The sequence below is a fragment of the Mucilaginibacter boryungensis genome (assembly GCF_015221995.1).
GTDB lineage: Bacteria > Bacteroidota > Bacteroidia > Sphingobacteriales > Sphingobacteriaceae > Mucilaginibacter > Mucilaginibacter boryungensis.
On record NZ_JADFFM010000001.1, the window covers coordinates 1268773 to 1730145 of the forward strand.

Genomic DNA, 461373 nt, shown 5'->3' on the forward strand with positions numbered 1-461373 from the left:
AAACAACGCCATTTTATTTATTACAACCAGGTAATTAAACCGGCTTTGGTTGGGTTGTGTGGCCCCTGGATCTCGGGTGGGATTGAATTTAACTGGCCCCAGCATCATCGTCCCAGCACGTTTGAACCGACAGATTATACATTAGAGGAAAATGCAGATGGAAGTAAAACTATCTGGATAAACGAGGTTGAACGCATGTTCCACACAAAAGGGACGGTAGGTTTTACAATATACCCGGATAAAGCTTATTTAGAGATCAAAGCTAAACTATATAACCGCACCAGTTTGCCCCAAACCTTTTTGTGGTGGGCCAATCCCGCGGTAAAGGTGAATGAGTATTATCAATCTGTTTTTCCGCCGGATGTTAACGCTGTGTTTGACCATGGCAAGCGCGATGTCTCTACATTTCCTATCGCCACCGGAACTTATTATAAAGTAGATTATTCGCCCGGGACGGATATTTCATGGTATAAAAATATTCCTGTGCCAACATCTTATATGGCTATCCGTTCTGATTATGATTTTGTAGGCGGTTATGAAAATGATACCCAGGCAGGTGTTTTACATGTGGCCAATCATCATGTATCGCCAGGTAAAAAACAATGGACATGGGGGCATGGCGATTTTGGTAAAGCCTGGGACCGTAATTTAACCGATGAAGACGGCCCTTATATTGAATTAATGACCGGGGTATTTACAGATAACCAGCCAGATTTTAGCTGGTTAATGCCTTATGAGGAAAAATCATTTACGCAATATTTTATGCCCTACCGGGAATTGGGCGTCGTTAAAAATGCAACCAAAGACATTTTGGTATATGCAGATACAGCAGAAAATAAAGTGCGCTTAAAGGTTTTCGCAACTTCTGTTCAGCAGGCAAACCAGGTAAAAGTTTATATGAGTGATGAACTCATCTTTACCGAGATGTTCGATGTTGATCCGGAGAATATCTATCACAAGGAAATTACAACAACGAAACCGTTGAATGACGAAAACCTGTTGTTGATTGTTGAAAGTAAAGCCGGCAAGGAACTTATTCGCTATCAACCATCCAAAAACCGGAAAAATGAAATCCCCGCACCGGCAAAGGCTGCTTTAAGTCCAGAAGAGGTTGAAAATAATGAACAATTATTCCTTACAGGCCTGCATTTAGAGCAATATAGACACGCCACCTATAAGCCGACGGATTATTATGAAGAGGCATTAAGGAGAGACCCAAAAGATATAAGAAACAACAACGCGCTGGGGAAATGGTACCTGCGCCGCGGCCAGTTTGCAAAAAGCGAAGTCTATTTTCAGCAAGCGGTAGAAACACTTACAACACGCAATCCCAACCCCTATGAAGGAGAGCCTTATTATAATTTAGGCCTATGTTTGAAATTACAAGGGAAAGATGGTGCCTACGAGGCCTTTTATAAATCTACCTGGAACAGTGCGTGGCAAAGCAGTGGATATTTTTCAATTGCGCAACTGGATGTTTCAAAAGGGGATTTTGAGCTTGCGCTGGATCATATTAACTTATCTATTCAACGTAATACGGGAAATAGTAAAGCCGGGGTTTTAAAAGCGGCCATTTTACGCAACCTTGATCGTTTGCCTGAAGCTTTATCTGTTTGTGAGGAAGCTTTAAAGTACGACCTTTTTAACCTGTCGGCTTATTTTGAGCGAAGCGCGATTTATAAGCTGCTTGGCAAGCCCGACGAATCAAAAGAAGCTATAAATAAGCTATTGAATTTATCGCGCAGGGATGTACACAACTTAATTGAATATGCCCTTGATTATGCTGCCGCGGGGTTATATAGCGAGGCAATCTCATTACTCAGCTTTGTTTTAAATGAGGATGGTAGGAATACTTATCCCATGGTGTTTTATTATTTAAGCTGGTTTCATCAGCAGTCGGGTAATGAGGAAGCCGCGTTAAACTTCTTACAAAAAGCCGCTTCGGCCAATCCTGATCATTGTTTCCCTAATCGTATCGAAGATATCAACGTTTTAAAATCTGCGCTAACACTAAATACCGGGGATGCTAAGGCGCCGTATTATCTGGGCAATTTATGGTATGACAAACGGCAGTATGATGATGCAATTGAAATGTGGGAGCTTTCTGTTAACCGGGATAATTCTTTCCCCACTGCTTTTAGAAATTTAGGAATTGCCTATTTTAATAAACGGAATAACCCATCAAAAGCGCTTGATTGCCTGGAGAAAGCATTTGCACTGGATAAAACAGATGCCCGGGTTTTTATGGAGCTTCATCAGCTTTATAAGCGTTTGAACACCTTGCCGGAAACAAGGCTTAAGTTTTTAGAAGAGCATTTAGCACTTACTGAATTTAGGGATGATGTTTACCTTGAACGTATGGCATTATATAATTTCCTTGGGCAATATGAAAAAGCCTATCAATTACTCATGTCCCGCCAATTTCATCCGTGGGAAGGGGGCGAGGGGAAGGTTTCCGAGCAATACCTATACAGTTTAGTTGAAATGGCTAAACAGGATATTCGTAATAAAAATTACCAGGAAGCAATTGATAAATTACAGAAAGCCAGGGAATATCCCCACAATCTTGGAGAAGGAAAGTTATTTGGCGCCCAGGAAAATGATATATTTTATTGGCTTGGGGTAGCCTGTGAAGGTTTAAACGAAACCGAAACTGCCAGGCAATACTTTGAACAGGCCACCAGGGGCTTGGCTGAACCATCTGCGGCTATGTTTTATAACGACCAGCAGCCGGATAAAATATTTTATCAGGGTTTGGCCTGGGGAAAGCTTAACCAAAAGGAAAACGCCACAATGATCTTTCAGAAGCTAATAGACTATGGTAATACTCATTTAGATGACCAGGTTAAGATCGATTATTTTGCCGTATCCCTTCCGGATATGTTGATCTTTGAAACTGATCTAACCGCAAGAAACCATATCCACTGCCACTATATGATGGGCCTTGGTTATTTGGGACTTGAAGACAGGGGCCGGGCCACAGCCGAATTTGAACAGGTTTTAAAACAAGATGCGATGCACTTTGGCGCCAAAACACATGTGCCAGCATAAAAGCGTTTTATGTATTAAACGCAAAATAACTTACTCATTAGCAGAACATAAAAGGCTGAGGGATTGTTGTGTCTCATAATTTAAAGTGGTAACCATAAACTTAACATATGAAAAGCAGGGCCAGTATAAAAGGGCATCCAATTCATCCAATCCTTGTAACTTTTCCCATTGCGTTTTTTACAGGTACGCTGGTATTTGATGTATTAAGCATTTTAAAAGATAATGCCAGTTACCGACAAACCGCTGATTATTTAGAATTGGCCGGACTGATTGCTGCAATAATAGCCGCCGTTCCCGGAGTAATCGATTATTTTTTTACCGTACCACCAGCCAGTTCTGCAAAGAAAAGGGCCACACAACATGGGCTGGCCAACGTGCTATTGCTATTGATATTTGCGGCCGCCTATCTGCTCAGGGTTAAGGCATCCTTTTCGGTTGTCATCGGGTTAGAATCTGCCGGGTTTATTTTAATGGGTATCTCAGGGTGGCTGGGTGGCACCCTGGTGTACCGGAACCAGATTGGGGTTGACCCCAGGTATGCCGGTGCCGGTAAATGGAATGAAGCCTATCTGAAGGACCAGGATAAGCTGATAGAGGCAGCCGTATCGGGAGAGTTGCAAAACGACCAGATGAAACTATTGCATATTGATGGTAAGCGCATTGTATTAGCTAAAACAGCTGAAGGCTATGTTGCTTTTGATGACCGCTGTACGCATAAAGGAGGTTCGCTGGCAGGGGGGATGATGGTTTGCGGTACGGTACAATGTCCCTGGCATGGGTCGCAGTTTGCTAGCCAAACCGGGGACGTAAAAGCGGGCCCGGCAACCAAAAATATCCACACCTATGAAACATTGGTGAAAGATGGAAAGATATACCTTTCATTGTCTACGGTTTAAAACATTTCTTTTAGAGGCCGCAAACCAATGCCATTTTATAAACTGCGATTTAATTATTAAGAGATATACTCTTGATAATGATTAAAAGTAGAATTATATTGCCGTACAATTATAAATAACCACCGTTATCCGAACAAAAATTAACTGTATACTTCAAATGCAGGGATTTATTGTTATCGATCATATTAGGAATATCGGTATAAGCAATTAATATGAAGCGTAGTTTATGAAGAAATTTTTTACTGTTCATTTTCTTATAAATGTTAATTTGACAGTTAAATTGATATGCATTTTACTGTTAACTACACTTAAAATTAATGCAGCCGATAAGGAGCCTATTGAATATTTGAGCATTGAAAACGGTCTGTCAAACAATTCGGTAACCGCCATTTTTCAGGATCATTATGGGTTTATGTGGTTTGGCACCTATGATGGACTGAATAGGTATGATGGTTACAGCTTTAAAGTATTTAAAAATCACTGGGGGAATGAAGGTTCACTGATCAATAACCATATTATTTGCATTGCCGAAGATCATGAGAACAGGGTGTGGATCGGTACCGAAAAAGGGATGGTTTACTATAATTATTCCGATTCTAAAATATATCCGGTGTATTATCATCCTTTAAATAATGGTAAAGTAAAAAAAGCTATTTCGCGGATAAACAGCCTGGTTACCGATGCGGTGGGCAACTTATATGCGGCCACAGAAGAAAATGGCTTATTGATATGTAAAAAGGGTACTGACGTTTGCGAGCAGGTTATTAACCTTAATAACACTAAAGCCTATAATATCCAAAAACTGTTGGTTGATAAAAAAGACCGGTTATGGATATTTATTAACGGCGTAGGGCTATGTCAATTCAACGCCGGCTTAAACAAAATGGTGGTGGTTAATACGCAATTAAAAAATGTAAATTGTATTACCCCCGATGCCCGGAATGCCTTTTTATGGATGGGAAACGAAGGCGGGCTTTATAAATATAATATCGCCCAAAACCAGATCATTAATTTAAATCTTTCGGGATACAAGCTGACCAACAACAACATTATGCATTTGTACCTGGATAAACAGGAACGTGTTTGGATAGCAACCGATGGCGGCGGTGTAAATATTATTGATCCCTCTACACAGAAAGTAAGCTATATACTGCCCGGCGAACAAAAAGGCGCGCTAAGCAGTGGTGCAGTATATGATATTTATGAGGATAGCGATGCGCGTAAATGGATAGCCACCCTGCGTGGCGGTTTAAATATTATTGATTATAAAAATCATCAGTTTACATCTATCACGCACGATCCGCAGAATAAAAACAGTCTGGTTAATAACTTCACCCGCTCTTTTTGCGAAGATGTCGATAAGAATATCTGGATAGGCACATCAGGCGGTGGTTTAAGCTATTGGAACCCAAGGTTAAATTCCTATACCAATTATATCCATAACGAAGCCGACCCCAATTCGCTAAGCAGCGATTTTGTAATGAGCATTGTTAACGATCATCAAAACAAAATTTGGATAGCTACTTTTAACGGGGGCATCAATTTGTTCAACAAAAACAATCACACCTTCAAACACTATACCTGTTTTAATACCTACACCAAAGTTGAAGACCGGAACGCGTGGCGTTTGTTCGAGGATAGCAAGTTTAATCTGTGGGCCTCTGCTACGCGCGGGGGCGCTCTGTACCTGTATAACCGCGAAAAAGACAAATTTGAACTGTTTGATCACCGCCTGGTTAATATTAATTGCTTTTTGGAAGATAAAAACGGGGCATTATGGGCAGGCACCAATAGCGAACTGGTTAAAATAGATATAAAAGACAAACGGCACCAGGTAACAAATATCAACTCGGCTGTTTATGCCATACATGAAGATAAGAAAGGTAATTTTTGGATAGGGACAGATGGCGGGGGATTGTTGTTGTTTAATCGCGCCAATCGGTCAACTGTACGCTACACCGAAACCAATGGCTTAGCCGATAATGCGGTGATTAATATATTGGAAGATAATAGCGGTTTTTTGTGGTTAAGCACCTACAATGGGATATCAAGGTTTAACCCTGCTGCAAAAACTTTTAAAAACTATTATGCCAGCGATGGTTTGCAAAGCAACCAATTTAATTATAATGCAGCCCTAAAGCTACGCTCGGGCGAGTTTTTGTTTGGTGGTATTAAAGGGTTTAACCGGTTTAATCCAGATAGTGTAAAAACAAGCGTAAGCGCCCCTAAAGTATTCCTAACCGGCTTTCGGGTTAATAATGTGCCCATTGAACAGGACGCGCGCTACAAGGATAAGGGGGCCATTAACCTGCAGAACATTACCATACCTTATGATAAGGCAGTTATTTCCATTGATTTTGTAGCGATTGAATATTCCTTTCCCGATAAAATATTATATGCCTATTACCTTGAAGGATGGGACCACGTATGGAATAATTCGGGTAAGGTAAAAGTTGCCAATTACTCGCGCCTTAACGAGGGGAACTACATATTGCGCATTAAGTCAACCAATTCAGACGGGGTATGGAGCAATGACCAGCGTATAGTTTATATTACCGTTTTACCCCCCTGGTACCGTACCTGGTGGGCGTGGTGCATTTATATTGGCCTGGCAGTAGCGTTAGTTTATTATTATTTACTGTATAAAGCCAGGCAAACCAAACTACAGCACGAAATTGAAATAGCGTATATAAAAGCGGATAAAGAAAAAGAGCTGAATGAACGGAAACTATCGTTTTTTACCAATATTTCGCACGAGTTCCGCACACCGCTTACGCTGATTATTAACCCCATAAAGGATATGTTGAACAGCAGCAGCAAAAACAATGCTGTTGATAACGATCTGAATATTGTTTACCGTAATGCTCGGCGCTTGCTAAGTTTAGTAGACCAACTATTGTTATTCAGAAAAACTGAAAGCGAGAACGACAGGCTAAAGATCGTAAAGCTAAACTTTGCACATTTGTGCCACGAAGTTTACTTATGCTTTACCCATCAGGCCAAGATCAAAAATATTGATTATGTGTTTGAATGCGATACCGACAATATTGAACTCTATGCAGATCGCGAAAAGATAGAGATAGCCTTGTTTAACCTGGTATCGAATGCGCTGAAGTTTACCCCGGATGGCGGCTGTGTAAGTTTAATTATAGTTGAACAAGAGGATGAAATAACCGTTTCTGTAACAGATACAGGGTGTGGTATCCCGGAAAATATTGGTGACCGCTTATTCGAGAAATTTTATAAGGTACAGAATGGGGCAGCAGTGAAAACCGGGTTTGGTATAGGCCTGTATCTGGTAAAAAACTTTATTAATAGCCATAACGGAGAGATTGCCTATCAAAGTACAGCCAGCGGTACTACGTTTTTAATTCAGTTAAAAAAGGGGAAAGCGCATTTTAGCAATAACCTCATCTTCGAGGATATTAGCGACGGCTCTATTTACCTTGAAGAACTAATAGAAGAACTGCCCGAAAAATCTACGGCTGGCAACAATGAACCAATATCGCTTGATATGATGATATCTGATCAGCAGAGTATGCTGATTATTGACGATAATGAAGAAATACGAGAGTATATTAAACGTATTTTTAAAATTCATTACAAGCTTTATGAAGCATCCAATGGCGAAGACGGGTTTAAACTGATCAAGGATTTTTTGCCTGATATAGTGATCTGCGATGTGATGATGCAGGCAATGAGCGGTATTGAACTTTGTAGGCTGATAAAGGATGATCTTTCGCTAAACCATATCCCGGTTATTTTACTCACAGCACAATTAACACCCGAAATAAAACTACAGGGTATTGAAGTAGGTGCGTACGATTGTATCAGTAAACCTTTTGAAAAAGAATTGCTGATGGCGCGTATCGGCGCTATTCTAAAAAACCGGAGCAACCTGCAAAAGTATTTTTATAACGAGGTTACCCTGCAATCTAATAACCTTAAAATATCCGAAGAGTATAAGGATTTCCTGAACAAGTGCATAGCCGTGGTAGAGGATTACCTGAACGATGCCGATTTTAACATCAAAACTCTGGCTTCTGAATTGGGCATGAGCCACTCTAACCTCTATAAAAAAGTAAAATCCATTTCAGGTCAATCGGTTAATGGTTTTGTACGGTTTATCCGTTTGCGCAAAGCTGCCGAATTACTGATCAATACCAATTGTAATGTAAATGAAGCAGCCTACCGGGTAGGGCTTAATGATATTAAATACTTTAGAGAACAGTTCCATAAAATTTTTGGTATGAACCCATCGGAATTTATTAAAAAACACCGTGTCGCCTTTCACAAACATTACCTTTTAGATAACCAGGTTAATAAAGATTAATTTCCACTGGTATTTTTTTGTTTAGTACCTGGCGTTAACAAACGCTGCAGCCAAAAATATTTTTGAATAATATCCCTAAAAATCAATCGCCTCTCATAAACGACTATTTTTAGTGTTTTGGCTCATTTACCCCCCTTCATATTATGATTTTGCCCCCTCCGGGCAAATAACAATTGCACGTAATTAGCATTACCAATTACACCATTTTATAAACCAAATTAATAAGTGAACATGAACTGCAATCCTGTTATCAAGATTTCGGCGCGGAATATTTCTACAATTCCCGATGGCTAACATCCTGAAATGTTTAAACCTGCCAATTTAAAATCTAACCATACAAACTATTAAACCATAAAAAATGAAAAAAACATTTACTGAAAAAATTAATTACCGGCTAAGTACAGTGTTATTATGTTTGCTTTTAGCAATCGTTATTAATACCGCCTCGGCACAAAACGATGTTACGATAAGAGGGCACGTAACAGATAGCAAAGGCCTGCAGCTACCAGGCGTAAGTGTAAAATTAATAGGTACAGCCCAGGGCACAGTAACAGATGTTACCGGTTCATATAAAATAACGGCTTCCAAAACCAGCCGCTTGCAATTCTCTTTTATTGGCTATGTCACTAAAACTGAAGAGGTAGGCAACCGTGCACAAATTGATGTGGTGCTTGCTGATGATGTTAGCAAGGCATTAAACGAGGTAGTGGTAGTAGGTTATGGTACCCAAAAAAGATCGGACATTACCGGGTCGGTAACTACTGTGCCCAAGGCCCGTTTGGAGCAATTACCGGTTACCAACGTTATGCAGGCGGTGGAAGGCGCTGTTGCAGGTATTACCGTAAGTACCACCTCAATGGTTCCGGGCCGCCAACCGAGTGTTACGGTGCGTGGTCAAAACTCCATAACCGCTGGTACACAAGGTCCGTTCATTGTTGTGGATGGTATCCCGCTTACCAAAAGCGGCGGTTCGTTAAACGATATTAATCCGCAGGATATTGCTTCTATGGAAATATTAAAGGATGCATCGGCTACTGCTATTTATGGCGCTAATGGTTCGCAGGGCGTTATCCTCATTACCACCAAACGTGGCACATCAGGTAAGCCGGTTATCCGTTATAGCGGTTATGCAGGTTACGAAAATATCTCGCACCTGTTAACCCCGCGCGACCCTGCCTCTTTTACTCAGAAATTCCTGGATTACGAATCTCAGAATAAACTTACCCAACAATTTCCTGAGCCGGTTTACAACAACGGCGAACGGGCCAACTATGCTGCCGGCCGCACAGTAGATTGGGTTAAGGAAACTACTCAGCAAGGTTTTCAACAGGATCATAACCTTAGTATATCTGGCGGCAGCCCCGACGTTAAATATTTTATTTCCGGCGATTACCTGAAAGAAAAAGGGGTGGTAAAAGGTTATCAATATAATCGTGCCAGTTTTCGCTCTAATCTTGACATCAATGTCACTAGCTTTTTAACCATGGGTGCAAACGTGTATTTTGCTAATAATAATTATGATGGCGGCCGTGCCAATTTGCTTTATGCAACTGCCATGAGCCCGTATGGCTCGGTATACAACCCTGATGGTACCTATATGATCTATCCGCAATTGGCGGAACAACTATATACCAACCCGTTGCTGGGCTTAACTACCGACCAGGTTAACCGCAGTGTTAACGTAAGCGGCAATGGCTATGCGCAGATAAAATTTGGCGGCGCGCTGCAGGGCTTAAGCTACCGTTTAAACGCTGGTTACACCTACCTGCCAACACGTATAGACAGCTATAGCGGACGTTTAGCCAATACGCCACTGGGCGCAGCTACAGCTACAGCATCCGAAACTAATAGTTATACGCTTGATAACTTATTATACTACGATAGGGAATTTGGTAAACACCATATCTCTTTCACAGGTTTATATAGTGCAATGCAACGCCGTTACTTTATTTCAGGCTTCCAGGGAACGGGGTATATTAACGATGCGCTCTCTTTTAATGATATAGGGGTAGGTTCAACCATATCCGGGTTACCTGAATTTTCAGGTAACGGAACCTATTCCGATCGTTATGCGCTCGAATCGCAAATGGCCCGTCTTAATTATACTTACAACAGCAAATACTTATTAACGCTGACAGTTCGTCGCGATGGTTCATCAGTTTTTGGCGGAAACACGGACAAACACGGCTGGTTCCCATCTGTAGCCTTAGGCTGGAACATCAGCAACGAGGATTTCATGAAAAACCTGAAAGCCATGAATACGCTTAAATTAAGGGCATCATATGGCCGTACAGGTAATGAAGCCATTGGTGTATATAGTACTATTACCAGTGATGGTACCGTGAGGTTCCCTTTTAATGGCACCAGTAATGTGGGTGTGCAGGCCAGTAACCTGGGCAACGGCAACCTGCATTGGGAAACAACTACCCAGGCCAACATCGCCGCAGATTTCGGCTTATTCAACAGCCGCATCAATGGTACTTTAGAGTATTATGATTCACGTACATCGGGCTTATTACTTAGCCGTACTTTGCCTGCTATTACCGGTTACGGAAAAATTACAGACAATATTGGCAAGGTTGCCAATAAAGGTGTTGAATTAACATTAAACACCAGGAACGTTGATGGCCGGGCATTTAAGTGGGAAAGCACCGTTGTATTTGCCGTTAATAAAAACAAGCTCATAGATCTGTATGGCGATGGTAAGGACGATGTCGCTAATGGGTGGTTTATAGGTCAGCCTATCAAGGTAATTTATGATTACAAAATGCAAGGCGTTTGGCAAACAGGCGAAGATGCTTCCAAACAGGACCCGGGAGCTAAACCAGGCGACTTAAAATTTGCAGATACCAACGGCGACGGCAAGATCACCGCAGATGATAGAGTAATTCAGGGTCAGCGTAGTCCTAAATGGACAGGCGGTTTAACCAACACCTTTCATTACAAAAACTTAAGCCTGAATGTGTTTATCCAAACCGCGCAAGGCATTTTAAAGAATGATGCCGACTTCAATTATGCCGACGAATCGGGCAGAAGAAATACGCCGGCTGCTATTGGTTACTGGACACCAACAAATGGGAGCCAGGAGTTCCAGGCATTATCATACACCAACCCCCGCGGTTATGGATATCCGCGTGATGCCAGTTATACACGTATCAAAGACGTAACCCTGAGCTATGTTTTCCCTGCACATATGTTGGAAAAAGCTAAGATTGCTGGTTTAACGCTGTATTTGAGTGGACGCAACCTGCACACATTTACTAAATGGATTGGCTGGGATCCGGAAGATGATTATTCAACCCGTGGTTCAGGAGATTTTGTGAACAACTATCCACAAACACGCACAATTGTTCTTGGCGCTAATATTTCTTTAAAATAAAAGACAACGTAACAACATGAAAAAGTATTCAATTATATTAGTTTCCATATCGGTGTTAATTACAGCGCTCACATCCTGTAAAAAAACTTTTCTCGACGAAAAGCCATACTCTGCGTATACACCGGTAACCCTTACCGACTCATTGGGCTTGGAAGCCTCGGCAATAGGGCTGTACAACCTTCAAACAGGTATTTTAACCTATTCAAACAACCAGGGCTGGCCAAGTGTATGGCAGGTAGGTACCGACGTAGCTAATGCCACAGCCCAGCAGGAAGGGATTGAAATTCCCTATTACAACTATGCTACATTAACCTCAACCGATAACGCGGCTAAATATATATGGGGTAAATACTACGCGCTAATTAATAATGCTAATATTATTCTTGACGCAGCAGAGTCGCCAACTGTTAAAATAGGCGCTGTTGGTAAAGCACAGGTAACTGCTGAAGCAAGATATTTTCGCGCATACGCTTATAATAACCTGGCCACACTGTTTGGTGGCGTACCATTAATTACCCATGCTTTAACCGGGCCCAAAACCGATTTTGTGCGTGCATCGCTTGATGATATTAACGCCTTAATAGTAAGCGACCTTACTTATGCCAGCACAAACCTTGCCGATGTAGGGACCGTAGGGGCAAAATTAAATGCGCAGGGCAAGCCTGCCGGCAGGGCCAATAAATACATGGCTATGCAATTACTGGCCGAGGCATATTTACGTATGGGTAAAAATGACCTGGCCGAGACCCAGGCCCAGGCGGTTATCAGTAGCGGTAAATTTAGCCTGGTTAAAAGTCGTTTCGGTGTAAGAGCTGGTGGCGCTGGCGATTATTATTCGGATATGTTTGTGTATGGTAATGAAAGACGTGCACAAGGCAACAGCGAATCGATATGGGTGCTTGAACAGGAAAATCCAGCATTAGTAGTTGGCGGTAATATTGATAATGCCCAGCAACGACGCATATGGGGCGCTGCATATTATCAAATTCCCGGTATGTTGCCATGCGACTCGTTAGGTGGCCGTGGTATTGCCCGTTTACGTTTAAGCAATTGGGTAATTTATGGTTTGTATCCTGCCGGGGATATTCGGAATTCACAATACAGTATAAAACGTCGTTATTACTATAACGATCCAGCTTCTGCCAACTACGGTAAACCAGTGCCGTATACAGGTGCCGATACTTTGTTTAGAATATGCCCAAGCACAACCAAATGGGGGGCTTTTGATCCTAACGATACTTTTGGTTTTGCCATGATCAAGGATTTTATGATGATGCGTTTAGGGGAAACTTACCTGTTATTAGCCGAAGCACAAGTAAAACAAGGCAAAACAGGGCCTGCAGCTATTACTATAAATGTATTGCGTACACGTGCAAACGCTCCACAGGTTACGGCAGCACAAATGACGCTTGATTTTATTTTAGATGAGCGTGCCCGCGAGTTAATTGGTGAAGAAAACCGCCGAATGACGTTGATGCGCACAGGTACGCTGGTAGATCGTGCTACACGTTTAAATTCAAACGACGCCGTACACCCGACAGTTGGTTTAACCAGTAAAAACCTGCTATTACCAATTCCGTTAAGTGAAATACAGTTAAACAAAGATGCTGTGCTGACCCAAAACCCAGGTTATTAATTAATAACCTTTTTAAACTAAGCGGTTAACTTCCGCTTAGTTTAATTTAAAATATATTAGGAATGGCTTTTTATTTATCCTTAACCGTATATCGCAAAACTACTTTGCTGCTTGCCGCGCTTATTACCTTAGCGTCATTTAGTTTAAAAGGGCAAATAAGTACAATAAGTACCAATGGCTGGGCTAACAACTCGGTCAATACCGTTATTTTTCGTAAAAATTCATTAGTAACCTGGCAAAACATTCAGTATGCCGCGTATTACGATCAGGACCAGTATGTAGTATTGGCAAAACGTAAAACAGGTGAAACCACCTGGCAAAACCAGCGTACACCTTACAAAGGCGACGCTACCGACGCCCATAAATCAATCAGTATTATAATTGATGGGGACGGTTATCTGCATGTGACCTGGGGGCAACATAACAATCCGCTTAATTATGCGGTAAGTACTAAGCCCGGTTCGCTACAGTTAGGGGAAAAGCAGGGAATGACGGGCAATAAGGAAAATAAAGTAAGCTATCCTGAATTTTATAAGCTGCCTGCCGGTGATATATTGTTTTTGTACCGGGATGGTGCATCGGGCAATGGTAACCTGATGCTTAACCGCTATGTATTAACTCAAAAAAAATGGATAAGGGTACAGGATGGCATGATAGATGGCGAAGGTCAGCGTAATGCCTACTGGCAAATGTCGATAGATATTAAGGGGATTATCCACCTTTCGTGGGTATGGCGCGAAAGCCCTGATGTGGCCAGCAATCACGATATGTGCTACGCACGATCGGTCGATGGCGGCGTAACCTGGCAAAAGTCAAACGGCGAAAAGTATACGCTGCCCATAAACGCCGCCAATGCAGAATATGCCTGTAAAATACCTCATCAAAGTGAATTAATTAATCAAACATCCATGTTTGCCGATGCTGCCGGTCACCCTTTTATAGCCACTTACTGGCGTGAGGCCGGGCAAACAGTACCACAATATCATTTAATTTACCACGATGGCAAGGCCTGGCGGGTAAATAATCTGGGTTTCCGTAAAACGCCGTTCACTTTAAGCGGAGCTGGCACCAAAAGTATCCCGGTATCGCGGCCGCAAATTATTGCCTGGAAGAACGGAGCCCGGCAAGCTGTTGCTTTTATTTTCAGGGACGCGGAGCGCGGGAATAAAATATCTATAGCTGTAACCAATAATGTGCTTAAAGGCGCCTGGCAGTTATCCGATATCTCCAATAACCCGGTAGGAGCGTGGGAGCCTACCTATGATACCGAACTGTGGAAGAATAAAGGTGTACTTGACCTTTTTGTACAGCCCGTAATTCAAATTGACGGCGAGGGGAAAGGCAATGTAAAGCCACAACCCGTAACCGTACTGGAATGGAAGACACAGGCAATTATAAAATCTAAAAAAATCAAATAAGCATGCGATATAGAGCTTTACTATCTTTTAATTTAATTGTTTGTGTTTTACTGATAAATGTTGCGGCCATAGCCCAGCATAAAAATACTTTTGTACTTAATAAAAATTTATTACACATAATCGATCGTAACTTTTACGATGCCGCTAATCAATATAAAGTATTATTAAAAAGGCTGCCACCCGCCGAGTTTCCTAAAACCTATCAGCCTGCTACAGATAAAGCCGAAAATAGTAGCTCAGGGTGGTGGTGTAGTGGTTTTTACCCCGGCACATTGCTGATGCTGTATCAGCAAACACATGACCGGGCTTTACTAAACGAGGCTAACCGCATATTGGAGGTACTTAAAAAGGAGCAATACAATAAAACAACGCACGATTTGGGCTTTATGATGTACTGTAGCTTTGGTAATGCCGAAAAGATAGCACCCAAACCCGAATACAAACAAATATTGCTCAACAGCGCCCGGTCATTATCCAGCCGGTTCGATCCTAAGGTAGGTTGTATTAAATCGTGGGATTCGGCTAAGCCTGAGTATATCGTGATCATTGATAATATGATGAATCTGGAACTGCTTTTTTGGGCCACCCGGGTAACCGGCGATTCCAGCTATGCCAAAATAGCCATTATACATGCTAACACTACGATGAAGAACCACTTCAGGCCCGATTATAGTTCGTATCACGTAGTGGTTTATAACCCGAAAACGGGGGGCGTGCAGAAGAAAAAGACCGCGCAAGGCTATGCCGACGAATCGGCTTGGGTACGCGGACAAGCCTGGGGCTTATACGGCTATACGCTGATGTACCGCGAAACAAAAAACAAAAAGTATCTTGACCAGGCTAACCACATCGCCAATTTTATATTACGCCACCCCAACCTGCCAGCTGATAAAATACCTTATTGGGATTTTAACGCGCCAAATATACCAAACGCTCTGCGCGATGCTTCGGCAGGGGCTATAATAGCATCGGCCTTGCTTGAGTTATGCCGCTATGCCGATAAGGTTAATGCGGAGTTTTATTTTAAAACGGCACAAACTATTATCACCAGTCTTTCCGGCCCCCATTACAAAGCTGTTCCGGGTACCAACGGTGGGTTTATATTGCAGCATAGTGTAGGTAATATCCCGCAAAAAACTGAAATTGATGTGCCGTTAACTTATGCCGATTACTACTTTGTAGAAGCCATGACGCGGTATAAAAATTTAAGTAAATAAGATAAGTAGATAACGATGAGAAGATTATTGCCGCTATTACTCTGCCTGCCGTTTATTACCCATGCGCAGGATAAATTAATTAATGGTGCAACTGACCGGAAGCTATGGATTGGCTATATGGATAAAATAGCCCGGCCCGTAATGTCCAATCTGGCCGAGGACAAACTGAAACAAAATATGCCGGTCAGCCTGTCCGATCGTATCGATAATAAAGAAAGCCGTAGTAAAGTAACCTACCTGGAAGCTTACGCGCGTACACTAAGCGGTATAGCGCCCTGGCTTAATTTGGAGGGTGGGGATGAGGCCGAAGTAAAGTTGCGTAATCAATACCGCGCATGGGCACTTAAAGCCACAGCTAACGCAGTAAACCCGCAGGCTAAAGATTATATGCAATGGAATGGCGGGCAGCCGTTGGTTGATGCATCGTACGTGGCGCTTGCTTTGATCAGGTGCCCCTGGTTATGGGAACACCTGGATAGCCACGTAAAACAACAGGTAGTTGATGCATTGAAAATTACACGTAATACCGTACCCGTTTATACCAACTGGATATTGTTTACAGGGATGATAGAAGCTTTCTTTTGTAAATACGATTTGGGTGATGACCCCGTACGCACGGAATACGCTGTCCGCGAATTTACCCAGCATTGGTATGTGGGCGATGGCATGTATTCAGACGGGATGCAGTTTCATGTTGATTATTATAACAGCATTGTGATCCACCCCAATTTGAGCGTGATATTACAAGTGCAAGCTGAAAAGAAGAAAACCTACCCGCGCGAATCAGAGCGGGAACTGGCCGCAGGCCAGCGTTATGCCGAGATACTGGAACGCCTGATCAATACCGATGGCAGTTACCCCGCCAGCGGCCGCTCTATTGTTTACCGTGCGGGTTCCTTTCATCATTTAGCCAATCTGGCTTATACCAAGCATTTGCCTGCATCGTTACCGCCGGCCCAGATCCGCTGTGCGCTAACCGCCCTTATCAAAAAAACGCTGGAATCGCCCGCTACATTTACGGCCGATGGCTGGCTTAACATAGGTTTATATGGCAAGCAACCCGGCCTGGCCGATTTTTATACCACCACCGGCAGCCTTTACATATGCTCGAATATATTTTTGCCGCTTGGTTTACCTGCCGGTGATGAATTTTGGAACGCCCAGCCACTGCCATGGACATCTGTTAAAATATGGCGCGGCGAAGATGTAAAGGCCGACCACGCACTTGATATGCGCGCTAACAATTGATATAAAACAACAAAGCCCCCCGACCGTAGTCAGAGGGCTTCTTTTTGATTGGATTCAAAATTTAAGACCGGTAGCTATGAACCTACCAAATCTTAATGCGGTCTTCCGGTTTTTTATATAGTTTGTTACCGGGTTGTATGTTGAAAGCCTTATACCAGGCATCCATATTTGTTATTGGTGCATTGGTGCGGAATTGCTCCGGCGAATGCGGGTCTGTTAAAATACGCTGGCGGGCAGCTTCATCGCGCTGCGAACTACGCCAAACCTGGGCCCAGGATAAAAAGAAACGCTGATCAGGTGTAAAACCGTCAATTTTCTCGTTCGATTGTCCTTCTCTTGTCTTTTTGAACGCTTCATAAGCTACGTTCAGGCCGCCCAGGTCGGCCAGGTTTTCGCCCAGTGTAAGTCTTCCGTTTACATGGGTGGCTGTATCTACAACAGTTAAAGCGTTGTATTGTTCAACCACTTTATTGGCACGGGCTTTAAACTTATCGGCGTCTTCTTTGGTCCACCAATCGCGCAGGGTACCATCGGCATCGTACTGGCGTCCCTGGTCGTCAAAACCATGGGTCATTTCATGACCGATAACGGCACCAATACCGCCATAATTTAAGGCATCATCAGCTTCAAAATCAAAGAAAGGGAATTTTAATATGCCAGCGGGGAATACAATCTCGTTATTCACCGGATTGTAGTAGGCATTCACGGTCGGTGGCGTCATACCCCAGCGGGTTTTATCAATAGGTTTACCTAACTGGCTAACATTATAGTTATAACGCCACATGGATGCGCGTTTCAGGTTACCGAAGTAATCATCACGATTAATGGTTAAGCCATCGTATGTTTGCCATTTATCCGGGTAGGCTATCTTTACCGTAAAAGCATTCAGTTTTTTAAGCGCGCGGACCTTGGTTTCGGCGCTCATCCAATCCAGGTTTTTAATGCGGTCGGCCAAAGCTTCTTTAAGGTTGTTTACCATTTTAACCATGTAAACCTTTGCCTCGGGCGAGAAATATTTCTGCACGTAAAGTTGGCCTAAAAGTTCGCCAACAATACCATCAACCAGGCCTGCCATACGTTCGTTACGTGGCGCTTGTACTTTCTGACCGCTTAGTGCAGCGTTAAAATCAAAACTGGCTTTCACAAATGGCGCGCTTAATGCACCGGCTGAACCTTTTAGCACATTCCATTTTAAATAGGTTTTCCAGTCGTTCACTGGGGTGGCAGCCAAAAGGCTATCCAACGTTTTAAAGAACGGCGGCTGGCCAACCAACAGGCTGTCCTGTCCGCCCATTTTTAATTTGGTGGTAATATCAACCCAGTTAAGATGTGGTGTCATTTTACTGAAACCCGCAATGCTGTATTTATTGTAAGTTTTGTTGGGGTCGCGTTGGTCTACCCGACTCCATTGCGCGGCAGCCAGTTGTTTTTCTATATTGAAAACAATATTGGCCGCAGCATCAGCCTCAGCTTCGGTTGAACCAGTAAGCGTGAATAGTTTTACTATGTAAGTATGGTAAGCATCCTGTATCTTTTTGGTGCGTGCATCATTTTTCAGATAGTAATCACGGTCGGGCAGACTGGTGCCGCCTTGTCCCATTTGGATGATGTTTTGTGAAGGATGTTTTGAATCCTGACCAATCCCAATGCCAAATAACGGGCCCGAAACAGCATTCAATCTATCATAAATGGTCTCATTAATAACCCCATCAAGGGTGTTTATCTGCGATACGCGCTGTAAATCGGTTTTTATAGGATTGTAACCGCGTTTGTCAATAGTTACGCTATCCATCGCACTGGCGTACAGATCGCCTACACGCTGTTTTAAGCTACCTTTTGGCTGACCAGGTTTTGAACTCGCTTCATCTAAAATATTAATGAGCTGTTTGGTGTTATTTTCGGCAATGATGCTGAAGCTGCCCCAGCGCGTGGCTTTGGCAGGAATGGGGTTATCTTTTACCCAGTTGCCATTGGCATATTCAAAAAAGTTATCGCCTGGGGCTACTTTTTCATCAAAATTCTTTTTAACAATGAATTTGCCGGCAATTGATTTTGGCGAATCGTGCTGGGCACTGGCCGTAAATGTGCTTAACGTAGCGACAGCAAAGCATACTGCGCTTACAGTTGTTAAATTTTTTAATTTATTAGTCATTGATTTTAATTAGGAAGGTAAATTTAAGATTTTTCCTTTAATTGTGAAATGCTATGCATGCATTTTATTTACTGATAGGTGCAATAGGATAATATGTGCTATAAAAAGTGATTTTCGCTTATTTATTGACGGGATAATCACAAAAGCCCTCGACCATAGCTGAGGGCTTTTGAATTAATTTAAAACTGGTAACGGGTTACCATATCTTAATACGGTCTTCCGGCTTTTTATATAGCTTGTTTGTCGGTTTAATATCAAACGCGTTGTACCAGGCATCAATATTGGTTAAAGGCAGGTTTCCACGGGCCTGCGCAGGCGAGTGCGGGTCGGTTTGGATGCTGGTTTGTGCAGCTTCCGGCCGTTGTGAACCGCGCCATACCTGTGCCCACGACATAAAGAAGCGCTGATCTGGCGTAAAGCCATCAATTTTAGTATTGCTTTGTCCCTCTTTAGTTTTCTTGAATGCGGTGTAAGCAACGTTTAACCCACCAAGGTCGGCAAGGTTTTCACCTAACGTTAACTTGCCATTTACGTGTACAGTATCTAAAATAGTAAAAGCATCGTATTGCTGTGCTACCTTTTCGGCTTTGGCTTTAAATTTGGCGGCATCTTCCGGTGTCCACCAATCGCGTAAAGCGCCATCATAATCAAACTGGCGACCCTGGTCGTCAAATCCGTGTGTCATTTCGTGACCGATAACGGCACCAATACCACCATAGTTCATGGCATCGTCAGCCTCAAAATCAAAGAAAGGGGCCTGCAAAATACCAGCCGGGAAAGTGATCTCGTTACGATTAGGACTATATGACGCGTTAACTGTAGGAGGGCTCATCCCCATGCGGGTTTTATCAACCGGTTTACCCAGGTGGCCAACATTTTCATTATAACGGTAAAGGGATATCCTGCGCAGGTTACCATAATAATCGTTACGGTTAATGGTTAAGCCATCGTAGTTTTGCCATTTATCAGGATAGGCGATCTTTACCGAGAAAGCAGCCAGCTTTTTAAGCGCACGTTCTTTAGTCTCGGCGCTCATCCAATCTAAACCTTGTATACGTTCGCCCAAAGCAACTTTAAGGTTGTTCACCAGGTTTACCATATAGGTTTTTGCTGCCTGTGGGAAATATTTCTCTACATAAAGCTGGCCCAACAGGTCGGGCAAACTACCGTCAACCAGGTTGGCCATACGTTCGTTACGCGGGGTCTGCACTTGCTGCCCGCTCAAGGTACTGGTATAAGCAAAGGTGGTTTTTACAAATGGCGAGCTTAACGATCCGGCCGCCCCGCGTAATAAATGCCATTTTAAATACACCTGCCAATCGGCAACCGGCACGGTGTTAAGCATCTCGTCCAGGTTTTTAACGGTTTTGGGCTGTGATACCAGCATGCTATCCTGTCCGGTAATTTTTGAGGCAGCCAGTATTTGCCTGAAATTAAAATGCTGATAGTTTTTACTGAACTCATCAATATTCACCTTATTGTAGTTGGCATTAGGGTCGCGCATTTCAACACGGCTTTTTTGCGCCGAAGCCATTTGTTTTTCAATGTTGAAAACAGTTTCAGCATTTTTGGCTGCTTCAGCAGGGCTGGTGCCTACCAATACAAACATATCGGTAATGTATTTTTTGTAAGCAGTTTGTATTTTCAGGCTGCGTGGATCGCTTTTCAGGTAATTATCCCTGTCGGGCAAGCTGGTAGCGCCGGCGCCGAAGTTGGTAATGTAAGTATCAGGGTGTTTGGTATCGGTACCCACACCAACGTTGAATAAACCAACGCTCGCGCCATTCACACGGTCGAAAGTTACCTCATTAATAATACCATCAACTGTTTTTATCTGGCCAATGCGTTCTAAATCCCTGGCGATAGGAGCGTAGCCGCGTTTTTCAATGGTAAGACTATCCATAGCACTGTAGTATAGGTCGCCCACGCGTTGTTTGGCGCTGCCGGGTTTTTGTCCGGGTTTACCAGCATCAACTAATATGCTTTGTACTTTTTTGTTGTTCTCGTCGCGCAGGATATTGAATGTACCCCAGCGGGTTTCCTTGGCGGGGATAGGGTTTTCTTTTATCCAGTTACCATTGGCATATTCGTAAAAGTCGTTACCTGGGGCAACGGTTTTATCCATGTTTTTTTCAACGATATATTTTCCAGCTATAGACTTTGGCGAATCGTGCTGTGCCTGCGCCTGGAAAGCCATGAAGATACCTGCCGAAAAGCATACAGCCCCGGCAGTTGTTAATTGACTAAATTTAATACTCATGAGAATTTGTTAGAAAGGTAAAACTAACAGTTTCACCGGTTTACTGCAAGTAATATAGGCTTACATGCAGTGTATTATTTGTGTTATAATATAGTAAAATGGTAGAGTATGCAGGCCGCAGTATATCACAAAAAAAGCCTGCCTGATAAAATCAGACAGGCTTTTTTTGTTGTGGTTGATTAATCTCTAATCAACCAATCTCTAATTACTGATTACAGGTGTATCACTTCGCCGTAAGCATCAGCGGCTGCTTCCATCAGTGCCTCGCTCATGGTAGGGTGTGGATGAATGGTTTTAATGATCTCGTGACCGGTAGTTTCCAGCTTACGTGCGGCAACTACTTCGGCAATCATTTCGGTAACGTTATGGCCCAGCATATGCGCGCCTAAAAACTCGCCATACTTCGCATCAAAAATCACTTTAACAAAACCGTCTTTAGCACCTGCGGCACTGGCTTTGCCCGATGCCGAGAATGGGAACTTACCTACCTTAATTTCATAACCTGCTTCCTTAGCCGCTTTTTCGGTATAACCTACCGATGCAACTTCAGGGGCGCAATAAGTACAGCCAGGGATGTTATTATAATTAATAGGCTCGGGATTTAAACCCGCAATCTTTTCTACACAGGTAATACCTTCGGCCGAAGCTACGTGGGCCAGTGCCTGACCTTTAACAATATCGCCAATGGCATAAACACCTTCAACGTTGGTTTTGTAATAATCATCAACCAGTACCTTGCCTTTATCGGTTTTTACGCCGGTTTCTTCCAAACCAATACCTTCAATATTGGTAGAGATACCAATGGCTGATAATACAACTTCAGCTTCCAGCACTTCAACACCGGTAGCAGTTTTTACATTCACTTTGCAAAGCTCGCCGCTCGAATCAACCGATTCAACGGTAGAGCCAGTCATGATGTTGATACCTTGTTTCTTTAAGATGCGTGCCAGTTGTTTCGAGATCTCCTCGTCCTCCAGCGGAACGATGTTATCTAAAAATTCAACTACGGTAACCTTGGTGCCAATAGCATTATAAAAATAAGCAAACTCGATACCGATTGCGCCCGAGCCAACTACCACCATTGATTTTGGCTGTTTTGGCAACACCATAGCCTGGCGGTAGCCAATTACTTTTTTGCCATCCTGTTTCAGGTTTGGCAATTCGCGGCTGCGGCCGCCTGTAGCTAATATAATATGTTTAGCGGTATAAGTTTTGGCGCCACTATCGTTGCTTACTTCAACCTGGCCTTTGCCCTTCAACTTGCCGGTACCTACTATTACATCAATTTTATTCTTCTTCATCAGGAACTGAACACCTTTGCTCATGCCATCAGCTACACCGCGGCTGCGTTTTACTACGGCTTCAAAATCCACTTCGCCACCGGCTACTTTAATACCGTAATCGGCCGCGTGGTTAAGGTATTCAAATACCTGGGCGCTTTTTAACAGCGCTTTGGTTGGGATACAGCCCCAATTAAGGCAAATACCGCCAAGGGACTCTCTTTCAACTACTGCGGTTTTTAAACCCAGCTGGGATGCGCGGATTGCAGCTACATAGCCGCCCGGGCCCGACCCTATAACAATTACATCGTAATCCATAGTATGATTAAATAATGCTTTTTTGAATTTGAGCCAAAGCTAAACAAAAACCACGGAATGAAAAATATTGTGGTTGTTAGATTATGTATATTACAAACTGACTACACATATAGAAAAGGTATCTGCGATAAACTATGAAAGAATATCATAGCACTTTAATCAACAGAGCTCGGAATATCCGAGCTCTGTTGATTACTTAATGAACTTGAGTTAATCCCATACTTTCATAATAGCTACCAGGTTCTAAATCCATTCGCTGATTATAAAACATCCGTTGTTGCATAGTTCCAAGATATAAATAACTATCGCCTATATTTATCCGGGAAGGTGTCCATTGTAAAATATCATGTATGGGCCCATTGTACTGATCCGCACCTGTATCACGGGTATGATAAATTATGAAATCAACACTACGGGGGCTACCCGGTATTGTATGTGCCGCATCGGCCCAGAAATTTACGCTTACTTCCTGATCACGATTGTCTACAAATTCTGATGCTTCATATACCGTTTCGGTGATATTATAAGTCACATAGATAGGGGTGTACATAAGCCTTACACCCTCGATATCACCTGCAGATAAACCCGAACCCTGGAAAAAATAGCTTGGTAAATTTGGATTTAATGGCTGTATTTGTGGACTAGTGTTTCCAGCATATCCAACAGAACTATAATAATAATCGTATCCCATTACTGAGTTAAAATCATATGGACCCGTTTCAGCACCCATTTTATTATTTTGGATATATGTATCATAATCTGCAGTGAAGCTAGATTTGATATTGGAGTAGTTAATATACACATATAAATCTCTGTCAGCCCTTTGCTGTTCGTGAAATAATCCCACAGTGTGACCGATTTCATGAATAATTGTCTGTAAGGATACTACGCCATTTAATCTGATAAATTGCTGTCCGCCTTTCATGCCTATTTCAGAATCTCCTGCAGCGTTACCGTTTTGCGGGCAGCAAGTAAACGTGACATAGTTAGCCTGGTTAGTACGCTGAACAAATCGAATTGCAGTATTGCTCTCCCAATGAGCTATAGCAGCGTTTATAGTTGATACGTTATCAGGATTATCTATGGTGTAATAAATTGTTTTATTAGGCCATAGTTTTGTGAAATCGGTGTTAAACGTACTATTGAGATGGAGACTTGACTTTTTACTTTTCAAGGTGTCATTCATCAACATATTTACCTGCTCTTTTGATAGCACTATATCACCACCCATATAAAACTCACCAGTAGTAGTTTCAACAAGATGTAATGTGCTATGATTTGCAAAATGGAGCGTATGTAATTTACCAACAGGGCTGGGGGGAGTAAATGATACGTTGACATTTTTATTGGAGGGCTCAACTGTTAAGGATTGTTTTTTACATGATCCGATAGATAATATCAGAATGCCTAATACCAACGTTTTTACGCTAGTGGTAAAAATTTTTTTCTTTTTCATTGTGATAAGTTTAAGTTGTTAAAAAGTTCTTGTTACTCTTATACGGACAGTTTCTATAAAGGTTATGAGTGATTACCTTAGTTTAAGGCAACATAATAGCAAAGTGTACAGTTACTAACAAATTTTTAAAACTACCATAATAATAGAAATTCCATATTAAATAAATTTTACATAGGCTTACATGCATAAAAGAATTAATAAAATTATGGGATTTGAAAAAAAAGAAAATTTTGTTCTGTTAAGGGGTGTTTGCAACCTTAATGTGTTGAAAAACACTGAAAAATTGTTAACAATAACTTAACATAGGCATGCAAACCATTAATTATCTTTGCCCACAAAACAGGTTTATAATATTTAACTTAAACAAACAAAGTATGAGGAAGCATTTACTCATTTTATTAATTTCCATGTTCACCGCATGCGTAGCCTTTGCGCAGGTAACTACCAGTGCTATTTCTGGTACTATTAAAGACAGTAAGGGCGTAACATTGCCAGGTGCAACTGTTAAAGCAGTACACGTACCATCAGGTACAACGTACTCAACTTCAACCAACGCTAACGGTTTGTATACCATCCCTGGTATGCGTATCGGCGGTCCGTACAGGGTTGATGTCTCTTTCATTGGCTTTAAGTCAACTACTTACGAAGGTATTACCCTGCAATTAGGTCAAACCTTTATCCTTAACACTACATTGGCCGAAACCGGTGTAAATTTACAGGAGGTGAAAATCTCTGGCACTAAAGTAAATACTTCAGGTAAACTGGGTGCAAGCACCAACATTAACCGCGCGCAAATTGCTGCTTTGCCTTCAATTAGCCGCAGTATAGTTGATTATACGCGTTTAACCCCACAATCAACAGGTACAAGTTTTGCCGGGCGCGATAACCGCTTAAACAATACCACTGTGGATGGCGCTAACCTAAACAACACTTTCGGCACATCTTCAGACCCACTTCCGGGTGGTGGTGCACAGCCAATCTCAATCGAAGCTTACGATGAGATCTCGGTTAATATTGCCCCATTCGACGTTAGGCAGGCAGGCTTTACCGGTGCAGGTATATATGCTACTACAAAAAGCGGTACCAACACATTCCACGGTTCGGCTTATACCTATTATAAAGACCAATCTTTCAACGGTAACTACATCGGCGATAACTTTATCGGTAACAACGTAGCTAAATCAAAAACCAATACTTATGGTTTTACAGTAGGCGGCCCCATTATTAAAAATAAATTGTTCTTCTTTGCCAACTACGAAACTGAAAAATCAACCAACCCAGGTATTTCCTATTCACCAACCAATGGTTCAGGTACCGGCCAGGTTACACCGGCTACTGTTGCTGAGTTAACCAGCGTTCAGAATTATTTAAAAGGTAAAGGTTATGAAACCGGTGGCTTTGATAACTTCCCGGCTTTCCAGCCAAAGAAGAAAAACATTTTGGCTAAGTTGGACTGGAACATCAACGATAAAAATAAATTTACCATTAAATATAGCTACTTGAATGCAACCAGCGATCAGCAGGTCAATGCACAATCAATTGCTAACGGAGGGGCGTTTATTTCAAGCAATGTTACTACAGGTGTAGCTGCAGCCAGCCGTACCAATTTACCTAATCCACGTTATAGTGCAAATCAATCTATTGCTTTCCAGAACTCTAACTACGGTTTCAAAAACGTAGTTGCTACCGGTACTGCCGAGTTAAACACTCGTTTCAATTCAAGCATGAGCAATCAGTTATTGGTGGCCTTTAAAAAATATGATAACCCCCGTACCTTTGGTGGTTCGGTTTTCCCAACGATTGATATTTTTAATGGTGCTAACAGTAACTACATTACTGCTGGTATGGACCCGTTCACCAACAATAATGAGGTTATAGATAACTCTACCAGCTACACCGATAACTTCACCTATTATGCAGGCAAGCACACGTTAACTGCGGGTATCAATTACGAATACCAAAGGGTGGGTAACGCGTTTATGCCAGGTTCAAACGGTCATTACATCTACAACTCGTTAGATGATTTTCTGAATGACAGGGCGCCAATCTATTTTTCATACACCTATTCATTAATACCAGGTGTAGATAAAGTATTTTCAGCTGACTTGAAAATTGGTCAGTGGAGCGCTTATGTACAGGATGAGTACAATGTTAACCCCGACTTTAAATTAACTTACGGTATTCGTGTTGACAGACCTACTTATTTACAGGACCCGGTTGAAAACCCTCAGGTTACTGCGCTTCAGTTGCCAGATCAGAACGGTAACTTAAGATCATATAATGGCGGTAAATTCCCTACTACCAGATTCATCTTCTCGCCAAGGGTAGGTTTCCGCTTAAACTTGCTTGATGATAAATCATTAGTGTTACGTGGCGGTATGGGTATCTTTACCGGCCGTATCCCTTACGTATCATTAACCAACGCGCCAAGCAATAGCGGTATGTACCAGTTTGGTGGTATTGCCACAGCGGCACAACTGGCTACGATTAAATTTAATCCAAACCCGGCTACTTACGCAAACTTGTTCCCGCAAACAGCAGGTACAACTGCACAGCCAAACACCGCGTTGTTAGATCCTAACTACAAATTCCCGCAGGTTTTCCGTACCGATTTTGCTGCCGAGAAAAACTTAGGCAGTGGCTGGTCAGCATTATTTGAAGCTTTATATACTAAAGACATTAATGCTACCAAAGTGCGCAACGCTAACCTGAAAGCGCCTACAGGTACTATTAACGAAGGTGATTTAACCCGTATACGTTATGTGGGTACAGGTACTAACAATGCTGTACAAGCTATAGACCGTGCTATTTACCCTAACCTTAGTTCGGTAATTGTATTAGAGAACACTAACAAAGGATACTCTGCTGCCTTCACTGGCCAGTTAACTAAAGCGTTCAATAACGGATTAAGCGCAAGTGTTGCCTATACCTACACTGTTTCTAAAGAAGTTACCCCTAACGTAGGTTCAACTGCTACTTCGGTATGGCAAAGTAATTACAATGTAGGTACATCTAACGATGTCGAGCTGCGCAACTCAAGCTATTATGTACCTCACCGTATCGTAGCTAACGCCAGTTATAAATTCAATTACCTGGGTCATGCTTCAACTACTGTTGGTCTGTTCTTACAAGGTCAGGCAGGTGGCTCAAACTCAAGCTTACCTCCATTGAGCTATATCTATGGTAATGATATTAATGGTGATGGTAATGCGTCAGATTTGATGTACATCCCGAAACGTGCAAGCGAACTGAACATTGTTCAATATACCGCTACCGTAAATGGGGTTACTTATACTTACACCGTACAACAACAGCAAGCTGCTTTAGAGCAATTTATTAACAACACCCCGTACCTGAAAAAACACCGGGGCGAATTTGCCGACAGGAACGCTGCGTTCTTACCTTGGTACACCCGTGTTGATTTAAACGTTCTGCAAGATTTTTATATAAATACTGGCAACAACCACAAACACACCTTGGAATTTAGCGCAGTAGTACAAAACTTGCCAAACTTATTGAACAAGTATTGGGGTATCCAGAAATTTGCTACTACTACCTCACCGGTACTAACGGCAATTGACGCCACTACCGGCTTACCAACCTATACTGTTAGGCAGTTAAATGGCAAATTGGTTAATACTCCATTCCAGGATGCAACTTCTGCTACTACCTGGAGCATATTAATTGGTGCTAAATACATTTTCTAAATTGTTGTATTGTTTAATAGAAATAAAAAAAATGAAAATGAAAAAATATATAAGCGCTGCCTTAACCGGATTATTAGCTATCACCATGTTCTCGTGCACCAAAAAGGCCGATGTGGTTGGTATTGAAGCAAAGCTTCCGCCGGTACAATTGAGCAGCATAGGTTTAATTACCCCCGCTCCGTTTAGTACTACCAGTGTTATACAATTAACATTCGGTGCTACTTTAACCAAGTTAACACCAGGCGCATTTGATCTGGAGATATATGATAACACTACCTCTACCCAAACGCTGGTACAAACTATCCATTTTAATTCATGGTCTGGGTTTGATTCAACTACCCCGGCAACTACTCCGGCAACTACTCCGGTAGGTACTGCAGGTAAAATATCTTATACTAATCCGGATACAACTTACCCTAATACAATAGTGTATAATGGTACCATACTTATTAAATTAAATAAGTTAACATCAGGTAAGATATATACCCTTAAAGGTTATGCCCGCACCAGTGATGGCCAGGTTTCAACCTTTACCATTAGCAAACTGTTTACAGTTAGTTAATTGCTAAGGTTATAATGATTAAAGCCCTGGTTGCATATGCAACCAGGGCTTTTTTTGTTGTATCTGCATCATACCGAATTTATTTCGGCATCTCATTACAAGGTATATGTGAAAGCTTTGCATGTGAGATCCTGAAACAAGTTCAGGATGACGGTATGAGTATTTATTCTCCGCGTCATGCCGAATTTATTTCGGCATCCCATTACGAGGTCCATCATGTGAAAACTTTACAAGTGGAGCTGAACAAGTTCAGGATACGTATATGCCTAAAATCAGGATTAATTGTAAATAAACTCCCCAAACTCTGAACGCACAGTTACATGTTTCTTGTCCGAAGCTTCCACATGGCCAATAATCTGCGCATCTACGTTAAAGCTTTTTGATATGGCTATCAGTTCATCGGCAATAGCGCGGGGTACATATATTTCCATACGGTGGCCCATATTAAATACTTTATACATTTCCTGCCAGCTGGTGCCCGATTCGCTTTGGATCAGTTTAAACAATGGTGGGGCAGGGAACAGGTTATCTTTTATAATGTGCAGGTTATTAATAAAATGCAGCACCTTGGTTTGCGCGCCGCCGCTACAATGTACCATGCCATGTATTTGCGGGCGGTACTTGTCTAATATCCGTTTGATAATAGGCGCGTAGGTGCGTGTTGGAGATAGCACCAGCTTGCCTGCGGTAATGCTTTGACCGTTGCCTATATCAACCATATCCGTTAGCTGTTTACTGCCCGAGAATACTAAATCCTGAGGAACGGCAGGGTCATAGCTTTCGGGGTAGCTGTTGGCAACCGATTTATTGAACACATCGTGCCGAGCCGAAGTAAGGCCGTTTGAACCCATACCACCATTATATTCGGTTTCATAGGTGGCTTGTCCCGATGAGGATAAGCCCACAATCACGTCGCCGGGCTGTATGGTATGGTTTGATATCACCTCGCTGCGTTTCATACGGCAGGTAACGGTTGAATCGACAATAATAGTGCGTACCAGGTCGCCCACATCGGCGGTTTCACCACCTGTTGAATAAATGCCTATACCAGCTGAACGCAGATCGGCTAAAACTTCTTCGGTACCGTTTATCACCGCGGCAATCACTTCGCCGGGTATCAGGTTTTTATTACGGCCGATGGTTGATGACAGCAGGATATTATCGGTAGCGCCTACGCATAGCAAATCGTCAAGGTTCATAATAACCGCATCCTGCGCGATACCACGCCATACGGAAATATCGCCGGTTTGCTTCCAGTAGCTATAAGCTAAAGACGATTTGGTACCTGCCCCATCGGCATGCATAATGTTGCACCATGCAGGGTCGTTACTTAAAATATCCGGAATTATTTTGCAGAAAGCCTGGGGGAAGATACCCTTATCAATGTTTTTAATGGCATTGTGTACATCATCCTTAGATGCGGATACGCCTCTTTGGTCATACCTTTGCGAAGAAGTCATGGGCAAATATAATCATATAAATTGTCATTGCGAGGAGCTTGTTAGGGAAAGAGCGAAAGTGCGACGTGGCAATCTCGTAGTTTGATTAGCATACTACGAGATTGCCACGCTATCGCTCGCAATGACAAAGGGTTTACTGCGCCTTCGGATGTTTACTTACATACTGGTACAATTGCGTGCCACTAAGCAGGAAAGCGCCTACGCCATACACTTCGGTGCTGTTAAAATCGACACCGTCAGGTGCGGCGCCAATGCGCTGTACATAGCCTAACATACCATCGGGGTGGACAGATGAAGTAAGCGCAGCCCAGGCTTTTTTAGCTACTGGCCAATAGGTTTTTTCATCTAACAAACCATGGTTCAGTCCCCACAAAATAGAATAGCAGTAAAACCCGGTGCCGCTGGTTTCTTTAACCGGATAGCTTTCCGGGTCCAACAGCGATGCATGCCAGCTGCCATCAGGCTGTTGGATTGAAGCTATTTTGGCTTCCATATCTTTATAAAGCGTTTCGAACCTTTTCCTGTCGGGATGGTTGGCAGGCATATTATCAAGCACCCTTACCAGGCCGCCCAGCACCCAGCCATTGCCACGGCTCCAAAATACTTTTTTGCCATTCTTTTCTTTCTTTTGCAGGTAACTACCATCGCGAAAGTATAAGTGCTCCTCATTATCGTACAGGTAATCTGTCGTTTTCCACCATAGTTTGCTGGCAGTGTTCAGGTATTTCGGGTCGCCAGTTGCAGTACTTAAGTAGCTAAGCGCGGTTGGCCCCATAAATAAGGCATCGCACCAGGCCCACTCGCGCAATTGTATGCGGTTCTTCCATTCCAGGCCTTCATCATGCGGTTTAGCCACAATGCTATCAGCTAACTGAATGAACGGCGCAATCATTTTTTTGTCTTTATATTTCATATACAGCAACGAATATATTTGCCCGATGCAATAATCATCGGCCATAAAGCGGCTTTTACCGGTATTCCAATTCAGCGAGTTGCCAACGTTAACCAGGAAATCAAGATATTTATCATTCCCTTTCATGCTGCCAAACGCGTACAACCCCGTATACGCGGCGGCGTTTGTCCAGTCAACTTTAGGGTGCTTAAAGCCGGTGGTGTTCCAGGCGTTCAGTTGCCAGTCGGCAACCTTATGCATAATGTTTACAATGTATTTCTTCTTTAAGGTCGAATCTTTTTCCATGCCTCGTGCCGATGCAACGGGCTGATAACCTATAAAAAGTGCTGCAGCAGTAAAAGCAGCAAATAATTTGTTTTTAGCAGATGACATTTTAATTGGTTTGCGATGATTAAGTTTTTAAAGGTATATAATTATTGCATTCCGGCGAAAACTCAGGATGCGCAATTAATTCAACGTAATTAACCTCGCATAACACTATACGCACCTAAACATTTTTGTAGCTTGAAATGATATAAGGGTTTTTTATACATTTATTCTATTAAACATTACCGTTAAAATGAAAGATAAAATACGCTGGGGCATTTTGAGTACCGCCAAAATAGCACGCACACAGGTTATACCCGCTATAAAACAAAGCCAGTTGGGCCAGGTGGCTGCTATTGCATCATCAGATAAAAACAAAGCCGAACAAACGGCCGCCGATTTGGATATTCCCAAGGCTTATGGCAGTTATAAGGAATTGTTAAATGACCCTGGTATAGACGCGCTGTATATCCCGCTGCCCAACCAAATGCATGTTGATTATACCCTGCAAGCCCTGGCGGCGGGCAAACATGTACTGTGCGAAAAGCCTATCGGCCTGAACGTCCGCGATGCACAGCGCCTGATTGATGGTACCGCGCAATACCCGCATTTGAAAGTAATGGAAGCCTTTATGTACCGCTTTCATCCGCAATGGCAAAAGGCTAAACAATTGGTTGATGACGGCGCACTGGGCGGAGTGAGAAATGTACAATGCACGTTCTCATACTACAACGTTGATGCCGGCAATATTCGGAATAAAGCGGGTGGCGGGGCATTAATGGATATAGGCTGCTATTGTATCTCCTTTCCCCGGTTTATTTTTAACGCCGAGCCTGAGCGGGTGGTCGGTCTGTTAAACATCGACGCTAATTTTGGGGTAGATGCCCTAACATCGGGCCTGTTGGATTTTGGCAGCGGCAGGCAGGCTACTTTTACCTGTTCCACACAATTAGAACCATTTCAACAATTAAACATATTTGGTGCTAAAGGCCGGCTGGAAATAGAAATACCAGTTAATGCACCTAACGATACGCCATGCCGCCTGTTTTTACAACGTGACCGCATTGTTGAAGAAATTATTATACCCATAACTAACCAATACACCCAACAGGTTGACGCATTTGCCAAAGCCATATTAAATGATACGCCTGTACCAACCCCTTTAAGCGATGCGCTGGGGAACATGCGGGTGATTGATGCACTGTTTGAAAGCGGAAAGAAAGGGGAGTGGGCCCACCTGTAGGCGACTGACCATATTTTCCTCGTAACGTTATCATTACATACACAGAGGCGATATCGGGCATGATAAGATTATACAATATGTTGTAAATATGTTATATGAAAACTGCCCGAACAGGCCGCATATTTGAAATACATTATTATAACCTGCTAAGTATAACCTACCGGAAATGAGTAAAAATTTAATACGCCTGACAACTTTGGCTGTTGCCTTGATATTTGTTAAAACGGCCCAAGCACAATACCCCAGGATACCGCCTGCTGTGCAAGCCAAAGCCGATTCGGCATTGGATGAAGCCAAAAAGCGTTCGGACATTGCCTGGGCCAAAGCCCTTCCAATTATTGAACGTAATGAAAAGGAAGGCAAACCATATATCCCCTGGGCTAATAAACCATCTGATTTGCCACAAGCTAAAATCCCCGCATTCCCTGGTGCTGAAGGGGGTGGTATGTATACCTCCGGTGGTCGCGGCGGGAGGGTTATTGTAGTAACCAGCCTGGCCGATCATGGCCCGGGTACCCTGCGCGAAGCCTGCGAACAAGGCGGCCCGCGTATTATTGTTTTTAATGTATCGGGGATTATCCATTTGACCGATCCTATCAGTATCCGTGCGCCTTATATTACTATTGAAGGCCAGTCTGCCCCCGGCGATGGCATCTGTGTGGCGGGTGAATCAACCTGGATAGATACGCACGATGTGGTGATCCGTTACCTGCGGTTCCGTCGCGGCGCTACTGATGTGGCCCGCCGTGATGACGCTTTGGGCGGTAACCCGGTGGGTAATATTATTATCGACCATGTAAGCGCAAGCTGGGGCTTAGATGAGAACATGTCCATTTATCGCCATGTATACGATAGAAAAGGCCAGAAACAAGAGAAGATGGCTACTACTAATGTAACTATCCAAAACTCTATCTTCTCGGAAGCACTTGATACTTATAACCACGCTTTCGGCAGTACTATTGGCGGCCATAACAGCACGTTTATGCGCAACCTGTGGGCCAACAATATTGCCCGTAACCCATCCGTTGGTATGGACGAAGATTTTGGCTTCTTCAACAACGTAGTATTTAACTGGTGGAACCGCAGCGCCGATGGCGGCGATAACAAATCGCTGTTCAACTTCATAAACAACTATTTTAAACCGGGACCTATTACCCCTATGAACGAGCCGATCGGCCACCGGATATTGAAACCTGAAGCAGGCCGTGACCCGGCAAATAAGAGCCATTACGGGAAAGTATACGTAAGCGGCAATATTATGGAAGGCAACGAGCGTGTAACCAAAAACAACTGGGACGGCGGTGTGCAAATACAGGATATGCCCGATGCCGGCCGCTATACTGACAGCATCCGCGCCGATAAGCCATTGCCGATAATGAACCCGGTTACCATCATTCCTGCTAAAGATGCCTGGACCTACGTGCTGGCTAACGCAGGTTGCTCATTACCCAAACGCGACCCGGTTGATGAGCGTATTGTAGAAGATGTGCGCACCGGTAAAATTAAATATGCTACCAGCGGGATCATAGAACATATTGGCGCCAAATATGTAAAAGAACGCCTGCCAGATAGTTATAAGCAAGGTATCATCAGCGATATTAGCCAGGTTGGCGGTTACCCCGAATATAAAGGTATCCCATATAAAGACACGGATAATGACGGTATCCCCGACGCTTATGAAACCGCCCATGGACTGAACCCTAAAGATGCGTCTGATTCGCCGAAGCTGGCTAAGAATGGGGGCGGGTATAGCAATATTGAAGTTTACCTGAATAGCCTGGTACCGTTAAAAGCAGTGTCGCCTAAATAGTATAATTTGGTTTATAGTATATAATTGGTAGCGCCTCCCGTTTGGTTTCGGGGGGCGTTTTTTATTTTTTAGCTGTTCTTCTTGAGAATGCGATAATCCTGTCGATTTTTATTCCTTATTATTTATAATTATTTATTCTTATTCGTTTTTATCGATTTTTATTAGTTTTTGTCTGCAATTGTGAATTTAGTTTTGTACCGAATTATTCTTACGTTTATCAGTAATATGTCAGGAAATAAAATACATTGACATATTTCGATATATCTATTTACATTTGAATCGGAAAAGGAAGTAAGTTGTGGATTTAAAAAAATTTGAGCGCATATCTAAAGCCCTCAGCGACCCTAACAGGGTATGTATATTGCAGGAGATCAAAAAGAAGAATAACTGCTTGTATTGTACCGAGATACATGATTTTGTCACCCTGGCGCAACCATCTATCTCGCATCACGTAAAGCAGCTTACAGATGCAGATCTGATCATCCCTGAAAAAGAAGGGCGCAACCTTAAATATACGCTGAACGAAGAAGTGCTGGACGAATACATCAACTACCTTAATAAATTAAAAGGTTAATACTGTCCCCTGTCTTCCCTGGCGTCAAGCGCAGAATTAATACATCTATACATTTAAATACATAAATATATGAAAAATCAATTACATCAACACCATTACCCGGCAATCATTTCAGATACACTTGCTTTATAGCTATAGTATCCTGCATTTTTATCAATAATATATTGAAACATTTAAATAATTGAATATGAAAACTCAACATAACTTCATCAATTTTAAAACAGGCTTATTAGCCGTCATTATCCCGGCCATGTTTTTGGGCTGGGTAAGCTGTACTACCGAAGCTAAAAACGCATCTGCAACAAAATCGCCAGCCGCTGCCCCCGTTGGCGTACCGGTTGACGCTGTTATACTAAAACCGGAAACTATTAAAGACGAAATGGAAGCTACCGGTACCCTGGTGGCCAACCAGGCCGTTGATATTGTAAGCGAACTGAACCGCAAAGTTATTAGCGTGAACGTGAAAGAAGGCAGTGTGGTAGGCACGGGTGCTTTATTGTTCCAGTTAGATGATGCCGATTTGCAGGCTCAGTTAGAACAGCTTTTACAGCAACAAAAATTGGCCCGCCTGAACGAGCAACGCCTGAAAGACCTGATACAGCACCAGGCCGTTATCCAGCAGGATTACGACCAGACTTTCACTAACTTAAAAGTGATAGAGGCGCAGGTGCAGCAACTGCGGGTAATGATTGCAAAAACCCGTATCCGCGCGCCATTTAGCGGCCGTATTGGTATCATTCACGTTTATCCCGGTTCTTTTGTTACCCCGCAAACGGTGCTGACCAACATTGAGGATTATACGCGTTTGAAGCTTGATTTCACCGTGCCCGAAAAATACGCCGCGGTATTACGCGAAGGCAGCAAGGTAAAGTTCACTGTCGAATCGAACGAGAAAACTTATACCGCTACCGTACAGGCGCATGAAAGTAAATTAGATCAAAACACCCGCACGCTGTTGATCCGTGCTGTGAGCGCTAACCCTAAAGAGGAAATTTTACCGGGACAAAGCGCGCGTTTAAACATCGCCTTAAACTCGGCCCCTAATTCGCTGATGGTGCCGTCGCAGGCGCTAATGCCATCATCGCAAGGATATACGGTTTATGCTATTAAAAACAACAAAGCCACTATGATCCCTATCCAAACAGGTCAGCGCAGCGACCGTAACGTGCAAGTATTAAGTGGCTTAGCAGCCGGCGATACGCTGATCACCAGTAACCTGATGCGCCTTTCACCGGGTGCGGCAGTACAGGTGGCTACTATTAATTCAATCCAAAACTAATCATCATCATGAGTGCTATATCACAAATGAGTATATCCCGGCCGGTGCTGGCAGGAGTAATGTCAGTTTTACTGATACTCTTCGGCATCGTCGGTTATACATTCCTGGGCACACGGGAATATCCCGTTACCGATTCGCCCATTGTAACCATAACCACGGTTTACCCTGGTGCCAGCGCCGACATTATTGCGTCGCAGGTAACCAAACCGTTGGAAGAAGCTATTGCCGAAGCAAACGGCATCCGCGCCATATCATCTGTATCGCGCGAACAAGTAAGTGTTATTACTGTAGAATTTAACCTGAGCACCGACCTGGAAGCCGCCGCTAATGATGTGCGCGACAAAGTTTCCAAATCGCGTAATCAGTTACCTACGGATATTGAACCCACAGTTGTAGAAAAATCCGGCCCGCCGGATATATTGGTATTCCTTACCGTAAAAAGTAAAACCAAAAGTCTGGAAGACGTTACCGATTTTGTAAACATCAATATTAAGGAAAGCCTGCAATCTATCCCCGGCGTAAGGCTTGTTGATAGTTATGCGGGGCGCAAGCGCTCTATGCGTTTAAGGATGGACCCCGTTAAAATGGCATCGTACGGTTTAACTCCCGGGGATATCCAGGACGCTTTGCAGCGCGAGAATGTGGATTTGCCAAGCGGCCGTATTGAAGGCCAGAACAGTGAAGTTACCCTGCGTACCCAGGGCAGGCTGGTAACCGAAGAGGATTTTAATAATATGATCCTGAGCCAGAAAGATGGCGCTATTGTGCGTTTCCGCGATATTGGAACTGCGGTAATGTCATCGCAAAACGAGCGTACCGCCATGATAGAGTTTGATGGCAAAACGGCCAGCTATGGTGTAGGTACAGGTGTGCAGCCTCAACGCGGCGCTAACTCGCTGGCTATTGTAGAGGAGTTTAAGAAAAAATTTGAAGAGATCAAAAAAAGTGCGCCTAAGGAATACGATATCGCTTTGGGTAAAGACTTTACCGTGCCGGTACGTAACTCGCTATCGGAAGTAAAGGAAACGCTTATTATCGCCTTCGGCTTGGTAGCGCTGATCATTTTCATCTTCCTGCGCGACTGGCGCAGCACCATCATCCCATTAGTGGCTATCCCGGTATCTATCATTTCAGCCTTCTTTATCATGTATATCGCCGGGTTCTCCATCAACGTGTTAACGCTGTTAGGATTAGTATTGGCCATAGGCCTGGTGGTGGACGACGCGATTGTAGTGCTGGAGAACATTTACAGCAAGGTAGAAAAAGGTATGTCGCCAATTGAGGCGGCTCGGAAAGGGTCGGACGAGATCTACTTTGCGGTTATCTCAACAACTATTACCCTGGCTGCTGTGTTCCTGCCTATCTTGTTCCTTGGCGGCATAACCGGGCGTTTATTCCGCGAGTTTGCTATTGTGGTATCAGGTTCGGTACTAATATCGGCTTTTGTAGCATTAACCTTATCGCCAATGATGAGCGCTTACCTGTTGAAGGCCAATGCATCGCATAGTTGGTTATACCGCAAAACCGAGCCATGGTTTGTGGCTATAAATAACGGTTACGGCAAATCGCTGGCTTTGTTTTTAAAACACCGCTGGTTAGGGTTTGTCCTGCTGTTTGCATCGTTCGGTATTGCTTATCTCATCTTACCCAAACTGCCATCAGAACTGGCGCCGCTGGAAGACCGTTCCATGATAGGCCTTGCTGTAATTGCCCCCGAGGGTACATCGTACGAAAGTATGGAGAATACCATGAAACAAGTGGGCAATTTTGTAAACGATTCAGTCCCCGATTTAAATGGCGGGCGTACCTATTCGGGTATCGCAGCCTCGGTTGGTACGCTGGCACAGCCGGTTAACGGTGGTTTCCAATGGATCTTTTTAAAGGACCCTAAAGACCGTAAAAGCGGGCTGACCCAGCAACAGGTATTCCAGAAACTGGTAGTGGCATCGCAGAAGTTCCGCAATGTGCTGATCATCCCTATACAAATACCAACCATTGGCGGCTTTGCAACCACGCAGCCGGTGCAGTACGTAATAAAAGCGCCCGATTTGCAGCAACTGATAAAAGTAATGCCGAAAATAATGGGGGCGGTTTATACCAATCCTAAGTTAACTTTCCAGGATCCCGATTTTAAGGTGAACCGTCCGGAGATCAGTATTTCTATCGATCGTCAGCGTGCTGCGCAACTGGGCATATCAACCCAGGAGATAGGTAAAACCCTGCAACTGGCCCTGTCAGGCCGCCGTTATGGCTACTTTATTTATAACGACAGACAGTACGAAGTGATTGGTCAGTTAGACAGGAAAGAGCGTGCGGCGCCTTACGATTTGCGTTCGCTGTTCCTGAAAGCGGGTAACGCCCAGATGGTATCGCTGGATAACCTGGTGAATTTAAAGGAAGGCATCAGTCCGCCGGCCATTTACAGGTACAATCAATCCTACGCGGTAACTATTAGCGCTACGCCTGCAGCAGGTGTAAGTTTAGGCGAAGCACTGCAGGAAATGGACAAAATAGCCGCTAAAGAACTGCCTAAAGGTTTCACAACCGCACTGGCCGGCCAAAGCCGCGATTTTAGCGAAAGCAGCTCAAGCTTAATATACGCTTTTATATTCGCTATAGTGTTAATTTACCTGGTGCTGGCTGCCCAGTTTGAAAGTTTGATCGATCCGTTCATCATCCTTTTAACCGTGCCAATGGCCGTTACCGGGGCAGTGCTTAGTTTATGGGCGAGCGGGCACACCGTTAATATATTCAGCGAGATAGGTATTATTATGCTGATAGGGCTGATCACTAAAAACGGTATCCTTATCGTAGAGTTTGCCAATCATAATAAAGGGGAAGGCCAATCCATTAAGGACGCGGTACGCAATGCGGCTATCTCCCGTTTCCGGCCGATATTAATGACCACACTGGCCATGATATTTGGTACCCTGCCTATTGCTTTGGCCAACGGCAGCAGGCAATCGTTAGGTATAGTGGTAGTAGGCGGACTGGTGTTTGCCGGTATCCTTACCCTGTATGTTATCCCGGCTGTATATTCCTTCTTTGCCCGTCCTGCCCGTAAAAAGGCAGAAGTGGAGGGGCAGGAATTAAAAGCAGCCTCACAAATTCAGTTACAATATGAAGAATCAATTTAAGGCACACGCGCTTGCATGGGCGGTGCTGCTGATATTTGCTTTGGCGGTGTCCAAAGCGCATGCCCAATCGCATATTGATTTGGGTATAAATGATGCCGTGCGATTAGCCGGCATACATAACCGCGAACTAAAAAGCGACTCGCTGAACATAGGCAAGGCGCAACAACAAACTGTAATATCGCGCGCCTTGTTGCTGCCTAATATCGGTATCACGGGGCAGTACCAAAGGTATTTTCAAAAGCCGGTTTTCTTTGGTTTGGGTGGTGCCCCAGCTACTTCAGGCAGTATACCTTATAGCCGCTTTGGTGGCGATGACCAGGTTGGCGCACAGGTGGGTTTGGTACAATCCTTATACAACCCTTCGGCCACAGCCGGGCTAAAGCAAGCAAAGCTTTACGAAAAACAAGCCGGGCTGCTGTATCGCGATAAAGAAGCCGACATAACCGCTACGGTAAAACAGGTTTACCTGCGCATGCTGGTTTTGGGCAAAAGGCTGCAATTGCAAAAAGAAAGCATTACCCGAAACAAAAAAGCGCTGGAAGATTCCCGTTCATTACTGGCACAAGGTAAGGCCCTGCGCGTTGATACCCTGCGCGCCTTCACCAACCTGAAAAACCTGGAACCTGATATTTTGCGGTTAACCTACGCTATTGAGGTGAGCAGGCAGCAGTTAAAAGTTTTGCTTGCGCTGGATGAGAAAACGGAAGTGAACCTAACCGACACGTTATCCTACAATGCAGGGGATGTGTTACCGGACGAAGAAGGTTTGTATAAAGAAGCCCTCGCCCAGCGCCCCGACCTGAAAGCTTTGGAATTAAATAAAACCATTAGCCAAAGCCAGGTTGATATTGCCAAAGCCGGCAAGCTGCCGGTGCTTAATTTGGTGGGCCAGTACCAGGTGCAAAGCCAGGCCAATGGTTTCAAATGGTCGGGCAGTAGTTGGCCGCCGGTATCGTTCGCAGGTTTACAGTTTGCTATCCCAATATTCTCTGGCAATTCCAACAAAGCCAAAGTAGCCCGGGCTAAGATTGAGGTAGAACAATCTACCGTTAACTATACCAACGCGCGGGAGCAACTGCGGGTGGGTGTAAAACAGGTGATAGCTAATTTGGCCGAAACCAATCAGCGTATACAAATACAGGCGAAAGTAGCGGAAACCGCTGCCCTGAGTTACAATATTACGCAGTACAGGTATGAAAGAGGAGTAGCATCGCGTTTGGAATTGCTTGACGCGGAACTTGGTTTAACTACCGCAAAATCAAACTACCTGGAAGCAATATATGATTATCAGTCAGCCAAGATCGATCTGGAACGCGTATTGGCCAGTAAGAATTAATAACCAGTATCATAATTTAAAAGCCGGGTAAACACAAGTTTGCCCGGCTTTTTAACGCAAGCGTAATTGCATATCCATTATAATAAACTGCTCATTTGCTGTAAACCTTCCAACCTAAAGTGTTTTAGTTTTATGTTGATTATCAAACCAGCATCAACCATGACTAAACCCTGCCTGAAACTGAAGTTATTGCTATGTGTTTTTATTTTATTTACGGCTTGCACTTTTGTTATCGCGCAAAGCAAAAAAACTAAATTTAAGGTGATCGCTTTTTACACCGCTAAGCAAGACCTGGCGCATATTAGCTTTGTGCACGAGGCAAACCCATGGTTCGCTAAAATGGCTGACAAATATAATTTCCAGTACGATTCAACCACCAACTGGAATAATATGAATGCCAAATTCCTGGCCCAATACCAGGTTGTGCTATTTTTAGATACCCGTCCCGAAGGTGCCGATCAGCGTGCTGAATTTCAAAAATATATGGAAAACGGCGGTGGCTGGCTGGGGTTTCACTTCGCTGCATTTGCCATGAACCAATCGGGCGTACCGCAAAATTGGGACTGGTACCATAATACGTTCTTAGGTTCGGGGCAATATGTAAGCAACACCTGGCGGCCAACATCAGCTATATTACGGGTAGAGGATAAGCAGCACCCGGCAGTAAAAGGCCTGCCCAAAACATTTAAGGCATCGCCGAACGAGTGGTACCGCTGGGAGCGCGACCTGCGCCAAAACCCCGACATCCGCATATTATGCGCTATAGATAGCGCCAGCTTCCCCTTGGGTACCGGGCCAAAACAAAGTGAGATATGGCACAGCGGTTATTATCCGGTAGTATGGAGCAACAGTAAGTACCGAATGGTATACATTAACATGGGGCACAACGATATGGACTATGAACACAAGTACGATAAAACTAATAAAACCCTGTCAAGCACCTTTGGCAGCGAGATGGAAAGTAAGCTGATCCTTAACGCGTTGTTATGGTTGGGTGCGGGGAAAGGGAACAGCAAATGATTTTATCCATCCGTACCATGAATTTATCCATTGAATAAATGATTGATTTGGATTATTATTGCCTTCGCAGATTTACACTGATAAACCATTAACCAATTATTCTTCCGGTATGATAAAAAAGTCCGTTGCCCTGCTTTTTTTTGCAGCAGGTTTCGTTGCCGCGCAGGCACAAAGTATTAAGCAAATTATTGTTGAAACCAAAGATGTAAGCCTTGTTTTTAAGGTTTATAGTAATAACCGGGTGTATCAAACCTATTTTGGTAAAAAACTGGCTAATACTGCAGAGTATGCAGGCTTGCCTACTGGCCGTAAAGAAGCCTATATAACCGGCGGCATGGAAGACCAGAACGAGCCGGCCATTAAAGTTACCCATACCGATGGCAATCCATCGTTGCTGCTGCAGTACGTAGCCGATAAGCAGGATAAGCAGGGCGACATGACCGAAACTACCATCGAACTAAAAGACCCTAAATACCCGGTTGAAGTAGTATTGCATTATCAGGCATACGAGCAGGAGAACGTTATAAAAGCCTGGACTGAAATTAAAAACGATGAAAAGGGCGCGCTAACGCTTACCAATTATGCATCGAATATGTTGCACTTTGATGCGGCCAAATATTACCTTACGCAGTTTCACGGCGATTGGGCAACTGAAATGAAAGAGCAGGAAAGCCAACTAACCAGCGGCATAAAAGTAATTGACAGCAAACTGGGTACCCGTGCCGATAAGTTCCAGGCGCCTATGTTTATGCTTGCGCTAAATAAACCTGCCGATGAAGCCAGCGGCGAAGTAGTGGCTGCCACATTGGCGTGGACAGGCAACTTCCAGTTCCAGTTCGAGATAGATGAGATCAATGGTCTGCGGGTGATATCAGGGATCAACCCGTACGCATCAGAATATCATCTGGCGCAGGGCAAAACGTTTACTACACCGGCTTTAATATTCACCTACAGCAATACCGGCAAAGGCCAGGCCACCCGTAATATCCATAAATGGGCGCGCAACTATGGCGTAATGGATGGCAAAGGTACCCGTGTAACCTTGCTGAATAACTGGGAGGCTACCGGCTTTAAATTTGACGAGCAAATGCTGGTAGGCTTGTTTGATGGCGCAAATAAATTAGGTGTCGATCTGTTTTTGTTAGATGATGGCTGGTTTGGTAACAAATACCCGCGCAGTAACGATAAAGCCGGTCTTGGCGATTGGGAAGCCAACAAAACCATCCTGCCGCATGATGTAGAATACCTGGTAAAACAAGCCGAGGCTAAAGGCATTAAGTTTGGGATTTGGCTGGAGCCGGAGATGGTGAACCCCAAAAGCGAACTATACGAAAAGCATCCCGAATGGATATTGAAATTACCCAACCGCGAGGAGAACTACCAGCGCAACCAATTGGTGCTTGACCTAACCAACCCTAAGGTACAGGATTATGTATATAGCATTGTAGATAACCTGCTCACTAAAAACCCGGGCGTGGCCTATATTAAATGGGACTGCAACCGTACCATGAGTAACACTTACTCGCCGTATTTAAAAGATAAACAATCGCACCTGTATGTTGATTATACTTTGGGCTTGTATAAAGTGCTGGACAGGGTTCGTGCAAAGTACCCCACCATGCCTATGATGCTTTGCAGCGGCGGTGGCGGCCGTACCGATTATGCTGCCATGAAGTATTTTACAGAATTTTGGCCAAGCGATAACACCGACCCTGTTGAACGGGTATTCATTCAATGGGGGTACAGTAACTTCTTTCCCGCGCTTACTGTTTCAAACCATATTACTTCGTGGAATAAAACGGCTTCCCTTAAATTCCGTACAGATGTGGCCATGATGGGCCGTATGGGTTATGATATGGATGTAAAGAAAATGACCGAAGCAGAGATCAAATTCAGTCACGCTGCTGTGGCCACCTATAATCGTATCAAACCGGTAATATTTCAGGGCGACCTTTACCGACTGGTATCCCCCTATGAAGAAAACCGTGCCGATTTGATGTATGTGAGCGATAAAAAAGATAAGGCAATATTATTTAACTACGTGCTGAACAAACGCTACAAGGAACCTTTCACCAAAATTAAAATGCAAGGGTTGGATGCACAGAAGCAATACAAAGTTCAGGAAATAAACCTGGTAGAGGGTGCTAAAGCTGCCTTGCAGGATAACGGCAAAATCTTCAGCGGCGAATACCTGATGACAATAGGCGTTGGCATTACTACGGGCAGCGCGGGTCAGCAAAGCAGCAATGTGATAGAGGTAACGCAGCAGTAAAATCTTATATCTTAATTCCATTATGCCATTTCAAGCGACACACTTCGCTTGAGATGGCATTTTTTATTAGATGATACTCAAATAATCTCGCAGTTTCTCCGTTAAAGTGATCGAAACTAAAACTTAACATTATTTATGAAGCTAAAGGCTATTGGCATTTTATGTGCTGTTCAATTATCTATCGCCGGGTTTGCACAGGCCCAAACAAACGAATTAACTACCTGGGGCGCATGGTTCCATACACAAAAGTTTAATGACCATTGGGGCGCCGCTTTCGATGCGCAGTTTCGCTCGGCCCATCATGCCGATTATTTGCGAAACGTGTTATTGCGCCCTTCGGCCAGTTATTATTTTAATAAAAACAAACGTGCCGACCTGGGCTATGCTTATATCGCTACCAATGGCCGCAACGCCTCGGGCAAAACCTTCAGGCCCGAACACCGGATCTTCGAGCAGTTCATCATATCACAAAAAGCAGGGATAAATACGGCTATAACCCATCGTTTCCGTTTAGAACAACGTTTCCAGGGGCAAACCGCCACTCAGCCCGATGTTTTCTCGCAACGCTTCCGCTATTTTGTGCGCGGGGTTATTCCGCTTAATAATAAACCGGTATTTACCCAGGGCACTTTCGTGGCGCTGCAAAACGAGGCATTTGCTAACGTACAAAATAAAGACAAGGTTAATAAACATACGCTCGACCAAAATCGCGCCTATGCGGCCTTTGGTTACCGCTTAAACAAAATGATTGATGTGGAGGCCGGTTATCTCAATCAATATATTAAACAAGCCGAGGCTTATACTATAAACCATGTAATGCAGGTGGCCCTGTATACCAGGTTCGGTAAATAAAAAAGAAGGGCGGCCTGTTAACGGGCCGCCCTTCTTTTTTATGTTGTTTGCGTTATATCCTATGTACTTCGCCGCTGCCCGAGGTGCTTTTGGATACCTCTTTAGGATTACCGGCATAACGGATGTCACCCGAGCCAGATACCCTGGCTTCAAGTTTTTGCGAGGCATTTACTGTGGCATCACCTGAACCCGAAATACTTATCGTAGTAATGGCGGTAACAAAGTCGCGGCCCGAAAAATCGCCCGAACCATTCATACGTATGATAGATGTTTGAGCATTGCCGGCCAGTTTAATATCGCCGCTGCCTGATACACGGGTCTCCAGGCTTTTTGCGTTTAGTTTGCCAACAACATCGCCCGAGCCGCTAACAATCAACTCCATTTTATCGGCATTAATGCCTTCTTTAAAGAAAACATCGCTTGAGCCAGAAATATTAATAGCGTGGATGCTTTTGATAGTTACATACACAACCATTTTTTTGTGCGAATTGTTAAACCAGCCGCCCCAGCTGAAGGAGCCGTTTTTTGTCCGGATCTTTAACACGTCGCCGTCTACCTCGGTAATAATACGGTTGATCACGTCGGACGGTGCTTCTACCTTAACCGATTCGGTTGAACCTTGTGTAATATAAACATCAAAAGATGCGGAAGCACTAATAGCGTGGAAGCCGGATAAGTGGCGGTCTTGCACTTCAGCGAAAGCGCTATTTAAGCCAATAATCAGTAGTACGGCAAATAAAAATGTGGTCAGTTTTTTCATGGTTTTATAGTTTTTGTAGCAATAAGACGTTAACCCGATGCAATAGGTTACAGTAAATATCGCTTTTTTTGTGTACTTTAATTAGCTACAAAATAAACCATGACCGACCTGCCCGAATATACCCGCTCTCAACTGGCCCTGCGCAATGGGCAGGATAAACCCCAAATATGGATTGCCTATCTGGGTATTATATATGATGTGACGGAAAGCCGCCTGTGGCGCAATGGCAAGCATTACGAACACTGGGCCGGGCAAGACTTAACTCCCGAATTAGTGGATGCACCGCATACCGAAACTGTTTTCGAGAAGTTTAAAAAGGTAGGGGTATTGAAGTAACTTTAACCTGTTCCCAGGTTATTCCTTAAAAACAGTAGCAGCGACAATAGCGTGGACGGGCAAGGTACTTTGGTTGAACTAAATGCCAAAATAAATTTCATTATTGCGAATAATTATTCGGTATTTAGTATACCAGCTATTATACCTGTTAACCGTAATTATTACTGCATTTACCTGTATTATGGAGAAACGAAGAGACTTTATTAAAAAAGTGGCTATAACATCGGCCAGTGTTGTGGCAGGCAACAGCCTGTTTGGCATGAGCGCTAAAAGCTACCGCAATATTATTGGCGCCAATGAACGTATACATATGGCTATTATTGGCCTAAATGGGCGCGGCACCAGTATGGCAGGTACCTTTGCGCGGCAAAAGGACGCGGAGATTCTTACACTGTGTGATGTGGATACCCGCGTATTTGCCAAAGCCTTAAAATCTGTAGCTGATAATAAACAAATAAACGTCCCAAAAACCGAAGGCGATTGCCGCAAGGTAATGCAGGATAAGAATATTGATGCCATTTACATTGCCACGCCCGATCATTGGCATGCACCCCTTACCATTATGGGTTGCAATGCCGGCAAACATGTATATGTAGAGAAACCGCTAAGCCATAACCCGCACGAGGGTGAACTGGCCATTGCCGCGGCCCGCAAACATAACCGGGTGGTGCAAATGGGCGCACAACGCCGCTCGGCGCCGATACTAACCGAGGGTATACAACAATTACATGAGGGTATAATAGGTAGGGTGTATTATGCCAAAACATGGTATACTAACGAACGTAAAGCCACCTTCTTAAAACCCGGTACCCCACCGGCAGAACTAAATTACGACCTATGGCAAGGCCCTGCGCCACGCCTGGCTTACCAGGACGGGCTGATCCATTATAACTGGCATTGGGTTTGGCATTGGGGAACCGGTGAGGCGTTGAACAATGGCACACACGAAGTTGATGTTGCCCGTTGGGGCTTAGGGGTTGATTATCCTGTGAAAGTAACATCATCTGGCGGGCGCTATGCTTTTAAGGATGATTGGCAAACGCCGGATACGCAGGTAGTAACGCTGGAATACCCCGACAGAAAAATGATTATGTGGGAGAGCAGCAGTGTGAATGGACGCAAGATAGAGGGAGATGACCGCGGTATTATTTTTTACGGTGAGAACGGCAGTTTAAGCACAGGGAATGATGCCTACAAGGTATTTGACCTGAAGGGTAAACTGGTAAAAGAAGTGGGCCCGAAAGCTAAAGAAGAAGCACTGCAAGGCCGTAATACCGCCAGCGTGAGCCTTGGAATGGATAGTATGCACGTAGCCGATTTCCTGGATGCCATACGCAATAACCGCAAACCTAATTGCGATGTGGAAATAGGGCATAAAAGCATCATCGGTATGCAGCTAAGCAACATTGCCTGGCGCGTAGGCCGCGAATTACACCTTGACCCAAAGAACGGCCACATCCTGAACGACCCTGAGGCACAAAAACTTTGGAAACGTAGCTACGAACCGGGTTGGGAACCTAAAGTTTAATTATCAAAACATCAATTTAAAACATGATCCATCACCTAAAAAAAACACTACTAACGCTAAGCCTGATAGGCGGCTTAATCAGCAGTCAAGCCTTTGCCCAAAAACAATTATTCCCCGAAGCGCCGGGAATGGTTTCATTTACCTATCGCAATCAATTTGCTAAGGATGTCCCCGGCACGCTGGATATGATCAAAAGCAACGGCGTAACCGATATTGAGTTTTCAAACCTGTTTAAACAAACACCCGAGAACCTGCGCAAAATGTGCGACGAACGGGGGATTAAATGCTCATCGTACGGGGTAAGTTATGATGACCTGGTAAATAAAACCGATGAAGTAGGGAAAGCCGCAAAAACATTAGGGGCAACCTATGTCCGGGTAGCCGGTATACCCCACAAAGGCGCTTTTACTTTAGATAATGCCAAACAGGCTGTCGCCGATTTTAATAAGTATGGCAAATTGCTGAAAGATAATTATGGACTTACCTTTATTTATCATAACCACGGTTTTGAATACCAGCCTTATGAAGACGGCACACTGTACGATTACCTGGTTAAAAACACCGACCCTAAATATGTAAGCCTGGAGCTGGATATCCTGTGGGCATTTTTCCCGGGACAGGATCCGGCAGCTTTGCTGGCTAAATATGGCAACCGCTACAAAGCCCTGCATATGAAGGACCTGAAAAAAGGTGTGGAGCGTGGCAGCCTTTCAGGTGGTACCGCGCAGGATAACGACGTGATTTTAGGTACGGGGCAGATAGATATCCCGGCAGTAATAAAAGCCGCGCGCAAAGCTGGTGTAAAGCACTATTATATTGAAGATGAAAGCAGTGCATCGGTTACACAGGTGCCCGAAAGTATAAAATATCTGAATAGCTTAAAAAAAGACTAACATAAATACATATGAGAACAAAGACCATATACACTGTAGGTGTTTGCCTGTTAATGATGGGCACGCTGGCTGGTAAAACAGCTTTAGCGCAAAAAATGAATACGCTGACCGCGAAAGAAAAAAGTGAGGGCTGGAAACTACTTTTTGATGGAAAATCATCAAATGGCTGGATAGGGGCCGATGCGGGTAAATCACCATTTAAGCCTACCGGGTGGGTTGTTAAAGATGGTACTTTAACCATCCTTGGATCGGGCGGCGGCGAAGCGGCCAACGTAGGCGATATTATTACAAAAGACGAATACGCGGCGTTTGAACTTACTTTTGATTTCCGGATGAGTCGCGGCGCTAATAGCGGCGTTAAATATTTTGTAACCCTTGATGAAAAAACCAAAGGCTCGGCTATTGGACTGGAATACCAGGTGCTGGATGATGCAGTACATCCCGACGCCAAATTAGGCCGTGATGGCGACCGCACACTGGCTTCATTATATGATTTGATCCCGGCTAATAAGCCTGCCAGTATTATCCGCCCGATTGGTGAGTGGAATACCGGCCGTATTGTGGTTTACCCGGATAACAGGGTAGAACATTGGCTTAATGGGGTCAAAGTATTATCGTATGTACGTAAATCACCTGAATATCGCGATCTGGTAAAAATTAGTAAATATAAAATTTGGAAAGATTTTGGCGAGGCCGATAAAGGCCACATCCTTTTGCAGGATCATGGCTTTGAAGTAAATTATCGTAATATTAAGATAAAGGAACTGAAATAAGTAATCACAATCCGGGAAGTGTTCAACAGGAAATCGCTTTTAAAACAATATCGTATAAGTTTAAGGCTAAAGCCATCTTGAATTCGGGCTTATCCCGTTGGCTGAAGCCAATGGCAATTAAAAATAAAGTAAACTTTTCATTGCCGTCCCATTTGTGGGACGGTTTAAAGCATAGCAAAAAAAGGCTTTAGCCTCAAAAATGAATGGAAGGTTGAAACGCGATTTTCCTGAAGTATCCCAATCTTTGTTGGTATTGTCATTTTTGAAAGCGGGAGAGAACTATTGATTAAATGACATAAGTGTTACAGGGGTGTGAAACTAAAATCAATTTTATAGGTTGAATAGCTATCACAAATTGTAGCAGCTTTGTATTATTAAATGCATTATTGATGCAGAGGCTGTTCAACCTATGAAATTGAAACGCAAACACGCAAACCGATTAAGGTTTATTTTTTTTATCCTCATCATACTTGCTGAGCCGATAACAAGCTTTGCTCAGGAAACGCCATTTTATACACCACCACCGGTAACCAGTCGTGCCCGGCAGCGGGAGATACGCGATAGTTTGCTTAACCATAAACACCTGCAACGCGCTTTTATCGAATTCGGTTTTTCAGAGATTACCCCGTGGACTATTGATAAGTTGGCTGGGAAGGATTATGCCAACATTAGTTGGAAAACCGTTGGATATAACTTAAACCCCGGGCATTGGGCCTGGGATAACGATCCTTTCCAAACCAATCAGTTTGGTCACCCATACCATGGGAGTTACTTTTTTAATTCGTTCCGTACCAACGGGTATAGTTTTTGGCAATCGGTACCGGCAACATTTGCCGGCAGTTATCTTTGGGAAACTTTTGCCGAGAACCAGGCGCCTGCGCCTAACGATTTTATTAACACCAGTTTTGGCGGTATAGTGCTTGGTGAAATGACCTATCGCTTATCTAACAAAATGGTGAACAACCATACCCACGGGATTCACCGGCAAATGAGCGAGCTGTTTGCCTTTATTGTTTGCCCTACTAATGGTATAAATCGCATTTTAGACGGGAAATGGGGCAAGGTTGCCCGTAATACACAAGAGGTAGACTCATCAAAAGTGAATGCCGAATTTGATTTAGGCTACCGTAAATTTAATTCAGGCACCGAAAGTTTATTTGGTGCAAGCGGGCAATCGGGCTGGTACGCACATGCTAAACTTTTATATGGTACGCCGTATGAAAATTTCAGGAAGCCGTTTAGTAACATCATTATCAATGCCGAAATAGGCAGGGATGATAGCACCGCGCTAAACATCGTTTCAGTTTATGGCTCTATAGTTGGCTGGCAGTTAGATAATCATAGTGATGATATTAAGCATTTGCTGGTGATATCGGCAAATTATGATTACATCCATAATGTATCATTTTTTTACGGCGGCGAGAGTGTAAAAGCAAATTTATACTCGCTGTTTCAGCCCTTTAAAAAATTGAAAATAAATACTACGTTGGGCATAGGGCCAATTTTGCTGGCAGCGATACCAAGTCCATACCTTGTCAATGGTCGTAATTACGATTATGGATCGGGTTTAGGTATCAATGGCGGGGCCATAGTAAACCTGGCCGATAAATTGAAGTTTACGTGGAACTATCGAGGTGGCTGGACAAAAACAATGAACGGTAACCACTCGCACTATTTCCTGCATGCCGTATCCGGCGAGTTTAGTTACGCGCCTGTAAAAGGTTTTTCAGCCAATTTTGAGCCTGGTTATTTTACCCTGCGTGGGTATTATAAAGACCATCCCGATGTAGATAGAAGCTACCCTTATTTTAAATTATCGGCGCGTTACTCGGTTGATATTAAATAACCTCAATTCAACAGGAATGCATCCATAGCGATGGTTGGCTTACCACTGCTGTCGAACGCACCCATGGGATAGTTTTTCCAGTTATAGGCTTCGGGTTCCCAGTAAAACACACCAACCCCATTTGCACCTAACGATGCTGTTTTGGTCAGAACATCGGTCAGCATATCTTTGGATGCCTTGGCGGCGTCGGCATTCATGCCAACTTCCGATATCACTATGGGTTTACCATAACGGGCAATCATATCCTGCATATTACTAAGCAGGTTGGCGGTATAGGTTTGCCACGAGTCAACCGGCGGGTATAACGACATGCCTATCATATCAAACTTAGCGCCATTGGTCACCATGTTATCAAAATGCCAGCGGAAAAGTTTATTATCATAACCGTTAGATACATGCACAATTACTTTTATGGCCGGGTTAACGGCTTTAACCGCGTCGTAACCGCTATTGGTTAACATAGCGTAATTAGCCCCATTATTGGTTGACATATCTCCAAGCGGATACATAAAGCCGGTATTGCTTTCATTGCCTACCTGTACCCATTCGGGGGTGATGCCATTGGCCTTTAAGATACTTAGTACATCATAAGTATGCTCATAAACTGCTTTTTGCAGCGCAGGCAGGTCATAATTTTTCCAGGCGGCGGGGGTAACCTGTTTGCCGGGGTCGGCCCAGTTATCACTGTAGTGGAAATCTATCATCAGCCGCATGCCTTTGTTTTTGGCACGAATAGCCAGGGCCAGCACATCTGCCTTGCTGCTGTATTTCGTAGCCGGGTTTACCCATACCCGGAGGCGAATAGAATTAATGCCTTTGCTTTTCAGTAGATCGATACAATCCATGGCATTGCCCTTGTTATCATTAAACTTACGTCCCGCGTCCTCCATTTCAGATAGCCAGCCAATATCAGCCCCTTTGGCAAAACCTGCAGGTAAAACAGACGGTGGTTGTCCTTCAATTGCGGTAGTATCACTTTTTTCCTTACCGCAGGCTATTAAAGCGATGCATATGGTGATTATAAATATATATAGTGTTCTCATACCGGATGGTTGTATAGACTAAGTTATGAACTTATTTATTCATTAATCACTTATGGATATATTTAGCCCCATCAAAGTATTTGCTAACAAAAGTTTTATTATTAAAAATTATTGGTTTTACTATTTTTGCTATTCAGCCCACCTGTTAAATGAAAAAAATATTCCGCCTTAGCATCGTTATATTGCATCTGCTGTTAATAAGCAAGCTATCTGTAGCCGCCATTGTAGATACCGTTGAGACGACCAGCCAGGCAATGCACAAAAAAATAAAAGCGGTAATTATTAAGCCTAATGATTACGATAAGTTATCCGTAATGCCGACAGTTTACCTTTTGCATGGCTATGGCGGCAACTATTCGGATTGGGTTAGAAACGCGCCCGCGGTGCAAAGCCTGGCCGACGAATACCATATGCTGATAGTTTGCCCCGATGGCAACATATCAAGCTGGTACCTGGATAGCCCGGTAAACCCTGATTGGAAATATGAGACCTATGTAGGTACCGAACTGGTAGCCTGGGTTGATGCGCGTTATAAAACAATAAAAAACCGTAGTGGACGTGCCATAACCGGTTTAAGTATGGGCGGGCATGGGGCGCTTTATCTTGCTTTTAAACATCAGGATACTTTTGGCGCAGCAGGCAGCACCAGCGGCGGGGTGGATATCCGCCCGTTTCCCAATAACTGGAAGATGGCTAACATATTGGGCACTTATGCAGAGCATCCCGAAAACTGGGAGAAGAATACGATCATTAATATGACCCACCTGCTGACACCGGGTAAATTGGCTTTAATTATCGACTGCGGTACCGAGGATTTCTTTTATAAAGTGAACGTAAACCTGCACGACCTGCTGTTACTGCGCAATATTCCTCACGATTTTTACGTGCGGCCAGGAGGGCACAATTCTGCATATTGGGCAAATTCTATTAAATACCAGTTGCTGTTCTTCCACGACTATTTTATTGCGCAGCAAAAGCTGGCTGTAAAGTAATTGTTTCCCTTTTGCAATTTGTCTTAACGTTATTTCAATTGAAATGTCGCGACAACGGGCCTATGGTCCGAGGCGTACGTTTCGGGAACAACTGTGTGTTCTAATACAGGCCAATCTACATTTTTTATAGCGATGTAATCAATGGTTTTATTAGGTCGCATTTCCGGGATAGTAAACGCACAACCATTCACGCAAGTGCGGCGAAAATGCTGGTCGAGTATACGGATAGGCTCCTTACTGGCTTCACTGTTAAAATCGCCAACGATAATTACCGGCCCTTGTTTGCTGCTTAACTCCGCTATAATACGCTTCATCTGTACAATACGATTGCTATCGGGGTGGGTAGCATCAAGATGAGTATTTGCAAAAGTTAGTTTGCCCTTACCGGGGATATTTACAGTAATATACGATAAGATGCGCGCTTCGCCTTTCATCGCCTGCGGCAGGTTTACCTTGCTAAAAGATTGAATAGGATAATGACTTAGAATAGTCAGGCCGTAGTCGCCGCCATCATAATCAATTGCTTTGAAAAACTGTGCGTGCATGCCGGTTTTCTGACCTAATAAAGCCGCCTCGTCAACATTGCCGCTTCTTTTAGTCCCTTTGTCTGTTTCCTGAATCCCCACCAGATCTGGCTTTTGCTTTAGGATGACTGCCGCTACCGCATCAATGTCAATAAGGCCCTCTTTTGCTTTTGATGGTGGATTGGCATGATGGATATTGTAACTCATTACTTTTAGTACACGCTCCCCATAAACCGTTTGTTTTTTTGAAACAACTTTGGGCGAACAGGCGCTTAGCAACAAGCCAGCCAGTATAATTTTAATATTGTTATTCATTGTACAGCCGTATTTTGTTTGGTTTAAATGGTATTGGTTTGATGGTATTATACTTATCCAATTGTTTAAAGGATATTTAAATATAAGTATTCTAAGTTAAGGGAACGTCAACCCATTTAAATGTAAATTGGGTGCAGCTTTCCCATTGTTCGCCTGCTTTAAGTAGGCTACCGGGAAAATCCCTGTGGTTTGGCGTATCAGGGAAAAATTGAGTTTCCAGGCACAAGCCGCTATTTTTTGAAAACTGACCACCAAGATAATCACCGCTGTAAAAAAGCAATCCGGGCATGTCCGTTTCAACAATAACCTGGCGTCCGGTAGTATCATCACTTAATATAGCGGCAGGTTTCCCTGTATCAACATTAAGTACATAACACTCGTTATAGTAGCCATTAGGTTTGCTATCAGCAATAGTATGCGGGTTCCTGAAATCGTATGGCGTATTCGTAACAGGTTTCAGTTCACCTGTGGGGATATAGTTGTTGTCGGTTACTACATATTTGTCACCGTTAATAAACAGTTTATGGGTTAGTGCGCTTTTCGTGTTACCACTTAAATTAAAATAACAGTGATTAGTTAAATTAACATGTGTATCCCTATCGGTAAGGCACTGGTATCGTATGTTTAAATAATTATCAATGGTCAATTCAAAGGTAACCCATACGTCTAAATTACCCGGATAACCTTCCTCTAAATGTGGACTGCGATAATTAAACGTTACAGACGCGGTATCATCTGTGGTTTTTTCGGAGGCAACATCAAAAACCTGTTTATTGAAACCTTTATTACCACCGTGCAAATGAATGTTTTTACCACCATCGTTAGCGGCAAGGGGATAAACTACCTCATTAATTTCCACCCGGGCGTTGGCAATACGACCGGCAAAACGGCCTACGGTACAACCCATGTAATAATTATCGTTTACATAGCCTGACAGGTCGGGATAGTTTAAAACAATATTATCCCGACTGCCATTTTTATCCGGCACGAATATGCTCGTTATCGTAGCACCGAAATTGCTTACACTGATCTCCATTTTATCATTCGATAAATGGAATAAGTATACATCCTTCCCCTCATGCCTGCCCCAAAGCTTTTTGGTGAGTTTCATCAGCAGCTAACAGCCGTTACTTTATAAAATCGTTATATAAACTATTTATACTTGCTTTAATTAAGGCGTTAAAACCATCAGTTTCAGGGGCGCTGGTACCATTGGTGATCACCACTATGCCAAACTTTTTATCGGGCTGGAAAAACATGCCGCTAAATAACCCATATGCCGAGCCTGTGTGCCCTTTCATAGTTACGCCGGGTATCAGATCATCTACCGTGCGGATAGCCAGGCCATAGCCGTCTTTTTCGGTAACCTTAGTTTGCATAATTTTCGAGTATTTCTTTTCGATGATACGGTTACCACCCGGGTACTTACCATAGTTCATATGCATCATCATGTATTTGGCCAAGTCGGTAGCTGATATTTTCATACCGCCAGTTGGAGAAAATATAGGGGTACTATAACCCATCACATAGTTTTTAATTTCCTCGCGTCGCGGGTTATAAGCACCCGGATCTGGTGTAAACTGTTTAGTTTTAGCATCGTATTCATATATGGTAACGAAACGGCTGTTATCCAGCGAGTCGACACAGTAACCGGCATACAAGCCCAGCGGATCAAGCACATGGTGTTTCACATACTGATCAAACCGTTCGCCCGATATTTTTTCAATAACAGTACCTATCATATTATAATCCAGGTTGCAGTATTGGTAATCGGTGCCGGGTTCGTAATTATTGTAACATTTTGCCCAGTTTACGCCTTTATCGGGGTTTATGCCATCTAAACTAAAGTAACCCTGGCTATCGTTAAGACTGGCCGTGTGCGACATTACCATTTTTAAAGTGATCACCTTATCAGGGAACTTAGGATTGCGTACTTTAAAGCCAATCAGTTTGCTGAAATCCTCATCCAGCGAAAGTTTGCCCGCGGCCGCCAATTGCATGATTGATGTAGCCGAGAAAGATTTAGAGATAGAGGCGATGCGGAAAATATCGTTGTCGCTTAACGGTGTGTTATGTTCTATATTTTTTAACCCGAATGAATGGGTATAAATGATCTTGTTATTTTTCACCACCGCAACCGACAAACCTACTGCGTCATATTGTTTCATCACCTCCCGGATATTAGCCTCGGCTTTTTCGTTTTGGGCGAAGGAACTTAAAGAAGTAAATATTATCAATAAGGCGATAAGGAAATGTTTAAATAGGATCATAATAGATGTATTGAAAAAGTGAAGATAAAAATTTCAAGATAAAACTTTATCATAACACAGATTATCACATCACTATTGTAAATCAAAAAATAAATGTATTTTTAACATTAATTCCCAATTGAACCTGTTTTACCAAGTATTACCTATATGAAAAGACTGATCTGTTTAGCCATTTTCCTATCGGCTTTAAGCCAAAATATATTCGCCCAACAAGCAAATAATCAACCTAATCTTGCCAATATTGCTACTGCCACAGGGCAGGGGGGCGGCTACGGTAGATTGAATGATGGCCAAATGCCGGTAAATAATAACCAGCGCCCTAATGGCCGCCCGGTAAAATACCTGGACAAACAATGGGTACAGTACGAATGGCAACAGCCCATTGCAACCAGGCAAATTGGTCTTTATTGGCATAACTTTAATGGCAGCATCCGCTTGCCTAAAGCTTATCGTATTGAATATTGGGATGGTAACGCTTTTGTGCCGGTAAAACACTTATCAGGCGCAGAGATACAGAATGATAAATTAAGTACAGTTAGCTTTGACGAAATAACTACCAGCAAACTTAGGCTGGAAGCCGATTCAACCGACAGGCAAATAACCCCGTTGCAGGAATGGATCGTTTACCAAACAGAAGGCTCCGCTGGTTATGCGCCCGTAGTAATTGCGGGTGTAGACAGGGATGTGATGCTGAACGGCAAAACTTATTTAAGCGGGCGGGTGCGCTCTGCTACGCCGGTACAAAGTATGGTATGGACAAAAGTATCTGGCCCCGGTAACGTTACTTTTAGTGATGTGAATGCTAAGGAAGGCTCGGCCACATTTTCCGCCCCCGGCAATTACCAGCTAAGCTTTACCGCAACCAACGCTACTACCAAATCTGCATCAACATTAAAGGTAAAAGTATGCCTGCCGCCACCGGCTAAAAGGCTGGATGTGGTGTATACCCGTCGTTATAAAATTGATAGCAAATTATGGAACGACCGGGCCAAGGCCATGATCGTAAATTGGATACCTTTTTGTATTGACCAATGCGAACGTACCGACCTGAAAGAAGGCGAGGGGGGCATTGATAACTTTATTGAAGCTGCAAAAGCGTTACATGGCCAGCCACATGGCAAACATAAGGGCTATGTATTTAGCAACGCCTGGGTTCATCAAACAGTAGAGGCCATTTGCGAAGCTTTGATGGTTGACCCGCAAGGTGACAAAGAAATTATTGCCGCGCAGGAAAAAATGCAGCGCACGCTTGACAAGTGGATACCTATTATTTTAGCTGCGCAGGAACCGGACGGCTATTTGCAAACCGCTTATACCCTGCGAGATACCAGTCGCTGGCATGATAGATGGTCGCCACGCGAAAGCCGTGGGAATCACGAAGGATATACCGCGGGATACTTTATTGAATCAGCCATTAACCATTATACATTGACCGAAGGAAAGGACAAACGCCTGTACAATGCTGCTAAAAAACTGGCTGATTGCTGGGTAGCCAACCTTGGTCCGGGTAAAAAAGAGTGGTACGATGGTCATCAGGAGATGGAGCAGGCGCTGGTGCGTTTCGGTCGTTTTGTGAACGATCAGGAAGGGCACCAAAGTCACGGCGATAGCTATGTAAAGCTGGCCAAATTCCTGCTGGATAGCCGCAAGGGTGGTAGTGAATACGATCAAAGTCATGTGCCTGTACAACAGCAATATGAAGCGGTTGGGCATGCCGTGCGCGCCACATATAACTATTCGGGTATGGCCGATGTAGCCGCCGAGACGGGCGATGTGGATTACCAAAGCGCGGTAATGTCTATCTGGGATAATTTGGTAAATAAAAAATATTACTTAACAGGCGGCATCGGCAGCGGTGAAACATCTGAAGGATTTGGCGGTAACTACTCGTTAGGAAATGGCGCCTATTGCGAATCATGCTCAAGTTGCGGACTGATATTTTTTGAATATAAAATGAACCTGGCTTATCATGATGCCAAATATGCCGACCTCTACGAAGAAACGATGTACAACGCGCTGTTGGGTTCGCTTGATCTGGATGGTAAAAACTTTCTGTATACCAATCCATTGGCCGCTGCCGAACCGCGTTATCAATGGCATGTTTGTCCGTGCTGCGTGGGCAATATCCCGCGTACCTTGTTAATGATGCCGACCTGGACGTACGTACGTGGCGATAACGGTTTGTACGTGAACCTGTTTGTTGGTAGTACTATTAAGGTTGATAAAATTGCCGGTACTGATGTAGAGATGATCCAACGAACAAATTACCCTTGGAGCGGTAAAGTAACCATGATAGTAAACCCGCAGCAAAGCAAGGAATTTACCGTTTATATACGTGTGCCTAACCGTACCACCAGTAATTTGTATACTACTGTACCACAGGTTAATGGGTTGAAATCTATCAGTGTAAACGGAAAACCATTAACCCCTAAAATTGTGAATGGCTACGCGATTGTAAGGCGCCTTTGGAAAAAAGGTGACCGTATCGATCTGGAATTGCCCATGGAAGTGCAGCGTGTCACCGCCGATGAAAAAATTGCCGCTGACAGGGGCAAAGTGGCCCTGCGTTACGGCCCGCTGTTGTACAACGTGGAAACTGCCGATAATAAAGATATAACAAAAGCTATTAGTAACCAGCCGCTTACGTTGAAATGGAATAACGACTTTTTACACGGGATAATGACCATTAATGGTACCTGGAGCGATGGCTCGCCATTATTGGCCATTCCTAATTACAGCAGACTTAACCGGGTGCCAACCACACCGACACCCGAATCTGAAAAACCAAAATATGTAGAAGGTGCACCAGTCTCTACCGTTTGGATGAATAAAAACGAATAAAACGAATAATTATAAATAAGAATAAATAATAATCGCACTTTTTAAAACGATAAATTGAAAATTAAAATAATTATCCTGTTAATAAGCTTGTGTCCTGCATTACCGGCAATGGCGCAGACAACCGATACGCTTAATGCGCCTCCTCCAGTACTGAATGGTTTGTACGCCGACCCGAATATCGCGGTATTTGGCAACAAGTTTTATATCTACCCCACAACCGATGGTACTAAAGGATGGCTGTCTACCAGTTTTACTTGTTGGTCGTCGAACAATCTGGTGAATTGGAAAAACGAAGGGGTAATACTCGACCTGCCGCACGACCTTACCTGGGCTGCCGAGCGCGCCTGGGCGCCGACCATCGCCCGCAAAAACAACAAATACTATTACTACTATTCGGCTAATGTAAATATTGGGGTGGCTGTGGCCGATAAGCCTACAGGGCCATTTAAAGACCCTTTGGGCAAACCGCTGATCCCTAAAGGTACCAAACGCGGCCAGATGATAGACCCCATGGTGTTTGTTGATGACGACGGTACAGCCTACCTATACTTCGGGCAGGGGCAATGCAATATTGTAAAACTGAACGATGATATGGTTAGCTGCGATACTTCGAAGATCATCTCTTTTAAGCCGCAGGGGTATAACGAAGGCCCGTTCATGATCAAACGCAAGGAAGTGTATTACCTGATGTGGTCGGAATATGATACCCGAGACCCACGCTATTCTATAGCATATGCTACATCCAGTTCGCCAACGGGGCCGTTTAAAAAAGCAGTAGGTTACCCGGTGTTGAAAGGTAAAGGTGTGGTAAAAGGGGCAGGGCACCACTCGGTAGTGCAGGTGCCCGGTAAAGATGAATGGTATATTGCCTATCACCGCTTTAAAATACCCGGTGGCGATGGCTACAACCGCGAAACCTGTATCTCGCCCATGCGTTTCGACGCGCAGGGGAATATTATGCCTGTGGATGTTTTTGAAAAGGTAAAACCGGTGAAGGTTAAGAAGTAGAAAAACGCATCTGCTATCAGCGTAATCATAACTAATGTCATTTCGAACGAACATGCGTTTGGTAGTGCTGGGCGTGAGGAGAAATCTTCTACGTCATGCTGGCTGCGAGCATAAGATTTCTCCTCGTACCTCGTTCGAAATGACACGACTAATAAATATGTTACTACACCTTAGCCGCAGGTGGCGGGCCTTTTGGGCCGCGGGTGTAAATAATCAGGCCGTTTAAAAAGTTACGCAGTATCTGGTCGCCGCAGGGCTTAAAGTTGGGATGGTCATCAGCACGGAAAATGGCGCTGATCTCGGTCTTGGTTACCCTGAAGTTGGCCAGGTCTAACACTTTAATAATATCATCATCGGTAAACTTCATAGCTACCCGCAGCTTTTTCATGATGTCGTTATTGCTCATGTGGTATTGTTTTTTATTTAACGGGAAATATCTATCCTGATCTTCCGGCCTTTTATTTTTTCGTTTTTAACTAATTGTACGGTACGCTCAATTTTGTTGCGCTTCACAGCCGCATAAGCCGAATTATCCAGCACTTCTATCAGGCCAAGGTCTTCTTTGTCCAGTCCCCCCTTTTTTAGCAGCAGACCAACAATATCAACCTTGTTTATCTTGTCCTTTTTGCCGGCTGCGATATACAGCGTGGCCCAGGGCGAAAGCGGTGGCAGCTTCACTTTTTCAGGCAGTTGTTCAACTTCCGGCATCGTGGTTAAATACGATGGTTTTTCATCGGGCGTTAGTAATAAGTACGATGTGCCTTTGGCATGCATGCGCGCCGTGCGTCCGTTGCGGTGTAAAAAAGCTTCCTCGTTATGCGGTAACTGGTAGTGCACCACGTGCTCAATTTCGGGGATATCCAACCCGCGCGATGCCAGGTCGGTTGTAATTAATATCCGGTGACTGCCATTTCTGAATTTCAGTAGTGCCCGCTCGCGGTCGTCCTGTTCCATACCACCATGGAAAATATCGTGGGGCAGACCGCGGTCGTAAAGCAGGTCGCTAATGCGTTCCACGGCATCGCGGTGGTTGCAAAATATCAGGGTGGGCTTATCGGCTATTTTACATACCAGGGCAAACAGGGCGTCCAGTTTATCGGCGGCTTCAGCTATCACTACTTTCTGTATTAGGTCGGGAGTTGATGCCGCGTTGCCCAGGTAATCAAGTGTTTGCGGTTTATTTATCCCCGTAAAGGCGGGTATCTGGTCCATTTGCGTGGCCGACGTAAGTACCCGCTTATTAATGGCCGGCATTTGTTTAATAATAAAGGCCATATCTTCCTGAAAACCGAATTCAAGCGCCTTGTCAAATTCATCCAGTATCAGGGTTTTAATAGTGGCGGTATCAAAACTTCCACGGCGCAGATGGTGGGCAATACGGCCGGGGGTGCCAATTAACACAGCAGGCGGCTGCGACAGGTTGTTCAGTTCGGTTTTAACCGGGTGGCCGCCATAGCAGCAGTTCACTTTAAAGCCGCTGCCAATGGTGCGGAACACCTGTTCTATCTGCAAAGCCAATTCGCGCGAGGGTACCAGTATTATGGCCTGCACAGTAGGAATAGCAGGGTTTAGCAATCCCAGTAATGGTAACAGGAACGCCAGCGTTTTCCCCGAGCCCGTAGGCGAAAGCAAAATAACATCAGCCTGTTTAACCGCAGCAATGGCCGCCTGCTGCATAGGGTTAAGGGCCTGTATCTTTAATTTTTCGAGCGCTTCTTTTATCATTACCGGGATGTATTGGCCGTAAAGATACGCTTTGTAGTTTTGGTGTACGATTATTCCTTTTTGTGCAAAAAACTATGGCGAATATTTATCCGGCTGTATTAAAATATGCAATGTTTTAATAATTTAGGGCTCCCTTATTAAAATTGACCAGTCGCAGCTTTGCGGTTTACATTACCTATTATGGTCAAATTTATATGCCGTGTATTTTTCTAATAATTCAAATTATAAACAACCTTAACAAATTAAAACAATGAAAAAAATCTTTTTTGGTATCGCTATTTCTGTACTTGCAGGACTATCTGCCCAGGCACAACTAATTGCAAATCCCGATAACGTTAAAGAGGAAGTTTTTAACCAGGTGCCCAACTTGTCAAATATCAAGGGTACTATCATTACCAATATAAGAATAGCCAAAGAGTATTTTATGAACTCGACCGATCAGGCAGCGGGGCATAGCTACCAGGAGCGATGGAGCAATTTACTTAATGAAGTACGGCGTAATTTTTCTGGCTTTAAATCGAGTAGGACGTCGGATTATGGTAAAGTCTCATACACTTTTACCGACCATATTGAATGTAAGAAAAGCGGGCACGACGGGAATTTAAAACTATGCGGGCACACCATGCCTATAAACGAGGGCTGCACCATTACCAGCATAGAAAAAACACAAAACGGGAACTTGAAAAAGTGGGAGCGTAGGGGAAACACTTTCATTTACGCAGCAGGTAAAACAAAGCCTGGCACAGCGAGGATAGATGTTAAAATAAAGGCAGTTTATTCGCCCGAATATATAGCCAAAACGCTTTTAGAAAACGACTTAAACCGAATAAGGGCGGAACTGAATTCACTAAACCTGCCTACCGATCTTTCTATTTAACTTACACCAAATATTAAACGCTGGCCCATCTTTTATAATTATAAGGTGCTGCTTGTGGTAAAATGGACAATAACAGCCCGGCACATATTGCCGGGTTTGTTGTATTCACAATAAAAGGCAGCAGGGCAAAAAAAATATTTCGACTAACCATTCTCCTTTCAAAATAGATGTTAGTTTTGAGTAACGATGCACCAGCTACCGCAAGCATTCTTTGCTTGTACATCAGGATACTTATTTTGACGCCAAATCGATCATTTACGAAATCGTTTAAGCAAAAATCAAGAGGGATAATTTCGTGATCCCGTAAATACTTATCACATTTAAGATAAATTACTTAATATAGGCTCAGATTTATAAACCAGCCATATAAACCCTTTTACGAATGCACACGATCTCTACAGCCGACCTACTGGTGTTTTTCATTTATTTCATTATCGTATCGGTTTACGGGTATATGATATACCGGCGTAAAAAAACCGAGACCAACTCCAGTTCGCACAGCTTTTTCCTGGCCGAGGGTTCGCTTACCTGGTGGGCCATTGGCGCGTCTATTATTGCCTCCAATATATCGGCCGAACAATTTATAGGTATGAGCGGCGATGGCTTTTTCGCGGGGATAGCCGTAGCCGTGTACGAGTGGCTTGGCGCCGCGGCCCTGATCATTGTTGCGGTGTTTTTTATGCCTATCTACATCAAAAACAAAATATATACCATGCCGCAGTTTTTGCAGGACAGGTATAATAGTGGGGTGGCTTTGGTGATGTCTATCTTCTGGTTGTTTTTGTATGTGTTTATAAACCTTACGGCTATTTTGTACCTGGGTACTTTGGCTATTAACACTTTATTAGGCGGGGAGTATTTCCACCAGATATTAATTGGCCTGGCCATTTTCGCTGTAATTATAGCGCTTGGCGGCATGCAGGTGGTGGGCTATACCGATGTGATACAGGTAGCAGTACTGATTATAGGCGGACTGGCGATTACCTACCTTTCGCTTACCATTGTGAGCGATAAGTTTGGGTTCGGGCAGAATGCACTGGCGGGTTTTAAAGTACTGTTAAAAGATTCGCCCGATCACTTCCATCTCATCTTTAAAAAGCCGTTGCCAACCGCATCAGTCGAGAAAATAAGCAAGTACCTGATACTGCCCGGCTTTGCCATGTACGCCGGTGGCCAGTGGATAAGCAACCTTAATTATTGGGGCTGTAACCAATATATCACCCAGCGTGCTTTGGGCGCCAATTTACATACCGCGCGTACCGGTATCTTATTTGCCAGCTTGTTAAAAATACTGATGCCGGTAATAGTAATGCTGCCTGGCATAGTAGCCTTTGTGCTATACAGGCACGGGCATTTGCCGCAATTACTTAACGGAAGTAAAGACAGCGCTTATTCGGCCATGCTATCCTTTTTGCCGTCTGGATTAAAGGGCTTATCGTTAGCGGTGCTTACTGCTGCCATTGTAGCATCGTTAGCGGGTAAGGTGAATAGTATCGCTACCATTTTTACTTTAGATATCTACAAAAAGTACATGCAAAGCGCCGCCGGTGAACGCAGGATGGTTTGGGTTGGGCGCGCCGCTATTATTGTAAGCTTGCTTACCGCCATACTGCTAACCTGGCACGATACCCTGGGCATTGGCAGCGCGGGTGGGTATACCTTTGTACAAAAGTATTCGGCATTTGTTAGTCCGGGTGTGCTGGCTACATTTTTACTGGGTATGTTCTGGAAACGCACAACCGGGACGGCCGCTGTTGTAGGTATTATTGCGGGCTTTGCAGCATCGGTATTTTTTAACCAGTTTGCCATTACCGTTTTCGGCCCTGAAACATGGCTTTATACCGCGTTTAAAAACCCAGCCGGGGTTTACGAGATCCCTTTCTTTATCTCGTTGAGTTGGTCGTTTTTGATAACCTTCCTGTTAATGATAGGCATCAGCCTGTTCGGACAAAAAACAAATGGCAAGGCCATACAGGTTGATGCAGGTATGTTTAAACTAAAACCATCATCGGTGATGATGATAGCGGTAATATTGTTATTGCTTTCGGCTATTTATATCAGGTTCTGGTAAGGCAACTACATTAAATATAAAAAACGCCGCTAAGTGTTTGCTTAGCGGCGTTTTACATCATGGCAGTTTATCTTCAGGATGCTATCAGGCTGGCTTCACCGCCAAATGCATGGTCTATAGCAATCTTCCAGGTGCCATCTGCCTGTTGCTTCATTACTTCAATACCTTTGGCGCTTATTTTTACTTCGCTGCCATCGGTAATGCTCCATTCAGACCGGCCTACGGCAATGTTGCCGGTTTGCAGGCAATAAACTGTTTTTATTTCCATTTTGCCTTTAATAGCTAATATGGCTTTTACTGCTTCTTCAAACGCCGCCTTGCCCGATACCGGTTCGCCCGGCCCGGCTACAATAATACCGGTAACATCATACATGTTCATTACGGTGGCAACATCGCCGGTGTTGTAGGCAGCTGCAAGTGCGGTGTGGGCATCTTCGGCCCTTTTTGGTAGGTTCATTTTTTTTGAATTTATGTTATTGATTTAATTAAATACTTCCGATGACAGATCAGGAAAACATTGATGAGAAATTGGCATCGTCCATCACTGTTTTTGCCAGTTGGCCGGCTTGCTGATATACTTTGTTGAAAAGAAAAGGCCCCATACTTATCCTTTTTACCCCTAATCGTTCCAGGGCGTGAAAGCCCGGTAAATTGGGCATGCACATTACATTTATAGGCAGACTGGTGGCTTTAACTACACTTGCAATATCGGCGCTATTGGTAATGCAGGGCACAAATATCCCGTCGGCGCCCAAACTTTCGTAGCTTTTAATGCGGGTAAGCGTTTCGCTTAGCGCTGTCGGCATTCCCAACAGAAAAACGTCGGTACGGATATTTAAAAACATTTGCAGGTTATTCCGGCTGATATAATCGGCCACAGCCACAAGTATTTTTTGAAACCCCGCAATTGGTTGTAATTCACGGGTTGCAGCAGGGATGGTATCTTCCAGGTTCAGGCCAACCACACCCGCATCGTGCAGTTTGCTAATGTTTTCTAAAATGCCATCAATACTGCGGCTGTAACCACCTTCCATATCTACCGAAAAGGGAATGTTAACTACCTGTACCACTCTTTTAGCCACGCTAAGCAATACATCAAACGGCAGGTTTTCGCCATCGTCATAACCCATAGCGTTTGATAGCGCCTGGCTGGAAACGCCTATGGCCTGATAGCCATTAGCTTCAAATACCTTAGCGCTGTTTACATCCCAGATATTTCCTAAAAGAAAAGGTTTGGTGCTTTGATGCAGCTGTTTAAATTTTTGAAATGAGTTCATATGCTTTGTTTATTAATTTTTAATAAAACAAAGGTATCCCTGTGCTAAACCCGGAAATTGTATGAATCGGAACAGTGAGAAAAATTATTGGAGCAGCAGTTGGTTAACCGGCGTAAGGTTGTCCATATAGGCAGATGGGGTAAGCCCGGTAAACGATTTAAAATCCCTGATAAAGTGCGATTGATCGAAATAACCGCAGTGGTAAGCTATAGAAGTAAAAGGCAGGTTGTTTTTTGCAATAAGCTTTAAACTAAACTGAAAGCGGTTGATCTTATTAAAAGATGAAGGTGAAAGGCCGGTGTTTTGATAAATGAGCTTGTGCAGGTAACGGGTAGTAACGCCATATTTGGAGGCAATAAGCCCCAGGTTATCCTCGGCTGGATTGGTTTTAATAGTGGTTAAAATGTTGGCTACCTTATCAATTTTGAAATGCTTTTTTTCGTTCGAAATTAATCTTTTCAACAGGAAACCCTCTATAAGGGCTATCCGGCCTTGCTCGTCCTTTGTATCTAAAAGTTGTGCGTGAAGGATTTTTACCGGGCTTCCTATAACAGCGCTTAAATCGGTGATCTGATCGTTAAACAGGTTAATGCCATCATTAAAAAAATAGGCGGCCGAATGGGTGAAAAACTTTATACCAAGCATAGTATGCCTGCCTTTTGATTTAATGGCAAGCGGTTTGGTGATCTGTCCCCACAGTTCAATTTTAGGGGTTTGCAGGAAAGTGTCGTTAACTGCCGATTCCCAGGTACCTTCTCCCAAATTAAATATCACTTCCATATCGCCGCTTGGGAAAACAGTGTCTTCAAACTCAGTATCTTCATCAGATTGAAAGAGGTAGTAGTGCCTTACATAAGGCTTTAATACAGATGATGGAAGAAAGTGCTTGAATTCCATATAGTGAAATTACAGTTCTTTACAGTTTATTTGAAGTTATTTCCAAAAATAATATGCAGTTGAACTTTAAGATTGTACAAATCGGAACCAGGTTTTAATTATTTATTAAAAAAAAACTGATATTACCACATATTCTAAAATGCCTGAAACTTATAAATAACATTCATGAACCGGAAAAACTTCATCACTTCATTGGCAGCAGCCGGGGCGGCATTAACCACACTGGATAGCTGGGCTTTATCAACCGAAAATGCCGGTTTCAGGAAACATAAATTACCGCCTTATTTAAAACCAGGCGATACAATAGGCATTACCAGTCCGGCAAGTTATATCAGTTTAGCCGATGTGCAGCCATCGGTGCAGTTAATGGAAAGCTGGGGTTTTAAAATAGTAATGGGCAGTACCATAGGCAAAAAGGATTTCACCTACGGTGGTACCGACGATGAGCGCACGGCCGACTTTCAGCAAATGCTGGATAACCCCGATGTTAAAGCTATTATGTGCGCCCGCGGTGGCTATGGCTTTGTGCGGATCATCGACAGGTTAAACTTTAAGCAGTTTGCCAAACACCCCAAATGGCTGATAGGCTTTAGCGATATTACCGTGCTGCATTGCCATATTAACCGGCACCTTGGCATTGCTACGCTGCATTCAAAGATGTGCAACAGTTTCCCCAGCGATTGGGCCAAAGCCGAACCCATACAGGTAACTACTATTGAATCTATTAAACAAGCGCTGACCGGCGAAGCTTTAAAATACGCTGCGCCGGTATCAACTTATAACAGGCTGGGCAAAACCGAAGGGCAACTGGTAGGTGGTAACCTGAGCATGATCGCTACCTTATCGGGAACTAAATCCGATTTGGAGACCAAAGGCAAAATACTGTTTATTGAGGATACGGATGAATACCTGTACAGTATTGACCGGATGTTCTGGAACCTGAAACGTACGGGTAAACTGGATAAACTGGCCGGATTGATCATAGGCGGCTTTAAACTAAAACCCGATACCCCCGGCGAAGAATTTGGCAAAACCATTTACGATATCGTAATGGAGAAAGTTAAAGATTATGATTATCCGGTTTGCTTCGATTTCCCGGTAGGCCACCAGCGTAATAATGTTGCCCTGAGATGCGGTGTGCCGCATGTGCTGGAGGTAGGGGATAAGGGGAGTACCTTGGAAACGATTTATTAATAACATTTCCGTATCGGTAGAGTCATCGTATTTGCGCTGTTTTTCTCGAAAGTGTTTTCTGTGTGGAATTAGTAGGGATTTTTCCGCATTGTGCGGAAAAGACGCCCTGTTACTTTGCCTGATTGCGGCTTTGCTTAGTGAGTTTTAGTTGGATTGCTTTTTGTTAAGGAAAAATAGCGGCGGTATAAACCGATAGCCATAATCAACCCAAGCAAACACTGAACTGTGAAACCGATATATCTTATCTTACTATCTTTACTATTAGCCAGCTGTATAAAGGAAAGCATAACACCAACCTCTGGAAAAAACAATACCAGCGTTATTAAAGCAGATACCTTAAGCCGCAATACGGGCGCCATACAAAGCACCACCCCAAATACTTACGATTGGTATAATGGAACCACCGGCACCGCATTGATACAGGTTACCTGTAATAACTGCACGGCAATAGCCACTATAGGCAATATTACTACCCCATTTATATTTAACGAACAAGGGGTAGGGCAGCTTAAATATACACCAGCACCAGGCCTGATGATTTATATTGCTGTTTGTCCCGGCAGTGTTAAGGCAATTAAAGCTACTATCTTCGATGCTGCAAACACTTCGCTATACACTTATTCGGGCATCAGCGGTAATTGGAATGACACTTATATTGTTAAATAAGTTAATTTTCAATGGCTTAAATACCCCTGCTATGTTAGCCGTTGAATACAATCCTTCATACTGATCCTTACTCTCTTTTAGCTGCATTTGTCACCCCAATTCAAGATTTTAACATTTTGGAATAATCATTCCGTTATTGTATCTATATTTGGAACGTTCATTCCTAAATATAAAAACAAAAAATGAAAAAATTAAGCAATAAAGTAGCAGTAGTAACCGGCGCCTCAAAAGGGATTGGCGCTGGCATAGCTAAAAGTTTAGCCGCCGAAGGCGCAGCAGTAGTTGTAAATTATGCCTCGGCCAAAGAAGGCGCAGAGAAAGTAGTAGCCGATATTGTAGCAGCCGGTGGTAAAGCCGTGGCAATACAAGGCGATGTAGCCAAACAAGATGATGTTAACCGTTTATTTGCCGAAACGAAAGCCGCTTTTGGTGAGGTGGATATATTGGTAAATAATGCCGGCGTTTACCAGTTTGGCACTATTGAACAAATTAATGAAGAGGAGTTTCACCGCCAGTTTAACACCAACGTGTTAGGTTTATTGCTGGTAACCCAGGGCGCAGTAAAAAGCTTTGGCGACCGCGGCGGAAGTGTAATCAACATAAGCTCTACCGTAACCCGTATTACGCCTCCGGGAAGCAGTATTTACACCGCGACAAAAGGCGCTGTGGATTCCATTACCCAGGTACTATCTAAAGAACTTGGGCCGAAAAAGATCCGTGTAAACGCTATTAACCCGGGCATGGTGGAAACTGAAGGGGCGCATGCTGCAGGTTTTATTGGCAGCGATTTTCAAACCAGTATTGAACAGCAGGTACCGCTTGGCCGTATCGGCCAGGTTGATGACATTGCACCTATTGCCGTGTTCCTGGCTTCTGACGATTCTGGCTGGCTGACTGGCGAAACTATTATCGCCAGCGGCGGTATGCGTTAAGCCGGAACAATCATTCCTGAAAATTTAATAGCTTTGTCCTTTTACAGGACAAGGCTTTTCTGCTATGGCACGTACAAAAGATTTTAACGAAGAAGAAGTTTTAAAAAAGGCGGTCTGCCTTTTTTGGGACAAAGGCTATAACGGCACGTCCATGCAGGATTTGGTTGATGGCCTGGGCATTAGCCGTTCCAGTTTGTACGATACTTTTGGCGATAAACACCAGCTATACCTTAAAGCTTTGGAAACTTACCAGCAAGGTTATGGGCAACAACTATGCGCACTTATTGGCAAAGCGCCGTCAGCCAAAGCCGCTATCAGGGAACTGCTTGAACTGGTAGCCCGCGACCTGTTGGGCGATAAGCAGCGCAAAGGCTGTTTTGTGGTGAATGCAGGTATTGAAATGGCATCGCACGATAAGGAGGTGAACGGTATGATCTGCCAAAGCGAACAACAATTGGAGCAGGCATTTTTAAAAGTTATTCAAAACGGTCAGCAAAGTGGCGAACTTGATAAAAAACAGGATGCACAGGCCATAGCACGTTTTTTTAATAACACGGTTAAAGGTATGCAGGTGTCGGTAAAATCAACCAGCAATGCCCGGTTCTTCCAGGATATTATCGACACGGCGCTTAGCGTGCTTGGATAATAATTACAGCTTTAAGCAAAACAATATAAATAAAGCATGCCCCATAACAGGGCATGCTTTTTTGTCATGTTTATCACGGTACGTTATGATGTGTGTATGATGTCCAGCCCAGGAAGCCTACATCGCCGCCAGGCAAGCCATAGGGGTCTTGCAGGTTGCGGATATAGCCGGTTTCGGTAGTATGCCAGTGGCGGTCGGCAATCTCTATACCGGGCCATATCGGGTTAGACGGGCTTCCGCTTGGCGAGCAAGGCGGGAAAACCGTACCCTTTATCAGCTTGTACTGATAGTTATAACCAGTCAATAAACGCGAGCTGCTGCCATCGTATACCGATTGGTCGCCAAATTGTATCACCGCCAGGTTTGCCGCATAAGTAAAACCTGTAAGCGAATATTGGAAGTGCACATAATCATTATGCGAGCCGCATATCTCGCCATTCATTGAACCATCCGATGCGATGACCAGTGGGAGCATGTTTTTAATAATGGTAAGTCCGTTGTCGTAAACGGTTTGGCTATCCTCAAAAATACCAATAGCCATTTTAGCATACCCCTGGGATACATTCCAGTTGTTGTTGTAATTGGGTGTGTTATTGATATAGTTGTCTTTTAATTTGTTGATAAACACCTTGAACTGGTTGTCCTCGGCAGTGGTCCAGCCGCCGGTTTGGCCATTAGGCAGGTGGTAGTACTTAATAATTTCAGCTGCCGCACAAAAAGTTGGTGTGGCCCACGATGCTTCCAGCGCGCCCTGGTTGGGGTTCGGGTTGGTGCCGCCCACAACAATATTCTGGAATGCATTTGCCCAGCCGTCGAGCATTTGTTTTACGGTAGTGGCGTAGGCGCTGTTGCCTGTTTTAGCCCAGCGGAGCGCCAGCGCGTACGATAGTAAGGCATCACCTTTAAAGTTGGTCTCATCCTGCGTGCCTGCGCTTGATGCAACGGTAATTGTAGCTTTATAACCATTGCTTGGGCTATGGGTATCGCAATAATTGGTGACCAAATTATAGGCCGCCACCCTGTCGGGGTTGGTATTGTTATTTACTTCGTTGGCAATATAGGCCAGGCTGGCCTGGGTATTCAGGATACCGGGGTGTACAAAAGCTGTAGCCTGTGTTTTTAATGCTGGTGGGTTTTCGGTGCTGGCAGCCGGCTGTGCGGCCTCGCCTTTTTTGGTGCACTTAGTTAAAAGCAGTCCTGCCGATAACAGCGCCAGGCAGCATAATGAAAAGTAAGACAATTGTTTTTTTCTCATAATGGTAAAAGTTAGTTATTGGTTAATAAAAAATTTAGCACACGGTTCCCTGGTTAAAGGGTTGGAGCGGTTCTAAATACTTATAAATTGGTTTATGAGAGCAGGCTGCCCGAATACAAATCTATTGTAATTGATTGACTAATAGCAAATTGTATTTTAACTGATACGCTTGAAACACAAAATGTATTTGTACTAAACGGTCATTTTAAAAGCGGTTACCAAGAAAAAAAAATGAAAATATTTTAACCGATACGCCTGGTGCGCATATAGTTGATAGCTGAACCCATTGTGCATAACTTAAATGCCGGGGGCGCTGTTTTTATAAAACAGCATTTTTTGGCGTTAAAGCATCCGGGTTTTGTAATAAAAACGGCTTCCGGGGCCTGCAGCTAAACATTTTAAATATTTATATGTAGTAATAGAAATATTTAAAATGGTAAACACTATAGTTGATTTTGATAAACTGTTGCGTCAGGTAAAAAAGTTTGTAATATCCTATTACAGATCTTACGCCGACCCACGATACGTATATCATAACGTTGGGCATACGCGCGATGTAGTGGCAGCGGCAAAGCAGATAGCCGACCACTATCAATTAAACGAAACCGATTATTTTGCTGTGATGACCGCAGCCTGGTTTCATGATACCGGCTATGTTACCGGCACAACCGAACATGAAGAGAAAAGTGCTGTAACCGCGATGGATTTTTTACGCGGATTTGAATTGGATGAGCCCATTTTAAAAAATATTACCGATTGTATTTTAGCTACGAAATTACCGCAAGCGCCCCAAAACCTTTTGCAAAGCATTATTTGCGATGCTGATCTGTTCCACTTTGGAACAAGTGATTTTGAACGCAAAAGCAAATTACTGCGCCAGGAATTTAAAGAATTGCATAACGAGGATATCAGTAAAAATGACTGGCGTATAAAAAGCGTGGAAATGATGGAAGCGCACGAATACCATACCGATTATTGCCGGGTGCTGTTAAATGAAGGTAAGGAACGGAACCTGCAACTGTTAAAAGATAAAATTGAAAAGGTTGAGGACAAAAAACAAAAGCAAGCACCGGCACAAAAGGCAACGGGCTTAGCCCCTGATGATAAACAGATATTCTCGGGGGAGGGGAATGATAAGCAGGAACTGAGCAAGGGCGTGGAAACTATGTTCAGGCTAACATCAACCAACCATCAGCGCTTAAGCAACATGGCAGATAGTAAAGCGCATATTATGATATCGGTTAATGCCATTATTATCTCCCTGCTGTTAAGTTTATTACTGCGAAATATCGGCGCGCACCATAACCAGCTGATACCGGCTATTATGCTGCTCACCGTTAACCTGGTTACAATCGTATTCTCTATTTTGGCCACCCGGCCAAACATATCCGAAGGAACATTTACCCAAAAGAATATTGAAGAACGCGATGTTAACCTGTTGTTTTTTGGCAACTTTTACAAAATGGCGCTTGATGACTATAAAGCAGGCATGGTCACCATGATAAAGGATAACGAGTTTTTATACAGCAGCCTTATTATCGATGTATATTCGCAAGGGATTGTGCTGGGGCGTAAATATCGCTTATTACATATAGCCTATAATGTGTTTATGTTTGGGTTAGTTATTTCTGTTATCGCATTTGTAATTTCTGCTTCTATAAAATAAATCAGGTTCACACAATAATTCAGGCTATCCGGATCACATCAAACCCCTATTAAAAATGAAAACAAAGTTTATTTTTAGCGTAATAACCCTCACAAGTTTTATAACGCTGTTATCCTGCATTCAAAAACAAATCAGCAGCAGTCCTATAGGTTACAATTTTGCAAAGCCGGTTAAGTATAATGTGCCCGCGCAGCTAAGCGAGATATCGGGTATAGCCTTTAACAAGGGGAAAAGTAATATCATTTACGCTGAAGATGACGAGAATGGGCGCGTGTACTTTTTCCGCGAAGGCGATAAAAACGTAAAGTTCACAGAGTTTAAAGAGACAGGCGATTTCGAAGACATCGCTATTTGTAATAACCAGGTGATTATGCTGCAAAGCAAGGGAGTATTATTCACTATCCCGCTAACCGAAATTGGTAAACCTGTAACTGAAAAAGCCCACAAAAATAAAGATCTGTTACCCGATGGTGAATATGAAGGTATGTATGCCGACGAGAATACCAGTGAAGTGTATGTTTTGTGTAAACATTGCACTACAGACAAAACAAGCAAGGAAAGCAGCGGGTTTATTTTTAAGTTAGCCAGTGATGGCACACTAAAGCAAAGCGGCGATTTTAAGATAAATGTAAAGCACATTGAGGGGTTGCTGGGTGTGGATAAAATCAGCTTTCATCCATCGGCTTTGGCGCGTAGCCCGCTTAGTAACGATTGGTATATCCTGTCGTCGGTTAATAAGATATTGGTGGTGGCCGATGCTAAATGGAAAATACGTGAGGTTTATAAACTCGATCAAAACCTGTTCACTCAGCCGGAAGGTATGGCTTTTGATAGCGCGAACAATTTATATATATCAAACGAAGGGCACGCGCCGCAGCCAGGCAACATCCTGAAGTTTATGTATAAGAAGCAATAGTTATTTTTAATGAAGAGACTGGTCCTATTTCCCCTGTTATTATTAGTATTTTCCCTGCACGCCCAGGATTCTGTTAAGTACCGTATTATCCTGATAGGCGATGCCGGCGAACTTGGTAAGCAGCAAAAAGGCGTACTAAGCAGTGCTGCCGCTAATGTGCTGGAAAATAAAACCACAGTGCTTTACCTTGGCGATAATATCTATCCCACAGGTATTGGACTGCCGGGCAGTAAAGAGGAAGAAACAACTAAAAATATCCTGCGGTCGCAGTACCAGCCTATGCGCGCTGCCGGGGCGCCGGTTTATTTTATACCCGGTAACCACGATTGGGACCGGATGGGCCCAAAAGGCCTGGCTAAAGTAAAACGCGCGGGCGAGTTTTTGGCTGAACAAAAAGATACCCTGCTTAAAATGGCGCCGGCAAAGGGTTGCCCAGATCCCACGGAAATAAAGATTAACGACGATTTGGTAGTTATTGCTTTCGATTCGGAATGGTGGCTTTACATTTATAACAAGGATAACCCCGATGCTGATTGCGATTGCAAAACCAATGATGAAGTTATTGGCCGGTTTAAAGAATTGCTGTATAAAAACCGCGATAAGATCATCATCCTGGCCGACCATCATCCCTTTGATACCTACGGGCACCATGGCGGCAGCTATATTTGGCAGGATTACCTGTTCCCGCTAACCTCTGTAAAAAGCAGCTTGTATATACCTCTGCCGGTAATAGGCGCTTTATATCCGTTTTTACGAAGTACTTTTGATAACCCCGAGGATAACGGGCACCCCTTGTACAAAACGATGATCAAGGGGATAGACCGCGTATTTACGCTCGATTCAAACGTGGTGCGTGTTGCCGGGCATGAACATGGCCTGCAATTTATAAATGATGAAGGGGTAATACAGGTGGTAAGCGGTTCGGGCGCTAAACGGGCGGTAGTAAAAAAGGGCAAACATTCGTTATTTGCCCTAAGGGAAGCCGGTTATGTTACCCTTGATTTAATGCTGAACAAAAGTATGCGCTTTACCTACTATGCAAATAACGCCAAGGATAGCGTTTTTAAAAAGGTGTACACCTACAGCAAGCCATTTATCCCGGTACATATTCCTGTTGAAAAAAGTGACGTGGTAATGAAAGAGGATAGTATTACCGTATCGGCACACCCGTCTTTTAATAAAGTAAGTAAACTGCACCGCCTGGTTTATGGTGAAAACTACCGAAAGGAGTGGGCCGTAAACGCACGCCTGCCTATCATAAAACTGCACTCGTACCAGGGCGGGCTAACCCCGGTAAGGCTTGGCGGCGGCCACCAAACTGAATCGCTTTTATTGAAAAATAAAGAAGGTAAAAACTATATTTTAAGCAATATTGAAAAATATCCATACATGCTGTTGCCGCAACAATTAAGGCAAACCTTCTCAAAATCGTGGTTAAAAGATGCCATGTCGGCACAATTTCCGTATGGCGCTGTTGTAGCTGCAGAAATTGCCCGGGCTGTTAAAGTAAACCATACTACACCAACCATAGGCTGGGTAGCACCCGATGCACATTTTGGTTATTATGAGACACAGTTTGCCGGCAAAATATGCCTGATAGAGGAACGCGAACCGGGCGATAGTTCTATCAATACAGGTAATATGATAAAGTTGCTTAATGCCAGCGATAACAACCGTATTGATAGCGTGGAATTTTTTAAAGCCCGTTTGCTGGATTGGTTTTTGGGCGACTGGGATGAACACGAAGACCAATGGCGCTGGCAATACAAGCGAAGGGGCAATGTTAACTATTATACCGCAGTACCGCACGATAGGGCCGAAATGTTCTTCATTAACCAGGGGGTTATCCCAAGTATTGCATCGCGGCGGTGGGTGGCGCGATATTTAAAAGGGTATAATGGCGGCTACAGGACGATAAACGATTTTTTTGAGAACGACCATACCCTGAATACACGGTTCATGACCCAGATAGGTTATGATCAATGGATGCAGGTTACCCGCAGCTTTGCTGCCGCGCTTACCGACGATGTTTTAGAAAACTCATTAAAAAAACTGCCGCTGGCGGTATACCGCATCAGGCATAGGCAGTTAATGGCCCTGATGCGCGAAAGACGTGATAAGCTTGTTGCAGCAGCCGAAACCTATTACCGCTTTTTTAATCACCGGGTTGATGTTAAACTTTCAGATCAGGGCCAGGTTGTATCTGTAAAAGATACGCTTAACGGCGCTTTGGTAATTACTGCACGCAGGGCCAGGTACCGCGGTAAAAGTGTTTTGTTTTCAAGGGTGTTCGACCCGAAAATAACCAAAGAAGTAAGGCTGTATATTTCAAAAGGCGATGATAGTGTGCTGGTAGATCAGAAAGTATCCAAAATAAAGGTTAGGATTATTGGGGGTAACGGGCATAAATTATATAATATAGTTAATGCTGGTCCAAAGGTTAATGTATACGAAAAGCTGAACACCGCAACCTTTACGGGGCCGGCCCAGGACAGGGTAGATAAGCATCTGTCAAACGATACTTCAAACATTGGTTACGTGCCAACTAATTTATACCATACTATATTGCCGCTATTTCAAACAGGCTATAATTTTGATGATGGCTATTATTTTAATGTGGGCTTTAAATATATCCATCAGGGTTTCCGTAAATTTCCCACCAGCACGCAGGAGGCTGTTTACGGGCATTCTGTTGCCAGCGGCGAATCAAGGCTTAGCTATAACGGCAGTTGGGTTAACGCTTTTGGTAAAGCCGATGCTGAGATTGCCGTGAATGCTTATTTCCCCAAAGTGATCAACTTTTTTGGGCGCAGCAACCAGCCTGAATTTAATAAGGTTGGCGATTACAATAATTATTACCGTGCTAAATTTAATTTTTACACGGTAGATGCTACCGTCCGTTTTCAAAACCTTGATGGTACTATTATTTTAAGGCTGGGCCCTTCTGTGCAATATTATCACCCCGTTAGCGAAAATCTGGGGCGTTTAGTATCAAACCCCAATTTGATCCACACTTATGATAGCGCGACGGTGAACAACGATAAAGTGCACGCGGGCATAGTTGCTACCTACATTGATGATAAGCGTAACAATAAGGTATTGACAGATTGGGGCGTATATGTAAATGTGCGTATCCAGGCTTATGCCGGGGTTGGCGGTAACAGCCGCTCGTTCATTCAGGCCATACCTGAAGCCCGTTTGTATAAAAGTGTCGATACCAAATCTAACTTTGTAATAACCGAACGGATAGGCGGCGGTTTAACATATGGTAGAACAACTTACTATCAATCGTTGTTTTTAGGGGGCGAGGATAATCTTCCCGGATTTAAACAGGATAGGTTTGCCGGACAGCAAATGATGTTTAACAACCTGGAAGCAAGGATAAAACTAACTGATTTTTTACCATACATCCTGCCCGGTCAGTTTGGGTTAACAGCCGCCCATAATATTGGGCGTGTGTGGGTTAAGCGTGAGTTTTCTACCGAGTGGCATAACAGCTTCAGCGGGGGCATTTACATATCGCCATCAGATATGGCCTTGTTTCAGTTAAAAGGCGGTTATTCTAAGGAAGGCTTTTATCCGTATGTTAATTTTAGTTTGACTTTTTAAACATGCATAACAAGTTAATTAATATTAAGGCATTTTTAAAACTGGAGGATATGATAGCACATCAGCTATCCTTCAGGCCCTTTATTAGTTATCTTAAACACAGGGTAGAGGTTGAAAAAACCATCAAATCGGAATTTTACCGTTTTGTATTAAATAAATTCAGGGCATATCCGCAATTTGAAACCGACTGCATAGGGGCGGAGGAAGCGGCAGGGTATACCAATTTGCTTGAATTGGTTTATACCGTACTATCACCGACAATTGAGGATGAAGGCTCTTTATTCTGGGCTATCGGAAACCCATTCCGTTCTAAAATAGTTTTTAGTACCGATGCCTTTTACACTTTTATAGAAGGCCGTAACCAACACGATCAGAAAAATATTTTAAGCGATTCGGCCCTCAAACAGCGACAGATAGATTTCCTTTACAGGTTAATACTGCAAAAATTATACAATTTCCCACCCGATACCGGGCACGATAATGTTTATGCGCTGCCTGATAAAAAGAACGGGCTGATAAAATATTACCGCGTACATAACGATGTAAGGTTTATTGATGTAATAGCCAAGGGTAAACTGCCCGAGATAAATCCTGAAATGATAGAGCCTTTTTTGTATGAAGGGGCGGATATGAGCATACTGAAGGATATTATTCCCTTAGACATGTTCCGGCTGGAGGGCTTTACCGTGATCACTATACACGATATCACAGCCAAACATTCAATAGAAACCATCAGGCATGCTTTGATTAACAATACGCCTAAAACAAAAGATCTTTACAAGAATATATTAAGCGCGTTGCAAACTTTATCGGGTAACCCATCGGTACAGTTTGGGTTAATGCCCTTTATCAGGGTTAACAACCAATTAGTTTTTGACCCGCCCGAGTGTAAAAACAGTATGCTGGTAAGAACAGGTAAAAAGCGCGGCGTTTTTACCTGCGAGTTCCTTTCGTTTATTAAAGATTATATTCAGAAGCCCGAGGCGATGTTTTTTATCACCCTGTCTGATAAGAAAATTGCCCAATACCCATTTCTAAAGCGGCTGAAGGATGCAAACATCAGGTCGTACGTTATCATCCCGGTTTATTATAACCGTCATTTGGCCGGCGCATTAGAGATATTTTCCGAGCAAAAAGTTGTTTTTTACGAGAAGCTTTTATCGCGCCTGCAAAACGCCATACCATTATTGTCGCAATTGCTGCATAATACATCCGAACAGTTCACCGAAAGGCTGCAGCGTATTATAAAAACAAGCTTTACAAACCTGCAACCAGCGGTTGAATGGAAGTTTAACGAGGCTGCCTGGCATTACCTGATAGCCGGGCAAAAAAACAGTAAGTCGGAAATGGAACTGGTATCCTTTCATAATGTGCACCCGCTATACGGCGCTATTGATATCAGAGATTCCACTATACAGCATAATAAAGCGTTGAAGCAGGATATAAAAATATTGATAGATAAAATTGCTGACCTGCTGAAGCATTTAAAACAGGTAATACCAAATAAACGCGCAACCGCAGATTTGGTAAAAAAACATACGCAATGGCTTTCGGACATACGTGTATTTGAAAGGGCTAACGATGAGGCCATGCTTAACGAACTGCTAAAAGGTACTATTAACCCATACTTTTTTGCTTTACGCCACAAATACCCGGTTGCTGAAAAACTGATATGCGACTATGAAAAGGCTGTTGATGAAACAGGATTGGTATATCAGCACCGCAGTGCTGTAGAAAAATCTATAAAGATGATCAATAGGGCTATGGGCAATTATTTTGATGCTGCACAGGTTAAACTGCAAAAAATATATCCCTGCTATTTTGAAAAATTCAGATCGGACGGGATAGAATACGACGTATATACCGGGCAAAGCCTGGCCCCCGATTTGCCATTTAAGGATAAGTACTTAACCAATTTTAGGAAATGGCAATTAAAAGCTATGATAGATGTAGCTAAAATAACCCGTAAGCTTGAAACTAAAATGCCTGTTCCGTTGCAAACCGCTTCGCTGATATTTGTGCACTCAAGCCAGATAGACATTTGTTTCAGGAATGACGAACGCCACTTTGATGTAGAGGGGTATTACAATATAAGGTATGAGGTGATAAAAAAACGGATAGATAAAGTTCATTTAAAAAGCACAAAGGAAAGATTGACACAGCCGGGGAAAATTGCCTTGGTTTACTTTAACAATACCGAGGCCGAGGAATACATTGCTTTAATAAAACAATTTCAAAAAGACGGGAGCCTGAAAAAGGACATGGAGTTTGTTGAATTAGAAAATTTGCAGGGCGTAACCGGGCTTAAAGCCTTGCGGGTGAGCATACAATTGTAGGCTTGCTGAAAATATAAATTTGCATAATACTAACATTTAATAAATATTAGTGTTATGCATTAATATTTACACACTGGGCAAATTGGGCAGCAATTAGTGGGTAAATAACAACAAATAACCATGTTTACAAAAAAAACCTATTCTGCGTTCATATTAACTTTATCCATTATCGGCATTGCAGGTGTTGCTTTTGCACAGCAAAAGGTTTTGGGCGATAGTATTAAAATTGCCGTTTACCCGCCCTATAACAAGGTAAGTGCCCTACATAGAACGTTTTGGGGCAAAAACTACCGCACGCTTTGGGCTACACCAGTTAACATGAAGGTGTTTTATCTTGAAAAAGAAAAGGGGGGCTTAACCATAACTGATATGGGCGGCGGTAAGCAAACCCGTTCGCTGCAATTAACCGATGCCGCAGGACACCAATGGGCTTTACGTTCTGTACAAAAATTCCCCGAAAGGGCATTGCCTAAAGATCAGCGGCATACCGTATTAAAAGCTATTTTACAGGACGAGGTAACTACATCTAACCCATACGCCGCGCTTGCGGTACCGCCACTGGCTGATGCCCTTAACATTCCGCATAGCAACCCGGTATTTGTTTACCTGCCAGACGACCCTGCCTTAGGCCAATACCGTAAAGAATTTGCCAACCATGTTTACCTGTTTGAAGAACGTGAACCGCTTGATGGCACAAAAACATACAAAACAGAAAAGGTACAGGAAAAGCTACAGGATGATAACGATAACCGCATTGACCAAAAGCAACTGCTGCGCGCCCGCCTGCTGGATATGATTATGGGTGACTGGGACAGGCACGGCGACCAATGGCGCTGGGAAAAGGAAGATAGTGGCAAAATTAATTTATATCAACCTATTCCAAAAGACAGGGATAAGGTTTTCTATTCAACATCGGGTGTCTTCCCATTCTTTGCCGCTCTGGCCAACCCGCAACTGCAGCCTTTTAAAAACCATATCAGCAAAATAGAATTCTGGAATAAAAACGCCATTTACTTTGATTTTTATTTCCTTAACCAATTAAGCAAAACCGACTGGGAAGAACAAATAGCTTACGTGCAAAGCAAACTTACCAATGAATTGCTGGCTAGCGCTGTGAAAAAACTACCTGCCGATATTTACAAATTGACCGGCAGGGAAACAACTGAAAAACTGATAGCGCGCCGTAATAATATCAAGCACGACGCATTGGAATATTATCTTTTCCTCGCTAAAAATGTAGATGTATCAGCATCGGATAAAAAGGAACAATTTACAGTTAACGAACTGGATAACGGCAGCCTCGATGTTACCATGCGTGCAGTTAAAAAAGATGACAGCCTGGGCAAAGTTGTTTACCACCGCATTTTACAACCGGGTGAGACCAAAAGTGTGCGCCTGTATGGCATGGGCGGTAAGGATGTATTTATGGTAAAGGGCCATGTGCCCTCGCCAATAAAGGTACGGATGATTGGTGGTGATGGAGAAGACCGTTTTATAATAGACAGTACTTTGTTTAACCGGCGCAAACTGGTTGTTTTTGATAGGTCGGATGAGAAAAATGAACTGCCGCCGCACCGTTTAGCCAGTGTAATGACTTCCAAAGATACCAGTGTAAATACATACGATAAGTATAACTTTAAATACGATTTGTACCTGCCTAAGGTAGGCATAGGTTATAATACTGAAGATGGTGTGCGGCTGCAGGTTGGCTATGCTATTGAAAAGCATGGCTTCAGGGATAGCCCGTATGTTTATAAACAAGAACTTAGCGCGGGTTATACACTATCAAAAAGCTCGTTTATTTTCACTTATGCGGGCGATTTTAAAAATTTCATTGGTACAAGCGGCCTTAACGTCAACGTCATCGGCCGTGGCCCAAACAATGTAAACAGTTTTTTTGGTTACGGCAACAATTCGGTATTTGTGAATGAAGGGACAAAGGAGTTTAATTACTACCGCAACCGGTACGATCATATCGACGCCGACATCAGGATATACCAGCAACATAAAAAATGGAAGATCAGCGAAGGGGTGATAGGGCAGTATTATACCAGCAATTTGGCTACCAACGTAAACCACTATTTTTTTGAATATAACCAGCAACACCCGGCAGATGATTTTTTTGCCACCAAGGCATACGGCGGCTTGGTATTAGGTGCCGAATTTGATACCAGGGACAACACAACCTGGCCCACTAAAGGGATATACTGGACCACCAAAATAACGGGTTTAACGGGTATAAATATAAAAGATCACACCAACGGGCAAATATTTACCACCTTCAACTTTTACTTAAATCCCGGCGGCGACTCTACATTTGTAATAGCTAACCGTATTGGCGGCGGGGTATTTATCGGGCATGGCGAGTTTTTTCAGATGATGAATTTAGGTGGCCCATTCAGCTTGCAGGGATACCATACCAGCAGGTTTATAGGTAAACAAATGGCATTTAACAATACTGAATTACGTTTAAAGCTATTTAAATTTAACACCTACATATTCCCGGGTACATTAGGGCTTATAGCTTACAATGATGCCGGCAGGGTATGGTTACCCGGCGAAAGTTCGGACACCATACACGATGCTTTTGGCGGCGGGTTATTCATCACCCCATATAACAAAGTGATGCTATCGGCAGTAATAGGGCAAACTACTACCGGTGCCGATGGCAGCTTGCTTTACCTCTCGGCCGGCGTAAGGTTTTAACATAAACCCCTACAGGCTTTAACACATTTATTGTAGTTTAGCTTTGAATATACCAGTGCATCAAAACCATTGGTTCAGGTGCTACAATGGCCGTGGAATGGTAGGTGGCACCTGCAACAGATAGTGCGGCCTATGTTTTTTAACATAATGACTATTTCTATAAAAAAAATTATTTCGGCTATTTGGCTGCTGATGTTGTGTTGCGCCTTTGCAAAAGGACAGGACAGTGCGATTTCGGTAAAGATCAACCTGTCGAAGAGCTATCAGCACATCAATAACTTTGGCGCGTCCGATGCCTGGTTGTGCCAGTTCATCGGTAATTGGCCCGATGAGAAGAAAAATAAAATTGCCGATCTGCTTTTCAGCGCTGATATGCTCGCTAATGGATCGCCCAAAGGTATTGCTTTATCATTATGGCGGTTTAATATAGGCGCGGGCAGTGCACAGCAGGACCAGCAAAGCGGTATTAAGGACGAATGGCGCCGGGCAGAATCATTTTTAAATACCGACGGTAGTTATAACTGGCAAAAGCAAGCTGGGCAAATATGGTTTTTAAAAGCCGCCAAAGCGCGCGGCGTCAATCAGTTTTTGGGTTTTGCCAATAGCCCGCCAACGCAGTTTACCATTAACGGTAAAGCCTTTGCCAATGCCGGAAAAACAAACCTATCTACGGATAAGTACAAAGCTTTCGCCGAATATCTCTCAAGCATTGTAAAAGGCATTGCACAGGCAAGCAAGGTTAAGTTAAATTACATTAGTCCGGTAAACGAACCACAATGGGATTGGAGTGATGGCGGACAAGAAGGCTGCCCTTATAACAATATAGAAATAGCAGGCTTGGTGAGGGCGATTGACAAGGCTTTTATAAAAAATAAAACAGGGGCAAAAGTGCTTATAGCAGAGGCGGGAAATATTAATTATTTGCTTGCCAGTGGCGATAAACCCGGGAAAGGTAACCAGTTAAATGATTTTTTCCATCCCGCATCGGTCAATTATATAGGCAATTTGCCAAGTGTGAATAAAGCCATTGCAGGGCATAGTTACTTCACTACTTCGCCTAAAGCCCTGGCAATAAAAAAACGCCTGGCCCTGGCCGATAGCATTGCTGCTCGCAATATAGATTTCTGGCAATCTGAATATTGTATTTTAGGCGATAATGCCGGCGAGATTGATGGCAGGAAACGCGACCTGGGTATTGATGCAGCCTTGTACCTTGCAAGCGTAATCCATACTGATCTGACGGTGGCTAATGCATCGGCCTGGCACTGGTGGACTGCCATCTCGGCCTACAATTATAAAGATGGGCTTATATATGTAGATAAGAACAAAACAGACGGGAATTATTACGATAGCAAAATGCTTTGGGTCCTGGGCAATTATAGCAGGTTTATAAGGCCAGGCGCTGTAAGGGTTGATGCTACAGTAAAGGGAAACATGGCCTTAAAGGAACCACTGTTAGTTTCGGCATTTAAAAATGGCAAAAATATCACAGTGGTTATCGTTAATCAAAACATGAATAATGCACTGGTTAACTTAAACATTAATGATAATATTGGGCTGTTAAAAAGCTATACAACATCGCAAACCAAAAACCTGGAAGCAAATAATATTGCTTACGGAAAAAATAAAGATACAATGTTAATACTGGCCCGCTCTGTAACTACTTTAACAGGGGTTACTAAATAATGCCTGCCAAATGAATATACCAACTTTAGATATCCAATTTAACCATCACCATGACTGCTAAAGAACTATTTACACTTTCAGTTATCCTGCTATTGCATTTTGGCCTTAAAGCCCAGCAACACATCTTTAACTTAAGCGATTCGGTTTTTGTGCTGGATGGTAAGCCTTTCCAGATGAAGCATTTATAATTGGGCCATGTATTCCCTGCCTTTTAGTAATGTAAATAAAATTGTTTACAGCGCTAAAAAGGCAGGCGATATGCCGGTGGTAAAAAAGGGGACATTCAATCTTTCAGCCGTTGCAAATACTTACCTTGATATGAGCCATTACGGAAAAGGAGTAGTTTGGGTTAACGGCCATAATTTAGGCAGGTATTGGTCGGTAGGGCCACAGCAGACGCTTTAAGTACCGGCTGAATGGCTAAAAAAGGACAAAACGATATTGTAGTATTTGAACAGCTGAAAAACGATATTTATACTTTAAACAGTATTAAAACACTGATATTGAATAAGCTACAGTAAGTATATTTACAATTGATTATTGAACGGAATATGAACAACACTAATTCACACGATGAGCGTATCGCCAAAATGGTTTTTGCCTCGGTCTACCCGTTGTATCTTACCAAAGTGGAAAAGAAAGGCCGAACGAAAGCAGAGTTGGATGAGGTGATTACATGGCTAACGGGCTTCAATCAGAAACAACTCGCAGAGTTTATGGAGAAGAAGGTAACTTTTGAAACTTTTTTCGGACAGGCTACACTAAACCCTAACGCAGGTCTTATTACGGGTACTATCTGCGGGTACCGTGTAGAGGAGATCAGCAACCCTTTGACACAGCAGGTACGGTATTTGGATAAGCTGGTAGATGAGTTAGCCAAAGGAAAAAAGATGGAGAAAATACTGCGTAAATAAGCGCATTCCCTCATATAAAAAAATGCCGTAAGTCATGGTTAACTTACGGCATTTAATTTACGTGTGGTTCACAGGATCGCTGTCCACTTATTTAAATGCAATTTTATAACCGGAAACCTTCCATCCCGGAGAACTTTCGGGCTTTGAGATGACCAAAGCATCGCCTTCCTGTACCCATTTTAACTTTTCCTTACTGCCCAGCAGCGTAACCGATGCGATGGGCTTATCCAGGTACTTTGAATTTCTGCCAAGTGAAGTGATCCGGACCTCGCCTGCAGGCGTATTCATGCAGAACGCGTACAGATTACCATCCTTGGTTGTAAAACGGATATCGGTTGCTTGATAAGCACGGGTATCGCTTAAGCCGCCAAACCTTCCCTTGGTTTGATTCGTTTTTACCGTAGAAGGCCCTTCTCCATAAATTTTCCAGGGTCGTGTAGCATAAATTCCCTCCCCGTTCGCCGTGGTCCAGTCACCTATTTTATTTACAATAGTCAATACATCTGGTTCCAGATCGCCCTCAGGGGTTTGCACTACGTTGATGAGCAGGTTGCCATTTTTACTGATAATGTCTATCAATAATTGAGCGATATCATCAGCACTCTTATATTTCTGTCCGGTTTTGTAAAACCAGTCGCCTATTGAAGTATCGGTTTGCCACGGAAACGGGCTGATCGAATCCAACACGCCTCGCTCCACATCTTGCGCCCATTTACCCTCCGAAGGCTGTTTTGGCGTGTACACGCCGGTCAATTTACCGCTATTGTGCCGGATGTTATCGTTATAAAAATGCGCGACCATCGTACGACCAACGTCGCCAAATGGCAGCGGACTGTCAGAATAAAGCAGATCAGGATGGTAAAGATCGATAAGTTCATTGACATCGATCAACCATTCCTGCTGCCACGCGGAATTACCGGTGATCCATTTTTTTATATCCGAAGAATCGGGGTTGGGCTGATGATAAAGGTCGGCATATTTGGGATCTGTGCCGTCATAAGGAATTCCCGCGTAGGGGCCGGTCTTATCCGCCCCGTGGCTGGGCTGGAACCAGTTAAAACTCGCCGCTAAATGTTCCGAAACACCGAACTTAAGGCCTTCTTTTTTGGCCGCTTTTTGCCACAGGCCTACGACATCCTTGTGTGGTCCCATGTTCACAGAATTCCATTGATGCACCTTTGAGTGCCACAAAAAGAAATTGTCGTGATGGGATCCCATACTGACGAAATATTTCGCCCCAGCTTTTTTGTAAAGCGCCATGAGTTTTTCAGGATCCCATTTTTCCGCTTTCCATAGGGGGATGATATCCTTATATCCGAACTTGGAAGGTGGACCGTAATTGGCGATATGGTATTTGTTTTGGCCGCTGCCCTGCATGTACATATTTTTGGCATACCAATCGCCCTGGCGCGGTACCGCCTGGGGACCCCAGTGAGACCATATACCAAATTTGGCATCGCGAAACCATTCCGGGTATGCATACTGCTTTAGTGATTCATCGTATGGTTGAAATCTACCACTGGTTTGCGAACGGGCCTGGAGTACCAAAATAAAAGCTGCTACAGCAATAAGTAATACTTCTTTTTTCATTATATTTTTTGATAGCTATATTTCATTGAGACGTTGATCATTTCCAGCCGGGTTTCGACAAAGCCCTATATAATTGGTTGTCGATTTTATAGTGGTTCAAAGGTGTTTTTAAAAGAGTAAAGCCTTAACAATCAGCATGTTAAGGCTTTAAATTTTACTCTCGGTACCCAGCGCCGGAGTCGAACCGGCACGGTTTCCCACAGGTGTTTGAGACCAGCGCGTCTACCAATTCCGCCAGCTGGGCATTCCGTAGAACAAGTCTTTTGTTCAGAATCGGGTTGCAAATGTATCTAAACTCTCTTTAATCCGCAACAAATATTTCAATCTGTAATAAATATCTGCAATCTTGTTCAGCCTGTCTTCTTTTGCGGTATCGCTTAGCGTTTCATAATCAGCGGTTAATACATCAAGGGCGCTTTGCAGGTCGTTCTCAACGGCCAATGCTTCGGCAGTTATATCGCCCAGTTGTTCCGCATTTTCAACTTCCATTAAGCGCTCGTTAATATCCATCATCTCCATTAAAAAGTCGGCGGGTAGTTGGGGTTTAGCACCTTCCGAGATCAGGTTGTGTGTGCGCAATATGTATTCCAAGCGTTTAGCCGGGTCGTTCAGGGTATAATAAGCTTTATTGTTCAGGGTAGATAGTTCCAGTATCTCTTGTTGGCGTTCATCACTTTCGGTAGCATAAAAATCGGGGTGATATTCCTTGCTCAGGCGATAGAACTGCTTCTTCAGCAAAGCCAGGTCGGGGTTAAATGATTCCGGTATATTGTAAAACTCAAAATAGTTCATAGTCAGGCAAAGTTAAGGAAAGAAGTCGGTAAGTCAGAAAGCCCGCCAAGCTGAAAGTATGTATCTTATCCGCTGGTTACTTTCTGGCTCCGGGCCTTGCGCACTTCCTGACTGAAAAAAAATCCCCATCTTTGCACCAAATGCTACTATATGTTGTTTGACCAAATGCGGCAGAAGCCGTTTTTTATATTAGGCCCTTGTGTAATGGAAAACCAGGACCTGCTGTTCACCGTTGGTGAAAAAGTAGCCGAAATAGGGCAGAAGTACCAGGTGCCGGTTATCTTCAAATCATCGTTTGATAAAGCTAACCGCACATCTATCCACTCGTACCGCGGCCCGGGTATTGAAAAGGGCATGGAAATGCTACAATTGGTAAAAGAAAAGTTCAACTTACCAACCACTACCGATATACATGAACCGGGCCAGGCCGCAATTGCTGCACAGGTAGTTGATATTTTACAAATACCGGCTTTTTTATGCCGGCAAACAGACCTGCTTGTAGCAGCGGCGCAAACCGGAAAGATCGTCAATGTAAAGAAAGCCCAGTTCCTATCCGGGCAGGATATGTTTTATCCGGCGCAAAAAGTAGTTGAGGTTGGCAATAACCAAATAATATTAACCGAGCGTGGCAACATGTATGGTTATAATAACCTGGCGGTTGATTTCAGGAATATATATGATATGAAAGCCTTTGGGTATCCTGTTTGTATGGATTGCACCCATTCGGTTCAGCGCCCTGGTGCTGCGGGCGGCAAAACCGGCGGTGACCGCACTTTTGTACCTATGATGGCCCTGGCGGCTAAAGCATTTGGTGCCAGTGGTTATTTTATGGAGGTACATCCTGATCCGGATAACGCGCTGAGCGATGGCCCTAATATGGTCAGATTGCAGGATATTGAAAAGGTAATTGTACCATTATTGGGTTAATTTTACTGCGCGTACCATATGAAAGAGATTGCCAAAAGAGTATTTGATACCGAGATAGCATCATTACAGTATGTAGCTGCTGCTATTAGCGATGCCGATTTTACCGGTATAGTAAATACCATATTAAATGCAAAGGGCAAACTGATTATAGCCGGTGTAGGGAAATCAGGCATTATAGGGCAAAAAATAGCAGCCACCCTTACCAGTACCGGCACACCAAGTTACTTTTTGCACCCAGGCGAAGCTTTTCATGGCGATTTGGGTATGGTGGGAAGGCAGGTACCGGTATTATTGCTGTCTTACTCAGGTGAAACGGATGAGGTGCTGCAGATTATTCCATTTTTAAAATGGAACGAAAATATAATTATGAGCATTACAGGGAACCCGGCATCAACCCTGGCAAAAAACAGTGAATATCATTTAAATATTAATGTACTGCACGAGGCCTGCCCGCTTAAATTGGCACCTACATCATCTACAACCGCAGCATTAGTTATGGGCGATGCTATTGCAGTAGCATTAATGGAAGCCAGGCAGTTTCAGCACGAAGATTTTGCCCGCTTCCATCCCGGCGGCAGCCTGGGCCGTAAATTGCTGGTGAAGGTTAAGGATATGATGCGTACTGACAATTTACCATTTATTGATGAGGATGCCCCATTTACCGAATTGTTGTTACGTATGAGTGAAGGAAAGCTAGGTTTAGTAATAGTTGGTACGCCCAGCTATCTGAAAGGGATTGTTACTGATGGCGACCTGCGCCGTGCGCTTTTAAAAAATAATGATATAGCCAGTATCCAAATTACTGAGATAATGACTGCCAACCCGATTATAGTTGATGCGGCCGAATATATTAACCAGGCCGAACATATTATGATGGAGAAAAAAATAACAACTATTTTGGTAGGTACGCCAGAAAAACGATCTGTGAGCGGAGTGTATCAAATTTATACAATCTGATAAAACAACTATAGTTGTTTGGTGTTTAACCTGCGTGCTTAAAATTTAATAACATATATTTGTCCCTGTTAATTAAAACCTAATGTCTGCCCTTACAGCTACCTCATCATATAATGTGTTTTCATTACCTACAAATATTAACATCGCTGTAATTGGCTTAGGCTACATAGGGTTACCTTTGGCAGTTGAATTTGCTAAAAAAGTAAAAGTTATTGGGTTTGACATTAAACAAGCCCGTCTTGATGAATTAAAACAGGGGTACGACCGTACGCTTGAAATAGATGCTGAAAGCTTGCTGGATGTAATAAGTGTAAAAGATAACCATAAGGGATTATCATTTACATCGATAATGACAGAAATAACTTTTTGTAATGTATATATTATTGCCGTACCAACTCCAACCGATCAACATAACCGCCCAGATCTAAATCTGCTTAAAAATGCCAGTGAAATGGTAGCAGGTGTACTAAAAAAGGGCGATGTAGTAATTTATGAATCTACTGTATATCCCGGTGTTACAGAGGAGGTGTGTGTGCCAATTTTGGAAAGGATATCGGGACTAACATTTAATCATGATTTTTTTGTGGGGTATTCACCCGAACGTATAAACCCAGGCGATAAGGTGCATACGCTAACCAATATTTTGAAGGTAACGTCGGGTTCTACGCCGGAAGTTGCTAATTTTATTGATGATCTTTACCGCCTGATAGTACTTGCCGGCACACACAAAGCACCCAGTATTAAAGTTGCAGAGGCTTGTAAAGTAATAGAAAATGCACAGCGCGACATTAATATTGCCTTTGTAAATGAATTAGCCAAAATATTCAATATTATGAATATTGATACCCAGGCCGTTTTGGAAGCAGCAGGTACCAAATGGAATTTTTTGAAGTTTAAACCAGGCTTAGTAGGCGGGCATTGCACTGGGGTCGACCCATATTATCTGGCGCAAAAAGCACAGGAAGTAGGTTATCATCCCGAGATTATATTAGCCGGGCGCAGGCTTAACGATAGCATGGGGACTTATGTGGCACAACAGGTAATTAAATTAATGATAAAAAAGGATATTGCTGTAAAAAATGCAGATATTTTAATATTGGGTTTTACGTTTAAAGAGAATTGCCCTGATGTAAGGAATACCAGGGTAATAGATATTGTGAACACTTTGCACGAATATAATACCAAGTGTGAAATATATGACTCCTGGGCTGATCCGGATGAAGTGTATAATGAATACCAGGTAAGTACGATTAAAGATTTTGATGCGTTAAAGGGAAATTATGATGCAATTATAATAGCTGTAGGGCACCAAGAGTTTTTTGATTTAAATTATGAGCGTTTGAAGAAAAAAACCGGGGCAGTTGTATATGATTTAAAAGGGATATTAAATTCAGCATTAGTTGACGAGCGATTATAGCTGTTTTTGTGATTGTGTGAAAATTTATTTACTTATTATTGCACCAAATTTGAGAGCAATTATGTTTTTGTAAAACATGGCTGTAGCATTTTATATATGAAATATCATAGAATTTTATTAATAGTATTAACATTTACGATTTACTTTGGCGGCTATTCAATTGCCGTAGTAGCACAAACTATTCCTGCCGGGACTAATGTTGATCAGTATTCTGACGCACAGATCAAACAATTGCTTCAACAAGCACAGGCCCAAGGGCTTTCTGATGCACAAATAGTACAGCAAGCACAAGCAAGGGGTTTGTCTGCTGATCAGGCTGCGCACTTACAGCAACGTATAAGTGCTATCCGAAAAACTCAGGGCAGTGGTACATTTTATGCAGATACCTCACAGAATCAGCCCCGCGGATTAAATTACACCCCCGATACCCTAAGTTCAAATAAGCAAAACACTGATATATTTAAAAATTTAAGGCCTAAAATATTTGGCGCCGACCTTTTTAGAAATTCCAATATTGGCGCGACTCCTAATTTAAATATTGCAACACCAGTAAATTATATACTGGGCCCAACAGATCAATTAAATATTGATGTTTATGGTAATTCGTTAGCCAGTTGGCGTCTTAAGGTTTCACCAGAAGGAAATATTAATATACCCGGCGTGGGCCCATTAAATGTAGCCGGCAAAACTGTTGAACAAGCCACGGCGAATATTAAAAGCAAACTGGCGGCCAATAATTATGCTATTGGCCGGGGCACCAGCGTTGATGTTAATTTAGGTAACATAAAAAGTATTAGTGTTGTTGTTGTTGGTGAAGTGCTTAGGCCCAATACCTACATATTGCCGTCATTATCTACAGTTTTTGGCGCTTTGAATAAAGCGGGCGGACCAAGTGATAATGGTACATTCCGCCAAATAGATATCATCAGAAATGGTAAAATATTCAGGCACCTGGATTTGTATGACTTTTTAACTAAAGGAGATCAAAAAGATAATATCATGTTAAAAGATCAAGATATTATTAGGGTGCCTACCTATCGCACACGGATAGAACTGGCTGGTGAAGTAAAAATCCCGGCATTATTTGAAACACTGCCTGGCGAAACTTTGCAGGATATTATAAAATATGCCGGCGGCTTTACCGATCAAGCTTATACTGATAGGATTAAAGTAATACAAATAAGTGGTCAGCAGTATCGTATTAGCGATGTGGTTGAAAGCGATTATAAAAACTATGTTCCGTTGCGTGGCGATAAATATATTGTTGAGCATATTTTAAATAGGTTTGAAAACCGTGTTACCATAAATGGCGCTGTTTTTAGACCGGGCGAATACGAATTACAAAATGGCTTAACATTATCACAATTAATAAAAAATGCCGCAGGTTTAAAAGAAGATGCCTTTACTGGCAGGGGAAGTATCACACGTTTAAAACCGGACAATACCACCGAGCAACTTTCTTTTGATGTATTAGGAATAGTTAATAAAACTGTGCCGGATATTGTGTTACAGCGCGAGGATATCGTTGAAATATCATCGATGTTTGATTTGAGAGATAAATATACTGTAGATATAAAAGGTGAAGTGAGAAGGCCCGGCCAATTTGCGTATGCTGATAAAATGACTATCCAGGATTTGATCATTAAGGCAGGTGGATTTGCTGAGGGGGCCAGCCCAAAACGTATTGAAGTGGCACGCCGGGTAAACAACAGTAATCCGTTGGCATCAAATAGTGCTGTAGCGCAGGTGTTCACTCAAAATGTTGATGCCAACTTAAAAACAGGCGGCGCATCATTTGTATTGAAACCTTATGATATTGTATCTATATATACATTACCGGGGTACGAACCTCAAAAAACTGTTAAAGTGGAAGGAGAGGTGCTTTATCCTGGAAATTACACTATAAAAACAAAGAACGAAAAAATATCAGATATAATAACCCGAGCAGGTGGCTTAACCGCGTCGGCAGATGTGGACGGGGGTACACTAAAACGTAGTAACATAGCCATACTTGGAGTAGACAAAAATAAAGTTGATACCACCGGAATAGAAAAAGAACGTACCATACGTTTAAACCGTTTGCAAAAAGGCTATAATGATACCACAGTTAACAAAACAAATAGCGATGCGCAACTGCGTAACGATTATGTTGGTATTGATCTTAAAAAGATATTAGAGCAACCCGGCAGTAATATTGATTTGATATTAGAAGACGGCGACAATATTAGGATACCAAAGCAACAACAAATTGTACGTGTTAATGGTGAAGTACTATACCCGAGTGCCGTGGTTTTTGAAAAAGGGAAAACATTTTCCAGTTACGTATCAAATGCGGGGGGATTTTCGCCAAAGGCATTAAAGAGGGGTGCTTACGTTGTATACCCTAATGGAACGGTTAAAGGCACACGCAAGTTTTTGTTTTTCAATAGCCACCCAGCGGTAAAGGCGGGTAGTGAAATATATGTGCCAGTAAAGCCTGAAAAGAAAGGGCTTGGAGCGACGGAGCTTGTGGGTATAAGCACAGGTATTGCATCATTAGGTGCGATAATATTAGGTATATTAAGCTTACATAAAAGTAACTAGCAATTTAAGTTTTTTCGCTATTATGAATGAAAATTATCAACCTCTAAATCACGAAAATGGACTATCATATATCGAAGTTTTATCGAAAATAAAAAATGCTTGGAGATATCTTTTAAGTAAATGGTTTATTATTTTAATTGCAAGCTTTATAGGAGGGGCGGGCGGATTCATCTATGGATATGTTAAGAAGCCTATTTTTATAGCTCAGTTAAGTTTTGCTTTACAGGATGACAAATCAGTAGGAGGATTTAGTGGTGCTTTGAGTTTAGCCAGTCAATTTGGTATAGATTTAGGTGGCGGCGGGGCGGGAGGTGAATTTAGCGGCGATAATTTATTAGAGCTAATGAAATCCCGACTTATAATAGAAAAAACGTTACTATCTCCTGTATATGTAGATGGTAAAAAGGAGACATTGATCGATTTATATATAAATTTTAATAAATTTAGAGATAATTGGATAGGAAAGCCGGGCTTAGAAAGTATCAAGTTTTCACCAGGTGCAGATCTGGATAAATTTACGTTAAAACAAGATAGTATTATAGGTGTTTTTCACAGAAATATTATAAAAAACAATTTATCAGTAGATAAACTAGATAAGAAGTTAAGTATAGTTTCTATTAAGGTTACTTCAACTAACGAGCTTTTTTCTAAATATTTTGCAGAAGTATTGGAAAAAGTAGTGTCTGATTTTTATATACAAACCAAGACGACAAAATCTGCCAAAAATGTCAGTATATTGCAGTATCAGGTAGATTCTGTTCGCACGTTATTAAATGCAGCAATTCTAGGCGTGGCTTCATCAACAGATGCTAACCCTAACCCTAATCCATTATTTCAAACATTACGCGTACCCTCACAACGCAAATCTGTTGATATTCAATTTAACACTGTAATATTAACTGAGCTGGTTAAAAATTTAGCTATAGCTAAAATGTCCTTACTGCAAGAAACACCTTTAATTCAAGTAATTGATAAACCCATATTACCATTAGAAAGAATAAAAGTTAGTAAGTTATATTCAGGAATTAAAGGTGCATTCATTGCAGGATTTATTATTTCTGTGATACTTTTTATTAAAAAAATAAAGTAGTGGTTTAATTTCGACGATATATTATATGCATCGTTTAAACCTGCAAATTTGGCAACATGAGTAATCAAAGTGCACTTAAATCTGACACGCTTAAATACCTCCCTGTAAAAATATTTCCGGCAGTATCTGGACTTCTCACAATTTATTTTTTAACACGTAGTTTATCTACGGCATTATACGCTACATATTCTTTTGTTATAGCAAGCGTATTACTATTTATGCAATTATCGGGGGGGTGGATCAATAGTTCTATTATCTACTTTTATCCAGATTTTTATAATAAAAAAAATGAGGACGATTTGAAAATTAATATTATTGGTCTTCAAATAATATTGTTTCTTGTTGCCTCGATAGGTTTTATAATAATATGTTTTTTTGGTAAAATAAGCATAGAGATAATAATAAGTGCGCTATTACTTATGTTTTTTCAGATTTTCATAAATTTATTGTATAGTTTTTTACAAGCCGAACGTGCTATTACAGTTCAGATTACATCTACCGTTATACAAAGTATTATACAAATATTAAGTGTTGGAATATGCTTTGTGTTTTTCCCGCAACAATTATGGCTGATTCTGTTTATGCTTTTTTTTAGCTATTTTATAGCTACTATATATGTTTTGTTTTGCACGAAAATTATCAAGATGCTTACTTTTAATAACATAAAGGAAAAATTTAGTGCAGAGTTAGCAAAAAAGATACTTTTATATGGACTGCCTATATGCGTATGGTTCTTTGCTTCACAATTTTATACCGTTGGTGACAGGGTATTATTTAAATATTTTAATGTGGTTCAATATGTAGGTAATTACGCATCGTTTAGAGATTTGGCCGTTGGTTTGTCGGGCTTTTTAACTATGCCGTTATTATTAGCATCGCATCCCATTATTATAACCATGTGGAAAAATGGCGACGAGAAATATAAGATAGAACAGCTAATAGAACAAAATATAAGGATATTGATCCTTTTTTTTTTCGTATCGTTTGTGCTTACAATATTATCGGGTAAATGGATTATGACTACAATAGTATCTGTTAAATATTTGCTGAATACAACCTTAATGTGTTTAGTTCTATTATCTATATTTATCGGGACAATTTCAATGTATATTCACAAAGCACTTGAAGTTACAGGCAAAACACTTTTAATGAGCAAAATATCAATTTGTGTAGCTATATTAAGCTTTGTTTTAAATTTTGTGATATTACCATTATATGGCGTAACAGGTGCAGTTATTGTTAATCTTGTTTGCCAGGTTACTTATTTAATAGCAGTATATTATTATTCAAAGAGCATTTTAAAGCCAAAACTTAAAATCAAATTCATAGCATCTGTGTTACTGTGTGTAACAGTTATATTTACAATAGATTTATTGTTACGCAAAACATTAAAAAATCATTATACAAACTTGTATGAATTTGTATATACATGTATAATGTGCTTGATTTTTTTAAGCCGTTCTCAAGATATTAAATTGTTATTCGCTCCCCTTTTTAAAAAGAGGCCACTTAGTAATACCGATAATATATAAAGATGAGTTATCTGCTTTTAATAGGCTTATTGGTTATTGTTTCGCAAATGCGAAAGATGTTTGCAACTAGCTATTTATCACCTACAGGTGTTTTTTGTGGGATATGGATTATTATTTTACTATTAATGAGAATAATGGCACCTGATTTTTATTTTAGTTTTGAAGCCGCATTTTACATTTCAGTTTTTGTGTGCTGTTTGTTTATCGGCGAGTTAATAGCCTATGGGATATTAAGAAAAGAGTGGGTACCCACTGTAAGCTACACTTATTACACAAGCGATGATTATAAAAAAAGGCTAAAAAAATACACAATATTAATAAGCTTGATGTCATTAATAGGCTCAATAATTTATTTAAAAGCATTTATTGATTTTTTTGGATCTTTTGCACAATTCTTAATCGCTGGTTCACTTATTCGTGAATCATTATATGCTGGAAGCATAAGTATACCTGTTATTTCATTGATATTGGGTTTACTTAGCTATACGGCAATTAATTTATCAATGACATATTATACGAAGTTTGGATTTAACTGGATCCAAATTATCCCATTCCTGAGCGTGGTAATAATGTCATTTAGTCAAGCTGCAAGGGCGGGGTTAGTAATATTGATATTTCAATTGTTCGCTGGTAAAATATTTAGATTATTTACTAAAAAGTCAAAAAACATTGAATTGAAATTATTTAAGCCAATTTTAATAATTGTACCGATTTTGATAACCGTGTTTGTTTTGGTAGAATCGTTTAGGCAGCAAAATTTTGAAGTAAATAATTCAAAAATTGAAGATACATCTGCCTCTTTTAGTGTATATGCTTTTGGGGGTGTAGCTGGTTTTGCTGCATATTTAAATACAATAAGGCCATACTCTGAGAATTTAACGTATGGGCGTTATACATTCAGTTCATTGTATGATATTTTGGGAATTGCTAGATCTGAACCAGGGGTTTATAATCAATATTTAAAGGTATCCCCAAGTTTAACTGGAAATATATATAGTATTTTTAGGCCATTAATGGAAGATTTTGGGGTAGTTGGTTTAATGATATGGGCATTATTATTGGGGCTTGTATCCAATTACTTCTTTACAAATAGCCTAAAAGGATCATTGATTAGTATTTCATATTGTATCACCTTATATACATATATGATGTTCAGTTTTATAGCCCCACTAACTCAATTTAATTCATTTATTTTAAGCTGTTTCTTAAGCCCTTTAATAATTTTTATAGCTAAAATTAAATTTTCACCAATTGTTCCCAAAATAATAAAATAATATTGTCTTAATGAAAGTCGCCTTTATTTGTGTTAATTATAACAATTCAAAAATAACTCAAGAATATGTAAAAAGTGTTTTAAATATAAAAGGGAGCTATGAAGTTATTATTATAGTGGTGGATAATGCATCAGAAAAACATGACGTTCAGGCACTTGAGGAATTGAATCACTCACAAATGATTTTAATTAAAAGCCAAACTAATGTGGGATATTTTAAAGGATTAAACTTGGGCATACAGGCTATAAGGCCTAAGGAATTTGATTTTATATTTGTTAGCAATAATGATTTGACATTTGATGTTAATATTTTGAAAAATTTAGAGCAATTAAATATTGAAGATAGCACATTAGTTTTAGCTCCTAATATTATCAGAATTGATGGTGTACACCAAAACCCGCATATTGTAAATAAGTTTTCAGCAATACAAAAGATATACAGAAGAGTTTATTTTATGAATTATTACATTGCATCGTTCCTGCAGTTACTATATAACAGAATAAAACCCAGGTTAGTTTCTGAAGATAGGGTAGGGTATAACCAAACCCAAACGATACTTATGGGTTATGGAGCATGCTACATACTTACAAGTTTTTTTTTTAATTATTTTAAGGAATTAGATGCCCCCGTATTTTTAATGGGCGAAGAAGGTATTTTAGCAAACCAGGTATTAAGTGTGAATGGAACAACATTATACTGTCATGATTTGTTAGTTACGCATCATGACCATACCTCTATAGGAAAAGTTGGAGTCAAAAAAATGTATAAATACTCTAAACAGTCATATAAATATTATTTAAAATATTTAAAACATGTTCAATAACTAAACTTTGTTATAATGGCTAATAAGGGAGTTAAAAATTCAATTTTATCACTATCCCCCAAAATAGAATTGTTTGTACGTAAACTTTATAAAAATAATGTTAAGTTTTTAGCGAAGTTTAATAAAAACAAAGTTCAAGTGAGCCAATTAACTGACTTTGAAAAAATAAGTACAGCACTAAAAACTTTAGGAGTTTCTGAAGGTAGGATTTTGGTTTTACACTCATCTTATGAAGTTTTAGAAGGCACAGGATTATCTCCATTACAAGTAATTGATAAATTAATATCACTTATAGGAGATAACGGTACTTTGGTTATGAATTCAGCGAGAAGGTTTCCTGAAGAAGTTAAACATCTAAATGATTTGGATAAGGATTATGGTGATGAGGTTGTAACTTACAATGTAAAAAAATCTAGAGTTTGGACTGGTACCTTACCTTTCTTTATGTTAAGGCATAAAGATGCATTAATTAGTAAATTCCCAATAAATCCAGTAGTGGCCATAGGAAAGCAAGCAAAAGAAATGGTTAAAGATAATCTTACTGATTTGGGTACAAGTTGTGGAATAAATTCGGCATGGAAATATTGTGTGGATAATGATGCGATAGTAGTGGGCATAGGAATTGATTTAACACATAGCTTAACAATTATTCATGTTGCTGAAGATATGATGGGTGATAAATGGCCAATACCAAATTGGTACCGAAAAAGAAAATTTAAAATAATAGATGTAGATGGTACAGAAATTCTTACAACAGTGAAAGAAAGGAGACCAATATGGGGATCTAGATATTTTGCCGAACGAACATTATGTAAGGACCTATTAAATGAAGGTATTTTAAAAAGTTTAACAGTTGATGGTGTATTAATTGAAGCGGTTGACTCAAAAGTGCTTATTGAGTATTTGAACTCGAAGAATGAAACAGGATATCCTTATTTTGGCATTAAAAAATTCATAAAATAATGCAAATATCTTTCCGATTAAAACTGAGCAATACAATTCCATTATGCTTTATAGCTAATAATGAGTTACTTATTTCTAAAAGTAATATTATATATATATATAATATTGAAAGAAATTCTAAACGTAAGTTAACTACGTTGCCAATTAATATATATATCGCAACAATTACAAGGTTTCGAATTTTAGCAAGAATTTTCAGACTTGGAGTACGGTACGCTATACCAATAGGCGATGATAAAGTACTGATAGTTTTCAACAAAAAAATTTATGAGCTTAATATAATTGATGGTTCATTTTTTGAGACCTTAGATATTAAACGAGGGAATAGGCCACTAAATATTGCTAATATTAAAGATATAAAAGGCTTTACAAACGCTACTTGTTTCGGCGAGTATTTTTTTAACCCTAATAAAAGCCCCGTTCATATCTATTCAAGATCAAGTCAATCAAACTGGAATATTGTTTACACATTTCCCAAAGAAACAGTAGATCATGTTCATGCAATTATTCCAGACAACTATACTAACTGCGTATGGATATTAACTGGCGATTTTGAAAATGGGGCGGGTATATGGATGGCTCAAGATAATTTTAAAGTTGTTAAACCAATTTTAGTTGGCAAACAAATATACCGTGCTTGTGTTGCATATCCACAAAAGGAGGGGCTTATTTATGCTACTGATAGCCAATTTGAAACCAATTCTATTCGTTTACTTAAAAACACAGACAAGGGGTGGGTTTCAGAATTAATTTGTGAGATTAATGGACCAGCGATATATGGTTGTAGGGTTAAAGATGATATATTTATTTCAACATCAGTGGAAGGAAACAGTTTATCTAAAGGTCGTTTGAAGATGTTTTTAGATCGTGAACCAGGGCCTGGTGTAAAAGATAATAAAGTGCATATTGTAGGGGGAAATATCTTAAAAGGATTTAAAACACTTAAAACAAATGAAAAAGATTTTTTTCCATTTCTTATTTTTCAGTTCGGTGTAATAGCTTTTCCAACGGGAGATAACAATTCTAGTTCTTTGATATCTTTTAATATAGGCTTAAAAAATAATGATTTTGATACTGAAGTGTTTACAATAAATTAAATATTATGATTAATAAAGACTTTTTTTTGAATGGACTAAAGGAGCAATTCGAAGAGGGTGATGCCGATAGTTTAACATTTGATACTGAATTTGAAAGTTTGGATACATGGGACTCGTTAACACGATTTTCAATAATTGCATTTATAAACGATGATTATCAAATCATAATTGGGCCGGACGATTTCAAAAAATTAAAAACTCCACAAGAAATTTTTGACTATATAAGTATCGAGCTTAATAACACCTAGCATTTAGTTGTCAATATAAATGGTGGAATCCTTTGGCTTTATCACAATATATAATATTTTTTAATAAATTAATATGCTTAACAACAAAACCCTGTTAATAACCGGCGGCACCGGATCTTTTGGCAATGCAGTATTAACCCGTTTTTTGAACACCAACCATTTTAGCGAAATACGGATATTTAGCCGTGATGAAAAAAAACAAGATGATATGCGCAATCAATTGAAGAATGAAAAATTGAAATTCTACATTGGTGATGTGCGCGATTATTCAAGTATTGAAAAGGCAATACGTGGAGTAGATTATGTATTTCATGCAGCAGCACTTAAGCAAGTACCTTCTTGTGAATTTTTTCCATTGGAAGCTACTAAAACTAATGTTTTTGGTACGCAGAATGTTATTGATGCTTCTATCGCCCATAAGGTAAAAAAAGTTATATGTTTAAGTACAGACAAAGCAGCATATCCTATAAATGCTATGGGGATTTCAAAGGCTTTAATGGAAAAAGTGGCTATAGCAGCATCCAGGAATATTACTGATAATGCTACCGTAATTTGCTTAACACGTTATGGTAATGTAATGGGGTCGCGTGGGTCTGTAATACCATTATTCTTAAAACAAATAAAGGAAGGTAATCCAATAACAATAACAGATCCTAATATGACTAGATTTTTAATGTCATTAGAAGAGGCTGTAGAATTAGTTTTATTTGCATTTGAACACGGTAACCAAGGAGATTTATTTGTAAATAAAGCACCTGCTGGCACTATTGCCGATTTAGCTACAGCATTGAAGGAGCTATGTAAAGCAAACAGCAAAGTTAAAATAATAGGTACCAGACATGGCGAAAAATTATATGAAACTTTGTGTACAAGAGAAGAGATGAAAAAAGCTGAAGATATGGGCGATTTTTATAGGATACCTGCAGATAACAGGGATTTAAACTATAATCAATTTTTTTCCCAAGGTGAACTAGATATTTCAATGATCGAAGATTATCATTCACATAACACAGCACGATTAGGCGTTGAGGGTATTAAATTACTTTTATCAAAATTACCAATAGTGAGGAAAGAAGTCTTAGGTGATAGTGAAGCTATTTAATATCCCTCGTAATATGGATAATAAATTTAAATACTCCGCTCTAGGATTAACCCGGACTGGCAAAGCTCCAAAATGAGTACATTACTAATTACACTAATAATTCGAATATCTCCAGGTTGATTTAGTAAAATATTTGAAGAAAAGCAAATCAACTAATAATATAAATCAACTGCTCAACTTTTCAATTTCATGAGGTGCCAATTTAATAAGACTTATTATTATTGGTAAATAAGTAGGTTCATGTAACAAATATATATAATGATTAAAATAGGTATTACAGGACAAAATGGGTTTATTGGACAACACTTATATAATACACTTGGCTTATTCAAAGACGAGTATGAAAGAGTTGAATTCCGTCGGGATTTTTTTAAAGATGAAATTAAGTTAAAAGAATTTGTTGCCAAATGTGATGTTATTGTGCATTTAGCTGCCATGAACAGACATCCTGATCCTAGTACAATATATCATAATAATATCAATTTAGTTAAAAAATTAATTGATGCATTAAGCGCAACAAATAGTAAAGCACATGTACTCTTTTCCTCATCTTCTCAAGAAGAAGGCGATAATTTATACGGTAAAAGTAAAAAGGATGGAAGAGAACTCTTATTCGACTGGGCTCAGAAAGCAGAGGCTAATTTTACAGCAATGATAATTCCTAATGTATTCGGACCTTTTGGTGCTCCGAATTATAATTCATTTATAGCAACCTTTTGCCATAAAATTGTAAACGCCGAACAACCTCAAATTAATAATAACAGTAGTATAAAGCTTATATATGTTGGAAATTTGGTATCAGAAATAATTGAAATAATTAAAAATGTACCTAAAACTAATTTAATAACAATACCTCACCATGATGAATATAAAGTTTCAGAAATATTAAACCTTTTGCAAGGGTATAAAAGCCAATACATGGATTTGGGCATTGTACCACTATTAAGAACGAAATTTGAGATTAATTTATTTAATACGTTTCGAAGTTATATTGATCTAGATAAATATTACCCTATTAAATTAACTTCACACGCAGATGATAGGGGGGCATTTGTTGAAATTATAAGGTTGAACACTGGTGGGCAGATCTCATTTTCTACAACCTTTGCTGGCGTAACTCGCGGTAATCATTTTCATACACGAAAAATAGAGCGGTTTGCTGTAATTAAAGGTAACGCATTGATTCAATTAAGAAAAATTGGTTCAAACACTACAATCAATTTCCATCTTTCCGGTGATGAGCCTGCATATGTCGATATGCCAATATGGTATACCCATAATATAAAAAATGTAGGACGGGAAGATTTATATACTATTTTTTGGATAAACGAATTTTTTAATCCTGAAGATCCAGATACTTATTTTGAAACGGTTTAAATAATATTACCAACATGATAAAAAAAATGAAAGTAATGACGGTTGTTGGTACACGGCCAGAAATTATACGATTATCAAGAGTATTAATTGCATTAGACCAATCTGATGCTATCGATCATATTTTAGTGCATACAGGTCAGAACTATGATTATGAACTTAATCAAATATTTTTTGACGACATGAACCTGCCTAAGCCTGATTATTTTTTGAATGCAGCAGGGCAAACAGCAACTGAAACTATCGGTCAAATATTAATTAATATTGACCCATTGCTAGAAAAAGTAAACCCCGACGCTTTTTTAGTACTTGGAGACACTAACAGTTGCCTTTGTGCTATTCCTGCCAAAAAACGACATATCCCAATATTTCATATGGAGGCGGGTAATCGCTGTTTTGATCAGCGTGTCCCTGAAGAAACTAATAGAAAAATAGTCGATCATATCTCAGACATTAATTTAACATATAGTGATATTGCAAGAGAATATTTATTACGCGAAGGATTACCAGCAGACCGAATTATAAAAACAGGTTCACCTATGTTTGAGGTTTTAAATCATTATTTACCAAGTATTGAATCTTCAGATATTTTAAATAAGCTCAATTTAACAGAAAATCAATTTTTTGTAGTATCGGCCCATCGAGAGGAAAATATTAATGATGAGAAAAAATTTCAAAATTTAATGGAAAGCCTTAACATTGTAGCCGAAAAATATAAGTATCCTATAATCGTAAGTACACATCCGCGCACGCGAAAAATGATTGAGAGCAAGCAATTAATCATGAAGCCTGAAATCCAGTTTTTAAAACCGATGGGCTTTATAGATTACAATGCATTACAAATGGGATCATTTGCGGTACTTTCAGATAGTGGCACTATATCTGAAGAATCATCAACTTTAAATTTTCGAGCTTTAAATATAAGAGATGCGCATGAGCGGCCGGAAGCTATGGAAGAGGCTTCGGTTATGATGGTGGGGTTAAATACTGAGCGCATTTTGCAAGCTTTAAAACAACTTAAATACCAACAAATAGGTAAAGACAGGAACTTTAGAAGGGTGGCTGATTACTCTATGCCTAACGTTTCAGAAAAAGTAGTGCGCATCATTATAAGTTATACCGATTATGTAAAACGAACGGTATGGAGTGAAACAGGTAATTAATGAACATTATATTTTTAACTATTACACGGATAACAGGTATTTCAGAAAGAGGAATATACACAGACTTAATGCGTGAATTTCGAAATGAAGGGCATCAGGTATATATCGCTTGCCCAACAGAAAGGAAATACAAACAAAACACAAATTTAACAAAAGTAGATGGAGTTCATATTCTGAGTATTAAAACTCTTAATATACAAAAAACAAGCCTGATTGAAAAGGGAATAGGTACATTATTATTAGAATCACAATTTTTAGAATCCATTAAAAAATACTATGATAATGTGAAATTTGATTTGGTTATATATTCGACACCACCAATAACTTTTACAAAAGTTATTAGATATATTAAATACAAATACAGGGCGACTACGTATCTATTACTCAAAGATATATTTCCTCAAAATGCAGTTGATTTAGGTATGATAAAAGAAAATGGGATCATACATAGGTACTTTAAAAATAAAGAAAAACGACTATACAGTGTCTCTGATTATATTGGATGTATGTCGCCTGCTAATGTTGACTATATAACTTCACATAATAAAACAGAGGTTGGAAAAAAGGCAGAAGTTAATCCTAATAGTATTGAGCCATTTTTAAAAACTATTTCCAATGTCGAACGTATTGCTATTAGAACCCAATATAATATACCCTTAAATGATACAGTTTTTGCATATGGCGGTAATTTAGGTAAACCGCAAGGAATTGATTTTTTAATTGATATATTGATACATAATAATAATAAGCCAGGCACCTTTTTTTTAATTGTTGGGGATGGTACTGAATATTTAAGGCTAAAACTAAGTATAGACAAGCTAAAAAGCAAAAATATACTTTTGCTGAAAAACTTACCTAAGGCGAATTATGATCAATTGTTATTATCATGCGATGTAGGGCTTATTTTTTTGGATAAAAGGTTCACTATACCTAATTTTCCATCACGCCTTTTATCATATCTCGAATGCCACTTACCCGTTATTGCAGCAACTGATAGTAGTACAGATATTGGTGATACTATAGTCAAAAATAATTTTGGAACATGGTGTTTAAATGGAGATTTATCTGGATTTAATAAATTAATTGCAGAGTATTGTGAAAATATAGCATGGCGACAAGAAATGGGCAATAATGGGAATAATTTTATGATGAAGAACTATTTGGTACAACAGTCCTATCAAACTATTATGAAGCATATGTTATAATGTATAAATGTTTTTTTAAAAGAGTGACAGATCTTACTTTAGCCATAGTAGGTATAGTCATATTATTTCCAATATTGATTTGTACGGCAATTTGCTTACTTATTGGCAATAAAGGGAATGTGTTTTTTTTACAAGCCAGACCGGGACTAAACACGAAGATATTTAAAATAATAAAGTTTAAAACAATGAATGATAAAAGGGACGGTAAAGGGAACCTTTTATCGGATGCTGAACGCTTAACTCCGGTGGGAAAATTGGTCAGAAAGTTATCGTTAGATGAATTGCTACAATTAATAAATGTGATAAAAGGTGATATGAGTTTAGTTGGTCCTCGCCCGTTGTTGCCTCAATATATATCATTATATAATGAATTTCAATTAAGGAGGCACAATGTTAAACCAGGGATAACAGGGTGGGCACAAATAAACGGAAGAAACACAATAAGCTGGCAACAAAAATTTGATTTAGATGTTTGGTATGTTGAGAACATGTCCTTTTGGTTAGATTTGAAAATTATATTTTATACTTTTTTGAAAGTTCTTAAATCAGGAGATGTAAATGCAGGGGATAATGTTACCATGGATGCATTTAACGGCAATAATTAAAATGTATATTTGCGGTAGGCCTTAAAGTAAATAAATTAGATGACAAAATACGGTATATACGGCGCTGGTGCTTTAGGACAGGAGGTGTTTTTAAATGTTACTGATATACTTAAGCAACAAGGAAAAGAATGGGATTTTATCGGTTTTATTGATGATTCGTTGCCCCAAGGCACGGTAGTAAAATATGGGAAAGTTGCAGGTAATATTCATTTTTTGAATGCAGTTGCTTACAAATTGGAAATTATTATTGCGATAGGAAATACTATTGCAATACAAAATATTTACCAAAAAATTGATAATCCGAAAATCAGTTTCCCCAATATTATACATCCATCTGTTTCATATTTAAATAAAGATTCGGTTACTATGGGTAAGGGGAATGTGATTGGAATGTTAGGATTGGTTAGTTTCGACGTTAATATAGGAGATTTTAATATATTTAATACTAGGGTATCAATTGGGCATCATGTCCAAATAGGCTCATTTAATATTTTTCATCCTAATATTCAAATTTCCGGGAATGTTAAAATTGGCGACTCTAATACTTTTGGCTTTAATTCTGGTATAATTCCTGCAAAAAAAATCGGCAATAAAAATACCTTTGGTCCCGGCTGCATTGTAACAAGGAATATTGCAAACGATAGTTTATATATTGGCAATCCTGCTCAAAAATTTAATTTTAATACTTAAAATAATATGGATATAACAATTTTTGTTAAAAATTTTGCACTTCAGTTTGACGAAACAGAGCCTGAATTAATAACGAGCGATACAAATTATAAAGATTTAGAAGAATGGAGTTCACTTACAGCATTATCAATTATCGCAATGGTAGATGAAGAATACGATGTGAAATTATCTGGAAATGATATAAAGAACGCAACCTCTATAGTTGACTTATTTGAAATTGTAAAATCAAAAGTTTAGACATATTATGGCATTTTTAACTTTTCAAAATGTTAAATTAGACGGAATCGCATCGAGTGTCCCTAAAAGTAAACAGAAGGTTGAGGATTGCCAATGTTTGACTAAAACTGAAGCTGAAAAATTATCAATAACGACAGGCATTTGGGAAAGAAGACTTGCTAATACAGATATTTGTACAAGTGATTTGTGCTTAGCCGCTGCTGAACAATTGATTAAGGATTTAAATTGGGAAAAGTCTTCAATCGATGCATTAATATTTGTAACACAAACACCTGATTACATTTTACCATCTACTGCTCCGATACTCCAAGACAAATTAAATTTAAATAAAACCTGTTTAACCCTAGATATATCACTCGGATGCTCAGGATATGTTTATGGACTAACAACTTTATGTGCATTGGTATCATCCGGATCAATAATGCGAGCATTATTATTAGTTGGTGATACAATTACTAAAATATGTTCTCCGCTTGATAAAAGCACTTATCCATTGTTTGGAGATGCTGGTTCAGCGACAGCTTTATCATATGATAAAAACGCTAAACCAATAAGTGCCAACCTTTACTCAGATGGAAGCGGTTCCGAAAGTATAATAGTAAAAGACGGGGCTTACAGAAACACAATAACTGAAGAATCTATTAAAACAAAAAATATTAGTGAGGGGATACAAAGAAGCGCGAATCAATTAATGTTAGATGGAATGGATGTGTTTTCCTTCGGAATTAGCAAAGCGCCACATGTGGTTAAAGAATTGCTTGGTAATTTAAATATAGAAACAAAAGATGTTGACTATTTTATTTTTCATCAAGCGAACAAGATGATGAATGACAAAATAAAAAAAAAACTAGCATTAACGGATGCGCAAGTACCATATTGTCTTGAAAAGTTTGGCAATACAAGTTGTGCAACAATTCCTTTAACTATTAGTACACAATTATCTGAAAATCTTAATGCGCAATCTGCCAAATTGATACTGTGTGGTTTTGGTGTTGGATTATCTTGGGGCGCTATGTATTTAGAGGTAGATTCGCTGGTTTGTTCACCTTTAATAGAACTATAATAATGTTCAATTTACAAGATAAAAGAATTTTAATAACCGGAGGATCATCGGGCATTGGCAGACAGATAGCAATACATGCAGCTGAAAATGGTGCTATAGTTACAATATTAGGCCGCGATAAAAAAAGATTATCAGATGTGTTTACGGAATTAGCTGGCAAAGGGCATAATTTTTTTGCTTTAAATTTGACAAATGAGCAAGAGGTAACAACGTTTATAAAAAGCCAAAATACTTTTGATGGTGTAGTATTTAATGCAGGTATTGTTGAATATTCACCAGTAAAATTTTTAACAAATGAAAAAATTAAAACAGTTTTTGATATAAATTTTAATAGTACTGTTATATTAAGTCAGCAATTATTAAAGAATAAACTTATTGAAAAAAAAGGGTCATTAGTTTTTATTTCTTCTATTGCATCGGTTATAGGTATCGGTGGCACTGCATTATATGCAGCCTCGAAAGCAGCACTTAATGCATATACTAAAGTAATAGCGACAGAGACTGCTGCACAGGGAATTAGGGCAAATAGCATAAGTCCAGGTATAGTTATAACACCTATGACAGAACAGTCAATAAACGTATCGACTGATCGTAGTATGGATGATAAGGAAAAAGAATATCCGCTTGGATACGGTAAACCCGAAGATGTATCTGCACTAGCTGTTTATTTATTAAGCAATGCAAGCAAATGGATGACAGGGTCAAATTTAATAATTGACGGAGGTCTGACACTAACTTAATAGCCCTGTATGAAATCTAATATATCTCCTGAATACTATTACTCTGAATCAATTTTTCAGAAAGAAAAATTAATTTTTAAGAATCATTGGCATTTTTTTGGATTTAAAACACAACTTACTAAACATAACGATTATTTGACCCGCACAATAGCGGATACTCCTGTGCTGGTACAAAATATAAAAGGTGAGATAATGGCTTTTTTAAATGTTTGTTCACATCGCTTTTCAATACTACAACAAGAAGCAAGTGGCAACAGACCATTAGTTTGTCCATACCATGGGTGGTCATACAACCAGGACGGTATACCTACAGGAATACCTAAAAAACCATTATTTCAAAATTTTTCAAGTAATGAGCTTTGCGAATTAAGTTTAAAAAGTTATCAAATTAGTTTTTGCGGTAATTTATGTTTTGTGAATTTAAGTAATTCAAAACATTCATTAAATGATTATTTAGGGGATTATTTTAATGAGCTTGAAGATTTGTCTCTTTCTACCCAAGAAATGATAGACATTAATCAACTTGATATAAAAGCGAATTGGAAAATCATAGTTGAAAATACACTTGAAAGTTATCACGTAGGCTTAATTCATACCAATACTTTTAAGAAACTGGGAGCAAGCGGATTGAATTTTAATTTTACATCTTTCCATTCAAGTTGGGATGCAGATTTACTTATAAAACGAACAGATGATTCTTTAAAGAAAATTGAAAATATTTTTGCCCCACGTAAATATTATATTAATGGATATAAACATTTTTTAATTTTCCCCAATTTATTAATCTCCACAACCCATGGGAGCTCATATAATTTTTCATTAATTGAACCATTGAGCCCCAACGAAACACGTTTTAATAGCTATGTTTTTTTGGCTTATATTAAAGATGATGCAAAAAGGGCATTCGTCTCAGCTTATAAGCAAACAGTTATAGAATTTAATAGAGAGGTTTTTGGAGAAGATAAAGCCATTTGTCAATTAGTTCAAAAAGGAGTAAATCATACTAATCTTTCGGGTGTTTTAAGTTTAGAAGAAGAACGTGTACATGCATTTCAAAATACTTATATAAAATTAATACAGAAATGAAGGCTAACATTAAAGCGATTTCTTATTATTTACCTGAACAAATTTTAGATAATGTTCTAATAAATGAGATATTTCCAGAATGGTCAATAGATAAAATATCAAACAAAACCGGGATATATAAAAGACATATTGCGGACAAAAATGAATTTGCCTCAGATATGGCAATAAAGGCAGCTACGCAATTGTTTGATGAATATAAAATCTTACCTTCTGAAATTGATTACATTTTACTGTGTACGCAAAGCCCAGATTATTTTTTACCCACAACCGCTTGTATTGTACAGCATAAATTAGGGATACCCACAACTGCGGGAGCGCTGGATTTTAATTTAGGGTGTTCTGGCTATGTATACGGATTAAGCCTAGCCAAGGGTCTTATAGCCGCTAATATTGCTAATAACGTTTTGCTCATTACAACAGAAACTTACAGTAAGTATATTTATGACAAAGATAAAAGCAATAGGACAATTTTTGGCGATGCCGCATCTGCTTCCCTTATATCATCATCTGGAGAAGGACTAACTATTGCAGATTTTGTTTTAGGTTCGGATGGCAGTGGCGCCGAAAACTTGATAGTTAAACGCGGTGGAGCAAAGTATCCTGTTAATATTACGGAGAATATAATTAAAGATGAATATGGAAATGAGCACAACGAGAATAATTTATATATGAACGGCTCTGAAATATTTAATTTTACTAGCCAGGCTGTCCCACAGTTGGTTCATTCTACCCTTCAAAAAAATAATCTTTTAATAAGTGATATCAATCTGTTTATTTTTCATCAAGCTAATAAATATATGCTTAATCATTTACGAAAAAAAATTGGCATTGAAGAGAATAAATTCATGTATCATCTTGAAAACTGCGGCAATACGGTATCCTCAACCATACCAATTACGTTAAAAGAAGCTTTAACCCAATTAATTATTAAACCACAAATGTCTATAATGCTCGCTGGGTTTGGCGTAGGTTATTCTTGGGGCGGTGTGGTTCTGAAATCTTAAATATATGAATTCTAAAATATGGCTTTCCAGTCCGCATATGGGTGGTGCAGAACACCAATTTGTACAAGAAGCTTTTGATACGAATTGGGTGGCACCATTGGGGCCGCATGTTGATGGATTTGAAAAGGATTTGTCAGACTTTTTAGGAGGCAATCAACACGTCGCAGTATTAAGCTCAGGAACAGGCGCGTTACACTTAGCCTTAGTTATGTTAAATATTGGGCCCACTGATGAGGTTTTCTGTCAAAGCATGACTTTTTCGGCATCAGCAAACCCAATAAAATACGTTGGGGCTACCCCGGTTTTTATCGATAGTGAAAAAGATACATGGAATATTGATCCTAACTATTTAGAGGATGCTATTAAAAACCGAATAGCAGATGGTAAAAAGCCGAAAGCAATTATAGTGGTGCATTTGTATGGAATGCCTGCAAAAATGAAGGAGATAACTGAAATTGCTGGTAAATATGAAATACCAGTAATTGAAGATGCCGCCGAAGCCTTAGGATCGCATATTAATGGACAAATGTGTGGTACAATGGGTACAATGAGCATATTATCATTTAATGGAAACAAAATAATTACTACGTCGGGTGGCGGCGCCTTGGTATCATCAGACAAACAATATATTGATATGAGCAAGTTCTTGGCTACACAGGCACGAGACGATGCGCCGCATTATCAGCACTCGCACATCGGTTATAATTACCGTATGAGCAATATTAGCGCAGGCATAGGTCGCGGGCAAATGCAAGTGCTCCCCAGCAGGATAAATAAAAGGCGCGATATATTTGATCAATATGTAACCCACTTTGGAGGGGCGCCTGGTGTTAGTTTTTTAGAAGAACCGAAAGGATTTTTTAGTAATCGCTGGTTATCGACCTTAACAATAGATCCATTAAAAGCCAATGGTGTTACCCGTGAAAAGTTAAGGCTTGCACTATTTGAAAATAATATTGAATCGAGGCCCCTATGGAAGCCAATGCATTTACAGCCTGTTTTTAAAAACTGTTTATTTTTTGGAAACAATGTATCCGATAAATTGTTTGAAAATGGATTGTGTTTACCATCCGGGTCGAATCTTTCAGATAATGACTTGGAGCGGGTGTTCACTATAATGAAAGCAACATTCAGGTTTTAATTAATTATTATTAACATGATTAATCCTTTAGTTATTATCTAGTCTAACATTGGGTAAATGTTATTTGCACTTCAAGTTATTTATGAAGCCTATTATACAAATTATATTATTAATTATTTGTCTGTTGATTTCCCCTGTTTTTGCAAAAGCCCAGTCTGAAATTATACCATTAAGTAATGATATTAATAACCGTATAGATAAAAACATTTATTTTTCTGGTAACGAGCGCAATCACACAGCTATACGACCATTTATTGTAGGCGATGCACTTGATTCTGCTAAATATTATTCTCTTTTATTCCCTGTGATACCTAAGCATTGGCAAACCAAAAGTTGGCTGCACCGGAAAATATTTACTGAGCATTTAATTGAATTTAAAAGACCGGACTTTGAATTAACGGCAGATTTTTTACCCAGTTTATCTATTGGAAAAGAGGGAAGTCGTTCATTGAACCTTAATACCCGTGGGTTTGAAGTAAAAGGGGTAATAGGGGTTAAAAAATTATTTTCTTTTAATACCTATTTATATGAAAATCAGGCAAAGTTTGCCAATTATATTACCAAGTTTGTTAATGAGAACCAAGTAGCACCCGGCCAAGCCACGCTTCATAATACTACAATACATAATAGTTTTGATTTCGCTTATTCAGGCGGGACATTGTCATTTACACCATCTAATTTTTTAAATATTCAGATGGGGTATGATAAAAATTTTATTGGTGATGGCTATCGTTCATTATTGTTATCGGACAACGCTGTTAACTATCCTTTTATAAAACTAACGGCAACCCTTGGGCCCATACGTTATATGGCAATGTATGCTCAGTTTACTGATGACTATGGCATTGTAGCTAACGATGACATACCGTTTCCGAAAAAACATGGCATATTTCATTATTTAAGCTGGAATGCGAATAAAAACCTAAACTTCGGCTTGTTTGAAAATGTAATGTGGGAGCCGGGTGATATTGATTTTACTTACCTAAATCCAATCATATTTGCCCACCCGGTTGATCAGGCTAATGGCTCACCAGGTAAATCACTAATTGGTTTTACAGGCAGCTATAAATTTTTGAACCACTATGTACTATACGGACAATTTGCATTAAATGAATTTACATTTAAAGAAGTATTTGCGGGAACGGGTTATTGGGCCAATAAACAAGGCGAGCAATTAGGATTAAAATACTTGGAGGCATTTAATATAAAGGGGCTTAATTTACAGGCAGAATTAAATTCTGTGCGTCCATATACTTATGCATCACAAAAAACTGCTACAAATTATAGTCATTTAAATCAATCGTTAGCCCACCCATACGGAGCTAATTTTAGAGAGTTTTTAATGATCGGAAATTATAATATCAAGCGCTTCTCTATCAGGGAGCAAGTAGGCTATAGCTTATATGGCCAGGACACCTTAGGTGTTAATTATGGGAAGAATATAAATCTATCTTATAAAGACAGGGCGGCCGATTATGGCAATTTTATAGGTCAGGGCGTTAAAACACATTTATATTATTTAAATTCTAATATTTTTTACTTATTAAATCCAAAAAATAATTTGGGGTTAGAGTTTGGATACACTGCAAGACGCGAAAACAGTAAGCTGGGAACAAGCAATACTTCTGTTATAACGTTTGGGATAAGAAGCTCTTTCAGGAATTTATATTACGATTTTTAAAGCTATAATTGACAGATTTTAACCTATTTAGAATTATATTGACGGATTTTTAAAATTTCCTATTACTTTTACTTAATTTCTAAATGTATCTGCTATGTTAAATAGAATGAATATTGTGCCCCGATGGATCATCTTTTTCTTAGATATATTTTTTTGTACAATATCTCTAATATCAGCTCACGCTATTAGTAATAATTTTGAACTGAGCCATCTTGATTACAACTTATTAAATAAAATATTATTTACTTTCCTGATTATCAACTGCATAGTGTTTACCATGCTCAAAACTTATTCAGGTATTGTAAGATACACCAGTGGTCAGGACTCTGTTCGAATATTATTTTCAGTGTTGATTAGTAATGTAGCATTTTATATAATATCGAAATCGTCATTGCTTGCTGATGTTGCATTAAGCCGGATAGAGCAGGTAATAATTATAAATGTGCTGTTTAGCTTTGTATTACTTATAAGTTATCGGTTAATGGTAAAATATATGTTTAGCTATATAAATAATTTGAAACTTAATCAAAAACGTGTTATTATTTATGGGGCTAACGAAACTGCAATAACCACTAAACGTATTCTGGATCAACAGGGAACTGGACTAAATATGAATATTGTGGCGTTCATAGACGAAGATGAAAGGAAGCGTGGGAAGAAAGTTGATAATATCAGAATATACCAATTAGCTGACATTGAAAAAATTATTATTTCGGAGAGGATTAATGAGTTAATTATTGCTCAGGCGGACGTTGATATTAATATAAAAAATACCATAGTTGATATATGCTTAGTACACAATGTACGCGTTTTGAATATTCCGCCAATAACAAATTGGATAGGCGGGCACCTTAATCCAAGCCAACTTCAAAACATAAAAATTGAGGATGTTTTAGAAAGGGAACCTATACAAGTAAATAATGTGCTTATCGATCAGCAAATACATGGTAAAAACATATTGGTTACGGGCGCTGCAGGATCTATCGGTTCTGAATTGGTTAGGCAATTAATACAATACCAGCCTGCTGTAATTATTTTAAATGATATTGCCGAAACAGCTTTACACGAGTTACAATTAGAACTGGAAGATGCTGGACATGAAAATAGTAGCTTTATTACATTTATAGGGGATGTGAGAAATGCGGAAAGAATGACCTTGTTATTTGAAACGTATACTCCTAATTATGTTTATCATGCAGCTGCTTATAAACATGTGCCAATGATGGAGAATAACCCATGCGAGGCTATTAATACCAATGTATTAGGGACTAAAAATATTGCCGATTTATCTATGCGATATGGTGTAGATAAGTTTGTAATGATCTCTACCGATAAGGCTGTTAATCCAACAAATGTAATGGGGGCCTCAAAGCGTATTGCCGAAATGTATGTGCAATCTCTTATCGATTTTCATTCCAATGATAATATTATCATTAACAATGGGATGAGTATAATGACTGATAAGATTAAAGGGAAAAAACGTACTAAATACATTACTACCCGGTTTGGTAATGTGTTGGGATCCAATGGGTCGGTAATACCAAGGTTTAAAGCACAAATACAAAAAGGTGGTCCCATTACTGTAACGCACCCCGAAATAACACGTTATTTCATGACTATACCCGAAGCTTGTCGTTTAGTACTTGAAGCGGGATCTATGGGAAGTGGAGGCGAGATATATTTGTTTGATATGGGTAAATCGGTAAAAATAGTTGATTTAGCCAAAAAGATGATCCGTCTATCAGGCTTTGTGGTTGACCAGGATATTAAAATCACTTTTACTGGTTTAAGACCTGGGGAAAAGCTTTATGAAGAGTTATTGAACGATGCAGAAAATACTATGCCTACGCATCACGAAAAGATAATGATAGCTAAGGTGCGGAAACAATCGTACATGCAAATTAACAAGCATGTTAACGAATTGATTTCACTTTCAAGCATGTATAATGACCATATAGTAGTAAGAAAAATGAAAGAAATTGTGCCGGAATATAAAAGCAACAATTCCATATTTGAGGAATTTGATGTGGAAATCCCGGTGGCGCTATAAACAATTAGCGCATAAAGAAAAAAAGGCCCTGTTACCCCAGGGCCTTTTTTTCAAATCTGTCAATTACAACTTCCAATGCAATGGTATTATAACGATATTTGCTTTTCATACAAAATATACCTCATAAATGCCGGTTACTAAAACCCCAATTAATAAGAAAATAAAAATCTGTGTTATTGGTGATATTATGCTGGATCACTATATCAATGGTTCGTGCGATCGTATATCACCCGAAGCCCCAGTGCAGGTGGTTGATGTTGCTACTGAAGCTTATAGTTTGGGCGGGGCGGGTAATGTGCTAAAAAACCTTAAAGCGCTGGGCTGCGAAGCGTCGATTATTAGTATTTGCGGCAATGATACTACCAGTAAAATATTAGATACTGAACTTTCAAATACTCATCCTGCTTTTTATTACCTGGCTAAGGATAGTACTCGCCAAAGCACAATAAAAACAAGGGTAATAGTAAGCAGGCACCAACTATTACGGTTAGATAAAGAAGATAAACATTATTGCGATAAAGATATTGCTAATGAATTGATTGATTTTTTTAAAAAGAAAGTTACAGACATTGACGTATTAATTATATCAGATTATTGCAAGGGTGTGTTAAGCCCATATTTGGTAAAGGAGTTATTAGCAATATGCAACCAGTATAAAGTGATCACTATAGTTGACTCTAAACATAAAGACCTGTCAAAATATAAAGGGGCAACCCTAATTAAACCTAATAAAAAAGAGGCCGCGCTGGCATCGGGTATATCAATTACAAATGACGACACTTTGGAACAAGCCTGTAAAATAATTGCTGATATTGCCGCTTGTAAAACGGTGGTGGTAACCTTATCAGAGGATGGGATTGCAATTTATAATGAAGAAAAGCTTACCAAAATACCCACAAAAGCTATCGAAGTATTTGATGTTACAGGTGCGGGCGATACCGTTATTGCTGCGTTAGGGTTTGCTTTGGCTAATAAAATGGATATTAAAGAAGCCTGCAATTTTGCCAACCATGCGGCAGCTGTGGTTGTGGCTAAATTTGGAAGCGCCGTAGCAACTTTAGATGAGATAAACAATATAAGCTAATTGTGTAAATGGGAAAACTGAATAAGATATTAGCCCAGGTGCAAGAACACCAACGTGTAATTGAGAAATTATCAGAAAAAAATTTTATTGATAAAATAGAGGCCATATGCCGATTGATAGTAGATACAATTAAAAGGGGGAATAAAGTATTACTTTTTGGTAACGGAGGTAGTGCCAGTGATGCGCAACACATAGCAGCCGAATTTACTGGACGATTTGTTAAAAACCGTAAAGCATATCCTGCTATTGCTCTTACTACCGATACATCTGCAATAACAGCTATAAGTAACGATTATGGGTTTGAACGCATATTTGCTCGCCAGATTGAAGCGTTAGCGCAAACTGGAGATGTGGTTATAGGTATTTCAACAAGTGGTAACAGCCCAAACGTGATACTTGGTTTGCATGAGGCAAAAAAACAGGCATGCAAATTAATTGGCTTTACAGGTAATGACGGAGGACAAATGAAGGATATTTGTGATTATTGCCTAACTGTGGATAGTGATATTACCGCCCGGATACAAGAAGCGCATATATTAATAGGCCATATTATTTGTTCGGCAATTGATGATCTATGTTAGGTGAAGATTGCGCCATTAGCTCATCTATATTCTTTCTTCAGCATAATTAAATTATTGGTTTATAAAAAAATCATATAATTTTAAAAGTAATCTGCCAAACGAAATTATTTAATATTGAATTATCCTTATGCCTAAAAAAGTATCAATTGTAATATTAGTATCCTTGATATTTTCGGCTATTTTGTATTAAATTAGCTGAAAATTAATTTAAACCTTACCCGGGCAAGGAATGATCTACAGGTACGCTACTTTTATTAAGGCTATTAACCTTTCTATTGATTATACTATACTAAATATTAGTATGGTTATAGCGTATCTTATCGTTGATAAATCATATATATTTTGGGCAAGCAATAAAAATTATTTGCCAGTAGTACTTGTTTTTAACTTAATATGGTTATTAGCTGCCAATATTACCGGGTTATATGAACAGGTATTAAATAAGGATTCCATCCGCACCTATCAAAGTGTATTTAAAACCTATCTGCTTTTTGTTTGCCTTATTTGTTTTACCATTATTATTATCATCGGCACAAAAGCATATTTTATCACTCGTGAGTATTTATTTTATTCATTAGCGTTATTTGGTTTTTTAGTTGGGATATGGAAGTTGATATTCCTGGCTATACGTCGTAGCGATAGAAATTTATTAATTGATGCGCGAAATATTATAATAGTTGGTGCGGGCAGGATAGGTAACGACCTGTTTCAATATTTTAAAAACAACCGGGATAAAGGATATAACGTTTTGGGCTTCTTTGATGACAAGCCCGATAATATAATTGATAAAAAGTTATATCTGGGGACTACCGATAATTGTATCGATTACGTTATAACCAATCAGGTTGATGAAATATTTTGCGCATTACCATTCACAGATTCACATAAGATAGAACAACTAATGCTTGATGCTGATAAGCATCTTATCAGGTTTAAAATAATTCCTGAATATTATATTAATTCAAAAAAATCAATGTTTATACAAAACTTTGATCATATCCCTGTTATAGCCGTACGGCCTGAACCATTAGAAAGCATATTAAACAGGATGGTAAAGCGTCTTTTTGATTTTCTGTTTTCATGCTTTGTTATTGTATTTATATTAAGCTGGCTTTGTCCTATAATGGCCATTCTTATTAAACTGCAATCGCGCGGGCCGGTATTTTTTGTTCAACTACGGTCGGGCAGGGATAATTTGCCATTTAAATGTTACAAGTTTCGCAGTATGCGCATTAATAATGAAGCGAATAAAATGCAGGCCACCCGCAATGATGTGCGTATTACCAAAATAGGCGCATTTATGCGCCGGACCAATATTGATGAACTGCCCCAATTTGTCAATGTATTACTTGGCGAAATGTCGGTAGTTGGCCCACGCCCTCATATGATAAGCCATACCGAAGAATATTCTAAGTTGATAGACCAGTTTATGGTGCGTCATTTTATGAAACCTGGTATCACCGGCTGGGCCCAGGTAAAAGGTTTGCGTGGGGAAACCAAGACTACCGAAGCGATGATGAACAGGGTAGAAGCCGATGTTTGGTACCTGGAAAACTGGTCGTTCCTGCTGGATATGAAAATTATAGTAATTACTATCTGGAATACTTTGCGGGGCGAATCAAATGCTTTTTAATTCATGGTTACCCTTACCGATCAATTAGGACGGGAAATTACCTTATCTAATCAGCCTAAGCGTATTGTTTCGTTAGTGCCATCCCAAACAGAGTTGTTGTATTACCTGGGGCTTGATAGTGCCATTTGTGGCATAACTAAATTCTGTATCCATCCAACTCAGAAAACTCTAAATACAGTAAAAATAGGCGGTACAAAACAATTGAACATTCCACTCATCAAATCACTTGGCCCCGACCTTATTATTGCAAATAAAGAAGAGAACGACCGTTTGCAGTTAGAGGAATTAATGTCGGGATACCCAACCTATGTTAGCGATCCATATAACCTCACTACGGCACTGCAAATGATAAACGACGTTGGAGTGCTCACCGGGCGGGAAGGACCCGCAAGGCGGCTCTATGATGCGATAATGACTGCTTTTAATGAATTGCACTTGCCGACCCAAAGTTTACGCGTTGCTTATTTTATTTGGCGTAAACCGTATATGGTTGCCGGTAAGCTTACTTTTATTGATGATATGTTACAGCGATGCGGCTTTACCAATGCTTTTGAACAAGCCCGTTACCCCCAAATCTCCGTGAACGATCTGGTAGCGGCAAATCCTGAGGTGGTGCTTTTATCATCCGAGCCATACCCATTTAAGCAAAAGCACGTTAATGAACTGCAAGCGTTATTGCCAAATGCTTTAATAAAACTGGTTGATGGCGAAATGTTTTCCTGGTATGGTAGCCGGATGCTATATGCCCCCGGATATTTTATGGGACTGATTAACAGTATAAAGCAGCTTTAGCATTAAAATCATTTCCTACTTAAATTTTTTAATACTATCTTTGCCAACTCTAAAAATCCTAACTGCGGAAGTGGCGTAATTGGTAGCCGCACCAGACTTAGGATCTGGCGCTTCACGGCGTGGGGGTTCGAGTCCCTTCTTCCGCACAAAAACGCCCTTACAGTATTGTAAGGGCGTTTTTTATATTTTGCCGTTACTATTTGTGGCCTCGTCTTATTACTTGATTAGGTCACCCTCTTTAATATCATCGCTGGCATTCTGAATAATCTGATCATTAGCTGCTAAATTGCCAAATACTTCCGTGGCATTTTTATTGGCCAACCCTTCTTTGATATCCACCAATTTAGCTTTGCCGTTTTTGACGACAATAATATATTCCATTTCGGTAGAGCGGACAATAGCGCTGTTAGGTACTACTAAAGATTTTGCGCCCGACAACATGGGTATTTTTACTTCGCCATACATACCTGGTTTCAACTGTCCATCTTTATTAATTACATCTATCTCAATAGCTTCAGAACGCATATTACCCAATGTGTTGGCCAATCGACTGATCTTTGCGGTATGCTGAATGCCCGGCATAGCGTTAAAAGTAAAAGTAACTGGCTGTTTGAGATCGACCTTGTCCACATAATTCTCTGGTATAGCTACTTCTAAACGTAACCTTCGGATATCCTGTAAAACCAGCATAGGTTGGTCGGTTGATTTACCGGGCGCAACAAGTGCACCGGGTGAAACATTTCGTTGTACGATCATGCCGTCGAATGGTGCATAAATATGAAGATAACCACTTACTGTCCTTACTGATTCCACATTGGACTTTTCAGCATTTGCTATGGCTATGTCGGCCTTCATGCGCGAAATGGCATTATCCAGGTCGAGCGGTGAAACCGAACCTGGTTCGGCAGCGGCCTGTTTTAAACGGGTATATTTTTCTTTGCTGGCGTTGGCAGTTTCCTGGGCCTGCAAATAGCGTGAATTAGCTGCCTGTAGCTGCGATTCCATTTCCGGCGCTTCAAGCGTTATTAACAGTTGCCCTTTTCTGACCTGCGACCCCCGGTCAACAAAGATCTGTTTTACAAAACCATTAACTTTCGGAAATAGGTTTACTTCATTAAATGGATTTAATTGCCCTGGCAACTGGGCATAACTGGATAAGGCCTTTTCTGTAATACAACCTATTTCGTATTTTTTACTGCCAGCCGTTTTGGCTTCAGTCAGGTCAACTGGTTTTTGATTGCCAGAGCAGGCTGCAAAAAAGCATGCTATAGATGCTGATATGATCAATTTCATTTTCATGTTTTATATAGCTGAGGTTTTAATAGCTGTTGTTTCTTCGGGCATTAAGGATGGAGATTTATAAGTGGTTTTATTTTGTACCCAGGCAAATACTAAGGGCAGAATAAACAATGCGGCCAATGTAGAGGCAAACAATCCACCGATTACAGCACGGCCCAACGGCGCGGTTTGCTCGCCGGCCTCGCCCATTCCCGATGCCATAGGTACCATACCCGCCATCATGGCGAAACTGGTCATCAGGATAGGGCGCAAACGGATAGCCGCGCTGGTAACAGAAGCCCGTGTAGCATCTTTAAATTCTAACCGTAGTTTCTCTCCATTAGTTACAATAAGGATAGCATTTGCTACGGAAACACCGGTTGACATGATCATCCCCATATAAGATTGCAGGTTGAGGGTAGAGCTGGTAAGCAGTAACGCCGCCAGCGAACCGAGTATTACTGCCGGGACGGTAGATAATACTGTTAAGGATAGCTTGAAAGATTGATAGTTGGCGGCCAGCAATAAAAATATTACTAATACCGCAAAGCCCAATCCGCTTTGTAAACTACTCATCGTTTCAGTAAGCAGGTTGGTCATTCCCTTTAATTCGGCTATTAATCCCTTGGGCGGGGTACCTATTCCTTTCAAAGCTTTTTGCACATCGGCTGTAGCTGTACCCAGGTCCATTTTGTTAATATTGGCGCTTACTGTTAAAAATCGCCTTGGGCCGGCACGATCGTATTCACCGGGCGCATGGGTCATTTTAAAATCTGCTACATCGGCAAGTGTTGGCGTATTTTGACCTTTTAGGAGAGGGATTTCCTTCAACTCGTCTATAGTATTCATCGTATACTCTGGTATTTGTACCTGTACCTGATAGGTGTATTGTTTGTTTTCATCCAGCCACTGGTTCTTCTCGGTAAAACGACTGGAGGATGTACTCGCAGTTACGGACCTGGCAATATCTGTAACAGTCAAACCAAACTGTGATACCTTTTGCCGGTCAAGCGTTATTGCTATTACCGGGATATTCAGTGGCTGAACAATTTGCACATCCCGCAAATAAGGTATCTGCTTTAGTTTAGCAACCGCTTTATTTGCATAGGTTTCTATCTGCGCCATATCCTTTCCCGCAACCCGTAATTCAATTGGGGTTGAAGCCCCCTGGCTCATAATCTTTTCGGTCATATCTATCGGTTCAAAAGTAATGCGCAGGTTAGGCATAGCGTGACCGATGTTTTTACGCAGGGCATCTTTCAATTCGTCCATATTAACCTTATAGCTTTCGTCCAGCTTAACTTGCAGGACGGCCTCGTGTGTGCCTGTATTAAAAATATACAGGTTACTGCTGCCGTAACTGCTGGGAATGATGCCCACATAACCCGAACTGATCTCGATATGATGGTCAACAGTTTTATCAATAATGTTCAGCACCTGTTTAAATTTATCTTCGGTGCGTTCCAGCCTGGTACCATCAGGCGCTTTAATCCGGATCATAAACTGGCCGTTGTTCAATTTTGGCATCATATCCTTACCGATAACGATGAAACCGATACCAGCTAAAACAATAACCACCACTAAATATATGGGCACAATAAGTTTTTTATGAGGCATCCACCGGGTAATAATATTCATAAAACGCAGTTTTACCTTTTCAAAAAAATCGTTGTCCTCCGGGTGTTCCCGTTCTTCTCTCAAGTGCTTGTTTATCTGTAGCTCTTCTTCGCGGTTCAATGCCTCGCCGGCGTGGGCATGTATTTTGCCATGGTGATAGTGCTGGTATTGTGCGGCGTTAATTAGCCAGTTACTTAATATTGGCACAAGGGTTTGGGCCAGAATATAAGATACGATCATGGTTAACCCGATAGACAAAGACAATGGCAGAAACATCGCTTTAGGGACACCATTCATAAGAAAGGACGGCGCGAATACGGCAAGGATACAAAGCAGGATAAGCAACAATGGAAACGATATCTCCTCGCAGGCCTCATAAATAGCCAGTTTTTTCGATTTGCCCATTTCCAGGTGCTGATGAATATTTTCTATCGTAACAGTCGCCTGGTCAACCAGGATACCTATTGCCAAGGCCAGGCCGCTCAGGGTCATAATATTAATGGTTTGGCCGAAGGCGCCCAATAACATTACGCCTAAAAGGATAGAAACCGGGATGGTAATCACTACAATTAAACTACTTCGCCAATCGCGCAGGAATAACAATACCATTAAGCCGGTAAGCAAAGCCCCTAGGCCTCCTTCGGTCATTAAACTTTTAACGGCGTTTATTACAAAAACAGATTGGTCAAATTCATAGGATACTTTAATGTCGTCGGGCAATAAGTTTTGCATTTCAGGTAATTTAGCTTTCAAGCCCTGTACAACTGACCAGGTGGATGCACTGGCTGTTTTTACTATCGGAATGTATACCGATCTCTTTCCGTTGATCAAAGCATAATCAACCGTAATATCCGAAGCATCGGCCACGCGCGCCACATCTTTCACCAGCACCGAAACGCCGTTTTTAGTTTTGATTGGGATATCACCAAACTCTTCAGATCTTTTAACCAGTGAGTTAATAGTAGTTGTAAACATGGTATTACCGATGCGCAGGTTACCCGACGGCGACATGGCGTTAAACTTAGCCAAGGCCTCCACTACCTGATCGGGCGTTAGATCGTAACTGCGTAATTTGGCCGGATCGACACTCACGGTGATAGAGCGCGAATTGGCGCCAAAAGGCGGGGGGGCTGATAATCCCGGCACCGAAGCAAACATAGGCCGGATACGGGTAGCTGCCATATCGTATATTTCTTTCAGACTGCGGCCGGGAGCGGATAATACTAACTGGCCTACCGGCAAAGATGAAGCATCGTACCGGATTACCTGTGGTGGTAAGGCTCCCGGCGGGAAGAATTTCATGGCGCGGTTTACCTGTAAGGCTACCTGAGCTTGTGCTTCTGCCATATCGGTGCTTTCGTAAAAGCTGATCTTAAGCATGGTAAGCCCCTGTATATTTTTAGTAGAAATATTTTTAATGCCGTTTACATACAGGAACTGATCCTGCAAACGGGTGCTAAAAAAACCCTCCATTTGCTGAGGCGACATACCGCCATAGGATTCGATGACATAGATGGTAGGCAGGTTTAACTGCGGGAAGATATCTATAGGGATATTTATGGCACTAAGCACGGCGAAGATCATCAAACTCATGGTAATTACTACCACGGTAATAGGCCGTTTAAGTGCGGCGGTGACCATTGACATAATAATTTAATTAAAAAGGTTTAAAATGTAATTGACCTGATTGACGGTAACCGCTTTTTGAAACAAGGCGCTGGTGTAAATGAACCGGGCTTGCGCGTAATCAGTTTCGGCCCGGTATAAAATGTTTAAAGCCGCATTAAGTTCGATAATATCAGTTAAGCCATTTTTATACAATGATAGTTTTTGACGATAACCCGCATTAGCAGCCCTTAGTTGGTTGGGAATTTCCACCAGGCGCTGTTTAGCAGTATTAAGTTCTACATCGGCCTGACTGACACCTAAGGCCAATAATGATTTCTGTTCGTCCAGTTTTTTTATCGCATAGTCGGTCGCCGTTTTTTGCGTGCGCAGTTTAAGCTGTTTACGGCGCAGGTCGAACAGGTTATAAGAGACACCCACACCAACAAGGTAATTGTTTCGGTCGAACCCAAAACCGCTGGAAAGATCATTAAAATGGTCGTTACCATCTATACTGGAGCCACGCCCCCAGGCGGCAGCTTCCAGTAAAATCTTAGGGTTGTATTGTTTCTTAACCAGTTCCTCTTTCTGCCGGCTGTTTTGAACAATTGACCTATAATAATTGATAATGGGATGATTTGCGGTATCTGCAACCATCAGTTGGGGGACATTAGTTTGTGAAATCAGTCGCGTTTCGGCCAGTGTGTCCGGTACAATGCTTTGATAAGGTAAGCCACTAACAGCTGCTAATTGCAGTTGTGTTTGTTTAAGCTGATTATCCAGTTCAATATAAGTTAATCTTGCTTTTGATAGCTCGGCTTCAGCTATACTGGTGTCAACGCCCGGCCTGATACCACTTTTAGCAAGCGATTGAATAGACCGCCTGATCTGCTGGTTACGCTCAATATTGCGGGACTGGATCGTTAAATAATCCTGCAAGCGCATCAGTTGCAGGTAATTACCAATGGTATAGGCTTGTAATTTGTATTTTGATTGCTGGAACAGGTTTTGTTCTACGGCAATATCTGAGCTGGCAACATTATTCTGGGCCGCATAAGCCCCGAAATTGTAAATTTCCCAATCCAGCGCAACTATGCCCAGATTAGTTAAAACAGCCGAAGTATTACTTTCAGCACGTACTCCCCGCGAGTTAGATGGGATGATGCCAAAGCCAAAGTATGGCCCGGCGGTATTATTATTAGTACCTATATCGGTTTGATAATTCAGTTTTAAATTAGGAAGCCAATTGCCCCGGATTTCCATAGCTTGTGCTTGCCTGGTTGCAATAGCAGCAGAATCAGCAATTAATGCAGGCGCTTTTTGATCAACTTTATTAAGAAGGTACTTCAGCGTAACCCGGTGTTGGGCACGGACCGCAATGGCTGATAATAGCATCAATGCGGCGCACCCATATATTTTAACATAGTGCATCTTTGGGTAATTAAGAAATTAGAAAAAGGAATACAATAACCTCAGTTAAGCGGTTAAGAGAGGCCAGCCAAACAGTGGCCTAAGAAGGAAGATCAAATAGTTAATTTGCCTGAAAGCAGGTATCGATGCAGCGGAGGGGATAAACTTAAATGAATGTTTGATAAAATGCCGGCAGTAACCCGTTTAGCTTTGTTAAATGTTGGAAATAAAATATTTAATAAGGCAGTAAACAGGAATGTAAGGGCCAAAAATGGATTGGCCAACTGTTTTTGGATAGTTGTAACATCAAAAGTACTATCCTCTATATATTCCTGCTTACGCTTGGTAAATGCTTTGGCACAAACACGGATCGGTTTTCCTTCCTGAATTTTTTTAACTGCGTGAAATCCCACGAATGGCTTTGCTGCCAACATTAAGGCCGCAAGAAATAAGAAGTAAGGGATACTTAGCACACGCATAATATCAATAACGCAACTTTATTCAAAGTTGGAAAGAATTTTTTCATCATTGGTTATGTAACAGGAAAGTTGCGCAGTTATCAGATTAAAAAAAATTATCGTAGAAATTGATGCCAGTGTAATAATATGATCGCCTGATTTTTTCAAATGACTTGCAATTATCATATAGTATATCTACGTTAGTAAAATAAATGTAATTATTACAATTATTATCCAATAGTGATCTGTTCACAGATATTTCACTACCTAATACCCGGCAATAACAATTATGAAAAAAACCTTGTACTTATCGGTTGTGCTTTTTATAGCTTATACCAGCATCGCATTTTCGCAATCATATCAGCGTTTGGGGCAGGGGGTTAAAACAATTACGCAATCGATAGCTATCGAGGTTCAATTTTATTCACCACAAATTGTGCGTGTATTAAAGCAACCTCAAGGAAACGTACTGAAAAAAGAAAGCCTGGCCGTGATAAAAAAGCCGCAGCAAACACAGGTTGATATTAGTGCCCAACACGATACGGTAACTTTAAAAAGCAGCGCTGTTGAGGTAAAATTAAATTTAAAAACAGGCGGCGTCAGCTTTGTTTCTGCTGTTAGCGGCGTACCCTTGTTTACCGAGAAGGATTACGGCACACAGTTTACGCATGTTAAAGATGGCAACGAGGCATCTTTTGATGTACGGCAAGCTTTTATATTAGATAAAGACGAGGTTATTTATGGGCTTGGGCAACAACCTAATGGTAAATTGAACCAACGTGGACAAAAGGTGTATTTGCGTAACGAAAACACGCGGGTTTGTATCCCCTTTTTTCAATCGGTAAAGGGCTATGGCATTTATTGGGACAGTTATGCCCCTACCACTTTTACCGACAATATACAGGAAACAGCGTTTGATTCGGAAGTTGGCAACTGTGCAGATTATTATTTTATGTATGGAGGAGGAGCCGATGGTGTAGTTACCCAGATGCGTGACCTTACAGGGCAAGCGCCTATGATGCCTTTATGGGTATATGGCTATAACCAGTCGCGCGAACGCTATAAAACACAATTTGAACTTGTTGACGTAGTTAAAAGATACCGCGCGTTAAAAGTTCCTTTAGATGGTATCGTGCAGGATTGGCAATATTGGGGTAAGGACGATAACTGGAACGCGATGAGTTTTGATGCTACCACGTATCCGAAACCACAGTTGATGGTAGATAGCGTACACCTTTTGCATGCCCACTTGTTTATTGTTTCCTGGCCAGGATTTGCCCCTAAAACGCCGCAATTTCAGGAATTCAAGCAAAAAAATATGCTGATCAATTTTGACACCTGGCCTCCGGGTGCCAATACACGTCCCTATGATGTGTATAACCCCGAGGCACGTGATATCTATTGGGGGTATCTAAATAAAGGAATTTTCTCATTAGGCCCTGATGCCTGGTGGCTGGACTCGACGGAACCGGATCATATCAATATAAGGGATAAGGATTTTGACCAGCCTACTTTTTTGGGCACTTTTAGAAGTGTTCAAAATGCTTTTCCATTAGCGCACACAAAGGGGGTTTATGAGCATCAAAGGGATGAATCAGCTACCAAACGTGTGGTGCTGCTTACACGTTCTGCGTTTGCGGGACAACAGCGTTATAGCGCTAATACATGGAGCGGTGATATACGGTCGGACTGGCCAACCTTTAAAAAACAGATACCGAATGCGCTTAACTTTTCGATGACCGGGCTGCCATATTGGAATGCCGATATAGGTGGCTTTTTTGCTGGCAACTGGAATAGGGGCGGCGGTATCAACAATCCGGAATTCAAGGAATTATATGCCCGCTGGTTGCAATTTGGCGCTTTTACGCCAATGATGCGATCGCACGGCACAGATATCCCGAGAGAGATATATCAATTTGGCAAGCGTGGCGATCAGATATTCGATGTAGTTGAAAAATTCATCAACCTGCGTTATAGCATATTGCCTTATATCTACTCAACTGCGTGGAATGTTACACATAATTCGGGTTCTATTATGAGGCCGTTATATGCAGGGTTTGGGCAGGATAAACAAGGATATGAAGTTAATACGGAATACCTGTTTGGTAAATCGTTTTTAGTAATGCCGGTTACCGATAAGGGCGTTAAAAGTCAAGATGTTTATCTGCCAGCCGGTACTAAATGGTACGATTTCTGGACGGGAGAGATTGCAGAAGGCGGTAAGAACATTGAACGGGCCACACCAATTGATATATTACCGTTGTATGTGCAGGCTGGCTCTATTATTCCGTGGGGGCCAAAAGTGCAATACGCAAACGAGAAGAAATGGGACAATTTAACTATCCGGGTTTATCCTGGTGCTGATGGTGAATTTACCTTGTATGAAGATCAAAACGATAATTATAATTATGAAAAGGGTGTGTATGCCACTATAGATTTTGCATGGAACGATAAAGAACGCACATTGACCATTAATGAACAAAAAGGGGCATTTCCGGGAATGATTACCAAAAGGAAATTTAATTTGATCATTGTCAAGCCTAATCATGGCACAGGCATTGAAACTACTTCTCCTGATAAAACCATCAATTATAATGGCAGGGATATAAAAGTCAAATTTTAGAAAAGGTTAAATACACCTTGCGGTTACCACGCAATTGAATAACACTTCAGGTATTATTGCATAGCTTTGATATCGATAGCCTGATCAGTTTACAGTGTTAATTTATCAAAATTCCACCAGGCCGTTTGCTTAGGGGCATCACCCAACGTATAGGGTTCGCCAATACGGGGTACATTTACTTGCACATTCAACTTTTCAGCAGCGGGCAATAGCTTTTCTATAGGTTCGTTCCACGGACGATTGGCCTCCTCGAATTTAGCCCAATGGATAGGTTGCAGCAAACGGGCTTGCAGGTCGACCGCAGCCTGGGCGGTTTGTCCAAGCCACAGATGTGTCCATGGCCAATTAGGGCTGTACTGTCCGCATTCCAGCAGTGCCAGGTCAAATGGGCCGTATTGCTGGCCTATCTGTTTAAAGTGTGGCCCGTAGCCGCTATCGCCGCTATAAAACAAGCGGTACTGGTTTGCCTGTATCACGTATGATGCCCAAAGGGTTTTATTTTCTTTACTATAGGTTCGGTTACTTTTATGTTGTGCCGGCGTAGCGGTGATTTGCAGCCCGCCAGGCAACGTTGTTGATTGGTTCCAGTTTAATTCGATGATCTTTTTACGGTCGAAGCCCCAGTACACCAAATCGGCCCCCACGCCCATAGGTACTACTGCCATTTTAATACGGCTTTTCAATTTTACCAGGGTGCGATAATCCAGGTGATCGTAATGGTCATGAGAGATGATCAACACATCTATGGGCGGCATATCATCCGCATGATAATTTGTTGTGCCTTTAAATGCGGTAACTAATCCGGGTACCGGCCCGGCGTGATTGCTAAAAATAGGATCGATAAGTATATTACCCTGCCCGGTTTTGATCAGCAAAGACGAATGCCCGAACCAAACCACTGTCGGTGCAGGGTCAGGCAGTGTTTTCAAATCGGTCTTGACCCATGGCAGTGGCTGGGAAGGCCTTAGGGTTTCAGGGCGGCGGCGAAAGAGCAGATTGTGTTTAACAGTAGTGTCGGCACGTTCGGCCAGATTTTCAAAAGCGCCATTTTTATAATTTGGCAGGGCTTCTAACCTGGTAAGCTCGTCACCTTTCGGGTTTGTGCCTACTGATTTTACCATACCACAACCAGCAACTACCATCAACAACAGCGTAGCTATCCCTACCTCCAAACAACTCCTACTCATACCTAAAAATGGAAAACGCTTATTATCCGGAATAAACGGTTATTTTTTGTATTTATTTTATCAATGACGAAAATAGTAAATTAAAAAAGAGTTTTTGCCCTTAATGATAATGAGTTATGAGTTTTTGCTCGTGTAACAAACTATGCTCTGAACCGTAATGAAACTATTATATATACCGGTTTTAATATCAATAAATGTATAACTTTAATTATTCATCCTATCTAACTAACCAATGAAGAAACAACTGTTCACTTTTGTATTTGCTGTGCTTAGCCAGTTAATGTATGCGCAAACTTATACGCCAACCACTGCAAACCTGGAAAGCCGTAAGGTATTTGAAGATATGCGTTTCGGGATGTTTATTCACTGGGGGCCTTTTAGCATCCCGGGCTCGGGTGAGTGGGTAATGAATCAAAGGAATATAACAGTAAAAAATTATACCCGGCTGGAAGATTTTTTTAACCCCATTAGTTTTGATGCGGCAAAATATGTGAGCACAGCCAAAAGCGCGGGTATGAAATACATTACCTTAATTACCCGGCATCACGATGGTTTTAGCATGTGGGATACAAAATATTCCGACTTCAATATTATGCATACCCCTTACAAAAAGGATATTGTTAAACTCATAGCCGACGAATGCCACAAACAAGGCATAAAGCTGGTATTATATTATTCCTTACTGGATTGGCGACGAGACGATTATTCATACTGGACAGGCAATACCGGGCAGGGGACCGGCAGGACTGTACATGGCGACTGGAACAACTACATTAAGTTTATGAAAAACCAGCTTACCGAGCTTTTAACCAATTATGGTGAAATAGAAGGCATTTGGTTTGACGGTTACTGGGACCAGGTAAAAAAGGGGACAAAAGAACCACAAGTTGACTGGCATACTGCCGAGATATATACCCTGATACATAAGCTTCAGCCTAAATGCCTGGTAGGCAACAACCACCACAGCACACCTTTGCCCGGCGAAGATTTCCAGATGTTCGAAAAAGATTTGCCTGGTGGCAATACAACCGGCTTTGGTGGGGCCGCAGCATCTTCATTACCTTTAGAAACCTGCGAAACCATGAACGATTCGTGGGGCTTTAATATTACCGATACGAAATATAAATCGGTACCATCACTTATTCATTACATGGTTAACGCAGCGGGGTATAACGCTAATTTTTTACTTAACATTGGCCCTATGCCCAATGGCGCTATCCAGCCAGAGTTTATAGATACATTAAAAAATGTTGGCCAATGGATGAAAGCGAACGGCGCTACTATTTATGGCACACGCGGTAACCTGATACCTCAACAAAGTTGGGGTACAGTTACCATGAAGAATAAAACTATATACGTGCATATTTTAAAACCGGTAGGTAATAAACCTGTATATATTCCGAACATCACGCAAAAGGTGTTAACTGCGATGCTGTTCGGCAATAAGCATAAGGTAAGATATGAACAGCAAAACGGTGGAGTTACCTTATATTTGGATGATGTTGTCCCTGATAAAATAGACACCATAATCCAGCTTGAAATTTAAAGTGTACAGACTTAGCCTTATATGAAAAAAATACTTCTGTTTGCAATTATCTGTTTACCTATTATAGCCAACGCCCAAAATCCAGATTCGGCCTGGTTTGTAAATAATTACGTTAAAAAGGAAGTGACTATTCCCATGCGGGATGGTGTTAAGCTTTTTACTTCCATCTACATGCCGAAGGACCAGTCAGAGAAACATCCCATATTGCTTACCCGCACACCTTATTCCGTGGCGCCATATGGTGCGGCATACAGGTCTTACTGGCGTAGTTATATGATGCGTTACTGCCGCGAAGGTTATATTATGGTTAACCAGGATATTCGCGGTAAATATATGAGCGAAGGGATATTTGAAGTTGTGCGCCCTTTCAATCCCAATAAAAAAACCAACAAGGATATTGATGAGGCAAGCGATAGTTACGATACTATTGACTGGCTGGTAAAAAACATAGACAACAACAACGGTAACGTTGGCGGAATAGGCATATCATTTCCAGGCTTTTATGCTACCATGATAGCGCTAAGCGGGCACCCCGCATTAAAGGCTGTTAGCCCGCAGGCACCGGTTACCGACCGCTTTTTTGGTGATGATGACCATCATAACGGTGTGCTGATGCTAATGGATGCCTTTGATTTTCATGTGGGGTATGGTTTTAGTGCACCAAGCAGGGCGCCTTCCACAAAGGGGGCCAGGGGTATTAATATCCGTTTGCAGGATAATTATGATTATTATTTAAAAATGGGCGCTATGCCCAATTTTACCAAAATGAGCGGCGACACCATGAAGTTTTGGAGCGATATGATGAATCATCCAAATTTGGATGCCTGGTGGAAAGCCCGTGATGCCCGCAGCGGGATAAAAAACGTAAAACCAGCTATGCTAATAACCGGCGGATTATTTGATGCTGAAGATGGTTACGGCGCCTGGCATACTTACGATGCCTTAGTTAAGCAAAGCCCTGCAACAAACAGCAAATTAATAATGGGCCCATGGTACCATGGCCAATGGGCCAGTAATAATGGTACCCGTTTGGGTAATGTGCAATTTGGCAGCAATACCTCTGTTTACTATCAAAATATGGAAGTGCCGTTTTTTAATTACTATTTAAACGGTAAGGGAAGCGATACGTTAAGCAAAGCGACTATCTTTTTTTCAGGCGAGAATAAATGGCGCAGGTTTTCTCAATGGCCGGTGGCAGGTATCAAGCCTACGCCAATTTATCTTGAGGAAAATGGGAAACTGTCGTTTAAGGCAGCAAACAGTACAAAACCTACTTTTGATAGTTATGTAAGCGATCCTGCTAAACCCGTTCCGTATGCTGAGAAAGTGCATGCATCGCGCACACGTGAGTATATGGATGACGATCAGCGTTTTACAGCCCGCCGTACAGATGTGCTGACTTATGACAGTGGGATATTAGCAGATGATATTACCCTTGCCGGCCCTGTAGTCGCCGATTTGATGGTTAGCCTTTCAAACACCGATGCGGATTTTGTAGTAAAACTAATAGACGTTTTCCCGGATGATACACCGGTTGATCCTGTTACTAAATATCCCATGGGCGGTTACCAAATGCTGGTACGCGCTGAGATTATGCGCGGCAAATTCAGAAACAGCTTTGCTAAGCCCGAACCATTTGTGCCCGATAAGCCAACACAGGTAAAATATACCTTACCCGATGTTGCGCATACCTTTAAAAAGGGACATAAAATAATGATACAGGTGCAAAGCACCTGGTTCCCGTTAACAGACAGGAACCCGCAGCAATTTGTTGATATCAACCACGCAAAAGATACCGACTTTGTAAAGGAAACAATTAAGGTTTATCATAACAGTTCCAAAATCATACTGCCGGTTATTCAATAGTATCCACAGTTATTTATTAGCTTTCGTGCAAGCTTAACCGGTTGCCATCGGGGTCAATCACCGCCGCGAATTTCCCCCAGGGTGTTTGGTCTATTTTACCTACTGGTATGCCTTTAGCAGTTAGCTCTGCAATTTCGTTAGTGAGGTTATCTGTTTTAATTACAAGTCCATTAATACAACCCGGCGGCATATTATCAAACCAGGTAACCAGGGTAATGCTTACATTACTGTCGGGAAGCCCAAGCTGTATCCATTTCTTATCAGCTTCAAATGTGGCTTCTGCCAATAAGTTGAATCCTAATTGCAGGTAAAACTCTTTTGACCGCGCCTGGTCGGTTACCGGTATGGAAATAATTTCAATTGATTTCATAGATGTTTATTTAGTTATTTAGCAATCAGCAGGTACATTTTCAGAGGTATGAATGCCTTGCACATAATTATTTAACACTATTTTAAATCGCCTGGCAATGCCATTTCTCCAGCCACTGCCCATAAATATACTGGCCAGGTAGTTATGGAAACCTTTAAAGCCTTTCTGTTCAAGTAATAGTTCGGTACCGCCATTTTTGGCTTCCAGTGTCCAGATTACCCGGGTGTCAAGCTTAATAACTCCCGGTTTTGGCCCGCCTTTCCATGAATAGGCGAGTTTTTTAGAAGGTACCAATTCCAGCACTTCGCAATAAACCGTACCGTCAAATCCCATTTTGGGTATTGGTTTGCTATGGAAATTAAACTTGTGACCAACAATTGGCTTAAAATCGTTTTTCATTAGCCACTGGCTAAGCAGGGTAGGGTCGGTTAAGCACTCCCAAACTTTTTGAGGTGGATGTGCTAAAAACCATCTTATGTGGATATCACGCTCCATATTTAACTATACTTCGGTTTTTACCAAAACATCACTCTTTAAATGCGGCTGACCTTTCCCTGTGGTAATAAAGTTTTGTAAGCTATGCTGCAGGAAATAGTTCCAGCCTTTAAAGCAGTCGGTATAACATTCACTCTCAGGGACTAAACCAATATGGGTGAAATGCAATAGCGTTTTGTCCTGTTTTTTAGAAATCTCAAAGGAAATTTGAGTGCCGGTCCATTCATTTTTATCGTTGAGAAAACTTAAATAGCTTTCGGTAACCAGCCATTCCACTTTTTTGTTAGGGATTACTTCCGTTAGCTTCTGTTTGGAATAGTGCATATCTGCAAAACGGACCTCAAATTCATCGTTCAGGTTTTCTGAATGTCCTTTAAAATCTTCCGACCACCAGGCGCGGATATCGTTAATGGCATGAAATACTTCCTCCGGGGTTTGGTCTACGATGAGCGTAGTTGTGAAATCTTGTGTGTTCATGGTTTTATAAATACTTAGTTTGGTAATTCGTTATTTAATAAAGTTTCCAGTTTTTTCAGTTTCGATGTCCAGAACCCGTCGAAATAGGAGATCCATTTCTGTAGTTCGCTAAAGCCATCCTGTTTTAATGTACAATACCTTTCGCGGCCAACATCCTGAATGGAAATAAAACCGGCGGTATACAATATTTTTATATGCTTTGAAACAGCAGGGCGGCTCATATCAAAATTTTCGGCCAGGCTGTTAATGGTCATACTATCTTCAGATAACAGCATTAACATTTTACGCCTGCTCGCATCGGCTACTACCTGGAAAGTATCAAGCGTTGGTATTGGCATGGGTTTCAGCATTTAAGTTAGTACCAATTTTGGTCATGTGTTTCAACCAGCCTTCCTGCATAGAGTTGAACAATGGCAGGTTTTCCATTATTTTGAAGCCATTATGCTCCAAAAGCAATTCGGTGCCACCTTCTTTTGGTATCAATGTCCAGTTTACCACCGAATCGACATTTACGCCACCGTTTATCGAATAGCATTGCCAAGTGTAAGCAAGACGCTCATAGGGTTTTACTTCAGTAACAGTGCAGTCAATTACTCCGCTAAAATCTATGTCAGCGCTGCATCCGGCCGTAAATTGAAACTTGTGACCTACAATAGGTTTGAAATTGTTTTTCATTAACCATAATTGAATTAGGTCAGCATTAGTAAGATACTCCCAAACGGCCTTTGGCGGGTGGGCGAAGAATAATTGATGTTTAATTTTTTGTGCCATAATATGTAACTTGTAAGTTACTCAAATGTATAAGTAACTTTTGGGTTACGCAAATTTTTTTCAAAAAAATTTATAATGCCTAAAAAAGTATATCGGCTATATTAAGTTTATTAATGAAATGGCTGTAACCGGATGCTTTATTTTTGCGTTGATGTGCGGATGATAAGCTTAGGTTTAATGCTGATAGTTTTATTTACATTACTACTATTACCCATTTTATTGTCCATTTGGTCGAAATAAGAATTGGCTATAGTTTTGCCCATTTCCATGCTATATTGGTCGATAGTGGTAATTGATGGGCTGGTAATACTGGTAAAGTCCTCATTCGAATAACCGCATATGCCTAATTCATCAGGCACCTTAATGCCAATAGCTGTAGCCACCTCCAAAACACCAAGGGCAGAGAAATCATCTCTTGATGCAAATATGGCATCCGGCGGGTTCGGCAGACTTAATAATTTACGGACAGCCTCAGTTCCTAGCTCTTTTGTTTTCGCATTAGCTACTATCAACTCGTCTATAACAGGCAGGCCGCTTGTTTTTAAAGCATTAAGGTAGCCGGCTTTACGTTCGCGAAATACATGCAGGTTTTGCGGCCCCTCAAGCAAGGCTATGCGTTTGTATCCCTGGCCTACCATATGCAGCACAGCTTCCATTGAAGCTTGCTCATTAGCGTTGATCACCTTAAGCGTTTCAAGGTTATCGGCCACACGGTCAAACTGGATAAGCTGGATATGATGATCTATTACGTTTTGCAAGTGGGTATAATCGCTACCCTCGGCCGAAACTGATATAACAATACAATCTACATGCTGGTTTATCAGCGTGTTAATACATTGTACCTCTTTATCATGTAATTCATTAGACTGGCATATCACTAAATTATAACCCCGCTGATAAGTAACTGCCTCAATCCCTGCAATTACGTTGGAGAAAAAGTTTTGGTTAATGCGGGGTACCACAACACCAATAGTTTGCGATTTGCCTTTGCGTAAATTTGAAGCCAGCGTATTAGGCTTGTACTTCATTTCAGCAGCTGTTTTTAATATCAGCTGCCTGGTGTTTTCGTTAACGTTTTTATTATTGCTCAACGCACGCGAAACCGACGAAGCTGTTAAATTCAGTTTTCTGGCAATGTCGTAAATGGTAACTCTCTTTTTAGGATTCATGTTCGTTGTGTAATATTAAAAAAAAATAAAGAAATATTTTTTTACAATCGATTGCATAGCAGAAAAATTAAAATTACTTTCGTAGGTGTTATGCCATTATTAAGCCTTTCAAAATAAAAAAGAGGAATACCCATTACATATATGTTACTATTAGGAATTGATATTGGCACTTCATCGGTGAAGGTTTCGGTGGTTGATCCGTCAACGCAAAAAGCATTGGCATCGGCGCAGTATCCCGATACGGAATCGCCTATTTTATCGCAGCATCCCGGTTGGGCCGAACAATCGCCTGATATGTGGTGGGACCAGGCCCGGCAAGCTTTAAAAAAATGCCATGCCAGTGGGAAATATAATCCTTTTGATATTTCGGCTATCGGTATTGCTTACCAAATGCATGGCCTGGTGCTGGTAGATGAAGATCAAAACGCGTTGCGCGATAGCATAATCTGGTGCGATAGCCGAGCGGTTGAAATTGGCGATAAGGCGTTTGATGAGATCGGTCACGATATCTGTCTTTCTCATTTTCTGAATTCGCCGGGGAATTTTACGGCAGCCAAACTGGCCTGGGTAAAACAGAACGAACCGCATATATATGCTAAAATAGATAAGATCATGCTCCCCGGCGATTATATCGCCATGAAGCTAACCGGCGAAATTACTACATCAGTATCTGCATTATCTGAAGGCATATTTTTTGATTTTCTGAATAACCGCCTGTCAGATACCATATTGGATTATTTTGGCTTTAGCGCCGGTCTGTTCCCTGAAATAAAACCGGTATTCGCTGTCCATGGCAAATTGCGGTCATCCATAGCTGAAAAACTGGCCCTGAAAACGGGCATTCCGGTAGCTTATAAAGCTGGCGACCAACCCAATAATGCCTTGTCGTTAAATGTGTTAAAGCCAGGCGAAGTAGCCGCTACAGCAGGAACATCGGGGGTAATTTATGGAATAAGTGATCAGTTGACCTACGACCCGCAATCGCGCGTGAACACTTTCGCGCATGTAAATTATACCGAAACACAAAAACGTTTAGGCGTACTGTTATGTATAAATGGGACGGGCAGTCTTAACCGCTGGACTAAAAATATAGCAGGTTCAAGCATAGGCTATAACGAAATGAACGCACTGGCTAAGCAAGCCCCTTTAGGTAGCGATGGTTTGCGGATATTACCGTTTGGTAATGGGGCCGAGCGTATGTTGAACAATAAGCAGGTAGGCGTCCATCTTCACCATATCGATCTTAATTTGCACACACAGGCACATATATTTCGCGCTGTGCAGGAAGGTATTGCCTGTGCATTCCGTTACGGGCTGGATATTATGCGCGAAAATAACATGAAACCAACTGTGATACGAGCCGGTAAAGCCAACCTGTTTTTAAGCGACCTTTTTACCGAGGCTTTTGTAAATGTAACCGGCGTACCGGTAGAACTTTACGAAAACGACGGTAGTGTGGGTGCAGCGTTAGGCGCTGGCATTGGAGCGGAAATATTCAGTACGCCTGAGGAGGCATTTTCGCAAATAAAAAGTATTAAAACAGTAGCGCCATCAACCAATGGATATGAAACCGTTTATGGTGAGTGGAAGGAATTATTAGCAGCACAATTGAATAATTATAGATAATTATAAATAAAATGAACGTAATAACAGGAGAAAAAGAGTTTTTTAAAGAAATCAACCAGATAAAATACGAAGGCCGCGAAACCGACAACCCATTTGCATTTCGTTGGTATGATGCGGGTAGGGTAGTAGCCGGGAAAACCATGGCCGAACACTTGCGCTTTGCCGGTGCTTACTGGCACAGCTTTGTGGGTAACGGCAGCGACCCGTTTGGCGGGCCGACGCATATATTTCCCTGGGATGTTAAAACCGATGCGGTGGAACGTGCTAAGGACAAAATGGATGCCGCCTTTGAATTCCTTACCAAAATGAATTTGCCTTACTACTGTTTCCACGATGTTGACGTAGTAGATTACACCGATGATATTAGGGAAAACGACCGCCGCCTGCAGGCAATGGTTGAATATGCCAAACAGAAACAGGCAGCCAGTGGTGTAAAGTTGCTGTGGGGTACGGCCAACCTGTTCTCGCATAAGCGCTATATGAACGGGGCATCAACTAACCCCGATTTCCACGTGCTGGCCCACGGCGCGGCTCAGGTAAAGGCGGCATTAGATGCTACTATTGCATTGGGTGGCGAGAACTATGTGTTTTGGGGTGGTCGCGAAGGCTATATGAGCTTATTGAACACCAATATGAAACGGGAACAGGAGCACCTGGCCAAATTTCTGCATACGGCTAAGGATTACGCCCGTAAGCAGGGTTTTAAAGGCACTTTCTTTATTGAACCAAAACCTTGCGAGCCAACCAAACACCAGTACGATTATGACGCGGCTACAGTGATCAGCTTTTTGCAGAAATACGATTTGCTGAACGATTTTAAACTAAACCTTGAAGTAAACCATGCTACTTTAGCAGGGCACACCTTCCAGCACGAGTTGCAGGTAGCTGCGGATGCGGGCTTGCTGGGATCGATAGACGCTAATCGCGGCGACGCGCAAAATGGCTGGGATACCGACCAGTTCCCCAACGATGTTACCGAGGTTACCGAATATATGCTGATCATCCTGCAGGCTGGCGGCTTCCAGGGCGGCGGGATAAACTTCGACGCTAAAATACGCCGGAATTCAACCGATATAGCCGATCTTTTTCACGCGCATATAGGCGGAATGGATATTTTTGCCAGGGCGTTGGTAACGGCCGACGAAATACTGCAAAAATCGGATTACAAAAAGATCAGGGCCGGGCGGTATGCATCATTTGATAGCGGCAAAGGCCAGGAGTTTGAACAAGGGAAACTATCGCTGGAAGACCTGCGGGAATATGCTATTCAAAACGGCGAACCGGCGGTAACAAGCGGCAGGCAGGAGTATTTGGAAAACGTGATAAACAGGTATATTTAAGATTGCCCACATCATAAAAATTTAGCGCTGGCTTTTGGTCAGCGCTTTTTTATTGCTGGTATTTTATGGTCTTACCCGTCATTTAATTGTTACAAGCAGGTTTGCCATATCATCGTATATTAGTTAAACCTGTTTTAACTGATCACCATGCAAAAAACTATCGCGGTACTGGTACTCCTGGTCCTATCCTCATTAAGCTATGCGCAAAAGCAAACTTTTACCTCAGGAGGGAAGCTAAAACCCGAACAGGCTATTATGGATATAAGGCATTATACCATAGCTTTAAATGTAAATGTGCCAAAAAAAAGCATTGACGGCTATACTACCGTTGATGTTATTATGGCACAGCCCACCAAATCGCTGATATTCGATCTGCTCGATTCGTTTAAAATAAGCAAGGTATTGGTTAATAACCGGCCACAACGCTTTAATTATTCACAAAACCTGATCACTATTAATTTAGACAAGGAATTGCCAGCCGGGAAAGCAAGTGTAAAAGTTATTTATGGTGGCAAACCACATGTGGCCAGGCGCCCGCCATGGGACGACGGTTTTATATGGACCAAAGATGATAGCGGTCATCCATGGGTTGAAATTACCGCCGAAGGAACCGGTGGTAAAATTTATTTCCCCTGTAAAGACCACCCTTCGGATGAACCGAACGAGGGTGTAGATATGCTTATTACCGTCCCGGCAGATTTGGTAGTTGCGGGCCCGGGCTTACTAATTAACACTAAAAAACAAGGGACTACTGCTACCTATCACTGGAAAACCAATTACGGGATAAACAATTACAGCATTGTTTTTAATGCAGGCAACTATGCTGTAGTAAGCAGGTCTTATCACACGGTTGATGGAAACACCGTACCTATGCAGTTCTATGTACTAAAAGATGATGTTGATAAAGCACAACATCACCTTGATGTTTTTGAAAAGACAGTCCATGAACAAGAAAAATACTTTGGCGAATACCCATGGGCGAAAGAAAAAATCGGCATTGTGCAAACGTCGCACCTGGGCATGGAGCACCAAACCATGAATGCTTACGGCAATAAATTTAAATATACCAAAGTTGGGGGTGAAGATTATGATGGCCTTATGCACCATGAATTTGGGCATGAATGGTGGGGCAACAAAGTGACTGCTAAAGATTGGGCAGATTACTGGATCCACGAGGGCATCGGTACATATGGTGATGCTTTATATATCCGCGAGTTTGAAGGGCAGCAAGCTTATATTAACTATTTTAAACGTGGAGCTTTTGGTGGGATAAAAAATGATAAACCGGTAGTATTGGGTAAAGATATCGATGAGGAGGCAGCATACAATAGCGACATATATCCTAAAGGGGCTTTTTTTATGCACACACTCTGTTATGTAATGGGCGATGATGTTTTTTTACCGGCCCTGCGGAAGTTTGTTACTGATAAAAGATATACTTACGATAACCTGGTTGTTACCGATGATGTGGAACAGTATTTTAGCCAGACGGCCGGTAAGGACCTTAAACCATTGTTTCACCTTTTCCTATATACAACCGATAAGTTGGAAATGCACATTAAGCAAATGACCAACGACCGGTATGCCATTCAATTAACTAATATAGCTATGCCTTTGCCGGTTGATATTACTACTGATGGAACAACCAAACGTGTGACATTAAGCAATGTGCCGGTAATTATAAGCAGTAAAACTATGCCGGTACTTGATAAAGATACCTATTATCTGAAAAAAGTAGTGATTGATTAGATAGGAGATTAGGTGATTTTTTTTAATTGCTAATCCCTAACTCTACCATCACGTAATTCACAATCACATCGCAGCGCACCAGGTTAAATTCAAATATTTCCTTTGGCTGCCAGTAATTGTTTAATTCCTCCCTTAACATTTCTTTGGCGCGTGCAAGCCGTATCTTAACATTCGATTCGCCCAGTTCCAGCACCTCCATGGTTTCATTAGTGCTCATGCCTTGCACTTCGCGCATTATAAATACCATACGGTATTTTTCTGGCAAGGTTAAAACGGCTTGTTCCAGTATTTGCTTTAATTCTTTGTTCATAAGCGCATCTAAAGGGGTGGTTTGATGGGTACTATGCTGGTGCATACTTTCGGTAAGCACCTTTTCCAATTTTATTTTTCGTTTTTTACGTAACAGGCTTTCGTTAATTAATATCCTGGTAAGCCATGTATTAAAGCTGGATTGAAATTTAAAATTCGGCAATTGCCTGTATGCATTTATATAGGCTGTTTGCATCACATCCTCAGCCTCTTTATTATCATTAACTATAGACATGCTGATGCGGTACATTTGCGAATTATATTTGCGCATCACCTGCTCATACAAATGGGTTTCGCCATTTAATATTCTTGTTATCAGGTTCTCATCACTTATAGCTTTAGCAATAACAGAATGCCCGGGGCTCATATAGCAACTAATTTTGATTGATAGAGTATTAAACTAATAAAACGGTTACAAAAGTGCTGAAAATAAATTTTGTAACCCTTTTTTGTTGAGTAACCTCTAATACATAAAATTAAACATTATGGAAGATCAATCAAAAACAATTAACTCGGTACAAACCTTGTTGAAATTCACTTACGGGTTAGTTCCCATAGTAGCAGGGGCTGATAAATTCACTAATCTGCTGACAGATTGGGCGCATTACCTTAGCCCCTCACTGGCAACAATGCTGCCGTTCAGCGCACACGTGTTTATGATGATTGTTGGCGTAATTGAAATTGTAGCTGGTGTGCTGGTGCTTATTGTTCCACAAAAAGCCGGTTACCTGGTTAGTGCATGGCTGGTGCTTATTGCCTTAAACCTATTGTCAAGCGGCAATTACTATGATGTTGCCGTACGCGATATTGTTATGGCTATTGGCGCTTTTTCGCTGGCAAGAATTTCAGGTGTTACTACCGGAAGAAAATAATAGAAAGCTGGCTGATGGTTATATTTAGTATAACCATCAGCTATTACTTAGATTGTTCCGCTTATTTCTGCTTTCTCCTGGTAATCCAGGTTTAAGTCGGTACCTACTTTATCGCGCGTTGGCTTTATGGCTATAAAGTTCAATACTATTAATCCCGAAATTGCCAGGAAAAATAAATTGCCCGACAACAAATAAGCCACAATGCCAAAAAGCGAAGGGCCTTCCAGTAAAGCCAAACGCGCAATAAACGCACTTTGATAGCACATTAGTTTTTCATTCAGCGTGCTTTTATTTGCAGCCAAATTAAGTAATTGCTTATAAACAATACTTCCCGCCACAAAGCAGCCCAAGGTTGTTATGGGCACCACCAAAACCAAAGGATCGCGGGTGGTTAAATTAAAACCTTTAGCCTGGGTTATGGCAAAAGCAGTTGCGCCGAATAACAGCTGCCCTGCAAGTAAGGCAAAATATATAATAGTCAACAGTTTGAAGAATAAACGGGGGTTGAGGATTGGTGTTCTGTTATAAGTATTCATTTAATTGGATAGTTAGGTTTCCCGATAAAAATAATAAATATCCCGATAGTAACATAAGGGTACTAATCGCAAATTTTCCATACTTTTAAATCATCACATGGAAAATAAAAACAACCCCAAAACCATAAAGGCCTGGGCAATGTTCGATTGGGCAAACTCGGCTTATAACCTTGTTATCACATCTACCATATTCCCGGCTTATTATGTTGCTATAACAGCTAACCCTAAAAACGGCGATCACGTTAGTTTTTTCGGCCATAGCTTTATCAATACCGCATTATCAAATTACGCGCTGGCGGCAGCTTATTTAGTTATGGTGCTGTTGCTGCCTATCCTATCGTCTATTGCCGATTACCGGGGGAACAAGAAGATATTTATGCAGTTTTTCACCTGGATAGGGGCGTTATCATGCTGCTGCCTTTTCTTTTTTAAAGCAGAAAGCCTGGAATTTGGTATCATTTGTTTTGCGCTGGCAGCCATTGGCTATAGCGGCGGTTTTGTTTTCTACAACTCGTACCTGCCCGAAATTGCAACGCTGGATATGCAGGATAAAGTGAGCGCTAAAGGGTTTACTTATGGTTATATTGGCAGTGTGTTGTTGCAACTCATATGCCTGGTATTTGTGTTAAAGCCAGATTTATTCGGCTTGAACGGGGGCAGTGCCGCGCGGTTATCATTCCTGCTGGTGGGCTTATGGTGGATAGGTTTTGCCTACATCCCTTTCAGTATTTTACCCAAAGGCAGCCCAAATGCGCAGGTACATAACCATCATATTATTAAAGGCGGTTTTATTGAACTGGCAAAAGTTTGGGCCAAAGTAAAATCTATGCCTTTGCTGAAAAGGTTTTTGCCTGCCTTCTTTTTTTATAGCATGGGGGTACAAACCATCATGCTGGTGGCTGCAGGCTTTGGCGCTAAGGAACTTAAAATGCCTACCAGCGGACTGATCGAAATTATCCTGATCATTCAGTTAGTAGCTATTGGCGGCGCTACTATCATGTCGCGTTTATCGGGCGTGTATGGGAATATAAAAGTGTTGGCCGGTGTAGTGGTGATATGGATAGGCGCTTGCATTGCGGCATATTTTACTACCAATATTCCACAGTTTTTTGCACTGGCTATTGTTGTAGGCTTAATTATGGGCGGCATACAATCACTATCGCGGTCTACCTATTCAAAGTATTTACCGCAGGATATTCCGGACACGGCATCCTATTTCAGTTTTTACGATGTTACCGAAAAACTGGCTATAGTGGGGGGCATGTTCAGCTTTGCTTTTATTGAAGAATTGACAGGCAGTATGCGCAATTCTGCATTAGCATTATGCGTTTTTTTTATAGTTGGATTAGTTTTATTGATTTCTTTGCTCGTTGCTGAAAAAAAGGTGCGTAAAAATTCAGAATTTAGCGCCGCGTAATTGCTTGTATTTAAATGAAGGTAGAATTATTTATCCCCTGTTTTATGGATCAGCTGTACCCAGATACAGCTATGAATACGGTAAAAGTGTTGGAAAAAGCCGGGTGTACAGTTGTTTATAATCCTGCCCAAACCTGTTGCGGCCAACCGGCGTTTAATGCGGGTTTTTGGGACGATGCTAAAACCGTGGGTGAGAAATTCCTGTCAGATTTTTCGGAAGACAGCGTTATTGTAGCGCCCTCCGCATCGTGCACCGGTATGGTACGTAATTACTATACCGATCTGTTCCTTAATACAACCAAACACAACAAATGCCGTAATATACAAGGCAATATTTTTGAGTTATCAGAATTTCTGGTAAACATACTGCAATTCGATTATTTTGGCGCCGAACTGGACGGTCGCGCTGTTTATCATGATAGCTGTAGCGGCTTGCGTGAGTGCAAAATAAAAGATGAGCCCCGTAAACTGCTGGAAAAAGTACATGGTTTAGAATTAGTCCCACTGAAAGATAACGATACCTGCTGTGGCTTTGGCGGCACATTTGCTGTTAAATTCGATGCGATATCCACAGCTATGGCGCAACAAAAAGTAAACAATGCGCTGGAAGCGGGTGCCGAATATATCCTCTCTACAGATACATCGTGCCTGTTGCACTTACAAGGTTATATCGATAAACAAAACCTGCCCATAAAAACCATGCACCTGGCCGATGTACTGGCACACGGTTGGGGGAATGTTTAGGAAAATATAACTTCATTCACCATCTGCGCCGAAGTTCAAAAATTAATACGGCCAGTATAATTACCGTCCCTGCCCATGTCCAGATTGGCGTCCGGGTTTGCTTTTTCACTTTCTCGTAAGTAAATTTTAATGATGCAGGCATATGCTTTAACTTTAATACCTGCCGGCAATGGTTGCATTGCGATACACCTGTTTTGCCAACAGGAAACATCGGGATATAAAATACGTGCGCATAGCGTTGAAGGATATACATATCCATGGTATGTATAGTAAGGCAATTGGTGCATTGGTTGCCAATAGGCTCGACGATTAGTTTGGTAGACTTAGTTCCGTAAACGATCATTAAAAGCTGATTAAGACAAGGCCTTAGGGTATAGCTAATCTATAAAAATGATATGGTTATGAGAAGCTTTTTTACGATAAATCAGCAAAAAATTGCGTACTTTCGTTCCCGATTACAAGATCACTCCCGTAAGTGATTGACTATCAAATTATTTATTTTTTGAACAAAAAATCATAGTTGTAGATGATTAACATTACACTTCCCGATGGGTCCGTGCGTCAGTATGACAAAGGGATCACTTCCGCGCAAATTGCATTATCCATTTCAGAGGGGCTGGCCCGTAACGTTTTAGCTGCCGAGGTTAACGGCGAGGTTTGGGATGCTACCCGACCTATCGAAAAAGACTCGCATGTAAAACTGTTAACCTGGAACGATACCAAGGGTAAATCAACTTTTTGGCACTCGTCGGCCCACTTGCTGGCCGAAGCTTTAGAAGCTTTATATCCTGGCACCAAGTTTGGCATTGGCCCGGCTATTGAAACCGGTTTTTATTACGATGTTGATTTTGGCGACCGCGAATTTTCATCGGATGACTTTAAAAAAATAGAAGATAAGGTATTAGAACTGGCTAAAACCAAAGCCGAATATATTCGCAAACCGGTAAGCAAAGCCGACGCGATTGAATACTTTACCGAAAAAGGCGACGAGTACAAATTAGATCTGATAAAAGACCTGCCCGATGGTGCCATCACCTTTTATACCCAAGGTAATTTTACCGACTTATGCCGTGGCCCGCATATCCCCAACACCGGCTTTATTAAAGCTGTAAAGTTAATGAATACTGCCGGGGCGTACTGGCGTGGAGACGAAACCCGCAAACAGTTAACCCGTATTTACGGTGTTACTTTCCCTAAGCAAAGCGAGCTGACCGATTATCTGCACCTGATAGAGGAAGCAAAAAAACGCGATCACCGTAAACTGGGTAAGGAACTGGAGTTATTCGCTTTCTCGGATAAAGTAGGGGCAGGCTTGCCTTTATGGTTGCCAAAAGGTGCTGCCCTACGCGAACGCCTGGCCAACTTCCTGCAAAAAGCGCAGGTAAAGGCTGGTTATGAGCAGGTGATTACCCCGCATATCGGGCATAAAAACCTGTATGTAACATCAGGCCACTACGAGAAATATGGCAAGGATAGCTTCCAGCCGATAAAAACCCCGCAGGAGGGAGAGGAGTTCTTTTTAAAACCAATGAACTGCCCGCACCACTGCGAGATATATAAAACAAAACCACGCAGTTACAAAGACCTGCCCGTACGTTTTGCAGAATTTGGTACCGTTTACCGTTACGAACAAAGCGGCGAGTTGCATGGGTTAACCCGTGTCCGCGGCTTCACTCAGGACGATGCACATTTATTCTGCCGCCCGGACCAGGTGAAAGAAGAATTTAAAAAGGTGATTGACCTGGTACTGTATGTATTCAATGCTTTGGGTTTTGAGAATTATACTGCACAGGTTTCCTTGCGCGATCCGGAAAATAAGACTAAATACATTGGTACCGATGAGAACTGGGCTTTGGCAGAAAGCGCTATTATTGAAGCGGCTGCCGAAAAAGGTTTACAAACCGTGGTAGAATTGGGCGAGGCTGCCTTTTATGGGCCTAAGCTGGATTTTATGGTGAAGGATGCCCTGGGCCGCAAATGGCAATTGGGTACCATACAGGTAGATTATAACCTGCCTGAGCGCTTTGAACTGGAATATACCGGCAGTGATAACCAGAAGCACCGCCCGGTAATGATCCACCGCGCGCCGTTTGGCTCGCTGGAAAGGTTTGTGGCCGTGTTAATTGAGCATTGCGCAGGCAATTTCCCGCTGTGGTTATCGCCCGAACAATTTATTATTCTGCCTATCTCTGAAAAATATGAAGAATATGCGAAAAAACTTTCAGATGAACTAAAAGATTCCGATATTTGCGGGCTTATTGATTTCAGGGACGAGAAGATCGGGCGTAAAATACGCGACGCTGAAGTTAAAAAGATACCGTTTATGCTAATTGTAGGCGAAAAAGAAGCTACCGAAGGGCAGGTTTCTGTACGCCGCCACGGACAAGGTGATTTAGGCAGCATGACGATAGAAGAATTGAAAAAACAAATAATTAAAGAAATAACAGTATAACTTGGCATTAAACAAACCATTTAACAGAGGTCCGAGGCCACCTTTTAAAAAGAAGGAAGCCGAACATAACATCAATCAATTTATCAGGGCACAGGAAGTGCGCCTGGTAGGTGAAAATGTTGAAACGGGTGTTTACTCACTCAGGGATGCGCTGGCATTAGCACAGGAGCAGGAATTGGATCTGGTTGAAATATCTCCGAACGCGGTTCCGCCTGTTTGTAAGATAGTGGACTATAACAAGTTCATTTACGAACAGAAGAAAAAGCTGAAAGAGATAAAAAATAACGCCAAGCAAACCGTTATTAAAGAGATACGTTTTGGACCGAACACCGACGACCACGACTTTGACTTTAAGCTGAAACATGCTACTAAGTTTTTGGAATCGGGCGAAAAGGTAAGGGCATACGTACACTTTAAAGGCCGTGCCATTGTATACAAAGAGCAGGGCGAAATATTATTGCTGCGCTTTGCACAGGCTTTGGAAGAAGTGGGCAAAGTAGAGCAATTGCCAAAGCTGGAAGGGAAACGGATGTTTTTAACCGTGGCGCCTAAAGCTTTAAAAAAGTAATTAATTAAACGTGCAGTGATGCACCATATAAAAGAAAACGTATAGGTTAATACGTCTAATAAAAACAAACAGAGTTATGCCAAAAATGAAAACCAATTCCAGTGCAAAAAAGCGTTTTAAGCTTACTGGAACCGGTAAAATCGCAAGGAAGAACGCATACAAAAGCCACATCTTAACCAAGATGTCTACTAAACGTAAGCGTAACTTAGGTCACACCAGCTTAGTATCTGATGCTGACATGGGTAACGTAAAACGTATGCTTTGTATCGGAAAGTAATTAATTAATTTTTAACCCAGGTATTCGAGTTCGACAAGTTCCTGCAAAGGACACTCACTACCAAAAAACAGTAACATGCCACGTTCAGTAAACGCAGTAGCGTCAAGAAGAAGACGCAAAAAGATCATGGACCTCGCAAAGGGGTACTATGGTTCACGCAGCAAGGTTTATACCATTGCGAAAAACACAGTAGAGAAAGGTTTACAATACGCTTACCGCGACCGTAAAACCAAGAAAAGAGAATTCCGCGCTTTGTGGATCCAGCGTATCAATGCTGGTGCACGCCAGTATGGTATTTCTTACTCACAATTAATGGGCAAACTAAATGCTAAATCAATTGGTTTAAACCGCAAAGTATTAGCCGACTTAGCTATGAACAACCCTGATGCTTTCAAAGCAGTTGTTGATGCAGTAAAATAAGCTAACGCTAAATAACATTAAAAACGCCCCTTGATATCTCAAGGGGCGTTTTTTATTTTAATTTAAAATGTCATTGCGAGGAGCGGAGCAACGCGGCAATCTCGTAGTATGCTAATCAAACTACGAGATTGCCACGCTATCGCTCGCAATGACAAAGGCTTTAATCAAACAAAGTCGGCCCTTTATCCCTGTCAATGAACGTAGGCCTCAATAAATTCAAGCCCAAAGCCTTATTCAGTTCATCACTTACATAATCAGCCAGCTCTGGCGAGTAGCGCTCATCATGCTGGTGCATAAAAAACCACACGGATTGCAAGCCCTGGTCGGCCCAGCTTTTAATGCGGGTTACCCATTCATCAACACGCTTGTAATCGGTAGGATCAAGGCTGTTGCCAACAAAACGGATAAACGCATGCGGAATGGGCAATTCCATATGCACACAATCGCGCCGGCCCGAAGCGTCAGTTATAACAGCGCCTATGCCCAATTCTTTCAGTGTATTGAATAACAATTCACGTGTTTCGGTCACGGCATACCACTCTTTATGTCGTACCTCAACAAACACTGGTACATCTTTAGGTAAATGTTCCAAATAGGCTTTTAATTCAGGGAAACTTTTGGGCGTGTAGTTATCGCCCAATTGCAAAAATATAGGCCCTAATTTTTCGCCAAACGCCATAATTCCTTCATAAAACTGCGTGGTAATATCATCAGCATTCTTTAACCTTCGGATGTGGCTGATGCTCTGCGAAAACTTTGGACAAAATTTAAAGTTGGGGTTTACCGTCGCTTTTTCTTTCCATTTGGCAATAGTTTCGGGACCATAAACCTGATAAAAGGTGGCATTAAGTTCAATGCAATCAAAGTGTTTAACATATTCATCCAAAAAATTAGCGTCTTTGGTTTTAGGCGGATATATTTTGCCTACCCATTCCTTGCGGCCCCATTTGGCGCAGCCTACATGTACTTGCACAGTGCCACTACCTTTGGCAGCAGCCAATGTAGCTGTGGTTATAGCTGGGTCGGGGGGTAAAGAAAAATCGGTAAACGGTAGTTGTTCGGGAGCGATGCGGCCAAATTCCATGGTAATAGTATTTAGTTCGAAAATTAAGTAATATTTCGTTCAGATCACCGCTATTAAAAACTTTCGCATAATTTTTTCATGGGGTATCCCCGCAATCGTTTGCGTAGTTTTTTACCTGTTAGTATACACTAACGGGTTTTATTTTTAGCGTTATTTGGGATATATAAACCAAATGATGAAGAAGAACCTGCTAAAATGGCCTGCTACAGCGGCGTTAGTTTCCCTGCTGTTTGTACACTATGCCAACGCCCAGCAATCCACCGGGCACGATATGGAATACTATATAACCCACGCGCCATTTAAAATGCCCGCGGTTACCGAGCCACATTTTAACAGCAAAATTTATAATATAAAAGATTACGGTGCGGTAGCTGATGGCCAAACGTTAAATACCGCCGCGTTTGAAAAGGCGATAACGGCCTGTAGTACAGGCGGCGGCGGTACGGTATTGATTCCGCCGGGATTATGGCTTACAGGGCCAATTGAACTGAAAAGTAATGTAAACCTGCATGCCGACCGTGGTGCGCTGATTACCTTCAGTACCGACCATACACTATACCCAATTGTTAATGGCAAAGCACAAACACTACTATCGGGAACCAAATTGGAAAATGTAGCTATTACCGGCGAAGGCGTTTATGATGGCGGCGGTGAAACATGGCGCCCTTTGAAAAAAAGCAAAGCATCGCCAACACTTTGGTCGGATATGTTAAAGGCCGGCGGTGTTGTAAGTAAGGATGGCAGTATGCTTTGGCCTACAAAAGAAGCTATGGAAGGCGAGGAATACCTGAAAACCCTGAAAGGAAAAGCCAATCCAACCGCGCAGGATTACCTGCCCGCGCGCGACTTTCTGCGCCCTACTATGGTATCGGTACAAAACAGTAAGAATGTGCTGATTGACGGGCCGACATTTAAAAACTCGCCACAGTTTGCCTTGAATCCAAAGAACTGTACCAATATGATCATCCGTAATGTGACCATATTTAATGAATACTGGGCACAAAACGGTGACGCGATAGATCTGTCATCCTGCAAAAACTCGGTAGTGTACCGTTGTACTGTGCATGCGGGCGATGATGGCATCTGCATGAAATCGAGCGGTGGCAAAGGTGATGCGCTGAATGATGCTGCGTTAAAAAACATTGTTATTGCCGATTGTATTGTTTATCATGCCCATGGTGGATTTGTGATAGGCAGCAATACCGATGGCGGTATGCAAAATGTATACGTAACCAACTGTAATTTTGTAAATACCGATGTGGGTATCCGGGTAAAAAGCAGCCGTGGCCGCGGGGGACCGGTACGTGATATTTATATAGACAATGTTTATATGCATGATATACTAAACGAAGCTGTTTTGTTCAGTACTTATTACGAGGATGAAAAACCTGCCCAACCCGGGCAAAAGTTTGAGGTAAACAGCAAAACCCCAATTTTCAGCGATTTTTATATCAGCCACGTTTATGGCAGTGGGGCAAAATCGGCTATATCTATTACGGGGCTGCCTGAGAGGCCGGTAAGCAAAATTCATTTCAGCGATGTAGTACTTTCAGCGACTAAACCGGTAGATATAACCGAGGCATCAACTATTACTATGGATAATGTGAAGATCCTATCGCCACAAAAAACACTGATCACCGCGAATAACGCCTGGGATATCAGCCTGAAAAATATCAGCTTTGATGCCAATGTGAATACGTTGATCAACGCTACTGGCGAAAAAAGTAAAGGGATAACCGTATCGGATACCGATTTAAAGAATGTAAAAGTGGGGGCAGGTAGTGCAGCAGGAGCTGTTAAGGTAAAGTAATAAAACCACCGCGGCATTGCGATTTATATCAAACTCTGTCTGAAAGTAGGCATGCCGCGGCGTTTGGATGCTTGTTCATAGCCATAAGCCAGTTTAATCAGCTCGTGTTCGCTATAAGCTGTACCAATAAAGGACAATCCCATTGGCAAGCCCAGCACTTCGCCCATAGGCACCGTAATATGCGGATATCCGGCCATAGCGGCAGGCGACGAGAACGAAAAACCGGTATCATAATCGCCGTTGATCAGGTCTATGCAGCAGGCCAGGCCGTTGGTAGGGCCAACTATAGCTGATAGTTTATGTTTCTTTAAGATGGTATCAATAGCGTTTCGCGATGTTTCTGTAGATTTTTTCAGGGCATCAAGGTATTCTTTGGTATTCAAATCGCCTTTGGTTTGTGCCAGTTCCAGCGTTTCCTGTTTAAAGAAAGGCATGGCATCATGGGCGTTTGCTTTATTAAAAGCAATTACATCGGCCAGAGATTTTACCTTCGCATTTGCACCGGCTAAGTAATTGTTCACCCCATCTTTAAATTCATATAATAACACCTGGTATTCACCATCGCCAATTTCTTTTAATTGACTAAGCAGATCGATCTCTTTTACCTTAGCACCTTTGCTTTTTAACACCTGTATCGCTTCGCGGAACAAGCTTACTACCGCCTCATTACCTTTCAAAAATGATTTTTCAATGCCTATGCGTTTACCGGCCAACCCGGCGCTATCTAAAAACTTGGTGTAATCAGGCTGAGCTTGTCCTTTGCTGGTTAAGGTCGCCGCGTCTGTAGTGTCTATCCCCGCAAGGGTGGTCAGCAGTATCACCGCGTCTTTTACGGTGCGCGCCATTGGCCCGGCAGTGTCCTGAGTTTTAGAGATAGGAATAATGCCCGTGCGACTTAACAGGCCCACGGTTGGTTTAATGCCCACCAGGCCATTTACTGATGACGGTGATACTACCGAGCCATCCGTCTCCGTGCCTATGGCTACGGTGCATAAATTGGCTGCCGTTGCCGATCCTGATCCCGAACTTGAACCGCTTGGGTTCCTGTTTAAAATATAGGGCATCCGGGTTTGTCCGCCACGGCTGCTCCATGCACTGGTTGACCGGTTACTACGGAAATTAGCCCATTCGCTTAAATTGGTTTTGCCTATAATTACAGCACCGGCTTCTCTCAATTGGGTAATAATAAAGGCATCTTTAGCAGCAATATGCCCGTTCAGCGCTAATGCCCCAGCGGTGGTCATCATTTTGCCGGCTACATCAATGTTGTCTTTCACCAATACCGGGATACCATGCATAGCGCCGCGCACTTTACCGTTTTTGCGTTCTTTATCCATCGCATCGGCCATAGCCAGTGCATCGGGGTTCAGTTCTATGATCGAATTTAGTTTTGGCCCTTTTTTATCTATCGCCTCGATACGTTTCAGATATAGTTCGGTAATAGAACGCGAGGTGTAAGTACCCGCATTCATTTTTTCCTGTAACGTATCTATAGTGACTTCATTCAGTTCAAATTTGTCGTCGAAAACGACATCGTCCCCGCTTTCTTTTTTATCAGATGAAATTAAATTGCATGAGCCGCTTGCCACGGCGGTGATAGCCAAACCGGCTAATGAACTATTTTTCAGGAAACTTCTTCTGTGCATAATAGCAGATATATTTTAGCTAAATTTATGGATTTTCGGACATAATCCCTATACCGCACGCATCGTATAACAAAAAATCATAATTGCTGGTGGATTAATCTTCCATTTTAGAATACTTCCTGGTATCACCCATAGCTATATAAACCACCAGCGAAATAGCGATACAGGCGGTGACGTAATAATAAAACCATTCCTGATGACCGGCATTTTTAAAAAGGAGGGCAAAATATTCAGCAGTGCCGCCGAAAACAGAAACCGCTATAGCATAGGGAAACCCCACGCCCAATGCGCGCACATGTACCGGAAACAATTCGGCTTTAACCACGGCATTAATAGAGGTATAACCGCTGACGATCAAAAGCGCCGCCATCAACAGCCAAAAAGCCAGGTTGGATTGGTGTGTACCGCTTAACGCCAGCATAATTGGTATAGTTAACAGGGTTCCCAAAACACCAAAAGCAATAAGTAAGGGTTTGCGCCCAATCTTATCAGATAGTAACCCAAATAAAGGTTGTATCAGCATAAACACCACCAGCGTAAGGGTTGATATTAGTGTAGCTGTATTCTTACTAAAGCCTGATGTAACCACCAAAAACTTTTGCATGTAGGTAGTGAATGTATAGAAAGCCACTGTACCTCCCAAGGTTAAACCAACAACAGTAAGTACCGCTTTAGGGTGTTTGGCCAACGCTTTAAGTGTTCCGCGGTCGGCGTGGGTTACTTCATCTAATTTGGCCGATTCCTGCAAACTGCGGCGTAAATACATTACGGTAACCGCTAAAAACGCGCCTATGGCGAAGGGGATACGCCAGCCCCACTGATGCAATTCTTTCTCGGTAAGGAAAACGCGCTGCAATAGCACCAATACGCCAAGCGCCAATAATTGACCCATGATCAATGTAACGTACTGAAAACTGGAGTAAAAGCCCCGGTGCTTTTTTGTGGCCATTTCACTGAGGTAAGTGGCGCTGGTACCATACTCGCCGCCGACACTCAGGCCCTGGATAATGCGGGCCAATACTAACACAATGGGCGCGGCAATGCCAATGGTTTTATAGCCCGGCACTACCGCAATCATTAACGAGCCGACACTCATCAGCAATACCGATAGCGTGAGGGCGGCTTTGCGGCCCTTTTTATCGGCATAAGTGCCCATCAGCCAGCCACCAACCGGGCGCATCAGGAAACCGATGGCAAAAATACCCGCACTGTTTAATAACTGCACCACCTGGTTATCCGAAGGGAAAAAGCTGCCTGCAAAGTATAGGGTGAAGGCCGAATATACATACCAATCGTACCACTCAACCAAATTCCCTAACGAGCCGCCAATAATTGACCAGATACGATGGGTGGTGGTTTGTTGTGCTTGCATGGAATGACAGATGTGTTAGGCTAAGATAGAATTTATAAGGTTTAAAATTACCCCCTAAGTTAAATCGTCGCCTAAAGTTGTTAGTTTTGGTTATGCACAAATTATTATCTACGGCTCTTATTTTGCTAAGTTTATCAACCTTTACTGCTCATGCGCAACATATGCCATTACGGTCAGAAATTGACCGAATTGCCAAAGCATCAAGCGGGAAAGTAGGGGTGGCGATAAGCCTGCTGGAAAATAGCGATACCTTAACTTATCATAACCACGACCGCTATGTACTGCATAGCGTAGCCAAACTTGCTATAGCCATGGCTATGATGCACGAGATTGATCTGGGCCATTTTAAACTTGGCCAGCAGATACACATTACTAAAGCCGATCTACCGCCAACTTATAGTCCGCTACGCGATAAATATCCTGATGGGAATGTTGATGTACCGTTGGAAATGTTGCTGACCTATATGGTTTCGCTAAGTGATAACAACGCCTGCGATATTTTAATGAAGCAATTGGGCGGTGCGCAACCCATAGAGAACTTTATACATGGCCTGGGTATTAACCCAATTGCCATTAAAGCAACCGAAGCGCAGATGGCAGCGGCCTGGCCGGTGCAGTATACTAACTGGTGCCAGCCGTATACACAAATACAATTACTGGGATTGATTTATCATGGTGGGCCTTTATCTAAAAAAAGCAATGAATTTTTGATGCGCATTTTGCTGGCCACATCAACCGGGCCAAAACGTTTAAAAGGCCTGCTGCCTGCCAGCACGCCTGTGGCCCACAAAACCGGTACATCGGGTACCAATGATAAGGGCCTGAGTGCAGCTACTAATGATGTTGGGATAATTATCCTACCCAATGGCCATCACCTTGCCGTGGCTGTTTTTATTACCGATTCTTATGATCCTATTACCACACGCGAATTGGTTATTGCCCGGATTGCAAAAGCCGCGTACGATGAATTTGTAAAGAAGTAACACTCCCCTGTGATTTTTAGCTTTTGCCCGATGATGACAGTTTGCAAGGCTTTGGTAAGATCGGGGATAATAATTTATTCATAAACAGCGTAATACCTATTATAAAGGTAATGATTAATGGGATACCAGCCCGGATACTACGTTGATGCTTAACGCTAATATGGCAGTATTAAACGCAAAGGCTATAAGGCCGTGGATCAATGCCAGGCGACGTATGCGGCGGGATGATATCTCTACATCTGATACCTGGAAAGTGGTGCCTAAAACGAAAGAAAAATACACGAAATCAAGATAATCAGGCTCTTCACCGCCGGGGAAATCTAAGCCGCCTAAAGGCTTTTTACCAGCGCCATCGGGGTTGGTGCTATAAAACATGTGCGCATAGCGCATACTAAAAATGGTATGTACCAGCCACCATGATACCACAACCGATATCATACTTAATATCACATGCCCGGTAATTTGTGCTTGTGAAAGCTGTTTATCGGATTTAAGCAAAAACAAAATGGATACTAAACTTACTAATGCCGCGCCTATTACAAATATAAAAATAAGTGTACGGCTGGAATCTTCTATCCGGGCAACATTGCGTACTTCTTTAGGGTGGCAAGTAAATATCAATATCCAATCCATAATAATGACGCTTAACGCGAACGACGACCATGTTAAAAGCACTACGCCTATAGTAGACAGTGATGTACGGATAAAAAAGAATGTAATGACGGCGACTACCAGCGATATATAAAAGCGGTAGTGGGCATCCATAGTAAATAATGCGTGGCGGGTAGGGGCTTTGGTCATGAGCAGATAGTCATGGTAAATAGTTCACAGATTATGGTTATAAAGATAAGTGTTTTAGTTAACCCGAAACTATGAACTATTGTTACAATAGTATATTAAAAATCATCTTCATCTACAATATGTGCTACACGGCCAACCTGCCCGTCTTCTAATTGGACTTTTATGCCGCGGGAATGGTAGGCTGCGCTGGTAAGCAGGCGTTTTACAAAACCACGTGTAAGGGTGCCGGTACGCTGGTCTTTTTTTAGGATGATGTCAACCTCTAATCCCGGATATATGTCTTTTCTGTTTTGGCCGTTCATGGTTATTCGTATATATTGTAGTTAATTTCCCAAATGTCATAAAAATGACGCAAACAAGTTTTAGGAAAATAACTTAGGTGCTACTTTACTTTGTGTTATGGAAAAAAATATACTCGGCACTAAAATAAAATTGCTGCGCAATGGCAAAGGCTATTCGCAGGAGTATCTGTCCGACCTGGCACAATTAAGTTTGCGCACGGTACAACGTATAGAGAATGGCGAAACCGAGGCCCGGGGCGATACACTTAACCGGCTGGCAAAGGCTTTGGAAGTTGGAATAGACGAATTGATAAGTGTAGAGCCATCAATAAGTAGCAATGGCTATATTGCTTTAATGTGCCTTTCGGCATTAGCCTCCTGCTTTGTTTATTTTCCATTTTTAGGTTTGATAATTCCATTAATACTATGGTTGGCTAAAAAAGATACGCAACCTGATATCAATAACGCAGGAAAGAGAATATTGAATTTTCAGCTGACCTGGACTATTGCTTTCCTGATCTGGGTAGTTTTTATCATATTTTTTAGCAGCAGGCTATTTAGCTCACTGTCACCCGACATAGGTTTAGGATTACCCGAACTTCTATTGCTATCTATTATAATATTTCCATTTTATAACATGGTAATGGCTATCATTAATACCGTACGGGTATTAATGCATAAAGAGGTGAAATATTGGCCAGTGATCAGGTTTATCAGGTAACACTTAATTGTCCGTTAGCTATTGGTTTCAGCTGCAATAAGGTTATCAAAACACGTTGTATTTAAGCCGGGACCAATGCCCACGTTTCACGTATCCGGCCCATATTGGCTGCTTGTTGCGACAATTCATCAATAATATCCGGCGATAGGTATTTCAGAGACGATAACTGTCCCTGTATGCCATCTGCTTTTTTGTGAATTTTTAAGCCTTGTTCTGCAAAAAAAGCTTCAGCTTGTTCAAAAGACTCAAACTTGTTTTCTTCAACATTATGCGATCTAAGGAATTGACTGAACTGATCGGAAGCCGTCCGCACCCCATCTATCCTGATATAGATGTCCGCTGTTATCCAATATCCGCCACGTTCTGTTAAAACCTGCCGTATTATATGGCATAGCTGTTTTTTTTCTTCTGTATTAAAATAAACCAGCAAACCTTCATTTAAAATAGTTAGCGGTCCGGGAGGGAAGTGACTGATGGTTTCAGTAACGCTCGCCTCGTCGAGCGCGTTCATAGGCATCACTAACAATTCACCTTGTAAATCAAGTGAGCGGTTTGCGATCAGGTCATTAATAATATCGTTCTTATCTTCAATTACACCGGGCAGGTCTGTATCTATAAAGGTAACCTGGGGATAATGCAAAGCACGATCTAACCCACGGAAGGAAAAGCCTGAGGATATTTCTAATATATTATCCCCTCCAAGGGACTCCAACAAATTGTTTACTGCTTTATAACGCGCCTCGAAATGGATCAGGCGTTTTAAGAACGTAGTGTCTTGGCCTTTTTTGTCTAAAGCTGCATCTGCGCCGTGGCCCCAAACCAGCTTAACTGCATCTGCCATGAAAGGGATATCGGTGAGGCCTTTCATTAATAACAAACCTTTAGCCGAGGGGCTTATTGAACTATAATCGCGCATACCAGAGATTAAATAACAGTTTTAGATAACGTTTTTATTATTAAAGCAATACCGCTTTTTGAGACCTTTCAGTTATCGCTTAAAATATCCAGGCAATCTTTACCCATACTTTTCAACCGCTCATCAAGCGAGTTTAATGCTACCGTATCTCCCATATTTTTGTACAGCGTCTTAATGGCCTCAAGTGTATCGTCGCTTGGGTCGCAGGCCTGTGCTTTTTCCAAATGCTTCAGCGCTTTATTGGCGGCGGCAATATATTGGGCTTTCAGTGTCTTAAAAGCAGGGTCGTTGCTTTTTTTACCGTTTAATTTGGCAGATAATTCATTTGCCGGTGTAAGATAGATATAACCTAAAGCACGGTGGGCCACGTAATAATTAGGCACGGCGGCAACCACTTTTTCATAATAGGGTGCAGCGCGTTCGGGTTGGCGGTTATCTTCATATAGCTTGCCCATGCTATTATAAAAACTGATGCGTATTTTGGGTGATAATTTGTCCACACTGTCCAGCAAGGCTACGCCGGCATCTAAAGCATTTGGGGTATCACCCTGAAACCTTAATAAGTTAAAGTCCACATAGTCCTCATAGGCAGTTTTATGTTCTTGTGCGTGTACAAGGATAGTTGTACAAAGGATAAGCAAAAGAAGTGTATGTTTTTTAAGCATAGATACAGGTTAAACGATCTCGGCCACCACAAAAGTACTGCCTCCTACAAAAATAAGGTCTTCCTTATCAGCCGCATAACGCGCCGCTATCAACGCCGACATAACAGAAGGGTACATGTCGCCGCTTAGCCCAAAATCTGCTGCCTGGCTGCTTAATTCTTCTACCGGGAGGCCGCGTGGTATATCGGGGCGACAAAAATAGTAAACAGCATCAGGGGGAAGCATTTTCAGCACCTTTGTAATATCCTTATCATTCACCATGCCCAATATAAAATGCAGCTTATTATAAGTTATAGCATTAATATTTTTCAGCACCTCGTGTATGCCGTCAGGGTTGTGGCCGGTATCGCATATGGTTAGCGGGTCGTGACCGATAATCTGCCAACGCCCATTTAACCCGGTGAGTGCACGTACTTGTTTTAAAGCTGTTTTAATGTGTTCATCGCTAATGTTAAAACCCTGCAAACGCAGTTCTTCAACAGCAGACAGTATAGTTTTAAGATTTTTTAATTGGTAGGTACCGGTTAGGTCAAGTCTTAAGTTTAAAGTCTTAAGGGTAAAGCCTTCTTTTTTAACATCGACATCGCGAAAGCTATTTTCGCTCAACTTTGGACTTTCGATTTCAGACTCAGAACTTAAAATCCATTCCTCTGAAGCAAAGCTAAGTTTTGTTTTTTCGTGATAGGCCTTTTGGATAAAAACATCAGCCACTTCCGGTTGATGTTCGCCAATTATTGCCGGAACACCAGGTTTTATAATACCCGCTTTCTCACCAGCTATTAAGGGTAGGGTATTGCCCAGCAGGTTCATATGGTCCCAGCCGATATTGGTGATAATGGATAGTAAAGGGTTGATCACATTGGTGCTATCCAGTCTGCCGCCTAAGCCCACTTCAACAATGGCTATATCCACCTGCTGTTTAGCAAATGTGTCAAAAGCCAGGCCTACGGTCATTTCAAAAAAGGAAAGTTTAAGGTTTTCAAAGTCGGTTTTGTGCCGGGCCACAAAGTCTGTCACAACTTGTTCCGCTATCATCTGGCCATTAATGCGCACGCGTTCCCTGAAATCGCGCAAGTGGGGCGAGGTGTACAGCCCGGTTTTATAACCCGCAATTTGCAATATAGCAGCCAGCATATGCGATGTGGAACCCTTGCCATTTGTTCCGCCAACGTGTACCGATTTAAATTTATCCTGCGGGTTATCCAGCAACTTACACAGCGCCCACGTATTGGTTAGGTCTTTGGTCATAGCCGCCGCGCCGGTCCGCGAAAACATGGGCAATTGGCTGTAGAGGTAATCGAGAGTTTGTTGGTAGTCCATGTAATTATGGGCGATGGTAGCGCAAAGTTAAAAGTATTTAAATTATATCATGAATATTTTTTAAGTATATTTGTGTATAAATATTAAAATTTAGGTGTATGCGTACTAATATAGATATTGATGAAGATTTGATGTTTAAAGCTCAAAAGTTAACTAAGATCAAAACGAAAAAAGCAGTGGTTGAAAAAGCTTTGCAATTATTAGTTCAATTAGAGAATCAAAGTAAGTTGCGTGATTTGTGGGGTAAAATTGAAATTGATGACAAGGCTTTCGAATAATGAATATTTTATTAGTTGATACGTCTGTGTGGGTTAATTTTTTTAAAGGCAACCCAACTAAAGCAAGCTTATATTTAAAAGATATTTTGTCTAACACACTTATTGCGACTTGCCCCGTTATTGTGCAGGAAGTATTGCAAGGGATTAAAACAGATAAAGACTTTAAGATAACAGTCAACTTTTTTGATGAAGTATTGCAGCTAAGGGACGAACCATATCAACTGAGTATTGAAGCTGCAACCATCTACAGGAAGTTGCGTCATAATGGAATTACCATTAGAAAGCCGAATGATTGCCTGATTGCGGCTTATGCGATAAAAAATAAGATAGCCTTATTGCATGATGATAGGGACTTTGACTTTATCGCATCAAACACCGATTTAGAAGCAGTGCAATTTTAATCTACCTTAAATATAAAAGCATACTTGCCTTTAGTATTGCCCGAAGCTGGTTTGGATGCGGTAAACCGGGTATTCTTAATAGCATCTATACAGCCTTGCACAAGGTCAAGGTCGGCGCGGGTTTGGGCTTTGTTAGAATGGGCCTCCAATACGTTGCCATTTTGATCGATAGTGAAGTCTATAACTACCTTGCCGGGCACACGGTGGATATTTTTCACGTCCGGTGGGTTTACAAAATGCCAGTTAGGCATGCTTAAGCCGCCATTTCCCGAACCGCCAGGGCCATAATTATCAACCAAGTTTGAACCATTCGGGCTGCCCTGATTGCCAGGTTTATCGGTTGTGCCATCGCCGCCACCGGTGCCGGTTTTGCTTGGGCCTTTGTACAGCGCGTTTTGATTAACTGTAGGTTTAGCCACAGGTTTAGCGACTTGTGTAGCTACTGTGGTGCTCGGTTTCTTAGAATTGGCCGCAACCACGGGCGCGTCTTCAGTATTTTGAGTCACTACGTTCTGGTCGCTTTTTTCGGTAGGGGTAGGCTTATCCGTTGGTGGCTCGGGGGTAACCTTGGTTGGTGCTACATGGTTGGCCTTCTCAGCTACAGATGGTTCCTCCACACTGGTGATATCACTACCTGAACCTTCATCAGTAGTACCATAATTTACTAATATGCCGCCAATACCGTCAGCTTCTTTAGGTGGGGCTTTAAAAACAATAAAATAACACAAAGCCATAAGCACCGCCATAATAATGCCGGTAGCTAAAAACGCTTTTGGATAGTTATTTTCTTGCTGTTGATATTCCATTTAAGTCGTTAGTCAAAAGTCGTTAGTCAAAAGTCCTTACTTGGAACTTAATACTTTATTTCGGCACAGTTGCCAGTACCATTTTAATATTTAGTTTTTGTGCAATATCCATTACCTGTACTACATCCTGTATGGCTACGGTTTTATCAACCGATAATACAATAGTCAATTCCTTAGCTAACGATTTGTAGCCCGATAACGTATTAGAAAGGTCTTCAACTTTTACCGGTTTTTTATCAACGGTGTATTGCAGGTCTTTACTGATAGATACATTAATGGTTTTTTTAGAGATAGATTGCCCGCTTGATGATTTAGGCAACACCAGCTTTACCACGTTGGGGTTGGTTACCGTAGATGCAATAAGGAAGAACAACATCAGGAAGAACATGATGTCGTTCATGGCCGAAGTATGCATCTCGGCCGAGGCCCGCCTGCTTCTTTTCCTTAAATTCATTTGCTCGGTTCTTCTAAAAGGTCGATAAATTCAATAGCGTCGGTTTCCAGTTTCAGGATCACTTTATCTACCATCATGTTCAGTATCTGGTAGCATACATAGGCTATAATACCCACAATTAACCCCGCGGCCGATGTGATCATTTTTTGATATAAACCACCCGAGATAGTTCCCATGCTGATATTGTCTGTTTTAGAGATATCATAAAAGATCTTAATTACACCGGCAATGGTCCCTATAAAACCAAACATGGGCGCAATACCGGCTACAATGCCAATAATGCCAATATTCTTTTCCAGCTTGGATACTTCCAGCTTGCCAATGTTCTCGATAGCGCCTTCAATGTCCTTTATAGGGCGGCCAATGCGCAGCAAGCCTTTTTGCAGCATACGGCCCAATGGTGTATTGCTGTTACGGCAAAGTGCAATAGCCGAATCAAGCTTGCCGGCAATAATGCTGGCCTTTACCTGCCCCATCAGGCTGGATTCATCGCGTGCCGCCTTCCGTATGGTAAAATAACGCTCAAAAAACATAACCAGCGCCAATGCCAGTAGTATACCCAGCGGTATCATTACCCAACCGCCCTTTAGTAACAGGTCGCCAAAGCGTAGTTCTTCCTGTGGAATAGTCGGCGCGTTTATAGCATGGTTGGCGGTATCAATAACTTGTTTTGCCGTATCGGCTATTAGCATTAAAAATGTCATTTATATTAGTTTATTTATATGGTTCAACAGATAGCTCGGAAGCCCTTAATTTATTGGTACCTAATAATTCGGTTCGTTTGTCCATTGCTTCGGCACGGGTTTTAAACGCGCCAAGTATAACCTTATAGTTACCACCTCTAAAAACCTTATCGGTTAATAACCGGGCTTCGGTAAAGCCTTTGCTTTTTAATTCAACAATGCGTTTATCAGCCTGTGACCTGGTAGGGAACGTTAGCGAATATATCACCCATGATCCTTTTGGTACTACGTCGCCAACGGTGGTATTAACAGGCGGTGCTGTTGCCTGCGGCGTATTAGCCACCGGGGTTTGTGTTACAACTGCCGGTTTTTTTACCTCAGTAACAGTTTCCGTTTTTTTAACACCAGGCTGTTTAGCTGATGCTGTTGATGTATCTGCCTGGGCTGTACTATCGTCAATAATAACGGGTTCTTTAAGTTGTAAAGTATCGTTATCTGCTTTTTTCGTGACCACCGGTTTGGGTGCCTGGGTTGTATTCGACTTGTTAAGGAGGCTAACATACTTATTGAATGTATCGGGCCTGAATTTATATAGTGCACCCAAGGCAATAACAATTACAGTAAAGGCAATAAGGATAATTAGCCAAACACTCATTCCACGGCGCTCGTCTTCGTAATATTCTTCGGCAGGCACTTCTGTTTCAACCGGTAAGTCGGTATCTGGTTGGGTTATTATAGGGGCATGGGTTTCAATTACGGGAGCTATTGGCCCTTCTTCAATTTTTTCCGTTAATTCATCTGTACGTGTTACCGGCTTTTGAGCGGCAGCTTCGCCCACACGGTAAGCGTCAAGGGGTTTGTAGCCAAAAAAAGCCGGGTCATCCAGTTTTGGGTTAGAATGAAAGGCCAATTTTAACCCATCCGAACTGAATGAGCCCAATTGTGCAAAAGCCACATTTTCCACCATAGCCTGGCTTTTCAGGTTGGAAATATACTTTTCAATAAAGTATTTGGCCGATGCCTGCGATATGTTTTTTATACTGGCAATATAATTAGCCAGCGAGTCGTCCTCATCAATTATCTGGGGATCAAATTGTACCGAATAATGCGGCGGGTAAAACTTTTTCTCATGGTTATCATAGTAAGCAGCTGTCCGAATTTGTACAAAGTAACCCAAATTAGGTACTGTTAATTCGCCTTGCTGCCCCAGCAGATCGCTTATATAATAGGCTATATCCATGTGGCTAAAAGTAACAGTAAATTATAAAACATCAAAGGCTTTAAAAACCATAACTTACACCACCAATAATGTTGAACCCATAGTCGGGATAATACAGCCACGATGAGTAGGTTGCATTTAATAAATTGTTGGCCTGTAAAAATATCCCCAAACGTTTATTCACTTTGTATTCGGCACCTGCATTAATATCAGCAAATGATTTTAATGAAACTACCCTGGTAGCACCCACGCCCGATGCAGGGTCGGCAACCAGGTCTTTGGTATCGCCCCTGAACAGCAATGTGCCCATTAACTTTACCTTATCACTGATGTTAATATTGGTGCCTGCGCTTAGTTTAAACTTAGGCAGGTTCCACGGTTGTGCTTCAGTAGCCATTTTATAATCCTTTATTTCTACCCGGCCAAAAATATCTAGGTCATCGGATGCTTTAAAGTCTAATTCACCATTAAAACCAGTAACTGTGGCCTTTCCGCCATCGTAAATAACGTTAAAGCGGTTGTATCCGTTGGTGAAATTGAAGTTGCTGATAAACAGCGGCATATTCTTTACATCGTTGCGGAATACGGTAGCCTTAAAGCCCAATCCAGGCGCTAATGTACCTTTTAAACCTGCGGCAAGGTCTAACTGATCAACCGAGTTTTTAATATTGATATTCTGACCTATGAACGGATTGGTTTCAGAAAAGTCTTTTAGTGATGATTTGTTTACATCACCTTTTGCTTCGGCAAACAGGCGTACATATTTAGGGATGATCTGTACTTCTAAACGTGCAGCTGGGAACACAAATAAGCGCGATGAAAAAACAAATTCGCTTACAATATTGATACCCGCGTCTATCTTATAATTCTCGCCTTGAAATTTCAGGTAGGGGTTTGCCCTTACCAGGTTGTTACCGATGGAATACAAAGAGTCTTTCTGAGTACTCAGATCAACAGAAGCATTTAAGCCGGCATAAAATTGTTTTACGGTTTGATTAATGAAACCGGATAATACTACATTACTTTCTTTAGCATGAAAAGCGTTGTTAAATAAATAACCGTTCAGCTTTAAGGCATAGGTAAAATCCTTTTCAATATCCTTAAAGTTTTTGGTAAGATCTCCTTCTGCGCTTAAGGTATTAAAGGTTTGTTTGGCAGGATTAATTGGCGTAACAGGCGGATCGAATTTATTATAACCATAAAAATAATTTCCCTGACGTTTGTAACCAATGGTGCCATGCAGACTATTTACTTCGCCCACGCTTTTACCAAACACGCCGATCTCATCTTTGCTTTGGTTTTGTTTGGCATAAGTATCACCTGCCTGCGCAAAGTGTTTTACGTATAATCCCGTTTGCAAAGCAGCATCGCGACCGTTGTTCACATACAGTTCGGCATAGGTAGATTTTAGGTTACCTGCACCGGCTTTAACCAGGTTGTTATACAAAGCCGAATCCAATTCTGCAGGCATTTTTACAGCCTCCATTTGTTTAATATCGGTATTGCGTTCCAGACGTTTATCTATGGGCTTGTAAGCCAGCGGGGCTTTAAACGGCGTTTTATCATCCAGATCCGGATTGCGGCGAATTTTCACCGCATCGGCCAGCACCGGTTTGTAGGCCGTGGTTACAATGATCTCCTCGGACAGGCTTTGGTTATTAATGCCGGTTTGACCGGCCTTTTTACTGGTATCCTGCGCTATTTTAGAAGCGGCATCGCCCAGGTTTTGCGCGGCCGACCTTGTTGGTGCTGCTGCTGGTTTTTTAGTTACAGGCTTAGGAGCTGGCTTTTTGGCCACCGGTTTAACTGTAGTTTTGGGTTTTGTTGTCGATTTTTTTTGTTGCGCTTTAGCAGGGGCAAAAAATAATGCCATTCCTAAAATCAGCAGCGCGTATATATATTTAAATTTCATTGCGTGTTTTCCTTCTTTTAGTTATTACCGGTTTTCTTTACCTCGTTCTGTTGCGTACTATCGGCAGGGGCTGTTTTGGGTTCTTCCTTTACACTGCCCGGCGCAATTCTTTGCAGTTTGGCTTTAGCCTCGGGCAGTACGTCGTCATCGCCTTTATAATTCTCTATTACACTTTGTAAGGTGGCTTTGGCCTGGAAATTATCTTTCAATGCTATATAATCATCAGCCAGCAATACAAAGGTTTTAGCTACCCAGTAATCATAGTTAGACAGTTCCTTAGCCAAATCGAAACAAGTTTTTTGTGATGCTTTGTACTGGTGTTTTAAATACTCTATACGGGCCAGGTTGTATTTGGCTTCGGCAGCGGCAACGGTTTTAGTATTGCTAACGGTATAGTCAAACTCATTTACGGCCGCTGTAGTATCACCTTTTAACAGGTAAGCTTTGCCGGCATATAAACCTGTCCTGAATTTATCTTCCTGTGCCGATTTCTCATTACCGCGTACCAGCGTAACATATTTCAGCACATCGTCTGGTTGTCCTATTTGCGAATAGCACAATAACAGGTTATTTATGGCAAACGTATAATCCGCTTTGTATTCCGAATTTGTTTCTAAGCGTTTCAGGAATACAATGGCTTCATTATATTTTTTCTGGTCGAGATATAGTTTCGACATACTGATCAACGCTTTCTCTGAATAGGCGCTGGTCCAGTCGTTTAATATTACATTATAATCCTGTACGGCTTCATCCGGCCTTTTCAAATTAACCAAAGCCTGGGCGCGGATAAAACGCATTTGCTTTTCGTATATCGGTTTTGGGAACTTATCGTAATAAGCATTAACGGCCGCTACGGTTCCCTGCCAATCGCCTTTCAAGTATTGATTGTTAGCGGCAGTTTGCATAATGGCTTCCTGTTCGGCCGAACTATAGTTACCAATAGGGGTGGTAGTGGCGTAGTTGATGAAAGTTTGCGCATCGCCCTTATCGGTATATATTTTCTCCATCTGTTTCAAAGCCTGCCTGGCCTCATCTGTTTGCGGATAATCTTTGATCACCCGTTTAAACGATTCAATAGCCAAATCCTCTTTATCGGCATTGTAATCTATCAACCCAATAGTTACCAGCGCGCGCGGGATATAGCTGCTGCGCGGATATTTATCTATCATAGATAATAAGTCGGATTTAGCTTTATCCCCATCGTTCTTTACATAATAAGTATAGGCGATCTCGAAAGCGGCATCGTCGGCAAAATCTGAGCTTGGGAACTTGTTCAGTACTTCATTTAGGGTACTTATCTTAGCATCCGGCGATCCCTGTAACCCCTGGATCATACCACGCTGAAACATGGCGTAATCTTCGGTTTTATTATGTTTGGCTATAATGCGATTGTAATAATCCATAGCCTTGCCATAGCTTTTCATTACAAAATAGCTGTCGGCCAAACGTGTTAAAGCATCGTTAATTGTATTAGGGTCTTTCTCGTCGCCGTTTAAAAACTTCTCGAAGTAAGTAGCCGCTTTTTTATACTGCTCGCCGTTAAATGCAGCATAAGCCAATGCATAGTTAGCATAATTATATACATCGGTCTCCGGTGCATCGGGCATATCCAGAAAAGTTTCAAACCGTTGTACCGATTCATTGTATTTCCGCACTTCATACATCGCCTCAGCCATCCAATACATTGTCAGCGCTTCAATTTTGCTATCCATCGGATATTTCAACGAACGAAGGAATATGCCGATAGCATTTTCGAAAGCACGTTCGTTAATAAACTCGAGCCCGCGGTAATAGGTTACTTTTTGGTAGGCTACTTTGGCGCTTTGGGTTTTGTTAGGGATGGGTTCCAGTATCTCTACTGCTTCGCGATAATTATGTGAACTTAACAATTCTTCGCCCAGTAAAATCTTCATTTCATCCTGACGGGCTGACCGTGGATAATTCTTCAAATACAAACGTGTAGCTTCCAGCGCCTGGGTATAAAAATCAAGTTCGTAAGATAACTTGGCATATTGGTACAGGGCATCCTCCTGTAATTGCTTATCAAAAGGCAGTTTAGATGCTACCAGGAACGCATTGCGGGCACTTTGTTTATTGTTAAGTTTTAAGAAGGCATCGCCTAAGGTATAATTACCATTTTGGGCGTAAACATCGCTTTTATCCACCATTTTTTCCAATTGAACGGTGGCCTTTTGGTATTCACCAATTTTGTAATAGCCATAACCCATTTGGTAACTGTCCTGCGTGTTTTGTGTACGGCCGTTATCCTGTGCTTCAAATTTTGAATAGTATTTTACTGAGTTAGGATAATCGGATTTGGCAAAGTACGATGCCGCTACAATGCGGAACATCTCCGTCTCATTCTTTTGGTGTGTGCTGTTCAGGATAGGGATGGCATAATTCAATACATCATCATATCGTTTGTCTAAAAAGTAAACAGCGGTAATGTAATAGGGATAGCTGTCCCTGTATTTTTTAGAATCCTTTAACCGTTCGAAATTTACAAGCGCCAGGTGATAATCTTTATTCAGGTAGGCTATGTAGGCAAAATAATAAGTTGCATCCTCGGTAAAAGGCGACCGTTTGTCTTTTACTTCGCTAAATAAAAGCTGGGCGTTCTTATAATCGTTTGTAGCAAAATAGGCATAGCCTTTACGGAATTTGTATTCGGTATTTTCGCGGCCGTTCAAATCTGATGCCTGTACTTTATCGTACCAACGCAGTACATCCTGGTATTTACCCTGTTTAAAGTACGATTTACCTATTTGAAAGTAAGCCAGTTTGGTTAATGGGTTTTCAGGATGCTCTTTAATAAAGCGTAAAAACATGCTCTCGGCATCGTCATTACCCAATTCAAGCGCGCAAAAGGCTTCGTAGTACTGCGAATTTTCCTTTAACAGGGATACCGATGTTTCAAAATCGGGTTGGGTAGCAGTTCCGATCTTAGCTTTTTCAACCAGCCTGAATTGCTCGGCTGCAGCTACATATTTGCCTTTGTCCATTAGCTCGGTAGCAGTATGGTAAGTTCTATATAGCTGGCCCGCAGGGTTTTGCTGAGCATAAAGCATTGACAAGGAAAAAACTGGAAGTATAAAAGCGATGTACTTAAGTTTCATCATATAGTAGGTATGATATAATTTGTGCTAAAATAGCGTTTCCGCAAAGATGTAATCCACAGGAGTAATTCACAAATGTGGAAAACACTTTTTTAACGAACTTAAGTCAACGGATGGTATAAGTGTGGAAAAGTTTATTGGTGTGAAGAAGGATTAGATGTTATCCGGCCACCAGCATTGCATTGACCAGTGCGTTATACAATTTCTCTATTTCGATAGGCTTACGCAGGAAGCCATTAAAGAAACCGGCATATTCATCCTGATGCTCGGCAGTGATATCGGCTGTAAGCGCAAAAATAGGCGTGAAGGAATTAGGATTATTTATTTCTCTGATATTCTTTGTAGCGTCAAAGCCATTCATTTCAGGCATATGAATATCCATCAGTATAAAATCGTAAGCCCGCAACTTTGATTTTTCTACCGCTTCAACACCATTTTTAGCATGCTCGGCAGTTACACCCCAGTTGCTTAGCAATTTGCGGGCAACCATAGCATTTATCAGGTTATCTTCGGCCAGCAAGGCGGTTTTATTAGCCAGTTTATCTAATGGCGCCTGTGGTGTAATAGCTTCAGTAGCTATGCGTTTGGCTTTAATATCGAAGTGGAACGCCGAGCCTTTGCCTACAACACTACTTACATGCACCTTGCTTTTATAAAGCTCTGCCAGTTTTTTTACAATGGCCAGCCCCAGCCCCGAGCCGCCGTGTTTGCGGGTAGTAATAGATTTAGGTTGCGAGAAACTCTCGAAAATTTCAGTAAATAAATTGGGAGGGATACCTACACCGGTATCGGTAACCATAAACCGCAAATAATCGTATGCTTTATCGGTTTTAACTTTAGTTACACTAATATCTACACTACCCGTTTCGGTATATTTTATAGCATTGCCTATCAGGTTACCTAATATTTGCGATAGCTTGGTCTCATCCAGCTCATAGCTTTCGCTTATACCTTTGTCTACTTTTAAAGATAGCTTCAGACCCTTTTCGGTGGCCATGTTTTCGTAAACGGCCAGCAAGTTCTCTACCAGTGTGTAAAAGTTACAGGGCTCAATATCCAGTTGCATTTTGCCTGCTTCCAGCTTAGTAAAATCCAGTATCCCGTTAATAATAAGCAGCAGGTTGTTTGATGCGAATTTTAATGAGTTGAGCATCTTTTGCTCTTCCTCATCCGATTTGTCCTTCAGCAGCGATGTGATCGTGATCACCGCGTTTAAAGGTGTCCGTATCTCATGGCTCATGGTCGACAGGAAATCCTGTTTCAACTTAGCGGACTGTTCCGCGAGTTCCTTTTTCTTGATGATCTCGTCCTTCTCTTTTTGCAGTTTCGCTTCCTTTTCCAGCGATTCCATCCGGGTGATCAGTTCGTAGTTCTCAATGATCTGGAGGGTTTGGGTATTAATAACAGTTTCTTTCTGGCTAAGGTAACGTTCCAGATAATCCAGCGCCATTGTTGTATTACCTTGTTGTTTATGTAGCTGGTAAAGTAAATGATCGCATTTAAATTTAATGATGGCTATATTATAGGTCTCGCTAAAATTTAATGTTTTTTCTAATAAACTCTTTGCCTCTTTTAGCCGGTGCATCCGCATGTACAGGTCGGCCAAACGATGGTAAGCCATGCCCAGGCCCAGCTTTTCGCCTACCTGCTGATGGATATTGATACATTGGTTAAGGTCTTCCTCGGCCAGCTTGTATTGCCCTGTGTTAAGAAATACCTTGCCGCGCCCGTAAAGTGCAAAGGCCAGGCCACGAATGTCGCCTGTTTTATTCTTCATCGCTATAGAGCGTTCTATCAACTCTAAAGCTTCTTTTATTTTACCCTGTTTAAGATAAATACCCGATAGCGGGTTATAAGCATTTGATTCAAGGTTGATATCTTTTGCCTGTCGGGCAGATTCAATAGCGCCTTCGTATGATTTGATGGCATTTTTCTGATCACCAAAGTATTCATAGATGGTTCCCAACGATTTTTGGGTACGTGCCTGGTTATGATAATCTTTGTATTTACGGTAAGTAGTAAGACAATTGATCAGATATATCAATCCCAGGTGGTAATTGTCGGTTTTATAATAGTTACCGGCAATGCTGTAACGGGCATCTGCTATACCCCGGTCATCATTAAGTTCCTCGAAATATTTGATGGCTTCCTCGGCCATGCTGATAGAGCGCTTGTATTCGCCCTGTATCATATAAAAAAGCGAGAGATGGTTAAGGCTTTTTCCAATTAACTCGTGGTTGTTAATTTGCCTGCTAAGCGACAAGGCATGAGTAGCCAATTGAGTGCTGTGGGATAAATCGTTAATACGCCCGGTATACGCTTCATCCAAAAGCGCAGTAATTTTATTGGCATTAACACTCTTGTTTTTATCCACTGAAAAAATATTTTAACCTATCGCTTATTAATTAGTTATTATGAAAATTCAGAGTACAATTATGATAAATTAATAGCTATTTAAAAAGGGGTAATAACTAAAATTAGTAATTTATTATTTATATAATTAAATGCGCAGTAAATATTATTTGTAATACGTAAACCTTAATTTTTTTGTTACCAATGTTAATTGTTTTATATAAAAGTGGCTACCTTCGTTAAGGATGGGTATTAACACTATTGTTTGAAAGGGTTTGCTTAATATTATTCAACATTGTTTATTGAACATACAAAGCAAAACGTATTGCAAGTGTCGGTAATGCAATAACATCCCAGTGTCCCCCACACGCAATTTGCATCTATAACTATTTTTTAATTTAATGTTCCAGGGGTTGTGAAAGTAAATGTAATAGTATTTTTATTAACGATAACCGTTTTAAAATTATATGCCGAAACTGATACCGTACGAAGCGCTACGTTAAAAAATGAAACCGATATCGGAGATATCAGGGCACGTATTTTTCATAGGCCAACAAAATTGGACACTGCTATCTTTAAGTTCAGAAAATTACTTATCCCTTCTTTTTCCTATAACCCCAGCGCTGGTTTTGAATTAGGCCTATCTGTATCTGCATTAAAGTTTTTGGGACATCCGGACAGCACAACTATATCTACCGGCGAAGTTGAAGTTTCAGCATCAACCAAAGGCATATTATATATTAATTACAAGCACAATATATACCTGCCAAAAAATAATTGGAGCCTGCAGGGTAACTGGCAGATAGGCCGTACGCAAGCGTTGGATTATGGAGTAGGTACTGGCCGGCGCAGCGAATATGCCATGTTCAACATCCCGGATGATGTTTACCAGCTCAAATACACCTCGTTCCGTTTTAAGGAAACCGCATACAGAAAAATAAAGGGTAAATTTTACGGCGGTATAGGCATAATTTTAAATGCTTATACAGGTATTGATGAAGAACACCGGGATGATATTAATGCTTATCATTACCAATACAGTATCCGCAACGGTTTCCCGCTGTGGCACTATTTGGCCAATGCAGTTACACTAAACCTGCAGTATGATAGCCGCGACCATCCTAACCGGCCATACAAAGGTATTTTTGCCAACTTACGTTTTAAAACCAATCAAAAAATAATAGGCAGTTCGGAAAACGCAACGCAACTCATAACTGAATTCAGAAAATACTGGGGGCTATCAGATCTTAACCCCGAGCATATATTAGCCTTTTGGCATTGGGGCAGTTATTTGTTGAGCGGAAAAATACCTTATCTTGAACTGCCTGGCACCAGCAGTGATAACGACGGGCGTGGCGGCAGGGCTTACACGGTTGGACGGTTTAAAGGATCTTCTTTTTTTTATTCAGAAACCGAATATAGGTTCCCTATATCAAAAAATAAATTAATAAGCGGCGTAGCATTTATAAACGCGCAAACGGGAAGTAACGAAAATGGATTAACAAAAGTTAAACTTTTTCAGCGTTGGGAGCCGGGTGTGGGTGCCGGGATAAGAATATTATATGATAAATATTCCCGGTCGAACATTTGTGTTGATTATGGTATAGGTAATTATGGCTCGCGCGGTTTTTTTATTAATTTGAACGAGACGTTTTAGGCCTGGTCATTGGGCTTTCGCTTCTCTGCATAAACATAATAGCTTTCTTTGCACTTAGCACAAAACTGCTTTTTTATAGGAAGAAAAAACAGGAAGTTTCTAACAAGCCAGCTTCTATGTAATTGGAAATGATATGGTTGCCCGCATTTTGGGCAGTATTTTCCTGAACTGATACTAAAGATATTTGCCAAAGGCTTTTTGTTTTAGTTTGAAACTGCAAAATAAAACAAATTTTGGGTTTATGCCAACAGATTATTTAGCCCACAAATATCTTTTTTTATTGCACCTGAAACACAAATAGCGCCTGATTGGCAGCCAAAACAATAAGGTTTTTACTAATGGCCCACGCGGTACGCGCTGGTCTACTTTTGTACTGCATTTTGGACAGACAAGAGAGTTAATTGTGGGTTTGTTTGAATTATTTAGAGGGATAATCATTTAAGATTAGTATGCTATTTATATAACCTTAAGCAAATATAATTAATAATAATATACTGTAATAATATATTAATAAATATTGTTATGACTGGGTGTTGTCACGTTCATGTTTTCAATGCCGGATAAAACAAAAAGGCGACGTTCAACCGAACGTCGCCTTTTTGTTTACTTTCTTTGCCTGTTAATTATGCGTCCTGATCACCGTAACACCTTTTGAAGGGTGTGTGATAGTATGATGGCTGCGATAATATGCGCGTTGCGCTGCGCGGCGTTTTTTTGCTACATGCCTGCGGTGTTCGTTACCAATAATGTAACCGCCCCCGGCGCCAATAGCGCCACCTATTAAAGCACCTTTTACGCCATGGCCAATTAGGCCGCCGGCAATTGCGCCGCCAGCACCACCAATTATAGCGCCCTTAGCCTGGCCGCTCATTTTTTTCTTTTCCTGTGCAAGGGTATATTTACTATCCGCAATTAACACGGTAAGTATCATGCATAAACTATAAATTAACTTTTTCATTGATATTTGTGGTTTTAGTTGTTTTACCAATGTATTAAAACAAATACCAGGCCAATAACCCTGAAGTGTATAATTAATTATTTTTGATAGCTGTAACACGCGCACCATTGTTATCTAAGGTTTCAAAAATAATAGTTTTAGTATCCAGGTGCGATACCCAAAACGGAAAGGTACGGGTTTTACCATCTGGCATTTGCTCGGTATAATTAATGTTATCACCATTGGTAGTATATGTCCCGTGCGATAGTATTTTGCCGCCCCAGTTAATATAAAGCTGATTTTTGTTGGTGAAACGAATATATGGAGCAGCGGCTTTTAATGTATCACCGGGGATAGTGTCCGTCATATCATCGCCTTTTGGATGATCGATCTTAATATACTTCCAATCGCCGTACAATAAGTTTTCCTTAATGCTGTGTTTGCAAGCTGTAATTAAAAACAAGGGTATTATGAATAATAAAAGTGTTTTCTTTATCATACAAAAAGTATTGTAATTTATTTAACTGAATGTATTATTAATATCGCATAAATTAAGATAGTGTAAACTATACCGCTTATTGCTTGTTAAGTACGAATAGGCCGCAAAAAAGCTGCTTAATTATATCACCATGAACATACCAAAAAGCGATTCCCAAAATACAGATAAAACCATTAGCGAGCTTAAAGATCTGCAAACGGAATATCCCTTAAGCGAAAAAGATGAGGTTAAAGCGGCCGAGCGTAAAACAGGTAAGCTGCATAAAAAAGCAGCGCAAGCATCTAAAAAAAAGAAGTAATTTATACCTGCTAAGCGGTACTATTTAATCACCTCTGTATTGGATTTTAACTGTTTAATTTGCAATTGTGCATGTCTGTTTTCCAGGTAAAAATAAATAGCCGTAGCTAAAAATATTTTACCTAATATAAATACTGCCGCAAATACCCATTTCCAGCCCTTATGTATATATACATGGCTTGATCTTGATTCTACATTGATATATTGCTGTGTATTACCTTCGGATGGTGCAATATTATTATATGCCTGGAAGGCCTTCGCCGCCTGTTCTTGGACAATTATCTTGTTAATATTAGCTTCAACTTCATCCCTGATACAAGATGACGGTATAAGGGCCATTGATTGGGCTAACAATTCCAAATCTCCTTCCAGTTTAAATAATGCATCGCGTATTTCGGGATACTTTTCTTTCAAATGCAATATCTCGCATTCTTGGGCAGGGGTAACTCCCCCGGTTATATATGCCTCAAGGATACCGCTATTAATATACTTTTCTACATCAATGGTCATGTAGCTTTTCTAATTACGGCAAAAGCCTGTTGTAAAATCTTTTTTATCTCATCTTGGGGCTTATTAAGCTCGGTGGCTAATGTGCCGATACGCTTTCCGCTGTAATATACACTGCAAAATATAAACAGTTCTTCTTTACTCATCCTATCTAAAAATTTATTAGGGCGTATAGGTAAATCGGGCAAGTTATCATTTACGATGTTACAGGCCGGGATGGTTTCAAAAAAGTCGGTTAGTAATTTGCGCGCCAACAGTTGCAGGCGATGATAAATATTTACGCCTGGTTGCGTTATATCATTCAAATGCTCGGGTAATTCGTTAAAAACAGATACAAGGTATTGCTCGGCTATGTTTTTATCCTTTACCACTTCAAAAATATAGCCCAAAAGCATAGCTGCATACTCGTCGTATATAGCTCGTATAGCCGATGACGCATTTATTAATGAAATGTCCTGGTTCAAAACAATAGTTTTACTGTAAAATTTATTAGGCTGGATAAAAATACATAAAAATAAATGACTTACGTTGAAGTTAAAAAAATTATTAGTGCGGAAAATCTGTTTACGGTTTGTTTGTAAAAACAAAGTGGGCTGCTTATTGCTTTAACATGTAAAATAATACACCTATAACCATGAAACAGAAAGCGGTAATGCGCATTTTTAATGGTGGTATGAAGCTGGATGATATTGCGCTAACCAAGTTGTTTTTGAAACAACTTGATAATATCTATTGTATAAAAAAACACCTTTTGGATATACTGCCCCGGTTAGCCGATAAGGCTTCGTTCCCGGCTTTAAAAAATGCTATATTAGAAAATACCGACCAGATAAAAATACAGGTATTGCGCATGGATATGATTTATAAAATATATCAGGCAAAATACCGGCCACACAATTGTATAGGTATTAAAACCATGTCGCTTGAGGCCTATATAGCCGCCAAAGTAGAGGAGCAAACACCGCTTGAACGCGACCTGGCCCTGCTAATACATTTACAGATAACAGAAAGTGTGGAGATGGCTTATTTTAATGTATTAAGGAATATTGCTGATAGTATAAGCGATAAAGAGGTGGTGACGCTGCTGGATCAAAATTTTGATACGGCTATTAAAAGTAAAAAGATGTATGAATTAATTGCTAAAGAATATATTTCATAATAATATAATATATTGGACACTAATAACAAGCATAATTATAACGCGTTTTAGCGACCATGGGAAAAGTGTTATTAGTACTGATCTGCTGCTGTTTAGGTTTTTCAGCATCTGGTCAGGATGTGATAGAAACAGCCAAAGTTATTGATACAAATGGCAAAACCGACCTTATAGATATAGCCCGTTCACTGTTTCATATAAAATCCCAGCGAATGAAAAGCGAATCGGGGAAGAACTTTTATTTTTCCTTTTTACCGCTTTCATCAACTGTGCCGGGTGGGGGGAAAGCATTGATCACATCAACAACCGCAGGCTTTTACCTGGGCCCGCGCGATAGTACCTATCTGTCTACCGCAAACTTTGCACCTTATTTAAATTTTAAAGGCCGCTTTGGGCTACCGCTGCGCACATCGTTATGGGCAAAAGATAATAGCTGGAACATACAAGGCGATACCCGTTTCCTGGTTTATCCGCAATATACCTGGGGACTTGGCGGTAATAACGACGAGCAAAACAATATACTGGTCAATTATAAATACATCAGGTTTTATCAGGCGGCTTTAAAACGTATTAATAATGTTTTTTATGCAGGTATTGGATATAATTTGGACTACCATATTGATATATCGGCCGAAGAAACGAATAAAATAAAAAGCTTTACCGGTTACCAGTTTGGCGCAGCAAACGATAATAATTCATTCTCATCGGGTATTACCTTTAACCTGCTGTACGATACCCGCGAAAATTTATTTAACCCTTTGCCGGGTACTTATGTAAACGTAGTTTATCGTTATAATACCAAGGCATTGGGTAGCCAAAACAACTGGCAATCGCTGTATTTGGATGTGCGTAAATACATCACCCTGAAAAAAGAACGCAAAAAGAACCAATTGGCTTTGTGGGGTTATTATTGGACTACGCTAAACGCCGGCACACCATATCTTGACCTGCCCAGTGTAGGCTGGGACCCCTATAACCGTTCGGGCCGGGGTATGGAACAAAACCGTTACCGGGGACAAGGCATGTTTTATTTTGAAACAGAATACCGCCGGGACATTTCCCGAAATGGTTTGTTTGGTTATGTGTTGTTCGCTAATGCTACTTCGGTCACCGAGGCTGCCGGCCGCAATTTTAAATATATAAACCCGGCTATAGGCGGCGGGTTTCGTATCAAATTTAACAAAGGTTCCGATACCAATGTAGCAATCGACTACGCTTTTAGTAAGGGGTATAATACTTTTATCCTGGGCCTGGGCGAGGCGTTTTAGTACGATAGTAAATATACCTAATCTGTAGTCCGATCAGTAATTAACTACCTATAAATGTACTTCCTTTTTTAGACTTCGTATTACCAGCACTACACTAATTAGCATGAGGAAAGCGCCCAGGATATACGGTGCGCCAGGAAAGTAAATGTTTGAATGCTTATGCGAAAAAAACTTAAAGCTGTATCCCATTACCAGCGGACCAATAATTAAGCTGATGCTGGACAGCAGGGTTAAGCCACCTTGCAGTTCCCCTTGTTCGTTAGGGGGGAATTTGCTGGTGATAAGGCCTTGCAGCGCGGGTCCGGAGATACCGCCAAAGCAATAGGGCACCATAAATACGTATATCAGCCAGCCTTTACTGGCAAAGGCTATCAGTGTAAGCCCTATACCATAGGATATTAACCCTGCGATAATGTTCTTTTTTAAACCCCACTTGGGTATTAAATAACGAATAAGCCAGCCCTGTATGCCAATTAACAGTGTCCCGATAAATATACCCAGGATACCGACACTGGTCATAGTCCAATTAAATTTTTCATACACGTAAAAGGATAATTGATATTCTACCGCTTTTTGTGCAATATAAACCAGCGTAAAAGCTATAGCTAAACCTGCAAGTGCTTTGTATTTACCCAATTGCAAAAACGAACCTATGGGATTAGCACGCTTCCATTCGAACTTGCGGCGGTGCTGCTTATCAAGCGATTCCGGCAAAACAAAATATCCGTATAGTGCATTAAATAGTGCCGCGGCGGCTGCTGCCATAAATGGGAACTTAATATTAATATCGCCCAGAAAAGCCCCGGCAGAAATGCCGATAATAAAGCCCAGCCCTGATGCCGCGCCCACTACGCCAAAATTAGCTGCACGTTTATCACCAGTGCTTATATCGGCAATGTAGGCGGTAGCCGTAGCCATGGTAGCGCCTGTTATACCAGCAATGGTACGCCCCACAAACAACCAGAATACAGTAGGGGCAAAGGCCATAAAAGTATAATCGATACTAAACCCAAGCAGGGAGATCAGCAAGATAGGCCGCCGCCCAAAACGATCGCTCAGGTTGCCCATAATAGGCGAGAAGAGCACCTGCATAAGTGCGTACGTAAAAGTAAGCCAGCCGTTAATTTCAGAAGCGGCGGAGTTATCTACATGGCCCAATTGTTCCAGCAGTTTCGGAATAACCGGGATGATAATGCCCAATCCTAACACATCAATAAAGATGGTGACAAAAATAAAGCTCAGCGCTTTTTTAGGATTAAGTGTAGGAATTGTTGGAGCCTGCATCAAGTGTTTAAACCGCTTTTGCTTTAACTTGTTTTTTGAAATTGCGGATAGCCAGCAACGCGCTTAAAATCATCAGTGCTGAACCCAGCAAGTACGGCGCCCCGGGAAACTGAACAGGGGCTTTGCTATTGGTGAAAAAGTAAAAGATCTGCGTCATTACCAGTGGTCCCAATATAGAGCTTAAACTCATTAAGCTGGTTAGGCCGCCCTGCAGTTCGCCCTGGGCATTTTTAGGTACGTTATTGCTGATATAACCCTGTAAGGCTGGCCCCGCTATGCCGCCCAAACAATACGGTAACAGGAAAGCGAACATCATCCAGCCGCGTGTAGCAAAGGCAAACAGGATAAGCCCGATACCGTATAACGTTAACCCCATCCATATGCTGCGCTCGTAACCTAATTTTGGCAAGGTAAGGCGTATTAAACCTCCCTGTACCACTGCTGTAAACAAACCTACGCAAGCCAAAGAAGCCCCTTGCATAGTAGGATCCCAGTTAAATTTTTTGATAGTGTAAAATGTCCATACGCTTTGCACAGCCTGCGCTGCAAAATAGATAAGGAACAACGAAGCGGCTAAACCTATTACATTTTGATACTTCGCTAATTGCTTCAGTGTTCCAATTGGATTAGCACGTTTTAGATCAAACTCGCGGCGGTGTTCTTTATCTAACGATTCCGGCAAAATAAAGAACCCGTACATGGCATTTAAAAAGGCCAGGCCGCCGGCTGCTATAAACGGATAGTGGATATCATACTTACCTAAAAAGCCGCCTATCGCTGGTCCAATAATAAAACCCAGGCCAAAGGCGACACCTATCATCCCAAAGTTAGCAGCCTTTTTTTCAGGGGTGCTTACATCAGATATATAAGCCGACGCTGTAGTGAAACTCGCGCCGGTTAAGCCTGCTACTATACGGCCTACAAACAGCCAGCCAATAGTAGGGGCAAAGGCCGAAAAGAAATAATCAATACTGAAGCCCAGCAATGAACAGAGGAGTACGGGCCTGCGGCCAAACTTATCGCTAAGGTTACCTACAATAGGCGAGAACAAAAATTGCATAATAGCGTATGATGCCGTTAGCCAGCCCCCATAAGATGCGGCCTTGCTCACATCGCCATGTATCAGGTGCTCTATCAGTTGCGGTACAACAGGGATGATAATGGCCAATCCCATCACATCTATAAACAGTGTTGCAAAAATAAAACCAAGTGCCGCCTGGCGTTTAGGTTGCGCAGATTGATCCATAGCCCGCAAAATAGTTATAAAAGGTTAATTTTTAGTTATCAGGAAATTATTTCAATAGCGGGTCTTTCTCTTTGGTAAAGTGGTTGTACACCAGTTTATCTAACAGCGATGGTAAAAATTTACTTAAAAATACCGTTAGCTTCCCGTTTACGGTCATCACCAGCGTGCGCGAACGGTTCTCCACGCCATTGGCAATGCGGCGGGCTACCTCGTCTGCCGACATCATTTTTTGTTCATCTAAACTGCTTTCGCCTTGTTGGCTGCCATCTTTAGCCAAAGCAGTATTGCGTATATTAGATGCCGTGAAGCCCGGGCAGGCGGTCATTACATGTACGCCCGTTTTCAATGTTTCTACTCTTAACGAGTCCAAAAAACCATTCATGGCAAACTTCGAGGCAGAATAACCCGTACGCCCGGGCAAGCCTTTATAGCCCGCAATAGATGATACGCCTACAATACTGCCCTGGGTTTTCAAAATTTCAGGCAACGCATGTTTAGTGCAGTATACCGTGCCCCAAAAGTTAATATCAATAAGGGTTCTTAATACGCCAAGATCAACATCATTAAATAAGGCACGCATAGATATTCCTGCGTTGTTTATTAAAACATCAATATTCTGAAAAGTAGTTTTAGCTTGTTTTATTAACAATGCGCAATCCTCTTCTTTGCTTACATCACATTGCACAGCTACGGCTTTAATGGGAAATTGCTTTTGCAGGTCGTCGCAAATTTCGCATAGCGTAACGTACTGCCGGGCAGCTAATACCAGGTTTGCGCCACGCCGGGCAAATTCATAAGCCAGTGATTTTCCGATGCCTGATGAGGCCCCTGTAATAATAACAACTTTATCTTTCAACTTCATACGAAGGCTGGTAAATAGCCCCCATACCTTTTAGTTGTAAGCGAGGCATCTTTAATAAGTATTTGCCTGCGAAGATAAACATAGCGCCGTAATAATTTTTAATGTACTGCCAGCTATATTTACGTACACTTTGTTCTTTAAAGTGAATGATATATGTTTTTGGAAAGTAGTAGTTTTTAAAGCCTGCCTGGCGGATACGGTAGGAGAGGTCGATATCCTCGCCATACATAAAAAAGCGTTCGTCAAGATAGCCTGTGCGGTCCAGCACCGATTTGCGCATCAGCATAAAGGCCGCGTTAATAATATCAACCTCCGCTGTTTCAAACTCGTCTATCCAATATTTATGGGTACGGTCGTACAGGCGCGATTTTGATAACATTTTTGATAATCCTGTCAGCCTGAAGAAGGTGGCCCATTGCGGTGTCAATCCGCGTTTAGATTCAGGCAGGAAATCGCCCATCGGGTTTATCATACGTACACTCACACCACCGGCAACCGGATGCTTCTCCATAAACTCAATAGTTTTTTCCAGTGTATCTTTTTTTGTAATAGTGTCGGGATTTATGAGCAGTACGTATTCACCCTCCGCTTGCGCCAAAGCTTGATTGTTGGCTTTTGAGAACCCTATGTTTTTGTTGTTAGCTATCAGTTTAACCTCGGGAAACTCTTTCCTCACCATACTGACCGAGTTGTCGGATGATGCATTGTCAACTACAAATATCTCATGTTGTATACCGGCGCAGGCCCTGGTTAGTGTATTTAGGGCTTGCCTTAGCAGCACACATACATTATAGTTAACAATAATTATAGATAGCTTCATATGGTTGATTTATTAGGTAATACGTAAAGCCGATCAGTAATGCTACACGTAACCATTAAAAATACACCAAACGTTATGCCATAATTAATAGTAAGGTAGATATAACGGAATGTTAATAGTTTCTTAACGGACGGATCAACGCGATAAAGAATGTTCGTAAGGGACACGTGTAGTGATAGATCGGCCGAGCGTGATCTCATCTACGTATTCCAGCTCGCCGCCAAAAGCAATGCCCCGGGCAATAGTTGATATGGTAACAGCCGAATCTTTCAAGCGTTTATGCAGGTAAAATATGGTGGTATCGCCTTCCATTGTGGCGCTAAGGGCAAAAATAACTTCTTTTATTTCATCGGCTTTCACACGTTCAACTAACGAATCGATAGTCAGGTCGGCCGGGCCAATGCCATCCATGGGCGATATTAAACCACCCAATACGTGGTATATGCCATTGTATTGGTTAGTATTCTCAATAGCCATTACGTCGCGGGTATCTTCTACAACGCAAACTAACGTGCGGTCGCGCTTGTGTGCCGCGCATATTTCGCAAACTTTACTATCGGATATGTTATGGCAAACCTCGCAGTGCTGTATCTCGTTACGCAGTTTGGTCATGGCGGCACTAAAACGTTCCACGTCAGGCTTATCCTGGTTTAACAGGTGCAATACTAAGCGTAAAGCGGTTTTTTGTCCCACCCCCGGCAGTTTGGCAAACTCGGCCACTGCATTCTCCAATAACTTCGATGAAAAGTTCATTTGTTGCGAAGATAGGGAATAGTCCGGAAGTCGGAAAGACCGGAAGCCGGAAAGAAGAAAGTTTGAGTTATTGAATTATCGCAATATTCTCTAAATTGCCGTCTTAATAACCTCTCCGTTTTTTCGGCTCACCGAATCCGGCTTCCGGATTTTCGGACTTCGGACTTTCGGACTAAATAAAAACCATGACTCCAGGCGTATTACTATCTTTTATTATCGGCTATTTTTTAGTGCTGATATTGATTTCCTACCTCACATCGCGCAAAGCATCAGATAACGATACCTTTTTTGTGGCCAACCGCAATTCAAAGTGGTACCTGGTGGCTTTTGGGATGATAGGGACTGCGTTAAGCGGCGTAACTTTTATTTCTGTACCGGGGAAAGTAGGGGCGCCCAGCGGCGACCAGTTTGCTTATTTCCAGTTTATACTGGGCAACGCGGCGGGCTTTATTATCATCGCTACGGTGTTATTGCCTTTATACTACCGGTTAAAACTGACATCTATCTACAGCTATATTGAAGGTGCTTTGGGCACCTGGAGCTATAAAACCGCGGCGGCCATATTTTTATTAAGCCGTACCATTGGCTCATCGTTCCGCTTGTATTTAGTGGTAATTGTGTTACAGAAATTTATTTTTGATAGTTACGGTGTGCCATTTTGGGCTACTGTACTTATCTGTTTAGTACTTATATGGTCGTACACGTTTAAAGGCGGCTTAAAAACCATTATTATCACCGATAGCTTGCAAACTTTCTTCCTGGTCACTTCAGTATTCCTATCTATTTATTTTATCTGCCGCAGCTTAGATATGAGCATTTTCCAGGCGGCTGAAAGCATTAAGAATAGCAGCTACTCTAAAATATTTTTCCTGAACGATTTTATGAGCAGTAAACTACACCTTACCAAGCAGTTTTTGGGCGGTTTGTTTATTACTATTGGTATGACCGGCCTTGACCAGGACCTGATGCAGAAAAACCTGAGCCTGAAGAATATTAAAGAGGCGCAAAAAAACATGTTTAGTTTTATTGGCGTGTTTGTGGTAATTAATATCTTTTTCCTGAGCGTTGGTGCGTTGCTTTATATGTATGCTGCAAAAAATGGTATCACAGTTGAAAAGACAGACTACCTATATCCAACTATCGCGCTGAAATATTTGGGCGTTTTTCCGGCTATAGTGTTTATGTTGGGCTTAACAGCGGCGACCTTTGCTACTACCGATTCGGCCTTGACGGCGTTAACCACATCCTTCTGCGTGGATTTTTTGAACTTTAGAAAAAAAGACGATATCAATACTAAGAAAGCTATCGCCACCAGGCATGGGGTCCACATAGGTTTCTCTTTTTTAATGCTTTTCACCATTGTATTGTTTAATGCAGTAAATAACGATGCTGTTGTAGGCGCTATTTTCAAAGTAGCATCATACACATATGGGCCATTATTGGGCCTTTATGCTTTTGGCCTGTTTGTGAGTAAACGACAGGTGAATGATAAACTGACCCCGTTTATCTGTTTAATATCCCCGGCTGTGTGCTATTTTTTAAGTACCGAATCAAAAACAATATTAGGTGGTTACGTATTTGATAACGAACTGATAATTGTTAATGGTTTGATCACCTTTTTAGCTTTATGGCTATTTTCCAAAAGAAAGCACCAAAGCAGATTAGCTACAACATAAATTAACAAATTAGAAAACTTTCGTTTAACTTTGACCCCCTTCTAATTTCGGGCAACCGTTTTAGGGGATTATGATCATCTTTCGGACTTTCGGTTTTCGGACGTCCGGACTAATAAAATAAAAATGACTGGAGAAGAAAAAATAAGACGTGCTTTTGAGAATAAAGACTGGCAGGAAATAAAAACATCAGACTCGTGGCAGATATTTAAAATTATGGCCGAGTTTGTAGATGGATTTGAAAAACTGGCTAAAATTGGCCCATGTGTATCCATCTTCGGGTCGGCACGTACCCATCACGATAACCCTTTTTATAAACTGGCCGAAGATTGCGCCCGTTTATTAACCGAACGTGGTTATGGCGTAATATCAGGCGGTGGCCCTGGTATTATGGAAGCAGCCAACAAGGGTGCTTATGAAGCAGGAGGTAAATCGGTAGGGCTAAATATTGAATTGCCTTTCGAGCAGTTCCACAATAAATATATCGACAGGGATAAACTACTGGAGTTTGATTACTTTTTTGTGCGCAAGGTAATGTTCATGAAATACTCGCAAGGGTTTATCGTATTGCCCGGCGGCTTTGGTACGCTCGATGAATCGTTCGAGGCGATAACATTGATACAAACCGGTAAAATTGCCCGTTTCCCAATTGTATTTGTAGGTGTTGAATACTGGAAAGGGTTATTTGAATGGGTTGAAGACAAAATGCTGAATGCCGAGCACAATATCAGCCCGGATGATTTGAACCTGTTTCGCCTGGTAGATACGCCGGAAGAAGCTGTTGAACACATCTTCCGTTTCTACGAGAAATATGTGTTGAAGCCAAACTTCTAAAACTAAAAAAGCTGAGAGCTATAAAGCCCCCAAAAGTCCTATACTCTTGGGGGCATTTTTATGCTTTGTTAAAAATTTAGCCTTAAAGCCACACCTACAGTATTGTTGCGCAAATTATACACCGGTGCAAAAGAGAGGGTTTGAGCTGATTCCAGTTTTCGCAGTTTGCTTTCTGCGTTTAAATAACCGGGTTTATATTTATATCCAACCTTACCAAATTGGGCAATGGAAACAATAGTGCCCACTATAGCCACACCGGCTGCTGCATACGTATAGGTATCCGAGTCGCTTGAGTTTACGCCATCATTCTCTATCGCTTCGTTAGATAAATACATCAGGCCAGCAGTTCCAAGCCCGGTTAATACAAGGAAACCAATTCCTTTGCTCAAATGCGCCTTACTTTCTGCTTTATACCCACTCATGATACTCTTATAATGCCCAATAAGTGCCGTGCGTGCGGTTGAGCTGTTAAATTTAGTAACCATTTGGGTGGCAAAATCTTCAAATCCATAACCCATTAACCGCTGGGCGTAAATTATCTGGCTTATGGCCGTTTCATCGCCGGTTTGTGCTTTTTCTATATTTTGCTGATAAATTAAACTGCCTTTTTGGCGATCAAGTGCGTCTAACCGTTCCTGCCGCTCTTCGCGCGCCGCCTTGGCTGCTGCGTCGGCCCTTATTGCATCACCGAACATGGTCCCGGTAGAGGTAATCGCGTCGCTCATTTTTTGAACTTCTGCCTGCTTTTCATTACGCTGCCTTTCTATTTCTGCCAATGTACGCGCTGTTTCTACCTGTCGCTGGGCCTCTGTAGGGGGCGCTTGTTGCGGCTGATTATTATTTACCGTTCCTGTTTTGCTACCTGAATTTGATGTTGTTGCAGTAGTTGGAGTTCCTGTAGTTGCCGGATGCCCGGCTGCTGACGCGTTTGTTTGAGTTGTACGCACGGTATTTGATGTGGCAGTAGTTTGGCTAACTGCGTTGGCTTTCTGTGCTGCTGCTTTTTCACTGGAAGCTTTGTTTTCTGCTATTTGTGTAAGGTCCTGTACATCAGATATAGTGTAACTTACCGATTTTACCAGGGTAAATCCACCAGCATTATCGGGCAGCCGGCAATCCTTAAAGTTTTTTGAATCTGGACTATTAACAGTATGATCATAATCCTGCGAAGGCTTAAATACACCATTAGGTGGCAAATGAACTGTGCCATTAACACCAATAGTAAAAGATTTACGGCCAACACACGCGAGTTCCATATCAACCTTAATTACCATCCTGTATTCACGCGAGGTTTTGTTTTCTACGGTAAAAAAATAATTTTCCCAGCCCCCTAATGTTGAAAAATGAGATTCTGCACGTACGTTGAAACGCGGGTCGGGCTGACCAAGAACAATCTGCCTGTTTTGTGCTTTTGTGCTCATTCCGCAAAACAGCAGTAACGAAAATGCAATAATTAATTTGGTGAGTTTGTTTGTAAAGTTTAGCATATAATAGTTATTTAATAAATTTCCGTCCTGCTGATTATGATACTTGACTATCACACAAAAACCGGCGATTAATAAGCTTCGCGTAAGTTTTGGAAATCAGCTGTTTAAATAGTTATTTATATGGCTATGCGGGGGGAGGCTATCACTTCACTAAATAAATTGTATTGAGATTTTGAGGCAATACCTATCTTTAGGTATTTTAATATTGGCTAAGAATTATATGGAGACTATCAGGTTCGATCAAGTAAAAAAGTCGTGGCAACAAATAGCTAAGCACGATCTTAGTGATGTGCCGCCCGATTTTGAACTGGAAATTTACAAGAAACTGCTTAACACATTCCATGTAGGTTCCTATTATTACTTCATATTTAACCTGGCAAAAACCGAAGTAGAATTTGTTAGCGATTCTGTAACCGATGTGCTCGGTATCCAACCCAGCGACTTTACGCCTTTGTTTGTATTCAACAACCTTCATGCTCTCGATAGAGATCGTTTTGCTGCCAACGAGCAAAATCTGACTACTTTTTTCAGTCAGGTTGCGCCAGAAAAAGTTTTTAAGTATAAGATAAGTTATGATTACCGGCTAATGCGCAGGGACGGTAAATACATTTGGGTACATCAGCAAATGATGGCGCTGCAGAGTATGGATGACGGCGCTATCATCAGGACAATGGGGGTACATACCGATATAACCCATTTAAAAACAGAGCCAAAGCCTATTGGCATGTCCATATTAGGAATAGATGGCGAACCCTCATTTTTTAATGTTACCCCGGGTACATATTCTTTCCTGTTACCCACAGAAGCTGAAAAGTTTACACGCCGTGAAAAAGAAATTTACCGCTTGGTAGTGAATGGTTACACTACCGCTTCTATCGCAGAAAAACTTTTTATATCTGTACAAACCGTTAATACACATCGTAAAAATATCCTGCAAAAATCCGGTTGTGTTAATTGGATCGAGTTCACATCAAAAGCGCTATTAAATGGCTGGTGATCTCCAAGTTTTATTAACAGGTAACAGAAGTTATTCTGCTTATTGCGCAATGGTAACGTGATCGTGCAGTTTCGACAGATCGAGCACAATGGTACCATCATCATCCCTGTCAAAGGTGGGTTTGAATTTGGCATTCCAAACAATATCGCTAAAATAATAGGCTGCACGTGAGTGTACGGTTTGCGAAAAAGTATCATCGAACGCTTTTAGCAAAACGCTGAAACTGGCTTCAGTTCTTTTCAATTCTTCAGGGGTCATATCGCGCAGCGGGCTGTTATCGTCCAGCGGATGCACAATAGTCCAGCTAATGGTAAGAATGCTTACCTGTTTGCGTTCCAGTTCCAATGGAAAAAAACGCCTGACCGGCTTCCCGTCAACATCTTCATTGTACGAGAAAATAACCTCTATACTTAACCCTATCAAAATGTTCTTCCGCATATTTGCCAGGCGAAACATCAGGCCCTTACCATCACCCTGATAGGGAGCAACCAATATATTTTTACTATAACTGATTTTAGCCGATGGCCTTGAAAAGCGCCCGTATAACAAACCTGTAGCCAGGGCAAAGGCCAGCAAGCCCAGCATCGACTCCAGCGCGGCCACGCTGTTGGCTGCCATTCCTTTAGGACTGATATGGCCATAGCCTACTGTAGACATTGTTTGCGCCGAAAAGAAAAAGGCGTTGAAAAAATGATCGAGCCCGGTACTGCCATCGGCGCCATAAAGGTTGTCAGTCCCCAATGACATATAAATAAAAGCGAAAATGATATTCACCACCAGGTAGCCCGATAATACCAGCAGCCAAAATTTACCCCAGCCCATACGGATAAGGTTGTGATAATTATCGGCGGTGTTGAATATACTTAGCCCTTTGCGGCGTACGTTTACAGAGCCATCGCGATTAAGTAATGGCTGGCTTTTCATCACCGGTTGCGAGCCGAAACCCAGGTCGTCTTCAGGATTGAACTTTTTACGATGTAATATAGCCATGCCGTAAATTTATATAATCTGCTTGCTTTTAGTAAAAACAATTTACATATTTGCTGCATAATAAAAAATGAGAGAATTAAACAACAATTGGTGGTGGCTTAACGAGAGATCGTAAGGCAATCCCGTGTTTGTTTATATATGATATAAAAGGGTTGCCGATGGTAACCCTTTTTTTGTTACCGTCTGAACCGGGATTAAGCAGATTTACAGATAACAGGATTTGTTGATCAAAGCTTAATTGTATAAAGTTCAGGCATTTTTAAATTCGATTAAAAGGTACCCTGTTAATCCTTTAATCGTAAAAATCGAGGTTCAGATATATATGAAAAGCATTTTAAACCACTTATTCGAACATAAAACATTCAGCCACGAGCAATCGAAGGAGATACTGACCAATATTGCATTGGGTAAATATAACAATTCGCAAATGGCAGCATTTATGACGGCTTACTGCATGCGTAGCATCACGGTTGATGAACTGGAAGGCTTTCGCGACGCCATGCTTGACCTTTGCCTGCCCGTTAAACTGGCTGCTGATGAAATAATAGACCTGTGCGGCACAGGCGGCGATGGTAAGGATACTTTTAATATTTCAACATTGGCTTCATTCGTGGTAGCCGGTGCCGGGTACAAGGTAGCTAAACATGGTAATTATGGTGTATCGTCTGGTTGCGGTTCATCAAACGTGATGGAGTTTTTGGGATATCAGTTTACTAATGATACTGATATGCTAAGCCGTAATATGGATAAGGCAAATATCTGTTTCCTGCATGCGCCCTTGTTTCACCCGGCAATGAAAACCGTTGCGCCAATACGCCGTGAACTGAGTGTGAAAACGTTTTTTAATATGCTTGGCCCGCTGGTGAACCCTGCAAGGCCAAACAACCAGATGGCAGGGGTTTATAATTTGGAACTGGCCAGGTTATATGCCTACCTGTACCAAAAATCGGATGTGAAATACACGATACTGAATGCATTGGATGGTTATGACGAAGTATCATTAACCTGCGACTTTAAAACTTTCAGTAACGACGGTGAAAAAATAAATACCATAGATGCTTTGGGGTTTGAAAAACTAAACCCTGCAGAGATAGTAGGGGGGCATAGTGTGAGCGATTCGGCCAAGATATTCAGCGATGTACTGCATGGCGACGGTACTGATGCGCAGAATAACGTGGTGCTATGCAACGCGGCAATTGCCATACGCACAATAAAACCAAACACCACATTTGCCGATTGTTTTTATGAAGCTGAAGAGGCGCTATTAAACAAGAATGCATTAAAGAGTTTTGAAAAATTGATCAATAGAAACTAATGAAAATAAAAGTTTGTGGCTTACGCGAGGCCGGGAATATTGAAGCAGTAGCAGCGTTGAAGCCTGATTTTATGGGTTTTATATGGTATGCGCAATCACCGCGCTATGTTTACCGCTTGCCCGAAACTGTGTTGCGTAGTTTACCTGCCAATATTATTAAAACCGCAGTGTTTGTGAACGAGCACATTGATATTGTGAGGGCTTTGATACATCAGTTTGATTTTAACGCCGTACAACTGCATGGACAGGAAAGCCCGGAATATTGTGCCGAGTTAAAACAGGAGGTGCAAGTACTAAAGGCCTTCGGCTTAGATGAATACTTTGATTTTGAGCAGTTGAAGGCTTATGTTGGGAAGGTTGATTACTTTCTGTTTGATACCAAAACCGAAAAGCACGGCGGCTCGGGTAGGATATTTAATTGGGATGTATTGAACGAATATGATTTGGATGTCCCTTTCTTTTTGAGTGGCGGCTTAAGCCTGGATAACCTGGCCGAAATAAAAAATATTAAACATCCGGCCCTGTATGGGGTTGACCTGAATAGCCGGTTTGAAACTGCACCGGGAATAAAAAGCATTGAAAAATTGAAGCAGGCTTTTGCCTTATTAAAAAGTCAATAGATAATTGTTCATGGTTCATAGTAGCTTCTATTAACTATCAACCATGAACCATGAACTAAAAAATATGAAATACGGAGTTAACGAACAAGGCTACTATGGCGATTTTGGCGGAGCCTATATCCCCGAAATGCTATTCCCTAATGTGGAAGAGTTAAGGCAGCAATACCTTTCTATTATTAATGATGAAAGCTTTAAAGCCGAGTTTAACCAACTACTGAAAGATTATGTAGGCCGTCCTTCGCCACTATATCATGCTAAAAGGTATTCTGAAAAGTATGGCGCTAATATTTTCCTTAAACGCGAAGATCTGAACCATACGGGTTCGCACAAGATCAATAATGCTATTGGACAGATATTATTGGCCGAACGCTTAGGCAAAAAACGCATTATTGCCGAAACAGGCGCCGGCCAGCATGGGGTTGCTACCGCTACCGTTTGCGCCCTGAAAGGTATTGAATGTGTAGTTTACATGGGCGAGATAGATATTAAGCGCCAGGCGCCAAACGTTGCCCGTATGAAGATGCTGGGCGCCACCGTAGTTCCAGCAACATCGGGAAGCAAAACACTAAAGGATGCCACCAACGAAGCCATGCGCGACTGGATCAATAACCCGGTTGATACGCATTATATTATTGGTTCGGTAGTTGGGCCGTATCCTTATCCCGAAATGGTAGCCAAATTTCAATCTATTATATCCTTAGAGACCAAAAAGCAATTGCTGGAACAAACAGGGAACGAATTGCCGGATTATGTTTTAGCCTGTGTAGGCGGTGGCAGCAATGCTATGGGCATGTTCTATCATTTTTTGGATGATGAAAGCGTGAAGCTGATCGCTGTTGAAGCGGCTGGTAAAGGCGTAGATAGCGGCCATTCTGCAGCTACCACATTTTTGGGTAAAGAGGGGGTATTGCACGGCAGCCGCACCATACTAATGCAAACCGAGGACGGGCAGGTGGTTGAACCGTATTCCATCAGCGCGGGCTTGGATTATCCGGGCATTGGACCACAGCACGCGCATTTGTACAAAATTAAACGTGCCCAATATGTAAGCATTACCGATGAAGAATCGTTAGAGGCCGGTTTGCTGCTTTCACAAACCGAGGGTATTATCCCGGCCATTGAAAGTGCCCACGCTTTTGCTTACCTGGAGAAGATGCAATTTAAAAAAGACGATAACGTAGTGATATGCCTTTCGGGAAGAGGGGATAAGGATTTGGATACTTATATAAAATACTTTGGGTATTAGAAAGTCAAAAGACTAAAGCCGAAAGTCCAAAGCTTTCTCTTTCAGACTTAAGACTCAGAACTCAAAACTTAAGACTTAACATGAACCGTTTAAACAAATTATTTTCTGAGAAGAAAAACGATATACTTTCTATTTATTTCACTGCGGGATATCCGGAACTGGGCAGCACAGTTGCAATTGCCGAGGCGCTGGAAAAAGCCGGTGCCGATTTCCTGGAGATAGGTTTCCCATATTCCGACCCGGTAGCTGATGGCCCCACCATACAGGAAAGTTCTGAAAAAGCGCTGGAAAACGGCATGACATTGAATGTGCTGTTTGAACAGTTAAAAGATCTTCGCAGCAAGGTAACCATTCCCATTTTAATGATGGGCTACGCCAATCCAATGATACAATATGGCGTCGAGCGCTTTTGCAAAACCGCTGCAGAGGTTGGTGTAGATGGTATTATCGTGCCAGATTTACCTATGTACGAGTACGAGAATATGTACAAAGATATATTTACAAAATACGGCTTGAGCAACATCTTCCTGGTAACCCCGCAAACATCGGAAGAACGAATCCGAAAGATAGACGAGTTAAGCAATAGCTTTATTTACCTGCTTTCATCCTCATCAATTACTGGTGGTAGTTTAAACGTATCTGATAAAATTGAAGATTACTATAAACGCATAAAAGCTATGAACCTGAAAAATCCGCTTATCATCGGGTTTGGTATATCGGGGAATGCGGCGTATAAAAAAGCTACAGAGTATGCCAGCGGCGCTATTGTAGGCAGTGCATTTGTAAAATACTTAGGTTCAGGGCCCGATTACCTGGAAGGGATAGGGGATTTTGTGAAGACGATAAGATAGTGAAAGCACGACGATAAGTTTAGATAGCTTTTTTCTTTCCTGCTAATTTCAATACCAAATACCCTATTACTGCTGCCAATACCGAAGCGATAAGTATAGATAATTTACCTTCGTCGTGTAATATAGCGTTGCGAAAAGATAACAAGGTTATAAATATAGACATGGTAAACCCAATGCCGCCTAATTGTGCTGCACCCCACAGCTGGCGCCAATTGGTGTTTTTAGGTAAAGCCGACAACCTGGTTTTAATGGCCAACCACGAGCATAGCGCTATCCCGATAGGCTTACCAAAAAGTAACCCGGCAATAATCCCCATGCCCAATGGCGATGTTATACCTTTAACTACCACATCCCACTCAAAATGAATATTGGTATTGGCTAATGCAAATATAGGGATGATGATAAAGTTCACGGGCGTTTCCAGCCAATGTTCCAGTTTTAACAACGGCGATTTTTTATCCTCAGGATTGGTAGGTATCGTAAAAGCCGTAAGTACACCGGCGACGGTGGCGTGTATGCCCGAACTATGTATAAAGTACCATAAAAATACACCCGGGATAAGATAAAAGGCCAGGTGTTTAAATCCCAAAAGGTTAAAAACTATCTGCAAGCCTAATGTAACAGCAGCCAATAACAAGTAATGACTGCTCAAGCCGGCCGAGTAAAATACAGCGATCACGATGATAGCCCCTAGATCATCTACAATAGCCAGGGCCTTTAAAAATACCTTTAGCGATAACGGTACACTTTTACCCAATATGCTTAATATAGCTATAGCAAACGCAATATCGGTGGCCATAGGGATACCCCAGCCATTGGCACTTATTGTACCGTGGTTAAATAACATGTAAATTAAAGCAGGTACCGCCATTCCGCCGATGGCGGCAAATACAGGTAGTGTGGCGTTTTTAGTATCAGATAGCTCTCCGTTTAAAACCTCGCGTTTAATTTCTAATCCTACAAATAAAAAAAAGATAGCCATCAGGCCATCGTTTATCCAGCTTATTACGGGGTACTTTAAATGCGCAAAGCCGAAGTTATACCCCAGGTGCACATTTAAAAGGTGGTTATAGGAAGCTGAGAGCAGGCTATTTGCAATAGCTAAAGAAATGATCACACAGCCAATAAGGATGATCCCGCCAATAGAATCTGAACGCAATAGCTCCTTAATAAAACTTGTTTTATGCTGCATCAGGATCAGATATTTCCTAAAGATAGGAAAAACGATTTACAGGAATTGCTCTAAATCTCCTTTACCTTCACGTAGTATTTCAAAATCGCCGTTAGTGCAATCTACTATGGTTGATGCAATGTTACCTCCGTAACCGCCATCAATAACTATATCTACCTGGTCCTGATATTTTTCATAGATCAGTTCGGGGTCGGTTGAATATTCGATGATCTCGTCTTCGTCTTTTATAGAAGTAGAGAGGATTGGGTTGCCTAATTCTTTTACAATGCAGCGGGCAATAGTGTTATCCGGTACACGGATACCCACTGTTTTTTTGTTACTACTAAGCAGCTTGGGCACATTACCACTGGCATTAAAAATAAAGGTAAACGGTCCGGGCAGTGCTTTTTTTAGTACCCTGTAGGTTGCATTATCAATAGGCTTAATATAATCCGATATATGGCTTAGATCGTAACATATGAAGGAGAAGTTAGCCTTCTCGGGTTTAATGCGCCTCAGTTTAGCTATGGCCTCAATAGCCCGGTGGTTAGTAATATCGCAACCAAGGCCATAAACCGTATCTGTAGGATAAATGATAATCCCGCCTTTGCGCAGTACATCAACCACTTGTTGTATGGTTTTCTCGTTGGGGTTTTCCGGGTATATTTTGATGAGCATAATTATCAATTTCGAAGTGCGGAATGCCAAATGCGAAATCCATTTTACGCAAAAAATCCCGGCTCCAGTTCTCTAGATATAAAGATTAAGCCCAAAAATAGTTTTAATCTTTATATTAACGACGAACACGAAGCCGGGATTATCTTATTTCGAAATTGGCATTCCGAAATCCGAACTAAACTTACGCTTGCTTGGCAAACTGTACGTTGATGATCAGTTTTATTTCTTCACCAACCACAACCGAACCTGCTTCTGTAACGCCGTTCCAGGTTAAACCAAAATCTTTACGGTTAATTTTACCGGTGATTTCGAAACCTGCTTTAGTATTTCCATAAAAATCACCAGCGGTTCCACCATGTTCAACAGCTAAGGTAACCGATTTGGTGATACCCTTAATGGTCAGATCGCCAACTAATGTATAGTCGTCACCATTTTTGGTGAATGAGGTTGATTTGAAAGTGATCTTCGGATATTTCTCTGCGTCAAAAAACTCGGCACCTTTCAGGTGCTCATCGCGTTGGTCCTGATTTGTATTAATGCTATCTACTTCTAAACTAAAGTTGATGTTTGCACCTGTAAAATCATCATTCTCTGTTTCAAGGCTGCCTTCAAAAGTTTTAAATGAGCCTGTTACAGTAGAAATTACCAGGTGTTTTACCTTGAATTGTACCTCTGAGTGCATTGGGTCTAATACCCATTTTGTTGCTGTTGCCATAGTATTAATGATTGTGTTTTTTTAAAGTATGATCAAAGATATGTATAATAGATGTTTAAACATCTATTTATTAATTAAGTTTACAAACCGTAGACATTACAAGTTATAACACCTATATAATTAAAAAGTTAAGGTTATTTTAAAATAATGCAGTTGTCACATCCTTTGATAAATTACAGATCACCGGTTAAGCCGCAGAATTAAGTAAAACGAAATAATTGACCTGATATAATAACAATGGTGACCTATCTGCTCTATATCGGCTACGATAGTAATAGTGCATAAAGTCCGCTTTTTGCCGACTCATCGATACAAAACGCCGGTCTGTCGATACCTTGTGGTTCGGGCATGTACTTTGAACTTGTTTTATCAAAAATTAAACATTAATTAAATATTTTATTATGAAAAAGTTATTATTTGCGGCAATCTTAAGCCTATTTATGTTTGCCTGTAAAAAGGATAATAGTTCAACGGCTGGCAATTCAGCACACGTAACAGTAAAAATGACCGATGCGCCCGGCGCATTCACTTCAGTTATATTAAATGTTAAAAGTGTGGTGATAGTTACCGATGCCGGTGAACAAACCTTGAATGTTGGCGGTGGGCCAATTGATATTTTAAGGTTCCGTTCAGGTAAGGATACTGTTTTAGCCGATCAGGATATTCCGGCAGGTACTATACAACAAGTGCGGCTGGTGCTTAATGATTCGGGCAACCGGGTAATTGTTGGCGGTGTTTCTTACGATTTAACTACACCGAGCGGTCAAACTTCGGGCGTTAAACTTAATGTGCATGATAATTTGACCGCTGGCATAGCTTACACTATGCATCTTGATTTTGACGCGGCGCAATCCATTGTACTTACCGGAAATGGAAAATATATACTGAAACCGGTTATCAGGGCCTACGCCGATGCCGTTTCAGGCGCTTTAACCGGTATTGTTTCACCTGCGGCATCATCGCCTAAGGTATATGCTATTATGGGTACCGATACTGTTGGCGCTGTTACCGATGCTACCGGCAAATTCTATTTCTCCGGATTAGCAGCAGGTACTTATAATGTTAAGTTTGTTCCGGTTAGCCCTTACGCAACCAAAACGGTTACAGGTGTAGCTGTTACCACTGGTGCTGTGAAAGATATGGGCACAGTTACAATTACTCAGTAAAATCCAGTAAATGTTGTGTTAATAAAAAAGAGGTTGCTTTAATAGGCAACCTCTTTTATTTACGGTCAATTAATCTCTAATTAACCAATCACTAATCTCTACTTAAGCCAATACTTCTTTAACACGCTCAGCAGCTTCCATGCACTCGCTCGGCTCCAGCCGAGTGAGTACTATTTCCCGGCCTCTGGCCGCGGTAACAACACTATAAAATTTATATCTTTAAACATGTCCGAGTTACGTAAAGCAAATTCAGATAACCCTTTCTTTGTCACCTTAACGGTAGTGGGCTGGATTGATGTGTTTATACGAAGTGAATATAATGACGAGATTATAAAGAACCTGGAATATTGCAGAAAAGCTAAGGGCCTCAAAATATATGCCTACTGCATTATGAGTAGCCATATCCACATGATAATAGCAAATGATGAGGGAAGATTAGCCGATATACTACGCGATTTTAAAAGCTATTCGGCCAAGAGAATGCTTGAAATGATAACCAATAATCCGCAGGAAAGCCGGAAAGAATGGTTGTTATATATGTTTGAGTTTTTCGCCAAAAGTTCAATTCAAAACAAACAATATCAATTTTGGCAAAAAACAAGTCACCCCACAGAATTAATTACTAACGCCGTTTTTCAACAAAAAATGGATTATATTCATCGTAATCCCGTTGCGGCTATGATGGTAAATGATGAAGCGACTTTTGTTTATAGTAGCGCTAATCCCGATTCGCCACTAATTGTCGATGAGTCTTAACTGCGGCTGCGGCCGGAGGCCGGGAAATAGGTGTCACTCGGCTGGAGCCGAGCGACTGCAAGCCTTATAAAAGAAAAGGGAGCAATTTGCTCCCTTTTCTTTTATATTTAACAGGCTAACTAATCTCTAATTAACCAATCACTAATCTCTACTTAAGCCAATACTTCTTTAACACGCTCAGCAGCTTCTTTCAGTAATATAGCTGAGAATACTTTCAAGCCCGAGTTGTCGATCAGCTCTTTAGCTTCTTTAGCATTGGTGCCTTGCAGACGAACAATGATGGGTACAGGGATGTTGCCAATTTCATGGTAAGCATCAATAACACCTTGTGCCACACGGTCGCAACGAACAATACCGCCGAAAATATTGATCAGGATGGCTTTCACGTTAGGATCTGACAGGATGATATTGAAACCGGCTTTAACTGTTTGCGCGTTAGCGGTACCGCCAACGTCAAGGAAGTTAGCAGGCTCGCCGCCGGCCAGTTTAATAATATCCATGGTAGCCATGGCTAAACCAGCGCCGTTAACCATACAACCTACGTTTCCGTCAAGTTTTACATAGTTAAGGTTGCTTTTGCCAGCTTCAACTTCAGTTGGGTCTTCCTCCAACTCGTCGCGCATGGCGGCATAATCCGGGTGACGGTACAAGGCGTTATCATCAATATTCACCTTAGCATCAACCGCTAATATTTTGTTGTCCGATGTTTTAAGCACCGGGTTAATTTCAAATTGTGAAGAATCGGTGGCGTCGTAAGCTTTGTACAAAGCGGTTACAAATTTCACCATTTCTTTAAAAGCATCGCCGGATACACCCAGGTTAAAGGCAATTTTACGCGCCTGGAAGCCTTGCAGCCCAACAGCCGGGTCAATTTCCTCTTTAAAGATAAGGTGCGGGGTGCTGTGCGCTACTTCTTCAATATCCATACCGCCTTCGGTGCTGTACATAATGATGTTACGACCAGCAGCACGATCAAGCAATACGCTCATGTAAAATTCTTTGGTTTCACTTTCACCCGGATAGTAAACATCCTGGGCTACTAATACCTTGTGTACTTTTTTACCTTCGGCGCCTGTTTGGGGAGTAATCAGTTGCATGCCGATAATGTCGGTAGCACGTTGTTTTACTTCGTCAAGGTTTTTGGCCAGTTTAACACCGCCGCCCTTACCGCGGCCACCCGCGTGTATTTGCGCCTTAATAACTACCCAATCCGAATTGTAATCGGTTTTCATTTTTTTTGCCGCTTCAACAGCTTCGTCCGGAGTGTTGGCCAATATGCCTTCCTGAACTCTGACGCCAAAGCTTTTTAGTATCTCTTTACCCTGGTATTCGTGAATATTCATGTGTTTGAAGAATTTGCGGTAAATCTACAATTTTTTATGTGACATGGAAATGGGATAGTGTAGTTTTAGTGGGCGCGGGAAGTTAAAATAGTCAAGGTGGTTAAAATTGTTAAAATGGGGGCTATATGAAGCCGCCCGGCTGAAACCGGGTGACCTATTATTAGCCGCCTCTGTACGTTGTGAAAAATTAATATTGGCCGAAGCCTAATGATGGCATTATATTATTCATTGTACAATCTGTACAAAATTACCCGCTGTAAAAACGGCTAAAAAAGCGTAAGTCGGCCTAAAACGCTATCAAAAAAGTCTAAAAACGACTAAAAATCACCAAAAATACACTTGTTTTTTAGCTTTAAAATCAGTATATTAATGTAAATGTTCTTTGATAAAATAAAAATGTGAATTGGGATGAAAATGGTTGATTTTAACAGGATTAGCCCTGTTCGCCGCGTTAAACCGGGACAAATAACCAATCAATTTATACCCTTTGTCAAGCAGATTTGATGCTGTTTTAATATAGTGCGGTGTTTAAGGTTATACAGGCCGAAAATTTAAATTGATAAGGTGGTATGATCGTATAATTTCAGACTGAATCATATCCCCATATCATGCGCGCCCCTATCAGGATGCCGCTCTAAATTGGTATCCAAAATATCCGGCTGAATGATAATATATTTCATGAGTTTATACCTTGCTTTCACAGTTTCGCGAATGCCATCTATAGCATTGTTAATTTCTACGGTGTCCAGGCCATCTTTAAATTGAATGATCAGCATCAGCAATATTTCATCCGGGGATTGGTACGTCGACATGATGTGCAGCACTTTTACTACCGATTTGTCCTTTTGCACCATTTCGCAAATGTGCTGTTTGGTTTCGGGGGAAATACCTTCGCCCATTAACAGGCTGCGGCTTTCGCGGGCTAATATGGCCGATACGGCTACAAGTATCAGCCCTACAAGAATTGAGGCGACGCCATCTAACACCGGCATTTGATAACGGTTGTTCAGGTACAGGCATATCCCAACAATCACCAATCCCATTACAGCGGCGCTGTCTTCAAATAACACCAGGAAATTAGACGGGTCTTTGCTTTTTACTACGGCTTCCCAAAAAGGGGTTTTGCCGCGTACTTCTTTAAAGTGTTTGATTGCTATCACCAGCGAGATACCCTCAAATAGTATAGACAAGCCCAACACCCAATAACTCATGGTCGGGTCGCCAAGCGGTTCGGGTTCGCGGATATGCACAATGCCCTGGTAAATAGAAATACCACCGCCCAGGCCAAATATGAGTATAGAAACAATGAACGACCAGAAGTAAAGTTCTTTACCGTAACCAAAAGGGTGTAACGCGTCGGGTTCTTTCTTCGAGCGGTGTAACCCTAATAGTAACAGCACTTCATTAACGGTATCAACCAGCGAGTGTATCGCTTCAGATATCATGGAACCGCTTTTGCCGATAGCCCCGGCAATAAACTTGGTTATCGCAATAAGCAGGTTAGCAATTAACGCCCCGTAAATGGATGTTTTAGATGATGCCATTATGCTATACTAAACAGCAATAAGCACGTTTGTTTGAAATATTTTTCATTACAGTCACCAATTAAATACAGTAATTTGCAGCAGCCAACCACCGTAAACATGGACAACAAACAACTGATCGAAAAATTCTACAGCGCCTTTGCCGCCGGCGACGCGGAAGGCATGGTAGCCTGCTATGCAGATGACATTGAGTTTGAAGACCCGGCGTTTGGCTGGCTAAAGGGGCGCGATGCTAAAAACATGTGGCGTATGTTGTCTGCAAACAACAAGGGCGTAAAAGTAACCGCCAGTAATATCGCCGCCAAAAATGAAACGGGCAGCGCCGACTGGGTGGCCGAATATGTATTCAGTCGCACCGGGCGCAAGGTGGTTAATCATGTACATGCCGAATTTGAGTTTAAAGATGGCAAGATCATTAAACATACAGATACCTTTAACGCCTGGAAATGGGCCGGGCAGGCGCTGGGGATGAGCGGCTACCTGCTGGGCTGGTCGGCTTTTATGAAGAACAAGATACGCCAGCAAACTAAAGGCTTACTGGCTAAATATAACGCTAAGCATGACGGTTAGTATTTTAGGCTGCGGCTGGTTCGGGCGCGCATTAGCCACAGCTTTAATAGCAAAAGGTATCACAGTAAAGGGATCAACTACCAATAACGAAAAATTGCAGGAACTGGCCGCGCTGGGTCTTCAGCCATACCTCGTTAATTTCCCCGGCGAACAGGGTAACGACCCTGCTTTTTTTGATTGTGATAGGATGGTGGTAAGCATCCCGCCAAAATTCAGAAAGGGCGAGGCGGAAGCATTTATTCCCAAGATAGAAAGCATTATTAACGCCATCAGCAGGTATGGTATAAAGCGGGTGATCTATACCAGTTCTACAGGTGTTTATGGCGATAACCAAGGTATAGTAAATGAACTGGACGAACCTAAGCCTGAAGATGAATCCGGCCGGTTGCTTTTACAAGCAGAGCAGGCTTTTCAAAACCAGGCGGGGTTTAAAACGACTGTTATCCGTTTCGCCGGTTTAGTAGGGCCGGGGCGGCATCCGGGGCGCTTTTTTGCCGGCAAAAAAGAAGTGCCTAATGGTTCATCGCCGGTTAATATGGTGCATTTAGACGACGCGGTTGGCATAGCGGTGGTGGTAATTGAAAAGGCAGCCTGGGGACAGGTATTCAATGCCTGTGTGCCAAGTCACCCTACACGGGCGCAGTTTTATACCCGGTTTAGCCGGGAACTAAATTTGCCTTTGCCCGAATTTGAAAACGGAGCAGCAAATTTGAAGACTATTGAAAGTGTGAATGTCCCAACCATATTAGGCTACCGGTATAAATATGATAATTGGTTAAATGTGGTACTTGGCTAAACAATTACTTTTTTAACTTCGTGACGTGGCCGTTGTAAAGAAAACTGTAGTAAAAAAAGCACCCGTAAAAAGAAACACTGCCCCCCGGCGAAAGAAAAGCGGTACCAAATTGCCATGGGGACTCATCGTGGGGTTTCTGCTGATCATACTTTCGCCACTATACTATGGTTACGTGCTCAAAACTTTTAGTGCTACCTGGCGGTGGATAATGGATATAGGCGAGAACCCGCATTATCGTACTTATAAAAGTTTCCAAATACGTATACCGTCAAGATACCACATTCACGGTATTGATGTTTCCTATGCCCAGGGCAAAATAGACTGGCAAAAAGTAAGGGCTATGCAAGAGGATAGTGTGCGCATCAATTTCGCGTTTGTAAAGGCTACCGAAGGCTTACTAAAAGTTGATCCCTATTTTAAGCGTAACTGGCGCGAAGCGCCTAAGGTTGGTATTACCTGTGGGGCTTATCATTTTTTCCGTCCGGAAAAAAATGGATTATGGCAAGCCCGTTTTTTCCTGCAAAATGTAAATATTGAAAAAGGGGATCTGCCGCCTGTAGCCGATATTGAAGTACTTGACAGAACATCGCCACAGGCTATGCGTAAAGAACTAAAGGCCTTTTTAACTTATGTAGAGAATAAAACAAGGGTGCGTCCTATCATCTACACTAATATTAGTTTTTATGCCGATTATCTGGCAGGGCATTTTGATGAATATACATTATGGATAGCCAATTTCCACCAGCCTGAATTAGCTATGGACGAAAAGACCAAATGGCAATTTTGGCAACATTCGGATATTGCCCGGGTTAACGGCATTAATCATACAGTTGATTTTAATGCCTTCAGGGGCGATAGTTTAGCCTTTACTAAATTACTGGTGAGATGATCCCTAAGTCTTCTGCTTTTTCTTTTTAGCCGCCGGGAAAAGCACATTATTTAATATCAACCTATAACCCGGTGAATTTGGATGTAGCGATAAATCCGTTGGTGGTTCGTTAGGACTGTGCTGATAGTCTTCGGGATCATGGCCACCATAGAAGGTCCATTGTCCTTTACCATATTCGCCATGTATATAGCGTGCCTCATTGGCGCTTTTCATTTCGCCCATAATGGTTACGCCGGGCTTTAGTTTGGTTTTATCGAAGGCGGTGGCCAAACCTTTAAAACCCTTAATTACCCGGTCATGGTCCTGCGTCAACATGCTCGGCACCACATCCCATTTGGCCGAAAAATCGAACAAGGTAAAAAAGTCGCGCGTGCGTTCTACATGCCGGGTATCCGAAACATCAATATCGCTAAACCTGCGCGAACGGGCGGTTGTATTTACAATGAAATTTTGAAAGGCCAGCGTTTGACTAAAATCGAGCCTGGCCTGCGCTTGTGGATCGGGCGGGTCGCCATCGTATTGGGTATCTACAATATCGGTATTGGCGGCTGCCAGTGCTATATCAAAGCTATCGGCACCCGAACACATCGCAAACAGGAACCCGCCATTGGTGCAAAAATCGCGGATATGCTGCGCTACGGCCAGCTTCATTTTGGATACTTTTTTAAAGCCCAGCTTTTTGGCCATAGCTTCCTGGGCTGGTTTGCTCTCCTCGTTCTCTATATTGCTAATATTGCTGCCTCCGCCGCCGCGGCCACCAAAGTCGGGACGGCCGCCAATAAAGTCTGCCCCGCCATTAAAGCCACCCATGCCGCCGCCGTAACCGCCGCCAAAGCCGCGGAAGTTACCCATTTTACTATATTGCCCCGTAAAATCCTCGTGGTGTAGGTGCAGCCAATCGTATTTAGCCAGGTCACCTTTTAGTACCTGTTCATCGTAAACTAAGTCGTAAGGTATCTCGGCATATTTTAAAACAAGGGCAACGGCGTCTTCCATGGTGCCTTTGTTTTTAGGGGAATATAAAGCTACCCTGGGGGCCTTTTCCAGCTTTACCACATCCATATTTACGGATGGGTCATTTATTTGCGCCAGGATGTTGCTTACCTCGCTATCGGCAATCACTTCATAGCTCACACCGCGTACTTTGCACTCGTTCTCGGTTTTCTTATCGTATTTGGTCATAAAACTGCCGCCACGATAGTTCAGGAGCCAGTCTACCGTATCCCCGTTCTTTAATACCCAGAAAGCAATACCGTATGATTTGAGGTGGTCTTTCTGCTGGTCATCCATAGGTATTAATATGGATGCGGCCTTTACTATAAAAGGTAAGAGGAAAAAGGAGATAACCAATAAGTGTTTTACTACCAGCCTCATTTATCCCAAATATACCAAACTATATACTTAGGTTTTAATGATTTAAGTGTGATTTGATTGTGACAATCAATCCGCTTCTACGCTTTGCATATACATTTCATCTATCGCATCAGCGTATTTTTTTTCTATCACTTTACGCTTCGGTTTCATGGTAGGGGTTATCTCGCCCCCATCCATACTGAAGGGCGCGCGTTTGATCTTAAAGCTTTTAATACGTTCAAACTTAGCCAGTTCATTGCCAAACTTGCGGATATCCGCTGCAACCCAATCGGTCATAGCTTTATCGTCAATAAATACCTCAGGTTGTTCAAAAAACGCATTATCCAACCCAAATGCTTCCTGGAAGGCTTCCCTTGCGGGGATAATAATGGCGGTTATATATTCACGTTTATCGCCAATTAAAAATACGCCCTCAATTTTGGGGCTTTTTAAATAGGTGTTTTCAACCGGGGTGGGGTAAATGTTTTTACCATAAGCGTTCACCAGCATGTTCTTCAACCGATCGGTAATTTGCAGGTTGCCTTTATAAAAACGACCAATATCGCCGGTGTGGAACCAGCCTTCAGGGTTTATCGCAGCTTTTGTTTCCTCGGGTTTGTTAAAATATCCTTTCATTACACAATGCCCGCGCACAATAATTTCTCCTTCTTCCGATTGATAATCCTCCTTAAAAGTATGGTGTGTTTGTATCGTATATATCTCTTTGGTATCTACATTTTGAATGCCTACTTCAATACCCGGAATAATGCGGCCAACGGTACCATATACTTGCCGGTGATATTCGGTAACGGCCATAACCGGCGATGTTTCAGTCAGGCCGAAACCTTCCAGTACCTTAATCCCCAGATCGCCGAAAAACTCGCCGATATTTTTAGGCAGCGCACCGCCACCCGATATCATAAACTTTAAACGACCGCCGGTCTTTTCCTTTATTTTGCTGAATACCAGTTTTTCGGCCAGTTTAAATTGCTGTTCCAGTATCAATCCCGGCTTTTTACCCGCTTCCAATTGCTCGCGGTGCTGGCGGCCGACTTTAAGCGCCCACAAAAATATTTTAGCTTTGATGCCGCCGGCATCTGTACCATTCTTCATGGCTTTGTCGTGTATCCGTTCCAGCAACCGGGGCACGCAGTTCATTACAGTCGGCCTAACTTCGCCCATGTTGCGGGCAAGCAGGTCAAGGCTTTGGGCAAAGGCTATCTGGCAACCCATGGCCAGGCAAATATGATAAGTAGCTGTACGTTCAAACACATGCGATAATGGCAGGAACGACAGGAACAAATCTGTATATTCAATCACCGGTATCTGTTCTAAACTTACGTTCACATTCTCGGTGAGGTTATGATGGGTAAGCATTACTCCTTTGGGGGTGCCGGTTGTGCCCGAAGTATATATCAAACACGAAAGATCTGACGGCATAATAGCTTCACGCGCAATATTTATTGCATCGCGGAACCGATCTACCATTCCTTTGCCTTCAGCTATCAGTTGTTGCAAACCTATTACGCCTGCGTTTAGTTCAATTTTTTCGGTGTATTTTTCAAAGTCTTCAAAAGCGGGTATAATGCGGATCAGCTCCATACAATTATTTGCCACCTTCAGCACCTTGCGTAACAGGAAAGGATTGCCCACCAACAAGGTTTTAACGCCCGAATCGTTCAGAATATATTCAATTTCAGCTTCAGAAAGGGTAGGGTAGATAGACGTATTTACAGCGCCAATTTGCTGCAATGCCTGGTCGTAGTATACATAATCGGGACCGTTCTCTATGATCAGCCCAAGGCGGTCGCCTTTGCAAATGCCTATATCCAGCAACCAGGCCGATATAGCATCAATTTTTGTAAGTGCTTCGCCGTAGCTAATTTCTTTCCATACTTCGCCAACCTTGTGTTTTAAAAAAGTATGGCTTTCGGGATGGATGTACTTAACGGTATTGCGTATAAACTGGGGCACGGTGGCCGACGCTACAGGAGGTTTCATTCAATAAATTTTGGATGATAATTAGTTAAAGCAAACTTAAATTATTTTGGATGAAAATAAAATATCACTTTTAACGGTCTCTGAGAGCAACAAAAAGCCCCCTGAAACATTCAGGGGGCTTTATATTAGTAACGGCGGTGATGCCTGTATACCGGGCGGCGATGCCAACTGCGGTGCACTACTACAGTGCGGTGATAGACCGGCCTGCGTACAACAACGGTGCGATGATGAACCTGCCTTGTGCCAACTGTAGCATGTACACGTACCTGGGCTTTTGCGGCGCTAAAAGTAAACACGGTTACCAGCGCAATAATTACAATTTTTAGAATTTTCATTTTATTTGTTTTATAGATTAGATGATGAATTTTAGTACCGGTTGTGTTCGCGGTCATAATAATTGCCGCTGTTGCGATAATCATGATCACGATGGTCCCGATGATCGCCATCGCGGTCCCGGTCATGGATATTGCGGCTGTTATGCGCCCGGTATTGATCCCTATATTGCACTGAACAGCTTGATATAGCTATAGATGACACAGCCAGCAACGCTATAAATTTTATGAGGTGCTTTTTCATGCTTTTATCTTTAGTTTCTTATTATAAGTTAAACTAATATAATGCGAAAGGGTTTAGCTTGAAGGGTCAGTGTCGGGCATATTGTTACAAAATGAATTAGGGTAAAAAGATCAACTAATTTTTTAGTAGATTTGTGTATGGAGCAATTAAATACTGTAAAATTAGCTTTCAGGTGCCCTAAAGCGTTTAATGAATTAGTGCCCTGTAAGGATGGCTGGTATTGCAATGGCTGCCATAAATTGGTGCATGATATGCGAGGGAAAAATGAAGAAGAGATATTAGCCATCTTTACCAAAAACGGGAAAAACCTTTGCGGATTATTTGAGGCCGATCGTATATCTGTTAAAACCCAAACTTTACCTAAATGGCAAAAATGGTTAGCTATAGGGGCGCTCACCATTGGTTTTACAGGATTGTATCAAACGATAATGGCGCAGCAATTATCCAAAGAAAATCCATTAACATTAGAAGGGAGTAAAAAGACTAATTCCCTTAACAATAATGAAGTTTTTGGAGGGATAGAAGAACAGGCTTCATTTCCGGGCGGGCCGGGAAAATTTTTGAAATATATCGCCACACATCTTGCACCCGATGAATCCTGTGCCCCGGGCTTAAGGGGTTTTTATACTTTCGTCATCGAAAAAGATGGGCGGATAACAGATGTCAAAGTTCTGCGTAGTCCTTTTAGTGCCGAAATGAACAAACGGGTAGTTAAAATGCTTGAGTCTTCACCACACTGGAATCCGGGGCTGCAGAATGGAAAACCCGTACGCAGTCAATTTACAATGCCTGTAACTCCTGTTGCTAAATAATATACACCACTTCATTGTCAATACCCAGTAAATTGCCTGTTGCAAATTATTTCATCTGACGGGTAATAGGTATCTTTGCGGCACCTTAAACAAATAAACCATTTATGCTTAAAGGATTTTTTAATACGCCGCAACCCGCTAACGAACCTGTACTGAACTACGGTCCGCGCAGTGTGGAACGCGCAGCACTTAAACAGGCTTTGGACACAGCCCGTGCGCAACAATTAGATATACCCATGTATATTGGCGGAAAGGAAGTTCGCAGCGGCAACACTGCCGAACTGCGCCCGCCGCATGATCATAAACACCTGCTGGGTACATTTCACCTGGGTGATAAACAGCATGTTACCGATGCTATAAACGCTGCACTTGCCGCAAAATACGATTGGGAAAACCTGCCGTGGGAGCAACGCGCCGCTATATTTTTAAAAGCTGCCGAATTATTAGCCGGCCCGTACCGTGCTAAAGTGAACGCGGCTACCATGCTTGGCCAATCTAAAAACGCGTACCAGGCCGAGATAGATTCTGCTTGCGAACTGATAGACTTTTTGCGTTTCAACGTGCACTATATGACGCAGATCTACGCGCAGCAACCCCCTATATCACCAAAAGGTGTATGGAACAGGGTTGAACAGCGCCCGCTGGAAGGCTTCGTATTCGCGCTTACGCCATTTAACTTTACTGCTATTGCAGGCAACCTGCCAACCAGCGCCGCCATGATGGGCAACGTGGTGGTTTGGAAACCGGCCAATACTCAAATTTATGCAGCTAATGTGTTGATGCAGGTATTTAACGAAGCCGGTGTGCCGCCGGGTGTAATTAACCTGGTTTATGTGGACGGCCCAACTGTAGGCGAGGTAGTATTTAAGCATCCTGACTTTGCAGGTATTCACTTTACCGGTTCAACGGGCGTGTTCAACAGCATTTGGAAAACCATTGGCGATAATATCCACAATTATAAAACCTACCCGCGCATTGTGGGCGAAACAGGCGGTAAGGATTTTGTATTAGTACACCCAAGTGCTGATGTTGATATAGCCAATGTTGCTTTGGTACGAGGTTCATTTGAATACCAGGGCCAAAAATGCTCGGCTGCTTCACGGGCGTATGTACCAGCATCGCTGTGGCCTGCCATTAGCGAACGTATGAAGCGCGACATCGCCAGCTTTAAAATGGGCCCGGTTGAAGATTTTGAAAACTTTATTAACGCCGTTATCGATGAAAAATCATTCGATAAACTGGCTAAATATATTGATGCCGCTAAAGCCGATCCGAATGTAGAGATTCTTACCGGCGGTGGTTATGATAAAAGTGACGGCTACTTTATTGAGCCGACCATAATTAAGGTAAATGATCCTTATTACGTAACCATGTGCGAAGAGTTGTTTGGCCCGGTATTAACTATTTATGTGTACGAAGATGCCAAGTTTGACGAGGTAGTAGATATTGTTGATAAAACTTCAATTTACGCTTTGACAGGTGCCATCATCGCGCAAGACCGTTACGCTATTGCCGACATGACCCAGCGTTTACGTAACGCTGCGGGTAACTTCTATATTAATGATAAACCTACCGGCGCGGTAGTTGGCCAGCAGCCATTTGGCGGCGCGAGAGGATCAGGTACTAATGATAAAGCTGGCTCCATGATCAACCTGATGCGCTGGGTATCGCCACGCACTATTAAGGAAACTTTCGATCCGCCTAAGGATTACCGATATCCATTTTTGGCGAAGGAAATATAAGTTGATTTCGGATTTCGAAATTCAATTTCGAATTAATTCATAGCAATAATGTCTTAAATAGAAAGGCTGCCTAATTGGACAGCCTTTCTATCTTTCCAGATTCGGTTTTTCCGTTTTACAGATTTTCCACTATTTATTAAACCTAAAAACTTCGTCCAAATCGGCAGTACTGTGACTGCTTACTTTAAGATCTTTTATTTTGCCGGTATTTAAGCTATATACCCAGCCATGTACGCTTAACGGCTGGCCATTGCCCCAGGCGTTTTGCACTATAGATGTTTTGCAAAGGTTGTGAACATTCTCAATCACGTTGTATTCTACCAATCTGTCCGAACGTTCGTTTACATCTTCAATGGCATTTAATTCATCGGCATGCAGGCGGTACACATCTTTAATGTGGCGCAGCCAATTATCTATCAGGCCAAATTGATTATTACTCATCGCAGCTAAAACACCGCCACAGCCGTAATGGCCGGTTACAATAACATGTTTTACTTTTAAAACAGAAACAGCGTAATCCAATACACTTAACATGTTCATATCGGTATGTATCACCATGTTGGCGATGTTGCGATGTACGAAAATTTCACCGGGGGCAGTGTTAGTGATCTGGTTAGCAGGCACGCGGCTATCGGCGCAGCCAATCCATAACACCGGCGGGTGTTGCCCGGCAGCCAGCTTGGTAAAATAATCGGGATCTTTTGCCAAGGTATTTTCTACAAATTTGGCATTGCCTTCAATAAGGCTTTGGTAAGTGATGTGGGTAGTATCGTGTGTGTGTGGCTGTTTACTCATAGTGGCACAAATGTACGTGCGATAGTTTAAATGTGGTATTATTTTTTCGTTTCCTTTAATAAATTTTGAATAACCAGAAATACATGCAGGTAATGTGTGTCCATCAGTTATTTTTGCTCTGAAATAACCTGGTTAATTTGTGTAATGCCAGGGGAGAAAGATCGTAGTACAAAATAGTAAGCAAGATAAACGGGATGGCGAAGAATATTTTAAAATCGTATAAATCAAAAAAGTACCCTCCGGCAATACCGCCTATAAAATAAAATGTCAGGATAGTAAGACGGATAATAACTTTGTTTTTAATTACCTGCGAAGCTTCAGTTTTTGGATGCAGTAATTCAGCCATTTCGGCACCCAAATCAGTAAATAAACCCGTGAGGTGTGATGTTTTGATCAACCCGCCGGAAATATTGGAAACCAGGCTATTCTGTAAACCCATAGCAAATAATATAGCGCCAATAATTGCCTCGCGCTCCAGTAGTGTTTCCTCATAAAAATGATTACCGTAAATAGCTACAATGAACAGAATAACTATTTCCAGCATTATCGGCACGGCATGCGCCCGGTAACGGCTTTTTTCCTGTAACGAGCGGACAAGAAACGTTGAAGTAAACGCCCCCGCAAAAAACAGCAGCAGCCAAACAAAGAATACAGAGACCTCCCTGAAGTTTTGCTCAACTACATGCTTGGCCAGGTTGGCTACATGCCCGGTAATGTTTGATGTGAATACCAAAAACGCCAAAACCCCGGCCACATTGGTTACCCCAGATACAAAAGCCGTTGAGGAGGCCAATAACAGGTTTTCTTTAAGTGTGCGGTTTTCTTTGGTTTGACGCAGCATATTTGTAAATATATAAATAAAAAAAGGAGCCCCATTACAAGGCCCCTTTAACTGTATATATTGATTTTGGGATGTAATTAATGTGCCGCTACAGCATCCGCTTTTTGTACCTCGTAAACATAGCCCAGTGTATCAGGGGTGTTGCTGCTTACACCCAGGTCTTTCACCAGACCGGTTTTCAGGTCAATTACCCAGCCGTGTACCTGCAAGTCTGTACGTTCTTTCCAGGCATTTTGTATGATGGTTGTTTTGCAAACGTTATATACCTGTTCGGTCACATTCAGTTCTACCAAACGGTTTACTTTGGTTTCATGGTCGGTAATCCGGTCAAGCTCGTGACTGTGCAAACGGTATACATCTTTAATATTGCGTAACCAGTTGTCAATCAGTCCAAACTGTTTGTTGGTGAGCGCCGCGGCAACCCCGCCGCAACCGTAATGTCCGGCAACTATAACGTGTTTTACCTTCAGTACGTTTACCGCGTAGTCCAGTACGCTCAGCATGTTCATATCCGAATGCACGCATACATTGGCAATGTTACGGTGCACAAATACTTCGCCGGGCTTGGTGCCGGTAACTTCATTGGCCGGCACACGGCTGTCCGAACAGCCTATCCATAATACTTCCGGCGATTGCCCTTTAGCCAGTTTGGTGAAGTAGTCAGCATCGCCGTTTAATTGTTTTTTTACCCATTCGCGGTTGCCTTGTATTAAGGCATTATAGCCGGTAGTAAGGGTTAATTTGTTGTCGGCAGTATCAACGGTTATTTGCCCGTTTTTATGATTTTTAGTGTTTTCCATGATTTTTTGCAATTAATTAGCCTTAATTCTTAACTCTTTCAGTTTGGGTACATCATAGGCAGGTTTAATGTCCTGCAGTTGTACAATAATGCCTTTGGTGTAGGCATTGTGTTTATAGTTGTTGATGATCTCCAGCACGTCCTGATCAATATACCGCGAGTTTGAACCGTCAATAATCACGGTCGATTCTTTTGGGATACTGGTCAGGGTTACTTGTATGGCGGCCTTATTCAGGAAGGAAACTTCCTCGGCCAGTTTAATGCGGATCACTTTTTTATCGCCATTTTTCTCAATATGGTAGAAGTAGGGATTGCGCAGGTTGGTACGCAGGATATAAAATACTCCTACCAGCATACCAATGCCCACACCAATCAGCAGGTCGGTAAATACTACGGCCACTATGGTGACTACAAACGGGATGAATTGATCCAAGCCTTTGTGCCATATGTGTTTGAATAAACTGATGCGTGCCAGTTTATAACCCGTCATTAAAAGTATAGCTGCCAGGCATGATAAAGGTATCAGGTTGATCAGCGATGGGATGAACAGCAATGAAATCAACAATAGGATACCATGTGTTACAGCGCTGGTTTTGGTACGAGCCCCGGCATTTACGTTAGCTGACGAACGGACGATAACCGCCGTCATAGGCAGGCCGCCTAATAAGCCGCTTACAATATTGCCAGTACCCTGTGCCAATAATTCGCGGTTGGTGGGGGATACACGTTTAATAGGGTCTATCTTATCAACCGCTTCTAAACTCAACAATGTTTCGAGGCTGGCTACAATGGCGATAGTAAAAGCAGTTATCCAAACCTGCTTATTAGCAATTTGCCCAAAATCGGCCATTTTAAATAGCCCAAAAAATTCTGAGGCGCTGTTAACAATGGGGATATGCACAAATTGCTTATCGCGCAAAGCGAAACTTGTATTATTGAATAAAAGGCTTAATCCAATCCCCGCCAATACCACCATTAACGCAGCAGGTATGCCAGCCACTTTTTTAAATTTAGGCCAGTAGATCATCAACCCAATAGATACCACGCTGATAATTACCGCGCCGTAATTTATTTTAGCCAGTGCGCTGAATATCCCCGAAAAGGTATTGTTCTTATCAATCTGGTTAAACTCCTCGTCGCCAACAAAATCGGCATCGTAGCCAACCGCATGCGGGAACTGCTTTAGTATCAGGATAATCCCAATAGCGGCCAGCATGCCTTCGATAACTGCTGAAGGGAAGTAGTTGGCAATGGTACCTGCTTTAACCAAGCCCAGAATGATCTGAAATACACCGGCAATAACCATGCTTAATAAAAATGTTTCGTAATTACCAAGCGTAGTAATAGCGTTTAATACAATAACGGTTAGGCCCGCGGCAGGTCCTGCAACACTAAGTTGCGAGCCGCTGAGAGAACCGACCACAATGCCGCCGATGATCCCCGTTAAAATACCTGCAAAAAGCGGTGCGCCCGAGGCCAGTGCTATACCCAAACAAAGCGGCAGGGCTACCAAAAACACTACTATACTTGCCGGAATATCCTTTTTTAAATTTTTGGCCAAAAAATATTTACCCAGGTTTAGGCCACCTGCAGCAATCCCATGTTGCTCCATAAAAAATGCAATAAAAATAGAATGATCAGAATAAATGAATTAGTAAAGACTCCCGGGCCTGGATGGTCCGGGGTAACATTCATTTACGCGTTGGGAGGTGGGGTGGGGACTACGGGATGGAAGGTTTGTACATACAGGCTGTGTTCCTGATTGTGCAAGATGTTATTCTCAATTAAAATGGGGGTGAGGGTATAGCAGTGGAAAACGATATCCTCGTCAAAAAACTTTTTATCCTTCATAAAGTCTTTTTCCGAGGCGTCTTTTTCATCCTTGCCTTCCAGCTCAAGCTGCATAATTACAGCGTTAACCGTTTTATTATTCAGCATTAAAAACACCGGCGCAACAGATATTGACATCTTTACTAAAAAGATGCCGATAAACATCAGGCTTATCAATATGCTATTTCTGCGTGTTTTCACCGGGGGCAAATATATAATTTTTAACATGTAATGCTAAAGCTTGTTTGGTTAAGGTTTTGTAAATTTTGCTGGCCGGGTTATTTTTATACGCAAAGGTGGTGTGCTTTTGTAGTTAAATATTTGACTTGTGCATTCCCATACTAATTGTTTATTTTTAGCCCTTTACTAATAAACCGAACTTGGAGAAGAAAATAAAAAACCTGCTGCATAAGCGCGAACAGGCGCTGTTAGGTGGTGGACAAGCCCGTATAGATAGTCAGCATAAAAAAGGGAAATTAACAGCGCGCGAGCGTTTGCATTTTCTGTTAGATGAAGGCTCGTTCCAGGAAATAGGTATGCTGGTAGCACACCGCAGTACCGATTTCGGGATGGAAAAAGAACATTACCCCGGCGATGGTGTAGTTACGGGTTACGGTACTATTGCCGGTCGCACCGTTTATGTTTTCTCGCAGGACTTTACCGTGTTTGGCGGCTCGCTTTCTGAAACCCACGCCGAAAAAATATGCAAGTTAATGGATATGGCCATGAAGAATGGCGCCCCTGTTATTGGCCTGAACGATTCGGGCGGCGCCCGGATACAGGAAGGTGTAGTATCGCTGGGCGGTTATGCCGATATATTTTACCGTAATACTATGGCATCGGGCGTTATCCCACAGCTATCAGCCATTATGGGCCCTTGCGCCGGCGGCGCGGTGTATTCACCGGCCATTACCGATTTTATTTTGATGGTGGAGCATACTTCATACATGTTTGTAACCGGGCCTAACGTGGTTAAGACCGTCACACACGAGGAAGTAACCTCCGAAGAATTGGGCGGCGCTATGACACATGCTACCAAATCGGGCGTTACCCATTTTGCCTGCGCTAACGAGATAGCGGCTATACAGCATATTAAACATTTGCTAAGTTATATGCCGCAAAACTGCGAGGAAAAGGCACCGTCGTTACCATACGAAGGCGGCAACGAATTGCGCCCATCACTGGATAGCTTTATGCCTGAAATAGCTTCACAGCCTTATGACATCCGCGAAATTATTACCCAGGTGATAGACGAGAATTCGTTTTTAGAAGTACATAAAGATTTTGCCGAGAATATTGTAGTAGGTTTTGCCCGGTTGGCCGGTCGCAGCATTGGTATTGTAGCTAACCAGCCGGCATTTTTGGCGGGTGTGCTGGATATTAATTCATCAACCAAGGGCGCGCGCTTTGTGCGTTTTTGCGATAGTTTCAACATCCCTTTGCTGGTGTTTGAAGATGTACCGGGCTTTTTGCCGGGAACCGACCAGGAGTGGAACGCCATTATCACCAACGGCGCTAAACTACTATATGCGTTTTGCGAGGCTACCGTGCCGCGCATTACCATTATTACCCGTAAAGCTTACGGCGGCGCTTACGATGTGATGAACTCCAAACACATTGGTGCCGATATGAACTACGCCTGGCCAAGCGCCGAAATTGCCGTAATGGGCGCCAAAGGTGCGGCTGAAATTATTTTTAAACGCGAGATCAGCAGCGCAGAAGATAAAGAAGCTAAATGGCTCGAGATGGAGAAGCTGTATTCGGACAAGTTTGCTAACCCTTATAGAGCCGCAGAGCGCGGTTTCATCGACGAAGTAATCGAGCCATCGGAAACCCGCTTAAAGCTGATACACGCCTTTAAAATGCTTGAAAACAAGGTGGTGAATTTGCCAAGGAAAAAGCACGGGAATATACCATTGTAAAATAACCACTGTCATTGCGAGCGTTAACGCGGCAATCTTCTCGTTTGATTTGCAAACTATGAGATTGCCGCGTCGCCCCACTTCACACGCCCGGCTTGCTCCTCGCAATGGCAAATTTTGAAGTTTATGAAATCATACCTCTTCGGTTGGAACCCTTTGAAGTTTGAATGGGCTGATATAGCTGAAGATATCAAACAACTAAAATCTACAGGCGTCTATGAAGATAATTGGAGTGTAGTCAGTCATAAAACCATCAGGCCGGGCGATAGGGCGTATATTGTGAGGGTAGGGGTTGAACCCAAAGGCATATTTGCATCAGGCATTATTTCATCTGAACCCTATGTGGCTTTTCGTAAAGGGCGGCATTATTACCGGGTGAATATTCAGCTGGATACCTTGCTAAACCCTGACGCCGAACGGATACTGACGCTGGACATTTTGAAAACCGGTAACCTTACGGCCCAAACCGGGACACCGCAGGCCTCCGGCATATCCATACGTCCTGAATTGGTTGATGAGTTGGAAGGCGTTTGGCAGGACTTTTTGGAAAACGGTAATAATTAAAACTTTAGCGTAGCGGGCAAATATTTTGCTACCAGGTCTTCATAATAAGGGCGTAGTTCCTTCCAGTTTGGCGCTACAGGACTTTTAGAATAAAGGTCATAAGGATTAAACAGGTCAACTGCTTTAAACAGTTGATGATCGTGCGCAGTCATTAAATGGCTGTAAGCCTTTTCCCGGTGCTGCGGATAGAAGGAGTGGTAGCGCAGCATATACAAAGCCTGCTCGGGCAAATAAGGCTTCATAATATGATAGATGTATTCATCGTGCCCCCAGGTCATATGCACATTTTCCAAACCGCAATTAGGTTCGTAAATACCATATTTAGTGTTATACCGCGGGTCGTGATGATCTTTATTATCTTTAAAATATTCTGAGAAAACAATTTTATCAGAAAAAGCACAGCCCACCGGGTAGCTGTCGCCAACTACGGCCCATTGCGGTTCGCCGAACAGGCACAGCACCTTACCCAAATCGTGAAACAAGCCGGTAAGTACCATCCAATCGGGGCGGTTATCATTACGTATGGCTTCTGAGGTTTGCAATAAGTGTTGTAGCTGATCAAGATCGGTATCCGGGTCTGAATCATCAATCAGTTGATTCAGGAAATCGAAAGCTTCCCAAACGGTCATTTCTGCGCGGTCAAACTTTAGATATTCCGCCTTTTTTTGCAGCACAAAATCATAGGTTTGATTGATATGCTGCAAACGGTAAAACTCGCGTACCGAATCCTTAGTCGTACTTTCATAATCGCGGTAAGCCTCCGTGTCACGACCGGCCGCTATCGCGTCTGAATCGGGATAGCGTACTAAAAGATCATTTTCCCATTCATCTAATGAAGTTAATGGGTTGTTTCCGGTGATATCGCTCATATAATGTATTGATTTGTCCTTAATCAAATTTAAATAGTTTTAAGTACAAAACCAAAGAATGTATGAATGTTCATACATTTAAAATTCCATTAATATATGTTACGGTATCAAACTGGTCTACTCATCATCTTCGGCACCTTTTAATTTCTTTTTCAGATCACCTAAAACCGCGCTGTTTTTGGCTTTAATGTCTTCCTGGTTTTTTAGCTCATGAAGCATAAAATCCGGTAATTCTTCGGTGTAATAAATAATATTCTCGGCTTCTAAAAAAGCCATCAGCTTCTTTTCTTCTTCAGCAGTGGGATGGATAATGTATTTCATAATTGGTGTTTTATACAAAGCTATCAAAACCTTAGTTGTTATGATCGTATTGCGTTAGCTTGTAACGACAAAGAGCCACGAACGGAATGTGTACTCTGGATACTTACGAGTTTTTCAGATCAGAAAAGTCGCATTGCAGGTTGCTGTTCCAGTTCCCTGTGCGTGCGGCAGCATCATAGGTTGATTGCATAAATTGCAACAACGTTTTTTCGGGATTGGCTGCTTGCTGCACAACATCATAGGTTAAAAAGAATTCGCCCATGGTGGTATCATAAAAAGCCTCGGGCGGACTAACTTTCTGGCTGCCAAAATCGCCGGGTGTTGGATAACAATAGGAGTAGAACGCCGGTTGCGGAAATTGATCACTACCCGGCCAAAAACCGCATGAACTAACCTCGTGCGAATAAGCCTCCTGCATTACTTCCAGCGGGATATTTGGTGCACCGCCTGGATGCTTAGGCGCAGTGCGGCCTGAAAATCGTGTCACAGCCAGATCAAAAGCTCCCCAGAACAAATGTACCGGGCTGCATTTGCCGCTAAAGCCCGCCCTAAACTCCGTAAACACATTGTTTATTTTTACTAAGGCCTGCCAGTAATTGTTCATAACCCCGGCATTATAAGTAGCTGGCTGGTTGTTTTCCCGGAAGGGTATAGCCGGATCGACCTCATTTGGTATAGCACTTATCTCTACGTTTATACCAACGGTTTGTAAACTGTTAAATAACTGGTCATAAAAGCTGGCCACTGTAAAGGCGCCCAATTTAAAATGACACGTTTTGCCGGTACTGGTTGTGATATGTAATTGGTGGCTTATAAAGTCCAGATCGATCTGAAAGGTGCCATCATGATAGGGTATGCTGCCTGTGGTTAATCCGGTGGCGCTAATGTACAGGGTTACATGCCACGAGTGGTTTATCCAGGGCGTTTGCACTAATCGTATTTTGCCTATCATCTGTGTCCACATGTGCACATTGGCAATGGTATCTTTTAAAGTTTCGTAGTTAAGTATTGGCCATTTATTTACACCTGTGTTGCTCATAATATAAATATATAACAAATGCCTTAAACAACAAAAGCCCCGACTTATCGGGGCTTTTGTATGGTATTTTGATCTTCCGGTACTATCACACTTTGATCTCAACTTCAACACCGCTTGGCAATTCAAGCTTCATTAAAGCGTCAACAGTTTTTGAGTTTGAACTGTAAATGTCCAGTAAGCGTTTGTAAGAGCATAGTTGGAATTGCTCGCGTGCCTTTTTGTTTACGTGCGGTGAACGCAAAACGGTGAAAATTTTCTTTTCAGTTGGCAACGGAAGTGGTCCGCTAACTACAGCGCCTGTCGGCTTTACTGTTTTTACGATCTTCTCAGCTGATTTATCAACCAGGTTGTAATCGTACGATTTTAATTTAATTCTGATTCTTTGGCTCATCTTGTTTTTAATTGTGGGATTTCACCGATTAAGGATGATTTCACCGATTTGTTAATTTGACGCGCCTAAGAGCTATTTATTAGGTCGCGGCAGTTATCTTAAATTACACCGATCAATCTGTGAAATCACAAACTAATCGGTGTAATCATTTTCTTAGTTATTACCGGCAGCTTTTTTACCTTTTGCTTTGGCAACTACTTCGTCCTGTACGTTACGCGGCGCTTCAGCATAGTGATCAAACTCCATGGTTGAAGTAGCACGGCCCGAAGTGATGGTACGTAACTGGGTTACATAACCAAACATTTCTGAAAGTGGTACGGTAGCTTTAATTACCTGTGCACCTGCACGTGAGTCCATACCTAACAGCTGGCCACGACGACGGTTCATGTCACCGATAACATCACCCATGTTTTCTTCAGGGGTAAGGATCTCGATCTTCATGATCGGCTCAAGCAACATTGGTTTACATTTTGGCAATGCCTCGCGGTAAGCCATCTTAGCAGCTAACTCGAAAGATAGCGCGTCCGAATCGACTGCGTGGAATGAACCATCAATTAAACGTACTTTTAAGCCGGTTAGCGGGTAACCTGCTAATACGCCATTCACCATTGAAGCTTCGAAGCCTTTCTGTACAGATGGGATAAATTCACGCGGGATAGCACCACCAGAGATCTCGTTAACGAAAGTTAAACCTTCTTTACCTTCATCATTTGGCGACAGGATAACCTGTATATCGGCAAATTTACCACGGCCCCCGGTTTGTTTCTTGTATGTTTCGCGGTGTTGTACAGTACCTGTGATAGACTCTTTGTAAGCTACCTGTGGCGCGCCCTGGTTAACTTCAACTTTAAACTCACGTTTCAAACGGTCCATGATGATATCCAGGTGAAGCTCGCCCATACCGCTAATTACGGTCTGACCGGTTTCTTCGTCTGAATTTACACGGAAGGTTGGATCTTCTTCAGATAATTTACCTAAAGCCATACCCAGTTTATCAACGTCGGCCTGTGTTTTAGGCTCAATCGCTAAACCGATAACCGGCTCAGGGAAGTTCATTGACTCCAATACGATAGGGTGTTTCTCATCGCAAAGGGTGTCACCTGTTTTAATATCTTTAAAGCCTACTACCGCAGCAATATCACCTGCACCTACGTTAGGGATAGGGTTCTGCTTGTTAGCGTGCATTTGGAATATACGGCTGATACGCTCTTTGTTGTCAGAACGCATGTTGTGTACATACGAACCGGCTTCAAGGTTACCAGAGTATACGCGGATAAAGCACAGACGGCCTACAAACGGGTCAGTAGCAATTTTAAATGCTAAAGCTGCAAATGGCTCTTTAACATCCGGTTTACGTAATATTTCAGCGCCAGTTTCAGGGTTGGTACCAATAATACCTTCCACATCCATTGGTGAAGGCAATAACTCCATCACGTAATCAAGCATGGTTTGTACGCCTTTGTTCTTGAATGATGAACCGCAGGTCATCGGAACAATTTTAGCGTCTAATACAGCTTTACGTAAAGCGTCAAGCACTTCGCGCTCGGTAATGGTTTCAGGGGCGTCAAAGAATTTCTCCATTAACGACTCATCATACTCAGCTACCGATTCCAATAATTTTTCTCTCCACTCGGTTGCTTCTTCCAGCATATCGTCAGGGATAGGCACTTCAGTAAAGGTCATACCTTTATCATGCTCGTTCCAAACCACACCGCGGAAGTTGATCAGATCAACCACACCTTTAAAGTTCTCTTCAGCACCAATTGGCAATTGCAATGGTACGGCGTTGCTGCCCAACATGGTTTTAACCTGTTTAACAACATTTAAAAAGTCGGCACCGCTACGGTCCATTTTGTTAACGAAACCTATACGGGCAACGTTATAGTTGTTAGCAAGCCTCCAGTTAGTTTCAGATTGAGGTTCAACACCATCAACCGCGCTGAATAAGAATACCAAACCATCTAATACACGCAGCGAGCGGTTTACCTCAACGGTAAAATCCACGTGGCCCGGGGTATCAATAATGTTGATATGGTAGTTGTGGTTCCTGTATTTCCAGTTTACAGTAGTAGCAGCCGATGTAATGGTGATACCACGTTCCTGCTCCTGTGCCATCCAGTCCATGGTAGCTGCACCTTCGTGCACCTCGCCAATTTTGTGGCTAACACCGGCATAATAAAGGATACGCTCGGTAGTAGTAGTTTTACCGGCATCAATGTGAGCGGCAATACCTATATTTCTTGTATATCTTAAGTCTCTTGACATTTTTGTTGTTTTTTGATTTCACCGATTTGGAAAAGATTTCACCGATTTATCTTAAAATCGGTGAAATCTCTCCTTGATCTGTGTAATCCTATAATAATTTTAGAAACGGAAATGTGAGAACGCTTTGTTGGCTTCAGCCATTTTGTGCGTATCTTCTTTCTTTTTCACAGCAGCACCTTCGCCTTTAGCAGCAGAGATGATCTCGGCAGCTAATTTCTCCATCATGGTTTTTTCGCCACGACGACGTGCATAGCTGATCAGCCATTTCATACCCAAAGCCACTTTACGCTCAGGACGAACTTCAGTAGGCACCTGGAAGTTAGCACCACCTACACGGCGGCTTTTCACTTCAACAGCAGGCATTACGTTGTTCAGCGCTTTTTTCCAGGTATCTAAACCGTTTTCGCTGGTTTTCTTTTCAACAATATCAACTGCGTTATAAAATATAGTGTAAGCGGTAGATTTTTTACCGTCGAACATCATGTTATTTACAAACCTGGTTACCAAAACATCATTGAATTTTGGATCAGGAAGAAGGATTCTCTTTTTTGGTTTTGACTTTCTCATTTTTACTATCCTCCTTTAATTATTTCTTTTTACCTTTTGCAGGGGCTGCAGCAGCTTGTCCTGGTTTAGGGCGTTTAGTACCATATTTAGAACGACGTTGGTTACGACCGGCAACACCTGAAGTATCCAGTGCACCACGGATGATGTGGTAACGAACACCCGGTAAGTCTTTAACACGACCGCCACGGATCAACACGATAGAGTGCTCCTGTAAGTTGTGACCTTCACCAGGGATATAGGCATTCACCTCTTTACCGTTGGTTAAGCGCACACGGGCAACTTTACGCATTGCTGAGTTTGGTTTCTTAGGGGTAGTGGTGTACACACGGGTGCACACGCCTCTTCGCTGTGGACAGCTGTCCAACGCTGGTGATTTACTCTTATCAACCAGAGCTACTCTACCTTTTCTAACTAATTGCTGAATAGTAGGCATTTTTCCTTTTTTGTATTTATTTGTTTTTACCCTTTTATCCGCCAACCCGGCGGACGGTTTTCGGGACTGCAAAAGTATGAACTTTATTTTTGATTTTCAAGATGTTGGGTAAATATTTTTGCGCTTTGGAAATGTTGGTAGGTTGTAAGGTTAAATTGCTGTGAAGATTGTGTGAAATAAGCAGTTAGCTATAATTGGAAAAGATAATATACTAATTCAACGGACGTATAGATATACTTATGCCGGCGGGTTCTATTCCATAAGATGTGTTGCCACGAAAAGAAACTTTTTTATAGTCGTTAAGCGTATCATCAAACAAGGCGTTATGTATGGTGCATTCTTCGGGATAACTAAAATTGGTTATCAATCCCTGTAAGTATATAGAGCCAATCTTGTAAGATAAAAAATGATGCTGCGGGTACTCTTTTTCTATTTCGGTACGCAGATAGTTAAAGTCCTTTTCGAATTCGTTGTACGGAGATATCGTTATTATATTAATTGCACGATAACTGCGCAAACCGTCACTCTCCTTTATGAAAGTTTCATCAACTCCATTAATAGCAAAATAGGGACTAATAAAACTCACAGAAAAAGTTATTTTTTTAACCCGAATAAGCGTGTCATCTTCGTATCTGTCCAAAATTACTTCTGCACTAAAGGCCCGGTTTAGGGGATTACAGGTGTTTGCAATTTTACCTTTTATTCCATCTGTAAGCTTGATAAGAAATCTTTTCCACGATGCATTAAAGTTTTCGTTATCATCTACATTTTTAGCAAGAATACTATTCATTTTTACAATACCAGGATACGCATTGTATTCCGCTGATAGCGGATCAATGCCGATAGGATAAATCTCTTTTATAGTATCAGCAATGTCGGCTAAAAACTTATTGGGGTTTGGTAAGGGGAGGTAACGTTGCATCTATTGCTTAAGGTTTATAGCGTAGAAAGATACATTAATTGCAGGACTTATTGAGCTTTTTAAACTGCGTAAGTCCTACACCTATGTATTACACAACCCTCATATGTCCCGGCGGATGTGGCGGGCCATGCCTGCGGGCGGCACATCCGGTAACTAATGTGGCATTTATTGCAAGCAGCAATAGCAACGCAAAAAATCTTGTCTTCATATTGGTACTTTTAATTGATATAATAACCAGTTAAGCGCGATTGTTTTAAGAAATTATGGTTATTCTCACCATCCATTTTTCCAAATAAAACCCCATCTTTAAAATCTGGAAACCAAAAGTAATATCCGCTCCCGGGAAATGTGTTTTAAGCAGGTTTGTTTTAATATTAAGGCGCTCATCAGTACCGTATCATCACAGGTTTATTTTTTACTTGTTTTAGCCGCACTGCTCCAACCTGCAAGTGCATTGGCCCAGGTTAAATATGTGGTTAGCGGAACCATAAAGGATGCCCGGACCGGTGAGACGCTTATTGGCGCTACTGTTACAACTTTAGCAACAAACCAAAAAGGCGTAACCACTAACGATTTTGGCTTTTATTCCATTACCCTGCCCGAGGGCGACCATACCTTGCAGATCAGCTACGTTGGCTATAAAACCATCACCCAAAAAATATCGCTTCATCAAAACCTGGTACTCGATCAATCGCTTGGTACCGATGTGGTGCTGAACGAAGTAGTAATAAAAGACGTCTCGGGCGCCAACGACCAGATCAGTAACCCGCAAATGGGCCTGAATAAACTGGATGTTAACCTGATGAACAATGTCCCCGTTTTATTGGGCGAAAAAGATATCCTGAAAACTATTCAGCTGCTACCGGGCGTAAAATCAACAGGCGATGCCAATACCGGTTATTATGTGCGTGGGGGCGGGGCCGATCAGAACCTGATATTGCTGGATGGCGCGCAGGTTTATAATGCCACGCATTTGTTCGGGTTCTTTTCCATTTTTAATTCGGATGCTATAAAGGATGTAAGTTTATATAAGGGTGGCATGCCGGCATCGTACGGGGGCAGGCTATCGTCGGTACTGGATGTGAAAATGGATGAAGGGAATAACCAGGACTATCATTTCGAGGGTGGGGTAGGCTTGATCTCGTCCCGCCTGAAAGCCGAAGGGCCGCTGGTGAAAGGGAAAAGTTCTTTTATGGTCAGTGCGCGGCGCACCTATGCCGATGTATTCCTGAAGCTATCCGGCGATTCCAGTTTAAAAGGCAGCAGCTTATATTTTTACGATCTGAACGCCAAACTGAATTACCAACTGGATAATAAAAACACCTTGTACCTCTCGGGCTATTACGGGAAGGATAATATCGGGCTGAAAGATAACTTTAATACCAATTGGGGTAATACCACAGCATCGTTCAGGTGGAACTACATTTACAGCAGTAAGCTGTTTGCCAATACATCGGTAATTTATAGTAATTACAACTATATTATAAATAACTATAGCGAGAATAATGTTTTTAACCTGGCTGCCCGCATTAAGGATTTTAGCGTTAAAGATGATTTTACCTGGTTTGTCAATGGCAGCAACAAGGTTAGTTTTGGTATAGATTTCACTAATCATCACCTGGTACCGGGTAACATAAAATCAACCCCTACAGCTATTTACAATTCCACCCAACTGGAAGACCGTAGCGCCTATGAAATTGCAGCTTATATGGCTGATGAATTAAGAATAGGCCGTAAGTTTAACCTGGTATATGGCGCACGCTTAAATCTGTTTACCCTGCGTGGCCCCGGAACATTTTATACTTATGATGCTAACGGGAACGTAAATAGTACGACCAATTACGGATCAGGCGAATCGGTTAAAGATTACCTGAACCTTGAACCGCGTATTACCGCCAGTTATACTATTAACGATCAGAATTCCGTTAAGGCATCATACAATCATAATTCGCAGAATATCCATTTATTATCCAATTCAACAGCCGCTTTGCCTACAGATATTTATGTATTAAGCAGTAATAATATTAAGCCCGGCATAGCCGACCAGGTATCCCTGGGTTATTACCGCAATGCCGGGAAAAATATGTTTGAAATGTCGGGCGAGGTATATTATAAATGGCTGGGCAACCAGATAGATTATAAGAATAATGCGCAGTTGCTGGCTAATCAGAATGTGGAATCGCAGTTGTTGTATGGTATTGGACGGGCCTACGGGATAGAATTATACCTGAAAAAGAAATACGGCAAGCTTAACGGTTGGATAGGGTACACGCTATCGCGGGTGGAGAATAAGTTTACTGGGATAAACAACGGCGCCTATTTCCCGGCCCGGCAGGACAGGACACATGATATTTCGCTGGTAAGTATCTATCAATTGAAGCCACGTGTTACCGTTTCTGCCGTATTTGTTTATGGCACAGGCAACGCGGTAACCTTCCCGGATGGCAAATACAAAGTTGGCGGGGTGACCACTTACTTTTATTCAGCCCGCAATAGTTATCGTTTGCCTTCAGATAATCGTTTAGATGTAGGTATTACCTTTGATGGTAAACTGCATAAAAAATATCATTCGGGCTGGACGTTTGGCGTATATAATGTGTATAATCGCAAAAATCCGTACAGTGTAGTCTTCAGGGATACACATGATAACCCGCCGCGTACAGAAGCAGTAGAAACAAGCCTGTTCGGCATTATACCATCAGTAACCTGGAACTTTAAATTTTGATGCGTGCGTAAGTATTGGTTCATATATCTGTTAATATTGCTGGCTGTCACTTCTTGCCAAAGGGTGATAGATATTAGCATTAACCCGGGGGCTACTCTGATCGTTATTGAAGGCAATGTAGTGAATGTAACAGGTGTGCAAACGGTAGCTATATCAAAAACAGTTCCGTATAACGATGCTAATGTATACCCGGCAGTCACAGGGGCTACCGTAACCATCACGGCTAACAACGTTACCTATACACTTAAGGAAACCCAGCCGGGCCAGTATACGGTAACCAATATGAAGGTTAAAACCGGCCAGGAATATGTGCTCAGCGTAAAATCGGGCGATAAGGTCTACACATCGTCCTCGGTTATGCCTGCCCAGGTGTTGTTGGATTCTATAGGCATAAGCACTATTGCGATTGGGAATAAATCAGTTAAAACGGTTTCAACTTTTTACCATGATCCGCCGGGAGTGGCAAATCAGTACCGTTTTGTAATGTATGTGAACGGGGTACAGGTAAAAGCGATATTTGCATTAAATGACGAACTGACCGATGGCCGCCTGGTTAACACGATGCTTTACCAGGATGATATAGTGTTAAAAACAGGCGACAAAGTTGAGGTGGAAATGCAGTGTATTGATATGAATATGTACAATTACTGGTATACCTTAAGTCAGCAGGGCGGTAACGGGCCAAATAATTCGGCTACACCATCCAACCCAGCCTCAAACCTGACTAATGGCGCATTGGGTTATTTCAGTGCGCATACAACGCAAAAAAAGAGCATCACTGTTTTGTAAAATCGAAATGCCAAATGCGGAAAGTATAATTTCGCATTTGGCATTTCGATTTTCGCGTTGCTGCTTATTTCTTCGCTAATAAATCCCTTATCTGGGTTAACAGTATTTCTTCTTTGGTAGGTTCAGGTGGGGCTGCAGGTGCTGCCTCTTCTTGTCGTTTCAGGGAATTAATACCTTTTATCAACAGGAAGATCACAAAGGCAACAATCAGGAAATCTATTACGTTATTTACAAACGCACCATAAGCTACCGCCGTTTCCGGCTTCCCGTTCTCGGCCGCTTTAAGTACCCATTTTTGTTTGCTGAAGTCGAGCCCGCCGGTTAACAGGCCTATGGGCGGCATAATTACATCATTAACTAACGAGGTGACTATTTTGCCAAAAGCAGCGCCAATGATGACACCTACTGCCAGGTCGACTACATTGCCTTTAACTGCAAACTCCTTAAATTCTTTAATTATAGACATAGGCTATGGTTTTTTATTATCAGCTAATTATTTATACTAAAAATGAAGTTACAGCATTATTTATAAAAACCGAAAACAAATAAAAGGTTTTATCCTTTCACATTTATCCCGCCATTTTTATGTTAAGGTTAATTGATGTAATTTTGGCACTGATCTATATATGCTTAAACAGAATCTTCAACAAAAACTATTACAGAAACTATCTCCGCAACAAATACAGTTTATTAAGCTGTTGCAGGTGCCTACGGTGTCGTTAGATACGCGTATCAAGGAAGAATTGGAAGAAAACCCGGCACTTGAAGACCTGAGCCTGACCAATATGACCGAACCGGAAGAGCAGTACCCCGATCGTGACCCGGATGAGGATACTTATAACGGCGATGATGAAGGCAGCAGTGATGAGTTTAACATTGATGATTACCTGCAGGAAGATAATGTGAACGACTATGGATCGCGCTATGACCAAAATGGCGAGGATGAAGACGAGCGTAAAGAGATACCCATTGCAGTGCAAAGCTCATTTTTTGAAAATTTGCAGGCACAGTTGGATTTGCTGCCTTTATCTGATAAAGATTTCCGCATTGGGCAGCAAATTATTGGCAGTTTAGATGATGACGGATATCTGCGCCGTTCTATTACCTCGCTTACAGACGACCTGGCTTTCTCGCAAAATGTAATGGCCGAGGATGACGAGGTGGAGGAAATGTTGAAGGTGATACAGGAGTTTGACCCGCCTGGTGTTGGCGCGCGTACTTTACAGGAATGCCTGCTGATACAACTGCGTAAAAAAGACCAGAATGACCCTATCATAAAAAAAGCCATTAATGTGGTTGAGCATTATTTGGACGAATTTACACGCAAACACTACGATAAACTGGAGAAATCGCTTAACATGGATTCGGAAGAGTTACGTGGCGTAGTGAACGAGATATTAAAGCTTAACCCTAAGCCCGGCGATAGTAACGAGGTGAACACCAAACAAATGCAGGTGATCCCTGATTTCCATATCATTAATAATGATGGGGTGCTGATCCTAACCCTGAATGCAAAAAATGCGCCCGAACTGCGTGTAAGCCGTTCGTACCAGGATATGTTTGAGCACTACGATAAGGCAGCGCAAAAAGATAAAAAACTGAAAGAGGCGGTTCAGTTTGTAAAGCAAAAGCTGGATTCGGCTAAATGGTTTATTGATGCCATAAAGCAGCGCCAGCAAACCTTGCTGAAAACCATGAATGCAATTATGCAATATCAGTACGATTTTTTTCTTACAGGTGATGAAAAGAGCCTGAAACCTATGATATTGAAGGATATTGCAGATAAAATAGGTATGGATATTTCTACGGTTTCGCGTGTGGCCAATTCTAAATACGTGCAAACTGAGCATGGTACCTTCCTGCTTAAATCCTTTTTTAGTGAAGCCATCCAGATGGAAAGTGGTGAAGAGGTTTCCAATAAAGAAGTTAAGAAGATACTGGAAGAACATATTGGCAAAGAAGACAAACGCCATCCCCTGGCTGATGAAAAGCTAACCGAAATATTAAAAGATAGCGGCTATAACATTGCCCGCCGTACGGTAGCCAAATACCGCGAACAAATGAACATTCCGGTAGCAAGGCTTAGGAAAGAATTGTAGTAAGAGAGGCAAGCCAAAAGCTTGCCTGCCTTAGCTTTTCTGCTTAAGCTGAATATTTAAAAAGTATAGCTTAAAAACTATGTTGCGGGCAGCGTACTTTATAACGGTTATTTAATAAAATCCCTATTACAATCTCGTGCGTTCCGTTACTTACTGTACGTAATGCAGATGTAGTAAAATCGTAGGAATAACCAAGGTTTATGGTCGAACTGATGTTTATGCCGGCCAACGCGCCGAATGAATCGTCTTTACGGTACGAGGCGCCAAGCCAAAAAATATCACGAAATGCCATTTTTAAGTTCACATCATAAGTGGTTGGTACCGGTTGTATCACCTTTACCAATACCGATGGCAATAGGGAGACATCATCGTTCATAGGTAGTTTTACACCAGCTGTGAAAAAATAATGCGGTACTGTTTGGCTTTGCGTTACGTTTGAAGTGGTATTAAAGTATAAATTTTGGCGTAGTAACTGTTGTACCGATACCCCAAAGTAGTAACTGGCTGAATAAGCCCACACACCGGCCGAGATATCGGGCTTCCATTGGCTGTTATTACCGTTGGATATAGCAGGGTCTAACGGGTTTTCCAGCGTAATTTCTGAAGTATTTAAGCTGATATGATTAACACCTGCTGCTACACCTAGGGCAAGGTTAAGTTTTGGCGCCAACCCTAAATGATAAGCATAGCTTAAATTCATATTAGTTTGGCTGATGGGGCCTGTTTTATCTGAAACCAGTGCGAAACCTACACCATGATGAGGCTCTGACGCCATGTACTCCTGTGTGTAAGACCTACTGTAGGGGCTTTCAGCGCCGGCAGACATAGCACCGGCATCGCCCTGGACGAAATTTTGGCCAAGCGGGGCGTTGATAGTAATATAGCTGGTAACCGGCGCGCCATCCAGGCCGGTCCATTGGCTGCGGTACCCTGCCTTCAGGTCAACATAATTTTCTATGCCACTTACTGCCGGATTAAGCAGATAACTGTTAAATACATATTGGGTATACTGCGGGCGCTGTTGTGCAAATGTAACTTGCAGGCCCGCCAAAAATCCCACACACAAAAATAAAATTCGTTTCATTAATTAACCTACCTGATAATTGTTATACTGCCCGTAATTACTTTTCGTCCGTTTTTGGGATTAATAATGTAATAATAAGTACCCACCGGCACATCGGTTCCCTTAAAGGTTCCGTCCCATGCTATTGGATAACCAACAGACGAATATAGCTTTTCTCCGTATCTGTTGTATACATCAATTGTACAATTTGGATAAGTATCTAAATATTTTATTTCCCAGGTGTCGTTCACCCCATCGCGATTAGGTGTAAAGGTGTTAGGCACAACCGGCGCTTTTAATACGGCGATACTCACTTTTGAAGAGGCCGTGCATCCCTCGGCTGATGTTACCGTAAGCAGATAAGTAACATCATCATTAGGCGATGCGATAGGCGTAAGGACATCATCATGATTTAACCCTACCGCCGGACTGCCATCCATCATGGTCCATTTATATTTCAGCGGTTGTACGCCACTGGCTGTAGCGTTAATGGTTATAGTGCCGCCCTGGAGCAAATGCAAATCGCCACCTGCATCGGCTTTAGGGGTGGGGTAGACGGTTACCGGGAAGGATGTGCCATAGATACAGCCGGTTGCCGCTGTTATAAATTTGTAGGTAATAGTAAAAGTACCCGGGCCTGATTTCGCCGGATCAAACAGGCCGAGCGGCGATACACCCGTGCCGCTACAAACGCCGGTACCGTTACCATATTTTACGATAGCCTGAATTTGTGTCGCCGGCGATTCCTGGCATAGCGGGGGTAATGGCGTAACATCAATAAATGGGTTTGCATATACCGTAACATTGGTAATACCTGTTACACTTACACATGTACCGCCCGAATAAGCTTCCATTTTAACCGCGTAGGTTTTGGATGAAGGTGTGTTGAACAAACTGTAATTATGATGGTATATGCCATCGGTAGGAAAGTCCTCTTTGTTATAAGTTTGGCTAACAGTTGGGTTGTTGTTATAATCAAAATACCAAACCAACTTGGTAATATTGCCAAAATTAACAGTAGAATTATCTTTGAAAAGGACATCGTCTGTACTGCAATAAGTATTGCCTAAGTTATTTACAGTAAATGCAGCATTGGGCGTATCGCCATTTACCGTGAATGTTTGCGATTTCACAACCACGCAGCCGTTATTTGATGTAGCTGTTAAGGTAACTGTATAACTACCAACCTGAGTGTATTTGTGCTTTGGACTAACTGCTGTTGATGTGTTAGGGTTTAACGCTGTCGACCGTGCCGCATCGCCAAAATCCCAGATGTAGGTCAATTGCGCATCCGTGCCATCAGATATGGTTGTTTTATTGGTAAACTGGGCAAAAGCATCAGAGAGACAAACATCCGGCAGTGTAAAATCAACTACAGGCAGCGCATGCACAACAACTGTTTGCGTTGCCATATTGCTGCACCCTGTATTACTGGTAACTGTAAGCGTAACGGTATAGGTACCCGGCACTTTATAATAATGCTGCGGGTTTTGCGCTGATGTTGTATTTGGGTTGTCGGGATCCGCATTGGCATCACCAAAATCCCAGGCCCAAGTGGCGATCTTATTATCAGGAGATATCGCAGTCTCGGGTGATGTTGATTGATCTGTAAAGGCAATAAGTTTAGTTTCACAATCCGGATCGGATGCCATAAATGCAGCTACAGGCGGTTTATTTACATGTACCACTTGCACGGGCGAGGTGTTAGAGCAGCCATTCTCGTTAACAAGCGTGACGGTTACGTTATAATTGCCGGGTGTGGGGTAAGTATGTTTGGGGTTTTGTGTGGCATTGGCCGTTGTACCTGTAGTGCCGTCGCCAAAATCCCAAAGCCAGGTTTTAGTATTTATGCCCTTGGTATCGGTTTTATCAGTAAAGGTAATTTCGGTTCCCGGGCAAATATTTAAAGCCGATGCCGTAAAAGTTGCGGCAGGAATATCAGAAATAGTATAATCAAACTCAATTTGCTCATCCGATCCGCAATCATCGGCGGTTGGGTTTAACACCGTAGCCACAATGGAATAACTGCCGGATGTTGTATAAGTAACAGTATTGGCGTATTCATAAATATAAAGTGTTTGTGTGCCCTTTACCACTGTACCTTTTAAAATCGGGCTATTATCAACAACAGGTGCTGTCCCATCTTTCAAATCCCAGCTTATTTTTGTGGTTTGATAGGGGATACTGATCTGCGGCTTATAAGTAATATTCACACAACCCGATGAGGAGGTAGCATTGGTTGCAGGGTCTTTTAGTTCAATAAATTCATTAAGATTCTTCAAATCAGTACCAGCAGCGTAACCATACGATTCGACATTCCCGAAGCCATAGGCTATGGCATTGAAAGGTAATGACGCGCTAATAGTATGTGTACCCGAGTTAACTTTTATTTGAGCATATGAATAGGTTGTACCTGTAACCGCAGAGAAATTATTATAAGCAGTTCCGTCATAAATAAAGGTAGAAACCGCGCTGGTTGGCAAAATAACGTTAATGTAACTCTGCGTGATATTTTGTTTGTTGGTTGAATAAAGCGTAACATGATCAAGCCCCTGTTCAATTGGCGATAAAAATATCATTTCAGGGTCTCCTACATTTTCGGTATTAATTGTACAGTCCACATTGCTGCCTTGTGTAACAGCATACTGCACTACCTGGATGGGTTTATCGGATGTAATGCTGTTAGGTTTACTGGAAGTAAACTCGTAATAAAGATTATTTACCAATGCCGATTGCGGGATAGCGGTACCGTTAAGTTTAACTATGGCGGTAGGATCGCTGTATACGATGCGAAACACATCATAATTTCTCCCTGAAAGCGGGGCTGTAACATAACTTTTCCCCCAGGAAGCAGTAGGATATGATTGCTGAAATAAATTATCGGCCGAAGCTTTAGTAGTACAGGTAATAGCTATCCACGAACTTCCTGAGTACACGGCAATTTTTTTACATCCCTCTGTACCTGTACTCACAGATTTTATATGCGTGCCGGTTAAATCTGTTGATGATAAACCCTGGTAAACTTCTCCTTTTTGCAGCGTAATAGTAAATTTTGTGTTAGCAGCCTCGCCAGTCGTCAATTTTGCTGTGGGGGTAATTTCTACAGAAGTATTATTTTCCGTTGCTACTACACAAAATGCAGAAAATGCCGTAGCGGGTTTTTGAGTATAGTTGATAGAATAATAATCTTTCCCCATTGCATTAACCGGTAATACCAATGTGGCCCCCGACCTGGCATTAGCATAAATATGGGCATATACCACAATGTTTTTTAAAGAAGTAATATGTATGCCTTTGCTAAATTTGCCCCCTGCAGCCAGGTAAACACTTGTGGGGATGTTGACCACCGTAACTGCGTTTGCTGTAACCGTAAAAGGGATGGAAGCAGTAACCCCATCAATAAAATCAACCGAACCGGAGGTATTGCTGTCGCCCGTAATATAAAGGCTCATGTTGCTGCCTGTGTCATCCTTATGGTTCATCCACACCGTCCAAAACTCGGTACCTTTGTTGGATGTGCTGCCTTGTGCCAAAGCGGTGGCAGGGGCAAAGCCCAGCAATAGCAGTAGTACAACAACCAGGGGTATTGTTTTCAATGCATCAACAGTATTTAATTAGTGTGACAACTATATTTTATTAGGTAATATATAGCTGTGCGCTAAAAATACGTAAACGCTTAATTAGTAGGAAGTAGTATTTAAAATTAAATTTTAATTTTCGAAAGTAACTCCAGTTCCAGGTTAGCCAGTTTTAGCTTATGGGCCAGCTCTTTGTTTTCCTTGCGCAGGTTGTAAAGCTCAAGTGCATTTTGGATATACATTTTCAACTCATCATCCTGCCAGGGTTTAACCAGGTACTTGTACACCTGCCCGCGGTTAATAGCGCCCATTACGGCGTTAATATCCGAAAAGCCTGTTAATAAAATCCGTATCGTATCGGGATAAATTGGGAGTATGGATTCCAGGAATTCTATACCTGTTTCGCCGGGCATGCGCTGGTCGGTAATTATCACACCAATCTCTTCATTCTCCAGCACTTTACGGCCTTCCCTGGCCGATTGTGCTGTGTAAATATTAAAGTATCGTCTAAAAGCTGCTTTAAAACTGTTAAGGTTATTTACCTCATCATCAACATATAGCACACCTATCTGCATAGTGATATTATTTAGGGGTTTTTATACCAATAGTTTTAAACGAATTTAATTGATTAAGGTTTAATTATCGCTGAAATTTTTTGTAAAATTATTGCTGTATTGCATAAATCCTGTAAATGAAAAAAATTGCGGTTATGGTTTGTCTGTTGTTTTGCGGCTTTTGCAGCCATGCAATAGATACGCTAACCATCCACAAAAATCAATCGGTGCTTTTAACTAAACGATACTTTACCCAACTGGAAGATATCGGTGGCAATATGAGTATTGGCGATATACAGGTAAGCAAGCAATTTCATTCCACTCATTTTGAATTCCCTTTTATAAGATACGCTGATTCCGCGCTTTGGGTTAAGATGATCCTTCGTAATAAAACCATCGAACCTTATTTGCCTGTAACCATAAGTTCAGGCGTTATTGATGGATTTGATATGTATGATGTGGGCACTACCACCAAACACATCATACACTTAGGGTCAACCGATGTGCAGGAGAATAGTAATAACACCAAGCAAATTAGCCGGGTAATTAACTGCCCGGTACTGCCCGACTCGGTTTGTATTATTTATCTGCGTATTAAAAGCAACGATTCGATGGCGATACCGATAAAAGTACAAAGCGCCGATTTTTACCTGCATAACAGCATATTTGAGAACCTTACCCTGGGCTTTTTTATGGGGATAATTGGCATTATGATATTTTATAACCTGATGTTATATGTTTTGGTTAAAGATAGGAGCTATTTATTTTATATTTTTTATATCGTTTTTTTAGGGCTAACACAAGCCCAGATACGCGGCCTTGGCGTTAATATACTACCTGTAAATAAATTGTTGTTAAACAATTATCTGATCCCTATAACGCGGATATGTTTTTGGTATTCTATATTGCTTTTTATTCATGAATTTTTGCAGCTAAAGCAAAATTTGCCCAGAAAATACTACGAATATTTTATTGTATTAGTTGTTTTATCGGGCCTGCCAGTAATAGCTATATTATTTAAGCAAACTACCCTGGCATTTAGCTTAATAACTATATCAGCTTTTATTAATTCAATTATATTATTAATAATAGGTGTTTACTTGTATTTTAAAGGGTTTAAGCCTGCCAAGTTTTTTATGATGGGCTGGGGTTTATTTCTGCTTACTATACTTGCTACTATTGCACGTAATAAAGGCTTAATACAGTATAATGATTTTACGGCCAATATTATACTTTACAGCTCGGCTTTTGAATTGATCATGTTCTCTGTAGCATTGGCCGACCGTATCAATTTTTATCGCGAACAAAATAACCAGGCGCAGGCTACCGCGCTGGCTATTGCCCGTGAAAACGAACGGTTGATAACCGGGCAAAACTTTATTCTTGAGAACAAGGTGAAGGAACGCACCCAGGAATTGATAGAAAGCAATCATAACTTATCGGTCACTATCGAAAACCTGAAGTCGGCGCAGATACAATTGATAGATACCGAAAAGATGGCCTCGCTGGGGCAACTTACGGCTGGTATAGCGCACGAGATAAACAACCCTATAAACTTTGTAAGCGCCAATATTAAACCTTTACGCATGGATTTTGTAGAGGTGTTTAACCTGATAGAACTTTACCAGGAACTGGAGAAAAACCCCGGCGATATTGAGATCCAGAAAAAAGCCGAAGCTTACGCTAAAGAAGTAGATATTGATTTTATCAGGGCCGAAATACTAACCTTACTGGAAGGTATTGAAGAGGGCGCAGGCAGGACGACCGAAATAGTACAAAGCCTGCGCACCTTTAGCCGCACTGATGAACCGGTACTGAAGCCGATGGACATTAACCGGTCCATACTAACCACACTGGTACTGCTGCGCAGTACTATACCCTATGGGATAGAAATTAAACCATTGCTGGATAAACTGCCTTTAATTAACTGTTATCCCGGCAAGATGAACCAGGTTTTTGTTAACCTGATCAATAATAGTATACAAGCTATAAAAGCAAAGCCGGTGCATAATAATGAACATGTTTTAATAACTACCAAAGACAGCGCCGAAAACATCATTATTGAAATTACCGACACGGGCATTGGTATGACAGAGGAAGTAAAACAACATATTTTCGATCCGTTTTATACCACTAAAGATATTGGAGAAGGTACGGGATTAGGGCTTTCCATCGTATTCGGGATCATCGAAAAGCACAAGGGAACCATCAATGTTAAATCATCGCCAGGGCAGGGAACTACGTTTACGGTGACACTACCAAAGGATTTGCAATAAAATAAGTCTAATAACCGTCATGCCGAACTTGTTTCGGCATCCCACATGTAAGGTTTGGGGTTGGTCATTCATCATGAGATCCCGAAATAAATTCGGGATGACGCTGAAAGAGGCTTAATCCTTAAAAAACCTGTCCGGGTTCGGAATAAAATTCAGGAATGCCTCGAAGTTTTCCAGGTAGTTGGATTGATCCAGCTTATAATAAAATGCGCCTTTTTTTGAAGATAGCTTCTCCTTTTCGGGGAGTTTTATCAATAAACCGGTTGAAAGTAATTTACGGCTGAAATTACGGTCATCTAACTTAGATTGATAGATACCCTCGTACAGGGCCTGTAATTGCGGTATGGTAAATTTTTCGGGCAGTAGCTGGAATAAAATAGGGTGAAGGGCTGCTTTATAGCGTAATTGCTTTTTAGCCATTTTAACCATTTCATTATGGTCGAATATCAGTTCGGGTAGTTCGTTCAGTTCAAACCACTCGGCATGATGCTCATGTGTCAACTGTTTCTCGTATTTATGAATATCAATTAAAGCGAAATAAGCGATTGATAATGTACGCTCAACCGGGTCGCGGTCAGGCGCGCCGAATACGTGCAACTGTTCCATATACACGTTTTTTAAGCCGGTTAAATCTTCCAGCACACGGTTGGCAGCTTCATCAGGAGTTTCGTTTTTTTGCACAAAGCCACCCATTAAACTCCAATGGTCTTTCATAGGCTCAAGTCCACGATGTATTAATAGCAGCTTAATATTTGCGCCGTCAAACCCGAAGATGATACAATCGGCAGCTAATAAAAATCGTTCCTGTCCGGTATATTTGTGCATGTGATTATGGTCTTTTAAAATTTATTCGCCGTCATGCCGAGCCATACAGTTGATGTACAGCATGACGTTGCTTTGCTTATTAATTCTTTTCAAATATATCACCTTTATTCCAAGTTGGGCGTTGCGGATCATTTGCTACCAGATAACCTATCAGGAAGTTCAGCTCCGCATATTTTTTACCTGCGTCAAAATCAAAGATACCGTTAATATCATCTTGTGGCTTATGGTAATATTTAGCGCGCCATTTTTGCACAAATTCGTTCAGGTTGTTTTTACCATCAGGCGTGCGTGCGCCATATTTAATATGCAGGGCAGGGATGCCATGCAGCACAAAGCTATACTGATCGCTGCGTACAAACCTGTTTTGTTCGGGTTCGGGGTCGGGTTCAACAGTCATGCCCATATACGCCGCAGCTGCATCCACTACCTTTGATAACGACGAATGTTCAGCACCCAGCGCAGTAACCGATAATAATGGCGCAATAATGGTTGGCATATCCGTATTCACATCGGCTACCATAGCTTTTACAGGCACAGTAGGGTGGCTGGCAAAATAACCCGAACCCAGATCGCCCAGTTCTTCGCCGGTTACCATTACAATAAGGATAGACCGTTTGGGTTTTTCCTTCAGGTTATGATATATTTTGGCTATTTGCAATAAACTGGCTACACCGGATGCATTATCGTGCGCGCCATTGTAAATAGAATCGCCTTGTATAGGGGTACCAACGCCCAGGTGATCAAGGTGTGCGCTGTGCACTACATATTCATTCTTAAGTTTTGGATCGCTGCCCTCAATTTTACCTACAATATTAAAACCTGCAACATCCTGGTAATCGAAAGATGCCCCGGCGCTAATGCTGGCCGGGATATTAAACGACATCGGCTTACCAGCTTTTATTGAGGTAAGAAATTCGGCAGGGTTTTTACCGGCTGCTGTAGCCAGTAGTTTCAATGTTTTATAACCTACCGCGCCCAGCATGCTGACGCCTCCAAAGTAGTTGCGCGATACTACAGGCACTCCTTTTTCATCCAATACACTGTATAAACCACGGCGACCGGGATTAGCTAAAATTGGACGGGCAGTTGAATCACCAACGGCAATAATAACACCTTTGGCGCCATGGGCGGCAGCATTCCTTTGCAGGTTGATGAGGTCCATAGCGTGTGATGCATCAGAGGATGGAAAGCTTTTTGGTGCGCCACGGGTGATCACCACTATTTTACCTTTCACATCAAGCCCGGCATAATCATCGTAACCTAATTGTTTTTCGGTGATGCCATAACCGGCAAATGCTAGCTGACCGCTGCCACTTACTTCTTTATGTACGGGGTCGGGGTATATGAAAATGTCCGCGCCGTATTTCAGGCTATCGGTTTTGCCGTTAATAGTTAGTGTTGCCCAGCCTTGCTTACCGGCAAATGTGCGGCGCAGGCGTACCTGCTGTGTCCAGCCACCATTCTCGCCGGCGGGTTTTACACCATAACCTTTTAATTGATCAATTACGTAATCGGCAGCCATTTGGAAGCCGGGCTCGCCGGGTTTGCGGCCCAGTAGTTTATCATCGGCCAGGTAAGTGATACTGGCCTTTATTTCATCGGCGTTGGCGGTTTGCATGGCAGCATCCACGGCTTTTCCGACATTTGGTTTAGTTTGCGCACCCGCACTATTACCTATCAAAAGCAAGGCACAAGCAGCACCTGCTAAAACAAACTTCATTTTCATGTTTAATGTAAAAATTGGTTGCACAAGATAAGTAAATCCTTAATATTTAATTAACGCGATAGTAATTTACGTCCTTAGCGTTGCACAAATTTCCAGCCAGCACTCATTACTATTTATAAAACAACAGCACGTCATTCTGAATGAAATGAAGAATCCCCTTTTTGCATGGTTGCCATGCGAAAAGGGGATCGTTCGCTACCGCTCACGATGACGAGCAGGATAGGTATATCGACGCTTTACTTCCCTATCCGGTAAGCCGCATCGTTCCAGAATATCTCTTTCTTAAATTCCGACAGTTTAGTGTCTTTACCGATGGCCAGATGTTCAATATCGGCCATGTCGGCAAAATCGCTTAAGTGTTCGTTGGTCAGGTTTTGACTATAGCAGGTATGGTGTGCACCACCGGCGTAAATCCATGCCGCGCAACCGTCCTTCATGTTTGGATATGGTTTCCAAAGTACGCGGGCTACCGGTAGTTTAGGCAGATCGTGTGTTGGTTCAATCGCTTCCACTTCGTTCACTATCAAACGGAAGCGGTTACCCATATCCACAATCGAGGCGTTCAATGCAGGGCCAGCAGCAACGTTAAATACCAAACGCACCGGGTCGGCTTTGCCGCCTATGCCCAGCGGGTGTATCTCTACATTGGGTTTAGTGCCCGCGATAGAGGAATCTATTTCCAGCATGTGCGAACCTAATACCATGGAGTTATTACCATCGAAATGATAGGTGTAATCTTCCATAAAGGCGTTACCACCCGGCAGGCCGCTGCCCATCACTTTCATGGCGCGCACCAAAGCGGCGGTTTTCCAGTCGCCCTCACCACCAAAGCCGTAGCCTTCGGCCATCAGGCGCTGCGATGCAATACCCGGCAATTGTACCATACCGTGCAGGTCTTCAAAAGTATCGGTGAAGCCCTTGTAGCCGCCATCCTGTAAAAACTTGCGCAGACCGATTTCCTGTTTTGCAGCTTCGCGTAAAGAATTGTGTTGCGCACCGCCTTTTTGCAGAGCAGGCACTATGTTATATAAGCTGGCATATTCTGCTATCTGCTCGTCAATCTGTGCATCGGTTACTTTATTGATCACCGCAACCAAATCGCCAATACCGTGGGTATTTACCGAGAAACCGAATTTTAATTCAGCTTCAACTTTATCGCCATCGGTAACAGCTACAAAGCGCATGTTATCGCCAAAACGTACAAATTTAGCACCCTGCCAGTCGTTCCAGCCTGCGGCAGCACGGCTCCAGGTGTTGATCTGGTCAAGTACTTCCTGTTCCTGCCAGTGGCCAACTACAACCTTGCGGCGTATGCGCAGGCGCGACATCATAAAACCGAACTCCCTGTCGCCATGGGCGCTTTGGTTCAGGTTCATAAAGTCCATATCAATTGATGACCATGGGATCTGGCTATTGAACTGCGTATGCAGGTGCAGTACCGGTTTGCGTAAAATCTTCAACCCGTTGATCCACATTTTAGCAGGCGAGAAGGTGTGCATCCAGGTGATGATACCGATACAATTTTTGGCCACATTGGCTTCCTGTATCAGGTTGTAGATCTCCTCCATGCTTTTAACGGTAGGTTTAAACACCACTTTTACAGGGATCTGCTTAGCGGCATCAAGCCCGGCGGCTATTTGCTGCGAGTGTTCGGCAACCTGCTTCAGGGTTTCTTCGCCATAAAGATCCTGGCTACCGGTTACGAACCATACTTCAAAGTTTTTTAGGTTTATCATATTGTTAAATCTGTTGCTGTTTTATTTGACAGTCAGCATCAATAATGCCGCGCCGTGTTTATTTATTTGTTGCTGATAATTGTTGGTGAAGGTGCCCGCGTCCTGCTTTTTCCAAAGATCGCGCACGGCGATTTTGCTATTCAGCCCTAAATCAGAAAAATTAAGGCTAATGTTTTTTGATTCGTCGCCGGTATTAAAAATTCCTACATACAGGTTCTTGCTGCCGGGAATATGGCTGTACCACACCATAGCGCCATCTTTGTTGTAAAGCTGCTTAGGATTTTCACCGTGTTGATTTACGGCCAATACCTCATCGTTAGTAAAAAGTTTCAGTTCAATATCCCTGTTCTCGGGCATGTTGCCGCCAATCATCAGCGGCGATTTATACAGGCACCAAAAACTCATGTGGGTATACAATTCATCTTCGGTGAAACGACTGTAGCGTTCCTTGCCAACCGGGCCGCGTTTGGATAGTTTGCCAATTTGCAGCATATCACAATCGGGCCAGTGACCGGGGCCGCCTTTGCCTTCCCAGCGCTTAGCGTATTCAAACATGTGGGTGACCTCTTTCCAGTTATCCCAAAAATCATCGGCCATACGCCACATGTTACCATGCTGTTGCACATGCGCTGATTGAGCCACCGGTGTTTCGCCTGGGGAAAGACTGAATACGATAGGCCTGCCGCACTGGTCGATAGCTTTTTTGTAACCTTCAACTTCGGCGACGCTATAGGGGCGGGACAGGTCATCGACCTTAATAAAATCTACACCCCAACTGGCATATAAATTCAGGATAGAATTCAGATAAGCCTGCGCACCCGGTTTGCTCATATTTAAACCGTACATATGGTTCATCCACGGGCATTTTGAGGCGGTATCGGCAATCATATCGGCAGTTATGCCCGGCGCGCCCAGAACCGGCGATTTAGCCCATACAGCCTGCCGAGGGATGCCACGCATTACGTGGATGCCAAACTTCAGGCCTTTGCTATGGACATAATCGGCTAACGCTTTAAATCCTTTACCACTAAAAGCTGACGGGAATTTGTTGGGCTGGGGGAGCAGCCGGCCATATTTATCCATGGTTAGCCACGGCACAAAAGAGCCATCCTGCAAATTTTTTTGAAACGGGTTGCCAATATTACTGCCCGGCGGGTTATCATACGACCATAAAAAATCGACCACGATGTATTGCCAGCCGTGTTGCTTCAGATTTTTGGCCATGTAATCGGCATTGGCGCGTACCTCATCCTCGTGCACTGCTGAACCGAAACAGTTATAGCTGTTCCAGCCCATGGGCGGGGTCTCCGCTACTTTTACCTTGGTCTGCGCAAATAAATGTGCAGCCGACAGTAATAATAAAAAGCAACAAAAACGTTTCATAGGATAAGGTTACCTGGTTTATTGTCCGTAATAAGAATCGGGGCCGTGTTTACGCTCGTAATGCTTGCGTATCAGCGAATCCTGTAAACGCGGCGCCTGCGGATTGATCTGTTCGGTTAACAGAGCCATTTTGGCTACCGTTTCCAGCACCGCGCTGTTATGCACGGCTTTGTCGGCAGTTTTGCCCCAGGTAAAAGGGGCGTGGTTGCCTACCAGCACCATTTCCACCTCGCGATAGTCCATGCCTTTTTGCTGTAGGCATTCGATAATTTGGAACCCGGTTTGATACTCGTAGTTACCCGCTATCATTTCAGCGCTCATAGGCGGTGCGCAGGGAATGTTCACTGTATTATAATCGGCATGGGTAGTACCATAAATTGGGATATCCCTTTGGGCCTGTGCCCAGGCAGTGGCATAAGTAGAATGCGTATGTACAATACCGCCAATCTCCGTAAAGTGCTTATACAGTACCGCGTGGGTCTTGGTATCCGATGATGGACGCAGATCGCCCTCAATAATGTTCGCGTCAAAATCAACGATCACCATTTTTTCGGGTGTAAGGTCTTCATACGCTACACCGCTTGGTTTAATAGCAAAAACGCCTAATTCACGGTCAACCGCGCTTACATTGCCGAACGTGAACAGCACTAAACCTAGTTTAGGAAGCTGCATATTGGCGTGGTAAGCCGCTTCCTGTATATGCTTGTATTTATTACTCATATTAATGCGAGGTTGTATTTTGTTCGATATAGTTACCCAGGTTTTGATATTGCTGGTAACGTTTGCTGTAGAAACCGGCTAACTCTTTATTCGGTGTGTATTCCACATCAAAACCGCCGCCCATGGCTGCCATGGCTTGTTGTACATCAGGATAAATCCCTGCCACAGTTGCCGCGAACATAGCCGCGCCTAAAGCACAGGTATGCTCAAACTGGTGTATGCGGATAGGCATTTGCAGTACGTCAGCCATCATTTGCATAATGTAAGGCGATTTTTTAGCCACACCGCCAATACCGATCAGGCCTTTAACCGGTACGCCTTCTTTTTCAAAGCGTTCTACAATGCTTTTGGCGCCAAAACAGGTAGCCTCGGCCAGGGCACGGAATAGCCGTGGCGCATCGCTGCCCAAATTCAGTCCGCTGATGCTGCCTTTTAATAATTGGTTAGCATCAGGCGTGCGGCGACCGTTAAACCAGTCTATAGCTAATTCCGCGCTATCACTTAAAGGCAATGCCGCGGCTTGTTTGCTTAGTTCAGGAATAATTTTGGCTGATATTTCATCGGCTAAGGCCTGTGCGGTTTCGGCATCTACCAGTTTGGTGTTCAGCAGCAGGCTTTGTGCCGGCCATTCCAGCAGTTTGCGGAACCAGGCATACGTATCGCCAAAGGCAGATTGCCCGGCCTCTAAGCCAGCCATTCCCGGGATTACCGAGCCATCAACCTGGCCGCAGATGCCGCGTACCAGCTTGTTGTTCATATCGGCATTAGGGGCTACTAAAATATCGCAGGTTGAGGTACCCATTACCTTGCTCAGATAATACGGTTCAATCTGACCACCCACAGCGCCCATATGCGCGTCGAACGCGCCTACGCCAATTTGTACGTCGGTGCTTAAGCCCAGGCGTTCGGCCCATTCCTTGCTTAATGTTCCGGCAGATACATCGGACGTGTAAGTGTCTTTATAAAGTTTATCGGTGATGCCATCCAGCAGCGGATCAAGCGATGCAAAAAACTCGTTAGGGGGTAAGCCGCCAAAATCAGCCGACCATAGCCCTTTGTGCCCGGCCGAACAACGCCCGCGCATAATCTGTTTGGCATCGGTGCCACCTGTTAGCAGGAATGGTACCCAATCGCAATGCTCCACCCACGAATGCATGGCCTGGCGCACGCGCTCATCAACACGCAGCACGTGAAGCAGCTTAGCCCAAAACCATTCTGATGAGTAGATGCCGCCTACATATTGCAGGTAATTGGTATCAAATTTTTCGGCATGCGCGTTTATTTCGGCAGCTTCTTTTATAGAGGTATGATCTTTCCATAGCACAAACATGGCGTTTGGCTCGTCTTTAAATTCAGGTAATAAGGCCAGGGGCACACCTTGCGCGTTAACCGCTACGGGGGTCGATCCAGTAGTATCAACCGAGATAGCTTTTATTTGCGCGGCAATTTCAGGGCCGGCTTTCTTGACGCAATCCTTAATGGTAGTTTCCAACCCGTCGATATAATCCTGCGGGTGCTGGCGAAATTGGTTCTCGGCAGCGTTACAGTATAAACCCTGCTGCCAGCGGCGATAATAATATACAGATGTGGCTACTTCCTGCCCGTTGCCCGCGTTTACAATAACAGAGCGTACCGAGTCGGTCCCGTAATCAACACCGATCACAAATTTATTTAGGTTATTCATGGTTATAAATAATTGTTAAATTAACAGTTATTTTTTTATTTAATAAAATAGTTAATGAAATTTTTTTGACTCACCCCGCGACATTTCATGCGCGACCCTCTCTTCGCGTTCCGCGTAAAGAGGGTTAGTTTTGGGCTTTATATTTATAGCTTTAGGCTTCGCAAGTCTTTTAACTACCGACCCTCTTTTTACCGCAGGTAAAGAGAGGGTGGTCCAGCGGTAGCGCAGACCGGGTGAGTCTGCGGCAATGGTTATTCAAACACTTCAACCGGTTTCATATCCAAAACCGTGATGGTATCACCCACATGTAAACTGCCTTCCCCGTTGTGGATGAGGTTTTGGCCCAGGTAAACTTTATTGTTTTTACGCCGGTAACCTGCCATGGTTTTTAGAGGTTCTTTAACGCGCTGGGCGGTGTTTTGGTTTATACCGGGGATGGGGCAGCGCGCGCAAATTTTTACCCCGTAAAAATCAATAGCGCCAATGGTGAAGTGTGTCATACCGTCTTCCATATAGGGTTCGCCACCGGTAAATACAATGTTGGGGCGAAAACGGTTTATGGGTATCGGTTCCCCGGCGCGTGCTGAAAGGTCGTCGATTGAGGCCTGGCTGATTACCAGGAAAGGATAGGCATCAGAAAAAGAAGTGAGCTTGCCATCCGGCGCATAATCAGGGTCAACGGGGCGGTGAATATTATCGGGCATATAAACCAACCTGCAGGGTTCGCCTAAAGCATTACTAAACCACTCGTCGGCAGCGCTGCTTACCAGCTGGCCCATGGTGGTATCATCCCAAACGGTTACCTCAACCATTTTATTTGTTAAGGGCTGGTAGGGGATAAGCAAAGTTGAATTATTACGCAAATTGGTAACCTGTAAACCTTCAGGCATGATTGACGGCCTTAAAAGCGCCATTTCGGGATGTTCGCGCTGCGAGATAAAACGGTTGTTTTGATCAATAAGCATCCAGCGGCGGTCACACTCCAATCCGCGATCGGTAACTTTTGCCGTGTTTAGTATTATGCCGCCTAAAGATTTTATTGGATATATGTATAAAGCGCTGATCTGCAACATGGCTAAGCTTATTGATTACACCGCTGCAATTTAGACAATAGCCATACTATTTGCAATTGCTTAATGGTTCAGCTTTTGCGCAAAAAATAAATTTGTTCCTAATAGATAAAAACCAGATATTAGTCATTGAAAATCTAACCTTTATCTACCATGACCTCCGAACAAAAAATTAAACGTATTGGCGACCGGCAAACCATTGGTTTAATGGTATCCTATCTGATTGTACTTATGGTTGCCTTTTTGGTACTGGCCTTTATTTAGGTAAGCCTGCAAATATATTATAGTGCTATATAACAAAAAAAGCCGCTTGGTTAAGCGGCCCTTCTATTTTGATATTATTTTTTCCTTTTTTATACCGAGAAGCTTTCGCCGCAGCCGCAGGTACGCGTTGCATTTGGGTTGTGGAAGTTGAAACCCTTACCGTTTAGCCCGTCCGAGAAATCCAGCTCGGTGCCGGCCAGGTATAAAAACGATTTCATATCCAGCGCTATGCGGATACCGCGGTCTTCGAAAAACTGGTCGCCTTTTTTCTCCTCGTTATCAAAATCGAGGTTGTAAGATAAACCCGAGCAGCCACCGCCTTGCACCGATACCCGTAAAAAATACGAGGCATCAAGCCCGGCATCCTGCATCAGGTGGTCAATTTTGCTTTTCGCTTTATCTGTTATAGTAACCATTTTAAATCGTAAGTTCTAAGTTTAAAGTCTTAAGTAGTCACAAAGCACCCAAAGGTACTTTAGACTTATTACTAAAGACTTTAGACTAATTAGTGATGCGTTTTTTCGCTTTCAATTGGCTCCATACCGTTTTTAACGCGGTAATCGTTAATGGCAGCTTTAATCGCGTCTTCGGCTAATACCGAGCAGTGAATTTTTACCGGCGGTAAAGCCAATTCCTCAACAATATCCATGTTATCAATTTTCATGGCATCGTCAATGCTTTTACCTTTTAGCCACTCGGTAGCTAATGATGATGACGCAATGGCCGAACCACAGCCAAAGGTTTTGAATTTGGCATCGGTGATAACGTTGTTATCATCAACCTGTATTTGCAGGCGCATTACGTCGCCGCACTCAGGGGCACCCACCAGGCCGGTACCAACTTTGTGGTTACTTTTATCTAAAGTACCCACGTTGCGCGGATTGGTGTAGTGATCAATTACTTTATCTGAATAAGCCATCTCTTTAAGTATTAAGTCTTAAGTTATAAGTTCTGAGTCAGGAAGACCTGCTCATATTTTAATATCAATTTTCAAAAACTATTCCAAAGACTTAAGACTTACGACTCAAGACTTTGAACTTTCTTCTTAATGTTCCGCCCACTCAATCGAGTTAAGGTCGATACCCTCTTTAAACATTTCCCACAGCGGCGAAAGTTCGCGCAGGTGGGTAACAGCTTTCAGGGTTACTTCAATAGCATGGTCAACCTCTTCGTCGGTAGTGAAACGGCCTAAACCGAAACGGATGGAAGAGTGTGCCAGGTCATCTGATAAACCCAGGCTTTTCAGCACGTACGATGGTTCTAACGAAGCCGAAGTACAAGCCGAGCCCGATGATACCGCCAGATCCTTCATGGCCATCATCAAACCTTCGCCCTCTACATATTTAAAGCTGATATTGGTTACATGCGGTAAACGGTGTTCCTGGTTACCATTCACATAACTTTCTTCTAAAACGGTCAGTGCGTTTTGCAGGCGGTCGCGCATGGCCGAAAGGCGTTTTGCTTCGCTTTCCATTTCCAGGCCGCAAAGCTCGCAGGCTTTACCTAACCCAACAATACCCGGAACGTTCAGCGTACCCGAACGCATCCCGCGCTCGTGACCGCCGCCATCCATTTGGGCAGTAACCTTAACCCTTGGGCCTTTACGGCGCACGTATAATGCACCAACACCTTTAGGGCCGTATATTTTATGTGCTGATAGCGCCAGCAGGTCAATACCATCAGCGTTTACATCAACAGGGATCTTGCCTACAGCCTGTACCGCGTCTGTCATAAACAGGGCGCCGTGTTTGTGGGCTATGGCCGATATTTCTTTTATAGGCTGGATAACCCCGATCTCGTTATTGCCATACATAATTGAAACCAAAATGGTTTCAGGGGTCATGGCGGCTTCCAGTTCGGCAAGGTCTATCAGGCCGTCTTCCTTAACATCCAGATAAGTAACGCGCGCACCCAGTTTCTCTACGTGTTTGCAGGTATCCAGCACCGCTTTATGTTCGGTAGTGGCGGTAATAATGTGGTTACCTTTTTCCTTGTACATTTCAAACACACCTTTAATAGCCAGGTTGTCGCTTTCGGTAGCACCCGATGTGAAGATGATCTCTTTCTCGTTAGCGCCAATAAGTTTGGCCACCTGTTCGCGGGCATAGTCAACAGCTTCTTCAGCCACCCAGCCAAAAGCGTGGTTACGGCTGGCCGCATTACCAAACTTGTTGTTAAAGTAAGGCAGCATAGCCTCGAGCACCCGTGGGTCCATTGGCGTAGTCGCGTTGTTATCTAAATAAATTGGGAATTCCATAGCAAATATTTAACCTTACAAAGATAAGTAAACTTTTAATTTAAAATCATTCTAAGTATCAACAGCAGTCATTAATTTGCAATATTTGTCTATGAAAAAGGTAGAACATATTGGTATCGCGGTAAATAGCCTGGAAACAGCCGGAGATATCTACCAAAAATTGCTGAATACCGGCATTTACAAGGTAGAAGAAGTAGCCAGCGAAGGCGTAAAAACTGCCTTTTTAAAATGCGGCCCCAACAAAATTGAACTGCTGGAAGCCACCAACCCCGACAGCCCCATTGCCAAATTTATAGCCAAAAAAGGCGAGGGCATACACCACATAGCCTTTGATGTGGACGACATTGTTGCCGAAATGGCCCGCCTGCGCGCTGAGGGTTTTATACTACTGAACGACGAACCCAAACGCGGCGCCGATAACAAGTTGGTTTGCTTTGTGCACCCTAAAAGCGCGGGTGGGGTGTTGGTGGAGTTGTGCCAAGAAGCTACGCCCGGAGATTAGTTAATTGGAGATTGGAGATTAGAGATTAGTAAACCAATTTGTCATTGCGAGCGGTAGCGTGGCAATCGCACACCCGAAGAGCGGCTATGCTTGCGTTTGTTTTATAACGAGTGCTTAAAATTGTTTTTAGCGATTGTATCGCGCATAAGCGTCACAGACGCTCAACCACTATAAGCACTCGTCGCAGACGAGCGCAAAAATGATACATATTATAGGTATTAATACGCCAATTGAAAGCGCAAATTCCACGATTTATTTACACCGCAAAAATGGCTTTTTGCAATAGCTATTTTTAGTGCTATTTCACCGAAATTTTACTTGACTTTTTAACGTTAAAATTGGTAATTATAAAAGAATAAATTATACCAGTTTTTGATGCAATAATTTGACGCTTTATGGGTATTGTTTTATAACAAAAAGTGTTACATTTGTTATATCAAATTTGATGCATCATGTTTGATAAAAGAAAAGCCCCAAAGATCTCACCTTCGGGGCTTGGATACTTGTTTAGCAAGGAAAATTGGCCATAACATTTGGCAAGAAGCCCCAGATTGGATCGAAATCGAGTTTATATTTAAGCTCTGCTTTCCTGTTTGGGGTTTTCCTTTGTATCTATTTAAAGATAATCAATATTCATATTAAAAAACTGTATTTTATTATTTGATCTAACTATCTCATTTTAAATCAAATAGTCTAGAAATAGTTATTTCTTTAGCTGCATAATCAACAACGCAATCGTCGTGTAATTATATCGCGACAACGACTTGGTTCACTATACGATCCATATTATGAGATTCACCTACACAGTATCTACATCATATCAACCCTGAGTAGAAGTAATAGCATTAGGAAATTATAAAACTTACCTTAGTTATTCATTTCCCAAACAAGAACTATCAACTTCAATAGTGGTTTGGGCGTTATTAGAATGTGCTATTTTATGATGTTTGTAAACGGTGTTTACATGTATTGAAAGTTGCAATTTGATTGATTAGTAAGGTGTGATTTTCATGGAATTTAGTCTTTAAATTACCGATGAAATATGCAGTATTTGTTTACTTATTAAATCGCATTTAAAGCATGCAAAAAATGTTGTTAATTTTGGTGTCTCTCTTGTACATGCAACCCACCTGCATAACGGGAGACGCAAAATCTTGCATCTTCACAGTAGTACCCATTACGGCTTAATAGCACCCAAAAATCATGGTTTACACATTTTTACATATTTTTTTCATAACTATTTAATATACAATTAATTAACTCAATGTAAACCCCGATTTTTGTAAACCATGTAAACCATGTAAACCATGTAAACCATGTAAACCATGTAAACCATGATTTACGCCCGACCATGCCCCAATGACAGCGCCAGCGAATGACTAATGACGCCCCAGCCACAATAGCAAGAATCGGGTTAAAACAAATGGCTGCCAGCCTTACTTTTGTGGGTATGCAACTGACTAATATACTCCCTTACGATGGCACGGTGAACTACTACGGCAAGGTAATGCCGCAAGCCGGGGCTGACAATTACCTGCAGGCCTTACTGCAAAATGTGGAATGGAAAAACGACGAGGCCCGCATCTTTGGCCGGCATATTATCACCAAGCGTAAGGTGGCCTGGTATGGCGATAGCGACTTCAGCTATGCTTACTCGGGCGCTACGCGGATAGCCTTACCCTGGACGCCGGAACTGCTGGAACTGAAAACCTTAACCGAACAACTTACCGGCGAGGTATATAACAGCTGCCTGCTAAACCTGTATCACACCGGCGACGAGGGCATGGCCTGGCATAGCGACGATGAAAAAGCGCTGGGTAAGGATAGCACCATTGCCTCGCTCAGCTTTGGCGCTGAGCGGAAGTTCAGCTTAAAGCACAGGATAAATAAAGGGGAAACCAGCTCGGTGTTATTAGAACATGGCAGTCTGCTGGTAATGAAAGGGACTACCCAAAGCTATTGGCTGCATTCGCTGCCTAAAAGTAAAAAGGTTACCACCCCGCGGGTGAATCTGACCTTCAGGACGATGATACCGCAACAGTAGGGTTAGGCCGTTACGTTGCGCTTTGGTCAAACAGGCAGCGCATGGTCAAATGCTTTTTACCGAAAGCGGCGCCTGTGGCTTCGTGGATAGCCAACATTTTATCGTTAAAATCGCCCACCCACGATAGCTCCAACTCGTCGTACTGGTTTAGCGGTAGCACATACTCTTTCAGCTTAATAAACATAGCCGATTCCAGTCCGTGCTTTTGGTATTTTTGCTTGGTGCCCATTACAATGGCCCGCATCCGCGAAACCCCTTTCCACTTGTGATAAAGGAATTTAAGCTTGCCCATCAGGTTTAGCTTCCCGTTAAGCGGTTTTATCATCTGGTTAGCATCGGGCAGGATAATAATAAACGATGCCGGTTCATTATTAACATAGGCAAACCATATCAGTTTCTCGTCCATTATGGCTTTCATCTTTTCAAAGCTCTCCATAATAGTAGCCCTGTCTATAGGGACGAAGTTCTCAAAGTTCTGCCAGGCATCGTTGTATATCTCGGCAAAGTCGTTCGCAAACTGCGCAATTTCCTTCACCTTTAAATGTTTAAAAACATAGCCGGGTTTTTGCGCCACCCACTGCGCTATTTTGGTAAAGCGCTCAGGAAAAGGTTTGTGTACATCTAAATGATTGGTAATTTGCTGGTATAGGGTTTTAAACCCGTAATCCTCAAAAAACGCCTGGTAATAAGCCGGGTTATACGTCATACCGTATGAAGGCTGGGTGAAACCCTCAACCAGTAAGCCCCAAAAGCTGTCGTTTTCGCCAAAATTAATGGGGCCGTCCATGGCTTTCATCCCTTGTTCAATTAACCACTGCTTAGCGGTATCGAACAGCTTAAAAGCGCATGCCTTGTTATTTATACATTCAAAAAAACCGATACCGCCGGTAGGCTGCTCGTAGTTATAGGCTTTCAGATCGTTTACAAAAGCCGCTATACGCCCAATGGGTTGCTGCTGTTCATCAAGCAGTATCCAGCGGGTACATTTGCCGTGTTTGTGGAAATTGTTTTTTACTGGGTCGAACACGGCCTCTACTTCCACGTCGAGCGGGCACACCCAGGCAGGGTCGTTTTTATAGATCAGCCGGGCAACATCCAGGAATATTTTTTTTGATGCTTTGTCTTTAACTTCAATAACGGTCATGCTGATCTTTTAAAATGCATAATTATAAAAAAAGCATCCTGTCATTAAAACGGGATGCTTTCCTGTAATCATATATCAGCGATTAAAAATCATCGTCATCAAAATCATCCAGATCGTCAATCTCCATGTCATCTAAAGGCATGTCAAAATCATCGTCGTCGTCGTCAAATTTCTTTTTTGCCGATGGAGTGATGGCATCATCATCATCATCCAGATCATCATTATCCGATTCGGCTTTCTTCAAGGGTTTTTTGGGCGTTTCCATAAGCGTTACCTTTAATTCTTATCAAGATAAATTTACTACAAATCTTTTTTTTGAGCAATAGTATTTAATGTATTTCAAAAATAATTAAAATCGGTTTTCGGCAAAAACTATTTCAAATTTATTCCTGTTGTTCGCCAATGCTTACGGCGGTGTCTGTAAAGTCCTTTATTTGAGGTAATTCAGCAATATCGTTAATCCCAAAATAGTCCATAAACAGCGCACTTGTAGTATATAAAAGTGGTTTTCCCACACTTTCAGACTTGCCGGAGATAACGATCAGCTCCTTTTCCAGCAGTTTTTGGATAGAATATTCGCTGTTTACGCCGCGTATTTGTTCAACATCAAGTTTGGTTACGGGTTGTTTATAAGCAATAATGGCCAGGGTTTCAATAGCGGCCTGGCTTAACTTCTTTTTTGATTGCTGTAGTTGCAGCTGATTGATGATAGGGTGATAGTCTTTTTTTGTTAAAAACTGATAGCCATTTCCCGTTTTTACCAGTTCAATGGCCAGGGTACTGTTTTGGTATTTTGTTTTTATAGCGTTTAAATGCGCAGTTATTTCCTGCTGACTAAAATCCTGCCCGAATGCTGCTTGCAGGCAATACATAATTTCTTCAACCCGTATGCTCTGCTCGGATGCGAATACCAGGGCCTCTATATGTTGTTCAATATTAACTGTCATGTTCTCAATGCTATACTGGAAGCTGTTATTTTATAGTTATAAATTAATTAATAACCCGCTCGCGCATCTTCACCGCAGGGTTACCCTGGTAAATGCCATATGCATCCAGGTTTTTATTGGCTACCGACCCGGCAGTTAACACCGAGTGCGATTCGGCGATAACCCCCTGGTTAACGATAGCCCCACCACCAATCCATACGCCATCGGCCAGCGTAATGGTGCCGGTTATTAGGTTAAATGTTTGCTTTTTATAATCGTGGCTACCGGTTAATAACATGGCGCCTTGCGAAATGCAGGCATTGGCGCCGATATTGATAAGCACTAAGCTATCCAGCCAAACCCCCTCACCAATCCATGCATTTTGGCCTATGGATAAGTTCCACGGATATTTAATATTTACACAGGGTTTTATAACTACTCCTTTAGCTATGCGTGCCCCAAATAAGCGTAATAATCCCCTTTTTACAGCACTGACCGGCACCAGGCTGGTTTTAAAGATCAAGGCATTTATATATAGCCATATTAACCGTTTAAGCCCATTGCCGCCGGGGTTATACTCCGGGTTTGTATATAATGAAAGGTCAGTTTGCGGCATTATGTTTTGTTGTTAATGGCTTGGTCCAAAAATACAGACTTACAACGATAGCTATATAAATGAAAATATTAAAAAGTGTATGATGGTCAATTACCTGGCTGTTCCGTTTATCCCAAAACAAGGCCAGGATTACAAATCGTACCACATTTAAAAATTGTATGCTTAAAAGCCCGCCAATCAGGAAGACCAACTTAGGTTTTAACGGTTTGGGGTAAGCAATTACAAATGCCGCGAAAAAACTCATTACCCCTAAACCAAGGCAAGTGTATACCAGCTTTATTATCCCTTTGCCGGCTACCAATAGTTCGTATTTATTAGTAATGGCTGTATAACCAAACAGGTGTAATATTATTGCACTGCATTTTAACAGCACCCAGCGAAGCCAATCGATATAGTTAAGGTTATTTGCTAAAAAACCGTTGTAATGACGGCCCGGTGATGTTAACCCAAAAAATACAATATTGAAATAATAAAAGACCAAGAACAGTACAAGGAACGTAACAACAAACCTTATGGGTTCTTTATTTTTTTGAGCCGGCATTATTATTTTCCTTATTTAAAAGTTCACCAATTTTAATGTCGACCACCATCCTAAACCAAAAGCCCTGCATAAAGTGAAACATCCGGCCAGTCCGGCCATCTAAAAAGCCAAACTTAAAAATAAACCGGTGAGTAAAATATAAAAATGGCCTTATGTACCTGGGTGTTTGCCACCATAACCTTTTTAACCAGGCCGTGCGCTCATCGGGCGAACCGTTGAATTTAGGCTGTACACTTTGGGTGCGCAGGTTTTTCATGCGCTCTACTTCTTCCTGTGCCAGCAAGTCGCTATAACGGTTGTGTTTGGCTATCCAAAAACTAATATCGTTCTCTTTGTAGTTCTCTTCAATAATGTGTCCGTCTTTCCATATTAAAGTTTTGCCGGGTACCACAAAACGGTGGTCCATATTTTCCTGCAGATCGGAATAACCAACCCCGTATTTAAACATTTTTAATAGGTAGAATGGAAAATAACCACCGTGCTTTACCCACCTATCCTTAAAAATAAACTTCCGGTTAAAATAGATCCCATCGTATCCCGAAACTTCCGATGACCTAAAGGACATTAATTTTTGTTTAAGCTCGGGGGTAACCATTTGGTCGGCATCAAGGCATATTACCCATGGCGTTGTGATGGCAAATGTTTTTAAAGCATGGTGCCATTGTTTAGGATGGTTTTCAAAAGCATGTTGCTGCACTATTGCACCATAGCTTTCGGCAAGTTCAACAGTACGGTCGGTGCTGCCTGAATCCAGCACAAATACAGGCGCCTGCAATTCAGTAATTGACTGCAGCAACCGAGGAAGGTGCATTTCTTCGTTAAAAGTTAAAATAATGAAGGAGAATTCCGTGTTCAAACCAGCTGCGCTTTTATGATCATCGATTTCCAAAAATAAGGGATACGCCCACAGCCTTTAAATGCAATTACCTTAAATCCGGCATCAGTTAAAAGGCGGCTCAGCGTAGCTGCCGACCATAGTTTGATATGCCCACCCAGCCATAAAGGGTTGGCATGGCTGTCCCACTTATTAAATAAAGCCAGCATTAAATTTTTCCAATAACCGTGATAGGGGGTAGAGATGATAAGCTCGCCGCCAGGCGCTAAATTATTTTTACAAAAATTAACAAACGCTTCGGGATTGTATAAGTGCTCTATAACTTCAACAGCGGTAATAGTATCGATATGTAACCCCTGTAACTGCGCCGGTAATTCATCGGATGACAGGTCCTGCACAAAAAACCTTTCAGCATTTGTTTGTCGCGCTATGGCTATACCCTTTTCAGATGCGTCGGTGCCATAGGCATTGTACCCTAATGATAAAAGATAGTTTACTAAATGCCCGTTACCACAACCAACATCTAATAGGCAGGTGTTTTTATTTTTATCCAGCAATGATAGTAAAGGCGTATGCAGATAAGCAAAAGCATGGCTTGCTTCGGCATTGTTATATCCATAATCCTGGTAATCAGCCATGATGTGTAATTTGCTGGTACATACTAATATATTGCTTTGCTAATTCAGCTTCATTGAAATCCTGTAGGATTTTCTGGCGCGCGCGTTGCCTAATTGCTTTAAGGGTGCCTTTATCGATACGATTTATCGTCTGCGCAATGGAATCCGGTTCAGTTTTGCATATCCAGCCAAAATTATTTTCCGCAACATAAGCAGCCAGTCCTACATGTTCGCTAACTAATACTGCGGTGCCCACGCTAAGGCTTTCAATCACCACATTGCCAAAGTTTTCATCGTACGAAGGTAATACTAACACATCGGCTTGTGCCATAATATTAAATTTGTTTTCGCCCTGAAAACCTATCCAGCTCATATTTGCCGACACGCCATTTTGAATACCAAGTTGTTTCAGCGTTTCAATATAATCCGCTTCGCCATTACCGGCTATAGTAAGGTGATAGGGTACTGATATGTTGGTGAGCGACCTGATCAGTATATCCAGCCCTTTTTTCTCTTCTATCCGCGAAAAGAATAAAAGTTTTAGCACATCGTCGTTCCGGCTATCGTCCCAATAGGCAGTGTTCCCCAGCTCAATAAAATTAGGAATATTAATAATTTGCCTGGGCCTGATTAATTGAGCAATTGCTTCTGCTTCGTGCGTTGAGGTAACATGTACAAAGCATTTGTTTAATAAAGGTTTGCCCAATAAACTATGGATGCATCGTTTAACAAGAGCGTTTTTATTGTGAAATGAATAGCTGCTTAAGGTACCCCTGGGAGATAAAACCACCGGTACTTTGCGTATCACCGCTATCAGGCAGGTTAGTACTGACACCAAATTCCACCACGCGTGAATATGCACTACATCAAACTGTTTTACCTGCTTCCACACCGCCCGTAACAGGCCCGGCGAAAAATGACTGTGATCTTTTGTGATACGCGGAAAGTAATTTACCTGTACGCCATCAACCAATACTGTTTCGCGTGTATGTACAGGTAATTCAGTTTGGCCATTTGCCGTAGTTGTGAAAACCCTGACGCTATTGCCCATCCTTCCCAATACTTCACTTAATTTAGAAACCGACATGGTTGGGCCGCCATAAATATAAGCTGGTTTATAGGAAGCATTAACTTGTAATATCTTCAAGCTTTTTGGATGATATTTTTAGTTTTCAATATGTAATGGATAATAAGCATAGTAACAAAACTCCAGAACACGGTATTCGCAATAAATTCAAAGCTAAGCCCGCGCCAAAATATTTGGAATAAGCCAGAAAAAATAAGCGCAGTACCCAATAAATACCCCCCAAATAACTGCTCGGCTTTTTGAGAAATTAATTGCGCTATGGCCCCATAAATAAACAGGGCTATAAATATGCCAAGCTGCCCTCCGGATAAATAAGCATCTACCACATAAGCGGGCTTGGCAGAAACCCTGGACCCACGGTAAATTACCCCGGCATCGTATACCCGTTCCATTACTAATTCCTCAGTGCTGGGTTTGGATGGCCAAAAAATGCGGGGGACGATAACAATTGCTGATTGCTTTACAAGGTCAAAGCCATAGTAATCAACCTTTTCGGGGGTAGATTGCACAAATTTAATGAACATATCTATTTCGCTTAAACGATACACCATAAACCCCCAATTGGTGCTATCCAATTCCGAATCAGGATCATTACCCAAGGCTGAATTTAAGGCCAATTGCGCGGCTTCATCTTCGGAAGTTATGCCTTCCCAGGCATTTTCCCGGAAAATACGGGCATAAGTAGGCAATAATAAAAACAATACAAAAAGCAACGGGATAAAGGTTAGCAATACTACTTTTTTGTAGTTTGGGTATAAGAATATACCCAATACCAGAACACTGATAATGATAGGTTCTTTAAAACCGGATATTAAAGCACTGTAAAAGTTTGAGAAGTATAAAAAAAGGCAAATAAGCGTATTCAACACCTTTTTTTCGGGTATGGCGAATGCCAGGGCAAGTGTAACCGCTATAAAGCTTAACGAACTGAACTGGTTGGAAAATTGCGATAAGCCCGGCAGTTTGTTAAATAACAAGTATAAGGGAAAGGTAATTATCGCCATATAAAACAACAGGCTGATAATGCGGCTGTTATCATACATAAATTTTTGCTTTTCAGGGTATTTCATAAATACCAGTATCCCCGAAACAAAGGCAGTGTGGGCAAGTAAATAATACCGCTGACATTGGGCTACTGCGAACAACCGGTTTTCGTCAAGCAAAAAATAAGAGCTTGGTTTTTCAAAATAAGTGTAGCCGAGTGTATCCATTAAATAAAATATGGAGGTGCAACACATATAACCGGCAAAAATTATCTGCACCAGTATAAGCGGCCGCATTAATTGTTCCCCAAATCTAAGATCGGTGGGGAGGGGTTTTACCCAGCCGGTAAGCGTAGCCCAAAAAATTAAAAATGAGCCCAGCCATGCAATGAAATAGGAAAGTACAGCATCACTACTAAGCAATGAAGCCAGCGCCCAGGGGATGTAAAGCACTAACAGCCGTTCGTACGATATTTGTTTATGCATTATTTACTGGCAAGCAAAACAGGTTACCATTGGTTATATACGCAGCGCCTTTTATTAATTCGCAACCTACCTGCGTTATTTGATATACTGTATAGCCAAGTTCAATTAAAAAATCATAACAGGCAGTAATTTGCTGATGAGTTGCCGACCAGTAATTACTATCATATTCAAATATTAAACGTGGCCTGTGTTTTTGCAGTGTTGCTTTAAGGCCGCGTAAAACATGAAATTCAAATCCCTCAACATCAATTTTTACCAGGTGTAGTTTAGCTAACTTTTCAATTTCTTCAACCTTATCCCCAATTTTTACGGTTAATTGCTGCTTTTTATCACCACCAGTGGTATGGTTAAGACTAAAGGTGCCCTGATTCCAATTATTCTCATTAATTGTTATATCGATAACAGTTTCATTATCCGACAACGCGAATGGGAGCAGTTTAACATTGGTACAATTGTTTAACGCGATATTTTTCCTGAATTTTTCCTGAAGATAGTTCAACGGTTCAAAAGCAAGTACGATGCCTTCATCACCGCAGCATTGCGACATCCGGATGCTTTGCAAGCCAATATTAGCCCCAATATCCAGCGCCACATATCCTGGTTTTAAACATGTACGTATCAGTTTGCCTATTTCCGCTTCGTAAGTACCTGTGCTTAATATGGCGTATTCAATATAATTATCGGCAGTGGTGTGTATGGCAATATCTTCATCGGTTAACCACACTATCCCGTTTTGCAGCGATACTTTTAAATCTGCCGATGTTTTTAGCAGGTTAGCCAACCTTTCTTTACCGGGCAGCCGCCAGTTACGGGTAAAGTCCAGTTTTATACGATCAGCTCTTTTCATTTATCAGTTTAGTTTCAATTGCAGCAGCAATATGCTCAAAATCCCAGTCTTTTATCTTCAAGCCCGATGTTTTGCCCATTTCAGTCAGCAAATTACCGTTAGTTATCATTTTTTTTAAACCTAAGGTTATTTCGTCAATATTTTCACTTTTGAAAATGATGCCATTGTTTTCTGTTACCAAATCAATTGCGCAACCGCATTTATCTGATATGATGACCGCCTTGCTGCATGCCATAGCCTCGTTAACTGCCAGCCCCCAGGTTTCATCAGGGCCTTTTGATGGCAGGCAAAAAATATCGCAAGCCTGGTATAGTACCGGCATTTGGCTTTGATTTTTAAAATCGGTAAAGTGAATATTAGGGTTTGATCCTGCTTTTTGCTTTAATACTATTTCCAGTGGGCCGTTACCTGCAAACAGTAAATGTGTGTCTGGCGTATTCAATCTTATAAAAGCATTTAACAATAATTCAGGTGCTTTTTTGTCCTCCAGTTTACCTGCAAATAATATCAATACGGCATCAGCCGGTATGTTTAAACTTTTACGTAATGCTGCTGCTTCGGTATCATGGTTTATGGCAAACCTGTCGTTATCAACCGCGTGCGGGGCAAAGCTTAGCTGTTCATCCCCTAAACCATATTTTTTAAAGTATGCCCTGTTATTTGTGCCCACATAAAAAGCATGATCGATATGCCGGTATACCCACTTTAAAAAGAGGCTTTTTAATACGGAACGGATGCCCGTTTGCTGATCTAACAGCGTTGAATCTCCCCTGAAATATACCGGTACTTTGTTTTTAAAATAACGCAGCACTTTTAAGTGGCTATGATAAGCCCAGCCAAATACTAACACGGCATCGGCTTTGTATAAGTTGATCTGCTGGATCAGTTCGGGGTTCACTATCCCGTTAAAATGGTGAGAGCCGGGTTGTGCAGATGTGTTCTTTACCCATTCATAATCATACCCATCCAACAAAGGTATATCCCATTCAATTTGCCGGTTAAAACCGGGATCGTGTTTGTTTATAGCGCTATCACCCCAGGTATAAAAAATTTTTATACTGATAATGCCGCGATGGTTTAACAGCTTAAACACCGGGGCATAATATTGTATGGGATGGGTTGTAACGATAGCCAGTCGCTTCATTTTGTACATTCAAAAGCTGCTGCTTTATAAAAGCGGCTTTCTTCTTCAACCAATGAAAAATTTGGGTCGGCACAATCGCCGAAAACACAGGGCCTGATGTTTTTGAACCCGGCCTGTTGCAATTCATGTTGTAATGACCGGTAATCCCACATCCACAGATGCTTTGAGTTACCGTACAGGTTTTTAAATAAACCACCCAGGCCCCGGTTACGGTCAACTACACCCAGCATGGTATTGTTCATCAGGTCGCTGGCGGGCGATGGCGAGGTGTCCTGCGCTTGCATGTAATCTGTAACCGCAGCTTTCAGATCGGGCACCACACCACGGAATATACCACCGGGTTTTAAAAGGGTATAGGTGTTTTTTAAGGCTTTTATAAAATCGTTATAACTTAAATGTTCCAATACGTGCGAACAATAAATACCATCGCAACTATCGGGCTTTTCGGGCAGGCCGACTACAATATCGCCATATTTAACACTGGCGGGAAAACGTTGATTATTTCGGGTGTATAACTTACCTAATAATGGCATGCGCTCAAACTTTAATGTTGGCGATGCATCGTAGTTTATCCAGCCGTCCGGCGCAGTAAAGCCGCAACCATATTGTACATATCTCATCTGCTCACATTGGTTAATACGCGGTTAAATAACTCGCACTGTTTACCGGTAAGGGTTTTAGCATTATAATCTTCAATTTCTTTGGTAAGGTTAATAGGTTCAAACAGCCGATTTGCCCAATTTTCTAAAGTTTTATTCAGCATGCCATTTACTTTAGCCGTATCATCGCCTAAGGTTAAAACAATAGCATGCCCGGTGCATTTTTTTAGGATACCAACTGCATTGCTATCGGGATGAAAGATAGCTAATAAGGGCTTCTTCGCTAACATATAGGCATATATTTTCGACGCGGTATATTGCGCATCATCTGAACCGGGAATAAAAAGTGCATCCGCTTGTTGAAGGGTAGATAAGGTATGATAATAACTAACCCTTTCAGTAATCTCCACTACCTGGTCCTGCACCCCATAATTTTGCGCCAGTAGTTTTATTGCTTGTTTGTTGGCTGCTGATGCTATATAGCTGGTACCGATAAAATAGAATTTTAACCTGCTAAATAGTTCCTGATTGGTTTTTAATCCATGCTGCAAGGCTTGGAACACAGGTATAATCGCTTTATGCATATCGGCGCCGCCACGACCAACGTAAACAATGTTAATATATTTTTCGTCTAACAATGGCGGAAAAGCAGCCTTGTTTTGTTGCGCTATTTCCAGGTCACGTTCTAAAAAACCGAAAGTAATGGTTGCTGCCGGAATGTTTTTTATAGCCATATATCGCTGTTTTAAAGTATCGATATAAGCCTGGGATACACTGATCAACCCGTCAGCTTGTTTAATAGCCTTAGGTTCAAGGTATTTATTTAAACGGTACGAGAACCAATATTTTGCCGGCCGCTGGTCTTTAGGTTTATCCTGGTAATAATCAGAATGCCAGGGGTCCTGCATATCAATTACATAAGGCACACCGTAATGTTTTTTCCAATAAGGCCCTAAAATGCAAACAGGAAATTGGGTGGTCGAGAAATAAACCAGGTCGTAATGGCCATTTTTTAAAAGCTGGCTTACCTTTTTGCGGTAATACCATAACGATCGTAACGAGATGCCGCCCATCCCCAGTAGTTTTGCTAATATCGGATTTAAAGCTTTTACCCGATGTACCTTAATACCAGGCGGGATACTTTGCAGCAATAGATCATCTTTAGCCAGGTTGGCATATTGTTCATCAACCGTAACCACTTCAGCATCCCAGCCAAAATCTGTAAAATAGGGCAGGCTCATGCGCACGCGCTGCATATCGGCCGCGTTGGTTGGAGGAAAATACGGAGAAATGATCAGTGCCCGTTTCAATCAGCTAACGTTTTTTTTACTATCGCCAGGAATTTTTGACTTTCGTTTTCCCAGTTATATTCCTGATGGGCGAGCTGTAATGCAGCCTGACGCGCTAATAACAACTCGTTTCTGTTCTGATGGTAATAAACCAGCGCTGATGCCAAGGTTTCGATATCGGAGTTATCATATACTTTCCCAATTGCCGGATGTTGTTTTAATAAATATTCCTGCGCTTCGGTATTGCTGGCAATTATTGCTAAACCAGCCTGCATATAGGTGAATATTTTATTACTTAAAGCAAGATTGTTATTAACTGAGAAGCCTATTTCCAGCGCCAGTCCAATATCAAATTGCGATGCAAATTCAATAATATTATCAGGGTGGGTTGGGGGATGAAAGGTAATATTGCTATATGCAGCTTGCAGTTTTGTTTTATAATCACTATCGCAGTAGCCCAGCAAATGCACTTCGAAACTTATAGCTGTTAAATTCAGCGCTTTGCACAGGTACTCCAAACCGCGATTGGGGCCGATAACTTGCGAAAACCAAAATAATTTCACCGGCTGTTCATCATTCAAAACCAGGTTGGTTACATTCAGGGTGCTTTTTGGAAAAACATTATTTAAAACAACCGGCTGCGTTTTTTTAAAAATAGTATGATAAGCAATACCTATTTGCACACTACTGGCAGACAGGTAATTCACTTGGGGGATGTACTTATTTTCGATATATGATTTTAGCTTGTAATCGTAGCTGTTTTCGTTATCGTTAACTTCTTTCCTGTGAAAGTCTTCAGCATCGAACCCGCAAGGCTTATGATGCTTTTTTGCGGCTTTAACTACAGCCGCTAATGCACCGGGATAATGGCCAATGTATAAATCAGCCCTGATGGTTTTTGTTTTTTTTATCAAAAACAGGCTGTTACGGGCTATAGCCACTTCAGCCATTAGCATGCTGCCTGTTAAGCGGGTAAACCAGTTGCTTATTTTGAATAAAATTCTGGTTAGTAAATAAGTGAATGTTTTGGTTTCAGGGTCCCCGCCGGTACGCACTGCCTGCCATTGCTTTGTTTTTAGCAACTCCTTATCCAGTTGTGTTCCCCATGCGTTCCAGTAAGCATATAGTACAGTGACTTTAAAACCCGCTTGGGCCAAAGAATCAGCTTCTTTTACTAACCTTGGATTTAAGGATGGCTGGCCGGATGAAACTAAAACTACATGTTTTTTATTTTGCATTAAACAAGCTGAGGTACTTGTGTGCTATACTGGTTACATTAAACCTTTCCCGGGCTATATTCCCGCATTGGGTCCTGTCAATTGAGGATAGCTTACCTACGGCATCGGTCATTTCTTCTATATCATTTACAATAAAACCCGATATGCCTTCATCAATAACTTCAGGGGCGGCGGCATGATTAAACGCTATTACGGGTGTACCGCAAGCCATGGCCTCGATCATTACCAAACCAAATGCCTCATCGCCGCTTAGCGGAAAAAGCATCCCTTTGGCGTTACCCAAATACTCGTTTTTTTGCATGTCGTTTAAAGCGCCAACATACACTATCTGCTCATTATCAATATGTGGTAACACCATTTTTTCGTAATAAGCTATATTGTCAGGAGTTGTTGGGATATTGCCGGCTATTATCAGTTTGTTGCCAGTTCTTTTTGCTACATCTATAGCAATGTGCGGCCCTTTTATTTTATCCAGCCTGCTGAAGAATAGCAGTGGTGCATCATCTTTAACCTGGTTAATTAACTGATAATTTTCAAAATCAATGCTATTATAAACCGTTTCCCAATGGCCTGCCACATTGCCTGTAGCAACGCAAAAATCGCTGCACGCTGTGAAAATTAAATTTTTATTGGGCAGCAGGTTAATGCATCTGATTCCAAAAGGGGTAACCCTTCTGCCATAAGTCATTATTTTATTTGATGCGGAATTTACTATAGGTAACAAATAAAGCAGCCTGCCAAAATTGTGTATCAAATCAAATTCGGAATGGTTTTTCAACAAAAACTTCCATACAAAAAATATCTCCTTCAGTTTTTGTATACCCGAACGTTTAAGCGAATTGATGCCAAAAGTTATTGTCTGGCCGCTGCAGTGTGAGTCGGGACCGGCCAGCAGGGTTACATCATGGCCCATTCGCTGATATTCTTCAGCAAAAAGATATACCAATCGTTCGTGCCCGCCGTAAAATTTAGGCGGAACGGGTATACCGGGATCCATGATCAACAGTATCTTCATTAATAGGGGTTATTAGGGGTGCCTGATATAATCAAGCGGTCAAAAAATATATATCTTATAGTTTATATACATCCAGATAGTCACTCGCAATTTTCTGGTCACTGTAATAATTCTCGGCTTTTATACGGCAGGCTTCCCTATTAAGTTTATCGATACGGCTAACATCGGCGATCATTTCTTCAACATTATTGCTGATATAACCTGTTATCCCCTGATCGATACCCTCAGGTATACCGCCCATATTAAAGCCTAAAACCGGTGTCCCGCAAGCATAAGCCTCGGGTAATATCACCGGGAAAGGTTCCAGCCACTCTACAGGGGCAAGCAGCGCGGCTGCGTTGCCAAGCAATTCATTACGCTGGGCATTATCAACCGTGCCGATCCATTTTATCTGCTCGCCATCGATATATGGTTTTATTTCACGTTCAAAATATTTTTTTTCAACCGATATGTCAGAAATATAACCAGCAACAATTAACTGCCGGCCTGTGGCTTTTGCTACTTTTATAGCATTATGCAAGCCCTTGCATCTTTCAAACCTTCCCACAAAAGCCAGGTAACTATCAGGCGGTGTATCCGGGCGGTAAGTAAACTGGGCAATGGGCGTACAATTATAAATGGTCCGCCAATCGCTGTTTTTTGTTTGTCCCAATTCCTTAATTGCTTCAGAAACGGCCGTATATACCAAATTATTCGGCTGCATCATGTCGGCTATTTTAATATTACGACGGGTAACCTGCCGCAGGTACGATTGCACCTTACGTATATCTGTTTTAATGAACGGGATCAGATAAGCCAGCCTGCCAAAGTTATGGATCACATCATGCCTGCTTATTTCTTTTTTTAATATTGCCCGTACTTGTTTAAGATTTGAAATATTGATAGCCGCAGTAACATCGCCATTTTTTCCATAGGTGATCAGCCTGTCGGGAGATTGTGAATTTGGGCCAGCCACAATAGTTACGTTATGGCCCATTTTTACGTATTGATTCGCGATATCGTAAACAATACGTTCTATACCACCATAATGTATGGGAGGTACTGGTATAAAAGGGTCCATCAACAATAATATCCTCATATCAGGTTTTAGGTGTATTAAAGAAACGAAGTGTTAATTTCGTTACTGTTTCTACATCATCTTCAGTCATGTCATAAAATAGAGGCAGTCTAACCAGGCAGTTTTGATAATGATCGGCCATGGGAAGCTCCCGGTCGCCATGCTGATCTTTATAAAACGGGCTATTATGCAAACACATATAATGGAACTGCACCTGCACACCATTCTGGCTCATAAAGGTTATAAAATTTTGCCGTATTTGCAGCGAATCACAAATAAAATAAAAGGTGTGCGCGTTATGTTTTATCCCTTCAGGAAGGTAGGGTAGTTTAATTTTCTTCTGGGTTTGAAGTGTGTTAAGTAACAGGTAGTATTTTTTCCAGATAGCTAATCTCCTCTGTTGTATTTCATCTATACATTCTAATTGGGCAAGCAAATAAGCCGCCAATATATCTGAAGGGATGTATGACGAGCCTGCATCAACCCAATTATACCGGCTTACTTTACCACGTATAAATGATGACCGGTTGGTGCCTTTTTCCCGCAATATCTCGGCCCTTTCTATAAAACGTTCATCGTTTATTACCAATAGCCCACCTTCACCACAGGTAATGTTTTTTGTCTCGTGAAATGAAAAGGCACTTAAATGCCCAAAACTGCCAACCGGCTTATCATGATAATAGCTATCTAAAGTTTGCGCGGCATCTACTATTAAAAATAGGTTATGCTTATCGGCAATAGTACGCAGCTTTTTTATATCGCAAGGTATGCCACCGTAATGCACTGCTAAAATCGCCTTGGTGAACGGGGTGATCAGGCTTTCAACCAAATCTACATCCATACTGGGCGATTTTGCACTGCTATCCACAAACACCACTTTAGCCCCCCGCAAAATAAATGGATTGGCAGACGATACAAAAGTGTAGGAGGGTATGATCACCTCATCGCCGGTTTTAATATCAATTAACAAAGCGGCTAACTCGATAGCATGTGTGCAGGATGTGGTTAGATAAGTTTTTGCGAAACCGTATCTTTTTTCAAAAAACGCTTCGCAGGCTTTGGTGTATTTACCATCGCCCGCTATTTTACCGCTATTAATAGCATCGTTAACATATTCAGTTTCTTTACCGGTTAAATGCGGCTTATTAAATGGGATCATAGGTTATAAGGAAGCGTACATATTAATACGCTTTGGTAGCCTGCACAATGTTTATATAATCAGCAGCGCATTTTTCAATTGTTAAATTTTCAAGGATATATTTCCGTGGGCTAAATAATCCTTTGTTTTTTAAACTCATAAATTCGTGCAAACGGCCCTCGAATTCGTTAACGGATGCAAATTTCAAACCGCACCTGTCATCCCAATAAGGTACCGAACTTACGGGGCCATATTTAATTTCAGGATAATAATAAGGGTCTTGCCAATATCCGCCAATATCCCAGGCCAGTATCGGTAAACCGGATGACAATATTTGCTGATAGGCCAGCCCCTGGGTTTCGTGCTTGCACAAAAATATAGCAGCCTTTGATTGCGCTAAAGCTTGTTGCAGATCGGTTGGGGTATAAGCGCCATATTGCAGTATGGTATATTTTAACGATTGATTATTCAGCGTATCCAAAATCGGGTTAAGCAGTTGGGACACGTATTTGTCGCGCTCCCACCTTATTTTATCATAGATAAGAAAGTCGACAGGTTTTTCCTCACTCCGAGTTACAGGTGCCCATTTTTCCGTATCTATTCCCGTTGGCCAGGCTGTTACTTTATTGCCGTAATAGGGTTCGAACATTTTTTGCATCCAGTTGCCGGGGACAAGCACCCGCTTAATATTAGGATACCGCGTTAGCAGATCGGGACATTCAACGGGATGGGAGAATATACCAGCACCAAAAACTATGGGGTTTTTCCACTCCCTTTCGAAAAGTACCTGTGGCTTTCCAATTATACAGGCAGTTTCTTCGGGGTGTTGTTTAATATACTTAAAATCGTTAAAACGATAAGGGATATTCAATTTATCCAAACCTTGCATCAGGTTTAACGCCACCATCATTACCCCCCCGGGTTTCGCTTTACCCCTAACCAAACGCCGGATCAGTTTACGCGGGTAGCGGTCTAATGGTAGCCAACGGTCTGGGTCGGGTTCCTGGTAAAATATGTTTAACGGGGCCATTATTCTTTTATAAACTCTTTAAAGTCTGAACCGGCAATGTATCCTTCTATATTTATTGCTTTTAAAAGCATCACATTTTGCTTATGTTTTAATATACGGCCAAAGGCTTGCTCTAAAGACAGTTGATAGTCAGTACCAATTGATTTTTTGAATTTCTTTTTTATTGATATGAACAGGCTTTTGATGCCATGAATGCCGTTGGAATAAGAAAGCATTTCTTCAATTGCTAAAACAAGCAGGGATTGCAATACCGATTTATTTTTTACAAAATATGCCCTGGTACTGAAATATGGTACGGCACGGTCAAACTCTTTACCAAACCCTGCAAAATCATATTTCCCGAACAAATTATCATCTGGTAAACCGAAATTCTCATTAGGAAAGTATCTTCCGCTTATTTTGAATATGGGAGTGTGGACTGGTAGGTCATGTATACAGTTTAGAATAAGCAAAGCTTCATTTAAACCCTTATTTTCAAAAGTAAATTGGGGGGAACTAAAAATTTTAATCTCCTTATTAACTTGTAATATTTCAGAAAAATCAACTTTATTTGTCGAGTTATCAAACAAGTAAATAGATGATAGCGGAAGTGCTGATAACCTTATAATGGTTTCCACTGTTTGTTGCATGCGTTCGGCATTACTGTAATACGAGTAGGCGCCGTTTGGTATTAATGTTGATGTGACAATCGCTATCATTGCAAATGGCCGATCTTTTTTAGCTTTGTGTAGTTATACTGCAAAAATTTTGCTGTTTTCCAGCCAAACACCTTCGATATAGTATTCAGTAAATTGCTTCCAATATTAGTGTAAGCAGGGAATAAGATAGGATTAAGGAGCTTTTTATAATCAATTATTAAGCCTCGTATTGCTGGCTCCTCAAAGTAATTATTAACTAATATTTCGCTCAGATTCTTGTTCGTGGCGTTATGTATTGCTTCAATATCTTTAGTATCCGAGGCAAGGGCAAGTAAATGCTGATGCTTTAGCCATACACTTGTTACCTGACTTATTAAAGCCTGTTTATTTTTAGCACCAGACAATGAAAGATAGTTATGATACTTCCGATAATAATTCAGCACATCCGGTTGATATATGATCCCTTCAGACTGCAATATAACCCGGCAAAAGTATTCACCATCGTCATCAAGCGTCAAATTTTCGTTCCATGGGCCTGCTTTTTCAATTAAGTTTCGCGGGGTTAGGAAAGAATTAGGCTGGATCATGTTACCCAGAAGGGTATACCCGCCATACATATTGATAAGAAACTGCAAAGGCGAATCATGAAAATTTTTTAAGAAATCATCCTTTTCAGCTATGTTTTTTGTGTATGGGTCATCGCCGGTAAAAAAATGCGCGGTTTTGCAAATGGCAATCTTATTGTGATTATTGATTAATGCATTAACTTGTTTTTCGATTTTGTTTTCAGCGATCAGGTCATCAGCATCCAAATACTGAATATAATCGCCGCTGACATTGTTTAGGCCCACTTGCTTAGCAGTACTGGCACCTTGATTTTTTTGGTTAATTACAATAACGCGCTTATCAGTAAAACTATTTATTATGGCTAAAGAGTTGTCTGTTGAGCCGTCATCGACTACAATTACTTCAACATTTGGCCATGTTTGATTTAGGGCACAACGCAAACTTGCCTCGATAAATTTTTCAGCATTATATACAGGAATTATTATAGAGACCAACGGGTATTTCAAAATGCTTTTTTTGTTAATTTTTTAATATCCATCCGTCTTCTATAAATCCATAAATAAGTTGTTACACCAAACATGGCCGATATAAAACTTGAAAATTTGGATGTTTTAATTCGCTTCACGTTCATTTGATATGCCAACTGCCTGGCTTGCAAACTTAATGCCGGGTCATTTTCACGATAGAAGTAATTTGATAATATAGCCGCCTGTTCTCCAAGTATGTTAAAATATTTTGGGGGCAATAAAATACCATATTTTTGCAGGCATTTTAGTTTATCGTGCATGCATCTAAACCAATTTTGATGCGAGAAAGAATCGGGATGCTCAACTTTTTCAACTAAAAATTGATCAACACATTTTATTTTAAACCCGGCGTTTGCCAGCCTTATATGTAGGTCGGGGTCTTCATTTCCCCGTAAAGACTGGTCAAATCCACTTACTTGAGTTAGGGCAGATTTTGAATATAACCCCATGCTGGCGAAGCCCACGTTGTTTAAAAAATAACTAACCTGGTCAATGCTGCTTTTTAACTCTGAATAACTAATGATCCAATTGCGACCTTCGGTATCCTGAAGATCGTAAACCCGGGTATTGCATAACAATTGCACCTGTTCATTTTCAACATGAGTGCTCATTACTTTTACAAATTCAGGATGTATTAAATCATCTGCATCATGAAAATGTATCCAGTTACAAGTTGTTGCTTCAATAAGGCGGTTGCGGGCATAGGCTGCGCCACAATTTACTTTACCTGTAATTACTTTGGCACCCAATTGCCGGGCAATATCGGCAGTATTATCGGTGCTGCAATCGTCGTAACAAATTATCTCATCAAATGCTGTAGTTTGCGCATTAATTCCTTCAAACAGCTTATGTAAAAAGCCGGCAGCATTATAACATGGGATAAGTATGGCAATCTTCAACCTACCTTAATAATTTGTTGTAAAAAGTGAACAGATTTTGCACAAACCTGTAAAAGTATGTTTTAGCCGAATGCATGCCTGGTGGCTTACCATAAATACTTTCAATATTTTGATCGTCTTGCTGCCATTTACTGTTGAAACCATCATTTGCAGATTTTGTATCCCCATGCTGCCTTATAGATCCCAGTGCGAAACGAATATGTTTTTTGGAAACGCCCTTTACTAACCTGAGCCATAATTCGCCATCTACATTACAGTTCATTTTTTCCCATATAGGTTGATGTACCTTATTTTTCCAAAAAGCAGAATGGGAGGCTATAAGCCCGCCATACCTTAAAAACATATCCCAAACTAAATGTGCCTGCCAATAGGTTTGGATAGAATTATCTTCATTTACCGTTAATCCGTCGCCATAATAAAAATCCTTACCAGATTTTAATATTTCCGTTGCCAATACTAAAAAAGCATTTTGATTATAAAAATCATCGCTATTTAGCCACCCATAATAGCTGCCGCTTGCCATGCTAAAGCCAAGGTTAATTCCATGTCCCTGCCCGTTATCCTTTTCATTTTGTGTGTAGCTTATCCATTTGGCATATTTATTTAATATATTATTGGTTTCGTCGGTGCTGCCGCCATCCATAATAATTAATTCAACATGCGGGTAATTTTGTAATAGTACCGATCTTATGGCATGTTCTATAAACTTGCCCTGATTAAAGGAGGGGATTACAATGGTAAGTTTTGGCCAATTTATTTCGGCAAGGTAGGCAGCCGGATCAACTTCTGTTTGCCACGGCCAGCCGATGTTAATGTTGTTAACAGGCAACTCTGCCAGCAGGCCGGTATGTTTATAAGGTACCTGCATTAAAGGCAATTGTACCCCCTTAATAATAAAAGCTTCCCTGTATGCCGGTAGTGGGTTTATAATTTCCAATTAATTAATAGTCTTAAACGATCGTTTCATTTTTAAGAACGGTTGCTCCCACAAATAATAGGAACATAATGATACAAAGTATATACATACCATATTGAAAGGAAACATTCGCCAAAAAGGCATAAACTCGCCAACAAAAAAGAATTCTTGCCACACGTAAATACTATATGATAAAATTCCAATATGGATAAAGAGTTTACTGTTCAATACTTTGTACATATTTTTATTATCAGGGTTAATGCTGCTTATAATTAAAAATATGATACACAATGAAATAATGGTATTGCCAAATGGTAGTGAAATGATAGCCAAATGGCCTGTACTTGCTGTATACTTAAATAAGGCTATTAATATAACGGCAAATAATTGAATTATGACGTTGCTGAAAATCTTATAATTAACTATTGCTGGATTTTTTTGGTAATAGATTCCTGCCAAAACACCAATAAACAATGCATCCGCATAATCAAAAAATGGAGCAAGGAAATAATTGCCTAACGGCGCGAATTTATAACTGATAACCCTGGTTATACATGAATAAACCAAAATGCACGCGATGATGGGTATGACCCTTTTTCTATAAAAAACAAGCAGCGCCGGCAAAAATAAATAGAATTGCTCTTCTATAGAGAGCGACCAAAAATGACCGGTAAACCAGCTTTTTTTAACGTCAAAATTCACCGTGAAAGTAACTACATGTAACAAGTTACTTGTAGTTACAAATATGTTTTCAAAGTTTTTCCAGATCACTATAAAGCCTGTATACAATAAAAACACGGGCAATATGCGGAACGCACGCCTTATGTAAAAGCGTTTTAAATTAATTTTGCCGTTGTTTTCATACTCGGTTAAAAGCAAATAAGTTATTAAAAACCCACTTATTACAAAAAATATGGTCACCCCCACGTCTCCGAACTTGGCAAATGGTTTTAATTGCGCTGGAAAATCTTTAGAAAGTACAGCATGAAAAAGGAGAACTAAAATAACAGATACTGCCCTCAAACCGTCTAATGATGGTAATCGTTTCATTAAAAGTTAAAGGCATTAACCATTTCGCAAACATAGCCTATCTCGTTTTCGCTATGAAAAAAGGCCATCGGTAAACTTAGGTATTGATCTTTCAGTTACCGCAAGGTTACCGCGGGTACCGGTAAAAGTTGTCAGATCTGTTAAGTAGCCCATTATTCTATCCTGATATAATTGTTTTTATAATGCCTTCTTCTATCTGAAAATAAAAGCGCGGTAATAAATTGCTTGGATGCTGCTTTTAAACCTAAAACATACATCCCAAGTTTATATTTACCACTTAATGTATTGATCTTATTCACATCCTTAGTATTCAGGCTGTCAATTTCCGGGTGTTGTTTTTTAATTTCCCTGTCAATACTTAGTAGGGTTTTTATATAAGGCTGATATATTTCAGTAAGTGCATGTTCGGGGGTTTCATACCCCCCTATGCACCAGGTATTGTTGGATAAATACAGCAAATCATGAAAATGATAAAAAATCAAAGGGGTATCTTTCACCATTAATTGTTTGCCATTTCCGCTTAAGGGGTGGTTTAAAAGATTCCATGGGGCCACGCCTGCACCAATATTTCGGCATATATGTACGCCGTTAAACATATAAGGCCACGAGTCGAGGTATTTCTGATCAGCCCATTTTCCATCTTCATAATAGGAATAACACCACCGCAAGCAAGCTTGCATCCACCATTCCAATACAGTAAGTCCATCTTTTGTATTTTTAAACCCAATCAATTGTGCGCAATATATTCCCGAGCTGGAACTCTGATTGTATAAACTATAATAGTTATGAGGGGTAATTAATACAGAACAGTCCCCCATTTCAGCTAATAATATCGATGCGTCATTATAAAAGAAAGTATCAGCATCAATATATATACAATTAGGGATTTTGTATTCTGTAAAGCAATATTTTACAATAAACGGCTTACAGGTCCAGCAGTATTCAGACGTTGAGCGCGTTTTTTTTACTTCTAAAAGTAATTCATTTTCAATCTCAAACAATGGTATAATAGTAGCATTTGTTAGCGTGCTGTTTGATAAGATTTGATATGTTTCATCATCATATGCGAACATATAGAGATGAAACGACGCGCAACTATCAACCAGCGATTGATGCAATGCCAGGCCTTTAGCCAAATAATTAGTGTTAAAAAGCGTACAGAAATTTATCATGATAACTTTATGGCTTCTACAAAAAGGGAATCGGGTTTCCTTGCTTTTCCGTCCATTTCATCTAAGCCATACTGGCGCCAGTTAGCAATAGCACTGGTATCAAACGTCTTTACTTCGATATTTTTAAAGCCCGCGTCGGTCAACAGATTTGTTAACGAATAACTGTCATACATCCATTGATGTATTTCGCCTGATCTTCTGAATTTTCCAATCCTATACAATTGATAATCAGAACCTAAAATTATTTTAAAAAATAGTTGCTTAAAGCTGTTTAGCGATAATGCCTTCTTTATTATGCTGCCGGGTTTTCTTGTTACCGGGTTTTGTTGCGTTATTATACTTTCTCTTATCATTCTGCCTTCAGTACCTATGCGGCTATATATAAATTTTTCATTAGGCAAATCTTTACTCGTTAATATATTAAGCATTTCGCCACCCCAATTATTCCGCACCGTCTGATCATACATCTCTGTCATTATCCATTCATAATCCGCCCTTATTGCGGGATTGCCCAGATTGGCTTTACCCAAAGCCAATAGGCGCGTATAATGGTGCACAATTTGTTCAAGATCAGGTACCGCAATTCTTATTATTCCGTTGTTGCCCAATACCCTGTAGCATTCACTGATAAACTTTATAGCGTCTTTTTTTGAAAAATGTTCCAGCACGTGTGAATGGTATACCACTTCAAAGCTATTATCAGCAGATGGTATTCCTTTTAGTAAATTGTGGGCTATAACGCCTTCTCCGGTTTTAAAAAAATCAATGTTTGTCCACCGTTTGTCAAAATGACCTCCGCAGCCTAAATTTAAATATGGAAGCTTGTTTTTCATCTTTTAACTTTTAAACGATCCATTATCATGCGTGGCGCTAATCAGGTATCTGATTTTGATCTTCCTGATCGAGCGGTTTAATTATTTTGGAGGGATTACCAGCCGCCACCACATTAGGAGGGAGGCTTTTTAGTACGACGCTGCCAGCACCAATTATGGTATTTTCGCCAATACTAACTCCCTTCATAATAAAGGAACCGGCACCTATCCAAACATTATTGTTAATAATAACTTCCTGTTCACGCCAATCATTAATTTGTGTAAACCCCTGTGTAGTATTAACGATAAATTCCTGTTGCCTTTTTTTAGGGTTTAAAGAATGAATGTTGCTATCGTAAATATTTACATTATGCGCTATTTGCACATTATCGCCAATAGTTATATTTAATACAGCATATATCCTGCTGTCTTCGCCTATAAATGATCGTTCGCCAATGCTTATTTTCCCTTTATCACAGTTAACTAACATGCCTGCGATATGACTGCCCGCGCCTATTTTAACAGCGTCTTTTTTATTTGTATTGCTAATTATGGCACTTTTATAAATCACGGCACCGGCCCCAATAATTGCGTTAAGCAGCCGGATCCTTTTTCTCTCAAAGTATTCAGGGAAGCAAGCTTTTGCAATATTTCTTAACAGTTTGAGCATTAGTGTGTTTTAATATTCTTAAATCTGTTTAAATATAACCTTATCCACGATTTTAGCTTTCTTTCCAAAGATTTATTGTGTTCGAAAACATATTTAAAAGTAGCGCGCAAATATTTTTTGTCGATTTTTATTTTTTTGGGGTCTTTTAAAGGGAATGTCATTTGCTTCAACTCCAACGTAGCGTAAGGGCTATCAGCACCTACAGTGTTACTTGCCTCGGGCCCAAAGCCTATATTTTTAACCAGGTTTACAGATGGGTTAATCATGCGTCCACCATTATTAAAAATACAATGTAGCCATTGGAGATCCCAGGCTCCAATCTCTTTATCATAAGCCCACTGGTACAAATCCTTATAATATATATCAAACCAGTTAGTATTACCCATGGCCTTGCGTATTTTTTTCTGGTTCGTTTTATCCTTCCAATCCGGCATGTCAAAATCATACAATTGCCATGCCCGTCGCCATGTAGCCCACCCCCACACACCGCCATGCCCAAAATGATAAGATTGTTTGTTAGACAGCCACCCTTCATTTAATAAATTAGTACCAGAGATAGCGAATATGGAATGGTCATATACATATTTATTTAAAAGGATTTCACAAAATTCAAAAAAGGAAATATCGGGCAAACAATCATCTTCCAATATAATACCCTGTTCCACATTGTTAAAAAACCAGGTGATGGCCTCAAAGCCCCCGCGTGCTACGCCAATATTCCTATTATGAAACAGTGTGTGCAATTCACAAGGCCAGTCTACCTGCGTCGCTATATCTCTGACAAGCCGGCAACGCTCTTCTTCATCAGCATTTTTAGGGCCATCTGCAGCTACAAATAACTTTGCTGGCCTGGCTGCTTTTATAGCATTAAATACCTTGGTTGTGGTATCCAGTCGTTTATAAACTATAAATAAAACTGGAGTTGTTAGCATTCAATGCTTATAAAATTATAGTTCAAGTTGCTCATAATGCCTGCCGGGTATTCTGTGCCTTCCCGAAACCCAAGCCAGTTTTTAGGTGCATACACTGTTTTACCGGCTTTATTATTTAACCACGCACCCCACCAACTGAACGAACTGTTAGATAGGATACAAACATCGGCGTTTTGTAATAACTGCAAATCGATTATTTCATTGTTCTCAGAGATGTATTTGTTGGACAGGTATTCAAATTCTTTTTTAACATATTCGGTATCGTCGGATATAAACACATAAAAAGGATTGGTAATTTTCATTGCCTTTATAGCATTGTGGTAATAGCTGTCGGGCAAATTGAAGTTATGGTTCAAATAATCTCCGCGTCTGATATGTATAACAATGATCGTTTTATCTATGGGTAGGTCCTTAGCAATTAGATCATATTGCTGCTTGTAACGTGGTTGAATAGTAAACAGCCGGGCAATATCTGCTGTATATGTTCCCCAATACTGTAATGATTGGAAAAAACCATCGTATAGCGCACCGTCGTCAAGTTTTTCCAATACTTCGCCTGGGGCAATTGTACTGCTAAATTTTGATATCTTAAGCCCATGTGATCTTTTTAGCATGGTATAAAACGCATTTTTTAAATAATAGCTAAATAAATTTTTATACCCATTAATGCTAAAGATATGCTTTTGTAAAAACTGATAAGGGGGGACGTCTACCTCAAAATACCGATCAAGTAAAAATGCTTGTACAGACTGATCTAAATAAAACCTAACCCCCAGTTTTTTTGCCGCCGTGTATATAAAAGCGTATTGAAATAATTGGTTGCCTAAACGACCTTCAAGACGCATAGCTATCATGCTTTGATAAACCAAAAACAGCCGCAACCCCAACGCTGTCTATCTATTATTTCCCGGGATGGGTTTGTTATGTAACCTATATTTTCAAAATCATCGGGTATCAGGGTAAATTCCTTAAGTTTTAGTTTGTTGAAATTTTCGATAATTGTATCGTAGCCATACACCCTGTGGGCATTAAATTCTGTCCTGGGGTTACCAACAGGTACTACGAATAATAAAGTACCGCCAACGGCTAAAACCCTTTGCAGTTCTTCCATGGCTTTTTTATCACCGTCAATATCAATAGGATCGCCATACCTGCCCAAACCTATGTGCTCAACGGTATGCATACATGAAAGGCTATCAACCGAATCCGATTCAAAGTGTAGCGAGGTTAGATTGGTCCTGCCCGATGAGTAATTAGATAAATGAATGTTAGCAGGCCTGTAATCGTAAAATTCTACCGGGATAAAGGCCGATAGGATGGTGGTGAAATTTGTTGTAGACGAAATATCAATATGTTTAACAGGTTTTGTTTGCGCCAATACACGCGCAGCCCATGCCGGGTGATAAGTATAATGAGGTTCTACCGGCGTATAGGGTTTGTTATCATCCAAACAGGGATATTCAATTATTTTAACCGATGGTGGTGCCTGGTTTTTAAAATTGGCTAATTGCTGTTCATAAATAGCCCTTTTTTTAATTTCAGCTGCCTCGTTTTTCAGGAACCGCTTTAATTTTCTTAAATAATTTAACACCTTATTTCCTTTTAAGTATGTGTGAAAGCCTGCTTCTGTAATGCCCGATACGGTTATTCATTTTACGCAGCGGAGTAACCTTCAATGTATGTTCAGCCCAAACTTTTGTGGCTTTTGAGTTATCTACTACGCGTATAGGGCGTTTATCCAGGTTATCAAACCAACTGTATCTGCCCTTTTTTGAAAAGATATAATCAACATCAGCCGGATGGATATGATCTATATAAGCGATGATAAGTTTGATTAAACGTAGTGAAACGGATTTGCGTTTATTCCACGCATCTCTAATATAATAGGAGTCGTGACCGCGTCTGTGGAAGTAAAAACTACCGGGCAATACTACCATTTTGCAGTTTTCAAATAATTGTTTGGCACCAAACGACCATGTATCCAAAGCGCCCATATCCTCGCTATAACCATTTGCCTTTTGCCAGCTATTTTTAGTGAACAGGTAGTTACCACTGGCACCCGGAAACAGTTTGCCGCTAAGCACATGGTTGATGTTATACATAGGTAAATCAAAGTGCCACGATCCATCGATTGTGTCCGTAGTGGTTGAGAAATACTTCAATTCGCTAAAACTGGCAATCTCTGCTTTATGCTCTAAAAGATGACCCAATAAAAGACTGATACTATTCGGCGCTAAAACGTTATCCGAATCCAGGCAAAACAGCAGCTCGTGGGTTGCTGCTTCTACCGCAGTATTACGTGCAGCCGCGCCACCCTTGTTGATGATATGGTTGATGATTCTTATTTGGGGATACAACTTTTCCAGATTGGCTAAAACAGTCCCGGTATCGTCGGTTGAGTAATCATTCACTACAATTAGCTCATCCCCATCAACCATGTTGGTGGCTATAATTGATTCAACTGCTTCTTTTATAGTGGCCGAGCAATTATATGCGGGTACGAAGAAACTGATACTGTTCATTTTGCCGCTGCTTGTTTGGGGTTACAGATCAGCCATTCCATTATTGCAGGCCTGCATTCACGATATAACATATACTTTTCCTCTACTGGCAAGTTTGCGGTTTCGGGATAATTATAAGTCTTTGCTTTTTCAATATCATCAATGCTTTTTACAATATGAATATGATGAGTTGCGGAAAATAATTTAACGAGGTTGTCAGAAATACGCAAGTTCAAAAAATCATGCGTTTCAATTATTAGATCGCAATTAAGCAAATTTTGAATATTGGCTTTAGTGAACAGGTCGTTTTCAAAGCCCTCACAATCGCAAATTATCAGGGCCCGACCATTAAACGGGAAGCTTTCCAATATTTCAGGGGTGCAGGTTTGTTTTATCGAAACCCTTTCATCAATGCCGTTAAGCTTTGCCATTTGGCGGCACAGTCCCCTGGCGGTTTCGTCCGTGTCATATGCGTATATTTGTGTATTGGGTAAGCGTAGCCCCAATCCAATAGCATAATAACCTTCTGCACAGCCAATGTCTATTATCTCGGCATAATTATTTTGTAAAAGGTCAGTAATCGCCTCGCTCAATTCCTTTTCATAACACCCCAGTAGTTTGGGATAAAGAGCGCTACCCACCGCTGCAAAGGATGGATATTTCATACCTTGAAAAGGCCCATGAAGCACTTGATTTGTTGGGAATATAGCCTGAATAGTGTCATTTACATGACTAACTATCTGTGCTGGTTTTTTCCTGTTGTTGACTGCAAAAAAACCAAATATGGCAAATGGTCTTATAATGGGCCAAAGGATATTGTTGTTTGTTATGGCTATGATTAGTTTTTTTATGTGCGATTTCATTATTTAGTCTTACAATCAAGCTTTACAGTTCATTTAGCTCCATTAAAACATATTTGCACCATTTCTGAAAATTTAACTTTTCTTTCCAGCATTCAGCTGCTTTTTCGCCTTTTTGTATAGCTTCATTTTTATCCAGGTTGTTTAGTAGTAGTGTCTCCAACTCGTCAACGGTGGAAACATAATAACTCATTTCATCCCAGGGGATAAATTTTTTAAAGGGGCGCACATCTCTATCACTGATAAGGCAAGGCGCTACTCCTAATTGCATGGCCTCAAAGAAACGAAAAGAGGTACAATCTGTGCCGCGGGGACATAAAGCAACATATGATGACATGATATTTATATTAAAACTTTTCCCCAAAAACCATCTTTTATAAAAAATCGTTGGTAAACATCCGCCGATTAAAATCTCCGGGTTATTTTCAAACCTTTTCTTTATTTCCATTCTAACCGGATGTGTTTCAAAAGAACCATTAAATGCAGCTAAATATTTTTTCTCAATCTTAAAAATCGGTTTCTTGTGAGGTTTGCATATTAAGGGTATGTCTATAGCCTTATTATTGGTTCGACCAGCGTTAAAAACAATAGTGTCACCTGCGTCAATCAGAATCCCCCCATCAAACAAGGCTATGGTAAAAGTTTTTTTATCGTCAATAATTACTTTATCAACTTCCGCTTTAAGTTCTTTCAACCCCGCACCCTTAGCTGCAAAATGATGATTGATATGCCAACGTGTCCAGTATACAGGTAAATAATGCCAGTTTGCCTCCTGATGGTTATTTGTAAGCAGATGTTTTTGTTTTTTTATCCATATCAGAAAGTCTTGCTCGGCATCATAATCATTATTATGTGATGGGTACCTCATTGCCTGTTTTTGTGGTTGTAAAAAGCCGGGGACAGGCAGTATATATATCTTCATTTTACAAGATTGGCAAACACATTACTATCAGCAGCTGCGCGGTCATTCTCATCAGGCCGGTATTCTGCGGGCAGCTCTTTTGCTGCTATACTTTTATCCTTGCTGTTAAAAAATATTTTTGAATAACCCACTATTTTGGCCATATCCTCTAATATGGCAGGACTAATTACGCTGTAATGTTCCCAATTGTCCCATTCGGCAGTGTATACCCCTGTTTTCCCTTTTTCAAAAGATGAGTTATCGCGCATAGATGCTACCAGGTTAGGGGTATTGATGCGCTGAACGGCCCCCTTTTTCATTACCCTTAATGTTTCCGCCAGGAATATGATCTGTTGCTTTTGCGTAAGGTGTTCAAAAAAATCTTCATGAAATATAATATCAACGCTTTCATCGGGCAGCGGGATACCATCACTAAAAATATCTATTATATAAAGGTCGTCCCTGTTACCGCGCATCACCTCGGGATAATGCTTATCTGTATAATATTGTAAATAGGGCCCAAAGTGGGCATAAGAAAGGTCGATGTTTATCCAACCCTTTAGTATCCTTGGCCCGCTGCCAAAATGTATTTTTATTTTATCAAATTTTTTAACGTCAGCCTCCAGGCGAATAAGGTCATTTTTATCAGACCTACTCACAGGCAACTTCTTGAACTCATAACCCGCTTTGCCTAATAGCCTTGTTAAAATATATTTAACGGTCATTACAATCTTCGTCCTTTAAAAGGTGCATTTATTAAACCAATGTTAGCAAAATCATTTTGTAAACCGTATTCATTTAATACTTTAAGGCTAATTAAATTAGGGCCAAATATCCAATCTACACCATTTGTCATATAATCTCCATCGTGGCCACCCACCGAAATATAATAGTTGCCCGGCCGCAGGAAATAAGCGGGAATAGTAAATGCTGATGTAAACGGTCCGGTTTCTAATAGTTGTGGAGTATCATAATCGTGCAGGGTAAATACCCTGGTTTCATCTTCGCTGGTAACAGATACCGATGTCCTGAATTTATTCACCGTGGTTATACATTCTGCAAATACGCGGATATCAATCTCGTTTGATGGGAATATTTCAAGATAAAGTTGCTCGGTATTATTGATCAGTATTTTATTAAATACAATGCTTTTAGTTAATGTGCCGATAAATGAAAACTTTTGGCTATCGTGTATATAAGTGCCCTTTAAATATTTATTTATCACATCCATTGTGTCGCCGTTCTCGGCAATAACGCCATTGTTTAGTAAGATGGTTTTGTTGCATATGCTTTTAATGGCTGCCATATTATGGCTTACAAACAAAACTGTCCGGCCCTCGGCATTACTGATATCGCCCATTTTCCCCAGGCACTTTTTTTGAAATTCGGCATCGCCAACGGCCAGTACTTCATCAACTACTAATATTTCCGATTCCAGGTGCGCCGCAACGGCAAAAGCCAAACGCACATACATGCCGGATGAGTAACGTTTTACGGGAGTATCGATATATCGTTCCACCCCCGAGAAATCTACTATTTCATCAAACTTGCGTTTTATTTCGGCCTTCCGCATGCCCAGTATGGCGCCGTTCAGGTATATATTCTCCTTCCCAGTTAATTCAGGATGGAAACCTGTGCCAACCTCAAGCAAACTTGCTATGCGCCCCTTTATTTTAACCGAACCGGTGGTAGGGGAGGTTACCCGGCTTAATATTTTGAGCAGCGTGCTTTTCCCTGCACCGTTACGGCCTATAATACCAACCGTATCGCCCTGTTCAATTTCAAAGTTAATATCCTTCAAGCTCCATACAATATCGCTGGTGCCTTTGGTGGTACGGTCATTCGCTTCGCCAATCCTCAGAAAAGGGTCTTCCTTACCGCGCAGTCGCGCCCAAAAGCGTTCCACATCGCGCGATATGGTGCCGGTGCCAAAATCGCCTAACTGGTAAGCCTTAGACAGGTTTTCAACTTTAATTACCTTACCCATTATACCGTATCAACAAATGAACGCTCTACCCGGTTAAATATAATAATGCCAGCTAACAATATAAATGCCGAGGCGCCTCCGCTGTATATCAGCAATTCCCAACTGTTTGTGCCTTTACTTAAAAATCCGTACCTGAAAAACTCTATCACCGCTGTAATTGGGTTTAGTTTAATAAGCCAGCTGTATTGCGGGAATTTTGACTGCGCTACAGACAAAGGGTACACAACTGTAGTGGCATATATTAAAAGCGGCACACCAAAACTTACCACAAAAGCCAGGTCGCGGTATTTGGTGGTAACGGATGATATGAGCATGCCTAAGCCCAGGCCCTGCGCCGCAATAAGCACAATAAGCAACGGAAATAATAAAGCGTAGGCATTTACCGTAAAGATGCCGCTTTTAAAAGCATATATGCCCAGTAACAGCAAAAACAAAATTAACTGCACCGCAAATCTTATCAGGTTTGATGCTACTATACTTAACGGCATAATTAACCGCGGAAAGTAAACCTTACCTAAAAGCGCCGCGTTATCTTTAAAAACGGTTGAAGTTTTAAGCAGGCAATCTGAGAAGTAATTCCAGATAATAGTACCTGCTAAATAGAACAGCGGTTTGGGTACACCATCGGTTGATATGCCTGCCAGGTTGCCAAACACAAATGAAAAAAAGCCCACAGTAATAATGGGTTGGATAAAGAACCAAACAGGGCCAAATATGGTTTGCTTATAAAACGAAACGAAATCCCGGCGCACCAGCAACACCAGCAGGTCGCGGTAGTGCCAAACATCCTTCAACTTCAGATCAAGCAGTTTACTTTTGGCTGTAACCTCTATGTCCCAGTCTTCCTGTAAAGTATCTTCCATTAAACCAACATTTTTTCTAAGGCGTCTTTGTAATCGCCGGCGTTAAAATATTCCAGGCATTTGCGTTGCAGGTTTAAGCGGTGTGCCGCAGTCAAAGGCACATTCAAATTATCGCTGATAGCGTGTTTCAATTCATTAATGTCATTCACATTTATGGCTTTGCCCAATTCTCCGTTCCTTATAGCGTCAAGGCTACCGTCTTCGTTGCCGCATATTACAGGCAAGCCGCAGGCAAGCGCTTCTATAAATACAATCCCGAAGCCCTCTTTTTTACTGGGCAGCACAAAAAGGTCGGCCAGTAAAAAATGGTCCTCCAATTCAGCTTCGTTAATAAAGCCGGTTACAATTACCTGTTCTTCTACGGCATGGTCTTTTATTAACTGCCGTATACGCCGGTCTTCTGCACTATCGTACTTACCCGAAAGTATATACTTCATGTCAGGAAAATCGTTTCTAAGTTCGCTTACCGCCTTTATCACCTGTTCGTAACCTTTATACTGTTCGGTTGATGCCAGGCGGGTTAAGGTAAACACAATTTTACTTTTTGGCGATAGGTTGTAACGCTTTAACAAATAGTCGGGCTTAACAAAAGTAGCAGGTAGTTTTATCGATGGATCTAACGCGTTATTGAGTACCACACACTTTGCGGGGTTTACACCATGCATGGTTATCATTTTTTGCATGGTAAAATTGCTAACGCATATAATTTTATCGCAGGTACTTAATATTCTTTTTTTGAAGAGTTTCAACGGCCGCCAAACCTCAATGCCATGTGCCACTACCCATACTTCGCATTTGGGGTTAAAAATTTTGGCTGCCCACCCAATTAGCGCCAGGTTGATATGACTAAGGATGATCACATCGGACTTTGCTCCTTTTGTGGTGGCATTTAATGCAAACCGCCAGCGCTTTTTGTTAAAGCCTTTAAATGTTTTGCCTGGGATATAAACATTGTTCAAATCATCATGATGATCATACCCCGACCATAAACTAAAATTCCATTGTCTTTTTGCTGCAATTTGCTGTATGGCCTGGGCCATAGTACGGCTCATTTTTTGGATGCCGCCCGTAGCGCTAAAGGTTTGTAAGGTTAACAGCAATATGTTTTTAGCAGGCAGTTGTTCTGCAAGCAACTGGCGCGTTTGTAACTGATACAAAGCAAAAGCCCTTGACCAATGCACCTTGTTATCCTTAAACCGACCCATAACCTTGCGGGCCTGCTTGTTTTTATAAAAGTTTATATCACTTATTTGGCAGTGTTTGAGCATCCATTGCTGCAGCGGAAATGAGAACCCCATTTTCTGGCGGTCCCATATTTGCCTTGGTAATAAGGTTCCAAAACTCTCAATTAACAAGTTTTTAGGCTTGCTGTTATCAAACAGTATATCGGGTGCTATACGGTTAACCGTTTGTATAAAATCCTCGTCTAAAAAAGGCACCCTAACTTCCAAGCCATGTGCCATACTCATCACATCGGTATCCCGTAATAGCTGGTTTTGCATATACAAGTTTGTTTCAAACCAGGCAGCTGTTTGCGTGTCTGTGAGGTTGCCCAGGTGAAGCGGTGTGGCAAACAATACTTTTGCTACATAGCTTTCATCCACATTTAAAATTTTAGCAATATCGGCAGGCACAAACAGCCCGCGTAAAAAAAGATAATCGGCCAACGGGTGGTTGTGTGTCAATAAAGCCACCCGCTTTAAAGGGCCGACGCTTACTTTCGCAATAAAATTTAAAAGTAGCGAAGGTATCAGTTTTAGATATTTTAAGTATTCGACGCGTTTAAATGAGGGGTAGCCGCCAAATAACTCGTCGCCCCCTAAGCCCGATAGTACCGCTTTTAACCCTTGCTGCCTGGCATATTTACTAATAAACCAACTATTTATACCATCGGTTGTTGGCATATCCATATCGGTCATTATTGCTGGTAACGAGTCTTCAAAGTCCTGCTGTTGAACCAGGTGCTGCTGGTTTGATGCACCAGTCCCTTTTAAAACAATATCCTGAAAATGCCGCTCGTTATAAGCCTGTTCATTAAAAAATATGGAAGTTGTCTTCAACTCATCTTTTTTATACTGGTAAGCCAGCAAAGTAACCAGGCTCGAATCAATGCCGCCGCTTAAAAACACCCCTATAGGGGCATCTGCCAGCAGCTGACGTTTAATTGCTTTGTTTAACCCGGTGCTGATGTTATTCTGGGCATCGGCAGCTGTATCTATCGGTTCAGTATTTGTGCCGGTTAATTGATAAGGTTTTATCTGATGATGGTTACCCCCGTGATCCCAAATTAAATAATGCCCCTTAGGTAAACTAAATACATCTTTTAAAGTAGTAAATGGTTCGGGGATATGCCCAAAAGCTAAAAAACGTATGGGCCATTCACTATCAGGCTGTGTTGCCAGCCCGGCTTTGTTTAACGCCTTAACTTCCGAGGCAAAACTTAGCTGTCCGTTATTTATATGGTAATATAAAGGTTTTATGCCTGATGTATCACGTACCAGGCAGGTATGGCCCTTTTGTTTATCGTGTAAGGCAAACGCGAACATACCGCGCAGTTTGGCGAATGCATCGGTACCCCATTTTAGGTAAGCCTGAATAATAACCTCCGTATCGCTGCCTGAAACAAAGTTTATGCCTGTACCGGCCAATTCCTCTTTTAATTCTGGATAGTTATAAATTTCGCCATTGAAAGTTATAACTATGTTTTGTTCAGCATCAGCCATTGGTTGATGACCGCTTGCGGTAAGGTCAATAATAGCTAGCCTGCGGTGCCCAAATGCCAGTCCAAACTCTTTTGAATGATAAATGCCTTCATCGTCGGGGCCGCCATGTGCCAGTGTTTGGCACATCATACGGGTTTTGTCCAGTAGCTCTTCTGGCGAAAGTTTAGTTGAAATTACACCGGCAATTCGGCACATATCTTATTTTTTCATTAGGGCACAGCTTCGCCCCGTAAGTTACATTTTTAATTGTAACTTATTGTATTTCAGTGTATTAAAATACGCTTGTTCTCTAAAGAGAACCCAACATTAAATGTCAGATCCTTTGTATTAATGACGCTCCTACATGGATAATGATAGAGCAGCCAATATTTTCAAAACGTAACGCTAATTGTTTTTCAGAGCGGTAAGCAACCACTTCGCCCTCCAGGTCCTTCAGCGGACCAGCTTTTATGCGTACCCGTTCGCCGGGTTGCAAAGCCTCTTCAGTAATTTCAATATCCACGGCACTGGCCAATACCAGCTTAAGGTCTTCAATTTGCCTGTCGGGCATTGATGCGATTTTGCCCGAAAAGTAAATAAACCGTGCAATGCCTTTGGTCATCAATACTTCGGCTTGTTCAGTCGGTTTAATATTTACAAACAAGTACGATTTTATAAAAGGCTCCTCTATCCACTTTTTCCGGTCGCTCCATTGCTTTAAGGTTTTACGCAAGGGTAAATAGGTTACAATTCCTTTTTTCTCCAGCGCTTCGTAAGCTTTTTTTTCAGCACGCGGATGTGTATACACCGGGTACCATTGGGTTGTATGATGATTTAGCCCTAAAGCCATATGTTATATTTTAAACCATCGCCTGATATCCCACCATTTTTTTTCTTCATTATCCACATAATAGCCCGAACTGGTATAACCCGAGTAATCCGAATAATAATAGTACCGGCTGCCATAACCTTCGCCGGTAAATTTGGTGGTATAATACCTGGAGTGCAGCAGATCTTCCTCAAATGCATTCAGCACAATTACCGTGTTATCTAAATGATATTCCTGCGCTATACGCTGTGGTACTGTTGCCGCGTAATATTTTGATTTGCCCGACCGGATCACAAAAACATTAATATCGCTTACCCTGATAAGCGGGATTGAATCGGATACTAAACCAATAGGGGCGGTATCGATAATGATAATATCGTATTTGGTGCGTAATTCGCTGATCAGTAAATTCATCCTGTGTGAGTGTAATAACTCGGAGGGGTTTGGCGGTACTGGCCCCGAAATGATAAAATGAAGATTTTCTACTTCAGAATGATGGATAATGTCATCGCTTGTGGCCTGGTTGGCCAGGTAATTACTTAATCCTAAATCATTAGGGATATTAAACGTGCGGTGTATACGCGACCGGCGTAAATCGGCGCCGATAAGTATAACCCGTTTATTAATTAAAGCTAAGGTGCTGGAAAGGTTTACCGCTACAAATGATTTACCTTCACCCGCAACTTCCGATGTGATACAAATTACCTTACTTTCTTTTTCTGATGCCAGGAAGTTAAGGTTGGTACGTACCGACCTTACCGATTCTGCAAAAATAGACCGGGGTTTACTGATAGCCAATAACTGCGAATTATCTTCGTCTATTGATCCGGGAAACTTTCTGATAACCCCAATAATGGGTACAGTTGTTAAACTCTCAACTGTTTCTTTATCGTAAATATATGGGTTTAATACCCTTATCAGCACAATAATGGCCAGGCCCACCAGCAGGCCGGTTAATATGGCATTGCGGTTTATTTGCTCTTCGTTTGGTGCTATAGGCCCCAGGTTTGGCTGTGCCCGGTCAACTATTGATGCACCCGGCAAAATAGCCGAACTACTGATCTGGGCATCAAGTTTTTTCTCTTTTAGAATGTTAAATACCTTTTCGTTTATCTCAAAACTACGCTCAAGGCTTATCATATCCCGTTCGGCAACCGGCAGGGTTGCTATTTGCTGATTAACGGAGTTTGCCTGGCCATCCATGTAACTTAGGTTACGCTGAATGGTTTCACGTGTAGAGTTGACATTAGAAAGCGCCGCGTTTTTTATCCGCAATATTTGGTTGTTAATATCCTGTACAGGCGGCGAATTATTGGTATAGGTTTTAAGCAGGCTGTTTCTTTCGGCTATTAAACTATTAAAAGTAGTGATAATACCCGATAGCAATGGGTCGACCGTACCTGAAAGATTAAAGTTTAGGTTAGCATTATCCTTTTCCCTTATCAGTTTATCTTTAAACTCATCGATAGCTAATAACTGCATCCTCAATAATGAACGCTGCGCTTCAATATCCTTTGATTTTGCAAGTACATTTTCTGCAGCTGAATTTACGTTGACTATTTTATTACGCTGTTTGTATTCCTGAACATCTTTTTCTGACCCCTTAACCGAGTCGGAAAGAAAAGATAACTGCCGGTCGATAAATTTGATGATTTGCGACGCTGATTTTGTTTTTTGTTCCCTGTCATATATCAGGTACTCATCTAAAATAGCATTAAGCACATCGGATGCAAACACCGGGTTCAGATCGGTTTCCTGCAGGGTAATGATGTTTGAGTTTTTTACTAATTCGCCGGTGCGCAAACCGCCTTTTGCCCGGCCCAGGAAATCTTCGGGCGAGTTAAACTTGAATATAATTATAGTGCCGCTGCTTAATTCGCCGGGGTATTTAATGCTGAATGTTGTTGGCCCGATAGTTACCGGGGTGTTATATGCATAGTTTTTTTGGGTAACTTTTGAACCACCCAATTGATAGGATAAGTTAAACGTTGTATTATTTACCGGCCTGAACGTAATTTTATCCCTGTAAAAGTTAACGCTGTCTAAGGTAATGAATTGAATATCCAGCAGTTTTTGCGGGTACAGGTCAGAAGTACGTAAGCGGCCCGAAAGATAAAAGCTAACGCGGTAATCCAGTTTTTTAATAGCGCGTAAAATAAGCTGGCTGCTTTGGATAACAAAAACCTCGCTTTGTATTTTAGATGTGTTGTTAGTATTTGTAACAAAATTGCCGCCAAGGTCGGATATTTCTGATTTTTTATCTTCAAACTTCAGGGTCGCTACAGAACTTGAATACAATTTAGGGGTAACCCACAAATACACTTTGGCAATACCCATGCATAGTAAAACAGTACCTGCAACCCAATACCAGCGGCTTAACAGGATCTTGCCTATTTTAAAATAATCAATTTCCTGATTCGGTAATTTCTTCTGAAACTTATCTGTCCCCTGCATTTACCTGAAAAGCGTATATATAATTAGCGCTGTATTAAAAATCAACAATGATGGTTGTACCAGTGTCGAGAAATTTTGGATCTTATCATCCCGCACAGCCCGTTTGTTTTGTGCAATATAAACAATATCGTCATCCTGAAGAATGATATTAGGGCTGTTTAATATATTAACGTCGCTTAAATCAACCCAAATCGTTTTTTGGGAGCCATTTTCCTTCCTTATAATTTTTACGTTTTTTTCGTCAGCCGCGTTATTCAGGCCGCCTGCCTGCCCAATTATATCAATCAGTGTCGTCTTATCTTTCAGAAGCGGGTAGTTTCCCTGCGATTTTATTTCGCCTAATACGGTAACCTTCAGGTTTAGCACTTTTAATTCGATAATTGCGTTTTTAAGCAAATTTTCGCGGTAAAGTTTTTCAATTTTGCGGGCGGCCTCATATCGTGTCAGTCCTGCTACAGGTATATGGCCAATAACAGGCAATGTTACACTGCCATCTTCCTCAACCTGGTAGGTTTGTGAACCAGCCCCATCGCTGCCAGCAGTGCTGCTTACACCTTCAACAGGCGCTAAAAACTTATAGTTTTCCAGGTTCCTGATCTGTAAAATATCGTCGGCTTTAATATGGTATGCAGTTGGAATAGTTCCCTGTGTAATATTGGCTGTTTGTGTAGGCTTGTCCTGGAATAGCGCGTGCTGTTGTTTGTATGAGCACGAAAAGCATAACAAACAAATTACACCTAAAAAAGGGAGAATTTTAAAACGCATAGTGTTTAATCAGTACCATGTTTAAATATATTAAACATGGAATTTCAAAAATAGTATAATTTTGCATTATAATAAGTTATAATTTATCAGCGGCATTTTGAAAATATCATTAATAACAGTAACATTTAATGCTGCCGATACCATTGAACTTTGCATTAATTCTGTAATTAGCCAGCAATACCCAAATCTGGAATATATTATCATAGATGCACAATCTGCAGATGATACCCTTATCATCGCCAATAAATATAAAAAGCATATTCACTATATAATCTCCGAACCCGATAATGGCATTTACGATGCTATGAATAAAGGTATAAAACAGGCCACCGGCGATATTATAGGCTTACTGAATGCTGATGACCATTTTGCCGGGAATGATATATTAAAAACGATAAACAATATGTTTGAAACAACCGGGGCCGACGCCGTATACGGTGATGTTGATTACATAGACAAGCGTGAAAAAGTGATACGTAAATGGCAGGCGGGAGTGTACAAACATGGCGCATTCAATAAGGGCTGGATGCCACCCCATCCTTCGTTTTATGTGAAAAAAGAGTTGTTTAACAAGTTTGGTTTGTATAACCCGCAATATGGCAGCGCCACCGATTATGAATTGATGCTGAGGTTTATACATGTCCATAAAATTAAAGTTGAATATCTTAATAAGGTAGTAGTGAAAATGCTTATCGGTGGTGTAAGCAATAAAAGTATAAAGAATAGAATAAGCGCCTGGAAGAATGATTTTAAGGCAATGCGAACTAATGGGCTCTCTTTTCCGTATATAGCCATTGTATTAAAACCACTGCGTAAAATTACCCAGTATATCAATATCAAATAATTATTATTTGATATATTTGAGCCATATAAATGGCCTAAAATTTATATAAACTATTGATAATGCCGGAATTTTTACACAATCACCAGGTGTATTATTATGCCTTAATATTATTGCTGTCGTTACTAATTAGCTGGCAGGCCATACCTTCTATTTTACACGTGGCGCGTACCCGGCATTTATACGACGACCTGGGCCACTTTCGTAAACAACACGACCATGGGATACCACGCCTGGGGGGTATTGCAATATTTGTAAGTTTTGTAATTACCCTATTGCTTTTTTGTGTAACAGGCAAGCAGTTATCGGTAAATTATTTACTTACGGCCTGTGTAATATTATTTGCAATGGGCTTAAAAGATGACCTTTCGGGGGTAAACCCAAGCACAAAGTTTTTTGTGCAATTTGTAGTTAGCGCTATTTTAGTAATCCCCGGCGATATCCGTTTAACAAGCATGTACGGTGTATTAGGCGTGCATGCCATGCCCTACAGCATCAGTGTAATTTTTAGCATACTCACCGTTATGTTAATTGTTAATGCTTTTAACTTAATTGATGGCATTGACGGCCTTGCCGCAACTACCGGAATTATTGCCAATAGCGCGTTTGCAACCTTGTTTATCTACACCCATCAGTACGAACTGGCCAGCGTATGCCTGGCTCTGGTAGGGGCATTAATAGGTTTTTTACGCTATAACCTTACCCCGGCTAAAATTTTCATGGGCGATACCGGCTCTTTGTTAATCGGACTGGTCACCGTAGTTATGGCCATTAAATTTATTGAATCGGGTAAAATAATTGATGGCGCCGTACCACATGTGTACGCTATACCGGCGCTTTCAATTGCTATATTAATAGGGCCAATTTTTGATACTTTTCGTATAATCTCAATTCGTATACTGAATAAAAGGTCCCCCTTTCGGGCCGATAGGAACCATATTCATCATCGCATATTGCGTTTAGGCTTTAACCATATGCAAACCACAGCACTACTGGCCGCCGTAAATATTATCAGTATTGCACTGGCCATAATGTTTAGTGGTTTTGGCAGCACGGTTATGATTATTGTAATAGCAGTATCTTCGCTGTTGTTTAACTGGACAATTACCTTTTGCATCCGCTGTAAGGAGCGGGAACGCATCTCTGCCCTGTATCTCCTTTCTTAATGTCACCCTTGTTTCACAGTGTTTGCTAACATGCAACGCTTCCTTATTTTTATTTAGATTTGCGCACATAAATTCTATCAGGAATGAGAATAGCTATTAATGGGTTCGGGCGCATCGGTCGTATTTTTTTACGGAATATCCTGCAAAAAAAAGGTATCGAAGTGGTGGCTATTAACGATTTGGCCGATACCCAAACCATGGCCCATTTATTTAAGTACGATTCCGTGCACCGGGGATTTAGCGGGACGGTGCTTGCCGGCGAAAACGAATTGATTGTAAACGGAAAAGCCATTAAAACATTCGCGCTAAATAACCCTTCCCAATTACCATGGGGCGCATTAGCTATCGATTTGGTTATCGAATCGACCGGGAAATTTACCACCCGTGAAGGGGCAACGCAACATTTAACGGCAGGCGCCAGGCAGGTTGTTATTTCAGCCCCATCAGCAGATAAGGATATTCCTACAACTGTGTTGGGTGTTAATGATGATGACGCACATTTAAAAGCACAGGTCATCTCCAATGCCTCGTGCACTACCAATAATGTTGCCGCATTAATAAAAGTGCTGGACGATAACTGGGGCATTATAGATGGTTACATAACCACCGTGCATTCCATGACCGGCGACCAAAACCTGCACGACGCACCGCATAAGGACCTGCGCAGGGCGCGTGCGGCATCCGGGTCAATTATTCCAACTACTACAGGGGCAGCCAAAGCTATTACCTCTATCTTCCCGCATTTAGACGGTAAACTGGGCGGGGCTGGTATCCGTGTGCCGGTGCTGAACGGCTCGCTAACGGATTTTACCTGCACCCTTAAAACCATGCCCACCGTGGCGGAGATAAACGCAGCATTTAAAGCAGCTGCCAACGGGCCGATGAAAAATATATTGGAGTATACCGAAGACCCAATTGTGTCTACAGATATATTAGGCAATACGCATAGCTGCGTTTTTGACGCGTTGCTGACCTCGGTTGTAGGCGGCCTGGTGAAAGTGGTGGGCTGGTACGATAATGAAATGGGTTATTCCAGCCGCTTGGCCGACCTGGTGGAAGAAATAAAAGATTTAAAATGATCAAGTTTATTGATGCCGGGGCTGTACTGCCTATCCGTAACGAAGTATTGCGCGAAGGGCGTTTAACTTTAGACCAATGCCGCTTCCCCGGCGATGATCATCAGGACGCCTTTCATTTAGGTTATTATGTTGGCGATGAGTTGGCTTGTATCGCCTCATTTCACCCTCAGAACTATGAAGGCTATGAGGGCAAAGCCTACCAATTGCGGGGCATGGCTACTATCGAAAAATATCGCGGGCAGGGGATAGGCAACCAATTGGTGAACTTTGCCATTGTATACATGCGCGGCCAAAAAGTAAATTATTGCTGGTGCAATGCGCGGAAAAAGGCCGTACCATTTTATAAAGCACTCGGTTTTGAAATTATATCGCCCGAGTTTGAAGTGCCCGGCATTGGCCCGCATTACGTAATGTATGTTAAGATAATGTGAAGTTTCTTGCTATAGCAAACACCTTATTCATTTTTGCGTTCCCGTTTTAAGATTATTTTTCTGATTTTGGCCGCAATTTATAATTCTGACCATTTAACCATTGTATGAAAACAGTAGATCAAATAAGTTTCTCAGGAAAAAAAGCGCTCATCCGGGTCGACTTTAATGTTCCTTTAGATGAAAATTTTAATATAACCGACGATAACCGCATGACGGCCGCGTTGCCTACCATCCAGAAGATACTGCGCGATGGCGGTGCCGTTATCCTAATGTCGCACCTGGGCAGGCCTAAAGGCGGCCCTGATGATAAATATTCGCTGAAGCATGTGGTAAAACATTTGTCCGATCTGTTAGGGCAGCAAGTGGAGTTTGCCGACGATTGTATTGGCGCCGACGCTGTTGCTAAAGCTAAAGCCCTGCATCCCGGCGAAGTATTATTGTTAGAGAACCTGCGCTTTTACAAAGAAGAGGAGAAGGGCGATAAGGACTTTGCCGAAAAACTATCTAAGCTGGGCGATATTTATGTGAACGATGCTTTTGGTACCGCTCACCGCGCGCATGCTTCAACCGCTATCATTGCGCAATTTTTTCCGGATGCCAAGTATTTTGGTTACCTGATGGCTGCCGAGTTGACCAACGCTGAAAAGATATTGAATAATGCCCCTAAGCCATTTACGGCCATTATGGGTGGTTCTAAAGTTTCTGATAAGATAGAACTGATAGAAAAGCTGCTGGATAAGGTAGATAACCTGATCATTGGCGGTGGTATGGCTTATACTTTTGCTAAGGCCGATGGTGGCACGATAGGTAACTCGCTGGTAGAAGCAGATAAGCTTGACCTGGCCATTAGCCTGCAGAAAAAAGCTAAAGAAAAAGGTGTGAAACTGCTGTTGCCTGTAGATAATGTTACCGCTGATGCTTTTTCTAACGATGCGAACACAGACATAGCTAAAACCGGCGAGATCCCCGACGGTTGGATGGGCCTGGATATTGGCCCTGAAACAGTGAAGCTATTTAGTGAAGTGGTAGAAAACTCAAAAACCATTTTATGGAACGGCCCGATGGGAGTTTTTGAAATGGAGAAATTTTTAGTAGGGACCAAAGCTATTGCCGATGCTGTTGCCAAAGCAACCGATAATGGGGCTTTCTCGCTAATAGGTGGCGGCGATTCCGCCGCGGCAGTTGCCAAATTTGGCATGACTGACGAGGTAAGTTACGTATCAACCGGCGGCGGCGCTTTGCTGGAATATATGGAAGGCAAGGAATTGCCCGGTGTGAAAGCGATTAATGAGTAAAAAAGAAATGTCATTTCGAACGAGGTACGAGGAGAACTACTCTCTTGACCGAAGGGAAAAAATCTTATACGCGTGATAAGCATGTTATATAGGATTTCTCCCGTTGGTCGAAATGACAATGATTAATTAAGTAAAATATTTGTTCAGGCCCCGATTTATCGGGGCCTTTTCTTTTTATTCTGTATTTTTAACAATCAAACAAAACCCCATGAAGAAATTTATACTGATCATCCTGTCAATCACTACCCTGGGTGCTTTTGCCCAGCGTGGCGGCCCTGGCGAAGACGCCGCGTATGTAAAGGCTAACTATACCAAGTTTGAATACCAGATACCCATGCGCGATGGTAAAAAGTTATTTACATCGGTATACGTGCCAAAGGACCAAACTAAAAAATATCCGTTTATGATGGACCGCACCTGCTACAGCGTAGCGCCGTACGGGCCTGATACTTATAAGAGCAGCCTGGGCCCGTCGTCGCAGTTTTTGCACGATGGTTACATTTTTGTATACCAGGATGTGCGCGGCCGTTTCATGAGTGAGGGTATTTACGAGGAAATGACCCCCGAACTGGAAAACCACAAAACAAACAAGGATATTGATGAGGGGACAGATACTTATGATACGATAGACTGGCTGCTGAAAAATGTACCCAACAACAATGGTAAAGTAGGCGTGTGGGGGATATCTTACCCGGGATTTTATACCACAACAGCTTTGCTAAGCCGTCACCCGGCGCTGGTTGCAGCATCGCCGCAGGCGCCCATTGCCGATCTGTGGCGCGACGATGGCTGGCATAACGGCGCGTTCTTTTTGGTAGCAAATTTCGGTTTTTATCCCGGCTTCACCAACCGCCAGGATGATAAGCCAACCCAGCGTAGGGGAGGCCGTTTCGATCCGGGTACCAATAATGGCTACGACTTCTTTATGAAAATGGGTTCGATGAAGAACACCAATGATAAGTATTATAAAGACACCATCCGCCTGTGGAACGAAATGATGGACCACCCCAATTATGACCAGCACTGGAAAGACCGTAACGTGCTTTATCACCTGCACGATATTAAAACCGCGGTATTGGTAACCGGCGGCTGGTACGATGCCGAAGATTTGTATGGCGCTATTAATACTTATAAAACCCTGGCTAAATTAAACCCGGCTACGCCTGTTTATTTTACTATGGGCCCCTGGGTACACGGTGGCTGGGCGCGTGGCGATGGCGATGCTTTAGGCGATGTTACCTTTGGAGGCCCGACCGGCCCCTGGTATCGCGAACATGTTGAATTTAATTTTTTTAGCCATTACCTGAAGGGTACGCCGCTTGAAAATCTGGCACCGGTAAATACTTTTGAAACCGGCGTTAACAAGTGGAAGACCTACAAAAAATGGCCGCCGGTTGAAGCGGTAGAGAAAAACCTGTACCTGTTACCCGGTGGCAAACTGAGTTTTACTGCTCCAAAAGGTGTTAAAGATAGCTACGATGCTTACGTATCCGATCCGGCAAACCCAGTGCCATTTACACCTGAGCCAAGCATGGATATGAACCGTGAATATATGGTTGGCGATCAGCGTTTCCTGGCCGGTCGTAAAGATATTTTAAGCTATACCAGCGACGTGCTGGATAAAGACGTAACCATTGCCGGCAATATATGGGCTAACCTTAAAGTGGCTATTACCGGCACCGATGCCGATTTTATTGTTAAAGTAATTGATGTTTATCCTGATGACGCGCCCAACAATACACTTAAAAACAGGGATGGCAGCACAAAAGAAGTGAAAATGGCAGGATACCAGCAAATGGTACGCAGCGAACCCATGCGCGGCAAATACCGCAACGCGTTTGATAAGCCCGAACCATTTGTGCCCGGCAAAGTAACCCCGGTAAACTGGGAACTTCAGGATATACTGCATACCTTTAAAAAAGGCCACCGCATTATGGTGCAGGTGCAAAGCAGCATGTTCCCGCTTATCGACCGCAACCCGCAAAAGTTTGTTGATATTATGAAGGCCAAAGAAAGTGATTTCCAAAAATCAACCAACAAGGTTTATACCAGTGCCATACATCCAAGCTTTTTAAAAGTTAGGGTGATGAATGATAATTAAGATTCATTTTATACTAAAGAAAAGCCCGATGGTTAACTCTATCGGGCTTTTTCTTTTTATTCTTCATTGCTTGATACCTCAACGACATGGTGGAAAAGATTGTAAAAAAAGCGCAGGCCTGACGAAAAAAGCGGGACGGCGAAGGCGGGAATGCCGTTTCAAATCGCTCTCTTGCGAAAATTTGAGACGCAGGGCGGGGAGAAGCTTTTTTTTCGTCTTGAAACCCTCGCTGCTGGCACCCCCTTCCTAACCCGAACAAGTAAACGCCCTTAACGCACGTATAAGATTTCTCCTCGTACCTCGTTCGAAATGACATAAATACAATTACAGCCAATTTCAAGTATTCGCAGGGTGACCTTGCTGGGATAAAACTTATTACAAATTCAACAGCTTAACCTTATGCTTAAGTAATTCATCTATTTTTCATCTTCTGTTAAACCATCGGGTAAAATCCTGCTCCAATTGGGAAATACCCTTTGAACATGATATAGCCATGACAGAAGTAAAAGCCACAACCTATAGCCCCATGGCTGTTTTAAGGATCAGCATTGGTATCATTTACCTTTGGTTTGGTATCTTGAAATTCTTTTTTGGGCTTAGTCCGGCCGAGCAGGTGGCTTCACAAACTATACATCAGTTAACTTTCGGCTTGTTGCCCGATCATGTAGCCATACTAACCCTTGCCCTATGGGAGTGTAGTTTAGGTGTTTTATTTATTTGCTGTAAATGGATGAAGGCTGTTTTAATAATGATGTTTATTCACATGGCTTTTACATTCACCCCGTTTTTGTTTTTTCCTCATCAAACATTTATGCACCTGCCATACGATTTTACCTTACTGGGGCAGTATATCATGAAAAACATTATCATTATCAGCAGCGGTGTGGTATTATGGCAGCATTACGTAAGTGGGCTACCCCGCATTTATAACGTGCCCTTTAGCAAACGCAGTTAATATAATTCAACATAAAAAAAGCGCCCCGAATATTCGGGGCGCTTTTTTTATAACTGTTCTTTTAAAAAATTACCGCATGCTCGATGTAGCCGCTGGTTTCGTTACGGGTTTCACCACCGGCGCCGGTTTGTTTTTAGCAAAACGCTCACTGATGATGGCCAGATCGGCATCAGTTAATTTTGATGTTGATTTCAGGATCTTGGTGAAAAATGCCACTTCATCAGCATCGGCAGGGCAGCCTACGCTTTTACCATAAGTATCAAACCCGGCGCCCGCGGGTCGCACCTGACTATCGGCCAGTTCTTTGCCATTAGCATCAGTAATAAACCAAAAAGGTAAGCCTGCTTTTTCTCCTTTATACTTGGTCATCAATTCTAACGATCCGGGGTTTTCCAGGTTCTTTTTGGCTGGCTGCTCCATTACGTCAAGGTAGGCTATCACATAATTATCGGTGAACATTTTGTTTAACGCGGGATCGTTAATACAAGCCTCCATTTTTTTGCACCAGCCGCACCACGATGCATGGAATATAACCATTACATTTTTGTGTTCCTTAGCTGCCTGCGTATAAGCTTCCTTCATCACGGTTTCGGTTGATGGCATATCCTGGGCAAAGCTCATTGCCCTGATAACAAACATCAGGATGATTGATAGTATGAATTGCTTTTTCATATGACTATTGTTTTTAAGCAAGTTAGGAATTTATTATTTAATCAACACCACTGTCATTGCGAGGCGCGTAGCAACGCGGCAATCTCACAGTCAGATTTGCGAACTACGGGATTGTAACGCTAACGCTCGCAATGACAAACTTTTACACTACCTCACCACCACCTGCGCGGTATTCCGGCTGGTTTGTTCAAGCAATACTGTTTTATCACTCACCAGATCGCGCAGGGTGCTTTGCTGATAGTGCCGCATGGTATATAAGGTAAGACCGCTGTTGTATTTTATTCTATAATTCTGCTTCATATCAGCCAGTAATTTGGCCAGGCGTTCGTCATAAACATTAAAACAAACGGTAAAGCTAAGCGCCGAAGTTTGCATCATATTAATATGCACGTGGTTTTTGGCAAACAGGCGGAAAATATCGCTCAGGTGGTCTTCAGAAATAAATGAATAATCCTTAGTTGAAACCGATAGTAATGTTTGCCCCGACTTAACAATGATAACCGGCTTAGTAAATTTTTGATCAGACTTTTCCTTAATGATCGTCCCGGTACCGTTGGCATCGTTAAATGGCTTTACCCATAACGGTATCCCGGCGTTTTGTAAAGGTTTAATAGTTTTAGGGTGTATAACCGATGCGCCGTAATAGGTCATTTCAATGGCCTCGTTATAGGTTAACTCATCAAACTTCACGGTATCGCTAAATAACTTTGGGTCGGCATTTAAAATACCCGGCACATCCTTCCAGGTAGTTACCGATTTCGCACCTAAACAAGCTGCAAATATGGCCGCGGTATAATCCGAGCCTTCGCGCCCGAGTGTAGTAGTAAAATTCTCGGATGTGCCGCCTAAAAAACCCTGTGTAACTACTACCCCTTTTTGAAGCATGGCCGGTATCTCTTTTTGTATAATAGCGCAGCTTTTATCCATATCCACCACGCCTTCGCGATAACTATTATCGGTATGGATATAGCCCCTTACATCAAGCCAGGTACTGTTAATGCCAAAGTGGTTCAAATAAGCGTTGACGATGCGTGTAGCTGCCAGTTCGCCAATGGATACGATCTGGTCGTAAATGAAATCAAAATCATCGTGCGGATCATCTTCCAGCATCCAGTCAATCTCTACAAAAGTATTGTTCAGGTCTATAAGGATGTCGTCGTTCCTGCCAAAAAGGTCCTGTGCTATTTTATAGTGATATTGCTTAATATCTTCAAAAATGTCGTGAATATCGCCATCCTGATTAAAATAGGCTTTGGTTAGTTTTTCCAGCGCGTTGGTGGTTTTGCCCATGGCCGATACCACGATCAGCAATTGCTGCCCCTCGTTCCGCTTCACAATATTGGCGAGGTTGATCACGCCTTTAGCATCCTTAACCGATGCCCCTCCGAATTTATAAACCAGCATTATTAATGATATTGAGAAACCACGGTATTAGGCCGCAGTAATGGTTGAATTTGTGTATATGGTATAAAAAGTTCTGTTTTCCCCGCAGCGTAAGGCTTTATTTCGTACTCGTTATACACGAAACGCAGTCCGGTAGGGGTAATGAGAAAGTTATCATTCAGCGCGAATTTATCTTTCACAAAAAAGTAATTGTTTTTTAACGGTTCGGTATCGCTGATCTTCTCTTCGGCCCGGAAAATCTTTTCGCCTATAGAATCAAGCGGGTGTTGGTAGCCATCAACTAAAATATCACTTAGTTTGATAACCTTGTGCGCTTTGGTATCCCAGTTCAAAAACATCGTAAGGCTGCTGCCATGCGCGCCGCCCCTAAAACTATACCCCGAAAACTGCATGGCTATTAACGATGAATCCTGCCTGATGACCGAGGCTGTTGTTTGCAGGGTATAGATCCATTTTTTATTTAACCCTGCATTTTCCTGCTGATAGGCCTTCATAAAGCGTGCTGCGAAGTGCTTAAAGCTGGTATCCGATTTTTGATAAACGCCGAACAACCCGGCAGCCCGGTGCCTTACCGTATCGTTCAATGCAGGGGCGCCATGAAACGCGGGGTATTTGATTTGGATAACCGTGCAACCGCTATCGGGTTTATTGCCACAATCGGCCGCGCGTTGTTTAAAGGTTATATATTGATATAAAAGTGTGTCCTTAACAATATCGGGTTGATGTTTAGGCGACTTATCCCACGAGCAGGCAGCAGCTAAAGTGACCAGGGCAGCCAATAAAAAGAAGCAGTACTTCATATTCCTGTTTATTTAACGGTACTCTTTAATACATTTTTAAGGCCGCTTTGTTGCAAATTACCCCTTGAATTTCGCCAGCTGATCTTTAGATAGCGAAGCGTTAAGCCACCCAGCCTCGATACCTGCCTCGTATAGGTTATAAAACTTAATAGCCGGTTCGTTCCAGTCAAGCACCTGCCAGGTCATGCCGTTAAAGCCAAGTTCGTGCGCTTCTTGCACCATACGGTTAAACAGCAGCTTACCTGCGCCTTTTCCGCGCCAGCTTTGGGTAACTATTAAATCTTCTAAATACAACCGCTGGCCCTTCCATGTAGAATACCGGATGTAATACAAGGCCATGCCAATAATTTCACCATCGGCTTCAGCGACATAAGCTTTCCAAACCGGTTTACTGCCAAAACCTGCTTCTTCAAACTCAGCAAGGGTGACGGTTACTTCATCGGGTGCGCGCTCAAACTCAGCTAATTCTTGTATCAGCTCCATCATGCGCGGGCAATCTTCTTTTTTGGCTATTCGTAGGGAAATATCATTAGTCATTTGTCTGAACCTTGATTAAACAGATTTATATGATTTCAGAATTATTACAAGTCTAATTACGATGTAGAACAGGAAATTCGGGTAATCCTATAATCCCTTAAATCCTGGTTCAGACAGATTAATTATTCTTCCAGTGTTTCACCACTCTCGCCCCAAACACAGTGCTGCCCAGGCGTACCATGGTGCTGCCTTGCTCCATAGCTATTTTATAATCGCTGGACATTCCCATAGATAGTTCATCAAAATTATCATCCTTGCGGAAAAAGCTTTGTTTAATGCCATCAAAAAAGGTATCCAGTTCGTAAAACTCTTCCTTAAGTTGTTTTTGGTTATCGGTATTGGTAGCAATCCCCATCAACCCGCGTATGCGGATGTTTTTCAATTCTGCAAATTCATCAGACCGCAGCAGCTCTATCGCCTCATCAAAGCTTAACCCAAACTTGGTTTCCTCGTCGGCAATGTATATCTGCAGCAGGCAATCAATTACCCGGCTGTTTTTCAGGGCCTGCTTGTTTATCTCCTGCAACAGCTTCAGGCTATCTACCGAATGTATCATGGTGATAAACGGCGCTATGTACTTTACCTTGTTGCTTTGCAGGTGGCCTATCAGGTGCCACTCAATATCTTTGGGTAAGGCCTCATATTTCTCCACTAACTCCTGCACCTGGTTTTCGCCAAAAATACGCTGACCGGCATCGTAAGCCTGTTGTATATCTTCTACCGGTTTGGTTTTAGATACCACTATCAGTGTAACGTTATTTAGGTCGGTTTCTCTTTTTAATGCTATTATATTATCTGCAATACTCATTTATGCGTAATTTTGCTTGATGCCGCTAAATTACAGAATGCGTATATATAAATATTTGTTTTTTTTAGGATTACTTGCTTTTGCCGCATGCCAGAGCCAAGAGCCCGTGCCCGCTGATGTGATAAGCGAGGACCGTATGCCCGCCATTGTTGCCGATATACACATTGTAGACGGCGACTTGTACAACGTACCCCAAACGCCCGATAGCCTGTATAAATATAGCATGGGGCATTATATGGCTGTATTTAAAAAATACCATACCGATTCGGTGCAGTTTAAAAAAAGTTATACCTGGTATACCCGGCACCCCGTTAAGCTGGATGAGATTTACGACAACGTGTTGAAAATACTGCAAACCAAAAACGATTCGATAGCTAAAATAAAAGTGCCGCCGCCTAAACCGGCCGCGCCTGTAAACACGCCTGTTAAAATACCTATTAGAGTACCTGTTAGACCTGCCAATGCTGTACCCGCAAAATAGTGCCGATAAATTAGGTTTTACCGATGTTAAGGAATTGATAAAAACCCATTGCCTGAGCGAAATGGGCCGGCAGATGGTGGATAAGATACAGGTAATGAACAATTACGATAATATCCAAAAGTTCCTGAGCCAGGCTAACGAGTTTAAAAACATCCTGCAAAATGATACCGCTTTGCCTATCCAGCACTTTTTTGATATTAAGTCGCTGGCTAATAAAGCAAGGGTAGAGGGTGCCTTTTTAAGCGAGGAGGAATTTTACCAGGTGCAGGCATCACTAACTACGGTGTTTGCAGTGATCGCCTATTTTAATGAGCGTGAGGGGCAGTATCCCAACCTGGAAGCTTTATTTGAACACCTGCCTATAGAGAAGGCCATCCTGAAAAAGATAGACGCGGTGATTGATCAGAAAGGCAAGATCAGGCCTAACGCCTCGCGCGAATTGCTGGAGATCACCTCGGGTATAGCCAGGGCCGAACAGGAAGCCCGCCGCAAGATAGACCAGGTATTTAAAAATGCCGGCAACAACGGCTGGACGGCGGACGGATCGCTAACCGTGCGCGACGGGCGGTTATGTATCCCGCTGCTGGCCGAGAACAAACGCAAGCTGAAGGGTTTCATTCATGACGAATCTTCATCCGGGCAAACCGTTTATATGGAGCCCGAGGAGGTTTTTGTATTGAATAACCGCGTGCGCGATCTGGAATTTGAGCGCCGCCGCGAAATTGTAAAAATACTAACCGCCCTGACGGATGAACTGCGTCCCTATACACCATTATTATTATCCTACCATAGTCTGTTAACCAAGCTCGATTTTGTGCGGGCCAAAGCGCTTTTCGCGATGGATATAGAGGGCGAGATGCCCGAGGTAGTGAATGATGCGCGGATAAAACTGGTAAACGCGCGCCACCCTTTGCTGTTCCTCAGTTTTAAAAAGGAACATAAAACAGTAGTGCCTTTAAATGTGCAGATAGATGAGGGGACGCGCGTTGTAGTGGTATCGGGCCCGAACGCGGGGGGTAAATCTGTATGTATGAAAACTGTGGGCTTGTTGCAGATGATGGCGCAGGCCGGTTTGCTGATCCCTGCAGCTGATAATAGTGTGGTTGGGGTATTTAAGCAGGTGTTTGTTGATATTGGCGACGACCAAAGTATTGAAAGCGATTTGAGTACCTATAGCGCGCACTTATCAAAAATGAAGCATTTTGTAGAGAACGCCAACGGCAAAACCCTGATACTGATTGATGAGTTTGGTACAGGCACCGATCCGCAATTTGGCGGGCCGATAGCTGAAGCTGTGCTGGAAGCGCTAAACCATAAAAAGGTAAAAGGTATGGTGACCACGCACTATAGCAACCTTAAAATATTTGCCAGCAATACCCCGGGTCTCGAGAATGCCAGTATGTTGTTTGATAATGTGCAGATGAAACCCATGTACATGCTGGAAGTGGGCAAGCCCGGCAGCAGTTACGCGTTTGAGATAGCCCAGAAGATAGGCTTGCCGCAAAACGTGCTGAACCTGGCCAAAAACAAAATTGGCACCAATCAGAAAAAAGTGGATACCCTGCTGGTTGACCTGGAGCGCGAGAAGAAAGAGATATTTGATACCAAATTACAACTGGATAAGCAGCAACGCAAGGTAAACACACTATTACAGGAAAACGAGCAGTTGAAAAGCTACCTGGAAGAAAATCAAAAGGCCCTCATTCGTGATGCTAAGCAACAAGCCAAAAATATTATACTGGACGCCAATAAACTGGTAGAAAATACCATAGCTGAAATAAAAAGCAACCAGGCCGATAAGGAGAAAACCCGCAACCTGCGCGAGAACCTGAACAAGGAACTGCAAAAGAATACGGTTAAGCCGGAAACACCAAAACAAACGGTTGTTGATGATGAGCTGAAGCCAGGCGATTGGGTGAAGCTGGTAGATTCGGAAACAACCGGGCAGGTGATGGAGATTGTGAAGGATAATGTGATCATTGCCATTGGCGACCTGCGCACTGTTGCTAAAAAGAAACGGGTACAAAAAGTATCAAGAAAAGAAGTCCCTAAAGAAGTAAGGCGCAGCTACAGTAATAGTAATACCAACGATGTGGCTAATTTTAGTCCCGAGATTGATGTACGCGGACAGCGTGGCGAAGAGGCCCTATATAATATTGAAAAAGTACTGGACAGGGCCATTATGATGGGTTTCGGTACCATTAAAATACTGCACGGCAAAGGCGACGGTATCCTGCGCAAACTTATCCGCGAATATCTGCGCAAATACGAACAGGTAAGCCGCCTGGAAGACGAGCATGCCGACAGGGGTGGGGATGGGATTACTTATGTTTATTTGAGGTAATTACTTTTGTCATTGCGAGCGATAGCGCGGCAATCTCGTAGATTGATTTGCGAACTACGAGATTGCCGCGTCGCTACGCTCCTCGCAATGACAAACATCTTCTACGTCTCAATATGATTAATCTTAACCCGTTTTTGCGAGAGACTCTGCGTAGACAAGTGAAGAATACGTCATGCCGAATTTATTTCGGCATCCTACACGCTATTCACGCTCGGCAGGCTCTGTAATTTTCCCTACTTGAAGACATTCCCAATGTTTACTTTAATGTTTACTTTTATGATGAGATGCCGAAATAAATTCGGTATGACGGCTGGTTTTATAAATACTCAGGCCGTTGTTAGAGTTGTCTCCAACAACACTGCGTGGGGTTGTTAAAATTGTGGGCTATCAACATAATAGGCCTCTTTACAACTTCGCAAGTTACATCCTCATCTAACATTACTTTTTAATATCAGGTACGAGGGTGTGGAATACCTCATCAATTTGACGTTGATCGTTGAATTCAGGAATATTGCGGTTATAATCCTGGTATCGATTACTAACAAAGAAGCTTCGAAAATGTCCGGCAATTTTTACCTCATAGAAGGTAAAGTCAACACAATCCATACATGGTATTTCTTTCGGAGCCTTTCCTTTTTTAGTAAGGTGTTCAACAACCTCATAATCATTGGGCGTATCACAGATATGATAAGCTAATAGTAATTTTACCAGTTTGTCTAACGATGTGCTGGGTTTGAGCGGCTTGACATATACTCCCCTTTGATTAACCGCACTGATACGATCATACCTATGAAGTATCTTAACACTATCTTTTAACTTTCCTTGAAGATCGGTTTTAGAAAAATTGTGTTCAAAATAATATATCGCTTCTAAAGAGTCACGGTTACCTTTGATTACAATGCAGTGTTCATCAAGCCCACCCCAATTACTGGACAAGGTATATCTTATTTCAAGGTCATACTTTGATTGGCTAATAGGCGGCATTACACTATCAATCACAAATCGACTTGTTCCGGGATATATTTTATTGTCTTTGAAACTATTAATATGGAAGTTCTTTCCGGCAACGAGAATATTGAATTGTGCCTTGCTGGTCTTCGGCAAACAGCACATATAAGTTAAAGAAATAATCGTAGACAAGGCTTTGTACATATTCTAAGATAGACAATACAAACCAACCTCACAATATAGACATTCCCGTCCGCGCAGAGTATCCCGCAGAGGATTCAGGCCGTTGTTGGAGTTGTCTCCAACAACACTGCGCAAGGCTGTTAGAAATTGTTGGTGACAACACCAACAATGGCGATGAACCAACCTTACAATATGGGCATTTGCCGTTAGTGAGGACTCTCTGGAAGAGAACCCTGCACTAACCACGCAGCGCAGCTATGTAATTGTATTACCTTAAGTGCTTATACAGGGCCCTCCGCGAGAGACCCGTGTAGTCAAATTACTTTTTGTCATTGCGAGCGACAGCGCGGCAATCTCGTAGCTTGATTTGCAAACTACGAGATTGCCACGTCGCTACGCTCCTCGCAATGACAAACTTCTTCTATGTCTCAATATGATTAATCTTAACCAGTTTTTGCGAGAGACCCTATGGGTAAACAACGACTGAAAAAATAACGTCATGCCGAATTTATTTCGGCATCCCACACGCTATTCACGCCCGGCAGGTCCCGTAGTTTTTGATATATACAATATGCTTACTTTTATGATGAGATGCCGAAATAAATTCGGCATGACGGACCGAGTTTTAATACCGGGTTTTATAAATATTCAATCCCTTAAAAAAGGATTAAAATTCCTGGTGCCAATTTCCATACCCGCGGCCCGGCAAATGGTTTTATCGCCAAACTTAAAGTTAATGCGGTCCATAGCCTGGTAAAGTTTAATGCGCTCTTCATTATCCTCAAACAAATTTATCTGGTAGCTGCCGGTGCACAGGTTGCTTAGCTTAACACCAATAAGCCGGATAGGCCGGTGCCCGTTCCAAGCTTTCTTTAGTAAATTTTTCACGCCCGGTAGCAGGATATGTTCGGCGGCGGTTAGCGGTATTTTTTCCTGGATGGTATGGGTTTCAAAGTTGGCGTAACGTACTTTAATAGCCAAACAACTGGCTACCTTATTTTCGCGGCGCAGTTTACCGGCCAGTTCCTCAGTCATGGATATTAAAATGGTTTCCAGTGTACGTTGCTCGGATACGTTAGTATTAAAAGTATGCTCGGTAGATATGGACTTACGGTCGGAGTGGGGGATTATCTCGCTATGATCAATACCGTGGGCTTTCTCGTAAATAAATAGCCCGGCTTTGCCAAATACCGCTTCCAGGAACTTCAGGTTCACTTTTTGCAGATCGCCAATTTTTTCGATACCGTACGCATATAATTTTTGGCAGGTCTTTTCGCCAAGCATAGGTATTTTGCGGATAGACAAAGGCGCTAAAAACTCTTTTTCTTTACCGTGCGGCACAAATAATTGTCCGTTTGGCTTGGCCTGGTTAGTGGCCATTTTTGAAACCGTTTTACCCGATGATAAGCCGAATGATATAGGCAACCCGGTGGTTTTGATTACTTTTTGCCGCAACTCACCCGCAAACTTGTAACAATCGTAAAAGCGGTCCATGCCGGTCAGGTCAATATAAAACTCATCTACCGATGTTTTCTGGTACAGGGGAACGGTATCATGGATGATCTGCGTTACCTCGCGTGATGCCTCGCCATAACGCCCGTGTGTGCCACGCACAATAATAGCATGCGGACAAAGCCGCATAGCGGTTTTCATGGGCATGGCCGAATGGATCCCAAACTTACGGGCCTCGTAACTGCACGATGCTACCACACCACGATCGGCCGAGCCGCCAATAAGTACAGGTTTACCAATAAGCGAGGGGTTAAACTTCCGTTCAACCGATACAAAAAATGAATCGAGATCGATATGTACGATATGCCGTTTGAATTCCACCAAACAAAAATGAAAAAAATAATTGATATTTACTAAAAATATTAGCAATTTTAAAACCCGATAAAATTGCGAGATATGGATACTTACACCGATTACCTGATGCTGATTGCACCACCTAAAAATGTGATCTACGATATTGGCCGTTATAAAAGGGCCTCGGCACGGGTAATAGGCGATTTCCCGGGGATGAACTCGCCGGCCCATATCAGCATCAACCACCAGCACCGGTGTAAACCCTTCACCGCCCGGCATGCTATCAGTCAGATGAGCGAGAAGTTAGGATTACTGACACCGCAGGAATTACAGATAAGCAATTTTAAGTATTTTACCCATGGGCAAACCGGCTTTACTATTTATGCCTGCGTAGTTACTAACGACCATGTAGACCGCTGGTTTAAAGGCGTGCAAAACAGTATGCGGGTTATTCAAAAACATAGTATCCCGCATATTACGGTAGCCAAAAATATCCCGCCGGATAAATTTAAAATGCTGTGGCCAAAGTTTGAGCAATGTAAATTTCAAACCAGTTTTATAGCCGATAAGCTGACTGTGCTGGAACGGGAAACCTACGTGCAGCATTCTAAATGGCGGATATTTAAAGAATATAGGTTTGGGGAAAGGCTGATGGAGTATTAGTTGGTTGAGAAAAACTGTCCGCTACGCGCTGCCCATGCCATCATACGCCATAGATGACCAGACCGCCATTAAAGTGACCGGCGATACCGTTGAAGTTATTTCTGAAGGGAACTGGGAGTTGTTTACGCGATAAGATGACGATGCCCGGTTATTGTATAATCTGTACAAAAGCACCTATTCTAAAAATCGCTAAAAAAACGAAAGTCGGGCTAAAAACATATTGATAAATTCCAAAAAAGGCCAAAAATCGCTAAAAATCGATAATGCTTTTCTGGTAGAAAATGCGTATATTAAAAGTATAAAGTCTTTGGTAACTCCGTCAGTTAACGAAGCGAAAAATATTGCTATTTAGCTTATTTAGGCTGTTTTCCCTCACTCCGGCGGTGTTGGGTCGCTAAAAAACTTTAAAATCAGGTAGTATTTGTGCGGTAGATTTAGTTGTTTTAGCCGGGTTTGTTTTTTCGGGCGTAAAATTTATACTTTACCAAAAAATGCTATGCAAGATAGTATAATTTTTGATTTGACCGGACCGTGATCAGGGTAATTGATTAGTTACATTTAAACAAATGCGATGCCTATAAAAACAACCGTTATCACCGGGGCTACGTCCGGCATTGGGAAAGAAACCGCGCTTGCTTTAGCGCAAAAAGACCATGCTGTATATATGCTGGTGCGTAATGTAGAGAAGGGTAAACAAGTGCGTAACGAGATTATAGCAGCAAGTAACAACCGGTATATACATGTAATTTATTGCGATTTGGCCGACCTGAAAACGGTTAAAGCCGCGACCGAAATATTAAAAGAAAAGTTGTTTGCAATAAATGTACTGATAAATAATGCAGGGGGGATTTTTGCCACCCGGGAACTAAGTGAGGATGGTTATGAAATGACCTTTGCTGCCAATCATTTAGGCCATTTCCTGTTGACAATGAGTTTAATGCCATTGCTGGAAAAAGGCCAGGCCCGCATTATCAATGTAAGTTCGGAAGCTCATAGGATAGGTAAGCTTTATTTTGATGACCTGCAGGCCGAAAAGGAATATTCCTCTTTCAAAAGATACGGTATGGCTAAGTTGTTTAATATTTACTTTGCCAAATCGCTTGCCGAGCGTTATCAAAACAAAGGTATTACGGCCTTCGCGCTTCATCCCGGCATGGTAAGTACTGCTTTTTGGGCGCAATCAAGCGGTTGGGCTAAGGTTTTGGAATTTATTTCCAGGCCGTTTATGATTACGGCGCAACAAGGTGCACAAACTTCCGTATACCTTGCAACGGCGCCAAAGCTTGACAAAGAAAGCGGGCAATACTTTAAAAAGCAGCACGTTGCCAAACCTTCATCATTGGCTAACAATAAGTCTGCCCGAGATCAATTGTGGGATATCAGCACGCAATTAACCAAGGCATATTTATAATAGATGTTACGCCGTATTTTTTTCATTACAATTGTCATATTTAAGTAATGTTGCGTATATTGGTACCACAATCTAATTGAAACATATGATCACACTGAACAAAAAGCTATTGATAACTATGGGGCTTAGCTCCCTCATTGTTTTCGGCGCGGTGGCTTCAATGCCCCAGGAAACCAAAGCACCTGAATATAAAAACCTTAAAGTTTTATCTAAAAAGCTTACACACAGGCAATTGGGCGGTATTATGGATCAATGGGCTAAAGCCTTAGGTGTTCGCTGCAACTTTTGCCATGCCCGTGGCGCCGATGGCAAAAATGATTTCGCAAGCGATGCTAAACCAGAAAAACTGATGGCGCGCGAAATGTTTAAAATGACAGCTAAGATCAATAAAAAATATTTTAAAGCCGGGAAAGATTCTTTGGGTATGGTAATGAATTCGGGCATTGCCTGCGTTACCTGCCACCATGGTACCTCGCACCCTGAAGGCGGCATGCACCATGAGGAAGCTGAAAGCAAATAACTTCTGATGTAAAGAATTATGTAAATGCCCCGTATTCTCGGGGCATTTACTGTTTAATATTTCTGCAAGCATATGCCCGATTCAACTGTTACTATCCGGCATGCAAACGTAACCGATTTGCCTGCTGTGTTGGATATCTATAACCATGCTATTATCAACACTACAGCCGTTTACCAGGAAGATGTGCATACCTTATCTATGCGCGAAAGCTGGTTTATGGATAAATTGAAAAATGGTTACCCGGTATTCGTAGCTACTGAAGCCAATAAGGTAATTGGTTTTAGCACCTACGGCCCGTTTCGGAACTGGCCGGGCTATCGCTTTACAGTAGAGCATTCGGTATATGTACACATTGATCACCGGGGAAAAGGAGTGGGGAAACTTTTAGTGCAATCAGTTATAGGTCATGCGAGGGATAAAGGCATGCATGCCCTTATTGCCGGGATAGACAGTGAATCGGCGGGGAGCTTAAAGTTGCATCAATCGCTGGGGTTTGTAGAAGTGGCGCACTTTAAGCAGGTAGGTTTCAAATTTGGGCGTTGGTTAGACCTTAAGTTTTTAGAATTACTATTAAGCTAAATTTTTTTTTAAATTTTTTTAAAAAAGATAGGACCACTAATAGAAAAATCTTTTAATTTTGAGAGGTTATTTTAATAGGGGTATTGAATAACTATCACCGAAACCGGGCTGCAAAGCCCGGTTTTATTTTTTATCTATTATTATTTCTTTTTATTTGTTTTTATCTTCTTTTATTCGATTTTACTCTTTTTTATCCCATTTATCTTATTCATAACCCTGTGTACTCAGGTACTCGTTGGTGATCATCATAAACAAACGGTCATCATCAATCGACTCATCAAAACCCTCCAGCAGTAATTGTTCAATATCATTAAGCTGTAACGCTTTACCTAAAATACGCAGCATGCGGAAGGCCGTAATGTTAATGTGTTCAATTAGTTGCATGTATAGCATAATGTTCATGTCGCCAAGCAACTCCATGCCAATGCCTTTCTTTTCCAGCGCAAATGTTTCTTTAAATATAGCTTTTACCGGAATGCATTCCTCGTCGGAAGGGGTGATATTCAGTGCATTATAAACTTCATCAAGCCGGTTCAGGTGCTTTTCAGCATCTTCCTGCAATTCCTGCAAGGCTAACTGTAAAGCTTTAAACGACGCTACCTCAATTAAATGCGCCAGGTTGTTTTTAATGTACAGTTTGCCGTAGTATAGTTTGTTTAGATGATGGGTAAATAAATGCTTTAAAACAGCAGGGTCTGTTACATGTGATGGTTTAATATCCATTGTTAATCGGGGTTGAAATCAATCACAATCATTGAAAAAAATCAAATTTTGTTGTGATACGTAAAAATACTAAAACAAGTTGTGATTTTATTAGATATTATTTTTTAGGATAGCCCGCACCAATTAATACTGGTAACTTGCAGGCTGAAAAGCGAACAATATGAAGTATAAATTAGGCGATTTTGTAAGATTTGTAGACGAAAACATGGAAGGGTACGTTACCCGGATCATCGACGACCATATGATAGGGGTAACCGGCGCTGATGATTTTGAAATACCTGTGCCTGCCAGTAAAGTTACTTATGTATACGGGCACAATATTTCTATTGACGATAAACATAATAAACCCTTAGCGCCAATAGCTACTGAAAACTTTATTGAAAAAGGGATTTACCTGGCCGTGGTCCCTGATCAAAAAACGGCGGCAGTGGTGCATTTTCACCTGGTAAACACTACTTCGTACCAAATATTAATTACTCTTTCTACGCTTCAAAATCTGCAATACAAAGGCGAGTATGCAGGCATAGTAATGCCCCAATCGGTTGAAAAGGTATATGCCGCTCCGTTAGCCGACTTGCAAATATGGCCGCAATTTAATCTGCAGTTGCTTTATTATACACAACAAAATAAAAAACCTGTTGAACCACTTATTATTACCGAAAGGTTTAAAGCTAAAGACTTTGCCGGAAGTAAAAAACAAGTGCCCTTAATGAACCAGCAGGGCTGGCTGATCCGCCTGGATGAGGATGATTTGGTTATTGACGCTGAAAAGCTAAAAGAGAGCTTTTTTAAGCCGGCTGAAGAAAAACAATTGGTAGACAAGCCCGCAACTGAAGTTGACCTGCACATTGAAAAGCTAAAACATGAGCACCAATTGTTAAACAGCGCTACCATATTAAATATCCAGTTAGACCATTTTAAAAAAGCGCTTGATGCCGCCATTGTGCATCAGCTACCCGAGATTACTTTTATACATGGCGCAGGCAATGGCACATTGAAACACGAACTGCATAAGTTGCTTAGTAAAAACAACCGTATACAAACTTTTATGGATGCGCGGAAGGAAAAATTTGGCTATGGCGCCACCAAAGTAATTTTGAAATAGGATTATGCACGGTCTTTATTGCCCAGCATCCAAACCACCAGCTTATAAATACCGAAGGTAGCAACCGGGGCAACCAACACATCCAGCGTGTAGTGCACGTGCTGAACCAATAGCAGGCATCCTACAATAATTATTGCCAGGAAGCCAATGGTTTTGTCAACTTTTTTCTCGATGGTGAGGTATATCAGGCATAGGGTAGCCGTATGGCCCGAGAAGAAAAGGTCCTTAGTTATTTGTGCGTGACCGTAAAAAATACCTGTCAGCGGATCTATCAATTGAATCAAACCAGCAGGCGGATCAAGCTTAACCAGGCTAATTGTTAAAAAACGGACAATGGTGATAAATGAATATGCCCAAACATAAGTAACATACATTGCTGGTTGTTTGGCTGCCCGGTACAAGGCTAATGCGCCCATACCCCAAATAATAGCAAATATCAGCACCGATACGTTGTGCGCAGGAATGTGGTCAAGTACAATATCGTCAAGTTGGATGCCTTTTCTTTTCTCAATTGTATTAAAAAAGAAAGGCATAATAGCCAGCAAAATGGCCAATAGGGCAGAACCGGTGATTAACTGGAAACGGCTTGTTGTTGAGTTCCAGATCATTTTCCAGTTTTCTTTAATAGGGGATATTGCAGTAGTTTTATTCAAAATATATTCTGTAAAACGACTGCAAAAATAACCATATGTTTTAAATGTTAAATAAAATTTAAATAATCATGATTATTAGGTGACTAATATGATACTGTTATTATAAAATAAATAAGGCCCCAATTATATAATCGGGGCCTTATTTGTGGCGTTTAAGCCATATTAGTTAGCTATTAGTTTTTGACAAACTCGGTATTAGCAGTAAGCGTAACTTCATCACTTAAAGCTGCAGTTGGGAAATTAGCCCCAATATTAAAGTCTTTGCGTTTAACTACACCGGTTACTTTAAAGCCCGCAACAGTTTTTTTATTCATTTGGTTGGTGTAGGTGCCACGGTAAGTTGCATCTAAAGTAACACTTTTGGTGATGCCTTTTAATGTCAGGTCGCCGGTTACTTTATAAGTTTTGTCACCTGTTTTTTTGAACGAAGTGCTTTTGAAAGTCATTTTAGGATATTTCTCCACATCAAAAAAGTCAGGGGTTTTAATGTGTTTGTCGCGCGCATCATTATCTGTGCTAACAGACGCTACATCAGCGCTTAAGTTAACTACGGCATCGCTAAAATCATCTTTTGATGATGTTACTGTAGCGGTAAATGATTTAAATGTACCGTCTACATCAGATACCATCATGTGAGTGATAGAAAAGCCTAATTTAGAGTGAGCGGGATCAACCGTCCAGGTACTGTCGGCAATAGGTTTAAATGCTAATAAAGCTACTGCAGTAAATAGGGTGATTAGTGTTTTTTTCATCTTTTGGTTTTAATTTAAATGTTTAAACATGCAAATGTTGTTATTATAATTGAATCGAACAATTGATATATATCAATAAATTGTAATAAAATAGGGAGAAGTATCCATAGTCTCACCCCGACGTTGCCACGCTCGTCATCCCTCTCTTCGCGTTCCGCGTAAAGAGGGGCAAAGTATGGCTGGTAATTATCGTTACCCTCTTTCCACCGCAGGTGAAGAGAGGGTGCTCGAGCGAAGCGCAGACCGGGTGAGTTGAAACAATGATTAATAAACTAAAGCAGTCGTTTAATTATCCGCAGTTTATGTGTATACTTTTGTAAATCGCCCGAAAAGATTCCCTGGTCGTCTATCTTGTCAATTTTAACCCGGCCACTGGCATGGATGATCTGGCTGTTGTTCAGCATCATGCCTACATGGGTAATGTGGCCTTGTTCGTTATCAAAAAATGCCAGGTCGCCTAATTTAGCCGATTGTAAAAAGTCTACGGTTTGGCCTTGCTCGGCTTGCAAATACGCATCGCGCTTTAAGATAATACCTTGCAGCCTGTATACTGCCTGCACAAAGCCCGAACAATCTATACCCATGTGCGTACGCCCCCCCCACAAATAAGGTGCATTGAGGAATGATTTAGCCGTATTTGCAATATCCTCTTTTGCGCCAATTTCGCCAATAATTTCAAAGTATTCGGAACCGATATGGCATGTAGTACCTTCTAAAAACGAAAGTGAGCTGGCAACAGGCAAATATACCACGCTATTGTCAGCCGTTTTCCAGGCTTGTGTAACCGGGCGATAGGTTAAGGGCACTTTTTTCTGCTGATGTTTTTTGTAAGCTGCTGGCGAAAGCGAAATGTATTGCAGGTAATTCAGCCAGCCTTCGTAACCATCCAGTGTAGTAATAATGCGTATCCATTCATCTTTACGTTCCATTATTTCAAACACCTCGCCAAATAATATTTGCGATACCATTTCGGCGCGCGAACTTGGTTCGGCCCTTAAGGGAACAATTGCAAGGTTACAAATTCCGTATTCCATGTTTTTACAACCGGTAGTTGTGTGCAATATAGTTTATAAATGGCCTTAAAACAAAAAAAGGATGTACAATATACACCCCTTTTTTAAATATTATGAAAATTGAATGTAATTATTCGTTCATGTGCAGCCAATCTTTTTTGGCCAGCAATTCCTCTTTAGTCTCGCGCACATCCTCGTCATCTACACAGCAATCAACCGGGCAAACAGCAGCACACTGCGGCTCATCATGGAAGCCTACACATTCGGTACATTTATCAGGTACTATATAATAGATATCGTCGGATAGGGCAGCTTGTGTTTCTTCTGCATTTAAAGTGTTGCCGTCTCCAAAATCAATAACGCCTTTTAAGCCGGTACCATCGCTAAAACGCCATGCGGCGCCAGCATCGTATATGGCATTATTAGGGCATTCGGGCTCACAGGCCCCGCAGTTTATACATTCATCGGTGATTTTAATCGCCATTTTGTAAAATATCTTATATTCTAAATTAACTTTGCCTTATAAATAAGATTGCAAATATAACAAAAAATGGGTTCAAGGGTTTCAAACCTTAACATCAATATGTCAAAATTTAAAAAAAATCAAATAATTAGTACTTTTTCATTACTGGGCCAGCAGTTACTTACCCCTGACGAGGAGTTATCTAACCTTATTAATAGTGAATATTATTATAACGCGTGGTTCACCCCCGAAAATACATTGCAGGCAATAAAAGCCATTGGGGGTGCACTAAACGAGGCAGATATTGCCACCTGGTTAAATAAGTATCCCGAGCCTGCAAGCGGCAACCCTAAAAAAGTAGGACTGATATTGGCAGGGAATATACCGCTTGTTGGTTTTCATGATGTGCTTTGCGTACTGGCATCGGGTAACCACGCACTTATAAAAGCTTCAACCCAGGATGCGCGTTTAATAAAGCATGTATTAAAAATGCTGGTGGCTATTGAGCCTGCTTTCGCTGATCAATTCACTTTTGTAGAACGACTGGTTGATTTTGACGCAGTAATAGCCACGGGGAGTAACAATTCATCGCGTTATTTCGATTATTACTTTGGTAAAGTGCCAAATATTATTCGCAAGAACAGGAATAGTGTGGCGATATTAACAGGCAACGAAACCACCGCTCAGTTAAATGAATTAGGCCATGATATATTTGATTACTTCGGGCTTGGCTGCCGTAATGTATCAAAGCTATTGGTACCCGGCGGATATAATTTCAACAAATTTTTCGAATCAATTGAAAGTTATCAACCCATCATCAATCATCATAAATACAATAATAATTACGATTACAATAAATCGATATACTTAGTTAATAGTGATAAGCATTTGGATAATGGCTTTTTGTTGGTAAAGGAAGATGAACGTATGGCATCGCCGCTGGCAGTTGTGTTTTTTGAATATTATAAAGATGAACACGCCGTTAATGCAATGCTATCCCGCGAAAGCGAAAATATACAGTGCATAGTAAGCAATTTGCCTTTGCAGGTAAATAACCAGGTGGTTGATTTTGGCCAAAGCCAGCACCCGGCCCTGTGGGATTATGCCGATGGGGTGGATACAATGGATTTTTTGTCAAATCTTTAAAATAACAATACATTTGGGGCAGGGAAGTTAAAAGTAATAAGTCAGATCGATTCTTATAACTTCAGACTAATGGCTTTGGACTAAAGACTTAAGAGTGTATATTATAAAAGTTAAAGGCGTTGCCAAAATACCCGACTATGTGCAGCTGCGCGATGATAGATTTACATTGCTGGCTTATTTTAGGGTAGACCGCCCCGAGAAACACCTGGATAAAATAGGATTAGGGGAGAAGCAAGCGTACATTATGGATTTGATTAAAGATTTGCCATTTGGCCAGATATTAAAACTTGAGCTATAAATTACCATGATAGGAAATACCATTATAAAATTGCAGGGTGTGGATGTGTTTCAGCAAAAGCACCTGATACTGTCTAATGTTAATCTGCATATTGATAAGGGCGACTTTGTGTGGCTGATAGGGCAAACCGGATCGGGCAAAAGCAGTTTGCTGAAGGTAATTTATGGTGATATAGCTATTACCAACGGCGAAGGACATGCCGGCGGGTACGATTTAAAAACTTTAGCTACTAAAGATGTGCCTTTTTTGCGCCGTAAGCTGGGCATTGTTTTCCAGGATTTTCAATTACTTACAGACCGGTCGGTTGAAGATAACCTGCGTTTTGTGATGCGTGCTACAGGCTGGACAGATAAAAACCTGATCACCGAACGCACATTGGATGTGCTGGAGAAGGTAGGCCTGCGCTCTAAAATAAAAAAAATGCCGCACGAGCTCTCAGGCGGCGAACAGCAACGGGTAGTTATTGCTCGTGCACTGATAAATGACCCCGAAATTATACTGGCCGACGAGCCAACCGGTAACCTTGATCCGGATACTTCCGAAGAAATTGTAATGCTGCTAAAGCAGATCAGCCAATCGGGCACTTCGGTATTAATAGCCACACACGATTATCATATCATCCGTACATTCCCATCGCGTATTATTAAATGCGAGAACGGCAAGGTACTGGAAGATGTGGAGATATAAGTTTTAAGTCTTAAGTGCTAAGTCTGTTTTGGATTTTTACTTAAGACTTTTTACTTTGAACTAACCGCACTGACAGTGCTACCTGTCACTGTCCTCCAAAATAAAAACTGCACTGACATCATGGCGTAAACCAGCGAATGGCAGGATACTTGTTTTGCAGTATCTGATAATGAAATTTAGCGATATGTTGAAGAAAAAGAAAAAGGAAGATATAGATAATACTGATCTGCACGACGAAGTGTCAGGAGAAAATACTAATGACAGCGAGGAAGCGACAGAAAGCGAAAAAACAGTTGCTGCCGGTCCATCTGCTGAGGATAAACTGAAGGAAGAAATTGCCCAGGCAAATGATAAATACCTGCGCCTGTATGCCGAGTTTGACAACTTTCGCCGCCGTACCCAAAAGGAGCGCACCGAATTATTGCAAACAGCAGGTAAAGAAGTAATTGTTGCCATGTTACCCGTGCTGGATGATTTTGAACGAGCGATAAAAGCCATGGAAAATTCAACCGATGTGAATGCCGTTAAGGAAGGGGTAGCATTGGTGCAGCATAAATTTAAAAGCATACTTGCCCAAAAAGGCCTGAAAGAAATGGAATCGAAAGGTGCCGCATTTGACGCGGATATTCACGAGGCCATTACTAACATACCTGCACCAAGCGACGATTTGAAAGGTAAAGTAGTAGATGAATTGGAAAAAGGCTATTACCTTAATGATAAGGTAGTGCGCTTTGCCAAAGTGGTAGTAGGGGCGTAAAAATGATTTCGAAATTCGGAATTGCAATTTCGAATTTGAAAAATTAAACAATTATAAATCCGAGATCGAAATTTCGAAATCCGATATAAAAAAGACATGGCAAAAAGAGATTATTACGATGTACTTGGTGTAGCAAAAGGCTCAAGTGCGGATGATATAAAAAAGGCGTACCGTAAAATGGCCATCAAATATCACCCGGATAAAAACCCGGGCGATAAACAAGCTGAAGAAAGCTTTAAAGAAGCTGCGGAAGCTTACGAGGTATTAAGCAACCCCGAAAAGCGCCAGCGTTATGATCAGTTTGGCCATGCAGCCAATGCGGGGTCGGCAGCAGGCGGCGGGTATGGCGGTGGCATGGATATGAATGATATATTCAGCCAGTTTGGCGATATCTTTGGCGGCGGCAGTCCGTTTGAAGGCTTTTTCGGTGGCGGCGGCAGTCGTCAGGGTGGTGGCAGGCGTGTAGCCCGCGGTAGTAACCTGCGTATTAAGGTGCGGTTAACGCTGGAAGAGATTGCCAACGGTGCCGAAAAGAAAATAAAAGTAAACAAACAGGTATTATGTAAAGCCTGCGATGGTACCGGCGCTAAAGATAAATCATCGTTTCAAACCTGTAAAACATGTGGTGGCAGCGGCTCGGTACGCCGGGTAACCAATACCATATTGGGCCAAATGCAAACTACCAGCACTTGTCCAACTTGTAATGGCGAAGGTTCGCAAATTACCTCAAAATGTAATGTTTGCCATGGCGATGGGGTACAGCGCGGGGAAGAAACGATCACCATTAACATCCCTGCAGGTGTTAGCGAGGGTATGCAACTGAGCATGAGCGGTAAAGGTAATGCCGCGCCAAGAGGTGGTGTTCCGGGCGATTTGATCATCCTGATCGAAGAGGTACCGCACGAAACTTTAAAACGCGATGGTAACAATGTGATATACGATATGCATATCAGCTTTATTGATGCCGCATTGGGTACCAGTATTGAGGTGCCTACTATTGATGGCAAAGCCAACATTAAAATAGAACCCGGCACACAGGGCGGCCGTATTTTGCGTTTAAAAGGAAAAGGTGTACCAGAAGTAAACTCCTATCACCGGGGCGACCAGTTAGTGCACATTAACATCTGGACGCCAAAAGCATTAAACCGTGAAGAACGCGAATTGCTGGAGAAACTACAGGATTCGCCAAACTTTAAACCCAACCCAGGCAAGAACGAAAAAAGTTTCTTTGAACGGATGAAGGAATATTTCGAATAATAATAATTCTTTTGTTAAGTAAAAGAAAAAGGCTGTATCTTAATCAGATACAGCCTTTTTAAGTTTAATAAATATGTTACTGCGTTAAAATTGTGCCGCGAATTGCAAGCCCCAGGCCCCATTTTGGTACGATGGTAATATGATGGAGCTTTTTTCAGGTTTCTTTTTCAGGTCTTTCTGTATCTCTTTATCCTGCTTTTTATCTTCTTCTTTTTCGCGACCTTTTTTAGTTAACCTGTTACGAATTATCGGGTAAACCCAATAAGCCGCTTTTGTAGATAGGATACCAAAACCTGCACCGGCTATAACATCGCTAAACCAGTGGTCTTTATGGTAGATACGGAAAATGCCTGTGGTGGTGGCAAAACTATAGCCAATGGCACTATACACAGGCGATACCTTCCCTAATTCCTGCGACATGAATTCGGCACCGACAAACGCGTTACCGGTATGGCCGGATGGGAAGGAAAGGTAATCGGAATTATCAGGCCTTAACCTGTGTGTTGCGTGTTTTATGGCAAAGGTAGACCCTTCCAGCATAAATTGTGCTAAAACGAAGATAAATGTACGGTCGATAAACGTATTTTTGCCATGTACACCTACAAAGTTTAAACCATACGTTAGCACCACCGGCGTAAATTGGAAAAAGTTTTCCAGTTTGGTTGGGGTAACAATATCATGCCGGTCGGCCTGTCCATATAAATAGCCGTCAAACCTGTGCAACGGATGAATAACGAGGCTACTAACACCGTAACCCACCATAGCGATAGGCGGTATCAGCGCGCCCGTTTTACTATGCAAATGCTTAACGGTATCAGGTGCGGTAAACAGATCTTTCTTGATCGTATCCACCACTTTCTTTTTGGTGGTATCGGTAATTTGTGCATTAGCATGTAATGCAGTAACACATAATATAAAAAATATGATCTTTTTCAAGGTAGTTAATATTAAGTTAAGGAATAATTAATACAATAATTTGCGCAAAAAAGTTTTAAGGTTAATTAATCTTCCATATCATTATTACCTTATCATCGCCTGTGCTAAGTAACTGGTCCCCGTTCCAGGATAACTTATTTACCGATAGTATGTGGGCCGGGTAACCCTTTTCGCGACTGATAACTTTTAACAGTCGGAAATCATCGGCATCCCAAATTTTTATGCTTTTATCCATACTGGCCGTAGCAAACATTGGTTGGGTGGGGTGGCAGGCGATATGATTAATAGCAAACAAATGCGCAGGGATATTTTTGACCAATGTAAATGTTTTCGCATCCCATATTTTTAGTTGCGCGTCGCGCGATCCGGATAGAATATACTTACCGTCTGGTGTATAAGCGGTAGTAAATACTGCCATTGTATGGCCCTGTAAGGTAGTAACAGGCGTATAATCTTCAAGATTATAGATATTTACCGAATTGTCCCGGCAACCTAAGGCCATGTATTTTTCATCCGGTGAGACTGCAATACTGCGGATAGTATCATGTGATACTTTGACTGTATGCAACAACTCCAATGAGTCCAAATGCCAAACGGAAACGGTACCGTCTTCCGAGGCCACCAGCAGTTCTTTTTTTGATGGAACGGACTTGATATCAAACACAGGTTTTGTGTGGTGATTGAGGCCCTTAATCAGCTTTTGCTGAATAAAATCGAACACCAATACCTGGCCGCTGCGCAAACCGGCAAACAATAACGGATAACCTGCAGGGCAATGTATCGCATAAACAGAAGCATTAACCGGGAACATCACTTTAATAAAAGCCATATCCTTCAGGCTCCATTCCACCAGGCCTTTATCGTTGCCGCCCGAGAACAGGATGCCCGGTTTCTGTGATAATTCCAGTGCATAGATAGGGTTGGAGTGCCCGGTAAGTTCGGTTAGTTTTTCTGCTGTCATTTATTAGTTCATGGTAGATAGTTCATGGTTCATAATTAAAATAGCGTGGGGATCCATGAACTATTAACTATGAACCATGAACAAGCTATTTGTGTCTCGATTCTAAATTCTTCGCGATAGTTTCAAGTGAAAGCCCCTTCTCGCGCAATAGTACCAGCAAGTGAAACACCAGATCCGATGCTTCGTTGATCAGATCGGTTTCGGTTTCAGCTAAGGCTGCTATAACAGTTTCAACCCCTTCTTCGCCAACTTTTTGGGCTATTTTGTTTAAACCTTTACTGCGCAGCTTATTCACATACGACCCTTCAACCGGGTTATCATAACGGTCGGCAATGATTTGTTCCAGCTGACTGATAAAGTTGTGGTTATAGGCTGTATTAAAGCAACTGCGTGCTCCTGTATGGCAGGTAGGGCCGTCGGCTTTAACTTTGATCAGGATGGTATCGTTATCGCAATCAACCAATGCTTCTTTAACATGCAAAAAATTATTGCTGGTTTCGCCTTTGGTCCATAAACGGTTTTTTGAGCGCGAGAAGAATGTAACTATTTTATCGGTCTGTGTTTTATCCCAGGCTTCCTGGTTCATATAGCCCAGCATCAGTACTTCAAGCGTATGTTCATCCTGTATCACCACCGGCACCAGGCCATCGGTTGATTTATTGAAATCTATTTCCATTCTTCTTTTGTAATTGCATAAACAACACCCGGGTGACAGCCGCAGTCGTCGTTGTGCGAGTATTTTAATCCTAACTTTTTAAATACATTAATGGAAGGGCCGTTATCCTGCATGGCCATCCCTATTATTTTATTCAGCCCTAACTTATTAAAACCGTAATCTAAACAAGCCCTGGCAGCCTCTGTGGCATACCCTTTGCCCCGGTATTGTTTTAATAACCGATAGCCTATATCCACTTCATTTTTATCAGCAAGATATTTTATTCCGCACCAGCCAATGTACTCGCCTGTTTGTTTAATAAAAGTACTTAACCTGCCCATGTTGTACTTATCATACTGATCGTACTCAGCAATAAATCTTTCCGCGTCGGCTAAGGTATTGAATGGCTTATCAGCGGTAAATTTGATCACATCAGGATCGGCATATAGCTCCATCATCCCCTTCGCGTCTTCCACATGAAATGGCCGTAATAGCAATCTTTCCGTTTCTAATGTAGGGTGCATGTCTCTTATCTTACTTCTATATTTTTATTTCTTAATGCTGTCTTTAAATCGGGTATCAATATTTCGCCATAATGGAATACTGATGCCGCCAGGGCCGCGTCTACATCCGTTTTTTTAAATACATCTGCAAAATGCCCTATAGACCCGGCACCTCCCGAAGCTATTACCGGGATGTGCACAGCATCGTTCACTACTTTAAGTAAGCCGTTATCAAAACCAGCCTTTGTGCCGTCATGATCCATGGATGTCAGCAGGATTTCACCTGCGCCACGGTCTTCGGCCTCCAATATCCATTGCAATGTTTCCTTGTCGGTAGGGATGCGCCCGCCGTTCAGGTGAACAATGTTGTTTTTGCCATCATAACGGGTATCAACGGCCACTATCACAAACTGCACCCCAAAGGCCTTCGCTAATTCATCAATTAAAGCCGGTGTACGCACCGCGGCCGAGTTTATGGATACTTTGTCGGCCCCGGCGTTTAAAAGCGCCTCAGCGTCCGCTATTTCGTTTATACCGCCTCCAATAGTGAAGGGGATGTTGATTTGACGTGCTACGGCTTTCACCAACTCAATCATGGTCTTACGGCGTTCGTGCGTAGCAGTGATATCCAGGAACACTAATTCGTCGGCACCCTGCTGCGAATAGTTCCAGGCCAGTTCTACCGGGTCGCCGGCATCGCGCAGATCGACGAAGTTAACGCCTTTTACAGTGCGCCCGTCTTTTACATCTAAGCAAGGGATAATGCGTTTTGCTAACATATGCTATTGTTCCCAACCCGTCATGCGAGGAGTGAAGCGACGTGGCAATCACCGGTTTACAGAGCGACTCTGCTTATTGGGGATTGCCACGCTACGCTCGCAATGACGTGCTGGCGTGTTGCGCCTTCGGCGCAGTTTAAATACTTATCAATGATTTTAAATTCCAGTTCTGTATTTCTTCGATGCTGATGCGGCCTTCATAGATGGCCTTACCAACCACACACGATTCTACTTTTATTTCGCTTAATGCTTCAATATCGGCTAAAGATGATACACCGCCCGAAGCGATTAATTTGATAAATGGCGAATGGTCAAGCAGTTTGGTGTACAGGTCAATCCCTGCACCACCCAATTTACCGTCTTTATTAATATCTGTGCACAGAAAACGATAAAAACCAAGCGCCAGGCACTTATCTACATAATCCATTAATTTTATAGGCGAGCTTTCCATCCAGCCCGAGTATTTTATCACTTCGTCCAACACGTCAATAGCAATAACGATTTGATCTGAATAGCCGTCACTCCCAGCAAAGGCTTTGCTTAGGTCGGCTAAAAAGGTGGGGTTGGTGATGGCTTGTGTACCCACAATAACACGGTGGATACCAGCATCTAATAACTCCTTAACTTTATCAATACTGCGCACGCCGCCGCCATATTGCACCTTCATCTCCGTTTTACGGATCACATTGAACAAGTACTCTTGGTTACTGAAATCACCTTTAGCGCCATTCAGGTCTATAACATGTATAAAACTGGTGCCGTTACTTTGGTACTGTGCAATCATCTCTTCCAGTGTAACATCATAATTAGTTACCTGTCCGTAATCGCCTTCGCGTAAGCGCACCACCTTTTTATCTAAAATATCTATTGCGGGAATAATGTACATAAGCTATAGTTTTGAAAAATTAGTTAAGAGGGTTTCCCCGTATATGCCGGATTTCTCCGGATGAAATTGTACCCCATAGAAATTATCCCGCCAAATTGATGCCGAAAATTTCAAACTATAATCTGTTGAGGCTAAAGTATATTGGTTATTATATTTGATATAATAGGAATGTACGAAATAAAAATGTGTATCTGCCGGAATATCTTTAAACAGCGGGTTATCCTTCTCGGCATGCACGCGGTTCCAGCCGGTGTGTGGCACCTTATAGTTGGCGCTGTCGCTGAATTTTAGTGTTTTAACCGGGATGATATTAAGCAGGTCAGCATCACCTTCTTCGGAATGGGCAGTAAGCAACTGCATGCCCACACAAATACCCAGCGTGGGTTTTTTCAGGTCTTGGATATCGGGCACCAGCCCTGTTTGCTGCAACTTGCTCATAGCAGCCCCCGCATGGCCAACGCCGGGGATGATATAACGATCGTACAGGTCAAAATCCTCCGGTTTTTCAATCATACCGTAGCTAATCCCCAGCCGGTTAAGCGCCGAAGTTAAAGAGAAAATATTACCCGCTCCGTATTGAACTATACCTATAGCCCCCCAGCCCCCTGAAGAAGGAGTAGAAGCATTATAGGTATTTGAGTTATTGTTGTCCATTTATTTATTAACTCCCCTTTAGGGTCGGGGGCTTATAAAACCCCCTTAGTGCTTGGTAAAACCATATTGTTCACATCGCGCTTTACGGCCATTTTTATGGCTTTGGCAAAGGCTTTAAATATCGCTTCAATTTTATGATGCTCGTTCTGTCCTTCAGCTTTGATATTCAGGTTGCACTTAGCGGCATCGCTGAACGATTTAAAGAAATGGTAGAACATCTCTGTCGGCATTTCGCCCACCTTTTCGCGCTTAAATTCGGCATCCCAAACTATCCAGTTGCGGCCACCAAAGTCAATGGCTACCTGTGCCAGGCAATCGTCCATAGGCAGGCAGAAACCATAGCGTTCAATACCGCGCTTATCGCCTAATACGGTAGCGAATATCTCGCCTAAGGCAATACCCGTATCTTCAATAGTATGGTGCTCATCAATATGCAAGTCACCTTTAGCAGTAATCTCCAGGTCGATGCTACCATGGCGTGCTATCTGATCCAGCATGTGGTCAAAAAAATGCAGACCGGTGCTCACCTTCGCATCGCCCTTGCCATCAAGGTTTATCTTAATATCAATATCGGTTTCCTTGGTAGCGCGGCGGTGTTCTGCTTTGCGTTCGCCCACTTTTAAAAACTCGTATATCTGTTGCCAATCGGTAGTTTGCAGGGCTATGGTGTCCTTCAAATCAACTTCAAAATTCTTATCTTCAAACTCTTGACCGCCTAAATTACTGTGATTGTTTAACCAAATTGCTTTAGCGCCTAAGTTCCTGCCCAGTAACACGTCGTTTTTGCGGTCGCCAATGGTGTATGAGTTTTTGAGATCATACTTCTCCGTATCAAAATATTGGGTTAATAAAGCTGTGCCTGGTTTACGGGTAGGGGCATTATCCTTGGCAAAAGTACGGTCGACAACTACATTACTGAATTTTACACCCTCGTTTTCAAAGGTCTTCAGCACGAAGTTTTGCACCGGCCAAAATGTATTTTCAGGGTATGATGTTGTGCCTAAACCATCCTGGTTTGTAACCATTACCAACTCATAATCCAACTCGGCGGCTATTTTTGGCAGGTATTGCAGGGCTTTTGGGTAAAACTCCAACTTATCAAACGAATCTATCTGCTCATCGGCAGGCTCAGTGATCAGCGTGCCGTCACGGTCAACAAACAATATGCGTTTCAGGGTATTCATTTATAGTCTTTTAACGTTTCAATTAGTTTGGCATTTTCTTCAGGCGTGCCAATGGTTATTCGTAATGCCCCTTCGCAAAGTTCAACTTTATTCCGATTGCGTACAATAATACCGTTTTGAACTAAGTAATTGTAAATTCCGTTAGCATCGGTGGTTTTAACCAGGATGAAATTGGCATCAGATGGATAGATATCCAGTACAAAATCAAGGTTTTTTAGTTGAAGTACCAGTTTATCCCGTTCGGTTAAAATCTCTTTTATCCAGGTATTTATCTGGTCTACATTTTGTAAAGCTGCCAAGGCTAAAGCCTGCGATGCCTCATTTATGTTATATGGCGGCTTCACTTTGTTCATCACCTCTATAATTTCTTCGCTGGCAAAGGCCATGCCTACCCGCAGGCCGGCCAGGCCCCATGCTTTTGATAAGGTTTGCAGCACTACCAAATTGGCGTACTCAGTCAGTTCCTGTATAAAGCTTTTTTGGCGACTGAAGTTAATGTAGGCTTCATCCACTATCACTAAACCGCTAAAATTTGCCAGCAGGGTTTCTATATCCTCGCGGTGCATAGAATTGCCGGTAGGGTTATTAGGCGAACATATCCAGATCAACTTGGTTTTATCATCAATATGCGCGGCAATGGCTTCCAGGTCTAACTGGTAATCAGCAGTTAAGGGTACACGTCGCAGTTCAATATCGTTGATATTGGCCGATACCTCGTACATGCCATAAGTCGGCGGAACGATGATTACATTATCCACACCAGGGTTGCAAAAGCTGCGGTACAGAATGTCGATAGCTTCATCGCTGCCATTGCCCAAAAATATATTGCGCGGGGGCACGCCCTTTATCTCGCTCAGGCGCTTTTTAACGGCATACTGCAGCGGATCCGGGTAGCGGTTGTAATTTGTATCCAACGGCGAGCCATAAGCATTCTCGTTGGCATCTAAGTAAACGCTGGCCTCGCCTTTAAACTCATCCCGTGCGGACGAGTAGGGGGTTAGGTTTTTGATGTTGGAGCGTAATATTTTATTTATGTCGAACATGGTCTTTAAAGTTTCGTCATTGCGAGGAGCGGAGCGACGTGGCAATCCCCGATGTGCAGAGCGGCTCTCCAAGTCGGGGATAACCACGCTGCGCCCGCTATGACGGTTATTAATTATTTATTTTCCATCCTCACCGTCACCGCGTTCTTGTGCGCATGCAACCCTTCCATTTCAGCCAGTAATTCTACCGTTGGCCCTATGTTTTGTATGCCTTCAGGAGTGATATGCTGAAAGGTGATCTTCTTCACAAACGAATCAACCGATACGCCTGAATACGCCCGGGCATAAGCGCTGGTAGGCAGGGTGTGATTGGTGCCCGATGCATAGTCGCCAACGCTTTCTGGAGTGAGGTTACCCAGGAAAACAGAACCCGCATTTATAATTTGCCCGGTTACCTGCTGCCAGTTTTCGGTAGCCAATATCAAGTGCTCCGGTGCGTATACATTGTTGAATTGCATGGCCTCATTTAAGTCTTTTACAAGTACCGCATACGAGTTGGCAATGGCCTGTCCGGCTATCTCAGCACGGGGTAGTACACACAGTTGCTTGTCGACCTCCGCGATCGCATCAGTTATAATTTTACTTGAGGTAGAAACCAAAATCGACTGAGAATCAATACCATGTTCTGCCTGAGCTAATAAATCAGCAGCGATATATGACGATTTGGCAGTCGCATCCGCGATCACTAAAACCTCTGAGGGTCCTGCCGGCATGTCTATCGCAGTGGTCGTTGTCGACTGAATTATCGTCTTAGCCTTGGTGACAAATTGATTCCCCGGCCCAAAGATCTTATCCACTTTGGCGATGCTTTCCGTGCCGTACGCCATGGCCGCTACGGCCTGCGCACCACCCGCCAAATAAATACAGTCGATGTTTAGTAGCCCGGCGACATAGGCAATAAAAGCATTTACCTTTCCGCTTTTTTGCGGCGGTGAACAAACCACAATTTCATGGCACCCGGCAATGCGCGCGGGGATGCCCAGCATTAAAAAAGTACTCGGCAAAACCGCCGAACCACCGGGAATATACAGGCCTACTTTTTCAATAGGCCGGGGCTCACGCCAGCAGGTAACGCCGGACATAGTTTCAACTTTGTCTTCCTGCTTTACCTGCGTTTGATGAAATTTGTAAATATTGTTGTAAGCTGTTTGTAGTGCTTGTTTTTGCTCATTAGATAGAGTAGCCGCCAGCTCGGCTAATTCATCTTTATCCAAATACAGTTTATTCAGTTCTACCTTGTCAAACTTTTTAGCGTAGTCAATTAAAGCTGCATCGCCGTGTTGCTGCACATTAGCAATAATGTCTTCAACCGTAGCGCGTATCTCATTTGCCGGGTCAACATTACGTTGCACCAGTTTAGCTATATCAGCAGCACTTAAATCAGAATAATTGTATGTCTTCATAAAGCCCCCTAACCCCCTAAGGAAAATGTTGTTTATAAAGCCACACCCAATTGCTCCCCCTTCAGGGGGCTGGGGGGCTAAAGTATGATCTTCTCAATCGGCATTACCACAATGCCCTGCGCGCCCGCTTGCTTAAGCTGACTTATCCTATCCCAAAAATCCCTTTCAGGGATAACGGTATGTACCGCAACCCAGCCTTCCTCGGCCAGTGATACTACCGACGGGCTCTTTACGCCGGGTAATAGCTTAAGTATATCTGTCAAATTTTCTTTAGGCGCGTTTAGTACCACATACTTAGTTTCCTTGGCACGTAATACCGATTGGATACGTTGTATCAACTCCTGTACCAGTATCTCATTCTCAATGCCTTTGCGGCCAATTAACACGGCTTCGCTGCTCATTACATCGCCAAAAGGTTTTAAACCATTGCTTTTTAACGTGCCGCCGGTTGACACCAGGTCGCATATGGCGTCACTCAGACCCAAACCTGGTGATATCTCAACCGAACCTGAGATAGTGCGGATATCGGCATTAATGCCATTCTTTTGCAAGAACTTTCCTAAAATAACAGGGTAGGTAGTGGCTATAGAACGGTTGTTCAGATCGGTAAGATTTACAATATCCGAATTGTTTGGTACCGCCAGTTTTAACGAGCACTTACCGAAGCCTAATTTTTGCAGGTAGCTAACTATTACTTCAGTTTCCTGTATTACATTTTCGCCTACAATACCCAGGTCGGCAATGCCATCCTGCACGTATTCCGGGATATCGTCATCGCGCAGAAATAGTATTTCCAATGGGAAATTTGATACAGGCGATATAAGCGAGCTTTTGTAATTTTCGAAGTTTAAGCCGCAATTTTTAAGTAATTCAACAGATTTTTCGTTGAGCCGACCCGATTTCTGGATCGCGATTTTTAGTGTTTTCAAAAGGGATTTGTTTTAGTAAACTATAATTATAAACGGAATTACTTGCTTCACGTAGAAACATACATTATCTGATCACCACATGGTGGTGATGGTGCAATGACAGATGATGTAAAAATAAACCGTTCATTATAATATACCTGTAGTGAGGTGCCGCAAATATAGGCAGATATTTATAAAATCAAAAGACTAAGGTAAAATAATATACTATTTTGGTAGACAATGTTTTTAGAACATACGAAGAAAACCTTATCCGCGACTCATCAGTAATACAAGTCTATCATAAAAACAAAAAATCCCCTCCCGCAAAAGCAGGAGAGGATAAAAAAAAACTAAAAAAACAAAACCTTATTCAAACGGGCAATAACCCGATGGTAACTATGCGTAAACCTGCTCAAACACGTTAATTGCGTCTTTACTTTCCAGGTTGGTATGGCCCATTAAAAACTCATCAACTTTACGTGCGCATTCACGGCCTTCAGAGATGGCCCAAACCACCAGTGATTGCCCGCGGCGCATATCGCCGGCAGCAAATACTTTACTTACGTTAGTGCGGTAAATACCCTCAGTGGCCTTAACATTCTTACGCTCATCAAGATCAACGCTTAAGCTTTCCAGCATACCGTCATATTGCGGGTTAACAAAGCCCATAGCTAAAAATACAGCTTGGCAAGGTATTTCGCGTTCCGAGCCTTCAACTTCGTTGAACTTAATAGGGCGGCCCATCACATCCAGTTCCCAGCTTACGTCGGTTACTTTTAGCGCGCGCAGGTTGCCTTGTTCGTCGCCCAAAAATTCTTTGGTATTTACGCCCCAGTGGCGCTCGCAACCTTCTTCATGCGATGAGGTTGTTTTCAGTACCATTGGATACGTTGGCCATGGCATATTAGTAGTACGTGATGAAGGCGGTTGCATCATCACCTCAAATTGGCGCACAGACTTTGCTTTTTGGCGATTTGACGTGCCCACGCAGTCCGAACCGGTATCACCACCGCCAATAACTACTACATCTTTACCAGTGGCTAAAATCGGCTCGGCATCAAACGCAATGCTGCTTACGCGTTTGTTTTGTTGCTTCAAGAAATCCATAGCAAAATGGATACCTTTCAATTCGCGGCCGGGAATAGGCAAATTACGCGGTATGGTAGATCCGCCGGCCAATACCACTGCATCATTATTACGCACTAACTCATCGGCGCTTATATCTTTACCAACTTCGGTATTGCATTTAAAGGTGATGCCGTCTTCTTCCATTAGTTTCACACGGCGTTCAACCACCCATTTTTCTAGTTTAAAATCGGGGATACCGTAACGCAGTAAGCCACCCGGATTATCGTCACGTTCGTAAACAGTAACGGTGTGGCCCGCCTTATTCAATTGTGCGGCGGCAGCCAAACCCGCAGGTCCCGAACCTACTACAGCAACATTTTTACCACTTTTTAAAACAGGAGCGGTAGGCTTAACCATGCCTTTGCTCCAGGCTATTTCAATAATATGTTTCTCAATTTCCTCAATAGCTACAGGCGGTTTATTGATACCCAGCACACAGGCCGATTCGCAAGGGGCGGGGCATATCCTGCCGGTAAACTCGGGGAAATTATTTGTTGATGATAATATCTGGTAAGCTTCGTCCCATTTTTTGCGGTACACAGCATCGTTAAACTCGGGTATCACATTGCCCAGCGGGCAGCCGTTATGGCAAAATGGTATCCCGCAGTTCATGCAGCGTGCCGATTGATGGTTCAGCTTTTCCTCACTGTATAACCCTACAAATTCATTGTAGTTATTTACGCGTTCTGCCACAGGCGCTTTTGCTGGCAGTTCGCGGTCAAATTCCTGAAATCCGGTTGCTTTTCCCATAATATTAATTGGTTGCCTGATATTGATTTTTTAATAAAACTTTTTTGTATTCCTGCGGGAATACTTTTACAAATTTGGTGAGCGCCACCTGCCATGTATTCAGCAGGTTTTGTGCTACCTGGCTGCCTGTTAACTGCACATGTTTGCGTAGCAGCGTTAAAATCTGCTCCTCATCATGCGGCGATAGCGGATCAAGGTCAACCATTTCGCGGTTGCAGTTTTCGGCAAATGTCCCGTCGGTATCATATACCCAGGCAATACCGCCGCTCATGCCTGCGGCAAAGTTGCGGCCTGTTTTACCTAAAATCAGCGCGCGGCCACCTGTCATGTATTCGCAACCATGGTCGCCAACACCTTCAACAACGGCTGTAGCACCAGAGTTACGTACGGCAAAGCGTTCGCCTGCCATACCACGGATAAATATTTGGCCGCTGGTAGCGCCGTACAATGCTACGTTACCGATGATCATATTTTCCTCAGGAGCAAATTTAGCTTGCGCTGATGGGTAAATAGCCAGTTGGGCACCCGAAAGGCCTTTGCCTACATAGTCGTTAGCTTCGCCTTCCAGTTCAAAAGATAAACCTTTGGTAGTGAACGCGCCAAAGCTTTGCCCTGCCGATCCTTTAAATTTATAATTGATGGTGTTGTCCGGCAAAGCGGCTGACCCATATTTTTTAGATATCTCGTTCGATAACAGCGTGCCAATAGTACGGTCGGTATTTTTAACGTCAAACGATGCAAATACCGGTGTTTTATCTTCCAGCGCTGGTTTGGCCGTCTCCAATAGTTTCCAGTCGATGATATCAGCCATGCCATGATCTTGTGTTTCACTGTTATAAAGTGTTACACCACGTGGATTGGTAACCGGGTGAAGGATGCCCGACAGGTCTATCTTTTTAGCTTTCCAGCTTTTAATATTATCTCTAACTTTAAGGAACTGCACACGGCCCACCATATCGTTTACGGTACGGAAACCCAGATCGGCCATAATTTCCCTTAATTCCTGGGCAATAAAGTGGAACAGGTTAACAATATGTTCCGGCTTGCCGCTGAAAAGTTTGCGCAGTTCAGGGTCTTGCGTAGCCACACCTACAGGGCAGGTATTTAAGTGGCACTTACGCATCATGATACAACCACCGGCAACAAGGGCAGCAGTAGCCACGCCCCATTCTTCGGCACCCATCAGGGCGGCAATGGCAATATCACGACCAGTTTTTAACTGACCATCTGTTTGCAATACTACACGGCTACGCAGTTTGTTACGTACCAGTGTTTGGTGTGCCTCAGCCAGGCCAAGTTCCCATGGTAAGCCAGCATGTTTGATAGAGCTTATTGGCGAGGCGCCTGTCCCGCCATCATAACCGGCAATCAGGATCACATCGGCATGTGCTTTAGCTACACCGGCAGCAATAGTGCCTACGCCGGCTTTTGATACCAGTTTAACATTGATACGGGCCGCGCGGTTAGCATTCTTTAAATCGAAGATCAGCTGGGCTAAATCTTCAATGGAATAAATATCGTGGTGTGGTGGCGGCGATATCAGACCTACACCCGGGGTAGAGTGACGGGTTTTTGCGATCCAGTCGTCAACTTTATGACCTGGTAATTGGCCACCTTCACCGGGTTTAGCGCCTTGCGCCATTTTTATCTGTAATTCATCGGCATTAGTAAGGTAGTTTGAAGTAACCCCAAAACGTGCCGAAGCTACCTGCTTAATGGCCGAACGCATAGAATCGCCGTTTGGCATTTGTTCGTAGCGTAGTTCATCCTCGCCGCCCTCGCCGGTATTGCTTTTGCCGCCAATGCGGTTCATGGCAATAGCCAAAGTGCTGTGCGCCTCGTGCGAGATCGATCCGAACGACATAGCGCCGGTAGCAAAACGTTTCAATATGCTTTCCACCGGTTCAACCTCATCAATAGAGATCTGCTCGCGGTGATGCGCGAAATCCAGTAAACCACGGATGGTGTAGTGTTTCTCGGTTTGCTCGTTTATCGCTTTAGCGTATTGCTTATAAATTGAATAATCATTAGTACGGGTAGCATGCTGCAGCAAATGCACAGTTTGCGGGTTAAATAAATGGGCTTCGCCGCGGCGTTTCCATTGATAAATACCACCTTCGGGTAATAGCTTCACATCTTCTTTTGAAGAAGCAGCGAAACCTGCCTGATGTTTGGTCATTACCTCGCGGGCAATTTCATCCAAACCTAAACCTTCAATACGGGTAACCGCACCGGTAAAGTATTTGCTTACTACAGCCTCATTCAAGCCCAATATTTCAAATACCTGCGAACCATGGTATGATTGCAGTGTGCTGATACCCATTTTAGAGAAGATTTTCAGCAAGCCATCGTTAACAGCTTTTACATAGTTCTTCAACAGGTATTTTACATCAAGCTCAGTTTCTAAGCTACCGTTGGCTTTAACCGTTTCAATAGTGGATTGTGCCAGGTATGGGTTAATAGCGCTTGCGCCAAAAGCCAGCAAACAGGCAAAGTGATGTACTTCCCAAACGTCACCTGCTTCTACAACCAGGCCAACTGCGCCACGGCGGCCAATGCGGATCAAATGGTGATGCACGGCAGACACTGCTAATAATGATGGGATAGGGGCATGTTCCGAATCGATAGCACGGTCGGATAAAATCAATACCTCAAAGCCATCTTCAACAGCATCTTCAGCATAACGGCAAAGCCTGGTCAGGGCTTTCTCCATGCTGCCTGGCTGGCCATCGGCTTTAAAATAAGTTTGCAGTGTTTTAGCATGGAACATGCCGGTATCAATACTGCGCAGTTTCTCCAGCTGATGGTTCTTTAGGATAGGATGTTTCAGCATTACACAATGACAATGCATTTTATCTTCGTCAAGTAAATTGCCGTTGTTGCCAATAAAGGCGTTCAGGCTCATTACCAAGCGCTCGCGTATCGGGTCGATAGGCGGGTTAGTAACCTGGGCAAAAAACTGTTTGAAATAGCTTGACAGGTGCTGTGGCTTGTCAGAAAGGATAGCCAACGGCACATCAGTACCCATTGAACCAATCGGTTCTTTACCATCGCAAGCCATTGGCTTAATAATGGTGTCAATATCCTCGCGCGAGTAGCCGAATACCTGCTGGTAACGGAAAACTGCGTCAGGCGATAGGCTGGCGAAAGCCAAACGCGGCTCGGCCAGTTCGCCCAGGTTAATTTTATAATTCTCTAACCAGCGGCCATAAGGCTGTTGACTGGCTATTTGCTGCTTAATTTCTTCGTCGGCTATGATCTTACCTTGTACGGTATCAACCAACAGCATTTTGCCTGGCTGCAGGCGTCCCTTCTTAATAATTGTCGATTCATCAATAGCCAGTACACCTGCTTCAGAAGCTGCAATTACACGGCCATCGCTTGTTACAGCATAACGCAATGGGCGCAGGCCATTACGGTCTAACAATGCGCCCACCAGCTTACCATCGGTGAAGGTGATAGCGGCCGGGCCGTCCCATGGCTCCATTAAAGTAGCGTGGTATTCGTAGAATGCTTTTTTAACCGGGTCCATTTGCTCGTTGCCATCCCAGGCTTCAGGGATCAGCATCATCATTACGTGCGGTAACGAACGGCCGGTATGCAATAATATCTCAATAATATTATCTAAGCAAGCCGAATCAGATTGTGCGCTATCGATAACCGGCAATAACATCTCCATTTCCTCGGCCGTGAAATAGGTTGATGCGTACGATTTTAAGCCTGAGTAAAACCAGTTAAGGTTACCAGTCAGGGTATTGATCTCGCCATTATGCGCAATTAAGCGGAATGGCTGTGCCAGTTTCCACGATGGAAATGTATTGGTAGAAAAGCGCGAGTGTATCATGGCAAAGCCTGATGCCACGCGCGGGTCGCTCAGATCGGCAAAGTACTTACGCAATTGGTAGGTAGTTAGTTGCCCTTTATAAATGATGGTTTTGCACGATAACGAGGTGAAGTAAAAAGCCTCGGCAGCGTGTATAATAGTTTCGTTAACGGTTTTGGTTATATAACGGCGTAATACATATAGCTTACGCTCAAAATCGTCGGTATTGGTAATATGGTGCGGCCTTAATATATAAATTTGTTCCACATCGGGCTCGGCCTGACGGGCTGTTTCGCCAATAACACTGTTATTTACCTGCAATTTGCGATAGCCCATAATATGCAGACCCAGCTTTTCGGCAGCAGCTGTAATTACTTTACGGCAAGCTTTTTTCAGGGTAGAATCTTTCGGGAAAAATATCATACCCACGCCATATTCGCCAGGTTCTGGCAGGCTTATCTCCAGGTTAGAACATTCTTCCAATAGAAATTCATGCGGTAACTGAATCAGTATACCCGCGCCATCACCCGAATCCGGATCGCAGCCACAAGCGCCGCGGTGCTCCATGTTCTCTAAAATGGTAAGCGCGTCATTAACTATTTGATTGGACTTGTGCCCATTAATATTCGTAATAAATCCTGTTCCACAGGAGTCGTGTTCAAATTCTGGCCTGTACAGGCCCTGCTGGTTGCAATCGGTCTGATCCATAAGTATTCACCGGATTATAAAAGTGCGTATATTACGAAGATATAAAAAATGTAAAAAAATCCTAATATTATTAACAACTTTTTAATTATTCAAAATAAAATTAGCTAAATGGCAGTAGTATTTGATTTTTGCCTATCAAATTGGTATTATAATTAAGAATTTCACAATTTTTACTTGTGCGTTTAATATGCAGGCATAATAAAATACAGACTAATTTGATAGACTTTATATAAACAGAGGGGTATAAATATGATTTATCTTAGAAAAAATCACCACCTAAAGATGAATTTTGCCACAAATTCAGTAGTTATAATAGTGATTAACCACAAAGTATACAGAGCTTTCACAAGTGCGCAAGGGCTTATCCCAATATCTATTTCAACAGATCTCGGTGGGCTTCATGATTCCCTCTATGCGCCTTCTGTGGTTAAATCATCGTAAACTCTATCTTTGCAAAAAATTTGATAACAATGCCAGGCAAAAACAAAGCAGTTTTTTTAGACAGGGATGGGGTACTTAACCAGGAAATGGGTGATTACGTTTGCAAAGTTGAGGATTTTCATATTCTTGATAACTTTGATGCTTTGAAGGAGTTGCAGGATAGGGGGTACTTGTTATTAGTAGCCACTAATCAGGGCGGTTTAGCCAAAGGCTGGTATAGCGAGGATGAGTTAGGAAAGATGCATGCCTTGTTAAAAGGCACCTATCAGCAACACGGGGTTGAGCTAACCGATTTTTTCTATTGTCCACATCATCCCCAATTTACCGGTGACTGCCAATGCCGTAAACCAAAGCCCGGTTTGTTATTACAAGGTATTGAGAAATATGACATAGACCCGGCCAGATCTTACTTTATTGGCGACCGTGAACGGGATGTAATTGCCGGTACTGCCGCGGGTGTAACAGGTATTTTAATAGATAGCGATCAGCCGATTAGTACAGTGCTTAATTTAATAGCATAAGCAAGGCCCCCCTAACCCCCTAAAGGGGGAATGATTATTGCATTAACCAATGGAAAAAATGAGTGAGGGAACTAAACGTACCACAACTAAAAGCAAATCTCCTTTTAAGAGGCTGGTGGGCAACATTGATTGCCTGATAGTTGCCCTTATGGGGTTTTATATTATCCATTTGTTTGCAAGGTATAGCGGCATAGGTGTATCGCCCGACTCAATTATGTATGCCAGCACGGCGCAGAATATACACGACCATTTTTCGCTTATTACCTTTAATAATACGCCATTAGTGTTTTTCCCGGTTTTTTATCCATTCTTTTTAAGTATCTGTATTTTTTTATCCGGTGGGATGGACCCCGTTAGTGCCGGACCGGTTATTAATGGGATATTGTTTGGTATAACGATATTTCTTACAGGATGGATAACCACAAAGTTCAAAGCGCCATCTATAATATATAAATGGTTAATACTAATAGCAGTTGTGTTAAGCCCGGCTTTGCTGGAGATATACATGTACCTATGGTCTGAGACTTTATTTATCCTGGTGATACTGATCTTTATTATCGCGTACCATAATTATTTGCAATCGCACAGTATAAAGGCTTTAATTATAGTAGCGTTGGTTGCCGCTATTTGCTGCATTACCAGGTATGCAGGGATAACAGTTGTTGCTACAGGGGGTTTATTGATATTGATTGATGGACGGCTTACCTGGAAGAGGAAGGTTTCACATTTACTTGTCTTCGGCGCTATTGGTATTTCCCTGCTTGGCGCGAACCTAATTTTGAACGCCTACGCTACCGGGTTAAGTACAGGCACCAGGGAACCATCTATAACCCCGTTTAGTGAGAACCTGTATTATTTTGGTACAGTAATATTAGATTGGGCTGGTTTGCCTGCAAGCTTCGACCCTATAGCGGTAGCCTTTGCTATAATCGTTATTGTTGGGCTATCTACCTTGCTGATTGTGCGTACAGCGCAGCATCATTTAAATAGTTACGAGAATATCATTATTTGTTTTACGCTGGTTTACGGTTTGTTTATATTGATCATCGCTTCCATATCGCGGTTTGAGCGGATGAACAGCCGGTTATTATCGCCAATGTTTATCCCCTTGCTGCTATCATTCACCTGCTGGATCCCCGACCTGATCAAATACCTTAAGTTTCGCAAAAAATGGTTGCTGGCTACCCCTTTTGTAGTTGCTATGCTTGCGTTTGAAGTTACCATTGCTAAAGTAGATTACCAGAAGTATGACGACTTTAAAGATTACGGCATCCCGGGATATACGGATGATGACTGGAATAAATCCAGCTTTGTTACGTTCCTGAAAACACACCAGCATATATTTAAGCCCGGTTATCCAATTTATACCGATGCCGATGAGGCGGTTTATATGTTTGCCCATATGCATTCCACACTATTGCCGCACAAATTTTTTGCCGGGGATGTGGCTAAAGTATATGCGCAAAAACGCTTTTATCTGATAGATTTTAAAAAGCTGGAAAGTTCTGAATTAATTGGCCTGAAAGATATCCAGGCGCATAAAACACTAACCAAACTTTGTGATTTTGAGGATGGCGCTATTTACATCTGCGAGAAGAAATAGCGACTGATATTATATATTAAGAATTGTGTCATTTCGAACGAACTGAAGAGGATGAGTGCTGGGGTGAGGAGAAATCTTCTACATAAAGCCGGCTGCATGTAGAAGATTTCTCCCGATGGTCGAAATGACATTATTTTTAGGGTTTGTACTTACTTATCCGACGGGTTCTTTTTACCTGCTACCAGCTTCTCTACCATTTTAGACAGTCGCTCGGTTTTTGTTTTTTCTTGTTTTGCGGTAAGTATCCATAGCACATACTCTTTGCGGTTTGAATAGGACAGGGCCTGGTAGGCATTCATGGCCGCCGGTGTTTGTTGGAATGCTGCGGCTATTTCAGGCGGTAGGGTAATTTGTTTGTTAGCTACGTCGATATATTGAGAGTAATCGTTTTTGGATATCTCCTCGTTACGGGTATCCGATTTTTTAGAGAATGCAACAGGGCGAAAGCGCAGGGCTGTCCAGGTTTCGTTTACGGCAGCAGCAGCCACGCCGGTTAAGCCATATTTGCCCAGTTCGTCCCAGCTACTCATCATTTCCAGGTCAGTAGATATTTTCGAATTTTTCTTGGGGTAAATTACCCAAAAAGTGGCATCTCCTTTTAAAACAGGGGTAACTACTTTCAGGCTTTCGTTTAGTTCAGCACTGTTATGAACAAATAACTGCACGCCGGTAAAATCGCCGCCATCAATAGCGAAAGATGTAGTTACTCCGTCAGGGAGCGGCTCCAATAATTCTAAATAATTAGCAGGGGCGTTGTACAATAACCAGCGACTGCCGGGTTTCATTTGCAGTTTTTTGGCAAGGGCGTTCATGCTGAATCTATTTTAGATTCAATTTTACATAAAAATCCCATAAAACAATACCTGCCGATACCACAATATTAAAAGAATGCTTGGTGCCGAATTGGGGTATTTCTATACAGGTATCGGCTATTGCCATTACGTCATCGCCCACGCCGTTAACTTCATTGCCAAATATCAGCGCATATTTTTTTGTCGCATCTGGGGAAAAAGTATCCAGCATGGTGCTGTTCTCGGCCTGTTCAATAGCGATGATCTGATATCCCTCGGCGCGCAGCTTTTCAACAGCTTGTATCGTATCGGTAAAGTAAGTCCAGTCTACCGATTGTGTGGCGCCCAGGGCTGTTTTTTCAATTTCCCGGTGTGGTGGCTGACCGGTTATCCCGCACAAACAAATTTGGCCGACAGCAAAACCATCAGAGGTGCGAAAGATAGAACCTACGTTATGCATACTGCGCACGTTATCCATCACCACAGCGACCGGCAGTTTTTGCGCCGCTTTAAATTCGGGGATAGTAGCGCGATTAAGTTCGTCTAATTTCAGTTTACGCATGCGCGGGAACATCCTTTAAAACTCCCACGCCATCGCCAATTAACGAACTGTAAACTGATGGCGCATAACCTATCTTATCCAAATAGTACGCCGATAGTTCCTTACTGAATTGTTCAAACGCGGCGCCTTTTACCAACGCAATTGCGCAGCCGCCAAAGCCCGCACCCGTCATACGCGCGCCTGCTACGTTTTTATTGGTTTTACTGTATTCAACCACTGCGTCTAATTCTTTACCGCTCACTTCGTAAAGTTTACGCAACGAATCGTGCGAGGCGTACATCAGTCGGCCAAATTCGGCTAGGTTATTTTGCGACAGGGCAGCTGCAGCCAATTTCACCCGGTCGTTCTCTTCAACCACGTGCTGTGCACGCTTTAATACAATAGGGTTGGTAATTAAATGCTTGTACTGGTTAAAGGTAGGGGTATCAATATCGCAAAGGTTTTTAATGTCCAGTTGCTGCTGTAAAGCTTTAAGCGCGTCACCGCACTCCTGTACCCGTTCGTTATATTTAGATTCAGCCAGTCGGCGCAGTTTGTTGGTATTAATAATGGCCAGTACATAATCGCCCAGGTTACTGTCTACGGCTTTATAATCCAGCGTTTCGCAGTTCAGCATCAGCGCTTTGTTCTCTTCGCCAAAGGTTACCGCAAATTGGTCCATAATACCGCTGGCCAGGCCAATAAAATTATTTTCAACCGATTTGGAAAGCTTCACCATATCAAGCTTAGTGTATCCGGTATTGAAAAGTTGGTTTAAAGAAAAGCAGGTAACAACTTCAATGGAAGCTGAAGAAGACAAGCCCGAACCAATAGGGATATTACCGTAATAAAGCATATCTAAGCCGCCCAATTGATGGCCATCTTTTAAAAAATGATGAATGACGCCTATAGGATAATTATGCCAGCCAGTACCTTCTTTTTCATAGCTTTTTTTAAGCGGAATAGTGTACTCGTCTTCAAAATTTAAGCTTTTGAAGCGAAATACACCATCATTATTGGGAGATACCAACAGATAAGTGCCAAAGGTGATAGCGCATGGCATTACCAGGCCGCCGTTGTAATCGATATGTTCACCTATCAGGTTAACCCGTCCGGGCGAAAAAAATGCATTATCTGCAGGTTTATTATACTGTTTTTGGAAGGCTGCGTGCAGCTTCTCACTAATATTTAGCATTGTACTTGGTGTAAAAAACAAATATTGTAAAAAATACACTTATTCGGTATTTTTTATTTGAAAATAAAACGAATTATTGTTTACACTTGTTTAATAATTAGATTAAATACAACAAATTATGAACCAGTACCTGATTACAGCCTACGATTTTACCGATGCCGAAGCACTTAACCGTCGCATGGCTGTGCGGCCGCACCATTTAGACGCGGCAAGGGAATTAAAATTCCAGGATCATTTTATTTTAGGCGGCGCTATACTGAATGATGAAGGCCACATGATCGGCTCGACCATGATTATGCAATTTGAGAATGAAGAGCAACTGGAAGCCTGGAAACAAAACGAGCCCTATATTACACAAGGCGTATGGGAAACCGTGGATGTAAAACCGTTTAAGGTAGCGGTAGTATAAGGCCGAAAGGATTTCGAATTTCGAAAGTTCGATTTCGGAATGATAAAAAAAGCCCGATGCGATTTCGCATCGGGCTTTTTCGTTTCTGTCGTCATCCTTCGCTGCTGCTCAGAATGATGTGATGTGAATGTTACTTCTTAGTGATATCGCCGGTTAGCAGATCAACAATGTATGCAGCGCCGTTTAATGTAACAGTAGCTTTACCGTCGCCACTAAAGGTAGCTGTACCTGTAAAGTTAATAGCTGCTTTTTTGCTGGTGGTTCCGGTTACTGTAACAGTGGCTGTACCGCCGGTAACAAGCTTGGTTGTTTTGCTAATCGTCAAATTAGTAATTACCAGGGTAACCGTGGTAGTGCCAGTATTTTTACTTTCAACTTTTGATGTAAAGGTGCCTGTGCGTTTGTACTCACCATTAATAACATACGCTGTTGCATTTTGTGTAAGCCCTGCAACCCTAAAGGTAGCTGTACCATCGTTGGTTGCAGTTAAGCGCGGGCCGTCAAATGTACCTTTATCAGTTGCCGTACCAGTTATGTTATCAGGCTGGTTATTGGCATTACAATTCATGGTGTAGGTATAGCTGAAAACATTGCTATAGGTTGGTGTCGTACCCGTTGCACTTTGATGCGTGTAACTATAACTTCTTGAAGCCCCGCAAGCAAGGCCGGTATCAAAAATAGTTTGTGCATTTAGGGTAATATCTCCCGTAGCAACAACTAAGCCGCCTGAATTTGTTGATAACGAAGTTGCTACTATGTTAGCAGCTTCGGTGGCGGTTACATCCACGCTGGTGTCATTTGATTTTTGGCAGGCCCCTAAAGCAAGCAAAAACAAAAAAACAGGGGTTTTGAATTTTTTCATGAGTTAACGGTTTATAATGTTTAAAATTAGTAATATAAAAGTAGGTATTAATTTAATTATTAAAAATATTAATAAATGGAGTGATGATTAAATTATATCAATAACCGTTATTAATTCAGATGTGTTTTTATCATTATCATAAATATTATTAAACCGACGATATTTCTGCTGTAACAAGGTTTATAGTATAATTAGCGCCTTCCAGTATTAAAGTAGCCGTATTAGTATTACTAAAAACCAGCGTGCCGCTATAAGTAAATGTGTTTTTGTTTTTAACCGTTCCCGATACAGTAACATTTGCTGTGCCGCTTACAATACTGCGCGATGATTTATTTACCAACAGTGCGCTAATATCTATATATACGGTATTGTTACCCGAAAGCTGCGTTTCATCAATAGTTTGAAAAGTACCGGCTAATTGATAATTGCCTGTAAGTGTATAGTTTATAATGCTTCCAGATAAAGGTGATATGTTTATTGCAGAGACAACTTTATTAATTGAAGTGAGGTTATTGGCATCAAAACTGCCATTGGAAATAATATTACTGGTTAAATTATCCTGTATATTATTATTGCAGTTTACCGTATAATAATAGCCCAGCGCATAATTGTAATTTATGGTAGATGTAGCAGTTTCCTGGCGGGCTAATGCAAACGAATCTATAACACCACAGCCCTTGCCGTTGTTGGTTACACCTTTGGCATACACTATCACATCATTTTTCAGATTAATAAAACCATTTGCATTTACAGCAAGTGCGGTAGCAACCATAGTGGCTGCCTCGGTGTTAGTGATATTTGTAGTTTTGACAACTTTCTCTTTTTTGCAGCCGAAACAAAAAATAGCAAATACGATACATAGGAAGGGTAAGGTATGTTTCATAGTGATTGGTTGATGTATCGTTATGATTAATAAAAATTAAAATGGTTTAATTATTTATTAATATTTATACGATAAACAAATCATTTTGTTTGAAATAGAAGGGAATATCTTGAGCTGGGATAATTCTATGTATCGGCGAGACTTACGACCCGTGTATCAGTTTCTTAATAAACTACTTAACGTAAGTAATTTTCAGCAAGTTCAATTTATAATTTATATGGAAGATTGATTATATTTATCAATTATTAACTAATTAACTGATTGAAATGAAAGTAATTCTACTTTTCCTGTCGTGCTTTATTGCTTTGGGCGCCAATGCCCAGGATACAATAAAGAAAAGCAAATCCGTTGGCAAATTCGATGAGCAATTTATGGTGTTAAAATCAGATAAAAATATTCGCCAGGGTAGTTACAAACTGTTTGCAGAGAAAAAAATAGTTGCCAGTGGCAACTATGAAAAAGGCAAAAAGGTGGGGATATGGAGTTTTTATGATAATGACGTACTTGAACAACAGTATGATTATACCAACAATAAATTGATATCCGAAGTGCCTCAAAAAAATATTGTGTGTGAGATAGATGATGCACAATCTGGCGATGTTATAAAAAAGGCGGTAATAGTGGGCGGTTATAACGGGTTTAAATTTATGGTAGCCAGTGCTAAGTTTGATGAAGAGGCTTTGGGCAGTGGCATTAATAAATTAACGCATGTTGTTTCCCTTGATGCTAATGGCAAAATAACATCCTGGTCAGCCTCGGTAACTAATAATGACGGCGTAAAGATCATCCACCCTGATTATAGTGTATTACCGGACGATGCAGCCCTGTTTTTGCCGGCTACTTTAAACGGTCAAAAAACAGCATGTACAGTTACTATACGGATGATGCAGGCGGGTGAAAGTAATGACATTGCCGTACCTGAAGGTATTAAAGTTCACACTGGAAAAAAGAAAGGTAAATCTTAATTTTAAAGTTGCCGCCTGTATAGCGATAAATATCATTTAAACATAGGTATAACAGTATTACCCAAAGGTAGCCTCTTTATTCGGGTTGTTATAGCATCATACGGTTGCATATGAAAAAGTATGGTTTATTAGTAATTGTCTTTTTCGTGGTGATAGCAGGCCTGAGCATGAAATCAGGAGAGTTGGAAGCAAAAATAATGAAGCCGGTTAACAAGCATATTTTTGATTGCCCACAGTTAGATGATAGCCATAAAATTGTCACCGCCAGCGATTGCAAGGGGGGGACAGGTGCAATTACCGGTATACAAGGTACCGGAACAGGTAACCTGGTATATACCTGGTATGATAGTACTGGTAAGGCGGTTGGCTCGCAACCCGATTTAACAGATGTGCCAGCCGGGCAATACCGGTTGGTTTTAAAAGATGAGAGCAAGTGCCCGGCTGCGTCGTTAACATTTATAATACCTGAATTAAACCCAATTATAATTGATAATAGCACAACAATAATAACTACCCCAGCCTGTAATACAGCCAATGGCAGCATTACTAACATCACGGTAAAAAATGCAACAGGTTACCAGTGGCTAAACAGCAGCTATACCGTGGTGGCAAGCACTAAAGATTTGTTAAACGCTGCCCCTGGAGATTATATATTTACAGCCTCTAATACAGCAGGTTGTTTCAAACAATCCAAATACACTATCGGGAGCGATAATTTGGCGCCCACACTTGTTAGCTACAGTATAGGCCCGGCTGATTGCGGGCCATCAGGTTTATTTCATGCAACATTTGATATGAAACCGGGTGATCCTCTATATCAGTACAGTATTTCTGATACCAATGGCAAAGAAGTGTTTGCCGGTGGTTTGGCCTACTCACCACAGGATTCGACACGAATAACAATAGACGCCAAATCACCACCTTTACCTGGTTTACGGGCTGGTACTTATACATTAGCAACAGTAGGGCCAAGCGGATGCGTTATGACTTTACTGAAGTTCACCATTGAGCATCCAGAATATAAGATTGACGTTAGCAAAATGGTTATTAAACCCAATGTGTGCGGTAAAAATACCGGAACAATAGTAAACATTGGGGTCACCGGTGGCCCTGCCCCGCTATCAAGACTTATAGACCCGAACCCCAATCATGGGTATTTTTGGAAGGATAGTACAGGCAAGCAATTATCTTTTAAAGGGAATTATTTAGCCGGAGTTCCGTCAGCGTGGTATACTGTTTATGCAGTGAATTATGATGGCTGCGTGAGTGCCAGCGCACGCATATTTATGCCGGATAGCGTATCGGCTGCATCTGCACCGGTTTTAGATGATATTAAATTGTGCCTGCCTGCAAAGGTTGCACTTAGTGTAAAAAATCAGGATGTTGATGCACATTATTATTTATATGATGCCGACAAGAATTTAATTGACAGTGCCAAAACCGGTTATTTTATACATCAGGTAAACGAAACCAGCACTTTTTATGTTGGCGCGGTAAACGGCATTTGTGTTAGTCCACTGGGAAAGATCACTGTTAAAGTAGTTAACCCCGGCGTAAGTTTCCCCAATACTTTTACACCTAATAATGATGGTATTAATGATGTGTGGAATATAACAGGGTTAGACCAATATCCCGGAACAGAGGTATCAGTGTTTGATCGTACAGGCAGCCGTGTTTACCATGCTATCAATTATACCCAGCCCTTTGATGGTAGACTGAACGGGGCAAATTTACCTGCAGGTGCATACTATTATATTATCGACACCAAAAAGCCAGGCTGTCAAAACGGGATAACAGGAAATATAACATTGATCAGGTAGGCGGCTATGAGGATAAGGGCATTAATATTGATTTTAGTTTTTTTGTTGGCGTTAAAGCAATTTGTACTTAGCGCTGATCATTGCAAAACGTACGGGTATTTACGGATGGAAACGGGTTTCAGTTTTGATTGCCCGCAATTAGACTATAGCAAAATGATCGTCACACCCAGCGATTGTAAAGGAGGTACCGGTGCTATTACCGGTATACAGGGTACCGGAACTGGTACCCTTGTTTATACCTGGTATGATAGTAGTAATGCGGTTGTTGGTTCGGCCCCCGATCTTACAGACGTACCAGCCGGTACTTATAAGTTAACTTTAAAAGATGATTCGAAATGCCCCGCTGCTGTATTAAATGTTACTATTGTAGAATTAAATCCTATAGTTATAGATAATACCACTACAGTAATTTCTTCGCCGGCGTGTAATGTTATAAATGGAAGTATAACAAACATTACAATTAAAAACGCAACAAGTTACCTTTGGATAGATACAACAGATAATAGCACTATAGCCAACACAAAAGATTTGTTAAATGTTAATGCGGGCACTTATAAGCTAATTGCATCTAACAACGGTGGGTGTTTCAGGCAGTCAACTTATACCATACCACTGGGCCCTTCCGCACCTGTTATGACCGCGTATAGCATAACGAATTCTGATTGTAAAGGCACAGGGATGTTCCAGGCAACATTTGATATGAAATCAAATTCTCCAGGGTATCAATATTCTTTAACCACCCCTACGGGAAAGGAAGTTAACAGCGGAGGGATTTTTTATTCACCGGTTGACAGTACAAGGATTAAAATTACCGATCTATTGCCCGGCAATTATATCATTAGGACGGCGGGGAGCGACGGCTGTGTTACAAAATTACTATCCTTTACTATAGGTATAAATGATTTTAAGGTTGATACAAGGGAGGTGGTTATACATACCGACATATGCGGCAGGGCGGTAGGTACCATTACCGGTTTAAAATTTACCGGAGGGCCGCCGCCATCTGTTTTTGCACCACCCGGTACAGGTAATTTCTGGTTTGATAATAATGGTAACAGGGTACCTCAGGGTTTAACTTATTTAGCCGGTGTAGCTGCCGGAAAATATACTTATTATGGTATAAATGCGAATGGCTGCAAAACACAAACAGTTACATTCATAATTCCTGATAGTGTATCAGCGGCATCCGCCCCTGTATTGGATGATATGAAAATATGCTTACCTGCTAATGTAGCCTTAAGTGTTAAAAACCAGGATAAAGATGCATACTATTATCTGTATGATGATGAAAAGAACTTGATAGATAGTGCAAAAACAGGGTATTTTACGCGTAAAATAAATGAAACCAGTACCTATTATATTGGCGCGGTAAACGGCATTTGTATAAGCCCATTGGGGAAGGTAGTGATAATGGTAGTTAATCCCGGCGTTAGTTTTCCGAATGCATTTACACCCAATAATGACGGCATTAACGATACCTGGAACATTATAGGGCTTGATCAATATCCAGGTACAGAGGTATCAGTGTTTGATCGCACAGGCAGCCGCGTTTATCATGCTATTAATTATGCTCAGCCCTTTAACGGTAAACTGAACGGTGTTAATTTACCTGCAGGTACATACTATTATATTATAGATACTAAAAAACCAGGCTGTCAAAATGGGATAACCGGAAATTTAACCCTTATTAGGTAAATTTAGCAATGGTTGCAAATCGACATACAAATTAACTGCTCATCTAAAAAAATATTTATACCTTTGCGCCTCTAAAATTAGTGGTACAAGGTATATTTTTTACCATTGTTGTGCCTGTTATGTAATAATTACACCGCATAAAAGATGAACATCTCACAGGAAAAGAAGGACAACCTGAACGCAGTTATTAAGATCAATATCGACCCTGCCGATTATCAGCCACGTGTTGAAAAAGCAATTAAGGATCAGGCTAAAAAAGCAAAAATACCAGGTTTTCGTCCGGGTATGGTGCCTGCTGCGCATATTAAACGCATGTATGGTAAAAGCATTTTAGTTGACGAGATCAATAACCTGTTATCAGATACCCTGAATAATTACCTGAACGAGCAGCAACTGGAAGTATTAGGTCAACCACTGCCGCAAATGGATGACAGTAAAGAATATAATTGGGATTTTGCCGATAACTTCGAATTTAATTATGAAGTAGGCCTGGCGCCAGATTTTGCTATTGACTTTTCATCAAAAGATAAAGTAACACAATACGAAATTAAAGTTGATGACGAAACGTTAGATGCCCGTATTAAAAACCTGCGCAAAAGCTATGGCAAAATGTCAAATCCTGACGTATCGGCAGATGATGACGTGCTTTATGCTGAATTGAAACAACTTTCGCCAGATGGTTCTGTTTTTGAAGGAGGAATTGAGCATACAGGTTCTATCCGTTTAGACCAAGTGCAGGATGCGAAGGTTAAAAAATCACTGATCGGCCTGAAAAAAGGAGATGTGGTTACCCTGGACGTGCAGAAAGCTTACAATAAAGACGCGGCAAAAATTGCAGGTGTTTTAGGTATTGATGAGGAAACTGCCGCAGAGGTAAAATCAAATTTCAGCCTTACCGTTAAAAACGTTAACCGTTTAGACGAGGCGGATTTGAACCAGGAGTTCTTTGATAAATTATTTGGTGAAGGTGTTGTTACAGACGAAGCGGGTTTTAAAGCTAAGGTTACCGAAGAGATTGAAATGATGATGGCGCAGGATTCGGAACGCAAACTGCAAAACGACATTTATAATTATGCGGTTAACAAAATTAACTTTGAATTGCCTGATGAGTTTTTGAAACGCTGGTTAAAAGCAACTAACGAGAAAATAAGCGAAGAAGAGTTGGAAGGCGGTTACAACGATTTTGCAAAAAACCTGAAATGGACGCTGATCGGTAACAAGATCATGAAAGACAACGATATTAAAATTGAATATTCGGATGTTTTTGAAATGGCTAAAGCGCGTTTAGATGCACAATTTCGCATGTACAGCCCGCAGCCTTTAGCCGAAGATCAGTTAGCGCAATACACTGTTCAGTTTTTACAGAACAAGGAAAATGCTAACCGTATATTCGACGAAGTAAAAGGCGCTAAAGTGATCGATTACATTAAAAACGTAATTACTTTAGATAAGAAAGCAATTACGCATACCGAGTTTTCTAAGCTTTCAGCTTAAGTCGTAAAGTCAAAAGTTTAAAGACGAAAGTAATAAGGAGACTGAAGACTTTCGACTAAAGACTTCAAACTTAAAATTCACCAAAAAGCAACTCTCAACGGGTTGCTTTTTTTGTACAAATAATTTTACTTTAGGCAAACCTTATGCGTTATATCATATTCAACTAAAAACTATATTTACCGGGCTTAAAAACCCATAAAAAAACCACAAAATGGATAATATCAATAAAGACGAATTCAGAAAATACGCGGTAAAGCACCACCGCATTAACAGCCTTGCTGTAGATAAATTTATATCAACATTTGATAGGGGCAATATGCCACAAGGTATTATTACCGGCATGACGCCTTATGTGATTGAGGAACGCCCGATGCCTTACCAGGCAATAGATGTATTCTCGCGCTTAATGATCGACCGTATCATATTTTTAGGCGATGCTATCTACGAGAATATCGCTAACATTATACAGGCGCAGTTATTATTCCTTCAATCTACCGATTCAAAACGCGATATCCAGATCTATATCAACTCGCCGGGAGGTTCGGTTTATGCAGGTTTGGGTATTTACGATACCATGCAGTTTATATCAAATGATGTAGCTACTATTTGTACAGGTATGGCTGCCTCAATGGCTGCGGTATTATTATGTGCCGGCGCCGATGGTAAACGCGCCGCTTTGCCACACTCAAGGGTAATGATACACCAACCGATGGGTGGTGCGCAGGGCCAGGCATCAGATATCGAGATCACCGCGCGCGAGATCGCTAAACTGAAAAAAGAGCTATACGAGATCATTTCAAAACATAGCGGAACACCTTACGAGAAAGTTTGGGATGCATCCGACCGTGACCATTGGATGATTGCTGAAGAAGCAAAAGAATTTGGTATGGTTGATGAGATCTTACGCTCGAGCAGCGAAAAATAATTAAATAATATAAGTAATAAAGAGCAAATGAAACCATTTGCTCTTTATTATTGTATATTAATCAACATTTATATAAATTTGTTAAACACTATTTTAAGATGACAAAGAACAGCAAGGAAATCAGGTGCTCTTTTTGCGGTGCCGGTAAACAGGATTCCCTGATGCTGATAGCGGGGTTAGACGCGCATATCTGCGATAAATGCGTTAACCAGGCTAACGAGATTTTGGCGGAAGAGTTAAAGATACGCAAGGTGAAATCTTCGCCTTCCACACCTTCCATGTTAAAACCAGCCGAAATTAAATCGCATCTTGATCAATATGTTATTGGCCAGGATGATGCAAAAAAAATCCTTTCTGTAGCTGTATATAATCACTACAAACGTTTGAACCAGCGGGTTGAAAAAGACGATGTAGAGATAGAAAAATCGAACATTGTAATGGTGGGCGAAACCGGTACAGGTAAAACCCTACTTGCCAAAACTATAGCTAAAATATTGAACGTTCCGTTTTGCATTTGCGATGCTACTGTACTTACAGAAGCAGGTTATGTGGGCGAAGATGTTGAAAGTATATTAACCCGTTTACTGCAAAGCGCCGATTACGATGTAACCGCTGCCGAAAAAGGCATTGTTTATATTGATGAAGTTGATAAAATTGCCCGTAAAAGCGATAACGCCAGCATCACTCGCGACGTATCGGGCGAAGGTGTGCAACAGGCTTTACTGAAAATACTGGAAGGCACGATGGTAAACGTACCACCACAAGGCGGACGTAAGCACCCCGATCAGAAAATGATATCGGTTAATACCAGTAACATCCTGTTTATTTGCGGTGGCGCATTTGATGGTATCGATAAGAAGATAGCCAGCCGTTTGCGTACACAAACCGTTGGTTATCGTATGAAACGCGATGAAGGCGGCGATATTGACATAAAAAACCTGTACAAATACATCACTCCGCAGGATCTGAAATCATTTGGGTTAATCCCCGAATTAATAGGCCGCTTGCCCGTACTGACATATTTGAACCCCTTAGATAGGGAAGCCCTGCACAATATCCTTACCGAGCCTAAAAACTCGTTATTGAAACAGTACAAGAAACTATTTGAATATGAGGGTGTTAAGTTGGAATTTGAAGATGATGTGCTTGATTTTATTGTTGATAAAGCAATGGAGTTTAAATTAGGTGCCCGTGGCCTGCGCTCAATCTGCGAAGCAATAATGATAGATGCCATGTTCGAATTCCCAAGCAAAAAGGATATCAAGCGATTAGTAGTAACCTTAGATTATGCGCTGGACAAGTTTGAAAAATCAGATATTAAAAAATTAAAGGTAGCTTAATATAATATATCAGTAAAAAATCGTACATTTGCTATGCAAGCATAAGAAACCCTGGTGAAACGCCGGGGTTTGTTGTATCCGGACTTTTGGTACGGCGGCATACTTAAGTCGGCTAAAAAGCAATAAAAAACAGTATAGTTTGAATAATTACCATAGGCGGCTTTAAACAAAACGAATAATAATAAATAAAAATAAATAATTAAATCCTCTGAACGGGAGGATTAGGAGAGAAAAATTATGAACGAAGAAAAAGACGTAAAAAAAGACGCAATTAAAAACGAATTTCCGAAAGTGAAGGAAGTAACATCGCCGGTAAAATCGGGATTGAAAACCAAGGAAAGTATAGTGGCCAATTGGCTGCCGCGTTATACCGGCCGGCCGCTGGATGATTTTGGGAGCTATATTATCCTCACCAATTTTTCCAAGTACCTAACCATGTTTTCGGAGTGGAACGATAATGCCCCGATAATGGGTTTAGATAAACCAATGCAAAGCGTAACGGCCAACGGCATTACCATTATTAACTTTGGTATGGGCAGCTCGGTTGCGGCAACCGTGATGGACCTGCTGACGGCCATACATCCCAAAGCTGTGATATTTTTAGGCAAATGCGGAGGATTGAAAAGAAAGAACAATGTAGGCGACCTGATACTGCCTATTGCGGCCATAAGGGGCGAAGGTACATCGAATGATTATATGCCGGCAGAAGTGCCCGCATTGCCCGCGTTTGCGCTGCAAAAAGCTATTTCAACCACCATGCGCGATTTTGGCCGCGATTACTGGACTGGTACTTGTTATACCACTAACCGCCGTGTTTGGGAACATGATAAGGATTTCAAAAAATACTTAAAAACCCTGCGGGCCATGGCGGTAGATATGGAAACAGCCACCATATTCACTACAGGCTTTGCCAATAAGATACCAACCGGCGCCCTGCTGTTGGTTTCCGACCAGCCGATGATTCCAGAGGGTGTTAAAACTGCCGAGAGCGATTCGAAAGTTACCGAACAATATGTAGAAACCCACTTACGCATAGGCATCGAATCGTTAAAACAGCTGATAAATAATGGGTTAACCGTTAAGCACTTGAGGTTTTAATACATAGAAAAGATATGTCATTTCGAACGAGGAACGAGGAGAAATCTTCTAAAGGCGAAATATCCTCATGTAGAAGATTTCTCCCGCTGGTCGAAATGACATCATGGTAGAATAGTTTTTTACAAATAATCTACTAAATTAATAGATAAAATTTAGACCTTCGCAGATGGATGATCATTACAAATGGTCATCCATTAATTTTATAACAATGTGGTACAATAATATCCTTGAAACAATAGGCCATACGCCAATGGTGAAGCTGAACAAGATCACCAAAGATATCCCTGCAACAGTGCTGGCTAAAATAGAAACTACCAATCCCGGGAACTCTATTAAAGACCGTATGGCGCTGAAAATGATTGAAGATGCCGAAAAAAGCGGCAAACTAAAACCAGGCGGTACTATTATTGAAGGTACATCGGGCAATACCGGTATGGGCTTGGCTATTGCGGCTGTTATTAAAGGATATAAATGTATTTTCACCAGTACCGATAAGCAATCAAAGGAAAAGTTTGACGCCTTGCGTGCCTTTGGCGCCGAGGTAATTGTTTGCCCAACTAACGTTGAGCCGGAAGACCCGCGTTCATATTACTCGGTATCATCACGTTTAGAGCGCGAAGTGCCAAATTCGTGGAAGCCTAACCAGTACGATAACCTTTCTAACTCGCAGGCGCATTACGAGCAAACTGGCCCCGAGATTTGGGAACAGACTGAAGGCAAAATTACCCACCTAGTGGTAGGCGTAGGCACGGGCGGGACTATATCGGGCACTGCAAGGTATCTGAAAGAACAAAACCCAAACATTCAGGTGTTAGGTATTGATACTTACGGCTCGGTGTTCAAAAAGTATAAGGAGACCGGCGAGTTTGATAAGAACGAGATATACCCGTATATCACTGAAGGCATAGGCGAGGATTTCCTGCCGCAAAACGTAGACTTTAGCCTGATTGACCACTTTGAAAAAGTAACCGATAAAGACGCAGCATTAATGACCCGCGAAATTGCCCGCAAAGAGGGCATCTTTGCCGGTAACTCTACAGGTTCTGCAATTGCAGGCGTGCTGCAAATGAAAGACCGTTTTAAGGAGGGTGATGTAGTTGTAGTGATATTCCCCGACCATGGCACCCGTTACCTGGGCAAAATGTATAACGACGACTGGTTGCGCGACCGTGGCTTCCTGAAAGATGAAAAACTGACAGCCCGGGATATTATAGCCAAAAAGGATAGCCAGGAGATTGTAACCATTGATATGGAGAAAACCGTATTGGAGGCTATCAATATTATCAAATCGTTAAATATATCGCAGATACCGGTAACTCAAAAAGGGATGATAGTAGGTAAAATAACCGAAAGCGCTATTTTGGATGCCCTGCTGGAAAACCCCTCGCTGAAATCTCAGCCCATCAGAGTTATTTCATCAAATCCGTTCCCATTTATCGATCTGAACACCTCTATCGACCGTATCTCAGCAATGATCAATAAAGATAACATCGCCGTACTTGTTGAAGATGAAAATGGGAAGATCGAGATCATTACACAGTACGATATTATTAATGCCATATCGGCTTAATTTCGGATTTGAAAGATCTGTCATTGCGAGCGATAGCGTGGCAATCCCGTAGGTTGCAAATCAATACTACGAGATTGCCACGTCGCTACGCTCCTCGCAATGACAAACTGTGAATAAGTAAAATGGCTGCTTGATTACAAGCAGCCATTTTACTTATTCATAATTCCGAAATCGAACATCGAAATCCGAATTATTACTGCAACTTCACCACCTTGTTCCTCATCCAATGATCGGCCAATACCAGTGCAGCCATAGCTTCAACGATAGGCACAGCACGTGGTACAACGCATGGGTCATGGCGGCCTTTGCCGGATATTTCGGCCGCATTGCCTTCGCTGTCTACCGTTTGCTGGTTATGCATAATGGTAGCCACGGGTTTAAACGCCACGCGGAATTCTAAAGGCATACCATTACTGATACCGCCCTGTATACCACCGGAAAAATTAGTAAGTGTGTGGATGCCTTCATCGCCGGAAAGGAAAATATCATTATGTTCAGACCCCAGCATTTCGCTGCCACTAAAGCCCGAACCAAATTCAAAACCATGTACAGCGTTGATGCTCAGCATAGCCTTGCCTAAATCTGCATGCAACTTATCAAATACCGGGTCGCCTAAACCTACCGGGCAATTTTTTATATAACAGCTTACTTTGCCGCCAACCGTATCGCCGGCTTTGCGTACGCCATCAATAAATTCAATCATTTCTTCGGCTGTAGCCGGGTCGGCGCAGCGGACAATGTTCTTCTCGCGCTCGGCAATAAAGTCGTTAGCATCGTCTATAAATACGTTTGGTGCGTCAATTTTACCAACACTGCTCACATGGGCTACAATTTCAATGCCCTGGGTTTTTAATAACAGTTTAGCCAGCGCTCCTGCCGCTACACGCGCCGCGGTTTCCCGGGCCGATGATCGTCCGCCACCCCGATGGTCACGGATGCCGTATTTGGTTTGATAGGTATAATCCGCATGCGATGGACGGAATACATTAGTGTTATGGCTGTAATCTTTAGACCGCTGATCCTCGTTAGGGATGATCATGGCAATAGGTGTACCCGTAGTTTTACCTTCAAACACACCCGAAAGTATTTTTACTGTATCGCTTTCTTTGCGCTGGGTAGTAATTTTACTCTGGCCAGGTTTGCGTTTATCCAGTTCGCCCTGTATGTATTCCAGGTCAACGTCCAGTTGCGCGGGGCAGCCATCAATAATTACCCCGATAGCCTCGCCATGCGATTCGCCAAATGTTGTTATCCTGAATAATTGCCCGAATGAATTGCCAGCCATTGTTAAGTATTGATTTCACCGATGTTGTTTGATTTCACCGATTGTTAAGTTCTAAGTTATACATTATTTATGTCATTGCGAGGAGCGGAGCGACGTGGCAATCTCGTAGCTGATGATATGCATGCTACGAGATTGCCACGCTATCGCTCGCAATGACGAAGTTTTATCTATCTCGTCATGCCGAACTTGTTTCGGCATCCCACATGCATAGTTAAGTAAAAGTACTTGCAAAATGGGATGCTGAAACAAGTTCAGCATGACGGATTGGTGGTAGCCTTTTACCTTTCGCCCTTCATCTTCCCCACAAATCCCACCTTTTCCAGATCCGTCCAAAAAGCCGGGTACGATTTTTCAACCACGTTGGCATCTTCAAACTCCACCTCGGGGATGATAATAGCCAGCGGCGCGAAGGCCATAGCCATGCGATGGTCCTCGTAAGTGTTAAACAATACCCGTTGGGGGATTTGTTTTTCGCTGCAATCCAATTTATACACCTGACCTTTTTCAATCAGCTTTACGCCAATTTTAGCCAGTTCGTTTTGCAGGGCGGCAATGCGGTCGGTTTCTTTTATCTTCAGGGTTTCCAGTCCGGTAAAGGTAGCTTCGTGACCTAAAGCCGCACATACCACAATCACGGTCTGCGCCAGATCAGGACATGATTTCAGGTCGAATATTTTGCGGACGATCGGTTTGGGCTCCCTGGTTAAATGCACGCCGCCATCTTTAAATTGCGAGGTGATGCCAAAATTGGCCATAATCTCGGTGATCACGCTATCGCCTTGCAGGCTATAGCTGGTAAGGCCGGGTAGAAAAATGTCGGCTTCATCACTCAGGGCTGCAATGGCATACCAGTACGATGCTGCGCTCCAATCTGGTTCAACCCAAATGCTGGTTTCCTTAAAATCCTGTTTGGCGATGCTGATCACGTTATCCGCCCAATTGTGCTGAATGCCCGCTTGTTGAAGCATAGCCAAAGTCATTTCCACATACGGGCGCGATGTCAGGTCGCCTTCAATTTCCAGTTCCAGTCCCAAGGGCAGGTTAGGGGCAATTAAAAGCAGCGCGGTAATATACTGACTGCTGATATTGCCTTTGATACTGATACGCCCGGTTTTCTGCTGTATATTTCCGGCTATTTTAAGCGGCGGGAAGCCTTCGTTCTCTTCGTAGCTAATATCGGCACCCAAAACTTGCAACGCATCAACCAACACGCCAATAGGGCGTTGCTTCATTCGCTCGCTGCCGGTAAGGATCACTTCCTCATCCTGCAAAGTAAAATATGCTGTAAGGAAACGCATGGCTGTGCCAGCAGGACCGATGTTGACAACTCTTAAGTCTTGAGTCGTAAGTTCTAAGCCATTAAATACTTCCGACTTTGAACTTTCGACTTTCGGCTTTCGCAGTATTCCCGCCAGCAACACCGCATCGGCAGCATCGGAAACGTTATCCACCTTTACCTTGCCTTTGCTTAACGCCTCAATAACCAATGCGCGGTTGCATTCGCTTTTCGAACCGGTGAGCTGGATAGTCCCCTTGCTTACACACGATGGTTTAGATATGATGATGTTTGGTTTCATCAGTAATTACGCGTGCGTTAACTTTTCCTGTGCTTGTCCTTCAGCCTGACTTTTGCTCATAATTTCGGTTTGCTTGCGGATAGATTCAGCGTGCATTAACTCTAATAATTTTTCAGCAAAATCTGTATTCAGGTTCAAAGCGCGGGCATAAGCGGTGCGTTTGTTCAGTATCTCGTCCCAGCGGTTAACCTGCAAAATGGTAATGTTATTTTCTTTTTTGTAATTACCTATTTTTTCAACCACCTTCATCCGTTCTGCCATTTTCTGGAATACCAGGTCGTCAATTTTGTCAATCTGGTCACGCAATTCATCAAGTTTGTTGCTCAATTCTTTGCTGCTAACATCAGCTTTGCGCAATGTTAAACGATCAATCAATTCAGCTAAGGCCGATGGGGTAACTTGTTGTTTAGCGTCGGTCCAGGCTACAGAAGGGTCTATGTGCGATTCTATCATCAAGCCCTGCATATCCAGGTCAAGCGCTTTTTGTGCAATGTAAGGGATCAGATCGCGGTTACCGCAAATATGGCTTGGATCGTTAATAATAGGCAACTCAGGCGCATGTGTTTTAAGGCTGATAGCCAAATCCCACATTGGTTCGTTACGGAAAGCCGATTTCTCGAATGATGAGAAACCACGATGAATAGCCGCCAGTTTAGTAATACCTGCGTTATTGATACGCTCTAAAGCGCCTATCCATAAAGACAGATCGGGGTTTACCGGGTTTTTAACCATTACCGGGATGTCAACGCCTTTCAGGGCATCGGCAATTTCCTGTACAGTAAAAGGGTTAACGGTTGAGCGTGCACCCACCCAAAGGATATCTACACCGGCGTTTAAAGCTTCCTCAACATGTTTACCGGTAGCCACTTCAATAGCGGTTGGCAAGCCTGTTTCCTGCTTGGCGCGGTCTAACCATTTCAGGCCAACGCTGCCAATGCCTTCAAACTCGCCCGGGCGGGTACGTGGTTTCCATATGCCGGCACGCAGAGCGGTAATTTTGCCGGTTTTAGCTAATAAATGCGCGGTAGCCACCAACTGGTCTTCCGTCTCTGCGCTGCACGGGCCGGCAATAACTAACGGCTGCTTGCCCGAGGTGATCCAGTTGTTTAGAGGCTGTATGTTCAAATCTAATTTCATCGTGTTGGTATTTTATTGGGGATTACTTAATTTTTTAATTTCGATATATTTTCTTTTGGTTTTTTCTGTTTTTTTAGCCGGGCGGTCGTTAAGGCTCTCCTCTATATGCCTTTTATATTCGCCCAGGATATTAAAGTTGTGCGTATACTTTAATATCTGTTTAATGGTGGTATCGTATTTCTTGTTATCATCCCATTCCACATCCACATAAAAGTTATACTCATTGGGTTTACCCAGTACCGGCATGCTTTGGATCTTGCTCATGTTAATACCTTGTTCGGCAAAAATATTCAGCACTTTGGCCAGCGCGCCCACTTCGTTACTTACCTGGAAACAAAGTGACGCCTTATCAGGGCGGTTAACCTTCGCGTTCTCGTGCGTGGTAAGGATCAGGAAACGGGTAAAATTCTTTTTGTTCGATTCTATCCGGCGCTCCAATACATCCAGTTCGTATAGTTTGGCGGCCAGCGTGTTGGCAATGGCCACAGTATCTTTTAACTGCTCATCGCGGATACGTTTGGCGCAGGCAGCGGTATCGTTGCTTTCCACAATTTTAAGGTGCGGGTATTCATCAAAAAAATCAACACACTGGCGGATAGCGATAGGGTGCGAGGTTACATATTTTATCTGCTCAAACTTTACTCCAGGCAAAGCCATCAGATGCAGCTGTATGGGTAGATAAACCTCACCAACCACCGGGAAACTGTAACTTAACAGCAGCGAGTAGTTAGGCAATATGCTGCCGGCAATGCTGTTCTCTATAGCCATTACCACGTAGTCGGCTTCGCCATTCTTTAAAGCCTCAAACGTTTGTTTAAAAGAGTTACACTCAATGGTGGTAATATCCTCACCAAAGTAGCGGAATGCGGCTTCCTCGTGAAAGGAGGCGCGGATGCCCTGTATGGCAACTCTTGGTTTTTTTGGTTTCATATGTGTGCTAAATGCAGAAAGTCCCGGCTGTTGGGCCGGGACTTTCTGATTGTGTTTTATGTCGTTTATCGCATATATCAGTCCCGGCTCTTACCGCTAAAGTAAAAGTAGAAACCAAAATAGTATGCGTTGTTTAAATTCATTGTTATTGTTTACGATGTAAATATACGGTTAGAATTTAATTTGTCAATAGATAATTTTATTTTTTCGTAAATAATTTATCCAAACCAAATTTTATTCTTTAAAAATTCACTTTTACAGATATGGTGTTTGGGTGAATTGGTGTTAAGTTTTGAATATGATACCATGTCATTTCGAACGAGGTACGAGGAGAAATCTTATACTATTTGCTTATCACTCGTATAAGATTTCTCCTCACCCCAAATCGCAGTCAACCCGGTTCGTTCGAAATGACATGTCGCTTACTTAGCTGGCGTATACAACTCGTTAAACAACAATTTAAACGTACCGTGCGATTGCGCCCTGAAGTTGATCTCGGGGCCGAATACGTACAGGTTACCTTTGCCTATGCTGGCCTGGAAGGCGGTCACATCATCTTTCAGATATTTCTGACCGAATGCCCAGCCACTGCGCAGCGGTTTATCGGTTGCAAACCACATCAGCGGTTTTATGCCCCTGCTGGCGGCATCGGCATCCAGCTTAAAGGCGGGGCTGTTATCGTAAAGGACATCGGCTTCTGTTTCCATGCCATAGGTTGCGGGCTGAGCATTATCAACCGCTACACGTAATACCGCACCGGGAACGTAGAATTTATCGCCGGTCAGTGGCTGTCCGCTGGCATCAACCAGGGCGTTTTTCACCGGCAGGTTAAGCTGGTAAGCCAGGTTGGCGCTGCTACCTATGGTTACTATGCTGCCACCGGCTTCTAAAAATGCTTTTAGTTGCGGGATAGTTTTTTCAGCAGTGATACGTCCTGTCATTTTGCTGAATTCGGCAGGTACATTTTCCTGACCGAAACCTGCAAAGCCGCCACCGCCGCGCCCGCCCCGGCCACCGGCGCCAGGAATGGCGCCACCTACAAATACGATGACATCGTACTTGCTTTTCAGATCGCCGGCATCAAATTCCTGCGGGTAAACTACGGTGAAAGGGAAGTGGTATTGCTCAAACATCCAGCGTGTCCAGCCTGATGCCATTGAACCACCATAGTTATCCCAAAGTGCAATACGCGATGCTTTGACTGCTGTTAACGTTTTTGGTTTTGCCGAAGCAGTTGCCTTTACACCCCATTGCGCAGCATCTTTATCTAATACAGTTTTTGCCGCTGCAGTGTAAGGGACATAAAAGTCACCGCCATTGGTTACGCGGTAAACCTGGGCGCCCGCTTTCAGCAAGTCATTCATGGCTATGAACGAGTTATTTGCTTTAGCGCTGATAAGGTAACCTTTTGCTATGGCGGGTGTGATTACGGACGGCATAGGTTGTATTTCTCCGTAAGGGATAGCTTTGAAAGGGCCGTTGAAATCATCAAGGATACGGTCGAATTTAACACCCATTTGGTAAGATAATGTCCAGCCGGTCATATCATACGGGCGGATTGGCGGCCCCCCGGGATATTGAAAATCGTTCGGATGGTCCTGTGGTTCAAACCTATCTAACACTTCGGGACGGAAAGCCTGGTTAGTTTTTAAGATATACGAGCCTGCCGGATAATTTTTACCTGCAACGGTAAATGCTGCCGTAGCTTTTTGTACCAGCAAACCACTGCGGATACAGGTATTAATAAATCGCACTGCTGTAGCGAAATCAGGCTGATCCGCAGGAATGATATAGCCACGAGGATCGCGCAGGGCAGGGTTTTTCAGTACGGTATCGTAATATTTCATAGCCACACCGCCGCGGCCAAAACCAACTGCGCCACCCAGCGTAACTGCGCCACCACGACCGCCACGACCAGCAGTTGAAGTATCGCCAGCTTTTGCCGCCGCATTTATTTGTTCAATACGTTTTGGTGATAAGGTCCAGTAGTCTTTACTGCCGCGCTCTATCGAATTTTTACCCATACGGTAAGCGTTGAATAGCATTTCATCGGCGTTGCGTGCCGCGTAATTCAGTACGGCGTAGTTTAAGGATACCGAATAATCTATCGATTGTTTAAAGTGCCATTCCTGCGGGGTAACGGGATAAGGGGTAGAACCGTTCGGTATTAAACGGTCGGGCACCAGCGGTATGCGTGATGGGGTAGGGCTGCCAATAATTTCGGTAAGCAAGCCTATCATATTATGAAAATAAGTGGCCGTGCGTAAGCCGCCGTTCCACCAGGTTGAGTATTCCGATCCCTGGCGTTCAGTATAACCGGGTTTGCCTTCCTGATTCAGTCGGCTCACCATGGCCGCGCCAACAGCGTCCAGGCTGGTCACCATCAGCGGGTCGAATACATAGTTGAACGGGTCGCGGTAGGGTGGGCCCGAAAGCACGGTACCGGCAGGGCCGGTTTGGTGGTGGTTATATACAATTTGCGGCAACCATTCCAGGTATTGCTGGCGGGTAATGTTTTGCGTTTCCTTCATATTCATCATATAAAAGTCGCGATTGTTATCGTGCCCAATGTATTTTTCCCATAGGCGCGGCGTGCTGGTGTTGCGTTTTTTAAGGTCTTTTTCGCTCATATACCAGTTGCTTACCAGTTCCTGCCCATCAGGGTTGGCATGCACAAACAGAATGATATCTTTATCCAATATGCGCATGGTTTCCTCATCAGTGCGGGTAACAAAGTCATAAGCGGTTTGTATCAGCTGATGCGCGCCTACAACCTCGCTGGCGTGCAGGCCGCCATCTATCCATACTACAGCTTTGCCTTGTTGGGCCAGTTTATGCGCTTCGGCATCAGTTAATCCTTCGGCGCGTGCCAGTTTGCGGGAAATATCTTTGTAAAGATCCAGCTTCTTAATGTTCTCCGGCGATGAAACGATCAGCATTAACTGGTGACGGCCTTCTTCGGTTAAACCCATATCAACATACTTTGCCCTTGGCGATGTGCCCAGCTTTTTAAAGAAAGCTTCGGTTTGGGTATAATTCGCCAGCTGATAATCATCGCCAATATCAAAACCAAAATGCTGTTTTGGCGTAGGGATGGTTTGTGCTTTTAATGTAACCGCGCCCAGCATAATTGCCGCGCACAATGTATAAAAGGTTTTAAAGGTCATGATTAATAAATTAAGCTTGATGAGTTTTAGTTGAAGCCTAATTTAGGGATTCAGGGCGAAAGAGGATGTAACTTTTTTGAGAGAAGGGGGGAGGATCGCGATTTATTGAAAGGGGTATGCTAATTGATATATTGCAGAAAATATTCGGCTGAAACAACCGGAAGTGTAGGCATTGATAATTTTTGAAAAACCTTATCTTCCGAAATGAAGAAATCCAATTGGTGGTGTAAAGCAGTGTAGTATTGTAGCGCATCCTCTATGTCATCTATTTTTGAATGTAGTGCAAGCAGCGTTATCTCGTGATCAATTTCAATGACATTAACGTCTATCAACAGCGTTAAAAGTAATTCTTTTGCAGTTTTTGTTCCATAACTTTTTGAAAGCCAATAACCTACAATATGAACAATGGAAGGTGTTATAAAGGCTTTAGCTTTTCCCTTAATAGCTAAATCGATTACGTTTTTGGCGTTATTGTAATTTGCTTTTTTTAACAGGAAATCGAGCAAAATATTTGCATCTAAAAATATTTTAAAAACCATATTTCTGTGCCTGGTCTTCGTAAAAATCTTTTTTTAAGTCCTTATCAGATGAAATATTTGGTGCTTTTAACTGTTCAACCAAATCAATAATATTTTTATGTTTGGCGGGTGTAGAAATGTTTTTGAAATAATCCTCTACCAAAGCTGATATGCTAACCTTTTTTACTTCAGCATACGATTTTATAACCGCTAAGGTAGTTTCGTCTATAGTTAAATTTAACCTTGCTTTCATATTTTTAAATATACGCATAAAAATATAAATATGCGCATAATAATTTAAATTTTACACCACAGCTTCTTTTAGCACCAGCATCAGTGCTTCCAATTTCATTGGTTTGGTTAAATAATCATCCATACCCGCTTTAAGGCAGGCTTCTCGGTCTTCCAACATGGCACTGGCGGTCATAGCAACAATACGGGGTTGTTTGTTGTTGTGTGCGCGGATATAACGGGTGGCTTCAAGCCCATCCATTTCAGGTAAATGAAGATCCATTAATATCAGATCGTAATACTTACGCGCCAATAAACCGATTATTTCGGTACCGGTTTTTGCCAACGCAGGTTTGTAGCCCAAACGGTCAAGAACTTTTAATATAAACAGTTGGTTCATTTCGTTGTCTTCGGCAACTATAATGTGCAAAGGGTATTTTTTTGCAAATGTTTTGCTTAATAAGCCCTCGGCCTTATGCAAGGTGGCTGATTCTTCGTGTTCTAATACCAGTAATAACGATTTTGCTAACTGGGCCTGTTTAATAGGTTTGTTCAGTACCGCTGCAAACAGATCGGGGTGCTTCTTTTTGCTGTCGTCGCCAATAATGCCTAACAGAATAACGGGTATTTGCGGATAATCTAACTTTATTATCGAGGCTAGTTGCACCCCGTCCATATCAGGCATGCGCAGGTCGGTTAATATGGCGTCAAATTGCCTATCTTTTAAAATCTCTAAAGCTTCGGCCCCCGAAGCCGCTGTTACCGGCTGAAGCTTAAAGTGCTGCAATTGTTGATGCAACAAATCTCGGCTGGTGGCATTATCATCCACAACCAATATTTTCTTTCCTTCAATAGCTGAAAGCCCGGCTATTTCTTCCCGGGGCCTTTGTTCATTAATCAGGCCACACTTAATGTTAAATGTAAATGTGCTGCCTATGCCTTGTTTACTTTTAACCGAAATATTACCACCCATTAAAGTCACCAGGCGGTCGGAAATAGTTAGCCCTAAGCCGGTGCCGCCATAATTGCGGGTAGTAGCCGTATCCACCTGCGAAAAGGCTTTAAACAGCTTGCCTATCTTATTCTCGGGAATACCAATGCCGGTATCCCTGACTTCAAACCCTACGTTAATTTGCTGTGGATTGAGTTGGTTTATTAACGTTACATCAACAAACACTTCGCCCTTACGGGTAAACTTAGTGGCATTACCTACCAGGTTTATCAGCACCTGGCGCAGGCGCAGGCCATCACCTATTATATATTCGGGCAACCGGCCATCTATCCGGCACATTACATCAAGGTTGGAATGGGCCGCTTTACCTGCAAATAGTTCCAGCACATTTTCCACACAGTCGCGCAAATTAAACTCGTGCATATCGATATCCATTTTGCCCGATTCGATCTTCGAGAAATCAAGGATATCGTTTATTACGTTCATCAGCGCCTCACCGCTGTGTACTATAGCGTGGATATATTCCTGTTGTTCGGCATCAAGTTCGGTTTCCTGTAGTAACGATGCCATACCTAATACGCCATTCATCGGGGTGCGTATTTCGTGGCTCATGGTAGCTAAGAAAATACTTTTGGCCTGATTGGCGCTTTTATGATGAAAAACGTCCAGTTGTTTGCGATAAATAACAATTAAAAAACAGATAACGATGGTGAACGAGCACATCATGGCCGTAATCACCAATACGTCAATATTATCTGTTACCTCGTTCATTTTTTATGGCCAGGAAAAAACAGATGTACATAATCAGCACAAAGGTATCGTGCAGGTTCCAGATCAGCATTTTTATGGGCTTACTGGCATGGTGACTGATCAGATTTGAAAAGATAAACTGGAAAAGCGAACCGCAAAAATACAACAGGAAACCGCTGGCTACCCAGCGCCCGGCGTTGTTTATCATCTTCTTATTTTCAAAAGTGTTTTGACTGTTAAGGTAAATACCGCTAAACACAATAATTATAATAGCCTCCAGCGGGCGGGTGTAGGTATTAAACTGGTAAATGCTTTGAAAAAAAGTAAAGTTAATGATACAGTAGACCGGGTAAAGTATCATTATAACAGTTGTCCATTTATTGGCCAGTTTGGTGTTAAATGCATGCCTGTAATACAGCATTACGGCCAGCAGTTCAAACATGGTATAAAAATGCAGCAGCGGCAGGTTATTTTTATGCAGCTGTGCCATAATTATCCCGCCAATATTTATAAGCAATGCAATAATTAAGTAAGCCACCAGGGTATGCAGCGGCTTACTTAATTTTTTATACCAAATTAATCCAGCAATAATAGGCAGCAAGGTGCTTGCAGGCACTATAATGCTCTGATAAAGGTTGGATAATGACATGGCTAAGTTTATCTTTTCTTTGCGCCATCGCCTCCGTTAAATAACGGGCTTGTCAGGTCGCAGCAATCAGGGCACGGACGGGTAAAGTCGTATACGTTCGAGTCGTCCAGCTCACCACCATCAGGCGAAAGGGCTTCCATACCCAGGCCAGGTGGGATATACAACAGGTCCTGGCCGTTATAATAGCCGGGGGTATCTTTTACCAATACCATGATAAATTTTACCTCGTTCTTTTCACCTTCCTTAAACTCGTTTTCCAGCGTAAAATACGCGCGGACACCCAAAATGGAATCATCGGCTTCGCAATAACGGGCCATATCCTGAATGTCCGATTTAGAAATGTAAACTGCTTTTGGCAGTGCTTTAACGTCAGTTTCAGGGAAATTCTCGGCCATGAAATTGCGCCAGTGAGTGGTTTTGGCAATTGCTGCATCTACCGGTATAATTACCTTGGTAGGGTTGATAAGTGGGTTTGACATTGTGTAAGCGTTTGATTACTGTAAAAATAGTTATATTCCTGAAAAAACTGTTGATAGTTAAAAGAAATAACGATTAGCTATTCACTTGATTGGTGATTAGTGGATTAAGGTTTTGGCAGGGTGAGGGAGATACGCTGTTACACTTTGATATGCGGATTGCGGGAGCGCTTATTAGACAACATATTTTTCATTTCGTCCTTGCGAGGAACGAAGCAATCTCCCGATTAGCAGAGCGATTTGCATAGTTTGGAGATTGCTTCGTTCCTCACAAGGACGTTGTTAGTATTGTGTGAGCATAAGCTTGGGTTCCTGATATTAGTCATCATCATCCACATCAGTACCAGCTAATTTTTGCGGGTAGGGTTTGTTCTTTTTTACCGAGTTCCAGATGATTTTATTTAGCAGGTCATCGTTGCCGCCATCTATATGGTTAAACTCGGGGCGCATGGATTGGCGGGCATAATAAAGGTCTTTCCCTTTCAGTGCCGATAGCTTCTGGTTCATTTCGTTAAGCGGAATGCGGTTAGGCTGATGCTGGTAAGTAAAAGCCATATCAGGCCTGCCGGTAAAACATTTAAACATGGGCAGGGCAGTAGCATCAACCACGTTCATGGGTGGTATGCCCAATATCTGCTCAATAGTGCGCACAACACAGGTTTGGTTATAATTGGTATGCACTGTTTGCTTTAACCGGCTGTAGGCGCTGATCACAAAACCTGTAGTGCGATAGGCCGAAACATGGTCCCAGCCAGCTTGCGAGTCGTCCTCGGTAACAAATATCACCGTGTTTTTCCAGAACCGGCTTTTACTGACAGTTTCCACAATACGGCCCAAGGCCAAATCGTTATCGGCCACCATAGCGCGTGGCGTAGGTAACCCAACGCGGGTACCCCCGGTATGGTCTGACGGTAGCGCCATGATCATCAGTTGCGGCAGTTTATCACCGGGTTGGTTTTCATAGTCTTTAAATTCTTTTAAAAAGGCGCTGGCGCGCACCTGGTCATTAATTTCAAAGCCATCGAACCCCGGGTAAATTGGCGACAACAATGGTCGCACGCGAGAAATAGTGGTAGTATTAGTAAACTGGAAAGGTTTACCCGCCTGATAACCGGCATAAACGTCCGACCAGGTTGTGCCTTTTTTAAAGTGGGGTAAACAAGCTTCGCCATAAATGCGTACGTTTTTACCATGGTCAGCGGCATTGTTCCAGATAAAGCCATTTTTGTTGTACACCATCGCGTCGGTTTGCACGTGGGGGTAACTGCGGAACCAGGCGCGTACATTACGTTCCACATAATCGCTGGGCATAGCGGCGTCTGTCCATTGATGCCCCTCGGCTGATGACTTGCCCGAGGCGTAATAATTATCCATCAATAAAAAATCGCGTGCCAGCTGATGTTCGTTGGGGGTTACCTCGTTGCCAAATATGCACAGGTCGGCCCGTCCGTTGCCTTCCTTCATATCGCCCAGTACCTGGTCGTAAGTACGGTTCTCTTTAATAATATATATCACATGCTCAAAAACCGAAGGTTCGCCAATACGCTCGGGCACAGGCACCGGCGCTTTATCTTTTCGCGGCAGCAAATGCGCCAGTTGGGTACGATATATCAGGTTCAATTGGTTCACATTTTCAGTGTAAGCGGCCAGTTGGGCATCATCAGGCATTTTAATGAATGAAACAGTAGCCAGTTGATGATGGCTGTTAAACGCGCTGCCGGTAGCAGTAACGGGTACATCGCCGGGGCGGCGTTTTATATCTTTAACATCCACCCGCGAGCCTTCGCCCTCCAGGTTGGTAACCAGCAGGGTGTTATCTTTAATAGCCAAGCCGCCGGGGTAAGCCTCGGTAGGGATGAAGCCTTTGGTTTTTTTATTGCCGATATCGATAACAGCCACGGCATTATCCAATCCATTGGCTACATAAAGTGTCTTTCCGTCGGCACTGATAGCCAGGGCATTGGGCGTATCGCCGATAAAGCCTTTGTCGCCAGGGTTTAAGCGCGCATCAAGCACAGCAGTTATAGTGTTGCTCGCTGCATCAATCACCGAAATATTATCACTGTTGCCGTTAGCCACATATACATACTTTTTATCGGGACTGGTTACCAGATCGCTGGGATGCAGCCCGGTTTCAATTTCCTTAACCAATGCGCCGGTTTCGCTATTAAAAATGGACACCGTACCGCGGTTTACGCCCCCGGTTTTAGGGTTGATATAAGCATTACCATAAGGCACACCTGCTGTTTCCTTACCTGCTGTATCGGTTGGGATGGGGCCGCCCCAGTTACTTACATACAGGTTATGGTTGGCCATAGTAATGCCATAGGGGGCAACGCCGGTAGGCTTTTTCCATATAATGGTTTGTTTATCCCAATCAATTTTTAACAATTGGTTGTTGCCGTTCAGTACTACGTATAGGTAATTGGCGCCTTGCTGGTTATCTATTAACAATTCATTGGGCAGGGCAAGAGGAGAAGCGCCTTCCGGTTTAAGGACAAAACTGCGGCCGGGGGTTAGTTTGTTGCCGTCCCAGCTTAATTCCATTACGTACGATTGTTTGCTGCCGGGATTTGCCGCGCTCCATAATATTTTAAAAGTGCCATCGGGGGTTTTATAAACCTCCACGCCCGAATAGGTGCTTAGCGTGCCGCGATATTTCGTGTCCGAGTTGTATTCCCAGCGGTCGATAATGGTTTGTTTATTAATATCAATAACGGCCAAGCCATACCTGTCTTCAACCGCAACCCAATCGGTGCCGGGTATCAGTTTAACATCTAGGCTGTGGTTCTCCGACGCGTTGTCGCCATAGCGCAGCACCGTCCCTGCCGGACTAATAATACGATTATAAGGCATCAGTACGGGTAAGAGGGTGCGGTTAAGCGTGCTATCGTCATAAGCGTTGTGGTATTTCGCCTGTTCGTTATCGGTGACAGTTGTACTGTGATTAATACGGTGGCAGGCGGTACCGAACGCGAGCAGGGTAATAGCAGGAAATAACTTTTGGATGTGTTTCATTGATAATATAAGCCGGGGAAGCCCAAATTTAGAAGAAATATAGGTAAATACAATCTAAATTTAAGTGTAGGCATTGTTACGATGGTGTTTTAACAATATTGGTAACCAGTACGGTATAGTATTTGCATTTTTATTAAAAACACTATCTATGAAAACGCACGTACACTGCCCGCATTGCCAGGGTCATCGCATAAAAACCATTAGTAAAACTACGCAGATTATTATTGGGCTTGCTATAGCCGTGGTGGGTATCGGTTTTTTTGTACCAGCACTGTTTACCGCAGTGGGCTATTATCTATTCGCACTGCCTTTGTTTACGGTTGGTGCTATAAGGGCTTATAAAAGTTATAGCGATCCTGTTGGCAAGGCTTATTGCCATGATTGCCACGAGGAGTTTGAATACTATAGGGCAGAATAAACAAGGCACACCCCGAAATGCCTCCCCGGATTTTCGGGCCCCAGAAAGCGTTCGTTTTTATAACGAACGCTTTTTTTGTTTCAATGCATATTCAAATCACAAATGACTGTTCACGTTGAATATGCGTTTACTCCTCATCTAATTTGGTCTGATAAAACTTATCGCTGAAGTTTACCAGGTAAAGCTCTTTTGTGGCACGGGTACAGGCAGTATAGAACCAGCGTAAAAAGTCGGTGTTTACCATTTCGTCGGTCAGGTAACCCTGGTCAACAAATACAGCATCCCACTGGCCGCCCTGGGCTTTGTGGCAGGTAATGGCATAGGCAAACTTGATCTGCAATGCGTTATAATAAGGGTTTTGTTTTAGTTCTTCGTGCTGTAATTTACGGCTGGGGATATGCTCATAATCCTTCATCACCTCCAGGTAAAACCGCTTCTGATCTATAGGTTGCAACGCTGGCGACTCGGAATACAGCGTATCCATCAGTACTTTGCAGTTAATAGTGGTATCTTCGGTATAATCGGTAAGTTCCAGTTGTACATCGGCAAAGCGCATACCGTACATCTCTTCAAAACGGCGCACTTTGCGTATCCGGCCAATATCGCCATTGGCAACAAAACCGGTGCTGCCCTCCTCGTTCGCCTGCAGCCAAAAATAATTGTTCTTTACAATCATCACCTGGTCGCCCCCGGTCAGTTCCTCATCGCGAAACAAAATGCGCCCGCGAATTTGCCGGTTATACAGGTTCGCGTTCTTATTGCTGCGGCAGATAACCAGCGTGCTTTCATCGCTATACTTATTGTAGGCGTAATTCAGGCCTTCCTCCAGTTTCTCGCTCGTCATACGGAAAACATCCTTGTAACCTTTGGTAACAATGTTAGGCATGTTTTCTTTTCCTTTACGGATGATCTCGCGTATACCGGTTACATTCAATAAAATGCCCGAATCTTTTTGCTGGCGCAGAACTTCTGTTAATTCATAGCTGAAAATGGTTAACCCAAACTGGTCTTTCATCAGCCTGGCATCCAGTGCAGGGCTGTATTCAGAGCCTACGGGAGGCAACTGGGCAGTATCGCCTACCAGCATCAGTTTACAGTTGTTGGTGTTGTATACGTAGTTGATCAGGTCCTGCAATAGCGTCTCCCGGTTGTTGCCGCTGATCTCATCGGATATCATCGAGGCTTCATCAACAATAAACAGCGTTTGCGAGGCCATGTTATCGCCCAGCATAAAGGACTCATCTACATTCAACGCCGATTTTTTGCGATAAATACGTTTATGAATGGTAAACGCTTTACGGCCAGAGTAACTGGTCATTACCTTGGCCGCGCGGCCGGTAGGGGCCAGCAGCACATATTTAAAGTTGTAGTATTTCAATGCTTTAACCAGCGCGCCAATTATGGTGGTTTTACCTGTACCGGCGTAACCGCGCAGGATAAAGCATTCGTCGCCGTCATCGGCTATTAAAAACTGATGCAGCAAACCAAATAACTCGGCCTGCTGAGCATTGGGCTCAAAGGGAAATGCCTTGTGGATATGATCTTGCTGCTGCACGCAACAAAAATGGTGATAAGTAAATGAATTAGGTAATAGAAAAATATTACTTTTGTTGTAACCGTATATGAGCGAATACTCTTTTACTTATCGTAACGATAGCTTTAGCCTTGCCAAAGCCCATGATTCCGTGCTTTACATAAAAGCCGGTAAAACAGAATTTTCATTGCTGATTGCCGAAGAAGGCCGGGTATTGGCCTGGAAAGATAAATGCAGCCTGACAGATTTGGCCGAAGATGAAGCCCTGGGCGATATTTTAACCGCCCCATTTAATAAGGTGGTAGTAGGTTTAATACCCGATGCATTAACCTTGGTGCCGTCTGAATTAGTTAGTGATGAAACCACCCCTGCATATGCCCGTTACCTGGATGTAAAAGCCGAGGATAGGGTATTCGCTGCTAAGCTGGATAATGAGAATCAGATCATTTACAAGTTAGACCATAGCGTGTCCGACGCTTTGGCTGTAAGGTTTAACCTGCAAAATACCGTACCGGCTTACCGGGGCTGGTTAGGGATTATTGCTAAAAACGACCCCGCTAACACTTCCATTTTTATCGACGTATGCTGCGACCAGGTTACTATGGCCAATTTTAGCGAGGGGAAAGTCCGTTTTTTCAACAGCTTTAAAATAAGCGATGTGAACGATATACTTTACTACGCCCTTTTTGTAGCCAACCAATTAGCTATTGAGCCTGATTATGCCTCACTTATTGTAAGCGGTAATTTCTCGGCCAGTGATTTTCAGAAACTGAACGAGTTTTTCAGGATAGTTAAGTATAGCGACCTGAAAGTGACGGATGTACCAATGGGAGTGCCGTCTCATCAGGTACTGTCATTAGCCGCGCTTGCCTGATGCGGATTATTGGCGGACGGTTAAAAGGATTGCGGCTTAACCCACCCAAAGGTTTACCCGTGCGCCCCACAACCGATTTGGCTAAGGAAGCCCTTTTCAATATCCTGCAAAATCAAATTGATATAGAAGGCCTGCGTGTGCTCGATTTGTTTAGCGGTACGGGAAACCTATCGCTGGAGTTTGCATCGCGCGATGCATCGGAAGTTATTTCGGTTGATAAAAGCGTCCGCTGTGTGCATTTTCTGAAAGATATGGCACGCCAGCACGGTCTTGAACAGATAAAAACCTACAATGCAGATGTTTTCAAATTCCTGGAACTGGAGACCGAACCCTACGATTTGATATTTGCCGACCCACCCTACGACCTGAGCCGGATTCCCGAGATAGCTAAGCTGGTATTCAGCAAAAACTTATTATCTGCTGATGGTATTTTGATCATCGAGCATCAATCCATGCAAAACCTGAGCAACCATCCCGCCTTTAGCGAACAGCGTAAATACGGGCATTCGTCTTTTTCGTTTTTCAGAAATGAAATTAACGGGAATGATTTATAGATTTGTGATACAACTTAAAAGCCAGCATCCATGAAAATAGCGCTTTTCCCAGGCTCGTTCGATCCCGTTACCAAGGCCCATGTCGATATTGTAAAACGCTCGGTCAACCTGTTCGATAAAGTTTACATAGGCATTGGCGCCAATAGTACCAAACCTGGCTTTTTAAGTATAGAAAAGCGCGAGCAAATGCTGCGGGCGGTGTTTGAAACAGAACCGCGTATACATGTAATAGCTTATGAAGGGCTTACGGTAGATTTTTGTAAAAGCATCAACGCCAAATACATGATCAGGGGCATCCGTACGGTATCCGATTTTGAATATGAAAAAGCTATAGCGCAAATGAACCATGCGCTGGCGCCCGATATTGAAAGTATATTTATTGTAAGCAAGCCAGGCTATTCATCTATCAGTTCAACAATTGTGCGCGAGATTATGAAGCACAATGGCGATGTAAGCCAGTTTATCCCTAAAGAAGCGTTGGCGTACCTTTAAGCAAGCCTACTTTTTCCAGCACATCCATAATAGATGGGAAGGTATTGTTCTTAATATCTTCCATATGCCCTTTGTTAAACCAGCGTACTTCCGTAATCCCTTCTTCAATTTGTGGCTTTAAGCGTTCGCTGCCTTTATATTTCATGCTGTACCAGTAGGTTTTTTTTAGTACAACCTCGCCTTTGTATATGTAAGTGTGATAGGTATTAATAATTTTTTTGCCGGCCTTGCTAACCTTTATCCCGCATTCCTCCTCAACCTCGCGCACGGCGCCTTCTTTCTTCTTTTCACCTTTTTCCAGTTTGCCTTTCGGGATGTCCCATTTGTCGTTACGGTAAATAAACAGGTAATCACCTTCGGGATTTTTTACCAAACCTCCCGCAGCTTCAATTAACATTACCGATTTTTTTATCTTCTTTAAAAAGGCCTTCGCGTTATTACACAAAATATAAAAGCGTTTATTTTTATGCTGATTAACAACTTGTGCATAAATAGTTTTTAAGTCAAAAAACTGATTGTCAAGCCGCTGGAAATTTTCGGGGTGCTTGGGTTGTACAGTTGTGATGAGTAAAACCTTTTCGTTGATATAAATTCTGTATTTTTGGGCCATGTTTAATAAAACTGAAACTGAACAAAAAGTAGCCGAGTTTCTGCTGCAAATTAAAGCAATAAAATTACAACCTAATAATCCTTTTACCTGGGCATCGGGATGGAAGTCGCCAATTTATTGTGATAATCGTGTAACACTTTCTCATCCCGCCATCCGTACCTATATCCGCCAACAATTAACACAGCTGATACAGGATGAATTTGGTTCAGTTGGTTGTATTGCCGGGGTGGCTACAGCTGGTATTCCTCAAGGCGCATTGGTAGCGCAGGAGTTGGGTTTGCCATTTGCCTATGTACGTTCGAAACCTAAAGAGCACGGCACAGGAAGTATGATTGAAGGTGAAATTAAAACCGGTGAGCGGATTGTAGTAATTGAAGACCTGATTTCAACCGGTAAAAGCAGTTTGCAGGCTGTAGAAGCATTGCGCGCAGCAGGGCACGACGTAGCTGGTATGGCTGCCATATTTACGTATGGTTTTGATATTGCCGAAGAGAATTTTAAGAAAGCTAAATGCAGGTTTGTAACCCTATCAAACTATAACGCGTTATTAAAGTTTGCCGAAGAAGGCCAGTATATATTGCCTGAAAATGTTGAGTTGCTGAAACAATGGCGCGAAGATCCGGCCAATTGGGGTAAATAAAAATCCGCAGGTTTAGTGTGTTCCACGGATTTATGTTATTAATAGCCATCAGGAATTTAATGTACAAATTGCCAGAAACAAGGCAATTTGACTTAAATACTTTTTTAGTGGCTTACCGAAAACAAAAAAAATCAATAAACATTCCTGTTCTCAACATTACGGATAGCCAATACAATGTTGATCAAAATTAAACTTATAATTAAAACCGTCATAGTCATTTTAGGTTATGCAATATTGAATGTTAGGCAACATTTAATACTACAATGTTATCATTGGTAAAATGTATGTCCTTATAACGTAATTAAATAACTCTTTGTTTTAATTATGGATAAAATTTTGTGAAAATATTTACAATATAGTATTGTAATAGGTGGAAAATGCCTTTTCCTTGCGGGAATGTAATATTGCTTAATAATTAAGCTGAAATAAAAGAGAATAACCTTATTTTTGCGCAAAATTCAATGTATATATATGATTACGGTATCTAATCTTTCCTTGCGCTATGGCAAGCGTACTTTATTTGAGGATGTTAATTTAAAATTTACGCAAGGAAACTGTTATGGGATAATTGGTGCTAACGGTGCCGGGAAATCAACCTTTATGAAAATACTTTCAGGCGAAATTGACCCGACAAGCGGCTCGGTATCTTTTACGCCGGGCGAACGTATGGCCGTCCTTACCCAAAATCACTATGCATTTGATGAGTTTCCGGTAATTGAAACCGTAATGATGGGCCACAAGGAATTATACGATGTGCGCCAGGAAAAAGATGCTATTTACTTAAAAGAAGATTTTAGCGATGCAGACGGCGAACGTGCGGGTGAACTGGAAAACCTGTTTGCCGAAATGGATGGCTGGAATGCTGAAAGTAATGCCGCTACTTTATTAAGTAACCTTGGCATAAAAGAAGACCTGCACTATAAATTACTTAAAGAACTGGATGGTAACCAGAAGGTACGTGTTTTATTAGCACAGGCCCTGTTTGGTAACCCCGATATATTACTGCTGGATGAGCCTACCAACGATTTGGATATCCACACCATTAGCTGGCTGGAAGACTTTTTAGCAAGCTATGAAGCGATTGTACTGGTAGTATCGCACGACAGGCACTTTCTGGATACCGTGTGTACCCACGTAGTAGATATTGATTTCTCTAAAATGACCATTTATACCGGTAACTATTCGTTCTGGTACGAATCAAGTCAGCTGGCTTTAAAACAGCGTGCCGACCAAAATAAAAAGATGGAAGACCGCGTGAAGGAGCTGCAGGATTTTATCCGCAGGTTTAGTGCCAACGCATCTAAATCGAAACAAGCTACCAGCCGTAAAAAGGCGCTGGATAAGATCAACCTTGATGAGATCAAACCATCTAACCGTAAGTACCCGGGAATTATATTTAACAACCAGGGCCGCGAAGCCGGCGACCAGATATTGCAGGTCGAAAAACTAAGTAAAAAATTGGGCGGGGAAGTGTTGTTTGGTGACATAAATTTTACCGTAAATAAAGGTGATAAGATTGCGGTCCTATCGCAAAACAGCCTGGCCACCACCGCCTTTTATGAGATACTTACCGGGCGCGACAAGGATTTTAAAGGCGAATTTAAATGGGGCGTTACTATTAATATTGCCGATATCCCTATGGACAACTCCGAATATTTTAAGGGTAAGGATGAAAACCTGATAGACTGGCTGCGCGAATATTCAACAGGGGAGAAGGACGATCAGTTTATCCGTGGCTTTTTGGGGCGTATGCTTTTCTCGGGCGAGGAAGTGCTTAAGAAAAGCAATGTATTATCCGGCGGCGAGAAAATGCGTTGTATGTTCAGCCGTATGATGTTACAGCAGGCCAACGTGCTGTTATTTGATGAACCAACCAACCACCTCGATCTGGAATCCATCACCGCGCTGAACAATGGCATGAAGGATTTTAGGGGTACCATGCTGTTTACTTCGCGAGATCATGAGTTAACATCAACCGTGGCTAATCGCATTATTGAATTAACACCAACCGGGATAATAGATAAATTAATGACTTACGACGAATACATTGCCAGCGACGCTGTAGAAAAACAGCGCGCCGAAATGTATGCCTAACTAATGCCGGTAATGGCATTAGCGGATTTCAATTTTTCCTGTATATTTGCCATCCCGTTATTATAGGGAAACGACTTGGTAGCTCAGTTGGTAGAGCAACTGACTCTTAATCAGTGGGTCGAGAGTTCGAGCCTCTCCCAGGTCACAAAATTTAGAAAACCGTCTTTGCATCAACTAAGGCGGTTTTTGTTTTTTAAGCGTATCATTTTCCTGAGTATTACGATCGTTGGTACTGGTTTCAGGTAAATTGTTAAACTTTCCATTCAATAAATATCATATTTGAGTCATAAACAATTTAAATTTAAAATCACAGTAATAAAATAAACTTTTTAGTATATTTTTGTTTCCAAAATCATATAACCATGCTTACTAAAGCGGAACGAACAAAACAGTTTATCCTGGAAACGGCGGCCCCCATTTTTAATCAGAAAGGGATATCCGGCGCGAATATAGACGATGTGCTTGCTGCTGCTAAACTGACTAAGGGATGCCTTTACGGTCATTTTGAAAGTAAGGAAGACCTGGCCTTGCAGGTAGTTGACTATATGCTGAATACTAATGGTGAAAAAATGTCACTGACCATCAATCAGGCTAAAACAGCTAAGGCTAAGGTATTTGCCTTCCTCGATTTTTATAAAGATCCTATAAATACTTACCTTAAAGGTGGATGCCCGGTATTTAATATCGCTGTAGAATCTGATGATAATTTCCCGGCCATTAAGGAAAAAATAGGCGGTATAATCCGGCATGGACAGGAAATGTTTGTCAATATTTTAAATCAGGGAATAGTTAACGGCGAGTTTTCCGACAAGTTGGATGCGCCTCTTTACGCGTTCAAGGCAGTGGCTGCTGTTGAAGGTGCTGTTGTGATGTGTAGAGCGATGAATACAGCAAAACCGATGCAGGGTTTGCTCAAAAGCCTGAAGGCTGAATTGGAGAGCTACGTAATATAATTTTTTAATATAAAATATACTAAAAAGTCTTTTTTAACAAATGTCCTAAAGCAAGCGGAAACAACTCCCAATTGAGGAAGAAAAAAAATAAAAAATCGTAACAAAATATACTAAAAAGTCTAAAATAAAACCACCAAAATGAATGGAAAAACAGTATTGATCACAGGTGCCTCGTCTGGCATCGGTCTGCTTGTCGCCAGCAAGCTACACGAAAATGGCTACAAGGTAATCGGCACAAGCCGTAGTCCGGAAAAATACCAGGTTAAATTACCCTTCAAGCTACTGCCATTGGATCTGAATGACGACCGGTCCATAGCATCCTTTGGCAAACAGCTATTCAGTCATATCAGCCAATTGGATGTGCTGATCAATAATGCAGGTTACTTAGTAAACGGACTTGCCGAAGAGACCCCGATTGACTTAGGTAAACAGCAGTTTGAAACTAACTTTTGGGGTACCATTAAATTAACTAACGAATTGCTACCCTATTTCAGGAAGCAAAAACATGGGAAAATAATAACAATTGGTTCCCTGCTGGGTTTGGTGGGCCTTCCAAATGTAGCCTATTACGCGGCTTCCAAACATGCCCTTGAGGGTTACTTTAAATCACTTCGGTTTGAATTGAACCAGTTTAACATCAAGGTGGTTATGCTTGAGCCGATGAGTTTTAAAACCAATATCGGCGAGAGTGGAACTATTGCAGCTGGAAGTATCACAGATTATGACGCGTTCAGGCAAAAGGTAACCGCATATACCAAAAGTGCATTTGATAAGGCCCCCGAGCCAGCGCCGGTTGTTGCTGCTTTGCTGCAAGCAGTAAAAGAAAAAAATCCAAAGTTTGGTTACCCTGTCGGAAAAGGATCATCAATCGTGCTCCTGCTTCAACATTTCGCCTATAAGGTTTTCGAGAAATCCATTCTCAGATCGGTTAACAATTCAAAATAGTGTTAATAAAGAATCACACATTAAAACGAAAAAATGAAAGCATTCATCATAGATAAATATAAAAGTAAAGACGGCGGGCGAATTGGGCAAATGCCCCTTCCGGAGCTTCAGCCTGATGAAGTATTGGTAGAAGTACATGCTGCTGCTGTAAACCTATTGGATTCAAAGATCAGAGACGGAGAGTTTAAACTTTTTTTACCTTATAAAACGCCGTTTATATTAGGTCATGATGTGGCGGGCATTATAACTAAGGTGGGGGCAAGGGTGCAGCGATTTAAAGTTGGTGACGAGGTTTATGCGCGACCAGCAGATCATCACATCGGTACGTTTGCCGAATTTATTGCGATCAGGGAAGCAGATATTGCGATTAAGCCAAAGAACTTAACCATGGAAGAAGCGGCATCCGTTCCACTTGTTGGCTTAACCGTCTGGCAAGCACTGGTCGAAATAGGAAAACTGAAGAAAGGGCAGAAAGTTTTCATTCAGGCTGGTTCCGGTGGTGTGGGAACATTTGCTATACAACTGGCAAAGCATCTGGGGGCTACCGTAGCCACTACCACAAGTGCGGGCAACATGGAATTGGTAAAAAGCCTTGGTGCAGATGTTGTGATTGACTACAAGAAAGATGACTTTGAGAAAGTGCTGCATGATTACGACCTGGTTTTAAATAGCCAGGATGGAAAAACACTCGAAAAATCACTGCGGGTATTAAAGCCTGGTGGACAGCTCATCTCAATCTCCGGTCCTCCTGATCCGGCTTTTGCTGAAGAAATCAAATCTCCCTGGTTCATAAAATTAATTATTCACTTTTTGAGCCGGGGAGTAAGGAAGCAAGCAAAACGGCTTAAGGTGGGCTTCTCATTTTTATTTATGAAGGCCAGCGGAGAGCAGTTAAAGGAAATTACCTCGCTTATAAGTTCCGGCATTATAAAACCCGTTATCGACAAAGTTTTCCCGTTCGAATCTATCAAAGACGCGATAACCTATGTTGAAAGTGGCAGGGCCAAGGGGAAAATTGTAATCAAAATGAAGTGAAATAGTTTTGCGCTGACCCAAACATTAACGCTATTTATTTCTCTTTAAAGCCATTGATTCGTTACATCTTCAATAAAATAATCTTATTTTTCATTTACCAGATACATCAACTGCCCGGCATTTAATTCAACAACAGGATTAAAATTACCGCTGCTCATATATTGCTCCAAACTGTAACGAAGCTGCCTGGCTGCAGGCCTTTTATCTAAATTATGTGAAATGTCCATTGACACTATGATCAGTTTGCCTGGGCCTACGCGGGCTTCCAGTACATTTGCCATTTTCCTGTTTTTATAAAAATTATCGATCACCCTTACAATAGGTTTCAGGGCCGGGAGGGAATCAATCACCATTGTTTTTGATGACGCAATTAAATCCCACCATTGCCAGTTACTATAAAAATCAGTAGGAAAATTTGATAAAGCAGGTTGTTTCGGATCACACAATATTCCCATTGTTCCCGGCTGATTTGGAAAATGTACCGGACTCCAAAATACAGGCGCGAAACGCCCTGTTACACCTATAATGCTTGCCGTATCAGGGTTCAGCAATACGGTTTTGCCCTGGTTTAAATATACCAATGCATTTTTAAGCGAACTGGTGCGTATTATCCCTTTGATTCCTGTTTCTACTTTTTCAGGATACACCCAGATATTCCAGCTGTTTTTATATGTAGTGCCCTTGAGTTCCAGCAGTATAGTTAACTGCTGCGCCTTTAATATATTTTTAAGATTGAAACCAAATTTACCTAACGCTATACCATTACCAACAGGTATGTCCTTACTATTTAAAACGCCATTGAACAGTACTTTGCCTTGTCCGTCCTTAACGTTCCAAACAGGGGTAATATGTTTTAGATTACCTTTGCTAAAATTGGCTACTTCGGCCAGGGCCTCAAATTGTTCTGCACTTGTATAAACAGCCTTCGGAAAGCGGATTAAAGGCACTACCGGGGCGCAATACATACGCTGTTCTTGCGGAGTGATCAAACCTTTGCTATCCCAAAATGCATCCAGGATACCTACCAGTGCAGTTCCTTGTCCGGGAAAATCATGCAGATCCAGTAATTGAAAACCACTCATTCCCCTGGTTTTAAGATTGCGCTCTATTTCTTCCTTGTATAAATTAGCTGAAAACTTACCACTGGCCAACATAAAATCTCGGGCCAAATTAAGCATGCCTTTATTCTGAAGATCATGCCGTATAGCTTTAAAATTAAGCGGATCAAGTACGCCTGTATATTTTTTGATCTCGTCCATATTGGGATAAACCGAATACTGGCCCATCTCGTGTGTGATCATCGGCACCGGCATTCCGGCAAGGGCGTTGGTATAATCCGTAGAAAATTCTGGCGGATAAGTATTAAATATTCCTTGTCCTCTTACCCATCCCTTTTTAGTACGCTGGGTGATAAAAAAATCATCATCAGTTTCTGGCCAGGCACCGTGGCCCTTTTGAAAGGACATGGTAGTAGTAGTATATAAATGCCGTTTGTCTTTGGCTTTTAAATTCAGCATTAACTTTGTCAGCCAATTAAAATCCCCTTCAAGTTCATTTCCCATTGACCATAAACAGAATGAAGGATGGTTGCCATATTCCTTACTGATACGCAGGGCCTCATCTTCTATAAACTTGCATGTTGAGGTGTCACTACCCACTTTTAAACTCCATAAAGGCAGCTCTATCTGTAAATAAAAGCCTAAAGAATCGGCAACTTCAAATGCGGGGTCAGGAGGGCACCAGGAATGGAAACGAATATGGTTAAGGCCATATTCTTTTGCTGTGTTGAACACCTTTAGCCAGCCGCTTTTATCCATTGGGGGGTGCCCGGTCAATGGGAAAATATCGCATTCAAGCGTTCCTCTTAAATAGATCTGCCGGCCGTTTACACGTAATATGTTATTATCATGTGTAATTTCACGCATACCGAAGGTTGTGGCTAACTTATCCTGTAAACCAGATCGTTCATCAAGTATTTCTGCAGTAACTTTATATAAATTGGGATTAAACTCATCCCATAACAAAGCTGCTTTGCCCAGGTTTATTTTTATATCCCTTTTATATTGTCCCGGAGGAATATTTAAAGCAATTTTCTGATCATAAACCTGTTTTTTATCCTTTTCGAATACCCGCAGCCTTAAAGTTTTATGAATCGGATTGTTTAGATCATTCTGTAAATCAACAGATAGCGTGACAGATGAATTTTTAACATCCGGATAGGTTTCTATACCATTAATTTTCACCCTGTTATGCGAAACCAGGTCAATCTTTCCTATTACACCGTTCCAGATAATTTGTGTGCCGTCGGTATAGGCATGCGCGTAATTTTTATGGCTGATGTCATATTGTTTGGAATTGTCAATACGCATAACAATCAGATGTTTTCCTGGTGTAAGGAAGGTACTGAGATCAAAGCGTTGAGGTACGCTTAAACTTTCTGCCGAACCGGCTGCGCGCCCATCAACCCAAACCTGTGTATGCCATATTACCCGCCCTAAATAAAGGCTTATATCCTTATCTTTCCAGTTTGATGGAACCTGAACTTCTTTTGAATACCAGGCCGGCCCTATATAGGAATGCTTCCTCGTTAATTCAAGCACTACTTCCCTGGTTAGGGTATCGGCCGTAAGAGTGCTTTTTTTGCCCATGCCCGCATCGTCCAGTGTACCGGGCAGTTTTATAGATTCTTCAAATTTTTGAGTATACCATTTTTGCTGTAAGCCTGCATTCTGAGGGTCGAGTTTCACTTTCCAATTTCCGGCCAGAGAAATTTGTTGCTGTGCACTGCCTTGTAAAGCTACACAACACAAATGTGTTACAATTAGTGTTTTCAAAAATCCCGTTATTGCCTGTTTATTTATCATTGTGTTGTTGTGGCTTAAAGTTTATAAAAATACAATTGGATGAAAACTACCAGTCATCCGTCCGGAAAGGGGCTAATGGCAATCCTTCGGTATTATAAACATCGCCAACTACCCAATCTTTAAAAGCGTACCTTACGGCTACCGGCGTTTTTACATTTTCGCTTGAAACTATAATGCCGTTACCTGATATTTTTGCCTTAGCCGGATAAAACACTTTATCATCGCCTGCAATTTCAAATGCCAATAGCTCTTTTCCAAATGTGGTAAGCCCGTTTGGCGTATAATTGAAATTAATATAAGCGTTACTACCGGTTATCTTCATTGATTTATAAACCGGGCTTAGATAGTTAATGCCTTTTTTACCATAAGCATTAGCTAAAGCCCAATAAGCCAGCCGCTTGCTAACCGGCAATTTATCCGGCGGATGGATAACCCGTTCGCTCCCCACATCCATTGTAACTACCATCCCTGCATTAGGAATTTCGCTCATCGCTTTTAATTGTGCTTCACGCAAGTAGGGGGCCAAACCTTGTTTATCTTTTAATGTGTAAGTATACGGTGCAATTTGTACATAATAAAAAGGCCAGTCGCCCATTTCCCATAGTTTACGCCACTCCTTTACCATACTAACCATCAGTTTATCATAAATCTGATAATTGATGCGGTTTTGTTCGCCCTGATACCATATTACGCCTTTTATACCATAACCCACAAAGGGGTTAATCATAGCATTAAACAATACGGTCGGGTCGTTTTTATTGATCCTGGCTGTATCAGCGGGTATTTTTACCTCGGGAAAGTTATTTATACTGGCTTTATCCATCCATGCTTCGATCATAGTACCGCCCCATACCGACATAATGATACCTACGGGTACTTTTAACCTGGCCTGCAGTAGTTTAGCATATTGATAGCCAACAGCACTGAAATTTTTAACGCTTTCAGCATCGGCTTCCTGCCAGGGGGTAGCTTTACAATTGGCTTGTGGCTGCCGCGTTAAGGCCCGTTCCAGGCGGAACAAACGAATTTGCGGATTCTCGGCGTCCATCAATATATCGTTGCTATTCAATATTGGTTGATTTCCAAACCCCTTAACCGGCATTTCCATATTAGATTGGCCCGAGCAAATCCACACTTCGCCGATCAGGATGTTTTTTAGTTTTAATAGCTGCCCATCGTTAAAACTAACTTCATAAGGCCCGCCTGCTTTAGGTGTTTGCACAAAAACACGCCAGGTGCTATCGTTTTTTGCCCATACGGTATACAGCTTATTGTTCCACGAGGTGATGACCGTAACCCTGGCATTTGGCTTCGCTTTACCCCATAGCGGCACGCGAGCGTTTTGCTGCAGCACCATATTATTATCAATAACAGATGGCAGTATTACCCGGGCAAAAGCCTGTCCCGATAATATTAGCAAGGCGCAGATAAACAGTTTTATCATTTTAGTGGGTTTTAGCATTTTTTGGCGATTTTTAATTCTTTTTACGGATGATTAGTTTTTTTTAAACCCATCTAAATTAAAACGTTTCAATACGATGGAATAATTAAAATTAGGGCTGATGTTCGACTCGTACAGACAATAAATTGTGCCATTCGGGCCGGCAGCAGTGTCTGAATAACCGGTGTAGCCCTGGTGGATCAATTGACTATATGGCCAGGTTTTGCCGCTATCGTAACTAATTTTTGCTGTCAAGTTTTGTCGGGGAAATTTTGCTTTAGGTATATCATGACTATCGGGATTAATAAACAGGAGGGTGCTTTCTGCGCCCTTTCTTTTATCAGGAATGTTTATAATACTGGCCATGCAAATAGGGTCGAATAACTCAGGGATAAATTGCACTGCCGACCAGCCACTGATCCCATCGGCGCTGAAACTTACTGCGCGCTGGTGCACAGTGCCGCCGTTGCGGATATTAAGCATTACGCGTCCGTCATTCAACTGCACGGCCATGGTTTCATTAGGGTTTTTAATCTGCGGCGAATTAATTGCCGCAATGGCCCCGCATTGCCGGGTAAGGCCTTTGTCATCGCTGTAAATAGTTGCTACACAGGTAGGGCTATGACTGCGATGGGGTAACAGTTTTTCCGACTCGGCAAGCCAAACGGGGATTAGCAAACGGCCGCTTTTCATTTCAATGGCGTGGCCGGGGCCGGGTGCAAGTACTGTCCAGTTGTAGGTGGGTTTGAAGCCCTCAAACACTGCGGTCATATCTACCGCCTCAGACCAATGCAAGCCATCGTCAACCGAGCGGGTGTAGTAGGCTGTATTATAATTGCGCTGGTACCACAAGTGGATGGTGCCATCCCTGTCAACTACCGGGGTTGGGTTGCTTACCGGGTTCCCGCCCTTATGTCCGGCCAATATGGTATGGGCCGACCAGGTTTTCCCTCCGTCGGTGCTGCGACGCATCAGCAGGTCCATATCACCCCAATCGCTGGCGCTATTAATACGGCCTTCGCAAAAAGCCAGCAGGTTGCCCTTAGCGGTAACTACCAGGGCAGGGATACGCATAGATGCATAATTGCCTTTTATAGGTTCAAAAACTACTGCGCTATCGGTAGCGCTTAAACGGTAAGCCAGGCGTTTGATCTTGCAACCGCCCGGTAGCAAAGCAACCAGGCTAATAAGCGCTACCGCTATTAGCCTGGTGTGATATTTAAAGTTCATTATTAATTAGTAGCCAAAGGTTTGTACCATGTTGCGGTTTTTTTGCACTTCACTTTGTGGTAACGGTAATAAATAATACCTGTCGTTCCAAACGCGGGTGCTGGTCCTGGTGCGCACATAAAATGCCGGGTCGCTAAGGCCGGTACCGGTAAATACGTTCATACCAAAAAAGTCGCCACCCTGACGGCCTTCCGGTGTAGTGGCAATTTTCCAGCGGCGAAGATCAAAGAAACGATGCCCTTCATAAGCCAGTTCTATACATCTTTCACGCTGGATTAAGCTACGCATAGTAGCCTGATCAAAACTGCCGGTTAATGCCGGGATGCCCGCGCGAACACGTATGGCATTTAAATAAGTAAGGATGTCTACACTGCCGGGGGCCGATTCATTCAGCGCTTCGGCATAGTTCAAATACAATTCGCCTAAACGTATATACATAGCCGGGCGTACAATGTTGCCCGCGTTAGTGGACAGGTTACGGTTCACGTTAGTGTTTTTACGCACTAAGTACCCTGTTTTTGGATACATAGACTGGCTGCCGTTGCCATTGCCGGAATTACCCGCAGGCCAAAACTCAACCTTGGTTAACCCTGTTCTTGGCACAAACGGAATATTTGACCCATTGAACGTTACGTTAGCATAAAACCTTGGTTCGCGGTTTACATACATGTTTGATGTACCTGCTACATAATATCCGGTTTTAGCGGTTGCAGTAAAACCACTCTCAACATAAGTGCTGCCTGTCTCCTCAATTTGTTTACCGTTAATCATGCGGTATTTGTCAATCATTTCCTGCGGCAAGGATAGTACCGCGTTGGTGGCTGTACCATTAGCGGCACGCGGGGCAGCGTCAAGTTCCCAGGCAGCATAGCCGGTTACGGTGCGCAGCCAAATGCCTTCATCGGCCCAGCCTGTTAAAAATAAGTTACGGCACGAGTTTACCGCCGCGGTAAACGGATCGGCATTGGTTTCTTTATAAAGTTTTTTGCCGTTGGCTATAGCATGGTCAATGGCTACTTTAGCTGCTGTTGCCGCCTTGCCCCATTTGGTAGCATCATAAGTAAGGTTCATCAGTACTTTGCCATCAGGGTTTTTGAAGTTGGCGTAATAGGGGTTACCGTTAAACAAAGGACTGGCATCGTACAAAAGTACCTGGCTTAACACCGATTCCACAATCAGCTTATCAATACGGCCGGTTTGTGTCAGGTCTTCCGTACCTGTCGATGGGTTCAAGTGTTTTTCAGGCACCAGGTCTTTTGCGGCATTCATTTCTGAAACAATGTAATTGATACATTCGCTCCAGCTATTGCGGGGTAGCTGGAAATCATCATCAGTACCAGCTATTTTATCGCCTACCAATACCACAGGCCCATATAGTTTAATCAGCATCCAGTAATAATAAGCCCTTAAAAAGCGGGCTTCGCCGGTATATTGCTTAATCAGGTCCTGGCCGTTGGGCTCATTTAATATATTACTTTGGGGGTTATTAATATTGGCCATAAAAATGTTGGCCAGCCTGATAGCCTGGTAGTAGGACGTATACACGTTAATACTGTTTTGACCATTAATGGTACCCGAAGCAATAATTGACGGAGTTGTTTCTTCCAGTTCGTCGCTTAGTTCGGCCAGGCCGCGCCCGGTTACACTGCCATCGGCCCAAACATCGGGCAAGCGGTTATACACGCCCGATAGCCAGTTCTCGGCCTCAAGCTTGGTGCTAAAAACCATATCAATAGTCTGTATATCTTTCGGGGCCTGGTCAAAGTACCCTTTTTTACAACTTGTGGGTAATATGGTAACTGCCGCTAAAAAAACAACTACTACCTGAGTTTTATATTTATTGATGTAGTATTTCATAATTCTGTTTTTATGAGATTAAAAAGTAACCCTTACACCTATGTTATAGGCTTTAATGTTTGGGTATGATTCGCCACGTGAATAATTGTTGGAGCTTGTACCTGTATCATTTAGCTCGGGGTCCCAGTATTTCCATTTTGATAAGGTGATCAGGTTGGTCCCATTTAAAAATATCCTCATCTTTTTTATACCGTAACGTTTCATAGAGGGTTGATCTAAAGTGTAACCAATTTCGGCGCTTTTTAACCTAACGAAACCTGAAGGTTTTAACCACCATGTGCTATTAAGATAGTTAGAGTTAGGGTCCTGGTTACTATTTAACCTGGGGTAAAAAGCGTTCGGATTGGGATTGTCTACTGTCCATCTGTCGGCTACCATAGTCATCAGGGCAGCGCTAATAGGCCCGGCCGAGAACGGTTGGGTCCCATCACCTAAACCATAGCTTAGCCACACTTTACCGGTACCCTGTATAAAGGCGCCAATATCAAATGCTTTGTATCCAAATGTCAGGTTAAGCCCATACATCATTTTAGGCGTCCCCGAAACATTAATACGCGCGACATCATTTGCATCAATTACGCCATCGTTGTTCAGATCCTTATATTTGATATCTCCGGGGCGGATATCGCCGGTTTGCCTGGCCGAAGCATCAATCTCTGCCTGATCTTTAAACAGCCCGTCGGCAATGTATAAGGTTTTGGCATCTACCTCTTTGCCTTTCCATTCCATCCATGGGTATTTCTGAGGTGGTAGCCCGTCCTGTATATTGGTGTTGTTATTATAGGTAAATGTTCCGGCTATGTTTATCCATTTACGGTTGCCAAGGTTATGATTATAGGTTAATGTTGCGTCGATACCTTTGTTTAAAACTATACCGATGTTGCGGGTAGGGTTTACGCCGCCGAAACCGGATATCCCCGGAATGGTTTGATCGGCCCGTAAAATTCCTTTGCGCACTTCTCTAAATAATTCAGTAACCAACTTAAGGTCATTGTTAAAGAAACCCATTTCTATACCCAAGTTGTGGCGATAGGAGGTTTCCCATGAAGGGTCGGTAGCAATTTGCGATTCGGCATACCCGCTATAGGCTGGCGAAAGCGATGAAGGTGTACCAAACTGGTAACCCGTTGCCGTGGTTTTTGATAATTGTGTTAAGTATAAAAACCGTGTACCAAAAGCACCATTACCTGTTAAGCCATAGCTATACCTTACCTTAAAATAAGGCATCACTTTTTTGATTGACTTGTAGAAGCCCTCGTTGGAGACGATATAACCCATGCCTACTGATGGGAAGAACCCGTACCTTTTATCCGGACTAAAGTTTTCTGACCCGGTATAACCAAAGTTACCTTCTAAAAAATAGCGGTTATTATAGCCATAGGTTGCCCGGCCTGTTAAACCGCGGTTACGAAAAGGCACAGCTGCTGTAAATGTAGTTGCATTGCCATCAATATACTCTGATTGGTTAAAAAGCAAAAGGGCGCTAACGTCGCTTTTACCATAACTGCGCGTGTAGTTGACAGATGCTTCGCTATACATTCTCCGGGTCGAGCTTCTGGCCGAGCTATAGGAATAAGCCCCGGTTGCATCTTTAGTAACCTGCATAATCAGGTTGCCGTTAGCGTCCCTTCCGGTTGCATAGTAAGATGGATCGGCAATACCGATGGCATTGGAACCATCGGAGTAAATATCAAAAGAGAATAAGCCTGAGACAGATAATCCTTTGGTAATCATACCAAGATCCTGCTTAAGTTTAATATTAGGGCGTATAGTAGCGGTATATATATTTTGAGACCCTAAATCAAAAGCAATTTTGTTAGGGCTGCTAAAACCGCCCGGGTATTGGCTATACAACCCATTTGAATACACACCAGGCATAATATGCGGGGGCACACGCAGCGCCTGTGCAAATAAATTGTTCAAAGCATCGGTATTGGTGCCGCCATTGGGGCCGTTCCTTGAATCAATAATTGAACCGATACCTAAATCTAACTTTGTGGTACTGGTTACATTTACACCTATGTTAATAGTAGCATTATAACGCTTATAGTAGGAGTTTACATTATATTTCTGATCGTCGGGGTTTTCCTTAAGTAGCCCGGTTTCATCATAATATCCAACTGATATATAGTAAGTTGATTTATCCGAGCCTCCGCTGATATTTAAATTAGCCCTTTGTGTTGAACCGGCTTTACGGAAGATCTGATCGTACCAGTTTACATTTGGAGCCAAATCCGGGTCGGTACCTGCGGCATGCAGGTCGATATTGGCCTGCGTGTATAAAGGTTGCCTGCCGCGGTTAGTTAAAGCCTCGTTATAAAGGGTCATCCAGGTGGGGGCATCTAATAACTTAGGCACTTTTACAAACTGTGTAACACCTCTGTTTACTTCAACATTGATAGCTGGTTTACCTGCTACCCCTTTTTTTGTATTGATAAGGATTACTCCATTTGCACCACGGGTACCATAAACTGCAGTAGATACCGCATCCTTCAATACCGTAAATGATTCAATATCTTCCGGATCAACATCATTTAATTCGCGATCGGGTACCCCGTCAATAATGATTAGCGGTGTACGCGAACTGGTGCCAAAGGTAGATACCCCACGCACTAAAAAGCCGTTGTTGTCCTGGCCCGGGCCGCCGCCCCGCGAGGTAGTGATAATACCAGCTATGCGGCCACCCAGGGTGCTGGCAATATCACGGACAGGTAATTTCAGGTCTTTGGCTTCCAGGGTAGATTGCGCACCAACTACGCTTATCTTTTTTTGTTGCCCGTAACCTACTATACTTACTTCATTCAATCCACCCGCTATGGCTTCTAATTTTACATTCAGGTCAACCCTGTTCCGAATAGCGAAGCGGACAGTTTTGTAACCGATGAAGGAAAATTCAAGCGAATCTGTGGGGTTAACACTAATGCTATATTTTCCGTCGGGGTTAGTAACAACACCTTGCCGGGTGCCTACAATTCTAACACTTGCCCCAACTACGGGCCCGTCCAGTTCATCGGTAACTTTGCCAGACACCTTTAATATCCGATCCTGTGCGAATAGACTGGCGCTTAGCATACATGTTAAAAATAGTAAAGAGAGCAACCTCAGATTACATCTGAGACAGTGTAGTAATTCTTTAATCATAATGTTAGTTTTGGTTTTGTAATTGGTAATACAATCCTTATGTTGGACATAACAAACGTAAATAGTATTTTATGTATTTCCAAATCAAAAGATGAAAATTGTATTTGTTAGGAGGGAAGGTTGTTTCGGCGTGATGATTGCGCAGCAGATAGGCTATCTGCGTAGATACCGGACATGGCTAACCATGTCCGGCAAATTACATTACTGAAAGATGATATGAAACATTAAAAATTTTCACAACTGGATTAAGAACCCTGATAATTGAATATAATTTAAACAAATGCCGCACCATTCGAGGCGATGCTAAAGACTTTTGACTCATCCTCTATTTTTTTGATCGCCTCAACTGTTTTTAGAAATGAATCGGGTGTTACCGAGATGCTATCTATACCTTCTTCTACCAGAAACTGCGCGAAATCAGGATAGTCTGATGGGCCCTGCCCGCAAATCCCTACTTTAACACCAGCCTTTTTTGCCGCACTGATCAGTTGTGATACCATACTTTTTACCGCCTCATTACGCTCGTTATATAGCCCGGCCACTAAAGCCGAATCGCGGTCAAGGCCAAGTACTAATTGTGTAAGATCATTCGAACCAATAGAAAACCCGTCGATATGCCTGGCAAACTGATCGGCAAGGATAACATTAGATGGTACTTCGGCCATCAAATATACTTCCAGTTCGTTCTGGCCACGTACCAGGCCATATTCGCGCATGGTATCATAAACCATCATTAATTCACCAACGGTGCGGCAAAATGGAATCATTACCACTACATTTTTTAATCCCATTACTTCGCGCACTTTTTTTATGGCTTTGCATTCCATACCAAAAGCCGCCCTATAACTGCTTGAATAATAACGGGAAGCCCCACGCCAGCCTATCATTGGGTTTTCTTCCAGCGGCTCAAAATAACTGCCGCCAGGCATGCTCCGGTACTCGTTTGTTTTGAAATCAGAAAAACGGACAATTACCTTTTGCGAATAAAACGCCGCAGCTATTTTAGCAACACCGTACGATAACTTTTCGATAAAATAAGTTTCTCCATCGGCATAACCTTTAATGGTGTTTTCAATAAGCAATGTCAAGGCTTCATCATTCAGTTCCTTGTGCTGTAATAAAGCCTGGGGATGGATCTTAATATAATTATTAATAATAAACTCTTCCCGGGCCAGGCCCACCCCGGAATGCGGATACCCGGCTAATTTAAAAGCCACATCCGGTGATGCTACATTCATCATTACCGGCGTGGCTATTTCAGGAAGCAGGCTCAAATCATACTCCTGCATGGTAAAATGGATTTCGCCCGCGTAAATAATTCCGCTGTCGCCTTCCGCGCAGGATGCCGTAATTAATTGTCCGTTGCTTAATAACTCGGTTGCATTACCGCAGCCTACAATGGCCGGCACCCCCAACTCGCGCGCTACTATAGCTGCATGACAGGTGCGGCCGCCCTTATTTGTAATTATGGCTGCTGCTTTTTTCATCAACGGTTCCCAGTCTGGGTCAGTCATGTCGGTCACCAGTACATCGCCGGTTTTAAAACCTACCTGCGCTAACGCGGCGGTATCTATGTTTTGCAACAGGTGTACACGTCCCGATGCAATTTTATCGCCTACGGCAACGCCCTGTAATATTATTTGTCCGGCACGGCGGTCATCTTCAATAGTGTAAATATTTACTGTATGTGCTGCCTTGCGCGAATGTATGGTTTCAGGCCTGGCCTGGACAATATAAAGCTGGCCGCTTTCGCCATCCAGCGCCCACTCAACATCCATGGGGCACTGCTTGCCTTTCAGGCGGGTATAATATTTTTCAATAGACGCTACCCAGCCAGCCAGTTGCAGTGCCATATCATCTGTTAAACAAAACGATTCCCTTTCTGCTGCCGATGTTGGGACGATCTTTACTCTTTCTTCATCTGCTTCACCATATATCATCTTATTATCTTTGGTGCCCAGTTTCTTTTCAATTAATGGCTTTACACCGCGTTGGCCCAGTAGGGGTTTAAATACTGTAAATTCATCAGGTTTTACAGCGCCTTGCACCACCATTTCGCCAAGGCCAAACGAGCCATTGATGATCACAACATCTTTAAAACCACTTTCGGTATCCAGCGAAAAGGCCACACCAGACGCGCCAATATCAGACCGCACCATTTTTTGTACGCAAACTGAAAGGCCGATCAGAAAATCGTCATAACCAAAGCTTTTTCGGTAACTAATGGCCCGGTCTGTAAATAATGAAGCAAAACAATTCCGTATGGCGTTAAGCAGGCCATCTAAGCCCGATATATTTAAATAGGTATCCTGCTGACCGGCAAAGGAAGCATCAGGCAAATCCTCGGCAGTAGCCGACGAACGTACAGCAACATCTACGTCAGTCTTGTTATAGTATTGGCATAAATTTGTGTACGCTGCTGAAATTTGATCAGTAAGGGTTTGGGAAAAAGCACCATTACGTATCATTTCACGTATGTTTTGCCCGCAATATTTAAGTTGCGCCAAGTCATCTACATTTGTCATTGCAATTAAGTCCTTAATCGCATTGTCAAGCATATTATGTTTTAGGAAACTATAATATGCATCGGCTGTGATAATAAATCCGTAGGGAATGTTAATTCCCAGCACATCTAAATGTTGCAACATTTGGCCTAACGAGGCATTTTTGCCACCTACTCTGTCAATGTCGTGTATGCCGGCTTCATCAAGTTTTAAAATATAGTTAGCTATTTTCATAAGAGATATTTTTTAACAAAAATAGGCTCCAATCAAAACCAAATCAGGCTTATCAATTCAAAAAATGATACTATATTAACCATTTTAACATATATTTGAATTATTATAGTTAGTATAATAGGATAATGAAAGCAAGATTAAAAAAACTTGACCATTCAGGAAGTTCTTCTTTCCATGTTGAACTTGCGGGGCATTATCATTCCTATAACGAATTACATTATCATCCCGAAATTGAAATTATTTACGTTGTTGAAGGGCAGGGTACCTTATTGGTTGGTGACAAAATTGAACCGGTAGCCACCGGGTGTTTATTAATGATCGGTGCAAATTTGCCGCATTTGTTCCGATTTGACTCACATACTTTTGAGCACCCGTTATTTAAACAGGGCAGAGTGGATTTACCCTTGAAACTGCTTACGCTGCATTTTAACCCTGAAATTTTAGGCGAGCAGTTTATTAATTTACCCGAAAATGAATTTATGCAAACTGTTATACGCAACGCAGGCCATGCCCAACAGTTTTATGGTGAATTACGGGGTCAATTGCTTGCGATGCTAAATACGATGCTGCAGGCAAAACCACACGAACGGCTGATATTGTTGATACAATTGATGGCAATTATAGCAACTGGTAAAGACTTTCGCTTTTTAAACCCAGGGATAAAACAGGTAGCTTATAACCTAACCGATGAAACCCGGCTGACTAAAATATATTTGTACACATTAAATAATTTTCATCGCACTATTACTTTAAAAGAGATAGCGGCTACTATTTATATGTGCCCTAATTCTTTTTGCCGGTATTTTAAATCAAGGGTACATAAAAGCTATTTTGATTTTTTGCTTGAGGTGAGAATAAACCACGCCCGCAAACTATTAAAAGAAACGGATTACAGTATGGTTATTGTAAGTTACGAATCGGGTTTCCCAAATCTTTCAAACTTTAACCGTTATTTTAAAGCTATTACAGGAAAAACCCCGCTGGCTTGCCGCAAAGAATACAGGCAGTTTTTTTAGTCGCGATATACTTTGCATTTGTGAATGCCGGTAGGTTATTACCTGTTTAAGCTGTATATTAAATTCACAATAATTGTGGCAAGTATAAAATAGTATTAGCATACTATATAAACGTAGTGGAACTCTGTTAGCAATACCTATAAATTTGATATCACTTACTGCTATAATGCTCAACAGTAAAGAAAATCAATTTTAAAATGCCTGCTGTGAATAAAAGTAACAGAGTTATATATTTCCTTATTATCACTTGTGTTACGGTAAGTAATCTTTGGCCGGCAAATGCAAAAGCCGTACCTGCCGATTCATTAACCAATTATATCCAAGCATTTTGGAAAACAACTAAACAGCGCCTGGCAGCCGAACCTATAGAGGCCGTTGTTACCCCAACCAAAGAAGCATTGCCATATCATACTTATAAAGTTAAGCTGCGTGGATTAAATGGGGTATATTTTTATGTGATGATGTCTGTACCAGTGCAGGGTGAGGCCCCGACAAAACCCTGGCCGGTAATTATTACTACCTGTGGTTATGGCGTTAGTGCAGGGCAGGGCATAATGCTGGCCGAGTGCCAGCGCGGGTACGTGATTTTACAGGTATACCCACGTGGGCAGGGCATATCTGATGAGTTTTTTAAGATAACCGGCGACAAGCTTACCATGAATGGTGAAAATCCGGACGGGGCATATTATCAGGGTTGTTACGCTGATATGATACGCACCATAGATTTTGCCATGACACAACCGGATATTGATCCTGATCGTGTGGCATTAATGTCAACCAGTCAGGGTGGTGGTATTTGCCTGGCTGTAGCATCGCTTGACCCGCGTGTTAAAGCAGTGGTGGCACATGTGCCGTTTCTTTGCAATATGCGCCTTGCGGCTACCACGCCATCACTTGTAAAAACGATTTTGGACAAACACAAAAACAGCGATACTTACCTGGCAACCCTGAATTACTTTGACCCATATTATTTGGTACAAAACATACATTGCCCGGTATTAATGAGCGCAGGTGGTAAGGATATGATGTGTCCCCAATCTACCATAGAGTCTGTATATGATATATTAAAGTGCAAAAAGAAGCTGAAGGTCTATCCAAACTTAGCGCATACCACTTGCCTCGACTTTTATAACGAGTGGTGGCCCTGGGTTAAAAAACAATTGAAATGAGCACTAATTAGCTGGTTTTATATAATCGATATAATCTAATGAATATAACTGCACACCGAACATTACTATTAGGCATATGCCTTGTATTAATAACTATTTCAGGTTATTCACAAACAGTTACCTGGGATAGCACTTACAGGCCAGCCATATATGCAGGTAAGGTTGGACAGTTTAAATCTTTCCCTAAATCAACAAGCGACATCATTTTTCTGGGTAACAGCATTATGACCTATACCGACTGGAATGAACTTTTAGGATTATCAACCGCTAAGAACCGGGGTATCCCTGGCGATATGACTTTTGGCGTATTGGAACGATTGGGTAATGTTATTGAAGGTAAGCCAGCTAAAATTTTTATACTGATAGGGATTAATGATATTACCCGTAATGTGCCTGATAGTGTGATCCTTAATAATTATAAAAAGATCATTTATAGGATCAAAGCAGGGTCACCGAGGACGAGGATCTATTTCCATACCCTGCTGCCGGTTAACGATACTTATACTGCGTTAAAAGGGAAAACAGGCCATATTGTAAGTGTTAACAGCAAATTGAAAAAGTTAGCTGTTGAGGAGAAAATAACGTTGATTGATCTTTATCCGAATTTTTTAGATCAAACCGGGATGTTAGACCCTAAATACACGTTTGACGGCCTGCACCTGAACGAACTGGGATATTTTAAATGGGCCGGTATTTTAAAAGAGGGAAAGTACCTTACCAATTGACCCTGTTACACATAGATTAAGAAAGCATTTATATATTTTAATAGCCAATAAGCAATGGAAAATAAAGACTCCTTAAAAGCAGCATTTGAAAAAGATGGTTTTGTGTTTATCCCCGGTTTTTTGAGTATTGAAGAAACGGAGACAATAAGGCAAAATTTTAACAGGGTAATTACAGATGTTTTGCCCAATATGCCTGCAACCAAAGTGTTTTATGAAGACAAAAATGATGCATCAACCCTTAAACAGGTAATGGACATTCATGCACACGATAATTTTTTTAATACGGTTTTATTTGATAGTAAGTTTAAAGAATTGGCCGAGCTTTTACTCGGCGATAAAGTTATCGGTAAGAACCTGGAATATTTTAATAAACCCCTTTTAATAGGCAAGCCAACGCCCCCGCATCAGGATGGGTATTATTTTATGTTAGACCCATCAATAGCGGTAACTATGTGGATGGCACTTGAACCAGCAGATGAAGAAAATGGCTGTGTTAAATACGTTAAAGGCTCGCATTTAAAAGGGATGCGGCCGCATGGGCGCACAAAAACATTGGGCTTCTCTCAAGGCATTACCGATTTTGGGACAGACGAGGATATGCAGAACGAAATAGCTTTCCCGGCAAAACCAGGCGACTTATTAGTACATCATTCTTTAACTATCCACAGGGCAAATGGCAATACAAGCGCTAATCGCACACGCAAAGCTTTAGGATTGATATATTTTGGCGAATCGGCCCGGGAAGATGTTACAGCAAAAAAAGCCTACCAGGATAAACTGCAACAGGAAATGGTTGCTAATAATTAGAAATTAGATAAATGGTAATTAATACAATTTAACCGGAAAATCTGTTCCAACTGGCCATTTATTAAGTATGTTTAATGCATCGAATGAATATAGTATCAGTATTGTAAATAAAAGTACGACTAATTAATATCCGCAAAAGATACATTTGAATACAATAATTACACACAATAAATCTTTCTATGGACGCTTCCCTAACCAATGTAAACACATCGCCAGGTAAGGCAATGCCCTTTAAAGCCTGGCTGGTAGTAGGTTTACTTTGCGTGGTTGGCTGTTTGAATTATCTCGACCGTAACATGATCACCACCATGCGTGGATCAATTGTTACCTCCATCCCTATGACCGATGCACAGTTTGGGCTGCTGACATCGGTTTTTTTATGGGTTTATGGTTTTTTAAGCCCTATAGCAGGTTTTTTAGCTGATAGATATAGCCGTAGCCGCGTAATTATCGCCAGCCTGTTTATCTGGTCGGGCGTTACTTTTCTTACCGCACATGCAACCAGTTTTCAAGGGCTGTTAGTCAGCCGGGCTTTAATGGGGATAAGCGAGGCTTGTTATTTGCCGGCTGCTTTAGCTTTGATAGCCGACTATCATAAAGGCAGTACCCGGTCGTTGGCCATTGGTATTCATTTGGCCGGCGTAATGATAGGATCGAGTCTTGGGTTTTTAGGTGGCTGGATTGCCCAGGACAGTCATTGGAATAATGCTTTCACAATTTTTGGTGGCATTGGTATAGTTTATTCGGGGATACTGTTTTTCTTTCTGCGCGATGCCAAAACTAAAGCAACCACGGTTGACGCGGGCACCGATATTCTTAAGCCCAAATTTTTCCCCGCACTTAAAGATCTGTTCTTAAAACGGTCATTTATAATGCTGTTTATATTTTGGGGGCTTTTAGGTATTGTGGGTTGGATGATAGTTGGGTGGCTGCCTACATATTATAAAGAACACTTTAACATATCCCAGGCCAAAGCCGGGGCTTTTGCTACTGCTTATATGTACCCTTTTGGCATGGCCGGGGTAATTATAGGCGGCATTTTGGCCGACTGGTGGAGCCGTAAAAACGCTAACGCGCGAATTTTAGTACCCATTATTGGTCTTTGCGCAGCCGCGCCGGCAGTATTTATTGCCGGCAGCACCAGTGCCATATTTTTAGCCTTAGCCGGGTTTATAACCTACGCTTTTGCCCGGGTGTTTAGCGATACTAACTTAATGCCTATTTTAACTATGGTGGCCAATAAACGCTATGTGGCTACCGGCTATGGTGTGTTGAATATGTTTGCCTGTGTTATTGGTGGTTTAGGTAATTATGCTACTGGCGTGCTGCGCGATCAGCATGTAAGTATGACCCTGCTATTCAGGATGGCATCTGTTTTAATGATCGTATGTGTGGGGCTGCTATATGTAGTGAAAAAGGATGTTGAAAAATCTGCTAAAGCTCAATAACAATGTTGTTATATCTGTTAACCGGCATTATTAATATCATAAATCTGTCTGCAATGCAAACTACTACTACTGCCGACCAAAATAAAAAGGCCCTGGCCGAACTTAATTTAGTATTGGCCCAACGCCAGAAATTTATAAAAGTGCACGCGGCAGAATACCTGATCTGGACTGGTCATGCCCAGGTGGCACTGAAAGAATTTTTACAGCAGGATAAACTTTACCATAACGAGCCCAAATACCGCATAACCATTTGGCGGGTGCTGGAACAGGCCGATACCGACCCTGTGCGCAAAAAAAAGTGGCTGAATAACATTTATGAAGCATATAAAGACATGAACGGTCCCGACAGGACTCATGCCACTGAAACGCTGGCTAAGCTTAAACAGCCTGTCGCAACCCTTTTCCCTGAAATTACGGCAAAAACTATGGCAGCGGCCGACCGCAATCTTGCCACATATGCTTTATGGGCCGATTCATATGGATCAGAAACCCGAATGGTAGCAAACAGGGAAAAGCTGTTGAATATGGCATTGACTGATACGAACGTTATCATCAGAAGGATCAGCACATTTGTTTTACGCAAAGAGCAGGGATTAAGTATGCCGCAATGGGAGCGCTTGGTTACGGCAGCTATGGCGATGAGCAAGACGGACGAGTTATATGTAACGTTTTTGTCTACCGCATTGGTTACGGCTCCGGCTGGCGCCAGTACACACCAACTTGCATTAATTGATGCTTTAATTACTTCAAATATCAAACCCTACAGCGTGGCGGTGCGTACAGAACTTGCATTGGCTTTAGCTGAAAAGGGGACAAAAAAACATCTGAACCTTTTAATGGGGATGTTAGAAAATAAAGATTGCGAGGGGATATACGACCCGGCATCGGATGAAGGGGCAGATTTGCGCGCGGCGGCAGCTTTTGCTATATTGAAAATTAACAGCAGGAAACACTAATATATCAGCTACAAATGAAAATGAGAGAAAGCCGGGTACTGGCAAAATTAAAGGCAGGCGGTGCAGCGAGTTGTTTAAAGGTAAACTTAGGCGATGGCCAGGCGGCAGAAATTGCAGCCATATGCGGTTTTGATTGCCTCTGGATAGACCAGGAGCATTTGGCCCAGGATTGGTCGGTGCTTAATTCGCAGATATGGGCGGCCAAATCGCGCAATGTTGATGTGATGGTGCGTGTGCCGCGTGGTAGTTACAGTGGTTATGTAAAACCATTGGAAATGGACGCTGCCGGCATATTAGTGCCGCATATTATGAATTTAGAAGAAGCCAAACAAGTGGTGCAAATGACCCGTTTCCACCCCATCGGCCGCCGTGCTATCGATGGTGGCAGTGCCGATGGCGCTTATACCAATATGGATTTTTCTGACTATCTGAAAGATTCGAACGAGCAAAAATTTGTGGTGCTACAAATTGAGGACCCTGAAGTATTACCCGATATTGAAGCCATAGCCGCTTTAGATGGCGTCGATATGCTGTTTTTTGGCCCCGGCGACTTTAGTCAGGGTATTGGTCATCCCGGCGAATGGAACCACCCGCAATTACTGGAAGCCCGCAAGCTGGTAGCCCAGGTGGCTAACAAATATGGCAAGTTTGCCGCCACATCGGGCGGAATAGATAGCCTGGATAGCTTTTTAGAAATGGGCTATAAGTTTGTAAATGTTGGCGCGGATGTGGTTGGATTGAGTAGTTACTGCAAAACCCTTGTCGACAGGTTTGATAAATCAGCTGCCGAAAAAATTATCGGCGCCACCATTAATCCGGGTAAGCCCTACTAATAATTATGAAAAAAAGGGTTTTAGGCAAAACCGGTATAGCGGTTTCTGAAATTGCATTTGGCGGTGTAGAAATTGGTATACCTTATGGTATAGGGGTTAATAGCGAAGCGGATATGCTTTCGCGTGATGAAGCCGTTAGCTTATTGCATGAAGCGCTGGATAAAGGGATCAATTTTTTTGATACTGCCCGCTTATACGGCGAAAGTGAAGCCATAATGGGCGAAGCTTTTCACGATCGCCGGGACAGGTTGGTGCTTGCTACTAAATGCAAACATTTTAAAAATAATGATGGGCAGATACCATCTTATCAAGTGCTAAAAAAGATAATTGAATCGTCACTTGAAGAAAGTCTGGGGCTTTTAAAGACTGATTATGTAGACGTTTTTATGCTTCATCAAGCCGATTTAGAAATACTGGCTAATGATGATGTAAAAGAGATTTTTACCAAACTAAAAGATACAGGTAAAGTACGGGCCATAGGTGCGTCTACTTATACCTCGGCCGAAACTAAGCGTGCCATAGAAAAAGGTTGGGATGTTATACAACTGCCTTTTAACCTGATGGATCAGCAACAGGCGGATAATTTTAATTTTGCTGAAGAAAAAGGTACCGGTATTGTTGTCCGTTCTGTATTAATGAAAGGTTTGCTGAGTGATAAAGGCAGAGGCTTGCACCCTGCATTGCAACAAGTAGAGCAGCACATTGGTAAGTATCGTGAATTACTGACAGATGAAATTCCTGAAATATCAACCCTGGCTACAAAATTTGCTTTATCATTTAAACAGGTATCAGCGGTTTTGGTAGGCATCGACCGTTCAGAATATTTAAATAGAGCATTACATTCTGTTGATGGTAGGTTATTAAATGCAGCTGAGCTTTCAGAATCTAAAGCATTAGTTTACCCCGATCCGTCATTCCTTGATTTGCCCCAATGGGACCGGTTGGGGTGGTTGAAATAATAAATTTATTAGCTATTACTATGGAAGGATGAGCCCGCTTTTGTGGGCTCATTTTTTTTTATGGAGTGTGTGATAATATTATGGTTCCGATAATGAAAAATAGTACCATAAATGAATTTAATAGTAGTAGAAATGCCTTTTTCTAAGCTATAGATTTGATAATTGCTAATAGCAAACTCTCTACATCTCATTTATTTAAACCAATAATTAATGAAAAAAAGCTTTACTAAAACTAATGGATTTTACAAAAAATGTACTGGTATTTTACTGCTGCTTTTTTGCTTAATTTCCACAGCAACATTTGCAGCCAAGCCTGTGAATGTTACTGCATTGCCACCACAAACTATTACTGGTATAGTTAAAGACCAAAATGGGAATACCTTACCTGGGGTTACTATTAAGGTAAAAGATAAAACGGTTGGCACCCTTACAGATGCTACAGGCAAGTTTAAGCTTACCGTACCGGCTGGCAGCCATATCATCATAGTCAGCTTTATTGGATATATCCCGCAGGAAATCGATATCAATGGCAGGTCTGCATTTGATATTACACTGGTTGACGATGTTTCAAAACTAAAAGAAGTAGTGGTAGTGGGTTACGGCTCGCAATCGCGCGAAAAGTTAACCACTTCGGTATCTAAGCTGGATGCCCGGGTACTTAATAATGTCACCTATACTAATGTGGGCTCGGCCTTAGAGGGGAATATCTCAGGTTTGCAGGTGCAATCAACAGGCGGCGGTCAGCCGGGTGCTTCGCCAAGGATAGTTTTACGTGGCGGCACTTCAATTACTAACCCTAATGGTGCATCGCCGTTATACATTGTTGATGGCATTATCAGGCCCAATGGTTTAAACGATATCAATTCCGCGTCTATCGAATCTGTACAGGTATTAAAAGATGCCGCATCGACAGCCATATATGGTGCACGCGGGTCAAACGGCGTGGTAATTGTAACCACCCGTGCGGGTAAGCCCAATCAAAACAGGGTAAGTTATACTTTTAACGGTTCGGCGGGTAATGCCAGCCGTTTGCTGCAATATTCCAACGCGCACGATTATATTTACTGGAACAGGTTAGGCGTACAGGCAGCTTCTTTTTATCAATCAAATCCGAATACGTATTTAGCCAAACTTTCACAAACCTCGGCTTATGGCACAGCTAACGACTTAACTAATAATACACCCTATACAACTCAGTATTTAACAGCAGCTAATCAGTTTAAGCTATCGCAGGGCTGGCAAAGTATGCCCGACCCGATAGACCCAACCAAAACCATTATTTACGATGATAACGATTTTCAGAAAACACTTTATCGTACAGGTAAAACTAACGACCATTATTTGGATATATCAGGTGGGGGAGATAAGGCGACATTTTATGCGGGCTTAGGCTACACAAATGCGCAAGGGGCTGCTATTGAAACTAACTACAAACGTTTAAGCATTAACTTCAACGGCAGCTATAAAGTAAATGATGATCTGAGCTTTTTTGGCCGTTTAGCTTACACTAATCGCACTTGGAAAACCGTGGCCAGCCTTGCCAATGAATTTTACCGTTCCGCATCCCTGCCACATTCTGCTAAACTTACATTTGAGGATGGCACTTATGCGCCGGGGCAAAACAGTTCAATAGGTAACCCATTATACTATTATACAGGCCCTTATTCTCCCCAAGGTAAATCAGGAGATGAGGTGACCACTATTTCATTAGGCTCGAAATGGAATATTATTAAAGGTTTATCTTTCGACCCGCAGGTATCCCTATTTCGCCAAAACACACCATCTTACTCTTTCCAGCCCGCGGCTTATTTAAATGGCATATTAAGCCCGATTGTTACTACACGGAACCAATCAAGTTCGGCTCCTACTGTAAGACAATATCAGGCCGATGCGGTGCTTACCTATGTTAATACCTTCGCTTCTAAACATAACCTGGAAGTTAAAGGTGGGTTTTCACACTATTACCGGGAAAATACCACATTTACGGTCAATGCTTCTGGTGCGCCAACAGACCTGATCACCACATTAAATTCAGGCGCTACCGCAACGTCAATAACAAGTTCTGTTTCTCCGTTAGTGATACAGAGTTTATTTTCCCGGGTTAACTATGATTATGACGGCAAATACCTGTTGTCGGCTAACGTACGTTATGACGGTGCCTCTAACTTGGGCAACGATCATAAATTTGGTTTTTTTCCGGGTATTTCAGTAGGATGGAATGTTCATAAGGAGGAATTCTTTAACAATTTAATATCCGACAAAATACTACAGCTAAAATTACGTGCAAGTTACGGTGTTAATGGTAACATTAGTGGCTTGGGCGATTTTCAACCACAAGGCAGCTTTAGTACAACTACCGGTACAACGTTAAATTATGCAGGGTTGCCCATAGTAGTTCCAGGTAACATTCCAAATCAGGACTTGAAATGGGAGCAATCAAAAACTTTCGATATAGGTGCCGACATAGGTTTATTTAATGGTAAAGTAGGGATTGTAGTTGATTATTATAATCGCAGAACTGATGACCTGCTGACAACGGTAAGCTTACCAGCTTCTACCGGCTTCACAAGTATATTTACCAATAACGGTACTTTACAAAACCGGGGATATGAGCTTGAATTGAATGTTGATGTATTGCCATCACAATCTAAGCTAAAATGGAATACTTCATTTAATATTGCGCATACAAGCCGCAAAATCCTAAAATTGCCCAATAACGGTGTTTTAAATAACCGTCAGGGAGGCTTCCAGGTTTGGGACCCGAACACCGGGACCTACGTATATATGGGAGGCTTGCAGGAAGGCGGGCGCCCGGGCGATCTTTACGCTTTTCATGAGTTAGGTGTTTATCCTACCGATGCCGCTGCAGCCAACGCGCCTATTGATAACCAGGCCCCATCAGCAATAAAAAAACGCTTTGGTGGCGATGTAATTTGGGATGATCTGGATAAAAATGGCATTATTGACGGCCGCGACTTAGTGTATGTGGGTAATCCTTATCCCACATTGTCTGGCGGGTTTAACAACTATTTTACCTACAAAAGCTTCGGTTTAAATATTCGCACCGACTTTACAACAGGTAACACCATATGGAATTATCCGGCTGTTATTGCTAATGCCCAGGCCCAGGGCGATGCTTCGCCATTGCAAAGCTACCTGGATAAAATGTGGAAAGCCCAGGGCGATGTAACTATGGTGCCCAGATATACCTGGCAGGACCAGCCTTACAATATATTCAGAGGATCGGTTAACGGGGTTTCGCTTGGCAATTCTACCTATTATGAAAAAGGGGATTTTCTGTGTTTAAGAGAAGTTACCCTAAGTTATAAGCTTCCGGCACAATTAACACGCAAAATTGGGCTTAGCGGGGCCAGGGTTAATTTTACCGGCTATAACTTACATTATTTTACTTCATATACTGGTTTGAATCCGGAAGACGGCGGTATGGATAATGGTCATTATCCAATTGTCAGGACATTTTCACTGGGTGTTAATATTACCCTATAAACTTTACCAACATGAAAAGATCAAAATATATATTATTGCTTGCAGCGGGACTAATTTCTGTTGCATCATGCCGCAAAGCTATAGATGTAGACCCCATTAGTACAATTACAGCTACTTCGTATTATAAAACCCCCGATGATGTTACGGGTGGGATAAGGGGTATGTATGCATCGCTGCGCATTGCCGCCACAAGTGATATGTTTTTTATGGGCGAAGGCAGAAGCGATGTTTTAACATCCGCAACAGCGGGCACCACCGGGCTTGATAAATACTATCTTAATACGCTTAATGCAACTAACCCAGGGCCTAACTGGCAACAGTTTTATACAACTATAAATGCAGCCAACCTGCTAATAAAATATATCCCTGCCATTAATTTTACATCGCAAACAGTTAGGGATAATGCTTTGGCGCAAGCTTATACTATGCGCGCATTTATTTACTTTGTGCTGGTAAGAACATGGGGCGAAGTACCCATCAGAACCCAGCCGACCGAATCGTATGATCCGGCCTCGGTACAAGTTGCCAAATCATCTGTTCAGGATGTATTTAAACTGATAAAAGCGGATATAGATATGGCCATATCGTTATATCCTAATGTTACACCAGATGCGAACAGGGCACAATGGAGTAAGCCTGCTGCCGAGGCGCTAAAAGGCGATGTTTATTTATGGACAGGTAAAATGTTAAGCGGCGGCGCTACCGATTTTACCACCGCACTTACTGCGCTTAACGATATTTCAACAACTGATTTTACTTTATTACCCAATTATAGCGACATTTTTAGCTATACAAACAAGGGCAATAAAGAAGAATTATTTGCAGTACGCTTCCAGCAAAGTGACTTTACAACCGGCAATGGGAACAATTACTGGTCAAACATGTACATTACTAATTTGGGGGCATCAACCGCGCCCAAAGGTGTTTCGGCTGCTTCAATAGCTATTATTGGTACACAGGGCAACGGTAACAACGGCGCTAATATTATGCAAATTACACAAGCCGTAAGAAACCAGTTTACTACAGATGACCAAAGGCGCGCGGGTACTTTTTATGAGATCTATAATAATGATGGTACATATCTTACATCAATAACCACTAAAGGGGCCGGTACAGTAATAGGTGGCTCGCGGAATTTTTATACCGATGTAATGATATATCGTTATGCCGACGTTTTATTAATGAAGGCCGAAGCAAAAAACGCACTGGGGCAAGATCCGTCAGCCGAAATGATTGCAGTTAGGCAGCGCGCCTATGGCAGCAATTACAGCAGCCATGTTTTTGTAAACGGGACCCAGGCCGCAAACGATGCTGCTATACTGAAAGAAAGATTGCTAGAGCTTGCTACTGAAGGTAAGCGCTGGTGGGATTTAGTACGCTTTGGACAGGCGTTTAACCTGGTGCCGTCATTGGCTGGCAAACAAAGCCAAACATATTTATTATTGTTTCCAGTAGGCTCAACTATACGCAGCCTTGAACCTTTGGTGACAGAAAATACGGGGTGGTAAATTGCATATTTAGTTGGTTAATTTAATAAATAAGGTTGGGCGGGCTCCATATATTGGGCCCGCTTTTTTTTGCTATGCAAATTCCAATTAATCCCCTTACTGCCTATAAATAATTAGATATCAGCGTTTTTATTACGGTTGTGAAAAATAGTACCATAAATCTAATTAATAGTAGTAGAAGCCAGTTTTAATTAAAATTAAATTTGGTAAGCCAACTTATTTTACAATACAATATTTCATGAATGCTAATCTTATTCACTCATAAACCCAGGATTATATGCTCCAATTTTACAACCATAAAAAAAGCCTGTTATCTCTAATACTTTTAATCTTATCACTTACTGCTTTTTCGCAAACTTTTATCAGGGGGACAGTTAAGGATGCCAATGGGAACACCTTGCCAGGGGTAAGCGTGAAAGTAAAAGAAGCCGCCCAGGTAGGTGCGATAACTGATAATAACGGCGATTTTTCGATCAGATCAGCCCCTTCCTATAAAACATTGGTGGTTAGCTTTATCGGCTATAAAACCCAGGAGGTAGTTATAGGCGGCAGAACTACAATTGCAATTACCTTAGAAGACGCCCTGACAGGTTTGAATGAAGTAATTGTAACCGGTTATACATCGGTCGCCCGTAAGGATTTAACGGGATCAATAAGCACAGTTAACATGGCCGACTTGCAAAAAGCGCCTGTACAATCATTTGCCGAAGCATTAGGTGGCCGTGTACCCGGTGTTCAGGTAGTATCTCCTGATGGTAAGCCGGGTTCATCTCCAAGTATTCTCATCCGTGGCCTGGGCTCACTTACCCAGGATAGTTCGCCATTATATGTTATTGATGGCGTGCCGATTGAAAACCCGGATAATAATATGATCGATCCGGCTAATATTGAAAGCTTGTCGGTACTTAAAGATGCCTCGGCAACAGCCATATACGGTGCCCGCGGTGGTAATGGCGTAATTGTTATTACTACAAAAAGAGGACAAAAAGGCCCATCCAAGGTTGATTATAATGGATATTATGGCATTAACCAGCCCTATAAATTTTATAAACTGTTAAGCCCTTACGAGTTTGTCCGGTTAGCCTCCGACCAATTTGGCGCCGCTAATAATCCGTACTTAAACGGCGGCAAAACTTTAGAAAGTTATAGAAATGTTAAGGGAACCGATTGGCAGGACCTGTTGATAAGAACAGGAACATCTAATAATCATTCTATTAACGTTTCCGGCGGTAACGACAATACGATATATTCCATGTCTGGTAATTATATCAAACAAACAGGTATCGTCCTCGCGTCAGACTATACCAGGTACCAGGGGAAGATAACAATAGATCAGAAAGTGGGCAGCAAAGCAAAGGTGGGCGGATATTTAGCTTATACCGACAATATGACTACGGGTGGCGACCCATCACCAGGTGCAACATCTTCATTGTTTTTTAGTGCATATACTTATCGGCCTATAGCAATTCCGGCATTTTCCGATGTATTGATAGAAGATCAATTATATGACCCGGAAAATACCTATCCAACAGACAGCCGACTGAACCCAGTAATATCATATGTAAATGAATTAAGGAAGAGGATCAATAAGAATATTATCGGCAGCGCATACGTAGATTATAATATACTTAAAAACTTAAAGCTAACCATAAAGGGTTCCATTAACTCTACCGATTACCGGCAGGAAGTATTTAATAATAGTAAAACCAGAAGCGGCGGTCAGTATAGCGCCTTGGGTGTTAATGGGTCTGTTTTGAACGGGAATATAGATATCTATACCAATACTAATTTGCTTCAATACAATGCCGTATTTGGACAAAAACATCATTTAAACGTACTATTGGGTACAGACATTCAACAAACCAATTACAAGACCTTTGGCTTGGGTGCAACCAATATACCCGACGAAACATTAGGTATAAGCGGAATTGACGTAGGTATCGTACAACAAAACCTCGCGTCGGCCAGGCTATCAAGTAATTCATTAACATCGGGTTTCGGAAGTATCAATTATAATTTTGCGGGTAAGTATTATGCCACTGCTACTTTCCGTGCCGATGGTAGTTCCAAATTCATAAATAACAGGTGGGGTTATTTCCCTTCAGGGGCTATCAAATGGAAAATAAGTGAGGAGAAATTCTTTAAAAAACAATTCATTATCTCCGATGCCAACATCAGGGCCAGCTATGGCGCTGCTGGTAATAACCGTGTGGGTGATTTTGATTATGCCGCGAATTTAAATTTCACAAGCCAGTTATATTTAAACGGCAGCTTAGTGGGTTTAAATGCTGTAACCGGAACACTTGCTAACCCCAATTTGAAATGGGAAACAGATACGAAACAAAACCTGGCATTTGATTTAGGATTTTTTAAGGACCGCATTAATTTAACGGTAGATATTTATAAAAACAAAGTTAAAGATCTGCTTTATCGCACTCCGTTACCAGGTAATACTGGTTATTCATCAACTGTGAAAAATATTGCGAGCTTAAGTAACAGGGGTGTTGAAATTTCGCTGGGTGCCGACATTATAAAAAATAAAAACTTTGAATACTCCACCAACTTTAATATATCATTCAATAAAAACAGGTTAGAAGCACTCTCAGACCCAACAGAAGAGGGCATAACAACTGCTGTAAACTGGGATGCAAACTTCACAACCGTTCCGGCTTTTATATCAAAAATAGGTGGCCCGCTTGGCCAGATATATGGTTACATATCTAAAGGGTTATATCAATTAGAGGATTTTGACAAACTTCCAAATGGCACTTATTCATTAAAAGGGAACTTGCCGCTTAACGGCCCAACGGTTACCAGGGCATCAATGGTGCCGGGCATGGAAAAATACGAAGATATTAATGGCGATGGTATTATAAACGATAATGATAAAACTGTGATAGGCAATGGCTACCCTATACATGTTGGAGGCTGGAGTAATAACTTCCGTTACAAAAACTTCGATTTGAACTTATTCTTCCAATGGTCATACGGGAATGACATCATAAACGCTAACCGCATATGGTTTACTGGTGGTGAAATTACGTTCAGGTCAAATTACGGGCCCCAAAACGCTTTTGCAGATTATGCTAACCGCTGGACATTTACTAACACCAACACAGATATAGCAAGGGTAGGGCAAAACGCCTCGGTATACTCAACGCGGTATGTTGAAGATGGCTCATATATCCGCTTGAAAACATTTAATATCGGTTATAATTTTTCAAAAAAACTACTATCAAAATATAATATTACCAGGCTAAGGGTATATATCTCTGCCGCAAATTTAATCACTTTAACTGGGTATAAGGGCTATGATCCTGAAGTGTCAACTTATTCAACAGCCTTAAGCCCGGCGTTAGATTATTCAAGCTACCCACGGCCTATCACAATTACAGGTGGTATCAATTTAACCCTTTAATTAAACTATTGAAGCAATGAAAAAAATATTCATCACAAGTTTTATCACCCTTGCCATTATTTGCGGGGGATGTAAAAAAATATTGGATACCAAACCTCAGGACTTTTTATCACCCGATACTTATTTCAACAAAGCAGCCGATGCGACTGCGGCATTGAATGCAGCATGGCAAATGCTGACAAAAAAAGAAATGTATGGCGGTACTTATCAGTTTCGGTATGAAACAACCGATGATTGTTACACCAATTTGTCACAGAATTTTCCAGCAAACCTGGGTATCGATGCAGCAAACTCGCAATATGCTGTTAGATGGAATTATCTATATCAAACCATTCAATATATTAATATTTTACTGGTTAACCTGCCACGTGTACCTATGGATGAAACCCAAAGAGGGATTATACGTGGCGAAGGTTTGTTTTTACGCGGTTTCCTTTATTATGAGTTAGTAAAAGAATGGGGCCCGGTTCCATTACGGTTAACACCCACTGCAGACCCTAACGATGTTAATCTGGCGGGTTCGCCAATTAAGGATATTTATGCACAGGTGTTAAAGGATTTAACAGAGGCTGAAGCATTAGTGCCAACCACGGCGAGCGCTATGTATGGTGGCGCTGGTTATGCGGCTAAGACTACTGTCGAGGCTATACTGGCGCGTGTTTGCTTAAGTATGGCTGGTTTTCCCCTAAATGATGTTTCAAAATACCAGGACGCCAAAAATTGGGCACAGAAAGTAGTCGATTCGCATGAACATGCTTTGAACCCCGATTTTACGCAGGTTTTTATAAACTACGCAGCAGGTATTATCGACAAAAAGGAATCGCTTTGGGAAATTGATTTTAATTATGTTGCCAGCAATTCGGCCGCGTCAGGTTATATTGGTTACCTGGATGGTATTAGAAACTCTAACGTGCCTTTCGGTAATGCATCAGGTCAATATGGTGTAACCAGGAAGTTAATTCTGTCATACGGCCCGTATAGCGCCAATAAAGACCTGCGCCGCGATTGGACCTGCACTCCATGGTTTTGGACTGGTAACGTGTCTACTGCGGACTTACCTGCTAATAAAACATTTTTTACATCCGCACAACTTTACGAGCGATATTTTGCCAAATTCAGGTTATACTATTGCCCGCTTCCTAATGCCGTTTCTGGTCAAAGCCCAATTAACTGGCCAATGGTGCGCTATTCCGACGTTTTATTGATGTTGGCTGAAGCCGAAAATCAGTTGAACGGCCCTACAGCGTTAGCTTATTCCTGCATTAACCAGGTGCGGGAAAGGGGATGGGGCAAAATGTTACCAGGTGCGACCAATATTACGGAAGCCGATGAACCTGCAGGCTTATCTAAAGACGCATTTCAACAGGAAATACAGATGGAGCGTTTCCGCGAACTGGCGGGGGAGGCTTTAAGAAAACAGGATTTGATAAGATGGGGGATCTTTGTATCCAGCATCAAGGGATTACTATCAGACATACTTGATACAACTGCGCCTGCCGAAACTAACCGGGGTACCGCAAGTGGCAGTGCCTATTTTGCAGTGAACGCTTTAAACAAGGTATCAGACCGCGACCTTTTGTGGCCAATGCCGGCTTCTGAACTGCAGTATAATAAGCTGCTGGTGCAAAACAAAGGTTGGTAAATAATAATCACATTATATTATGAGAAAATATTCAACATATCTATATAAATATTACCTGGCTATAACAGTAGTGGCACTGGTATTTTCATCTTGTAAAAAGCAAAGCATACTTACACCAAATTTTGATGTAACTGTGGCCAAAACCACCTTTAATGTGGGGGAGCCTATTGTATTCAGCTTTACAGGTACTGCTGATGTAGTGACATTGTTTTCGGGCGCCAGCGGGGCGGAATACAGGTATAAGGACCGGATTACAGCTAACGGTAAACCACAAATGCAGTTTACCTCATACCGTACGGGTGCAAGTACCCAAACCAATACGCTCAGTGTGCTGGTGTCCAGGGATTTCACCAATGTTTATGATATAGATAATTTGCAGAAGGCAACGTGGACAGATATTACCTCGCGTGCAACTTTATCGACAGGAGTGGATAATACACCATCGGGTGTAATTGACCTGAGCGATCAGTTAACGCCAAATGTGCCGGTATATATTGCTTTCAGGTATACCGCAAAAAAAGACGCTGCTGTTGCACAACCTACGTGGGCAATTAAAAATTTAGCTGTTAATAATATTGCGGCCGATGGTACCAATATCCCTATAGCGGCACAGGCTGCCACTAACGGGATTGCCTGGGGGACGTTAAGTGTATTAAATTCTGCAAACTTATGGAACGTTACTACCACCGTATTAACATTTACCGGTGGGGCCATTAATGCCGATGACAACGAGGACTGGGTGATCAGTCAGCCTATACAATTAGACCGGGCGCCGCGTGCTGTAGGTGTAAGTATTAAAACCAGTGCGACAACAAGGCTAACCACTTATACTTTCGCGGGTTATGCAACTGCCGGAACTTATACAGCAACATTTGAAGCTATAAACGCTAATAAGTGGGATGAAAAATCAACGGTAAAGGAATTTACTTTCACCGTTAAATAACACAGATGGTATGAAAATCGCAATTAATATAACCAGGGCCATAGCGTATGCCATAATGGCCATATTTGTAATCAATATAACAGCCTGCAAAAAGCTGACCTCGTATGATTATCCATCAGCTACAGGCACACCTTATGAAATTATAAGCAACGATGGTAATTTTTCCACCTTTAAATCAGCAGTTGATAAAGCAGGTTTAGCAGATATGTTAAGTGGAAAAGACGAGTATACCATATTTGCCCCTACTAATTCGGCATTTATTAATGCAGGCTATACAGCAGCAGTACTGCAAGCAATGCTAAGCGCCGATGTAGCCGTATTGGTTAAAAATCATATCGTTTCAGGTAAAATTGATGTTAATACGTTAAGTACCAGTCAAAACGCAACTGCAGTAAGCGGGTTCAGTCTTAATCTGCAAAAAATAGGGAATTTAAAGTATGTAAACGGCGGGGATATCCTTAATCCAAGCATGCCTGTAACAAACGGATTTTTAAACGTTACTAATACCTTATTGACATCAAAAGCAACATTAAATGATGCCATAAATACCTATGTAAATTCAGGGAATGCGCAACTTACTTATTTGGCGGCGGCCATTGCACGCGCCAGCACAGGCAGTACAAACTTTACAGCGTTGCTCACCGGAACGACTCCTTATACATTACTGGCCCCTAATAATGGTGCTTTTATTGATGGTGGGTACGCTACAATAGCAGCAATAAATGCTGCCGCGCCCGATGTTTTAGGCAATATTTTAAAATATCACTTAATTGCAGGTGCTAAATTTACTACTGCTTTTGATAGCGTGCCTGTTACGGCTTATAACGGAAACCCGATATATTTTGATAAAGTAAATAGAAATATTAGCCCTACTGTTACACAGGCTACAAATATAACCGCTTGGTATGCTAATGGGATAACCTTTGGAAATGGTGTACCTGCTAATATTATGGCTAAAAATGGTGTTTTGCATATGGTTTCCAGGTTGTTGCCTACGCCAGTGACGGTAACAACATTAGATCGTATTAACACTGATGCCACACTTACCATGTTTTATGCATTGATACAACGCGCCAGTACAGCCGATCCAAAATTTAATTTTGCAACAATGCTGGCTGACCCATTACATACCTATACAGTTTTTGCGGTTAATAACACTGGATTACAAGCTGCAGGGTACGCTAATGTAGCAGCAATTAATGCTGAAAATCCGCTTACCCTGGCTGCTATTTTGAAGCTCCATATCATTCCAAAAAGGATCAATAATATCAATATTGCTGATAACGGGGCTGTAACAACCATTGCAGGGACAAATATTACTTTCTTATTAACAGGCGGCTTTAAAGTCCAGGGGCCGTCAAACTCAACATCAATACCGGTAATTACCCCAAATGTGGTAACTACCACTGGTTTGTTGAATATTATTGGCGCGGTAATAAAATAGCAGCAGTCAGGTTGGCCGCGTAGCAGCTGGATCAGCATATTTCGGGTTTATCTGGTGATTGGAATAAAATGCTGTTTCAGACCAGTTATTTGCGTCAGATTAATAAGTAAGATGGAAGTAAACTACCTATGATGAGAAAAGACATATTGTTTTTTGTTTGTGGTTGCCTGTTATTTGGCTGTAATACCTCAAAAAAAGTAATTAATAATGTACAAACTGTCGAAGAACCAGGCTCACGGTTGTCTGTTCCTCTTGTCTTAGAACAAGGCGTACCGGTGTATAGCGTAACAAAAATAAACTATAAGCGCAATAATAAACCCGTATTTAATATCCTGTTTGGCCAACCTGTAGTAGTAAGCGTAGCCTCAAAACCCGAAAAATGGGGCTTTTTCCAGTTCCCCAAAATAGGTTATAAGCAAAACGGGTTATTGCAAGCTAAATGGAACATGAAACCTGATGCTATGTCGGCCTATGGCATGGATAACTCGGGCTCTGCCACTTCAGCAGACGGCGGTAAAACATGGAACTTGCAGGAAAAAGATGAAATAACCCCCGAGGTTACACTACCTAATGGCGACAAACTGCAAATATTTACCCCAAAACCCATAAAAACAGATAGTCTGAATATGCCCAAACCTTTATTAACGGGCGCATCAACCGATACCTATAATGCCAAAACAGTTTACAACTATTACCGGCTTAATGATTTACCGGCCAACTGTCAGGCAGTATATATTAAACGCCTGAAAAAAGGTGAAACCGAATGGAAGGATGAGCAGGATAAATTATATGATGCTAAAGCTGCAAGGCACACCACAAAAGGGCTGTTGCCTGTGGTTTGGTGGGGCGATATGCATATCGCCAATGATGGATCTGTTATTGCAGGTATATATCCTGGTAGTTTAATAAGGGATAATGGCACTATAGATCCAAAGTCGGGCGTATTCTTTTACCGCTCTACAGATAACGGGCATTCCTGGTATATACAAGGCAGGATACCTTATCATGCAGATACACTTGCAGATGTTAAAGGCAATAAACGTATGGGCTTTACCGAGCCGGCATTTGAAATATTAAAAGACGGGACATTTTTATGTGTTATCCGTACTACCGATGGTGTAGGCATTGGGCCAATGTATGCCAGCTATTCAAAGGATATGGGTAAAACCTGGACCAAGCCCCGGGTTATTGCGGCAAATGGCGTTTTACCGCGGTTGTTACAATTAGATAACGGGGTGGTGGTGCTGTGCTCGGGTCGACCCGGGGTACAACTACGGTTCTCTGAAAATGGTAAAGGTGACACCTGGACCGAACCGTTTGAAATGCTGCCGTTTGTAAATGAAAAGGATGAGGTTTCCTGCGGCTATACTGGTTTGATCCCTACCGGTGAGGATTCTTTCCTGATGGTTTATTCGGATTTTAAATATAAAACTCCTGATGGGAATATCAGGAAAGCGATTAAAGTTCGTCAGGTTACAGTCAAACCCAATTAGCCTACAATGGCATCTTACAAAAAAGTACTATCAATACAAATGAAAGTATTATTAATGCTTATCCCGTTAGTTTAAATTTGATTAGTACCACGCCGGTGTAATGTTACCGGGTAATGTTTCTATCAGATGAAAATTGTTGACGTAAAAACTATTTTGCTTACCGGCCCCTGTACCAATGACCCCTACCTTTCAGAGGCACGTAAAGTACGCAGTGCGGCTTTTATTGAGATAAAAACCGATAGCGGTTTAACCGGGCTTGGAGAGACTTATGCGGGATATTTTTTTCCGGAGGGTGTGCCCGAAATAGTAGAGTTTTTTAAACCTATACTTTTAGGCAATAACGTTGATGATATCCCGGGCCTTTGGGCAAAAATGTACCATTGCGGCAATTTTTGGTGCCGTGTTGGCTTGGGCGCCATAGTACTTTGCGGTATTGAAGCCGCACTGTGGGATTTGAAGGGAAAACAAGAAAACCTGCCGGTATGGAAACTGCTGCAGAAAAAATGGAAACCGGAGTTCACTACGCCTACAATTATCCATGATAAATTGCCCTGCTACGCCACCGGCGGGCCAAGTAACTACCCGCTGGATAAATTGGCAGGTAAAATAGATTTTTATAATTCCTTAGGTTTTAACGGGATGAAGATAGGGGCTGGTGCATATTATAAAGACCAGGGCTTCAACATTCCATCGGATGCTAACGAGGCTGCCGACCTGGAATCGGAGAAAATGGCTTATCTACGTCAGCAATTTGGTAATAACCTGTGGCTAATGATGGATGCCCACATGGGCAATAGCGCTGTAACCACCTGGGGATTGGAAACAGCTACGGCAGTAGCTAAGGCGATGGAGCCATTTAACTTATATTTCCTTGAAGAACCATTACATTATACCTGCCCTGATCTTTATAGCGAATTGTGTAAAAACACCACAACGCCTATTGCGGGCGGTGAATGTTTAACCGCTGTTTGTGAATGGCAGACATTTATAGAACAGAAAAGCTTCCACATCGGTCAGCCGGATGCTTCTTTTACAGCCGGGTTAGACCAATTTATGCAGGTAGCCGCCAGTTTAGATAAAACCGGGCGCAAAATAGCACCGCATGCCTGGGGCGCAGGCGCATCGCAAATGCAGAATGTGCATTGTGGTTTTGCCTGCCCTAATACAACGATACTGGAAGTGGCGCCGGCTTATGGGCCATTGCACAGCGAGGTGATTGGCGATAGCCTGCAAATAAAAAATGGCTATGCGTTACCACCAGAAAAACCGGGCTTAGGTATTGAGCTTACTGAAGCCACTATAAAACGCTTCCCGTTTGAGCGCGGCACCGGCGAATTTAACAGCGTGCCCGGTAAAATTTTAACCAAATAACATCGGCTATGAACATATTGATTGATATGCCTGTACACGAACCTTCGCTACAAAAGCTGAAGGGCATAGCTGGTGTAAATGTAAAGTTGGTAAATCCACCCGAAGAAAGGGTAAGACCGTTGCCTAAAGAATTGATCGCTGACGCCGATGTGCTGTTTTGCACTTTTCCACCAGAGAACCACGCAGAAATGGAGAAGTTAAAGTTTGTCCAAATCAGTTCAGCAGGATATAAGCAACTGATGGGCATCGGGTTAAATGGACGAGGGGTAAAAGCAAGCAACGCGTTAGGTGTATTTGATGTGCCTATTGCCGAATGGAATGTGGCGATGATGATAAATCTTGCCCGTGATATGCGCGGCATGATGCACAACCAGGATAATGCCATATGGGACCGCTCCGCACGTTTCCAGCACGAAATACGGGGTAGTGTTGTTGGCATATGGGGTTATGGCGGTATAGGCCGCGAAACCGCCCGCCAGGTAAAGGCTTTGGGAATGACTGTGCATGTACTAAGCAGGAGTGGGGTAAAACCACGCAATGATATATACAGCGTTGAGGGTACCAGCGATAAGGAAGGCATACTTCCCGATAAGGTTTTTTTAATGGATGAAAAGGAAGCCTTTTTAAAAGGGCTCGATTTTTTAATTATAGCAATGCCACAAACCGATACCAACCAGGGAATTGTCGGCGAGGCTGAACTTAAAATGCTAAAACCAACTGCCTACCTGTTGAACCCCGCCCGCGGCCCACTGGTTGACGAACAAGCCCTGATAAAAGCGTTAAAAAATAACTGGATTGCAGGCGCTGCGCTGGATACACATTACTATTATCCAACCCCGCCCGAACATCCGCTGTGGGGCATGCCGAACGTGATCTTCACGCCGCATATATCAGGATCAAGCCTTAGCCCAAAGTTTTTGGAGCGGGTTTGGGACATTTTCGTGCAAAACGTAGAACGACTTAGCAAGGGCGAGCAGCTACTTAATGCACTTTCACCATCAGACTTAAAAGACAATTGAATATGAGCAATGAAAGCCGGTCGCGCAGGGATTTTATTAAGAAAACATCATTAATCGGTGCAGCTATTCCTTTGGCCGGTTTAAGCAATGCAATTGCTGTTGAGCATTCATCTGCGGAAAACATAGTAACCCCAATGTCATCGCCTGGTGGTGTTTATGACATAAGTATCACTGACAAAAAAATAAATATTACAGCCGGGATATTAGCTCGTCAAATTGATATCAGCAATAATAACTTCATAATCCAACGGCTGCGTGTAAACGGGACAGAAATATTATCGGGTCCGGCTAACGATTTTCAGTTTAGTATTTACAAAGCTACTCCAAATACACGCCCAGCCGGTCTGAAGCTGACCAATGAGGGTAAACTAATTTGGGCTGATAATTCAGCAGTAACTGATAAGGCCGATAACCAGCCGGTACAATGGAATGAAGTGTGCCAAATAAACGGCAAAATACTTTCGGATAGGTTCAAAATTGTTGATACCAATATTAATCAGCCCAAGCCTGGGGTAACCCGTTTAAATATAACAGCGCTATCTCTATCCGCGAATGATTTAAATGGCCTTGCTATAAATGTTTACTATGAAATATATGATGGCTACCCAGCTATCCGTAAATGGATATCGGTTAGTAATAACAGTGCTTTATGGCTTAAAATAGATAAACTGTTTATCGATGATATCAATCTGGCATCAGAGTACGCCAACGCCATACCACTTACCCCCGAAGAACAAGGCGCGGAAAGCAGCATTATATCATTCAGTAATAAGCAAAACACCCTGGGCATAATTGCCGCGAGTGAAATTCCATCGGCTACAAGAAAAATAAAAAAGAACGGCGCCATGGGCTACACCGACGAGTTTTTTGAGTGGGTGATAGGCCCGTCAGAAAGCTTTATATCTGAACCTGTTTTTCATTTTGCTTATAGTGGAGATGTACTGAAAACAATTTCAGGCATATCAACACCGCTGGACCGCGCTACCGAAAGACCATTTAAAAATTTCTTAAAAAATTGTGTAGGTCTGCGTGGTTCATCAACCGCGCTTCCGGCACCCATATGGTGTTCTTACACCAACTTTTTGGTTGATCTTACCGACCAAAACATGCGCCAGCAAGCTGACATAGCCCAACGTATAGGCTTTATTACTTTTCAACTGGATGAAGGCTGGGCCAAAACACCAAGCCCTGGTGGCTCTGAAGCCGACCCCGCACGCTTTCCGGACTTTGATGCTACCTGTAAGTATATCATTTCAAAAGGATTGAAACTGGGTTTGTGGATTTCATGCTTCCGTGGCACGGATGCTAAAGACCTGGTGGCCATGCCTGATGGACGTAACCTGCCGTTGTTCACCAATACCAAACGTGGGTACGGGATGAGTTTTGCAAGTAACTGGCGCAATTATTTTGCTAATGACCTGGCTTATATGTATGGCCGCTATGGTATGAGTTACGTAAAGATGGACTTAACCAATATCAGCAAAGGTGATATTGCGGATGGCCATGATAGCCGGACCAAAAAGGAATCGCTACTGCGGGGGCTGCGCGGGTTACTGGAAGTTAATAAACAACTCGCCGAAACAACCCCAGAGCTATGGACACAGGTTACACACGAAATTTATTGGCGTACGCCCGGTCCCCCTGCCGATATAGCTGTACTTAAGTATGCCTGCGCTTTCCATACTACCCCTAATACTTATTTAGGTGCGGGCAATGGTTCAAAACGGGTGAGCCAGGACTGGCCTTATGATCCGTTAAAGCTTCGCGCGGACTTAATTAAAAGCTGTGAACAGGCAAGGCACCGGTTTTTCGATCATCGCGGGTTACCTGCTTATGGGATAGAGTTTTATGCGGCACATGCCGTAAATGTGAAAGGTAGTTTAACCCCGGCCGTCCAGGACCGGCAGATCTGCAGCTGGTTAATGGGGGGGCCTACCGTTTTCGCAGGCGATCTGTCGTCACTTACCGATGAGCATATTTTGCACTACCGCAAACGGTTCGACCTTTTAAAAATGCTGCAAAGTAAATATGATATATATGGGCATTTTCAATTTAGCGGCGTGCCTGTGCCTACAGATACCGACTGGCATTGGTGGGGCAAACTAAACGATAAAGGCTACGGTGTGGTGGTAGTGATCCGCGGTAATGGCGGGGAAGCCGCACGTTTCATAAACGTACCCTGGGCCAACCGCAACAAGAAATATGTGGTTACTGCACATTTTGCAAACAAAAAACTGGGTGTATATAGCGGCGAAGCATTAATTAATGGGGCAATAAAACTTAATCTGCCGGTTTTGGGACAGGAAATTCTGGAACTATCTCAAACAAGCTAATCATCAAAAATAAAATTGTCAATAATGGTAAAAAATAAATTATGGCTGCCTGTCATGTGCTTATTCATATGCATGGGAGCTTTTGCACAGGAAAAACAAAAGGTTGAAGGCTTTGATTCGGTGCAGTTTAGTTACAACGCGAATACCAAAGGGACTGTCAGGGATTTTAGGGGAGCATCAAAAGGCTATATGACAGCCGGTTGGTGGGCTCCCGGACAAATGAAAAAAAATATCCTGTCGTGGAAAACAGCCGTAGTGCCGGAAAAACAAGCGACAACCTTTGCGTTTATTGGTTCAAGCTCGGTTTTGCCTGCCGAAATTTCTATCGGGCCACAGGTGAAATTAACTGTTAACGGCAAATATGCCTTAACCTTCACCTTAGGCAGGCAATTGGATTATACCTGGAAAGAAGGTGACTACGAGCTTAAATTTATTAGTAAGCGTGTGGAATTCCCTTACACCAGTTCGCATAGGGAATTCGATTTAAACGGTATCAGCGGTATTTATGAATTAAGCGTGCCTGCATCGGCAGTTGAGGCTGGTAAGGCAGCTGTTATTGAAGTAGAAATTTTACCGTTTGAAAGATGGCACAATGGCTGGTTTATGGTTAAAAACCGCAAAGATGTATTAAGCGCAGGGACAATTGCCAGTTTAAAAGCACAATTGGACGGCATGCAGCAGGATATTAATAACCTTAACGAGCAGACCCACATCCTGGCCACCAGGCTTTACAGCAAAATGCTGGGTAATGATAAATTTGAAGAGCATATCATCTATACCGATGGTTACCGGCACTTACACCCGGCAGATCTGATCAGGCTAAAGAACGGCGATATCCTGATTATGGCCAGGGAAGCTACCGAGCACTTTGCTAATGATGGTGATGTAATTATGCTGCGATCGAAAGACGGCGGCAAAACCTGGGGCGAAAAACAAACTATTATTGGTACAAAAGACCTTGATGAACGTGAAGGTTGCGGGATACAACTGAAAGACGGAACCATCGTAGTTGGTGTATTCTATAATGACCATTATATCCCTGATGGGACTTACAACTGGAATGGCAAAGTAAAACTGCCCGAACTTGACAGGCCGCGCCTTGGTACCGAGTTTATCTCATCAACAGATAATGGTAAAACCTGGTCAAAACCTACTTTTTTGAATATAAAGGGTATGCCTTTTTCAGGCGTGGAAGGGCCTACTGATGCACCAATTGAAATGCCTGGCGGTTCAATCATTATGGGTGTAATTGGATACGGGATAAACGGTAATTCACATAACGTCGGCTCGGTATTACTAAAATCGACAGATAAAGGTAAAACCTGGAAATATGTTTCAACCATAGCAGGAGACCCGGATGGTAAATTTGGTGGGTTGGTTGAACCTGGAATAGTGCGTACCAAAACAGGCCGCATTATAGCCGGTCTGCGTACCCATGCCGATGAGAATGCCATTATGATGACCTATTCTGACGATAATGGCAAAACATGGGTACCGGCATTTAAAACAGACATGATCGGCCACCCGGTTGATTTGATCCAGCTGTCAGACGGCAGAATAATGGCCAGCTATGGTGTCCGCGAGGGGGTAGGCCGCCATGTTGAACCGGGCGGTATAAGGGCATGTTTTAGCAGCGATAATGGTAAAACCTGGGACATAAAAACCGAAGTGCAATTACGCAGTGATTTTATAAACTGGGACGAAGGCTATCCCGAATCATTGGAAATGCCGGACGGGCGGGTAATGACGGTATATTATTTTAACCTCTTTGGAAAATATTTTTTAGGGTCAACATTCTGGAAACCTTAATAAACATTGCATATGAAAATGATGAGTAAAAAAACATGGGGTGCAGTTACTACAGGGGCTTTGCTTTTGGCTGTGGTTACTTTATCCTTCACAAAAAAGCGGCCCGCAGATACACGGCCTAATATTTTACTCATCGTTTCTGAAGATCATGGCCCACACCTTTCGTGCTATGGCGATAAGGTAATTCAAACACCAAACCTGGATAATATTGCTAAAAATGGGATAATATTTAAAAATGCCTATGTGTCCGAATCGGTTTGCAGTCCATCCCGAAGTACTATTCTTAGCGGGTTGTATCCGCATCAAACCGGGCATTTTGGTCTTACTACATTTGGTTTTCATTATGCTGTCCCTGTAAAAACTATTTACCAGTTACTTAAGCAAACAGGGTACCGTACGGGAATGATCGGCAAGCTGCATGTAATGACCGATTCTATTTTCCCAATTGATTATCATCCCATAACCAGCCCTAATTACGAGAAGAAAGGCCTTGCGCGTTACGCTGATGATGCTGAGGAATTTATGAAGGCTGGCGATGAGCCTTTTTTCCTGATGGTGAATTTCCCCGATACGCATTGGCCTTTTCAGGACGATGTGGAGGGGCGCCCAAAACATAAGGTTACGCCTGATAAAGTTACCACGTTCGAATACCTGCATATGGATAACCCAAGACTAAGGCAATATTGTACAAGCCTGTATAACTGTATGTTACGACTGGATGAGTGCGTGGGCGAATTGATGGACAGGCTGCATAATTCGGGAAAAGAGAATAACACCCTGGTATTTTTCCTCTCAGACCATGGCGATGAAATGGCCCGCGGCAAATTTGATAACTATGAAGTGTCTACAAAGATACCATTTATGATATCGTGGCCAGGTAAAATAGTAAAAGGAAAACAATCTAATGCACTGGTTTCCACTATAGATATCGTGCCTACGGTGCTTGACCTGGCTGGCGTACCGATACCCAAAGAGGTCACCGGCAAAAGTCTGACGGTGCTATTTAAGAACCCTGATGCAAATTTTCGCCGGTATTTGTTTACAGAGAAGAATATCGACCAGTTAGATATGTTTTACCCTCGGCGTGCTGTGCGCAATGCCCGCTATAAGTTAAACTACTCATTATTAGATACCAAGAACCCCGTTGCCGCCTTATATATGCAGGATAGCAAACGCGCGGAAGCCCTTGGCGGCAGCCCTACCATGAAAGAATTAGAAACAGCGGCGCCATTAACCCGTAAAATATATACCGATTGGCTTAACCCTGCCAGGGCACAGTTATACGACCTGGAAAACGACCCCTGGGAGTTTAATGATCTGTCTGCCAACCCAAAATATGCCGCAATAAAAAGGCGGTTGTTGAACGAAATTTTTAAGTGGCAGGAAAATACCAACGACCCATTACGGTTTCCTGAAAAGCTAAAAATGTTAAAACAGGAAAATGATACCATGAAGATATCTGCGAATATGCAGTGGAAATATCCGCACTATTTATACGGTAAATGAATAAAAATAAATAACAATGAATAATTATAATGATACTGCCCATTCGCGCAGAAAATTTTTGCAAAATACCTCATTGTTATTGGCGGGCGCATCGCTGGTAAGGCTTAATTCTTTCGCCGCTGCCTGTTATGCCAAACCGCCTGTGTTACCAAACAACATCCCCAAAACTATCCTGGCAGATAAACGGATAAAACTTAGTTTCAATCCCGAAGTGCTGATAATGGACGATGGCCTACAGCCTACCATGTTATGTACCACAACTGGTACCCTCGTTGTCCAGTCGTGGTTATCGGCAACGCCTTATCCGCAGGAGCGTATATTTTATCCATTCGCCGTGCGCACGGTAGTGTCAAGGGACGGCGGTAATAGCTGGCAGGAATTTAAGCTGAAAGAGGGCGATAACGGCGTGTACATGGAAGGCGGCGTGGTGCAACTGAAAGATGGTTCGATAATGGCCCTGGAAACATATGTGGTACCGGGCGAAAACCCCAGCACGGGTAAGGGACTGATGTTTACATCGCACGATGATTTTAAAACTTTGCAGGGCCCGGTCGATATTACATTTGATATACCCGATGCCAACTTTTATGGTTCGGCAGATGATACTGGCCGGCCGCAGGTTGCCATGCGCCTGCACCGGCGTATTATTGAATTGCCCAACGGCGATTTGCTGACCACCATGTACGGTTGGCAGCACGGCGATGACGAGCCTTCGGGATATATACCCAGTATGAAAAAAACGCGGGTAATGCTTTTCCGTTCTAAAAACAAAGGTAAACACTGGGATTTTGTAGCAACCGTTGCGGCTGGCTTTGGTATAGGTACCGAGGGCTTTGGCGAAGCCGTGCTTACACGGGTATCTAAAGGCCCTAAAGCAGGAAGACTGATATGCCTGATGCGCACCGGGCGCGAATTGTACAAATCGATATCTGACGATGGCGGCAAAACCTGGCGGAAAAGCCCGCACATGTTTGCTAATATTGATGTATACAAGACCGGGCTTTGGGCCGAAATGTTTAAAGATGTCAGGATCAAAGGTCAATTAATATCCGAAAACCCTAACGAATTTATTGCCGCCGTGGTTGACCCTGACCTGATAGAACTGCGCAGCGGTGTATTGGTTGCCGCATTTGGTGTACGTATCCCGGCGCGTGCGCACAAAATAAACCCAACACACCCATGGAATGGTAATTACCTGGCTTTTAGTCTCGACCACGGCGATACCTGGAGCCATGTGGAACAGCTTACATCGGGTATAGCTACCACTCAATATATGTCGGTAGAAGAGATGCCGGCCGATAATGAATTGTTTGTGGCTTACGATTTTGGCTTCCGCGGAAACAAAACCGGGCGGTACACTTACGGGCGTAAATTTAAGCTTACTATAAACAAGGGCTAAAAAGATATACAGACTATATAATCAGATAAATATAAACTAACTAATTTTCTTTATGGAGAACTCAACTCAAAATAATTCGCGCAGAAAATTCCTGCAAAATACATCGCTGTTGCTAGCAGGCTTGCCTTTTATGCGTATGAAAGGTTTTGCCGCACCTTTCAATTATCAAACCCCGGTGCTGCCAAATAACGTTCCCCAAAGTGTACTTACCGATAAACGCGTTAAGCTTACTTTTGGTAAAGAAGTAATGGTGTTGAATGATGGTTTGCAGCCGTCAATGCTATGCACCCGTAAGGGAACCTTGATCGTGCAGTCGCAAAACTCGAAAAAGCCACTCCCGCAAAAAAGGATCTACTATCCGTTTGCCATGTCGACGGTTGTTTCAAGGGACGGCGGCGAACACTGGGATGAGTTTCCGCTTAAACCCGGCGATAATGGGGTTGATATGGAAGGCGGGATCATCCAGTTAAAAGATGGTACTATCATTGCGCTGGAAACATACGTTACGCCTGGCGATAAACCAGACACGGGTGCAGGTTTAATGTATACATCTACCGATGATTATAAAACCCTGCAAGGCCCGTTCGATATTACTTTTGATATGCCTAATGCCGAATTCTACGGTTCATCCGACGATGGCGGCCGGCCGCACGTAGCTATGCGCCTGCACAGGCGTATTTTGGAACTGCCTGATGGCGACTTGCTGACCACCATCTATGGTTTCCAAAAAGGGGATGACGAGCCGTCTGATTACCAGCCTAATATGAAAAAGAGCCGCGTTATGTTATTCCGCTCAAAAAATAAAGGCAAGCATTGGAATTATGTATCAACTGTAGCCGTAGACCGGAAGGTTGGTACCGAAGGTTTTGGTGAACCGGTTATTGCGCGGGTTTCCAAAGGGCCAAAAGCAGGCCGTTTAATTTGCCAGATGCGTACCGGGTATGAACTATACAGCAATCATTCCGATGATGGTGGTAAAACCTGGACAAAGGCCAAGCCATTAGTATATGCCGATCTTGATATTTACAAAACCGCCGATTGGGCAGCTATGTTTAAAGACATTAAACGCAAAGGTGTGCTGGTTACGCCCGATTCAAAAGAACTGATAGGCGCCGTTGTTGACCCTGACCTGATTGAAACACGCAGCGGTATATTGGTAGCGGCTTTTGGGCTACGTATCCCGGCTAAACTTTGCTGGACCATACCGACACACCCATGGAATGGTAATTACCTGGCATTTAGTTTAGACCATGGCGAAACCTGGAGCCAGGTAACCCGCCTTACCAGCGGAATTGATACCACACATTATATGGCTGTTGAAGAGACACCAAAAAATAACGAACTGTTTGTAGTTTACGATTTTGGCCACTGGAATGGCAAACAAGGCAGATATACCTATGGCCGTAAAGTAAAAATATCCGTTTAATACATGCACATGATATACTTTGCCTTGAAAAAAAAGGTACTCACATTCAGCATACTTGTTTTTTTATGCCTTGGGGCAATAGCGCAGGGCAATGATCAGGCTATTGTTAAAACCGAAAGCCCTAACGGCTGGGTCATTAAAACAAAGTCGTCCGTTTATCAATTGATCATAACGGCCGATGGCCGGGTAAAACCAGGTTATTACGGCGCTAAGGAGCAGGCCGAATTTCTAAAAAAGAATGCCGCCTGGTACGAAGGGCTGGAGGAGGTGCCCGTGCGCGGCGGTCGTGCTTCTAAAACGCCGGTGCTGGAGGTTGTATTTAATGATAACGTGCGCGATGCCGACCTGCAATATGTGAAGGGAGAGATAATTACCGTTAACGGAAAAAGCACGCTTCAGATAACACAAAAAGATAGGTTTTATCCGCTTGAAGTTACCTCATACATCAGGGTACTGCCCGAATATGATGTGCTTGAAAAGTGGATGGTAATAAAAAACACAGGCAAAAAGGGTAGCATTAAGGTTGATAACCTGCAATCGGGCAGTATGGTATTGCCCGCTAACGATTATATCCTTACCCATCTTTCGGGCAGGGACCTGAATGAATTTCAGTTGCAGCACACCGAACTTACGCCCGGCTTAAAAACTATTGATAATAAAGGCTTCAAATCCAACCATAACCCGCCCTGGTTTCAGGTAAGGCCAAAAAGCGCAACCGACAGTAAAACAGGGCCTACCTGGTTTGGATCGTTACATTACAGCGGCAACTGGGATTTGATTTTTGATAAAATATTTGACGGCCCCGTGCAGGTGGTTGGTGGTATTAACTTTTGGGATACCAGCTGGGATTTGCAGCCTGGTACAACGCTGGAAACGCCTAAACTAACAATTGGCTATACCAGCGGCGGACCTGCAGAAGCATCGCGAAGCTTAACAGCTTATATACGCAACGATGTTTTGCTGGCGGCGCATCGTAATGATCTGCGGCCGGTTATTTACAATAGTTGGGAAGCCGCCTATTACAGCGTGAATGAAAAGCAGCAAATAGACCTGGCAAAAATTGCCAGTGAAATAGGTATTGAAACATTTACTATTGATGATGGCTGGTTTAAGGGCCGTACCGATGGCCGCTCGCAAAGTGGTTTAGGTAACTGGGAGGTTGACAGGAATAAATTTCCCAATGGCCTTACACCGGTTATTAAGCAGGTGCATGACCTGGGGATGAAGTTTGGCCTGTGGGTGGAGCCCGAGAACGTTAACCCCAATAGTGATGTAGTGCAGGCCCATCCCGATTGGATCTTCCAATTTCCTCATCGCGAAGGGAATAAATTCCGCCAGATATTAAATTTCGCTAATGAAGAGGTTTATCAGCATATGCTGAAAACCTTAACCAAACTATTATCAGAAAACGATATCGATTTTATTAAATGGGACCAGAACAACGCGCTGACCGAACCCGGCTGGCCTAACGCACCGGCCAATATTCAAAAAGAGGTACGCATAAGGCATATCAGTAATGTGTACCGTTTAGTTGATGAATTGAGAAAAAGGTTCCCGAAAGTATTATTTGAAAGCTGTTCCAGCGGCGGCGGCCGGGTTGATCTGGGTATGCTCTCACGCATGGACCAAACATGGCTTAGCGATAATACCGACCCTATTGACAGGCTTTATATCCAATACGGATATTTAAATGCCTTACCGGCAAATACCATGGTATCTTGGGTAACAGGTACTACTCGCCATCAGCCAGTTTCGCTGGACTACAGGTTTGATGTTTCTATGTCGGGCGTGTTGGGTATTGGTAACGATATCAGAAAATGGACGCCGACTGAAAAGGAAGTGGCAAAAAGCAAAATAGCTTTGTACAAAAAGATAAGGCCTGTGGTGCAGCAAGGGGTTTTATATCCACTGGTTTCACCTTTTGAACATAACAGGTGTGCTTTGCAGTATAATGCAGTTGATGGCAAAACGGCTGTGCTGTTTTGCTATAACATGGCCGTATACCTGCGTGGCAGCCAGGAAACAGACAGGGGGTCGAACATCCTTAAACTGGAAGGTTTATGGCCTGATAAGGAATACTTGGTTAAAAGCGCAGCCGATGCTAATGATAAAGGCACCGTATATAAAGGCGATTTTTTAATGAATATAGGTATTGCCTGGCCGGTTAAAAACGCGTTTGAAAGCCTGATCTTAACAATAGACCAGGTTAAATAGCGATAATATGAAAACGAATAGGATTGCCCTGCTAACGATAATGTTAATGCAACTGTTATGCGCAGCTAAGGCGCAGGTTTTTACGCCATCAAACAATATGGTTGCCAATGGCGATTTTATGTCGCGCGACCCATTTCAGCGTCCGCTGCATTGGGTTATTGGCATGGGGCTGCAAACGGCAACTCTTTCGGGTGCTGAAAGGCACGGGGCTAACAAGGACGATCAGTCTTTAAAAGTTTCGGATACATCCGCCACAAGCAATATATTGATCAGGACAGAGAAACGCATTGCCGACCCTGGTACTTTATATAAAGCCAGTGCCTGGGTAAAAACCAAAACAGGTAGTCCGGCAGGCTTCAAGCTTGAATTTTGGGATCAGAACAACATTGCTATTGGTACTAAAATAGTTTCTGTTGAACCTGCGGCAAACTGGCAGCAAGTAACAATTGAACAGAAAGCACCGGATAAAACCACCCATGTTACCGTGGCCATTTTTACCGGGCTGGTACAAACGGGGCTGTCCTTTTGGGACGATGTGGCGCTGACGTATGATGATAACTATAACCCGGTTATACAACCCGGCGTCCGCGAGCTTTTTATGGACGATTACCGCATTGCCCAAATGGTGGATATGCAACGTGTGGTAAACCAACCGGTAAAATCAAACATATTAATAAAAGCCACCGAACCATGGGAGGGCAATTCAACCTATATCTATGGCACTGTGTTGCATAACCAACCCCAGGCAGCGGTTACCGCATGTGGTATTGCGCCTATGCTAAAGAAAAATATTTTGTGTGCTATGCCACCAGCAAAGATGGGGTGAACTGGGTAAAGCCCGATCTGGGTATTATTGATTTTAATGGCAGCAGGCATAATAATATTTGTCGGGTAGGCGGAGGTACAGTGGTGTACGATCCGGATGATCGGGATGCATCGCGCAGGTACAAAATGATGTCGTTTGATGGCGTAATAAAAGAGAATTTTGGTTATAACGTTTACTTCTCGCCGGATGGTTTGAATTGGACGCATTATGCCAAGCCTGTTTTGCCCTACGGCGATGTATCCAACATAGCTTACGATAGGGATAAGAAACTGTTTATTGCCACTACCAAACAGCGCATGCTGGTAAGCAATACCAGTATAACCCCCGGTAAGAATGACCGGGCTGCCTTTGTATCGGTTAGCGAAGATTTTATTAACTGGCATGCGCCGGGGCAGCCAAATTCTTTATGGTCGCTGGTGGTAGAGGGCGACCCTGATGATGACCGCCTGGTGATGTCGAAAGGTGGTATCGAAGCTAATGTGTATGGTATGCCGGTTTATCCGTACCAAGGTGCTTATATCGGCTTTCCGTGGTTTTTTGATATTACCACCTACGGTAACGGTGAGTTTGCGGTAACCGGCGATGGCAAGATACAGCCGCAGGTTGCCTTCTCGCGCGACCTCAGGCATTGGGCACGCCCCGTACGCGACCCTGTTTTGCCATTGGGTAAGGCCGGTGCGTGGGATGACGGCACGCTCTATACATCAAGCAATATGCAAGTATCCGATAAGGAAATGACCGTGTATTACGGCGCAATGAACTTGCCGCACGGCGGTAATGCGGGAAATATGCTGCAGTATGCCCGCATTGCAAAAGCCAGCTGGCGCCGCGATGGTTTTGTTTCCCTGTATAATGATGGCAGCGATACAGGCAGCATCACTACAAAAACCATCACTTTTACCGGGAAACAGTTAAAAGTAAATACCAAGCTAAATGCTGGCGGAAGCCTTCGGGTAGAAGTGTTGGATAAGGATGGCAACGCCATTAATGGCTATACAGCAGGGCAATCAAAAGCTATCAATAAAGATCAGTTTGCGGCTACGGTGCAATGGGATAAGGGAGCAGATATTTCTGCATTGCAAGGCAGGGAAATAAAGCTGCGTTTCCATTTGCTTGGCGGTAACCTGTATTCCTATTGGTTCGAATAACTAACAAACATGGCAGCAGATATAGGTTTGGGTTGCGTCACTTTTGGCCGCGAAATTGATAAACAAACATCATTTGCACTGATGGACCATGCCCGGGCCATGGGTGTAAAAACTTTTGATACGGCAGCTGTGTATGGAAATGGATCATCGGAAACTATTGTAGGTGAGTGGTTGGCTGAACGAGGTGTAAAAACTGACGAGATAAGCATAGCCACCAAAATTCTACCACCCTATACTGCGGGAGGCATCCGTGCTTCGGTGGAAGCAAGTCTTAAACGTTTGGGTATACCTGTAATAGAGTTGCTTTATCTGCACCGGTGGGATGATCTGCTTAATCATCCGCTGGCCTGGCTTACGCTGGACAGGTTGAAAACCGAAGGCAAGATCAAAGCGATAGGCGCAAGCAATTTTAACCAGCAACAATTAACCAACGCTATCGGGCTGGTAAAAAGCCTGGGGGTAGTCCGACTAAGTTATATCCAAAACAACCATAATTTAGCGGTGAGTGATATTACCGCACAAATGAAGACCTTGTGTGCCGAAAACAACATCAACATAGTTACCTATAGCCCTTTAGGTGCTGGCTTTTTAACAGGCAAGCATTTGAATGGGGTAGCGGCTAACTCCCGCTTTGCCATTATGCCAGCCCATCAGGATATTTATTTTAACGAGCATGCTAATCAGCGGCTTCAAAAACTGCTGGATGTTGCGCGGCGCACAGGGCATACGCCCGCGTTACTTGCTATGGCCTGGGCCCTGCACCAGCCACAAATACACGCAGTATTAATAGGTGGGCGTTCGGTCCAGCAACTTGACCTGGCAGGGGAAGCAATAAAATTTTATGCTCCCGAAATTTTTGCTGAACTTGAAAGTGTTTAACGGTATGGGTTTGGCGGTATAATAATATCAGGAATATAAAAGAAAATAGTATCAGGTCATAGGATATAAACCGAGATTTGGTTTTAGGCTAATTCAAAAACCGACAGGTTATTGAGGTTGGCCTTTACATTAACAACTACCAAAAAAGCCCTGGAAATATATTATAAAATGATAAAAATAGGTATCATAGGCATGAGTGAGGGGAATGCACACCCCACATCCTGGTCGGCAATTATTAATGGTACATTCAACGCAGAAGAAATAGTTGCTTTAGGATACCCTGCGGTAGCTAATTACTTGCAAGCCAATAAGGCTACACTGGGGCTACCTGCTGCAAAAGTAACCCACATATTAACACAGGATAAAGCGCTTTCAGCGCATATTGCGCGCACGGCAGGTATAGCAAGTATTTGTGAAACTGCTGAAGAGATGATATCCGCGGTTGATGCGGTGCTGCTTTGTCGCGATGACCCGGAGAACCATCGCGAAATGGCCAGGCCGTTTATTGATGCCGGCATCCCCATATTTATTGATAAACCACTGTGCGATTCGCTTGAAGACCTAAAGTATTTTGCGGCCGAGGTTGCTAAGGGGAAATTCATCATGTCGTGTTCATCGCAGCGTTATGCCGGTGAATACATGGCTGTAAAGCAGGACCTGGTTAATTTAGGTAAGCTGGAGCTGATCACCGCCGTTGGGGTAAAAGATTGGACAAAATATGGGGTGCACATGTTGGAAGGGATCTTATCGTTATTGGATGATGCCAAACCGCTAAGCGTGATAAACGTTGGTCGTGAGGACGCCCATATTGTAAAGATTGATTTTGAGGGCGGCTTGCAGGTTACCGTGCACTTGATGATGCATATTTCCGGAACATTCCAGGTATCTGTTTTTGGACAAAAAGGCTGGCGGATGCTGGAGATCAAAAACTCGTACGCGCAATTCCGCGATAATATTATTGAATTTATACGCTCAGTGCAGGAAGGCAAACCCCGCCTTGAATTTGCCAAAACAGAACAAATTATTAAAACACTTATTGCCGGTAATGACAGCTTAAAGCAGGGCGGTAAAAAAATCATCATAAATTAATGAATGTTAAGCAATTATTTGATCTGACCGGTAAAGTGGTCCTGGTATCAGGTGGGGCCGGCAATTATGGCAAATGTATTGCCGAAGGCCTGGCCGAAGCCGGCGCTACGGTAATCATAGCATCGCGCAACCTGGAAAAACTGGAGGAAGTAGCCGCTGGTTTTCGCGGGCAGGGTTTAGATGTGCATGCTTTACAGGTTGACCAGGGCGATCACGCATCGGTACTGGAATTGAGCAAGGCTATTATTGAAAAATTTGGCAAGCTGGATGGATTTGTAAATAATTCGGTAGCGCGGCCTATGAAAAGTTTTGATGCGCCGATTGAAAAATTTGCCGAAAGTATGCAGATAAATGCCACGGGTATGATGGATATTTTGCGCGAAATGGGCGAGTTGATTGCCCGTAATGCAGATGGCGGCAGCATTATCAACATCAGTTCGATGATGGGCATGTTTGGGCCGGATTATTCTAATTACGAAGGTACCGATATGCCTAAAAGCCTGCCACCCGATTATTTCTTTCACAATGCAGGCCTTATCAATTTAACCAAGTTTTTGGCGCAGCAATATGCCGGTAAAAATATCAGGGTTAACTGTATCAGTCCGGGTGGTTTATTTAATAACCAGCCTGAACGTTTTTTAGAAAACTATACCAAAAAAGTACCATTGAAACGTATGGCCAATAACGATGACATTAAAGGCCTGATAGTGCTGCTGGCATCAAAGGCAGGCGAATACATTAACGGCGAAAATATATTAATGGACGGTGGCCTGAACGCCTAATTAACAATTATAATGGAAATAACTAATAGCATATTAAGCCTTGCGGGTAAAGATGTTTGGGTAATTGGCGGCGCTGGCTATCTTGGCCAGGCAACAGTGGAACTATTACTAACTGCGGGCGCAAAAGTTTTATGCGTTGATCTACAGGAACGGGCCGAACAGTTTGCCCAAACGCTTAATAATGAAAATATTACCCCTGCCGCAGTTGATGTGCGTGATGTTGAAGCTGTAAAACAGTTTGTTGAGGCACAATGTAAAGAACGCGGTGTACCACAAGGTTTGGTTATCCTTACCACTGGGTCAACATCAAAGCATTTTGAAGACCTGACCGAAAAAGATTTTGACGATGTTGCCCACGCCAGCCTCACTGCAACGTTTATGCTCGCGCGCGAGGTTGGCCTGCAAATGGAGCAAAACGGCGGCGGCAGTATTGTGCTGTTCTCCAGCATGTACGGTTCTGTATCGCCTGACCCGCGGGTGTACGAATTGCCTATGAATATTAACCCTATTGAATATGGTGTCTGCAAAGCCGGTATTGTGCAAATGACGCGCTATCTGGCTGTGCATTGGGGCAAAAAAGGAGTCCGTTGTAATTGTATTTCGCCGGGGCCGTTCCCAACACCGCAGGGGCAGGAAAAAAATCCAGAGTTTACCGAACGCTTGGCCTACAAAGTGCCTATGGGCAGGGTAGGGCGCCAGGGCGAAGTAGCCGGGGCAGTTGCCTTTTTTCTTTCAGATGCGGCATCGTACGTAACCGGGCAAAACCTGTTTGTTGACGGCGGCTGGACAGCCTGGTAATTTAAACCAATGCAAACATGAGGGTTTTTACAACACTTTTTATACTTTTTACCATGATAAGCTTAGCCGCCAATTCACAAAACCGGGTAACTATTACTAATGCGGGCTATAATGGCAATAACGTGCTTGACCTTTTAGCAAGGCTGGATAAGGACGTACTGGCTAAAAAGCCGCAATTAGTAGTGCTGATGATTGGCACAAACGATATGTTGAACTTACGTAACATGCTAACAGTGGAGGAGTATAAAAAGAATTATCAAAAATTGATCAGCCTGATAAAAAAACATGCTAAACTTATGCTGATGACGATACCGCCAATTAATGTTGAATACCTAAATCAGCGGGTCGATCCAAAGCATTACGCCCCTGGGGGGCCGCAGGCACGGGTTGATTCGGCTAATGCTGTAGTAAAAGAACTGGCCATAAAAAATAAATGCCATTTAATTGATCTGAACAGGATATTGCTGGCTTGCGGTGGTTCAACCGATGATATAGGGTCACTGTTCCAAAATGTGCCTAATTTTAATGTTAATGATGGGGTGCATCCCGTAGCTAATGGCTACCGTGTTATTGGTACAGCCGTGTATCAGGCCATTAGTAATACCTATCCGGATGTTACCAATATTGTATGCTTTGGCGATAGCATCACCTTTGGCTATAAAATGCATGGCGAAGGTACCATAACCGGCGATCCATATCCTGCTGTGCTTAGCAGGATGTTCAATCAATAAACTGAAATACAATTCATTATAGCAAAGCCATAACTTGTTGTGGGTTAGGGTGTTTTTGTTGACATTCCTGCAAAATAATACCATTAATCAGTTATATAATAGTGGGATGCAGGGTTGCTTAAAGGTTAAATTAGATTGTTGAAACATCTGAAACGATCGGTCACTTACAGGTGAAGGCAGGTGAGGATGATGTGTATTAATTTTATGGTGATCTATTGTTTATCGGGCTTAAATTATTTCTAATTCACCTACACATAAACAAAAAATCATGATGAAACGTCTACAAACTTTTATGCTATACATGGCATTAACGGGCACCGCATTCGCACAGGCCCCGGTTATTCAAAATGTGCATTACGGAAGCTGGATAAAGGTTACACAAGCCCCGGTTGATACCGCCCAATGGATGCACTTCCCGTATGTGGCATCGTTCGATGTATCAAACGGTACCAGCATCGTAAAAAAAACAATAATGAGCTGGGCCACCGGCCCGGATAAAGTGATGTTCCCCGGTTCGTTTGGCTGGGCGGGTTCCATGAACGAATCCGTTACGTTTAACAGTCCGGCCCCTGCACAAACAGCAGGCACTACCGCGCTCGATCTGGGTAATTGCTTTAAGCGTAACACCGATGGGGTAATGGTTGGCTTACCTTTATATTTTGGTAACGATGGGGCGCACCCTTTTCCGGGGTCGCCGCAGTTTACTTTTTCCTATCATACATCAACCGATAACGGCGCTACCTGGACTGTGCAAAACGGCGCTACTATAACAGGCTTTCCAACCGGGTACCTTGTAGCAGGCTTTCATTTCCACCGTGGTATTATCCAGGATGCCGACGGTACTTTATGGGCGGTAGCCTATGCCCAGTTTAACCCTAACGATGGCAGCGGCTATCAATCGCATCGGGCTATCCTTGTTAAGTCTACCACCGGCGCCGCATCATGGACGTACGTCAATACCATTCAATATACACCCGGGATAGCTTATACCGAAAGCACTATCGCCCGTTGTAAGGATGGTTCCATTTTAGCTATCATGCGTAATGATGCAAATTCATTAAAATACAGGCGCAGCACGGATAATGGCGTTAACTGGACAACAGTTAACTATGTACCCAATATTCCCAGTAATATAGGTGTCGATCCATTTCTGGACCTGCTACCTAACGGTGTTTTGGTATTAACCTATGGTGATAACGTGCCAACTACAGGGCGCAATTGCCGCATAGCTTATGATGTAAATGGCACAGGGGCCAGCTGGACAGATTATACCTCAACCTTCACCGGTACTTCTGGGCTGGGGAATAGAAGCTCGGGTTATACCTCGGTAGCGCCCGTACGCAATAATCAGTTTTTGCAGTTTTCAGACAGGGCATTATATACTTATTATGGCACAAACAACCATCCTTTACCTAATCCATTCGCTATTTATACCAAAAAAATTGAATTGGTATTAAATTACCGTAACCGCATAGACCTTAAAACCAAATATCCGGGACAGGTAGGTATTACTACCAATATGACGTACACTTCGGCCACGCACCCTGAAACCGGGGTAGCGGGTGCATTTGATGCCAGTACCGATTATTGGAGCGGCGCATTTAATATGAGTACCAGCGGGAATTATACCGTTGATTTATTAGAATCTCAGATCATTAACGGGCTTTCTATCTGTTTGTTAAAAGGCGAACCACAAAATGCCCAGATAGATTATTCTACCGATAACGTAAACTGGAGCCCGCTTAAAACTTATACCAACGTAACCCACCAAACGGTTGATTATGTAGGTTTTAGCCCGGTAGCTGCACGTTATATAAAGGTAGCAGTAACGGCAGCGGGTAGCGCCACTAAGGTTGGGATTAACGAGCTTAATATATTTAGGACAGCCGATACCTATGAAGATTACGTTTACGGGATCGTCCCGTATGGTTATACCGCGTCTGATACCGCCAGTCCCGATTTTTGGGTAACCGAAGGGGTAACCCCGCTTCCATCAGGCTATAATAGCCAGCGTGCACTGTATATGTTTGATAATGATGGCAACAATAAATCGCTCAGGAAGAACGGCTATACCGCATCGGCCACCAAAACATTTGAGTTTAAACTGCGTACCAAAGGGTTTTCGCCAAGCCCTAATCCGGGCTGTGTACAGTTTAGCTTAATGTCGGGCACATCAGCTGTGTTCCACATGGCTGTTTTTCCAAACGGGGTTATTAAATATTACAATGGCACCTGGAATAATGTAGGCTCGGGCCCGGTGAGTGTCCCACTGGATACCTGGAAAAGCATTAAGGTTGTCGCCAATGCATCCACCAATACAGCCTCTGTTTATGTAGACGGGACTTTAATTGGCAGCAATGTGGTTAAGGATGTAGTGTCTGCCACTACAATTGATGGCTTTTCGTTTGGTAGTGGCGGCAGCCCGCAAATAGGCGATAAAGCTTTGTTTGATGATGTAGAACTGTATACTACCGGCGCCTTCCCTTTGGCTTTGCAACAAGATGCGCCGGCGGCCAATGAAACTTTAATGGCACCGTTAAAAAAGGATGAAACACCAGGTACAGATGTAATGACTGTAGTTGTATCGCCTAACCCTGCAGATAATGTGGCTAAAGTAACTGTGAAAAATATTGTGAAAGGCCCGATCGAGCTGCAATTACACGATTTTTATGGCAGAAAGCTTAAATCGTTTAGCTATATGTCGCAGGGGGATACCTTTAGTATAGAGATCCCTGTGCAGGCTTATGGCCCCGGCATATATATTATTACAGTAAAACAAAACGGGAAAGTAGTACAAACCAAACTGATGAAATAAAATATATTTAGCATAAAATATCAAGTATACCATATGAAATTAAAAGGATTAAAAGCCGATATCAGCCGGCGCAAGTTTATAACTATAACCGGCATAGCTGCCACTGCAGGCTTGGCCCCAAAACAAATTTTAGCTGCCGAAAATGTCAGCCAGGCAACGGGCCCGAAGCCTGCAGTGCCGGCTGATAAACCCATGGCCGCACCGGTAAACAGTATTGCCGAGATCATCGAATCGAAGACAATATGTATTGAACCGGGGCTATACCTGGCCGATAACGGTTACGAACTGGACGCTAACGGGCATATGGTACCCAAAAGCAGGGTAGTGGAACCCAACAGGTATTTAGGCTGGCCTACTATAGTGAAAACCAAGCAGGGCAGATTAATGGTTGTATTCTCGGGCGATAGAGATTCGCATATATGCCCGTACGGAAAAACGCACCTTATTACTTCGGATGATAATGGCAAAACATGGTCCGAACCTGAAACCATTAATAATACCCCGCTTGACGACAGGGATGCCGGGATCATTCAGACTAAAAAAGGTACGCTGGTAGTTAGCTGGTTTACATCGCTGGTTTTTGCCGGTAAGCATGCTACCAAAGGCGGGCCGCCGGTGTTTAGTAAATATGCCAGGATAGCTGAAAAAATCCCTGCCGAAACAAAAAAGCAATGGCTGGGCAATTGGACACGCCGGTCGGAAGATATGGGTAAAACCTGGCTGGAACCGGTAAGGACTACAGGTACTGCCCCGCATGGCCCTATCAGCTTAAAAAATGGCGATCTTTTGTATGTAAGTACAGGTTTTTGGGAAGGCAAGCCGTCTATGATAGCAGAGCGGTCGACCGATGATGGCAAAAGCTGGAAAGTAATAGGCCGGTTACCCAATAACGAGTATCCTACTACAACCATGTCCGAGCCGCATGTGGTGGAATTATCGTCGGGCAAGCTAATCGCTATGATCCGTAATGAACCTGCGGACGTTAGTAAAAAGTTCCTTTTACAGTCAGAAAGTACCGATGGTGGCAAAACATGGACGGGTATGAAAAGTACAGGTATATGGGGCTATCCGCCGCATTTAATTCAGCTTAAAAATGGCTGGCTGCTGGTTGCTTATGGTTGCCGGAGGGTACCTTATGGCGAGCGGGTTTGTATAAGTAAAGATGAAGGTAAAACATGGGATATTGCTAACGAGATCAATCTTTCTAATGCGCCAAGCCCGGATTTGGGTTATCCGGCAAGCGTGCAATTGGATGATGGTTCGATATACACCGTATTTTACCAGGCCCCTAAGCTTGGCGAACCCGCCTGTATCATGAGCACGCATTGGAAACTTACTTGATAAACAAGAACGCCGGATGATCTTTCACCCGGCGTTCTTGTTTATTTAACGTATACCGTTTTAATATTTACAAACTCGTGTATGCCGTATATACTCAGTTCGCGGCCATAGCCCGATTGATTGACCCCGCCAAACGGTAACCGCGGATCGGATTTTACAAGTGAGTTAACAAAGCAACAACCTGCCTGCAATTTGGTGCGGGCTATTTCCTCGCCTGCCGAATTGTTTTTAGTGAACACTGCGGCGCCCAGGCCAAATACAGTATCGTTTGCAATACTAATAGCATGTTCGGTATCCCTGGCAGATATGATGAGCGCCACCGGTCCAAAAATTTCTTCTTCATAAGCAGGCATCCCTTTTTTTATGCCGGTAAGTATTGTGGGTTCATAATAAGCATGCGTGCCTTTAAATGGGGGGATGTTTCCGCCCAATATACACTTGGCGCCCGCTTTAATATTGCTTAATACTTGCTGGTGTAATTCATCTCTCAGGTCAGCACGCGCCATCGGCCCCAAATCAGTACCTGCTTCAAAAGGGTCACCCACTTTTTTCTGCATCATTTTTTCTTTAAAAAGTCTTATAAACTCTTTTTCAATTCCCTTTACCAGGATAAACCGCTTGGCAGCCACACAGCTTTGCCCGTTATTAATTAATCGGCTGTTCACACATGCCTGTGCCGCTTCTTCCAGATCTGCGTCTTCCAATACGATGTACGGGTCGCTGCCACCCAATTCTAATACCGTTTTTTTCAGGAGCGTCCCTGCTTGTTGGGCAACTTTTATACCCGCTTCGGTGCTGCCGGTTAAGGTAACAGCCTTAACAAGCGGATGGGCAATTACCTTGTTCACTTCCTTGCTGCCTATCATTAAGGTTTGGAATACATTATCGGGAAAGCCGGAAGTTTTAACCAGGTCTTCAATAATGAGCGCGCAGCCGGGTACGTTTGATGCATGCTTAAGCAGGCCACAGTTGCCAGCCATTAATCCAGGGGCCAAGAACCTGAATACTTGCCAGAAAGGGAAGTTCCAGGGCATAATGGCCAACACCACGCCAAAGGGTTGAAAACTAACATAGCTTTTTGAGGCATCTGTTTCTACAACCTCATCAGCCAGGAATTGGGTGCCGTTGTTTGCATAATATTCACAAACCGAAGCACATTTTTCAATTTCAGCCACGCCATCTTTCAATGGTTTGCCCATTTCGTTGGCCATTAAAACAGCCAGTTCATCTTTTCTTTGTTTTAGGTTGGCCGCTAAATTTTTCAGCAGGGTGGCCCGCTCTGCAAAGCTTTTTTCGCGCCATTTAAGCCATGCTTTGTGGGTTTGTTCAATTTTACGGGTAACGTTCTGCTCTGAATCCTCTTTATATTTTTTTATTACTTTCCCGTTTGCGGGATTAATGGATTGTATGCTCATAGTGTTTATATTAAGGTACCAATTCGCCCGAAAAAGCATTTTTATAAATGTTGGCGATATCTTTTTCGGTTAATTGCATTGGGCAGCGAGCCAAAAGCCGTTTTTGTTTAACACCGTCGGTTGTTAATTGTTCAAGCGCCGATAGTGGCACATCAAAGCCGGCTAATGTGGCGGGAATACCAATATCTTTTAACAAGCCGACAAGGCTGAATATGCATTTTACAGAAGCTTCTTCGGGAGTTATATTGGCGATATCGCCACCCATGGCGTTATAAATATCGCCCATTTTGCTAAAGCAGGCCGGGCGGATATAACTCATTACATAGGGTATCAAAACAGCATTTGAATCGCCATGTGGGATATGGAACTGCCCGCCCAAAGGATAAGCCAGCGCATGAATAGCACCAACACCCGCGTTAAAAAAAGAAAGCCCTGCGATATAGCTGCCATAAGCCATATCAATGCGGGCCTGCTTGCTGCTGCCATCGGCCACCGCCCCACGCAAAGCGCCGCTGATAAGCCGGATAGCCTGTAAAGCCAAACCATCAGAATAGTTATTAGCGTTTACCGAAATATAAGCTTCAATAGCATGGGTAAGTGCATCGGCACCAGTAGCAGCGGTTACTTTTGGCGGCACGCTAACAGTTAGCTGCGGATCTACAATAGCCACATCGGCTATCAAATAATCGTGGCTGATCACGTCCTTAGTATATTCAAGCGCCAGTACAGAGATGTTTGTTACCTCGGCGCCAGTGCCGGATGTGGTTGGTATAAGTATTTTTGGGACGCCCTTTTTTTGTAAAGTTTTTGAGCCGCTTAAGTTTAAATATTCCTTAACATCGCCCTCATTTTCTAAAAAAACGGCGGCAAGTTTGGCTAAATCCAACGCGCTTCCACCGCCAATGCCAACTATTAACGAATACTTTCCATTCCGGGCAAAATCTACCAGTTTTTGGCCGGTTTCCAAAAGCGGTTCGGGGATAATGTCGGTATAAATATCATACTGATAACCGGCATCCGCCACAGGTTGGACCACCTGGTCGGTAACGCCTATCTGTTTTAATACAGGATCGCTAACAAAAAGTATTTTAGTAGCATTCAGTTGTTTTATTTCAGCCAATAAATGCGTTACTGCACCCCAGCCAATATGGGTAACGGGCGTAGTTGCAATGCGGGTATAGCTCATATAGTTGGTTATTTTGTATGGTTCAAAACTATCAACCAATTCTATTACAAACTACTACAAATTTGCAGATTAGTGGTATTTAATTTATCAGCTTTACGCACCAATTGTCTTCCGGAACTCGGTGGGTGTCATGTTTTTAAGGCGTTTAAACTGCCTGTTAAAATTAGCTAAATTTTTAAAGCCGCTTTCGTAGGCTATTTCTACTATGTTATAATTATCATCGGCCAGTAATTTACAGGCATAACCCACCCTTACGGTGTTTAGATATTCAACAAAAGTTACCCTGAAATGGTCTTTAAAGAAGTTACAAAATGTAGTTACAGCCATATTAGCTATAGATGCTACTTCGGGAAGGGTAATTTCCTTATCAAAATTACGCATAATATACTCGGTGACTTTACCAAAGCGGTCCGATGCTTTTAATTCTACTTGCGTATAGCCGGGGCTGGCCAGTACTTCATACTCTGTAGAGGTGGCCAACATATCAAAAATTTCAAACAAGGCCGATAAGCGTTTTAAGCCGCTCATGGTTATCATATCTTTCATCAGGCTATTTATTTTCGCCCTTGTTTCGCCATAATAAGCTAAGCCCCGTGATGACAGCCTGAGTATATTTTTAAAGTTTTCCATTTCGGGGATACTTAAAAACTTATCGCCTAAAAAACTATCCATAAAATGGATCACAATAGCATCGGCAGGGTAACCGGCCTCGCCATTCATAAATTGCTGATCATTTATCCATACATGCGGTATGCCTGCGCCCATAAATACCAGGTCATCTTCATCAAAATAGCCAATATGGTCGCCCACCATACGCCGTCCGGTCGACTTTAAGATCAATACAAGTTCAAACTCAGGATGGAAATGCCATGGGCACGGAAAATACTTGCCGGTTTCGCGAAACACGACAAACGATTTATCAAAATCCTGTGGTAGCCTTTGTTCTATTGCCTTCATTGTAGTTTAACCCGTTCTTAATACAACATTAATGTATTTATTCTAAAATAACCATAATTGGGGCATGTTTATGAAAAATAATACTACTAATAGATAGGAAAGTAATAGTAAACTAAATAGCGCGGGTTTACTTTTGATTTAAGGAATTATCAAAATTAGTCTGTATATATTTATACATAAATAAAGGATCTATGAATAAACAAAAAATTGTTCACCCCGATCGTCAGTCGGGTTTTGATACCGGCGCATATTCTGACGGTGTGTTAGTTGATGGTTTTCTTTTTGTTAGTGGCCAGGCAGCGGTAGATTTTAAGACCTCGAAATTTGTGTTAGGAACGATAGAAGAAGAAACCACCCGCACTTTAGATAATATAAAAGCAATCATCGGGGCGGCTGGCGCCAGTATGGACGACATAGTGAAATGTACCGCCCATTTAGCCGATATTAACGACTTTGACCGCTACAACAAAGTTTATTCTACTTATTTCACGGGAATAAAACCCGCGCGTACTACCGTACAATCGGTACTTGCTGAAAACTTAAAGGTTGAGATTGATTGCATTGTAAAAATACCCGCATAATAAATAAATGGATATACTAAAAACAAATCCTGCAGAAATTGAGGTTGGCGTTGTGGGAATAGGGCTAATGGGGAGCAGTATAATAGTATCTCTGCTGGCCTCGGGGCATCGGGTAAAAGCGGTGGCGCCCATCCCTGCCGATTTTGCCGATGCGGGGAATAAAATTAAAGACCAGCTTAACAATTGCCTGCATGTAGGGTTATTAAAAAATAGTGTTTCCTATTATTTTAACCGGCTTGAAATAAGTACTAACTATAGCTGTTTAGCTAATTGCGCGTTAGTAATGGAATGTGTTATTGAGGACATTGATATTAAAAGCCAGGTGTATAAAAAAATTACAGATGTTGTGCCTGCTACAACAATTATAGCCAGCAATACATCGGCCATAGCCATTACTATTTTACAGCAATTAGTTTCAGTTCCCGAAAGGTTTATAGGTGTCCATTTTGCCGAACCGGCCTATGCTACCCGTTTTATGGAGATTACCTGCGGGGAGCATACAGATGCTAAATATGCCGAATGGGTATTTGCCCTGGCGCATCATTGGGGTAAGGAGCCAACCTTATTAAGAAAAGATATCAGGGGCTTTATTACTAACCGTTTAATGTATGCCGTTTACCGGGAAATATTCCATTTAGTTGATAGCGGGAAAACTACAATGGAAGATGCTGATAAAGCGTTCAGGTATAGCGTTGGTTCATGGATCACGTTAATGGGGTTGTTCAGAAGAATGGATTATACCGGACTTGAAGATTATGCCGAAATATTTAAAAATCTGTTCCCTAAACTATCAAATGCCGACCATGTACCACACATTATGGAAAAAATTGTTGAGGATAATGGCCGGGGCATACAAAACCTGAAAGGCTTATACCCTTATACGGATAAAGAAGCAAAGGAATGGGAGCGCGCTTTTGAAGCATTTAATGAAGATATTTTTCGCTTGGCCGCCTTATATCCTGACAACGTTGCTGAAAAGGAACGCATACTGATTTAACTATCCAACACTACAGCTGTAATAGGTAATGAAAATTAAAAGTTATGATAAATCTGCCCGGTTACTTGAGCGGGCGAAACAAGTTTTAGCTGGCGGCGTATCTTCCGAATTCAGGAAGTATAACCACCCGCATGCTTTGTTTTACACCCACGGCAACGGCAGCCGGGTATATGATGCGGATGGTAATGAATATCTTGATTTTACACTTAGCCAGGGGCCTTTAATATTAGGGCACTCGCATCCATATGTACTGAATGCCATAAACGAATATTCGGCACAAGGCCAGCTTTTTGCAGGGCAGCACATCCGTGAAATAGAATTGGCAGAGAAAATCAATCAGCTTGTCCCGGCCGCCCAGCTTATGCGCTTTTGCCTGGATGGCTCGGAAGCTATACACACCGCCTTTAGGGTGGCCAGGGCGAAAACGGGGAAGCAAAAATTCCTGCGTTTCGAGGGCCACTACCATGGCTGGCTGGATAATGTTTGCTGGGGGATATCAACACCATCGGCCGAAGCATTAGGCAGCAGGGAAGAACCAAATGTATATCCGTGGAGTGCCGGACTGGCCGAAAATACACGTGATGAATTTATTGTTATCCCATGGAATGATGCTGAACTTTTAAAACAAACCGTTAAAAAACATCAGCATGAACTGGCTGCTATAATTACTGAACCTGTAATGTGCAACAATGGCTGTATTTTGCCCCAGGACGGTTTTTTACAAACCATACGCGCGTTATGCGATGAATATAATATGGCCTTTATACTGGATGAGGTGATCACCGGGTTCAGGTTAAGCTTAGGCGGTGCCCAGCAATTCTTCAATATCCAGCCCGACCTTTGCATTTTTGCAAAAGCTATTGCCAGCGGTTACCCTATAAGCGTTATAGCCGGTACCCGGGATTGGATGCAGCTAATAGAGGATGCTAAAGTGATACATGCTGGCACCATGAATTCAAGCAATGCCACTGTAGCCGCAGCATTAGCCACCATACAAGTGCTTGAAAAAGAACAGCCTTACGACCGCATGTTTAAACTGGGTAAAAAGCTGATGGACGGAATAAGGGACGCTGCTGCGCAAACAGGGCATAAGCTATTAGTACAGGGCCCGGGCCCTATGTTCAATATTTCGTTCACCGATGCCGAAAAAGTAACTGACTATAGGGGAACGTTAACAGCCGATAAAGCTAAGCTTGGTAAGTTTATTGCCGCAATGCACAACGAAGGTATACGTGTTATTGGCCGCGGGCTGTGGTACATTAGCGCAGCCCATACCGATGCGGATATCAGTTTAGCTATTGCGAAAGTACATGAGGTGTTAAAAAATATGTGATAACCCTTTTGGGGAACCTGCAACAAAATATAGCTTAATGAAAACATTCATAAAACATACAGATCCGGTTTTGCTGATAGGGGATGGCGGTCTGATAGCAAGTACGGCAGTTTGTTTGCTTAATGCATCGCACAGGGTAACTGTATGCACCGAAAACACAGCGGAGTTTAAGCAACTTGTTGACAGACATATACTTGCTCAGGGGAAAGGCCCGGTTGCAAAAAATAATCTTATTACTACTACCGAATTACAGATACCTGCAAAATGTGAGTTAGTTATTGCCATTACCCATGAAAATATACAGGCAAAACAAAACCTGTTGCAAAAGCTAATGCCGCTTGTTTCAAAAAATGTGATAGTAGCTATTAATACGGAAAGTATCGATCTGCAAACCTTACAAAAAGGGTTTAACCATCCCGAAAGGATAATCGGATTAAATTGGACAGAACCGGTACACACCACTTTTTTCCTGGAAATTATTTCGTCAGACAAGGATACTTATGCGGCTGAGGAAATTTTAAAAGTTGCAAAACTATTTTGGGCCAAAGACCCCTATATTGTTAAGAATGATGGTATCCGCAGCCGGTTATTGAGCGCTATGGCCAGGGAGGCTGCTTATTTGGTTGATAATGGTTATGCATCTGTGGATGATATTGACCGGGCCTGCAGAAATGATGCGGGTTATTATTTACCTTTTTGCGGTAATTGCCGGTATATGGACCTGATGGGTACCTATGCCTACGGAATGGTAATGAAGGAGTTAAACCCCGATCTGTCAAAAGATACCAAATTACCAGTGTTTATGGAGCAAATACTGAAGGATGGCGGCCTTGGTATGCAAAACAACAAAGGTTTTTATACTTATACGGATGCCGAGGTAGATAAGTGGAAAGATTCGATGGAGAAGTTTAGCTACGAAATACAATCCATTATAGAAAAATATCCTTTTAATTATCAAAAGGAAACTTATACAGATTAATATGCAAAGGCCTTTTATAGTTGATGCGCACCTGGATTTGGCGATGAATGCCCTGGAATGGAACCGGGACCTGTCACGCCCTTTATCAGAAATAAGGCAGCGCGAAATGTTTATGAAAGACAAACCCGACCGTGGCAAGGGAACGGTTTGTTTGCCCGAATTGCGTAAAGGCCGTATTGGCTTAGTAGTGGCAACGCAATTGGCACGTTATACGCCGCCAGGCAGTGCGTTACCCGGCTGGAACTCGCCGCAACAGGCGTGGGCTATGACACAGGCGCAGCTATGCTGGTACCGCGAGATGGAAAAAATGGGCGAGATGGTACAAATTACCAACCTTACCCAGCTTAATACTCATTTATCCTTGTGGGATAATCCAGCTATTGATGACGAAAAAAAGCCTATTGGTTATATCCTAAGTTTGGAAGGCGCCGATTCGTTAGTTAATATTGATTACCTGCACACCGCCTACAATTATGGTTTACGTGCGTTAGGGCTGTCGCACTTTGGTCCGGGGCGTTATGCACCGGGCACCAAGATGGAAGGCCCTTTAACCGATAAAGGAGTGGAATTATTAAAGGAGATGAATTCCCTTAATATGATACTGGATGTAACCCACCTGACTGACGAAGGGTTTACCCAGGCGCTTGATTTATATAGCGGCCCGGTTTGGGCCAGTCACCATAACGTAAGGAAAATAGTACCTAACCAACGGCAACTAACCGACGAGCAAATTAAATTACTGATTGAACGTGGCGCTGTAATAGGGGGAATGCTTGATTGCTGGGCCATGGATATCCGTTTTATTGATACCGTATCCGACCCATGGCAACTGGACATCCGATTGGAGAACCTGGCCGATCACTGGGACCATATCTGCCAGATTGCCGGCAACACCCGGCACATAGCCATTGGCAGCGACCTGGATGGGATATTCGGGACAGAGCAATCGCCATGGGATATGAATTCGATAGCCGATTTACAGAAGTTTCAGGATATACTTATTAAAAGAGGATATAAGATGCAGGATATTGAAAATATATTCAGCCAAAACTGGCTAAGGTTTATCAGACAGACATGGGCATAATTTTAATAGGACATGGATACTAAACAGTTTTTAGCAGGGGCAGCAAAAGTTGATATTACACCACCATTGGGCACCTTCATCAATGGTGATTTTATTGCACACTATGCCCAATACATTCATGACCCGCTGCATGCGCGTGCATTGGTAGTTCAGCAAAACGGCGTGTTAGCTGCCATTGTGGTAGTTGATATTTGTGTAATGCCAAAGGATTTCCTGGACGAAATTAAGGCAGAAATCCAAAAGCAAACGGGTATTGACCCCCGCAATATATTAATATCCAGTACGCACACCCATGCGGCAGGTTCGGTAGCATCGGTTTACCTTGGCGCTGCTGATCTGCAATATATGCGTAAACTGCCGGCATTGATTATCAGGTCGGTAGTACTGGCTAAGCAAAACATCCGCCCGGCAAAAATAGGATGGGGCAGTGTTGATGTACCCGAACATGTGCTTTGCCGCCGTTATAAAATGAAGGAGGGGTACGTTGCCGGTAACCCCGTAAGCGGTGCAGCCGATAGTGTAAAAACCAATCCTTTTGGCGGCGAACATTTGATAGACTATGGTAACGGGGTAACCGACCCGCAGGTAGGCTTTCTGGCTGTAAAAGGGACTGATGATAAATGGATAAGCCTGATAGCCAACTATTCGCTGCACTATGTGGGGGATTGGGACAACGGAACGATATCGGCCGATTATTTTGGTGTATTTGCAAATCAAATAAAGGAGAAGCTTAATGTGGGTGATGATTTTGTGGGGATGATGAGCAATGGCACCAGCGGCAACATCAATATTTGGGACTTTTTAAACCCTGAAAGGTACCCGAAGGGGAATTTCAAAAAAAGCGAACTGATAGGTACGGACATTGCCGAAAAGGTTTGTTTGGAAGTGCAACATATCCAATGGGATAATGCGCCATCACTATTGGTAAAATATAGCGAGCTCACTATAAAACTACGGAAGCCTGATGCCGATGAACTGCAAAAAACCAAAAAGATAGTTGCTGAAAGCAATTACGAGCAAATGACGATAAATAATGAAACGCTTAAACAACTGTATGCCCGCGAGCAGGTGCTGCTTAATGATTTGCCCGATACCTTGCAGTTCCCCGTGCAGGCTTTAAAAATTGGCAATGGCATTATCGGTGGATTAGGTGCAGAAATTTTTGCGGAAACAGGCTTATGGCTAAAAAAGAACTCGCCGGTTAAAAACTATTTCACCATTTGTTTGGCCAACGCCAATGCGGGATATGTACCACCCGAGCATGAATTTGAATATGGCGGGTATGAAACCTGGCGTGGCCGTACCAGCAAGCTGGTAACAAATGCGGAAGCAACAATAAAAAACGAATTATTGAAACTGGTTAATGAAGCTATTTAGGTTTGGAGAACCGGGTAAAGAGCAACCTGGTGTTATTATTGGCGATACAAAGTATGATGTATCGGCGTTTGTGAAGGATTTTGATGAGGAGTTTTTTGCCGGTAACGGTTTGGATGAGTTGTGGGAATTAGTATTGAACAACACAGCGACTTTGCCGCTGGTGAGTGATGATACACGCATTGGCCCACCCGTTAAGCGCCCGGGTAAAATTATTTGCATAGGCTTAAATTTCAGGGATCATGCTATTGAAACCAATGCGCCCATACCAACTGAACCTATTGTGTTTTTTAAAGCTACATCGGCCATATGCGGCCCTAATGATAATGTGGTTATCCCTAAAAATAGTGTAAAAACCGATTGGGAGGTAGAGCTGGCTGTAGTCATCGGTAAAAAGGCGTCGTATGTGAACGAAAGCGACGCGCATAAGCATATTGCCGGCTACGTTTTGCATAACGATTATAGCGAACGCGAATTTCAGTTAGAGCGCGGCGGCCAATGGGTTAAAGGCAAAAGCTGCGATACCTTTGCGCCGCTGGGCCCATATCTGTTAACCCCCGAAGGAGTTGACGTAGACAATTTAAAAATGTGGTTAACGGTTAACGGGCAAATTATGCAAAACAGTAATACCAGTCAGTTGATATTTAAAGTCCCGTTTTTGATCCATTATTTAAGTCAGTTTATGACTTTGCACCCGGGAGATATTATCAGCACCGGTACCCCACACGGGGTGGGTTTGGGCTTTAAACCACCAATATATTTAAAACCCTGCGATGTAGTGGAGTTAGGTATCGAAGGGTTAGGGTCATCAAAACAAATTGCTGTAGCATATAAAGCATAAATAGCTTTAATTTGGGGTTATATATGACAGATACAACCAACTGGTACGAGTTCCAAAATACGGATGACCTGGACACACCCTCGTTGCTTATCTATCCGGAAAGAGTGATCAGTAATATCCAGCTCATCAAGCAAATGATTGGTGATGTAAGCTTATTGCGGCCGCACGTTAAAACCAATAAATCGGTTAATGTAAGCCGGTTAATGATAGATGCCGGTATCAATAAATTTAAATGCGCCACCATCGCCGAGGCCGAAATGCTTGGACAAGCCGGCGCTGTTGATGTTTTGCTGGCTTATCAGCCCGGTAAAGTAAAATTAGAAAGGCTAATAAAACTGACGGCTGCCTATCCAAGAACCAACTACGCGTGTTTGGTTGATAACATAACATCGGCTGATATGATATCGGCAACGGCTTTACAGCACAAGGTGGTTATGGCGGTTTATATCGACCTGAACACAGGAATGAACCGCACAGGTATTATTCCTGCAAAAGCATTAGAGCTGTTTAAACATCTTATCCGGTTGCCCGGTATAAAATTTATGGGTTTGCATGCTTATGACGGCCATATAAATGATGTAGACCCGGCCGAACGCGAACGCATTTGCGAAGCAGAATTTGCCCCGGTTGAAAAACTGCGTGAGGCTATACAGGCGCTGGGTTATCCTTTCCCGCTGCTGGTGGCTGGCGGTTCGCCAACATTTCCTGTTCACGCTAAACGTGTACATACCGAATGCAGCCCCGGCACATTCATTTTTTGGGATAAGAATTATCACGACCATATTGCAGAGCAGGGTTTTGTTTTTGGCGCCATAGTGCTTACGCGTGTAATATCGCTGCCCGATGAAACAAAAATATGTATCGACCTTGGCTATAAGGCCATCACCTGCGAAGGCGACCTACAGCACAGGGTTTACTTCCTGAACGCGCCGCATTTAACGCCATATAGTCATAGCGAAGAACATATGGTAATAGAGGCGGGTAAAGACCACGGATATAACATAGGCGATAAGCTTTTTGCATTGCCTTTGCATATTTGTCCAACCGTGGCTATGTACAATGATGCCTGTATAATTGAAAAGGGTGTGTATAAAGATAAATGGGCTATTACGGCCCGTGGCCGCGAATTAAGTATTTAGCCGATTACCAATAAGGCAAATAAATTTCCGAGGTTTGTAAAACTATGCAACCTATGTTAACATTCTTTCAATCTATTGCCCATAAGTTCAGCGGCGAATTGTATTATGATGGTTCGGCACTACACCAAACGCAACTGCTGGCCTACTCTACAGATGCCTCGGTTTATCAGGAAAAGCCATTAGCCGTAGCCTTGCCAAAAAACAATGCCGATGTTAAATTACTGATCAATCTGGCATTACAGCATAACCTGACGCTGATACCCCGCGCCGCCGGTACCTCATTGGCCGGGCAGGTGGTTGGCAATGGCATTGTGGTTGATATCTCTAAATATTTTAACCAGGTTGTTGAAATAAATAAGGAAGAAAAATGGGTAAGAGTGCAACCTGGTGTTATACGCGATGACCTGAACCATTATTTAAAGCCCCATGGCCTGATGTTTGGTCCTGAAACATCAACCGCCAACCGTGCTATGATAGGGGGTATGGTGGGCAATAACTCCTGCGGGCTGCACAGTATTGTTTGGGGCTCGGTACGCGATCATTTAATAGAAGCGAAAGTAATATTAAGTGATGGTAGCGAGGTAGTATTTAACGCGAAGAATGATATACAAACGATATCAGATAACCCACTCGAAAGCAAAATTTATCAATCGGTAATTGAACTGCTTTCGCAGGAAGGCAATAAAAAACTGATACGGGATAATTACCCTAAAGCCAGTGTTACCCGTCGTAATAATGGCTACGCGTTAGACAGTTTGTTGCATATGCAGCCGTTTAAAACAGACGGTCAGCCATTTAACTTGTGCCGGTTACTGGCCGGTTCAGAAGGCACACTGGCATTTATTACTGAAGTTAAGATTGGTTTGCTTGATCTGCCCCCCGCAGAAACCGCCCTGATCTGTATCCATTGCAGTTCTATCCAGGAAGCTTTAACAGCTAACATGCTGGCGCTTAAACACAAGCCAATGGCTTCGGAACTGGTGGATAAATTCATTATGGATTTTACCATCAACCATCCGGAATATCACAAAAACCGGTTTTTTATAGAAGGCGACCCGGAGGCAATTTTAATGGTGGAGTTTATGGAGCCTACCAAAGAAGCCATTAACGCGCGGTGCGAGCAACTGATAGCGCTGTTAAAAGCGGAAGGAGCGGGCTATGCTTACCCTATATTGTATAATAAGGACACAAATTATGGATGGGAAGTGCGCAAGGCGGGTTTGGGCTTATTACGCAATATCAGCGGCGATAAGCAGCCTGTGAACCTGATTGAAGATTGTGCCGTAGCGCCGGAAGACCTGCCCGCATACATTGCCGACCTGCAGGAGTTATTGGCACGCCATAATACCAGTGCATCGTACTATGCTCATGCCGGCGCGGGCGAATTGCATGTGGAGCCAGTGTTGGATCTAAAAAGCCCCGAAGGCGTAACGCTGTTCCGCAAAATAATAGAAGAAACTGTTGAACTGGTTAAGAAATATAATGGTTCGCTGTCTGGTGAGCATGGCGATGGACGCTTGAGGGGCGAGTTTATCCCATCGTTATTAGGTGGGGAAACGTATGAGTTGCTAAAGCAGATCAAACAGATATTTGACCCTAACCAGGTGTTTAATGCGGGGAAAATAACCGGCGCGCCAAAACTGGAAGCTAACCTGCGTTTTAAAATCGGCGACCAGCCAACCCCTAAAAAAACCACCTTTGATTTTTCAGGAAAAGGCGGGATTTTAAAACTGGCCGAAAAATGTTCAGGTTCAGGCGATTGCCGGAAAAGTGAAATAACAGGCGGCGTAATGTGCCCCAGCTATATGGCTACCCGTCGTGAAAAGGATACCACCCGTGCACGTGCCAATGTGCTGCGCCAGTTTTTAAGTAACGAGCAGGACACACAACCGTTCAACCATCACGAAATTAAAGAAGTAATGGACCTTTGCCTTAGCTGCAAAGGGTGCAAGGCAGAATGCCCATCGAGCGTGGACGTAGCTAAAATGAAAGCGGAATTCCTGCAACATTATTATGATCATAACGGTGTGCCTTTCCGCGCCAAACTAATAGGGAATTTTACCCGGCAAATGCAGCTGGCATCGTGGGCCCCCCGGGTATTTAACTTTATTTATGGTACCCGTTTTTTAAGCCGCATGGCTAATAACCTGGTCGGTTTTCATCCTGATCGGACTATTCCGCATTTAAGCCCTGTTACCCTGCGCAGCTGGCATAAAAAACGTAGTAAATCTACGCAGCAACCACGCAAAGTGCATTTGTTTTGCGATGAATTTACCAACTATAACGATACCGAAATAGGCAAAAAAGCCATTTTATTACTGGAAGCGCTCGGTTATGAAGTTATCATCCCGGATCATACAGAAAGCGGCCGTACCTGGTTATCCAAAGGGCTTGTGAAAAAAGCGGCCGTTATTGCCAACAAAAATATTAGTCAGTTAGCCGGAGTAATAACCGCTGATGCCCCTTTAATAGGTATCGAACCATCGGCCATACTAACCTTTCGGGATGAATATATTGACCTAGCCGAAACCGTAAACTTTGAAAGCGCACTAAAACTATCTAAAAACGCTTATACTATTGAAGAGTTTTTAAGCCGTGAAGCCAGCCGGGGGATGATTAGTGCCGGAAGCTTCACATCAGATGAGAAAGAAGTAGTAATCCATGGCCATTGTTTTCAGAAAGCCTTATCAACTCAAAAAAGTATTGTGGATACCCTAAGCATTCCGGCCAATTATAAAACAGTACTGATCCCATCAGGGTGCTGCGGCATGGCCGGATCGTTCGGTTATGAGAAAGAGCATTACGAAGTATCGCAGCAAATTGGCGAACTGGTGCTTTTCCCCACTATACGCAAACTATCAACCGATACAATTATCGCGGCTTCAGGTACATCATGCAGGCATCAAATAAAAGATGGGGTACAAAAACATGCCCTACATCCGGTTGAAGTACTTTGGGATGCTTTGTTAGAAAAAAGCTGGACGGCTCAACCTGATACTATTAATTAAATTCTGCTTTATCAAAATAAGGCGGGTTCTCTTATTTTGATAGTTTGAACAGCAAAAACCTTTTGCTACTGGAAATGCGGTTGGTAAAATAGTATTACCATCGTATACAAACGTAGCAACGCCGGTTTAGGATTATCTATAAATTTGGCATAGATGTGTATTACTGTGTACAGCCTATGCGATTTACTAAAATTATAAATATCCTTTGTTTGGTGCTGCCGTGCTTAACCGCAATGGGGCAACATCCTAAAAAACAGGATGTAGTGGTTGAATTAGCTAACCCCAAAGGTTGGATGATCAAAACCCGCTCGTCGGTATATCAGTTGTACATCACCTCTGCAAATGCAGTTAAACCTGTATTCTATGGCTCACGCGAGCAAGCTGAAAACGTAGTGAAAAACCCGCTATGGTTTGAAGGTATAGATGAAGTACCAGTTAGGGGAAACTATCCATTTAAAACATCTGCCCTGGAAGTGATTTTTGATGACAATGTGCGGGAGGCCGAACTAACTTATGTAAAAGGAGAGGTAGTTACTATTGACGGGCGGTATACACTCAAGATAACACAAAAAGACAAATATTATCCGCTTGAGGTAACCTCCTACATCCGCGTATTGCCCGAATTTGATATTCTTGAAAAATGGGTGGTTGCTAAGAATACAGGCGCCAGGGGCAATATCAAAATTGAAAATATGCTTTCGGGCAGTATTGTTTTACCGGCAGATGAGTATAAGCTCACCCACTTAGCCGGCAAGCAAATGAATGAATTTCAGCAACAGGAAACGCTGCTTACCCCAGGTTTAAAAATTGAACAAAATAAGGCGTTTAAAGCTAATTTTAACCCGCCATGGTTTATGGTGCGCCCGCAAAATGCCGCTAAAGATACCGGGCCGGCCTGGTTTGGCTCGCTGCATTATAGCGGTAACTGGCAACTGATGTTCGATAAGTCTATTGACGGAAATGTGCAGATTTTAGGGGGGATCAACTTTTGGGATACCTCGTGGCAATTAAAACCCGGCGAAACATTTGAAACCCCCAAGTTTTCGGTAGGGTATACTAACGGCGGACCAGATGGTGCCGCCCAAAGCCTGGCAGACTATATCAGGAAAACTATACTGCCCGAAAAACACAGGAATGAGTTACGCCCGGTTTTATATAACAGTTGGGAAGCTACATTTTATGCGGTGAACGAGGAGCAGCAATTAGAATTAGCGAAACGTGCAAAAGATATTGGTATTGAATTATTTGTAATTGATGATGGCTGGTTTAAAGGCCGCGTAAGTTCAACAACAGGCCTTGGCGATTGGGAGGTTGATAAGACAAAGTTCCCTAATGGGTTAGGGCCATTAATTAAAAAAATTAATGATATGGGCATGGATTTCGGTATCTGGATTGAACCGGAAAGCGCGGTACCTAACAGCGATGTATACCGGGCCCATCCCGATTGGATGTTCGATATGCCTAAAAACCGGAAAGCGGCCGATACGCGCCGTTATTTAAACCTGGCTAAAGAAGAAGTGTACCAATATCTGCTTCAAAAACTAACAAGGCTTTTGCAGGACCATAATATCAAATTTGTGAAGTGGGACCAAAATAGCTATCTATCTGAAACCGGCTGGAAGGATGCCCCCGTTGATATGCAGCGCGAAGTGCGTATCAGGTTTATAAATAATGTATACCGGTTGGTTGACGAGTTAAAAAAGCGGTTCCCAAATGTATGGTTTGAATCGTGTGCGAGCGGAGGCGGAAGGGTTGATCTGGGTATGCTTTCCCGCATGGACCAGGCTTGGGTAAGCGATGATACCAGTCCGCTCGACCGTATTTTTATGCAATATGGTTATCTGGGTGCTTTACCGGCTAATACCATGGTTTCGTGGGTAACCGGCAATACTTTCCACCAGCCAACATCCTTTAATTTCAAATTTGATGTGTCGATGGCAGGCGTATTGGCTGTAGGCGACGACCTGCGTAAATGGACTGAGGCAGATAAGGTAGTTGCTGCAAAAAAGATAGCCGAGTATAAAGTGATCAGGCCGTTGATACAACAGGGCAGAGTTTACCGCCTGGTATCTCCGTTTGAAGAAAACAGGTGCGCCTTGCAGTATCAGGATGAAAAAACTACAGCGTCCGCAATCATTTGCTATAACCTGGCCGAATATCTTCAGGGCAGTCAATATGGTTCGCGTGCCGCCACTACGTTAAAATTAAAAGGCCTAAAAGTCGACCAAATGTACAGTGTGCAAAAAATTGAAGAGCGGGATAAAGAGGGCGTTACCTACCGGGGCGATTACCTGATGAATATAGGTATTGCCTGGCCTGTTAAAGGTTCAAATACCGGGCAGGTGCTTTTAATCAGCCCTAAATAGTAAAATTCATATCAATTATGTTAACATTTATTAAAAAAGGAAAAAGCGATACCGAGCTTAAGGAAGCCGATGCGAAGGTTAAGGAAATTGTAAGCAATATTATTAAAGATATTGAAGCAAACGGCGATGTTGCAGTGAGGAGCCTATCAGAAAAATTTGATCACTGGTCACCAGCAAGTTTCCGCCTTAGCGAAGACCAGATCAAAGAGATCGTTAGCTCGGTACCCCAGCAGGTGATCGACGATATCAAATTTGCCCAGCAGCAAATAAAAAACTTTGCCACTAAACAAAGGGCATCAATTCAGGATATTGAATACGAAACACTGCCCGGTGTGTTTTTAGGGCATAAAAACATTCCGGTTAACAGTGCCGGTTGCTATATTCCCGGCGGCAGGTATCCCATGGTTGCTTCGGCGCACATGAGTATCCTTACGGCTAAGGTTGCCGGCGTGAAGCGGGTAATTGCATGCACACCGCCCATCAACGGTAAAGTTCCGGCTGCCACTATATGTGCTATGTATTTGGCCGGTGCCGATGAGATATACTTATTGGGCGGGGTACAGGCTGTTTGCGCTATGGCCATAGGTACTGAAACCATAAAACCGGTTGATATGATTGTTGGTCCCGGCAACGCCTATGTAGCCGAGGCTAAAAAGCAATTGTATGGAAGGGTTGGGATCGATCTATTTGCAGGGCCAACCGAGGTGCTGGTAATTGCCGACGAAACATCGGACGCTGAAATAATTGCTACCGACCTGCTTGGCCAGGCCGAGCACGGCCCTACATCTCCCGCAGCATTGATAACCACATCAGAGAAACTGGCACACGAAACCCTGGCGGAAATTGAGAAACAACTTTTAGTATTACCTACGGCCGATATTGCCGGTGTGGCCTGGCGCGATAACGGATCGGTAATTATTGTGGCAGATGAAAAAGAGGCGGTAGAAGTGGCCGATATGCTTGCTTACGAACATGTGGAAGTGCTTACTAAAAATCCGGACTATTTCCTGCAAAACATGACTAATTATGGTGCGCTTTTCCTTGGCCCCGAAACGAACGTGGCCTACGGCGATAAAGTAATCGGCACTAATCATACGCTTCCTACAAATAAAGCAGCCAGGTATACCGGCGGCCTGTGGGTTGGCAAGTTTCTTAAAAACTGCACCTATCAGCGCTGCACGCCCGAAGCTGGTGCCTTTGTTGGGGAATATGCCATGCGCTTATGCGAGATAGAAGGTTTTATGGGCCATAAAGAGCAAGCCGCATTGCGTGTACGGAGACATGGGAAGAAAGCTGAAAAAATGAACACTTAAGATCAGGAAATATCGGCCTGCTGAAAAGATTATAGTCTATTGTCGTTTGGGTTACTGGAAAAAGATAGTAATTTAAGGCGATGAATAAATTATATACCGCTTTTCAGCTTTTTGACGATTATAATAAGCAAGACCCCCGCAATTTTGAATGGCAGTGCGTTAGCTATCCGCAGGAATATTTTTTTGCTATTAAACTGTATGAGTGGGTATTAAAACTAAACCCCAATGCTGATGAGGAATTGCTTTTGGCTTCGCGCAGCCAGCATATAGGCCGTTGGGAAATACCGCGCGAAAATTATCCCGAAGGACGCGAACCATACCTGAAGTGGCGGAAAGACCTTGCCCTGCACCATGTAGCTATAACGGGCGCTTTAATGAAACAGGCCGGTTATAATGATGAGCAGATAGAACGTGTAAGCCAGATCATCCTGAAAAAACGCTTGAAAGTTGATGCTGATGTACAAACTATGGAAAACGCGCTTTGCCTGGTATTCCTGGAATATCAATATGAAGATTTCAGAAAGAAGTACGAAGCTGAACCCGACAAGATGATCAATATCCTGCGTAAATCTTTATTAAAAATGGATAGCCATGGGCATAGCTTTGCATTGCAATTAAATTATACGCCGGAGGGGCTTCTGCTGGTACAGCAAGCTCTACAACAACTGGCGTAACCGGGCGGGGGAGCAATTATTTCCATCGGATGGCTAAGTATTTACAGGGCTTATCCTGGCTATTGCTTATGCCATGCAATTCGTTACTGTTCATTAAATAAATATCGCCTGCCACTGCTTTGTAAGTTTTGTCTTTAATAATCATTTCTGTTTCACCTTCCAACACCAGGGTCAGCTCTGTGTCTACATGTGTATGCGGGGCATGGGCAGGACCTTTGCCTTTTAATTCCGTCATATGCATCTCAAGGTTGCTTAGTGTAGCTGTAGGCCTGTTCAGATAGTTTATCCGGCCGCCAAGTTTAGTAGTGTTGTATTTCAGCGTATCAGCATTAATAAATAATATGCCCCCGGCTTTTGCCGAGCGTTCCATATCCGCCGGTTGTTTAGCGCGTAATCCAAATACATAATAGGTGAGCGGGGTATCGCCAACGTTTTGTATGGCCTGCATTTCATGCGGAGGGATCAATACCAGGCTGCCCGTTCCTAAAACCTGACTATTTTGACCGATAGTAAATTTCGCTGTGCCTTCCTTTATAAATATAAATTCCTCTGTTTCTGTTTGTGCATGCGGTGGGCGCGGTGCGGCGCCTTTTAATTGGGTAGTGGCGTGTATGTCTAAATAAGCCAATTCAGCTGTCGATCCCTGTATTATTTTGCGTCCCTCCCGGCCGTCGTTTTTTGTAACAGGTACATCTGCCCAATGGAAAACACCGGATGGGATTGGGGTTTGCTGGGCTTTTAATTGCGTGGCAAAAAGTACCAGGGTAAACAGGATTAATCTTTTCATGATCATAACGGGTTAACCGAAAATAGGTAATATTCTCCACCTTGTGTAAAAATTTGTTTAGCATAGGCTGTAATAATACTTTAATAAGTAGTTTTATTAAATGACCGAAAACACGCTGCCTGTATTCCCAAAATCAAGCTTCGATTTTATGGGCCAATTGCAAAGCAACAATAATCGAGAGTGGTTTGCATTGAATAAGGAAGTCTATCAGGATGAAAAGCAAAAGGTTGAATTTTTTCTGGACGAGTTATTGAACGACCTGAACAAGCACGATGTGATTGAAACGCCGTCGGCAAGGAAAAGCCTGTACCGTGTTTACAGGGACATCAGGTTTTCTAAAGATAAAACCCCATTTTGCCCGGGTTGGCTTGGCCGGTTTAAACGTGCTACTAAATACAGGCGCGGTGGCTACTACTATCATTTCGAGCCAGGGCACAGCTTTGTTATCGGCGGCTTTTGGGGGCCAAGTGCGCAGGATTTGAAATTGGTGCGGGATGACATTGCTTTTGATGCCACGCCATTGCGAAACATCCTTCAAAGCCAGTCGTTTAAAAGCACGTTTGGTACCTTGCAGGGCGATAAATTGAAAACTACGCCCAAGGGATACCCTGCAGATCATGAAGCGATAGACCTGCTGCGTTATAAACAGTACCTTATCATCAGGCGGTTTACCGATGAGGAAGTTTTAAGCAGGGATTTTTTTATGGTAGTAAGCCAGGCACTCAAAAATATGCGGCCCTTTTTTGATTACATGAGCGAAGTACTGACCGTAGATGTGAACGGGCTTCCATTATAATTAAAATGTAAGCCCGGCCAGTGGCCAAACTATTTCCTTTATAAATTTTGCATGAAACAATAAAGGTGACGGCGCTATTACCCAAAACAAAGTCCAGATATGCGCCAGCGCTTTATGCCGTAAAAACATTACCTTATTGTAGTTCAACGCTTTTTCTAACAATACCAATGCTCCCTGGATGATAAAATATAGCATAGGTAACCCGTAGCCACTATTTACCGGCACACTTAAAGCTAATTCGTGTAACAACCCTGAAAACATAAAGGCAAGCATTAGCGCGGCGGGGGCGCCAATTTTATTTTTCAACGGGCGAAATATGGTTAGTGATGTCATCTCACTAAAAGCAATGTTCCAGCGTTTACTCCAAAACTCGGTCAAACTGGTTGCTTTAGCCGGTGCGCGAAATAGAAAATATGTATTTACCCCAGAAAACCGCCACATACCCGCGCTGATACCCAGCATACCGAAATGTAATATCAGGCTAAAGCCTGTTAATAATAAAACACTCACGGCAAAATGGGTTATCGACCTATTCAATGGCAGGGTAGTTATGTAACGTGCCAGCAAAACAATAAGCCCGCCCCCAATAACCCTGCTGATACCGAACCGCACCATGTACCACGCATTTGGTAGCGGGCCAGCACCCAGTTTTTCAAAAGGCTGCGCGCGCATACCTGCCCAGCCTACGGCAAATGCTAGCCATTGTATAAAAGTTAATGTAAGGCGACGGTCTTTGTAATCTTCGGTTGCCGCTATCACTTTCATGGCTGTAAAGGTTGTAGCAATTATAGCCAACATTTTAAAAATGGGGTGCTCGTATTGAAAAATAGCATAAACGGCATAAATCGCTACGACCATTATTAACCAACTTAGCCATATTATCTTTCGCTTTAAAATAACGTATCCCAGCAATACTATGGCCATATTAATAAACGCAAAGTATATACAGTGTGTAAGGATGGTTTCCATATTAATTGTGAATATAGTTTACATAAAAAGCGTAGCTGTAAACACCGCTTAAAAAAACAAAAAGCAAAACCAGCAGCGCCTCGCCCAGCTTATACCAATTGCCGGTAGGGAAGCCTGCCCTGTCGAAATAAAAGAATTGTATCAATACACGCGATACCCAGTAAACGGTAATGAAGCCGCTAACGCATAAAGCCAGTTTCGATCCGTTAATCAAATCACCGGCAGCGGAAAAAGAAAGCAGGCCGAAGCATAGATTGATCACCAGGATATAACCGGCATAAGTCCAGAACATTTGCTTAATTAATGGCCGAACCTGGATGAGTTCAGCATGCCAGTTTAATATTTTAGGGATAAGAAGCTCATTAGTACTAATAACACTTGCGCTATCCCGGCTAACTGAAGCAGGGTGGTGGTTATTACGAGTACTTTTGATGTTAGCATGCAACAAAGATAAATAATATATTTAACTTTCAGAAATTATTGAAAATTAAATTATAAATAAGTTTTTAAGTTGTCAACACTGATCTGTTTAGCCGAAAGTAAATATTGTATATTCGGGGTGTTTAACACAGGATATGACTTATAAAAAGATCACCAGGGCATTTAACGAACTATCTGTAACCGAACTATATGAATTACTGCGCTTACGTAGTGAAGTATTTGTGGTTGAGCAGAACTGCGTTTTTCTGGATATGGATAATAAAGATCAGCAATGCCATCATGTTTTGTTATATAACGATACGCAACTGGCGGCCTACGCCCGAGTGCTGCCGCCCGGACTATCTTACAAGGAAGCATCCATTGGAAGGATCATCACCAGTCTTGCCGTGCGGGGGACAGGGGCAGGAAAGGTGCTGACGACGTATGCCATTGAAGAATCGCGCCGGTTGTACGGTAACGGCCCTATACGCATAGGCGCACAGGTTTATGCAATGAAATTTTACGCCCAGTTAGGCTTTAAGGCCGATGGCGAGATCTATGACGAAGATGGAATAGACCATATTGAAATGGTATTGACATAAACCAGCATATCTACAGGACACTACAGGATACGGAGAATACTATAAACATGTAACTTGTCCTTAATTATAACCAATCCATTCACTAATGTGTTATTCAAAATACCGCGTAAAAAGCCTACGCCTGGGCTTGTCCATTTGCTTATTTGTACTGTGTTTATTAAAAAATAATACAACTTATGCCCAATACACAACGGCTAAAGGTAACGATGCAAATACGCCTTTACACCTGCTGAAGCCAGCTTATGTTACGCCATATGGTGTACCCAGGCAAACAGAAATAAAAGCTGTGCTGGATAGGGTATACCATTATCTTGACGCGGTGACACCTTATCAATTACAGGATAAGCAAAGCGGGACCGCTATAACCGATATCAGTAAGGCTAATGCCAACACCATATTTAAACCCGGAGATTTCCGCCTGATCAGTTACGAATGGGGCGTAGCCTATACCGGCATGCTGGAGGCTGGTGCGGCCACAGGCGATAAAAAGTTTACCGATTACAGCGTGAACCGGATTAATTTTATTGGCGATGTGGTGGCACATTATAAAAACTACCTGAAAACCAACCCAGGCGCGGCAACTCCTGTGGCTTCTGTACTGCAACCTAAAGCACTGGACGATGCCGGTTCAATCACCGCTGCAATGATAAAAACAATCCGCGCAGGCGGCGTTAAAACTAATGTGCGACCTGTAATTGATAACTACATCAATTATATTATGACCAAAGAGTTCCGGCTGAGTGACGGTACATTGGCGCGCAACCGCCCCTTGCTCAATACCCTGTGGCTTGATGACCTGTACATGAGTTTGCCTGCGCTGGCCCAGATGGGTGTGTTAACAGGCGATAAAAAATACTTTGACGAAGCGGTTAAGCAATATCAATTATTCAGCAAACGTATGTTCAATCATCAAAAGGGCTTGTATATGCATGGCTGGGTACAGGGTATGGAACCGCATCCGCAATTCCATTGGGCACGGGCTAACGGCTGGGCTTTATTAACAAAAATAGAACTGCTGGATGCGCTACCGGCAAATCACCCCGGCAGGGCAATGGTTTTAAATATGCTGAAAGAACATGCAGAAGGACTGGCACGTTTACAGGATAAAACCGGCTTTTGGCACCAGCTATTGGATAGGAACGACAGCTATTTGGAAACATCGGCAACCGCCATATATGCCTATTGCATAGCGCGTGCGGTTAATAAGGGCTGGCTTGATGCCCGGGCTTATGGCCCTATGGCCATGCTGGCCTGGAACGCGGTAAGCACTAAAGTAAATACCGATGGACAGGTGGAAGGCACATGTGTAGGTACCGGCATGGGGTTCGATCCGGCGTTTTATTATTACCGCCCGGTAAATAACTTTGCAGCCCATGGCTATGGCCCGGTATTATTAGCTGGCGCCGAAATGTACAAGTTAGTACAAAAATTTAATTTTGATATCAACGATAGCGCCGTACAATTAAAGTAGAGGCACAAGATTTTGTGCCTCTACAATATTTAATATTTCAGACAAACAATTACCCCATCCATAGTGGTAGCAACCAGTTGGTGGTCGTTAACAAAGCTTAGCGGGTTTACCAGCGCGTTTGATATTTTGTGCACCCAGGCTAACGAGCCATCCGCACGGTTAAATGCAAGTATAGCCCCCGAATTAGAAGTTGCAAACACCAGGCCCCCTTGCTCTTTTATC

Annotated in this window: 392 protein-coding genes and 3 tRNA genes (2 of these 395 cut by a window edge); 204 read left to right on the plus strand and 191 right to left on the minus strand. The window is 42.3% G+C overall.

Going from position 1 to position 461373, the window contains the following annotated elements:
• The 8 genes from IRJ18_RS05305 to IRJ18_RS05340 all read left to right on the plus strand — a co-directional run.
• Nucleotides 1–3051: the 3' portion of a DUF5107 domain-containing protein gene (locus IRJ18_RS05305; RefSeq protein WP_194105157.1), read on the plus strand. Its footprint begins 267 nt before the window's first position; only the last 3051 of its 3318 coding nucleotides appear in the window; its start codon lies beyond the left edge, outside the window; its stop codon occupies nucleotides 3049–3051.
• 107 nt (nucleotides 3052–3158) lie between these two features.
• Nucleotides 3159–3947, plus strand: a complete 789-nt coding sequence (locus IRJ18_RS05310; RefSeq protein WP_194105158.1) for a DUF2231 domain-containing protein — start codon at nucleotides 3159–3161, stop codon at nucleotides 3945–3947.
• A gap of 226 nt (nucleotides 3948–4173) precedes the next feature.
• Nucleotides 4174–8280 carry a two-component regulator propeller domain-containing protein gene (locus tag IRJ18_RS05315; protein ID WP_194105159.1) on the plus strand — a complete coding sequence of 1369 codons (4107 nt, stop codon included), beginning with the start codon at nucleotides 4174–4176 and terminating at the stop codon, nucleotides 8278–8280.
• A gap of 358 nt (nucleotides 8281–8638) precedes the next feature.
• Nucleotides 8639–11659 (plus strand): SusC/RagA family TonB-linked outer membrane protein, encoded by a 3021-nt coding sequence (locus IRJ18_RS05320; RefSeq protein ID WP_194105160.1) that lies wholly within the window; start codon nucleotides 8639–8641, stop codon nucleotides 11657–11659.
• A gap of 16 nt (nucleotides 11660–11675) precedes the next feature.
• Nucleotides 11676–13295 carry a RagB/SusD family nutrient uptake outer membrane protein gene (locus IRJ18_RS05325; protein ID WP_194105161.1) on the plus strand — a complete coding sequence of 540 codons (1620 nt, stop codon included), beginning with the start codon at nucleotides 11676–11678 and terminating at the stop codon, nucleotides 13293–13295.
• Nucleotides 13296–13357: 62 nt separating this feature from the next.
• Nucleotides 13358–14713: a BNR repeat-containing protein gene (locus IRJ18_RS05330; RefSeq protein ID WP_194105162.1), complete on the plus strand. Its 1356-nt coding sequence runs from the start codon at nucleotides 13358–13360 to the stop codon at nucleotides 14711–14713.
• Nucleotides 14714–14715: 2 nt separating this feature from the next.
• The gene (locus IRJ18_RS05335; RefSeq protein ID WP_194105163.1) at nucleotides 14716–15930 is read left to right on the plus strand and encodes a glycoside hydrolase family 88 protein; all 1215 of its coding nucleotides are present in this window, start codon (nucleotides 14716–14718) and stop codon (nucleotides 15928–15930) included.
• Between the two features lie 15 nt (nucleotides 15931–15945).
• Nucleotides 15946–17178: a DUF2264 domain-containing protein gene (locus IRJ18_RS05340; RefSeq protein WP_194105164.1), complete on the plus strand. Its 1233-nt coding sequence runs from the start codon at nucleotides 15946–15948 to the stop codon at nucleotides 17176–17178.
• Between the two features lie 82 nt (nucleotides 17179–17260).
• Here the strand turns inward: IRJ18_RS05340 and IRJ18_RS05345 are convergent, their stop codons facing one another.
• The 4 genes from IRJ18_RS05345 to IRJ18_RS05360 all read right to left on the minus strand — a co-directional run bounded on the left by IRJ18_RS05345 (nucleotide 17261) and on the right by IRJ18_RS05360 (nucleotide 24644).
• Nucleotides 17261–19330, minus strand: coding sequence for a M13 family metallopeptidase (locus IRJ18_RS05345; protein WP_194105165.1), 2070 nt, complete (start codon nucleotides 19328–19330; stop codon nucleotides 17261–17263).
• 196 nt (nucleotides 19331–19526) lie between these two features.
• Complete coding sequence (locus tag IRJ18_RS05350) at nucleotides 19527–21590, minus strand: M13 family metallopeptidase (RefSeq protein ID WP_228072569.1); 2064 nt, start codon at nucleotides 21588–21590, stop codon at nucleotides 19527–19529.
• 212 nt (nucleotides 21591–21802) lie between these two features.
• The gene (lpdA, locus tag IRJ18_RS05355) at nucleotides 21803–23188 is read right to left on the minus strand and encodes a dihydrolipoyl dehydrogenase (RefSeq protein WP_194105166.1); all 1386 of its coding nucleotides are present in this window, start codon (nucleotides 23186–23188) and stop codon (nucleotides 21803–21805) included.
• A gap of 196 nt (nucleotides 23189–23384) precedes the next feature.
• Entirely contained in the window at nucleotides 23385–24644 is a 1260-nt protein-coding gene (locus tag IRJ18_RS05360) for a M12 family metallopeptidase (protein ID WP_194105167.1), read from the minus strand.
• Between the two features lie 374 nt (nucleotides 24645–25018).
• Between IRJ18_RS05360 and IRJ18_RS05365 the strand changes: the two genes are divergently transcribed.
• On the plus strand, nucleotides 25019–28351 hold the full coding sequence (locus tag IRJ18_RS05365) for a TonB-dependent receptor (RefSeq protein ID WP_194105168.1): 3333 nt from the start codon (nucleotides 25019–25021) through the stop codon (nucleotides 28349–28351).
• A gap of 37 nt (nucleotides 28352–28388) precedes the next feature.
• Entirely contained in the window at nucleotides 28389–28913 is a 525-nt protein-coding gene (locus tag IRJ18_RS05370) for a hypothetical protein (RefSeq protein ID WP_194105169.1), read from the plus strand.
• Between the two features lie 278 nt (nucleotides 28914–29191).
• Here IRJ18_RS05370 and IRJ18_RS05375 read toward each other — a convergent pair whose 3' ends face one another.
• Both IRJ18_RS05375 and IRJ18_RS05380 read right to left on the minus strand, forming a co-directional pair.
• The gene (locus IRJ18_RS05375) at nucleotides 29192–30373 is read right to left on the minus strand and encodes an AIR synthase related protein (protein ID WP_194105170.1); all 1182 of its coding nucleotides are present in this window, start codon (nucleotides 30371–30373) and stop codon (nucleotides 29192–29194) included.
• Between the two features lie 133 nt (nucleotides 30374–30506).
• Complete coding sequence (locus IRJ18_RS05380) at nucleotides 30507–31658, minus strand: glycoside hydrolase family 88/105 protein (protein WP_194105171.1); 1152 nt, start codon at nucleotides 31656–31658, stop codon at nucleotides 30507–30509.
• A gap of 187 nt (nucleotides 31659–31845) precedes the next feature.
• Between IRJ18_RS05380 and IRJ18_RS05385 the strand changes: the two genes are divergently transcribed.
• The 9 genes from IRJ18_RS05385 to IRJ18_RS05425 all read left to right on the plus strand — a co-directional run bounded on the left by IRJ18_RS05385 (nucleotide 31846) and on the right by IRJ18_RS05425 (nucleotide 45115).
• On the plus strand, nucleotides 31846–32835 hold the full coding sequence (locus tag IRJ18_RS05385) for a Gfo/Idh/MocA family protein (RefSeq protein WP_194105172.1): 990 nt from the start codon (nucleotides 31846–31848) through the stop codon (nucleotides 32833–32835).
• Nucleotides 32836–33001: 166 nt separating this feature from the next.
• Nucleotides 33002–34645 (plus strand): polysaccharide lyase, encoded by a 1644-nt coding sequence (locus IRJ18_RS05390; RefSeq protein WP_194105173.1) that lies wholly within the window; start codon nucleotides 33002–33004, stop codon nucleotides 34643–34645.
• 298 nt (nucleotides 34646–34943) lie between these two features.
• Nucleotides 34944–35219: an ArsR/SmtB family transcription factor gene (locus IRJ18_RS05395; RefSeq protein WP_194105174.1), complete on the plus strand. Its 276-nt coding sequence runs from the start codon at nucleotides 34944–34946 to the stop codon at nucleotides 35217–35219.
• 187 nt (nucleotides 35220–35406) lie between these two features.
• Entirely contained in the window at nucleotides 35407–36498 is a 1092-nt protein-coding gene (locus IRJ18_RS05400) for an efflux RND transporter periplasmic adaptor subunit (RefSeq protein WP_194105175.1), read from the plus strand.
• Between the two features lie 8 nt (nucleotides 36499–36506).
• Nucleotides 36507–39635, plus strand: a complete 3129-nt coding sequence (locus IRJ18_RS05405) for an efflux RND transporter permease subunit (protein WP_194105176.1) — start codon at nucleotides 36507–36509, stop codon at nucleotides 39633–39635.
• Complete coding sequence (locus IRJ18_RS05410) at nucleotides 39619–40971, plus strand: TolC family protein (protein ID WP_194105177.1); 1353 nt, start codon at nucleotides 39619–39621, stop codon at nucleotides 40969–40971. Before IRJ18_RS05405 ends, IRJ18_RS05410 begins: the two co-directional genes overlap by 17 nt.
• A 159-nt stretch (nucleotides 40972–41130) precedes the next feature.
• Nucleotides 41131–41991, plus strand: coding sequence for a ThuA domain-containing protein (locus IRJ18_RS05415; RefSeq protein ID WP_194105178.1), 861 nt, complete (start codon nucleotides 41131–41133; stop codon nucleotides 41989–41991).
• A 109-nt stretch (nucleotides 41992–42100) separates the two neighbouring features.
• Nucleotides 42101–44263 (plus strand): alpha-galactosidase, encoded by a 2163-nt coding sequence (locus IRJ18_RS05420; protein WP_194105179.1) that lies wholly within the window; start codon nucleotides 42101–42103, stop codon nucleotides 44261–44263.
• Nucleotides 44264–44398: 135 nt separating this feature from the next.
• A complete protein-coding gene (locus tag IRJ18_RS05425) occupies nucleotides 44399–45115 on the plus strand; it encodes a DUF2490 domain-containing protein (RefSeq protein ID WP_194105180.1) in 717 nt (238 codons plus the stop codon).
• Nucleotides 45116–45167: 52 nt separating this feature from the next.
• On the opposite strand, the gene IRJ18_RS05430 is transcribed toward IRJ18_RS05425, so the two are convergent.
• Nucleotides 45168–45875, minus strand: a complete 708-nt coding sequence (locus tag IRJ18_RS05430) for a head GIN domain-containing protein (protein WP_194105181.1) — start codon at nucleotides 45873–45875, stop codon at nucleotides 45168–45170.
• Nucleotides 45876–45974: 99 nt separating this feature from the next.
• Between IRJ18_RS05430 and IRJ18_RS05435 the strand changes: the two genes are divergently transcribed.
• From IRJ18_RS05435 to IRJ18_RS05455, 5 genes are all read left to right on the plus strand, one after another.
• Nucleotides 45975–46211, plus strand: a complete 237-nt coding sequence (locus tag IRJ18_RS05435; RefSeq protein ID WP_194105182.1) for a cytochrome b5 domain-containing protein — start codon at nucleotides 45975–45977, stop codon at nucleotides 46209–46211.
• A 181-nt stretch (nucleotides 46212–46392) separates the two neighbouring features.
• Complete coding sequence (locus tag IRJ18_RS05440) at nucleotides 46393–47739, plus strand: Gfo/Idh/MocA family protein (RefSeq protein ID WP_194105183.1); 1347 nt, start codon at nucleotides 46393–46395, stop codon at nucleotides 47737–47739.
• A gap of 23 nt (nucleotides 47740–47762) precedes the next feature.
• Entirely contained in the window at nucleotides 47763–48632 is an 870-nt protein-coding gene (locus tag IRJ18_RS05445; RefSeq protein WP_194105184.1) for a sugar phosphate isomerase/epimerase family protein, read from the plus strand.
• Between the two features lie 11 nt (nucleotides 48633–48643).
• Nucleotides 48644–49405: a 3-keto-disaccharide hydrolase gene (locus IRJ18_RS05450; protein ID WP_194105185.1), complete on the plus strand. Its 762-nt coding sequence runs from the start codon at nucleotides 48644–48646 to the stop codon at nucleotides 49403–49405.
• Between the two features lie 409 nt (nucleotides 49406–49814).
• Complete coding sequence (locus IRJ18_RS05455; RefSeq protein ID WP_194105186.1) at nucleotides 49815–51251, plus strand: DUF3943 domain-containing protein; 1437 nt, start codon at nucleotides 49815–49817, stop codon at nucleotides 51249–51251.
• A 2-nt stretch (nucleotides 51252–51253) separates the two neighbouring features.
• On the opposite strand, the gene IRJ18_RS05460 is transcribed toward IRJ18_RS05455, so the two are convergent.
• The gene (locus IRJ18_RS05460; protein WP_194105187.1) at nucleotides 51254–52294 is read right to left on the minus strand and encodes a glycoside hydrolase family 53 protein; all 1041 of its coding nucleotides are present in this window, start codon (nucleotides 52292–52294) and stop codon (nucleotides 51254–51256) included.
• A gap of 149 nt (nucleotides 52295–52443) precedes the next feature.
• Between IRJ18_RS05460 and IRJ18_RS05465 the strand changes: the two genes are divergently transcribed.
• On the plus strand, nucleotides 52444–53286 hold the full coding sequence (locus tag IRJ18_RS05465) for an alpha/beta hydrolase (protein ID WP_194105188.1): 843 nt from the start codon (nucleotides 52444–52446) through the stop codon (nucleotides 53284–53286).
• 29 nt (nucleotides 53287–53315) lie between these two features.
• On the opposite strand, the gene IRJ18_RS05470 is transcribed toward IRJ18_RS05465, so the two are convergent.
• The 3 genes from IRJ18_RS05470 to IRJ18_RS05480 all read right to left on the minus strand — a co-directional run bounded on the left by IRJ18_RS05470 (nucleotide 53316) and on the right by IRJ18_RS05480 (nucleotide 56395).
• Nucleotides 53316–54125, minus strand: coding sequence for an endonuclease/exonuclease/phosphatase family protein (locus tag IRJ18_RS05470; RefSeq protein ID WP_194105189.1), 810 nt, complete (start codon nucleotides 54123–54125; stop codon nucleotides 53316–53318).
• A gap of 91 nt (nucleotides 54126–54216) precedes the next feature.
• A complete protein-coding gene (locus IRJ18_RS05475; RefSeq protein ID WP_194105190.1) occupies nucleotides 54217–55236 on the minus strand; it encodes an aldose epimerase family protein in 1020 nt (339 codons plus the stop codon).
• Between the two features lie 16 nt (nucleotides 55237–55252).
• On the minus strand, nucleotides 55253–56395 hold the full coding sequence (locus tag IRJ18_RS05480; protein ID WP_194105191.1) for a serine hydrolase domain-containing protein: 1143 nt from the start codon (nucleotides 56393–56395) through the stop codon (nucleotides 55253–55255).
• A 147-nt stretch (nucleotides 56396–56542) separates the two neighbouring features.
• Here IRJ18_RS05480 and IRJ18_RS05485 point away from each other — a divergent pair, with 147 nt between their 5' ends.
• Together IRJ18_RS05485 and IRJ18_RS05490 are read left to right on the plus strand one after the other, a co-directional pair.
• Nucleotides 56543–59236: a glycoside hydrolase family 127 protein gene (locus IRJ18_RS05485; RefSeq protein WP_194105192.1), complete on the plus strand. Its 2694-nt coding sequence runs from the start codon at nucleotides 56543–56545 to the stop codon at nucleotides 59234–59236.
• A 54-nt stretch (nucleotides 59237–59290) separates the two neighbouring features.
• A complete protein-coding gene (locus IRJ18_RS05490) occupies nucleotides 59291–60244 on the plus strand; it encodes a family 43 glycosylhydrolase (RefSeq protein WP_228072570.1) in 954 nt (317 codons plus the stop codon).
• Between the two features lie 163 nt (nucleotides 60245–60407).
• Here IRJ18_RS05490 and IRJ18_RS05495 read toward each other — a convergent pair whose 3' ends face one another.
• A complete protein-coding gene (locus IRJ18_RS05495; RefSeq protein WP_194105193.1) occupies nucleotides 60408–60650 on the minus strand; it encodes a DUF1456 family protein in 243 nt (80 codons plus the stop codon).
• Nucleotides 60651–60667: 17 nt separating this feature from the next.
• A complete protein-coding gene (locus IRJ18_RS05500) occupies nucleotides 60668–61969 on the minus strand; it encodes a DEAD/DEAH box helicase (RefSeq protein ID WP_194105194.1) in 1302 nt (433 codons plus the stop codon).
• Nucleotides 61970–62219: 250 nt separating this feature from the next.
• Between IRJ18_RS05500 and IRJ18_RS05505 the strand changes: the two genes are divergently transcribed.
• Both IRJ18_RS05505 and IRJ18_RS05510 read left to right on the plus strand, forming a co-directional pair.
• Nucleotides 62220–62846, plus strand: a complete 627-nt coding sequence (locus tag IRJ18_RS05505; protein WP_194105195.1) for a hypothetical protein — start codon at nucleotides 62220–62222, stop codon at nucleotides 62844–62846.
• A gap of 382 nt (nucleotides 62847–63228) precedes the next feature.
• A complete protein-coding gene (locus IRJ18_RS05510) occupies nucleotides 63229–64917 on the plus strand; it encodes a sodium:solute symporter family transporter (protein WP_194105196.1) in 1689 nt (562 codons plus the stop codon).
• A 73-nt stretch (nucleotides 64918–64990) separates the two neighbouring features.
• Here the strand turns inward: IRJ18_RS05510 and IRJ18_RS05515 are convergent, their stop codons facing one another.
• The 3 genes from IRJ18_RS05515 to IRJ18_RS05525 all read right to left on the minus strand — a co-directional run bounded on the left by IRJ18_RS05515 (nucleotide 64991) and on the right by IRJ18_RS05525 (nucleotide 67091).
• On the minus strand, nucleotides 64991–65374 hold the full coding sequence (locus tag IRJ18_RS05515; RefSeq protein ID WP_194105197.1) for a YybH family protein: 384 nt from the start codon (nucleotides 65372–65374) through the stop codon (nucleotides 64991–64993).
• Between the two features lie 49 nt (nucleotides 65375–65423).
• Nucleotides 65424–66194, minus strand: coding sequence for an isocitrate lyase/PEP mutase family protein (locus tag IRJ18_RS05520; RefSeq protein WP_194105198.1), 771 nt, complete (start codon nucleotides 66192–66194; stop codon nucleotides 65424–65426).
• Between the two features lie 84 nt (nucleotides 66195–66278).
• Nucleotides 66279–67091: a helix-turn-helix domain-containing protein gene (locus IRJ18_RS05525; protein WP_194105199.1), complete on the minus strand. Its 813-nt coding sequence runs from the start codon at nucleotides 67089–67091 to the stop codon at nucleotides 66279–66281.
• Nucleotides 67092–67256: 165 nt separating this feature from the next.
• Here IRJ18_RS05525 and IRJ18_RS05530 point away from each other — a divergent pair, with 165 nt between their 5' ends.
• From IRJ18_RS05530 to IRJ18_RS05545, 4 genes are all read left to right on the plus strand, one after another.
• Nucleotides 67257–68285: a S66 peptidase family protein gene (locus tag IRJ18_RS05530; RefSeq protein WP_194105200.1), complete on the plus strand. Its 1029-nt coding sequence runs from the start codon at nucleotides 67257–67259 to the stop codon at nucleotides 68283–68285.
• A gap of 225 nt (nucleotides 68286–68510) precedes the next feature.
• Nucleotides 68511–68951: a hypothetical protein gene (locus IRJ18_RS05535; protein ID WP_194105201.1), complete on the plus strand. Its 441-nt coding sequence runs from the start codon at nucleotides 68511–68513 to the stop codon at nucleotides 68949–68951.
• Nucleotides 68952–69133: 182 nt separating this feature from the next.
• Nucleotides 69134–69883: an SDR family NAD(P)-dependent oxidoreductase gene (locus IRJ18_RS05540; RefSeq protein ID WP_194105202.1), complete on the plus strand. Its 750-nt coding sequence runs from the start codon at nucleotides 69134–69136 to the stop codon at nucleotides 69881–69883.
• 64 nt (nucleotides 69884–69947) lie between these two features.
• The gene (locus IRJ18_RS05545) at nucleotides 69948–70529 is read left to right on the plus strand and encodes a TetR/AcrR family transcriptional regulator (RefSeq protein ID WP_194105203.1); all 582 of its coding nucleotides are present in this window, start codon (nucleotides 69948–69950) and stop codon (nucleotides 70527–70529) included.
• A gap of 73 nt (nucleotides 70530–70602) precedes the next feature.
• Here the strand turns inward: IRJ18_RS05545 and IRJ18_RS05550 are convergent, their stop codons facing one another.
• Nucleotides 70603–71784 carry an alginate lyase family protein gene (locus IRJ18_RS05550; RefSeq protein ID WP_194105204.1) on the minus strand — a complete coding sequence of 394 codons (1182 nt, stop codon included), beginning with the start codon at nucleotides 71782–71784 and terminating at the stop codon, nucleotides 70603–70605.
• A gap of 433 nt (nucleotides 71785–72217) precedes the next feature.
• On the opposite strand from IRJ18_RS05550, the gene IRJ18_RS05555 reads away from it, so the two are divergent.
• From IRJ18_RS05555 to IRJ18_RS05595, 9 genes are all read left to right on the plus strand, one after another.
• Nucleotides 72218–73450, plus strand: coding sequence for a Pycsar system effector family protein (locus tag IRJ18_RS05555; RefSeq protein ID WP_194105205.1), 1233 nt, complete (start codon nucleotides 72218–72220; stop codon nucleotides 73448–73450).
• 55 nt (nucleotides 73451–73505) lie between these two features.
• On the plus strand, nucleotides 73506–74366 hold the full coding sequence (locus IRJ18_RS05560) for an SdiA-regulated domain-containing protein (RefSeq protein ID WP_194105206.1): 861 nt from the start codon (nucleotides 73506–73508) through the stop codon (nucleotides 74364–74366).
• A 9-nt stretch (nucleotides 74367–74375) separates the two neighbouring features.
• Nucleotides 74376–77975: a metallophosphoesterase gene (locus IRJ18_RS05565; RefSeq protein ID WP_194105207.1), complete on the plus strand. Its 3600-nt coding sequence runs from the start codon at nucleotides 74376–74378 to the stop codon at nucleotides 77973–77975.
• 2 nt (nucleotides 77976–77977) lie between these two features.
• Nucleotides 77978–80311: a hypothetical protein gene (locus tag IRJ18_RS05570; protein WP_194105208.1), complete on the plus strand. Its 2334-nt coding sequence runs from the start codon at nucleotides 77978–77980 to the stop codon at nucleotides 80309–80311.
• A 120-nt stretch (nucleotides 80312–80431) separates the two neighbouring features.
• Entirely contained in the window at nucleotides 80432–83017 is a 2586-nt protein-coding gene (locus IRJ18_RS05575; RefSeq protein ID WP_194105209.1) for a BamA/TamA family outer membrane protein, read from the plus strand.
• Between the two features lie 147 nt (nucleotides 83018–83164).
• Entirely contained in the window at nucleotides 83165–84703 is a 1539-nt protein-coding gene (locus tag IRJ18_RS05580) for a glycoside hydrolase (protein ID WP_228072572.1), read from the plus strand.
• Between the two features lie 50 nt (nucleotides 84704–84753).
• Entirely contained in the window at nucleotides 84754–84891 is a 138-nt protein-coding gene (locus IRJ18_RS05585; RefSeq protein ID WP_194105210.1) for a hypothetical protein, read from the plus strand.
• Between the two features lie 7 nt (nucleotides 84892–84898).
• On the plus strand, nucleotides 84899–85108 hold the full coding sequence (locus IRJ18_RS05590) for a hypothetical protein (protein WP_194105211.1): 210 nt from the start codon (nucleotides 84899–84901) through the stop codon (nucleotides 85106–85108).
• A gap of 146 nt (nucleotides 85109–85254) precedes the next feature.
• Nucleotides 85255–85617 carry a DUF2200 domain-containing protein gene (locus IRJ18_RS05595; protein WP_194105212.1) on the plus strand — a complete coding sequence of 121 codons (363 nt, stop codon included), beginning with the start codon at nucleotides 85255–85257 and terminating at the stop codon, nucleotides 85615–85617.
• 87 nt (nucleotides 85618–85704) lie between these two features.
• On the opposite strand, the gene IRJ18_RS05600 is transcribed toward IRJ18_RS05595, so the two are convergent.
• From IRJ18_RS05600 to hscB, 3 genes are all read right to left on the minus strand, one after another.
• The gene (locus IRJ18_RS05600; protein WP_194105213.1) at nucleotides 85705–87207 is read right to left on the minus strand and encodes an alpha-L-fucosidase; all 1503 of its coding nucleotides are present in this window, start codon (nucleotides 87205–87207) and stop codon (nucleotides 85705–85707) included.
• Nucleotides 87208–87371: 164 nt separating this feature from the next.
• Nucleotides 87372–87451, minus strand: a tRNA-Leu gene (locus tag IRJ18_RS05605).
• Nucleotides 87452–87474: 23 nt separating this feature from the next.
• Complete coding sequence (gene hscB / locus IRJ18_RS05610) at nucleotides 87475–87999, minus strand: Fe-S protein assembly co-chaperone HscB (protein ID WP_194105214.1); 525 nt, start codon at nucleotides 87997–87999, stop codon at nucleotides 87475–87477.
• Between the two features lie 165 nt (nucleotides 88000–88164).
• Here hscB and kdsA point away from each other — a divergent pair, with 165 nt between their 5' ends.
• The 30 genes from kdsA (at nucleotide 88165) to IRJ18_RS05760 (ending at nucleotide 120287) form a co-directional block, all read left to right on the plus strand.
• Nucleotides 88165–88926, plus strand: coding sequence for a 3-deoxy-8-phosphooctulonate synthase (kdsA, locus tag IRJ18_RS05615; RefSeq protein ID WP_317174085.1), 762 nt, complete (start codon nucleotides 88165–88167; stop codon nucleotides 88924–88926).
• Nucleotides 88927–88944: 18 nt separating this feature from the next.
• A complete protein-coding gene (locus tag IRJ18_RS05620; RefSeq protein ID WP_194105216.1) occupies nucleotides 88945–89883 on the plus strand; it encodes a KpsF/GutQ family sugar-phosphate isomerase in 939 nt (312 codons plus the stop codon).
• Between the two features lie 82 nt (nucleotides 89884–89965).
• Complete coding sequence (locus IRJ18_RS05625; RefSeq protein WP_194105217.1) at nucleotides 89966–91300, plus strand: nucleotide sugar dehydrogenase; 1335 nt, start codon at nucleotides 89966–89968, stop codon at nucleotides 91298–91300.
• 96 nt (nucleotides 91301–91396) lie between these two features.
• Nucleotides 91397–93883 carry an SLBB domain-containing protein gene (locus tag IRJ18_RS05630; protein WP_194105218.1) on the plus strand — a complete coding sequence of 829 codons (2487 nt, stop codon included), beginning with the start codon at nucleotides 91397–91399 and terminating at the stop codon, nucleotides 93881–93883.
• A gap of 22 nt (nucleotides 93884–93905) precedes the next feature.
• Entirely contained in the window at nucleotides 93906–94973 is a 1068-nt protein-coding gene (locus IRJ18_RS05635; protein WP_194105219.1) for a GumC domain-containing protein, read from the plus strand.
• Between the two features lie 56 nt (nucleotides 94974–95029).
• Nucleotides 95030–96505: an oligosaccharide flippase family protein gene (locus tag IRJ18_RS05640; protein WP_194105220.1), complete on the plus strand. Its 1476-nt coding sequence runs from the start codon at nucleotides 95030–95032 to the stop codon at nucleotides 96503–96505.
• Between the two features lie 2 nt (nucleotides 96506–96507).
• Nucleotides 96508–97779 carry an O-antigen polymerase gene (locus tag IRJ18_RS05645; RefSeq protein ID WP_194105221.1) on the plus strand — a complete coding sequence of 424 codons (1272 nt, stop codon included), beginning with the start codon at nucleotides 96508–96510 and terminating at the stop codon, nucleotides 97777–97779.
• 10 nt (nucleotides 97780–97789) lie between these two features.
• Nucleotides 97790–98602 carry a glycosyltransferase family 2 protein gene (locus IRJ18_RS05650; protein ID WP_194105222.1) on the plus strand — a complete coding sequence of 271 codons (813 nt, stop codon included), beginning with the start codon at nucleotides 97790–97792 and terminating at the stop codon, nucleotides 98600–98602.
• A gap of 15 nt (nucleotides 98603–98617) precedes the next feature.
• The gene (locus IRJ18_RS05655) at nucleotides 98618–99565 is read left to right on the plus strand and encodes an AAC(3) family N-acetyltransferase (protein ID WP_194105223.1); all 948 of its coding nucleotides are present in this window, start codon (nucleotides 98618–98620) and stop codon (nucleotides 99563–99565) included.
• Nucleotides 99565–100662: a hypothetical protein gene (locus tag IRJ18_RS05660; RefSeq protein ID WP_194105224.1), complete on the plus strand. Its 1098-nt coding sequence runs from the start codon at nucleotides 99565–99567 to the stop codon at nucleotides 100660–100662. Before IRJ18_RS05655 ends, IRJ18_RS05660 begins: the two co-directional genes overlap by 1 nt.
• 5 nt (nucleotides 100663–100667) lie before the next feature.
• Nucleotides 100668–100910, plus strand: coding sequence for an acyl carrier protein (locus IRJ18_RS05665; RefSeq protein ID WP_194105225.1), 243 nt, complete (start codon nucleotides 100668–100670; stop codon nucleotides 100908–100910).
• A gap of 73 nt (nucleotides 100911–100983) precedes the next feature.
• Nucleotides 100984–102012, plus strand: coding sequence for a polysaccharide biosynthesis protein (locus tag IRJ18_RS05670; protein ID WP_194105226.1), 1029 nt, complete (start codon nucleotides 100984–100986; stop codon nucleotides 102010–102012).
• Between the two features lie 258 nt (nucleotides 102013–102270).
• The gene (locus IRJ18_RS05675) at nucleotides 102271–103389 is read left to right on the plus strand and encodes a polysaccharide biosynthesis C-terminal domain-containing protein (RefSeq protein WP_194105227.1); all 1119 of its coding nucleotides are present in this window, start codon (nucleotides 102271–102273) and stop codon (nucleotides 103387–103389) included.
• Nucleotides 103390–103403: 14 nt separating this feature from the next.
• Nucleotides 103404–104549, plus strand: coding sequence for a non-hydrolyzing UDP-N-acetylglucosamine 2-epimerase (wecB, locus tag IRJ18_RS05680; RefSeq protein WP_228072574.1), 1146 nt, complete (start codon nucleotides 103404–103406; stop codon nucleotides 104547–104549).
• Nucleotides 104549–105754: a glycosyltransferase family 4 protein gene (locus IRJ18_RS05685; protein WP_194105228.1), complete on the plus strand. Its 1206-nt coding sequence runs from the start codon at nucleotides 104549–104551 to the stop codon at nucleotides 105752–105754. The genes wecB and IRJ18_RS05685 overlap by 1 nt, the downstream gene beginning before the upstream one ends.
• Nucleotides 105754–106359 (plus strand): sugar transferase, encoded by a 606-nt coding sequence (locus IRJ18_RS05690; protein ID WP_194105229.1) that lies wholly within the window; start codon nucleotides 105754–105756, stop codon nucleotides 106357–106359. The genes IRJ18_RS05685 and IRJ18_RS05690 overlap by 1 nt, the downstream gene beginning before the upstream one ends.
• A gap of 39 nt (nucleotides 106360–106398) precedes the next feature.
• Nucleotides 106399–107049: an acetyltransferase gene (locus tag IRJ18_RS05695; protein WP_194105230.1), complete on the plus strand. Its 651-nt coding sequence runs from the start codon at nucleotides 106399–106401 to the stop codon at nucleotides 107047–107049.
• A 6-nt stretch (nucleotides 107050–107055) separates the two neighbouring features.
• A complete protein-coding gene (locus tag IRJ18_RS05700) occupies nucleotides 107056–107286 on the plus strand; it encodes an acyl carrier protein (protein ID WP_194105231.1) in 231 nt (76 codons plus the stop codon).
• Nucleotides 107287–107293: 7 nt separating this feature from the next.
• Entirely contained in the window at nucleotides 107294–108349 is a 1056-nt protein-coding gene (locus IRJ18_RS05705) for a ketoacyl-ACP synthase III (RefSeq protein ID WP_194105232.1), read from the plus strand.
• A gap of 2 nt (nucleotides 108350–108351) precedes the next feature.
• Nucleotides 108352–109089, plus strand: coding sequence for an SDR family NAD(P)-dependent oxidoreductase (locus IRJ18_RS05710; RefSeq protein ID WP_194105233.1), 738 nt, complete (start codon nucleotides 108352–108354; stop codon nucleotides 109087–109089).
• 9 nt (nucleotides 109090–109098) lie between these two features.
• A complete protein-coding gene (locus tag IRJ18_RS05715) occupies nucleotides 109099–110175 on the plus strand; it encodes an aromatic ring-hydroxylating oxygenase subunit alpha (RefSeq protein WP_194105234.1) in 1077 nt (358 codons plus the stop codon).
• Nucleotides 110172–111179, plus strand: a complete 1008-nt coding sequence (locus IRJ18_RS05720; RefSeq protein WP_194105235.1) for a ketoacyl-ACP synthase III — start codon at nucleotides 110172–110174, stop codon at nucleotides 111177–111179. Before IRJ18_RS05715 ends, IRJ18_RS05720 begins: the two co-directional genes overlap by 4 nt.
• A gap of 4 nt (nucleotides 111180–111183) precedes the next feature.
• Nucleotides 111184–112320 (plus strand): DegT/DnrJ/EryC1/StrS family aminotransferase, encoded by a 1137-nt coding sequence (locus IRJ18_RS05725; RefSeq protein WP_194105236.1) that lies wholly within the window; start codon nucleotides 111184–111186, stop codon nucleotides 112318–112320.
• Between the two features lie 82 nt (nucleotides 112321–112402).
• Nucleotides 112403–114001: a hypothetical protein gene (locus tag IRJ18_RS05730; protein WP_194105237.1), complete on the plus strand. Its 1599-nt coding sequence runs from the start codon at nucleotides 112403–112405 to the stop codon at nucleotides 113999–114001.
• Nucleotides 114002–114095: 94 nt separating this feature from the next.
• A complete protein-coding gene (locus IRJ18_RS05735; RefSeq protein WP_194105238.1) occupies nucleotides 114096–116051 on the plus strand; it encodes a polysaccharide biosynthesis protein in 1956 nt (651 codons plus the stop codon).
• A 127-nt stretch (nucleotides 116052–116178) separates the two neighbouring features.
• A complete protein-coding gene (gene rfaE1, locus IRJ18_RS05740) occupies nucleotides 116179–117135 on the plus strand; it encodes a D-glycero-beta-D-manno-heptose-7-phosphate kinase (RefSeq protein ID WP_194105239.1) in 957 nt (318 codons plus the stop codon).
• A gap of 8 nt (nucleotides 117136–117143) precedes the next feature.
• Nucleotides 117144–117716 carry a D-sedoheptulose 7-phosphate isomerase gene (locus tag IRJ18_RS05745; RefSeq protein ID WP_194105240.1) on the plus strand — a complete coding sequence of 191 codons (573 nt, stop codon included), beginning with the start codon at nucleotides 117144–117146 and terminating at the stop codon, nucleotides 117714–117716.
• A 229-nt stretch (nucleotides 117717–117945) separates the two neighbouring features.
• Nucleotides 117946–119349 carry an undecaprenyl-phosphate glucose phosphotransferase gene (locus tag IRJ18_RS05750; protein WP_194105241.1) on the plus strand — a complete coding sequence of 468 codons (1404 nt, stop codon included), beginning with the start codon at nucleotides 117946–117948 and terminating at the stop codon, nucleotides 119347–119349.
• A 3-nt stretch (nucleotides 119350–119352) separates the two neighbouring features.
• Entirely contained in the window at nucleotides 119353–120141 is a 789-nt protein-coding gene (locus IRJ18_RS05755; protein WP_194105242.1) for a helical backbone metal receptor, read from the plus strand.
• A 64-nt stretch (nucleotides 120142–120205) separates the two neighbouring features.
• Nucleotides 120206–120287: transfer RNA gene (locus IRJ18_RS05760), tRNA-Leu, on the plus strand.
• A gap of 70 nt (nucleotides 120288–120357) precedes the next feature.
• On the opposite strand, the gene IRJ18_RS05765 is transcribed toward IRJ18_RS05760, so the two are convergent.
• The 4 genes from IRJ18_RS05765 to IRJ18_RS05780 form a co-directional block, all read right to left on the minus strand.
• A complete protein-coding gene (locus tag IRJ18_RS05765; protein WP_194105243.1) occupies nucleotides 120358–121434 on the minus strand; it encodes an efflux RND transporter periplasmic adaptor subunit in 1077 nt (358 codons plus the stop codon).
• A 9-nt stretch (nucleotides 121435–121443) separates the two neighbouring features.
• Nucleotides 121444–124683 (minus strand): efflux RND transporter permease subunit, encoded by a 3240-nt coding sequence (locus IRJ18_RS05770; RefSeq protein WP_194105244.1) that lies wholly within the window; start codon nucleotides 124681–124683, stop codon nucleotides 121444–121446.
• A gap of 6 nt (nucleotides 124684–124689) precedes the next feature.
• A complete protein-coding gene (locus IRJ18_RS05775) occupies nucleotides 124690–126072 on the minus strand; it encodes a TolC family protein (RefSeq protein ID WP_194105245.1) in 1383 nt (460 codons plus the stop codon).
• A gap of 92 nt (nucleotides 126073–126164) precedes the next feature.
• Nucleotides 126165–126485 (minus strand): hypothetical protein, encoded by a 321-nt coding sequence (locus IRJ18_RS05780; protein WP_194105246.1) that lies wholly within the window; start codon nucleotides 126483–126485, stop codon nucleotides 126165–126167.
• A 313-nt stretch (nucleotides 126486–126798) separates the two neighbouring features.
• Here IRJ18_RS05780 and IRJ18_RS05785 point away from each other — a divergent pair, with 313 nt between their 5' ends.
• The gene (locus IRJ18_RS05785) at nucleotides 126799–129132 is read left to right on the plus strand and encodes a glycoside hydrolase family 31 protein (RefSeq protein WP_194105247.1); all 2334 of its coding nucleotides are present in this window, start codon (nucleotides 126799–126801) and stop codon (nucleotides 129130–129132) included.
• A gap of 89 nt (nucleotides 129133–129221) precedes the next feature.
• On the opposite strand, the gene IRJ18_RS05790 is transcribed toward IRJ18_RS05785, so the two are convergent.
• Entirely contained in the window at nucleotides 129222–130319 is a 1098-nt protein-coding gene (locus IRJ18_RS05790; RefSeq protein WP_194105248.1) for an MBL fold metallo-hydrolase, read from the minus strand.
• Between the two features lie 232 nt (nucleotides 130320–130551).
• Between IRJ18_RS05790 and IRJ18_RS05795 the strand changes: the two genes are divergently transcribed.
• Both IRJ18_RS05795 and IRJ18_RS05800 read left to right on the plus strand, forming a co-directional pair.
• A complete protein-coding gene (locus IRJ18_RS05795) occupies nucleotides 130552–131865 on the plus strand; it encodes an alpha-L-fucosidase (RefSeq protein ID WP_194105249.1) in 1314 nt (437 codons plus the stop codon).
• Nucleotides 131866–131886: 21 nt separating this feature from the next.
• The gene (locus IRJ18_RS05800) at nucleotides 131887–133731 is read left to right on the plus strand and encodes a CocE/NonD family hydrolase (protein WP_194105250.1); all 1845 of its coding nucleotides are present in this window, start codon (nucleotides 131887–131889) and stop codon (nucleotides 133729–133731) included.
• Between the two features lie 16 nt (nucleotides 133732–133747).
• On the opposite strand, the gene IRJ18_RS05805 is transcribed toward IRJ18_RS05800, so the two are convergent.
• The 6 genes from IRJ18_RS05805 to IRJ18_RS05830 form a co-directional block, all read right to left on the minus strand.
• Nucleotides 133748–134101, minus strand: a complete 354-nt coding sequence (locus IRJ18_RS05805; RefSeq protein ID WP_194105251.1) for a glyoxalase superfamily protein — start codon at nucleotides 134099–134101, stop codon at nucleotides 133748–133750.
• 18 nt (nucleotides 134102–134119) lie between these two features.
• On the minus strand, nucleotides 134120–134596 hold the full coding sequence (locus tag IRJ18_RS05810; RefSeq protein ID WP_194105252.1) for an SRPBCC family protein: 477 nt from the start codon (nucleotides 134594–134596) through the stop codon (nucleotides 134120–134122).
• A gap of 6 nt (nucleotides 134597–134602) precedes the next feature.
• Nucleotides 134603–135073, minus strand: a complete 471-nt coding sequence (locus IRJ18_RS05815) for an SRPBCC family protein (protein ID WP_194105253.1) — start codon at nucleotides 135071–135073, stop codon at nucleotides 134603–134605.
• A gap of 14 nt (nucleotides 135074–135087) precedes the next feature.
• A complete protein-coding gene (locus IRJ18_RS05820; RefSeq protein WP_228072576.1) occupies nucleotides 135088–135423 on the minus strand; it encodes an ArsR/SmtB family transcription factor in 336 nt (111 codons plus the stop codon).
• A complete protein-coding gene (locus IRJ18_RS05825; protein ID WP_194105254.1) occupies nucleotides 135392–135844 on the minus strand; it encodes an SRPBCC family protein in 453 nt (150 codons plus the stop codon). Before IRJ18_RS05825 ends, IRJ18_RS05820 begins: the two co-directional genes overlap by 32 nt.
• A gap of 137 nt (nucleotides 135845–135981) precedes the next feature.
• Nucleotides 135982–137013, minus strand: coding sequence for a LacI family DNA-binding transcriptional regulator (locus tag IRJ18_RS05830; RefSeq protein ID WP_194105255.1), 1032 nt, complete (start codon nucleotides 137011–137013; stop codon nucleotides 135982–135984).
• A 141-nt stretch (nucleotides 137014–137154) separates the two neighbouring features.
• Here IRJ18_RS05830 and IRJ18_RS05835 point away from each other — a divergent pair, with 141 nt between their 5' ends.
• From IRJ18_RS05835 to IRJ18_RS05845, 3 genes are all read left to right on the plus strand, one after another.
• Nucleotides 137155–138639: a xylulokinase gene (locus IRJ18_RS05835; protein WP_194105256.1), complete on the plus strand. Its 1485-nt coding sequence runs from the start codon at nucleotides 137155–137157 to the stop codon at nucleotides 138637–138639.
• Between the two features lie 11 nt (nucleotides 138640–138650).
• The gene (gene xylA / locus IRJ18_RS05840; protein ID WP_194105257.1) at nucleotides 138651–139979 is read left to right on the plus strand and encodes a xylose isomerase; all 1329 of its coding nucleotides are present in this window, start codon (nucleotides 138651–138653) and stop codon (nucleotides 139977–139979) included.
• 147 nt (nucleotides 139980–140126) lie between these two features.
• Nucleotides 140127–141728 carry a M1 family metallopeptidase gene (locus IRJ18_RS05845; protein WP_194105258.1) on the plus strand — a complete coding sequence of 534 codons (1602 nt, stop codon included), beginning with the start codon at nucleotides 140127–140129 and terminating at the stop codon, nucleotides 141726–141728.
• Between the two features lie 22 nt (nucleotides 141729–141750).
• Here the strand turns inward: IRJ18_RS05845 and IRJ18_RS05850 are convergent, their stop codons facing one another.
• Nucleotides 141751–142404 carry an RNA polymerase sigma factor gene (locus tag IRJ18_RS05850; RefSeq protein ID WP_194105259.1) on the minus strand — a complete coding sequence of 218 codons (654 nt, stop codon included), beginning with the start codon at nucleotides 142402–142404 and terminating at the stop codon, nucleotides 141751–141753.
• A 118-nt stretch (nucleotides 142405–142522) separates the two neighbouring features.
• Here IRJ18_RS05850 and IRJ18_RS05855 point away from each other — a divergent pair, with 118 nt between their 5' ends.
• Nucleotides 142523–142909 carry a hypothetical protein gene (locus tag IRJ18_RS05855; protein WP_194105260.1) on the plus strand — a complete coding sequence of 129 codons (387 nt, stop codon included), beginning with the start codon at nucleotides 142523–142525 and terminating at the stop codon, nucleotides 142907–142909.
• 47 nt (nucleotides 142910–142956) lie between these two features.
• Here IRJ18_RS05855 and IRJ18_RS05860 read toward each other — a convergent pair whose 3' ends face one another.
• The gene (locus tag IRJ18_RS05860; RefSeq protein WP_194105261.1) at nucleotides 142957–143445 is read right to left on the minus strand and encodes a hypothetical protein; all 489 of its coding nucleotides are present in this window, start codon (nucleotides 143443–143445) and stop codon (nucleotides 142957–142959) included.
• A 97-nt stretch (nucleotides 143446–143542) separates the two neighbouring features.
• On the opposite strand from IRJ18_RS05860, the gene IRJ18_RS05865 reads away from it, so the two are divergent.
• Together IRJ18_RS05865 and IRJ18_RS05870 are read left to right on the plus strand one after the other, a co-directional pair.
• Entirely contained in the window at nucleotides 143543–144862 is a 1320-nt protein-coding gene (locus IRJ18_RS05865; protein WP_194105262.1) for an MFS transporter, read from the plus strand.
• A gap of 14 nt (nucleotides 144863–144876) precedes the next feature.
• Nucleotides 144877–145605 carry a (Fe-S)-binding protein gene (locus IRJ18_RS05870; RefSeq protein ID WP_194105263.1) on the plus strand — a complete coding sequence of 243 codons (729 nt, stop codon included), beginning with the start codon at nucleotides 144877–144879 and terminating at the stop codon, nucleotides 145603–145605.
• 16 nt (nucleotides 145606–145621) lie between these two features.
• On the opposite strand, the gene IRJ18_RS05875 is transcribed toward IRJ18_RS05870, so the two are convergent.
• The gene (locus tag IRJ18_RS05875) at nucleotides 145622–145948 is read right to left on the minus strand and encodes a hypothetical protein (RefSeq protein ID WP_194105264.1); all 327 of its coding nucleotides are present in this window, start codon (nucleotides 145946–145948) and stop codon (nucleotides 145622–145624) included.
• A 183-nt stretch (nucleotides 145949–146131) separates the two neighbouring features.
• On the opposite strand from IRJ18_RS05875, the gene thrS reads away from it, so the two are divergent.
• From thrS to rplT, 4 genes are all read left to right on the plus strand, one after another.
• Nucleotides 146132–148057, plus strand: a complete 1926-nt coding sequence (thrS, locus tag IRJ18_RS05880; RefSeq protein ID WP_194105265.1) for a threonine--tRNA ligase — start codon at nucleotides 146132–146134, stop codon at nucleotides 148055–148057.
• 1 nt (nucleotide 148058) lies between these two features.
• Entirely contained in the window at nucleotides 148059–148625 is a 567-nt protein-coding gene (gene infC, locus IRJ18_RS05885; RefSeq protein WP_194105266.1) for a translation initiation factor IF-3, read from the plus strand.
• Between the two features lie 76 nt (nucleotides 148626–148701).
• The gene (gene rpmI, locus IRJ18_RS05890; protein ID WP_173413919.1) at nucleotides 148702–148902 is read left to right on the plus strand and encodes a 50S ribosomal protein L35; all 201 of its coding nucleotides are present in this window, start codon (nucleotides 148702–148704) and stop codon (nucleotides 148900–148902) included.
• 75 nt (nucleotides 148903–148977) lie between these two features.
• Entirely contained in the window at nucleotides 148978–149322 is a 345-nt protein-coding gene (rplT, locus tag IRJ18_RS05895) for a 50S ribosomal protein L20 (protein WP_194105267.1), read from the plus strand.
• A 160-nt stretch (nucleotides 149323–149482) separates the two neighbouring features.
• Here the strand turns inward: rplT and IRJ18_RS05900 are convergent, their stop codons facing one another.
• Nucleotides 149483–150406 (minus strand): DUF72 domain-containing protein, encoded by a 924-nt coding sequence (locus IRJ18_RS05900; protein WP_194105268.1) that lies wholly within the window; start codon nucleotides 150404–150406, stop codon nucleotides 149483–149485.
• A 172-nt stretch (nucleotides 150407–150578) separates the two neighbouring features.
• Here IRJ18_RS05900 and IRJ18_RS05905 point away from each other — a divergent pair, with 172 nt between their 5' ends.
• Entirely contained in the window at nucleotides 150579–152216 is a 1638-nt protein-coding gene (locus IRJ18_RS05905; protein ID WP_194105269.1) for a glycoside hydrolase family 28 protein, read from the plus strand.
• 23 nt (nucleotides 152217–152239) lie between these two features.
• Here IRJ18_RS05905 and IRJ18_RS05910 read toward each other — a convergent pair whose 3' ends face one another.
• Both IRJ18_RS05910 and IRJ18_RS05915 read right to left on the minus strand, forming a co-directional pair.
• Nucleotides 152240–153862, minus strand: coding sequence for an amidase (locus tag IRJ18_RS05910; RefSeq protein WP_194105270.1), 1623 nt, complete (start codon nucleotides 153860–153862; stop codon nucleotides 152240–152242).
• Nucleotides 153863–153956: 94 nt separating this feature from the next.
• Entirely contained in the window at nucleotides 153957–155234 is a 1278-nt protein-coding gene (locus IRJ18_RS05915) for an MFS transporter (protein ID WP_194105271.1), read from the minus strand.
• Between the two features lie 161 nt (nucleotides 155235–155395).
• Here IRJ18_RS05915 and bla point away from each other — a divergent pair, with 161 nt between their 5' ends.
• Nucleotides 155396–156217: a class A beta-lactamase gene (gene bla / locus IRJ18_RS05920; RefSeq protein ID WP_194105272.1), complete on the plus strand. Its 822-nt coding sequence runs from the start codon at nucleotides 155396–155398 to the stop codon at nucleotides 156215–156217.
• 114 nt (nucleotides 156218–156331) lie between these two features.
• Here the strand turns inward: bla and IRJ18_RS05925 are convergent, their stop codons facing one another.
• Nucleotides 156332–157018, minus strand: coding sequence for a DUF1345 domain-containing protein (locus tag IRJ18_RS05925; protein ID WP_194105273.1), 687 nt, complete (start codon nucleotides 157016–157018; stop codon nucleotides 156332–156334).
• 95 nt (nucleotides 157019–157113) lie between these two features.
• Nucleotides 157114–157320: a YwbE family protein gene (locus IRJ18_RS05930; RefSeq protein ID WP_194105274.1), complete on the minus strand. Its 207-nt coding sequence runs from the start codon at nucleotides 157318–157320 to the stop codon at nucleotides 157114–157116.
• Between the two features lie 97 nt (nucleotides 157321–157417).
• Here IRJ18_RS05930 and IRJ18_RS05935 point away from each other — a divergent pair, with 97 nt between their 5' ends.
• Nucleotides 157418–158020, plus strand: coding sequence for a helix-turn-helix domain-containing protein (locus IRJ18_RS05935; RefSeq protein WP_194105275.1), 603 nt, complete (start codon nucleotides 157418–157420; stop codon nucleotides 158018–158020).
• A gap of 61 nt (nucleotides 158021–158081) precedes the next feature.
• Here IRJ18_RS05935 and IRJ18_RS05940 read toward each other — a convergent pair whose 3' ends face one another.
• From IRJ18_RS05940 to IRJ18_RS05950, 3 genes are all read right to left on the minus strand, one after another.
• Nucleotides 158082–158936, minus strand: coding sequence for a hypothetical protein (locus tag IRJ18_RS05940; RefSeq protein WP_194105276.1), 855 nt, complete (start codon nucleotides 158934–158936; stop codon nucleotides 158082–158084).
• 68 nt (nucleotides 158937–159004) lie between these two features.
• Nucleotides 159005–159601, minus strand: a complete 597-nt coding sequence (locus IRJ18_RS05945; protein ID WP_194105277.1) for a tetratricopeptide repeat protein — start codon at nucleotides 159599–159601, stop codon at nucleotides 159005–159007.
• A 9-nt stretch (nucleotides 159602–159610) separates the two neighbouring features.
• Complete coding sequence (locus IRJ18_RS05950; RefSeq protein WP_194105278.1) at nucleotides 159611–160921, minus strand: bifunctional folylpolyglutamate synthase/dihydrofolate synthase; 1311 nt, start codon at nucleotides 160919–160921, stop codon at nucleotides 159611–159613.
• 98 nt (nucleotides 160922–161019) lie between these two features.
• Between IRJ18_RS05950 and IRJ18_RS05955 the strand changes: the two genes are divergently transcribed.
• Together IRJ18_RS05955 and vapC are read left to right on the plus strand one after the other, a co-directional pair.
• Nucleotides 161020–161199 (plus strand): type II toxin-antitoxin system VapB family antitoxin, encoded by a 180-nt coding sequence (locus IRJ18_RS05955; RefSeq protein ID WP_194105279.1) that lies wholly within the window; start codon nucleotides 161020–161022, stop codon nucleotides 161197–161199.
• Entirely contained in the window at nucleotides 161199–161600 is a 402-nt protein-coding gene (gene vapC / locus IRJ18_RS05960; RefSeq protein WP_194105280.1) for a type II toxin-antitoxin system VapC family toxin, read from the plus strand. The genes IRJ18_RS05955 and vapC overlap by 1 nt, the downstream gene beginning before the upstream one ends.
• Here the strand turns inward: vapC and IRJ18_RS05965 are convergent.
• The 7 genes from IRJ18_RS05965 to IRJ18_RS05995 all read right to left on the minus strand — a co-directional run bounded on the left by IRJ18_RS05965 (nucleotide 161597) and on the right by IRJ18_RS05995 (nucleotide 172164).
• A complete protein-coding gene (locus tag IRJ18_RS05965; protein WP_194105281.1) occupies nucleotides 161597–162406 on the minus strand; it encodes an energy transducer TonB in 810 nt (269 codons plus the stop codon). The genes vapC and IRJ18_RS05965 overlap by 4 nt on opposite strands.
• 55 nt (nucleotides 162407–162461) lie before the next feature.
• The gene (locus tag IRJ18_RS05970) at nucleotides 162462–162860 is read right to left on the minus strand and encodes an ExbD/TolR family protein (RefSeq protein ID WP_194105282.1); all 399 of its coding nucleotides are present in this window, start codon (nucleotides 162858–162860) and stop codon (nucleotides 162462–162464) included.
• Nucleotides 162857–163564, minus strand: a complete 708-nt coding sequence (locus tag IRJ18_RS05975) for a MotA/TolQ/ExbB proton channel family protein (protein WP_228072578.1) — start codon at nucleotides 163562–163564, stop codon at nucleotides 162857–162859. Before IRJ18_RS05975 ends, IRJ18_RS05970 begins: the two co-directional genes overlap by 4 nt.
• Before the next feature lie 10 nt (nucleotides 163565–163574).
• Nucleotides 163575–164783 (minus strand): HU domain-containing protein, encoded by a 1209-nt coding sequence (locus tag IRJ18_RS05980; RefSeq protein WP_194105283.1) that lies wholly within the window; start codon nucleotides 164781–164783, stop codon nucleotides 163575–163577.
• A gap of 40 nt (nucleotides 164784–164823) precedes the next feature.
• Nucleotides 164824–166674 (minus strand): TonB-dependent receptor domain-containing protein, encoded by a 1851-nt coding sequence (locus IRJ18_RS05985; RefSeq protein WP_194105284.1) that lies wholly within the window; start codon nucleotides 166672–166674, stop codon nucleotides 164824–164826.
• 17 nt (nucleotides 166675–166691) lie between these two features.
• A complete protein-coding gene (locus IRJ18_RS05990; protein WP_194105285.1) occupies nucleotides 166692–169793 on the minus strand; it encodes a tetratricopeptide repeat protein in 3102 nt (1033 codons plus the stop codon).
• Between the two features lie 157 nt (nucleotides 169794–169950).
• Entirely contained in the window at nucleotides 169951–172164 is a 2214-nt protein-coding gene (locus IRJ18_RS05995; protein WP_194105286.1) for a tetratricopeptide repeat protein, read from the minus strand.
• Nucleotides 172165–172701: 537 nt separating this feature from the next.
• On the opposite strand from IRJ18_RS05995, the gene IRJ18_RS06000 reads away from it, so the two are divergent.
• The gene (locus IRJ18_RS06000) at nucleotides 172702–173799 is read left to right on the plus strand and encodes a BamA/TamA family outer membrane protein (protein WP_194105287.1); all 1098 of its coding nucleotides are present in this window, start codon (nucleotides 172702–172704) and stop codon (nucleotides 173797–173799) included.
• A gap of 619 nt (nucleotides 173800–174418) precedes the next feature.
• On the opposite strand, the gene IRJ18_RS06005 is transcribed toward IRJ18_RS06000, so the two are convergent.
• Both IRJ18_RS06005 and IRJ18_RS06010 read right to left on the minus strand, forming a co-directional pair.
• Nucleotides 174419–174757 (minus strand): YMGG-like glycine zipper-containing protein, encoded by a 339-nt coding sequence (locus IRJ18_RS06005; protein WP_194105288.1) that lies wholly within the window; start codon nucleotides 174755–174757, stop codon nucleotides 174419–174421.
• Nucleotides 174758–174830: 73 nt separating this feature from the next.
• Complete coding sequence (locus IRJ18_RS06010; protein WP_194105289.1) at nucleotides 174831–175235, minus strand: hypothetical protein; 405 nt, start codon at nucleotides 175233–175235, stop codon at nucleotides 174831–174833.
• A 130-nt stretch (nucleotides 175236–175365) separates the two neighbouring features.
• Here IRJ18_RS06010 and IRJ18_RS06015 point away from each other — a divergent pair, with 130 nt between their 5' ends.
• Nucleotides 175366–175533, plus strand: a complete 168-nt coding sequence (locus IRJ18_RS06015; RefSeq protein ID WP_194105290.1) for a hypothetical protein — start codon at nucleotides 175366–175368, stop codon at nucleotides 175531–175533.
• A 20-nt stretch (nucleotides 175534–175553) separates the two neighbouring features.
• On the opposite strand, the gene IRJ18_RS06020 is transcribed toward IRJ18_RS06015, so the two are convergent.
• Both IRJ18_RS06020 and IRJ18_RS06025 read right to left on the minus strand, forming a co-directional pair.
• Nucleotides 175554–176042 (minus strand): hypothetical protein, encoded by a 489-nt coding sequence (locus IRJ18_RS06020; protein WP_194105291.1) that lies wholly within the window; start codon nucleotides 176040–176042, stop codon nucleotides 175554–175556.
• Nucleotides 176039–176503, minus strand: coding sequence for a hypothetical protein (locus IRJ18_RS06025; protein WP_194105292.1), 465 nt, complete (start codon nucleotides 176501–176503; stop codon nucleotides 176039–176041). Before IRJ18_RS06025 ends, IRJ18_RS06020 begins: the two co-directional genes overlap by 4 nt.
• Nucleotides 176504–176673: 170 nt before the next feature.
• Here IRJ18_RS06025 and IRJ18_RS06030 point away from each other — a divergent pair, with 170 nt between their 5' ends.
• Nucleotides 176674–177198 (plus strand): DUF892 family protein, encoded by a 525-nt coding sequence (locus IRJ18_RS06030; RefSeq protein ID WP_194105293.1) that lies wholly within the window; start codon nucleotides 176674–176676, stop codon nucleotides 177196–177198.
• Between the two features lie 56 nt (nucleotides 177199–177254).
• Nucleotides 177255–178463, plus strand: coding sequence for a BamA/TamA family outer membrane protein (locus IRJ18_RS06035; RefSeq protein ID WP_194105294.1), 1209 nt, complete (start codon nucleotides 177255–177257; stop codon nucleotides 178461–178463).
• Between the two features lie 48 nt (nucleotides 178464–178511).
• Here the strand turns inward: IRJ18_RS06035 and IRJ18_RS06040 are convergent, their stop codons facing one another.
• The 5 genes from IRJ18_RS06040 to recR form a co-directional block, all read right to left on the minus strand.
• Entirely contained in the window at nucleotides 178512–179747 is a 1236-nt protein-coding gene (locus IRJ18_RS06040) for a TCR/Tet family MFS transporter (protein WP_194105295.1), read from the minus strand.
• Between the two features lie 7 nt (nucleotides 179748–179754).
• On the minus strand, nucleotides 179755–180993 hold the full coding sequence (locus tag IRJ18_RS06045; protein ID WP_194105296.1) for a TCR/Tet family MFS transporter: 1239 nt from the start codon (nucleotides 180991–180993) through the stop codon (nucleotides 179755–179757).
• Between the two features lie 46 nt (nucleotides 180994–181039).
• On the minus strand, nucleotides 181040–181855 hold the full coding sequence (locus tag IRJ18_RS06050; RefSeq protein WP_194105297.1) for an SDR family oxidoreductase: 816 nt from the start codon (nucleotides 181853–181855) through the stop codon (nucleotides 181040–181042).
• On the minus strand, nucleotides 181839–182675 hold the full coding sequence (locus IRJ18_RS06055) for a glycosyltransferase family 2 protein (protein WP_194105298.1): 837 nt from the start codon (nucleotides 182673–182675) through the stop codon (nucleotides 181839–181841). Before IRJ18_RS06055 ends, IRJ18_RS06050 begins: the two co-directional genes overlap by 17 nt.
• A 135-nt stretch (nucleotides 182676–182810) precedes the next feature.
• Nucleotides 182811–183428 (minus strand): recombination mediator RecR, encoded by a 618-nt coding sequence (recR, locus tag IRJ18_RS06060; RefSeq protein ID WP_194105299.1) that lies wholly within the window; start codon nucleotides 183426–183428, stop codon nucleotides 182811–182813.
• 185 nt (nucleotides 183429–183613) lie between these two features.
• On the opposite strand from recR, the gene IRJ18_RS06065 reads away from it, so the two are divergent.
• Both IRJ18_RS06065 and IRJ18_RS06070 read left to right on the plus strand, forming a co-directional pair.
• Nucleotides 183614–185104 carry a sodium:solute symporter gene (locus tag IRJ18_RS06065; protein ID WP_194105300.1) on the plus strand — a complete coding sequence of 497 codons (1491 nt, stop codon included), beginning with the start codon at nucleotides 183614–183616 and terminating at the stop codon, nucleotides 185102–185104.
• Nucleotides 185105–185227: 123 nt separating this feature from the next.
• Nucleotides 185228–185935, plus strand: a complete 708-nt coding sequence (locus tag IRJ18_RS06070; RefSeq protein ID WP_194105301.1) for an LOG family protein — start codon at nucleotides 185228–185230, stop codon at nucleotides 185933–185935.
• A 68-nt stretch (nucleotides 185936–186003) separates the two neighbouring features.
• Here the strand turns inward: IRJ18_RS06070 and IRJ18_RS06075 are convergent, their stop codons facing one another.
• A complete protein-coding gene (locus IRJ18_RS06075) occupies nucleotides 186004–187422 on the minus strand; it encodes a hypothetical protein (protein ID WP_194105302.1) in 1419 nt (472 codons plus the stop codon).
• A gap of 172 nt (nucleotides 187423–187594) precedes the next feature.
• Here IRJ18_RS06075 and IRJ18_RS06080 point away from each other — a divergent pair, with 172 nt between their 5' ends.
• On the plus strand, nucleotides 187595–188419 hold the full coding sequence (locus IRJ18_RS06080; RefSeq protein ID WP_194105303.1) for a LuxR C-terminal-related transcriptional regulator: 825 nt from the start codon (nucleotides 187595–187597) through the stop codon (nucleotides 188417–188419).
• A gap of 39 nt (nucleotides 188420–188458) precedes the next feature.
• On the opposite strand, the gene IRJ18_RS06085 is transcribed toward IRJ18_RS06080, so the two are convergent.
• Nucleotides 188459–189409 carry an ion channel gene (locus IRJ18_RS06085; RefSeq protein WP_194105304.1) on the minus strand — a complete coding sequence of 317 codons (951 nt, stop codon included), beginning with the start codon at nucleotides 189407–189409 and terminating at the stop codon, nucleotides 188459–188461.
• A gap of 322 nt (nucleotides 189410–189731) precedes the next feature.
• Here IRJ18_RS06085 and trpD point away from each other — a divergent pair, with 322 nt between their 5' ends.
• From trpD to trpA, 4 genes are all read left to right on the plus strand, one after another.
• A complete protein-coding gene (gene trpD, locus IRJ18_RS06090; RefSeq protein WP_194105305.1) occupies nucleotides 189732–190724 on the plus strand; it encodes an anthranilate phosphoribosyltransferase in 993 nt (330 codons plus the stop codon).
• Nucleotides 190724–191344, plus strand: a complete 621-nt coding sequence (locus IRJ18_RS06095) for a phosphoribosylanthranilate isomerase (RefSeq protein WP_194105306.1) — start codon at nucleotides 190724–190726, stop codon at nucleotides 191342–191344. The genes trpD and IRJ18_RS06095 overlap by 1 nt, the downstream gene beginning before the upstream one ends.
• 64 nt (nucleotides 191345–191408) lie before the next feature.
• Complete coding sequence (trpB, locus tag IRJ18_RS06100; RefSeq protein ID WP_194106656.1) at nucleotides 191409–192590, plus strand: tryptophan synthase subunit beta; 1182 nt, start codon at nucleotides 191409–191411, stop codon at nucleotides 192588–192590.
• An 80-nt stretch (nucleotides 192591–192670) separates the two neighbouring features.
• A complete protein-coding gene (gene trpA / locus IRJ18_RS06105; RefSeq protein ID WP_194105307.1) occupies nucleotides 192671–193441 on the plus strand; it encodes a tryptophan synthase subunit alpha in 771 nt (256 codons plus the stop codon).
• A 19-nt stretch (nucleotides 193442–193460) separates the two neighbouring features.
• On the opposite strand, the gene nhaA is transcribed toward trpA, so the two are convergent.
• From nhaA to IRJ18_RS06120, 3 genes are all read right to left on the minus strand, one after another.
• A complete protein-coding gene (gene nhaA, locus IRJ18_RS06110) occupies nucleotides 193461–194633 on the minus strand; it encodes a Na+/H+ antiporter NhaA (protein ID WP_194105308.1) in 1173 nt (390 codons plus the stop codon).
• A 36-nt stretch (nucleotides 194634–194669) separates the two neighbouring features.
• Complete coding sequence (locus tag IRJ18_RS06115) at nucleotides 194670–195290, minus strand: L-threonylcarbamoyladenylate synthase (protein WP_194105309.1); 621 nt, start codon at nucleotides 195288–195290, stop codon at nucleotides 194670–194672.
• 181 nt (nucleotides 195291–195471) lie between these two features.
• Nucleotides 195472–196005, minus strand: a complete 534-nt coding sequence (locus IRJ18_RS06120; protein WP_194105310.1) for a YceI family protein — start codon at nucleotides 196003–196005, stop codon at nucleotides 195472–195474.
• Between the two features lie 401 nt (nucleotides 196006–196406).
• Between IRJ18_RS06120 and IRJ18_RS06125 the strand changes: the two genes are divergently transcribed.
• Together IRJ18_RS06125 and IRJ18_RS06130 are read left to right on the plus strand one after the other, a co-directional pair.
• Nucleotides 196407–197171, plus strand: coding sequence for a DUF4382 domain-containing protein (locus IRJ18_RS06125; RefSeq protein WP_194105311.1), 765 nt, complete (start codon nucleotides 196407–196409; stop codon nucleotides 197169–197171).
• Nucleotides 197172–197396: 225 nt separating this feature from the next.
• A complete protein-coding gene (locus IRJ18_RS06130; RefSeq protein WP_194105312.1) occupies nucleotides 197397–197927 on the plus strand; it encodes an REP-associated tyrosine transposase in 531 nt (176 codons plus the stop codon).
• 152 nt (nucleotides 197928–198079) lie between these two features.
• Here the strand turns inward: IRJ18_RS06130 and sucC are convergent, their stop codons facing one another.
• Both sucC and IRJ18_RS06140 read right to left on the minus strand, forming a co-directional pair.
• Complete coding sequence (sucC, locus tag IRJ18_RS06135; protein WP_194105313.1) at nucleotides 198080–199270, minus strand: ADP-forming succinate--CoA ligase subunit beta; 1191 nt, start codon at nucleotides 199268–199270, stop codon at nucleotides 198080–198082.
• Between the two features lie 593 nt (nucleotides 199271–199863).
• On the minus strand, nucleotides 199864–200814 hold the full coding sequence (locus IRJ18_RS06140; protein WP_194105314.1) for a cation diffusion facilitator family transporter: 951 nt from the start codon (nucleotides 200812–200814) through the stop codon (nucleotides 199864–199866).
• A 99-nt stretch (nucleotides 200815–200913) separates the two neighbouring features.
• Between IRJ18_RS06140 and IRJ18_RS06145 the strand changes: the two genes are divergently transcribed.
• Genes IRJ18_RS06145 through IRJ18_RS06155 form a run of 3 tightly spaced genes read left to right on the plus strand, consistent with a single transcriptional unit; the run spans nucleotide 200914 to nucleotide 203069 of the window.
• Entirely contained in the window at nucleotides 200914–201384 is a 471-nt protein-coding gene (locus IRJ18_RS06145) for a nuclear transport factor 2 family protein (RefSeq protein WP_194105315.1), read from the plus strand.
• A complete protein-coding gene (locus IRJ18_RS06150) occupies nucleotides 201374–202180 on the plus strand; it encodes an SDR family oxidoreductase (protein WP_194105316.1) in 807 nt (268 codons plus the stop codon). Before IRJ18_RS06145 ends, IRJ18_RS06150 begins: the two co-directional genes overlap by 11 nt.
• Before the next feature lie 25 nt (nucleotides 202181–202205).
• Nucleotides 202206–203069: a glycoside hydrolase family 25 protein gene (locus tag IRJ18_RS06155; protein WP_194105317.1), complete on the plus strand. Its 864-nt coding sequence runs from the start codon at nucleotides 202206–202208 to the stop codon at nucleotides 203067–203069.
• 3 nt (nucleotides 203070–203072) lie between these two features.
• Here the strand turns inward: IRJ18_RS06155 and IRJ18_RS20995 are convergent, their stop codons facing one another.
• The 4 genes from IRJ18_RS20995 to IRJ18_RS06175 all read right to left on the minus strand — a co-directional run bounded on the left by IRJ18_RS20995 (nucleotide 203073) and on the right by IRJ18_RS06175 (nucleotide 206999).
• On the minus strand, nucleotides 203073–204359 hold the full coding sequence (locus tag IRJ18_RS20995; RefSeq protein ID WP_228072579.1) for an asparagine synthetase B: 1287 nt from the start codon (nucleotides 204357–204359) through the stop codon (nucleotides 203073–203075).
• Nucleotides 204360–204509: 150 nt separating this feature from the next.
• Complete coding sequence (locus IRJ18_RS06165; protein WP_194105318.1) at nucleotides 204510–206423, minus strand: AMP-dependent synthetase/ligase; 1914 nt, start codon at nucleotides 206421–206423, stop codon at nucleotides 204510–204512.
• 125 nt (nucleotides 206424–206548) lie between these two features.
• Nucleotides 206549–206758, minus strand: a complete 210-nt coding sequence (locus IRJ18_RS06170) for a hypothetical protein (RefSeq protein ID WP_194105319.1) — start codon at nucleotides 206756–206758, stop codon at nucleotides 206549–206551.
• A gap of 31 nt (nucleotides 206759–206789) precedes the next feature.
• On the minus strand, nucleotides 206790–206999 hold the full coding sequence (locus tag IRJ18_RS06175; RefSeq protein ID WP_194105320.1) for a hypothetical protein: 210 nt from the start codon (nucleotides 206997–206999) through the stop codon (nucleotides 206790–206792).
• Nucleotides 207000–207136: 137 nt separating this feature from the next.
• On the opposite strand from IRJ18_RS06175, the gene IRJ18_RS06180 reads away from it, so the two are divergent.
• The gene (locus IRJ18_RS06180) at nucleotides 207137–207811 is read left to right on the plus strand and encodes an energy transducer TonB (RefSeq protein ID WP_194105321.1); all 675 of its coding nucleotides are present in this window, start codon (nucleotides 207137–207139) and stop codon (nucleotides 207809–207811) included.
• Between the two features lie 104 nt (nucleotides 207812–207915).
• Nucleotides 207916–209553: an L-glutamate gamma-semialdehyde dehydrogenase gene (pruA, locus tag IRJ18_RS06185; protein WP_194105322.1), complete on the plus strand. Its 1638-nt coding sequence runs from the start codon at nucleotides 207916–207918 to the stop codon at nucleotides 209551–209553.
• 129 nt (nucleotides 209554–209682) lie between these two features.
• Here the strand turns inward: pruA and IRJ18_RS06190 are convergent, their stop codons facing one another.
• From IRJ18_RS06190 to IRJ18_RS06210, 5 genes are all read right to left on the minus strand, one after another.
• A complete protein-coding gene (locus tag IRJ18_RS06190) occupies nucleotides 209683–210348 on the minus strand; it encodes a carbonic anhydrase (protein WP_194105323.1) in 666 nt (221 codons plus the stop codon).
• A gap of 103 nt (nucleotides 210349–210451) precedes the next feature.
• The gene (locus IRJ18_RS06195) at nucleotides 210452–211189 is read right to left on the minus strand and encodes a YoaK family protein (protein WP_194105324.1); all 738 of its coding nucleotides are present in this window, start codon (nucleotides 211187–211189) and stop codon (nucleotides 210452–210454) included.
• A 77-nt stretch (nucleotides 211190–211266) separates the two neighbouring features.
• The gene (gene can / locus IRJ18_RS06200; RefSeq protein WP_194105325.1) at nucleotides 211267–211989 is read right to left on the minus strand and encodes a carbonate dehydratase; all 723 of its coding nucleotides are present in this window, start codon (nucleotides 211987–211989) and stop codon (nucleotides 211267–211269) included.
• Between the two features lie 12 nt (nucleotides 211990–212001).
• A complete protein-coding gene (locus IRJ18_RS06205) occupies nucleotides 212002–213600 on the minus strand; it encodes a SulP family inorganic anion transporter (protein ID WP_194105326.1) in 1599 nt (532 codons plus the stop codon).
• 83 nt (nucleotides 213601–213683) lie between these two features.
• Nucleotides 213684–214046: a hypothetical protein gene (locus IRJ18_RS06210; protein WP_194105327.1), complete on the minus strand. Its 363-nt coding sequence runs from the start codon at nucleotides 214044–214046 to the stop codon at nucleotides 213684–213686.
• Between the two features lie 152 nt (nucleotides 214047–214198).
• On the opposite strand from IRJ18_RS06210, the gene IRJ18_RS06215 reads away from it, so the two are divergent.
• Together IRJ18_RS06215 and IRJ18_RS06220 are read left to right on the plus strand one after the other, a co-directional pair.
• Nucleotides 214199–215740 carry an acyl-CoA carboxylase subunit beta gene (locus tag IRJ18_RS06215; protein WP_194105328.1) on the plus strand — a complete coding sequence of 514 codons (1542 nt, stop codon included), beginning with the start codon at nucleotides 214199–214201 and terminating at the stop codon, nucleotides 215738–215740.
• Nucleotides 215741–215866: 126 nt separating this feature from the next.
• Nucleotides 215867–216304: an EVE domain-containing protein gene (locus IRJ18_RS06220; RefSeq protein ID WP_194105329.1), complete on the plus strand. Its 438-nt coding sequence runs from the start codon at nucleotides 215867–215869 to the stop codon at nucleotides 216302–216304.
• Here the strand turns inward: IRJ18_RS06220 and IRJ18_RS06225 are convergent.
• From IRJ18_RS06225 to IRJ18_RS06260, 8 genes are all read right to left on the minus strand, one after another.
• Complete coding sequence (locus tag IRJ18_RS06225; protein WP_194105330.1) at nucleotides 216301–217173, minus strand: inositol oxygenase family protein; 873 nt, start codon at nucleotides 217171–217173, stop codon at nucleotides 216301–216303. The genes IRJ18_RS06220 and IRJ18_RS06225 overlap by 4 nt on opposite strands.
• Before the next feature lie 117 nt (nucleotides 217174–217290).
• Nucleotides 217291–217494 (minus strand): hypothetical protein, encoded by a 204-nt coding sequence (locus IRJ18_RS06230; RefSeq protein ID WP_194105331.1) that lies wholly within the window; start codon nucleotides 217492–217494, stop codon nucleotides 217291–217293.
• A 103-nt stretch (nucleotides 217495–217597) separates the two neighbouring features.
• Nucleotides 217598–218533, minus strand: a complete 936-nt coding sequence (locus IRJ18_RS06235; protein WP_194105332.1) for a DUF5996 family protein — start codon at nucleotides 218531–218533, stop codon at nucleotides 217598–217600.
• Between the two features lie 85 nt (nucleotides 218534–218618).
• A complete protein-coding gene (gene rpsJ, locus IRJ18_RS06240) occupies nucleotides 218619–218924 on the minus strand; it encodes a 30S ribosomal protein S10 (RefSeq protein WP_022830652.1) in 306 nt (101 codons plus the stop codon).
• A 153-nt stretch (nucleotides 218925–219077) separates the two neighbouring features.
• Nucleotides 219078–221189 carry an elongation factor G gene (fusA, locus tag IRJ18_RS06245; protein ID WP_194105333.1) on the minus strand — a complete coding sequence of 704 codons (2112 nt, stop codon included), beginning with the start codon at nucleotides 221187–221189 and terminating at the stop codon, nucleotides 219078–219080.
• A 99-nt stretch (nucleotides 221190–221288) separates the two neighbouring features.
• Nucleotides 221289–221756, minus strand: coding sequence for a 30S ribosomal protein S7 (gene rpsG, locus IRJ18_RS06250; protein ID WP_194105334.1), 468 nt, complete (start codon nucleotides 221754–221756; stop codon nucleotides 221289–221291).
• A gap of 19 nt (nucleotides 221757–221775) precedes the next feature.
• A complete protein-coding gene (gene rpsL, locus IRJ18_RS06255) occupies nucleotides 221776–222189 on the minus strand; it encodes a 30S ribosomal protein S12 (RefSeq protein ID WP_002993550.1) in 414 nt (137 codons plus the stop codon).
• Between the two features lie 211 nt (nucleotides 222190–222400).
• Nucleotides 222401–223111: a hypothetical protein gene (locus IRJ18_RS06260; RefSeq protein ID WP_194105335.1), complete on the minus strand. Its 711-nt coding sequence runs from the start codon at nucleotides 223109–223111 to the stop codon at nucleotides 222401–222403.
• A gap of 346 nt (nucleotides 223112–223457) precedes the next feature.
• Here IRJ18_RS06260 and IRJ18_RS06265 point away from each other — a divergent pair, with 346 nt between their 5' ends.
• Nucleotides 223458–225836 (plus strand): TonB-dependent receptor, encoded by a 2379-nt coding sequence (locus IRJ18_RS06265; RefSeq protein WP_194105336.1) that lies wholly within the window; start codon nucleotides 223458–223460, stop codon nucleotides 225834–225836.
• 3 nt (nucleotides 225837–225839) lie between these two features.
• A complete protein-coding gene (locus IRJ18_RS06270) occupies nucleotides 225840–226625 on the plus strand; it encodes a DUF4249 domain-containing protein (RefSeq protein ID WP_194105337.1) in 786 nt (261 codons plus the stop codon).
• A gap of 64 nt (nucleotides 226626–226689) precedes the next feature.
• Here the strand turns inward: IRJ18_RS06270 and mscL are convergent, their stop codons facing one another.
• Nucleotides 226690–227091: a large-conductance mechanosensitive channel protein MscL gene (mscL, locus tag IRJ18_RS06275; RefSeq protein ID WP_228072581.1), complete on the minus strand. Its 402-nt coding sequence runs from the start codon at nucleotides 227089–227091 to the stop codon at nucleotides 226690–226692.
• Between the two features lie 160 nt (nucleotides 227092–227251).
• Here mscL and rpoN point away from each other — a divergent pair, with 160 nt between their 5' ends.
• On the plus strand, nucleotides 227252–228724 hold the full coding sequence (gene rpoN / locus IRJ18_RS06280) for an RNA polymerase factor sigma-54 (RefSeq protein WP_194105338.1): 1473 nt from the start codon (nucleotides 227252–227254) through the stop codon (nucleotides 228722–228724).
• A 70-nt stretch (nucleotides 228725–228794) separates the two neighbouring features.
• Here the strand turns inward: rpoN and IRJ18_RS06285 are convergent, their stop codons facing one another.
• The 3 genes from IRJ18_RS06285 to IRJ18_RS06295 form a co-directional block, all read right to left on the minus strand.
• The gene (locus tag IRJ18_RS06285) at nucleotides 228795–229808 is read right to left on the minus strand and encodes a PorP/SprF family type IX secretion system membrane protein (RefSeq protein WP_194105339.1); all 1014 of its coding nucleotides are present in this window, start codon (nucleotides 229806–229808) and stop codon (nucleotides 228795–228797) included.
• A gap of 8 nt (nucleotides 229809–229816) precedes the next feature.
• On the minus strand, nucleotides 229817–233383 hold the full coding sequence (locus IRJ18_RS06290) for a PKD domain-containing protein (protein WP_194105340.1): 3567 nt from the start codon (nucleotides 233381–233383) through the stop codon (nucleotides 229817–229819).
• Between the two features lie 107 nt (nucleotides 233384–233490).
• Nucleotides 233491–233940 (minus strand): response regulator, encoded by a 450-nt coding sequence (locus IRJ18_RS06295; protein ID WP_194105341.1) that lies wholly within the window; start codon nucleotides 233938–233940, stop codon nucleotides 233491–233493.
• Between the two features lie 116 nt (nucleotides 233941–234056).
• Between IRJ18_RS06295 and IRJ18_RS06300 the strand changes: the two genes are divergently transcribed.
• On the plus strand, nucleotides 234057–236195 hold the full coding sequence (locus IRJ18_RS06300; RefSeq protein ID WP_194105342.1) for a sensor histidine kinase: 2139 nt from the start codon (nucleotides 234057–234059) through the stop codon (nucleotides 236193–236195).
• Between the two features lie 114 nt (nucleotides 236196–236309).
• Here IRJ18_RS06300 and IRJ18_RS06305 read toward each other — a convergent pair whose 3' ends face one another.
• The 10 genes from IRJ18_RS06305 to IRJ18_RS06350 form a co-directional block, all read right to left on the minus strand.
• The gene (locus IRJ18_RS06305) at nucleotides 236310–237020 is read right to left on the minus strand and encodes an NUDIX hydrolase (RefSeq protein WP_194105343.1); all 711 of its coding nucleotides are present in this window, start codon (nucleotides 237018–237020) and stop codon (nucleotides 236310–236312) included.
• 79 nt (nucleotides 237021–237099) lie between these two features.
• Nucleotides 237100–238740 carry a M28 family peptidase gene (locus IRJ18_RS06310; protein WP_228072583.1) on the minus strand — a complete coding sequence of 547 codons (1641 nt, stop codon included), beginning with the start codon at nucleotides 238738–238740 and terminating at the stop codon, nucleotides 237100–237102.
• Nucleotides 238741–238982: 242 nt separating this feature from the next.
• Complete coding sequence (araA, locus tag IRJ18_RS06315; protein WP_194105345.1) at nucleotides 238983–240482, minus strand: L-arabinose isomerase; 1500 nt, start codon at nucleotides 240480–240482, stop codon at nucleotides 238983–238985.
• Nucleotides 240483–240503: 21 nt separating this feature from the next.
• Entirely contained in the window at nucleotides 240504–241865 is a 1362-nt protein-coding gene (locus IRJ18_RS06320; RefSeq protein ID WP_194105346.1) for a glycoside hydrolase family 27 protein, read from the minus strand.
• A gap of 18 nt (nucleotides 241866–241883) precedes the next feature.
• Complete coding sequence (locus tag IRJ18_RS06325) at nucleotides 241884–242585, minus strand: L-ribulose-5-phosphate 4-epimerase (protein ID WP_194105347.1); 702 nt, start codon at nucleotides 242583–242585, stop codon at nucleotides 241884–241886.
• A 1-nt stretch (nucleotide 242586) separates the two neighbouring features.
• On the minus strand, nucleotides 242587–244269 hold the full coding sequence (locus IRJ18_RS06330) for a ribulokinase (protein WP_194105348.1): 1683 nt from the start codon (nucleotides 244267–244269) through the stop codon (nucleotides 242587–242589).
• A 251-nt stretch (nucleotides 244270–244520) separates the two neighbouring features.
• Nucleotides 244521–245342: an MOSC domain-containing protein gene (locus tag IRJ18_RS06335; RefSeq protein ID WP_194105349.1), complete on the minus strand. Its 822-nt coding sequence runs from the start codon at nucleotides 245340–245342 to the stop codon at nucleotides 244521–244523.
• A gap of 350 nt (nucleotides 245343–245692) precedes the next feature.
• Nucleotides 245693–246019 (minus strand): HesB/IscA family protein, encoded by a 327-nt coding sequence (locus tag IRJ18_RS06340; protein WP_194105350.1) that lies wholly within the window; start codon nucleotides 246017–246019, stop codon nucleotides 245693–245695.
• 89 nt (nucleotides 246020–246108) lie between these two features.
• Nucleotides 246109–246522, minus strand: a complete 414-nt coding sequence (gene iscU / locus IRJ18_RS06345) for a Fe-S cluster assembly scaffold IscU (protein ID WP_194105351.1) — start codon at nucleotides 246520–246522, stop codon at nucleotides 246109–246111.
• A gap of 126 nt (nucleotides 246523–246648) precedes the next feature.
• Nucleotides 246649–247860: an IscS subfamily cysteine desulfurase gene (locus IRJ18_RS06350; protein WP_194105352.1), complete on the minus strand. Its 1212-nt coding sequence runs from the start codon at nucleotides 247858–247860 to the stop codon at nucleotides 246649–246651.
• Nucleotides 247861–247951: 91 nt separating this feature from the next.
• On the opposite strand from IRJ18_RS06350, the gene mce reads away from it, so the two are divergent.
• Both mce and IRJ18_RS06360 read left to right on the plus strand, forming a co-directional pair.
• A complete protein-coding gene (gene mce / locus IRJ18_RS06355) occupies nucleotides 247952–248362 on the plus strand; it encodes a methylmalonyl-CoA epimerase (protein ID WP_194105353.1) in 411 nt (136 codons plus the stop codon).
• 1423 nt (nucleotides 248363–249785) lie between these two features.
• Entirely contained in the window at nucleotides 249786–250406 is a 621-nt protein-coding gene (locus IRJ18_RS06360; protein WP_228072585.1) for an alpha-ketoglutarate-dependent dioxygenase AlkB family protein, read from the plus strand.
• Nucleotides 250407–250416: 10 nt separating this feature from the next.
• On the opposite strand, the gene IRJ18_RS06365 is transcribed toward IRJ18_RS06360, so the two are convergent.
• The 39 genes from IRJ18_RS06365 to IRJ18_RS06555 form a co-directional block, all read right to left on the minus strand.
• Entirely contained in the window at nucleotides 250417–251550 is a 1134-nt protein-coding gene (locus tag IRJ18_RS06365) for a GNAT family N-acetyltransferase (RefSeq protein WP_194105354.1), read from the minus strand.
• Nucleotides 251551–251632: 82 nt separating this feature from the next.
• Nucleotides 251633–251815 carry a hypothetical protein gene (locus IRJ18_RS06370; protein ID WP_194105355.1) on the minus strand — a complete coding sequence of 61 codons (183 nt, stop codon included), beginning with the start codon at nucleotides 251813–251815 and terminating at the stop codon, nucleotides 251633–251635.
• Nucleotides 251816–251933: 118 nt separating this feature from the next.
• Nucleotides 251934–252497, minus strand: a complete 564-nt coding sequence (scpB, locus tag IRJ18_RS06375) for an SMC-Scp complex subunit ScpB (protein ID WP_194105356.1) — start codon at nucleotides 252495–252497, stop codon at nucleotides 251934–251936.
• A gap of 43 nt (nucleotides 252498–252540) precedes the next feature.
• Entirely contained in the window at nucleotides 252541–253092 is a 552-nt protein-coding gene (locus IRJ18_RS06380) for a WcaF family extracellular polysaccharide biosynthesis acetyltransferase (protein ID WP_194105357.1), read from the minus strand.
• Entirely contained in the window at nucleotides 253079–253633 is a 555-nt protein-coding gene (gene xrtY / locus IRJ18_RS06385; protein ID WP_194105358.1) for an exosortase Y, read from the minus strand. Before xrtY ends, IRJ18_RS06380 begins: the two co-directional genes overlap by 14 nt.
• The gene (locus IRJ18_RS06390; protein ID WP_194105359.1) at nucleotides 253614–254489 is read right to left on the minus strand and encodes a glycosyltransferase family 2 protein; all 876 of its coding nucleotides are present in this window, start codon (nucleotides 254487–254489) and stop codon (nucleotides 253614–253616) included. Before IRJ18_RS06390 ends, xrtY begins: the two co-directional genes overlap by 20 nt.
• Nucleotides 254486–255106 (minus strand): class I SAM-dependent methyltransferase, encoded by a 621-nt coding sequence (locus IRJ18_RS06395; protein ID WP_194105360.1) that lies wholly within the window; start codon nucleotides 255104–255106, stop codon nucleotides 254486–254488. Before IRJ18_RS06395 ends, IRJ18_RS06390 begins: the two co-directional genes overlap by 4 nt.
• On the minus strand, nucleotides 255099–256232 hold the full coding sequence (locus tag IRJ18_RS06400; RefSeq protein ID WP_194105361.1) for an XrtY-associated glycosyltransferase XYAG1: 1134 nt from the start codon (nucleotides 256230–256232) through the stop codon (nucleotides 255099–255101). The genes IRJ18_RS06395 and IRJ18_RS06400 overlap by 8 nt, the downstream gene beginning before the upstream one ends.
• The gene (locus IRJ18_RS06405) at nucleotides 256229–257641 is read right to left on the minus strand and encodes an exosortase Y-associated Wzy-like protein (protein ID WP_194105362.1); all 1413 of its coding nucleotides are present in this window, start codon (nucleotides 257639–257641) and stop codon (nucleotides 256229–256231) included. Before IRJ18_RS06405 ends, IRJ18_RS06400 begins: the two co-directional genes overlap by 4 nt.
• A complete protein-coding gene (locus IRJ18_RS06410; RefSeq protein ID WP_194105363.1) occupies nucleotides 257634–258488 on the minus strand; it encodes an FkbM family methyltransferase in 855 nt (284 codons plus the stop codon). Before IRJ18_RS06410 ends, IRJ18_RS06405 begins: the two co-directional genes overlap by 8 nt.
• A complete protein-coding gene (locus tag IRJ18_RS06415) occupies nucleotides 258475–259632 on the minus strand; it encodes a glycosyltransferase family 4 protein (protein WP_194105364.1) in 1158 nt (385 codons plus the stop codon). Before IRJ18_RS06415 ends, IRJ18_RS06410 begins: the two co-directional genes overlap by 14 nt.
• Nucleotides 259629–260252, minus strand: coding sequence for a class I SAM-dependent methyltransferase (locus IRJ18_RS06420; protein ID WP_194105365.1), 624 nt, complete (start codon nucleotides 260250–260252; stop codon nucleotides 259629–259631). The genes IRJ18_RS06415 and IRJ18_RS06420 overlap by 4 nt, the downstream gene beginning before the upstream one ends.
• On the minus strand, nucleotides 260249–261541 hold the full coding sequence (locus IRJ18_RS06425; RefSeq protein WP_228072587.1) for a glycosyltransferase: 1293 nt from the start codon (nucleotides 261539–261541) through the stop codon (nucleotides 260249–260251). Before IRJ18_RS06425 ends, IRJ18_RS06420 begins: the two co-directional genes overlap by 4 nt.
• Nucleotides 261538–262758: a glycosyltransferase family protein gene (locus tag IRJ18_RS06430; RefSeq protein ID WP_194105366.1), complete on the minus strand. Its 1221-nt coding sequence runs from the start codon at nucleotides 262756–262758 to the stop codon at nucleotides 261538–261540. Before IRJ18_RS06430 ends, IRJ18_RS06425 begins: the two co-directional genes overlap by 4 nt.
• Entirely contained in the window at nucleotides 262748–263773 is a 1026-nt protein-coding gene (locus IRJ18_RS06435) for a glycosyltransferase (RefSeq protein ID WP_194105367.1), read from the minus strand. Before IRJ18_RS06435 ends, IRJ18_RS06430 begins: the two co-directional genes overlap by 11 nt.
• Before the next feature lie 55 nt (nucleotides 263774–263828).
• A complete protein-coding gene (locus tag IRJ18_RS06440) occupies nucleotides 263829–264851 on the minus strand; it encodes a glycosyltransferase (protein ID WP_194105368.1) in 1023 nt (340 codons plus the stop codon).
• A gap of 1 nt (nucleotide 264852) precedes the next feature.
• A complete protein-coding gene (rffA, locus tag IRJ18_RS06445) occupies nucleotides 264853–265989 on the minus strand; it encodes a dTDP-4-amino-4,6-dideoxygalactose transaminase (RefSeq protein ID WP_194105369.1) in 1137 nt (378 codons plus the stop codon).
• Between the two features lie 22 nt (nucleotides 265990–266011).
• Entirely contained in the window at nucleotides 266012–266998 is a 987-nt protein-coding gene (locus tag IRJ18_RS06450; protein ID WP_194105370.1) for a glycosyltransferase, read from the minus strand.
• Complete coding sequence (locus IRJ18_RS06455; protein WP_194105371.1) at nucleotides 266998–267627, minus strand: hypothetical protein; 630 nt, start codon at nucleotides 267625–267627, stop codon at nucleotides 266998–267000. Before IRJ18_RS06455 ends, IRJ18_RS06450 begins: the two co-directional genes overlap by 1 nt.
• Before the next feature lie 65 nt (nucleotides 267628–267692).
• Nucleotides 267693–268709, minus strand: coding sequence for a glycosyltransferase family 2 protein (locus tag IRJ18_RS06460; RefSeq protein ID WP_194105372.1), 1017 nt, complete (start codon nucleotides 268707–268709; stop codon nucleotides 267693–267695).
• Nucleotides 268706–269629 (minus strand): glycosyltransferase family 2 protein, encoded by a 924-nt coding sequence (locus IRJ18_RS06465; protein ID WP_194105373.1) that lies wholly within the window; start codon nucleotides 269627–269629, stop codon nucleotides 268706–268708. Before IRJ18_RS06465 ends, IRJ18_RS06460 begins: the two co-directional genes overlap by 4 nt.
• Before the next feature lies 1 nt (nucleotide 269630).
• Complete coding sequence (locus tag IRJ18_RS06470) at nucleotides 269631–270566, minus strand: glycosyltransferase (RefSeq protein ID WP_194105374.1); 936 nt, start codon at nucleotides 270564–270566, stop codon at nucleotides 269631–269633.
• Entirely contained in the window at nucleotides 270567–271595 is a 1029-nt protein-coding gene (locus tag IRJ18_RS21275) for an acyltransferase family protein (RefSeq protein ID WP_194105375.1), read from the minus strand.
• 152 nt (nucleotides 271596–271747) lie between these two features.
• Nucleotides 271748–272767 (minus strand): glycosyl transferase, encoded by a 1020-nt coding sequence (locus IRJ18_RS06480; protein WP_194105376.1) that lies wholly within the window; start codon nucleotides 272765–272767, stop codon nucleotides 271748–271750.
• Nucleotides 272764–273600: a class I SAM-dependent methyltransferase gene (locus IRJ18_RS06485; protein ID WP_194105377.1), complete on the minus strand. Its 837-nt coding sequence runs from the start codon at nucleotides 273598–273600 to the stop codon at nucleotides 272764–272766. The genes IRJ18_RS06480 and IRJ18_RS06485 overlap by 4 nt, the downstream gene beginning before the upstream one ends.
• Before the next feature lie 37 nt (nucleotides 273601–273637).
• A complete protein-coding gene (locus tag IRJ18_RS06490) occupies nucleotides 273638–274249 on the minus strand; it encodes an acyltransferase (RefSeq protein ID WP_194105378.1) in 612 nt (203 codons plus the stop codon).
• The gene (locus IRJ18_RS06495; protein WP_194105379.1) at nucleotides 274249–275181 is read right to left on the minus strand and encodes a hypothetical protein; all 933 of its coding nucleotides are present in this window, start codon (nucleotides 275179–275181) and stop codon (nucleotides 274249–274251) included. The genes IRJ18_RS06490 and IRJ18_RS06495 overlap by 1 nt, the downstream gene beginning before the upstream one ends.
• Nucleotides 275175–275795, minus strand: coding sequence for an alpha-1,2-fucosyltransferase (locus tag IRJ18_RS06500; RefSeq protein ID WP_194105380.1), 621 nt, complete (start codon nucleotides 275793–275795; stop codon nucleotides 275175–275177). Before IRJ18_RS06500 ends, IRJ18_RS06495 begins: the two co-directional genes overlap by 7 nt.
• A gap of 236 nt (nucleotides 275796–276031) precedes the next feature.
• Nucleotides 276032–276772, minus strand: a complete 741-nt coding sequence (locus IRJ18_RS06505; RefSeq protein WP_194105381.1) for a DUF268 domain-containing protein — start codon at nucleotides 276770–276772, stop codon at nucleotides 276032–276034.
• Nucleotide 276773: 1 nt separating this feature from the next.
• On the minus strand, nucleotides 276774–277703 hold the full coding sequence (locus IRJ18_RS06510) for a glycosyltransferase family 2 protein (protein WP_194105382.1): 930 nt from the start codon (nucleotides 277701–277703) through the stop codon (nucleotides 276774–276776).
• Nucleotides 277700–278545, minus strand: a complete 846-nt coding sequence (locus IRJ18_RS06515) for a 50S ribosomal protein L11 methyltransferase (protein WP_194105383.1) — start codon at nucleotides 278543–278545, stop codon at nucleotides 277700–277702. Before IRJ18_RS06515 ends, IRJ18_RS06510 begins: the two co-directional genes overlap by 4 nt.
• A 22-nt stretch (nucleotides 278546–278567) precedes the next feature.
• Nucleotides 278568–279464 carry an exostosin domain-containing protein gene (locus tag IRJ18_RS06520; protein ID WP_194105384.1) on the minus strand — a complete coding sequence of 299 codons (897 nt, stop codon included), beginning with the start codon at nucleotides 279462–279464 and terminating at the stop codon, nucleotides 278568–278570.
• A complete protein-coding gene (locus IRJ18_RS06525; RefSeq protein ID WP_194105385.1) occupies nucleotides 279461–280168 on the minus strand; it encodes a class I SAM-dependent methyltransferase in 708 nt (235 codons plus the stop codon). The genes IRJ18_RS06520 and IRJ18_RS06525 overlap by 4 nt, the downstream gene beginning before the upstream one ends.
• Entirely contained in the window at nucleotides 280168–281430 is a 1263-nt protein-coding gene (locus IRJ18_RS06530; RefSeq protein ID WP_194105386.1) for an ABC transporter ATP-binding protein, read from the minus strand. The genes IRJ18_RS06525 and IRJ18_RS06530 overlap by 1 nt, the downstream gene beginning before the upstream one ends.
• Nucleotides 281430–282293: an ABC transporter permease gene (locus tag IRJ18_RS06535; RefSeq protein WP_194105387.1), complete on the minus strand. Its 864-nt coding sequence runs from the start codon at nucleotides 282291–282293 to the stop codon at nucleotides 281430–281432. Before IRJ18_RS06535 ends, IRJ18_RS06530 begins: the two co-directional genes overlap by 1 nt.
• On the minus strand, nucleotides 282293–285211 hold the full coding sequence (gene asnB / locus IRJ18_RS06540) for an asparagine synthase (glutamine-hydrolyzing) (protein ID WP_194105388.1): 2919 nt from the start codon (nucleotides 285209–285211) through the stop codon (nucleotides 282293–282295). Before asnB ends, IRJ18_RS06535 begins: the two co-directional genes overlap by 1 nt.
• A gap of 118 nt (nucleotides 285212–285329) precedes the next feature.
• Nucleotides 285330–285845 carry a UpxY family transcription antiterminator gene (locus tag IRJ18_RS06545; RefSeq protein WP_194105389.1) on the minus strand — a complete coding sequence of 172 codons (516 nt, stop codon included), beginning with the start codon at nucleotides 285843–285845 and terminating at the stop codon, nucleotides 285330–285332.
• Nucleotides 285846–285848: 3 nt separating this feature from the next.
• Nucleotides 285849–288278: a GumC family protein gene (locus tag IRJ18_RS06550; protein ID WP_194105390.1), complete on the minus strand. Its 2430-nt coding sequence runs from the start codon at nucleotides 288276–288278 to the stop codon at nucleotides 285849–285851.
• The gene (locus IRJ18_RS06555; RefSeq protein ID WP_194105391.1) at nucleotides 288279–289043 is read right to left on the minus strand and encodes a polysaccharide biosynthesis/export family protein; all 765 of its coding nucleotides are present in this window, start codon (nucleotides 289041–289043) and stop codon (nucleotides 288279–288281) included.
• Nucleotides 289044–289140: 97 nt separating this feature from the next.
• Between IRJ18_RS06555 and IRJ18_RS06560 the strand changes: the two genes are divergently transcribed.
• From IRJ18_RS06560 to IRJ18_RS06590, 7 genes are all read left to right on the plus strand, one after another.
• Entirely contained in the window at nucleotides 289141–289887 is a 747-nt protein-coding gene (locus IRJ18_RS06560; protein WP_194105392.1) for a glycosyltransferase family 2 protein, read from the plus strand.
• 59 nt (nucleotides 289888–289946) lie between these two features.
• The gene (locus IRJ18_RS06565) at nucleotides 289947–291050 is read left to right on the plus strand and encodes an MraY family glycosyltransferase (protein ID WP_194105393.1); all 1104 of its coding nucleotides are present in this window, start codon (nucleotides 289947–289949) and stop codon (nucleotides 291048–291050) included.
• Between the two features lie 83 nt (nucleotides 291051–291133).
• Nucleotides 291134–292129, plus strand: a complete 996-nt coding sequence (gap, locus tag IRJ18_RS06570; RefSeq protein ID WP_194105394.1) for a type I glyceraldehyde-3-phosphate dehydrogenase — start codon at nucleotides 291134–291136, stop codon at nucleotides 292127–292129.
• Entirely contained in the window at nucleotides 292126–292560 is a 435-nt protein-coding gene (locus IRJ18_RS06575) for a GNAT family N-acetyltransferase (protein ID WP_194105395.1), read from the plus strand. Before gap ends, IRJ18_RS06575 begins: the two co-directional genes overlap by 4 nt.
• Before the next feature lie 104 nt (nucleotides 292561–292664).
• Nucleotides 292665–293855 carry a phosphoglycerate kinase gene (locus IRJ18_RS06580; RefSeq protein ID WP_194105396.1) on the plus strand — a complete coding sequence of 397 codons (1191 nt, stop codon included), beginning with the start codon at nucleotides 292665–292667 and terminating at the stop codon, nucleotides 293853–293855.
• A gap of 208 nt (nucleotides 293856–294063) precedes the next feature.
• A complete protein-coding gene (locus IRJ18_RS06585; RefSeq protein WP_194105397.1) occupies nucleotides 294064–295956 on the plus strand; it encodes a CocE/NonD family hydrolase in 1893 nt (630 codons plus the stop codon).
• A gap of 493 nt (nucleotides 295957–296449) precedes the next feature.
• Nucleotides 296450–296911, plus strand: a complete 462-nt coding sequence (locus tag IRJ18_RS06590; RefSeq protein WP_194105398.1) for a hypothetical protein — start codon at nucleotides 296450–296452, stop codon at nucleotides 296909–296911.
• A gap of 69 nt (nucleotides 296912–296980) precedes the next feature.
• Here IRJ18_RS06590 and IRJ18_RS06595 read toward each other — a convergent pair whose 3' ends face one another.
• From IRJ18_RS06595 to IRJ18_RS06615, 5 genes are all read right to left on the minus strand, one after another.
• Nucleotides 296981–297583 (minus strand): thioredoxin family protein, encoded by a 603-nt coding sequence (locus tag IRJ18_RS06595; RefSeq protein WP_194105399.1) that lies wholly within the window; start codon nucleotides 297581–297583, stop codon nucleotides 296981–296983.
• Between the two features lie 147 nt (nucleotides 297584–297730).
• The gene (locus IRJ18_RS06600) at nucleotides 297731–298987 is read right to left on the minus strand and encodes an aspartate kinase (protein ID WP_194105400.1); all 1257 of its coding nucleotides are present in this window, start codon (nucleotides 298985–298987) and stop codon (nucleotides 297731–297733) included.
• Between the two features lie 2 nt (nucleotides 298988–298989).
• A complete protein-coding gene (locus IRJ18_RS06605) occupies nucleotides 298990–299787 on the minus strand; it encodes a DUF3298 and DUF4163 domain-containing protein (RefSeq protein ID WP_194105401.1) in 798 nt (265 codons plus the stop codon).
• Between the two features lie 57 nt (nucleotides 299788–299844).
• Nucleotides 299845–300324, minus strand: coding sequence for a GNAT family N-acetyltransferase (locus IRJ18_RS06610; protein ID WP_194105402.1), 480 nt, complete (start codon nucleotides 300322–300324; stop codon nucleotides 299845–299847).
• Nucleotides 300325–300442: 118 nt separating this feature from the next.
• Nucleotides 300443–301132 (minus strand): YggS family pyridoxal phosphate-dependent enzyme, encoded by a 690-nt coding sequence (locus IRJ18_RS06615; protein ID WP_194105403.1) that lies wholly within the window; start codon nucleotides 301130–301132, stop codon nucleotides 300443–300445.
• A gap of 37 nt (nucleotides 301133–301169) precedes the next feature.
• Here IRJ18_RS06615 and IRJ18_RS06620 point away from each other — a divergent pair, with 37 nt between their 5' ends.
• Together IRJ18_RS06620 and IRJ18_RS06625 are read left to right on the plus strand one after the other, a co-directional pair.
• The gene (locus tag IRJ18_RS06620) at nucleotides 301170–301613 is read left to right on the plus strand and encodes a DUF4296 domain-containing protein (protein WP_194105404.1); all 444 of its coding nucleotides are present in this window, start codon (nucleotides 301170–301172) and stop codon (nucleotides 301611–301613) included.
• Nucleotides 301594–303957: an endonuclease MutS2 gene (locus IRJ18_RS06625; protein ID WP_194105405.1), complete on the plus strand. Its 2364-nt coding sequence runs from the start codon at nucleotides 301594–301596 to the stop codon at nucleotides 303955–303957. The genes IRJ18_RS06620 and IRJ18_RS06625 overlap by 20 nt, the downstream gene beginning before the upstream one ends.
• Nucleotides 303958–304395: 438 nt before the next feature.
• Here IRJ18_RS06625 and IRJ18_RS06630 read toward each other — a convergent pair whose 3' ends face one another.
• The gene (locus tag IRJ18_RS06630; protein ID WP_194105406.1) at nucleotides 304396–305109 is read right to left on the minus strand and encodes a hypothetical protein; all 714 of its coding nucleotides are present in this window, start codon (nucleotides 305107–305109) and stop codon (nucleotides 304396–304398) included.
• A 627-nt stretch (nucleotides 305110–305736) separates the two neighbouring features.
• Nucleotides 305737–306921, minus strand: a complete 1185-nt coding sequence (gene dinB, locus IRJ18_RS06635; protein WP_317174058.1) for a DNA polymerase IV — start codon at nucleotides 306919–306921, stop codon at nucleotides 305737–305739.
• A 75-nt stretch (nucleotides 306922–306996) separates the two neighbouring features.
• On the opposite strand from dinB, the gene IRJ18_RS06640 reads away from it, so the two are divergent.
• The 5 genes from IRJ18_RS06640 (at nucleotide 306997) to IRJ18_RS06660 (ending at nucleotide 310067) form a co-directional block, all read left to right on the plus strand.
• Complete coding sequence (locus tag IRJ18_RS06640; RefSeq protein WP_228072595.1) at nucleotides 306997–307557, plus strand: 2'-5' RNA ligase family protein; 561 nt, start codon at nucleotides 306997–306999, stop codon at nucleotides 307555–307557.
• Between the two features lie 4 nt (nucleotides 307558–307561).
• Nucleotides 307562–307690, plus strand: a complete 129-nt coding sequence (locus IRJ18_RS21120) for a hypothetical protein (protein WP_262893259.1) — start codon at nucleotides 307562–307564, stop codon at nucleotides 307688–307690.
• 438 nt (nucleotides 307691–308128) lie between these two features.
• Nucleotides 308129–308968, plus strand: a complete 840-nt coding sequence (locus IRJ18_RS06650) for an SDR family oxidoreductase (protein WP_194105409.1) — start codon at nucleotides 308129–308131, stop codon at nucleotides 308966–308968.
• Nucleotides 308969–309053: 85 nt separating this feature from the next.
• A complete protein-coding gene (locus IRJ18_RS06655; protein ID WP_228072596.1) occupies nucleotides 309054–309488 on the plus strand; it encodes a c-type cytochrome in 435 nt (144 codons plus the stop codon).
• A 72-nt stretch (nucleotides 309489–309560) separates the two neighbouring features.
• Nucleotides 309561–310067, plus strand: a complete 507-nt coding sequence (locus IRJ18_RS06660; RefSeq protein ID WP_194105410.1) for a GNAT family N-acetyltransferase — start codon at nucleotides 309561–309563, stop codon at nucleotides 310065–310067.
• 204 nt (nucleotides 310068–310271) lie between these two features.
• Here the strand turns inward: IRJ18_RS06660 and IRJ18_RS06665 are convergent, their stop codons facing one another.
• On the minus strand, nucleotides 310272–310790 hold the full coding sequence (locus IRJ18_RS06665; protein ID WP_194105411.1) for a DUF892 family protein: 519 nt from the start codon (nucleotides 310788–310790) through the stop codon (nucleotides 310272–310274).
• Nucleotides 310791–310950: 160 nt separating this feature from the next.
• Between IRJ18_RS06665 and IRJ18_RS06670 the strand changes: the two genes are divergently transcribed.
• Nucleotides 310951–311895, plus strand: a complete 945-nt coding sequence (locus tag IRJ18_RS06670) for a Smr/MutS family protein (protein ID WP_194105412.1) — start codon at nucleotides 310951–310953, stop codon at nucleotides 311893–311895.
• Nucleotides 311896–311897: 2 nt separating this feature from the next.
• On the opposite strand, the gene IRJ18_RS06675 is transcribed toward IRJ18_RS06670, so the two are convergent.
• The 4 genes from IRJ18_RS06675 to IRJ18_RS06690 form a co-directional block, all read right to left on the minus strand.
• Nucleotides 311898–312548, minus strand: coding sequence for a phosphatase PAP2-related protein (locus IRJ18_RS06675; protein ID WP_194105413.1), 651 nt, complete (start codon nucleotides 312546–312548; stop codon nucleotides 311898–311900).
• 173 nt (nucleotides 312549–312721) lie between these two features.
• Nucleotides 312722–313300, minus strand: coding sequence for a YceI family protein (locus IRJ18_RS06680; RefSeq protein WP_194105414.1), 579 nt, complete (start codon nucleotides 313298–313300; stop codon nucleotides 312722–312724).
• A gap of 272 nt (nucleotides 313301–313572) precedes the next feature.
• On the minus strand, nucleotides 313573–314334 hold the full coding sequence (locus IRJ18_RS06685; protein WP_194105415.1) for a C40 family peptidase: 762 nt from the start codon (nucleotides 314332–314334) through the stop codon (nucleotides 313573–313575).
• A 109-nt stretch (nucleotides 314335–314443) separates the two neighbouring features.
• Nucleotides 314444–314797: a 4Fe-4S dicluster domain-containing protein gene (locus tag IRJ18_RS06690; protein ID WP_194105416.1), complete on the minus strand. Its 354-nt coding sequence runs from the start codon at nucleotides 314795–314797 to the stop codon at nucleotides 314444–314446.
• A gap of 99 nt (nucleotides 314798–314896) precedes the next feature.
• On the opposite strand from IRJ18_RS06690, the gene IRJ18_RS06695 reads away from it, so the two are divergent.
• From IRJ18_RS06695 to dnaJ, 5 genes are all read left to right on the plus strand, one after another.
• Nucleotides 314897–315922 (plus strand): acyl-CoA reductase, encoded by a 1026-nt coding sequence (locus IRJ18_RS06695; RefSeq protein ID WP_194105417.1) that lies wholly within the window; start codon nucleotides 314897–314899, stop codon nucleotides 315920–315922.
• A 94-nt stretch (nucleotides 315923–316016) separates the two neighbouring features.
• Nucleotides 316017–316220: a fructose-6-phosphate aldolase gene (locus tag IRJ18_RS06700; RefSeq protein ID WP_194105418.1), complete on the plus strand. Its 204-nt coding sequence runs from the start codon at nucleotides 316017–316019 to the stop codon at nucleotides 316218–316220.
• A gap of 6 nt (nucleotides 316221–316226) precedes the next feature.
• Complete coding sequence (locus tag IRJ18_RS06705) at nucleotides 316227–316907, plus strand: cell division ATP-binding protein FtsE (RefSeq protein WP_194105419.1); 681 nt, start codon at nucleotides 316227–316229, stop codon at nucleotides 316905–316907.
• Between the two features lie 169 nt (nucleotides 316908–317076).
• Nucleotides 317077–317664 carry a nucleotide exchange factor GrpE gene (locus IRJ18_RS06710; protein WP_228072597.1) on the plus strand — a complete coding sequence of 196 codons (588 nt, stop codon included), beginning with the start codon at nucleotides 317077–317079 and terminating at the stop codon, nucleotides 317662–317664.
• A gap of 96 nt (nucleotides 317665–317760) precedes the next feature.
• Nucleotides 317761–318921: a molecular chaperone DnaJ gene (dnaJ, locus tag IRJ18_RS06715; protein WP_194105420.1), complete on the plus strand. Its 1161-nt coding sequence runs from the start codon at nucleotides 317761–317763 to the stop codon at nucleotides 318919–318921.
• Nucleotides 318922–319005: 84 nt separating this feature from the next.
• On the opposite strand, the gene IRJ18_RS06720 is transcribed toward dnaJ, so the two are convergent.
• The 13 genes from IRJ18_RS06720 to gltB all read right to left on the minus strand — a co-directional run bounded on the left by IRJ18_RS06720 (nucleotide 319006) and on the right by gltB (nucleotide 335242).
• On the minus strand, nucleotides 319006–319857 hold the full coding sequence (locus IRJ18_RS06720) for a phosphatase PAP2 family protein (protein ID WP_194105421.1): 852 nt from the start codon (nucleotides 319855–319857) through the stop codon (nucleotides 319006–319008).
• Between the two features lie 61 nt (nucleotides 319858–319918).
• On the minus strand, nucleotides 319919–320818 hold the full coding sequence (locus IRJ18_RS06725; protein ID WP_194105422.1) for a WD40 repeat domain-containing protein: 900 nt from the start codon (nucleotides 320816–320818) through the stop codon (nucleotides 319919–319921).
• 85 nt (nucleotides 320819–320903) lie between these two features.
• Entirely contained in the window at nucleotides 320904–321494 is a 591-nt protein-coding gene (gene hisIE / locus IRJ18_RS06730) for a bifunctional phosphoribosyl-AMP cyclohydrolase/phosphoribosyl-ATP diphosphatase HisIE (protein ID WP_194105423.1), read from the minus strand.
• On the minus strand, nucleotides 321485–321997 hold the full coding sequence (locus IRJ18_RS06735; protein ID WP_194105424.1) for a GNAT family N-acetyltransferase: 513 nt from the start codon (nucleotides 321995–321997) through the stop codon (nucleotides 321485–321487). The genes hisIE and IRJ18_RS06735 overlap by 10 nt, the downstream gene beginning before the upstream one ends.
• Nucleotides 321998–322002: 5 nt before the next feature.
• Nucleotides 322003–322755: an imidazole glycerol phosphate synthase subunit HisF gene (gene hisF, locus IRJ18_RS06740; RefSeq protein WP_194105425.1), complete on the minus strand. Its 753-nt coding sequence runs from the start codon at nucleotides 322753–322755 to the stop codon at nucleotides 322003–322005.
• A 136-nt stretch (nucleotides 322756–322891) separates the two neighbouring features.
• On the minus strand, nucleotides 322892–323641 hold the full coding sequence (locus tag IRJ18_RS06745) for a 1-(5-phosphoribosyl)-5-[(5-phosphoribosylamino)methylideneamino]imidazole-4-carboxamide isomerase (RefSeq protein WP_194105426.1): 750 nt from the start codon (nucleotides 323639–323641) through the stop codon (nucleotides 322892–322894).
• Nucleotides 323642–323644: 3 nt separating this feature from the next.
• Nucleotides 323645–324295: an imidazole glycerol phosphate synthase subunit HisH gene (hisH, locus tag IRJ18_RS06750; RefSeq protein WP_194105427.1), complete on the minus strand. Its 651-nt coding sequence runs from the start codon at nucleotides 324293–324295 to the stop codon at nucleotides 323645–323647.
• Nucleotides 324296–324327: 32 nt separating this feature from the next.
• Nucleotides 324328–325479, minus strand: coding sequence for a bifunctional histidinol-phosphatase/imidazoleglycerol-phosphate dehydratase HisB (gene hisB / locus IRJ18_RS06755; protein WP_228072598.1), 1152 nt, complete (start codon nucleotides 325477–325479; stop codon nucleotides 324328–324330).
• Complete coding sequence (hisC, locus tag IRJ18_RS06760; RefSeq protein ID WP_194105428.1) at nucleotides 325476–326522, minus strand: histidinol-phosphate transaminase; 1047 nt, start codon at nucleotides 326520–326522, stop codon at nucleotides 325476–325478. The genes hisB and hisC overlap by 4 nt, the downstream gene beginning before the upstream one ends.
• Before the next feature lie 113 nt (nucleotides 326523–326635).
• Nucleotides 326636–327925, minus strand: coding sequence for a histidinol dehydrogenase (hisD, locus tag IRJ18_RS06765; protein WP_194105429.1), 1290 nt, complete (start codon nucleotides 327923–327925; stop codon nucleotides 326636–326638).
• A 77-nt stretch (nucleotides 327926–328002) separates the two neighbouring features.
• Nucleotides 328003–328854: an ATP phosphoribosyltransferase gene (hisG, locus tag IRJ18_RS06770; RefSeq protein WP_194105430.1), complete on the minus strand. Its 852-nt coding sequence runs from the start codon at nucleotides 328852–328854 to the stop codon at nucleotides 328003–328005.
• A 375-nt stretch (nucleotides 328855–329229) separates the two neighbouring features.
• Nucleotides 329230–330711, minus strand: a complete 1482-nt coding sequence (locus IRJ18_RS06775) for a glutamate synthase subunit beta (RefSeq protein WP_194105431.1) — start codon at nucleotides 330709–330711, stop codon at nucleotides 329230–329232.
• Nucleotides 330712–330715: 4 nt separating this feature from the next.
• Nucleotides 330716–335242 (minus strand): glutamate synthase large subunit, encoded by a 4527-nt coding sequence (gltB, locus tag IRJ18_RS06780; protein WP_194105432.1) that lies wholly within the window; start codon nucleotides 335240–335242, stop codon nucleotides 330716–330718.
• 470 nt (nucleotides 335243–335712) lie between these two features.
• Between gltB and IRJ18_RS06785 the strand changes: the two genes are divergently transcribed.
• Both IRJ18_RS06785 and IRJ18_RS06790 read left to right on the plus strand, forming a co-directional pair.
• The gene (locus IRJ18_RS06785; RefSeq protein WP_194105433.1) at nucleotides 335713–336204 is read left to right on the plus strand and encodes a D-glycero-alpha-D-manno-heptose-1,7-bisphosphate 7-phosphatase; all 492 of its coding nucleotides are present in this window, start codon (nucleotides 335713–335715) and stop codon (nucleotides 336202–336204) included.
• 58 nt (nucleotides 336205–336262) lie between these two features.
• Nucleotides 336263–337807, plus strand: a complete 1545-nt coding sequence (locus IRJ18_RS06790; protein ID WP_194105434.1) for a hypothetical protein — start codon at nucleotides 336263–336265, stop codon at nucleotides 337805–337807.
• 149 nt (nucleotides 337808–337956) lie between these two features.
• Here IRJ18_RS06790 and IRJ18_RS06795 read toward each other — a convergent pair whose 3' ends face one another.
• The 3 genes from IRJ18_RS06795 to IRJ18_RS06805 are packed head-to-tail and all read right to left on the minus strand — an operon-like array spanning nucleotide 337957 to nucleotide 340334.
• Entirely contained in the window at nucleotides 337957–338619 is a 663-nt protein-coding gene (locus IRJ18_RS06795) for a YdeI/OmpD-associated family protein (RefSeq protein ID WP_194105435.1), read from the minus strand.
• Between the two features lie 7 nt (nucleotides 338620–338626).
• Nucleotides 338627–339160 (minus strand): RNA methyltransferase, encoded by a 534-nt coding sequence (locus tag IRJ18_RS06800; RefSeq protein WP_194105436.1) that lies wholly within the window; start codon nucleotides 339158–339160, stop codon nucleotides 338627–338629.
• Complete coding sequence (locus IRJ18_RS06805; RefSeq protein ID WP_194105437.1) at nucleotides 339153–340334, minus strand: galactokinase; 1182 nt, start codon at nucleotides 340332–340334, stop codon at nucleotides 339153–339155. The genes IRJ18_RS06800 and IRJ18_RS06805 overlap by 8 nt, the downstream gene beginning before the upstream one ends.
• 118 nt (nucleotides 340335–340452) lie before the next feature.
• Here IRJ18_RS06805 and IRJ18_RS06810 point away from each other — a divergent pair, with 118 nt between their 5' ends.
• A complete protein-coding gene (locus IRJ18_RS06810) occupies nucleotides 340453–340743 on the plus strand; it encodes a YciI family protein (RefSeq protein WP_194105438.1) in 291 nt (96 codons plus the stop codon).
• Between the two features lie 130 nt (nucleotides 340744–340873).
• On the opposite strand, the gene IRJ18_RS06815 is transcribed toward IRJ18_RS06810, so the two are convergent.
• Entirely contained in the window at nucleotides 340874–341605 is a 732-nt protein-coding gene (locus IRJ18_RS06815; RefSeq protein WP_194105439.1) for a hypothetical protein, read from the minus strand.
• Between the two features lie 148 nt (nucleotides 341606–341753).
• Nucleotides 341754–342488, minus strand: a complete 735-nt coding sequence (locus IRJ18_RS06820; protein WP_194105440.1) for a hypothetical protein — start codon at nucleotides 342486–342488, stop codon at nucleotides 341754–341756.
• Nucleotides 342489–342754: 266 nt separating this feature from the next.
• Between IRJ18_RS06820 and IRJ18_RS06825 the strand changes: the two genes are divergently transcribed.
• From IRJ18_RS06825 to IRJ18_RS06860, 8 genes are all read left to right on the plus strand, one after another.
• Entirely contained in the window at nucleotides 342755–343453 is a 699-nt protein-coding gene (locus IRJ18_RS06825) for a toxin-antitoxin system YwqK family antitoxin (RefSeq protein ID WP_194105441.1), read from the plus strand.
• 110 nt (nucleotides 343454–343563) lie between these two features.
• Nucleotides 343564–345273 (plus strand): gliding motility-associated C-terminal domain-containing protein, encoded by a 1710-nt coding sequence (locus IRJ18_RS06830; protein ID WP_194105442.1) that lies wholly within the window; start codon nucleotides 343564–343566, stop codon nucleotides 345271–345273.
• Nucleotides 345274–345378: 105 nt separating this feature from the next.
• Nucleotides 345379–346968 carry a gliding motility-associated C-terminal domain-containing protein gene (locus IRJ18_RS06835; protein ID WP_194105443.1) on the plus strand — a complete coding sequence of 530 codons (1590 nt, stop codon included), beginning with the start codon at nucleotides 345379–345381 and terminating at the stop codon, nucleotides 346966–346968.
• A 144-nt stretch (nucleotides 346969–347112) separates the two neighbouring features.
• Nucleotides 347113–348462: a trigger factor gene (gene tig, locus IRJ18_RS06840; RefSeq protein WP_194105444.1), complete on the plus strand. Its 1350-nt coding sequence runs from the start codon at nucleotides 347113–347115 to the stop codon at nucleotides 348460–348462.
• Between the two features lie 211 nt (nucleotides 348463–348673).
• Nucleotides 348674–349387 (plus strand): ATP-dependent Clp protease proteolytic subunit, encoded by a 714-nt coding sequence (locus tag IRJ18_RS06845; protein WP_194105445.1) that lies wholly within the window; start codon nucleotides 348674–348676, stop codon nucleotides 349385–349387.
• 98 nt (nucleotides 349388–349485) lie between these two features.
• Nucleotides 349486–350727 (plus strand): ATP-dependent Clp protease ATP-binding subunit ClpX, encoded by a 1242-nt coding sequence (gene clpX, locus IRJ18_RS06850; RefSeq protein ID WP_194105446.1) that lies wholly within the window; start codon nucleotides 349486–349488, stop codon nucleotides 350725–350727.
• Between the two features lie 237 nt (nucleotides 350728–350964).
• Complete coding sequence (locus tag IRJ18_RS06855; protein WP_194105447.1) at nucleotides 350965–351825, plus strand: AMP nucleosidase; 861 nt, start codon at nucleotides 350965–350967, stop codon at nucleotides 351823–351825.
• A gap of 208 nt (nucleotides 351826–352033) precedes the next feature.
• Nucleotides 352034–353395, plus strand: a complete 1362-nt coding sequence (locus IRJ18_RS06860) for a cystathionine beta-synthase (RefSeq protein ID WP_194106663.1) — start codon at nucleotides 352034–352036, stop codon at nucleotides 353393–353395.
• Nucleotides 353396–353588: 193 nt separating this feature from the next.
• Here the strand turns inward: IRJ18_RS06860 and aroC are convergent, their stop codons facing one another.
• The 11 genes from aroC to IRJ18_RS06915 form a co-directional block, all read right to left on the minus strand.
• A complete protein-coding gene (gene aroC / locus IRJ18_RS06865; protein ID WP_194105448.1) occupies nucleotides 353589–354680 on the minus strand; it encodes a chorismate synthase in 1092 nt (363 codons plus the stop codon).
• Between the two features lie 278 nt (nucleotides 354681–354958).
• On the minus strand, nucleotides 354959–356257 hold the full coding sequence (gene aroA / locus IRJ18_RS06870) for a 3-phosphoshikimate 1-carboxyvinyltransferase (protein ID WP_194105449.1): 1299 nt from the start codon (nucleotides 356255–356257) through the stop codon (nucleotides 354959–354961).
• Nucleotides 356258–356263: 6 nt separating this feature from the next.
• Nucleotides 356264–357394 carry a chorismate mutase gene (locus IRJ18_RS06875; protein ID WP_194105450.1) on the minus strand — a complete coding sequence of 377 codons (1131 nt, stop codon included), beginning with the start codon at nucleotides 357392–357394 and terminating at the stop codon, nucleotides 356264–356266.
• 12 nt (nucleotides 357395–357406) lie between these two features.
• Nucleotides 357407–358324, minus strand: a complete 918-nt coding sequence (locus IRJ18_RS06880; RefSeq protein ID WP_194105451.1) for a prephenate dehydratase — start codon at nucleotides 358322–358324, stop codon at nucleotides 357407–357409.
• A gap of 422 nt (nucleotides 358325–358746) precedes the next feature.
• Nucleotides 358747–361491 carry a M14 family metallopeptidase gene (locus IRJ18_RS06885; RefSeq protein ID WP_194105452.1) on the minus strand — a complete coding sequence of 915 codons (2745 nt, stop codon included), beginning with the start codon at nucleotides 361489–361491 and terminating at the stop codon, nucleotides 358747–358749.
• 119 nt (nucleotides 361492–361610) lie between these two features.
• Nucleotides 361611–362030: a type II toxin-antitoxin system VapC family toxin gene (locus tag IRJ18_RS06890; protein WP_194105453.1), complete on the minus strand. Its 420-nt coding sequence runs from the start codon at nucleotides 362028–362030 to the stop codon at nucleotides 361611–361613.
• Nucleotides 362020–362262 carry a DUF6364 family protein gene (locus IRJ18_RS06895; protein ID WP_194105454.1) on the minus strand — a complete coding sequence of 81 codons (243 nt, stop codon included), beginning with the start codon at nucleotides 362260–362262 and terminating at the stop codon, nucleotides 362020–362022. Before IRJ18_RS06895 ends, IRJ18_RS06890 begins: the two co-directional genes overlap by 11 nt.
• Nucleotides 362263–362313: 51 nt before the next feature.
• Entirely contained in the window at nucleotides 362314–363963 is a 1650-nt protein-coding gene (locus IRJ18_RS06900; RefSeq protein WP_194105455.1) for a response regulator, read from the minus strand.
• Entirely contained in the window at nucleotides 363944–364591 is a 648-nt protein-coding gene (locus tag IRJ18_RS06905; protein WP_194105456.1) for a hypothetical protein, read from the minus strand. Before IRJ18_RS06905 ends, IRJ18_RS06900 begins: the two co-directional genes overlap by 20 nt.
• Nucleotides 364592–364599: 8 nt before the next feature.
• Nucleotides 364600–365070, minus strand: coding sequence for a hypothetical protein (locus tag IRJ18_RS06910; protein WP_194105457.1), 471 nt, complete (start codon nucleotides 365068–365070; stop codon nucleotides 364600–364602).
• Between the two features lie 315 nt (nucleotides 365071–365385).
• Nucleotides 365386–368085 carry a bifunctional YncE family protein/alkaline phosphatase family protein gene (locus tag IRJ18_RS06915; protein ID WP_194105458.1) on the minus strand — a complete coding sequence of 900 codons (2700 nt, stop codon included), beginning with the start codon at nucleotides 368083–368085 and terminating at the stop codon, nucleotides 365386–365388.
• A gap of 148 nt (nucleotides 368086–368233) precedes the next feature.
• On the opposite strand from IRJ18_RS06915, the gene IRJ18_RS06920 reads away from it, so the two are divergent.
• Nucleotides 368234–368503, plus strand: a complete 270-nt coding sequence (locus tag IRJ18_RS06920) for a hypothetical protein (protein WP_194105459.1) — start codon at nucleotides 368234–368236, stop codon at nucleotides 368501–368503.
• A gap of 127 nt (nucleotides 368504–368630) precedes the next feature.
• On the opposite strand, the gene IRJ18_RS06925 is transcribed toward IRJ18_RS06920, so the two are convergent.
• Nucleotides 368631–370058 (minus strand): ATP-dependent DNA helicase, encoded by a 1428-nt coding sequence (locus IRJ18_RS06925; protein ID WP_194105460.1) that lies wholly within the window; start codon nucleotides 370056–370058, stop codon nucleotides 368631–368633.
• A gap of 67 nt (nucleotides 370059–370125) precedes the next feature.
• Here IRJ18_RS06925 and IRJ18_RS06930 point away from each other — a divergent pair, with 67 nt between their 5' ends.
• Genes IRJ18_RS06930 through coaD form a run of 3 tightly spaced genes read left to right on the plus strand, consistent with a single transcriptional unit; the run spans nucleotide 370126 to nucleotide 371957 of the window.
• A complete protein-coding gene (locus tag IRJ18_RS06930) occupies nucleotides 370126–370911 on the plus strand; it encodes a DUF3822 family protein (protein ID WP_194105461.1) in 786 nt (261 codons plus the stop codon).
• On the plus strand, nucleotides 370911–371465 hold the full coding sequence (gene rsmD / locus IRJ18_RS06935; protein ID WP_194105462.1) for a 16S rRNA (guanine(966)-N(2))-methyltransferase RsmD: 555 nt from the start codon (nucleotides 370911–370913) through the stop codon (nucleotides 371463–371465). Before IRJ18_RS06930 ends, rsmD begins: the two co-directional genes overlap by 1 nt.
• Nucleotides 371466–371495: 30 nt before the next feature.
• Entirely contained in the window at nucleotides 371496–371957 is a 462-nt protein-coding gene (gene coaD, locus IRJ18_RS06940; protein ID WP_194105463.1) for a pantetheine-phosphate adenylyltransferase, read from the plus strand.
• Here coaD and IRJ18_RS06945 read toward each other — a convergent pair.
• Complete coding sequence (locus IRJ18_RS06945; protein WP_194105464.1) at nucleotides 371932–372567, minus strand: NUDIX hydrolase; 636 nt, start codon at nucleotides 372565–372567, stop codon at nucleotides 371932–371934. The genes coaD and IRJ18_RS06945 overlap by 26 nt on opposite strands.
• Between IRJ18_RS06945 and pyrE the strand changes: the two genes are divergently transcribed.
• From pyrE to IRJ18_RS06975, 6 genes are all read left to right on the plus strand, one after another.
• Nucleotides 372566–373207: an orotate phosphoribosyltransferase gene (pyrE, locus tag IRJ18_RS06950; RefSeq protein ID WP_194105465.1), complete on the plus strand. Its 642-nt coding sequence runs from the start codon at nucleotides 372566–372568 to the stop codon at nucleotides 373205–373207. The genes IRJ18_RS06945 and pyrE overlap by 2 nt on opposite strands.
• Before the next feature lie 471 nt (nucleotides 373208–373678).
• Nucleotides 373679–375301, plus strand: coding sequence for an ABC-F family ATP-binding cassette domain-containing protein (locus tag IRJ18_RS06955; protein WP_194105466.1), 1623 nt, complete (start codon nucleotides 373679–373681; stop codon nucleotides 375299–375301).
• A 72-nt stretch (nucleotides 375302–375373) separates the two neighbouring features.
• Nucleotides 375374–375446 (plus strand) — tRNA-Lys (locus IRJ18_RS06960).
• A 217-nt stretch (nucleotides 375447–375663) separates the two neighbouring features.
• The gene (locus IRJ18_RS06965) at nucleotides 375664–376254 is read left to right on the plus strand and encodes a TetR/AcrR family transcriptional regulator (protein WP_194105467.1); all 591 of its coding nucleotides are present in this window, start codon (nucleotides 375664–375666) and stop codon (nucleotides 376252–376254) included.
• Nucleotides 376255–376392: 138 nt separating this feature from the next.
• Nucleotides 376393–377199, plus strand: coding sequence for an SDR family NAD(P)-dependent oxidoreductase (locus IRJ18_RS06970; protein WP_194105468.1), 807 nt, complete (start codon nucleotides 376393–376395; stop codon nucleotides 377197–377199).
• Between the two features lie 33 nt (nucleotides 377200–377232).
• On the plus strand, nucleotides 377233–378234 hold the full coding sequence (locus IRJ18_RS06975) for an NADP-dependent oxidoreductase (RefSeq protein ID WP_194105469.1): 1002 nt from the start codon (nucleotides 377233–377235) through the stop codon (nucleotides 378232–378234).
• An 83-nt stretch (nucleotides 378235–378317) separates the two neighbouring features.
• Here IRJ18_RS06975 and IRJ18_RS06980 read toward each other — a convergent pair whose 3' ends face one another.
• The 6 genes from IRJ18_RS06980 to ppsA form a co-directional block, all read right to left on the minus strand.
• Nucleotides 378318–381098: a sugar-binding domain-containing protein gene (locus IRJ18_RS06980; RefSeq protein ID WP_194105470.1), complete on the minus strand. Its 2781-nt coding sequence runs from the start codon at nucleotides 381096–381098 to the stop codon at nucleotides 378318–378320.
• 46 nt (nucleotides 381099–381144) lie between these two features.
• A complete protein-coding gene (locus tag IRJ18_RS06985) occupies nucleotides 381145–382542 on the minus strand; it encodes a sialate O-acetylesterase (RefSeq protein WP_228072601.1) in 1398 nt (465 codons plus the stop codon).
• 51 nt (nucleotides 382543–382593) lie between these two features.
• Nucleotides 382594–383769, minus strand: a complete 1176-nt coding sequence (locus tag IRJ18_RS06990; RefSeq protein WP_194105472.1) for a sialidase family protein — start codon at nucleotides 383767–383769, stop codon at nucleotides 382594–382596.
• Between the two features lie 6 nt (nucleotides 383770–383775).
• On the minus strand, nucleotides 383776–385626 hold the full coding sequence (locus IRJ18_RS06995; protein ID WP_194105473.1) for a RagB/SusD family nutrient uptake outer membrane protein: 1851 nt from the start codon (nucleotides 385624–385626) through the stop codon (nucleotides 383776–383778).
• An 18-nt stretch (nucleotides 385627–385644) separates the two neighbouring features.
• Nucleotides 385645–388698: a SusC/RagA family TonB-linked outer membrane protein gene (locus IRJ18_RS07000; protein WP_194105474.1), complete on the minus strand. Its 3054-nt coding sequence runs from the start codon at nucleotides 388696–388698 to the stop codon at nucleotides 385645–385647.
• Nucleotides 388699–389039: 341 nt separating this feature from the next.
• On the minus strand, nucleotides 389040–391505 hold the full coding sequence (ppsA, locus tag IRJ18_RS07005) for a phosphoenolpyruvate synthase (RefSeq protein WP_194105475.1): 2466 nt from the start codon (nucleotides 391503–391505) through the stop codon (nucleotides 389040–389042).
• 125 nt (nucleotides 391506–391630) lie between these two features.
• Between ppsA and IRJ18_RS07010 the strand changes: the two genes are divergently transcribed.
• The 32 genes from IRJ18_RS07010 to IRJ18_RS07165 all read left to right on the plus strand — a co-directional run bounded on the left by IRJ18_RS07010 (nucleotide 391631) and on the right by IRJ18_RS07165 (nucleotide 436859).
• Complete coding sequence (locus tag IRJ18_RS07010) at nucleotides 391631–392521, plus strand: AraC family transcriptional regulator (protein WP_194105476.1); 891 nt, start codon at nucleotides 391631–391633, stop codon at nucleotides 392519–392521.
• A 206-nt stretch (nucleotides 392522–392727) separates the two neighbouring features.
• Nucleotides 392728–393690: an acetylxylan esterase gene (locus tag IRJ18_RS07015; RefSeq protein ID WP_194105477.1), complete on the plus strand. Its 963-nt coding sequence runs from the start codon at nucleotides 392728–392730 to the stop codon at nucleotides 393688–393690.
• A 38-nt stretch (nucleotides 393691–393728) separates the two neighbouring features.
• Nucleotides 393729–394415 carry a GDSL-type esterase/lipase family protein gene (locus IRJ18_RS07020; protein WP_194105478.1) on the plus strand — a complete coding sequence of 229 codons (687 nt, stop codon included), beginning with the start codon at nucleotides 393729–393731 and terminating at the stop codon, nucleotides 394413–394415.
• 54 nt (nucleotides 394416–394469) lie between these two features.
• On the plus strand, nucleotides 394470–395222 hold the full coding sequence (locus tag IRJ18_RS07025) for a phytanoyl-CoA dioxygenase family protein (protein ID WP_194105479.1): 753 nt from the start codon (nucleotides 394470–394472) through the stop codon (nucleotides 395220–395222).
• A gap of 179 nt (nucleotides 395223–395401) precedes the next feature.
• Complete coding sequence (locus tag IRJ18_RS07030) at nucleotides 395402–396670, plus strand: MFS transporter (RefSeq protein ID WP_228072604.1); 1269 nt, start codon at nucleotides 395402–395404, stop codon at nucleotides 396668–396670.
• Between the two features lie 2 nt (nucleotides 396671–396672).
• The gene (locus tag IRJ18_RS07035) at nucleotides 396673–397626 is read left to right on the plus strand and encodes a hypothetical protein (protein WP_194105481.1); all 954 of its coding nucleotides are present in this window, start codon (nucleotides 396673–396675) and stop codon (nucleotides 397624–397626) included.
• 14 nt (nucleotides 397627–397640) lie between these two features.
• Nucleotides 397641–398459: an HpcH/HpaI aldolase family protein gene (locus IRJ18_RS07040; protein ID WP_194105483.1), complete on the plus strand. Its 819-nt coding sequence runs from the start codon at nucleotides 397641–397643 to the stop codon at nucleotides 398457–398459.
• 5 nt (nucleotides 398460–398464) lie between these two features.
• Nucleotides 398465–399418, plus strand: a complete 954-nt coding sequence (locus IRJ18_RS07045) for an aldo/keto reductase (RefSeq protein ID WP_194105488.1) — start codon at nucleotides 398465–398467, stop codon at nucleotides 399416–399418.
• A 210-nt stretch (nucleotides 399419–399628) separates the two neighbouring features.
• Entirely contained in the window at nucleotides 399629–402925 is a 3297-nt protein-coding gene (locus tag IRJ18_RS07050; RefSeq protein ID WP_194105489.1) for a SusC/RagA family TonB-linked outer membrane protein, read from the plus strand.
• An 11-nt stretch (nucleotides 402926–402936) separates the two neighbouring features.
• Complete coding sequence (locus IRJ18_RS07055; protein ID WP_194105490.1) at nucleotides 402937–404433, plus strand: RagB/SusD family nutrient uptake outer membrane protein; 1497 nt, start codon at nucleotides 402937–402939, stop codon at nucleotides 404431–404433.
• Between the two features lie 277 nt (nucleotides 404434–404710).
• Nucleotides 404711–407851: a SusC/RagA family TonB-linked outer membrane protein gene (locus IRJ18_RS07060; protein ID WP_194105491.1), complete on the plus strand. Its 3141-nt coding sequence runs from the start codon at nucleotides 404711–404713 to the stop codon at nucleotides 407849–407851.
• Between the two features lie 16 nt (nucleotides 407852–407867).
• Nucleotides 407868–409493, plus strand: coding sequence for a RagB/SusD family nutrient uptake outer membrane protein (locus tag IRJ18_RS07065; RefSeq protein WP_194105492.1), 1626 nt, complete (start codon nucleotides 407868–407870; stop codon nucleotides 409491–409493).
• 19 nt (nucleotides 409494–409512) lie between these two features.
• A complete protein-coding gene (locus IRJ18_RS07070; RefSeq protein ID WP_194105493.1) occupies nucleotides 409513–410436 on the plus strand; it encodes a DUF5017 domain-containing protein in 924 nt (307 codons plus the stop codon).
• Nucleotides 410437–410446: 10 nt separating this feature from the next.
• Nucleotides 410447–411880: a fasciclin domain-containing protein gene (locus IRJ18_RS07075; protein ID WP_194105494.1), complete on the plus strand. Its 1434-nt coding sequence runs from the start codon at nucleotides 410447–410449 to the stop codon at nucleotides 411878–411880.
• Nucleotides 411881–412008: 128 nt separating this feature from the next.
• On the plus strand, nucleotides 412009–413373 hold the full coding sequence (locus tag IRJ18_RS07080) for a sialidase family protein (RefSeq protein ID WP_194105495.1): 1365 nt from the start codon (nucleotides 412009–412011) through the stop codon (nucleotides 413371–413373).
• Nucleotides 413374–413499: 126 nt separating this feature from the next.
• Nucleotides 413500–414744 (plus strand): mandelate racemase/muconate lactonizing enzyme family protein, encoded by a 1245-nt coding sequence (locus IRJ18_RS07085; RefSeq protein ID WP_194105496.1) that lies wholly within the window; start codon nucleotides 413500–413502, stop codon nucleotides 414742–414744.
• An 8-nt stretch (nucleotides 414745–414752) separates the two neighbouring features.
• On the plus strand, nucleotides 414753–415763 hold the full coding sequence (locus IRJ18_RS07090; protein ID WP_194105497.1) for a D-2-hydroxyacid dehydrogenase: 1011 nt from the start codon (nucleotides 414753–414755) through the stop codon (nucleotides 415761–415763).
• 2 nt (nucleotides 415764–415765) lie between these two features.
• Nucleotides 415766–418096, plus strand: a complete 2331-nt coding sequence (locus IRJ18_RS07095) for an alpha-amylase family protein (RefSeq protein WP_194105498.1) — start codon at nucleotides 415766–415768, stop codon at nucleotides 418094–418096.
• A gap of 72 nt (nucleotides 418097–418168) precedes the next feature.
• Nucleotides 418169–419905, plus strand: a complete 1737-nt coding sequence (locus tag IRJ18_RS07100) for a sialidase family protein (RefSeq protein ID WP_228072606.1) — start codon at nucleotides 418169–418171, stop codon at nucleotides 419903–419905.
• A 12-nt stretch (nucleotides 419906–419917) separates the two neighbouring features.
• Nucleotides 419918–421411: a sulfatase family protein gene (locus tag IRJ18_RS07105; protein ID WP_194105500.1), complete on the plus strand. Its 1494-nt coding sequence runs from the start codon at nucleotides 419918–419920 to the stop codon at nucleotides 421409–421411.
• Nucleotides 421412–421427: 16 nt separating this feature from the next.
• A complete protein-coding gene (locus IRJ18_RS07110) occupies nucleotides 421428–422810 on the plus strand; it encodes a sialidase family protein (protein ID WP_194105501.1) in 1383 nt (460 codons plus the stop codon).
• Between the two features lie 52 nt (nucleotides 422811–422862).
• Nucleotides 422863–424236: a sialidase family protein gene (locus IRJ18_RS07115; protein WP_194105502.1), complete on the plus strand. Its 1374-nt coding sequence runs from the start codon at nucleotides 422863–422865 to the stop codon at nucleotides 424234–424236.
• Between the two features lie 9 nt (nucleotides 424237–424245).
• Nucleotides 424246–426450 carry an alpha-galactosidase gene (locus tag IRJ18_RS07120; protein ID WP_194105503.1) on the plus strand — a complete coding sequence of 735 codons (2205 nt, stop codon included), beginning with the start codon at nucleotides 424246–424248 and terminating at the stop codon, nucleotides 426448–426450.
• A gap of 7 nt (nucleotides 426451–426457) precedes the next feature.
• Nucleotides 426458–427276 (plus strand): carbohydrate binding domain-containing protein, encoded by an 819-nt coding sequence (locus IRJ18_RS07125; RefSeq protein WP_194105504.1) that lies wholly within the window; start codon nucleotides 426458–426460, stop codon nucleotides 427274–427276.
• Nucleotides 427210–428424: a glycoside hydrolase family protein gene (locus IRJ18_RS07130; protein ID WP_194105505.1), complete on the plus strand. Its 1215-nt coding sequence runs from the start codon at nucleotides 427210–427212 to the stop codon at nucleotides 428422–428424. Before IRJ18_RS07125 ends, IRJ18_RS07130 begins: the two co-directional genes overlap by 67 nt.
• A 9-nt stretch (nucleotides 428425–428433) precedes the next feature.
• On the plus strand, nucleotides 428434–429303 hold the full coding sequence (locus IRJ18_RS07135; protein WP_194105506.1) for an aldo/keto reductase: 870 nt from the start codon (nucleotides 428434–428436) through the stop codon (nucleotides 429301–429303).
• A gap of 168 nt (nucleotides 429304–429471) precedes the next feature.
• Nucleotides 429472–430392, plus strand: a complete 921-nt coding sequence (locus IRJ18_RS07140; protein ID WP_194105507.1) for a Gfo/Idh/MocA family protein — start codon at nucleotides 429472–429474, stop codon at nucleotides 430390–430392.
• Nucleotides 430392–431174 (plus strand): SDR family oxidoreductase, encoded by a 783-nt coding sequence (locus IRJ18_RS07145; protein ID WP_194105508.1) that lies wholly within the window; start codon nucleotides 430392–430394, stop codon nucleotides 431172–431174. The genes IRJ18_RS07140 and IRJ18_RS07145 overlap by 1 nt, the downstream gene beginning before the upstream one ends.
• 12 nt (nucleotides 431175–431186) lie before the next feature.
• Nucleotides 431187–431972, plus strand: coding sequence for an SDR family oxidoreductase (locus tag IRJ18_RS07150; protein WP_194105509.1), 786 nt, complete (start codon nucleotides 431187–431189; stop codon nucleotides 431970–431972).
• A 53-nt stretch (nucleotides 431973–432025) separates the two neighbouring features.
• Entirely contained in the window at nucleotides 432026–432703 is a 678-nt protein-coding gene (locus IRJ18_RS07155) for an SGNH/GDSL hydrolase family protein (RefSeq protein ID WP_194105510.1), read from the plus strand.
• A 268-nt stretch (nucleotides 432704–432971) separates the two neighbouring features.
• Nucleotides 432972–435518, plus strand: a complete 2547-nt coding sequence (locus IRJ18_RS07160) for a discoidin domain-containing protein (protein WP_194105511.1) — start codon at nucleotides 432972–432974, stop codon at nucleotides 435516–435518.
• A gap of 33 nt (nucleotides 435519–435551) precedes the next feature.
• Nucleotides 435552–436859 (plus strand): sialidase family protein, encoded by a 1308-nt coding sequence (locus tag IRJ18_RS07165; RefSeq protein ID WP_228072608.1) that lies wholly within the window; start codon nucleotides 435552–435554, stop codon nucleotides 436857–436859.
• Between the two features lie 41 nt (nucleotides 436860–436900).
• Here IRJ18_RS07165 and IRJ18_RS07170 read toward each other — a convergent pair whose 3' ends face one another.
• The 3 genes from IRJ18_RS07170 to IRJ18_RS07180 all read right to left on the minus strand — a co-directional run bounded on the left by IRJ18_RS07170 (nucleotide 436901) and on the right by IRJ18_RS07180 (nucleotide 440417).
• Nucleotides 436901–438274 (minus strand): NAD-dependent succinate-semialdehyde dehydrogenase, encoded by a 1374-nt coding sequence (locus IRJ18_RS07170; protein WP_194105512.1) that lies wholly within the window; start codon nucleotides 438272–438274, stop codon nucleotides 436901–436903.
• 10 nt (nucleotides 438275–438284) lie between these two features.
• The gene (locus tag IRJ18_RS07175; RefSeq protein WP_194105513.1) at nucleotides 438285–439460 is read right to left on the minus strand and encodes an iron-containing alcohol dehydrogenase; all 1176 of its coding nucleotides are present in this window, start codon (nucleotides 439458–439460) and stop codon (nucleotides 438285–438287) included.
• A gap of 93 nt (nucleotides 439461–439553) precedes the next feature.
• On the minus strand, nucleotides 439554–440417 hold the full coding sequence (locus IRJ18_RS07180; RefSeq protein ID WP_194105514.1) for an AraC family transcriptional regulator: 864 nt from the start codon (nucleotides 440415–440417) through the stop codon (nucleotides 439554–439556).
• Nucleotides 440418–440608: 191 nt separating this feature from the next.
• On the opposite strand from IRJ18_RS07180, the gene IRJ18_RS07185 reads away from it, so the two are divergent.
• The 12 genes from IRJ18_RS07185 to IRJ18_RS07240 all read left to right on the plus strand — a co-directional run bounded on the left by IRJ18_RS07185 (nucleotide 440609) and on the right by IRJ18_RS07240 (nucleotide 456106).
• Entirely contained in the window at nucleotides 440609–440998 is a 390-nt protein-coding gene (locus IRJ18_RS07185; protein ID WP_194105515.1) for a RidA family protein, read from the plus strand.
• Nucleotides 440999–441005: 7 nt separating this feature from the next.
• Nucleotides 441006–441995: a 3-hydroxyacyl-CoA dehydrogenase family protein gene (locus tag IRJ18_RS07190; protein WP_194105516.1), complete on the plus strand. Its 990-nt coding sequence runs from the start codon at nucleotides 441006–441008 to the stop codon at nucleotides 441993–441995.
• A gap of 28 nt (nucleotides 441996–442023) precedes the next feature.
• Complete coding sequence (locus tag IRJ18_RS07195; protein WP_194105517.1) at nucleotides 442024–443328, plus strand: aspartate aminotransferase family protein; 1305 nt, start codon at nucleotides 442024–442026, stop codon at nucleotides 443326–443328.
• 37 nt (nucleotides 443329–443365) lie between these two features.
• Nucleotides 443366–444307: a 3-hydroxyacyl-CoA dehydrogenase family protein gene (locus IRJ18_RS07200; protein ID WP_194105518.1), complete on the plus strand. Its 942-nt coding sequence runs from the start codon at nucleotides 443366–443368 to the stop codon at nucleotides 444305–444307.
• 1 nt (nucleotide 444308) lies between these two features.
• Nucleotides 444309–445391: a dipeptidase gene (locus tag IRJ18_RS07205; RefSeq protein ID WP_194105519.1), complete on the plus strand. Its 1083-nt coding sequence runs from the start codon at nucleotides 444309–444311 to the stop codon at nucleotides 445389–445391.
• 12 nt (nucleotides 445392–445403) lie between these two features.
• Nucleotides 445404–446768 carry a neutral/alkaline non-lysosomal ceramidase N-terminal domain-containing protein gene (locus IRJ18_RS07210; RefSeq protein WP_194105520.1) on the plus strand — a complete coding sequence of 455 codons (1365 nt, stop codon included), beginning with the start codon at nucleotides 445404–445406 and terminating at the stop codon, nucleotides 446766–446768.
• A complete protein-coding gene (locus tag IRJ18_RS07215) occupies nucleotides 446755–447606 on the plus strand; it encodes a fumarylacetoacetate hydrolase family protein (RefSeq protein ID WP_194105521.1) in 852 nt (283 codons plus the stop codon). The genes IRJ18_RS07210 and IRJ18_RS07215 overlap by 14 nt, the downstream gene beginning before the upstream one ends.
• Before the next feature lie 23 nt (nucleotides 447607–447629).
• Nucleotides 447630–448745 carry a D-TA family PLP-dependent enzyme gene (locus IRJ18_RS07220; protein ID WP_194105522.1) on the plus strand — a complete coding sequence of 372 codons (1116 nt, stop codon included), beginning with the start codon at nucleotides 447630–447632 and terminating at the stop codon, nucleotides 448743–448745.
• Between the two features lie 53 nt (nucleotides 448746–448798).
• A complete protein-coding gene (locus tag IRJ18_RS07225) occupies nucleotides 448799–451753 on the plus strand; it encodes an FAD-binding and (Fe-S)-binding domain-containing protein (protein WP_228072610.1) in 2955 nt (984 codons plus the stop codon).
• Nucleotides 451754–451929: 176 nt separating this feature from the next.
• Complete coding sequence (locus tag IRJ18_RS07230) at nucleotides 451930–454119, plus strand: alpha-galactosidase (protein ID WP_194105524.1); 2190 nt, start codon at nucleotides 451930–451932, stop codon at nucleotides 454117–454119.
• A gap of 17 nt (nucleotides 454120–454136) precedes the next feature.
• Nucleotides 454137–455432: a histidinol dehydrogenase gene (gene hisD / locus IRJ18_RS07235; RefSeq protein ID WP_194105525.1), complete on the plus strand. Its 1296-nt coding sequence runs from the start codon at nucleotides 454137–454139 to the stop codon at nucleotides 455430–455432.
• Between the two features lie 80 nt (nucleotides 455433–455512).
• The gene (locus tag IRJ18_RS07240) at nucleotides 455513–456106 is read left to right on the plus strand and encodes a DUF4202 domain-containing protein (protein WP_194105526.1); all 594 of its coding nucleotides are present in this window, start codon (nucleotides 455513–455515) and stop codon (nucleotides 456104–456106) included.
• A 16-nt stretch (nucleotides 456107–456122) separates the two neighbouring features.
• Here IRJ18_RS07240 and IRJ18_RS07245 read toward each other — a convergent pair whose 3' ends face one another.
• Nucleotides 456123–456893, minus strand: coding sequence for a cupin domain-containing protein (locus IRJ18_RS07245; protein ID WP_194105527.1), 771 nt, complete (start codon nucleotides 456891–456893; stop codon nucleotides 456123–456125).
• Nucleotides 456894–456993: 100 nt separating this feature from the next.
• On the opposite strand from IRJ18_RS07245, the gene IRJ18_RS07250 reads away from it, so the two are divergent.
• Nucleotides 456994–457689 carry a DUF2461 domain-containing protein gene (locus tag IRJ18_RS07250; RefSeq protein ID WP_194105528.1) on the plus strand — a complete coding sequence of 232 codons (696 nt, stop codon included), beginning with the start codon at nucleotides 456994–456996 and terminating at the stop codon, nucleotides 457687–457689.
• Here IRJ18_RS07250 and IRJ18_RS07255 read toward each other — a convergent pair whose 3' ends face one another.
• Together IRJ18_RS07255 and IRJ18_RS07260 are read right to left on the minus strand one after the other, a co-directional pair.
• Nucleotides 457690–458547 carry an MBOAT family protein gene (locus IRJ18_RS07255; RefSeq protein ID WP_194105529.1) on the minus strand — a complete coding sequence of 286 codons (858 nt, stop codon included), beginning with the start codon at nucleotides 458545–458547 and terminating at the stop codon, nucleotides 457690–457692.
• 112 nt (nucleotides 458548–458659) lie between these two features.
• Complete coding sequence (locus IRJ18_RS07260; RefSeq protein WP_228072612.1) at nucleotides 458660–459103, minus strand: hypothetical protein; 444 nt, start codon at nucleotides 459101–459103, stop codon at nucleotides 458660–458662.
• 130 nt (nucleotides 459104–459233) lie between these two features.
• Here IRJ18_RS07260 and IRJ18_RS07265 point away from each other — a divergent pair, with 130 nt between their 5' ends.
• Together IRJ18_RS07265 and IRJ18_RS07270 are read left to right on the plus strand one after the other, a co-directional pair.
• Nucleotides 459234–459680, plus strand: coding sequence for a GNAT family N-acetyltransferase (locus tag IRJ18_RS07265; protein WP_194105530.1), 447 nt, complete (start codon nucleotides 459234–459236; stop codon nucleotides 459678–459680).
• Between the two features lie 85 nt (nucleotides 459681–459765).
• The gene (locus IRJ18_RS07270; protein ID WP_194105531.1) at nucleotides 459766–461151 is read left to right on the plus strand and encodes a glycoside hydrolase family 88/105 protein; all 1386 of its coding nucleotides are present in this window, start codon (nucleotides 459766–459768) and stop codon (nucleotides 461149–461151) included.
• 29 nt (nucleotides 461152–461180) lie between these two features.
• On the opposite strand, the gene IRJ18_RS07275 is transcribed toward IRJ18_RS07270, so the two are convergent.
• Nucleotides 461181–461373: the end of an outer membrane protein assembly factor BamB family protein gene (locus IRJ18_RS07275; protein ID WP_194105532.1), read on the minus strand. It continues 1655 nt past the right edge of the window; 193 of the gene's 1848 nt are visible here — the last part of the coding sequence; its start codon lies beyond the right edge, outside the window — the gene reads right to left on this strand; it ends in the stop codon at nucleotides 461181–461183.

Coding starts and splice junctions, on each gene's coding strand:
- IRJ18_RS05310 (WP_194105158.1), top strand. CDS start 3,159: ATGAAAAGCAGGGCCAGTATAAAAGGGCATCCAATTCATCCAATCCTT.
- IRJ18_RS05315 (WP_194105159.1), top strand. CDS start 4,174: ATGAAGAAATTTTTTACTGTTCATTTTCTTATAAATGTTAATTTGACA.
- IRJ18_RS05320 (WP_194105160.1), top strand. CDS start 8,639: ATGAAAAAAACATTTACTGAAAAAATTAATTACCGGCTAAGTACAGTG.
- IRJ18_RS05325 (WP_194105161.1), top strand. CDS start 11,676: ATGAAAAAGTATTCAATTATATTAGTTTCCATATCGGTGTTAATTACA.
- IRJ18_RS05330 (WP_194105162.1), top strand. CDS start 13,358: ATGGCTTTTTATTTATCCTTAACCGTATATCGCAAAACTACTTTGCTG.
- IRJ18_RS05335 (WP_194105163.1), top strand. CDS start 14,716: ATGCGATATAGAGCTTTACTATCTTTTAATTTAATTGTTTGTGTTTTA.
- IRJ18_RS05340 (WP_194105164.1), top strand. CDS start 15,946: ATGAGAAGATTATTGCCGCTATTACTCTGCCTGCCGTTTATTACCCAT.
- IRJ18_RS05345 (WP_194105165.1), bottom strand. CDS start 19,330: ATGACTAATAAATTAAAAAATTTAACAACTGTAAGCGCAGTATGCTTT.
- IRJ18_RS05350 (WP_228072569.1), bottom strand. CDS start 21,590: ATGAGTATTAAATTTAGTCAATTAACAACTGCCGGGGCTGTATGCTTT.
- lpdA (WP_194105166.1), bottom strand. CDS start 23,188: ATGGATTACGATGTAATTGTTATAGGGTCGGGCCCGGGCGGCTATGTA.
- IRJ18_RS05360 (WP_194105167.1), bottom strand. CDS start 24,644: ATGAAAAAGAAAAAAATTTTTACCACTAGCGTAAAAACGTTGGTATTA.
- IRJ18_RS05365 (WP_194105168.1), top strand. CDS start 25,019: ATGAGGAAGCATTTACTCATTTTATTAATTTCCATGTTCACCGCATGC.
- IRJ18_RS05370 (WP_194105169.1), top strand. CDS start 28,389: ATGAAAAAATATATAAGCGCTGCCTTAACCGGATTATTAGCTATCACC.
- IRJ18_RS05375 (WP_194105170.1), bottom strand. CDS start 30,373: ATGACTTCTTCGCAAAGGTATGACCAAAGAGGCGTATCCGCATCTAAG.
- IRJ18_RS05380 (WP_194105171.1), bottom strand. CDS start 31,658: ATGTCATCTGCTAAAAACAAATTATTTGCTGCTTTTACTGCTGCAGCA.
- IRJ18_RS05385 (WP_194105172.1), top strand. CDS start 31,846: ATGAAAGATAAAATACGCTGGGGCATTTTGAGTACCGCCAAAATAGCA.
- IRJ18_RS05390 (WP_194105173.1), top strand. CDS start 33,002: ATGAGTAAAAATTTAATACGCCTGACAACTTTGGCTGTTGCCTTGATA.
- IRJ18_RS05400 (WP_194105175.1), top strand. CDS start 35,407: ATGAAAACTCAACATAACTTCATCAATTTTAAAACAGGCTTATTAGCC.
- IRJ18_RS05405 (WP_194105176.1), top strand. CDS start 36,507: ATGAGTGCTATATCACAAATGAGTATATCCCGGCCGGTGCTGGCAGGA.
- IRJ18_RS05410 (WP_194105177.1), top strand. CDS start 39,619: ATGAAGAATCAATTTAAGGCACACGCGCTTGCATGGGCGGTGCTGCTG.
- IRJ18_RS05415 (WP_194105178.1), top strand. CDS start 41,131: ATGACTAAACCCTGCCTGAAACTGAAGTTATTGCTATGTGTTTTTATT.
- IRJ18_RS05420 (WP_194105179.1), top strand. CDS start 42,101: ATGATAAAAAAGTCCGTTGCCCTGCTTTTTTTTGCAGCAGGTTTCGTT.
- IRJ18_RS05425 (WP_194105180.1), top strand. CDS start 44,399: ATGAAGCTAAAGGCTATTGGCATTTTATGTGCTGTTCAATTATCTATC.
- IRJ18_RS05430 (WP_194105181.1), bottom strand. CDS start 45,875: ATGAAAAAACTGACCACATTTTTATTTGCCGTACTACTGATTATTGGC.
- IRJ18_RS05435 (WP_194105182.1), top strand. CDS start 45,975: ATGACCGACCTGCCCGAATATACCCGCTCTCAACTGGCCCTGCGCAAT.
- IRJ18_RS05440 (WP_194105183.1), top strand. CDS start 46,393: ATGGAGAAACGAAGAGACTTTATTAAAAAAGTGGCTATAACATCGGCC.
- IRJ18_RS05445 (WP_194105184.1), top strand. CDS start 47,763: ATGATCCATCACCTAAAAAAAACACTACTAACGCTAAGCCTGATAGGC.
- IRJ18_RS05450 (WP_194105185.1), top strand. CDS start 48,644: ATGAGAACAAAGACCATATACACTGTAGGTGTTTGCCTGTTAATGATG.
- IRJ18_RS05455 (WP_194105186.1), top strand. CDS start 49,815: ATGAAATTGAAACGCAAACACGCAAACCGATTAAGGTTTATTTTTTTT.
- IRJ18_RS05460 (WP_194105187.1), bottom strand. CDS start 52,294: ATGAGAACACTATATATATTTATAATCACCATATGCATCGCTTTAATA.
- IRJ18_RS05465 (WP_194105188.1), top strand. CDS start 52,444: ATGAAAAAAATATTCCGCCTTAGCATCGTTATATTGCATCTGCTGTTA.
- IRJ18_RS05470 (WP_194105189.1), bottom strand. CDS start 54,125: ATGAATAACAATATTAAAATTATACTGGCTGGCTTGTTGCTAAGCGCC.
- IRJ18_RS05475 (WP_194105190.1), bottom strand. CDS start 55,236: ATGAAACTCACCAAAAAGCTTTGGGGCAGGCATGAGGGGAAGGATGTA.
- IRJ18_RS05480 (WP_194105191.1), bottom strand. CDS start 56,395: ATGATCCTATTTAAACATTTCCTTATCGCCTTATTGATAATATTTACT.
- IRJ18_RS05485 (WP_194105192.1), top strand. CDS start 56,543: ATGAAAAGACTGATCTGTTTAGCCATTTTCCTATCGGCTTTAAGCCAA.
- IRJ18_RS05495 (WP_194105193.1), bottom strand. CDS start 60,650: ATGAGCAATAACGACATCATGAAAAAGCTGCGGGTAGCTATGAAGTTT.
- IRJ18_RS05500 (WP_194105194.1), bottom strand. CDS start 61,969: ATGATAAAAGAAGCGCTCGAAAAATTAAAGATACAGGCCCTTAACCCT.
- IRJ18_RS05505 (WP_194105195.1), top strand. CDS start 62,220: ATGAAAAAAATCTTTTTTGGTATCGCTATTTCTGTACTTGCAGGACTA.
- IRJ18_RS05510 (WP_194105196.1), top strand. CDS start 63,229: ATGCACACGATCTCTACAGCCGACCTACTGGTGTTTTTCATTTATTTC.
- IRJ18_RS05515 (WP_194105197.1), bottom strand. CDS start 65,374: ATGAACCTACCAAAAAGGGCCGAAGATGCCCACACCGCACTTGCAGCT.
- IRJ18_RS05520 (WP_194105198.1), bottom strand. CDS start 66,194: ATGAACTCATTTCAAAAATTTAAACAGCTGCATCAAAGCACCAAACCT.
- IRJ18_RS05525 (WP_194105199.1), bottom strand. CDS start 67,091: ATGGAATTCAAGCACTTTCTTCCATCATCTGTATTAAAGCCTTATGTA.
- IRJ18_RS05530 (WP_194105200.1), top strand. CDS start 67,257: ATGAACCGGAAAAACTTCATCACTTCATTGGCAGCAGCCGGGGCGGCA.
- IRJ18_RS05540 (WP_194105202.1), top strand. CDS start 69,134: ATGAAAAAATTAAGCAATAAAGTAGCAGTAGTAACCGGCGCCTCAAAA.
- IRJ18_RS05545 (WP_194105203.1), top strand. CDS start 69,948: ATGGCACGTACAAAAGATTTTAACGAAGAAGAAGTTTTAAAAAAGGCG.
- IRJ18_RS05550 (WP_194105204.1), bottom strand. CDS start 71,784: ATGAGAAAAAAACAATTGTCTTACTTTTCATTATGCTGCCTGGCGCTG.
- IRJ18_RS05555 (WP_194105205.1), top strand. CDS start 72,218: ATGGTAAACACTATAGTTGATTTTGATAAACTGTTGCGTCAGGTAAAA.
- IRJ18_RS05560 (WP_194105206.1), top strand. CDS start 73,506: ATGAAAACAAAGTTTATTTTTAGCGTAATAACCCTCACAAGTTTTATA.
- IRJ18_RS05565 (WP_194105207.1), top strand. CDS start 74,376: ATGAAGAGACTGGTCCTATTTCCCCTGTTATTATTAGTATTTTCCCTG.
- IRJ18_RS05570 (WP_194105208.1), top strand. CDS start 77,978: ATGCATAACAAGTTAATTAATATTAAGGCATTTTTAAAACTGGAGGAT.
- IRJ18_RS05575 (WP_194105209.1), top strand. CDS start 80,432: ATGTTTACAAAAAAAACCTATTCTGCGTTCATATTAACTTTATCCATT.
- IRJ18_RS05580 (WP_228072572.1), top strand. CDS start 83,165: ATGACTATTTCTATAAAAAAAATTATTTCGGCTATTTGGCTGCTGATG.
- IRJ18_RS05585 (WP_194105210.1), top strand. CDS start 84,754: ATGACTGCTAAAGAACTATTTACACTTTCAGTTATCCTGCTATTGCAT.
- IRJ18_RS05590 (WP_194105211.1), top strand. CDS start 84,899: ATGTATTCCCTGCCTTTTAGTAATGTAAATAAAATTGTTTACAGCGCT.
- IRJ18_RS05595 (WP_194105212.1), top strand. CDS start 85,255: ATGAACAACACTAATTCACACGATGAGCGTATCGCCAAAATGGTTTTT.
- IRJ18_RS05600 (WP_194105213.1), bottom strand. CDS start 87,207: ATGAAAAAAGAAGTATTACTTATTGCTGTAGCAGCTTTTATTTTGGTA.
- hscB (WP_194105214.1), bottom strand. CDS start 87,999: ATGAACTATTTTGAGTTTTACAATATACCGGAATCATTTAACCCCGAC.
- kdsA (WP_317174085.1), top strand. CDS start 88,165: ATGCGGCAGAAGCCGTTTTTTATATTAGGCCCTTGTGTAATGGAAAAC.
- IRJ18_RS05620 (WP_194105216.1), top strand. CDS start 88,945: ATGAAAGAGATTGCCAAAAGAGTATTTGATACCGAGATAGCATCATTA.
- IRJ18_RS05625 (WP_194105217.1), top strand. CDS start 89,966: ATGTCTGCCCTTACAGCTACCTCATCATATAATGTGTTTTCATTACCT.
- IRJ18_RS05630 (WP_194105218.1), top strand. CDS start 91,397: ATGAAATATCATAGAATTTTATTAATAGTATTAACATTTACGATTTAC.
- IRJ18_RS05635 (WP_194105219.1), top strand. CDS start 93,906: ATGAATGAAAATTATCAACCTCTAAATCACGAAAATGGACTATCATAT.
- IRJ18_RS05640 (WP_194105220.1), top strand. CDS start 95,030: ATGAGTAATCAAAGTGCACTTAAATCTGACACGCTTAAATACCTCCCT.
- IRJ18_RS05645 (WP_194105221.1), top strand. CDS start 96,508: ATGAGTTATCTGCTTTTAATAGGCTTATTGGTTATTGTTTCGCAAATG.
- IRJ18_RS05650 (WP_194105222.1), top strand. CDS start 97,790: ATGAAAGTCGCCTTTATTTGTGTTAATTATAACAATTCAAAAATAACT.
- IRJ18_RS05655 (WP_194105223.1), top strand. CDS start 98,618: ATGGCTAATAAGGGAGTTAAAAATTCAATTTTATCACTATCCCCCAAA.
- IRJ18_RS05660 (WP_194105224.1), top strand. CDS start 99,565: ATGCAAATATCTTTCCGATTAAAACTGAGCAATACAATTCCATTATGC.
- IRJ18_RS05665 (WP_194105225.1), top strand. CDS start 100,668: ATGATTAATAAAGACTTTTTTTTGAATGGACTAAAGGAGCAATTCGAA.
- IRJ18_RS05670 (WP_194105226.1), top strand. CDS start 100,984: ATGCTTAACAACAAAACCCTGTTAATAACCGGCGGCACCGGATCTTTT.
- IRJ18_RS05675 (WP_194105227.1), top strand. CDS start 102,271: ATGATTAAAATAGGTATTACAGGACAAAATGGGTTTATTGGACAACAC.
- wecB (WP_228072574.1), top strand. CDS start 103,404: ATGATAAAAAAAATGAAAGTAATGACGGTTGTTGGTACACGGCCAGAA.
- IRJ18_RS05685 (WP_194105228.1), top strand. CDS start 104,549: ATGAACATTATATTTTTAACTATTACACGGATAACAGGTATTTCAGAA.
- IRJ18_RS05690 (WP_194105229.1), top strand. CDS start 105,754: ATGTATAAATGTTTTTTTAAAAGAGTGACAGATCTTACTTTAGCCATA.
- IRJ18_RS05695 (WP_194105230.1), top strand. CDS start 106,399: ATGACAAAATACGGTATATACGGCGCTGGTGCTTTAGGACAGGAGGTG.
- IRJ18_RS05700 (WP_194105231.1), top strand. CDS start 107,056: ATGGATATAACAATTTTTGTTAAAAATTTTGCACTTCAGTTTGACGAA.
- IRJ18_RS05705 (WP_194105232.1), top strand. CDS start 107,294: ATGGCATTTTTAACTTTTCAAAATGTTAAATTAGACGGAATCGCATCG.
- IRJ18_RS05710 (WP_194105233.1), top strand. CDS start 108,352: ATGTTCAATTTACAAGATAAAAGAATTTTAATAACCGGAGGATCATCG.
- IRJ18_RS05715 (WP_194105234.1), top strand. CDS start 109,099: ATGAAATCTAATATATCTCCTGAATACTATTACTCTGAATCAATTTTT.
- IRJ18_RS05720 (WP_194105235.1), top strand. CDS start 110,172: ATGAAGGCTAACATTAAAGCGATTTCTTATTATTTACCTGAACAAATT.
- IRJ18_RS05725 (WP_194105236.1), top strand. CDS start 111,184: ATGAATTCTAAAATATGGCTTTCCAGTCCGCATATGGGTGGTGCAGAA.
- IRJ18_RS05730 (WP_194105237.1), top strand. CDS start 112,403: ATGAAGCCTATTATACAAATTATATTATTAATTATTTGTCTGTTGATT.
- IRJ18_RS05735 (WP_194105238.1), top strand. CDS start 114,096: ATGTTAAATAGAATGAATATTGTGCCCCGATGGATCATCTTTTTCTTA.
- rfaE1 (WP_194105239.1), top strand. CDS start 116,179: ATGCCGGTTACTAAAACCCCAATTAATAAGAAAATAAAAATCTGTGTT.
- IRJ18_RS05745 (WP_194105240.1), top strand. CDS start 117,144: ATGGGAAAACTGAATAAGATATTAGCCCAGGTGCAAGAACACCAACGT.
- IRJ18_RS05750 (WP_194105241.1), top strand. CDS start 117,946: ATGATCTACAGGTACGCTACTTTTATTAAGGCTATTAACCTTTCTATT.
- IRJ18_RS05755 (WP_194105242.1), top strand. CDS start 119,353: ATGGTTACCCTTACCGATCAATTAGGACGGGAAATTACCTTATCTAAT.
- IRJ18_RS05765 (WP_194105243.1), bottom strand. CDS start 121,434: ATGAAATTGATCATATCAGCATCTATAGCATGCTTTTTTGCAGCCTGC.
- IRJ18_RS05770 (WP_194105244.1), bottom strand. CDS start 124,683: ATGTCAATGGTCACCGCCGCACTTAAACGGCCTATTACCGTGGTAGTA.
- IRJ18_RS05775 (WP_194105245.1), bottom strand. CDS start 126,072: ATGCACTATGTTAAAATATATGGGTGCGCCGCATTGATGCTATTATCA.
- IRJ18_RS05780 (WP_194105246.1), bottom strand. CDS start 126,485: ATGTTGGCAGCAAAGCCATTCGTGGGATTTCACGCAGTTAAAAAAATT.
- IRJ18_RS05785 (WP_194105247.1), top strand. CDS start 126,799: ATGAAAAAAACCTTGTACTTATCGGTTGTGCTTTTTATAGCTTATACC.
- IRJ18_RS05790 (WP_194105248.1), bottom strand. CDS start 130,319: ATGAGTAGGAGTTGTTTGGAGGTAGGGATAGCTACGCTGTTGTTGATG.
- IRJ18_RS05795 (WP_194105249.1), top strand. CDS start 130,552: ATGAAGAAACAACTGTTCACTTTTGTATTTGCTGTGCTTAGCCAGTTA.
- IRJ18_RS05800 (WP_194105250.1), top strand. CDS start 131,887: ATGAAAAAAATACTTCTGTTTGCAATTATCTGTTTACCTATTATAGCC.
- IRJ18_RS05805 (WP_194105251.1), bottom strand. CDS start 134,101: ATGAAATCAATTGAAATTATTTCCATACCGGTAACCGACCAGGCGCGG.
- IRJ18_RS05810 (WP_194105252.1), bottom strand. CDS start 134,596: ATGGAGCGTGATATCCACATAAGATGGTTTTTAGCACATCCACCTCAA.
- IRJ18_RS05815 (WP_194105253.1), bottom strand. CDS start 135,073: ATGAACACACAAGATTTCACAACTACGCTCATCGTAGACCAAACCCCG.
- IRJ18_RS05820 (WP_228072576.1), bottom strand. CDS start 135,423: ATGCTGAAACCCATGCCAATACCAACGCTTGATACTTTCCAGGTAGTA.
- IRJ18_RS05825 (WP_194105254.1), bottom strand. CDS start 135,844: ATGGCACAAAAAATTAAACATCAATTATTCTTCGCCCACCCGCCAAAG.
- IRJ18_RS05830 (WP_194105255.1), bottom strand. CDS start 137,013: ATGAATCCTAAAAAGAGAGTTACCATTTACGACATTGCCAGAAAACTG.
- IRJ18_RS05835 (WP_194105256.1), top strand. CDS start 137,155: ATGTTACTATTAGGAATTGATATTGGCACTTCATCGGTGAAGGTTTCG.
- xylA (WP_194105257.1), top strand. CDS start 138,651: ATGAACGTAATAACAGGAGAAAAAGAGTTTTTTAAAGAAATCAACCAG.
- IRJ18_RS05845 (WP_194105258.1), top strand. CDS start 140,127: ATGCAAAAAACTATCGCGGTACTGGTACTCCTGGTCCTATCCTCATTA.
- IRJ18_RS05850 (WP_194105259.1), bottom strand. CDS start 142,404: ATGAGCCCCGGGCATTCTGTTATTGCTAAAGCTATAAGTGATGAGAAC.
- IRJ18_RS05855 (WP_194105260.1), top strand. CDS start 142,523: ATGGAAGATCAATCAAAAACAATTAACTCGGTACAAACCTTGTTGAAA.
- IRJ18_RS05860 (WP_194105261.1), bottom strand. CDS start 143,445: ATGAATACTTATAACAGAACACCAATCCTCAACCCCCGTTTATTCTTC.
- IRJ18_RS05865 (WP_194105262.1), top strand. CDS start 143,543: ATGGAAAATAAAAACAACCCCAAAACCATAAAGGCCTGGGCAATGTTC.
- IRJ18_RS05870 (WP_194105263.1), top strand. CDS start 144,877: ATGAAGGTAGAATTATTTATCCCCTGTTTTATGGATCAGCTGTACCCA.
- IRJ18_RS05875 (WP_194105264.1), bottom strand. CDS start 145,948: ATGATCGTTTACGGAACTAAGTCTACCAAACTAATCGTCGAGCCTATT.
- thrS (WP_194105265.1), top strand. CDS start 146,132: ATGATTAACATTACACTTCCCGATGGGTCCGTGCGTCAGTATGACAAA.
- rpmI (WP_173413919.1), top strand. CDS start 148,702: ATGCCAAAAATGAAAACCAATTCCAGTGCAAAAAAGCGTTTTAAGCTT.
- rplT (WP_194105267.1), top strand. CDS start 148,978: ATGCCACGTTCAGTAAACGCAGTAGCGTCAAGAAGAAGACGCAAAAAG.
- IRJ18_RS05900 (WP_194105268.1), bottom strand. CDS start 150,406: ATGGAATTTGGCCGCATCGCTCCCGAACAACTACCGTTTACCGATTTT.
- IRJ18_RS05905 (WP_194105269.1), top strand. CDS start 150,579: ATGATGAAGAAGAACCTGCTAAAATGGCCTGCTACAGCGGCGTTAGTT.
- IRJ18_RS05910 (WP_194105270.1), bottom strand. CDS start 153,862: ATGCACAGAAGAAGTTTCCTGAAAAATAGTTCATTAGCCGGTTTGGCT.
- IRJ18_RS05915 (WP_194105271.1), bottom strand. CDS start 155,234: ATGCAAGCACAACAAACCACCACCCATCGTATCTGGTCAATTATTGGC.
- bla (WP_194105272.1), top strand. CDS start 155,396: ATGCCATTACGGTCAGAAATTGACCGAATTGCCAAAGCATCAAGCGGG.
- IRJ18_RS05925 (WP_194105273.1), bottom strand. CDS start 157,018: ATGACCAAAGCCCCTACCCGCCACGCATTATTTACTATGGATGCCCAC.
- IRJ18_RS05930 (WP_194105274.1), bottom strand. CDS start 157,320: ATGAACGGCCAAAACAGAAAAGACATATATCCGGGATTAGAGGTTGAC.
- IRJ18_RS05935 (WP_194105275.1), top strand. CDS start 157,418: ATGGAAAAAAATATACTCGGCACTAAAATAAAATTGCTGCGCAATGGC.
- IRJ18_RS05940 (WP_194105276.1), bottom strand. CDS start 158,936: ATGCGCGATTATAGTTCAATAAGCCCCTCGGCTAAAGGTTTGTTATTA.
- IRJ18_RS05945 (WP_194105277.1), bottom strand. CDS start 159,601: ATGCTTAAAAAACATACACTTCTTTTGCTTATCCTTTGTACAACTATC.
- IRJ18_RS05950 (WP_194105278.1), bottom strand. CDS start 160,921: ATGGACTACCAACAAACTCTCGATTACCTCTACAGCCAATTGCCCATG.
- IRJ18_RS05955 (WP_194105279.1), top strand. CDS start 161,020: ATGCGTACTAATATAGATATTGATGAAGATTTGATGTTTAAAGCTCAA.
- vapC (WP_194105280.1), top strand. CDS start 161,199: ATGAATATTTTATTAGTTGATACGTCTGTGTGGGTTAATTTTTTTAAA.
- IRJ18_RS05965 (WP_194105281.1), bottom strand. CDS start 162,406: ATGGAATATCAACAGCAAGAAAATAACTATCCAAAAGCGTTTTTAGCT.
- IRJ18_RS05970 (WP_194105282.1), bottom strand. CDS start 162,860: ATGAATTTAAGGAAAAGAAGCAGGCGGGCCTCGGCCGAGATGCATACT.
- IRJ18_RS05975 (WP_228072578.1), bottom strand. CDS start 163,564: ATGACATTTTTAATGCTAATAGCCGATACGGCAAAACAAGTTATTGAT.
- IRJ18_RS05980 (WP_194105283.1), bottom strand. CDS start 164,783: ATGGATATAGCCTATTATATAAGCGATCTGCTGGGGCAGCAAGGCGAA.
- IRJ18_RS05985 (WP_194105284.1), bottom strand. CDS start 166,674: ATGAAATTTAAATATATATACGCGCTGCTGATTTTAGGAATGGCATTA.
- IRJ18_RS05990 (WP_194105285.1), bottom strand. CDS start 169,793: ATGATGAAACTTAAGTACATCGCTTTTATACTTCCAGTTTTTTCCTTG.
- IRJ18_RS06005 (WP_194105288.1), bottom strand. CDS start 174,757: ATGAAAAAGTTAATTTATAGTTTATGCATGATACTTACCGTGTTAATT.
- IRJ18_RS06010 (WP_194105289.1), bottom strand. CDS start 175,235: ATGATAAAGAAAACACTTTTATTATTCATAATACCCTTGTTTTTAATT.
- IRJ18_RS06015 (WP_194105290.1), top strand. CDS start 175,366: ATGAACATACCAAAAAGCGATTCCCAAAATACAGATAAAACCATTAGC.
- IRJ18_RS06020 (WP_194105291.1), bottom strand. CDS start 176,042: ATGACCATTGATGTAGAAAAGTATATTAATAGCGGTATCCTTGAGGCA.
- IRJ18_RS06030 (WP_194105293.1), top strand. CDS start 176,674: ATGAAACAGAAAGCGGTAATGCGCATTTTTAATGGTGGTATGAAGCTG.
- IRJ18_RS06035 (WP_194105294.1), top strand. CDS start 177,255: ATGGGAAAAGTGTTATTAGTACTGATCTGCTGCTGTTTAGGTTTTTCA.
- IRJ18_RS06040 (WP_194105295.1), bottom strand. CDS start 179,747: ATGCAGGCTCCAACAATTCCTACACTTAATCCTAAAAAAGCGCTGAGC.
- IRJ18_RS06045 (WP_194105296.1), bottom strand. CDS start 180,993: ATGGATCAATCTGCGCAACCTAAACGCCAGGCGGCACTTGGTTTTATT.
- IRJ18_RS06050 (WP_194105297.1), bottom strand. CDS start 181,855: ATGAAGTTGAAAGATAAAGTTGTTATTATTACAGGGGCCTCATCAGGC.
- IRJ18_RS06055 (WP_194105298.1), bottom strand. CDS start 182,675: ATGAAGCTATCTATAATTATTGTTAACTATAATGTATGTGTGCTGCTA.
- recR (WP_194105299.1), bottom strand. CDS start 183,428: ATGAACTTTTCATCGAAGTTATTGGAGAATGCAGTGGCCGAGTTTGCC.
- IRJ18_RS06065 (WP_194105300.1), top strand. CDS start 183,614: ATGACTCCAGGCGTATTACTATCTTTTATTATCGGCTATTTTTTAGTG.
- IRJ18_RS06070 (WP_194105301.1), top strand. CDS start 185,228: ATGACTGGAGAAGAAAAAATAAGACGTGCTTTTGAGAATAAAGACTGG.
- IRJ18_RS06075 (WP_194105302.1), bottom strand. CDS start 187,422: ATGCTAAACTTTACAAACAAACTCACCAAATTAATTATTGCATTTTCG.
- IRJ18_RS06085 (WP_194105304.1), bottom strand. CDS start 189,409: ATGGCTATATTACATCGTAAAAAGTTCAATCCTGAAGACGACCTGGGT.
- trpD (WP_194105305.1), top strand. CDS start 189,732: ATGAAAAGCATTTTAAACCACTTATTCGAACATAAAACATTCAGCCAC.
- IRJ18_RS06095 (WP_194105306.1), top strand. CDS start 190,724: ATGAAAATAAAAGTTTGTGGCTTACGCGAGGCCGGGAATATTGAAGCA.
- trpB (WP_194106656.1), top strand. CDS start 191,409: ATGAAATACGGAGTTAACGAACAAGGCTACTATGGCGATTTTGGCGGA.
- trpA (WP_194105307.1), top strand. CDS start 192,671: ATGAACCGTTTAAACAAATTATTTTCTGAGAAGAAAAACGATATACTT.
- nhaA (WP_194105308.1), bottom strand. CDS start 194,633: ATGCAGCATAAAACAAGTTTTATTAAGGAGCTATTGCGTTCAGATTCT.
- IRJ18_RS06115 (WP_194105309.1), bottom strand. CDS start 195,290: ATGCTCATCAAAATATACCCGGAAAACCCCAACGAGAAAACCATACAA.
- IRJ18_RS06120 (WP_194105310.1), bottom strand. CDS start 196,005: ATGGCAACAGCAACAAAATGGGTATTAGACCCAATGCACTCAGAGGTA.
- IRJ18_RS06125 (WP_194105311.1), top strand. CDS start 196,407: ATGAAAAAGTTATTATTTGCGGCAATCTTAAGCCTATTTATGTTTGCC.
- IRJ18_RS06130 (WP_194105312.1), top strand. CDS start 197,397: ATGTCCGAGTTACGTAAAGCAAATTCAGATAACCCTTTCTTTGTCACC.
- sucC (WP_194105313.1), bottom strand. CDS start 199,270: ATGAATATTCACGAATACCAGGGTAAAGAGATACTAAAAAGCTTTGGC.
- IRJ18_RS06140 (WP_194105314.1), bottom strand. CDS start 200,814: ATGGCATCATCTAAAACATCCATTTACGGGGCGTTAATTGCTAACCTG.
- IRJ18_RS06145 (WP_194105315.1), top strand. CDS start 200,914: ATGGACAACAAACAACTGATCGAAAAATTCTACAGCGCCTTTGCCGCC.
- IRJ18_RS06150 (WP_194105316.1), top strand. CDS start 201,374: ATGACGGTTAGTATTTTAGGCTGCGGCTGGTTCGGGCGCGCATTAGCC.
- IRJ18_RS20995 (WP_228072579.1), bottom strand. CDS start 204,359: ATGGATGACCAGCAGAAAGACCACCTCAAATCATACGGTATTGCTTTC.
- IRJ18_RS06165 (WP_194105318.1), bottom strand. CDS start 206,423: ATGAAACCTCCTGTAGCGTCGGCCACCGTGCCCCAGTTTATACGCAAT.
- IRJ18_RS06170 (WP_194105319.1), bottom strand. CDS start 206,758: ATGAAAATTCTAAAAATTGTAATTATTGCGCTGGTAACCGTGTTTACT.
- IRJ18_RS06175 (WP_194105320.1), bottom strand. CDS start 206,999: ATGAAAAAGCACCTCATAAAATTTATAGCGTTGCTGGCTGTGTCATCT.
- IRJ18_RS06180 (WP_194105321.1), top strand. CDS start 207,137: ATGGAGCAATTAAATACTGTAAAATTAGCTTTCAGGTGCCCTAAAGCG.
- pruA (WP_194105322.1), top strand. CDS start 207,916: ATGCTTAAAGGATTTTTTAATACGCCGCAACCCGCTAACGAACCTGTA.
- IRJ18_RS06190 (WP_194105323.1), bottom strand. CDS start 210,348: ATGAGTAAACAGCCACACACACACGATACTACCCACATCACTTACCAA.
- IRJ18_RS06195 (WP_194105324.1), bottom strand. CDS start 211,189: ATGCTGCGTCAAACCAAAGAAAACCGCACACTTAAAGAAAACCTGTTA.
- can (WP_194105325.1), bottom strand. CDS start 211,989: ATGGAAAACACTAAAAATCATAAAAACGGGCAAATAACCGTTGATACT.
- IRJ18_RS06205 (WP_194105326.1), bottom strand. CDS start 213,600: ATGGAGCAACATGGGATTGCTGCAGGTGGCCTAAACCTGGGTAAATAT.
- IRJ18_RS06210 (WP_194105327.1), bottom strand. CDS start 214,046: ATGTTAAAAATTATATATTTGCCCCCGGTGAAAACACGCAGAAATAGC.
- IRJ18_RS06220 (WP_194105329.1), top strand. CDS start 215,867: ATGAAATCATACCTCTTCGGTTGGAACCCTTTGAAGTTTGAATGGGCT.
- IRJ18_RS06225 (WP_194105330.1), bottom strand. CDS start 217,173: ATGAGCGATATCACCGGAAACAACCCATTAACTTCATTAGATGAATGG.
- IRJ18_RS06230 (WP_194105331.1), bottom strand. CDS start 217,494: ATGAAATACATTATCCATCCCACTGCTGAAGAAGAAAAGAAGCTGATG.
- IRJ18_RS06235 (WP_194105332.1), bottom strand. CDS start 218,533: ATGAGCAACACAGGTGTAAATAAATGGCCAATACTTAACTACGAAACT.
- rpsJ (WP_022830652.1), bottom strand. CDS start 218,924: ATGAGCCAAAGAATCAGAATTAAATTAAAATCGTACGATTACAACCTG.
- fusA (WP_194105333.1), bottom strand. CDS start 221,189: ATGTCAAGAGACTTAAGATATACAAGAAATATAGGTATTGCCGCTCAC.
- rpsG (WP_194105334.1), bottom strand. CDS start 221,756: ATGAGAAAGTCAAAACCAAAAAAGAGAATCCTTCTTCCTGATCCAAAA.
- rpsL (WP_002993550.1), bottom strand. CDS start 222,189: ATGCCTACTATTCAGCAATTAGTTAGAAAAGGTAGAGTAGCTCTGGTT.
- IRJ18_RS06260 (WP_194105335.1), bottom strand. CDS start 223,111: ATGCAACGTTACCTCCCCTTACCAAACCCCAATAAGTTTTTAGCCGAC.
- IRJ18_RS06265 (WP_194105336.1), top strand. CDS start 223,458: ATGTGTTTTAAGCAGGTTTGTTTTAATATTAAGGCGCTCATCAGTACC.
- mscL (WP_228072581.1), bottom strand. CDS start 227,091: ATGTCTATAATTAAAGAATTTAAGGAGTTTGCAGTTAAAGGCAATGTA.
- rpoN (WP_194105338.1), top strand. CDS start 227,252: ATGCTTAAACAGAATCTTCAACAAAAACTATTACAGAAACTATCTCCG.
- IRJ18_RS06285 (WP_194105339.1), bottom strand. CDS start 229,808: ATGAAACGAATTTTATTTTTGTGTGTGGGATTTTTGGCGGGCCTGCAA.
- IRJ18_RS06295 (WP_194105341.1), bottom strand. CDS start 233,940: ATGCAGATAGGTGTGCTATATGTTGATGATGAGGTAAATAACCTTAAC.
- IRJ18_RS06300 (WP_194105342.1), top strand. CDS start 234,057: ATGAAAAAAATTGCGGTTATGGTTTGTCTGTTGTTTTGCGGCTTTTGC.
- IRJ18_RS06305 (WP_194105343.1), bottom strand. CDS start 237,020: ATGCACAAATATACCGGACAGGAACGATTTTTATTAGCTGCCGATTGT.
- IRJ18_RS06310 (WP_228072583.1), bottom strand. CDS start 238,740: ATGAAGTTTGTTTTAGCAGGTGCTGCTTGTGCCTTGCTTTTGATAGGT.
- araA (WP_194105345.1), bottom strand. CDS start 240,482: ATGATAAACCTAAAAAACTTTGAAGTATGGTTCGTAACCGGTAGCCAG.
- IRJ18_RS06320 (WP_194105346.1), bottom strand. CDS start 241,865: ATGAAACGTTTTTGTTGCTTTTTATTATTACTGTCGGCTGCACATTTA.
- IRJ18_RS06325 (WP_194105347.1), bottom strand. CDS start 242,585: ATGAGTAATAAATACAAGCATATACAGGAAGCGGCTTACCACGCCAAT.
- IRJ18_RS06330 (WP_194105348.1), bottom strand. CDS start 244,269: ATGAATAACCTAAATAAATTTGTGATCGGTGTTGATTACGGGACCGAC.
- IRJ18_RS06335 (WP_194105349.1), bottom strand. CDS start 245,342: ATGTTGCAGATCAGCGCTTTATACATATATCCAATAAAATCTTTAGGC.
- IRJ18_RS06340 (WP_194105350.1), bottom strand. CDS start 246,019: ATGGTTACTATAACAGATAAAGCGAAAAGCAAAATTGACCACCTGATG.
- iscU (WP_194105351.1), bottom strand. CDS start 246,522: ATGGCTTATTCAGATAAAGTAATTGATCACTACACCAATCCGCGCAAC.
- IRJ18_RS06350 (WP_194105352.1), bottom strand. CDS start 247,860: ATGGAATTCCCAATTTATTTAGATAACAACGCGACTACGCCAATGGAC.
- mce (WP_194105353.1), top strand. CDS start 247,952: ATGAAAAAGGTAGAACATATTGGTATCGCGGTAAATAGCCTGGAAACA.
- IRJ18_RS06360 (WP_228072585.1), top strand. CDS start 249,786: ATGGCTGCCAGCCTTACTTTTGTGGGTATGCAACTGACTAATATACTC.
- IRJ18_RS06365 (WP_194105354.1), bottom strand. CDS start 251,550: ATGACCGTTATTGAAGTTAAAGACAAAGCATCAAAAAAAATATTCCTG.
- IRJ18_RS06370 (WP_194105355.1), bottom strand. CDS start 251,815: ATGGAAACGCCCAAAAAACCCTTGAAGAAAGCCGAATCGGATAATGAT.
- scpB (WP_194105356.1), bottom strand. CDS start 252,497: ATGACAGTTAATATTGAACAACATATAGAGGCCCTGGTATTCGCATCC.
- IRJ18_RS06380 (WP_194105357.1), bottom strand. CDS start 253,092: ATGCCGCAAACTGACCTTTCATTATATACAAACCCGGAGTATAACCCC.
- xrtY (WP_194105358.1), bottom strand. CDS start 253,633: ATGCCGGCTCAAAAAAATAAAGAACCCATAAGGTTTGTTGTTACGTTC.
- IRJ18_RS06395 (WP_194105360.1), bottom strand. CDS start 255,106: ATGGCTGATTACCAGGATTATGGATATAACAATGCCGAAGCAAGCCAT.
- IRJ18_RS06405 (WP_194105362.1), bottom strand. CDS start 257,641: ATGCATAAACAAATATCGTACGAACGGCTGTTAGTGCTTTACATCCCC.
- IRJ18_RS06410 (WP_194105363.1), bottom strand. CDS start 258,488: ATGAAAAGAGCTGATCGTATAAAACTGGACTTTACCCGTAACTGGCGG.
- IRJ18_RS06415 (WP_194105364.1), bottom strand. CDS start 259,632: ATGAAGCGACTGGCTATCGTTACAACCCATCCCATACAATATTATGCC.
- IRJ18_RS06420 (WP_194105365.1), bottom strand. CDS start 260,252: ATGAGATATGTACAATATGGTTGCGGCTTTACTGCGCCGGACGGCTGG.
- IRJ18_RS06430 (WP_194105366.1), bottom strand. CDS start 262,758: ATGCAAAATAAAAAACATGTAGTTTTAGTTTCATCCGGCCAGCCATCC.
- IRJ18_RS06435 (WP_194105367.1), bottom strand. CDS start 263,773: ATGAAGATACTGTTGATCATGGATCCCGGTATACCCGTTCCGCCTAAA.
- IRJ18_RS06440 (WP_194105368.1), bottom strand. CDS start 264,851: ATGAGGATATTATTGTTGATGGACCCTTTTATACCAGTACCTCCCATA.
- rffA (WP_194105369.1), bottom strand. CDS start 265,989: ATGATCCCATTTAATAAGCCGCATTTAACCGGTAAAGAAACTGAATAT.
- IRJ18_RS06450 (WP_194105370.1), bottom strand. CDS start 266,998: ATGGCCCCGTTAAACATATTTTACCAGGAACCCGACCCAGACCGTTGG.
- IRJ18_RS06455 (WP_194105371.1), bottom strand. CDS start 267,627: ATGCAACAAACAGTGGAAACCATTATAAGGTTATCAGCACTTCCGCTA.
- IRJ18_RS21275 (WP_194105375.1), bottom strand. CDS start 271,595: ATGAAACGATTACCATCATTAGACGGTTTGAGGGCAGTATCTGTTATT.
- IRJ18_RS06480 (WP_194105376.1), bottom strand. CDS start 272,767: ATGATAAATTTCTGTACGCTTTTTAACACTAATTATTTGGCTAAAGGC.
- IRJ18_RS06485 (WP_194105377.1), bottom strand. CDS start 273,600: ATGAAAAACAAGCTTCCATATTTAAATTTAGGCTGCGGAGGTCATTTT.
- IRJ18_RS06490 (WP_194105378.1), bottom strand. CDS start 274,249: ATGCTCAAACTGTTAAGAAATATTGCAAAAGCTTGCTTCCCTGAATAC.
- IRJ18_RS06495 (WP_194105379.1), bottom strand. CDS start 275,181: ATGCTAACAACTCCAGTTTTATTTATAGTTTATAAACGACTGGATACC.
- IRJ18_RS06500 (WP_194105380.1), bottom strand. CDS start 275,795: ATGCTAAAAAGATCACATGGGCTTAAGATATCAAAATTTAGCAGTACA.
- IRJ18_RS06510 (WP_194105382.1), bottom strand. CDS start 277,703: ATGAACAGTATCAGTTTCTTCGTACCCGCATATAATTGCTCGGCCACT.
- IRJ18_RS06515 (WP_194105383.1), bottom strand. CDS start 278,545: ATGAAATCGCACATAAAAAAACTAATCATAGCCATAACAAACAACAAT.
- IRJ18_RS06520 (WP_194105384.1), bottom strand. CDS start 279,464: ATGAAGATATATATACTGCCTGTCCCCGGCTTTTTACAACCACAAAAA.
- IRJ18_RS06525 (WP_194105385.1), bottom strand. CDS start 280,168: ATGACCGTTAAATATATTTTAACAAGGCTATTAGGCAAAGCGGGTTAT.
- IRJ18_RS06530 (WP_194105386.1), bottom strand. CDS start 281,430: ATGGGTAAGGTAATTAAAGTTGAAAACCTGTCTAAGGCTTACCAGTTA.
- IRJ18_RS06535 (WP_194105387.1), bottom strand. CDS start 282,293: ATGGAAGATACTTTACAGGAAGACTGGGACATAGAGGTTACAGCCAAA.
- asnB (WP_194105388.1), bottom strand. CDS start 285,211: ATGTGCCGAATTGCCGGTGTAATTTCAACTAAACTTTCGCCAGAAGAG.
- IRJ18_RS06545 (WP_194105389.1), bottom strand. CDS start 285,845: ATGGCTTTAGGGCTAAATCATCATACAACCCAATGGTACCCGGTGTAT.
- IRJ18_RS06550 (WP_194105390.1), bottom strand. CDS start 288,278: ATGCAGGGGACAGATAAGTTTCAGAAGAAATTACCGAATCAGGAAATT.
- IRJ18_RS06555 (WP_194105391.1), bottom strand. CDS start 289,043: ATGCGTTTTAAAATTCTCCCTTTTTTAGGTGTAATTTGTTTGTTATGC.
- IRJ18_RS06565 (WP_194105393.1), top strand. CDS start 289,947: ATGCCGGAATTTTTACACAATCACCAGGTGTATTATTATGCCTTAATA.
- gap (WP_194105394.1), top strand. CDS start 291,134: ATGAGAATAGCTATTAATGGGTTCGGGCGCATCGGTCGTATTTTTTTA.
- IRJ18_RS06575 (WP_194105395.1), top strand. CDS start 292,126: ATGATCAAGTTTATTGATGCCGGGGCTGTACTGCCTATCCGTAACGAA.
- IRJ18_RS06580 (WP_194105396.1), top strand. CDS start 292,665: ATGAAAACAGTAGATCAAATAAGTTTCTCAGGAAAAAAAGCGCTCATC.
- IRJ18_RS06585 (WP_194105397.1), top strand. CDS start 294,064: ATGAAGAAATTTATACTGATCATCCTGTCAATCACTACCCTGGGTGCT.
- IRJ18_RS06590 (WP_194105398.1), top strand. CDS start 296,450: ATGACAGAAGTAAAAGCCACAACCTATAGCCCCATGGCTGTTTTAAGG.
- IRJ18_RS06595 (WP_194105399.1), bottom strand. CDS start 297,583: ATGAAAAAGCAATTCATACTATCAATCATCCTGATGTTTGTTATCAGG.
- IRJ18_RS06600 (WP_194105400.1), bottom strand. CDS start 298,987: ATGCTGGTTTATAAATTCGGAGGGGCATCGGTTAAGGATGCTAAAGGC.
- IRJ18_RS06605 (WP_194105401.1), bottom strand. CDS start 299,787: ATGAAGTACTGCTTCTTTTTATTGGCTGCCCTGGTCACTTTAGCTGCT.
- IRJ18_RS06610 (WP_194105402.1), bottom strand. CDS start 300,324: ATGACTAATGATATTTCCCTACGAATAGCCAAAAAAGAAGATTGCCCG.
- IRJ18_RS06615 (WP_194105403.1), bottom strand. CDS start 301,132: ATGAGTATTGCAGATAATATAATAGCATTAAAAAGAGAAACCGACCTA.
- IRJ18_RS06620 (WP_194105404.1), top strand. CDS start 301,170: ATGCGTATATATAAATATTTGTTTTTTTTAGGATTACTTGCTTTTGCC.
- IRJ18_RS06625 (WP_194105405.1), top strand. CDS start 301,594: ATGCTGTACCCGCAAAATAGTGCCGATAAATTAGGTTTTACCGATGTT.
- IRJ18_RS06630 (WP_194105406.1), bottom strand. CDS start 305,109: ATGTACAAAGCCTTGTCTACGATTATTTCTTTAACTTATATGTGCTGT.
- IRJ18_RS06640 (WP_228072595.1), top strand. CDS start 306,997: ATGGATACTTACACCGATTACCTGATGCTGATTGCACCACCTAAAAAT.
- IRJ18_RS06650 (WP_194105409.1), top strand. CDS start 308,129: ATGCCTATAAAAACAACCGTTATCACCGGGGCTACGTCCGGCATTGGG.
- IRJ18_RS06655 (WP_228072596.1), top strand. CDS start 309,054: ATGATCACACTGAACAAAAAGCTATTGATAACTATGGGGCTTAGCTCC.
- IRJ18_RS06660 (WP_194105410.1), top strand. CDS start 309,561: ATGCCCGATTCAACTGTTACTATCCGGCATGCAAACGTAACCGATTTG.
- IRJ18_RS06665 (WP_194105411.1), bottom strand. CDS start 310,790: ATGGATATTAAACCATCACATGTAACAGACCCTGCTGTTTTAAAGCAT.
- IRJ18_RS06670 (WP_194105412.1), top strand. CDS start 310,951: ATGAAGTATAAATTAGGCGATTTTGTAAGATTTGTAGACGAAAACATG.
- IRJ18_RS06680 (WP_194105414.1), bottom strand. CDS start 313,300: ATGAAAAAAACACTAATCACCCTATTTACTGCAGTAGCTTTATTAGCA.
- IRJ18_RS06685 (WP_194105415.1), bottom strand. CDS start 314,334: ATGGAATACGGAATTTGTAACCTTGCAATTGTTCCCTTAAGGGCCGAA.
- IRJ18_RS06690 (WP_194105416.1), bottom strand. CDS start 314,797: ATGGCGATTAAAATCACCGATGAATGTATAAACTGCGGGGCCTGTGAG.
- IRJ18_RS06695 (WP_194105417.1), top strand. CDS start 314,897: ATGTCAAAATTTAAAAAAAATCAAATAATTAGTACTTTTTCATTACTG.
- IRJ18_RS06705 (WP_194105419.1), top strand. CDS start 316,227: ATGATAGGAAATACCATTATAAAATTGCAGGGTGTGGATGTGTTTCAG.
- IRJ18_RS06710 (WP_228072597.1), top strand. CDS start 317,077: ATGAAATTTAGCGATATGTTGAAGAAAAAGAAAAAGGAAGATATAGAT.
- dnaJ (WP_194105420.1), top strand. CDS start 317,761: ATGGCAAAAAGAGATTATTACGATGTACTTGGTGTAGCAAAAGGCTCA.
- IRJ18_RS06725 (WP_194105422.1), bottom strand. CDS start 320,818: ATGACAGCAGAAAAACTAACCGAACTTACCGGGCACTCCAACCCTATC.
- hisIE (WP_194105423.1), bottom strand. CDS start 321,494: ATGGAAATAGATTTCAATAAATCAACCGATGGCCTGGTGCCGGTGGTG.
- IRJ18_RS06735 (WP_194105424.1), bottom strand. CDS start 321,997: ATGCACCCTACATTAGAAACGGAAAGATTGCTATTACGGCCATTTCAT.
- hisF (WP_194105425.1), bottom strand. CDS start 322,755: ATGTTAGCAAAACGCATTATCCCTTGCTTAGATGTAAAAGACGGGCGC.
- IRJ18_RS06745 (WP_194105426.1), bottom strand. CDS start 323,641: ATGTACATTATTCCCGCAATAGATATTTTAGATAAAAAGGTGGTGCGC.
- hisH (WP_194105427.1), bottom strand. CDS start 324,295: ATGGACAACAATAACTCAAATACCTATAATGCTTCTACTCCTTCTTCA.
- hisB (WP_228072598.1), bottom strand. CDS start 325,479: ATGAATACCCTGAAACGCATATTGTTTGTTGACCGTGACGGCACGCTG.
- hisC (WP_194105428.1), bottom strand. CDS start 326,522: ATGTTCGACATAAATAAAATATTACGCTCCAACATCAAAAACCTAACC.
- hisD (WP_194105429.1), bottom strand. CDS start 327,925: ATGAAGACATACAATTATTCTGATTTAAGTGCTGCTGATATAGCTAAA.
- IRJ18_RS06775 (WP_194105431.1), bottom strand. CDS start 330,711: ATGGGAAAAGCAACCGGATTTCAGGAATTTGACCGCGAACTGCCAGCA.
- gltB (WP_194105432.1), bottom strand. CDS start 335,242: ATGGATCAGACCGATTGCAACCAGCAGGGCCTGTACAGGCCAGAATTT.
- IRJ18_RS06785 (WP_194105433.1), top strand. CDS start 335,713: ATGCCAGGCAAAAACAAAGCAGTTTTTTTAGACAGGGATGGGGTACTT.
- IRJ18_RS06790 (WP_194105434.1), top strand. CDS start 336,263: ATGAGTGAGGGAACTAAACGTACCACAACTAAAAGCAAATCTCCTTTT.
- IRJ18_RS06795 (WP_194105435.1), bottom strand. CDS start 338,619: ATGAACGCCCTTGCCAAAAAACTGCAAATGAAACCCGGCAGTCGCTGG.
- IRJ18_RS06800 (WP_194105436.1), bottom strand. CDS start 339,160: ATGCGTAAACTGAAATTAGACGAACTTAATCGCGCTACTATCCCCGAA.
- IRJ18_RS06805 (WP_194105437.1), bottom strand. CDS start 340,334: ATGCTAAATATTAGTGAGAAGCTGCACGCAGCCTTCCAAAAACAGTAT.
- IRJ18_RS06810 (WP_194105438.1), top strand. CDS start 340,453: ATGAACCAGTACCTGATTACAGCCTACGATTTTACCGATGCCGAAGCA.
- IRJ18_RS06815 (WP_194105439.1), bottom strand. CDS start 341,605: ATGAAAAAATTCAAAACCCCTGTTTTTTTGTTTTTGCTTGCTTTAGGG.
- IRJ18_RS06820 (WP_194105440.1), bottom strand. CDS start 342,488: ATGAAACATACCTTACCCTTCCTATGTATCGTATTTGCTATTTTTTGT.
- IRJ18_RS06825 (WP_194105441.1), top strand. CDS start 342,755: ATGAAAGTAATTCTACTTTTCCTGTCGTGCTTTATTGCTTTGGGCGCC.
- IRJ18_RS06830 (WP_194105442.1), top strand. CDS start 343,564: ATGAAAAAGTATGGTTTATTAGTAATTGTCTTTTTCGTGGTGATAGCA.
- IRJ18_RS06835 (WP_194105443.1), top strand. CDS start 345,379: ATGGAAACGGGTTTCAGTTTTGATTGCCCGCAATTAGACTATAGCAAA.
- tig (WP_194105444.1), top strand. CDS start 347,113: ATGAACATCTCACAGGAAAAGAAGGACAACCTGAACGCAGTTATTAAG.
- IRJ18_RS06845 (WP_194105445.1), top strand. CDS start 348,674: ATGGATAATATCAATAAAGACGAATTCAGAAAATACGCGGTAAAGCAC.
- clpX (WP_194105446.1), top strand. CDS start 349,486: ATGACAAAGAACAGCAAGGAAATCAGGTGCTCTTTTTGCGGTGCCGGT.
- IRJ18_RS06855 (WP_194105447.1), top strand. CDS start 350,965: ATGAACGAAGAAAAAGACGTAAAAAAAGACGCAATTAAAAACGAATTT.
- IRJ18_RS06860 (WP_194106663.1), top strand. CDS start 352,034: ATGTGGTACAATAATATCCTTGAAACAATAGGCCATACGCCAATGGTG.
- aroC (WP_194105448.1), bottom strand. CDS start 354,680: ATGGCTGGCAATTCATTCGGGCAATTATTCAGGATAACAACATTTGGC.
- aroA (WP_194105449.1), bottom strand. CDS start 356,257: ATGAAACCAAACATCATCATATCTAAACCATCGTGTGTAAGCAAGGGG.
- IRJ18_RS06875 (WP_194105450.1), bottom strand. CDS start 357,394: ATGAAATTAGATTTGAACATACAGCCTCTAAACAACTGGATCACCTCG.
- IRJ18_RS06880 (WP_194105451.1), bottom strand. CDS start 358,324: ATGAAACCAAAAAAACCAAGAGTTGCCATACAGGGCATCCGCGCCTCC.
- IRJ18_RS06885 (WP_194105452.1), bottom strand. CDS start 361,491: ATGACCTTTAAAACCTTTTATACATTGTGCGCGGCAATTATGCTGGGC.
- IRJ18_RS06890 (WP_194105453.1), bottom strand. CDS start 362,030: ATGGTTTTTAAAATATTTTTAGATGCAAATATTTTGCTCGATTTCCTG.
- IRJ18_RS06895 (WP_194105454.1), bottom strand. CDS start 362,262: ATGAAAGCAAGGTTAAATTTAACTATAGACGAAACTACCTTAGCGGTT.
- IRJ18_RS06900 (WP_194105455.1), bottom strand. CDS start 363,963: ATGAACGAGGTAACAGATAATATTGACGTATTGGTGATTACGGCCATG.
- IRJ18_RS06905 (WP_194105456.1), bottom strand. CDS start 364,591: ATGTCATTATCCAACCTTTATCAGAGCATTATAGTGCCTGCAAGCACC.
- IRJ18_RS06910 (WP_194105457.1), bottom strand. CDS start 365,070: ATGTCAAACCCACTTATCAACCCTACCAAGGTAATTATACCGGTAGAT.
- IRJ18_RS06915 (WP_194105458.1), bottom strand. CDS start 368,085: ATGAAACACATCCAAAAGTTATTTCCTGCTATTACCCTGCTCGCGTTC.
- IRJ18_RS06920 (WP_194105459.1), top strand. CDS start 368,234: ATGAAAACGCACGTACACTGCCCGCATTGCCAGGGTCATCGCATAAAA.
- IRJ18_RS06930 (WP_194105461.1), top strand. CDS start 370,126: ATGAGCGAATACTCTTTTACTTATCGTAACGATAGCTTTAGCCTTGCC.
- rsmD (WP_194105462.1), top strand. CDS start 370,911: ATGCGGATTATTGGCGGACGGTTAAAAGGATTGCGGCTTAACCCACCC.
- coaD (WP_194105463.1), top strand. CDS start 371,496: ATGAAAATAGCGCTTTTCCCAGGCTCGTTCGATCCCGTTACCAAGGCC.
- pyrE (WP_194105465.1), top strand. CDS start 372,566: ATGTTTAATAAAACTGAAACTGAACAAAAAGTAGCCGAGTTTCTGCTG.
- IRJ18_RS06945 (WP_194105464.1), bottom strand. CDS start 372,567: ATGGCCCAAAAATACAGAATTTATATCAACGAAAAGGTTTTACTCATC.
- IRJ18_RS06955 (WP_194105466.1), top strand. CDS start 373,679: ATGATTACGGTATCTAATCTTTCCTTGCGCTATGGCAAGCGTACTTTA.
- IRJ18_RS06965 (WP_194105467.1), top strand. CDS start 375,664: ATGCTTACTAAAGCGGAACGAACAAAACAGTTTATCCTGGAAACGGCG.
- IRJ18_RS06970 (WP_194105468.1), top strand. CDS start 376,393: ATGAATGGAAAAACAGTATTGATCACAGGTGCCTCGTCTGGCATCGGT.
- IRJ18_RS06975 (WP_194105469.1), top strand. CDS start 377,233: ATGAAAGCATTCATCATAGATAAATATAAAAGTAAAGACGGCGGGCGA.
- IRJ18_RS06980 (WP_194105470.1), bottom strand. CDS start 381,098: ATGATAAATAAACAGGCAATAACGGGATTTTTGAAAACACTAATTGTA.
- IRJ18_RS06985 (WP_228072601.1), bottom strand. CDS start 382,542: ATGATAAAACTGTTTATCTGCGCCTTGCTAATATTATCGGGACAGGCT.
- IRJ18_RS06990 (WP_194105472.1), bottom strand. CDS start 383,769: ATGAACTTTAAATATCACACCAGGCTAATAGCGGTAGCGCTTATTAGC.
- IRJ18_RS06995 (WP_194105473.1), bottom strand. CDS start 385,626: ATGAAATACTACATCAATAAATATAAAACTCAGGTAGTAGTTGTTTTT.
- IRJ18_RS07000 (WP_194105474.1), bottom strand. CDS start 388,698: ATGCTAAGCGCCAGTCTATTCGCACAGGATCGGATATTAAAGGTGTCT.
- ppsA (WP_194105475.1), bottom strand. CDS start 391,505: ATGAAAATAGCTAACTATATTTTAAAACTTGATGAAGCCGGCATACAC.
- IRJ18_RS07010 (WP_194105476.1), top strand. CDS start 391,631: ATGAAAGCAAGATTAAAAAAACTTGACCATTCAGGAAGTTCTTCTTTC.
- IRJ18_RS07020 (WP_194105478.1), top strand. CDS start 393,729: ATGAATATAACTGCACACCGAACATTACTATTAGGCATATGCCTTGTA.
- IRJ18_RS07025 (WP_194105479.1), top strand. CDS start 394,470: ATGGAAAATAAAGACTCCTTAAAAGCAGCATTTGAAAAAGATGGTTTT.
- IRJ18_RS07030 (WP_228072604.1), top strand. CDS start 395,402: ATGGACGCTTCCCTAACCAATGTAAACACATCGCCAGGTAAGGCAATG.
- IRJ18_RS07035 (WP_194105481.1), top strand. CDS start 396,673: ATGTTGTTATATCTGTTAACCGGCATTATTAATATCATAAATCTGTCT.
- IRJ18_RS07040 (WP_194105483.1), top strand. CDS start 397,641: ATGAAAATGAGAGAAAGCCGGGTACTGGCAAAATTAAAGGCAGGCGGT.
- IRJ18_RS07045 (WP_194105488.1), top strand. CDS start 398,465: ATGAAAAAAAGGGTTTTAGGCAAAACCGGTATAGCGGTTTCTGAAATT.
- IRJ18_RS07050 (WP_194105489.1), top strand. CDS start 399,629: ATGAAAAAAAGCTTTACTAAAACTAATGGATTTTACAAAAAATGTACT.
- IRJ18_RS07055 (WP_194105490.1), top strand. CDS start 402,937: ATGAAAAGATCAAAATATATATTATTGCTTGCAGCGGGACTAATTTCT.
- IRJ18_RS07060 (WP_194105491.1), top strand. CDS start 404,711: ATGCTCCAATTTTACAACCATAAAAAAAGCCTGTTATCTCTAATACTT.
- IRJ18_RS07065 (WP_194105492.1), top strand. CDS start 407,868: ATGAAAAAAATATTCATCACAAGTTTTATCACCCTTGCCATTATTTGC.
- IRJ18_RS07070 (WP_194105493.1), top strand. CDS start 409,513: ATGAGAAAATATTCAACATATCTATATAAATATTACCTGGCTATAACA.
- IRJ18_RS07075 (WP_194105494.1), top strand. CDS start 410,447: ATGAAAATCGCAATTAATATAACCAGGGCCATAGCGTATGCCATAATG.
- IRJ18_RS07080 (WP_194105495.1), top strand. CDS start 412,009: ATGATGAGAAAAGACATATTGTTTTTTGTTTGTGGTTGCCTGTTATTT.
- IRJ18_RS07085 (WP_194105496.1), top strand. CDS start 413,500: ATGAAAATTGTTGACGTAAAAACTATTTTGCTTACCGGCCCCTGTACC.
- IRJ18_RS07090 (WP_194105497.1), top strand. CDS start 414,753: ATGAACATATTGATTGATATGCCTGTACACGAACCTTCGCTACAAAAG.
- IRJ18_RS07095 (WP_194105498.1), top strand. CDS start 415,766: ATGAGCAATGAAAGCCGGTCGCGCAGGGATTTTATTAAGAAAACATCA.
- IRJ18_RS07100 (WP_228072606.1), top strand. CDS start 418,169: ATGGGAGCTTTTGCACAGGAAAAACAAAAGGTTGAAGGCTTTGATTCG.
- IRJ18_RS07105 (WP_194105500.1), top strand. CDS start 419,918: ATGAAAATGATGAGTAAAAAAACATGGGGTGCAGTTACTACAGGGGCT.
- IRJ18_RS07110 (WP_194105501.1), top strand. CDS start 421,428: ATGAATAATTATAATGATACTGCCCATTCGCGCAGAAAATTTTTGCAA.
- IRJ18_RS07115 (WP_194105502.1), top strand. CDS start 422,863: ATGGAGAACTCAACTCAAAATAATTCGCGCAGAAAATTCCTGCAAAAT.
- IRJ18_RS07120 (WP_194105503.1), top strand. CDS start 424,246: ATGATATACTTTGCCTTGAAAAAAAAGGTACTCACATTCAGCATACTT.
- IRJ18_RS07125 (WP_194105504.1), top strand. CDS start 426,458: ATGAAAACGAATAGGATTGCCCTGCTAACGATAATGTTAATGCAACTG.
- IRJ18_RS07130 (WP_194105505.1), top strand. CDS start 427,210: ATGTGGTATTGCGCCTATGCTAAAGAAAAATATTTTGTGTGCTATGCC.
- IRJ18_RS07135 (WP_194105506.1), top strand. CDS start 428,434: ATGGCAGCAGATATAGGTTTGGGTTGCGTCACTTTTGGCCGCGAAATT.
- IRJ18_RS07140 (WP_194105507.1), top strand. CDS start 429,472: ATGATAAAAATAGGTATCATAGGCATGAGTGAGGGGAATGCACACCCC.
- IRJ18_RS07145 (WP_194105508.1), top strand. CDS start 430,392: ATGAATGTTAAGCAATTATTTGATCTGACCGGTAAAGTGGTCCTGGTA.
- IRJ18_RS07150 (WP_194105509.1), top strand. CDS start 431,187: ATGGAAATAACTAATAGCATATTAAGCCTTGCGGGTAAAGATGTTTGG.
- IRJ18_RS07155 (WP_194105510.1), top strand. CDS start 432,026: ATGATAAGCTTAGCCGCCAATTCACAAAACCGGGTAACTATTACTAAT.
- IRJ18_RS07160 (WP_194105511.1), top strand. CDS start 432,972: ATGATGAAACGTCTACAAACTTTTATGCTATACATGGCATTAACGGGC.
- IRJ18_RS07165 (WP_228072608.1), top strand. CDS start 435,552: ATGAAATTAAAAGGATTAAAAGCCGATATCAGCCGGCGCAAGTTTATA.
- IRJ18_RS07170 (WP_194105512.1), bottom strand. CDS start 438,274: ATGAGCATACAATCCATTAATCCCGCAAACGGGAAAGTAATAAAAAAA.
- IRJ18_RS07175 (WP_194105513.1), bottom strand. CDS start 439,460: ATGAGCTATACCCGCATTGCAACTACGCCCGTTACCCATATTGGCTGG.
- IRJ18_RS07180 (WP_194105514.1), bottom strand. CDS start 440,417: ATGAAGGCAATAGAACAAAGGCTACCACAGGATTTTGATAAATCGTTT.
- IRJ18_RS07185 (WP_194105515.1), top strand. CDS start 440,609: ATGAATAAACAAAAAATTGTTCACCCCGATCGTCAGTCGGGTTTTGAT.
- IRJ18_RS07190 (WP_194105516.1), top strand. CDS start 441,006: ATGGATATACTAAAAACAAATCCTGCAGAAATTGAGGTTGGCGTTGTG.
- IRJ18_RS07195 (WP_194105517.1), top strand. CDS start 442,024: ATGAAAATTAAAAGTTATGATAAATCTGCCCGGTTACTTGAGCGGGCG.
- IRJ18_RS07200 (WP_194105518.1), top strand. CDS start 443,366: ATGAAAACATTCATAAAACATACAGATCCGGTTTTGCTGATAGGGGAT.
- IRJ18_RS07205 (WP_194105519.1), top strand. CDS start 444,309: ATGCAAAGGCCTTTTATAGTTGATGCGCACCTGGATTTGGCGATGAAT.
- IRJ18_RS07210 (WP_194105520.1), top strand. CDS start 445,404: ATGGATACTAAACAGTTTTTAGCAGGGGCAGCAAAAGTTGATATTACA.
- IRJ18_RS07215 (WP_194105521.1), top strand. CDS start 446,755: ATGAAGCTATTTAGGTTTGGAGAACCGGGTAAAGAGCAACCTGGTGTT.
- IRJ18_RS07220 (WP_194105522.1), top strand. CDS start 447,630: ATGACAGATACAACCAACTGGTACGAGTTCCAAAATACGGATGACCTG.
- IRJ18_RS07225 (WP_228072610.1), top strand. CDS start 448,799: ATGTTAACATTCTTTCAATCTATTGCCCATAAGTTCAGCGGCGAATTG.
- IRJ18_RS07230 (WP_194105524.1), top strand. CDS start 451,930: ATGCGATTTACTAAAATTATAAATATCCTTTGTTTGGTGCTGCCGTGC.
- hisD (WP_194105525.1), top strand. CDS start 454,137: ATGTTAACATTTATTAAAAAAGGAAAAAGCGATACCGAGCTTAAGGAA.
- IRJ18_RS07240 (WP_194105526.1), top strand. CDS start 455,513: ATGAATAAATTATATACCGCTTTTCAGCTTTTTGACGATTATAATAAG.
- IRJ18_RS07245 (WP_194105527.1), bottom strand. CDS start 456,893: ATGAAAAGATTAATCCTGTTTACCCTGGTACTTTTTGCCACGCAATTA.
- IRJ18_RS07250 (WP_194105528.1), top strand. CDS start 456,994: ATGACCGAAAACACGCTGCCTGTATTCCCAAAATCAAGCTTCGATTTT.
- IRJ18_RS07255 (WP_194105529.1), bottom strand. CDS start 458,547: ATGGTCGTAGCGATTTATGCCGTTTATGCTATTTTTCAATACGAGCAC.
- IRJ18_RS07265 (WP_194105530.1), top strand. CDS start 459,234: ATGACTTATAAAAAGATCACCAGGGCATTTAACGAACTATCTGTAACC.
- IRJ18_RS07270 (WP_194105531.1), top strand. CDS start 459,766: ATGTGTTATTCAAAATACCGCGTAAAAAGCCTACGCCTGGGCTTGTCC.